Source organism: Duganella radicis (assembly GCF_009720825.1).
GTDB lineage: Bacteria > Pseudomonadota > Gammaproteobacteria > Burkholderiales > Burkholderiaceae_D > Rugamonas > Rugamonas radicis.
The window spans coordinates 1-337,280 of the sequence record NZ_WNKY01000002.1 but is presented as its reverse complement, the minus strand read 5'-3'; the positions used below and the strand labels follow the sequence as shown (position 1 = coordinate 337,280).

Genomic DNA, 337,280 nt, shown 5'->3' with positions numbered 1-337,280 from the left:
TGGCGGGCGCCTCCGCGGCCGGCTCGGCCGCCGGGACGGCCGTTGGCGGTGCGCTGGCGGCCGCGCCGCCAGGCGGGGTATTCCGCATCAGCGCATGCATCTGTTCCGCCGTATGCTCCCACGAGGTGCGTTCGACCACCGCGCGCATGCGCTGCGCCAGCGCGGCGCGCTGCTCGGCGGTCAGCGCCAGCGCGGCCTCGCAATGGGCGATGAATTCGGCGTGGTCATGGCCGATGGCGACGATGTCGCCGTAGGGCCGCTCGACGTCGGTGATGGCGGTGCTGACCGACGGCAGCTCGGCCGCCATGTACTCCAGCACCTTGGTCGGGCTGATGTAACGGGTGGCCTCGTTCAGCGCGAACGGCAGCAGGCACACGTCCCAGCCGGCCAGGAACTGCGGCAGCGCCAGATACGACTGCTGGCCGAAGTAGTGGATGTTCTGACGCTGCGGCAGCGAGGCCGGATCGATCTTGACCACCGGCCCCACCAGCACCAGCTGCCATTCCGGATGGGCGTCGGCCATGTCGGCGATCAGTTCGGCGTCGAAACGCTCATCGATCACGCCGTAGTAGCCGAGGCGCGGATGCGGGATGTCGGCGTGCAGCGGATGGCCGTTGCTGCGGTCCAGCGCCTGCTGGAAGTGCACCGCGTCGACGCTGCTGGCGAAGCAGTGCGCGTTGGCGTGGCGGCTGCGCTTGGCCTCGTACAGACTGGGGCCGCCGGTGAACACCAGGTCGGCGCGCTTGAGCAGGGCGGTTTCGCGTTGCAGCAGCTGCTTGGGCGGATTCTTGAAGGCCGACAGCTCGTCCATGCAATCGTAGATCACCAGCGAGGCGTTCGGCGGAATCAGCGGCAGCGCCATCGGCGTGTAGAACCACGCCAGCGGCGCGTCGTTGTAGCCGGGCAGCTCGGCCAGCAGCGGTTGCAGCAGCGGGATCTGGTCGTCGTGGAAGCCCGGCGCCTGCACCGGCGTGTGCGGCTTGCACACGGTGACGTTCGGCGCCGGCGTCGAGGTCTCCATGTAGGCGGGGCCGTCGTGATACACCGGTTCCTCGACGAACAGGATGCGATAGTGTTGGGCCAGGCGCGACAGCAAATGCTGTGGGCGTTGATAGACGAAGTCCCACCGCAGGTGACAGAAAACAATCATGGTTTGCATAGCGCTCTCCCTTTGCCCGCTCGGGCTGTTAGTGGTTGGTTGACAAAGATGGTCGGTCAGGCGGATCGCCTGGTGCAGCGCGGTGGCATAGCTGGGCACCGGCACGCGTTCCAGCGGCGGTGAGCTATGCAGGTCGACGTCCCACAGGCCGCTGCGGTGCCAGTGGTCGGGGTTCTCCCAGTCGGCGCGGTCGATGGTCGGGTACAGGCACACGCCCAGCAGGTCGACGCCTTGCTGCTGCGCCAGCGCGGCCTGTTCGGCCATCTGGCGTATCCAGACGCCGCGGCCGCTGCCGACGTGGCTGGTTTCGGCCAACAGCAGCGGACGCTGGTAGCGCTGCTGTAGTTCGCTCAGGATCTGGTGCAGCGGCTGGCGGCGTGGATCGTCCAGGTGCCACCACAGCCGCAGGTTGGTGCCGCTCTCCCACTGGTTGCTGTGGTAGACGTTGCCGCCGACGATGTCCAGATAGCGCGGCGCGCCGCCCAGCTCCGGCTCGCGCCGGCCGCACAGCATGTCCCAGGCGTCGAACTGCGAGGAACGCCAGCCGGCCGCCTGCGCGCGCAGGTCGGGGCGGTCGGCCGGGGCGATCACGTGGATCAGCGGATCGCATTGCAGGAAGCGCGCGCCCGGGGTGATGGCGCGGATGGCGTCGATGGCGGCGATGGTGGCGCGAACCAGCTGCCGCTTGCCGGCCTCGCCGGCGTCCGGGTGGCGCATGTTCAGGCAATGGAACATGTGCACCGACAGGCCCCAGCTCTGGAACGAGATTTCGTTGATCGGCGAGTACACCGGCGCCGGGCCGACATGGGGCGCGAGAAATTTCGCCAGTTCGGTGCAGTAGCGCACGAAACGCGGCACAAAATCTGTACCGTAAATGTCAACGTCGTCCGGCCAGCCATAGTGGCAGAAGGTCCAGCAGACCTGCAAGCCCAGTTCTTGGGCCGCCTGGAGGCGTCCCTCAAGGATGCTGAAATCGAACTTGCCGTCGCGTTCGCACAGGCGCCAGCCGGCCGATTCACGCACCGTGCGGATGCCGAATTCGCTCAGCAGTGCGTAGTCGGCGCGGGCCCGCTCCAGGTGCCCGGTTTCGAGGTTCATATCGAGCCGGCGCCCGTGGTGATTGATGTGGTCGGCGCCTTCATAGCCGGCTTGCCAGAAGCCGGCAAACGGCGAGGAGATGGAAGACATGGCAATCGGTCCTTGAGTGGTTGCGCGCAACGGAATCGCCATGTGGTTGGAATTGCTGGCGCGCTGTGCCAAACCAACCGGAACTGTGAATCCATCCTAGCAAGCGCGCCACAGTTTTCCGCGCGGAATTGAACGATGCAAACCTGCGTTTGCGCTCAAGGTTGCTACGATGAGCAGTCATCGACATTCGTGTGCGAGGACTAGCATGAGCCAATTCGAGTACCCGCGTCCGCAATTGCAGCGCGACGCCTGGCAGTGCCTTAACGGCACCTGGGATTTCACCTTCGACGACGCGCGCCGCTACCGTCATCCGGGCGACGATATCGCCTGGGACAAGCGCATCGAGGTGCCGTATGCGCCGGAGACGCAGCTCAGCGGTATCGGCGATACCGGCTTCCACACCATCTGCTGGTATCGCTGCGAGTTCACGCTTGAAACCCGTAGCGCGCGCACCATGCTGCACTTCGGCGCGGTCGACTACCGCGCCAGCGTGTGGGTCAACGGCGTGCTGGTGGCCGAGCACGAGGGCGGCCATACGCCGTTCCGCGCCGATATCACCGCCGCGCTCAACGAGGGGCAGCGGCAAACGCTGGTGGTGCGGGCCGAGGATGATCCGAGCGACCTGGCCAAGCCGCGCGGCAAGCAGGATTGGCAGCTGGAGCCGCACTCGATCTGGTATCCGCGCACCACCGGCATCTGGCAGACGGTGTGGCTGGAGCCATTGCCGGCCACCTATATCGCCTCGCTGCGCTGGACGCCGATGTTTGACAATTTTGAAATCGGCTGCGAGGTGCTGGCCGGCGGCGACATCGACCAGCAACTGTCGGTGCAGGTGCGTTTGCTGCACAACGGGGTACTGCTGGCGGCCGACCGCTATCTGCTGGTGGGGCAGGAGGCCAACCGCAAGATCGTGCTGTCCGATCCCGGCATCGACGATTCGCGCAACGATCTGCTGTGGAGCCCCGAGCGTCCGACCCTGCTGGACGCGGAACTGACGCTGTACCACGGCGACGAGGTGGTCGACCGCGTGTGCTCCTACACGGCCTTGCGTTCGGTGGCCATCAACCGCGACCGCTTCATGCTCAATGGCCGGCCGTACCATCTGAGGCTGGTGCTGGACCAGGGCTACTGGCCGGAGTCGCTGATGACGGCGCCGTCCGACGAGGCGCTGCGGCGCGACGTGGAACTGGCCAAGGCCATGGGCTTCAACGGTGTGCGCAAGCACCAGAAGGTGGAAGACCCGCGCTATCTGTACTGGGCCGACAGGCTGGGCTTACTGGTGTGGGGCGAGATGCCGTCGGCCTATGCCTTCGGCGCGCGCTCGATGACGCGGCTGGTGAAGGAGTGGACCGAGGTGATCGAGCGCGATTACAGCCATCCGTGCGTGATCGTGTGGGTGCCGTTCAACGAGTCGTGGGGGGTGCCGAACCTGACCTCGACCCAAGCGCACCGCAACGCGGTTGAAGCCTTGTACCACCTGACGCGCATGCTGGACGGCACCCGGCCGGTGATCGGCAACGATGGCTGGGAGGCCTCGGCCACCGACATCCTCGGCATCCACGATTACGACGGCGATCCGGAAAAGCTGGGCGCGCGCTACGCGGTCAACGATCCGGTGCGGCAGCTGTTCGATCAGCGCCGTCCGGGCGGGCGCATATTGACGCTGGACGGTTTCCCGCATCGCGGCCAGCCGATCGTGCTGACGGAGTTCGGCGGCATCGCCTACGATCCGAACGCGCCGGAAGGGCATACCTGGGGCTATTCGCGCGCCGGCGATGCGGCGACCTATCTGGAACGCTACCGCGCCTTGCTGCATGTGGTGAACGAGACCGTGATGTTCAGCGGTTTCTGCTACACGCAGTTTGCCGACACCTTCCAGGAAACCAACGGCCTGCTGAACGCCGACCGCTCGCCCAAGGTACCGCTGGAGCAGATCAGCGCCGCCACGCGCAACGTGCCGGTTTAATCGGTTTCGAGATTGGTACGGATCTGCTGCAACAGGGCCTGCAACTGCGCCAGCTGATCGGCGCTCATGCCGGCCACCGCCGCGCCGGACGCCTGCACACCCAGATCGTGCAGGCTGTCGAAGATACGCCGGCCCTCGGCGCTGAGCGTCAGGCGCGTAATGCGGCGGTCATCGGCGTCGGCTTCGGCATCCAGCATGCCCTTGTCGCGCAAGCCCTTGAGCAGGCGTGCCAGCTGCGCCTTGTCGCGTCCCGAATGCGCCACCAGGTCGCCCTGCGTGGCGCCGGGACGGCGCGCGAAAAAGCCCATGGCCTTGTATTCCATATGGGTCAGCTCATGTGGCGTATCGCGCAAACCACGCAGCTGGCGCGCCCGGTACAAGTGCATCACTGAATGGATGGCATCGAACACCTGTTCCGATTGGTTGACTTTATTAACTTGTTTGGTCATAATAGGTGACATTATCAACTATGGGGCAGATGATGGCAAATCGCATTCAACGCGTAAGACACGAACTCAAACGGCGAGAACTGGAAGTGGTGAAGGTGCGGCATCTGGCTCCGAACTACGTCAGCGTAACATTCAAAGGCGAGACCTTACACGATTTCGTTTCGGCTTCCTATGACGACCACGTGAAATTCCTGATCAGCGACGAGGACCGGCGCGATTTCACGCCGCGCAGCTACAACAACGAAACGTGCGAACTGGTGGTGGAATTCGCCTTGCACGCCACCGGCGCGGCCTCCGACTGGGCGCGCCAGGCCACGCCTGGCCAGATCGCGGTATTCGGCGGCCCGCGCGGCTCGATGATCATCCCGATGGACTATGCATGGCACGTGCTGGCCGGCGATGCGACCGCGCTGCCGGCCATCCGCCGCCGCCTGGAAGAACTGCCGGCGGACGCCAAAGTACAGGTGTTGGTGTCAGGCGAGGAGGCGGCGGCGCTGAGCTTCGACAGTGCCGCGCAGGTGCAACTGCAACGCTACGCCGACAGCGCGGCGCTGCTGGCCGCGATCCGCGCGCTGGCGCTGCCGGCGGGCGAAGGCTTCTTCTGGTTTGCGGGGGAAGCGTCGGTGGCCGCGCAGGTGCGCGACGCCGTGTTTGTCGACAAGGGCCACCCGCGCGAGGCGGCCCGCATCTCGGCGTACTGGAAGCAGGGCGCTTCCGGCCACCACGAGGATCTGTAAGATCAGAACGAGTGCTTGACACCGGTGATGAGGCCAGTCTGGCTCATGCCGGCGCCGACCGAGCCGCCGGCGCTGAGTGCCAGCGCCGCCGTGCCGTCGTTGCTGATGCGGCCAGCCGCCACGTACCACGCGCTGCGCTTGGACAGGTTGTACACGCCGCGCACCAGGAACTGCGAGGTGTCGTTGTTGGTAGCGCGGTAATCCAGCCTGGCGATCTGGCCGTCGATGGTGAAGAATGGCGTCACGTTGTAGGCGGCGCCCAGGTACACCAGATTGCTGCGCGGCTGCGTGGTGGAACCCTCGTTGTTGCGGGTGATGACGCCCAGGCCGACCTTCCAGTCATTCTGCTTGATGAAGGCCGCGACGTGGGCGCGGCTGTCGGTCTTGCTGCTGCTGTTCAGGCCATTGGCCGCGCCGGTGCCGCCATAGATGCGGTCAAAGGCGCTGATCAGCGAGTAGCCGTTGCCGTCGTAGCGCAGCAGGGCGGACCACTCGCGGCAGGCCACGGCGTCGGTGGCGCTTTCGCCGGCGCAGCTGGTCCCGGCCGGGCCGCCGGCGGTGGAGGTGTCGCGGCCCAGACTATAGGTGGCGCCGACGGTCACGCCGCTGAAGGTGCCGCGATAGGCGACCGAGTTGTCGCTGCGGCCATTCGGAATGAAGCTGTCCAGCGAACCCAGACCGTATTGCGACGGGCCGATGATGTCCACGTCATAGGTCGAGATATTCAGCATGTTGTAGTTGCGGCCCAGCGTCAGCTGGCCCCACTTGCCTTGCAGGCCCACCCAGGCCTGGCGGCCGAACAGGCGGTTCTGGCCTTGGGTGCCGGTGTCCGGCGCGAAGCCGTTCTCCAGCTGGAAGATGGCTTTCAGGCCGTCGCCCAGATCCTCCGTGCCACGGAAGCCGAGGCGCGAAGGGAACATGCCGCCGCCCAGGCTCGGCATGCGGGTCACGCTGTTGCCGGCGGCATCGGCGTTGGTGTAGGTTTCCACGGCGGCGTCGATGATGCCGTACATGGTGACGTTGCTTTGCGCGTGGGCGGCGCCCACGGTCAGGGCTGCCGCCATGGCGGCATAGAGGGTTTTCTTCATTTAAGTCTCCTGGTTTGAGTTTATTTTTTGTCCCAGACGGCGGTGGAGCCGACCGAGTACAGCGCGCCCGGCGCGTTGCGGGTCTTCTGGAAATCTTCCAGTGACTGCCCGCGCATGGCGGCGTAGATGTGCAGATTGGATACGCCCACCACGGCGCCCAGCTTCTCCAGCAGGAAGAAGATCACGCCGTACTGGATCATGCCGCGCCAGTCGCGGCGCGTGATCAGGTCGCGTTCTTCGGGCGTGAGGCCGGCGGCGTCGTAGGTCGCTTCCGGCGCTTCCTTGAACTGCACGCGGAATTCCGGCTTGACCAACTGGTGCAGATACTTGTTGATGCGGTAGGCGCGCACGCTGGTCTCCAGCGTGAACGGATAGGTACCCGGCAGTTCTTCCGCACCCTTGGTCTGGTGCGCCATGTGGGCACGGTGCGCTTCGATGGCGGCGGCGCTGAGCGACTTGTCGGTCGATGCGGCGTTTTCGTACAACGCCACGGCGATGCCGGTCATCGACGGCAGGTAGTACTCGCGGTGCACGCATTTCAGGTTGCCCGACATGGCGCCGCGCATGGCCATCCACATCACCACTTCCGCGCTTTCCCAGCCGCCCAGGCGGGCGAAATCGGCGTGGGTCATGTTGAGCAGCGTTTCCGGATCGTTTTCGAACAGGTCGAGGAACTGGTGGTCCCACGGCGTGTTGTTGAAGCCCGCGCGCTCGCCGTGCACCTGGTGCGACAGGCCGCCGGTGGCCACCAGCACCACGTTCAGGTCTTCCGGATAGCTTTCGATGGCGCGGCGCAGGCCTTGCCCTAGCTTGAAGCAGCGGCGGGCCGACGGCACCGGAAATTGCAGCACGCCGATTTGCAGCGGCACGATCTTGCCCGGCCATTCCCGCTCATGCGGCCACAGGATGGACAGCGGCGAGAAGCAGCCGTGGTCCAGGCCCTTCTCCTGGAAAAAGGACATGTCGAATTCGTCCGCCATCAGCGACTGGCCGATGTGGCGCGCCAGACCGGCATGTCCGGCGACCGGCGGCAGATTGCGCGCGCCGCCGCCTTCATCGGCCGGCTGATAGCTCTCACCAATCCCCAGCGAGAACGCCGAGTAGTGGTCGAAGAAGAACGAGGTCACGTGATCGTTGTAGATGACCAGCATGACGTCGGGCTTTTTCTCCGCCAGCCATTGCTGCACCGGCTCATAAGCCTTGAAGATGGGCGCCCAAGCAGCGTCTTGCTGTTTGTTGGCGTCCAGCGCGAAGCCGATGGTCGGGGTGTGGGAAGAGGCGATGGCGCCGATGATGTTAGCCATGATGATTCCTATGCTTTTGCTACGGCGGTACGTTGACCGAATTTATTCATGATGATGAAGATGGCCGCCAGCGTGGCCGGTCCGGCCAGAATGGCGATCACCGCGCTGAAGCCCCAGCCCATCGACAGCAGCACGCCGCCGGCGAAGGAGCCGAAGATGCTGCCGAAGCGGCCCATGCCCTGCATCCAGCTGACGCCAGTGGCGCGCACCACGGTCGGGTAGCACGACGGGGCGTAGGCATTCAGGCCGGTCTGGGCGCCGCTCATGCAGAAGCCCGCCAGCAGTACGAACACCGGGAACAGCGACGATTCCACGCTGCCCGACGACAGGCACAGGATGAACGCCGCGCCGCCGATGTAGGCCAGCGAGATGACTTTGTTCGGTGCGATGCGGTCCATGAAGTAGCCTACCAGCAGCGCGCCAACGGTGCCGCCCAGCTGGAACAGCGCGGTGATGTTGGCGGCGCGCTCGATCGGCAGGCCGGCGTCCTTGATCATGGTCGGCAGCCAGCCGCTCAGCAGGTAGATCACCAGAAGGCCCATGAAGTAGGTGCCCCACAGCGACAGGGTGGTGCCGCGATAAGCAGCGGACAACAGTACCTTGCCCGGCTGCGAACCGGTGACTTGCGGTTCGCTGATGGTGAACTGCGCGTTGGCAGGGACCTCGCCGCCGACCACGCGGCGCAGGGTGCGGCCGATACGCTCGGCGGCGAATTTGCGCACCACCAGGAAGCGCACCGATTCAGGAATCAGCAGCAGGTAGATGGGCAGGCAGGCCAGTGGAATCGCGCCGCCGGCGATCAGCACCGCGCGCCAGCCGTAGTCCGGCAGCAGCGCCGCCGCACCAAAGCCGACCAGCGCAGAACCGAGATTAAAGCCGGTGAACATGATGGCGATCAGCGTGGAGCGCGAACGCTCAGGCACGTATTCCGACAGCAGGGTAGTGGTGTTCGGCATGGCCGCGCCCAGACCGAGGCCGGTCAGGAAGCGCAGCAGCGACAGGGTGGTGACGTCGCTGGCGAAGGCGCTCAGCACGCTGAAAGTGCCGAACCATGCGACGGAAGTCATCAGCAGTTTTTTGCGGCCGAAGCGGTCCGACATCGGGCCGACCAGGATCGCGCCGATGGCCAGGCCGATCGGCGCGGCGCTCATGACGACGCCGAAGGCGGCGCGGGAGATGCCCCACTCCTTGGTGATGGCCGGTGCAAGGAAGCCCATGATGGCGACATCCATGCCGTCGGTGGCGACGATCAGGAAGCACAGGGCCAGCAGCAGCCATTGGTAGCCGCTCATCTTCCGGCTGTTGATATGTGCCCGGACGTCGAGCATTTGTCCTATATTCATTAAGTCTCCTGTCTACTGCCAAGTATTTTGTAAAGTGATGTAAAGGCGGCTTGCACTGCCACCGCTTCACCAGTGTACGTTTGGACAGGAGGAGATGTATTGCTATTGCTTGCTGAACTGTTTCAATCTGCTTATCGCCAGTTTTTGCTGAAGGCTTCGATCTCGGCCATCAGCGCGTAGGCGCCGGGAGAGAGATGCGCATTCTTGCGGGTAGTGACGCCAATGCTGCGTTCCATTCCCGGCATTTCAAACGGCAGCACCACCAGCTGCCCTGTGCGAACTTCATGATGCAGCTGATGGGCCGACAACACGGTCAGCATGTCGCTCGACACCAACAGCCCGCGCAGCAGCGCCAGGTCGCCGGTTTCCACGGCGGGCGAGGGCGCCTGCTTGCCGTGGCGTTCAAAGAACTGCACCAGCGATTCGCGCAAGGGCGTGCCGCTGCGCGACAGGCCCCATGGATAGCCGGTGAGGTCGTCCAACGCCAGTCTGGCGCGCCGGGCCAGCGGATGGCCGGCGCGCGCCACCAGCGCGGCCTTGTCCTCGAACAGCGAGCGCGATTCGAAGGCATCGCCCACGCCGGCGCGCTGCGCGCCGACGATGAAGTCGATACGGCCGCTCAGCAGGCTGGCGGTCAGTTCTTCATACGGGCTTTCCAGCGAACGGATTTGCAGTTGTGGATGGCGTTTCAACACTGACGAAATGGCCACGGGCAGCAGCTGCGAGCGCGCCAGCGGCAGCGCGCCGATGGTCACCACGCCGAGTACCACGCCAGCCAGCGCGGCGATGTCTTCCGGGATGTGGCGCAGTTCTGCCAGTACGCGCTCGAACGATTCGGTCCAGCGGCGGCCGGCGTCGGTGGGCACCATGCCGTGCGCGGTGCGCAGGAATAGCGGCTGTCCCAGCATGTCCTCCAGCCGCGCGATGGCCTGGCTGACGGCCGATTGCGACACGCCCATCACGTGCGCCACGCTGGGCATGTGGTGCATTTCCGCCAGCAGCGATGCGGCCTGCAGGCGGCGTTCGTTCAGCAACGCCTCGATGCCGCCAACCTTGGCGCCGTTGCGGTCGCGCAGGCGCACGGCTTCTTCGCGCACTGCGTGCAGCTCGGCCTCGATGCGGTCGGCGCGCTTGCGCACCACATCGCCGGCGGCGGTGAGCAGCATGCCGCGTCCCTTGCGCTCGAACAGCTGGGCGTCGAGGCTCTCTTCCAGTGCGGCGACCGAGCGCGCCACGGCCGAGGAGGCGCGGTACAGGCTTTCCGAGGAGCGGCGGATGCCGCCGCTGGCGGCGACGGCATTAAACGCATGAAGGTGACGCAGGCTAACCAGGAACATAAGCAGATGAAGTGGGCCGCAATAAGCAGATTAGAACAAATCAAGGCGCACAACGCAACCACGCGAATGGTGCTGGCACGGATACTTGTGGCTTCACATTTCTTAACAATCCGTTCACCATGAGCCACCAACCAGACTCCGACCAGCGCGCCGTGCCTTGCATGTTGATGCGCGGCGGTACCTCGCGCGGACCGTTCTTCCTGGAGTCCGACCTGCCGGCGGAGACGGCGGCACGCGATCGCTTGCTGCTGGCGGCCATGGGCTCGCCCGACCCGCGCCAGATCGATGGCCTGGGCGGCGCGCATCCGCTGACCAGCAAGGTGGGCATCGTCCGCCGCAGCGCGACGCCGGGCGTGGATCTGGATTTTTTGTTCGCCCAGCTGCAACCGAATAACGACACCGTCGACGTGACGCCAAACTGCGGCAACATGCTGGCGGCGGTGCTGCCGTTCGCGCTGGAGCGCGGGCTGCTGCCGATCGCCGATGGCGCCACCACTGCGCGCATTCTGACGCTGAATACCGGCATGCGGTGCGACGTCACCGTGCAAACGCCGGGCGGCAAGCTGCAATACAGCGGCGAGGCCCGCATCGATGGCGTACCCGGTGCCGCCGCCCCGATCAGCATCAACTTCCTCGACACCGCCGGCTCCGTGTGCCCCTCGCTGCTGCCCACCGGCCGCACGCTGGACCGCATCAACGTGGGCGCCGCCGTGACGCCGTCCGCTGCGGCCCCAGCGCCGCCGCCCACCGCAACTGACTCCGCGTTGACTGCGGTTGCCGCGCCCGCCGCCGCGCCATTCGCCGTCGATGCCACGCTGATCGACAACGGCATGCCGATGGTGCTGGTGCGCGCGTCGGCCTTCGGCATCACTGGCTACGAAAGCGCCGCCGAGCTGACCGCCAACGACGCCCTGCGCGCCCGCCTCGAAGCCCTGCGCCTGGCCGCCGGCCCGCTGATGGGCCTTGGCGACGTCACCAAGAAGAACTACCCGAAAATGTGCCTGATCGCGCCCCCGCGCGACGGCGGCGCGGTGAGTACCCGCTGCTTCATCCCGCACGTCTGCCATGACTCCATCGGCGTGCTGGCGGCAGTGACCGTCGCCACCGCCTGCGTCCTCGAAGGCGCCATCGCCGACGGCATCGCCGCCGTCCCCGCCGGCGCGGTAAAGACGCTCTCCATCGAACACCCAACCGGCGAATTCAGCGTCGAACTGGAAACCGACCAAACCGGGCAAGTGGTCCGCGCCGCACTGCTGCGCACCGCACGCCCCATCATGCGCGGCGAAGTCCTCGTCCCCGCCCATCTCTAAAGGACCAACACATGATCATCGACTGCCACGGCCACTACACCACCGCGCCGAAAGCATTGGAAGAATGGCGCAACAAACAAATCGCCAACCTGAACACGCCCGAACTAGGCCCCAAAGTCGCGGAGCTGAAAATCAGCGATGATGAACTGCGCGACTCCATCGAAACCAATCAACTGCGCCTGATGAAAGAGCGCGGCTCCGACCTGACCATCTTCTCGCCGCGCGCCAGCTTCATGGCCCACCACATCGGCGACTTCAACACCAGCGCCACCTGGGCCGCCATCTGCAACGAGTTATGCGCGCGCGTGGCGCAGCTGTTCCCGGATAACTTCATCGGCGCCGCCATGCTGCCGCAATCGCCGGGCGTCGATCCGGCCACCAGCATCCCGGAACTGGAGAAGTGCGTCAGGGAGTACGGCATGGTCGGCATCAACCTGAATCCCGATCCATCGGGCGGTCACTGGACCGCGCCGCCGCTGTCGGACCGTTCGTGGTATCCGATCTACGAGAAAATGGTGGAGTACGAAATTCCCGCCATGATCCACGTCAGCACCAGCTGCAACGCGTGCTTCCACACCACCGGCGCGCACTACTTGAACGCCGACACCACCGCCTTCATGCAATGCCTGACCAGCGACTTGTTCAAGGACTTCCCGACCTTGAAATTCCTGATCCCGCACGGCGGCGGCGCCGTGCCATACCACTGGGGCCGATTCCGCGGCCTGGCGCAGGAAATGAAAAAACCGCTGCTGAGCGAACACCTGCTGAACAACATCTACTTCGACACCTGCGTCTACCACCAGCCAGGCATCGACCTGCTGACCAAGGTTATGCCGGTGAAGAATGTGCTGTTCGCCTCCGAGATGATCGGCGCCGTGCGCGGCATCGATCCGGAAACCGGCAACTACTACGACGACACCAAACGCTACATCGAGGCGGCCAACCTGAGCGCCGACGACCGCACCGATATTTTTGAACGCAACGCGCGCCGCGTCTTCCCACGCCTGGACCGCGCACTGAAGGAGAAGGGCTTATGAGCACACCGCTGATCAACCAACTGGGCATCGTCAAGCGCAACATCGTGCGCGCCGAGCGTGGGCATGTGGAGCATCTGGGCCAGTTTGGCAGCGCCACCGTGCACGAGGCCATGGGCCGTGTGGGTTTGCTCAAGCCGTACATGCGCCCGATCTACGCTGGCGCGCAAGCCGCCGGCACCGCCGTCACCGTGCTACTGCACCCGGGCGACAACTGGATGATGCACGTGGTGGCGGAACAGATCCAGCCGGGCGACATTGTGGTGGCGGCCATCACCGCCGAATGCAGTGACGGCTACTTCGGCGACCTTTTGGCCACCAGCTTCAAGGCGCGCGGCGCTAAAGCGCTCATCATCGACGCCGGCGTACGCGACGTGCGCTTCCTGAGCGAGATGGGTTTCCCGGTGTGGAGCAAGAACATCAGCGCCAAAGGCACTATTAAATCGACGCTGGGCTCGGTGAACATTCCGGTACTGTGCGCCGGCGCGCTGGTCAATCCGGGCGACGCCGTGATCGCCGACGATGACGGTGTGGTGATCGTGCCAGCCGCCGACGTGGCGCGCGTGGCAGCCGTCGCGCAAAAGCGCGAAGACCTGGAAGGCGAGAAGCGCGCCAGGCTGGCTGCTGGCGTGCTGGGGCTCGACATGTACAACATGCGCGGCCCGCTGGAGCAGGCCGGCCTCAAATACATCGATTGATCCCACCTAGCCGGTTCGGGCGACAAAGCGCTGTTTTGCAAACAGCGCTGTCGCGGCCAGCAGGCCAGGAATCGCCAGTACGGCGAGAATCATGCTGAAATCCAGTTTCAGCACCACTAGCTGTCCTACCAGGAAAGCGCCCGCGATTGCGCCGATCCGTCCCGCCGCCAGCATCCAGGCCACACCGCTTGCCCGGGCGGCGGTCGGGTAATACTGCGCCGCGAGGGATGGCAGCGATGCCTGCGAGGTCGACATCAAGGTTCCCGCAATCATCACGATGATGACCAATGCGGATAACTCTCCTCCTGCCTGACCAATGGTAAAGATAGCGACCGAGGAGAGGGCAAAGCCGATTGCCACCATCCTGTCCGCGTTATATCGGTCCATCAGCCAGCCGAGGGCGACCGCGCCAACGCCGCCGAGCGGAAACAATGCCGCAACCATGGTCGCGTCCCGCGATGAAAGACCCGTCTCTCGAAACAGTACTGGCATCCAGTTCACCAGCGCGTAAAAAATCACCAGGCCCATGAAATACGTAATCCATAGCATGGCGGTGCCGAAGGCGTAGCGACGGGAAAACATTACATTCAGCGCATTGAGCTTGCGGTCCGTCAGGCAGGTTTCGGCCAGCCTGAAGTCCTGGCTGTTGCCGATTGGTCCAATGCGGGACAACACGGCGCGGATGCGGGCGCCCGGCCATGCACGCGCCACCATAAACCTCACCGATTCCGGCAGTGAAAGCAGCAGGACCACGCCCAGCAGCACGGGAGCCACGCCACCAACCAGCAAGACACTGCGCCACCCCCAGTGAGGCATCATCCAGGCCGCAAGGAAGCCGCCCAGCGCCGCTCCCAGCGGAAAGCCGCAGAACATGCCATTGGTAAGCGTCGCGCGGCGCGCTCCGGGGCAGTACTCGCTCATCAGCGTGATGGCGTTGGGCATGGCGGCGCCCAGTCCTATACCGGTTATGAAGCGGAATATCGTCAACTGCGTGAGGCTGTCGGCCTTGGCGGCAAACAGGCTCGCGATGCCGAACAGGAAGACGGCGCCGACAAGCGGACGCCTGCGGCCGAAACGATCGGCCAGCGGGCCCGCCACCATGGAACCGAAGATCAGGCCAACCAAGGCTGCGCTCAGCACTGGCGCCAGCTGAGCCTTGCTCTGCCCCCACTCCGCCATCAGCAAGGGGGCGATATAGCCGATGGATGCTGTATCGAAGCCGTCCAGAAGCACCACGCAAAAGCACAGCGCAAATACCAACCACTGATAGGCCGAGAACGGCCGGTTGTCCAGAAACTGCTGCACGTCCAGTGCGGGCTGTTGATGACGCATTTTATTCGCCTCCTTCTTTTTGTGGCGGCTTGACGTTATAGGAGATCCGTCCTGCGGGGAGGAAGAAGAAGGCGATTACCGCACCGCCTTTCACTTCCGGATAGTGGTGGCTACCTGGCGATGGCGCAGTCCAACCCGCGCCGCACCAACCGTTGGGGCCGCCCAGTGCCGCGCCCTCATTGAGTGGAATCACCATATTGAATTCACCATAGGGATGTGAATGGTAATCACCCCGGAATATTTTTCCGGAATCGCCGTGCTCACTGAGCAGGCTATCCATGTAGACAGCGGTGATGCTGAAGTTGAACGTTTCAGCACATGGTTCCATGAGGCGGCTGCGCCGATACCGCGCGCCGCTGATCTCCACGTTCGCCACCCATCCTTCCCGCACCCCGGCCTGAATCAACTGGCTGAGGTCTTCATATAGCGCGGACCCGGGGCCATGTGTCTGATTCAGCCAATCCTCGACCTTGGCGCCGGGTGTCATGTCCTTTATCTCATCAAGAAATGGAATGCACCGACGAATCAATTCCTCACGCTTTTTCATCATTGTTCTCCTCCTGGTTTTGAGCGGTGTTTTGTGACTGGAATATTACGGAGGATGGGCGGCCGCAAGAAGCGAAGGTTCTGCATAAGGGTCATGAACAACTTTCAATTCACCTGGGCTATCCGTTGTGTCCGGTGTAAGTTGCGCGGTATGATGGGCAGTGAGAAAATCAGCCCCGCACGTATGAACCTCGATCGCCTGGACCTCAATCTCCTGCGTGTCTTCAATGTTGTTTATGAAGAACGCAACCTGCTGCGCGCCGCCAAACGGCTGAATCTGAGCCAGTCTGCGATCAGCCACGCGCTGGGACGTTTGCGGGAGTCGCTTGGAGATGATCTGTTTGTGCGGACAGGTAACGGCATGCAGCCTACCGCGCGAGCTAATGCGATGTCCGCGCCGCTGCATAGCGCGCTGATCCAGATTGGCAACGCGGTGGGTAACGAACCATTTGCGCCGGCGACCGCGGAACGTGAATTCGTGATTGCCGCGAATGACTATATCACCCTGGTTTTGGTGGAGCGGCTCCAACTGCGCCTGCAGGAATTGGCGCCGAGGATCAACCTGGTGATCCGGCCGTCCACCCGCATAGATCTCGCGGGGCAGCTGGACCTGGGGCGAATCGACATCGCCGTCGGGGTCTTCGCGGAACTTCCGCCACGCTTTGGCGCTGTGTCGCTGTGGAGGCAGACGGATGCGCTGGCCATGCGGCCCGGTCACCCGTTGGCCAACCGGGCGGTCGCATTGGAGGACCTGGCCGCGTATCCGCTGCTGGCGGTGTCGCTGGGCGGGGCGGAAGAGGGGGCCGTTGACGGTTATCTTTCCGAGCGCGGACTGGCGCGCGAGTCCGAGATGTTCGATCGTGCGGCATTGCCGGAAGCCGCGCGCCTGCGCATGTTGTTGCCGCATTCGCTTGCGGTTCCCGCGCTGCTGCGCGGCAGCGACATGCTGGCGGTGCTGCCGGAACCGCTCAGCAGGCACTTCGCGCAAAGCGGCGGCCTTTGCCAGGCCGCGCTTCCCTATGAGGCGCGCCGGGTACAGGTCCAGGCCGTCTGGCATGCGCGCAGCGGCGACGACCCGGCGCATATCTGGCTGCGCGGTGTAATTCAACAAACGACGAATGCTCTTGGCATCGACGCGGACGCCATGACGCGCCGCCAGTCGACTGAAGCGCAAATTGTGCAAGCGCATATTGAATAGACTTCAGTGGCGTGCGATCCCCATCTCGGGGATGATCAGTGAATGCAATGACATCTCATCCCCCTCGCGCACCCCGCGCTCTTTTGCTTGACCACCGTCGTCCTGCGTTCATTCATCGCCGGCCGCAATCCGGTCACCTTCATGCGCGGTGGTTCCGCGCGTGATTTCGCCTCGCGCTATTGCTGCTGGGATCGAGCGGGGTCGTCTATGAATGTGGGGCGCCAGCCATTCGCACGGGTTGGCGCTCAATAGCGTTGCGACCTTTTGGAATCATGCTGGCATGACTGCGTGCGGCGAACGCCGCTAGTTTGATCTAATCGAGAGACGAGCCGGAAAAGCAGGCCCAGGATGTCGAAACGATGTCCTGGGCCTGATCTCTTTTCAGCGCCGCTTGAAGGATATCCTCAAGCCACTACACTGAGATGACTATCTACACGTGGGATGAAACCAAGCGTAAAAGCAACGTGCGCAAGCATGGGCTGGACTTTGCCGATGCGCCAGGCGTAATCGAGAACCGTGCTTTTACGACAGAAGACGTGCGCTTTCATTACACGAGCGCCGATTTACCACGCTTGGATACCTCCAGGACAAAGCAGTTTCTGTAACCTACTCGGAGTATAAAAATGTCATCAGAATTATCTCATTCCGCACGGCTAGTAGAAGAGAGTATAAACGACTACTTGGCTCGTGCTGATAGCTGGATTAACGCGAAGCCCAACCGCGACGATGAAATCCAGTTCGACGAAGATTGCCCGGAGTACGATCCGCGCTATTTCACTGAACCGGTTTATCGCATTAATGGCCGGATCATCGAGCCGCGCAAGTCCCCTGACGATCCAATTGATCCGGAGGTGGTGGCGTTTTATAAGAGGATCACGCCGCTGGTGCAGATGGAGCCGGAGATTTTGGGCGGCATGCCCGTGTTCAAGGACACACTCGTGCCTATCAAGTGCATGTTTGATTATCTGCTGGCGCGGAAGTCGATGAGCGACTTCCTGCGCGACTATCCATCCGTGCCTGAAGCAACAGCGCGCGCCGTGTTGGAGAACGACGCCACGCTGTTCTATGAGGAGATTAGTAAGAGGCTGGCTGCGGACGGCGGATGAAGAGGGCGGTCAGCATGCCGATCGCACACACGCCGATCACGTACCATGCCGGGCCAAGTGGATCGTTCTTCAGCATCAGCGTCACCACCACCGGCGTCAGGCCGCCGAAGATGGCGTAGGACAGGTTGTACGAGAACGACAGGCCCGAGAAGCGCACCTGCGCCGGGAAGGCTTGCACCAGCACGCACGGCACCGCGCCCACCACGCCCACGCAGAAGCCGGTCAGGCCATACAGCGGCAGCAGCAGTTCCGGTTGCGCGCGCAGCGTGGTGTAGAAAACGTAGGTGCAGATCGCCAGCAGCAGCGAGCCGACAAACAGTACCGGTTTGGCGCCCACCTTGTCGGCCAGCACGCCATACACCACGCAGCCCAGCGCCAGCCCCAGCGTCGCCAGGGTGTTGGCCACCAGCGAAGTGCGCGCGTCGATGTGGTAGACCTTTTGCAGCAAGGCTGGCGTCATCAGGATCACCACCACGATACCGGCCGACAGCATCCACGTCAGCAGCATCGATACCGTCACCGCGCCGCGATGGCTGCGCAGCACGGACTTCAACGGCATTTCGGCCGCCAGCGCTTTGCGCTGCGCCATCTCGGCGAAGACCGGCGTCTCATGCAGCCAGCGGCGCAGGTACATCGCGCCCAGGCCGAACACGCCGCCCAGCAGGAAGGGGATGCGCCATGCGCCGGTCAGCACTTCATCCGGTTTGTAGACGGTGTTCAGGCCCGTCGCCACCAGCGATCCAAGCAGGATGCCGAAGGTCAGGCCGGCCGTCAGCACGCCGCAGGCATAGCCGGTGTAACGCGACGGCACGTGTTCGGACACGAACACCCAGGCACCAGGCACTTCGCCACCCACCGCCGCGCCCTGGAACACGCGCATCAACAGCAGCAGCAAAGGCGCGGCCAGGCCGATGTTGGCGTAGGTCGGCAGCAGGCCGATGGTCAGCGTCGGCACCGCCATCATCAGGATCGACAGCGTGAACATGCGCTTGCGGCCCAGCAGGTCGCCAAAGTGCGCCATGACGATGCCGCCCAACGGACGCACCACATAGCCGGCGGCGAAGATGCCAAACGTTTGCAGGGTGCGCAGCCAGTCCGGCATCTCGGGCGGGAAGAACAGCTGCCCGATGGCGTTGGCAAAGAAGACGAAGATGATGAAGTCGTAGAACTCAAGCGCGCCGCCCAGTGCGGCCAGCGACAGTGTTTTGTAATCCTGGCCCGTCAGCGGGCGAACAGTCTCGTTGTTGTGCATTGTTTTGTTGTTGTCAGGTTGATCGAGAGTAGGGCAGACGTAGCATAGCACCCGAAGTGTGGCTTTTGTGCACGGTTTATGTTGCGCCGCCGCAGCCAAGTGCCGGCCAAGGCAGGACGGGGGATCTCCTGCGGCTGGCGTGCTGCGGCGCAGCACGAATATATCTTTACAAATTCCTACGGTAAGCTAAAGTCGATACAAATGATAACGCTATCTTAGCGTTCGACAGATCCTCCCCGTATTCGATTGATAGTGGCCGCTGTATCGCAGCGGTTTCATCGGGCTGGTTATGTTAGCGCTAACTATTCTTGGAGACATGGATGCAGAGTATCCGTTGGGTGGTCATGGGCGTCAGCGGTTGCGGCAAGAGTACGGTCGGGCAGGCGCTGGCTACCGCGAACGGCGTGCCTTTCGTCGAGGGCGACCAGTATCACCCGCCGGCCAACGTGGCCAAGATGTCGGCCGGCGTGCCGCTCAACGATGACGACCGCGCCGACTGGCTGCTGGCCTTGCAGGCGCAGATCGGCGCGGCGCGCCTGCGCGGCGAGGGATTGGTGATCTCCTGCTCCTCGCTCAAGCGCCGCTACCGCGACCTGCTGCGCGAAGGCGATCCGGCGCTGCGCTTCGCGCACCTGAACGGACCGAAGGAATTGATCGAAGCGCGCATGCGGGCGCGCGTCGGCCACTACATGCCGACTTCCCTGCTGGACAGCCAGTTCCGCGACCTGGAACCGCTGCAAGCCGATGAGGCAGGCATCACGCTGGATATCGAAACACCGCCCACGGAGCTGGTCACACAAATCCGGGGCAACAGCTAGCAGCACAAATCACAATAACTAGATGGAGACTGACAATGACTACACCAACTACCCGTAACACCATCATGCGCCTGGCCGTGGCCAGTGCGTGCAGCTGGATCGCCATCTCGGCGGCTCACGCCCAGCAAGTCGTCGCCGCCGATGCGCAACAAGCCGCGCCGGCCGCACAGGACGCGCCGGCCGCCGCCACCGAACCTGAAGCCAAGGTCGATAACGTGGTGACCGTGTCCGGCTCGCGCATTTCGGCGCGCGGCTTCACTCTGCCTACGCCAACCACGGTGCTGAGTTCCGAAGACCTGGCCAAGACCGCCAAGCCTAACCTGTTCAACGCCATCGCCGAGCTGCCGGCGCTGCAAGGCAGCACCGGCCGTACCACCAGCACCAACAGCACCAGCAGCGGCATTCAGGGCTTGTCCTCGCTGTCGCTGCGCGGCCTCGGTCCGATCCGCACCCTGACGCTGCTGGATGGCCAGCGCGTGGTTGGCGCCAACGTCACCGGCGTGACGGACGTCAGCCAGTTCCCGCAGCTGCTGGTCAAGCGCGTGGACGTGGTGACCGGCGGCGCCTCGGCGTCCTACGGTTCGGACGCCATCGGCGGTGTGGTCAACTTTGTCACCGATAAAAAGTTCGAAGGCGCCAAGTTCAACGTCGAAGGCGGCCAGACCACCTATAGCGACGACAAGAACGGCACCTTCCAGGCGGCCTTCGGCAAGGCCTTCATGGACGACCGTTTGCACGTGACGGCCAGCGTGGAATATGGCCGCGAGAAGGGCATCGAGTCGCCGGGCTTCGGTGAGGTCGGCCCGAATGGCCGTACGTGGTACAAGAACCCGGCTTACCAGATCCGTCCACTGTCGCAGACCAATGACGGCAAGCCGCAATACACCGTGATCGAACACGCGCAGCAGTACCAGTACGCCAAGTACGGCCTGATTACCAGCGGCCCGCTGCAAGGCACGGCGTTCGGCGCCAATGGTCAGCCATATCAGTTCCAGTATGGCTCGAACGGCGTGCCGACCGGCACCGGCGCGGTGACCGGCTGCGTCAATCCGTTCTGCATCGGCGGTGACCTGAGCGGCAGCGTCGGCGCCGGCACCAACCTGGCGATGGACCTGACGCGCCAGGTGGGCTATACCCGCGTGGGCTTCGACATCAATCCGGATCACGAGATCTATATGACCGCGAACTTCGGCCGCGTGAAGTCCGCCTTCTCGCCGAATCCGGGCGCGGCCAAGAACGCCAACCTGACCATTCAGTGCTCGAATCCATACCTGCCGGCTTCCATCGTGGCGGCGTGCGCGTCGAATAACATCACCAGCTTCCAGTACGGTACGGCCAACGCCATCTTCCCGGAGAATATCAACGTTCACCCGACCCGCGAGATGCGCCGCCTGACGCTGGGCGCGAACGGCCGCTTCCCGGCCTTCGGCAAGGAATGGACCTATGATGCTTACGTCGAGCGCGGCATCAACTTCACCGACATCATCGTCAAGGACATGACGCTGAACGCGCGCTACAACGCCGCTATCGACGCTGTGCGCCTGGCCGACGGCAGCATCGTTTGCCGCAACACCGTGGCGCGCGCCGCCGGCTGCGTCCCGCTCAACATCATCGGCAATGTGCCGGTCAGCGCCGCCGCCTGGGGCTATGTGGCGCCGGAAAACGGCCCGCAGCAGCACACCCGCCAGCAGCAGGACGTGGGCAGTTTCAATATCAACGGTGAAGTGTTTGACACCTGGGCCGGCCCGGTCGCACTGGCAACCGGCGCCGAATGGCGCCGCGAGTCGTATCGCGTCAACGGCGACCCATACGGCAACGGTATCTTCCCGGACAGCCCGAACACCGCGCAGTATCCGGCCGATCCTATCCTCAACTCCACCGTCGGCAATAACTGGTACGCCGGTAACTACCACAACGCTTCCGGCACCTACAACGTGCGCGAAGCCTATGCGGAGTTGAACCTGCCGGTGCTGAAATCGGCCACCTGGGGCGAGGCCAACATCAACGTCGCCGACCGCCATACCAAGTACAGCACCTCCGGCCACGTGGAAAGCTGGAAGCTGGGCGCCAACTGGAAGACCGGCATTGATGGTTTGCGCTTGCGCGCGGTCACCTCGAAAGACGTGCGCGCGCCGAACTTGAGCGAACTGTATGCGGCGGCGGTGGTGGTCAACAACGTGGTGCAGTATCAGGGCAACACCGTCACCATCCAGCAGCGCACCGTGGGCAACACCAGGCTGCGTCCTGAAATCGCCCGCAACAATATCTTCGGCGTGGTGCTGGATCGCCCAAGCTGGGCGCCGGGCTTCAGCGCTTCGGTCGACTACTTCGACATCAAGGTCAATGGTGTGATCTCGTCGCTGTCGGCGCAGCAGGAAGTGGATCTGTGCGTGGCCGGTAACCAGGAAATCTGCGGCGCCATGTCGCTCGGTAACCCGATCCCGACCAACAACTACGTGACGGTGCAAGCCTTCAACCTGGCTTCCTTGCATAGCAAGGGCTATGACCTGGAAGCGTCGTATCGCCTGAATCTGAAGGACTGGAATCTGCCGGGCCGCTTCACCGTGCGCGGCCTGCTGACCCGTAACATCAGCTTCCTGACCGACCCGGGCGTGGTGGGCACCATTCCATCGGAAGGCGCCGGCAATAACCTGGGTAACACGCCACGCTGGAAAGGCCTGTTCTCGCAGTCGTGGGATACCGATAAATACAGCCTGACGCTGAGCGAGCGCTGGATCAGCAGCGGCAAGTACAGCAACGAGTATATCGAGTGCCAGACCAATTGCCCGGTATCGACCGTGATCCATCCGACCATCTACAACAACCACATGAAGGGCGCTTTCTACGTGGACCTGGGCGGCAGCTGGAAGTTCTCGGACAAGGCCACGGCCTTCTTCAAGATCGACAACATCGGCAACGTCGATCCGGCAGCGGCGCCGCAAGCTAACCTGAGCTTCGGCATCAACCCGGCCCTGTACGATGTGATCGGCCGTGTGTACCGCGTTGGTCTGCGCTACAACTTCTAAGCGATGACTATCACCACTCCGTTGGCGGCGCTCTTCGGAGTGACGCCGGCGGCGTGGGCACTGATCGCCGTGGCATTGGCGGTCGGTTCGCTCACGCTGCTGATCGCATGGGCCAAGGTGCAGCCGCTGCTGGCATTCGTGGCGGCGGCGCTGATCGCGGCGCTGCTGCTGGGCGTACCGCTTGAGAATATCCCCAAGTCGATCGACAAGGGCATAGGCGACCTGCTTGGATCGCTGATTGTGATTGTCTGCCTGGGCGCGGTGTTCGGCAAGCTGATTGCCGACAGCGGCGCGGCGCAGCGCATCGCCAGTTACCTGATCGGCGTGTTCGGTTCCGCACGCATGCCGGTGGCCCTGACGCTGACCGGCTTCGTGGCCGGCATTCCGCTCTACTACAACGTCGGCTTCGTGCTGCTGGTGCCGCTGGTGTTCTCGCTGGTGTACCAGAGCGGCCGGCCGGCGGTGGCGCTGGCGATCCCGCTGCTGGCCGGGCTGTCGATCGCGCACGGCTTTCTGCCGCCGCATCCGTCGCCCACCGCACTGGTTGCGCAGTTCCACGCCGATATGGGCCGCACGCTGTTCTACGGTCTGATCGTCGCGGTGCCTACGCTGATCATCGCCGGCCCGGTATTCGCCATGACGCTCAAGCGCATCGAAGCCGCACCAGCGCCCATGTTCCGCGCCGGCCTGCGCGACGAGTCGGAGCTGCCGGGCGTCTTCAATAGTTTTGCGACCGCGCTGTTGCCGGTATGGCTGCTGGCCGCCGCCACCGGCGCCAGTATGCTGCCGATCGCCGATCCGGCGTTGAAGTCGCTGGTGGCTTTCCTGGCCAATCCCATGATCGTGATGCTGCTTGCCTTGCTGGTGGCGGTGTTCACGCTGGGCGTGGCGCGCGGCCAGAAGCTGCCGGTGCTGATGGCCGGCGCACAGGACGCCCTGCGCGACATCGCGCCCATCCTGCTGGTGATCGCGGGGGCGGGCGCGTTAAAGCAGGTGCTGGTGGATTCCGGCGTCAGCGCGCAATTGGGCACGCAGCTGGGCGCCTTGCCGGTGCCGCCGCTGGTGCTGGGCTGGATCGTGGCGACGCTGATCCGCATCTGCCTTGGCTCCGCCACCGTGGCCGGGCTGACGGCGGCCGGCATTGTGGCGCCGGTGGTGCAGGGCTCGGGCATCGACCCCAGCCTGATGGTGCTGGCGATAGGCGCCGGCAGTTTGATGTGCAGCCATGTGAACGACTCCGGCTTCTGGATGTTCAAGGAGTACTTCGGGCTGTCGCTGAAAGATACCTTCCGTTCGTGGACGCTGATGGAAACGCTGGTCGGTGTGTTCGGACTTATTTTCGTATTGATTCTTTCTGCCTTCTTGGGATAAACAGATGAAACCAATTTTGACTATGCTGGTTGCGGCAGCCTTTGCCGCGCCCATGTTGGTGCAGGCCGCATCGGTGTCGGCCTACCAGACCATGCCCAACGATCCGCGCGCCATCAAGGTGAAAGCGGTCGGCGATGGCCGCGCCGACGATACGGCCGCCATCCAGGAGGCGCTGACCGCCGCCGCCAATAAAGGCGAGGGCGGCGTGGTGTTCCTGCCGTCCGGCCGTTACCGCATCACCCGTTCGCTGCTGGTGCCGCTGGCGGTGCGCCTGTATGGCGTCGGCCCGACGCGGCCAGTGCTGGTGCTGGGCGCGAATACGCCGGGCTTCCAGAAGGGCGTGGCCAACATGGTGGTATTCACTGGCGGCGATCAGTACACGGTAGGCAAGGTGCCGGTGCCGGTCAAGAGCGCGGTGCCATACAACGAGAATGTGCGGGATGCGAATTCGTCGACCTTTTATTCGGCGATGAGCAATGTGGACTTTGAGATCGGCGACGGCAACCCGGCCGCCGCCGCGGTGCGCCTGCGCACGGCGCAGCACTCCTACCTGAGCCACTTGGACTTCCACATCGGTTCCGGCCTGGCGGGGGTGTACATGGTCGGTAACGAGAGTTTCGATCTGAAATTCTACGGCGGCCGTTATGGCATCCTGACCGAGAAGACTTCGCCGGCCTGGCAGTTCACGCTGATGGACACCACCTTCGAAGGCCAGCGCGAGGCGGCGATACGCGGCCACGAGGCCGGTCTCACGCTGGTCAACACCACCATCCGCAACACGCCGGTGGGGATTGAGATCAGCCGTGGCTATGGCGACTGGTTGTGGGGCAAGGACGTGCGCTTCGAGAACGTCTCCAAGGCCGCTGTCGTCATCAGCAACGAGGACAATGTCTACACGCAGGTTGGCTTCGATAACGCTGTCGCCAAGAACACGCCGGTGTTCGCGCGCTTCCGCGACAGCGGCAAGACGGTGCAGGGCTATGGTCCGACCTATCAGATCAGCGAATTCAATTATGGTTTGATGCTGCCGGGTGTCGGCAGCGTCGGCAAGTTCGGTACCCATGTGAAGGGCGCGGCGCTGAAAGCCCTGCCGGCGCAACGCACGCCCGTGATGCGCGCGCTGCCGGCCACCAAACAGTGGGCCAGTGTGCGCGACTTTGGCGCCGCCGGCGATGGCGTGACCGACGATACGGCGGCGGTGCAGAAGGCCATCGACAGCAGCCGCGTGGTCTATTTGCCGCAAGGCTTCTACATGGTGCAGGACACCATTCGCCTGAAACCGGATACGGTGCTGATTGGCTTGCACCCCGGCGTGACGCAGCTGGTGCTGCCGAACGGCGCCGCCGCTTACGCCGGCACGGATGGTCCGAAAGCGCTGCTGGAAAGCGCCAAGGGCGACGACGCCATCGTCACCGGCTTTGGCCTGGCCACCGGCGAGGTCAATCCGCGTGCGACGGCGCTGTTGTGGAAGGCTGGCGCCGAGTCGCTGGTGGACGATATCCGCATCCAGGGTGGTCACGGTACGCGCCTGTATGACGGCAAGCGCCGCGATCCTTATCAGAAGTCCGCCAACTTTGACCCCACCGCACATTGGGACCGCCAGTATCCCAGCATCTGGGTGACGGATGGCGGTGGCGGCACCTTTGTCGCTTGCTGGTCGCCTAGCACGTTTGCGCAGGCGGGGTTCTATGTCTCCAATACCAAAACGCCGGGCAAGGTCTACGAACTGTCGGCCGAGCACCACATCCGCGCCGAGATCGTGCTGGATAATGTGGAGAACTGGGAGTTCCTGGCGCCGCAAACCGAGCAGGAGGTGCGTGACGGCATGGATGCGGTGTCGCTGGAGATTCGCAACTCGCGCAACATCACGTTTGCCAACTACCACGCCTACCGCGTCACGCGCTCGATCAAGCCGGCCGTGTCGGCGGTGAAGATGACCAACTCGGGCGATATCCGCTTCCGCAATGTGCACGTCAATGCGGAAAGCGGCTATGCCACTTGCGATGAAAACGGCTGCGATACTTATCTGCGCGCCAGCAAGTACCCGTTCGAAAACACGCTGCAAGACCTGACGCACAAGCAGGAGGTGCGCGAGCATGAATTCGCGGTGCTGGACATCGGCCCGGCCACGCCAGCCAGCGCGGTACGCGCGGCCTACCCACAGGTCGAGAAGTTGGAAGGCGATTTCTACTCCATTGCCGGCGCGGCGGTGGACCGTAACGGCAAGCTGTATTTTGTCGACCGCCGCTTCAACCGCATCTACAGCTGGTCGAAAGAGGGCGGGCTGGCGGTGGTGCGCGATGCACCGCTCGATCCGGTCAATCTGGCCATCGATAACAGCGGATCGATTCTGGTGGTCTCCTCGTCCGGTCCTGAGGGCACGGTGTATTCGTTCGATCCTGCCCAAGCGGCCGGCCCGATCACCATCATCAAGCCGACACCGGCCAAGGCCAACGCCAATGCGCGCGTGGTGGTGCCGGTCAACTTCTGGCAGAACGGCGAGTTCCGTGACCAGCTCAACTTCGACACCTACGAGTTCACCACGCTGGCCGAGATGTTCGCCCGCGACGTGGCCCTGCCGAAGAAGCGTGAATACGTGTCGCCGGACGGCTCGCTGGTGCTGCCGGCTTACCGCGTGTTCAAACAAGGCCCCAACGACCACCTGGGCTACCGCTTCTCCGACACGCTGGATACCCACGGCCTGGTCTCGGCCGGCGCCAACGGCCGCGTGGTGTTCACCAACGGCTCCGAGAACCGCACCTTCAGCGGCGTGATCGGCGCGGGCGGCGCCATCACGGACCTCAAGCTGGCGGCCAATCGCGGCGGCGAAAGCGCGGCGGTGGATGGCAAGGGCAATGTCTATGTGGCCAATGGCCAGGTGTTCGTCTACGCGCCGGACGGCAAGGAGATCGGCCGTATCGACGTGCCGGAACGTCCGCTGCAACTGATCTTCGGCGGCGCCGACAAGCGCACGCTGTTCATCCTCACTCATCATTCGCTGTACGCGGCGGGAGGCTTCAATGCGCAATAAACTCGCTTGTCTGCTGATGGCGCTGTGCGCGCAAGCCGGCGCGCAGCAGGCCGCGCAGACGCCACCGGCCATCCGCCTGTGGCCCGACGGCGCCCCCGGCGCCGAGCAGCGCCGCGACGAAGCGGAAAAGGTCGACAACAGCTACGTCAGCAACGTGCACGCACCGTCGCTGACCGTGGTGCGCGCCCATCCGCGCCACGCCAACGGCGCGGCCGTGATCATCGCGCCGGGTGGCGGCCACCGCATGCTGGTGTTCCAGAACGAGGGCATGGTGGCGGCCAAATCGCTCAACCGCGCCGGCGTCACCGCCTTCGTGCTGAAATACCGCCTGGCGCGCGACGCCGGTTCCAGCTACTCCATCGAAAACGATGCGGCGGCCGACCTGCGGCGCGCCGTGCGCTGGGTGCGGGCGCATGCGGCCGAGTACAACGTCGATCCGCAGCGCGTCGGCATCATGGGCTTCTCGGCTGGCGGCGAACTGGTGTCGCTGGTGGCGGATAATCCCGAACCGCCGCTGCCGGCCAGACAGGACGCTGTCGACAAGCTGAGCGCGCGGCCGGACTTCCAGATTCTGGTGTATCCAGGCCCGCTGGGCTCGCCGGCGAAAGCCGCGCAAACCGCGCCGCCAGCCTTCATCGTGGCCGGCTCCAGCGACAAGTGCTGCATGCCGCCCGCGCTCACGCTGTACCAGCAGCTGATCGCGTCCAACGTCTCGGCTGAGCTGCACCTGTACGCCGACACCGACCACGCCTTCAACATGGGCCAGCGCTCCGAGCGCCTGTCCGACGCGCACTGGCCGGACCGCCTGCACGACTGGCTGAGCGACAGCGGCTGGCTGATTCCGCGCAACGGCCAGCCCCCGCAAGGCGTGCCTTCTCCACAGTAGAGTTGCGGCGCCGCCACTCGGTGTGTTACCGCACGGCGGCCGCTGCGGTAGAATTCCAGAATTGGATTGTGTTCCATTCAGGAGGCAGTAATGTCTACCACGCAAACTTTCCGCCCGGATCATCAATCGTCCGAGGTGGTGGAGGCCGGCATCGAGCGGGCCGACCGTGTCGGCCCCGAGAGCGCGGCCGAATACCTGAGTCATCGCGGGGTGGCGGAAAGCGTCATCAAGCGCGTTATTTCCGAACCGGAACATCGGCGCAACCCCGGCCGCCTGCGTTCGCGCGACGAACGTCTGCTCGAAGAAGGCTCGCGCCTCAATAAATTCATGCCGTAAGGAAAGCTCAGGCGTAGGAACCGGCTGACACGCCTTTATGTTCCCAACCTACATAAGACCTCTACGTGCTCCTATAATCAGCGCAACATAGCGGCGATATAGTGCTCTTCATCCGAGACCCACAAAGATGAGGCACGATATGTACGCAGCTAAACAGACTTCCGTTTCCGCCAGCATCCCACGCGCGATGCAGCAAGCCCCTGCGCCCGCCATCAGCCTGACCGGCGCCCAACAGAATGAATTGCTGCGCGCCCTGTCGCGCGAAGAATTGCTGGATTTGTTCGTGCACCTGGACCTGGTGCCGCTGGAAGCGGGCAAACGCCTGTTCGACACCGGTGACCTGATGGAGTTCGCCTACTTCCCCACCAACGCAATCGTTTCTTTGCAGTACGTCTCCGAGGATGGCGGCGCCGCCGAGGTGGCGGTGGTCGGGCGCGAGGGTGTGGTCGGCGTGTCGATGTACGAGAACGAGCGCGCCAACTGCTGCGCCGTGGTCCAGACCGCCGGCTACGGCTACCGCATCAAGTCCGCCGTGCTGCGCCAGGCCTTCTTTGGCGGCGGTGCGCTGGCCCAGCAGTTGATGCGGCATACCAGCGCGCTGTTCGCCCAACTGGCCCAGACCGTGGCCGGCGTGCGCCACGGCAGCATCGAGCAGCGCCTGTGCCGCTGGCTGCTGGAACGGCTGGACCGTTCGCTGTCGAATGAGTTGAAAGTGACGCAGGAGATGATCGCCAACATGCTGGGCGTGCGGCGCGAATCGATCACCTGCTGCGCCGGCAAGTTGCAGGAAGAGGGCCTGATCGAATACCGCCGCGGCACCGTCGTCATCCTCGACCGCCACGGCATGGAACGCCGCGCCGGCGGTTGCTATTCCCCGTCTTAATGTAAATACCTGGGCGCTTGCTGGAGCTGATCCAGCTTGCGCTGCACCAGCTGATACCAGGCCTGCGCCCAGCGTGCCGCCGCCTGCGATTCTTCCACCGTAGCTGCCGCCATCGTGCGCCGCACCGCCAGCATTTGCCGATGCATGGCATAGGCGGCGGGGTGGAATTTGCGGCGCGGGCGATGTGAGGTTTGCGTATCCATGCAGGTGATTCTGAACGCCGCACGTTGCTGCGGCTGTACGCTGCCTCACCTACGGGAAGCCTTTATTTACCTGGGTCCTTTTGATTGGCGAACTGGTCGAACTCGACGTTGTAGACCTCGTTGCCGACCTTTTCCACCTTGCGCACATATACCGTCTGCACGATGTCGCGGGTGGCCGGATCGATGGCGATCGGGCCGCGAGGGCTGTTCAGCTTGATGTTCTTGAGGATCTCCATCGCCTTGTCGCCCTCGATCTTGCCGTTCAGCTTGCGCGCCACCTCATAGATGGCGGCCATGCCGTCATAGGCGCCCACGGCCATGAAGTTGGGCCGGCCGCCGTCCGGATTGGTGGCGGCGAAGGCTTTCAGGAAGGCCGCGTTCTCGGGCGATTTGTGCGCCGCCGAGTAGTGGAAGGTGGTGATCACGCCCAGCGTGGCATCGCCCATGGCGGGCAGGACGTGGTCGTCGGTCAGGTCGCCGGTGGCGATCACCTTGATGCCGGCCTCGGCCAGGCCGCGCTCGCGGTAGCCCTTCATGAAGGCCACGCTTTGCTCGCCGGCCGGCACGAACACGAACACCGCGTCGGGCTTGGCGTCCTTGATGCGCTGGATGAAGGGCGCGAACTCCGGATTGCGCAGCGGGACGCGGATGGCTTCCGTGACGGTGCCGCCGCCCTTGACCAGCTCCGCCTTGAAAGCCGCTTCGGCATCGATGCCCGGGCCGTAGTCGGCCACCAGGGTCACCACTTTCCTGATCTTGTTCTTCACCGCCCAGGTGGCCATCGGCGCCGAGATTTGCGGCAGCGTCATCGAGAAGCGGGCGATGTAGTTGGACTTGGTGGTGACGGCCGAGGTGGCGGCGTTCATGACGATCATCGGCTTTTTGGCCTGTTCGGCGATCGGCGCCACGGCCAGCGCTTCCGGCGTCAGGCCGAAGCCGGCCAGGAAGTCCACCTTGTCGCGCACCACCAGTTCCTGCGCCAGGCGCTTGGCCACTTCCGGCGCCGGGCCGGTGGTGTCTTTGATGATGATCTGGATCTTCTTGCCGGCCACGCTGTCCCCATATTGCGACATATAGGCCTTGATGCCGCCTTCCATTTGTTTGCCATAGTCAGCGAAAGGTCCGGAGAAGGCGGCTATCACGCCAATCTTGATCGTGTCTTGCGCCCACGCGGCCGGCACGGCGGCCAGGGTGAATGCTGCAAGTGTCGCTATTTTCACTACTTTTTTCATGTTCATGCCTGTCTCCCGTGTTGTTCTGTGTCCGATGATTGACAATACACCGTGCGAATCATAGTATCCAATCTATGTGCGATTAACAACCCATTGTTCGATAATCGCACATCATTAAAACAACAGGAGACTAGGTATGAAAAACACGATTCGTGGCGCGGTGGCGCTGTTCTGCACTCTGGGCGCTTCGGCCGCCATGGCTCAATCGAATGTGACCGTGTACGGCCTGCTGGATAGCGGCATCGAGCGCGTCACCAATGTCAACGCCGCCGGCGACAGCGTGACCCGCATGCCGTCGCTGACTGGTTCCTTCCCTTCGCGTATCGGCTTCCGTGGCACGGAAGACCTGGGCGGCGGCCTGTCGGTCATCTTCACGCTGGAAGCCGGCCTGGCGGTCGACACCGGCACCATGGGGCAGGGCAATCGCCTGTTCGGCCGTCAGGCCACGGTCGGCCTGAAGGGCAACTTCGGTACGGTGAACATCGGCCGCCAGATCAATATGACTTACATCGCGATGCTGAAATCGGACGTGATGGGCCCGAACCTGTTCGCGATCGGCAGCATCGACTCCTACCTGCCGAATGCGCGCAGCGACAACGCCATCGGCTACCTGGGCAACTTCAACAACTTCGTGATCGGCGCCACCTACAGCACCGGCCGTGACGCTTCCAGCGCCGGCGGCCCTGCCGCCACCGGTTGCGCCGGCGAGGTGCCGGGCAATGCCAAGGCTTGCCGCCAGGTGACTGGCCTGTTTGGTTACGAAACCCCGGCGTTCGGCGTGAATGCTTCGTACGACATCTTGTACGGTAACACCGGCGCGGCCGCGGGTCTGACCAGCAGCAACAACAGCGACAAGCGCGTGACCGCCAATGCGTATGTCAAGGTAGGCGAGGGCAAGGTGGCCGGTGGCGTGGTCGACCGCACCACGCGCGCGGCGACCGGTCTGACCGAGTCCGACCTGTACTTCCTGGGGGTGAGCTATCCGGTGACGCCGTTCACCACCATCGATGCGCAGTGGGCGCGCAAGGATGTGAAGAACAGCGGCGACGACGCCACCATGCTGGTGGCGCGTGCGACCTACTACTTCTCGAAACGTACCGCCGTGTATGGTGGTGTGGGCCGCATGAAGAACTCGGGCCTGTCGGCGGTGGCGCTGGATGCCGGCGGCACCGTGGGCGCCGGCAAGTCGCAGAACGGCGTGATGGCCGGCATCCGCCACACCTTCTAAAGCGGCGTCGTCCCGGCGCAGGCCGGGACCCAATTTAATTGGATTCCGGCCTGCGCCGGAATGGCGTTTACGGCAGCAACACCGCCAGTTCCTGCGCGCCGCGTTGCAGCACGGGCAGGAACTCGTGCTGCAACTGCTCCACGCTGACGCGGGCCGCTTGCGCGCCCACGTTCAGCGCCGCCAGCACCGTGCCGGAGGCGCCGCGCACCGGCACGGCGATCGAACGCAGTCCCAGTTCCAGTTCCTCATCGTTGATGGCGTAACCGTCGCGGCGCACCTGGGCCAGCACTTCGCGCAGGCGCTTGGGGTTGACCACGGTGTTGACCGTCATCGGCCGCAAGCGCGTGTGCTCCAGATACGCATCCAGCTGATCCGGCGGCAGATACGCCAGCATCACCCGGCCCAGCGAGGTGCAGTAGGCCGGCAGGCGGCTGCCGGTGTTCAGCGCCACCGACATCACGCGCGACGTCGCCGCCCGCGCCACGTACAGCACTTCGCCATCCTCCAGCACCGCCAGCGAACTCGATTCATTGAGCGCGCGGCTGATGTTGTTCAGGTAGGGCTGGGCCGACACCGTCAGCGGCGTCGACGACAGATAGGAGTAGCCCAGCGTCAGCACCTTGGGCCGCAGCGAGAAATTGTTCAGCTCCGCGTCGACGTAGCCCAGTTCGCGCAAGGTGTGCAGGCAGCGGCGCACGGCGGCGCGCGGGATGCCGGTCTTCTGGCTGATGCTGGCGATGGTCTGCGGCTTGCGCGCGTCGCTGAACGCGCGCAGCACGGCCAGGCCGCGCGCCAGCGAGGTCATGAAACTGGGATCGGTCATCGCATCGATCTGCTCGGCGATGGTCGGTTCGCGGTCGTCATCCGCGTCGATAACAGGGGTGGCTTTAGACATGGCGTGATTTTAATGCAGTCATTGGTTTCAATAGGCGTTTTTTTCTTGACCGGGGCTGACGCAAGTTCTACACTGGGTGTGCGGTAATCAATCATTAGTTCGATTATCGCACAACATGCACTGGAAAGCAGATATGATCGATAAAACTTTTGAATCACTGGAGCGGGCGGTCGCCGACATCCATGACGGCGCCACCGTCATGATCGGCGGCTTCGGCAATGCCGGCATGCCGTCGGCGTTGATCGACGCCCTGATCGCGCAGGGCGCGAAGGAACTCACCATCGTCAACAACAACGCCGGCAACGGCGAAACCGGCCTGGCCGCGCTGCTCAAGGCCAAGCGCGTGCGCAAGATCATTTGCTCCTTCCCGCGCCAGACCGACTCGCATCATTTCGATGCCCTGTACCGCGCCGGCGAAATCGAACTGGAACTGACGCCGCAAGGCAACCTGGCGGAGCGCATCCGCGCCGCCGGCGCCGGCATCGGCGGCTTCTTCACGCCGACCGGCTACGGCACGCTGCTGGCCGAGGGCAAGGAGACGCGCCTGATCAACGGCCGCCAATATGTGCTGGAGTCGCCGATCCACGCCGACTTCGCGCTGATCAAGGCGCTGAAAGGCGACCGCTGGGGCAATCTGGTCTACCGCAAGACCGCGCGCAACTTCGGCCCCATCATGGCCATGGCCGCCAAGGTCACCATCGCCCAGGTGCAGGATGTGGTGGCGCTGGGCGAACTGGACCCGGAAGTGATCGTCACGCCGGGCATTTTCGTACAACGCGTGGTGAAGGAATCGGCATGAGCACTCATCGTTATACCCGCGACCAGATGGCAGCCCGCGTCGCGCAAGACATTCAGGAAGGCGCTTACGTTAACCTCGGCATCGGCCTGCCGACCAAGGTCGCCAACTATCTGCCGACCGACCGCGAAGTGTTCCTGCATTCGGAGAACGGCTTGCTGGGCATGGGCCCCGCGCCGGCCGAAGGCGAGGAAGACGAAGACCTGATCAACGCCGGCAAGCAACCGGTGACGCTGTTGACCGGCGGCGCCTTCTTCCACCACGCCGATTCCTTCGCCATGATGCGCGGCGGCCACCTCGACGTCTGCGTGCTGGGCGCTTTCCAGGTGTCGGCCAAGGGCGACCTGGCCAACTGGCACACCGGCGCACCGGATGCGATTCCAGCCGTGGGCGGGGCCATGGACCTGGCGCTGGGCGCTAAGCAGGTGTTCGTCATGATGGAACACCAGACCAAGACCGGTGAGAGTAAGATCGTCGCTGAATGCAGCTATCCGCTGACCGGCGTGGCGTGCGTCAACCGCATCTACACCGACATGGCGGTACTGGACGTCACCAAAGACGGCCTGCGCGTGCTTGAAATGGCGCCTGGCCTGACGTTTGAAGAATTGCAGGCCGCTACCGGCGCGCCGCTGTTGAAAGGATAAGTAACATGACCGAAGCATTTATCTGCGATGCCATCCGCACCCCCATCGGCCGCTACGGCGGTTCGCTGAAAGACGTGCGCGCCGACGATCTGGGCGCGATTCCGCTGCGCGCGCTGAAGGAGCGCAATCCCGGCGTGCAGTGGGATCAGGTGGACGACGTGTTCTACGGCTGCGCCAACCAGTCGGGTGAAGACAACCGCAATGTGGCGCGCATGTCGCTGCTGCTGGCCGGTCTGCCGCAGGAGGTTCCGGGCACCACCATCAACCGCCTGTGCGGCTCTGGCATGGACGCCATCGGCACCGCCGCGCGCGCGATCCAGGCCGGCGACGCCAGCCTGATTATCGCCGGCGGCGTGGAATCGATGACGCGCGCACCCTACGTCATGGGCAAGGCCGATAGCGCCTTCTCGCGCAGCGCCAGGATCGAAGACACCACCATGGGCTGGCGCTTCGTCAACAAGGCGCTGAAGGAAGTCTACGGCACCGAGACCATGCCGGAAACGGCCGAAAACGTCGCCGCCGATTACGGCGTCAGCCGCGCCGACCAGGACGCGTTCGCGCTGGCCAGCCAGCAGAAGACCGCCGCCGCCATCGAGGCCGGTGTGTTCAAGCAGGAGATCGTGCCGGTAACGCTGCCGGTCAAGAAGGGCGATCCTGTGGTGTTCGCGCAGGACGAGCATCCGCGCGCCACCACCACCGAAGCGCTGGCCAAGCTGAAAGGCGTGGTACGCGCCGATGGCACGGTCACCGCCGGCAATGCCTCGGGCATCAACGACGGCGCTTGCGCGGTGCTGGTCGCCAGCGGCGAGGCGGCCAGGCAGCACGGCCTGAAACCGCTGGCGCGCATCGTCGGCATGGCCACCGCCGGCGTGGCGCCGCGCGTGATGGGCATCGGCCCGGTGCCGGCAGTGCAAAAGCTGTTGCGCCAGACCGGCCTGACGCTGGATCAGATGGACGTCATCGAATTGAACGAAGCCTTCGCGGCGCAAGGCCTGGCCGTGCTGCGCGAACTGGGCCTGAAGGATGACGACCAGCGCGTCAACCCGAACGGCGGCGCGATCGCGCTGGGTCACCCGCTGGGCATGAGCGGCGCGCGCCTGGTCACCACCGCGACCTACCAGCTGCACCGCACCGGCGGCCGTTATGCGCTGTGCACCATGTGCATCGGCGTGGGACAGGGCATTGCGATGATTATCGAAAAAGTGTAGTTTTAGTTGCAGGAAGTAGTGGAGACAAAATGAAAATGCAAAATCAAAACGGGAGGCAGACATGCTAGCCAATTTCGCCGGTGTGCTGTTCGACGGCATCGCCTACGGCAGTCTGCTGTTCCTGATCAGTGTCGGCCTGTCGGTCACGATGGGCATGATGAACTTTATTAACCTGGCCCACGGCGCGTTCGCGATGCTGGGCGGTTACGTCAGCGTGTCGTTGCTGTCGCGCTTTGGGGTGCCGTTCCTGGCGTCGCTGCCGCTGGCCTTCATCGCCTCGGCGGTGGTGGGGCTGGTGCTGGAGCGGCTGCTGTATCGCCGCCTGTACAAAGCCAGCCATCTGGATCAGGTGCTGTTTTCGATCGGCCTGACCTTCATGGCGGTGGCCGGCGCCACTTACTTCTACGGCCCGACGCAACAGCCGGTGGTGCTGCCGGACTGGCTGCGCGGCCAGGTGTCGCTGCTGGGTCTTGACGTTGGTTCGTACCGCCTGTTCCTGATCGGCGTGGTGGTGATCGTGACCATCGCTCTCGGTCTGCTGATCGAGCGTACCCGCTTCGGCGCGCAGATCCGCGCTTCGGTGGACAATCAGACCGCGGCCGCGGGCCTCGGCATCAATGTCAGCCTGGTGTTCAGCCTGACCTTCGCGCTGGGCTCCGGCCTGGCCGGTCTGGGTGGCGGCCTGGGTATCGACGTGCTGGGCCTCGACCCGACCTTCCCGGTCAAATACATGGTCTACTTCCTGCTGGTGGTGGCGGTGGGCGGTGCCGGCACCATCAAGGGCCCGCTGCTGGCGGCGGCCATTCTCGGCGTGTTCGACGTCGCCGGTAAATACTACGTGCCGGAAGTCGGCGCCTTCGTGATCTATGCACTGATGGTTGTGCTGCTGATCCTGTTCCCTGCTGGCCTGATGCGGAGGAAAGCATGAACGCCTTTGTTGAAACGGAGACCAAACCTGTGTCCCAAGCTGCTCGCATCCTGCCCGCTCCCAAACTGCCTAACGATCGTTGGCAGCCGCTGGAAATCGTCTTCTGGCTGCTGCCGATCGCGGCCTACTTTGCCTTCCCCGGCTATCTGGTGCTGATCAGCCAGATCATGATCGTCGGCCTGTTCGCGGTGTCGCTGGATCTGATCCTCGGCTACGCCGGCATCGTCTCGCTGGGCCATGCCGCCTTTTTCGGGCTTGGCGCCTACACCGCCGGCCTGCTGTCGGTGCATGGCTGGGGCGAGCCGCTGAGCGGCCTGCTGGCCGGCGGCGTGGTGGCCGGTATCGCTGGCCTGCTGACCGCTTTCCTGGTGGTGCGCGGCCAGGACCTGACGCGTTTGATGGTCACGCTGGGCATTGGCCTGATGCTGTTTGAAGCGGCCAACAAGGCCGCCTTCATCACCGGCGGCGTCGACGGCCTGTCCGGCATGATGGTCGGTAAGCTGTTCGGCACTTTCGAGTTTGACCTGAACGGCAACGTCGCTTTCTGGTACAGCTTCGTGGTGCTGTTCATCGTGTTCGCGGTGCTGCGCCGGGTGGTCAAGTCGCCATTTGGCCTGAGCCTGATCGGCATCCGCGAAGGCGTGCGCCGCATGCCATCGCTGGGCGTCAACGTGAACCGCCGCCTGGTGGCCGTGTTCACGGTGGGCGCAGTGGTTGCCGGCCTGGCTGGCGCTCTGCTGGCGCAGACCACGCAGTTTGTCGGCCTCGATTCGCTGGGCTTCCCGCGCTCCGCTGAACTGGTGATCATGCTGGTACTGGGCGGCACCGGCCGTCTGTATGGCGCGCTGGTTGGCGCGGCCGTGTTCATGCTGGCGCAGGACTACATCGCCGGCCTGAACCCGACCTACTGGCAGTTCTATATCGGCCTGCTGCTGGTGCTGATCGTGCTGTTTGCACGCGGCGGCATCCTGGGCGGTCTGGAACGCGTGCTGCACATGGTGAAACCTCAACGCAAGGAGCAGCCATGAGCCGCGACATCACTTTACGTACCGAAGGCCTGAGCAAGAAGTGGGGCGCTTTCGTCGCCAACAGCGATGTGTCGCTGACCTTCGAGCCGGGCGCGCGCCACGCGCTGATCGGCCCTAACGGCGCCGGCAAGACCACCTTCATCAACTTGCTGACCGGCGCCTTCAGCCCAAGCAGCGGCAAGGTGTATCTGGGCGGAGAGGACATCACGCACCTGCCGCAGCATGAGCGTGTCCACTGCGGCATGACGCGCACCTTCCAGCTCAACACCCTGTTCGCCGGCATGACGGTGCTGGAGTCGGTGGCGCTGGCGATCAGCGAGCGTCGCGGTTTGCGGAATGTGTGGTGGAAGACGGTGGCCAATCATCCGGAAGTGATTTCGGAAGCGATGGAGCTGCTGGCCACCTTGAAGCTGAGCGATCAGGCCAACAGCATCACGCGCAGCATGGCTTACGGCAAGCAGCGGCTGGTGGAGATCGCGCTGGCGCTGGCGACCAAGCCGCGCATCCTGCTGCTGGACGAACCGGCGGCAGGCATTCCGCAGGCCGAGAGCAAGGAGCTGTTTGAAGTGCTGGCGCAGTTGCCGCGCGATGTGACGGTGCTGTTCATCGAACACGATATGGGACTCGTGTTCCGCTTCGCCGACCGCATCACGGTGCTGGTGGGCGGCAAAGTGCTGACCGAGGGCACGCCGGCGGAAATCGCCGTCGATCCGCGCGTCAAGGAAGTTTATCTGGGGGAGTCGGAACATGACTGAATTGCTGGTGTTGGATAAGGTCACCGCCGGATATGGCGAATCGATCGTGCTGGAAGATGTGTCGTTCACCCTGAAGGAAGGCGATTCGCTGGCGCTGCTGGGCCGTAACGGCGTCGGCAAAACCAGCCTGCTGGTGACGTTGATGGGTCTCACGCGCCTGCACAAGGGCAGCATACGCTGGGCCGGCGGCGATATCTCGCGCGTGTCGACCCACAAGCGTTCGCGCGCTGGCCTGGGCTGGGTGCCGCAGGAGCGCCATATGTTCCCGTCGCTGACGGTGGAGGAGCACTTGACGGTGGTGGCGCGTCCCGGTCCGTGGAATCTGCAAAAGATTTACCAGATGTTCCCGCGCCTGTTCGAGCGCCGCAACAACATGGGCAACCAGTTGTCCGGCGGCGAGCAGCAGATGGTGGCGATCGCGCGTGCGTTGATGACCAATCCGCGCATCCTGTTGCTGGATGAGCCGATGGAAGGCCTGGCCCCCATCATCGTGCAGGAGCTGGTGCGGGCAATCCGCAAGCTGGTGCAGGAAGAGGGCATGTCGGTGATCGTGGTGGAGCAGCATGCGCGCCTGGCGCTGTCGCTGACGCAGCGCGCCATCGTGTTGGATCGCGGCCGCATCGTGCACGACTCGGACAGCGCCAGCCTGCTGGCGGACGGCGATAAGCTCGACAAGCTGGTCGCCGTAGCCTAGAAAGTAAAAGGCGCGCTTTGTTAGCGCGCCTTTTTTTATTTCTTGGTGTAGATGCCGACGCCGACGAAGTATTTGTCGTCAGCCTTCTTCACGTAAGAGGACTTCGGCTCCAGCGCCTTGCTCACCGGGTTCACCCACACATAGTCCACCCAGCCGGTCTTGCCGCTCATGGCCAGATCGCGCATCTCTTTCGAGAAGTACTTGCCGTTGGCGTCGCGTAGTTCGATCATCTCTTTATTATTCAACTTGGGATTGGTGCCGTGGCATTTCATCACCGCCTTGGAGTCGTGCACGAACACGTAAAGCTCGCCCTGGATATAGCCGCCTTTCGGATCGGCGAAATCCTTGCATGCTTCATCGATGCCTTTCTTCTGGATGTTGGCCACGGCCTTGTCGACCAGCGCGATGGCTTCCTGTTTATCCTGAGCGAATGCCGGCAGGGCGGCAGCCAGCATAAGAGCCGCGGTCAAATGGCTGAATTTCATGATGTCTCCCGGATGATTTACTTTTTGGTGTAGATGCCGACGCTGACCATATACTTCTCATCCACCTTGCGCACATAGGCGGATTTCGGTTCCAGCACTTTCGAGGTTGGATTCGGCCATACATAATCGACCCAGCCAGGCTTGCCGGATTGCGCCACGTTGCGCATCTCCTTGGTGAAGTATTTGCCGTTGGCGTCCTTCAGTTCAATCATGTCCTTGCCGTTCATGCGCGGGATGGTTGCGTGGCAGACCATCTTGCACTGCATGTCCTGGACGACCACGTACACCTCGCCCTGGATATAGCTGCCCTTGGGATCTGCAAAATCCTTGCAGGCTTCTTCCACACCTTTTTTCTGGATATTGGCTACCGCCTTGTCGGCCAGCGCGACGGCTGCGGCACGCTCGGCTTCCTGGGCATAAACGGTAGGCATGGCCGCCAGCATGGCGACAGCGGCTAACTGAGTCAATTTCATTTTGTCTCCTGTATTTTTATAGCGGGCGCCGGATGTCCGGCAAGGCCTATGCTAGCGCAACAGGTGTGCGATTAATAGGCTGTTGTGCGATCAGCGCACTGTTTCGCGCGGCGCGAGCGGTGCGCGACTTTGTTCGTTGTTTTCTTGTACCAGCTTAGTCAGCAGCGCCATGAATTGCAACTGTTCCGGACCGGTGAGAGGGGCGAGGAGGCGACGGCGCAGGCGCTGCGCGCCGGGGATCAAATCCTCCAGCAGACGTTCGCCGTCCGCGGTGATGGTCAGGGCGCGCTGGCGGCGATTGGTCGGTATCACTTTGCGTTCCAGCAGGCCTTTCTCTTCAAGGCGCGCGCACACGGTCGCGCCGGTGGAGGTATCGATGCCGGTGGTGGCGGCCAGCGACACCTGATCGATGCCCGGCTGCGCCGCCAGATTGCGCAGCATCGCGTACTGCACCGGCGTCAGCTCGGAACCCATTTCGTCGTAAAAAATCGACACCGAGATTTGCTGCGCGCGGCGCAGCAAGTGGCCCGGATGCTCGTATAGATTGATTAACTTGCTTTCGGTTTCTGGCATGGTTGTCTCGTCTTGTGCGACGCCGCATCTGAATTGTGTTTACTTTGTGCCCGTACTGTACTACATTCAGTGTACTGAATATTAAAGCAAAAGGAGACAAAGATGTATCCAAAAAATACCTGGTACGTGGCTTGCACGCCGGACGAAATCGCCACCAAGCCGCTGGGCCGCACCATCTGTGGCGAGAAGATCGTGTTCTATCGCGGCGCCGAAGGCAAGGTCGCGGCGGTGGAGGATTTCTGTCCGCATCGCGGCGCGCCGCTGTCGCTGGGCTTTGTGCGCGAGGGACAGCTGGTATGCGGCTACCATGGCCTGGAGATGGGCTGCGACGGCAAGGTGGTCAGCATGCCGGGCCAGCGCGTGCGTGGCTTCCCGTGCATCCGCAGCTATCCGGTGGAAGAGCGCTACGGCTTTATCTGGGTCTGGACCGGCGACAAGGAGAAGGCCGATCCGGCGCTGATCCATCATCTGGAATGGGCCGACAATCCGGAATGGGCTTATGGCGGCGGCCTGTATCACATCAACTGCGAGTACCGCCTGATGATCGATAACCTGATGGACCTGACGCACGAAACCTACGTACACGCCTCCAGCATCGGCCAGAAGGAAATCGACGAGGCGCCGGTCAACACCCGCGTCGAGGGCGAGCAGGTGATCACCAGCCGCTTCATGGAAAACATCATGGCGCCGCCGTTCTGGCGCGCGGCCCTGCGCGGCAACGGCCTGGCGGACGACGTGCCGGTCGACCGCTGGCAGATCTGCCGCTTCTCGCCGCCCAGCCACGTGATGATCGAAGTCGGCGTGGCGCACGCCGGCAAGGGCGGCTACGACGCCGCGCCCGAGCACAAGGCCTCCAGCATCGTAGTGGATTTCATCACGCCGGAGACGGAAACCTCGCACTGGTATTTCTGGGGCATGGCGCGCAACTTCAAGCCGGACGACCAGGAACTCACCGCCACCATCCGCGAAGGACAGGGTAAGATCTTCTCCGAGGACCGCGAGATGCTGGAACTCCAGCAGCAGAATATCCTGCGCCATCCGGAGCGCAAGCTGCTGATGCTGAACATCGACGCCGGCGGCGTGCAGTCGCGCCGCATTCTGGATCAATGGCTGGAGCAGGAGAAGCCGGTATGAGTACCGATTTGCTGGAAGTGCGCGTAGCGCGGCGCGCCAACGAGGCGGAAGGCATTTGCAGCTATGAGCTGGTGAGCGCGGACGGCGCGCCGCTGCCGGCCTTCACCGCCGGTGCGCATATCGACGTGCACGTGGCGCCGGGCATTGTGCGCCAGTATTCGCTGTGCAATCCGCCGCATGAGCGCCACCGCTACGTGATCGGTGTGCTGCGCGATCCGGCTTCGCGCGGCGGCTCGCAAGCCATGCACGAACAAATCCAGCAAGGCGCGAAGCTGACCATCAGCGCGCCGCGCAACCACTTCCCGCTGGTGGAGGCGCCGCGCAGCGTGCTGCTGGCTGGCGGTATCGGCATCACGCCGCTGCTGGCGATGGCGGAGACATTGTCAGCGCAGGGGGCGTGGTTCGAGCTGCATTACTGTACCCGCTCGCCGGAGCGCACCGCGTTCCGCGACCGCATCCTGAGCGCGCCGTACGCACCGCAGGTCAGCTTCCATCACGACAGCGTGCGGCCGTTCGATCTGCCGGCGTTGCTGGCGGAGCTGCCGCGCGAAACGCATATCTACTTCTGTGGCCCGTCCGGCTTCATCGACCATGTGAAAGCCAGCGCGGAGGCCGCAGGATGGCCGCACGCGCAGCTGCATCTGGAATACTTCGGCGCCGCCGCTCCGGTGCCGCAGGATGGCGACCAGCCGTTCGAAGTCAAGCTGGCCTCCAGCGGCAAGTGTTACACCATCCCGGCCGGTGTCACCGTGCTGAAGGTGCTGAACGACGCCGGCGTGTTCGTGCCCGCATCGTGCGAGCAGGGCGTGTGTGGCACCTGCCTGACGCGCGTTCTGGACGGCGTGCCCGATCACCGCGACTTGTACCTCACCGAAGAGGAGCAGGCAGCCAACGACCAGTTTACCCCTTGTTGTTCGCGTTCCAGAAGCGCCACCCTGCTGCTGGATTTATAAAAAGAGAAGAGGAGACACCATGGATCAAAACAACATCAATACCCAACGCCGCCAGCTGCTGCTGGGCGCCGCCGCATTGTCGGCTGGCGTGCTGCCATCCATCGCCAGCGCCGCCGAGCCCTTGAAGGTCGGCCTGATCGTACCGATGTCCGGCCCATTCGCCTCCACCGGCCGCCAGATCGAGGCGGCCGTCAAACTGTATATGCAGCAGAACGGCAGCGTGGCCGGCGGCCGTCCGGTTGAAATCATTTTGAAGGATGATGGTGGCGTGTCGCCGGACGTCACCAAGCGCCTGGCGCAGGAACTGGTCTCGCGCGACAAGGTGCAGGTGCTGGCCGGCTTCGGCCTGACCCCACTGGCCTTCGCCGCCGCGCCGGTGGCCACGCAGGCCAAGGTGCCGATGATCGTGATGGCCGCCGCCACCTCGGTGATCCCGCAACGCTCGCCCTACATCGTGCGCACCGGCTTCACGCTGGCGCAGGTGACCGCGCCAATGGCGCAGTGGGCCGGCAAGAACAAAATCAAATCGGTGGTGACGTTTGTCAGCGACTACGGCCCCGGCCTGGACGCCGAAAAAGTCTTCATCAAAGACTTTACCGAAGCTGGCGGCAAAGTGATCGACAGCCTGCGCGCACCGCTGCGCAATCCGGACTACGCGCCATTCCTGGCCAAGGTAAAGGACTTGAAACCGGACGCGCTGTTCGTGTTCGTGCCGTCGGGCGAGGGCGCCGCGGTGCTCAAGCAATTCACCGATCGTGGCCTGGGCACCGCCGGCATCCGCCTGATCTGCACCGGCGACGTGCTGGACGACGATCTGATGGCCAGCATCGGACCTGCCGCCGCCGGCGTGGTCAGCAGCCATCACTATTCCGCCGCGCATCCGTCGGCGGAAAACAAAGCCTACGTGGACGCCTTCTCCAAGGCCAACAAGGGCATGCGGCCCAACTTCCACTCGGTGGGCGCCTATGACGGCATGCACATGCTGTACCAGGCATTGAAGCAAACGGGCGGCGACAGCAACGGCGACAAGCTGCTGGCCGCCATGAAGGGCATGTCCTGGACCAGCGTGCGCGGCCCGGTCAGCATCGACGCCAACACGCGCGACATTGTGCAGACGGTCTATATCCGCAAGGCGGAAGCGGTTGGCGGCGCGTGGTTCAACGTGGAGTTCGACCAGGTCGATAAAGTACGCGATCCCGGTGTGTAAATCTGTGGTGGAATAAACACGTCTGCATCGCGCCGCACCTGTGCGGCGCGATTTTTTTATGGGCTCAACAAAGAATCTATTTGAAGTTAACTATCTAGTTAGTGTAATGTCTGCTCAGGATCAAAAAAACAACCACAACGACGGAGACAGCAGATGAACAAGATTCGCATCGGTGCGTGGCAAGGCTTCGCCCTGAAAAGCAGTGTGCTCGGTTTCAGCGCCGTAATCAGCGCGCAGGCGCAGACCGCGGCGGAAGGCGCGCCGCAGCAGATTGAATCAGTGGTGATCACCGGCTCGCGCATCGCCACCCGAAACTACACCTCGCCCAGCCCCATCGTCGCCACCACCAAGGACGTGTTGCAAGAAAGCGGCAACGTTACGCTGGAAGCGACGCTGAACCAGCTGCCGCAATTCACGCCGTCCGGCACGGCGGCTACTGGCGGGCAGGGTACCGGCGCGCGCGCCACGCTGGACCTGCGCGGCCTGGGCGACAACCGCAACCTGGTGCTGCTGGACGGCCGCCGCCTGCCGCTGGCCAGCGCCTTCGGGCAGGTCGACATCAACACCGTGCCGCAAGCGGTCATCGACGGCATCGAAACCATCAGCGGCGGCGCCTCGGCGGTCTACGGCTCGGACGCCATGTCGGGCGTGATCAACTTCAAATCGCTGCGCAAGATGAAGGGCGTCGTGTTCGATGTCCAATACGGCAATTCGCAGAAGGGCGATCTGCGCAAGGTCAGCCCGTCGCTCACCGCCGGCACCGAGTTCGATGGAGGCAAAGGCTTCTCGCTGTTCTCGATCAGCTATGACGACCGCGAAAGCCTGCCGGGCCGCGCGCGTCCGTTCTTCGCGCTGGGCGTGCCGTCCAGCTACCTGGGCACCAGCACCTATCTGCCGGCCGCCAACAACCTGCCGACGCAGGCCGCCATCAACAGCGTGTTCTCCAAATACGGCGTGACCGCCACCGTCCCGCGCACCAATAACCTCGGCTTCAACGATAACGGCACCCTGTTCAGCCAGACCGGCGCGGTGAACTATCTGGGCGCCACCAGCGGCGCTTACGCCATCATCGGCGGCAATGTACGCATGCCGGTGCTGATCCAGAACGATTTGCTGAATGGCCTGCGGCGTGAAAGCCTGTTTGAAAAACTGGACTATCGTTTCTCTCCCGAGCTGACCGGCTACGCGCAATTCCTGCACACGCACTCGGTGGCGCACACCAACTCCGGCCGCACGCTGACTCAGTTCGGACAAGGCGCCAACACCTTGGTGCCGCTGTCGAATCCCTTTATTCCGGCGGACTTGAGGACCATCCTGGCTTCGCGTCCCGATGCCAGTGCGCCCTTCCTGTGGAACAGCCGCTTTGTCGGCGTGCCGAACAAGCAGTGGGACGAGGCTTACACCGTCGATCAACTGATCGTCGGCGCACGCGGCGAGCTGCCGTTCCGCGACTGGAGCTGGGATGCCTACGTTTCGGCCGACCGCACGGTGCACGACCAGACCCAGTACAACGCGGTGCTGACCTCGCGCGTGCAGGAACTGCTGAACGCCAAGGATGGCGGAGCCTCGATCTGCGCGGGCGGCTTCAATCCGTTCGGCGATTCGAATTCGCGCTCGCTGTCGGACGCCTGCCGCAACTACATTTCCACCAATGCGCTGAGCCGCGAAAGCCTGACCCAGCGCATCGCCGAAGCCAGCCTGCAAGGCACGCTGGCCACACTGCCGGCCGGCGAGATGCAATTCTCGGCCTCCGCCAACTATCGCAAGAACACCTACGACTACGTGCCGGATTCGCAACTGGCTGCGCAAAACATCGAGGCGGTGATTGCCTCGCAGCGCTCGTCGGGCAAGACCTCGGTGAAGGAAGTGGCGCTGGAATTGCGCATCCCGCTGCTGGCCGATGCGCCGTTCGCCAAGTCGCTGGGCATCACGCCCGGCTACCGCCATTCCAACTACGACACTGGCGTCAACGCCGGCACCTACAAGGTGGAAGTGGAGTGGACGCCGGTGAAGAACTGGCTGGTGCGGGGCGGCATCCAGCACGCCATCCGCGCGCCGAACATCGGTGAACTGTACAGCGCCGCCAGCGGCAATCAGGTGCAGTTCGGCAGCCCGCCAAACGGCGGCGAGCCTTGCGACGTGCGCACCGCCGCCCGCAGCGGCGCCAACGCGGCCCAGCTGCGCGCGCTGTGTATCGCCACCGGCGTGCCATCGAATGTGGTGGACAGCTACACCTTCCCGACCGTGGCCACGTCCACCGTCTCCTCGGGCAATCCGAACCTGAAACCGGAGGTGGCGGACACCCGCACACTGGGCCTGGTGTTTACGCCACAGCTGCCATGGCCGCTGTTCCAGCAACTGAGCGGTTCGATCGATTACTACACCATCAAGATCAAGGACACCATTTCGGCGGTGCCGGCGGCATCGGCGCTTAACAAGTGCTACAACCTCGATGGCTCCAATCCGACCTACTCGGCCAGCAATGCCTTCTGCCAGCTGATCTCGCGCGACGCCAATGGCCTGCTGACGCAAGTCGCCGCGCCGTACCTCAACCTCGGCCTGTTGAAGACCTCCGGCGTCGACGTGCAGCTGGACTGGCGCTTCCCGCTGTCGGCGCTCGGCCTGTCCAAGGATGCCGGCACCTTCAACATCAACACCGCTGTGAGCTTCACCAACAGCTATCAGTCGCAGGCGCTGCCGGGTGACGCCATCAAGGAATTCAAAGGCACGGTGGATACGGTAATCCGTCCGGCATGGCAGTCCACCGTGACGTTCCGCTACGATCTGGGTGCCTTCTCGGGCAATCTGCGCTGGCGACACATCCCGGCCATGGACGACGTCACCACCGTGACCCGTCCGGCCAGCCCGACCGCCGGTGTCGCCAAGTACGACATCTTCGATCTGGGTGTGCGCTACTCGCTGACCAAGAACGTCACGCTGCGCGCCGGTATCAACAACCTGTTCAACCGCGATCCGGCCTACGTGCCGGGCAATCAGAACCTGACGCTGGCGTCGACCTACGACATCATCGGCCGCTCGTACTACCTCGGCGTGCGTACCAAGTTCTGATCCATGGGAGGGCTTATGAAAACATTCAGACTGGCGGCATTACTGGCCGCCTGCACCATGCTGCCAGCGATGGCGCAAAGACAGGTGACGGTGGACGCCGCCGGTACGGCGCATGTGCGCGAGGCGACCATCGAGCTGTCCAACGTGCTTAGCCCGGCCTCGCAAGACATCATCCGCCGCAGCCGTCCGACCGAAGGGCCGGGTGCGGCGCGGCCGCCGGAGACCACCGACATGGCGGAACTGCGCAAGGCCATGAACGCGGCCTTGCAGCCCAACGTGCAGCATATGCGCGATGTGTTCCCGGTTGACGTCGAAGAGACCACGCTGAACGGCATTTCGGTCGCCATCATCACGCCGAAAGGCGGCGTGCCGGAGGCGAATCGCAACCGCGTCATGATCAACGCGCCCGGTGGCGGCTTCCGCACCGGCATCCGCGCCAATGGCCTGTTGATCAGCATTCCCGTGGCGGCGGTTGGGCGCTTCAAAGTGATCTCGCTGCTGTACCGCCAGGGGCCGGAGTACCGCTTTCCGGCTGCCACCGAAGACTTCACCAAGGTCTATCAGGCGGTACTGAAGGACTACAAGCCGGCCAACATCGGCTTGGTGGGCTGTTCGGCTGGAGGCGCGCTGGTGGCGCAAAGCGTGGCCTCGTTCCAGAAAGCCGGACTGCCGGCGCCGGGCGTGATCGGTGTCTACTGCGCCGGTCTGGGGGCACGCTTCATGGAAGGCGATTCGGCGGTCTTCGCGGGACTGGCGACCGGCGCCAACATCGCCATGCCGCCGGGACCTTCGTACCTGGACAATGTCAGCGTCGACGATCCGGCGGTTACGCCGGCCAACAACCTGGCGGTGCTGGCCAAATTCCCGCCGACGATCTTCGCCACCGGCACGCGCGACTTCGCCATGAGCTCCGCCGCCTACGGCCACCGGCGCTTGCTCAAGGCGGGCGTGGCGTCCGAGCTGCTGATCTACGATGGACTGGGTCACGGCTTCATGACCAACCCAGACTACCCGGAGGCGCGCGACCTGTACGAAATCGCCGCGAAGTTCTACGACAGGTATCTCGGCCGATGAGGTGTGGGAGGTGTGGCGCGCTTGGGGTTCGGTTAGAATAATGCCATGACAGCAAAAATAACCAAACCTGCAAGCAAGGCGCCGCGCAAAAAAGCGGCGCCGGCGCCAGCCGACGAAGACGGTACGCGCAGCCGCATTCTCAACGTCGCGATCCAGGAGTTTTCGCGGCTGGGACTGAGCGGCGCGCGCATCGACGAAATCGCGGCGGAGACGGGCGCCAACAAGGGCATGATCTACTACTACTTCGGTAACAAGGAAGGGTTGTACGTGGCCGCGCTGGAAGAGAGTTATACGCGCTTCCGCCAGATCGAACACGGCTTCCACCTGGACGAACTGCCGCCAATACCGGCGTTGCGCGCGCTGGTGGGATCGACCTTCGATTATCACGCCCAGCACCCGGAGTTCATCCGCATGGTGATGACCGAGAATATCCATAACGGTGAATACATCCGCAAAATCCCGACGCTCAAGGCCATCAACAAGCCGGCCATCGGCCTGCTGGAAGGGCTGTGCGCGCGCGGGGTGGAGGAGGGCGTGTTCCGTCCCGACGTGGATCCGGTCGACCTGCATATGTCGATCAGCGCACTATCGTTCTACAACGTCTCCAACCAGCACACCTTCAGCTTTATTTTTGGCCGCGACCTCAAGGCGGCCGACGTCCACGCCAAGCGCCGCGAGGCCGTCATCGACATGATCCTGCGCTACGTGCGCGCCTGATGACCCGATGTCGCAAAACAGCTGAATTCCGGCTGTTTTTCGCTTGAGTTTAACTAACTGGTTAGTGTAGTATCAATCGTAAATGATCTGATCGGAATAAACCTATGTCCCTTACCGCACCACGCCGTATTTTGCTGGGCCTGATCGGGGCCGGCATCGGCCGTTCGCTCACGCCGGCCATGCACGAACGCGAGGCCGCCGCCAACGGCATGCACTGCCTGTATCAACTGCTGGACATCGACCGCCTTGGCCTGACCGTCGAACAGCTTCCCGAGCTGCTGGACGCCGCCGAGCTGCTGGGCTTTTCGGGCCTGAACATCACCTATCCCGCCAAGCAGCACATCATGCCGCTGCTGGACGAATTGTGCGACGACGCACGCGCCATTGGCGCGGTCAACAGCGTGGTGTTCAAGGATGGCAGGCGTATCGGCTACAACACCGACTGGTGGGGCTTCGCCGAAAGCTTCAAGGCCAGCCTGCCGGATGTGACCATGGGCGAAGTGGTGCAACTGGGCGCGGGCGGCGCCGGCGCCGCCACCGCGCATGCCGCGCTCATGATGGGCACGCGCACGCTGCGCCTGGTCGATGCGGATCAAAGCCGCGCCGAAGCGCTGGCTGTCTCGCTCAACGCCCGTTTTGGCGCCGGCCGCGCGGTCGCCTGCACCGAGCTGGAGGCCGCCATGCGCGTGGCCGATGGCTTGATCCACGCCACGCCGACCGGCATGGCCAAACATCCTGGCCTGCCATTGCCTGCGGAGTTGCTGCGGCCGGGCCAGTGGGTATCGGAGATCGTTTACTTCCCGCTGCAAACCGCACTGCTGCAAGCGGCGCAGGCCAAGGGTTGTCGCACCATGACTGGTGGCGGCATGGCCGTGTTCCAGGCCGTGAAAGCATTTGAATTGTTCACCGGCGTGCAGCCAGACGCCTCACGCATGCAACAGCACTTCAAGGAGCTGCAAGCAAATGAAGACGCAAGAAAATAATCCGCTGCCGACCAATCCTCTTGGCCTGGATGGCATTGAGTTTGTGGAGTACGCCACCGCCGAACCGCTGGCGCTAGGCGCGGTGCTGGAGACCATGGGCTTTGTGCAGGTTGGCCGCCATCGCTCGCGCGAGGTGGTGCTGTACCGGCAGGGCGGCATGAATGTGGTGGTGAATGCCGATCCGGTGGCGTGGGCGGTGGCCGATGCCGATCGCGGCACCACCACCTTGTCCGCCATCGCCTTCCGTGTGCGCGACGCTGGCGCCGCATACCAGCATGCGCTGGCGCGCGGCGCATGGGCCATTCCCACCCGTGCCGGCGCGATGGAACTGAACATCCCCGGCGTGCATGGCGCGGGCGACTCCGTGCTGTACTTCGTCGACCGCTATCAGGACTTTTCCATCTACGACGTCGACTTCAAAATCAGCGACGCGCCGCTGCCCAAGCCGGTGGTGGACGACATGGCATTCTTCGGCGTGGTGCAGGCGATACGCCGCGACCGTACCGCGCAGTGGATCGACTTTTATCAGCACCTTATGAGCTTCCGCGTGGTGCCGCAAGGCGAGGTGCAGGGCGTGCTGCCATCAGGGACGTTGCTGGAAAGCCCCGGCAAGCGCTTCTACCTGCAATTGATCGAACCGCCGGCCGGCAGCGACGATGGGCACTGGGATGAGGAATTGATACGCGTCGGCTTCGGTACACGCGACGTTATGGGCGCTGTACGCACCCTGCAATCGCGCGGCGTCACCTTTGTCGACCGGCCGCCGGTGCAGCCATGCGACAAGGGCGCGTTGACCCAGCTGTTCAAGGGCAGCGTCAGTTTTGAACTGGTCCACAGCGAGGGCGTATGAACCTGAGTAATTTTGGCATGGACACCATCACGCTGGCCGGCACGCTGGAAATGAAGCTGGAAGCTTCGCGCAGCGCCGGCTTTTCGCAGCTGATGTTATGGGCCAAGGATCTGGTGAACTATCCGGGCGGGCTGGATGCGGCAGTGAAGCTGGTGCGCGAGAGCGGCATCCGCGTCACCGGCATTCAGGTCATGCGCGACTACGAAGGCCTGAGCGGCACGCTGCACGATTACAAGGTGGACATCGCCAAAAGCATGCTGCAAATCTGCCAGGCGGTGGGATCGCCGTTGCTGATGGTATGCTCATCGACCTCGAAGCATGCCAGCGGCGACCTGGATAAAATCGCCCGCGACCTCGCCAAACTGGCCACGCTGGCCGTGCCACTGGGCGTGCGGGTAGGATTTGAAGCCTTGTCCTGGGGCCGCAACGTGAGCGAATACGAAGTCGCATGGGAGGCCGTGGAACGGGCCGATCACGCCAATCTGGGCGTAGTAATCGACTCCTTCCACATGTTGGCCAACGGCGCGGTGCACGACACGATAGATTTGATCCCATGGTCCAAGATCGCCATGGTGCAGCTGTCCGACTTCATGTGGCGCGAAATCCGGTCATCGGAAGAGCGATTGGAAACCGCGCGCCACCTGCGCGTCTTCCCCGGAGAAGGCGAACACTCGGTGGAACTGTCCGACCTGGTGCGCCGCCTGGACCGCGCCGGCTACCGTGGCGACTACAGCTTCGAAGTCTTCAACGACGACTACCTGCAAATGGCGCCCGAACTGGTCGCCCAACGCGCCCGCCGCTCCGCCAAATGGGTCACCGACCAGGTCCTGCGCCGCAGCCTGCAAATCCGCGGCGCCACCCTCTAAATTCGGGGTCTAAATTCGGGGTCAGCTCTGTCATTTGGACATCCGAGTATATTGTTTGATCCCGATCAATACGCTAAAACCACTGAAAACGTGTATTGATGAATCTCAAACAAATTGCCCGGATGTCCAAATGACAGAGCTGACCCTGATTTTAGGCGGCTGCTACAGCCGCGCGTAACGCCAGCAAATAGCTCTCCGCTCCAAACCCGCAAATTTGCCCCTTCACCACATCCGCAAAGACCGACACATGGCGGAAGGGTTCGCGCGCGTGCACGTTGGACATGTGGACCTCCACGATCGGCGCTTTCAGTATCGCCAGCGCGTCGCGGATGCCGTAGCTGTAGTGCGTCCACGCGCCGGCGTTGATTATCACGCCGTGAAATCCTTCCTCGTGCGCCTTATGTATCCGTTCGCACATTTCGCCTTCGTGGTTGGTCTGGAAGCATTCCACCTCGGTGCCCAGCTCTTTTCCCAATGTCCGCACGCGCTGGTCGATCTCGGCCAGCGTTACGGTGCCGTACTGTGCGGGATCCCGTTTGCCGAACATGTTCAGATTGATCCCATGTAGCACCAATATCTTCATCAGTTTTCCTCAATTTGAACGCGGCGCACGTCGCCGACGACGAATACATATGCCAGCAATCCCGCCACAGCCGCCGCACACACGTACACCAGCGCGTAGAAGAACGAGCCGGTTGCACTGATGATGAAGCCGATCACCAGCGGCGTGACAATGCCCGCCAGGTTGGAGCAGGTGTTGAAGATGCCGCCGGTGAGACCCATCAGCTGTTTGGGCGCCACGTCCGAAATCAGCGTCCAGCCCAATCCCACCATGCCTTGGCCGAAGAAAGCAAACGACAGGATCGCAATCACCGCTACATCACTATCGACATAATTCGCGCCAATGATGCTGGCCGATCCGATCAGGCCACAGATGATCGGCAGCTTGCGCGCCACGTTGGCCGAGCCGGTACGCTTGAGCAGCCAGTCCGATATCCAACCGCCAAACATTACGCCGACCGCCGCAGCCAGGAAGGGCAACACCGCAAAGAAGCCGACCTTGAGCCAGCCCATTTGACGTTCGGTCGCCAGGTAAGTCGGGAACCACGTAAGGAAGAACACCAGCGTGGTATTGCCGGCAAACTGCCCAAGGCTGGCGCCCCAGATCTGACGGATGCGCACCAGCTTCATCACGTCGCCCCAGGCGAATTTGGTCTTCTCGGCCTTGACGTCTTCCAGTCCGCCACCGGCCGCGATGTAATCGAGTTCCGCCTGATTGACGGTGGTTGAGTCCTTCGGCTCGCGATACACGCGCCACCACACCAGCGCAAACAGCACGCCTACCGCGCCGACCACCACAAACAGTGCGCGCCAGCCAAAGTTATGCATCAACCAGAACAAGCTCGGTGCAAAGCATGCCAGTCCCAGATATTCGCCGACGGTGTAGATGCCAGTGGCGCGCGCCCGTTCATGCTGCGGGAACCAGGTCGCCACCACGCGGCTGTTGACCGGGAAGCAGGGTGCTTCGCTGACGCCCAGGCCAAAGCGCACCAGCAGCAGCGATTTCAATCCCACCGCGGCGCCTTGCAGGCCGGTGAAGATGGACCAGAAGGTCAGCGCCAGGAAGTAAGTCAGCTTGCTGCCGAAGCGGTCGAGGAAGATCCCGCCCGGTATCTGCGCCAGTGCATAGGTCCACGAGAACGCCGAGAACACCAATCCCATCAAGGCGGCATTGATCTGCAAGTCCTGCGTCATCAGCGGCGCGGCGATGCCCAGCACCGTGCGGTCCATGTAGTTGATAATGGTGCCTACCGCCAGCAGCGCCAGCATGGTGAAGCGGGTCCGTGTGCGCGCTGCGGGATTGCCCGCGTAGGTCGCCGTGGTGTGATTCATACTTCGGTCTCCGTCGTTTTATTCTTTAGTCGCGCGTTCCGCGCGGCAGCGGCGAAGCACCAGGCGTCATGTTGACGGGCTGGTTCTGGAATGCCATCTGTGCCGCGTCTTCTGACTGCACGGTCACAGTGGTGCCGAAATCGATATATTGTGCACTGTTCGGACGCCATTGTGGCCACGGCGTGGCCGGCGTTGCGGGATTGCCGCTGCGGGCGAAGGCCAGCAGGCTGTCCATCATGCGCCTGGACAGCGCGCGGTCGTAGGGTTGCCAGTTGCGCGTTGTGCGGAACATGTTCAGCGCATCCTGGGTCTGGAACCAGTACGGCACGTCGGACGTATGATACGCACCTTGCGGATTGTCTTTGATCTGCACCGCTGGATTAAACGGCTGCACATGCGAGAACAGGAACATGTAGAACGGCGCCTTGCCGCTGGCCTGCTGCGCGATTGCCATCGCGCGCGTGCCTTTTTCTATCATGGCCTGACGGCTGTACAAGCGGCTCATGCGCGCCGCATCGGCGTCGCTGTCAGCGGGATACAGCTCGAGGAACTGCTGTACGCGGTCACCGTAAATTTTGCCTGCGGTGTCGCGGAACTGCGCCAGCGTGGAGACGCCGCGCAGCGGGCTGAAACTGATGTCGTCGGCGGTGAAGCCGGCCATCACCGGCACGTCATTCTGCCGGCCAGCCGCATAGATGTTGGGGATGCTGTCCGGCAGGACGTAGCCGTCGATATTCGGCCGGACCGTCACCGATCCGGATTCGCCGAATTGGAAATCGCGCTGCACGGCGAAGACTTTATCGGCCGGCAGCTGACGCATTTCATCCAGCGAGCCCGCGCCGACAGCTTTTTGCACTTCCAGCCCGGTCTTTTCCGATTCCGCCAGCGACGGCGCGTTATTGCTGACGCCAGCGCCGCTCATCAGCACCGCACGCTGGAACAGACCCTTGGCCAGCGGGCTGGCGAGCAGGGTGCCTACCGAGGCCGCACCAGCCGACTGGCCGGAAATCGTCACGCGCGACGGATCGCCGCCGAAGCGGGCGATATTCTTTTGTATCCATTGCAGTGCCGCGATCTGGTCGAGGAAGCCGTAATTGCCCGACGCATGCTGTGGCGATTCCGCCGTCAGCTCGGGATGCGCCATGTAGCCAAGGATGCCGAGCCGGTAGTTCATGTTGACGAAGACGGCGTCGCCGCGCGCCGCCACGTTCTCACCGCCATACAGCGCCATGCCGCTGGAACCTACCGTGAAGCCGCCGCCATGAATGAAGACGATCACCGGCAGCCGCGCCGAGGCCTTGGCTTTGGCCGGCGCCCATACATTCAGGTACAGACAATCCTCGCTGCTGGCTTCCTCGCCGAAGTAGTGGTTGATGTCCTTGCGGCGCAGCAGCTGGATGCACTCTGGTGCCTTGCGGTCTGCGTGATAAACGTCACGCCAAGGTGCCGCCGGCTGCGGCGCGCGCCAACGCAGCTCGCGTACCGGGGGCGCGGCGAAGGGCACGCCCAGCCAGGCTCGCACGCCGGAGGGCAGGGTAAGGCCCTCAATCTTCCCGCGGTCGATACTCACCATGGTTTGCGCCGATGCCATGCCTGCCACCGCCATGCCGGCGATTGCCAGATATTTCATATCGTGTCTCCTCGTGGATTTTTTAACAGAGAATACACTAACTATTTAGTTAATTCCACAGAATCCGTATAAGAAAAACTGATTTAATTCGTTTCCAGCCGCGTAGTCACTTCATATACTCGTCCATAGGGAGATTTGTATATGCAAGCCTGGATAGACGAAGCGCAGCGGCAGGAGGTGGCGTCGGAACGCGGGCGTCCGCTGTGGCGCGGCGAGTGGCCGACCTGGCTGCTGATGGTGACAATTTACGGCGGCTGGTCCGCCACGCTGGCTTGCTGGCCGCTGCTTGGCGCCGCGCCGGCTACCTTGCTGATGATCTGGTGGTGCGCGTGGTACATGTCGCTCCAGCACGAGTTGATACACGGACATCCCACGCGCTGGCCATGGCTGAACCGCATATTTGGCTATGCGCCGCTGGCCGTATGGTATCCGTACGAGATTTATCGCGAGAGCCATCTGCGCCATCACAACGACTTCGATCTGACCTTGCCAGAACTGGACGAGGAGAGCACTTATGTGTCGCCCGCCGAATGGGCTGCCATGAGCCGTCCGCTGCGCGTACTGCATTGGCTGAACAAGACGTTCTGGGGCCGTCTGGCCATCGGCCCGGCGCTGGCGATCACCAAAACGTGGGGTGGCGCGGCACGCAAGCTGCTGGGCGGCGATTTCCGCGATGCCGGCGTGTGGCTGCGCCATCTGCTGATGCTGGCCGCTTTGCTGTGGTGGGTGGAGATGGTGTTCGGCGTATCGGCGATCTGGTATCTGCTGGCGATTTCGTATCCGGCGCAATCGCTGGCCATGATCCGCTCCTACTACGAGCATCGTCCGGCCGAAGATCACAAGCAGCGCATCGTGCTGAATGATGCGGGGCTGGTGTTCCGCATTCTGTTCCTGAACAATAACCTGCACCTGGTGCACCATGACCTGCCATCGCTGCCGTGGTATCTGCTACCGCGCGTGTATGGTGCGCGGCGCGAGGCTTATAATGCGCGCAGCGGCGGCTTCCAGATCAATGGCTACGGTGAGCTGATGCGCCGCTATGGCTTCCACCCGATAGACGCACCTGTACACCCTCGCATGCCATGAACTGGACTGTCTCCCTGCCGATGTATAACGTCACCCCGCGCTTGCAGCGGGAGTACGAGGCTTTGCTGGCGACAGTGCTGGCCGACGCCGATGTGCGCGATGAGGTGCAGCTGTTGAAACAGCCGGAATTGCCCGCCTTGTGGCGTCGTCCGGACCTGCTGCTGGGTCAGACTTGCGGCTATCCCTACGTGAGCTTCCTGCGCGGCGTGGTGTCATTGCTGGCTACGCCGTGTTTCGATTTTCCCGGATGCGAAGGCAGCAATTACTCCAGTGTGATCGTCACCCGCGCTGTCGACGGCGTCGACTCGCTGGCCGATGCACGCGGGCTTACCGCCGCTGTCAACGACCTGCATTCCAACAGCGGCATGAACGTGCTGCGCCACGCCGTGGCGCCATTGGCGCGCGACGGCCGCTTTTTCGGCAAGGTGAAATGGACCGGCGCGCATGTCGCCAGCCTGCACGCGGTGCGTGAAGGGGAGGCGGATATCGCCGCCATCGACTGCGTCACCTTCGGTTATCTGCGTGACGAAGTGCCGGATGCCGTGCAAGGCATCAAGGTCCTGCAATATTCCACATCCTCGCCCGGCCTGCCGTTGATAACCGCACGCAGCGTGCCGAAAGAAGTCCAGACGCGCCTGCGATCAGCCCTGCTGTCGCCCAGTCCACAACTGTGCACGCACATGGAGGCGTTGCACATCAAAGCCTTTCAGCATCGCACAGATGCCGAGTACAGCCGCATCTCGCAACTCGAAGCCGAATCCATCTCCGTCGGATATCCCGCATTATTGATAATGTAGGACAGTCATCTATTCCCACTTGATCGCCAATCGCGTCAAGATCATGCGGCACGGCTGCCCTGTTGGCACTCTGACGAATGATCTGGCCAAGCTGGATCACATCCTTCAGCCACGACGAGGTATTCATCAAACTGGAAGTCGAACAAATGAATCTATGGCTGGCCGCAGTCGCGGCGGGCAAATACCAAGAGGGGATAACATGTATATCGTGCTGCTCAAATTTGCTGAACAAGCAGAGGCGGAGATACTGGAAATCTCCCAGTCGCGGGCTGACGAGCGACTGAAGTTCCTGCTGGGTTGATGGTAGTTTGGCTTCGACAGCCGCTTCTCATCAGTTATACTCAATTCAGGCCGCATAGACGGCCGAATCTCCTCCCACTTCCATGAGAAAAGTCACAATGACGATTACGAAGCGACTGATATTAACCCTGTCGTTGGCCTTGGTGGCGCTGATCTTTGTCGGCGCCGCCGGTCTTACCCAGCTCGCGCGCGCGCAGCAGCGGCTGGATAGAGTACAAACCAATCTGATTCCCAGCATCGCCGGTTTGAATATGGCCAAGGGCTATCTGGCGGATAGTCGTCTGGCTGGCTATCGCTTGTCGGTGTTCTCCAATCTGGCGGATAAAACCGCGCTGGACAAAGCCTACAACGATGCCCACGCCAAGTTTGACGAAGTGGTTGCGCTGTACGAGAAGGAACGCATCGTCGACGATACCGATCGCAAGATGCTGGAAGCCGACAAGGCGGCCATGGCCGCTTATCGCCAGGCGCTGGTACCGTTCCTGGCCGGCGCGCATGCCGGCGACATGGACGCGGTGCGCGCCACGCTGCAAGCGGGTACGCCGTTGGCCACGTCGGCGGCTGGCGTCAAAAAAGCCTTTGACGATCATATCGCCTACAACAACAAGCTGATCGAGGATGTGCGCACCGAGAGTGTGGCGGCCTACAACTTCGCTTTCCGCCTGCTGGTGACGGTGATTGTGCTGGCGGTGCTGGTGACCGGCGCGCTGGCGTGGCAGCTGTACGTGACCATCAAGGGCAGCCTGGAATCGATCCGTGGCACGCTGGAAGATGTGAGCCAGTCGCTGGACCTGACGCATCAGATCAAGGTGGAACGCATGGACGAAATCGGCCACACGGCGGTGGCGTTCAACAAGCTGCTGGTGCAGATTGCCGGCGTGATCGAGACGGTGCGTGCCTCCACCAGCGCGGTGGGTGCGGCTTCGCAGCAGATCGCGGTCGGCACCGGCGACCTGTCGCAGCGCACTTCGTCGCAGGCGGCGGCGCTGGAGCAGACCGCCGCCAGCATGGAGCAGCTGACTTCCACCGTGGGCCAGAATGCCGACAATGCACGCCAGGCCAACCAACTGGCGCGTTCGGCGTCGGAAGTGGCGACGCAGGGCGGTTCGGTGGTGGAGCAGGTGGTGGTGACCATGGGCTCGATCAACGAATCTTCGCGCAAGATTGTCGATATTATTTCGGTCATCGATGGCATCGCGTTCCAGACCAACATCCTGGCGCTGAATGCGGCGGTGGAAGCGGCGCGTGCCGGTGAACAGGGACGTGGCTTCGCCGTGGTGGCGACCGAGGTGCGCAATCTGGCGCAGCGCTCGGCGGCGGCAGCCAAGGAAATCAAGGCGCTGATCGATGACTCGGTGGAGAAGGTTGGCTCGGGCACCAAGCTGGTGGAGCAGGCCGGCAGCACCATGCACGAAGTGGTCTCCAGCATCAAGCAGGTGACCGACATCGTGGGCGAAATCAGCGCGGCCACGCAGGAGCAGAACGACGGTATCGCCCAGGTGCATCGCGCGGTAACGGAAATGGATCAGAGCACGCAGCAAAATGCATCGCTGGTGGAGCAGACCGCCGCCGCAGCGACCTTGTTGCGCGACCAGGCGGACAAGCTGGAACAAGTGGTCAGCGCGTTCAAGATCAACGCCTCGCACGTGGCCTACGCACCGGCGCCCGCGCCGGTAATAGCGCCACAGCGTGCCGCTGTCGCCGTGCTGCCCAAGACGCCACGCGCCAAACCCGCGGCGAAACCAGCCGCCAAACCAGCACCGCAGACGCGCAAGGAAGCCTCTTCCGGCGACGAGTGGGAAGAGTTCTAACCCGCTGTGCGGGGGCTGACACGATTCATCCACTCGGCAATCGGCGCGGGCATCACCCCGCGCTGATTGCGGCGGTCATACACCTCATCCTTTTTAATCTGCACGCGGCACAGCGTAAAGGCTTGCTGCGGCTCACGGCTGTTGTCCACCATGATGGTGGTATCCCCCGTTCACGATGGTGCCGGATTCGCTCAGCCATTCAGTTTGCGGATGATTCGACCGGGAATATCGGGGTCGGCGTGGAAGTAGGGGACGTTTGGCGGCTGGGGGAGGTTTACGCCGGCCCGGAGCATCCGGCGCAGTGCTCGTGCAAGCGCCTTTTGGCCTTCACGGACGTTGTGTTCCACCTCCTCCGCGCTGGGCGCTGGGGCGGTGACGGTGACTGAACCGAACTTGACGGTCTTGAGCGCCGAACCGTCTTCTCTGATAACAAGCTCGACTTCTGGTGGTTTGCGCCTGGTACCCATGATGGGGAAATCGTATCACTGCGGCGATCAGCGCGATTTTCCTTTGCGCGCTACAATCAAACTCCATCTCTCTGGAGGATAGCGATGAACTTCAAGCGTCTGGGAAAATCTGGTTTGCGTGTGCCCGAGCTGAGTTTTGGCACGGCGACTTTTGGCGGCGGCAATGACTTCTTCAAAGCCTGGGGCAGTACGGACGCGGGCGGCGCTTCGCGGCTGATCGATGTGTGCCTTGAACATGGTGTCTCCATGTTCGATACCGCCGATGTGTATTCGGACGGCCTTGCCGAACAAATCCTCGGCCAGGCCATCAAGGGCAAGCGCAATCGCTTGCTGATCTCGACCAAGGTCACCTTCCCGACCGGCCAGGGCCCCAACGACTACGGCTCCTCGCGCCAGCACATTATCGAGGCGGTTGACAAATCCCTGCAACGGCTACAGGTCGAGCATATCGACTTGCTGCAACTGCACGGCCAGGACTACAACACACCGGTCGAGGAAACCCTCTCCACGCTGGACCAGTTGGTCCGCGCCGGCAAGGTGCGCTATATCGGCGCATCCAATTTCTCCGGCTGGCATTTGATGAAATCTCTGGCGACATCGGAGCGCTACGGCTATCCGCGCCACGTGGCACACCAGATTTACTACTCGCTGCTGAACCGCGATTACGAATGGGAGCTGGCGCCGCTGGCGGAGGATCAGGGCGTGGGCGCGGTGGTCTGGAGCCCGCTGGGCTGGGGTAAGCTGACCGGCAAGATCCGCCGTGGTCAGCCGGCCAAACCGGGCACGCGCGCACACGACATCGCCGGCACCGGCCCGCACTTTGAAGAGGAACGCCTGTTCCGGATTATCGAAGCGTTGGACGTGGTGGCGGAGCAGACCAGCAAGTCGATTCCGCAGATTGCGCTCAACTGGCTGTTGGGTAAAAAGACCGTCTCCAACGTCATCATCGGCGCGCGCGACGAGAAGCAACTGATCGAAAACATCGGTGCCACCGGCTGGTCGTTGACGCCGGAGCAGAATGCGCTGCTGGAGCAAGCCAGCAATGTGCCGCCGGCCTACCCGGTGTGGCACCAGCGCGGTTTCGCCATGCTGAATGAGCGCGGCGCTTAAAAGTTTTTGACCAGCGTCGCCCGCAGCGAGCGCGATTCGATAGGGTGAAAGTGGATGTCGGCGACGGCCGCCACTTCACCCTTCAACTGCGATTCATAGTAGTAGTCGATGGCTGAATCGCGGCGGTTGGTGATATTGAAGGCCTCCAGCTCCAGCGCCAGATCCTTCCTGATCTTCCAGCCGAAACGCCCGTTCAGCGTCATGCTCGACCTGGAGCGCACGCTGTTATCTTCGATCAGTGGACGCGGACCGAAATAGCGCAGCTTGAGCGAGGCGGAATACGGTCCGCCATCGTCCGCCGTCAGTGCTAGCTGGCCGGTGCCCTCGATCGCGCCCGGGATGTAGCTGCCCACCTCCTGATAGCCGCGCGAACGCGCCCGCGCATACGCCAGGTCCAGATCGACCGACAGCCATTTCAGCGGTTTGTAGTAGTTGGAGAACTCTACGCCATAACGCCGGCTGGGCGGGCCAGCCTCGGTGGCGCCGGCATCGCCGATGTAGACCAGCTCCGAATCGAAATCCAGCCGGTACACCGACAGCGACGTCTGCAAGCCGGGCAGCCACGAACTGCGCGCGCCCAGCTCCATGCCGCGCGAACGCACCAGCGGCGTCACCTTGTCGGCTGCCAGCCCGGTCTTGGGATCAATGGTAATGGTCGTGCCGCGCGCATCGTTGCTATGGAAGCCGCTGCCGAAATTGGCGTACACCTCGGCCGTGCGCCATGGCCCGTAGATCAGGCTCAGACTCGGGCTGACCAGATGGTCGTAAGCCTTGCCCGAATTGGCCGCAAGATCGCTCTGCACATTAAAACGATAGCTGTCGAAACGCGCGCCGACCACGGTGCGGAAAGCATCATCCCAGCGGGTATTGTTTTCCAGGAAAAGCCCGGCGCTGGATTCAACAATGTGATCCTGCCGCGTCACCGACAGCGTCTTGCGCGCCTGCGTGTTGTACAAGCCGTTGAAGATATTGTCGTTCTGAAGTTGCACGCCGACCGTGGTTTCGCTATTGCCGGTCCCGGTGTGATGATGCCAGCTGTGCGAGGCATTCAGGCCACTGGTGACGCGCTTGTCCGGCTGCGCAAACTGGTCGCCATGCACCGGATCTTCCATGAAGTAGGTGAAGTTGGACCACAGGTCCAGCTGGTTGGCGATGATGTAGGCATTCACCCTCGACGCGCTATCCTCCGCCGTGCGCCGCCAGGTCCCGGACAGGCTGTAACGGTGGGCCTTGCCGCCGTCGGTATTGTCGATGGTGTCGTTGCGGCCGATCTGGCCGTCCTGCACCGCGCGCAGCGGAATCTGGTCGGTGGAGTTCCAGTCGGCCTTGTAGACCATCAGGCTGACATTGAAGCCGTTGTTGGCGTAGCCTTCGCTGTAGCGCAGCACCGCGTTCAGTTTCTGATAATCGTCCGGGCGTGTGAAAGGGCCGTCGTTGTGCATCGCTTCGACAGCGTACAGCAGGCTGCCGTTGCCGGCATCGACTGAATTGGCGACCAGCGCGCGGCCGTAGCCGTTCTGGCCCGCGGAGACGCTGGCCACGCCTTGCAGCAGGCGGTTCGCATACACCACGGAAGCCGTGCCGGCCGAGGCAAAGTCGCCTTCCTCGGCGGAGTAGGGGCCTTTCTTGTAATCGAGTCGCACCGCCAGTTCAGGTATCAGGAAATTCAGATCGGTCCAGCCCTGTCCATGCGCGTGGCTGCGCTGGTTGACCGGCATGCCGTCCACCGTGGTGCGCAGGTCGGTGCCATGATCCAGATTGAAGCCGCGTAGATAGAACTGATTGGCCTTGCCTTCGCCGCTATGCTGGCTGACCACCAGCCCCGGCACCGCCTCCAGCATCTCGCCCGGACGATACACGGTGCGCGCCGCCAGCTCCTCTTGCGTGACGGTGCCGGCGCTGGCCGCATCGGCCACACCCAGCTGATTGGTGCGCGAGCCGTCCACCAGCACCCTTTGCAGGATCTGGTCGTCCGCTTGCGCGGAACCTAAAGCCAACAGCAGCGCGTACTTAAGGGGCGATTTGATCGATGTGGTCTTGATCGAACAACAGGGTTTTGGTGGTGCCATCGGTTTGCAGGTTCAGCGTGTTCTTTTGCGACGGCAGGAAGTCTATCAGCAAAGCATTGTGTATGCGGCTGCCTTTTGTCAGTTTTACACTTGGCATTTCCTGGAAAATGACCACGCTGTCGGCGTCCACCTTCATGCCCACCCATTGCAAGGGCAGGCGCGCGCCGTCCGGAGCGGTGATGGTGAACTGTTTTTCCACATAGCGGCGCAGCGGCGCTTCGCTGTCGGCGCGGCCAAGATCGAACTGGCGGCCATAGAGATTGGCCAGCAGCGAGGTGAGATCGTGCGCCGTGTAGGTGTGCACGATCTCGGTGCCGCCGGTGCGCTCGTTGTAGCTGATGTCCGCCATGCCCGTGTGGAAGTTGTGGGCGCAGGCGCTGCCGGCGCAGGCCAGCAGCACAGCCAGAACAAGCCGGTACATCACTTCTTCTCGTCCTTCTTCAATGGCGTATTAAAGTCGCGCATCAGGTTATTCTTGTCACGCTCGGTCTTGAACAGTTCGAGGCGGGACTGGGTAACCTTGCGCGGCCACGCGTTGTTTGAGGTGTCGATATCGGCGGTTTCCCAGTACGGGTCCTGGGTCAGGCCCACCATTGGCTCGTCGGTGACGATCAACTTGGTGATCTTGTTCGAGTTGTAGCGCCATACTTCAGCCGGAATGCGCTCGATGTACTTCTTGCCGCTCTTGAGTTCAATCTCCAGGATCAGCGGCATCACCATGCCGCCCAGGTTGGAGAAGTCCACCAGGTACAGATGCTTGCCCTGATCCAGCAGCTTCTTCTCCCACGGCTCCAGCTTCTCGGTCGCCTCGGCGTAGTTGTTGCGGTCCTTGTTGGTGACGGTGAACTCGTCATGCTCGTTGTAGAAGTCCTTCAGCTCCGGATGGGCGTCCACGCGCTTCGGCAGGGCCTTGTTGCGCTGCTCGGAGAGCGACACAGGCTCGGCGTCCTTCTGCGCCTTCTTCCATGCCTTTTCCTTCTCTGGGTCTTTGGTATTCACGCCGTATTCGCTGATGCCATCGATGCTGATGTCCACCGGATCGGTGGTGTAGAACCAGCCGCGCCAGAACCAGTCGAGGTCCGTGCCGGAAGCGTCTTCCATGGTGCGGAAGAAGTCCGCTGGCGTAGGGCGCTTGAACTTCCAGCGTTGCGCGTATTCGCGGAAGGCGTAGTCGAACAGCTCACGGCCCAGAATCGTCTCGCGCAGGATGTTCAAGCCGGTGGCCGGTTTGGCGTAGGCGTTGGGGCCTACCTGCACCAGTGATTCCGAGTTGGTCATGATCGGCACCTGGTTCTTGCTGCGCATGTAGTCGACAATGGCGCGCGGCTCGCCGCGGCGCGACGGGTATTTGTCTTCCCATTCCTGCTCGGCGAGGTACTGCACGAAGGTGTTCAGGCCTTCGTCCATCCAGGTCCACTGGCGCTCGTCCGAGTTGATGATCATCGGGTAGTAGTTATGGCCCACCTCGTGGATAATCACGCCGATCAGGCCATACTTGGTCTGCTCCGACCAGGTCAAGGCGCCGGTCTTCTTGTCCTTGGAAGGACGCGGGCCGTTAAAGGAGATCATCGGATACTCCATGCCGCCCACCGGACCGTTGACCGAGATCGCGGTCGGATACGGATAGTCGAAGCTGTACTTGTTGTACTTGTCGATGGTGTGGATGATGGCCTGCGTGCTGTACTTGCCCCACAGCGGATTGCCTTCCTTCGGATAGTAGGACATCGCCATCACATCGGTGGAATCCTTCTTGTAGCCCTGCGCGTCCCAGATGAATTTGCGGCTGGAGGCCCAGGCAAAATCGCGCACGTTGCTGGCCTTGAAGTGCCAGGTCTTGCTGGCCGTGCTGCGCGATTTCTCGGCCTTCGCAGCTTCCTCCTGCGTGACGATCACCACTGGCGAGGTGGCGGTCTTCGCCTTCGCCAGACGCTCGCGCTGTGCGGCCGTCAGCACGTCGTTCGGATTTTGAAGCTCGCCGGTGGACGCCACCACGTGATCGGCCGGCACGGTCAGCTGCACATCATAGTCGCCGAATTCCAGCGTGAACTCGCCGGTGCCCAGGAACTGCTTGTGCTGCCAGCCATAGACGTCGTAGTAGGCCGCCATGCGTGGGAACCACTGGGCGATCTCGAACAAGTCGTTCTTGTCTTCCTCGAAGTGCTCGTAGCCGGAACGGCCGCCCAGCACCTGCTGCTCGTTGATGTTGTAGGACCAGTCGATATTGAAGACGAACTTCTCACCCGGCTTCAATGGCGTCGGCAGGTCGATGCGCATCATGGTGCGGTTGATGACGTGCTTGAGCGCCTGGCCGTTAGCGCCGACGCTCTTGATCTTGAAACCGCCGTCGAACTCACGGCCTGCCAGGATGGCGCGCATGCCTTCGAACTTGTAGCCGTCGTCCGCCGACGATGGCTTGGCCCATGCCTCGCGCGAAGGCTGGGTGAGCATCATGCGGGCGTCGGAGTCTTTCTTGTAGATGTTCTGGTCCAGCTGCACCCACAGGTAGCTCAGCGTATCGGGCGAGTTATTGTGATAGGTGATTTGCTCGCTGCCGGTGATCGCGCGCCTGGTCTCATCCAGCGTGGCGCTGATGGTGTAGTCGGCGCGCTGTTGCCAGTAGGCGTGACCCGGCGCACCGGAGGCGGTGCGGTAGGCGTTAGGTGTAGGCAGGATCTCTTCGAGTTGACGGAACTTGTCGTCGAAAGGCTCCGCTGCGTAAGCGGACACCGTCAGGCAAATGGCCAGTAAGCCGATTTTCTTGCGCATGTAGTGGGTTCCTCTGGATAAGAGGATAAATTGTATAGCAGGTTTTCATACGACTACCTGCCGATACAATAATATACAAACCCAAAATTAAACTGGTTTCAGCGCTTGGCTTTGGCGGCGTGGAACTCTTCCTGGAACCGGTAGTGCGCGTCGTCCGTGGCGGTGACGGCGGTGGATGGCACGTCCAGTTTCATCAGGCGCGAACCCGCACCGGCGCTGGCTTGCGGCCATTCCGGCAAACCGGCGCCGTTAGGATTGCCGGTCTTGATGAAGTTGGCGAAGTATTCCTGCATTTGCGCCGACAGCGCGCGGTCCTCGTCGGTCCAGGCATAGACTTTATTTCCGGCCAGGTTGCCCATGGCGTATTCGATCTCCACCGAGTGGCCGGCGCCTTCCTGGCCCGGACGCGGACGGGTGTAGTAATAACGGTAGGTCGGCTTGCCGCTGGTGCGCGCGTGGGTGTCGATCCACTTCCAGGTGCCGTAGCCGATGAAGCGGTCGCTCGCCAGCTCGGTCGCGGCCTGCTTCACGTCGCCGCTGTAGGCTTGCTGCGCGGCGGCGGCCTGGTCGCCGTACAGCTTTTGCAGCGCGGCGGCGAAGTTTTCGGCGGTTGGCTCGGCGTCGCCGAGGATTTGTTTGTAGTGCCCTTCATACGAGTTCCAGCCCGCCAGCAAAGGCACTTTGGCCTGCTCGCCGGCGGCGTACATGATGGCTGGCGAACGCGGAATCACATAGCCATCTTCGATGGCGGAGAACCAGGTGCCCGGCTTTTTGGTGGTGTCCAGCAGCTGCTGTGCCGGCATGGTGCGCAGTTCGGCCAGTGTCGGCGCGCCGGCGTCTTTGGCAAAGGCGGCGCCAACCTGCTCGGCAAAGCTGAGCGGAGCCAGGCCCATGGCGCTGAGCAGGGAACCGCTTTCGCCGATGGCGCCGGCGATCAAGCCCCTGGCCTGAGGATTGATCATCTGCGCACTGACCGAGAACGAACCGGCCGATTCGCCGGCGATGGTTACGCGTGCGGGATCGCCGCCAAAAGCCGCGATATTCTTCTTCACCCATTGCAGCGCCGCCGCCTGGTCCATCAGACCGTAGTTGCCGGAGGCGTGATGCGGCGATTCTTTGGTCAGTTCGGGATGCGCCAAAAAGCCGAAGATGTTCAGGCGATAGTTGACGGTCAGCGTGACAATGCCCTTGGCCGCCATGCTCTCGCCGTCGTAGCGCGGCTCCGAGCCGTCGCCCGCAGCAAAGCCGCCGCCGTAGAAGTACACCAGCACCGGCAGCTTTTCCCTGGCCGATTTGGCCGGGGTCCAGACGTTGAGGTACAGGCAGTCCTCGCTCACGCCGTCGGCACGGAACACCATGTCGCTGAACAGCGGCAGCTGCATGCAGCGCGCGGCGAAATGATCGGCTTTGCGCGTGCTTTTCCACTTGGCCGCAGGTTGCGGTGCCGCCCAGCGCAGCTTGCCGACTGGTGCCGCCGCATAGGGAATACCCTTGAACGACTTCACGCCCGAGGCCTCCTGCACGCCCGTCACCGCACCGCTGGCGGTGGTGGCGCGCGGTGTGCTGCTGGCGGCGGCGTAGGTGGAAGAGGAAATTACACTAGCGGCGATCAACAGCACATGGAGTTTGTTCATTGTCTCGATATGGTTTTAGTGTTTGGGCCGCAAACGTGGTGCGGCATCGGACTGGCGGCGTATCAGTGCGTGCTCGATAACGACGTGTTCAGTTTCTTCCGGCGTGCCGTTGCGCTGGGCGCGGATCAGGCGCACCAGGATCTGCACGGCCTTTTCCGCCATGTCGGCAATCGGCTGGCGCACGGTGGTCAGCTCGGGCCAGATGGTGGTGGCGAGCGCGGTATCGTCGAAGCCAGCCACGGTCAGGTCGCCTGGCACGTCCAGGCCGAGGCGGTGTGCGATCGCCACCACGGCGGCGGCCATGTCGTCGTTGCTGGCAAAGACGGCGGTCGGGCGCTGTTCAAGGCCCAGTAGCTGTTCGGCCGCATCCAGGCCGGAGCGGTAGGTGAACAGGCCTTGCACAATCAGCTCTTTGGCTTTCTGCGCGTTTTTCTCCGCGATGGCGGCCTTGAAGCCGGCCAGGCGGCGCGCGCTGGCGCTCTGGTTCGGATGGCCGATGACGAAGCCGATGCGCTGGTGGCCCAGCGCGATCAGGTGGCTGGTCATGGCGTAGGCGGCTTCGTAGTCGTCGATGCTGACGCCGCCGACGCGCGGGTCGGGCTGGCCGCAAGCCACGGTGATGGCCGGCGTGCCGGAAGCGGCGATCAGGTCGATCAGATCGCGCACGTCGCACAATGGCGGTGGCAGGATGATGCCGTCCACGCCGTTGGCGATCAGGCGGCGCGCCTGTTCGACGCCGTGTTCATCGGCTTCGCATTTTTCCACCACCAACTGCACATTATTCGGGCTGGCCTGGTTCAGCAGGCCGACCAGGAATTCGCTCAGGTAGCCCGCGCTTGGATTCGAATACAGGAAGCCGACGCGGATCGGGCGCGAGCCGGCGAGGCGGCGCGCCGCCTGGTTGGGAACGTAGTTGAGGGCAGCAACAGCCGCATCGACGCGGTTGCGGGTTTTTTCGCGGACGTTGGTATCGCCGTTCATCACGCGCGACACCGTCATCGGGGATACGCCAGCCAGCTTGGCCACATCGGCCATGGTGGGGGCCTGCGAGCGGCTCTGCACGGCCGGTACGGGCGCCGGTTTCACCTTAGTTTTTGTCATCTGTCCTCAATTAGTATAAAGCTAGGTTAAGTCCCGGACTTTACCACAAGCGGGGCTTAACCACGACCCGGCGCATAGGGATAACGCAAGGATTGATAGTATTCCAGCGGATGGGCGGGCGCTTGCACGCCGGGCGGCAGCGGCAGGCCGGACACCGACTGGAAGTAGGCGATGCAGGCATCGCGCCACAAAATGGCGTTATTGACCTGGCGTGTCAGGCGCTGGTCGACTTCGGCGTAGCGGCGCGCGTCGATCAATGGCTTGAGCGCGGACCAGCGGGCTTGCATGGCTTTGGTCTCGGCCACGCCCCTGTCGTAACGGGCCAACAGCTCGGCCCACAGCGTGCGGCCGGACGGCATGGCGTAGTCCCATGGCAGGTGGTGGAACCACAGCAGCAGCTGTTCCGGCGTGGTGCGCGGATCGGCATACTGGCGCGCGATCTCCGGCGCGTACTGGGACAGCGCGTTGCTGCCGCTGGCGGTGCGATTGAAGCCGATACCGTTGCGGTCCGCGCGGTGATAGTAGACCGGGTTCCAGTCCGGGCGCTCAAGATTGTCCACCCACGGCGCCGGGCCGTGATGGTGGCTGGTGCCCATCATGTGATGCAGGCCGAGAGGCGTCATGTAATCCACCACCGCTTCGCGCGACACCATCATGATATCGACGATGGGCCTGACCACGCGCTGGTCCGGGCCGAAGGTGAGGGCGGCCCATTCGGCGGCGATGTCTTTGGCCTTGGCTTGCGGGTTCCATGCCAGCTTGCCGTAGGCGTACCAGTTGGCCTGGTCGAAGTGGGAGCCGGACCAGTTACGGTCGCTGCCGATGTTGGCCACGCCGGCCATGCCGCTCAGGGTCTGGGCCACGGTCTTGCCGGCGCCTTGGCCAGTGCGGGTGTCCGATTCCAGCGTCTCTTCGTACATGGTGCCGAGGTAGGCCAGGTCGGTCGAGTAGCCCAGGTACTCCTTGGTGATCTGGAATTCCATCATCAGCGGCGTTTTTGGCATGGCGCCGAACAGCGGGTGGAACGGCTCGCGCGGCTGGAAGTCGATGGCGCCGTTCTTCACCTGTACCAGCACGTTGGCGGCGAACTGGCCGTCCAGTGGCTTGAATTCTTCGTAGGCCTGCTTGGCGCGGTCTTCGTCAAGGTGAGCGCCTTTGGGCGCGTAGACGAAGGCGCGCCACATGACGATGCCTTTGTGGGGCGCGACGGCGGCGGCCAGCATATTGGCGCCGTCGGCATGGGTGCGGTGGTAGTCCTGCGGGCCGGGCTGGCCTTCGGAATTAGCCTTGACCAGGAAGCCGCCGAAGTCGGGGATGGCCTTGTAAATTTCGTCGGCCTTGTTCTTCCACCATTGCCGCACTTCCGGCGCCAGCGGGTCGGCGGTGCTGGTTTCGTGCAGTTCCAGCGGCGTCGAGAAGCGCGCCGACAGGTAGACCTTGATGCCATAAGGGCGCAGGATGTCCGCCACAGCGGCGGTCTTGGCGATGAAGGACGCGGTCAGGACTTCCGGCTTGGAGTTGACGTTGTTAAGCACCGTGCCGTTAATGCCCAGCGAGGCGTTGGCGCGGGCGTAGTCGGTGTAGCGCGCATCTTTAATCTCCGGCAGGCCCCACCAGTCCCAGATCGACTGGCCGGAGTAGCCGCGCTCCACGCTGCGGTCGAGGTTATCCCAGTGATTCAGCAAACGCAGTTGCAGCTTGGGTGCGGAACTAACGGACGCCGTGCTGCCGATGGCGGCGCCGCGCAGCCAGGCGTAGGCGCCGTACAGCAGGCCGATATCGCTGTTGGCGGCGATGAGGGTGACTTTGTGGCCTAGCACGCGTGTGGCGCGCAGCAGATAGCCTTCTTCTCCCAGTGCGGCCAGGTCGGCGCGCAGTGCGGCGTCGGACGCGGTCAGCGCTGGCAGGCGGGTCGGCGTGGCGAGCAGCAGGCTGCCGTCGGCGATGCGCGCCTCAGGCGCGGGGGCTTTGCCCAGCATGCCGGCCAGGCCGCGCTGAAGTTCGGCCAGCGCGGCATTGGTGGTCGGCGTTGCGGCGCCGGGCAACACGATGCCGCGTGCCTGCGCTTTGACTGCGGTTTGCGCCGTGCCGCTCAGCGGCCGGTAGCGCAGCCACAGGTCATAGCCGTCTTCATCGGCCGCAAATACTGTCGATGCGAGCGACAGCAGTAGCGCCGCCAGGGCCGCGGGAAGAAAAAAACGCATGGTGTCTCCGATTTATGATAGCGTAACCATTTCATTATGCCACGATGTTAGTGAACATTTCCAACGAGGAGTTAGACAAAGATGAAAATATCCCGCCGTAGCTTTATGGCCATGATGGCCGCCGCCGGCGCGGCGCCGCTGCACGCCGCTGAAATGCCTGAGCCCTTGAAGGTGCTGGGCAAACGCAAAGGTATCAACATCGGCAATGCGATCGGAGGCCGCTACTTCCACGATCCTGCCTACAAGGCGCTGATGGCGCGCGAGTGCAATATGCTGGTGGCCGAGAATGAAGGCAAGTGGCAGGCGCTGGAGCCCAGGCCGGGCCAGTACAATTTTGGCCCGGCCGACGCCATGTACGCGTGGGCGAAGGAACAGGGCATGCTGGTGCGCGGGCATAACCTGGTCTGGCAGGAGGCCAAGTGGCTGCCGAAGTGGGTGAATGAATACGACTTCGGCGCGCAGCCGGCCAAGGCGGCGGAAGCGCTGCTGCGCAAGCATATCGTGACCGTGTGCGAGCATTTTGGTAGCGCTATTCACAGTTATGATGTGGTGAACGAGGCGGTCGATCCGAAGACCGGTGGCTTGCGTTCGAATGTGTTCACCGAGCGTATGGGGGCGGTGGAGCAGATCGATCTGGCGTTCCGGCTGGCGCGGGAGAAGGCGCCCGGGGCGCAACTGGTCTACAACGATTACATGCGCGGCGATGAAGGCAGCGCCAAACATCGGGCAGGTGTGCTCAAGCTGCTGCATGATCTGAAATCGCGCGGCACGCCGGTGCAGGCCTTGGGCTTGCAGAGCCATATCGGTTCGTGGGATGACATCAGCACCAGTGCCACCTATCAGCAGGAATGGCGCAAGTTCCTGGACGAGGTGACGGGCATGGGGCTGGATTTGCTGATTACCGAGTTTGACGTCAATGACCGCAAGTTGCCGGCCGATGTGAAGACGCGCGATGCAGGCGTGGCGGCGCTGGCCAGGGATTATCTGGACGTGACGCTCAGCTACCCGCAGTGCAAGGACTTCCTGATGTGGGGAATGGCGGATAACGTCAGCTGGCTGCAAGGCTGGGATGAGGCGCCGCGCACCGATGGGCAGAAGATGCGGCCAACGCCGTTTGACGCCGAATTGCGCGCCAAGCCGCTGCGCGATGCGATCGCCGCCGCTATCAAGGCGGCGCCGCAGCGCGCCTGAGGCTTACTGGCGCGGACTTTCCGGCGGGCCGAGGTAGCTCGGCTTCTGCCCGCCGGTGTTGACCACCAGCTTTTGCAGCACCAGCCCCGAATCCAGCGCCCAGAACTTGAGCGTGTGCTTGCCCGGCTTGTCGATCTTGTGCCGCGACACCAGCACCGTCGCGCCATCCGATACACTGCGCTCCCAGGCTTTTTCACTGCCATCCGCATGCAGGTTGACGACCTGCGGTGCTTCGTCGTCGAACGAAATCGCATAGCGCAGACCCTCGCCCGGCTGGAACTTCTGCGTCGGCGCCAGCGTGGCCTGCACCTCGAACTGACCGGCGCTGAACAGCTGCATCTCATACTCCAGGCGCATGGAAGGAGACGCATCGGCCGGCGCATCCACCGGCAGCACCGTCATACCAGACAAGGTGCGGCCGTGATCCGGTACTTTCAACCAGCTGCGCTGACCAGCCGGCACGGCGCGGGTGTAATGCTCCGCCTCCATCGCCACCACGCCGCCGGTTTCGATAAAGCCACTCAGCGACGCCGCATCGGCGGGCTTGCGCACCGGGACTTTCACCACCGTCCTGCCGCCAGCGCCCGAGATGGTCAGCGTCGCGCTGCGCACACCGTCCGGCACCTCGGCCCAGCGCACATTCACCACCACGCGCTGCTCGCGCGCCACTTTGCCAGCCGGCTTGTCCAGTGTGATCCACGGCTCGCTGGCCACGACCTTGTAATCGAACGGCTGCTGGCCGCGATTGAAAATGTCGATGAAGCGAGCACGTTGCTCGAATACGTCCAGTGCCGGCAAGGCGAGGGCGTCGCCGCCCGGTCCCGGCCAAACCTGTTCGCTGCCTTCCACCGCCACTCCCATGTCGGCGGCTTTCGGCACTTGCATCTCCGTCACCGGCGGCATCACATTGCGCGGTGGCTGGTTCCAGTAGGTGTAGCCCAGGTGAGTCTGCGACATCATGTGATTCCACTTGCCGCCGCTGATATCCTCGTGATAGCGGCGCACCAGCTCAGCGTCTTCCGCAAACAGCGAACGGGTACGCGCCGCCAGGTCATTGGTGGAAGCGCGGCCCTGCAGGCCATACAGGCGATTCAAGCCGGCAGTGACGTATAGCTCATTCACTACCGCGCTGGCCTTCACCGGATATAGCACCAGCTGATAGAACGCATCGCGCCTGGCTGCCGGCAGGGCGGCGGAAATCTTCTCCGCACGTGCCGCCAACGTCTTGTAGTCGTCGACGATGCGCGCCGCTTCGTTGTAGTTCACCAGACTGTAAGTGTTGGGCTCCAGCTGCTCCGGCTTGCGGCGGCCGTTGTACTTGGCGTATTTGGCCACGATGTCGGCGATATCGTCGGCATGCTCAGGGCCGAACTCGCGCGCGGCCCACAGCTTCAGGTAATCCGGCAGGCGCTCGGCCGGCCACGCGGCAGGGTTCCATGCGTAGGTGAGGAAGAACTCGATCGGCACCTCCATCGGTTTCAGGTCGCCGACGTTGACGATCCACATGCGGTTGGCCTGATACTGCCACGCCAGATGCATCTGTTCCCAGACTTTCGGCAGCGGCGTCACATTGATCCACTTGTATGAACGCGGACCGCCGACATAGTCGAAGTGATAGTAGACGCCTGCGCCACCTGCGCGCTTGCGTTCTTCCGGCGTCGGCAGGCGGCGGATATTGCCCCAGTTGTCGTCGCACCACAGCAGCATCACGTCATCCGGAACCCGCATGCCTTTTTCGTAGTAGTCCTGCACCTCCTTGTACAGTGCCCACAGCTGCGGCACTTTGGTGACATCCGGATTAATCTCTTTCGCGATGATGCTGCGCTGGTCGCTGACGATGCGCTCCAGCAGCGACACATTGGCATCGCGCGACATCGGCTCGTCGCCGTCGCCGCGCATGCCCAGCGTAACCACCTTCTCCTGTCCTTGCGTCGCGCGCAGGCCTTGCGTCCAGAACTCGCGCAGCTTTTCGCCGCTGCGGTTGTAGTCCCAGTGCTGGCCGCCGCCGTAGCGGCGCCACTCATCGTGCGCGCGCATCATTGGCTCGTGGTGCGAGGTGCCGATGACAACGCCGTATTCATCGGCGGTCTTGCCATTCAGCTTATCGTCATCGTAGAAGGCCTCGCCCCACATGGCCGGCCACAGGTAATTGCCGCGCAAGCGCAGGATCAGTTCAAACACCTTCGAATAAAACTTGTGATTGAAGTCGCCGTAATGCTGCTTGACCCAGCCGGTCAGCGCCGGCGCTTCATCGTTCAGGAAAATGCCGCGATACTGCACCACCGGCGCATCGCTCACCGCGGCGGCGGCCGATGCGTAGACGTTGGCGTGCTTCGCAGCCGGCACGTCGGCCCACCAGTTCCACGGCGAGACGCCGATCTGCTCGGACATTTCATAGATGCCGTAGATGGTGCCGCGCTTGTCGCTGCCGGCGATCACCAGCGCGCGTTCCACGCCGGGCAGCGGATTGCGCAGGGTCTGCACCTGCCAGCCTTCCCACTTGCCCTTGATGGACGAGACATCCAGTTTGCCGGCCGCCACCAACTGATCGATCAGCGCGCTCTTGCCGACGGTGCCAATGATGACCACATCCGCGCCAGCCGGTTTGCCGCCGGTATTCAGCGCAGGGCGCGCCGCGCTGACACGGGCTATGTCGGCCTGCAGATCGCCCGCCGCGCGCACCACGCCCGGATAGTCGGCCGGGTCCACATACAGCTTGGCGGCCTGGCCGTTGCGGGCCAGCGCCACCGCATCGGCGGGAGGGGTGTCAAACCACGCCAGTTTTTTCTGGCCCAGCGCGTGCGCGGGCAGGGCGTGTGAAAGCAGGGCCAATAGCATGGCTGCGGTGGCGAGGAGTCGTTGTCTCATATGGTTTTATTTTTCAGTTATTTTTCAATTATTTTTCAATTGGCTGGTAGTCGAACCATGCAAAATCCGCAGCAGGCATGGCTTGCTGCCGGGCGCCTTCGGCATACATGCCGATGAAGACGCCGGTAAATCCGCCCGCCGCTTCGGACGACAGCGGCGCAGTTGGCAGGATGCCGATTTGCTTGAGTTGTGCGCCCGCGCCGCCATAGCTGAATTCATAGCGGTCGGGCCACGATTCCACTTGCAGCACAACGGGCCCCGGCGGCAACGGCGCGCTAGCCTTCAGCGAAGTGACGCCGCCAGCGCGGGCCAGCAGTTCCAGCTTGCGTTGTGGTGCGCCGGTGACGCGCAGCTGGTAGTAGTTCTTCTCATTCTGGCGCAGCACCAGGCCTGCCGCGTGGCTGGCGGCGGATGGTTCGAATTCAATCTGCGTGGCCGCGCGCATGCGCATGTGCTCCTGGCGGCGGGCGATGAAGGCCGGCTGCGCGATGTCGTTCATGGTGACGCCGCTGCCTTTCAGGCGCAGGTAGCCCGGACGTTCGCTCAGGGACCAGAGACCGTCGCCCGGACCGCGCAACTGCGCCCATTGCAGGCCAAGCCTGGGCGCGGTGAAGTCGTCGCGCACCGGTTCGGCCGGCCATGGCGCCAGCGGCGGCAGACCCTCGGCCGACATTTCCGTCGCCAGTGGCCGGCCTTTGTTCACGGTGATCCAGCCTTGCTCATTCCATTCGACGGGCGTCAGCAGGGTTTCGCGGCCGAGGTGGTGTTTTTGATCGATGGGGCGTATGCCCAGCAATGGCATCCACCATTTGCCCTCCGGCGTTTGTACCAGGTCGCCGTGGCCGGTGGCTTGCAGCGGCAGTTCCGGATGGCCGCGATGCGTCAGGACAGGATTGGCAGGATTGGAGACGAACGGGCCGAAGGGCGACGCGGAGCGCGCCATGGTCAGGCTGTGGTTATACGAGGTGCCGCCCTCGGAGATCATCAGGTAATACTGACCATCGTGCTTGTACAGGTGCGGGCCTTCCGGCCATACGCCGCCGGTGCCGGACCAGATCAGGCGCGGCGGCTCCAGCAGCTTGCCGGCCTTGAGGTCGATCTCGGCCTGATACACGCCGCCATGTTCGCCGCCGCCATGGCGGGTGTAATAGACCTTGCCGTCATCGTCGAAGAACAGCGACGGGTCCATGGCGAAACTGGGGTCGTTCAGCCACACCGGTTCCGACCATTCGCCGGCGGGGTCTTTGGTGTGGACGTAGAAGGCGCCGCCGCCCTCCATATTGGTGGTCACCATATAGAACACGCCGTCGTGGCAGCGCAGGGTTGGGGCGTAGATGCCTTGCGAGCTGCGGGTGTTTTTCAGATTCAGCTGGCTGGCGCGCGTGAGCGCGTGGCCGATCTGGCGCCAGTGCACCAGATCCTTGCTGTGATAGATTGGCACGCCGGGGAAGTACTCGAAGCTGCTAGTGGCCAGATAATAGTCGCCGCCGACGCGGCAGATGCTCGGGTCGGCGTGGAAGCCGCTCAGCACGGGATTGGTATAAGTGGCCACAGGCGCAGCGATCGCAGGCGCGGCCAGCGAGGCGGCGGCGAACAAGGAGGCGGCGGTGGCCGCGAATCGGGCGCGCATCATTTGGCGCCTCCACATTGTTTGCGCAGCGCGGCCAACGGCACGGTTTCGGCCAGCGCGCGGTAGCCGGCCAGCGATGGATGCAGGTGGTCGCCGGAGTCATAGACCGGTTTGAGGTGATCCGGCCTGGCGGGATCGCGCAGCGCCGCGTCGAAATCGGCGATGGCGTCGAACACGCCGGAAGTGCGTATCCACTTGTTCAATTCCTGGCGATCCGCCTCGTTTTCGGGCTCCGGATGGTAGTAATCGCTGCCGACATACGGCGTCACCGTGGCGCCAATCAGACAGACGCCGTGCGCGCGTGCGCGTTCGGCCAGTTGGCGGTGGGCCAGTTTCAGGTCCGCCAGCAGTTGCTGGCGGTCGGCTGGCGTATCAGGCGTGTTGCGATGCTGGCCACCCATGTCGTTCACGCCGATCAGCACCAGCGCATGCGTCACGCCGGCGCGTGACAATACGTCGCGGTCGAAGCGTGCCACCAGGTTAGGACCCAGGCCATCGCGCAGCATGCGGCCGCCGCCGATGCCGGCATTGACCACGCCCAGCGCGATTTTCTGGTTGCGCAGGCGCGCCGCCAGCACGTCCGGCCAGCGGGTATTGGTATCGGGCGGTACGCCATAGCCGTCGGTGATGGAGTCGCCAATCGCTACCAGCGCGCCCACTTTGCGTGGCGCCAGCACCTCGACGTCGCTGAGCGCATACCAGCGCGTAGTCTTGCCCGCATCCTCCCACACCGCGTCGTTCACGCGATTGCCTTTGGCGAGGAAAGTGGTGGCGCGCGCGCCCGGATGGCCGGTCTGGCGCGCCGGCGCCTCCTTGAAATACATCGACACCGCCAGATCGGTGCCAGGTTTGAGCTCCATGTCGATGGCGTCGCTGTAGTATTCCGCGCCGGCCGGGATCGTGACCGAGCCGTTGCCGCCGAAGGTGAGGGGGCGCGGGCTGGCGGCGACATCGGCCTTGCCGGGCTGCGGCGACAGCGCCACGCTTGCCGCGTCAAGCGTCAATGGTGCAGTGCCATATACATTGCTGACGCGAACCCGGAATTGCTTGCCTCCCAGAGTGAGACGGACCACCTGGCGGAGACTGCCGTCGCGCCAGTTTTCAGCCGCCAGTTCATTCGCCGGCTCGGGAATTTGCTGCGCCGCACCCCAACTCGCCACCCAGTGCGAAGCCGGTTCCGCAGCCGTGGCGTTCATCAGAAAGGCCGCAAGCGCGGCGCCCAGGCAGCTGCGTAAAGCGTGTTGACTTGGTTGCATAAATCCTTCACACTCATAAAATGTTAGCGCTATTCATTTTAGGGTAAGAAGATGGTAGGTGCAACAAAAACACTGGCTTAGTACCCTGCCTGAACCAAGGAGACTCCTATGAAGAACAATCTGAAACACGCGCCAGTTCTGGCACACCTTCCCGCCGATCTGCCGGACGCACTGCTGGTGGGCCGCGTATGGCGCAATGACGTCAACGGCCCTAGCGTGGTCGTGGTGCGCAAAGGCGAGGTATTCGACATCACCGCCGCCGTTCCCACCGTTTCCGACCTGCTGGACCGCGACGACGTGGTGGCTTTCGCCCATTCCGCGCCAGGCCAGTCGCTGGGCCGCGTGGAAGCGCTGATCGAAACCGCCCTGAGTGGCGACCAGAGCGCGCCGGTGCGCCTGCTGGCGCCCAACGACCTGCAAGCCATCAAGGCTTGCGGCGTGACCTTCGCCGTCAGCCTGCTGGAGCGCGTGATTGAAGAACAAGCCGGCGGCAACCCGGCCAAGGCCGATGAGCTGCGCAAGTCGCTGCTGAAAGATATCGGCGCCGACCTGTCGGCCATCAAGCCTGGCTCGCCGGAAGCGGAAAAGCTGAAAGAGCAGTTCATCGCGCGCGGCGCCTGGTCGCAATACATGGAAGTGGGTATCGGCCCTTACGCCGAAGTGTTCTCCAAGTCGCAGCCCATGTCGGCGGTGGGCTTTGGCGCCGACGTCGGCCTGCACCCTGAATCGAAATGGAACAACCCGGAGCCGGAAGTCGTGCTGGCCGTGAACAGCCGCGCGCAAGCCGTCGGCGCCGCGCTGGGCAACGACGTCAATCTGCGCGACATCGAAGGCCGCAGCGCGCTGCTGCTGGGTAAAGCCAAGGACAATAACGCCTCGTGCGGCATCGGCCCCTTCATCCGCCTGTTCGACGAACGCTTCACCATCGACACCGTGCGCAATGCGGAACTGCGGCTGGTGATCGAAGGCGCTGAAGACGGCTTCCGTCTGGACGGCGAAAGCCGCATGCGCGAAATCAGCCGCGATCCGCTTGATCTCGTGTCGCAAACCAGCGGTCCGCACCACCAGTATCCGGACGGCTTCATGCTCTTCCTCGGCACCATGTTCTCCCCGATTAAAGATCGCGGCGCACCGGGCGCCGGCTTCACCCATAAGCTGGGTGACCGCGTCAGCATCAGCAGCCCGTCGCTGGGCATGCTGGTGAATCACGTCTACCGCAGCGACGCCGTCACTCCATGGACCTTCGGCGTGCGCGCACTGTATCGCAATCTGGCCCAGCGCGGCCTGCTCAATTAAACAATAGGAGAAAAAGATGGTGCAACCAATGGTCTACGCCACCTACCCGGACCTCGCCGGCAAGCGAGTCCTGATTACTGGTGGCGGCACCGGCATCGGCGCGGGCATCGTGGACGCTTTCGTGAAACAGGGCGCGCAAGTGTTCTTCATCGATATCGCGGTCGAGGCTTCGAAGGAACTGGCCGCCAGCATGAAGGACGCCAAGTTCCCGCCGGTGTTCTTCCACTGCGACTTGACCGACCTGGACGCGCTGTCCAAGGTCATCGCGCAGATCGGGAAGGACCACGGCGCGATTGAGATCCTGATCAACAACGCCGCCAACGACCACCGTCATCAGGTGCCGGATGTCACCGCCAAGTATTGGGACGACAGCCTGGCCGTCAATCTGCGCCACCAGTTCTTCTGCGCCCAGGCCGTGGCGCCGGGCATGAAGGCCGCCGGCGGCGGCGTGATCCTGAACTTCGGTTCGATCTCGTGGCACCTGGCCTTGCCGGACCTGACCCTGTACATGACCGCCAAAGCGGCCATCGAAGGCCTGACCCGCGGCCTGGCGCGTGACCTCGGCAAGGATGGCATCCGCGTCAACTGCGTGGTTCCCGGATCGGTGCTGACCCCGCGCCAGAAAGCGCTGTGGCATGACGAACAGGGCGGCCAGGCCATCCTCAACGCCCAGGTCCTGCCGCAGCCGGTGGAAACCGAAGATATCGCCGCCATGGTGCTGTTCCTGTCCTCCGACAATGCACGCCGCTGCTCCGGCCGCGATTACTTCGTAGACGCCGGATGGTATGGAGCATGAACCTCTACCAGCCTGAGTGCATCTGGCCGCTGGCCGCCACGCTGGGCGAAGGCCCGGTATGGCACCCTGAGGACAAGGCGCTGTACTTCGTCGACATCAAGCAGCGCGCCATCCACCGCTGCGCGGAAGACGGCAGTCGCCGCCAAAGCTGGACGCTGCCGGCAGAAGTGGGCTTCGCCCTGCCCATGCATGGCGGCGACTTCGTGTGCGGCCTGCCGGGCCGCATCGAGCGCTTCTCGTTCGAGAGCGGCGAACTGTCCGCCATCCAGGAGCTGGAAGCCGACCTGCCTGGTAATCGCCTCAACGACGGCTATGTGGACCGCCACGGCGCGCTGTGGTTCGGCTCCATGGACAACGCCGAAGTGGCGTCCAGCGGCTCGCTGTTCCGCCTGAGCGCAAACGAAGGCTTGCAGCACAAGGACGGCGGCTACGTCATCACCAACGGTCCGTGCGTCAGCCCGGACGGCCGCACCTTCTACCACACGGACACGCTGGAAAAAACCATCTACGCGTTCGACATCGACGACAGCGGCAACCTGTCCAACAAGCGCGTCTTCGTGCGCATCGAGGGCAGCGGCTATCCGGACGGCACGGCGGTGGATGCCGACGGCGCGTTGTGGGTAGGCTTGTTCGCCGGCGCCCGCATCGAGCGCTATGCGGCATCGGGCCAGTTGCTGGACACCGTATCCATGCCGTGTTCGAATATCACCAAGGTCGCATTCGGCGGCGAGGATTTGCGCACCGTGTTTGTGACCACCGCCCGAAAGGGTTTGACCGAAGAAGAATTGAGCCGGGAACCATTGGCTGGAGGCGTCTTCCGCTTCCGCGTGGCCTCGCCGGGACAACTGCAACATCTGTACTTACCTGAATAGGCACTTTTATGAGCACCCAATCGCGTCGCTACCGTTCGCAGGACTGGTTCGATAATCCGGACCACATCGATATGACCGCGCTGTATCTTGAGCGTTTCATGAACTACGGGATCACGCCGGAGGAACTGCGTTCCGGCCGCCCCATCATCGGCATCGCCCAATCGGGCAGCGATATCAGCCCGTGCAACCGCATCCACCTGGAGCTGGCCAAGCGCGTGCGCGACGGCATCCGCGACGCGGGCGGCATCGCCATGGAATTCCCGCTGCACCCGATCTTTGAAAACTGCCGCCGTCCCACCGCCGCCATCGACCGCAACCTGGCGTATATGGGCCTGGTCGAAATCCTGCACGGCTATCCGATCGACGCCGTGGTGCTGACCACCGGTTGTGACAAGACCACGCCGTCGCAGTTGATGGCTGCCGCCACCATCGACATTCCGGCCATCGTGCTGTCCGGCGGTCCTATGCTGGACGGCTGGCTGGATGGTGAACTGGTGGGCTCCGGCGCCGCCATCTGGAAAGGCCGCAAGCAGCTGGCCGCCGGCAAGATCGACGAAGAGAAATTCCTGCAAATCGCCGCCGCTTCGGCGCCGTCGGCGGGCCACTGCAACACCATGGGCACCGCGTCGACCATGAACGCGATTGCGGAAGCACTGGGCATGTCGCTCACCGGCTGCTCGGCGATTCCCGCGCCATACCGTGAACGCGGCCAAATGGCCTACGAAACCGGCAAGCGCATCGTCGAGATGGCGAAGCAGGACATCCGTCCATCGCAGATCCTGAACCGCGACGCCTTCCTCGACGCGATTGTGGTCAACGCCGCCATCGGCGGTTCCACCAACGCCCAGCAGCACATCGTCGCCATGGCGCGCCACGCCGGCGTTGAGCTGAAATCCAGCGACTGGATGGAATACGGCCACAAGGTGCCGCTGCTGCTGAACATGCAGCCGTCCGGCAAATTCCTCGGTGAGCGCTTCCACCGCGCGGGCGGCGTGCCGGCCGTGATGTGGGAACTGGAACAGCAGGGCAGGCTGCGCTCCAACCGTCTGACCGTCACCGGCGCCACCATGGCGGAAAACCTGAAAGGCCGCGAGACCAACGACCGTGAAGTGATTTACCCGTTCAACGCGCCGTTGAAGGAAGACGCGGGCTTCTTCGTCCTGAAGGGCAACCTGTTCGACTTCGCCATCATGAAGACCAGCGTGATCTCGCCTGAATTCCGCCAGCGCTATCTGAGCAAACCTGGCCAGGAAAACGTGTTCGAATCGCGCGCCATCGTGTTCGATGGTTCGGGCGACTACCACAACCGCATCAACGATCCATCGCTGAATATCGATGAAAACTGCATGCTGGTGATTCGCGGCGCCGGCCCGATCGGCTGGCCGGGTTCGGCGGAAGTGGTCAACATGCAACCGCCTGATGCCCTCATCAAGCGTGGTGTCAACTGGCTGCCGACGCTGGGCGACGGCCGCCAGTCCGGCACCTCGGACAGCCCGTCGATCCTGAACGCCTCCCCGGAAAGCGCTGTCGGCGGTGGCTTGGCCTACATTCGCACCGGCGACACGGTGCGCGTGGATCTGAACGAAGGCAGCTGCAATATGCTGATCAGCGACGAGGAACTGGCCAAGCGCAAAGCCGAAGGCATTCCGCCGGTGCCGGAAAGCCAGACACCGTGGCAAGAGCTGTACCGCTCCACCGTCGGCCAGATGGAAACCGGCGCCTGTATGGAACTGGCGCTCAAGTACCAGGGCGTAGGGGACAAGCTGGCGCGCCACAATCACTAAAAAATTCAATCATACGGAGACAAAACCATGAAGAAGATTGTAGTCAGCGCCGTACTCGGCGCCATGATGGCACTGGGCGCAGGCAGCGCGATGGCTGACGCCAAGAACCCGAAGATCGGTTTCTCGATCGACGACCTGCGCCTTGAACGCTGGGCGCGCGACCGCGAGTATTTCACTGCCGAAGCCGAGAAACTGGGCGCCAAGGTCTACGTGCAGTCGGCCGACGCCAGCGAGCAGCGCCAGATTTCGCAGATCGAGAACCTGATCTCGCGCGGCGTGGACGTGCTGGTCATCGTTCCCTACAACGCCACGGTGCTGAACAACGCCGTGCGTGAAGCGAAGAAGGCCAAGATCAAGGTGGTGTCGTACGACCGCCTGATCCTCAACGCCGATATCGACGCCTACATCTCCTTTGACAACGCCAAGGTCGGCGAGCTGCAAGCCAGCAGCCTGGTGGCCATCAAGCCCAAGGGTAACTACTACCTGCTGGGCGGCGCGCCGACCGACAACAACGCCAAGGTGCTGCGCGAAGGCCAGCTGAAAGTGCTGCAACCGCTGATCGACAAGGGCGACATCAAGGTGGTGGGCAAGCAGTGGGTCAAGGACTGGAGCGCGTCGGAAGCCCTGTCCATCGTGGAAAACGCGCTGACCGCCAACGGCAACAAGATCGACGCCGTGGTGGCCTCCAACGATGCCACCGCCGGCGGTGCGATCCAGGCGCTGGCGGCGCAGAAGCTGGCCGGCAAAGTGCCGGTCTCCGGCCAGGACGCCGACCTTGCCGCCGTCAAGCGCGTGATCGCCGGCACCCAGGCTATGACTGTCTACAAACCGCTGAAAGTGATCGCCACCGAAGCGGCGCGCCTGTCGGTCAAGCTGGTGCGCAACGAGGCGCCGGCCTTTAACGCCAGCTATAACAACGGCATGAAAAACGTCAGCACGCTGCTGCTGGCGCCGACCGCGCTGACCAAGGCGAACGTGAATGTGCTGACCGACGACGGTTTCTACACCAAGGCCCAGCTGACCGCCAACTAAGGGAACAGCATGGCCGAATATCTTCTGGAAATGCGCAACATCGTCAAGGAATTTGGCGGTGTGCGCGCCTTGAACGGCATCGACATCAAGCTGAAAGCCGGCGAGTGCGCCGGCTTGTGCGGCGAGAACGGCGCCGGCAAGTCGACTCTGATGAAAGTGCTGTCCGCCGTGTACCCGCACGGCACCTGGGACGGCGAGATTCTCTGGGATGGCAAGCCTTTGCAGGCGCAGTCCATCCGCGAAACCGAAGCTGCGGGCATCGTCATCATTCACCAGGAACTGATGCTGGTGCCTGAGTTATCGGTGGCGGAGAATATCTTCCTCGGCAACGAGATCACGCTGCCGGGCGGCCGCATGGACTATGCGGCCATGAACCGCCGCGCCGAGGAATTGCTGAAAGAGCTGAACATCAATGACGTGAACGTGGTGCTGCCGGTGAAGCAGTACGGCGGCGGCCACCAGCAGCTGATTGAAATCGCCAAGGCGTTGAACAAGAACGCGCGCCTGCTGATCCTGGACGAGCCTTCGTCCTCGCTGACGGCGGCCGAGATCAAGGTGCTGCTGAATATTATCCATTCGCTCAAGGCCAAGGGCGTCACCTGCGTCTATATCTCGCACAAGCTGGATGAAGTGGCCGATATCTGCGACACCATCGTCACCATCCGCGACGGCCAGCATATCGCCACCACGCCGATGTCGGAGATGAATATCGACCGCATCATCGCGCAGATGGTGGGCCGCGAGATGACGCAGCTGTATCCAAAGCGTGAACACACGCCGGGCGAAGTGATTTTCGAAGCCCGCAACGTTACCTGCTACGACGCTGACAACCCCGAGCGCAAGCGCGTGGACAACATCTCCTTCCAGCTGCGCAAGGGCGAGGTGTTGGGTATCGCCGGCCTGGTTGGGGCAGGGCGCACGGAACTGGTGTCGGCCATCTTCGGCGCCTATCCGGGACCCAGCGAAGCCGAGGTATATCTCAACGGCGTCAAGCTGGATACCAGCACGCCGGTGAAAGCCATCCGCAACGGCCTGGCCATGGTGCCGGAAGACCGCAAGCATCACGGCATCGTGCCGGACCTCGGCGTCGGCCACAACATGACGCTGACGGTGCTGAGCGACTTCGCGCGCGCCACCCGCATCGATCAGGAGGCCGAGCTGGCGACCATCCGTCAGGAGATCAAGAGCGTCAAGCTGAAAACTTCCAGCCCGTTCCTGCCGATTACCGGCCTGTCCGGAGGTAATCAGCAGAAGGCCGTGCTGTCCAAGATGCTGCTGACCAAACCGAAGATCCTGATCCTCGATGAACCGACGCGCGGCGTCGACGTTGGCGCCAAGTTCGAGATCTATCAGTTGATCTTCAACCTGGCCAAAGAGGGCATGTCCATCATCATGGTGTCGTCGGAACTGGCCGAAGTGCTGGGCATCTCCGACCGCGTGCTGGTGATCGGCGAGGGCAAGCTGCGCGGCGATTTCGTCAACGATAACCTGAGCCAGGAGACGGTACTGGCGGCGGCGCTGGACCAGGCGCATTGAGATTAGGACTACCAATGAAATTCAATTTGAAACAGCTGTTCACGCAGTACAAGATGCTGGCCCTGTTGATCGCGGTCGCATTGATCTGGGCTTTCTTCAGCTATCACACCGAGGGCGGCTTCGTCACCCCGCGTAACCTGTCCAACCTGATGCGCCAGATGGCGATTACCGGCATTGTCGCTTGCGGCATGTCGCTGGTGATTATCGCCGGCGAGATCGATCTGTCGGTCGGCTCGCTGCTTGGCCTGCTGGGCGGCGTGGCGGCGGTGCTGGACGTCACGCACCACCTGCCATTGCCACTGACCCTGATCGTGGTGCTGGTGGTGGGTCTGGTGATTGGCCTGTTCAACGGCTACCTGACCGCCTACCTGGGCATTCCATCGTTCATCGTCGGCCTGGGCGGCATGCTGGCGTATCGCGGCATTGTGCTGGGCGTGACCGGCGGCACCACCATCGCACCGGTATCGGACGACATGGTCTACATCGGCCAGGCTTACCTGTCGCCGACGCTGGGCATCGCGCTGGGCTTCCTGCTGTTCGTGGTGGCCATCTACCTGATCTTCGCGCAGCGCCGCAGCCGCGCCGCCCACGCGCTGGACGTGGCGCCGATGTGGCGCGACGCCGCCAAGCTGGCAGGCCTGGGCGTGGTGCTGGCGGCTTTCGTCATCACCTTCAACTCGTATGAAGGCATTCCGCTGCCGGTGCTGCTGCTTCTGGCGCTGCTGGGCGTATTCAGCTACGTCACCACGCAGACCGTGTTTGGCCGCCGCGTGTACGCGGTTGGTTCCAACATGGAGGCCACCCGCCTGTCCGGCATCAACGTCAAATCGATCAAGCTCTGGATCTTCGGCATCATGGGCCTGATGTGCGCACTGGCTGGCCTGGTGAACACGGCGCGTCTGGCGGCGGGGTCGCCATCGGCCGGCACCTCCGGCGAGCTGGATGCGATCGCGGCCTGCTTCATCGGCGGCACCTCGATGCGCGGCGGCTCCGGCACCGTGCACGGCGCGCTGATTGGCGCGCTGGTCATGGCCTCGCTGGACAACGGCATGTCGATGCTGGACGTGGACACGTACTGGCAGATGATCGTCAAGGGCGCCATCCTGACGCTGGCGGTGTGGGTGGACGTCAGCACCCGCGCAGGCAAACGATAAAACAAAATAATCCAACAAGGAGACATTGCATGACCAACAACCGTAGGCAGTTCCTGACTTCGATGACCGGCCTGGCCGGGATGACCGTGCTGCCGGCGTTTGCCGCCAACGCGCAAGCGCCGTACAAGAATCCCGCGCTGCCGGTGGAAAAACGGGTGGACGATCTGCTGGGCCGCATGACGCTGGAAGAGAAGATCGCACAGATGCTGTGCACTTGGCAGGCCAAAACGGAAATGCAGGATGCCAAGGGCGAGTTCTCGGCGGACAAGGCACAGAAGGCTTACCCGAATGGCCTGGGCATGATCGCCCGTCCGTCGGACCGCCAGCTGGGCCAGGCCGCCGGCGCCGGCGACACCGGCGGCGTGAAGAATCGCAATGCGCTGGAAACCGCCATCTACGTCAACGCCGCCCAGAAATGGGCGGTGGAACAGACCCGCCTCGGCATCCCGATGTTCATGCACGAGGAAGCGTTGCACGGCTACGTGGCGCGCGATGCCACCTGCTTCCCGCAGGCGATCGGCATCGCTTCCTCGTTCGACACCGACCTGACCACCAAAATCTTCAGCGTGGCGGCGCGCGAGATGCGCGTGCGCGGCGCCAACCTGGCATTGGCGCCGGTGGTGGACGTGGCGCGCGAGCCGCGCTGGGGCCGTATCGAGGAAACCTATGGTGAAGACCCATATCTGTGCGGCGAAATCGGCAAGGCCGCCATCATCGGCTTTGCCGGCACCAGCCCAAAACTGGGCAAGGACAAGGTATTCGTCACGCTCAAGCACATGACGGGCCACGGCCAGCCGGAAAGCGGCACCAACATCGGCCCGGCGGAAGTCAGCGAGCGCACCCTGCGCGAGGATTTCTTCCCGCCGTTTGAAAAGGCCATCAAGGAAACCAATGTCGGTTGCGTCATGCCGTCGTATAACGAGATCGGCGGCGTACCGTCGCACGCCAGCCACTGGCTGCTGCACAAGGTGCTGCGCGAGGAGTGGGGCTTCAAGGGCATCACCGTGTCCGACTACTTCGGCATCAATGAACTGATCACGCGCCACAAGCTGGCGGCCACGCCGAAAGAAGCCGCGCTGCGCGCCATCAAGGCCGGCGTGGACGTGGAAACCCCGGACGGCCTGGCCTACAAGGAATTGGGCGCGCTGGTGAAGGAAAAGCGCGTTTCCGAGGCGGAGATCAACGTGGTGGTGCGGCGCATCCTGACCATGAAGTTCCAATCCGGCCTGTTCGAGCAACCGTACGTGGACGCCAACGCCGCCGACAGCCTGACCGCCACCCCGGACGCCGTGGCGCTGGCGCGCCTGGCCGCGACCCGCACGCCGGTGCTGCTGAAGAACGACAAGGGCGTGCTGCCGCTGGATGGCAAGAAAGTCGGCAAGGTGCTGCTGATCGGTACCCACGCCAAGGATACGCCTATTGGCGGCTACTCGGACATTCCGCGCCACGTGGTGTCGATCCACGACGGCCTGCAAGCCGAGGCCAAGGCGCAAGGCTTCTCGCTGGCGTACTCGGAAGGTGTGCGCATCACCGAAAGCCGCGTGTGGGGCGCCGACGAGATCAAGTTCACGCCACCGGAGGTGAATGCGAAGCTGATCGCGGAAGCGGTGGAAGCGGCCAAATCGGCCGACACCATCATCATGGTCCTCGGCGACAATGAGCAGACCAGCCGCGAAGCCTGGGCCGACAACCACCTGGGCGACCGCGAGTCGCTGGACCTGATGGGCCAGCAGAACGATCTGGCGCGCGCCATCTTCGCGCTGGGCAAACCGACCGTGGTGTTCTTGCTGAACGGACGTCCGCTGTCGATCAACCTGCTGGCGGAAAAAGCCGATGCGATTATCGAAGGCTGGTATATGGGCCAGGAAACCGGCTATGCGGCGGCCGACCTGCTGTTCGGCCGCGCCAACCCGGGCGGCAAGCTGCCGGTGTCGATCGCGCGCAGCGTCGGACAACTGCCGATCTTCTACAACCACAAGCCATCGGCGCGCCGCGGCTACATCGACGGTTCGACCAAGCCGCTGTATCCGTTCGGCTTTGGCCTGAGCTATACCACCTTCGCTATTTCCGAACCACGCCTGGCCAAGGCCAGCATCGGCGTCAACGAGTCGACCAAGGTGGAAGTGGACGTGACCAATACCGGCAAGCGCACCGGCGACGAAGTGGTACAGATCTACATCCGCGACGACGTCAGCTCCGTCACGCGTCCGGTGCTGGAACTGAAGGCCTTCAGGCGCGTCACCCTGCAACCGGGCGAAAAGCGCACGCTGAGCTTCGACATCAAGCCTTCGGATCTGTGGTTCTACAACACCGAGATGAAGCGCGTGGTGGAGCCGGGCAGTTTCACCATCCACGCCGGTCCGGATAGCGTGAACCTGAAGTCCGTCAAGCTGATGGTCAGCTAAGCGGTGTGCCCCGCGTGACCTCTTCGCTGTAAAATCGCCGCTCCGGCAGCCATTCCGGCTGCCCGGGCGGCGAACAGAGGAGAGGGACGATGAGCAAAAACACGATCTGCCTGTGGTACGACCATGACGCTGAGGCGGCAGCCAATTTCTACGCCAGCGTTTTCCCGGATAGCAGCGTCGGCGCCGTGCACCGCGCACCGACCGATTTCCCCGGCGGTAAAGCCGGACAAGCGCTCACCGTTGAATTCACGGTGCTGGGCATTCCTTGCCTGGGTCTCAACGGCGGCAGCACCTTCAAGCAAAGCGAAGCCTTCTCGTTCCAGATTTCCACCGACGACCAGGAAGAAACCGACCGCTATTGGAATGCCATCGTCGGCAATGGCGGCGCCGAAAGCGCCTGCGGCTGGTGCAAGGACAAGTGGGGCCTGTCGTGGCAGATCACCCCGCGCGTGCTGACCGACGCCATGAAGCAGGGTGGCGAGGTCGCCAAGCGCGCTTTCACCGCCATGATGGAGATGCGCAAGATCGACGTGGCCAAAATTGAGGCGGCTGTGCGTGGATAAGGTGCGCTAGCGAACATACGGTTAGCTCAGCCGTTGCTACGATGGCCTCATAAATCCCAACAATGTGAGGCATATCATGGCGAGCGCAAAACAGGTTCTGGTGGTGGACGATAATGTCGATGTGGTGGAGTCGCTGTCGGCGCTGTTGCAGTGCCATGGCTATGAAACCGCTGCCGCCCATAACGGCTACGAGGCTTGCGACTGGGTGCGTGAGGCCATGCCGAAGGCGATTATCATGGACTTGGGCATGCCGTGGATGGACGGCTTTGGCGCCGTGCGCGCCATCCGCCGCATGCCTGGCGCGCAGGCGGTGCCGATCATCGCGCTGACCGGTTCCGCCGACCGCGACTCCGCCAAAAAGGCCGTTGCCGCCGGCTTCACCCAGCATTTCTCCAAGCCGCTCAACTTCGATCACCTGAACCGATACCTGAGCAGCCTGACCTGATCCACGTCAAAAGTGCCTGCATTGACAGGTGCGATGAGTGGGCAGAATATGGAGCGATGAACTCCATCGCCGACAAAGACTATATGGACGCCAGACTGGACGCTACGGTCGCAAGGTTTACTGGCGAACTAAAGGCACACGAACTTGTCGTGACTGCCCAGATAGCTTCGCTCCGTGAGGAATTTGAAGCACGGTTCGTGCAATTTGAAAGCCGGCTGATCAAGTGGGTGGTGGCAACCGTGCTGGGCGGTGTGGTGCTGAATACGTCGATCACCACGGCTCTGCTGCTGAGCCGGCCGCAGCCGGTGCCGGCCGCTCCCATCGTCATCTACGCACAACCACTGCCACAAGGTGTACATTAGCCGATCTCAATAGTCTAACGATGGCGAAGACAAGCATATTTTTCTCATGGCAGGCCGATCGGGATTCGCTTACTGGGCGCAATCTTATCGAGAGAGCACTCGGACGTGCGATCTCAAAAATCTCAAAAGACGTCAGCTTGTTTGAACCTGATCGTGATCGCGGAGCATTGATACTCGACCGGGATACAAAAAACGTCGCTGGCTCCCCGCCTATTGTGGAAACCATCTTCAGAAAGATAGATTCCGCTGCGGTCTTCGTTCCCGACCTTACCTTTGTGGGCACCCGAGGCGGCCGGCGCCCTACGCCAAATCCGAACGTTTTGATCGAATATGGATGGGCTCTCAAAGCTATGGGACACGCTCGCATTGTTGCTGTAATGAATACAGCGTACGGTGAGCCTTCCGGTGAAAACATGCCATTCGATCTTCGCCATCAACGAAATCCGATTCGATACTTTTGTCCAAAGGGGGCGAGCGACTCAGTTCGGGCCGCTGCGAGGGATTCCCTTGCGAAGGATTTTGAAAGTGCTCTCCGTATGGTGTTTAGCAGTAAAGAATATTGTGAGAATTTGCCAGGTGAGATTCCGAATCGACTGAATCGGCTTCTTGATCAAGTCAATGCGAACCGCTATGAAAAAGTTCGTCCATCCCATGTTGCCCAAATGCTCGGTGAGGAGAACGCTATCGAAGTCGAGGAGTGGTTCCTTGGTAAGAAAGCTCCGACGTTTTCGCAGCTTTTGAGTGTTGCTGGGTTATTTGGAATTGAAACCAAGTGGCTACAGCATGGTGACGGGCCTATCTACCCTGTAGATTATGTGCGATTACCGAGGATACCTGTTGAGGCGGCACATTTCTTGTTAAATTGGGAAGGTCAGGCGGACAGGTTAGAGGAACTGCATTTAATACGGGCCATGAATGACGCGGGCGGGCTCTATTTTATTAAGAAATCCAAGCGTGGTCATTTCCAAATCTATTACACCCCGATTCATGTTTCAGAGGTAATTGGCGCGAGTGGTGAAGCTGATCTAATGGCACTCTTCGTCACTTTGGAACTTCTGTATAAGAGATACACGATTACAGGAGCCGAGGTTTTAGTTGTGGGGCATCAATTAACGGATGCAGAAGTTTCTCTATTGGTCCGTGGAAACACAAATCCGGGCGTACTTCTCGAAAATAATCGGTGCATGTGGTGGGAGGATATCTGGGACAGAGAGATGACCAAAAACGATTATTGGCCAGGTTATCATGCGCTGCGGGACCGGATTGAGCGATGCATTAATAGTGATGCCCACCTTATGAAGTGGCGAGCGCAGATCCAGGGCGGTGAACTGACAATAGACCGCAGTCGACATGATCCTGGTTAAACGTAATCGTGTTGACAGGATAGGTGCCGGGGCAGAATATGGAGCGATGAACTCCATCACCGACAAAGACTATATCGATGCCAAGCTGGACGCTACGGTCGCGAGGTTCACTGGCGAACTAAAGGCCCATGAGCTTGCCATGACGGGCCGTATCGATGCGCTCGCTCAAAGCACGGATAGCGGCTTCAAGTCGATCCGGCAGGAGTTTGAAACGCGGTTTGCGAAGTTTGAAAGCCGGCTGATCAAGTGGGTGGTGGCAACCGTGCTGGGCGGTGTGGTGCTGAATACGTCGATCACCACGGCTTTGCTGCTGAGCCGGCAGCCGCCGGCTCCGGCACCGGCCGCGCCCATCATCATTTATGCGCAACCGGCTCCGCAAGCCACGCGATAATCAGCGCAGCGTTTCCGTCAGCACGCGGCCTTCCGAGCCGGCCGGCGGACGCAGGTGCAGCAGGTTGGCCAGGGTCGGCGCGATGTCGACCACTTCCGCGTACTGGCCATAGGCGCCAGGCTTGATCCAGCGTTTACCCATGATCATCAGCGGCACATTGGTGTCGTAAGCATACGGCGAACCGTGCGAGGTGCCGCTGGTGCCGGTGCCGAAGTACCAGTATGGCTTGGTGATCACCATCAGATCGCCCGACGACTGGCGGTTCCACGCGCGGCGCATCAGGGTGTTGATATGCGTGCCTTGCACCGCGCCGCTTTCAAACTGGGTGCGGGTGAAGGCGTCGACGATGCCGTTCTGCGCCAGCAGGTATTGCGCCGCCACGTTTTCCACATCCTCGCGTTTCAGCTTGTTCTGGTCGGCCAGCGCGTAGTCCAGATGGATGTTCGGCAGCGACCATGCCTGCACCAGTTTGGCGACGCCGAATTTGGCTTCCAGATGCTTGTCCAGCGCGGCCATCAGCTTGTCGCCATCCAGGCGCTGGGCGTCGAAGTGCTGCGTTTGCGAGAACTCCGGCGTGTTCGGGAAGCCGTGATCGGCGGTCAGCACCACCAGCACATTGTCCATCCCGACGCGCTTGTCCAGATACGTGAAGAACTCGGCCAGCATGCGGTCCACGCGCTGCAAGTGGTCGTGCGACAGTTTGCTTTCCGGGCCAAACGCGTGGTTGACGTAATCGTGCGCCGACAGGCTGACGCCCAGCAGGTCCGGCACGCCGGCCGGATTGCGGCCCAGGTTTTCGCCTTCCACCGCGGCGCGCGCGAAGTCCAGCGTCAGCTGATCCAGATACGGGCCGACGCGCAGGCTGGCGTAGTAGCCGGCGTCGATCTCGCCGCTCTCGCTGTAGTAGCTGTACGGCAGGCGATTGTGGCCGCCGGCCTTGGGCGCGTTCAGCTCTTCCGGCGCGTCGCCGGCGTAAGCGGCTTCGGGCAGCAGGGCGGACCAGCTCTTGCCGTAGTAGCGGTCCTGCGGCTTGGTCGCCAGGTATTTGGTGGCCCATTCCGGATGCTGCTTCATGTAGTAGGTGCTGCTGGCGAAGTTGCCGGTTTTTTCCATGTACATGTAAGCGGTGCCGGTTTTACCCGCCAGCAGGATCGCGCCGCGATCCTTGCCGGAGACGGTAATCACCTTGCTCTTGCTGCCGGTGGCGTAGCGCAGTTCATCGCCCAGCGTGTTCACTTTCAGCTTGGCTGGCGAGGTGCCGTCGGCAGGCTTGGTCTCTTCGCCGATGTAGGTGTAGTTGGTGTCCTCGGTGCAGTAGACCGATTTTTTGGTGATCGGATCGATCCAGTTATTGCCGATGATACCGTGCACATAAGGATAGGCGCCGGTCAGCACCGCGCTGTGGCCGATGGCGGTCACGGTCACGCCGTGCGCCTGGTGTGCGTTGCTGAACGAAGCGCCCTGATCCAGCATGCGGCGCAAGCCGCCCTGGCCGAACTGGTCGCGGTAGCGCTGCACCTGTTCATTCGGCAGGCCGTCCACCACCAGCACGACGACGAGCTTGGGCAGGGTGGATGCGGTGCTTGGCGCCGGCGTGGCTGCGTAGCAGCTGGAGAGGGCAAGGCTGGCAGCGGCGAGTACGATCGCGCGCAGGGACAGTGCTTTTGTCATATAGGTCGTCGTAAGGTGAAATGGGATAACACGACATGTTATCCCATTCTTGTGACGAAACGATGACGGCGGGTCAGCCCTGTTTTTTACCGCCCGCCACCAGTTGGATCAGCACCGCCACCACGATGTTCAGCGCCAGTGCCAGCAAGCCGGTATAAGCGGTGTAGCTGTCGCCGCCCAGCATGAAGGTGTGCACCGGTTTGATGCCGTCGCTGAAAGCCAGCAGGCTGCCCGCCACAATCCCGACCGCCCAACCGCCCAGCAGGGCGCGTGCGCCGAACCAGCCGAAGAACAGGCCAAACACCACCGACGGGAAGGTTTGCAGTATCCACACGCCGCCCAGCAGTTGCAGGTCGAGCGCGAATTTGGTCGGCAGGAACAGGATGAACACCAGCGCGCCGACCTTCACCACCAGCGACACCGCCTTGGCCACCGAGGCCTCGCCTTGCGGCGTGACGGCCGGATTCACGTACGGCTTCCAGAAGTTGCGGGTGAACAGATTGGCCGCGCCAATCGACATCACCGCCGCCGGCACCAGCGCGCCAATGGCGATGGCGGCGAAGGCAAAACCACTGAACCAGCTTGGGAACAGGGCGTTGAACAGCGCCGGCACCACGTCGTTATTGCCGGCCACGGTGATGTGTGCGGCATACGCCATGAAGCCCAGCAGCGCGATCAGGCCTAGCAGGATGGTGTAGGCCGGCAGGAACACGGCGTTCTTGCGGATGGTGTCCGCGCTGTTGGCGGCAAAGATGCCGGTCAGCGTGTGCGGGTACATGAAGGCCGCCATCGCCGATCCCAGCGCCAGCGTGGCGAACGGCAGGATCTGTGCCGATTTGAGCGTCAGGCCGGTGGCGCCGCCCTTGGCCGCGAAGGCTTCGCCGGCGGCGGAAAACACGGTACCGTAGCCACCCAGCTTGATCGGCACCAGCACCACCGCCACCAGCACCACGATGTAGATCATCAGGTCCTTGACGAAAGCAATCAGCGCCGGCGCGCGCAGGCCCGCCGCATAGGTGTATAGCGCCAGGATGACAAAGGCCGCCGCCAGCGGCAGTTCGCCGGTCAGGCCCAGCGCCTTGATCACCACTTCCATGCCCACCAGTTGCAGGGCGATGTAAGGCATGGTCGCCACCACGCCGGTCAGGGCGATGGCGAATTCCAGCGGGCGCGAACCATAGCGCCCGAACACCACGTCGGCCGCCGTGACGTGGCCGGCTTTTTGCGCGGCGTGCCACAGCTTGGGCATGATCAGGTAGACGATAGGGTAGACCAGGATGGTGTAGGGCAGGGCGAAGAAGCCGTATGCGCCCACCGCGTACACCAGCGCCGGCACCGCGATCACGGTGTAGGCGGTGTAGAAGTCGCCGCCGACCAGGAACCAGGTGATCCAGGCGCCGAAGTTACGGCCGCCCAGTCCCCATTCTTCCAGCTGGTGGCCTTGCTGCTTGCCGCTTTGCCAGCGCGATGCGGCAAAGCCCAGCACCGTCACCAGCACAAAGAAGAAGATGAAGACACTCAGCGCCGTCCAGTTGATTTGGTCCGACATCATTCCACTCCCTTCTTGCGGTCATGCTGGTACACCAGCCAGATGATGAGGGCCGTCAGCGGCACCCAGGCGAACTGGTACCAGTAAAAGAAGGGGAAGCCAAACAGCGAGGGCAGCTCGCGATTGTAGAAAGGCAGCCAGAGTAGGCCGATGAAAGGCAAGGCAAGCAGATAACGCACGGCGACTCCATGATATAGGTTGTCGCCGCATCGTATAAAAACGCGGCGCGCTACGCATCCTCCGAAAGAGGTGGTGTATGTAGCGCGCCTGTTACTTTTGGCTAGGGTTGCGGATTCCAGCCGGCGCCGCCGCCATAGGCCGCGAACACCTTGGCGCGGTCTGCAAAGCCGGCCGCCACGTCGCTGGCGCTCAGCTGGAAACCGCCGACGCGCGCCGCCAGGTTGATGGCGTCGCCCGACAGCGTGGTGCTGCCGTATTCACGCCAGCCGCTGGCTGCGGTGGCCACCGCGGGATTCGGCGCCGGCTGGCCGTTCACGCCGGCCGAAGCCCAGCCCACCGTCGCGATGTGGGAGTCCATCCTGGTATTGATGAAGGCGATGTTGTCCCAGTAGGCAGTGTTGCCGGCGCTGCGGGCCAGGTAAGTGGCGCCGGCCGGTACGTCGCCGTGCAGCGGGCCGGGGCCGGGACCATGCGTCAGGCGGCTGTTGAGGAAGACGTAACCTTTATCGGTGGCGTTGGCGGCGCGCGCTTGCAGGATGTAGCCGCCGCTGGTGCTGCTGGTGGTATCGCCCACCGAGCGGATTTCGCATTCCTCGAACAGGGCGGCGCGGCTGCTGCCCCAGATGAAGTCCACATTGCCCGCGACCAGCGATTGCCAGAACCACGCGTAGCCTTTGAGGTTGAGCGTATCCTGTTCGCTGTAGAAGTTGGCGTTCTTCGCGATCAGACGGCCGCTGTCGTTGTTGAAGTAGAGGGTCTCCGCCTGTGCCGAGATGGCGGAGGAGCGCAATGTGGTGTTCTTCAAGGTCAACGTGTCGAGCACCAGCATGTCCGACGCCTCCACCAGCAGCACCGCACGGCCGCCGGCCGCCGCCGCGTCGGCACTGGCCTGGCTGGCGCCGGAGCCGGTGTTGAGCGTGTCATAGTTGGTGTACTGGATGATGGCGCCGTCGCGGCTTTCGCCCTTCAGCGTCACGTTGTCCTTGCCGCGCAGGTAGAGCAGCTCGTTGTAGACGCCATTGCGTACGGTGATGGTGACCGGATCGGCCGCGCCCAGCGTCTGCATGACGAAATTGAGTGCGCCTTGCACGGTGGCGAAGTCGGTGTCGGCGCTGTCGCCGACGGTGAAGCTGTTGCCCGACGACGGGGCGGCAGCGCGCGTGGTGAACGACCAGTCGCCCAGCGCACCGATGCCGACGAACGGCGTGCCGCCCAGCGTGGCGCCGGTGAACACGCCGTTGGAGATGGCCACGTAGTACTCCGTGCCATATGCCAGCTTGTTGGCATGCGGCTTGATGGTGACCGTATTGCCGCTGATGGTGATCGGCGTGGTGTTCACCTTGCGCACATTGGCCTGGCCCGGATAACCGAGGATATCGGTCTCTCCGGACAGGCGGATCACGTCCACCAGCGCGTTATCCGCCTTGCGGAAAATGCGGATGCTGCCGCCGGAGCCCAGCGTCGGCGGACCGTCGAAAGTCAGCTTGAGCGAGGCATCGACCTGTGTCGCGTCTCCGTGGGCGGCGGGCAGGGTGACGCCGTTCAGTGCATAGGTTTGCGTCGGCTGGATGAACTGCGGCGCTATGGTGGCAGCGATGGCGCGTTTCAAGGTTGGATCGGAATCGCTGGTCACCGTGATGGTGGCGGTGCCCGCACCAACCGGCGTGACGCTCAGCACCGTGCCGTTGATGGCGACCGCCGCCACCGCAGGATTGCTGGACGCGGCCGTGTAGGTATCCAGGGTGCCATCCGGCTTGACGGCGGTGACGTTGACCGCCAGCGGCGTATCGCCCACTTCCGCCGCATATGTCAGCGACGACGGATTCAACGTCAGTTGCGAAGGCTTGAGCGACGGATCGCCGATGCGCACGTCGTCGATCTGGAACGATTTGTTGGTGGTGTACAGCCCAACCAGGCCGCGTTCCGAGAAGCTGGCGTCGGTGATGGAACCCAGCGCTTCGCCGTCGAGATAGACGGTCAGTGTCGTGCCCTTCATTTCAAAGCGCACGGTGTAGAACTGCGCGTCCATCTGGATCGGCTTCTTCACCTGCTTGGGGCGCGTCAAGGTGCCGGCCAGCATGCGGGCGATTTCCACCTGCGTGCTGGTGGTGGCGCTTTGCACATTCAGGCCTGCGCCATACCAGTTGCTGGCATCCTTGTAGCGTGTGAGCAGATACAAAAGCTTGTTGCTGGTGGTGCTGTTGGTCATGGGCTTGATGCGTGCCTCGACGTAGTAGTCGCCGGTCGGCACGCCGCTCATCGCCGCTGGCGTCAACGTGGCCAATACGCCGCCGGTGGTGGCCGCGGTGTACTGCATCACGATATTCGACGCGCCCACGCTTTCGGCTTTGACGCTGAAACTGCCGTTGGCGCCGGGCACTGGCAGCAGGCTCCACTTGGCCATGCTGCTGTTCTGGAAGTCGTCGCAGAAGTACAGGCCCGTGGCCGGGCAGGTCAAGGTGACGCCGACGTCCGGCGTGACGTTGCCGCTGCCGCTGATGGTGGAGGTCAGCTTGCCGGCGCCGGCCAGCGCGATGGCGTTGGCCTTCACCAGCGCGACCGGACGCGCGCTGAACGCATACGGCGCGCTGTAGGCCACGCTGCTTGGCGTCGAGCAGCCCGCCAGCGCGGCGCCGTTCAATACCGAACCTGCGTCCTTGAAGGCGCCAGGCACTGTGCCGCCGATCGGCGTCACCACCTGGTCGCAGCGCGTAATGCCGGCAATCTCGAACACGTTATTGTTCGACAGGATCTGCGCCTGCTGGCCGACGCCCACGCTGTATTCGTATGGGTAGGCCGGATGCGATTTGCTGCCCACGAAGTAGTTGTTGAACAAATGGACCTGACCATAACGCACGCGCGGCGCGCGGCTGACGATATCGCGGAACACGTTGTTGCTAAACGTGATGTGCAGCTTGCCGTTGTCCGCCGTCGCCGTGTCGCTGGAGCCGATCAGGTTATTCTTGCGGTGCTGGCCGAACACGTTGTACGACACCGTCACGAAGTCCGAAGCGTTGGTGATGTCCAGCGCACCGTCGTGGCACTGTTTGATCTGGCCGTTCTCCACCGGCAGCAGGTCGTCGGTCATGGCGCCATCGGTAAAGCTGACGTGATCCACCCACACATGGTCCGAGTTGGTGACGCCGATGCCGTCATAGGCCGAGTTCCAGTTGCCCAGCGCGCCGTCGGTCGGGTCCCAGATCGGCCCCACGTCGCAGGGGTTCACGATTTTCAGATTGCGGATGATGATCTGTGAAACGCCGGACACCACGATATGCCCGTTGATGATGCCCGCGTTGCCGTCAGCGCCGATCAGCGTGGTGTTGCTGGGCAGGCGGATCAAGCCGCGTATGGCCTGGTCGCCGGTGTTCGCATACGGCACGCCCTCGGTCATGTCGATGGTGCCGCTTAACCTGATGATCTTGGGATTGACGCCGCCACGCTGGATCGCCGCCAGCAGCTGCGGGCGCGAAGTCACGGTGTAGATTTGCGAGCTGATGGCGGCCGAACCGCCCACGGTGCCGGCGCCAAAGCCGTCGGCCGGCGCGGTTTGCAGCGCCGGGTCGATGGTGGCCGCTTGCAGCGCCGCGCTCACAGCGAGCAGGCAAAGCGCCGCCCTGAAACGAGAGAGTTTCATCATGATGCTCCTTGAATTGTGAGAGGGCGCTTAGCTGCGGCGTGTACGTAAAGCCAGGCCAAGCAGGCCGGCCGACAGCATCAACACCGAAGCCGGCTCCGGCACCGCTTGCAGCGTGATTTGCGTTTGCAGCGGATTGAAATCGCCATTCCATTCCACCGCGCTCAAGTCGATGCGGATGGTGTGGGCGTCGACCACGGTGAGCACCGGCGTGCCGCCGGTCAGCCCGGCATCGGTCACGCTAAAGCCCTTGATGGCCGCGCCCAGCGTGGCGCCGAAGTCGAAGCTGGCGATATACGAACCGCTTGGCACCGCAAGGTTGTTGTAGATGGTGAGATGGCCATCCGGCGCGAAATCGAAGCCAAACAAGGCATCGGCGGTAAAGAATTCCACGCTGGTGTTGAGCGGATCGAGGCCGCTGGTGACGGAACCGGCGTAGTCACCGCCGATACTGAGTATGCCGCCGGCGCTGTAGCTGGCGCTGATGACGGCGTTTTGCAATGGATCGGATGCCTGTGCGGCGCCGGCGGCGAGCAACAGGCAGGCCGCGGCTGCGGCTTTGCGTAGTGTGAGGTGCATTTTGTCTCCAGATAGTTTGAGTTCAACAGCGCCGGTCTTTGCCGGCCGCCGGTCGGCACACCTCGCGTATGCCGTGCCACCGAGAGGAGGGCCGGAGGGCGGCCGAGCTCGCGGTTGGTCAAAAATCTGTGATGCGGTGGGTTGCTACTGGTTTGACCAATTCTATGGTGGTCTGACCAATTTTGCAATCAGGTGTGTGTAAAACTATCAAAACAAAAATGCAATTGATTTCCACAATGAACATAGTGTTGTATGGAAAGTTTATTTAAGGAAAAGAGCACTTTTTTGCAGGAGAAGCCCACAGGAAATGAAAACTCTTGCCAAAACGCTGATAGAATGCAGGGGTGAGGAATCTTCTTGCAGGAGTCGATTATGATTATGGTGAACAACATTGGTGGTGCTACGCTGTCCGCGGCTTTGGTTGCTGACAAAGCGCTCGCCCCCGTAAAACCAGCCGAAACGGATCAAGGCACCAACGTGGACCTCAGCGCGTCGGTGGCTGCTTATCTGTCGCTGCCCGGTTTCAACGCTTCCAGTTCCCTGCAAACTGATACGAGCAATACCAGCAACACCGGTGACCAGGCCAATGCCCTGGTCAAGGCCGTGTCTGAAGACGAGAGCCTGAAAACCGCGCTGCAACAGTTTGACGAAGGCCTGAAAAAGCTGGCCCAGCGTCCTGAAACGCAAATCTTCCAGGCCAAGTTCAGCAACGACGCCAACGCTGCTGCGGCGCCAGTGGACAACAGCCTGCTGCCGTCGCCTGAACCGCTGCCGGGCGTAGGCAAGGATGGCCTGCTGGGCGTGCCGCCGCCGGAAGCCGAAATGTCGGCCGACACCAATCATGACGGCAAGATCAGCGAAGACGAGCGCATCCGTTACGAGGCGCCGCTGACCTACCGCAGCCTGGCCCACGACGAGGCGGCCGATGCGCAAACCAACGGCCCTAACGCTTTCTCGTTGACCGAAGTCAACCGCGCATACGGTGCGGTGGCGACGCCGGAACCGGCCTGACCGTACCCCCGCCAAAAAATGGGCTTTGCCAGAAATGGCAAAGCCCATTTTTTTTGTCTCCGCACGGCAATAATCCACACTTGGGCCTGAAAAAATGCGAATATGTTAGTTAATGTATATTTTTTTCACCTTTGCTAAGAGGGTGGGGGGAGACTGGAGTGAAAAAACGGATCGTCACAGCGGTGTTGCTTGCCGCAGGCTTGGGCGGCTGCGCGCTCGGGCCGGATTTCAAAAAACCGGCGGCGCCAGCCACCGCCAGCGATAGTTACACCCCCAAACCCTTACCCGCCCAAACCGCGTCCGCGCCGGGCGTGGGCGGCGCGGCGCAGCGCTTCGCCTTCGGGCAGGAGATCCCGGCGCAGTGGTGGACCCTGTTCCGTTCACCGGCGCTCGATCAATTGATCCGCAGCGCGCTGGCGCAGAATCCCAGCATGGCCGCCGCCGAAGCCACGCTGCGCCAGGCGCAGGAAAACTATAACGCGCAGTCGGGCAACCTGATCTACCCGTCGGTGAACGCGCAGTTGGGCGCCACGCGGCAAAAGACCAGCACCGCCACCGCCGGCGCCGCCGCTGGCGTGTTCAATCTGTATAACGCCTCGGTCAATGTGGCTTACACGCCGGATGTTTTCGGCGCCACCCGCCGCACGCTGGAAGGCGCGCAGGCGGCTGTCGATTATCAGCGCTTCCAGCTGGAAGCCGCCTATCTGACGCTGGCCGCCAATGTGGTCACCACCGCCATCCAGGAAGCCTCGTTGCGCGCGCAGTTGCAGGCCACGCGTGAAGTACTGGATGCATTGAACCGCCAGTTGGGCGTGATCGAGAAGCAGTTCGAGTACGGCGCCATTCCGCGCACCACGGTGCTCAGCCAGCGCAATCAGGTGGCGCAGGTTGCCGCCACCGTGGCGCCGCTGGAGAAAGCGCTGGCATCGGCGCAGCACCAATTGTCGGTCCTGGCGGGCAAGCTGCCGGGCGAGGCTGGCATGCCGGAGTTCGCGCTGGAGTCGCTGACCTTGCCGGAGCAACTGCCGGTGTCGCTGCCATCGGAACTAGTGCGCCAGCGGCCCGACATCCGCGCCAGCGAAGAACAGCTGCATCAGGCCAGCGCCGCTGTCGGCGTGGCGACGGCGGCCCAGTATCCGCAGTTCTCGCTGAGCGGCAGCTATGGCTCGGCGAGCCAGAGTTTCGGCAAACTGTTCGACTCCAACACCAATGCCTGGAGCCTGGCCGCCGCCATCACGCAGCCTATCTTCAACGGTGGTGCCCTCAGCGCCCAGCGGCGCGCGGCGGAGGCGGCCTATGACGCGGCGGCGGCGCAGTATCGCGCCACCGTGTTGAGCGCCTTCCAGAACGTGGCCGACGCGCTGCGCGCGCTGGATGCCGATGCCGCCGCCCTGAAATCGCAGGCCGAGGCGGAGGCGCTGGCCAAGGAAACGCTCACGCTGGCGGAGCAGCAGTACAAGCTGGGAGGCATCAGCTACTTGTCCCTGCTCGATGCGCAGCGCAGCTATCAGCAGACCCATATCAGCCTGGTGCAGGCGCAGGCGGCGCGCTATGCCGACACGGCGGCGCTGTTCCAGGCGCTGGGTGGCGGCTGGTGGAATCGTAAGAATCAATAATCAATACAGCGGGAGATAAGTTCATGACCAAGCGTATGCTCATCATGGTAGGCGCCGTGCTTTTACTGATCCTGGTGCTGGCCTTCGGGAAGTACATGCAGATCAAAAAACTGATTGCCAGCTCGCCCAAGCCGGGCGCGCAGGTGGTCACAGCGGTGAAGGCGCAGACGGCCGAATGGCAGCCGCAGCTCAGTTCCGTGGGCACGCTGGCGCCGGTGCGCGGCGTCGATGTCACCACCGAGATCGCGGGCCTGGTGCGCGAAGTGCGCTTCAAGTCGGGCGACGAGGTGAAAGCGGGGCAGGTGCTGTTTGAAATGAACGCGGACTCCGACGTGGCGCAGCTGCGCGCCTTGCAGGCCTCCGCCGACCTGTCGGCCACCACCCTCAAGCGCGACAAGCTGCAACTGGCGGCGCAGGCCATTTCGCAGGCGCAGGTCGATGCCGATGAGGCGGACCTGAAGAGCAAGCAGGCACTGGTCGCACAACAGAAAGCGCTGGTCGACAAGAAAACCATCCGCGCGCCGTTCGCCGGCAAGCTGGGGATCACCGCCATCAATCCGGGCCAGTACCTGAACCCGGGCGACAAGCTGGTGACGCTGCAAACCATCGATACCGTGTATGTCGATTTCTTCGTGCCGCAAAAGCAGCTGGCCGGCCTGTCGATCGGCCAGAAGCTGAACCTGACCAGTGACGCCTATCCCGGTGTGGCCTTCCCGGCCAAGGTCACGTCCATCAGCCCGAAAGTGGATGCCGCCACCCGCAACGTGCAGGTGCAGGCCACGGTGCCGAATGCCAAGCGCCAGCTGTTGCCGGGCATGTTCGCCAACGTGGCGCTGGACCAGGGCGATCAGAAAAAATACCTGACCCTGCCGCAGACCGCCATTACCTACAACCCGTATGGCTCGACCGTGTTCGTGCTGGCGCCACCGGCCGCCAACGCCAAGGACCCGCTCAAGGATGACAAGGGCCAGCCTTACCTGGTGGCGCAGCAGGTGTTCGTCACCACCGGCCCGACGCGCGGCGACCAGGTGGCCATCCTCACCGGCTTGAAGGAAGGCCAGGCCGTGGTCACCAGCGGCCAGCTGAAACTGAAGAATGGCACGCCGGCCACCATCGACAACAAGGTGCAGCCGGCTAACAGCCCGAATCCGACGCCGCAGGAACACTGAGGATAGAGCGCCATGAACTTTACCGACATCTTCATCAAACGGCCGGTGCTGGCCAGCGTGATCAGTTTACTGATCGTGGTGCTGGGTTTGCGCTCGCTGTTCAGCCTTCCGATCAACCAGTATCCGAAGACGCAGAACGCGGTGGTGACCATCTCCACCACCTACTACGGCGCGGATGCGGCCACGGTGGCGGGTTTTATCACCCAGCCGCTGGAATCGGCCATCGCGCAGGCGCAGGGTATCGATTACCTGTCGTCGTCGTCGAATAGTGGCGTGTCGACCATCACCGCCACGCTGCGCCTGAACTACGATTCCAACCGCGCGCTGACCGAGATCACCACCCAGGTCAACTCGGTCAAGAACCAGCTGCCGCAACAGGCGCAGCAACCGGTGCTGACGGTGCAGACCGGCCAGACCACGGACGCCATGTACATGGGCTTCTACAGCGACACGCTGCCGACCAATAACGTCACCGACTTCCTGGCGCGCGTGGTCAAGCCCAAGCTGGATTCGATCCAGGGCGTGCAGACCGCCGAGCTGCTGGGCGCGCGCCAGTTCGCCCTGCGCGCATGGCTGGACGCCGGCAAGATGGCGGCGCATGGCGTCACAGCGGCCGAAGTCAGCGCCGCGCTGGCGGCCAACAACTACCTGGCCGGCCTCGGTTCGACCAAGGGCCAGATGGTGACCGTGCCGCTGACCGCCGGCACCGACCTGCACACGGTGGACGAGTTCAAGCAACTGGCCGTCAAGCAGGCCGGCGGCGCCATCGTGCGGCTGGAGGATATCGCCACCGTCACGCTGGGATCGGAAAACTATGACTTCAACGTGGCGTTCAGCGGCGTGCGCTCGGTGTTCATCGGTATCAAGGTGGCGCCGGAGGCCAACATCCTGGACGTGGCCAAGCGCGTGCGCGAAGCCTTCCCGGCCATCCGCGACCAGCTGCCTTCGGGCCTGACCGGTGAAATCGTCTACGACTCCACGGAGTTCATCAACACCTCGATCGACGAAGTGGTGAAGACCCTGGTGGAGGCGCTGATCATCGTGACGGTGGTGATCTATCTGTTCCTCGGCAGCTTCCGGGCGGTGATCGTGCCGGTGGTGGCGATGCCGCTGTCGCTGATCGGCACCTTCTTTGTGATGCTGATGCTGGGTTACTCGATCAACCTGCTGACGCTATTGGCGATCGTGCTGGCCATCGGCCTGGTGGTGGACGACGCGATTATCGTGGTGGAGAACGTCGACCGTCACATGAAGGCCGGCATGACGCCGTTCGATTCCGCCATTGTCGCCGCGCGCGAGCTGGGTAGTCCGATTCTGGCGATGACGGTGGTGCTGATCGCGGTGTATGTGCCGATCGGCTTCCAGGGCGGCCTGACTGGCGCGCTGTTCACCGAGTTTGCCTTCACGCTGGCGGGGGCGGTGGCGGTGTCCGGCATTGTGGCGCTGACGCTGTCGCCCATGATGTGCGGCCATTTCTTCGACCATACGCAGGACGAGGGCAAGTTCGTCAAGGCCATCGACAAGGTGTTCGACAAGGTGCACAACGGCTATCTGCGCGTGCTGCATAGTTTGCTGAATACCTGGCCGGTGCTGATCGTGTTCGGCGTGATCGTGTTCCTGCTGCTGATCGTGCAGTTCAAGATGTCGCAGTCCGAGCTGGCGCCGGAAGAGGATCAGGGCATCGTGCTGTCGCAGGTGGTGGGCGCGCCAACCGCCACCTCGGACCAGATGCAGGCTTACGCCAAGCAGATTTTCGAAGTGGCGAAGTCGCTGCCGGAATATGAGCAGATGTTCCAGATCACCGGTGTACCGACCACCAACTCCGGTATCGGCGGTGTGCTGTTCAAATCGTGGGACAAGCGCACCCGTTCCGCACACGAGATCCAGCAGGAGCTGCAAGCCAAGTGGAACGGCATCGCCGGCGGCCGCGTGGCGGCGTTCCAGTTCCCGGCGCTGCCGGGCAGCTCTGGCCTGCCGGTGCAGTTCGTGATCACCACCACCGAACCGTTCGAGAATCTGAACACGGTGGCGCACGCGGTGCTGGAAAAAGCCCAGAAGGACAACAAGTTCTACTTCGTCGACGTCGACCTGAAAATCGACACGCCGCAAGCGCGCGTGGACGTGGACCGCGACAAGCTGGCCACGCTGGGCCTGACGCAGCAGGACTTCGGCAACGCCATGGCGGCGGCGCTGGGTGGCGGCTACGTCAACTACTTCTCGATCTCGGGCCGTTCGTACAAGGTGATCCCGCAGGTACAGCAGGTGGACCGCCTGAATCCGAGCGATGTGCTGGACTTCTACATCAAGACGCCAAACGGCGACATGATCCCGGCCAGCACCGTGGCCACCATCAAGTACAGCGTGCAGCCGGAATCGATCACCCGCTTCCAGCAGCTGAACTCCGCGACGATCTCCGGCGTGACCGGCGCCTCGCAGGGCGAGATCCAGCAGTACCTGCGCGACGCCTTGAAGGAAGTGGCGCCGTCGGGCTACACGGCGGACTTCTCGGGCGAATCGCGCCAGTACGCGGCGGAGTCGGGCGGCTTCCTGGTGACCATGCTGTTCGCGATCATCATCGTGTTCCTGGCGCTGGCGGCGCAGTTTGAGAGCTTCCGCGATCCGGTGGTGATTCTGTTCTCGGTGCCGATGGCGCTGTTTGGCGCGATGTCGTTCATCTTCCTCGGCTTCGCCTCGATCAACATCTACACGCAGGTGGGGCTGGTGACGCTGATGGGCCTCATCTCCAAGCACGGCATCCTGATCGTGGAAGTGGCGAATCACTTGCGCGAAGCCGGCAAGTCCAAGCGCGAGGCGATCGAGGAAGCGGCGGCCACCCGTCTGCGTCCTATCCTGATGACCACCGCCGCCATGGTGTTCGGCGTGGTGCCGCTGGTGATCGCATCGGGCGCGGGCGCCGCCGGCCGTCACGCCATGGGGCTGGTGATCTTTACCGGCCTGTCGATCGGCACCTTGTTCACGCTGTTCGTGGTGCCTGCCATGTATATGTTCCTGGCGGGTGAACACAAGGCCGAGGCCAAGCCGGCCGGCGCCGCCGACGCACCAGCACCGCAGGGCGCACACTGAGTACCGTCATGAGCAATACCGATCAAGCCCGCGCCGGCCGCTGGCGCTGGCTGTCGGGCGGGCGCCAGCGCCGCCAGGAGGAAGTCATCCTGATGATGCTGTGCGCCCTCAGCATCCCGAGTATCCTGCCGTTTGGCGTGTACCGGCTGATGCAGGGCAGCTGGGCGTCGGCGGCGGTGGACCTGGCGCTGGTGACCGGCATGATGGCGGTGATCGTACACGTGTGGCGTACCGGCCGCTATCAGGTGGCCAGCCTGGGCGTCACCATCTTCTACTCGGCCGGCATGCTGGTGACCGTGTACCTGCGCGGCGTGTCGTTGGTGTACTGGGTTTATCCGACCATGATCGCCGCCTACTTCGTGCTGCGGCCAGTGGTCGCGCTGGGGATCAACAGCGCCGGCTTGTTGATCCTGGTGGTCATACTGGTGGCCCGGCTGGAGCTGCTCAATCTGATGACCATCGTGGTGACGATCGCGCTGGTGAACTTCTTCGCCTATATCTTCGCCTATCGCACTGGCTTGCAGAACAAGGAGCTGCACACGGCGGTGGAGCTGGACTTCCTGACCGGCGTCGGTAACCGCCGCGCGATGGAGCGCAAGCTGTCCGAATATGCGCAGGAGCGCCGGCCGCACCTCGAATCCAGCCTGTTGTTGCTGGACCTGGACCACTTCAAGCAAATCAACGACCAGTATGGCCACGCCGCCGGCGACAAAGTACTGATACGGCTGGCGGAGCTGATGCGCGGGCACACACGTTCTTCCGACCGCATCTTCCGCTACGGCGGCGAGGAATTCGCTATCCTTGCCAGCGGCGCGGGCCTGAGCGCGGCGGCGCGGCTGGCGGAAGGGATACGCGCGGCGGTGGCGTCGGCCACGCTGCTGGAGGGGCATCCGATCACCATCTCCATCGGCGTGACGGATATGGACAAGGAACTCACACCGGCCGAGTGGCTGGCGCAGGCTGACAAGCTGCTGTACGCGGCCAAGCAGGGCGGCCGTAATGCCGTGCGGGTGGCGGAGCAGACGTCATGAAGCGTGTGCTTGCGGCATTTGTGGCCTCGCACGCATTTGCTGCGGCGTCGCTGGCCACGGAGCCGCCGGTGCTGGGCGCGCAGCCGCAGCCGGCTGGCGATCTGGCGCAGGGCGCCTCGCCGGCAGCGCCGGTGCTGACCGACGAAATCATCAGGAAAGCGGTACGCGACACCATTGCCGAAGATCCGCATCCGGCGCCGGCAGGCGACCGGCAGGACGGCGTCCTGCGCGCCAACACCGCGCACGCACGCATGACGGCCGCCTTCAACGATGCCAAGGTACCGGACTGTCTGCACGACGATGCGCTCAAGCTGCAACCGGCCCACATAGGGCCAATCGGCGTGGTCGGCCCCTTGTCGCTGCCCTGGATTATCGCTGCCGCCGTGCGCGGCAAATGCAATTAGAAAGGACGTACGCCGATCAGCGGCGCATGCAGCCAGCCGGCGAACACCACGGCGGCCACGATGCCGCCGGCGATAGTGAGCGCGGTGGCGCCGCCGCTGCCTGCCGGGTAGACCGTGCCCGCAGCGCGGTCGCGCCGGCGCGATACGCTGAACAGCGCCACCGACCACACCAGGAAGCCGCCAAACAGCAGGATGTCATGCAGGGTGCCGTTGGCGATCAGGTGCGCCAGCGCCCAGGTCTTCACGCCCAGCGTCATCGGGTGATGCAGTTTGGCCTTGATGCCGTTGCGCGGCACGTAGGCGGCTGCAAGGAAGACGAAGGCGATCACCGCCAGCAGTGCGGCGATGTGGCGGGTGAACAGTGGCGGCGTCCAGATCACGACGGGCGTTTCGCGTGCGATGCTGTAGCCCCAGACGATCAGCGCGAAGCCGACAATCGAGATCACCGAGTACAGGCCTTTCCACGCATTCGCGCCGATGCGCTGGCGGGTGGCGTTGCGCCAGTCCTCCGCGAAGATGCGGACCGAGTGCAGTCCGAGAAAAATAATCAGGCCTAGTATCAGTATTGTCATCGCAGGTTCTCAAGTGGGTTGAGGCTATCGCAGCCGGCCCGCCAAGTGTACCGCATCGCCGCTGCCGGCGAGACGCAGGGCACGCCAGCCATCGGCATCGGCGGTGTCGTCCGGCGCCACCTGCACCGACAGCGCGGTGCAGGGCAGGGCTACCGGCTTGACGAAGCGGACGTCGATTTCATGGAAGCGGATACCTTGCTGCGCCAGCACTTCATAGCTGCGCACAAAGCTGCCGAAACCATGTAGCACCATGCCGCGGAACACTGAGCGCCGCGCCAGCGGACCGCACCAGTGGATGGGATTGAAGTCGCCGGTCAGCAGCGCGAAGCGCAGGCCGTCGCGGGCGTCGGCGTGCCACAGGCCGGCGGTGATCCAATCCGGCTCCGGACCGCGCTCCTGCGGCGCTTTCGGCGCGCGCGGGCCGGGCAGCAGGAAGCTCATATGCAGCCGCGCTTCCACCAGTGACGGCTGCTGCGCCGTGCCGGTGATGACGGCCACCACCACCTTGATGCGGCCCGGCGTCTCCTCGATCCGCTCGACGGCGGCGCTGACGTGCAAGGGCACATTGCGCGGCAGCGGGCCATGCACACGCAGACCCACGCCTTGATTGATGACGGAAGTGAGACGGTAGGGCATGCGCAGCAGCAGTTCGCCCACCAGCGGCAAGCTCCATTGCGACACCATGTGCGGCGGCAGCTGGCCATCGTAGCTGCGCGCGGCGCCGGCCCAGGCGATGTACTGCTCCACCAGATCCTGCGGCGGCGCCGCGATGACACGCGCCACCGGCGCGATGCGCCGCAAAAGCCGCTGCGCCGCCGTCGCCTCGCCCGCTCCCGCCACCGCGATGCTGGCGGGGCGAGGAGCGGTTGGTGGCAGCAGGGCATGCCGCAGCGTGTGCGCCAGCACGCGCGCGCCGGTCAGCAGCATGGGCGTCTGGTGGCGCAGCAGGACATATGGCACGGCGCTCATTGCTGCACCGCCTTCACCACCGCCGCCAGCAGTGCCTGCGGCTGATACAGCAGCCGATGCGGCGTCAGTCCAAGCCGCACCACCACCAACTGCTGCGACGGCACGATGGCGATGCTCTGTCCATCATGCCCCTCCATCCAATACGTATCGGGCGGCAGCTGGAAGCGGGTGTCGGGATTCTGGCCTTCCGGCGTATCGCCGCCCGGTCCCCAGCGCCACACCTGTCCCATGCCATACTGCCCGCCGGATGCAGGCACCGGCTGCCGCATGCCCTCCACATAACCGGCCGGCAGGATGCGCTTACCCTGCCAAACCCCATCCTGCAACAGGAACTGGCCGAAGCGCGCCCAGTCCAGCGTATTCGCATACATATAACTGGAGCCGACCAGATTGCCGCTCGCATCGGCTTCAATCACTGCGCTGTTCATGCCCAGTGGCGCAAACAAACGATTGTGCGGCAGCGACAGCGCATCGCTGCCCGCCACGCGCTGCCAGATGCGCGACAACAGCACCGTGGTGCCGCTCGAATAATTCCACTTGCTGCCCGGCGGCTGTTCCAGCGGCTGGGCTGCCGTGAAAGCCGCCATGTCCGGTTCCAGATACAGCATGCGCGTCACATCCGACACATCGCCGTAGCTCTCGTTGTACCGCAAGCCGCTGCTCATCGACAGCAACTGCGCGAGGGTGATCTGGGCGCGCGGATCGTCCTTGCCCGGCCAGAAGCCGTTCTGCTGCAAGGACAGCTTGCCGTCCTCGATCTGCATGCCGACCAGCGCCGCCGTCACCGTCTTGGTCATCGACCATCCCAGCAGCGGCGTGGCCGCATTGAAGCCGGCGCCGTAGCGCTGCGCGATCAGGTGGCCGCGATGAATCACCGCCATGCCGCGCACGCCCGGCCCGGCCAGCGCATCCTGATCCAGCAAGGCTTGCACCGCCGGATTGACCTCGGCCTGCGAACCGGTAGGCCAGGCCACATTGGGCGAGGGCGCCCAGATTTTGATCGGATTGAATTGATACTTCGAAGCCTGCGCCACGTCACCATCCGGCACCGTCGCACAGCCAGTGCCCGGCCGGTACACCGCCATGCCGTCGCCGGCAAATCCGAAGAACTGCGCGCGCACCGTCTTGCGTTCCTGATCGACGCTGATCTTCAGATGCTTGAGCGCCGGATTGCCGGGCGCCCGCACATCATCGGCCAGCACGGCCTGCGCATCGCGTCCGGCGATAAACACATTGGAACACACAATCTTGGCGCCGTAATTGGCGCCAACCTTCAGCAACTCCGGCGGACGGACCGCCAGCGTCGCCGCACCGCCTGCCGCAACCACCAATACTGCCGCAGCAGTCAGTACGGGTTTCGATGCCATTTACATGCTAGCCCTGAATTCCACGCCGATTGCGCGCGGCGGTGTGAGATAAGCGTACGGCGCGCCGTATTGTTCGGTTTGACCACCCAGCGACGTTACGTAGCGCTGGTCGAATACATTATTAACGATAAGTGCCACGCCGTAGCGCGAGCCTGGACTGTCCCAGCCCACGCGCAGATCGAACTTGCTGTTGGCGGTGCCGGTTTTCAGCCTGGCGGTACTCAGGCAACTGAGGTCCGACGTGTCGCTATTGCAGCGGGTGGCGGTGGCGTGCGTGCCCTGGAAATTGACGCTGGTGCGGCCATTGGCCGTCTCCCAGTTCATGTTCACACCCGCCATGGTGGTCAGGCGCGGCGTGCCGACCGGCTGGCCGCCAAGGTCCAGCGTGACGTTGCCGCTGGCGTCCAGGCGCTGGTAGCGGGTGTAGGTCTGGTTGATGTATTCAAAGCCGCCGAACAGCGTCACGCGCGGCGACAAGCGGATGCGTCCATCGACATCGAGGCCGTGCGCTTTCTGGTCACTGGCGATCACATTGTAGGTCGGGATAGTGCCCACGCTGTACAGCTGGATGTCCTGCAGGTTCTTGAACTTGTAGGCAAACAGTGAAGCGTTGACGGTGGCGCGGATGTCCGGCAAGGCCAGCTTCACGCCGGCCTCGAAGTTGGTCATCTTCTCCGGCTCAAAGCTTGGGTCCTGGCCGGCGCGGGTGGACGACGCGGGATTCGGCGGCGTGAAGATATTGAAGCCGCCAGCCTGGTAGCCGCGCGACAGGGATGTGAACAGCAGCGTGTCCTTGTTCAGCTTATGGTCCAGCACCAGGCGCGGGCTCCAGTCGGTCCAGTCCTTCTCGCGTGTGACCGGCGATGACGCCAGTTGCGCGGCGTTGGCGAAGATCACGTTGGACGGGAAGGAGGCCGCATTCAGGCCGGCCAGTGGACCGAAGCGGTTGAGGAAATCGTCCAGCTGCGGCGACACGCGGCCCGGTACGAACCACGTCATGCGCTTGTTATCCCGGGTGTAGCGCAGGCCGATGGTGGCGTTGGTCTGTGGCGTCAGGTGCCAGATGGTGTCGCCGTAGATCGAGGCCGATTTGGTGCGCACGTCGCTGTAGTGCGTCTCGTCCCAGCTGAACTGCGAACTGGCGCTGATGCCAGGCAGGCCAGCCGCGGCCAGGCCGCCAAACAGCATGGCGAAATTCGGATCGCCGCCCTGAAACTGGCTCAGGGTGTCCAGTGTGCCGGTGGTGACGTAGGCGCCTGCGTCCTGGTGCTCGTTGTTGTGATAAAAGCTCAGGCCCGCGATCCAGTCCAGTCGATCGGTTTTTCCCGACAGCTTGAACTCCTGCTGGAAGCTGCGCGCACGCTTGGCGTCCTGCGTAGTGAGGTACAGATCGGCGCGTGCGCCGCCGTCGTTGTCGGTCAGGTTGTGGGTGTTGAAGCGGCGGTAGGCGGTGGTGGAGTTGAAGGTCATGCCAGCCAGCGGCGCCTCGAAACGCAGGGTGGCGCCGTCGAACAGCCGGCCTTCGCCGCCTTGCTGGTCGTTGGCCAGTGGCGCGTCGAACGGGTTGACGAAGTTGGCGGTGTAGGCGGCATCGTACACGCCGCGATAACCGCCCAGCGGCAGCGCCGGGTCCTTGATCACGCCAAAGGCCGAACGGCCGTATTGTTCCATGTTCTCATGCTCCCACGCGAACACCAGCCTGGCGGCGTCGAAGTCCTTGCGCAGCGAGAGGCGGGTGGCCCAGTCCTTGTCGCCGCCGGACTTCTTGCCGGTGGCGGTGTTGTCGGCCCAGCCTTCGCTGCCCGAACGCACCACCACCAGGCGAGTGGCGAAGGTGTCGGTGATGGGGAAGTTCAGCATCACATCGGCATTGGCGCGGCCGAAGCGTCCCAGCTTGACGTGGGCATTGGCATCCAGCTCCTTGCCCGGTTCATTGGTGGTGATGGCGATGGCGCCGGCAGCACTGTTACGGCCGAACAGCGTGCCTTGCGGGCCCTTGACCACTTCAATGCGCTGCACGTCAATGAAGTTCATCAGCGCGCCGCCGGTCTTGCCGGTGTAAACGCCATCCACATAAATGCCGACCGGCGAATCGGTGGCGATGCCGAAGTCGCCCGCCTGCACGCCGCGAATGCCGAACGATGGCTGGGTGGGTTCGGTCGCATCGACCGACAGGCCGGGAATGTAGCCGTTCAGGTCCGCCAGATCCTTGGCGCCGATGGCTTCAATATCCTTGCCGGTGACGACTTGCATGGTCATTGGCACATCCTGCACCAGCTGCTTGCGCGACTGCGCGGTGACCACCACGGACTGCACCTCGTCGGCAGCCCACGCCGGCGGGGCAAAGAAGGCGGCAGCCAGGCTGGCGGCGATAACTGTGCGGTGCGTTTTCATGTCGTCTCCCATTGATGTGTTTTCATGCAGCGTCCACCCGGCCATGGCTAAGACGATAGGATTCACAAGCGGAGGCGATCGTTTCAGCCCAAGCGATTATGCCTACAACAATGCCAAATACTCAAGAATTACCGCCCCGGATGACGCGTATCGAACACACAATGAAGCTAGTTGAAGCGCCAATGATGGCACCGAACAGGTGGGCTTGCCAAGCCACGATGACATCGGCCGGAAGACCGGACCAGCCGGCGTTGTAGCCGCCCGCTTCGGCGGCGATCTTGGTGGCCAGCGCGGCACCCAGCAGGCACAGGACGGCGCGTCCGCGCGTTGCGGCGCGCGGCCACAGGGTGCCGGCGGCCAGCACCGCCAGCATCACGGCGATGCCGGATGCGCCCCGGTAGTACAGGCAGTCGGGCGCGATCAGCAGCAGGCCGGCGGCGATCAACGGCGCGCCCGCCGCAAGCAGTATGCCCAAACGCCGCCAGCCGAGCGACGGCTGCGCCACCGTGGCCGCCGCCGCTGCGGTGGCCAGGTCAATCAATGCATGCTGAGACGAGTAGTGCACCACATGGCAGGTCCACAAGCGCCACGCTTCGCCCGCCAGGATCGCATGGCGGTCGAACTCCAGCAGCTCAGGCGCGGCGTCGAACGGCATAGGCTACGCCGCACAACAAGGCCGCCAGCGCGAGGCTGATCCAACCCATGCTGCCGCCGCCTTTGTAGCCGGCCTTGTTTTCAACCTGATAGTTGCTGGTGTCGTTCTTGATGCGTTCACGGAAGCCGTCCAATTGCGCTTGGAGTTGCGGGATCAGTTCATCGACGGCGCGTTCGTAGCCTTGGTTCTGTGCGGCGCGCGCTTTTTCGGTGAAGCCGGCGGCGGTGGCGCTGCCTTTCACGCGGCTGGTGCCCGGTGCGCGGAACAGCAGTTTGTGGCTTTGCACGTCGAACACCGAGGCGTCCAGCATGGTCTGGATGTCGTACTGGTCGCCGTTGATGATGTAGGCGCCGACGATGGTCCAGTACAGGACCGACAGCGCGTTGCTGTCGCTGAATTGCACTTGGTCGTAGGACAGCAGGGCGATCACTTCGACGTCGAACATGCGGCCCACCTGTTCCAGATTGGCGAAGCCGCCCTTGGCGCGCAGGTACTGGGTCGGGATGATTTCGATCTTGCCGATGTATTCGTGCCTGGTGAAGGAGTCGCGCACACGCTCCAGCAATTTCATCTTGCCTGCTTCCGGCAGGCTGGAACCCCAACCGCCGCCGGGCACGAAGGCAATGCCGACTTTCACCGGCGGCCTCAATTTGACCACGGTGGGCACGAGCGACGGCGGCGTCTTGGCGTCCGGGTACAGATAATCGACCACGCTGCCGGTGTGCTGCCGGGTGTTCGGGTTGTGCCACAGGGCGCAGCTGCTGAGGGTTGCAGCGGCCAGCATCAGCAGCAGGATTTTAAGATAGCGCATGGCGAGCTTCCTCTTGTTGGAACAGTTGATAAATGCTGATGGCGCCCGTCAGCGGCAGCGCAATGTGAATCACCATCAGCCACCACAGGCTGCCGCTCAACACGTAGCCGGTGGCGAACAGCAGCGCCGAGGCGATGCTGAGCGAGATCTGCTTCGGATTCTTGTAGCCGTGCGCCGCGCCATAGGCCAGGCCGGACACCGCGACCGCGCCCCAAGTGCCGATGTGGGGCGTGAGTGTCAGCAGCAGGAAGCCGCGATACAACAGCTCCCAGCCGGCGCCGATGAACAGGACGAGGACAAGGAACATGCGCATCTCGGCGGCGTTGGTGGGCATGCCGGATTCGCGGCCGCTCTCCAGCGCGGCGGCGCGTTTGGCCGGCGGCATCTTGTGGGAACTGAGGCCGCTGCCGATCAGCAGTGCGGCCATGGCGATGGCGGCGGCGATCAGGCACCACAGCGGCGCTCCGGCGGAGGGAAGCGCGAGACCGATGTCGATGGCGCCATAACCGTTCCACCAGCAGATGAGCAGGAGCGCCAGCAGCAGCAGGCCGATTTCGCGCATCGAGCTGAAATAGCGTTGGGCCAGCGGGCGTTTGGGCTTATTGTCCTTGCGCGTGCTGTGCCATAAAGTCCTGACGGGCAGGATGAATACGAGGTAAAACGCCAGCGCCAGTTCGATCATGTATAGGCCGTGAAAAGGATGACGGCCGATTATACGTTACAAAATAAGCAATCGAACAGCGCTGGCGTTCAAGGTGTCAGCGGATGCTGCACGCGGTATCGTCGCACACTACTTGCTGCGCTGGGGCTTCTCCCACCAGCTGGCCAATCAGCGCGCCGACTTGCATGTCCTCGGCGCGGCCGAAATGGCTGAGCCGCAGCCGGCCTTCGCGGTCGATCACAATCAAGGTCGGCGTGCCGCGCAACTGGTATTCCTCCATGGTCAGCGGAATCGGACCGTGGGCCGAAGGCTGGTCTATCGCCACCGGGAAGCCGATGCGGTACTCGTGCACGAAGGCTTCCAGCGCTTCGCGGTTCATCACCGCGTGGTGCTCGAACACCGAGTGCAGCCCGAGCACCGCCACGTCTTGCTCGTCAAAGGCGGCGCGGATGGCCTTGGCCTGCGGGATGCCGTGTGAAACGCAGCCGGGACACAGCATCTGGAAGGCGTAGATCACCACGACCTTTCCGCGCAGCTGTTGCAGCGACAGCGGCCGGGCGCTGTTCAGCCATGCCGCAACCTGTAGTTCGGGGGCGATAGAGGACATGGCGGCTCCTTATTTGGCGCGCAGTTTGACCGACGGGAAGTCGACCGGCACCTTGAACGCCACGTTGACGTAGTTGGTGAACAGATTGAGCGCCACGTGGGCCAGGATTTCAACGATTTCTTCGTCGTTGAAGCCGGCGTCGCGCAGGGCTGTCACTTCTTCATCGGCGATCTGGGCGCGGTTGTTGACCACTGCGACGGCAAAGCGCAGGGCGGCGGCGGTTTTCGGATCGGCCGAGTGGCCGGCTTGCGCGGCGCTCATCTCCTCGGCGGTGGCGCCGGCCTTGCGGCCCAACACGGTGTGCGCGGCCAGGCAGTATTCGCAATCGTTGCGGTCGGCGATGGCGACGGCGATCTGTTCGCCGAGTTTGGCGTTGATGACGCCTCCACCCAGCGCGCCGAAGGAACCCCACATGCTTTTCAGCGCGGCGGTGGAGTTGGCCACGGCCTTGAACATATTGGGAGTGGCGCCGAACGCGCCATGGATCTGTGCCAGCAGTTGCTGACGTTCGCCGGTGGCATCGGTAACAAGATTAATACGCGACATGATAGGACTCCTAATTAAATTGATTAAAAAAATTTTAAGCGAAGACTTTCCAGTTGCGCGCCTTGGCCGCCGGATCGGCCGGCTCGTGTTCAAGGCAATCCATGCGCAACAGCGGTACTGACAAAGGCGCATCCACCAAACCACAGTGGTGCGGAGCGGGCTTGCCCGGATGGCGGTTCGGCTCAAAGAACCGGCACGACAGACAGGCACGCATCTCGGGGAAGCGATCGGTCTTTTGCAACTGCGCGATCAGTTTGAACAAACCGGAGAGGAGTTCCGCCTGCTGCGACGCAGGCAGGGCATCCGCCGCTTGTTCGGCAAAATTCAGAGCGCTGCCGATACGGGCCGCCATGGCCGCACCTTCCACGGTGAGAAAGAGTGCGGTGGCGCGGCCGTCGTCTTCCGCCCGCGCCTTGTACAGCAAACCCTTGGACACCAAGGCCGATACCGAATCGCTGGCACTGGCCGCGCTGATCGACAACTGCGACGCCAGCCAGGACAAGCGTACCCCTTGCTTGCGGCCTTGAAGCAGTTGCAGCATCTCGGCCTGCGTAGGGTTGAGGTTTTCAGCCGTGGCGAACTCCCACATACCGGACCGCATCACACTGGCGATGCGGCCGATAGAGGTGATGATACGGGCCGAAACATCCGGCGTATCCTGCCACGGCTTTTTAGATTTGGTGTCCATGCTTCGCATTATACACAGCAAATCCGAATTAGCAAGGACTCCTAATGATATTTAAAAGCTGGTGGAAAGCCCCGCATACAGCGAACGGCGCTCGCCGTACTGTGGCGCGCCCACGCCCACGCCCGAGCCGTCACGCAGCAGATAGGACTTATCGAAGGCATTGATCAGGGCCAGGCGGCCTTCCACAGTGCCGACCGGGGTGGCCTTCCAGGTGTGCGTCAGCGCCAGGTTGACGGTGGTGTAGTGCGGCAGGTGGCCCGAGTTTGGCGCGCCCCCGTCCGGCGTCATGCGCAAGCCGCTGCCGTACAGGAAGTCGCTGCTGATCTGGTTGTCGCCCCAGTGATAGTGAGCGCCGCCGGACAGCGTGACGGTCTGGTCGTGGTCGACGTGGATGTAGTGATTGGCGATATACGCCAATTCATCGGGACCGAACAGCGACTGGCCGGAGATGATGTTGGTGCCCTCGGCCTTCTGCGTGGTCACGTTGAGGAAGGCGCCCCAGTTCTTCTGGTTGTACACGCCGGACAGCTCCAGCCCCTTGGCGTAGCCGCGGTCATAGTTAAACGGCGACAGGATCAGGGCCTGGCCGAACTGTCCTTCATCCAGCATGTTACGGATCTTCTTGTAGTAGGCGTCCGCCGTCACGGTCAGCGATTCGCTCAGCTGGTGGCTGACGCCGACGTCGAAGTAATGCGTACGCTCGGACTTGACGTTGTCCGACACCGGCACTTCCGGCGCGTTCGAGGTGCCGGCGTATTTGTCGATGCTCGATTGCGCCGCCAGCTCCTGCGGTGGTGGCGTGAAGTAGCGCGAATAGCCGGCGTGCAGCGCCGTGCCCTTGGCCAACTGGTAAGCCACGTTGATGCGCGGGCTCCATTGCTGCTCGTTGACGAAGGCGTCCACTTTGTCGAAACGTACGCCATAGTTGATGGTCAGCGGCGCGCCGATATGCCACTCGTCTTGCAAATAAACGCTGGACAGCTTGCCGGTCTTGGCGCTGTTGTCGATGATGGTGCGTGGATCGGTACTGGCCTGGGTGCCATCGTCATTCAGGTCGAACACACCCACTGTGTTATCGCTGTGCGTGGTCTGTCGGGTGTAGGCCACGCCGGTGCGCAGGGTGTGGGTGTTATTCAACTTGTAGCTGGCGTCGAACTGCACGCCGTTGGCGGAGTTGGTGCGCAGGGTGTTGGACGCCACGCCGTTGTAGGCCAGGTCGCCCACAGGATCGGGCGTATAGCGCAGTTCCGAATATTGGTGGAAGGCCGACACCTGGTAATTCAGGTCGCCCAGGCTTTTTTGCAGCGACAGCACCAGGAAGCGATTCAGCTCGCGCTGGCGTTCATCCAGTTGCGCCGAGTCGGGCGCGGTCGCTCCGGTGACGGCGAAGGAGGGCTGCTGGTCCGGGTTGTTCGGAATCTGGAAGCGGCCGTTGTAAGTGCCGAACATCAGTCCGAGGCGGGTGTTATCGTCGACGAAGTAGGATAGCGTGCCGAAGGACTTGGCTTGCTTGGTGCGGTCGTGCAGCGCTCTGGTGGTGGGCTGTGGGTTTTCGATGCCCAGATTGTTCGACAGGTAGCTGCCGGACAGGTAGTAGTTGAACGCGCCCTGCGTGCCGAAGAACTCCGCGCTCGGTTCAACGTGGTCATGGCTGCCCACCAGCACGCCGATGCGGCCGCCGCTGCCAGGCTGGCCTTCCTTGGTCTGGATATCGACAATCCCGGAGGTGCGCAGGCCGAATTGCGCCGGCAGCGCGCCGGTAATGAAGTCGGTCGATTCGACGAAACGGGTATCGATCGATTGCCCGAAGCCGCTGATCGATTCCGGCAACTGCACGCCGTTGACGCGGTACTGCACGTTGGCGTGATCGTCGCGCACATGGATCGAGCCGGAACCCTTGGAGTCCTGGCTCACGCCGGGAAGGCGCAGCAGCACTTCATTGAACGGCGTGTTGTCGCCCTGGCCGAGTTGATTGATCATGTGCTTGTCGACGCTGTAGACAGTGGTGCCGATGTTGGGCGACAGATCGATGCGCGCACTTTTCAGGTGGGCGGCGGTGACTTCCACTTGCGGGACCGATGCGTCGTCGTCGGCGTGGACGTGCTGGGCGTAGAAGACGGCTGCGATCAGCAGGGGCAGGGTACGGAGTTGTGGCTTGCGTTGCATGTTAAATCCTTGAATAGGTTCAGGCGTGCGCAGGCGGCACCCACGGTGGGTGCAAGCGTGCGGAGAAATTCAGATGGAAGAAACAGCAACGCCGGGCGGCGCGTGGGAAGGCGGGGTGAAATAGCCGGTTTGCGCGGCGCGCACCACGGTGGGCGGCGCCAGCACCGGCAGGCTGGTTTGCAGCGCCACCGGAGCGACGGTAACGCTGGCCGGCGGGACGCCGCCGGCAGGCAGATGCACCACCGAGCAGGCGGCGCAATCGGGTTCGTGATCGGTGTAAGCGTGGGTGTGGGAGTTGGCTCCCAGCAGTTGCAGCGCCAGGAACAGCAGCACGAAGAACATCATGACGCGCTGGTAGCGCGTCTGGCGATGTGGTGTGTTGATGTTGATGGCCGGGGCTTGCATGCCGCGATTTTACCTCAATGCGGCTGATTCAGGTACGAATCGCCCACCAGACCGCGCCGCGTGGCCAGCACCACGGCGTGGGTGCGCGCCGTTGCGCCAAGCTTGTCAAAAAGACCTTTGACGTGGGTTTTGACGGTGCCGACGCCGATCCCCAGTTCGCGCGCGATCGATTTGTTGCACTGGCCCTGGGCCAGCAGTTGCAGCACATCGGTCTCGCGGCTGGTCAGGCCGATGCGGGTGAAGCTGTCGGCCACGCAGCGGCTCAGTTCAGAGCTCAGGTAGCGCATGCCGCGGCTGAGGGTGCGCACGGCGGTCAGCAGCTGTTCCGAATCGGCGTTTTGCAGCAGGTAGCCATGCACGCCGGCCATCATGGCGGTGCGTACTTCCCATTCGCGTTCCAGCTGGGTGACGATCAGCACCTTGGGCTGCTGTTCGCCGTGGTGGGCGCTGGCGCTGCGGCGCATGTGTTCCAGCCCGCCGCGGTGGTCGATGATGATCACATCGGCGGTGCCTTCGCTGGTGATGTCCATGTCGGCGTGGGCGCCGAGCAGCGCGGCCAGGCCGGCGTTGACAATCGGGTCCGCATGCGCGATCCGCACACTGATTTTTTCGCCTTGCTGGACGATGGCATTGGTGTTGCCGGTGCCGCCAACGGCGGCCTGTGGCCAGGATCGGGTATCCACTCGCATGTCACTCTCCTAAAAATAGAAATGCTATCAATCGCTATCCAATGGGTTGGCCGGCACGATCAGGCGGCGGCGCCCGAACAGGCGCGCATCCAGCGAGTAAGCGCCTCCGCCCATCAGCACCAGCGCGATCGCCGTCACGGTGGCGATCATCAGCGGCGCCGTGTGCGGCCAGTCTGCGTGGGCCAGGCAGGCCACCTGGAAAGCCCCGCTGAGCAGGGCCGCCACCGGCGTCAGGATGCCGATCGCCAGGGCCAGTACCAGCGCCAGTTCCAACAGCGCCAGCCACCAGGGCGTGACGCCGCCGCAGCCGCTCTCCAACAGTAGCTGCAAGCCCACGGCTGCCCTTAACAACAAGAGACCGACTCCCGCGCCACCGCGCGGGAAACTGGAACTGAATCCTCGCATGAACAGAAGATTAAGCTTTCCACATCGTTTTGCCACGCCCCGATCCGGGAGGTGGTGCCTACCCAGATGGAGGTATAGGCAAAACCTTGCGCTTATGGCATGCTTTGGGCCAGATGTCAGAACTTTATTCGCGAGATTGATGCCCATGAACCCGCCGCCTATCACCATCCTGAGCGTGGATGACCACCCCATGTTCCGTGAGGGCATAGCCAGCGTGATCGCCGACGAAGAGGATATGCAGCTGGTGGAGGAGGCCACCAACGGCGTGCAGGCGGTGGAAGCCTGGCGCCGCCTGCGGCCCGACGTCACGCTGATGGACATCCAGATGCCGGACATGAACGGCATCGACGCCACCATCGCCATCCGCAAGGAGTTCCCGCATGCGCGGATCGTGGTGCTGACCACCTACGAGGGCGACGTGCTGGCGCAGCGCGCGATCGCGGCCGGCGCATCCGGCTATCTGCTCAAGAGCATGTTGCGCAAGGAGCTGCTGGCGACCATTCGTTGCGTGCACGAAGGACGGCGCAGCATTCCGGCGGCGGTGGCCAGCGGCATCGCCGAGCATTGGCATGAGGGAGCGCTGAGCAAGCGCGAGGTCGAAGTGCTGCAACTGGTGGCCGGAGGCCAGAGCAACAAGCGCATTGGCATGCACCTGGCGATTTCCGAGGAGACGGTCAAGGTGCACATGAAGAGCATCCTGGCCAAGCTGAACGCCAGCGACCGCACCCACGCCGTCACGCTGGCGATCGAACGCGGCATCCTTGACCTGCACTCCTGCGGGATTATCCAGTAACTACGCGGCTTCCCGCATCAGCCAGCGCCGCAGCGCGCCGCGCCGGCGCTGGTAGGCCGCCGCTGCCGGCGCGCGCACCTGCACCACCGTTCCCAGCGCGAAGCGGCACCACAAATCCAGCGTGGCGTCGATCTTGGCCGCGCGCTCGCGCATGCCGGTCAAGCCCCAGTGGCCGGGCAGCTCGCCGGCCGCCAGCACGTCGTCCGGAATGCCGCGACCGTCGTCGCGCACTTCCAGCGTGATGTGGTCCGGCCCATAACCCAGTTCCAGCTCGATGCGGCAAGCGCCCGCGTGGCGGAAAGCGTTGAGCAGCGCTTCGCGGCCGATGTGGTACAGGTGCTCGCCGGCGTGGTCGTTCAGCGCCGCCAGCTGGCCGGTGACGATCAGCGCGAAATCGGCCGCGTGTTCCTCGCGCAGTTCCTGTCCCAGTTCGCTGAACAGGCGCGGCAAGTCATGCTGCCACGCGCCCACGCTGCGCAAGCCGCTGACTTGCTCGCGGCCCTCGGCCAGCACCTGGTCGGCCTGATTGAGGATTTTCTCCACCAGCAGATAAGCTTCGCCGCCCGGCGGCAGACGCTTGAGCAGGGTTTGCACGCGTAGCATCAGGCCTTGCACGCTTTGCAGGAAAGTGTCGTGCAGCGTGCGGGCGATGCGTTCGCGCTCGTCGGCGCGGTCTTCGAGGCGGCGGCGCAGCTGGTTGGTGACCTGTCGCAGCCGCAAGCGGTAGGCCGCCCAGAGCAGCAGCCCCACCGCCATCGCGCACAGCAGCTTGAACCACATGGTTTCGATGAAGGTGGGCGGAATGCTGAACGCCAGTTGCGTTTCCTGCGGATTCCACACGCCGTCTTCATTGGCCGCCATCACGCGGAAGCGGTAATGGCCGGGATCGAGATTGGTATAGAAAGCCTGGCGGCGCGTGCCGGGGTCTTGCCAGTCCTTGTCCACCCCATCCAGCCGGTAGCGGAAGCGCACCCGTTCCGGCACGCTCAGGCTGAGCGCCGTGTAATCGATGCGCAGGCTGTTGGTCGATTGCGGCAGTTCCAGGCCGGGCAGGGGGCTGTAGCGCTGCTCGCCGATCGCCAGGTCTTGTACCACCACTGGCGGCGCCACCGGATTGCGTGAAATGTGCGAAGGATCGATCCAGTGGATGCGGTTGGCGGTGGCCATCCACAGCAGGCCGTCGTCGCCCAGCACCAGCGAAGGCATGGGGCGCAACTGCGATGCGGCGCCCAGCAGGCCGTCGTGGGCGTCGAAGCGTTCGTAGTCCACCTCGTGGCCTTGCTGGCGCTGGGTCAGCGCCACCTGCTCCGCGCTGACGCGGCTCAGGCCCTCGGTGCCGAACAGCCAAAGATCGCCTTTCGCGGTGCGGGCGATGCCGGACACGCCACGGAAACTCTCGCCCTTGCGGCCGTGCAGCGAGACGAAGCGCTCGCCGTCAAACCAGGCCACACCGCGCTCGCCGCCGGCCCACAGCTGGCCGCCGCTGCGATACATGGTCAGCACATTGCCCAGCTCCAGTCCCTGGTCGACGCCGTACACCGTGGCCGCGCCATTGGCGATGCGGACGATATGGTTGCGGATGTAGCCGGCCCACAGCACGCCGTTGCCGCCATCGGCCAGGCAGGTGGGGAAGCGGTCGACTGTGGCGGGCGTGAGCAGCGGCAGGTCGTCGCGCCGCTGCCACTTGCCGTCCTTGAGCAGGTACAGGCCTTCGCGCACGATGGAGACCCACAGGCCGCCGCCCGGCGCGCGGCTCATGGCCTGCACCTCGTAGCTGCGCGCCTCCGGCGGCAGCGGATAGCGCTCCACGCGGCCGCCGTCAACGCTCCATACCTCATCGTCGTTGCCGGCCCAGAGCACGCCGTCCGGATCGCGGTACAGCGCCGAGATATGCCCGGACAGCACGTTGCGCCGCTCGCCCTCCGGCCCCAATGCATGCAGGGCGCCGATGCGGTCGCCGGCCCACACGCCGCCGCCGCTGGCCGGCGCGATGGCGGGGCGGTTGAACATGATTTGCAGCGGGAGCGTCAGCAGCCGGTTGCGGCGGAAGCGATTCAGGCCGGCCGAGGTGCCGATCCACACATTGCCTTCGCGGTCCTGGAAAAAGCTTTGCGGCAGGCCGCCGCTCAGTTCCTGCTGCTGCGCCGTGCCGCTGCCGGCGTTGCGCCGCTCCATGCCGCCGGCGCGGAACAGCCACATATTGCCATCGCGATCGTAATGCATATTGCTGCCGCTGAGCGCAGGCCTGGCGGCCGCGTTGCCGGGCGGCGCCTCGGGCTGCATGCGGTAGTAGCTGTCGATATCGGACGCCCACACCGAGCCGTCGGGCGCCAGCGCCATGCCGCTCAAATCGCCGTGCGGCCAGGCCTGGCGGAACGGCGAGCGGACATCGGCACGGCTGTATATCCCGCCCTGCATGGCCACCCATTGCCGCCCGTTGCGGTCGAACAGCACCTGGCGCGTGCGCCGTTGCGGCAAGCCGTCGGCTTCGCCGGCGGTGACGAAGCGGTCGCCCGCCAGCCGCGCGAGGCCGTCGCGCGCGGCCACCCACAGCACGCCGTCCGGCGCGCGCGCAATGCTGGTGATGGCGCCGGCCGGCAGCCCGTCGTCAGCCGCGTAATGGCGCGCCTGGCCGTTGCGGAAAAAGCTGATGCCGCCGCCGGTGCGGTAACCGACCCACAAGCCGCCTTCGGGCGGGGCGTACAGCGTGCGCACGTTGAAGGACTGGAGCGTGTGGCCTTCCACGCTGTCCATGCGTTCGTAGCGGCGGCCGTCGAAGCGGTACAAGCCGCTGCCGGCGGCCAGCCATAGCCAGCCGTCGCTGGTTTGCGCGATATTGAGGATGTCGACCGGCGCGTTATCGAGCGCGCTCCAGGCGGTGTGGGTGTATTGGTCTTGCTGGCGGGCGGCGGGCCGCTGGGCCGAAGCTGGCACGCACCATAGCAAGCCGCACAGGACAGCGGCATGCAGGAGCAGGGTTGCGCGTGCAGTCGTCATCTGGTCATTTTAGCACCTATCCAGGCGCAAGTTGAGATCCCCCAAAAGGAAGGGGAAGGCACGATCAATACCAGTGATGCCAGAACCACGCGTGCTCTCTACACTGTGCGCACGATTTACTTACTGGAGCTATGCTAAATCATGAAAATGTATATCGTATCGTTGGCCGTCGGCTTGCTGGTCGGCCTCATATACGGCTTCCTGAACGTCCGTTCGCCGGCGCCGCCGGTGATCGCGCTGGTCGGCCTGCTAGGGATGCTGCTCGGCGAGCAGTTGCCGCCGCTGCTGCGCCAGATCTGGAAGCCGGAAGCCAGGCAAGTGTCGTGGATCGAAGACCACGTCAAGCCGCATTGTTTCGGCCAACTGCCATCCGCGCAAAAGTCCGATGAAACCAGGAGCACCTAAATGTCGCAAACACCCGATCTGATTCTTCACCGCGGCCTGTTCACCACGCTGGACCGCGGCAATCCGACGGCGGAAGCCGTCGCCATCAAGGATGGCAAATTCACCCACGTCGGCCGTGCCAATGACATCATGGCGCTGGCCGGACCGGCCACCAAAATCATCGACCTGCAAGGCAAGCGCGTGCTGCCAGGCCTGATCGATAACCACTGCCACATCATCCGTGGCGGCCTGAATTTCAACCTTGAGCTGCGCTGGGATGGCGTGCGTTCGCTGGCCGACGCCATGGCCATGCTGAAGGCACAGGTGGCGATCACGCCGGCGCCGCAATGGGTGCGTGTGGTGGGTGGCTTCACCGAGCACCAGTTTGCCGAGAAGCGCCTGCCGACCATCGAAGAATTGAACGCGGTGGCGCCGGATACGCCAGTATTCATCCTGCACCTGTACGACCGCGCCCTGCTGAACGGCGCCGCGCTGCGCGCCGTCGGCTACACCAAGGACACGCCGGAACCGCCGGGTGGCCAGATCCTGCGCGACGGCTCCGGCAATCCGACCGGCCTGCTGCTGGCCAAGCCCAATGCCTCCATCCTCTACGCGACTTTGGCCAAGGGCCCGAAACTGCCGCTGGAATACCAGGTCAACTCGACCCGCCACTTCATGCGCGAACTGAATCGCCTGGGCGTGACCGGCGTGATCGACGCCGGCGGCGGCTTCCAGAACTATCCGGAAGACTATCAGGTGATCCAGCAGCTGGCCGACGCCAGGCAGCTGACCATCCGCATGGCCTACAACCTGTTCACGCAGAAGCCCAAGCAGGAGAAGGAAGACTTCATCAACTGGACGCAAAGCGTGAAGTATCAGCAGGGCGACGACTACTTCCGCCACAACGGCGCCGGCGAAATGCTGACCTTCTCGGCAGCCGACTTTGAAGACTTCCGCCAGCCGCGGCCCGACATGCCGGCCAATATGGAAGAAGATCTGGAAGGCGTGGTGCGCGTGCTGGCGCAGAACCGCTGGCCATGGCGCATGCATGCCACCTACGACGAAACCATCAGCCGCGCGCTGGACGTGTTCGAACGCGTGAATCAGGACATTCCGCTGGAAGGCCTGAACTGGTTCTTCGATCATGCCGAAACCATCTCGCAGCAATCGATCGACCGTATCGCCGCGCTGGGTGGCGGCGTCGCCGTGCAGCACCGCATGGCCTATCAGGGCGAGTACTTCATCGAGCGTTACGGCCATGGCGCCGCCGAAGCCACGCCGCCGATCAAGAAGATCCTGGAGTCGGGCGTGAAAACCTCGGCCGGCACCGACGCCACCCGTGTGGCTTCCTATAATCCGTGGGTATCGCTGGCCTGGATGATCACCGGTAAAACCGTCAGCGGCGCCCAGCTCTACCCGCGCGCCAATTGCCTGGACCGCGAAACCGCGCTGCGCATGTGGACCGAGAACACCACCTGGTTCTCCAACGAGGAAGGCAAGAAGGGCCGCATCCAGGTCGGCCAGCTGGCAGACCTGATCGTGCCGGACAAGGATTTCTACGCCTGCGCCGAAAGCGAGATCTGGGATCTGACTTCCGACCTGACCATCGTGGGCGGCAACGTGGTGTACGCGGCGGGCGCTTTCGCCAGCCACGATACGCCACCGCCGCCGGCCATGCCGGATTGGTCGCCGGTGCGCCGTTACGGCGGCTACGCCGGCTGGGGCGAGAAGCAGGGCACCAGCCGTGCCGCGCTCAAGGAACTGGAGAAGCGCCAGTTGCAGCAGAAACGTGAGCGCGAGCAGCAAGCCGCCGCCTGCGGCTGCGCCAACAACTGCAATGTGCACGGCCACCAGCACGCCAACTCGTGGGCCAGCAAGATGCCGGTGTCGGACCTCAAGAGCTTCTGGGGCGCGCTGGGTTGCGCCTGCTGGGCGGTTTGATGCGGGCGCCTGCCATCGCGACCACCGCGCGTTCGCTCGCCGAACGCGCGCAGTGGATACGCTGGATATGTCTGCTGCTGTTGTGCGCCGCCTATATCCAGGGTGGCGTCAACAAGCTGACCGACTTCAATTCCGCCATCGGCGAGATGCGGCATTTCGGCCTGTCGCCGGCGGCGCCTCTGGCGGCGCTGGTGATCGCGCTGGAACTGGGCGCCTCGGTGGCCATCCTTACCGGCTTTTACCGCTGGCTGGGCGCTGGCTTCCTCGGCGTGTTCACGCTGATGGCGACTTTTGTGGCCAACCGTTTCTGGGAGATGGGCGGCCAGGAGCGCTTCATGGCGGCCAACAGCTTCTTCGAGCACCTTGGACTGACCGGTGCTTTCCTGTTGGTGGCCTGGCTCGATTTACAGAAAGGTAGTAATGGAACGCGGTGATATCAAACAGGGCGCGGTGCTGGGTTTCCTGGCCGGCTACGTGGACACGCTGGGCTTTGTCGGGCTATTCGGCCTGTTCACGGCCCACGTGACGGGCAACTTCGTGCTGATCGGCCGGGCGCTGATCGAGCCCTCGCAAGCCATCGGCATCAAGCTGATGGTGTTCCCGGTGTTTATGTTGTTTGTCGCGCTGGCGCGGCTGGCGATACTGCACTGGGACCGCGGCGGCGGCAAGACGCTGCGCAACAGCTTCCTGTTCCAGCTGTTCATGATGATGGCGACGGTGCTGTGCGCGTGGCAGGCGGCGCCGGTGGTGGAAGCGTCGGCGCCACTGACGCTGCTCACCGGCTGCCTGTGCGCCGGCGCCATGGCGGTGCAGAACACCTACGGCAAGCTATTGCTGGGCAAGACGGCGGCAACCACCGTCATGACCGGTAACGTCACGACGCTGGTGATCGAGTTGGTGGATTCGCTGCGCGGCGATGCGGAAGCGATCGGCCGTTGCAAGAAGCTGACCTGGCCGGTGCTGGGCTTCGCCGCCGGCTGCATGAGCGGCGGCGTGGCCTTTGTGCTGGCTGGCTTCCATGGCTTGCTGCTGCCGTGCGCGATGCTGGTGTGGCTCGCGGCGGCGGCAAAGGATTAGATGGTGATAATCCCGCGTTTGAGAGCGATCGTCACCGCGTGAGTGCGATCGTTCGCGGCCAGCTTGGCCAGCACGTTCTTCATATGAGCCTTGACGGTTTCCTCGGAAATCGTCAGGCGCTCGGCGATGCGGCGATTGGAATGTCCACTCGCCGCATAATTCAATACTTCCATTTCCCTTGAACTCAACGGACCCTGGCCCATGTGCTGGGCCAGTTCCATCGCGATCTCCGGTGGTATGCGGCGCTGGCCCATGTGGACGCCGCGCACGGTGTCCAGCAAGTCCTTGCGCAAAGTACTCTTCAACAGGAAGCCCGCCGCACCGCCTTGCACGGCGCGCAGGATTTGCGCGTCGCCCTTGTAGGTGGTCAGCATCACGACGCGGGCGTTGTTATGCTCGCGCCGGATTTCCTGCAAAGCCGTGACACCGTCCATCTCCGGCATGGCGATATCCATGATGGTGACGTCCGGCCGCAGCGCCTGATAGGCATCCACCGCCTCGCGGCCATTGCACGCTTCGCCGACGACGATCATGTCGGCCTGGGTGGAGATAGCCTCGCCCAGGCCTGCCCGCAACAGCGGATGGTCGTCGACGACCAGTACGGAAATAGGATTGCCCATGTCAGCGCAACTGCGTGTAGGCCACCGGCACCCACTGATAGGCCTTGCCGTTGCTGCGCAAGTGGCCCAGGCCCGGGAAGGACAGGTGCGAAGCGCCGACCAGCGAGCCATCCTTGGCTACGGCCTGGAATACCTTGGCGCGCGCGGCGGCGGCGCTCTTGGCGTCGCTGTCGAAGCCGATGGTCACTTCCGGATGGTCGAACTGCACCGCGCCGACGTGGATCAGGTCACCGATCAGCACCAGCTTCTTGCCCTTGCTTTCCACCGTGTAGATGGTGTGGCCCGGCGTGTGGCCGTAGCTGGACGTGGCGCGCACGCCCGGCGCCAGTTCGGTGTCGCCGCTGAATGGCTTGAGGTGCTGCGCCGTCGCGTAGGGCGACAGCGAGGCCACCGCGCCCTGGAAGAAGTCCTTGCTGTCGGACGGTGCCTTATCCTGGTTGGCTTGGCTCAGCCAGAAGTCGGTATCGCGTTTGTCGGCACGCACCACGGCGTTGGGGAACACGATCTGGCTGTTGGCCGCCAGGCCGCCCACATGGTCCGGGTGCAGGTGGGTCAGGTAGATTTCATCGATCTGTTCCGGCTGATAGCCCGAGGCCTTGATGTTGGCCACCAGCTTGCCCAGGGTAGGGCCAAACAGGCCGCCGGCGCCGGTGTCCACCAGAATCAGCTTGCTGCCGGTGTTGATCAGGAAGCCGTTGACCGAGGTCTCGGTCGGCACGCTCTGGAAGTTGCGGGCCAGCGCCTTGGTGGTGGTTTCAGCTGGCTCGTGCAGCAGCTTGTCGACCGGCAGATCGACCGTGCCGTCGCTGATGGCGGTCACTTCAAAGTCGCCCAGCGTGATGCGGTGGAAGCCCGGCGCGTTGGTGCCGGCCAGCGGCGCGGCGGCGAAGGCGGGGGCGGCGAAGAGCGCGGCGATCAGTGGTGTAATTTTCATGTTGGCGTCCTTAACAATTCATCGATAACTGAAGTATGCTGCTTTGCAAAAAATGGCACAATATGTAAAAAGGCAAATAGTCTTTGCGTAATGCGCAAAGATCCGCATCGATGAGGAAAAGATGATTGACGGTTTGAAATGCTTCGTTACTGTAGTGGAACTTGGCAGCTTGTCGCGGGCGGCGGTGCAGCTGGAAATGGCGGTGTCCTCGGTATCGCGCAAGATTGATGCGCTGGAGACGGAATTGGGCGCGCGCCTGCTGCTGCGCAGCTCGCGGCAGGTGATCGTCACCGACGCCGGCGAGCGCTTCCTGCCGCGCGCCCGCAACATCCTGGCCGAACTGGCGGACGGCATGAACGCCGTGCAGGAACTGGACAGCGAACCGCGCGGCCTGCTGACCGTGACCGCGCCGGCGGCATTCGGCCGGCTGCACGTGGCGCCGGCGATTGCCGCCTTCTTGCAGCGGCACCCGCTGATCGAGGTGGATCTGCATGTCAGCGACGACGTGGTGGACCTGTCGGCGCGCCGCGTGGACGTGGCGGTGCGCGCCGGCGTGCTGCCGGCCAGCGATCTGGTGGCGACCCATCTGGCGGGCATGAACCGGGTGGTCAGCGCCAGTCCCGCCTATCTGGAAAAACATGGCTGGCCCAAGTCGCCCGAAGACCTGCTGAATCATGAGTGCCTGACGGTGAACGGCCGCGTGCCGCCGCGCGGCTGGTGGCGTTTTGAGGGCGTGAATGGCTATCAGCCCTTGCCGGTCAAGGGCCGCTTGCGCTGCGACGATACCGACTCGCTGCTGCACGCGGCCATCAGCGGCGCCGGCATCGTCCATCTGGCGAACTGGCTGGCCAGCGATGCGATCGTCGCCGGCCAGCTGGTGCCGGTGTTTCCGATGTTGCCGGTGGAGCAGGGCGGCGTCAATGTGCGGCGCGATCCGAACGAACCGGCCATTCATGCGGTGCACATGCCTGGCCGTTCGAATCAGGCCAAGGCACAGCTATTGATACGTCATCTGAGGGAGTATTTTGGCAGCCCGGCCTACTGGGATGTGGCCATGCTGGCTGCCGGAGCGGCGGAACGCCGCTCCGTGAGGTAGATCAGTCCCAGTCGCCGCCACCGCCACCACCACTGTCACCTCCGCCGCTGCTGCCGCCATCGTCCCAGCCACCGCTGGTGCCGAAGTCGTTGCCGCCCATGTCGTCGCGGCGCAGCAGTTCATCGCGCGAGGATGGATCGTCGTAGACGATGTCGTTGCGTGGCTGGTCGTGGCCAGAGCTGGAATTGGAATCGTGGCCGCCGGTGAACTGGCGCGCCAGCGCCTCACCCGCAACGATACCCGCGCCGACCGCCGCACCGGTGGCCAGGCCGCCCATGATGCGCGAACCCATGCCTGGCTGCCCAGGCTGGCCATAACCCGGCTGGCCGTAGCCCTGCTGTGGGTAGCCTTGCTGAGGATAGCCGCCGCCCGGAGGATAGCCCGGCGCCGAACCCGGATTGTAGCCGGCCGGGTTGAAGCCATCGTTGGCGGCCTGCTGCTGGCGGCGCTGCATGAAGCGCGTGGCCAGCCAGATAAAGCCGGCCAGGCCCAAACCGATGATCAGGATGCCGCCGAACGAAATGCCGCTGCTCTGCGGCGCGTTGGCGTATCCGCCGCTGCCGTAATTGCTGCCGCCGCCATTGTTGGCGTTGGCATGGCGCGCCGGCTGCTGCGAATAATTGGTCTTCTGGCCCTCCGCCAGCAGGGTTTTCAGCTTGGCCAGTGCCTCCGGTTTGACTTTCGGCAGTCCGGGCGACAGCTGCTCGGCCTTGGCCAGCGAGGCTTGCGCGGCCACGAACTGGCCTTGCTTGGCTTGCAACTCGGCCTCGACAAAATACGCGGTGGCGCTGTTGGGGTGCGCCTTCAGCACCTGATCCATCATCGCCTGCGCTTCGGCGTACTTGCCCGCTTCGGCTGCGACATACACCTCGTGAATGGTCGGCTCGGCGGCAAATACAGGGGCCGCGAACGCCAGAGCGCCGGCCAGCATGGTGATACGTACAATAGATTTCGCCGTCATTTCATTACCTCCTGGTGAAGACAGGCCTAAGATGAAGGTAGTTTACGCCAATTTCAAGGGGCCTGCGGTGCGTTGCAGCACAGAGTCGCGGGCGGCGGCGATGCTGGCGGCCACCAGGTCGGCGGTGGCGGCGCACAAGGTCCAGCCGAGATGGCCGTGGCCCGTGTTGTAGAACACGCCCGGCGCCTTGCCGGGGCCTACGCGCGGCATCAGGTCCGGCATCATGGGCCGCAGCCCGGCCCATGGCGTGATGCTGCGCGTGCTCACCTCCGGGAAGTTTTGCTGCACCCAGGCCGTCAGCGGCGCGATGCGGTCGGCGCGGATGTCGCGGTTAAAACCGTGGAACTCGGCGGTGCCGGCCACGCGCAAACGGTCCTCGCCGAGACGGCTGCTGACCAGCTTCACGGTATCGTCCACCAGGCTGACTTGCGGCGCGGCGGCGCGGCTGGCCGCGTCCTCCAAATGCACGGTGACGGAATAGCCCTTCACGGGATAGACGTTGACGTGATCGCCCACCTGTGCCGCGAGTTCACGGCTGGCGGCGCCGGCGCAGATCACCACGCCGTCATAATCGGTGATGTCGGCGCCGTCGCCTTGCAACACGGTGACGCTGACGCCACGGTCGCTGGCGCTGAGCTGCACCACCTGCTGGTTGAAGCGCAGCTGAGCGCCGAGGCGCTGCGCCGCCTGCGCCAGGCCGGTGGTGAATTTATGGATATCGCCGCTGCTGTCGCTTTCGGTGTAATGGCCGCCGTAGTACTGGCCTTGCAGCGCCGGTTCGATGGCGCGCATCTCGTCCGGCGTGACGGCGCGGCGCGGCACGCCGCCGCGCGCCAGCAGCCTGCTGACCGCCAGCGCATGCTCGAACTCCGCGCGGTCGCGGTGGATGTGCAGTATGCCCTGGCGTTTCAGGTCGAACTCCAGGCCTTCATCCTCGGCCCACTGAAACAGGTGCTCGCGCGCGGCCACCGCCATGCGGGCCAGGGCGATGGTGTTGTCGTGATAGTGCGGCATGGCGCCGATAAATTCGCCAAACCAGGACAGCTTGTGCCACGTTGGATGCAGGTGCACCAGCAGCGGCGCATCGCTGCGCAGCATCCATTGCAACGCCTTGGCGATGGTGGCGCGGTGGTTCCAGACTTCCGCATGGGAGGCCGACAGCTGGCCGCCGTTGGCATATGAGGTTTCCATCGCCACGTAGCGATGGCGTTCCAGCAGGGTGACGGCGAAGCCGCGCTTGGCGAGGGCATAGGCGGTAGTCACTCCGGTGACGCCGCCGCCGATGATGGCGATGGTTTTCATGATAGGCATAACAATGTTACAAGAAAACCATCGCCTCCGAAACAAATTTTATGCTTTCTGTTGTTTCGCGATATAACGGTCGATCACCGTCGGCAGCACCGTCAGCGGCACGCCGCAGCTGGACACCAGCGCATCGTTAAAGCCCGGCAGGTCGAATTTGCCGCCCAGCGCCGCCTTGGCGCGCTCGCGCTGGCGCAGGATTTCGTTGTGGCCCATCTTGTAGCCGCAGGCCTGGCCCGGCGATACGGTGTAGCGATCGATCTCGCTGGTCATGGCTTGCTGGCCACGGCCGGTGTTCTCGACCAGGAAGCGGATCGCCTGTTCGCGCGTCCACTTCATGGCGTGCATGCCGGTGTCCACCACCAGGCGGCAGGCGCGGAATTGCTGCGCCTGGAGATAGCCGATCTGGCTGAACGGATCGTTGGCGTACAGGCCAAATTCATCGACCAGCTGTTCCGCATACAGCGCCCAGCCCTCGACGAAGGCGTTAAAGCCGATCAGCGAAGAGATCAGCGGCAGCTCGCCGTGGTGCTCGGCCAGATAGGCGCCTTGCCATGCGTGGCCCGGCAGGCCTTCGTGCGCGGTCAGGGTGGCGATTTCCGACTTCGGCCACAGCGTGGTCGATTTCAGGTTGATGTAGTAGATGGCCGGGCGCGAACCGTCCAGTGAAGCGAAGTTCATATAGCCCAGTGGCGCGCCGGCCTCGATATCGGTCGGCACGCGCTTGATTTGCAGCGGCACTTTCAGGTCGAGGTGCGAAATTTGCGGCATCAGCTTGCGCACCGCGTCCACGCGCTCGTTGCAGTAGGCGATCAGCTCTTCGCGGCCTTTGTCGTTGTCGGCGTAGAAGCGCTGCGGGTCTTTCGACAGCGCCAGCAGGCGCTGGCCCACCGTGCCCTGCGTGATGCCCTGTTTTTTCAGGATGGCGTCGATGCGCGCTTGCAGCTGCTTGTTCTGTTCCAGACCGATGGCGTGGATTTCCTTCGCGCCGCGCGTGGTCGACGTGCCGAGACGCAGCGCCCACTCGTAGTAGGCCGCGCCGTCCGGCAGGCGATGCACGCCGGCCACGTTGGTGGCCTTGGCGGCGGCTTTGCTGAAGGCGGCGATCTGGCGTTCCAGCGCCGGATACACCGAACCTTCCACCAGTTTCAGGGCACGCGCGTGCCAGTCGCCGGCGATGTTCTGTTTTTGCGTGCGCCCGGTGATCGAGGTCACCAGCTTTTGCTGGTCGGCGGCGGTCTTGCGGAAATCCTGCAGCTGGCCCAGCGCGGTGCGGCAGATGAAGTCCGGCGGCATGATGCCCTTGGCGGCTTGCTCGGCGATGCGCGCGGTTTCCTGGTCCAGCACCCTGGCCATGGCGGCCAGGCGTTCGATGTAGGCTTCCGCATCGGCGGCGTTGGCGATGGCGTGCTGCGAGTCGAGGAATTCCGGAATGCGGGTCAGCGCGCCGTCCTGCTGCGTGACAGGGAATGGCGCGGTGCCGCCATTGAAGCCTGCGGCCGCGCCGCCAAACGGGAAGCGCAGACCGGCGATGCCCGATTCGGCCGCGTAGGCGACGGTGTCGTAGCGGATTTGCGCATCGGCGCTCAGGGCTTGGCGGTCGATGGCGCGCAGGCGGGTCTGAATGGATTTGACTTCGGCTTCCCATGCCGCGTCACCAGCCGGTGAGACGTCTTCCAGCTGCGACTTCAAGGCCGCGCGTTCGCCCTTATCCAGGCCAAGGCCGGTGGCGCTGGTCGGCGACAGGTGCAGCGCCTCTTCCGCGATATCGTCCAGCAGTTTGGTGAATTTGGCGTCGGCCGGGTTGGTGGTGTCGGCAAAGGCCAGGCCGGGAGCAGCGGTAGCTGCGAGGGTGGCCAACAGGAAGTCGCGGCGGGTATAAGTCATGGCATCCTTTGTAAGAAGCGGCGAAAGGCCGACCTTAGCTTGCCGCCCTCCGGCATGTCAATGGCATTTAGCTATCCCGACTGTATCGTAATGTATAGCGCTCGGCGAGTGCGCGCAGCACGTCGACTTCCTGGCGCGGCAGGGCCAGCGCCACATGCATGTCCGGACGCACCAGGTAAGCGGCATCTTGCAGCAGGCCTGCGTGGGCGGCGTCCTCGCTCCACGGCCAGGCATGCAGCGACAGGCGCAAAGCCTGCGCGGCGGCGGCCAGCAGCGGATCGACATGGCCGTAGACATGCAACTGCCAGTCCAGCGATTGCAGCGCGGCGAAGTTATCGGACGGCAGCCACGGCAGCCGGTCGCCGCCGATGATGTCGCCGGCGCGGCCGCCGCTCAGCGGGCTGTCGGGATAGTGGATCAGCACTTGCGACAAGGTCTTGAACAGCGTGCGGCGCGCCGCCGCAAAGCCGCTCAGCACCGGGAACACATGCGGCAGCAGCCAGCTGCGCAACAGCTGTCCGCCGGTGCCTTGCGAGACGATCAGCTGGAAGGCGCGGTCGGTGGTGATCACCAGCTTGCGGGCGAAGACGATGCGCTCCGCCTCATAGGTATCGAGCAGCGCGGCGTCGGCGCGGCCTTGCAGCACGTGGGCCAGCTTCCAGGCGAGGTTGATGGCGTCGCCGATGCCGGTGTTCATGCCCTGGCCGCCGGCCGGGCTGTGGATGTGGGCCGCGTCGCCGGACAGGAAACAGCGGCCCACGCGAAAGTGCGACGCCACGCGATGATGCACGCGGTAGGTGGAGAACCAGTTCACCTGCTCCACCCGTATGCCCAGCAGCGGCTCCAGCACCGGGCGCACGGCTTCAAAGTCCGGATTGGACGGCGCGTCATCGGGCATGATGCCGATCAGCCGCTGCATGCCGCGCGAACGCACCGGCAGCATCAGCGCAAAGGTATTGGCGCCGAGGTGACCGATCAAATCTTGATTCGGCGGGCCGGCGGTCTGCACATCGGCCACGTAGTACAGATGCTGGTAAGTGCCGCCGGTGAACTCCAGTCGCAGTGATTCACGCACGCGGCTGCGCGCGCCGTCGCAGCCGCACAGGTAAGTGCAACTGGCGGTGTGGCGGTCGCCATCCTGTTCCAGCACGGCGCGCACGCCCCATTCGTCCTGCGTGAAGGATTCCAGCTCGGTGTTCCATTCCACCTCCACGCCTTCCGCCTTGAGCTGGGCGACGAGAAAGCGTTCGTGATCGTCCTGCGGATAGGCCAGCACGAAAGGGTAGGGACTGAGGCCGGCGCCGATATCCTTGAGCGGTAGCAGGGCGATATCGTCGCCATGCTCGCGCAGGTGGATGGCTTCTATCTTGATGCCTTGGTTGATCACCACATCGGCAAAGCCCAACTGACGGTAAAACTCCAGCGTGCGCGCATGCACCGCCATGGCGCGCGAGGCCTGACCGGGGCCGCTGTTCTTGTCGATGATGCGGACAGCAATGCCCCGTCTCGCCAGCGCGATGGCAAGTACCAGGCCGGTAGGTCCGGCGCCAACAATGAGCACTTGAGTAGCCATGCAACCAGTCTACAACCAAGGGCGGATGCGGTGCGCGCAATTGTGGGACCACAGTTTGCGTAGCGCTGGTATGATTAGTTTATTTTTACTTAACTGTTTTCGTAGCCGATGAGCGATTTCACCACCCGTCGCGCGCTGATGCTGGCGCTGCTCTCCACTCCCTTGGCTCGCGCAGGGGATTTTCTCGATCAGTCGCCGGTAGCCGCGCCGCTTTCGCCGATCGCGCTGCTGGCGCGGCTGGAAAAGGAGTCGGGCGGACGGCTGGGTGTGGCCGCGCTGAACACGGCCGACGGCCGGCAACTGCTGCATCGCGCCGACGAGCGCTTCCCGTTTTGCAGCACTTTCAAGATGATGTTGTCGGCAGCGTTGCTGGCGCGCGAACCGGCGCTGCTGAAAAAGCGCATCGCCGTTGACAAGAGCGATCTGGTGCCGCATGCACCGATCACCAGCAAGCATGTGGGCGAGGGCATGACTGTGGCGGAACTGTGCGAAGCGACCCTGCAATACAGCGACAACCCAGCCGCCAACCTGCTGATGAAACAGATCGGCGGCCCGGCTGCGGTGACCGCCTATGCGCGCTCCATCGGCGACAACGAATTCCGGCTTGAACGCTGGGAGACGGAACTCAACACCGCGCTGCCCGGCGACACGCGCGACACCACCACGCCGCTGGCGATGGCGAAGTCCCTGCAAAAGCTGGTGCTGGGGGATGCGCTGCCGTCGCCGGCGCGCAAGCAGCTGAAAGACTGGATGCTGGGGAATACGACGGGCGCCACGCGCATCCGCGCCGGCGTGCCTTCCGGCTGGCCTGTCGCTGATAAAACCGGCGCTGGCGATTACGGCACCGTCAACGACATCGCGGTGATCTGGCCACCGGGCAAAGCGCCGATCGTGCTGGCGGTATATCTCACGCAGCCGGGCAAGGACGACAAACTGCGTCCCGAAATCCACGGCGAAGCCGCCAGAATCGTGATCGAGGCGTTCAAATGACAGAACGCAGATTCAACATCTTCGGCCGCCACATCGCCGTCACCGGCGCACCGGGCGCATGGCGCGCCTACTACTTCGGCGCCGAAGGCAAGCGCCGCGAGGCCGACTTCATCATCCCCGGCGACGTGGCGGAGGCGGATCTGTGCGAATACCTGTCGGACCTGTTCCACGAAGACGCCACCCCGCGTAACAACACCGCGGTGCAGTTATGCTGAAGACCTATCACGGCAGCTGCCACTGCGGCGCGGTCACCTTCGAGGCGGACATCGACCTAAGCGAGGGCACCCTCCGCTGCAACTGCTCGATATGCGCGAAAGTGCGCTTCTGGCCGGCCATCATCAAGCCGGAAGCATTCCGCCTGCAATCGGGCGAGGGCGAATTAACGCTGTACCAGTTCCTGACGAAGCGGGACAGGCATCTGTTCTGCCGCCACTGCGGCGTGCGCGCCTTCGGCATTGGCAGCTCGCCGCGCTGGGGGCCGTTCTACGCAGTCAACGTCACCTGCCTTGACGACGCCAGCCCGGAAGAACTGGTGAACGCGCCCATCACCTACCTCGACGGCAAAAACGACAACTGGGAAAACCCGCCAACCGAAACACGCCATCTTTAACATGCAAATCCGTAAAGCACTCCTCACCGATAACGACCATGTCAGAACCGTGGTGCGGAAATCCCTGGCCTCGTTCGGCCTGATCGCGGATTTCGAAAGCCTGGACGCCGCCATTGGCGCCATCGGCCGTGCCGACTCGCCCAACGATATCGAACTGGTGGCGGAAGTGGATGGCAGGCTTGGAGGTTGTCTTGTCATCCAGCGCCGTCAAGGCACATCCGCCAAATTATTTGGCTTCCACGTCGATGCAGGCATGCAGGGACGCGGCGTCGGTCGAGCCCTGCTGACTGAAGGAATAGCTGAAGCGCGCAGAAATAATTTCACCCGGCTGGATCTGGAAACCTGTGGCGACATGCACGCTGCGATTCACCTGTATGAGTCATTTGGATGGAAACGCGGCCCCGACCCGCTGCCAGAAAGTGGCGCAGACCGTTTTTATTCCTTGGCATTGACATGACAGTACGGGCTTACACACCAGAGGACTTCCCGGCAGTTTGCCGCATCTACCTCGACGCCAAGCGTGCAGAACTCCAGTTCGAACCCGGCCAATTTGAGTTTACACCGCTGGAGCAGGATGCAGGCATATTGGCGGCATTCAAAGAATCCGAGGTGCTGGTGTACGAGGACGGAGAAATCCAAGGATTTTCCGCCACCTTCGACGGCCAACTGCGAGCACTGTTCGTACAAGGTGGTGCAAGAGGAAAGGGCATAGGCCACGCACTGCTGAACGCCGTCATCGCTAAGACTGCGAACGCCATCACTCTCAACGTCGCCCGTTCCAACGAAGGCGCAATCCGATTCTATGAAAGGAACGGATTCACCTTGACCGTCGAAACCACTCGCCAATACAGCGGCATCGAAGTCCGCTACGCGCAAATGCAGCTTGCTCGCAATTCGCTAGTGGGCGTTGACAAGGCAGCGGCGGCGCGCCATGCTGGCCGCCACGAGGAGGCGTTGGAGCTGGTGCTGGAATCATTTGCCCGCGCGGATGAAAGCCATGTCCCAACCATGTTCACATGGCGGCTGCTGCTGGACGAATATGCTCCGGCGCGCGAGGCAATGGTACGCGAGCGTGATGCGCAAGTGGCGCAATTGCTGGCTGGAGAGCTGAACTTCGGCAGGAGCGGCTCCCACTGGCAGCGTTCACGCTTCCGGCTCATCATCGGCATGAACAACGACCTGCAAGATCAGCGCGCGACCTATGAATTATTTCTGCGGCTGTTGACGACCAAGCCGGAGGCGGTGCGCGACGCGGTCGGTCTGGCCTTGCCGGCCATAGTCGAAGCAGGGAACTACGCGCTTGCCGAGTCTTACCTCGATGACCCGCTGCCTCGGCTGGATGAATTGAATACCCTCGCGGACGACCTGCCGCTTTTCCCTATGGCGAACGTTGCGCCAAGGTTGGCTGCGGAGCTGCATAACTTCATGCGCGAGGTAAGCATGCTCGCTGCCGTGCATCGAGGCCTGGGCCGCGACGCGCAAGCAGACGCGTTGCCCGAAGCCGCACTGGCAGGCTTGAAGCGGAACGACATCCGCACATGGGCAGCGCGGGAACTTGCCGATCCCGGCATGCTTTTCCGCGAGATCGCCAGAGTGGAAATCCGCTGCACCACGGAGGACGATTGGCAGGAACTCAAGCGCATACGCCTCGCCGCCTTGCTGGATGCGCCGACGGCGTTTGGCGTTAGTCATGCCAGCGCTGTAGCCTACACGGACGAAGCGTGGCGAGACCGCGCGGCGGGGCGCGGTCCGGCGCGCTACATTCTGGCATTTGAAGGAAATGAAGCAATCGGCATCGTCGCCCACGTCCCGGATGAGAAACAAGAACTCAACTTGATCGCCATGTGGGTAGCGCCATCACAGCGAGGGACGTCCACCGCCGGCCGATTGGTGGACGCCGTTAAAACCTACGCCCGAAACCACGGTCACGCGCGCATCGTGCTGGATGTCGCCCCAGGCAACCAGCGCGCCTCCGCGTTCTATCAAAAACAAGGCTTCGTCTTCCTTCCTGAGTGGGACATCCTTGAAAGCCATCCTCACATCCAGGTCCAGAAAATGGCGTGGACGGCGTAGATCAAGGCGTTTGATAGCTGATTAGTCGTCCAGCCCCTTGCCGTCGAGGATGCGCTGGGTGCATTTTTCGATGCGGGCGACGCGCGTCTTTGCTTGTTTGGCGGAGGAGAAGTGCAGCAGGTAGGCGCGTTGGCGGCCGGGTGTCAGTTCTTCGAAGGCGGTGCGCAGGGCGGGTGTTTCGTCCATGGCGTATTCCAGCTCTTCGGGGAAGGAGAATTCGGCGGTCTTTTTCAGCTCCACTTTGACGCCGGATTTTTCCAGCGCGATGGCGTCTTTGATGTAGCTCTTTAAGACCTTTTCCTGGCGCGTGATGTCGGCCAGTTCTTTGAACCGGATCTGGCGCGCGGCCTGCACATTCTCGGTCTGCTGGATCAGCAGGTTTTTCGGGTCTTTCATCAGCGCGCCTTTGAAGAACAGCAGCGCGCAGTATTCTTTGAAGCCGTGCATCAGCACGACGTTGTGGCCGTCCAGCGTGTAGCACGGCTGGCCCCATTTGAAGTCCTCTTCCAGTTCACTCTCGGCGATGATGGCGCGCAGGGCTTCGAATTCGGCGCGCCAGCTCTTGGCGCGCTCCAGGAAGGCGTCTACTTTGTCGTTGCTCATTCGGTCTCCTCTCATTGCCATTCAAGGTGGACGACTTTGTAGCCTTTGTCTTTCAGGACTTGCAGCAGTGTCGGCAGGGCTTTGGCGGTCGGTCCGTTCGCGTCGTGCATCAGGATGATACCGCTGCCGCTTTTATCCAGGCTGTCCTTCAGACGCTGGGCCAGGATGGCGGTGGTGTCTTCGGGAATCCAGTCGTTGATACCCATGTCGATCGAGGCGACGGTGATGTTGGCTTGCTTGAGCGCTTCCAGCATGGTGGGCGTCTCTGCCAGGAAGGGGAAGCGGTAGGCTGGCGTTTCCACGCCGAAGACGGCTTTGTACGCGGCGCGGCTGCGCTTGAGGTCTTCCAGTTGCTGCTCAGGGCTGAGCGAGCCGAGATTCGGATGGGTGTCGCTGTGGATGCCGGCTGAGTGGCCTTCGCTGACTTCGCGGCGTGCCAGTTCCGGGTTTTGCGTGATGTTCTGGCCGACCAGGAAGAAGGTGGCTTTGGCGCATTGGTCGGACAGGGCTTTCAGCACCAGCGGGGTGTTCTCCGGCGATGGGCCATCGTCGAAGGTGAGGACGACTTCGCCCTTTTTCAGCGGCAGCGCGCTGTGCTGGAGGGCGCCGTAGGCGGCGCCTTCGCGTTTGAGGATGATGGTGCGTTCGGTGTTCAGTTTGTCCGGGCCGCAGTCGGCGGCGCTGGCGGTTCCTGCGAGTGCTGCCAGTATCAATGCGATTGCTTTCATGCGCTTCTGTCTCCGATATGTATGTGACCGACCAGTTCTGCGACTGGCAGGACCAGCGGGATGGCTTCGCCGGGAAGGTCGGCTTGCCATTCGCTGATTTGTTGGGCATGGCATTTTAACGCGGCTTCGCGTTGTGTCCATGCTTGCGTGTATTCGGCAGGCGTTTTGAGGCCGGCCGCCTTGGGGCCGAGGTAGTCGCGGGCGATGGCGGGCCAGTCAGGGATGGCTTGCACGTACATCAGGTCAGCGCCGATGGGGCCTCGCAGGTTGATGGCGGCCAGGGAGTGGCCGGTTTCATGGCTGATGGAGATGCCGATACGACTCGGAGCGCCGGCCAGCAGGATGCGTGGCGGGGCCCCGGGCGTGGAAGCGATTGCGATGTCGGCGACGGGAATGCGCAGCACGGCGGCCAACGCCTCGCGCGCGGCGAGACGGATGCCGCGGCGCGCGGCCTCGCGCAGTGCCGGGGAAGGCGCGGTGCGGATCAGGATGGCGAACAGGCCGTCCTGTGGCGCCGGCGTGGGACCGGGCCAGAGATGGACGGCCAGTGGTTTCATTTGCGCGCCGGGGCGGCGGGACAGCCGGCCCAGTTGCCGTTGGCCGGTATGTGTTCGCCTTTCATCACCAGCGTCAGTGGCCCAAGGCGCGCGTTGTTGCCGACGGCGGCGCTGTACAGCACCGCCGCGCGTGGCCCCATGTAGACGCGCTCTCCAATCACCACATGGTCGATTTTCATCACGCGGTCCTCAAACAGGTGCGTTTGCGGGCAGGTGAGGGCATTCAGTTCGCTATGGTCGCCGATCTGTACGCAGTCGAATTCCGTGATGTCGGTCGTGTCCATGTAGACGCCTTTGCCGATCCGGGAACCCAGCATGTTGAAGGCAATCGGCAGCCACGGTGTGCCGCGCAGGTAGCGCATGAAGTTCGGCACGGCGATGCCTTCGTACAGATTGGTTACGCCTTCCGACAGCCACACGAACGGTGTCCACATTGGCTCCGATTGTTTGCGATAGCGTCCGATCAGCAGCCATTTGAGCAGCACCACGAACACGTAGTTGCCCACGCCGTAGGCCAGTCCCGCCAGCGTCAGGTCCCAGATCACCTCACCCCAGCGTCCTGCGCCAGCCGCTGGCATCACCGCCAGCACCAGCGTGTAGCCGACCGCGATCACCAGCGCATGCGGCGCGACGATGCGGAAGGCCTCAATCAAGCCGCGCCCCAGACGCCGCATCGGCGATGGATGGAAGGTCAGATGCTCAGGATAGCCGCTGGTCTGCTCGCGCGCCGGCAGGTTGATCGGCGGGGAGCCGAGCCAGGTGTCGCCATCCTTCATGTGCTGGTTGTCCGGCGCGCGCGAGTGCACGCCGATCAGCACATGCTCCGGCAGCACGGTGCCGTCCGGGATGTAGGCGCCGTTGCCGACAAAGCTGCGGTGCGAGACCACGGTCGGTTTCATCACCATCCAGCCGCCATCGATTTCCTCGTCGCCCAACATGACGGCATCGGCGATGAAGGTTTCGTCGCCAAGCGTCAGCATGTCCGGCACCACGCCCAGCGCGGTGGAGATTTCGGCGTCCTTGCCGACCTTGGCGCCCAGCAGGCGATACCAATAGGGCGCGAACACGGTGGCGTAAATGCCGTGCAAAACGTTGAGGCTCGATTCCTGAATCTGGCTCACCAGCCATTTGGCGCAGTAGGTGTTGCCGTGGACCGGGAACTGGCCCGGCTTCAATCGTGGCAGTGCGCTCCAGCGGATGCCGGCCGAGACCAGCGCGGTCAGCACGATCAGCACCGTGCTGGCGGGGAAGGCCAGCAGGAAGTAGCGCAGCAGGCGGATGCGCACGTCGTCGCCCTGTATCCACGGCAGCCAGCCGGCTTCGTCGAACCAGTCGATCAGCACGAAGCTCGGGAATACCGGCATGAAGAACAGGGTCACGACCAGCAGGATGCCGATGATGAAGAACAGTGCTTCGCCTGTGAGGCGCGCGGCGCTGGCGACGGGACGCGGCGGCAGTTTGCGTTCAAACGCGCCCATGTCGCGCGCCGGTGAGCCGGCCCATACGCGGCCGGCTGGCACCACCTTGCCGTCGCCCAGCGCCGATTGGCCTTCCAGGTGGCCCAGCGTTTCGACGCGCGTGTTCCCTTCCATGATGGCGAAGGAGCTGACGCAGGCGTCCTTTTCCAGCGTGATCTGGCCAAGATGTAGTTGGCCGCGTTCGACGCGGGCGTTTTCGAAATTGACGGCGTTGCCGATGCTGACCTGGTCGCCGATGCTGAGCAGGTCCGGCGCGCGCAGGGTCATGGAGCCGATGATGACGTCCTTGCCCACTTTGGCGCCGAGCGCGCGCAGCCACCATGCGTTGAGCGAGGAGCCGCTGAGCAGGTAGGCGGGGGCGGCTTCGACCAGCCGGTCTGCCAGCCACCAGCGGTAGTAGGTGATGCTCCACAGCGGATACACGCCGGCCTTCAGGCGGCCGGCGATCAGCCATTTGCCGGCGATGGCGATGGCGAATTCGCCGATGGTCGCCAGCAGGAACACGCCGACCGAGGCGGCGATGGCGCGTGCTACGGAGTCGCCGGGATCGCCGGTGTAGAAGTGGTAGGTGAAGAAGGGCGCCAGCCATTGCGCCATGCGCAGGGTGACCAGTGGCGGCATGGCGGCCGCCTGGGCGATGCCGCAGATCCAGCGTTTGAGCGTGGCGGGCGGTGTCCAGTCTTTTTCTTCTGTGCCGCCGTCCGGCGCTGCGCCCAACGCTTCGGCGATTTTGCCGATCTGGCGTTGCTGGTAGATGTCGCGCACGGTGATGTGGGCGTAGCGCGGGTCGGCGCGCAGCGAAGATGCCAGGCGGGCTGCGAAGAAGGAGTGGCCGCCAAGGTCGGTGAAGAAGTCGGCGTTGCGCAAAATCGGCTGGCCGGGGAATAGTGCGGCCAATGCCGCGAACAGCGCTTCTTCGGCCGGCGTTTCGGGCAGGTCGGAGTCTTCGGCGCTGCCGGCGGGGGCGACGCTCAGTGGTGTGGCTTTCAGTGTCTTGCGGTCGATTTTGCCGGAGGTCAGGCGCGGCATGGCGTCCAGCATTTCGTAGCGGCCGGGGACCATGTAGGGCGGCAGCTTGGCGGCGAGGGCGGCGCGCAGTTCGCGCGGGTCCAGCGTGGTCGCGCCTTCGGGGACGATGTAGGCGACCAGTTGATCGATGCCGTCGTCCTTGCGCAGCAGGACCGCCACGGTGCCGACGCCGGGTTGCTGCGCAAGCAGGGCTTCGATTTCGCCCAGTTCGACGCGGAAGCCGCGGATTTTGACTTGGTCGTCGGCGCGGCCCAGGCAAGTCACTTCGCCGTCTGGGCCGATGCGCGCGAGGTCGCCGGTACGGTACAGGCGCGCGTCGTGCGGGCCGCTCGACCATGGGTTGGGCAGGAATTTTTCGGCCGTCAGATCGGGGCGGCCCAGGTAGCCGGCGGCCAGCCCCGGACCGGTGATGCACAATTCGCCGACTTCGCCGTGCGGCAGCAGGCGCAGGACCGGGCTCGGTCCGGCGCCCGCGCCGCCCGCCGCCGGGCCATTTGCCGCCTTTGGGCCACCGGCCGTCGCCACGCCGCTTGCCTGCGGCAGGCCATGCGCCGTCGCTTCCGCGTACTCGGTGTTCGCATCGATCACCAGCAGGCCATAGTTGGGTAGCGGTCGGCCGATGGTTACCGGATAGCCGGGACGCAGGCGCGCCAGGCTGGCGGAGACGGTGGCTTCGGTCGGGCCGTAGGTGTTGAACATCTGGCGGCCTTCGCGCGACCAGCGCTGCACCAGCGATTCCGGGCACGCTTCGCCGCCGAGGTTAATCAGCCTTAAACTCGGCACCTCCTGATTGAACAAGGCCAGCAGCGTCGGCACCGCGTGCAGCACGGTCACGCCGTTCTGCTCCAGCATGCGCGGCAAGGTCTCCGGATCGCCGCTGATCTCTTTAGGCCCGATCCACAGCGTGGCGCCGACCAGATACGAAATCCAGATCTCCTCGAACGACATGTCGAAGGCCACGGAGAAGCCCTGATAAACCTTGTCCTCGCCGCTCACGCCCAGCACTTCGTTCTCGCTGCGCAGGAAGTGGCAGATGCTGCGCTGGGTGATCAAGATTCCTTTCGGCTTGCCGGTGGAGCCGGAGGTGTAAATCACATAGGCCGGAACATCGGGCGACACCGCACCGCGCCGGGCCAGTGTTTCACCGGCGGCGGGTGGTGCGAGCAATGCTTCGGCGGTCCACACGGCGCGGCCGGATGCCGCAACGTCGGCCAGACGCGGCGCGAAGGCGGCGCACGTCAACACGCCGGCACTGGCCGCATCGTCCAGGCAAACCTGCAAGCGCTCGACCGGCGTGTCCTCGTCGACCGGCAGCCACGCCGCGCCGGCCTTGGCGATGCCCGCTTGCAGCACCAGCAGCTCCAGCCCGCGCGGCAGCCATAAACCGACGATCTGGCCCGGCCGCACGCCGGCCGCGATCAGCCGCGCCGCCACCAGGTCGGCCTGCGCATCCAGTTCGCCATACGTCAGCTGGCGATCGCCGAAAATCAACGCCACCCGCCCTGGATGGCGCGCGGCGCTGGCCTCCAGCAGGTCGGCGAGAATTTCCTCGCGCAGCAAGGATTCCTGCTGCGGGCCAAAAAGAACGTCGGGATGGGGCGGTGTTACGGCTTGATTCATGCGGATACTTTATTCGGATTTAGCCTGCATTGTACGGTACGGCAGATGGTTCCCCTAGAGGGGGAATGCAAGTTCTGCTTACAGCCTTTACAATAGGAAATACGAGCTGACAACCGAAGGAGCCGCATGTCTACGAATCATCGCCCATTCATCGCACCGGTGCAGTTTGACGACGCCCAGGCCGCCTACGATCAGGTGCTGGCCATTTACGATACCAATATCGCCTATCTGCGCGACGCCATGAGGCGTTTCGTGGCCGGCGAAGACGTCGGCGAGCATGTCCGCGCCTGCTATCCGTTCGTTCGTGTACATACGGATACCGTGGCGCGCGCCGATTCGCGCCTGGCGTTCGGCTTTGTGGCCGGTCCCGGCACCTACGAAACCACGCTGACGCGGCCGGATCTGTTCGCGCGCTACTATCTCCAGCAATTCAAGCTGCTGCTGAAAAACCACGGCAGCCACCATGTCAAGCTGGAAGTCGGTACCAGTTCGCAGCCGATTCCTATCCATTTTTCGTTTGCCGAGCATGAACATATCGAAGGCAGCCTGACGGCCGAGCGCCGCCTGCTGATGCGCGACGTGTTCGATCTGCCTAATTTGGCGGCAATGGACGACGGCATCGCCAACGGCACCCACGAGCCGCCGGTGGGCGAGGCGCAGCCGCTGTCGCTATTCACGGCGCCGCGCGTGGACTATTCGCTGCAACGCCTGCGCCACTATACCGGCACCTCGTGCGAGCATTTCCAGAAATTTGTCCTGTTCACCAACTACCAGTTCTATATCGACGAGTTTATCAAGCTGGGACATGAGTTGATGGCCAATCCTTCCGGCGTGCCGGGCGACGACTATATCGCTTTTGTGGAACCGGGCAATCTGGTGACGCGCCGTGTGGGCCAGTCGGTGCAGCCGGGCGATGCGCTGGGCGCCGCGCCGCCGCGCATGCCGCAGATGCCGGGTTATCACCTGATCCGCGCCGACGGCACCGGCATTTCGATGGTGAATATCGGCGTCGGCCCGGCCAATGCCAAGACCATCACCGACCACATTGCGGTGCTGCGGCCGCACGCCTGGCTGATGCTGGGTCATTGCGCCGGTCTGCGTAACACGCAGGAGCTGGGCGACTATGTGCTGGCGCACGGCTATGTGCGTGAAGATCATGTGCTGGACGAGGACTTGCCGCTGTGGGTGCCGATTCCACCGCTGGCCGAGGTGCAGGTGGCGATCGAGGCCGCCGTGGCCGAGGTCACGCAGCTGACCGGCCACGATCTGAAGCGTGTGATGCGCACCGGTACTGTCGCCAGTACCGATAACCGCAACTGGGAATTGATGCCGCAGCGGACGCCCGAGCGCCGTTTCAGCCAGAGCAGGGCGATTGCGCTGGACATGGAAAGCGCGACCATCGCCGCCAACGGTTTCCGTTTCCGCGTTCCCTACGGTACGTTGCTGTGCGTGAGCGATAAGCCGATGCACGGCGAGATCAAGCTGCCGGGCATGGCCAATCAGTTCTACCGCGATCGTGTCGACCAGCATCTGCGCATCGGCATCCGCGCGATGGAGCTGCTGCGTGCGCTGGGCGTGGACAAGCTCCACAGCCGCAAGCTGCGCAGCTTTACCGAGGTGGCGTTCCAGTAAGCAGGCGTCCGCGCAGCAGGGACGGGCGCCAGGTCAGGGTGAAGGCGACGGTGATTGCGCCGGCTGACAGTAGGACGGCCCAGAGCAGGACGCCGAAACTGGGGCCGTCGCGCCATAGGCAGAGGGTGAGGGCGAGGCTTAGCAGCAGCGCGCCGCCAAGCCGTAGCGGACGGCGGCGCGGGGTGTGGCTGGCGATGTCGCCGCCAGCGCGCTCCCAGTTGTCCGGCATGGCCAGTGAGAGGCAAGCAAAGCCGGCATAGGTGGCCGTGGCGGCGAGAAGTAGCAATGCGGCGCTCACGGTGCGCTCTCCACGGCAGCCTGCCGGCCGGCGGCTGGGGCGGCCGGGATGGGTGAGGAGGCGGACGCGGCTGGGATGGCCGAGGCAGCTGGCGCGTCCTGGATGGCTGAGGTGGCTGGGACGGCCTGGATGGCTGGCGCGGCCGAGGTGGCGGGGATTGCTGCGGCCGTCGTCGCGCTGGCGCGCTTTGCGGCCATGCGCCGGGCTGCGCAGGCGGCAATGACGGCGGCCGTCAGCAGCATCAGGTCCACGCCCGCCACTGCCCACATGCCCTCGGATGCCGCGCGCAGCAGGTGGTCGGCGGTGGTGATGGCATTCAGCAGCACGCAGGCTACGGCGCCGGCGCTGATGGCCCATGCCTGCTCGCGCCACGCGGCGCGGCGGCGCAGCCAGGCGTGCACAAAACTCAGCAGCCACGTCAGGAAGAAGGCCCACATCTCCAGCGTGGCGCGATCTTCTCCGCCCCAGCTGGCATCCGCCGGCAGCAGCCGGTTGGCCGCCAGCAGCGCCAGGGTGGCGAGCATGACACCGCTGATGGCGCCGGTCGCCAGTCCCTCGACGAAAGGCACGCCGGCCAGGTTCTTGCGCGCATGCCGGACGCGCCGCGCCTCCAGCCAGAACAGGAAGCCGGTGGCGATCAGTGTGCAGCCGCTCAGGCCCGCCAGGAAATACAGCCAGCGCAGCGGCCAGTGTTGAAACTGGATGAAGTGGATGCCGGAGATAAAGCGCTGGACCGTCATCACGGAACCCGCTTCGAAACGGTTCAGGATCGCGCCGCTGCCGGCGTCGAAATAGATCTGGTCGAGATTCATGGTCACGTCGCGCGCGTAGGAGCGGCGCAGTTCGACGTAGCTGTTGGCGTCGCCGGGATGCCAGACGCGCACAAAGTAAGGCCGGCCGCCGGCCCATTCCTGTTCCGCACGCGCCACCATGCCGTCCAGCGAGGCCAGCGTGCCGGGCGCCTTGGCCTTAGGACGCGAGAATTTGCCGTAAGCCTCGGCGGTGAAGGCCGCCTTGCCTTCCTTGCCGCTACCGAAAACGCTCCAATGCGCTTGCGGGAAGTAGATGGTGATGAAGATGATCAGCCCGGACAGGGTCATCACAAAATGAAAGGGCAGGCCCAGCACGCCGGTCAGGTTGTGCAGATCCAGGGTGCCGCGTTGCAGCGACTTGTGGGGGCGGAAGGTAAAGAACTGGACGAAGATTTTCTTGTGGATGATCACGCCGGACACCAGCAGCACCAGCATCGCCATCGCCGCCAATCCGACGATCCATTTGCCCAGATCGTTCCAGCCCAGATGCAAACCGTAGTGGAAGGGGAAGATAAAACCGCTGCCGCCCTTGCTGCCCGGCTCCGGCAGGAAGGTGAGGGTCGCCGGATCGAGCTGGCGCACCGGCGCGTCGTCGGCGCCAGCCTTGTAGGTGAGGCGCAGCACCGGCACCCGTTCGGTCGGCAGGTCGACCCGCCATTGCGTGGTCTTGGGCGGCAGGACAGGCGTGACCGCCGCGGCGATGCGGTCCAGCGACAGTTGCTGCGGCGCGGGCGGCAGCCGGGTGGCCGGCATCATCCAGCGGTCGATCTCGCGGTCGAACACGCTCAGCGAGCCCATCCAGAACACCGCGAACAAGACACCGCCCAGCACCACGCCGGCCCAGGTGTGCAGCCACACCAGCAAGTTACGGAAGCCCCACAGGACCAGCATCGGCATGATCACAAAGCCCAGCATGGCGCCGAGCACCACCGCTTCCGGCCGCGCCATGCCGCTCCAGGCGAGGGCGGCGCCGATGCCGCCCACCGCCAGTGCCGACAGCAGCCAGGCGGCCGGCACGCCAATCAGCACTTGCAGCCAGCGGATCAGGGGCGGTTTGGAGCGCATGGCGGTTCTCCGGTCAGAAGTCGAGCGCGTAGCCCAGCGTTACCGTGCGGCCGCGGCCGGCAAAATAGCGTGCCGGCTCGACCAGCGCGCTTTGCGAGTAGTAGGTGATGTAGCTGCGGTCGAACAGATTGGCCACGCCCAGACGCACCGCACCCTTGTCCAGCTTGTAGTTGAGGGATGCGTCGGCCAGCGTGTAGCCGCTGAATTCCTTGGCCGGATCGTCAAAGCGCTGGTGGAAGGCGTGCTGCACTTGCAGCAGCGACGACAGCATGTCGTTCCAGCTGGCGTTCCAGGTGGCGATCACGCGATTGGGCGCCACGTTCAGACCATCGAGCCGGGCGTCCAGGCTGCCGTCGGCATTGCTGTCGTAGCGGCCCTTGGTGTAGGCGTAGGCCAGGCTGGCGCGGTGCGCCTTGTTGAAACGGTAGCTGGCGCTGGCGTCGTAGCCTTCCAGCCGGGTCTTCTCGCGCGCCATCGCAAACACGCCGTTGACCGAAACGATACGCGTGCCGAAGTCCGAATCCGAGCGGTAGTAGGCGGCATCGAGCTCCCAGTCGCCCTTGCGCACGCGCGTGCCTACCTCCACACCGTCGGTCAGGATGGGTTCCAGGCTGCGCAGCTTGGCGATGCTCTGGCCGGGGGTGTTAATCGAGCGCAGCGTGCGGCCGATGTCGGGCAGGCCGAAGCCTTCCGAATAGCTGGCGTAGAGCGTCACATCGTGCACCGGGTTGAACACCAGTCCGATGTTGGACAGCGTTTCATTAAACTTGATCTTGCCGCCTTCCACCAGCGTGTTGTTATAGGCCGCCAGCGTGCGGTAGGTGTCGACCTTGAGGTCGGCGTTCTCGCGGCGCAGGCCGGCGTGCAGGGTGAGGCTGTCGAGCAGCTTGTATTCGCCCTGCACGAACAGCGACAGATTGCGGTATTTGGATTCCGGCACGAAGGTGCGGCCGGTGCCGTACATGTCCTGCTTGCCCTCGTCGATCAGGGTGTCGAAGCCGGCGGTCAGTTTCAGGCGGCCGTCCAGCAGGCCGGCCTTGGTCAGGCCGACCTTGCTGCCGTACTTGAAGGCCACCGCGCGCGACTGGTCGTACAGCGTGCCGCGCGGCGCGATGCGCACGTCCTGGAAGGTGGCCGAGTTGTCGGCGCCAAACAGGCCGACGAATTGCTGGTGATAGACCATGGCGGACAGCTCCATGCCGGCCAGGTCGTAGTGGTTGTAGCTGGCGCTGGCGGTCCAGGCGTCGTTCCACGCCGGGGTGCCGGGGGGCGTGCCTTCGCGCGAGGTGGACGGAATGCCCAGCGCGCGGTTGCCGGCCACGCCGACATAGCTGGCCTTGGACTTGATGCGGTAGCGGTTGAGCGAGAATTGCAGCTTTTGCTGGCTGTCCGGGCGATAACCCAGCTTGGCCAGGATGTCGTAGCTGCGCGAATCCATCAGGTCGCCCTGGGTGACGTCGACGCCGATGCTTCGGCCTTTGCCGTCCAGGTACAGGCCTTGGTCCTCGTAACCGGCCGAGAACAGATAATCCAGCTTGTCGAGGCGGCCGTCGACCCGGTAGGTGGTCTTGTAATTCAGGGTTTCGCCCTCGATGCCGCTGGTGGGTGCGGTCACCTGCACGTCGATATGCTGGTTCACCGTGCCTTTTTCCGGGCGCCGGGTGACGATGTTGATGGTGCCGCCAGTCGCGCCCAGGCCGTTGATGGCGTTCGGGCCCTGGATGATTTCAATCCGCTCCACCATCGCGTAGTCGATGGTGTGCGCTTCGCGGCCGGTCGGGCGCACCGGGTTGGACTGCGGCACGCCGTCGATCAGGATCAGCGGCGTGCGCCCGCGCAGGGTTTCGCCGGAACCGTTCATCTTGCCCCGGCTCGGGGTGTAGGAGGGCAGGATGTTGCTCAGCACGTCCGATGAGTTGGTCGACAACGTCAGTTGCTGTTCGATCTCGTCCTTGCCGATGACCACCACCGTCTGCGGCGCCTTTTCCGCTTCGAGATTGGCGCGCGAGGCGGAAATGATGACGGCCTCGCCGGCCGGCATCTCAGCGGCGCCAGTGTCGGCCTGCGCCTGCGCGGCCATGGCCAGCAGCATGGCCGCAAGCAGCGGACGGTGTTTGAACGGTATCGCGTGGTACGACTGCACGGCAACTCCTTGATGATGGAATGAGAATGTAAATCATTATCATTCACTTCGTGCGAATATGTCAACGCAGTTGTTCGCGCCGTTCGGCTTCCTCCTGTTGTTTGCGGTGCGCGCGTGCGGCGAGCTCGCGCGCTTGCGCGGGGTTGAGGAAGAACAGGCCGTCGTCGTCGCCGACCACCAGGTCGCCCGGTTGCACGCTGACGCCGGCGATGCTGACCGGCACGTTGACCTCGCCGCCGAGGTCCAGCGCCCGCGTGGTGAGAGCGCTGACGGCCAGCGAGAACACGGGAAAGCCCAGCGCCGCCAGCGCACGCACGTCGGTGACGCAGCCGGCGATGACCACGCCGGCCAATTGCTTCTTCATCGCGGCCAGGGTGCGCAGCTCGCCCCAGCAGGCGCGGTGCTGGTCGCCGGCGGCCATTTCGATCACCAGCACGTCGCCCGGCTGGCTGGCGATCAGGGCCGGGCGGATCACGCTGCCGTCGATGGCGGGCAGCCTGACCGTGACGGCGTTGCCCAGCAGGCGGCAGGGCCGCGCCAGCGCTTGCAGGCCGTGCGCGTAGCCGTCCTCGCACAGGTGGCCGATGGTGGATGCCTCGATGTCCGCATACAGCGCCAGCAGCTCCGGCCCGGCGCCCTGTACCCTGGGGTGAACGCGATGCATGCCTTATGCCGCCGGGCGGAAGGGATTGCTGGTCAGGCTTTTCCCGAATGGCATGCTGCCGGGACCGGCGGCGCGCTCGATCATCGGCCGCAGCAGCAGTTTCAGCGGCCATGCCTCCTCCTCGAACAGGCGGCGCTGCAACAGGGCGCGCGCCTCGGCGGGGAAATCGATGTGGTCGATGGCCTGCGCCAGCGCGTCGCGCAGCACCGCCCAGAGCTGGGCGTCGGCGATGCCGTAGCGCTGCGCCACCACCTCGATGATGGCGCGCAGGTTGACCTGTACCGCCAGCGTTTGCAGGTAGAACAGCAAGTCCTCGGGCGTGTCGTGGTACAGGGTGTTGGCGTGGCCCGGCTTGAGCCGGTATTGCGGATCGGCCAGGCCTTGCCGCTCCAGCCATGGCACGTGGATGCGCAGCGAGTCGTGATCGCGCAGGAGCAGGCCGGCCATCTGCCCGTCGCGCCATACCAGCACCGCGTTCTGGCCGTGCACCTCGGCCAGCATGCCGAGGCGGAACATGCGCAGGTTGATGTCGAAGAAGCTGTCGCACAGCTCGCGGAACAGCGTCAGTACCGGCCCGGCTTGCGGCGCCAGTTGGCGGTGGCGCAGCCATTCGTCGAAGAAGTGGGTCTCCCGCGGTGGCAGATGCACGCCGAGCGCCGCCATCGGAATCAGGCGGCAGGCGGGATCGCGCAGCAACGCCGCCGGATAGCTGCGCACCATGGCCGACAGGTGGCGCGGGCCTTCGTCGAACAAGGTGGCGTGTTGCGGCAGATAGGACCACCACTTGGTTTCGTCGCAAATGAAGACCCGCTGTTCCAGCACGCTGTCCAGACGCATGGCCTGGCGCAGCAGGCTTTCGCTGCGCTGGCCGTTGATCATTTTGATCGCTGGCAGATAGCGCGACGCGCCCAGCGAATGGATGCCTAGCGGTAGCTTGAGGTAATGCTCGCCGCCGCCGGCCGGCGCCAGCGAGCGCACCGATGAGGTGGGCAGGAAGCCGTGGTTGACGAAGTCCAGCGCGACGCACACGCCGTCGCGCAGCTCGGCCCCCAGCATGGCCGGCAGGATGTGGCGCAACTGCCACGGATGGACCGGCAGCGCCACATGGCTGGCGGCAATGCCGCGCCGCCGCATTTCCTGCTGGAGCGCGGCTTGTTGTGGCTCGCTCAGCAGGAAATGTTCTGGCCGGCTGTGGAAGGGATCGTCGACGCCGTCGCCGGCGGCCAGGTCGCCGCGCGCGACGGCGACCCAGCGCAGCGGCACTTCGTTGCCGAACTCCGCCATGTAGTCGAGGTAGTCCTGTTGGGTGAAGCCTTTCTTGGGCTTGGCCACCGGGTGGAAGGGACGGTCGCGCAGGGAGGCGCATTGTTCCAGTGTCTGGAAGAAATCGGTGGGGCTGCGTTCGAGCAGGCCGGCGGTATTGACGCGGTGGCCTTGCGACCAGGCTGTCTGTTGCACCGATTCCCGTATCCACTCCAGCAGCATGGCCGCGCCTTCGGTGTTATCGCGGATGACCGTGTCCGGTGCGTGGGCGATCAGCAACTCCATGAAGCTGACCGGGTCGAGCGGGGAGATGTCCGGCGCGGCCTGCGCCATCGTTTGGCGCAGCGAGTAGGCCGCCGCGTCCGGCGCGCATTGCAGCGGCTGGACCACGCCGCGCACCACCGGCACCAGCACGCAATGCTGCGGAGTGTGGCTGATGGTCCAACGCCACATCAAGGCGTGTGAATCGCTGTCCGGGAGCAGGCCGGCATGCCGGGCCTGGAACTGTTCGGGCGAGAGCAGCTCCGTCGTGGCGGCGTCGAAAAAGTGCTCGGCCAGCAGGCAGTCGATCAGATCCCGCAGGACCAGGTTGGCGGCCTGCGCCCGATAATGGTCAACGTTTGTCACGTGTCTATCCTTCGCTAAGAGTCATGGAATGAAGTTTGGCCTGTAGCGCGCGGAAGGCGATGCCGCGCTCGTCGCCCAGCACGAAGGCCGAGACGCCCCGGCCCCGCCAGGCGGCATAGTCGCCGTCGGCGCGCGGTATGGCGCAATAGGGAATGGCGGCCCGTGCGCAAGCCTGCTGGATCTCGCGCAGCGCGGCCTGCACCGGCGGCGCCGCCGTTTGCCACGCCAGCCCGCACGATTGCGACAGGTCGGCCGCGCCTTCCAGCACCAGATCGACGCCGGGTACTTCCAGAATGGCGCCGATGTGCCGCACGCCGGCCAGGCTTTCAATCATGGGAACCACCATGATTTCCTGATTGGCGTGGACCACATACTCGGCCAGGCTATGCTTGCCGAAGGCACCGGGCCGGCCGGCGTTCAGGCTGCGCATGCCATGCGGCTGGTATTTGCAGGCGGCCACGATGCGCCGCATGGTCTCCGCGCTTTCGACGCACGGCGCGACGATGCCCTGCGCGCCGCCGTCGAGGGCGCGCAGGATTTCCCCGCTGTCCGCGGCGGCGCTGGAAATGCGCACCAGCGGTGTGATGCCGGCCGCTTCCGCCGTGCGCAGCATGTTTTCCAGCGTCTCGGGATTGATCAGCGTGTGCTCGGTGTCGATGATCACGAAATCGAAGCCGGCGGCGCCGGCCAGCTCCACCGACGCCGGCGCCGGGATGGAGCAGAACAGGCCGAACACGGCCTGGCCCTGCGCCAGCTTGCGCTTGAGCAGATTGGGCCGGATCACGGCGCGTCCCGGAACGGGTGCAGCGGGTTGGGCACCTGGCGGAAGCGCGGCTCGCTGTCGCCCAGCAGGCGGCGTTTGGTCAGTTCCTCCACCTGGAAGGTGGGCGCGAACAGGTCGAACGCGCGGAAGCGTGCCGCGTGCTGCGGGTGGCGCCGCTGGTAGTCGTGGATCACGCCGGCGGTCATGGCCCAATACTCCTGTTCCGGCAGGTCGTAGTGGCGCGCCAGGAAGATCGCCGTCTCCGCCATGCAGATGAAGAAGAAGGCGTCGCAGGAAAAGTCGCGCACCGCGTCCAGGTCGTCGGTGAGGATGAAGGAGTTGCGGTTGATGCGCGCGTGGCTGGGCGGCAGCGGTACCAGCGCCGGCGTCCGTTCCGGCTGCCCGAGGTGCGCCGGCGAATAGCGCACGCCGTCGTGGAAGTCTTTCAGCGCGATGCGCGTGGGCCAGCCGTCGCGGTGGATCAGGACGATGTTCTGGGCGTGCGATTCCATGCCGATGCCATGCGCCAGCAGCATGTGGATGATCGGATTGACGGTCACTTGCAGCATGCGTTCGGTCCAGGCGCGCCCCCCGTGCCGCGCGATCCACGGATCGGCCAGCGGGCGGCCGTCGTCGTCCACGTGGCACAAGCCGTTGAATGGCACGGCGGCCTCGCCGGCGCGCAGGTAGGGATGCAGGCTTTGGCGCCAGATCGCGCCCAGCGTGCCGTAGGCCTTGCCCGCGCGGACCTCGGGCAGGCGGTCGTAGTCGAAGCTCACGCCCAGCACCTCACCCAGGATCACGAAGTCCAGTTCGCGCGCATAGGCGTCCTGCGCGATCAGGCCGTGCAGCCAGTCGGTCACGATGGGGCCGTTCATGACGGTGTGGGCGGCCAGGATGCGGCTGGTCGAGGTGTTGGTGATGCTCAGCGAGAGCTTGACGTAGGCCTTATCGGCCGCGCTGTGATTGGCCAGCGTGCGGATCGATTGCTGGGCGCGATAGCTGTCCTGGCCATGGCCCAGCAGGACGATCTCGCCGCTGGCCAGTTCGGCGTGGAACAGGGCGGCGATGCGTTGTTGCCACTGCCATGGGTGCACCGGCAGCAGCAAATGATCGTCGATCGATTTGCCGGCCTGGCGCAGCGTGGCGGCGAATCGGCCGTAATCGGCCTCGCCCAGTTCCTGCCGGATCAACGCCTCGTAGCTGGTATGCGCCGAGTGGTTCACGCGGCCGAGGCGGCGGGGGACGGCGATCCACTGCAACTGGAGCGCCTGTTTGAACTCCGGCCCGTAGCGGCGGTTGTCGTCCAGCGAGAAGCCGATGCGCGACTTGTAGCTCGGGTGGTACAGGTGCGCGTCCATGATGTCGCCTTCCAGCTCGTCGTAGCCGCGCTGGGCCGGCGGCGGCAGCGGCGGACGTTCCTGGCTGTGCGCCTGCAAGTCCTTGAGCAGGGTTTGCTCCAGCTCTTCCATGAAAGCGCTCAGCCGCTCCGAGGGCGGCAGCGTGCCGAGGATCTCGGTGCAGACGTCGGCCAGCGTCGCCGGCCTGGCGTCTTCGTCGCGCGTGGTGCGCAGCACCGGGCCGCCGTCCAGCTTGACCAGGCCGAAGCTGGATTTCATCTCGCCGGGGCAGCGCAGGCGCACCGTCTTGCCATCGGCGCCACGGCCGGTGACGACGAACTCGCCGCGTGCATATTCGCACTCCAGCACGCCTTCATAGATCAACGCTTGCAGCAGTTGCCGCACCACGCGTTGTTCCACCTGCCCGTAGCGCGGCGATTGCAGGGCGGCGATCCATTGCGGCCCGGTGCCTTCGGCCGGCGAGCTGATTGCTTTTGCTTCCGAGATTTGCATGTTTATCCCTTCTGATAATGAAATTGATGGTCCAGCGGAGCTGGTTTGGGAAAGCACAGGGCCAGCGGCAGCGTCACCAGCAGCAGCAGCCCGATGGCGACGAACAGTTCATTGAGCGCGATGCCGCTGGCGCTGACCGGCGCGGCGCCGTGCGCCAGCAGGCCGGCGCGCCGCAGCTCGTAGTAAATCGATACCGCGACCACCGCCAGCGAGGCGGTCACCCGGCGCAGGATGTTGTTCATGGCCGAACCCTCGGTGACCAGCTGTTCGGGGATGGCGTTCAGCCCGGCGGTGGTGACCGGGATATACGACAGCCCCAGGCCGACGCCGCGCGCCGCCATCAGCGCCACGATCAGCCATAGCGGCGCCTGGCTGACACCGCCGGCGCCGGCCAGGCCGAGCGCCATGGTCGCCAGCGCGCTGCACAGCATGCCGGCGGCGACGCCGGCGCGCGGCCCGTGCCGGTCCAGCAACCGCCCGCCCAGCGAGGAAAACACGCCGGCGAACAGCGCGGTGGCGAACAGCGCCAGGCCGGTCCACATGGCGCCGTAGCCCAGGACGGTGTGCATCAGCAGCGGCAGCAGCACCACGCAGCCGAACATGCCGACCGATTGCGCCGACGCCACCGCCACGCTGAGGCTGTAGCTGGGTTCGGCGAAGATGCGCAGGTTCAGCAAGGGCTCGGGCTGGCGCAGCTCGACCCGCACGAACAGCGCCAGGCACAGCAGCGCGGCGGCGATCAGCGTCAGGTTCAGCGGCGCGCTCAGCGCGGCCATGTCCTTGAGCCGGCCCAGCGTCGCCAGCAACAGCCCCACGCCCGACGTCACCAGCGCGAAGCCGCGCCAGTCGAACCGGCGCGGCGCGCGCACCGGCGGCGACGGCAGCCAGCGCCAGCCGATGGCCCAGCTCACCAGGCCGATGGGAATATTCACCGCGAACAGCGCGTGCCAGCTGCTGAACTGCACCAGCACGCCGCCCGCCACCGGCCCGGCAGCCGGCGCCAGCATCACCGCCATGCCCCACCAGCCGCTGACGCGCCCGCGCTCTTCCTTGGGGTAGACCTCAAACACCAGCGCCAGCGACAGTGGAATCATCAGGCCGCCGGCCACCCCCTGGATGCAGCGCGCGGCGATCACCCACGCCATCGATGGCGCCAGCGCGCCCAGGCAGGAACCGGCCAGGAACAGCGCCAGCCCGGCCAGATAGACCCGTTTCTTGCCATGGCGGTTGCCGAGGTAGCCGGTCAGCGGCATGGTCATGCCCATGCTGATCATGAAGGCGGTGATGACCCAGCTGGCGGTCACGGCGTCGATGCCGAACACGCTCATGAAGGCGGGCATGGCCGGGTTCAGCGCGGTGTTGTTGAGGCTGACCGCCAGTGTGCCCAGCAGCACGGTGGCGACCACCAGCCGGCGCGCGGCCAGCGTCGGTGACGGCACACTCATGCGGCGGCGCCGATGTTGGCCGTGGCGGTGCCGGCGGCATGCAGCTCGGCGCGCACCGCCGCCGCGAAAATGTCGGCCACGGCGTCGACTTCCGCCGCGCTGATGATCAGCGGCGGCAGGAAGCGCACCACCGAGGAATGGCGACCGCCCAGTTCCAGGATCAGTCCGTTCTGGAAGCAGCGGCGCTGGATGGCGCTGGCCAGCGCCGGGTTGGCCAGCGGATGGCCGAGCGTGTCGGTGGCGCCGTCGCCGTCGACGATTTCCACGCCGATCATCAGGCCGCGCCCGCGCACCTCGCCGATCTCCGGCGTGCCGCGTTGCAGCGCCGCCAGTCTGTCCATCAGCTGGCGGCCGCGCTGGGCCGCCTGTTCCGGCAGGTTCTCGCGCCGGATGTGGCGCAGGCTGGCCAGGCCGGCCGCCATCGCCATCTGGTTGCCGCGGAAGGTGCCGATGTGCGCGCCCGGTTTCCAGACATCGAAGCGCTCGCGGTAGACCAGCACCGACAGCGGCAGGCTGCCGCCGATGGCTTTCGACAGCACCAGGATGTCCGGCACGATGCCGGCGTGTTCGAAGGCGTACAGCTTGCCGGTGCGGCCAAAGCCGGTCTGCACCTCGTCGATGATCAGCACGATGCCGTATTCCTCGGTGATGCGGCGCACCTCGCGCAGCCATTCGACCGGGGCCGGAATCGCGCCGCCTTCTCCCTGCACCACCTCCAGGATGATGGCGGCCGGCCGGCGCACGCCGCTCTCCGGATCGCCCAGCAGGTTGCGCAGGTAGTGGGCGCTCAGTTGCTGGCATTGCTCGCCGCCGACGCCGAACGGGCAGCGGTAGGCGTAGGGGTAGGGCAGGAACTGCACCTCCGGCATCAGGCCCGGAATGTCGCTCTTTTGATGCAGGCTGCCGCTCAGGCTCATGGTGGCGTGGGTGGAGCCGTGGTAGCCGCCATGGAAGGAAAACACGCCGCTGCGGCCGGTGGCGATCTTGGCCAGCTTGACCGCCGCCTCGACGGCGTCGGCGCCGGTCGGCGCGCAAAAATGGACGCGCGCCTGTTCGGCGAAAGCGGCCGGCAGGCTGGCGAACAATTCGTCGACGAAGGCTTCCTTCAGCGGCGTGGTCAGGTCCAGCGTGTGCAGCGGCACTTTCTGGTCGAGCATGGCGCGGATGGCGTCCACCACCACCGGGTGGTTGTGGCCCAGCGCCAGAGTGCCGGCGCCGGCCAGGCAATCGTAGTAGGTCTTGCCGTCCATGTCGGTGACGTGGATGCCTTCGGCGCGCTGAATCGCCAGCGGCAGGCGGCGCGGATAGGAACGGGCATTGGATTCGCGCGCGGCCTGGCTGTCCAGCAGGGACCGGTTGCCGCGGCGTTCAGGGGTTAGCGTGTGCAGCATGGGATTCACTCCGTGATGGTGTTGTTTGTGATGGTTCGGCATCGATAAAGATCTGTTGCGGACGCGGGTGGCACAGGAAGTCGGCATGCGAAATGTTGTAGCCGTAGGCGCCGGCCAGCGGCAGCACCAGCAGGTCGCCGATCGCTAGCCCGCTGAGGACCGCGTCGCGCGACAGCACGTCCTTCGGCGTGCAGAGCTGGCCGACCACGGTCCATGCGGCGGGCGTGGCGGCGGCGTGCGCCGCCGGCAGGTGCAGCACCGGATGGTCGTGGCCTTGCGCCGACGGCAGCCGGAACTGGTGGGTGCCGCCACGGCACACCGCGAAGTTCTTGCCGTGGCTGTGTTTTAGGTCCAGCACCTGCATCAGGTAGTAGCCGCAAAAGGCCGTGACCAGGCGGCCCGGTTCGAAACGGATGCGCGGCGCTTGCGGATTGCTGCTCAGGCGCGCGGCCAGGTGGCGGCACAGGCGCGCCCAGTCGAACTGCTGCGGCAGCAGATAGTTCACGCCCATGCCGCCGCCCGCGTTCAGCCAACGCACCGTCTGGCGGTCGCTGGCCAGCGCCTGCCACGACGGCCAGCGTTCCAGATACCAGTCCAGCAGCTGGATGTGGCGCTCCACGTCCAGCTGGTGCGACATGGCGTGCACGTGGAAACCATGCAGCGCCAGGTGCGGGCAGGCTTCGACCAGCGCCACCGCCTGCGGCAGCTGCGCCTCGTCGATGCCGAACGGCGTTGGCGCGCCAGCCATCGACAGTTTGGTGGCCAGATGGGCGGGCAGGCTGGGGTTAATCCGGATCAGCACCGGCTGGCGCTTTTGCAGCTCGCTGGCGATGGCGTTCAGGCGGCGGATTTCGTCCAGGCTCTCGACGTGGATCATTTCCACGTTGTGGCGCAACGCCTGGCGCAGATCCGAGTCCAGCTTGCCCGGCCCGGAAAAGATGAAATTGCGCCGCGGGCCGGATTGCAGGGCGCGTGCGATTTCGCCGCCGGAGGAGATCTCGAAACCATCCACCCACGGCGCCAGCGCTTCCAGCACCGGCGCCTCGCTATTGGCCTTGATGGCGTAGTACAGCTCCACGCCGGGCGGCAGCAGGGATTTCAGCCATTGCACATGGCGGCGCAGCGCCGGCAGGTCGTAGATGAAGGCGGACACCGGATCGGTGGCGGTGGCGGCCAGCGCGCGCGCATGGCGCGCCACCAGTTCGGGCAGCGCCGTCATGGCCGCACCTGCCACGGCGCCCGCAACTGCACGTAGCCGGCGAACTTGTCGGCGGCGGCGGCCAACCGGATGCGGAAGTTGGTCTTGCACGGAATGCTGGCGTCGTCCAGCAGGGCATCGAGTTCGGGCGCCGGGGTTTGCAGGGTGCTACGAATCTGTGCCAGTTCCTGCCGCACCAGTTGCCACATCGCCGGCGCCAGCGCCGGCCGTCCATGGGTCAGCGCCAGCACAGCTTCCGACAGGTTGTTGACGAACAGGCAGTAGGCGATCCGGCTCCAGCCCTGCGCGCGCGGATACTCCATCGACTGGCGCACGCGCGCCGGTATGTCGTGCGGCACGGCGTGGATGCCAAGTTCCGCGCTGAGTTTGACGCCTTCGTAGTCGCGCAGCAGCAGCCGGGCAGGGTGGCCATCGCGGTGCACCAGCACGGTGTTTTGCAGGTGCGGCTCGAATATCACGCCGTGGTTGAAGAACATGTTCAGCACGGGGCGCAGCAATAGCGCGGCGTAGCTGGCGAACCAGCGTAGCAGGTCGTCCGCCTCGGGCGCGCGCCCCAGTTGCTGCTCCAGGAAAGCCAGCACATTGGATTGCAGCGCGAGGTCGCGGCCGAACACGGTGCCGGCCAGCAGGCAGTTCTCTTCGCCCTCCGCAAGGCAGAAATTGGTGCGCAGGATGGCGCCGGTCTGCTCGCGGAACCAGATCCTGTCTTCTTCGGAGTGGCCGGCGGGCGACCATCCCAGCGCGGCCGGCTCGGACACCGTGTGCAGGCCGCCGGTGCTGTCCGGCGAGGCGCTGGTCAGCCGTTTGAGCAGGCTGTCGATCAACAGCGCGCTTTCCAGTTCGTACCAGGCGTTCTTGCGCACGCAGTTGGTGATGCGGATGTTCAGCGAACCCTTGATGAAGTATTCGTGCCCCGGTATGTACATGGTGCGCACCGAGGCGGTGGGATGGGACAGGAAGCCGCTGCGGCCGAGGTCGCGAATCTCCTGCCGCGCCTGCAGGCGTTGCACGCGCGGATCGGCGCGGAACAATTCGGCCTGGACCGGGTGCATGCTGAGGATGGCGTGTCCCGGCCGCGCGCCGCTCTGATCGGCGCACGCCGCCAGCACGTCCTCGCGCGCCATGCCGTTGGCGGCGATCCACAGGCCCCCCGCCGGCACCTCGAACAGGTGCAGCCGCAGGGCGGCGCCGAATTCCGGCGACACCTCTTCCTGCCGCAGCGCGGCCGGCCACAGCCTGGCCTTGGGCGCCACCTGGGCCGGATGGCCGTACCACAGACATTGTTCACTGCGCAGGTACTCCGCCAGCGGCGCCACGGCCTGATCGTCGAAGTGGGCGGCGACCGCGCGCTTGAGGTCGCGGCTGGCGAGGATTTGCGTCAGCAGTTCCGGATTGTTCTGCCCGGTCACGGCGGCGCAGCTGTCGAGCATGGATTCGGCCAGCAGCGCCGGCGTCAGGGCTTGCCAGCGCTGGCCGGGCCGCTGGCCGTAGACCGCCGACACATAGGTCTGGCTGCCCAGCGTGTCGTCGCGGTCGGCCAGCACGGCGAAGCGGGCGCCATCCGGCATGCGCACCAGCAGCGGCACGGTGCGCGGCGATTGCAGCCGGCGGTAAAGCTGGAACGGCAGGCCGAGCGGCTGCCGCTGGCTGTCCTGGTCGAGCAGGGACAGCGGCAGCGCGAACTCCTTGAGCAGGCAATTGAGCAGTGCGGCGGACGCGGCCTGATCGGCCATCACGCGCGCGGCGGCGGGAAGGCGCGGACTCATGCCGTCTCCCGCGCCACCGCCGCCGGCGCATCGATGTGCAGCAGGTGCGGCGGTGTGACCGGCAGGCCGAGGCTGGTTTTCAGCACGGCGGCGAACAGGTTGCCGTCCAGCCGGTCGTCCAGCGCCAGTTCGGACTCGTCGTCGTGCAGGCCGTTGTGTATGTCGCGCAGGCGCAGGCCGGCCGGGGAGAGCGCATACTCGACATGGTGCCGGCCGAGGCCCAGCTCATGCGGTTGCAGCAGCGTCAGCAACTCGTCGCAGCGCGGTGGGCGTGGCATGAAGGATTGCACGCGCTTGGTGCGTTGCGGGTCCTGGTCGAAGGCGATGCGGCTGCCGCTCAGGATGGCGAAACCTTCCGTTGTGGCCAGCGCATCCAGCGCGTACACCACTTCATCGTCGCGGTGCTTTTCCACCAGTGCGTAGCCATGGCGCAGCGCGCCCAGGCTGCGCCGCAGTTCTTCCATATCGCGGACGATGGCGCCGCCGCTGGCCGCACCGCCTTCCAGCGGCTGCACACTGGCGGGGAACCAGTCGGCGCCGATGCCGGCCGGAGGCTCGGCGCAATCGATGATGCGGCGGGCATGCGGAACGGCGACGGGATCACGCCGCTGGTCGTGCCGCACGGCGGGCCGCCAGGACGCGCCCGGCAGGCCGAGGCTGGCGGCGCTCACCGCCGCCGAGGCGTGCAGCACGGCGTGCGCCGCCAGCACGCCGTCCACGCGCCGGCCGTGCACCGAAAGAAAACGCGCCACCGCCAGCGGATTGAAAACGTCGCACTCGCCCAGTTCGCACTGTCCGTACAGCGGCGAGTGCCTGGCGCGCACGATATGTTCGCCGACGCAGTCGGTCAGGATGGTGACCTTCAGCTGTAGGTCGGCGGCGGCGGGAAGTAGGCCTTGCTCCAATATGCGGGTTGGGGCATGGGCGAGTATCAGTAGTTCCATCAGTCTGCATCCTCCGGTCAGTGAAATGGGTGCATCCGGCCAGGCCGAAATGCGTCTCATTTACATGACGAAGCAGACTGAGGAAATTTTAGATTTTTATCGTATTTTTTTAAGTGGGTTGTTTGCCGGAGGGCGGCACCAGCCCGGTCAGCAACCAGACGCGCGAGGCTTCCTCATAGGCGATGCGGTGCGCGGGCGCCGCCGCCAGCCAGGCCGCCAATGCCGTCGCGGTTGCCGCGTCGGGTGGGTGTTGTTGCGCCGATAGCACCCAGTCAAGCGCGGCTTGCCAGACGGGATCGTTTTCGCGGGAAGTTGTCATGGGAACAAATACAGTGCCGAAGCGTTATGAAAATTGTGATTTCGGTATTGTATCTGAGCGCAAGCACGGCGTTGTGCCCAGGTCTAGGCGTGGGAAGGGGCGAGGGCGTTGGCGCAATGCGTCATGGCGTCGCGGATCATGAAATTGACCAGCGTGATGGAAACGCCAAGCTGCTCGGCGATCTCGCGCTGGGTCAGGCCGCCCAGCCGGTGCAGTTCGAACGCCGAGCGCGTGCGCTCGGGCAGGGCGGCGAGGGCGTCCGCCACGATGCGCAGGTCCTGGCGGCTGACGCTCAACGATTCCGGTGTGCCGGACGGGGCCGGGACCTGCAAGCCATCCTCCTCGTCGGCGAACACGCGGGCTTCCAGCGCCGCCCGGCGGTGCGCGTCGATCGCCAGGTTGCGCACGATCTGGAACAAATACGCCAGCGGTTGCCTGGCCTCGACCGCATGGCCGGCCTCGGTCACTTTCAGGTAGCTGTCCTGCACCACGTCCTGCGCCCACGCCGTGTTGCCCAGCACCTTGAAGGCGGCCCGTAGAAGTTGTGGCTGGTTGGCGACAAACATCGCACTCCAGTCGATGTGTGGTTTGATCGACTCCATGTTGCATTTCCTCTCAGCTTGTCGTTTCAGCAAGGAGATTCTATGAAGTTCGCCCGGTAAAAGCAATAGAAATGATTCTCATTACGGTTTACTTTCGTTCGGGAAAAAGGATTTTATGAAAGTAGCTGATGTTGATATCTTTTTGGGTATCGAAAACCCCAAAAAATTGATTGGTTTGTTTTCGTTCCCGGCACTAAGATTTGTTTCAGAAGGCTGAATATCGATCAGCTCTCCCGACATAGACGAACACTGGAGACCTATGAAACACACCGTATCCGGGGCTTTTGAGTCCCAGGCGAAGCATCGCCTCGTCCTGAAATCCGGCGTCGCCGTTCTGGCCGCCGCAGGCTTGCTGAGTACTTTCCAGGTCATGGCGCAGGAAGCCCCGGCTACCGAGTCCGCCACCGGCGAAGCCACCGTGGTGGTGACCGGCGTGCGCCGCGCCGCGCAAAGCGCCCAGAAGATCAAGAAGGATGCCGATAACGTTATCGACTCCATCGTCGCCGACGATATCGGCAAGTTCCCGGACACCAATGTGGCCGAGACCATCGCCCGCGTCACCGGCGTGCAGGTGCGCCGTGACGGCGGCGAAGCCAACACGGTGCTGATCCGTGGTTTGCCCGGCATCGCCACCCTGCTGAACGGCCGCGAGCTGTTCACCACCACCGGCCGCTACATCCAGCTGGCCGACATTCCATCGACCATGCTGCAACGTGTGGACGTGTACAAGTCGCAGAGCGCGGATCTGAACGAGGGCGGCATCGCCGGCGTGATCGACGTGCGCACCAACCGTCCGTTCGACTTCAAGGGCTTTACCGCCGTGGTCAACGGCGGTGCCACCAACTATTCGCAATCCGGGCGCACCGACCCTAACGTCAGCGGCATGATCTCCAACCGCTGGAAGACCGACCTGGGCGAGTTCGGCGCGCTGGTGGGCGTGTCCTACCTGCGCAACCACTACTCGGAAGAGCGCGTATTCAACACCAAGCCGATCGACAAGAGCTGGCTGCTGCCCAAGCTGACCGGTCCTGACCTGGTCGGCCTGGAAAACATCCTGGGCGACCGCCGCCGCTCGGCCGTCAACTACGCGCTGCAATGGAAGCCGAACAAGGACGTCGAGCTGTACGCCGAAGGCCTGGGCAGCCATTACCTGAACAATTTCGAGACCGACTTCTTCGTCGGCCTGCCATGGTGGGGCCCAGGCGATCAGATGAGCGCCACCAAGATCCCGGGTTCGGATCAGCTGCAAACCCTGACCTCGCACAACGTCAACACCATCATGTCGACGCAAGCCAACCGCGCCAGCAATGTGACCCAGCAGCACGCCATCGGCGGCCGCTGGAACGCCGCGCCGGGCCTGCGCCTGACCACCGAAATCGCCCGCACCCTGTCGGACTACGACTGGCAGAACCCGATCCTGGACACCATCACCAACGTGCCTAACGCCGTGGTGACCACCAATCTGGGCGGCCATTCCAACGTCGCTTACGGCGGCATGGACCTGAACGATCCGTCGAAATACACGCTGTCGCAGCTGTTCGACCGCTACGGCCATGACCACGGTTCGGCGACCGACTGGCGCGCCGACGGCACTTACACCATGCAGGACGAAGGCTTGTTCAAGGACTTCGGCTTCGGCGTGCGCGCCGCCAAGCGTACCGCTTCGTCGATCAAGTCGTATGAGGGCTCGACCCCGGCGCCGGCGGGTGTCGCCGTGACCTCGCTGCCGGGCATGACCTGCACCACGCAGATGCAGAACGACTGGGGCACCAATTCGTGGTACACCCCGTGCGCCAGCTACCTGATCTCGAACACCGCCGACGTGCGCAAAGCCGTCACCGGCAACAGCGCCGCCAAGGCGCTCGACCCTGGCTCGTACTTCGCCGACGAGGAGAAGAACTACGCCTTGTACGGCAAGGCGCACATCGGCTGGGAAACCGCCGGCATTCCGTTTGACGGCGTGCTGGGCATGCGTGTGACCAAGACCGACTCGGACCTGCTGGGCAATTCGCTGGTCGGCACCGCCATCGTGCCAACCTCGAAGAAATCGAGCGACACGTCCTATCTGCCAAGCGCCAACTTCAAGGCCACGCTGCGTGACGACGTGATCGCCCGCTTCTCGGTATCGAAGACCCTGACCCGTCCGGACTTCGCCCAGCTGAATCCAGGCACTGCTTACGTCAACGCCAACGGCACCACTATCCAGGCGACGGCGTCGGGCGGCAATCCGGATCTGAAACCGTTCACCGCACGTAACTACGACGGCTCGCTGGAGTACTACTTCTCGTCCACCGGCATGGCTAGCTTCGCGCTGTTCCGCCACGAGTTCAAAGGCTACATCATGAACAAGGTGGTGAAGGAGACCTTCAACGGCATATCCTACGACACCACCCGTCCATTCAATACGGATGACGGTTACCTGCAAGGCGCCGAAGTGGCGTACCGCACCTTCTTCGACAAGCTGCCAGGCTGGCTGGGTGGCTTTGGCGTGGAGGCGAATGCGACCTACACCGAAGGCCAGACCAGCTCGTCGAGCAATCCGGACCTGAGCGGCAAGCCGTTCGCCGGCATGTCGAAATGGTCGTACAACGTGGTGGCGCTGTATGAGAAGTATGGTATCTCGGGCCGCCTGGCGTACAACTGGCGCTCGAAGTTCACGCAAGTCTACAATGACGGCGGTCCGGGCCTGGACCTGATCGCATCGCCGATGTCGTCGCTGGATGGCTCGCTGGGCTACAAGATCAACGAGAATACCTCGGTCACCCTGACCGGCACCAATCTGTTGAACTTCAAGTACACCGACTACTGGACCAACAAGGGCCTGTACCCACGCGATACCCGTCGCTATGACCGTTCCGTGGGCCTGTTCCTGAACTGGAAGATCTGAGCAGACTGAAGCCAACTGGCCGCGTCCCCGCCTGAGCGAGGGCGCGGCCTCGCACTTTGAGGTAACCGAGATGTCGAATCAAAAAATGTCCGTGATCGAGAAGGTCGGCTTCGGCGCCGGCGACATGGCGCTGAATGTGGTGATCTCGTCGATGATGTTGATGATCACCTTCTTCTACACCGACGTCTATGGCCTGGCCACGACCGACCTGGCCTTGCTGTTCGTGCTGGTGAAGGTCATCGGCGCCTGTAGCGATCTGGTGATGGGCCAGATTACCGATGCCGTCATGACGCGCTGGGGGCGTTATCGTCCGTGGCTGCTGTTCCTCGCCGTGCCGTATGGACTGAGCGTATTCTTCGTCTTCTCCACCCCCGACTGGGGCTACAGCGCCAAGCTGGTATGGGCTTATTCGACCTATATCATCATGACGCTGATGACCTCCGGTGTGGGCGTATCGTACATCTCGCTGCCAAGCACCTTGTCCAACGATCCGCAGCAGGTGCTGTCGGCCAATGGCTACCGCCTGTTCCTGGCCAAAGTCGGCGCCTTCATGGTGACCGTGGTGGTGCCGGTGCTGTCCGAGCGCTGGGGCGGGGGCAATGCGGCTGTGGGCTACCAGGCCGCCATGGCCCTGATGGCCGCCATGGGCGTGGTGCTGTTCCTGTTCTGCTTCTTCACCACCACCGAGCGCGTGGTGCACAAGGTGGCGCGCCAGCCGCTGGGTGAGCAGGTCAAGGTGCTGCTGCAAAACGACCAGTGGCTGATCCTGTGCGCCGTGTGCGTGACCGGTACCATCGGCTATGTGGTGCGCGGCTCGGTCGCCATTTACTACGCCAAGTATTATCTGGGCGCGAACGCCGAAACCGTGTCGGCCTTCCTGTCGACCGGCGTGGCGGCGGCCATCCTGTCCATGGTCGCCTCGACCTGGATTACCAAATTCTATTGCAAGGTCAAGCTGTTCCGCTGGACCCAGATCGCCGTCGGCTTGATCAGCGCGGCCATGTATTTCTTCGTCAAGCCGGGCGACGTGGCGCTGGCCTTCGTGTTGTACTTCCTGCTGTCCTTCGTGGTGGACCTGCATGCGCCGGTGTTCTGGTCGGCCATCGCCGAAACCATCGACTACGGCACCCTGAAGACCGGCAAGCGCGTTTCCGGCTTCGCCTTCGGCGGCATTTCGGTGTGCCAGAAGGCCGGCATGGGCATCGCCGGCGCGCTGGTGGGCGTGCTGCTGACGCATTTTGAATATCATCCGAACCAGGAGCAGACCGCATTTGCCCTGCATGGCATTGTGCTGATGCTGACGCTGATTCCTGGGTTCTTCCACACCGTAATGGGCCTGCTGATGTTCAAGTATCGCATCAACGATACTTACTACGGCGAGGTCAAGGCGAAGATGGGGGCCAAAGAATATGTGGCAGTCTAATTTTATGGAAATTGAAATGGAAAACATCCTCACCCCGCTGATCGAGCAGCGCGCCGATCCGCATATCTACCGTCATACCGACGGCTATTACTACTTCGTCGCCTCGGTGCCGGAATACGACCGCATTGAGCTGCGCCGCGCGCCAACCATCGCCGGCCTGGCGGACGCGGAGAAGGTCACCGTCTGGCGCAAGCCGGACACCGGCCCATACAGCGAACTGGTTTGGGCGCCGGAACTGCACTTCAACCAGGGCGCCTGGTACGTCTACTTCGCCGCCGCGCCCAGCCGCGAGATCAAGTACAAGCTGTTCCAGCACCGCATGTACGCGATCAGCACCGCCGCCGCCAACCCGCTGGAAGGCGAGTGGGAGTTCAAGGGCCAGATCGACACCGGCATCGACACTTTCTGCCTGGACGCCACCACCTTCACCCACAAGGACCAGCTGTACTACGTGTGGGCGCAGAAGGACAACGCCATCGAGGGCAATTCCAACATCTACATCGCGCCGATGAAAACGCCGTGGCAGCTGGGCGGCGAGCCGGTCATGTTGAGCAAGCCGGAATTCGACTGGGAGATCCGCGGCTTCTGGGTCAACGAAGGTCCGTCCATCCTGAAGAAGAACGGCAAGATCTTCCTCAGCTATTCGGCCAGCGCCACCGACGAAAACTACGCCATGGGCCTGCTGTGGGCGGACGAAAACGCCGATGTGCTGGACCCGAAATCGTGGACCAAGGCCAAGGAACCGGTGCTGCAAACCTGCTTCGAGCACAAGGTGTATGGCCCCGGCCATAATTCCTTTACCGTCGCGGATGATGGCGAAACTGTCATGTTGGTTTATCATGCACGCACCTACACCGAGATTATCGGCGACCCGCTGTGGAATCCGGACCGTCACACCTACGTAAAACCGTTGAAGTGGGACGAGCAGGGTATGCCCGTATTCGGAAAGCCGTCGATCGCATGAAATAAAAAGAGCGAACGCACCACTTCCGGCGGCCGAGCAGGGAAACCTCTCGGCCGCCTTGTCATTAGAGAGTCAACATGCAAGCAACGATCACTGAATCCCCATTTGGCAAACTGCCGGACGGCCGTGAAGCCCACCTCTACACCCTGACCAACGCCAATGGCATGATCGCCAAAATCAGTAATCTGGGCGGCGTCATCGTCGAGCTGCACGTGCCGGACCGCGACGGCGTGCTGGCCGATGTCTGCCACGGTTACGATCATCTGGATGCCTATCTGGGCGAATCGCAGTACTTCGGCGCGCTGATCGGCCGTTACGGCAACCGCATCGCCAATGGCCGCTTCACGCTGGACGGCGTGACCCATCAGCTGGACGTGAACGACGGCATCAACCACCTGCACGGCGGCACCGGCGGTTTCCACCGCCAGCTGTGGGACGCCGAAACCTTCGAGACGCCGCAATCGGTGGGCCTGATCCTGACTTACCTGAGCATCGACGGCGACCAGGGTTATCCCGGCACCGCCGAAGTCACCGCCATCTACGAGCTGCGCGAGAATAACGAGTTGCGCATCGCCTTCCACGCGGTCGCCGACAAGGCCACGCCGATGAACCTGACCAACCATGCTTACTTCAACCTGGCCGGGAAGGGCGATATTCTCGGCCACCAGCTGACCATTCCGGCCGACGCCTACACCCCGGTCGGCACCGGTCTGATTCCGGTCGGGCCGCCAGCGCCGGTGGCCGGCACGCCGTTCGATTTCCGCACGCCGCACGCCATCGGCGCGCGCGTCGATCAAAAAGACGAGCAGTTGGGCTTCGGTTCGGGCTATGACCACAACTTTGTGCTGAATAAATCGGCTGAAAAGGCGATGGAAGTGTCGGCCCGGGTGGTGGAGCCGGTGTCGGGCCGGGTGCTGGAGGTGCTGTCGCAGGAGCCGGGCATCCAGTTCTACAGCGGTAACTTCCTGAATGACGCGATTACTGGAAAAGGTCGCATCTACGGTTATCGCAGCGGCTTCTGTCTGGAACCGCAGCACTTCCCCGACTCGCCAAATCGTCCTGACTTTCCGTCGACCATCCTGCGCCCGGGCGAAGAATACGCCACGGTGATGGCTTACCGCTTCTCGATCGCGTAGGTATATCGTTTTCGATATCGATATCGATAAACAATTTATTGGAAAGTTATCTCACTCAGCCTTAGTATGCCTTATCGATGTGGGGGCATGATATTCACGCCCCCGCACAGGAAAATACTGAGGAGAAATGCATGTCTGAGAATGACAAAAAGGTGAAGCTGCGCTCCGCCGAATGGTTTGGTACGCAAGACAAGAACGGTTTCATGTATCGCAGCTGGATGAAGAATCAGGGCATTCCTGATCACGAATTCGAAGGCAAACCGATCATCGGCATCTGCAACACCTGGTCCGAACTGACCCCATGCAACGCGCACTTCCGCAAACTGGCGGACCACGTCAAGCGCGGTATCCTCGAAGCCGGCGGCTTCCCGGTTGAATTCCCGGTGTTCTCCAACGGCGAATCCAACCTGCGCCCAACCGCCATGCTGACCCGTAACCTGGCGTCCATGGACGTGGAAGAATCGATCCGCGGCAACCCCATGGACGGCGTGGTGCTGCTGGTGGGCTGCGACAAGACCACCCCGGCGCTGCTGATGGGCGCCGCCTCGGTCGACATCCCGACCATCGTGGTGACCGGCGGCCCTATGCTGAACGGTAAACTGAACGGCAAGAATATCGGCTCCGGCACCGCCGTCTGGCAGCTGCACGAGCAAGTCAAGGCCGGTGAAATCTCGATGCACGAGTTCATTGGCGCGGAAGCGGGCCACTCCCGTTCCGCAGGCACCTGCAACACCATGGGCACCGCATCGACCATGGCCTGCATGGCCGAATCGCTGGGCACATCGCTGCCGCACAACGCCGCCATTCCTGCCGTCGACGCGCGTCGCTACGTGCTGGCCCACATGTCGGGCATCCGAATCGTGGAGATGGTGAAGCAGGACCTGAAGCTGTCCAAGATCCTGACCAAAGAGAATTTCGAAAACGCCATCCGCGTCAACGCCGCCATCGGCGGTTCGACCAACGCCGTGATCCACCTGAAAGCCATCGCCGGCCGTATCGGTGTCGATCTGGAGCTGGAAGACTGGACCCGCGTCGGCCGCGGCACCCCGACCATCGTCGACCTGCTGCCGTCGGGCCGCTTCCTGATGGAAGAGTTCTACTACGCCGGCGGCCTGCCGGGCGTGATCCGCCGCATGGGCGACGGTAACATCCTGCCGCACCCGAACGCGCTGACCGTCAACGGCAAGACCATCTGGGAAAACTGCAACGACGCGCCGATCTACGATGATGAAGTGATCCGCACGCTGGACAACCCGATCCGCAAGGACGGCGGCATCTGCATCCTGCGCGGCAATCTGGCGCCACGCGGCGCGGTGCTGAAACCATCGGCCGCCACGCCGGAACTGATGCAGCATCGCGGCAAGGCCGTGGTGTTCGAGGACTTTGAGCACTACAAGTCGCGCATCATGGACCCGGACCTGGAAGTGGACAAGGACTCCGTGCTGGTGATGAAGAACTGCGGCCCGAAAGGTTATCCGGGCATGGCGGAAGTGGGCAATATGGGGCTGCCTCCGAAACTGCTGGCAGCTGGCGTGAAGGACATGGTACGTATCTCGGATGCGCGCATGAGCGGTACCGCGTACGGCACCGTGGTGCTGCACGTGGCGCCGGAAGCCATGGCCGGCGGCCCGCTGGGCATCGTCAAGGATGGCGACTGGATCACGCTGGATTGCGCCGGCGGCAAGCTGAATCTGGAAGTGTCGGACGAGGAAATCGCCGCGCGCCAGGCGGCTCGTGAGCGCGGCAGCGCGCCAGGTCCGAAGACCGGCTACCAGCAACTGTACATCGAGCACGTGCTGCAAGCCGACGAAGGTTGCGACTTCGACTTCCTGGTCGGCAATCGCGGCTCGGCAGTGCCACGCCACTCGCATTAATTCCGGAGACTTTACATGCTACTCGTACAATTCAAGAACGAACAAGGCGCGCGCAAGATCGGCGTGCTGGAAGATAAAACCATCCGCATCATCGACGGTTACAGCACCACTTACGCGCTGGCCCAGGATGCGATCCGCAAAGCCACCTCGCTGGCCACGCTGGCTGAAAAAGCCATCGGCGCGCAAACCACCTCGTTTGAAGCCGTTGCCGCCGCCGGCCGCCTGCTGTCGCCGCTGGATCACTCGGACGACGCCCACACCTACGTCACCGGCACCGGCCTGACCCACCTGGGCTCCGCCGACACCCGCGACGCCATGCACAAGAAAATCGGCGGCGACGTCGAATCGCTGAGCGACTCCATGAAGATGTTCCGCATGGGCGTGGAAGGCGGCAAGCCAGCCGCCGGCGAAGCAGGCGTGCAGCCGGAATGGTTCTATAAAGGCGACGGCTCGATCGTGGCCGCCAGCGGCCAGGATCTGAACATGCCGGACTTCGCGCTGGATGGCGGCGAAGAGCCGGAAGTGGCGGGCCTGTACATCATCGGCGACGACGGCCAGCCATACCGCGTTGGTTTCGCCATCGGCAACGAGTTCTCGGACCACGTGACCGAGCGCCAGAACTATCTTTACCTGGCGCACTCCAAGCTGCGCGTGTGCGGCCTCGGTCCAGCGCTGCTGGTGGGCGAAGCGCCGGCCAGCATCGAGGGCACCTCGCGCATCCTCGACAAGGAAGGCAAGGTACGTTGGGAGAAGCCATTCTTCAGCGGCGAGCAGAATATGTCGCACACCATCGCCAATCTGGAACATCACCACTTCAAATACGCGTTGTTCAAGCGTCCTGGCGACGTGCACGTGCACTTCTTCGGCACCGCCACCCTGAGCGTGGCCGACAACATCTCGGTGCAGCCGGGTGAAACGTTTGAGATCCACTCGCCGCAATTCGGTCCGGCCCTGCGCAACAAGCTGGCCGTGTACAAAACCGAAGTGGCCAAGGTGAAGGCATTATGATCATTACCGGCGATGCACTGATCGGCGGTCAGTCCGTTAAAGGCACCGGCGCGGGCGTCCGCGCCTACAATCCGGCCACGCAGCAGGTGATCGATCCTGAATTCCGTACTGTCGATGCGGCGCAGATCGATCAGGCTTGCCGCCTTGCCGATGAAGCTTTCGACACCTTCCGTTCGCTGAGCGACGAGAAGCGCGCCACCTTCCTCGACACCATCGCCGACCAGATCATGGCATTGGGCGATGTGCTGGTGGAGCGTGTGATGGCCGAAACCAGCCTGCCGCGCCCGCGCGTGGAAGGCGAGCGCGCCCGCACCGTGGGCCAGCTCAAACTGTTTGCCAACTTGCTGCGCGAAGGTTCGTGGCACGATGTGCGCTTCGATAAAGCTCTGCCGGACCGGACACCGCCGCGTCCTGACCTGCGCATGCGCATGATCGGCCTTGGCCCTGTGGCGGTTTTCGCCGCCAGCAACTTCCCGTTGGCTTTTTCTGTCGCAGGCGGCGACACCGCGTCGGCGCTGGCCGCCGGCTGCCCGGTGGTGTTGAAGGCGCACTTCGCGCATCCGGGCACGTCGGAGCTGGTCGGCCGCGCTGTCGTCAAAGCGGTGGAGATCTGCGGCCTGCCGGCTGGCGTGTTCTCGCTGCTGACCGGCGTGGGCAATGAACTGGGTATTGAGCTGGTGCGCCATCCCGCCATCAAGGCGGTGGGCTTTACCGGCTCGCGCGGTGGCGGCCTGGCGCTGATGGCCGCCGCGGCCGCGCGTCCGGTGCCGATTCCGGTGTATGCCGAAATGAGCTCGATCAATCCGGTGTTCCTGCTGCCGCAGGCGCTGAAAAACCGCGCGGAAGATATCGCCGCCGGCTTCGCCGCTTCGCTGACGCTGGGCGTGGGCCAGATGTGCACCAATCCTGGCCTGGTGCTGGCGATTGCCGGTCCTGACCTGGATCGCTTCACGGCGGCGGCTTCGCAGGCACTGGCGGGCGGTGCGGCTTGCTCGATGCTGTCGCCGGGGATCGCCGGTAACTTCGCGCGCGGTGTGAACCAATTGGCGGAACATGCGGATGTGAAGACGCTGGCGCTGGCGCCGCAGGCGGAAGGCAAGGGCGCTCCGGCGTTGTTCGTGTCGTCGGCTTCGGCCTTCCTGTCGCAGCACGCGCTGCAAGAAGAGATTTTTGGCCCGGCATCGCTGGTGGTGGCGTGCAAGGACGTGGCGGAACTGCGCCAGGTCGCGGACAAGCTGGAAGGCCAGCTGACCGCCACGCTGCAAATGGACGATGGCGACCTGGAAGCCGCGCAAGCGCTGCTGCCGGTGTTGGAGCGCAAGGTTGGCCGCATTCTGGCCAATGGCTATCCGACCGGCGTGGAAGTGTGCAGCGCCATGGTGCATGGCGGCCCGTTCCCATCGACGTCGGACGGCCGCACGACCTCGGTCGGCACCGGCGCGATCACGCGCTTCCTGCGTCCGGTGTGCTACCAGAACCTGTCGCAAGCCTTGCTGCCTGAAGTCCTGCGCGACAACGGCTCGGCCAAATGGCTGCGCCGCGAAGGCGAATTGACCCGCAATTGATGTGCAGTTGATGCACCGCGCCCCGCCGGAGGTGGGGTGCTTCCAATAATAAAACCGGAGACTGTATGACTCAACTGGCCAAGTTTGGCAGCTTGCGCGGCAAGCGCGTATTCATTACCGGCGGCGGTACCGGCATCGGCGAAGCGATGGTGATTTCCTTCGCGGAGCAGGGCGCACAAGTCGCCTTCGTCGACATCGCCCGCGATGCCAGCCTCGCGCTGATCCGCCGTGTGAAGGAAGCCGGTTATCCCGAGCCGCTGTTCCGCCAGTGTGACATCACAGACATCCCGGCCCTCCAGGCCACCATCAACGAACTGGCTGGCCTGGTCGGCGACTTCGACATCCTCGTCAACAACGCCGCCAACGACCAGCGCCACGAAACCTCCGACGTCACGCCCGAATTCTGGGACAAGTGCATCGCCGTCAACCAGCGTCCGATGTTCTTCACCTGCCAGGCTGTTTTGGAAGGCATGAAGAAAAAAGGCGCAGGCTCCATCATCAACGTCGGCTCCATCTCCTGGCACGTCAAGAACGCTGGCTACCCGGCCTACGCCACTACCAAGGCCGCCGTGCATGGCCTGACCCGTGGCCTGGCGCGTGAATTCGGCGCCCACGGCATCCGCGTCAACACCGTCACCCCTGGTTGGGTAATGACCCAGCGCCAGATCGACCTGTGGCTGGACGACGCCGGCGAGCAGGATATCAAGCGTAACCAATGCCTGCAAAACAAACTGATGCCGCAACACGTGGCATCGATGGTGTTGTTCCTGGCCGCCGACGACGGCGCCATGTGCACGGCCCAGGAGTTCATCGTCGACGCGGGCTGGGTGTAATCCGCCCGCAGTAGCACCGTTCGCCCCCGGAGACACCGCATCGACGCGGCGGGGTATAGCAACCATAGAAAATGGCAGGAACATGGTGAAAAGAACCATCGCCGCCGCGCTGACCAGTGCCGCCTTCGCCGGCTCCGTCGCTGCGGCCGCCCCCGCAGCCGTCACGCCTTTGCGCAGCCCGGACGCGCATATCGCCGTTACCGTGCGTGCCGCCGACGGCAAGCTCACTTACGCCATCACCCGCGACGGCAAGCCGGTCCTGTTGGCCTCCGATCTCGGCCTGCAACTCGCCGGCGCGGACCTCAGCAACGACCTCACGCTGGTCAACGCCAGCGCTCCGCGCGCGGTTGAGGACCATTACCAGATGGCCGTCGGCAAAAAGCGCGATATCAGCTACCGCGCCAACGAGCAGACCTACTCGCTGCAAAACGCCAAACAGCAAAAGATCGACATCGTGTTCCGTGTCTCGAACGACGGCGTAGCGTTCCGCTACATCGTCGCCGAGCCATCGCTGCCGCTGAAAAAACTGGTGCAGGAACAAACCACCTTTGCGCTGCCAAACGGTGCCAAGGCGTGGCTGCAACCGATGGCGGTGGCGCAAACCGGCTGGTCCAACACCAATCCATCGTACGAAGAACACTACCAGATGGAGATCCCGGCCGGCACCAAATCGCCGACCGAAGCCGGCTGGGTGTTCCCGGCCCTGTTCAAGACCGGCCCCAACTGGCTCGCCATCTCCGAAGCCAATATGGACGGTAGCTGGCAAGCCTCGCGCCTCGCGCAAAACAGCGACGGCGGCAAATACCGCATCGGTAATCCAATGGCGCCCGAGGTCTACACCAACGGCGGCCTGATGGCCGAAGTGGAGGGGACGCTCACCTCCCCATGGCGTCTGATCGCACTGGGTTCGCTGGCCACCGTTACCAACTCCACTCTTGGCACCGACCTCGCCGCACCGGCCATCGCCTTCGATGCCGCGCGCGTCAAACCCGGCCACGCCTCGTGGAGCTGGGCCATCCTGAAGGACGACGGCACTGTCTACGACATCCAGAAAAAGTTCATCGACTACGCCGCCGACATGCACTGGGATTACACCCTGATCGACGCCGACTGGGACCGCAAGATCGGCTACGACAAGATCAAGGAACTGGCCGACTACGCCGCCAGCAAGAACATCGGCCTGATCCTCTGGTACAACTCCTCCGGCGACTGGAACAAAACCGAATACTCGCCTAAAAGCCAACTGCTGACCCATGAGCAGCGCGTCAAGGAATTCAAGCGCGTGCGCGACATGGGCATCAAGGGCCTGAAGATCGACTTCTTCGGCGGCGATGGCCAGTCCATGATCGCCTACTACAACGACATCCTGCGTGACGCCGCCGATGCCGGCCTGCTGGTCAACTTCCATGGCGCCACGCTGCCGCGTGGCTGGGCGCGCACCTGGCCCAACCTGATGACCATGGAAGCCATCCGCGGCTTCGAGTTCACCACCTTCGAACAGAAGGACCAGGACCTGATGCCGAGCCACGCCGCCATGCTGCCGTTCACCCGCAACCTGTTCGATCCGATGGATTTCACGCCCATGGTGTTCGGCGATATCCCCAACATCAAGCGTGCCAGCACCAACGGCTTTGAACTGGCGACGTCTGTGCTGTATCTGTCCGGTATCCAGCACTTTGCGGAAATCCCGGAAGGCATGGCCACCGTGCCGACCTACGTCAAGCAATTCCTGCAAAACCTGCCGCGCAGCTGGGACGACAGCCGGCTGGTGGACGGCTATCCCGGCCAGCACGCCGTGATCGCGCGCCGCGCAGGCGACACCTGGTACATCGCCGGCATCAACGGCAGCGGGAAAGAAAAAACGCTGACACTGGACTTGTCCTTCATCGGCAAAAAACAGGGCGTCATCTTCACCGATGGCGACCAGACGCGCAGCTTTAGCCAGCGCAGCATCGCTGCCAGCAAAAAAGTAGTCGTAACCATCAAGCCGCACGGCGGCTTTGTCATCCAACTATAAACAGGAGACCTGAGAGATGAATCCAATCAAACGTGGCGTACTCGCGCTGTGCATGTTGGCCTCTGGCGGCGTATTCGCGGCCGAACTGACCATCGATGCCGCCAAACCAGGCGCCGTGATCAACAAGGACGTGTACGGCCAGTTCGCCGAGCACCTTGGCACTGGTATCTATGAAGGTATCTGGGTCGGTCCGAAATCGAAAATCCCTAACACCAAGGGCTGGCGCAACGACGTGGTCGGCGCGCTGAAAGACATCAAGGTGCCGCTGGTGCGCTGGCCGGGCGGCTGCTTCGCCGATGAATACCACTGGCGCGATGGCATTGGCCCGCGCGAGAAGCGTCCGGTCAAGGTCAACACCAACTGGGGCGGCGTGGATGAATCCAACGCCGTCGGCACGCACGAATTCTTCGATCTGGTCGACCTGCTGGGCGCGGACGCCTACGTCAACGGCAACCTGGGTACCGGCAGCGCGCAAGAGATGTCGGAGTGGGTCGAGTACATGACCTCCGACAGCAAGTCCACGCTGGCCAACCTGCGTCGCAAGAATGGCCACGACAAGCCGTTCAAGGTGGCTTACTTCGCCGTCGGTAACGAGGCGTGGGGCTGTGGCGGCAATATGAGCCCGCAGTACTACTCGGACCTGTACAAGCAAGTCGAGACCTTCCTGCGCGCACCGCAACAGTATCGTCCTAAAATTATCGCCAGCGGCGGCAATGACAACGATCTGACCTGGACCGATGTGCTGAGCAAGGAGCTGAAAAAACAAACCAGCGGCATCAGCTTCCACTACTACACTCTGCCAACCGGCAAATGGGAAGTGAAGGGCGCCTCCACCGGATTCCAGGAAAACGAATGGATTTCCACCGTGTCCAACACCTTGCGCATGGATGACCATATCCGCAAGAACACCGCCGCCATGGACAAGCATGACCCTGAGAAGAAACTGGGCCTGTTCGTGGACGAGTGGGGCACCTGGTATGACGTTGAGAAGGGCACCAATCCGGGCTTCCTGTTCCAGCAGAACACTCTGCGCGATGCGGTGGTCGCCGCGCTCAACTTCAACATCTTCCACGCCCACGCCGACCGCGTGCGCATGACCAATATCGCGCAGATGGTCAACGTGCTGCAAGCGATGATCATCACCGACAAGGACAAGATGATCCTGACGCCGACCTACTACGCGTACCAGATGTATGTGCCGTTCCAGGGCGCGACCTCGCTGCCGATTACGCTCAAGGATAATCCTGACTACAGCGTTGGCAATGTGAAGGTGCCTGAGGTCAGCGCATCGGCCGCACGTGGCACTGACGGCAAGCTGTATTTGGCGCTGGTTAACACCAATCCGAACAAGCCTGCCGATGTGGCGCTGAATGTTCCGGGCCAGACTGTGAAAGCAGTGAAAGGCCGCGTGCTGACCGCCGCCGCAATGGATGCGCATAACACCTTCGCCTCGCCGCAAGCGATCAAGCCTGCGCCGTTCAGCGCCGCCGCTGGCGCCGATGGCAAGCTGACCGTCAAAGTGCCGGCCAAGGCCGTAATCGTAGTGGCAGTGGAGTAAGCACATGGAAGAGATCAAGATGAAGCGCCGCAAGGTAATTACCGCCGGCGGCGTAGCTCTGGTGTTGGCAGGTTGCGGCGGTGGCGGTGGCGGCACGACGGCGACGCCTACCCCGGCGCCAACGCCAACTCCAACTCCGACGCCAACGCCAACCCCGACGCCGACGCCAACCCCGACGCCGACGCCAACGAGCGTCACGTTCGCCGACGTGTCGGTCCACGACCCGTCCGTCATCAAGGTGGACGGCACGTTCTACGTATTCGGCTCGCACCTGGCCGCGGCCAAGTCGACGGACCTGATGAACTGGACCAAGATCGCCGACGGCGTCAACGCCGCCAATCCGCTGTTCAACAACGTGGTGACCTCGCTGGCCGATACCTTCGCCTGGGCGCAGGTCACCGACCTGTGGGCGCCGGACGTGGTGAAGCTTGCCGATGGCAAGTTCTATCACTACTACTGCTCGTGCAAAGGCGACTCCCCGCGCTCGGCGCTGGGTCTCGCGGTGGCGGACAAGGTGGAAGGCCCGTACGTCAACAAGCAGATCCTGCTCAAGTCGGGCAACTGGGGCGGCCCGGGCGAAGATGGCGTCACCATCTACGACGCGCTGACCATGCCGAACGTGGTGGACCCGAACACCTTCTTCGACCAGAGCGGCAAGCTGTGGATGATCTACGGCTCGTACTCGGGCGGCATCTTCATCCTGGAGATGGACACCACCACCGGCTTGCAGAAGCCGGGGCAGAGCTACGGCAAGCACCTGATGGGCGGTAACCACAGCCGCATCGAAGGCGCGTATGTGCTGTACAGCCCACAGTCGAAGTACTACTACCTGTTCACGTCCTTTGGCGGGCTGGATGCCAATGGCGCGTACAACATGCGCGTAGCGCGTTCGCTGAAACCGGATGGTCCGTATCTGGACGCCAAGGGCAACGACATGGCCAACGTCAAGTCGAATCCCGCGCTGCCGCTGTTTGACGATGCCAGCATCGCGCCGTACGGCCAGAAGATCATGGGCAACCACCAGTTCGCGCTGGCGGCCGGCGAAACCGGCACGCCGCTGGGCTATGTATCGCCGGGCCACAACTCGGCTTACTACGAAGCCTCGACCGGGCAGTACTTCCTGATCTTCCATACCCGCTTCCCGGGCACGGGTGAACTGCATCAGGTGCGCGTGCACGAGATGTTCATCAATGCCGATGGCTGGCCGGTGGTGTCGCCGTTCCGCTACGCGCCGCTCAGCAAGAACGCGACGACGTTGTCGGCCGAGGTGACGGCGGCCGATGCGGCGGGCTCGTACAAGATGATCAACCACGGCAAGGACATCTCGACCGCCATCAAGGCTTCGCAGAATGTGGTGCTGGCGGCGGATGGTACGGTGTCCGGCTCGGCGTCGGGTACGTGGAAGCACGACGGCAGCAACAAGATCACCATTTCGCTCGGCGCGACCGGGACCTTCGCTGGCGTGTTGTCGCGCCAGTGGAATACCAACGCCGGCGCGTTTGTGGTGACGTGGACGGCGCAATCGGTGGACGGCGTGTCCATCTGGGGCGCGCGTACCGGCAACTGACAAGAGGTTCGCAATGAAGTATGTTTTATCGATGGTGGCGTTGGCGCTGGCTACCGTTGGCTGCACGGCCAAGGAAGTCAGCGTGCATGATCCGGTGATGGCCAAGGAGGGTGATACTTACTACGTGTTCAGCACGGGGCCGGGTATCACTTTCTACAGCTCGAAGGATATGAAGAACTGGACGCCGGAAGGCCGTGTGTTCAAGGGCCAGCCGGTGTGGGCGAAGAAGGCCGCGCCGACGTTTGACGACCATATCTGGGCGCCGGACATCCAGTTCCATAATGGTCAATACTATTTGTATTATTCCGTTTCGGGCTTTGGCAAGAACACGTCGGGCATCGGCGTCACCGTCAATAAAACGCTGAATCCTCGTTCGCCTGACTACAAGTGGGAGGACAAGGGGATGGTGCTCCAGTCGGTGCCTAACCGCGATGACTGGAACGCCATCGATCCGAATGTGATTGAAGATGGCAAGGGCAATGCGTGGATGTCGTTCGGCTCCTTCTGGAGCGGGCTGAAACTCGTCAAGCTCAATAAGGCGTGGACTGGCCTGGCGGAACCACAGGAGTGGCACGCGATCGCCAGCCGCACCCATGGCGCGTCCGGCGCGGGCGAGCAGGCCGGTGCCGGTGAGATCGAGGCGCCATACATCTTCAAGAAGGGCGAATATTACTATCTGTTCGCATCGTTCGGCCTTTGCTGCCGCAAGGGCGATAGCACCTACCATGTGGTGGTGGGCCGTTCGAAAGAGATCACCGGACCGTATGTCGACAAGAACGGCGTCGACATGATGAAAGGCGGCGGCTCGCTGTTGATCGCCGGCGACAAGGACTGGAAAGGCCTGGGCCACAACAGCGCCTACACCATGGACGGCAAGGACTATCTCGTGTTGCACGCCTACGAGACGGCCGACAACTACCTGCAAAAGCTGAAAATCATGGAAATGAAATTTGACGCCGCCGGCTGGCCGACCGTCGAGCAGGCAGACCTCAACAAATACCGCAGCAATCAGCTGCCGGCGAAATAATGGCTGCCCGCGTGTCCATCGCCTCGCAACGGCTGTCCCGCCGCGGCGCGATCAAGCTGGCGGCGGGAGCGGCAGCGACAGTCGCTTCGCATGGTGCCCTCGCGTCCGGCAAAGCCGTGAGCGGTGCATCGACGGCCGGCGCGGTCGCTGCCGGAGCTGTCGGCGCGGCCAGCGCGGCATCGCCCGCCGACGGCCCTGTGTCGCTATTCCCGCTGAACGCCGTGCGCCTCGGGCCGAGCCCCTTCCTGGAGGCCCAACAAACCGACCTGCGCTACATCCTGTCGCTGGACGCCGACCGCTTGCTGGCCCCATTCCTGCGCGAAGCCGGCCTGCCGCTCAAGCAGCCCACCTACGGCAACTGGGAATCCTCCGGCCTCGATGGCCACATGGGTGGCCACTACCTCTCCGCGCTGGCCCTGATGGTCGCCGCCACCGGCGACAACGAAGTCCGCAAGCGCCTGAACTACTTCGTTGAAGAACTCAATCTCTGCCAGCAAGCCAACGGCAACGGCTATATCGGTGGCGTCCCTGGTGGCGCGGCCGCATGGAAGGACATCGCCGAAGGCAAACTCCACGCCGACAACTTCTCGGTCAACGGCAAATGGGTCCCTTGGTACAACCTCCACAAAACCTACGCCGGCCTGCGCGACGCCTACACTTACGCCGGCAATGAGCAAGCCCGCACCATGCTGATCGCCCTGTGCGACTGGACGCTGGAGCTGACTTCGCACCTGAGCGAAGAGCAGATGCAATCCATGCTGCGCGCGGAACACGGCGGCATGAACGAAGTGCTGGCCGACGTCGCCCATATGACCGGCCAACAGAAATACATGGAACTGGCCATTCGCTTCTCGCATCAGGCCATCCTCAAGCCGCTGGAAGAGAACAAAGACCAGCTCACCGGCCTGCACGCCAACACGCAAATCCCGAAAGTCATCGGCTTCAAGCGCATCGGCGACATCACGTCGCGCAAAGACTGGCAAAAAGCCGCCGCCTTCTTCTGGCAGACCGTCCATGACCACCGCACCGTGGCCATCGGCGGCAATAGCGTGAGAGAGCACTTCCACAGCGATAAAGACTACACCTCCATGATCGAGGAAGTGGAGGGCCCGGAGACCTGCAACACCTACAATATGCTCAAGCTCACCGAACTGCTGTTCACCGGTGACGCCAAAGGCAGCTACGCCGACTACTACGAGCGTGCGTTGTACAACCACATCCTGTCGTCGCAGCACCCGGACAGCGGTGGTTTCGTCTACTTCACGCCGATGCGGCCCAACCATTACCGCGTCTACTCGCAGCCGCAGAAAGCCATGTGGTGCTGCGTCGGCTCCGGCCTTGAAAGCCACGCCAAGTACGGAGAATTCATCTACGCCCATCGCGGCGACAACCTGTATGTCAACCTGTTCATCCCGTCCACGCTGGACTGGCGCGAGCAGGGCGTGCAAATTCGCCAGTCCAACCGCTTCCCGGATGAAGACCGCAGCACCATCACCGTCAAGGGCAATAAGACCTTCACGCTGAAAATCCGCTATCCGGAATGGGTGGAGCAGGGCGCCTTGCGCGTCAGCGTCAACGGCAAACAGGTGGCTGCCGCCATCGGCGCCGACCGCTACGTCAACGTGCGCCGTGCATGGCGCGACGGCGACAAGGTCGAGATCCAGCTGCCGATGAAAACCCGCCTTGAGCAGATGCCCGACAAATCGGCGTACTACGCCGTGCTGCACGGCCCCGTGGTGCTGGCGGCGAAGACCAATCCATTCCCTGGCGAGCAGCCCAACTACCTGGCCGACGACAGCCGCATGGGCCACATCGCCAGCGGCCCGGTATGTCCGCTGGAGCAGGCGCCGGTGCTGGTGAGCGAGAACGCCGCCTTCGCCGGTCGCTTCCGCCCGGTGCCCGGCCGGCCGCTGACCTTTACCGCGCCGGGACTGGTGCAGGCCGCGCAGTCCGGCCCCACCACCTTCGTGCCGTTCTTCCGCGTGCACGATGCGCGCTACGTGGTCTACTGGCCGTACTCCACGCCGGGCGAGCTGGTCGAACGCCGTGCCAAAGCCGCCGAAGACGAAAAAGAACGCCTCGCGCTGGACGCCCAGACCATCGATCAGGTGGCGCCGGGCGAGCAGCAGCCGGAGTCCGACCACTTCTTCAAGGCCGAAGGCGCGGATGCGGGCGTCAACAAAGGCCGACACTGGCGCCACGCGACCGGCTGGTTCAGCTACGATCTGACCGATAAAAAAGGCGAGGCGCATGTGCTGCGGCTGACATATTCAAAACAGGATGCTGGCCGCCGTTTCGATATCCTGATCAACGGCCAGCTGCTGGCCGAAGTGCGTCTGGACGCCAGTGCGCTGCAGGAGTTCTATACCCGCGATTACCCGATTCCCGCAGGCGCAGCCAGTGCCGGCAAGCTGGTAATCAGGTTTGTCGCAAGGGATGGCTCGGTGGCCGGCGGCCTGTATGGCCTGCGCCTGCTGCGCTGACATATCGAAATTGATATTGCAGGATCTGAAAATATCATTGGATAGATATTTGTGTTTCTCATAGTATTAATCCGAAAAGAACACGATAAAAAACTTATCAGGAGACCTCACCATGAATCGTAGAACCGTTCTGGCGTCCGCACTGGCCGCCGCCATCACCCTGAGCGCGCCGGCATTCGCCGCCAAGCCGCTGGTCATCGGCTTCTCGCAGGTCGGCGCCGAAAGCGAATGGCGCACCGCGAACACTGTTTCGGTCAAGGACGCCGCCAAAAAAGAAGGCATCACCCTCAAGTTCGCGGACGCCCAGCAGAAGCAGGAAAATCAGGTCAAGGCCATCCGCTCCTTCATCGCCCAGCGCGTGGACGTGATTGCGTTCTCGCCGGTGGTGGAATCGGGCTGGGATACGGTGCTGCGTGAAGCCAAGCGCGCCAACATCCCGGTGATCCTGACCGACCGCGCGGTGAATGTCAGCGATCCTTCGTTGTACGTGAGTTTCCTGGGTTCGGACTTCGTGGAAGAAGGCCGCCGCGCCGGCCGCTGGCTGGTGGAGCGCCAGAAGAAAACCCCTGATGCCGTTTTGAATATCGTTGAGCTGCAAGGCACCGTGGGCTCCGCGCCTGCGCTGGACCGCAAGAAGGGCTTCGAGGAAGTCATCGCCGGCAATCCGAAGCTGAAGGTGCTTCGTTCGCAGACCGGTGACTTCACCCGCGCCAAGGGCAAGGAAGTGATGGAAGCCTTCCTGAAAGCCGAAGGCAAGAAGATCAATGTGCTGTATGCGCACAACGATGACATGGCTATCGGCGCGATCCAGGCCATCGAGGAAGCGGGCCTGAAACCAGGCAAGGACATTTTGGTGATTTCGATCGACGGCGTGAAGGGCGCGTTTGAAGCCATGATCGCCGGTAAGCTGAATGTAACGGTGGAGTGCAATCCGCTGCTCGGCCCTCAGCTGATGCAGATCGCCAAAGACGTTGTCGCCGGCAAGCCTGTACCTAAGCGCGTTGTGACGCAAGAGGGCGTGTTCCCGGCTGAAGTCGCGGCCAAGGAATTCCCGAACCGTAAATACTGATAGCGATGACGATTACTTCTTCCGCTCCGGCGCCTGTGCTGGAGCTGCGTGGCATCAGCAAGGCCTTCACCGGAGTGCAGGCCTTGAACGGCGTGTCGCTCAATTTGTATCCTGGTGAAGTCCACACGCTGATGGGCCAGAACGGCGCCGGCAAGTCGACTTTGATCAAGGTGCTGACTGGCGTGTACACGCCGGATGCCGGTCAGATTGTGCTGGCCGGGCAGTCGATTCAGCCGCAGTCCACGCTGGATGCGCAGAACCATGGCATCAGCACTGTTTATCAGGAAGTGAATCTCTGCCCGAATCTGTCGGTGGCAGAGAATATTTTCATCGGGCGTTATCCGCGCAAGCTGGGGCGCATCGATTGGGCCGGCATGGCGAAGCAGGCCACCGAGCTGCTGGAGCGCATGCAGATCCGGATCGATGTGACGCTGCCGCTGGCGCACTATCCGCTGGCGATCCAGCAGATGGTGGCGATTTCGCGTTCACTGCTGGTGTCGGCCAAGGTGCTGATTCTGGACGAGCCGACTTCCTCGCTGGATGAGAAGGAAGTGGATTTGCTGTTCAGCGTATTGCGCGGCCTGCGCGAGCAGGGCATGGCGATTCTGTTTGTGACGCACTTCCTTGATCAGACGTACGCGATTTCGGACCGTATCACCGTGATGCGCAATGGCGAGCGGGAAGGGGAATACCTCGCCGCCGACCTGTCGCGCGTTGAGCTGGTCAACAAGATGGTCGGCGCGCCGGCCTCCATCCCGGTAGCCGCCAGCCCCGCTGGCGATGCCGCTGCGCCGGGTGACGTCGGCGGCGGGCAATCAGCCGCTTCGGCTGGTGGCGCGGCGGGGGGCGAGGGACGCTTCAAGGCCTTCCTGCGCGCCGTGGGTCTGGGCCGCAAGGGCGCGCTCACGCCGATGGATCTGGAAATCCGCGAGGGCGAGCTGCTGGGCCTTGCCGGCCTGCTGGGCTCCGGCCGCACCGAGGCTGCGCGCCTGCTGTTCGGCGCCGACAAAGCCGACAGCGGCTCCATCACCATCGACGGCAAAGAACAAACCTTCGCCACGCCGCGCGACGCCATCGCCGCCGGCATCGGCTTCTGCTCCGAAGACCGCAAACTGGAAGGCGCGGTGCTCGACCTGTCGGTGCGCGAAAACCTGATTCTCGCCCTGCAGGCCCGCAGCGGCATGATGCGGGCCATTCCGCTCAAACGCCAGCAACAACTGGCGGAAGAATACGTGAAAGCGCTCGGTATCAAAACCGCCAGCATCGAAACGCCGATCGGCTCACTCTCCGGCGGCAACCAGCAAAAAGTGCTGCTGGCGCGCTGGCTGGTCACCGATCCCAAACTGCTGATCCTGGACGAACCGACGCGCGGCATCGACGTGCGCGCCAAGCAGGAAATCATGGACTACGTCTCCGCCCTGTGCAAGAAAGGCATGTCCATCCTGTTCATCTCGTCCGAACTGCCCGAAGTGCTGCGCGTGAGCGACCGCATCGTCGTCATGCGCGACCGCAAAGCCGGCGGCGAATACCCGCGCGGTGCGCTGGACGAAACCACCGTGCTGCACGTGATCGCGGCGGGAGACCAGCATGCATAACGCCTCCGCCGCGCCGCTGGGCAACGCAACGACAACCAAGCGAAATACCGCCATGCTGCAACACCCTCTATTCCGTCCGCTGGCCGCGCTGGCGATCCTGCTGTTGATCGACTTGATCATGATCCCCGGCTTCTTTCACCTTGAGATCAAGGACGGCCACCTGTACGGCAGCCTGATCGACATCGCCAACCGCGCCGCGCCGCTGATCCTGGCGGCCATCGGCATGACGCTGGTGATCGCCACGCGCGGCATCGACATCTCGGTCGGCGCCACCGTCGCCATCAGCGGCACCGTGGCCGCGATGCTGATCGGCGGCACCATGGTCATGAACAACGGCACGCCGGAATACGTGGCCAACACCCCGATGTGGATGGCGCTGGCCGCCGCCATGGGGGCCGCGCTGCTGTGCGGCGCGTGGAATGGCGCGCTGGTGGCAGGCCTGGGCCTGCAACCCATCGTCGCCACCCTGATCCTGATGGTGGCGGGGCGCGGCCTGGCGCAGTTGTTCACCGATGGCCAGATCATCACCGTCTACTACCAACCGTTCTTCTTCCTCGGCAGCGGCTACCTGCTTGGCTTGCCGTTCTCGCTGTTCATCGTGGCGGCCGTGTTCATCGTCACCGCGCTGCTGCTGCGTAAAACCGCGCTTGGCCTGTTCATCCAGTCGGTCGGCATTAACCCGGTCGCCGCTCGGCTGGCTGGCTTGAAGACCGCGTCGCTGATCTTCTTCGTCTACGTGTTCTGTGCGGCCTGCGCCGGCGTGGCCGGTCTGATGATCACCTCCAACATCAAGAGCGCGGACGCCAACAACGCCGGCCTGCTGCTGGAACTGGACGCCATCCTGGCCGTCACGTTGGGCGGCACCTCGCTGGCCGGCGGCAAATTCAGCCTGGCCGGCAGCGTGATCGGCGCGCTGATCATCCAGACGCTGACCTACACCATCTACTCCATCGGCCTGCCGCCGGAAGTCAACATGGTGGTCAAATCGGTCGTCGTGTTTGTGATCTGCGTGTCGCAGTCGGCGGAATTCAAAACCATGTGGCGCCGCGCTTTCCCTGGCGCCCGCGGAGGCAAGACCCAATGAGCACCATGAATCTTCCACGGCCTTCGATCGCCGCATCGCCATACTTCACGCCCCTGATCACCGTGCTGCTGCTGGCGGTTCTGCTGGGCGCGGGCGGCGCCGCCTATCCGGGCTTCCTGTCGCTACAGGTGATGTTCAACCTCCTGATCGACAACGCCTTCCTGCTGGTGATCGCGGTCGGCATGAGCTTCGTCATCCTGTCCGGCGGCATCGACCTGTCGGTCGGCTCGGTGCTGGCGCTGACCACCATGATCTGCGCCTACATGCTGCAAACCTGGCACTGGAACCCGCTGCTGGTGATCGCCGTCGCGCTGGCGGTGGGCACCGTGTTCGGCGCCGCCATGGGCGCGATGATCCACTACTTCAAACTGCAACCGTTCATCGTCACGCTGGCCGGCATGTTCCTGGCGCGCGGTCTGTGCTATCTGATCAGCATTAACTCGATCACCATCGAAGACTCGTTCTTCGTCGCGCTGTCGCAAACGCAGCTGCCGATTGGCGACTGCTTCATCTCGCCGGGCGCGCTGATCGCGCTGGTCACGCTGGCGGGCGCCATCTACGTTGCGCACTGCACCCCGTTCGGTCGCGCCATCTACGCCATCGGCGGCAACGAACAATCGGCGTTGATGATGGGCCTTCGCGTGGCGCGCACCAAGGTGCTGATCTACGCCTTCAGCGGCTTCTGCGCCGCCTTGGCCGGCGTGCTGTTCTCGTTCTACATGCTGTCCGGTTACGGGCTGCATGCGCAGGGCACCGAGCTGGATGCGATTGCGGCGGTGGTCATCGGCGGCACGCTGCTGAGTGGCGGCTACGGCTACGTGGCCGGTGCGCTGACCGGCGTGCTGGTGCTGGGCTCCATTCAGACGCTGATCGCCTTCGATGGCACGCTTAGCTCGTGGTGGACCAAGATTGTCATTGGCGGCTTGCTGTTCATCTTCTGCGTGGTACAGCGCTTGATGTCGCTGCGCGGAACAAAAAAATAATTAAACACTGGAGAGATTACCTTGAAAAAAAGTCTGATGTTCGCTGCGGCGAGCCTGCTGGCTTGCGCCGCGCAAGCGGCCAATCCGCTATTCCCTAAACTGTTCACCGCCGATCCGGCGGCCCTGGTCGACAACGGCACCGTGTACCTGTACGTCGGCCACGATCAGGCCACGGCGACCGACAAGGACTATGTGATGAAGGAGTGGCGCGTCTACAGCAGCTGCGACATGAAGAACTGGACCGACCGCGGCTCGCCGCTGGCGCCATCGGCCTTCAAGTGGGCCATCGGCAAAGTGGATGCCTGGGCTGCCGACATCACCAAGCGCGATGGCAAGTACTACTTCTACGCCACCGTCGATCACGCCACCATTCCGGGCCGCGCCATCGGCGTCGCCGTTTCCGACAAGCCGGAAGGCCCGTTCGTGGATGCGCGCGGTTCGGCGCTCGTCACCAACGACATGACCCTGGAAACCAACATCGCCTGGGACGATATCGATCCGGCGATCTTCCAGGACGACGATGGCCAGGCTTACCTCTACTGGGGCAACTCGGTGCTGAAGTGGGCCAAGCTGAAGCCGAACATGACCGAACTGGATGGCCCGGTTCACACCGTGGGCGTGGAGCGCTTCACCGAGGCCTCTTACCTGCACAAGCATAACGGCACGTACTACCTGTCGTACTCCCGTGAATTCCCTGAGGAGACCGCGTACATGACCGGCCCGACCGCGACCGGCCCATGGAAGTACCAGGGCGTGATCATGTCCAAGAACGCCAAGGTGAAGACCATCCACCAGGCCATCATTGCGTTCAACGGCAAGAACTACATCTTCTACCACAACGCCAAACTGCCGGGTGGCGGCGAGTATCGTCGTTCGGTAGCGGTGGAGGAGTTTGCGTACAACGCCGACGGCACCATCCCGTTTATCAAGCAGACCAAGGAAGGCCCTGCGGCCAATCCGAGTGCTGCTTGCAAGTGATATCGAAAACAACGGTATTGTTACGAATTCAATATCGAACGTGATATCATCAAACTATGGATACTAACCCGAACTGGTTTCTGCGCGCGCGCCTGAAAACGCGCCAGCTGCTGCTGCTGATCGCGCTGGACGAACAACGCAACATCCACCGTGCATCCGAAGAACTGCACATGACGCAACCCGCCGCGTCCAAGCAGCTCAAGGATCTGGAGGAGATGTTGGGCGTGCAGCTGTTCGACCGGCTGCCGCGCGGCATGGAGCCGACCATTTACGGCGAAACCATGATCCGTCACGCCCGCATGGCGCTGACCAGCCTCTCGCTGGCGCACGAGGACATCGTCGCCATCAAGGCCGGGCTGACCGGGCAGGTGGACATCGGCACCATCATGACGCCGGGGATCGCGCTGCTGCCGCAGGCCATCACGCGTACCAAGCAGGCCGCGCCCAAGTTGCGCATCGGCGTCGAGATGGAGCAGTCCAACGTGCTGCTGGAGCAGTTGCAACGCGGCCGGCTGGACTTCATGATCGGCCGCATTCCGGAGCGCGAAAGCGCCGAAGGCCTGAGCTACGAGGAGTTGGGCGACGAACCTGCGTGCGCGGTGGTGCGCGCCGGGCATCCGCTGCTCAAGTCCAAAAACCTGCAACTGCGCGACATCGCCAACCAGCCGTGGATCTTGCCGCCGCAAGGCTCCATCCTGCGCGCACGCTGCGAGTTGATGTTCCGCCGCGCCGGGCTGGAAGTGCCGATCAATGTGGTCGACACCACGGCCGTGCTGCTGATTAAGCCGCTGTTGCAGCAGACCGACGCGCTGAACGTGATGCCGGTGGCGGTGGCCAAGTACTACGAATCGCAGGGTGTGCTCAACATTTTGCCGATCGAACTGCCGTGCCGGATGGATGCTTTCGGCATCATCACCGTGGATGGCCATATCCTGTCCCCGGGCGCCGAACTGCTGCTCAAATCCGTGCGCGAAGTGGCGCGCGAGATTTACTAAAACAGCTATTTATGCCGCCATTTCGCGGCAGGTTTTTTCGCAGGCTTCGCAGGCGCGGACGCATTCTTCCATCTCGTCCAGGTCGCGGCAACTGAGCGCGCAGTCATGGCAAATGTCGGCGCATAGCGCGCAAAGCCGCGCGCTGTAGGGCGAACCGCTGAGTTGCAGGTTGGCTGATGCCTGGCAGATGGCGGCGCAGTCCATCATCAGGCGGAAGTGTTCCGGCGCGACGTGTCTGCCGCCCATTTGCAGGCAGTGGCGCAGTGCTGTCTCCAGGCAGGCCTGGTGGCAGTTGGTGCAGGCGTCTATGCAGTCCTGCATGTCTGGTATCTGATCCATTTCGGCTCCCCGTTCGCTGGCGTGAAAATGTTCATGCTAGGCGCGGAGGTGGCCGGGGTCCGTGCGTTGCCTATCTTTGGGCCGGTGGCGGCGTGCCGCCGAAGGACTCGAATGCTTCCAACAGGATTTTGGCGCGGAAGGGTTTGAGGATGACGCGGTTGACCTGGCGTTCGCGCAGCTCGTGCATCAGCGCTGTCGTGGCTTGATCGACCATGACGGCGATCGGGATGGTGGCCGGGCTGGCGGACAGGCCGTTGCGGACTTTGTCCAGCAGGGTGAGGTTGTAAAGACAGCCGCCGCTGACGCCGCAGTCGATGGATATCACCGCGCCCTGAAAAGCCCGCTCGCGCAGCAGCCGCTCGGCGGTTTGCAGGTTGGCCGCCTCGTGCACCGTGCCCAGCCCCAGTGAGCGCGCCGTCAGCGAGACGGTTTTGCGCAGCAGGTTTTGCTCTTCCACCAGCAGCATGTTGAGTTGACCCTGCGGCACGTCAGCCATGTGGCGCCTCCGCCGGGTTGGTCAATTCCTCTACCAGTAAATCGCGCAGCGAGGACAGGATGGCCAGTTCGGTGGCGTCGAGCTGGCGCGGCTTGTGGTCGATCAGGCACAGGGTGCCGATCGTGTAACCGGACGGCATGGCCAGCGGTGCGCCAGCATAGAAGATGACGTGCGGCGGCCCGGTGACCAGCGGGTTATCGGCAAAACGCTCGTCGGCGCGCGAGTCGGGGAGCACAAAGATATCCGGTTGCAGGATGGCGTGGGCGCAGAACGACACATCGCGTCCGGTCTCGCACACGTCCAGCCCCACACGTGCCTTGAACCACTGGCGGTTTTCGTCGATCAACGAGATTAGCGCGATCGGCACGTCGAATTCATGCGCCGCGAATTGCGCCACCTTGTCGAGACGTTCCTCTGGTGGCGTGTCGAGGATCAGCATCGCGCGCAGGGCCGCGAGGCGTTCCTTGTCGTTATCGGGTATCGGCGCAGCTAACATGGCAAGAGACGGCGCGATGGCCGCGTAGTCGTGTTATTCCCACTCTAACACTATCGGCAATGCGATACAATGTTGACTCAGTCATCAAATTTGCCGGAGTACCCATGCCTGTCCCCGTTTTCAACGACCGCGTCGCGGCGGTCCGTTCGTTCAACCGATTTTTCACCCGCCAGATCGGCGTGCTGCGCGAGGGCCTGCTGCACAGTGAATTCACGTTGACTGAAATGCGCGTGCTGTACGAACTGGCGCACCACGGCGACCAGCCATCCGCCGCGCTATGCCGCGATCTGGGACTGGATCGCGGTTACCTGAGCCGCATCATCGCCAAGTTCGAAAGCGCGGGGCTGGTCGGCAAAGTGCCATCGCCCACCGACGGCCGCGCCAAGCTGCTGCATCTGACGAAGCACGGCCGCGCCGTCTACGAGCCGCTGGACCGCCGCTCGCGTGAGGAAGTCGGCGACATGCTGTCGCGTTTCGAGGAGGCGGATCAACTGCGCATGCTGGACGCGATGCGCACCATCCGCCAACTGCTCGATGCGGAGAGTGGCCTGAAATATGCCCAGCCGTTTGTGCTGCGCGCCCACCGTCCCGGCGACATGGCGTGGATCACGCGCCGCCACGGCGATATTTACGCGACCCAGCAGGGATGGGATCGCAGCTTCGAAACGCTGGTCGGCCAGATTTGCGCCGACTTCGAACGTGACTTCGATCCGGCGCTGGAGCACTGCTGGATCGCCGAAATGAACGGCCAGCCGGTCGGCTCCATTGCGCTGGCGCGCAGCGGCGAAGAGGGCGTCGGCAAACTGCGTCTGCTGCTGGTGGAAGAGCAGGCGCGCGGCTATGGCCTTGGCACGCGGCTGGTGGACGAATGCCACCGCTTTGCGCGCGCCGCCGGCTACCGCAAGATGCGGCTGTGGACCACCGACCAGCAAAAGGAAGCACGCCACATTTACCAGAACAAGGGGTACGTGCTGGTGGACGAAGAACCGGTACATGCCTTCGGCAAGGACATGGTCAACGAAACCTGGGAGCTCGATCTGTAAGCAGTTGATTGCCCACGCCCCGTCTCTCTGGCAGTATTGCCAACTTAATGATTTTCTATCACGGGGATGGTATGCGGAAAAACGGAGTGCTGGTATGGTCGAAGCGGATATTGATTGCTGCCGTGGCCTTGCTGTTGTTGGTGATTGCCGCGGCGTGGCTGTATTTGCGCGGCAGCCTGGCGCAGCTCGAAGGCTCACGCCAGGCGGTGGGACTGGAAACCACGGCCAGCGTGGCGCGCGATGAACACGGTGTGCCGGTCATCAGCGGCGGCAGTCGCGGCGACGTGGCGTATGCCACCGGCTTCGTGCACGCGCAGGAGCGCTTCTTCCAGATGGATTTGCTGCGCCGCGTGGCGGCAGGCGAGTTGTCCGAGCTGTTTGGCGAACGTGCGCTGCCGCTCGATAAGTCACATCGCCTGCACCGTTTCCGCGCCCGCGCCGAACTGGCGATCAAGGCCATGCCGGCCGCCGACCGCGCGCTGCTGGACCGCTACGTCGCCGGCGTCAACGATGGCCTGAATGCCCTGAGTGCCAAGCCGTTTGAATATGCGCTGGTTGGCCTGCCGCCGCGCGCGTGGTCGCCATCCGACACCATGCTGGTGATCTGGGCCATGTACTTCGATTTGCAAGGTAGTCAGGAACCGCGCGAACTGGCGCGTGGCTGGTTCAAGGAACACGCGACCGAAGAGCAGCGCGCCTTCCTCGCGCCGGAGTCCACGCCATGGGATGCGCCGCTCGATGCGCAAACCATCGCCGCCGTTGATGCCGTGATCCCGGCCGCGCCGCCGGCATGGTGGGGCAAGCCGAAAGCGGCCGACGCGCCGGCGCCGGCCAAGGTGGCCGCCGCCGAATTCGTCAACACCGTGGGCAGCAACAACTGGGCCGTCGCCGGCAGCCGCACGGATACCGGCGCCGCGATTGTCGCCGACGATATGCACCTCGGCATCCAGCTGCCCAACACCTGGTATCGCGCCGCGCTGCAATTCCCGGACGGGAAGGGCGGCCAGCGCCGCATGGTGGGCGTGACCTTGCCGGGCACGCCGTTCGTGGTGGTCGGCAGTAACGGCCATGTGGCCTGGGGCTTCACCAACAGCTACGGCGATTACATGGACTTCATCGCGCTGGAAACCGACGCCTCCAAACCGGACCAGGTGCGTACGCAAGCCGGATGGGAAACGCCGGTAGTGCATGAAGAAACCATCCTGATTAAAGGCGCGGCGGCCGTCAAACTGATGGTGCGCGAAACCTCGCTCGGCCCGATCCGCGAAACGCAGGGCCGCAGCTATGCGCTGCACTGGACGGCCCATCTGCCAGGAGCGGTCAATTTCAACGCCGGCAAACTGGAAATGGCCGAGACGCTGGAACAGGCGCTGGCGATTGCGCCGACGCTGGGCATCCCGGCGCAGAATTTTGTCGGCGGCGACGATAAGGGCAATATCGGCTGGACCATCGCCGGCCCGCTGCCGCGCCGCGCGCAAGCTGGCCTGGCCTCGACTTATCCGATGAGCGTCGACGACGCGGCCGGCGTGTGGCAAGGCTGGCTGTCGCCGGAAGAGTATCCGAAAGTGGTGAACCCGGAGCACGGCCATCTTGGCACCGCCAACAGCCGCCAACTGGCGGGTGGCGGCGCGCAGCTGATCGGCGACGGCGGCTTCGATCTCGGCGCCCGCACGCATCAGGTGCGCGACGATCTGGCCGCGCTTGGCCCGAAAACGGATGTGAAAAAAGTCTACGCCATCGGCCTCGATGACCGCGCCGTATTCCTGACCACATGGCGCGAGCGCGCCATCGCCGCGCTGGACGCCAAGGCCGTCGCCGGCAACGCCCAGCGCGCCGAAGCCTTGAAACTGTTGAAGGATAGCTGGAGCGGCAAGGCGGACGTGGACTCGGTTGGCTACCGCATCACGCGCGGCTTCATGTACGCGGTGTACGACATCATGTATGAAAGCGCGAACGGCGAACTGGCGAAGATCGATCCAAAATCGACCATGGCCTCGGTGAGCTCGCGCTGGCCGGTGGTGCTGGCGCGTCTGCTGGACCAGCAGCCGGCGGCCTGGCTGCCGCCGCAGTATCCGGATTGGAAGTCCTTGCAGGTGGCGGCGATGGATCGGGTGATCAAGGATCTGACCAAGGATGGCCAGCCATTGTCGGCCGCCACCTGGGGCCAGCGCAACACGGCGGCCAGCGCGCATCCAATGGCCTCGGCGATTCCAGTACTGGGCAAGTACCTGAAAGTGGCGCCGGACATGCTGCCGGGCGACCAGCACATGCCGCGCGTGTCCGGCCCGACCTTCGGCCAGTCGGAACGCCTGACCGTGTCGCCAGGTCATGAAGAGCAGGGCATTTTCAACATGCCGGCGGGGCAGAGCGGCCATCCGTTGTCGCCTTACTTCCTGGATGGCCGCACGGACTGGGTTACCGGGCGGGCATCGCCGCTGCTGCCGGGGCCTGCGCGGCATACGCTGACTTTTGTGAAGTAAGCCCGAACAGTGGGCGCAGCACGCCGATGCGGCGCACCACTTCAAACACCCCGAAGCTGATGGCGAAGGTGAGCACGATCAGGAACACGCCTTCGATGCCGGGTGCCAGTTTGATAGGCTTCATCCAGTGCGCCATGCAGACGATCAGCGTCTGGTGCAGGATGTAGACCGGGAACACGGCTTCGGTCAGGTAGCGGCGCTTGGCACTGTCGAAGTTCAGGTGGCGGCGCCCGAAACCGCACACGGTCAGGATCGGCGCCCACTGGCAGATGCAATAGATGGTTCGGAATAGCGGCTTCCATTGCTGCACTTCCGGCGTGTTGGCCATCGCTTCGGGGATCGACCAATAGCAGACGATCAGCGCCCAACTGGCGAGCCACAGGCCAAGGCTGGTGAAGCGCAGCGCTTCCACCTTGGCCCAGACCTGATTTTGCATCGCCAGCAGTGCGCCCAGCGCGAACAGGAAGAAGTACTGCGCATGGTTGTACCAGTCGTCGACCAGGGCGTGCGTGGCTTCGAAACGGTCGGCCAGCGTGAAGCGTGCCAGGGCCAGCACGGCGACCGGCAGCACCACGATGCGCCAGCCGCTTAGCAAACGACCCAATGTGTCCGAAACGGCGGTGAAGCGCGCGCCCAGCAGCCACACAATCAAGCCGCCGATCATGGTGTAGACCCACAGGTAGGCCACGAACCACAGGTGATTCCAGGTCGGCATGATCAGGCAGTCGTCGCCGCGGCAGAAGCCGTGATAGCGGGCGAGGTATAGGCGCATGAAGTCGCCGTAGCCGCCCTGGTAGGCCACTTTTTCCACCACTTCAAAATATGCCTGTGGCGGCACGATCACGAACATGCCGAAGATGAGCGGCACCAGCAACCGCCAGCTGCGCTGCCGGAGCAGCGCGCCGACGCGGATTTTCTTCAGCATGAAGGCGGTCGCCACGCCGGAGATCATGAACAGCAGGCCGAGACGCCATGGCGACGAGAGGATCATCAGCGGTTCGATGGCATGGCTGGCGTCGGGACTTTTCACATGCCAGTCCCATGTCACGTAGTACATGCCGGTGTGGTAGAAGATCAGGACGAAGAACGCGAAGATGCGTATCCAGTCGAGGAAGTAGAGGCGGTTGTTGTTCATTGTTGGCTCCTTGTTGATGGAGCCAGATTAGCGGCGGCCCGCGCGAGCGTCCATCGCCGTGGGGCGAAATGGGCGCGGCGTGGGGCGAGCCGGAAGCCGGACGTTGCCGGCGCCATGGCTGCTAGTTTGCCGCCACCGGCGTGCCCGCGACGTCCGGCACTTGCAGAATGAACTGGCTGCGCAGGTCGCGCACCATTCTCCTGATGTCGGCCTGCATCGCCTTGTGGTCTTGTGGCGTACAGACTTTGCTGCCCGCCTTGCCGCTCTTGAAGCTGCGGTCGATCACCAGTTTGCCGCCGGTTTGGCGGAATCTGGCGTGATATTGGAAGTAAGGGCTGCTGATGTTGACGTCGAGCGGCACCGCCAGCAGTTTGGCGTTGTCCGGGAATTGGTACTCGGCTTGTTCTTCGTAGTCGTTGTCGGGACAGATGAAGGGCTGGGTGCGCGCCACTTCGTTGGTCAGCCTGAATACCTGGTCCGACAATCCGGCATACAGACTGCTGGATGCGGGAATGCCGATGGTGCCCGGCAGGTAGACCCAGTTTTCGCCTTTGCCGCGCAGGGTGTAGCGATAACCTTTGCCGTCCGCGGCGCTGTCAAGATCGCCCAGTTCGACGGTGCCGCTGCCTTTAATACCCACTGATTTCAGCAGGCTTTCGACGAAGCGCTCCCTGTCGTTGGTATTCCAGTTGCGCTGTTCGGTACGAATTTCTTCGTCCAACGCGCCCAGATTGTTGCGCGTGAATTTGAACTGCGCCGAGCCGTCCGCGCCAATTTGCACGGCGTACTGGTTCTTGATCTTGTTCGGCTGGGAAGTCGGCGTATGCCCCATCTGGCCGGTCCGGGTCAGGATCACCTGTTTGTCCAGATCCCAGAATGGCAGGTAGCCGACGCTGAGATTGTCGGCCGTGGTGTCAATGTACAGGTCCAGCGATGGAATGTAGTTGATGACGTGGTTGAACGGCTCCATGCTGGCAACCGGGGGGAGCTTGTAGGCGTTGCCGGCGCTGATCAGCGCCGGGGTGCTGTCGATGCCGACGGCACTCAGCAGGGCTTCCATCAGCACGACGTGGTCCTTGCAGTCGCCGTAGCGATTTTCCAGCACCGATTCCGCGCTGTGCGGTTCGCGCCCGCCATTACCGATGTACACCGCGACATAGCGGATGTTGGTGCGGACCCAGTTGCCGATGGCACGCGCCTTGTCGCGCGGGGCACTCAGCCCGTGAACCAATTCGCGCGCCTTGGCCTCGATGGCGGGCGTGGTGGCGGCTGCCGCCCTGGATGCCACGTCGTACGCCAGGCCGATGTCGCGGTAGTCGTCGAAGGTGGATACCACCAGGTGCCGGCCAAAGTCAGCATAACTGACGGCGTCGAATTCAAGGCGGGGAGTGTCGGCGGGCGTGTAGTCCCAGCGATAGACGGTGCGGCCCTCGTGCCGCTCTGGCGTTTGCGCCTTGAAGCCCAGTTCGTCCGCCTTGAGCCGCATGTCGGAGGGCAGGTCGTAGATCAGCGTCAGTTGTTGGGTGGGATAGTATTGCGGATAGGTGGTGTCGTAGAACTGCCCGCCAAACAGCGCGCTGCGGCGGGTTTTGCGCATTTTCGAGTACAGCTTGTCGCCGACCGCGACGTCGGGATAGATCACGGCCTTGATCTGCATGTCCTGGAACATCGGCGCACCGTTGTATGCCGCTTCCTGTTGCAGCCTGATTTGCTCCGGCTGCACCGGGATGCGGCGGCCATCGGGCTTTTCGGTATAGGCTTCCAGGATGTCGACCTCCTCCAGCGTACGATTGAAGTGAAACTGGCGCTGGGCCTCTGCGGCGACAGCGCGCTGCTCGTTCAACTGCACTAGATATTCTTCGGTCTGGCTGTAGCCGCCGTCACGCTGGACCACAAAGTGCTGGAGGTTCTTCAGGATGCTGACGGAGAGGTCGGTGCCATCGTCGGCTGCACCGGCGTGCGTGGAAAACAGGGCGGCGGCGCACAGGGCCGCGATAAACTTTATTTTCATCGATTAGCTATTCCGGATTGATACAAGACGGGCTTCCACATCGGCGCGGTACTGGCGGCTTAGCGGCACTGCTGCGCCGCCGCGCAGCAGCAGTTCGCCGTCGCCTTTTTCCAGGTTGACGATGCTGGCCACCCAGTCCAACTGCACGGCGGCGCGGCGGTGGCAGCGGATAAAGCGTGGACCGAGTTTTTCCAGCAGACCGGCCAGCGTCTGCCGCATCAGCGGTTCGCCATCCCCGGTGTGCAGGATGACGTAGTTGTCGGCGGTTTCGATCCACTGGATCTGGTCGACCTTGACGATGCGCGTGCCATGGCGCTCGGGGACCAGCAGCTGGGTGACCGAGGGCAGGGGCGCTGCGGCCGGGCGTGCGCCGAGGCGTTCACGCGCGCGCTGCAAGGCACGTTGCAGGCGTGGCTGGTCGTAGGGCTTGAGCAGGTAGTCGATGGCGTTGGCATCAAAAGCGCGGATGGCGTATTCGTCGTAGGCAGTGACGAAGATGACCAGCGGCGCTGGCGTGGGTAGCGAGGCGGCGACATCGAGGCCGGTGATCTCGGGCATCTGGATGTCGAGCAGCAGCAGGTCGGGCGCGAAGGCGGGCAGCTTTTCCAGTGCATCCACGCCGTCGCGGGCTTCTTCGATGGCGGTGATGCCAGGCTCGGAGGCCAGCATGCGCCGTAGCTTGTCGCGCGCGGGGCGTTCGTCGTCGACGATCAGGATGCGCATGGCAGCCTCACTTCCGCGCGTACGCCGGCCGGCGCCAGCGGCGTCAAATCGAAGCTGGCCCGCGCGCCGTAAAGCGCATCCAGCCGCTCGCGCAAATTACGCACGCCGATCCCGCCGCGTCCCGCGCCGCCCGCACACGCCTCACTCGCGCCATCTGCACCCGCACCCGCACCCGCGCCGCGTGCCGCAGCCCCTGTACCCGCATCGCTCACCGCAGCCCACACGTCCCCGCCGCGCCGCGCCTCGTCGTCCGCAGCGGGAAGCGTGCCGCTGTCGTCTTCGATGCATAGCCGCAGCGTGTCGCCGTCGCGCCTGGCACTGATGCTGATCGCCGTTGACTGACGGCGCTTTTCGACGGTGTGCTTGAACACGTTCTCCAGCAACGGCTGCATGCTCATCACAGGCACCTCACAGCCGAGCAGCGCTTCATCGATATCCCATGCGATGCTGACGCGGTCCACAAAACGCTCGCTCATCAGCGCCGCGTAGCCGCGCAGAATGCGCAGTTCGGTCTCCAGCGGCACCAGATGGCGCTCGCCGACATCCAGTGTGGCGCGTAACACGTCGGACAACTGCACCAGCATCGCGTCCGCCCGCTGCACATCGCTGTACATCAGCGACGAAATCGTGTTCAGGGCGTTGAACAGGAAGTGTGGCTGCATCTGCTGGCTCAATCGTAGCAACTGCGCCTCGCGCAGCGAGGCATTGGCCCGCTCCACGCGCACCTTCTCGTCCAGCATCGCGTGGAAAGACAGCACGCCGAATGTAATGGCAACGAAGATGCTGAAGAACACCGTCATCTTGACATCTTCGTACAGATAGACCTGAGCCCAGCCTTCATGCGGGTAGGTCTCGCCCATCAGCGCGTACACGCCGTGCCGCATGCTGAACGCGGCCGGCACGAACATCACCCAGTACACCGGCAGCCATGCCAGCTGCCGCGCGAACCAGCGCAGCGGTGCGTTGGAAATCAGCGCGTCGTACTTGCGGGTGTAGCGGCGCTGGAGGATCAGCAGCACGGTGCCGGTCAGCGCGGACGATGTCTCCCACAACACCGGCTTCCAAACGCCGTGATCGTGATCGCGCAGATACTCCTGTACCGAAGTGGAAACCATGAGTATCCAGAACAGGACCCAGGCAATCGCGATGATGGTGCGGGTTCTTTGCATGGGCTTAGCGGTAGCGGGCTTCCATCAGGTCGATCTCGCGTACCAGCTTGCGCGAGATCTCGTCCGAGATGTGATCATGCTTGGCCAGATCCCACACGGTGCGCCGCTCGGCTTCCAGTGCGGCCAGGCGCAGTTCTTTTTCGGCGTGATCGGTTTTGCGCCATGCCTGCTCGCTTTCGGGATCGACCTCCTTCAGCTTGTGCTCATAAAACGCGATCACCCGTGCCGCTGCCTGCGGATACACGTCGGGATCGATGCAGGCATCGGACTCCATCAACTCGATCTGCGTTTTCTCGATAGCGGTGATGGCCGCGTTGGCAGCTGAGCGCCGCGCCAGATCCTCCTCCTGCTGCTCTTCCGGCTCGGCCGGGAAGGTCACGCCGGCCAACAAGCGTGGCAGGGCAATACTGGCCACCAGCAGCGAAATCAGGATCACCGAACAGGCCAGGAAAATGGTCAGCGCGCGCGCCGGGAAGGGCGAGCCGTCCGGCAGCGCCAGCGGCAGCGTCAGCACGCCGGCCAGCGTGATGGTGCCGCGCGCGCCGGCCAGCGTGGTCGCCAGCAGCAGGCGCGGATTGATCTTGTGGCGCGGCTGATGGCGCACTTTCTGTTTGAAGACAGTCAGCCGCAGCGAGGCCCACACCCACACCATGCGCAGTGCCAGCAGGCCGCCGGTAATGGCGAAGGCGTAGACCACCAGCCACCAGCGATTCACATGGCCGCTTTCCTCCAGCGAGGCGCCGGCCAGGCGGAAAATGTCCGGCAGCTGTTCGCCCAGCAGCACGAACATCACACCGTTGAGCGCGAACTGCACCGTGTCCCACACGGCCGAGCGCTGGATGCGGGTGTTGGCGTGCGCGTGGCCGCTCAACTCGACGTAGCTCATGGTGATGCCGGCCGCCACCGCCGCCAGAATGCCCGATGCGTGCAGGCGCTCCGCCACCAGATAGGCACCGAAGGGAATCAACAGATTGACCAGAATCGGCGAGCCAGGCGGTTCGCCGAAGTGGCGCACCAGCCAGCGCTGCACCCACGTCACCACCAGCGTCAGGCCGACGCCGGCCGCGATGCCGGCGGCCACCAGCCAGACAAAGGTGAGGGCGGCGGTTTGCAGCGAGAAGGCGCCAGTCATGGCCGCCGCCACCGCAAAGCGGAAGCACACCAGGCCCGAGGCATCGTTCAGCAGCGATTCGCCTTCCAGAATATGCATCAGGCGTTTCGGAATCGGCGAGCTGGAAGCGATTGAACTGACCGCGATCGGATCGGTGGGCGAAACGATGGCCGCCAGCGCGAACGCCACCGGCAGCGGCATGGCCGGGATCATCCAGTGAATCAGAAAACCGGCGCCGATCACCGTGAACACCACCAGCCCGAACGCCAGTTCCAGAATGGTGCCCTTGTCGCGCAGCAGGCCGCTCTTGGGGATGCGCCAGCCGTCGAGGAACAGCAGCGGCGGCAGGAACACCAAGAAGAACAGGTCCGGCTCCAGATCCACGCCGTGCGAGGACTTGGCGGCGATCAGCGCGCCCAGGCCGATCTGCACCAGCGGCAGCGGGATCGCGCGCGGCAGCAAACGCCTGATGTAGGCGCTGGCCACCACCGCCAGCAGCATGATCAGCACGACTTCAATCGAATCCATTCCCATCCTTCTTCATAATCAACTCAACAGCAAAACGAGGCTAAGCTTACACTATTGGAAGTTAGGTAAAAAGTTACCGCCCAGATCTGGCGAAATGGAAATTGTTCTGTCATAATGCATGCCTTCTGCGGGAGTAGCTCAGTTGGTAGAGCGCAACCTTGCCAAGGTTGAGGTCGAGAGTTCGAGACTCTTCTCCCGCTCCAGAATTCAGTAGCACATTAAAAGGAAGCCCATGGGCTTCCTTTTTTGTTGTTTTATCGTTCTCCAGCACAACATCTCCGCCGTTGCAAACGTTATACTGGGCGAGGACCACCGAAGGAGACGAAATCCATGAAATCAGTTCAGCAGGAAGTTGATGAACGCAGCAACCTAACCAACTCCAACAAATTCGAACTCCTCCTGTTCCGCCTGGGCGGCGACGCCAACGGCGAACATTCCGAGCTGTTCGGTATTAACGTCTTCAAAATCCGCGAGATCGTGGCGATGCCCGAAGTGACTGCTGTGGCCGGATCCCCGCCACACATGCTGGGTGTCGTGAACCTGCGCGGACAAATCATCACGGTGCTGGATTTGCCAGGCATCGTCGGTGTGACCCCAAAAACCGGTCTGAACATCATGTTGGTCACTGAATTCGCGCGCACCACGCAAGCGTTCGCGGTCGAGTCGGTGGATGAAATCGTGCGCCTGGACTGGAGCCAGGTGCTGACCGCCGAAGGCACGGCCGGCGGCAAGGTCACCAGCATCGCCCGCGTTGACGGCGACACCCAGAACACCCGCCTGGCGCAGGTGCTCGACGTGGAAACCATCCTGCGCGAACTGGTGCCGCCGGAGCGCGAGGACATCGACCCGGAAACCATCGGCCCGAAAGTGTTGCTCAAGCCGGGCTCCGTGGTGCTGGCCGCCGACGACTCCGTGGTGGCGCGCAACCTGATCGAAAAAGGCCTGGAAGCGATGGGGGTGCACTTCATCATGACCAAGTCCGGCAAGGAAGCGTGGGACCGTCTGCAATCGATCGCGGAAGGCGCCAAGGCCGAAGGCCTGCCGATCACCGACCGCGTGGCCATGGTGTTGACCGACCTGGAAATGCCGGAGATGGACGGCTTCACGCTGACCCGCCTGATCAAGCAAGACCCGCGCTTTGCCAAGATCCCGGTGGTGATTCACTCTTCGCTGTCGGGCAAGACCAACGAAGACCACGTCAAGGGCGTGGGCGCGGATGCGTATGTGGCCAAGTTCTCGGCTGAGGATCTGGCTGGCACCATTCGCAGCGTGTTGGGTAAAGCCGTCGCCGCGTAAAAGCTGGCGTTGCGTGGAAAAGCCATAACGGTGACGTTACGGCTTTTTTATTATTGGGCTTGATCAACTCCATTCTTCAACTTCGGCTTTCGCCCCAAATCGGACCTTCATAATTATTACGAAACCTAACTTAGCGGGGCCATTGGCCTGAGCTTTAGCGCAAAAAAATCAATCCCTCTTATCCTCTTTTTTTGACTCAACCTTACCGCCGCGAAGCAAAATATTAGAGTTACTCACTCCCTTTAGTACCAATTCATAAGGATGTTCAGCTCCGCGCTCTCTCTCTGTGCGGTTCACCAACAGCGCTTTCAAGATCGCAACATCGTTTTCATTTACTTCCGTAGATGGAGGTTTTGCTCCTAAAAACCTTAATCCGTCAAAATATCGCTTACTATCCTCTTTAACTGCCAGCAAAATCAACACTCGCGCATTTGAGACGCGATAAACATAAACGATAAATATCGCAATACTTACATAAAGCCCCAGAATTACTTGTTGAGTTAGTGCGGGGAGCTCTTTCTGAACAAACACGCTATACGCAGCAAAATTAATCATTAACAATAAGTTAAAAGTGATAAATAAGTTCATCAAGTAGCGCTTTACCTTCGACGAACTTTCGATCTCTTGATCCACAGACAATTCGAGATCCGCAATTGCCTCTCTGCTTAGGTGCTGATCTTCGATTTCGCGTCTGATTTTGATCAGTTCCGCCAAGGTAATCTCTGCTTTAGATTCATGAATTCGCGCGGCAATCTCTGCATCCAGAGCTGCTTCTAGATCAACAATGGCGGCATCATCATTAGTATTTTCTGACGCCGGTTGCTTTTCAACAGATCTTTGTATGTGAGCTTTTAAGTCATAAATCTCGCTTTTCAATTCAGCGACTTGCCTGATCAGACTAGGTCCTTCCGTCGGGGGAATAAAAATTCCTGCTGTGATTTTATTGAAAAATTTAGGGTAGACTAGTCTTAGTGCCAAGAAAATAATTACCAAAAAAAACAAAGAGACGAAAATAAGAATAGACGTCTCATCAACAGCGGTTGATGCGATACGTTGGTAAGGTGGTGGCATTCCATTTCCTGACATGATGACCCTTTGAAAACACTAAGATAAGATCTTCTTGTTGTTAATGCTTCTCAGCAAATTACCAATGCGGCTCTTGGCCGAATTAGGTCTAATTTACGGAAATAAGGCTAACGCCGACTATCAACAATTCGAAGTAAATGACTCGCCAGCACAACCATTTCTTGAGCCTCAGTAGCATCGGTTATTGAAACCGTGCGATGTGAATACGGATTCTTGTACTAAACAATTGCCCCAGCAAACAGATGTGCCAATGAGTCACGTTCTGCCTCTGGTTGTTTCATATCTGAAAGAGATCGTACTGCGCTAAGGCTTTCAGTAAATCGATTTTCTTCACGTCGCTCCTTAGTGGTGACTGGCCGTTCTTGGCCGAGTGGAGCCGGCCACATGCTCAACGGCCAAGCAACTCATCAAATGTCTTCGGTAAATCCACCAAGCTACATATTTGCCGGTAACGATCTGAAGGTGCAGCAACATCAATTGCTCCCACACGGGTTTCGACGTCGTATTCACCGAGCGCTTGGTCCAAGAGGAGAAATGCAATGCCAGCATAGGTTTCATGTTTTGATTCAGTGTAGCCCGGAATGAGTACCGTAATGGCCCCCTTGGACCCATCCCTTGCAATGGATAAAGTAACTGATGCTGCTTGAACAGATATTCCTTGATACTTAATATCAAAAGGCTCTCTACGTGGCCGGAATTTTATAACTTTCCACTTCTTCAACTCAGGTGCGGCAGCATAGAGTTTTTCCACATTGGGAAAGGCATCTTTAATGCCATCAGCACTAATGACAAAATCTCGCATGCGGCCTTCTTTGGGACCAAACTCAAACGTCAGCGATGGATTGATTTTTTGCATTCGTGCCGCAAGTTTGTCAAACACAACTTCCTGGTTGCTCTCAAAGTTAAAAATCTCATCCTCGTTCTGCTGGAACCATAACCAAAAATCAGCTTCAGGCGAAGCTGTGGCAGTGCAACCGAGGAGAGATAGCATGAGCAAAAAAATCGTTCGATAAAATTTCATCAAAGCCTTAAAAGTTTGAGTGGCTGTTCATGACCGATGGCGGGAGCTATGCAGGCCGCCAAATAGCCTCAAAATCTTGCGACGAAATTGCGGTGTAACCTGCATCAGATAAATCGATGGGCTTATCGCTCAGTCCACCGAATTCGTCCTGCACATGCTGATCACCGTAGCACAGAAGCATGCCAGAATCGTACCGCTCGATTTGACGAAGTACACCACCGGTTTCATCAACCTCGAAATACCACCACGAAGCGCCCCAAGCATCATGCTCATCGCCGCGCGGCTCGTTCCAGTATCGTTTCACGTAAGTCGGCATATTCAATTTCGTATCATGGGCCAGCGGCCGCTCTTGGCCGTACGCGGTCAACGCCAAAAAGTGTGCTCGTCGGAACGCCAGCGCCGAACGATTCTCCGAGCTTTGTGCCGGAGTTCCTGCGAGAGCTTTTCCGTAGTCGCGATTACGTTAAGGAACTCCACCATTTCAGCATCTATGGAAGCTCCATGCTCAATCCATTCAACGGCCAAGCCTTGCCAATAACCGGCCGAGGTATCAGTGGGCCAGCTCAATCCAGCAAGAATAACGTCACGTGCGGCGGCATCATTCGCGCGGTAATCTGCAAACGGTGTTTGAAGTCGCACAACTAGCGCACGCTGGTCCATATCAGTTTCCCATACCTTCGTTTAAATGAATGTCCGCACTTGGCAGAATGGAGCAGTTGCACAACGAATGACAGCGTCGGATTAAATCGGGCTCAGGAAAATACAATCGCAGCACCAGAAGCCATGCTCTTGCTACAAGCTTCGCGGAGGACGACACACGAAAACGTTTCGATACCGTATCTCTGCCAAACACAGTTACCGTCCCCCTGAGATTCAGCCGCCTCCCAAAGCTCTTCAGCTTGGGAATGTAACCCCTCAGGAATTTCAAGAACCTCGGCCAGACGCTCCAATTCAGCGAGCAGTCTCGGCACCGAACCAAGCATGCCCCCTGGAAGCTTCACATCGTCGGCAAAAACTACCTGAGGAAAATCTTGGGGAAGATAAAACCCTTCTGCATCACTATGGACGATTAGGTGATCGAAAGAGCGAGCAAATCGAGGTTGCCTTTTGAACAGTCGATGCAAAATCCTTGGCGATTCGCCGGTTACATTGGAAAAATAGGCCTTGAGGATAGGATCGCTTGAACTCTTGTCATTACCTGGCGGTGGCATTGCTAGGTCAGCATCAATATACGCCGCAATCCGTCTGAGATAGTGCAAGCCAGAATACCCGAACATCTGGGCACTCCATACTTCGCATTCCAATGGCTCTACATGCGGAGGCAGTCCAGCCTCCTCCAGCACGCGTCCAACCCACGAGAAGTATCCGGAAAAAACTTCCGCTCCCTCAGGATCATTTTCTCTAAGATCCGCGATACAGCCAACAGATAAACTCAATCCCACGTAACGCCTCCTAGTCCGTCCAACACAGCGATATTTGCCAACTCTAACCGCTTGATCAACTTACGCTCTTCAAAAAATCTGGCAAAGAATTCGAAGGGCCGGTTCTGGCCGATTGCACCGTTTATTTACCTTTTCGTGCAAAGTAGACTATCGGCAATTCAATTAAAAAAGTAACTAGCATGACGGTTATCACTCGATACCAATCCAGATTGGAAAAACCATCCAAATATCCACTACAGATAGCTGTTCCGAGAGCAGCCCCGATTGGAGCAGTAAGAAGGAAATTTTTGTTCATGGCACTTTTGAGTTGTAAAATTTTTTCTAACCTTCAGCGTCTGTTCTTGGCCGTTAGACGTCGGCGGTCAGGTAATCAATTGCAACGCCTAATTCAGCGTACCCAAGAACTCGAAAACCCGCTTCTGTGAACTTCCCTGGAACGTGTACCTTGGTCAACTCCGCCAATACGGCATGCCTTTGTCCAGCAGATTCGGTAGCGATTTCAACCCATTGGATGAATTTGTATCCGCCATTTCGGAAGTGGTAAAACCAGTCGCCATCCCAATCTGAAAGGTGCCCATTTTGCACATCCAACGTGCGCCATCTCGGTGATAGCGGCCCGAGACCATACATGGCAAGCCTCAGCTCGTCCCACTTCGTATCGTTCATCAACGGCTGCATACGCCCGTTCTTTCTATTAACTAGGTTCGTTTCTGGTCGAACTCAACCAATTGGCTTTTAGCATACCAGCTTGCGCGCTGGCAAAGTTCACGAATTTCCACTTAGGTAAGAGATGAGCAAAGAGGAGGGGAAGAGGTTAGTATGGTGTAGTCGTAATGAGAACATTGCGGCCCTTTTAACTTTCAGGAAAGGATCTACCGTGGCAGCGAAAAAGATACTGTTTTTGACGGGCGACTTTGCGGAAGATTACGAGACGATGGTGCCGTTTCAGGCGCTGCAAGCGGTCGGTCATACGGTGCATGCCGTGTGCCCGGACAAGCAGGCTGGCGATACCATCAAGACCGCCATTCACGATTTTGAAGGCGACCAGACTTATACCGAAAAGCCCGGCCACCGCTTCACCCTTAACGCCAGTTTCGCCGACGCCGATGTCAGCAAGTACGATGCGTTGGCCATCGCCGGCGGACGTGCGCCGGAGTACCTGCGTTTGAATCCGCGCGTGATCGAGCTGGTGCAGCAGTTCGCTGCGGCCAACAAGCCGATCGCGGCGATCTGCCATGGCGCGCAGTTGCTGGCGGCGGCCGAGGTCATACGCGGCAAGACTATCTCGGCGTATCCGGCCTGCTCGCCGGAGGTGAAGCTGGCGGGCGCCAATTATGCCGATATTCCGGTCGATCAGGCGGTCACTGACGGCATTTTCGTCACCGCGCCGGCCTGGCCTGCGCATCCGGCGTGGATTGCGCAGTTCCTGGCGCGGCTCGGCACGGAGATCAAGCTGTAAGGTTCTTCGCGTGGAAGCGCAGATGGTCTTCCACAAAGGTTGAGATGAAGTAGTAGCCGTGATCGTAGCCAGCGTGCCGACGCAAGGTCAGCGGCTGCGCTGCGGTCGCGCAGGCGGCTTCGAACGCTTCCGGATACAGCTGCTCTTGCAGGAATTTGTCGCCCAAGCCTTGGTCGATCAGGATGCCGGCCGGGAAGGGCGTTTTCAGCTGCGCCATCAGCAGGCTGGCGTCGTATTGCGCCCACGCGGCGTGGTCTTCGCCGAGATAGCCGCTGAATGCTTTCACGCCCCATGGGCATTGCGATGGCGCGGCTATCGGTGCAAACGCCGATACGGAACGGAACACGTCCGGCCGTTTCAGCGCCATGGTCAGCGCGCCGTGGCCGCCCATGGAGTGGCCGAAGATGCCGATGCGAGCAGCGTCGACCGGCAGTTCCCGCGCCACCAGTTCGCGCAGCTCGTGGATGTAGCTGTACATGCGGTAGTGTTTCGACCATTCCGGTTGCGTGGCGTCCAGATAGAAACCGGCGCCAACGCCGAAGTCCCAGTTGGCTGTCTCACCTTCCACACCGGCGCCGCGCGGGCTGGTGTCCGGCGCGATCAGCATCAGGCCCAGTTCCGCTGCCACGCGCTGCGCGCCGGCTTTGATCATGAAGGTCTCTTCGGTGCAGGTCAGGCCGGCGAGATAAAACAATGCGGGCACCGGGCCATGCTCGGCCTGCGGCGGAATGAATATCGAGAAGCGCATCGGCAAACCGATCTCGCGCGAATCGTGACGATAAAAGCGTTGAACGCCGCCGAAACAGGCGTGTTCGTTAACGATTTCCAGCATATTTGTTTCCTTATGTTCCCCAGCGCACGGTGAAAAAGCTGGCATTAGCCCAGAATTGTACAAGTATCTTTACAAAGGAGAAGTGCATGCCGGATATTCAAGGCATCTTGGCCGATCTGGGCTGGCCGCTGGCGATTGCCGTGGCGTGGCTGTCGGGCGAATTCGTGCACCGGTGGACGCGGTTGCCGCGCATCAGTGTCTATGGTTTGATTGGTTTTTTATTGGCACAGGCATTCCCGGAAGCGCTCAGCAGTGGCGCCGCCAGCAATGTGACCATTCTGGCGAATCTCGCCTTCGGTCTGATCCTGTTTGAGTTTGGTTATCGCATCAATCTGCACTGGCTGCGGATCAATCCCTGGATCGCAGTCAGCGGTCTCGCTGAATCCGCCGCGACGTTTGGCGTGGTCTATCTGATCTCGCATCTCACCGGCATGCCGCCGTTGACCTCTTTGCTGTTGGCCTCGCTGGCCATGTCCACTTCGCCGGCCGGCGTGCTGCGCGTGATTAATGAAGAAGATAGTTCCGGCCAGGTGACCGAGCGCGTGCTGCATCTGGTGGCCATTAACAGCGTCATCGCGCTGTTCGTGTTCAAGGTGGTGGTGGGCTTCTGGGTGTTCCAGACTTCGGGCAGTTTGACGCAGGCTATCTCGCACAGCGGCATCGAGCTGCTGGTGTCGGCCGCCATGGGCGCGCTGATGGGCTTTATCGTGCCGCTGGTGCTGCGCCGCCTTGGCGCGCTGGCGCAGGACGGCACGATTGCCTTCGCGCTGGGTGTGATTCTGCTGGTGGCGGCTTCGCGCGCGTTTGATGTGTCGCCGGTGCTGGCGACGCTGACCTTCGGCCTGACGGCGCGCCACAAGCGCGTGGCGTTCAGCCGCACCGAGCGTAACTTCGGCGGCATCGGCGAGCTGCTGACGGTGCTGCTGTTTGTGTTTGCCGTCTCCACGCTGGAATGGGAACGGGTGGTCGATGGCGCCGCGCTGGGCGCTGTGCTGTTGCTGGCGCGCTTTGTGGTGAAGGCGACCGCGGTGGCCGCGTTCGCTCATGTCGGCGGCATTTCCTGGCGCAAGGGACTGATGACCGGTATCGCCATGTCGCCGATGTCGGTGTTCGTCACGCTGTTGCTGGAGCAGACCAAATACATGGGGATCGTGCTGGTCGATGAACTGGCGGCGCTGGCGGCGATGACGCTGCTGCTGGAAGTGGTCGGCCCCGTCATCACCCAGCGCGCGCTGCACTGGGCGAAGGAAACCCCGCAGGAGGAAAAGTAAATGGCATTGGAAGAATTCAAGAATTCGCAGCCGCTCACCATGGGCGTGGAGCTGGAGCTGCAACTGGTCAGCCTGTCGGACTTCGATCTGACGGCGTCCAGCCCGGACTTGCTGCACCTGTTGAGTCGCAAGCCTTTCCCCGGCAACGTCACGCCGGAAATCACCGAGAGCATGATCGAAATTAACAGCGACGTGCACACCAATCACACCGAGCTGGTGAAGCAGTTACAGGTGATCCGCGATACGTTGGTGCAGGCCGGCGAGCAGCTCAATATCGGCATCTGCGGCGGCGGCACGCACCCGTTCCAGAAATGGGCGGACCGCCGTATCTTTTCCAAGCCGCGCTTCAAGGAAGTGTCGGAGCTGTATGGTTATCTGGCCAAGCAGTTCACCATCTTCGGCCAGCACGTACACATCGGCTGCGCCTCGGGCGACGATGCGCTGTTCCTGTTGCACTCGTTAAGCCGCTACGTGCCGCACTTCATTGCGCTGTCGTCGTCGTCGCCGTACGTGCAGGGCAATGACACGCTGTTCAATTCGGCGCGGCTGAATTCCGTGTTCGCCTTCCCGATGAGCGGACGCGCGCCGTTCACGCAAAGCTGGCACACCTTCGAGCACGAGTACTTCGCCAAGATGGAGCATACCGGCGTGATCAAGAGCATGAAGGACTTTTACTGGGACATCCGCCCCAAGCCGGAATACGGCACCATCGAGCTGCGCGTGTGCGACACGCCGTTGACGGTGGAGCGGGCGGCGGCGCTGGCGGTGTATCTGCAAGCGCTGTGCCGTTATCTGCTGGAGCGGCGCGAGGAGCCGCCGGCGGAAGACGATTACCTGGTCTACAACTACAACCGTTTCCAGGCTTGCCGCTTTGGCCTGGACGGCACCGTCGTTCATCCGAAAACCTACGAGAGTCTGTCGCTGCGCGAGGACATCCTGACCACACTGCGCAAGATGGAGCCGCACGGCGTGGCGCTGGGCAGCAGCGCCGGCCTGCATCATCTGGTGCAGGTCACGCACGAGGGCAGCGACGCCCACTATCTGCGCCAGCAGTTTGAGCGCAGCGGCAGTGTGGAGGGCGTGGTCGACGCCGCCATTCAGCGCTTCCGCGGCGCCTGATTACTTGAAGGTGATGGCCTTGTTGAGGCGGTTGATGATCTCGTCCGGCACAGCCTTGCTGCACATGATGTGGCGCTCGGGGCCGCGCGGCATGTCTTTCAGTGACAGCAGTCGCAAGTTGGCGGAGAGTTCGCCGGCTTCGTGCTTGAGGATGTAGTTGCCTTCCTCTTCCGAGACGAACATCATGTCCACCGCGCCCTTGGCCACCGACTGGATCATCTTGACGGTGGGGGCGGTGGACACGGCCACCACCGGCTGCCATTTCTGGATGAATTTATCCAGGCCGGCGTACGAGAAATTGTCCTTCACCAGCACGCGGATATCGGAGTGCGCCGCCAGCTCGCCCATGCTGGTGATGCCGCGCGCGGCAAAGCCGGCGTTGGTCAGCAGCATCCAGCTTTTGTCGCGGTAAATCGGCTTGGTGAATTTGGCGTACATCGAGCGCTCCGGCATGGCGAACCAGCCTACGGTGCAATTCAGCCCATGCGGATCTTTCACCAAGGCCAGTTGACGGTTGCTTGGTACCTTGAGCCATTCGACCGGGATGCCGGCCGCCTTGAAGGCCGCCACGGCGGGCGCGCCGGTCAGGCCCGCAGGCGAGCCGTCGGGCTGCGGCAGCAGGTAGGGCGGGCGTTCGCTGTACGACACATGGATGACGTCGTCCGCCAGGCTGGGCAGCGAGGTCAGCATCAGGCTTGTGGCGAGTACGGCGAAGCATCTCATGGGGGCCATCCGGATTTGCGAGACCGCCAGTCTACACCTGTGATGCCATTCAATCAAAATACATTTATTTGTGGCATCGTTTTTCTTAGAAGCGTGTCTCGCGCGCCACGCGCAGGAAGTTGTCGAGAATGCCAGTGCAGTCCAACAGCTCCACCCCGCCGGCGCGGTGGAATTCCGGATGCCATTGCAGGCCCATGACGAACGGCGCCTTGCGGTAGCGGATCGCCTCGATCATATTGTCCGGCACCGACAGCGCCTCGACCGACATGTCGCGCCCCAGCGTTTTCACCGCCTGGTGGTGGATGGAGTTGACCAGGCCGGTCTGGCGGCCGCGGAACATCTGCGCCAGCGATGAGCCGGCCGGGAAGCTGATTTCGTGGCGGTTGCGGTCGTACTCGTCGTTGACGTGGGCCAGCGATTCCGGCACGTCGGTGGCGATGTCCTGATACAGCGTGCCGCCGAAGGCAACGTTGATCAGCTGGCAACCACGACAAATGCCCAGCACCGGCTTGCCGGCCTCGACGAATTCGTGCAGCAGCTCCAGCTCGTACATATCGCGCGCGCGATCGCCCGACCATTCGGGCCGGGTCGGCACTTCCGAATAGCTTTGCGGCGAGACGTCGGCGCCGCCTTGCAGCACCAGGCCGTCCAGGTGCTTGGCGTAGTCGCGCAGGCGGATGTTGGACGGATGCAGCAAGCCTTCGGTGTTGACCGTCGGGATCATGAACACCAGCACGTCGCGCGACATCACCCATTGGGCGATCGACTCTTCCAGATATTGCAGGTTCTTGCTGCGCAGGCCGGTGGCGCCGGGCTCGGGATGGAAGATGCGGGCCGAGACGCCGATGTGCAGCGGGCGCTGGATGATGTGGCGCGTGGCGGCGGCCGCGATGCGCCGGTAGCGCGCCATGATGACGCGGCCCCACAGGCTGAACACGGTGTCGCCCGGATCGAGGTAGCGCGGGGTGCCGTTGTCATGGCGGGTCTTGCGGTCCTGCTTGCGGCGCTCGCCGTGGTCGGAGGCGCGGCGCTGCTGCGCCTGTGGGGGCGGATCTTGTTCGTCTGGTCCGGCGCTCATGCTGATTCCTGTCTGTCTCGGATAGCAGCAGTGTGCCATACGTCGACGTCAGCAGTCGCCCGGTTCGCCCGCCGTCGGCGCAACTTGCTGGCTGAGCAGTATGTGACTACGAGTTTGAAGAAGCAAGGAAAGTCCTACGCACGGACGGCCGTATCGCTCTACACGCTCTGTCGTGCCGGCTTTACGATGGCCACTCCCCTGATGCATACGGCACCGGGATCAACCTCTTAAGGAGACCATATCATGGCCAGCTCGAATCAAGGTAACCAAGGTAATCAAGGCGGTAAAGGTAACAACCAGCAAAGCGACACCAGCAACCGCGGCTTCGCTTCGATGGACCCTGACCGTCAACGCGAAATCGCTTCGGAAGGCGGTCGCGCCGCCCATGCTTCCGGCAATGCGCACGAATTCACTTCGGAAGAAGCGCGCCGTGCCGGCAGCATGAGCCACAAGAACGACGGCAACCAGCAAAGCGGCAGCAGTTCCGGCAGCAGCAAGCAAAGCGGCGGCGGCTCGGGTTCGCGCGGCGGCAGCGGCAACAACGCCGGCTCGTCGGGCGGCACCCGTGGCGGCACGCCGGAACAGCACGCGGAAGCCGGCCGTCAAAGCCACAAGAACGACCGTTGATGCAGCGTTAGTGCGCGTACATAATTGCGCGTGACGAAGTAGTACCGTGGAGGCTCTTCCGGGGAGCCTCCATGTTTGATCTGAGTTTGCCGTGGTGGGAATTCATCCTGCGCGGCGTGATTGTGTATTGCGCGCTGCTAGTGCTGGTGCGCGTGTCGGGCAAGCGCACGGTAGGGCAGTTCACGCCCTTCGATTTGCTGGTGGTGATGCTGCTCAGCGAAGCCGTGTCCAACTCCCTGTCCGGCGGCGACGATTCGGTGGCCGGCGGCCTGCTGATCGCTTCCACCCTGATTGCCCTCAACATACTGCTGGCCTGGCTATCCTCGCGCAGCGACAAGCTGGCCGCCATGATCGATGGCGAAAGCGTGCTGCTCGGCCGCGACGGCCAGATCTACCATCACATCCTGAAGCAGAACCGCATCGCCGTCAGCGATGTCCAGCAGGCCTTGCGCGAAGCGAATGTGGAGCTCGATAAAGCTAAATGCATTTTTCTGGAAGCCGATGGCAGCATCACGGTGCTGGAAAAGAAAAGTTAGCCCAGCTTGCCTACCAGCGCATCGGCAAAGGCGGTGACCAGCGGGTCGGCCTCGCGGCGGGTGGCCAGGCCGACGGTGGTGAGCAGGCTGCCATGCGAGAGTGTAACGAAGTGCACGCCGGCCGGCGCGGTCAGGCGCATGCATTCAGGGACGATGGCGATGCCGAGTCCCGCCTCAATCAGATTCAGTTGCGAGGATTTGCGCGACAGCGCGCGCGCCGGCTTGGGGAAGAAGCCCTGTTCCAGGCACAGATTGGCCACCAGGTAGCTCAAGCCGCCACGGTCCTTGTGCGGGATGGAGATGAAGGCTTGCTCGCTCAGGTCGGCCAGATCGACGTTGTCCAACGCGGCCAGCGGCGAGTGCCGCGGCACCGCCACCATCAGTCGCTCGCTGCCGATCTCGCGCACCTGGATGTGCGGATGGCGGCGCAAGGTGGGCAGGCGCAGCAGCCCGATATCGGCGCGGCCTTCTTCAATTTCCAGCGTCTGGTTTTCCGACGGCAGCATCGACAGGTCCAGCGTTACACCCGGATGTTCGTCCAGCGTCTGCGCCAGCGCGTTGCTGATGCGCGGCGTCAGGATCACCGAACTGGAATGCTGCAAGCGGATCACGCCTTGCGCGCCTTTGCCCACATGGCGCGCCTGCACCAGCGTGTCGTCGATGTCCTCCAGAATGCGCTTGCCGCGTTCGAAGAACAGCTGGCCGGCCGGCGTCAGTTCGAACTGGCGGGCGTCGCGCATCAGCAGCGGCGTTTGCAGTTCGTCTTCCAGTTCCTTGATTTGCCGGCTCAGCGCCGACTGGGCGATGAACAGCTTCTCGGCCGCGCGCGAATAACTGCCGGCCTCCACGATCTCTACGAAGTATTTAAACTGTTTGAGCGAAATCACCGTTATGCCGTTTCGAGATAGATGGCCGCCGTTTTTGCTATTGGATCAAATCCGGCGCGGCCGCTAAAGTGAAGCGTCGATTCTTCATTTATGGAGCCAGCCATGTGGGAACTGATAGGTATCGTCGGCATGGTGCTGAGTATTGCAGTAAAACTGATTTACGTCCAGATCGCGGACGGCGCCAGCGAGCCGGGCGAGGATTAAAGCATCTGCCGCAGATGGCTCTTGAGGATTTTGCCGGTGGCGGCCGCAGGCAGGGCGGCCATGATGATGATTTCCGATGGCCGCTTGTAGGGCGCCAGTTGCGGCGCCAGCCAGGCCGCCAGTTCGGCCGGCGTGACGGCGTGGCGCGGGTCGGGTTCGACGAAGGCGATGATGTCTTCATCGCCTTCCGCGGCGGCCCGGCCCAGCACCGCCGATTGCGTTACCGCCGGATGCGCGTTCAGCACCGTCTCCACTTCCAGCGGATAGACATTGAAGCCGGAGCGGATGATCAGTTCCTTGGTCCGGCCGACGATGAACAGCGCGCCATCCGCATCCTGCCGCGCCATGTCGCCGGTATTGAGCCAGCCGTCGCCGCGCAGCACGGCGGCCGTCAGCTCAGGCTCCTGATAGTAGCCGCGCATGACGTTGGGACCACGCACCCACAGTTCGCCATTTTCCACGCGCACTTCCACGCCGGGGATGGCGTGGCCGACCGAGCTGTCGCTGCGCGGCGCATTGAGGCGCGTCTGGCTGACGGTGGGCGCGGCTTCGGTCAGACCGTAGCCGTTATGCAGCGGTACGCCCAGCAGTTGTTCGACCTTGGCTTTCAGATCCGCCGACAGCGGCGAGCCGCCCGCTTAGGCAAAGCGCAACTGCGTTGCCAGCTTGTTTTGCGTTCCGCCCAGCTTTTCCAGCAGGCGCGCGTACATGGCAGGCACGCCTTGCACGATGGTCAGGCGATGGTCGCGCAAGGCCGCGAGCAGCGCATCCGGCGTGAAGCGCGGGCACAGGTATAGGCAGGCGCCAGCGTACAGGGTGCCCAGCATGACCGAGGTCAGGCCGTAGACGTGGGTGATGGGCAGCACGCCCCAGGCGCGGTCGCCCGGCGTCAGGCCGCGCAGACTGCTCGATACGGCGGCGATGAACAGCAGATTGCGGTGCGTGAGCATCACGCCTTTGGGATTGCCGGTGGTGCCGGTGGTGTAGATCAGCGCCGCCACCTGCCGGTCCGACGCGGCGTGTACCGGTTCCGGCGTGCAGTGCGGATTGAGTGCGCCTAGCAGCCACTCGCCCAGCGGCGTCCGCACCGGCACCGCGTCGTTGCGCTGCCCGTGCGCGGCGGTTTCCGGCCCGGCCGGCGAGGGCAGGTAGATCGCCCGCCGCGCGCCGCTGTGGCGCAGCACCACGTCCACTTCGCGCGGCGACAGCCGGCCGTTGATGTGGACGGTCCACGCATCGAGATCGGCGGCGGCAAAACTCAGCACCACCTGCGCGACACAATTTTCGCCGATGATGGCCAGCCGGTCGCCGGGCCGCAGCTGCCAGCCGCGCAGCAGCGCGGCGGCGCTGTCCACGGCGGCCGCCAGTTCGGCATAGGTCCAGTGGCGCTGGACGTCGTGCAGCGCGTGCGCGTGCGGCGCGCGTTGCGCCCAGCGGCGGGGAATGTCGGAAATGCGGGCGGGAAGGGTGTTCAGAATATCCATGGCCGCGCATTGTGGCCGATACGGCCGGCGGCGATCAAGCCTTGATGTCGATCAGCGTGCCGAGATTCTGGTCGGCGGCCTGCACCACCTTGGCCGACAAATCGAATTGCGCCTTGTAGACCAGCGAATTGGTGGTCTCGGTGGCGAGGTTGGTGGCGCTGGGCGCATCCGCCTGCGACAGCTGCTGACCGCGCAAGGACAGCGTCACGCCGCTGCCGGCCGGCGTGTTTTCCTGAAATACCGCCTGCGCCGGCTGGAAGCCCTGCGTGTTCAGATTGGCAACTGCATTGGCGCTGTTGCCCAACGCGCGCTCGGCGGCGTTCAGGCCCGTAACGCCAGCATTAATCGCAGTGATAGCCATGGTGTTTCCCTCCAGCAAGAAGACTACAGTTTACACCGCGCACCGTTGGAATGCACGCACTGATTAAATTTCGGGCACTTGGCTGTTGCGGTTTTCACTGGCCGGCTGATTCTTGATGATCTGAAACGTATCCCATAAGAATTATATTTGTGCTATTCTTGCGCCCGATATTGTTCATAAGAAACACTTATTGGGGAAAACTGAATGGCTTTGTTTGACTTTCTAGAAAAGGAACGCACCGTCGCCGGTGCCGGTTTCAATCGTTGGCTGGTGCCGCCCGCGGCGCTGGCAATTCACCTGTGCATTGGCATGGCGTATGGTTTCTCGGTGTTCTGGTTGCCGCTGTCGAAGGCGCTGGGCATCAAGGAATCGATCGCTTGCGCGGCCGATATCGGCCTGCTGGAGCGCATTCTGTCGACCAGCTGCGACTGGCAGATTTCCATGCTGGGCTGGATGTACACCATGTTCTTCGTCTTCCTCGGCCTGTCGGCCTGGCTGTTCGGCGGCTGGCTGGAACACGCCGGTCCGCGCAAGGCAGGCGTGGTGTCGGCCGTGTGCTGGTGCGGCGGCCTGGTGATCTCGGCGCTGGGCGTGTACCAGCACCAGATCTGGCTGATGTGGCTGGGCTCCGGCGTGATCGGCGGTATCGGCCTGGGCCTGGGCTACATCTCGCCGGTGTCGACCCTGATTAAATGGTTCCCGGACCGCCGCGGCATGGCGACCGGCATGGCCATCATGGGCTTCGGCGGCGGCGCCATGATCGGCGCACCGCTGGCCGACAAGCTGATGAAGTTCTTCGCCACGCCGGATTCGGTGGGCGTGTGGCAAACCTTCCTGGTGATGGCGGCCATCTACTTCGTCTTCATGATGGCGGGTGCGCTGTCCTACCGCGTGCCGCCGACCGGCTGGAAGCCAGCGGGCTGGACCCCGCCGGCCACCAACGGCAACGCCATGATCACCACCCGCCACGTCCACGCCAGCAAGGTGTGGGGCATTCCACAGTTCTGGCTGGTGTGGTGGGTGCTGTGCCTGAACGTGACGGCCGGCATCGGCATCCTGGGCATGGCTTCGCCGCTGTTGCAGGAAATCTTCGGCGGCCAGCTGCTGGGCGTGGCCAAGACCTTCAACGAGCTGGACACCGCGCAGAAAGCGCAGATCGCCGCGATCGCGGCCGGCTTCACCGGCCTGCTGTCGCTGTTCAACATCGGCGGCCGTTTCGCCTGGGCCTCGTGCTCGGACTTCCTGGGCCGCAAGGTCACCTACGGCATCTTCTTCGTGCTGGGCTTCGCGCTGTATGCCTCGATTCCATCGATGGCGCACGGCGGCCATCCGGCGCTGTTCGTCGGTTTCTTCTGCATTATTTTGTCGATGTACGGCGGCGGCTTCGCCACCGTGCCGGCCTACCTGGCCGACCTGTTCGGCACGCAGATGGTGGGCGCCATCCACGGCCGCCTGCTGACCGCGTGGGCGGCGGCTGGTGTGTTCGGTCCCATCCTGGTCAACTACGTGCGCGAGTACCAGATCGCGGCCGGCGTGCCGAAGGCGCAGGCCTACGACATCACCATGTACGTGCTGGCCGGCCTGCTGGTAGTCGGCCTGATCTGCAACCTGCTGGTGCGTCCGGTGGCGGACAAGCACTTCATGACCGACGCCGAACTGGCGGCCGAGAAGAAGCTGGCGCACGAGCGCGACGCGGCGGCCGCGACCGGCACGGCGGTGGCGTCGAATGGCGTGACCAGCCCGGTGGCCGTGGCCTTCGGCTGGCTGGCGGTCGGTATTCCACTGGCGATCGGCATTTCCATCACGGTGCAGAAAGCGGCTGTGCTGTTTAAGTAGGAAAACTCCGGGATGCTGGCACGTTTGATCCAGATCAAACGTGTCAGGTGGGGTTAACGTAGCCTTGACGTTCGCGCCGCACTCGCGGCGACGACAACTCCCTGGCACTTAACTATCGAGGCATATCTATGTACCCATTTTCCCAAACTGTCACCCCCGCAGCAAAAACGCACATGGAAGCGCAACTGTCGTTCTTCAATGACATGTCCAAGTCCATGTTCCGCACGGTTCAGCAGTACAGCGACCTGAACATTCAACTGGCGCAAACCCTGCTGGAAGAAACCACCCAGGCCAGCCAGCAGGTGATCACCGCCCACCGCCCGACCGAGGCGATCGCCGCCGCCGCCGCCCATGCGCAGCCCACCGCTGAAAAGCTGCGCGCCTACCAGCAACACCTCTCGCGCATCGCCGCCGACACGCAAGTCGATCTGTCCAAGGTGGCGGAAGAGCACGTACAGGAAACCAGCCGCACCGCCAAGGCGCTGGCCGATGAAGTGGCGCGCGTCACGTCGGAGGAAACCGAGAAAACCCTGCGCAGCCATCAGGACGCGGTCGAGCGTTTCAGCGATCCGTTCTCGTTCCGCAACGATGGCATGCAGCGTTCGCATGGCAATGAGAGCCGTGGCAGCCAGACGCTGCAAAGCGGCCAGAACGGCACTGAAAGCCGTGAAAGCGGCCACATGCAAGGCGGCCAGGCCACCCAGGCCCAGACCGCGGCCCAAGCCGCCAGCCAGAGCGGCAAGCAGACTGGCGCTCGTAAAGAGACCTGATTAACGCTGTAAGTTGTGTAGCCGCGCCACGCGAAACCGATTCGCGTGGCGCGGTTTTTATTGGAAGATGTGTTTGAGCGATTGCGCTGCTGGCAGGGCAATGGCCCAGGCGGTCAGTTGCTCGACGCTGGCCTTGGCCAGCTTGTTGCGGACCGTTTTCGGCAGCGGCCCGAAGCGCTGCGTGAGCAGCTGTTCCAACAACGTCACCGCACCTTCCTTGCGGCCTTGTTCCAGACCTTTTTTCAGGCCTTTTTCCAGGCCTTTTTCCATGCCTTTTTCCATGCCATTATCGAAGAGCATCTGCTCCAATTGATTCATCAGTTCCATCTTGTCCTCCTTACCCAATTCGGAAGCGGCTTGCCAGTAACGTTCCTGATAGGATGGCGGCAAGACCATCATCCAGTTGATCACTTTGAATAAGATTAGTATGCGCTTTCTACTCCAGCGGTGCTTGAACAGTAGCCCGGTTAATTGCAGTTTGGCCGCATAACGTTCACTCGGTTTGTGGCGAGTCTGTCTTGTCCGCAGATGGGCTAGCGCCACCCAGGCAATTGGATTGTCAGAGGCCATCAAAGCGTCAATGCGACCGGCGTAATCGAGCAATTTAGCCATGCCGAAAGACAGATGCTGCACCAGTCCCAGTTGCTCGTGATGGAAAGCGTGCGGGCGCCAGTGGGGATCATCATCAGCCAGCAACACCAAGCTGGTCACCGGTCGCCCGTATTCCTGGGAAATCCGGTAGTTATAGTCGAGCATACGCTGCGCCAGCGATGCGTCGCGTTGTGACTGCACTTCAATATGCAGCAGTATCCATCCGCCATCGCGCAGACAGACCTCCACCAGCTTGTCTGCAATCATGCGGTCCGGGGTATCGACGTAGCCTGTCCTGGTCAGCTCCTTGTCGTGGAAACGAGGACGTTTCGACCAGTCGATCGTGGCATGAATATCCGCAAAGAAGAGCGCCATGAAGGCGTGGACGGCATGTGTTATCGCCATTTTCCAAGGCAAGTCGTAGCGGTCGGGCGGAGTGGGGGCGGACATTTTTCCAGTCTACGGTCGGGCCGGGCTTTGCCGCATTGACGGCGCGCAAAAAAACATTTTTTCCGGCCTTGGATTATCATGCTGGGCTTGACGTCTGGAGGTCGATGATGAGTAATTCCACGAACACGCAGCCGGAGTCGCTGCATATTGTTTGTCCGCATTGCGATGCGGTGAATCGCGTGCCGTCCGCGAAGTTGTCGGCGCAGCCGGTGTGCGGCAAGTGTCAGAAGGCGCTGTTCACCGGTGCGCCGGTGGATCTGGCCAGTGCGCGCTTCCAGAAGCATATCGAGCGTAGCGATATCCCGGTGCTGGTGGATTTCTGGGCGCCGTGGTGCGGGCCTTGCCGCACGATGGCGCCGTTTTATGCGCAGGCCGCGCAGCGCTTGGAGCCGCAGTTCCGCGTGGTGAAGGTGGATGCCGAACAGGCGCAGGATCTGGCCGCGCGCTATGCGATACGCAGTATTCCGACGCTGGCCCTGTTCAAGGGTGGCCGCGAAGTGGCGCGTCAGCCGGGGGCGATGGATGCACAAAACATCATCGCGTGGGCCACGCAGAACAATCGCTAGCTTTCGAAGGCGCGCTCCAGCCACTTGTGGATGCCGTCCAGCGTGCGGAAGTCGGCCACCGAGCGGCTGGCGATTTGCGGATGGCGGTTTTGCAGCATGCGCGATAGCGCGGCGCCGGGACCAAGTTCCAGCGCGACGGTGATGCCCGCTTCGGCGGCGGCGTCCATGCAGGCCAACCAGCGGATTTTTTCCGCCAGCTGGCGCGAGAGCGTATCCACCGCACGCCCCCGGTCGGTGACCGGCGTCGCGTCTATGCCGGCCAGCACCGGTGCTTGCGCCACCTGGAATGTCGCCGCACGCAGCGCCTGGGCGAATGGTGCAACCGCGCTTTGCATGTAGGGTGTATGCGACGCCACTTCCACCGGCAGCCGCTTGCTGCGCGCGCCGTTGGCTTCTATCGCTTGTTGTAGCTGCTCCGCTTGCACCGCGGGCCCGCCGACGATGCAGCTGTCTTCCCCCGTTTCGATGCTGAGGTGGTAGCCGTGTGCGATGGCGAGTGTGCTGGCGCTGGCGAGCGGCAGGCCGGTGATGGTCAGCAGCGCCTGGCCGGGTGCGGCGCGCCGGCAATCATCCATCAACTGAGCGCGTTGCGCGGCCAGCGCGATGGCCTGCTCCGGTGCGATGGCGCCGGTAACAGCGTAGGCTGACAGCTCGCCGATGCTGTAGCCTGCCACCAGCGCGGGCGGCGGCGCGAAGTCGCGAATGGCTTGCCACATGCTGAGCGTAGCGGCGACGATCAGTGGCTGCGCCTTGCGGTTGGCGTAGATGTCGCCATCAAGGTTGGTGCCGGCCAGCAGAGGGTCGGCCAGCGCACTGGCGGCGGGGCTGCTGCGGGCCAGCTTGAACATATCGGGATGCTGGTCGCCTTGTCCGGGGCAGAGCAGCAGCAGGCGCGGATAGCTCATTTGTCGCCCATTGCCGCCAGCGATTGCACCAGGCAGCAGGCCGCAAGCAAGTCCGCCGCGCCGCCGGGCGATAGGCGATGCTGCATGAAGACCTGATGGCTGTGCAGTGCTTCCGCGTGCCAGTGGATGTTGGCGGTGCCGCCTCGCGCCAGGAAACGTTCGGCATGTTCGCGCACGATCTGCGCGCCGCGCGGGCCGGCGCGGTGGTAGACGTTGCTGTCGCTGATGTGCGCCATCAGTGTGTACAGTGTATCGACGCGTTCCTCGGTGACGGTGGCGCCACGCGCGCGCGAGGCCAGCAGGGCAGGGATGCCGATCTCGAACAAAGATGGCAAACCAAGCGCACCTTCCTCGCGCGCGCCACTCACCGCGTATCGCGCAGCCACGCGCAGGCCATTGCTGGGGGCAGTCGCGCAGCCGGCGTGGGCGGCCAGTTCCTCGCCCCAGCGGATCAGCATCGCGGCGCGCAAGGCAGCGGGTGTCATCGGTGTGCCTTGCGCACAGGCGCGGCCGGCGGTGGCGCACAGTAGGCCAAGGCTGAAGATGGCGCCGCGATGGGTATTGATCCCGCGCGTCGCTTTCAGCATCGCCTTCTCTGCCGCGATGCCCAACTGCTTGAGCTGCGCGAACGGCGCGTCATCCCATCCTGCCAGGCAGATTTTGCGGAAGTAGTGACGCAGCGAGAACATGCTGCGCATGAAGGTGCCTGCATCCATGTCGTCATGGCTGCCGCTGTCCACCGGCGACACCAGTCCCGGCTTCGGATACAGACATAGCTCCGCGTGCAGGCTGCGCACCGCCAGCCGCGCGACCTCGCGTGCAAAAGCTGCCCGCGTTGCGCGTACAGCGCGCGAGGCGACGGCGTCAACGAAGATGCCCGCAGTGGCGCCGGGCTGCATACTCCCGACGGTGTCCACTCCCGCGACCGCACGGGTGAAGCCGGAAGCGCGCGTCATGGCGCTTGCGGCGGGCACTATTGCGCCTCCAGCGTCGCCAGCAGGGACGCGGCGTCGACCAGGCGCACAGCGCGCAACTCCTTGACCATCACTTTGGCTGGATGTGCCATCGCCATTTGCCATTCTTTCCACGATACCGCCGCGCCGCCGGGGAAGACTATCTCGCCGTCCAGCGGCAGATGCTCCGCATGTCGCGCCAGCAGCGCGGCGCCGTCCGCCAGATGCTGGTGGCTGGCGGGACGAAACAGCACGTCGATGTCCGAAGACGGCGACACGTACTGCAAGCCAGTCAATGCCTGCATGGCCAGCGATCCAAAGACGCGCAGGCCTGGCATCGCATCACAGAGTGCCGCCGCTTGACCGTGCCACGCGCCAGCGGCGGGCAGGGCGGATTTCAATTCGATTGCATCGCTGCTGCGGGCGATGTGCGCATGGCGGGCGCGTAGCGGGATGCGTACCTTGATGCCGTCGGCATCGGGCGGCAAGGGCAGGCCGAGGCTAACTTCATCCGCCGCCGCGTCGGCATCGAGGCGGCGCACGACGACTGGCCAGTCCCGTCGCTGCCATCGCGCCAGTGCGGCTTGATGTTCCGGCTGTGCGGCAGCAATCGCCGCCGACCAGCCGGCGTCATTCAGCCAAACCAGCGCATGACGCTCAAGGTTGAACATGGCTGCCAGAGACTACCGCGTCGATCACCGGTTGCGCCAGACGCCGCCCGCCACGCTGCAAGCCGAGCGCACTACGCCGGTCACCATCGCTTTGCTGCGCCAGCGCGTCGCGCAGATGCGCCGCCAGATCGCCATGCCAGATCGACTCCAGCCCACCCATGCGCAGGTAATTCTCCGGCCCCGGCGCAAACACCGGATTACTTTGCGCCAGCTCGGTCAGCACCTCTTCCGGCACCTTGGTGATGCGCGCCATCGCCGGCAAACCCATGACCCGGATGGTCGCATCCGGCAGCGCGTGGCAGGCGTCCGCCATCAAGCCGCTGGTGATAAAGCCGCCCGACAGCGCCTGGTCGTACACCAGGCCGATGATCTTGTGTCCCTTGCGCCGCGCCAGATCCACGCACTTGCCCAGATGCGCCATGTAGCTATTGATGCCCAACATCTCATCGCGATGGCGCAGGCGCTGGCCCTGGGTATCGATCAGCATCAGGATCGGCATGCCGGGAAAATCGCGCACCGTGCGCAGAATCGCCTGCGCTTGGGCGAGCGCGATCTCGACGCCAATCGGCGTGTGATTGGTGGTGCCGATCACCGCCACCTTCTGTCCATCCACCTGCGCGCTGCCGCACAAGAACTCATTCTGCTCAACGATGGCATGCCCTTCGGGGAACAGCGCATCCGCCAGTTTTTTCCAGTCCATCTCAAGCTCCCTGACGGCGCGTTGCCGACGCCGCGACAAAACTGTCCACATCCAGCATGGGGATGTTGGCCGCATCCGGCATCCGCATCGCGCTCCAGATATCGATCGGATCGTGCAGGCCGCCGTAGTTGTTCAGGCGCGCTTCCAGCATCTTCTGCTCCGACTCCAGCGCTTCCAGCGTCAGGCCGGTGACGCCGCCAGCCAATGCGGCCACGGCTTCCCGCGCGGCCGCGCGGAAGGCGGCGATATCGTCCGCCACGATACTCTGGCAATCGCCCATCAGATAGCGGTGCTTGCCGCCGGATGTGCGCCATACCAGCGCGCGGTCGCGCGAGTCGAATTCCTCCACGCCGTTGGCGGTTTCGATCACTTCCGGGCCGGACATGGCCAGACGTCCTTCCTCCGACATGACGACCATATTGGCGCAGCGCGTGACAATGCCCATGCCGCCGAACGCGCCATTGGCGCCGCCCACCAGTGCGATCACGGCCACCCCGGCGTCGCGCGCATCGAGCAGGGCGCGCATCACCTCGGATACCGCGATCAGGCCCGCGTTAGCTTCGTGCAGCCGCACACCGCCCGATTCCACCAGCAGCACCACAGCCGCCACTTTGTCGGCAACCGCCTTGCGCAGCAGGCCGGTGAGCTTGGCGCCATGCACCTCGCCGACCGCGCCGCCCATGAAAGCGCCTTCCTGCGCCGCTACGTACATCGGCACGCCGCCCAGCGAGGCGCGGCCGATGGCGACGCCGTCATCAAATGCCACCGGCGCGTTCAACTGCGGCAGGTGAGGGCTGGTGATGCGTGCGGATGGCGGCAGAAATTCCTCGAAGCTGCCGGCGTCGAACAGATGCTGCAAGCGTTCACGCGCGGTGGCTTCCTGATAGCTGATGGCGCGGTTCATGCTGCGTCTCCCAGCATGGTTTGCACGGCTTGATCCAGGCGCAGGCTGACCACTGCCGGCGTGGCGCCCATGTCGTTGATCGAGATGCGGATATCCGCCAGCAGCCAGCGCGCGTGGAAGTCGCGCATCACCGCTTCCCAGATCGGACCGAAACCGACGGCGGCGGTGCTGATCTCGATGCTGCACGCGCCATCCAGCGCGGCCGGCTCGATCAGCACCTCCAGATTGCCCGAACCGACCACGCCCACCACTTCCGGTGCGGCGCTCAGGCGGCGCGTGCCTTGTTCAAATCGATAATGCAGTGTTTCCATCGTGTGCTCCTTACCAGTTGCGGAAACGCTTGGGCGGATTGTACAAACCGCCCGATGCGCGCACCAGGTCTTTCATATTGCGGGCCGCCAGCAGGTCGCGTGTGGCGAGGCGCTTGTCGATACCCAGGTCTTCGGCGCGCGTGATCACGCCGCGGTCGCGCAGGTTTTCCACCATGCGTTTGTCGCGCGCCAGGCCGACCGGCGTGTAACCGGCCACGCCGCGTATCGCTTGCTCGCGTTCCTCGTCGGTGCGGCACAACAGCAGGTTGGCGATGCCTTCCTCGGTCAGGATGTGGGTGACGTCGTCGCCGTAAATCATCACGGGCGGGATGGCCATCTTGGCCTGTTCCATCAGTACCCACGCATCCAGCTTCTCGACGAAGGCCGGTTGCATATGCTCGCGGAAGGTCTCGACCATCTGCACCACCAGCTTCTGGCCGCGAGGGATGGTGTTGCGGCCCGAGCGCGCCTGCTCGCCGGCCTTGAGCCATGCCGGGCTGGCGTGCCTGCGTCCGCGCGCATCCGCGCCCATGTTGGAGGCGCCGCCAAAACCGGCGATGCGGCCGGCCGTCGCGGTGGAGGAGTTACCTTGCAAATCGATTTGCAAAGTGGAACCGATGAACATGTCGCAGGCATAGTGGCCGGCCGCCTGGCACATGGCGCGGTTGCTGCGCATGGTGCCGTCCGGGCCGATCGCAAATACGTCCGGTCGGGCGTGGATGTAATCCTCCATGCCCAGTTCGGAGCCAAACGAATGCACCGAGCTGACGAAGCCCGCCTCGATCGCCGGGATCAGCGCCGGGTGCGGATTCAGCGCCCAGTGCTTGCCGATCTTGCCGCGCAAGCCCAGCGACTCGGCGTAGGTCGGCAGCAGCAGTTCGATGGCGGCGGTGTCGAAGCCGATGCCGTGGTTCAGCCGCTGCACCTCGTACTCGGCATAGATGCCCTTGATGGCCATCATCGCCATCAGCACCTGGATCTCCGAAATTTGCGCCGGGTCGCGCGTGAACAGCGGTTCGATGTAGTAGGGGCGCGGCGACTGCACCACGAAATCCACCCAGTCGCCCGGCACGTCGACGCGCGGCACCTGGTCCACCAGCTTGTTCACCTGGACGATGACGATGCCCTGCTTGAAGGCCGTGGCCTCGACGATGGCCGGCGTGTCCTCGGTATTCGGGCCGGTGTACAGATTGCCGTGGCGGTCCGCCGCTTCCGCCGCGATCAGGCAGACACGCGGCGGCAGGTCGATGAAGTAGCGGCTGAACAGTTCAAGATATGTGTGGATGGCGCCGATATTAAGCTTGCCGGCGGATGCCAGCCGCGCCACCCGCGCCGCCTGCGGGCCGGAGAACGAGAAGTCCAGCCGCGAGGCGACGCCGCGCTCGAAAACATCCAGATGCTCCGGCAGCGCCAGCACCGATTGCAGCATGTGCAGGTTGTTGACGCGCTCCGGATTCAGGTTGGCCAGCGCATGGCCGAGGAAGTCGGCCTGCTTCTGGTTGTTCCCTTCGAGGCAGACGCGGTCACCGCATTCGATGACCGCATGCAGCAGATCGGCGATGCGCGCGGCCGGCAGACTTTTGCCATCCAGCTCAGCGCCCAGCGCCGTACTGGCGCGCTGCAATCGCGCCGCGCGATTTTGCTGCAACGTGTTCCAAGACATTTTATTTTGCTCCCATAATCATGTCAGGCAGACCGGTTGCAATCGATGGGAAAACGCACAGCAGCAGTACCGCCAGCACCATCAGCAACAGGAAGGGGAACACGCCCCAGACCACATCCTTGAGCGGAATGTCCGGCGCAATGTTCTTGATGACGAAAATATTCAGTCCCACCGGTGGATGGATCAGGCCCATCTCCATCACCACCGTCATGACGATGCCGAACCAGATCAGGTCAAAGCCGGCTTCGCGCAGCGGCGGCAGGATGATCGGCGCGGTCATCAGGATGATCGACACCGGCGGCAGGAAGAAGCCGAACACGATCACCATCAATAGTATCACCGCCAGCAGTACCCATTTGGACAGGTGCAGGCTGACCACCCACGCGGCGGCCGACTGGCTGATGTGCAGGTAGCTCATCACATAGGAATACAGCAATGACATGCCGATGATCAGCAACAGCATGGTCGATTCCTTGATCGACGAGCCGAGAATCGGCGACAGGTCTTTCGGCTTCCACACGCCGTAAATCACGGCCAGCAGGGCCAGCGCCAGCAGCGCGCCCAGGCCGGCCGTTTCGGATGGCGTGGCGAAGCCGCCGTACAGCGCCACCATCACGCCGATCAGCAGCACGATGAAAGGCAGCACGCGCGGCAGCATCTCGACTTTCTCGCGCAGGGTGAAATGCTCGTCTTCCAGATAGGCCGACTTCTCGCCGCCTTTCTGATAGATGTCCAGCGCCATGCGATATTCCTTGCGGGCGCGGTAGACGGCGTAGCCGGCAAACAGCACCACCAGCAGGATGCCGGGGCCGATCCCGGCCAGGAACAAGCGGCCCAGCGACTGCTCGGCCGCCACCGCGTACAGAATCATGGTGATCGACGGCGGCAGCAGAATGCCCAGCGTGCCGCCGGCGGCGATGATGCCGGCCGCGAAGCCCGGCGAGTAGCCGCGCTTGCGCATCTCCGGAATGCCGGCCGAGCCGATCGCCGAGCAGGTGGCGGGCGAGGAACCGGCCATGGCCGCGAACAGCGCGCAGGCAAACACGTTGGCGATGCCAAGACCGCCGGGGATCTTGTGCATCCAGGTGTGGATGGCGGAATACAAGTCCTTGCCAGCCGGCGATTTGCCGATGGCCGCGCCCTTCAGGATAAACAGCGGGATCGACAACAGCGTGATCGACGCCATCTCTTCGTAGACGTTCTGCGTGATGGTGTCCAGCGAGGAGGGCGGCATGAAGAAGTACATGAATGCCGTGGCGACGACGCCGAGCGCGAAGGCGATCGGCATCCCGGAGAACATCACCACCAGCGTTACGGCGCCATACAACGCGCCCAGGGTCAGTTCACTCATGCTGCTTGCTCCGGTTTGTTGGTCAGGCGGGCCAGTGTCTGCAACAGCAGTTGCAGCGACAGCAGCGTCATGCCGGCGGCCATCATGGAATAGGGAATCCACAGCGGCGGCGCAAAGGTGGAGGAGGTCGTCTGGCCGTCGACCCAGGCCTCATGGAACAGCAGCCACGATTTCCAGGTGAAGAAGGCGCAGAACAAGGTCGAGACCAGATCCACGAACAGCAGGCGCGCGGCATTCACGCGGCGCGGCAGCAGGCCGGCGATGGCTTCAATGCCGATATGGCCGCGATGGTATTGCACGTAGGCGGTGCAGAAGAAGGTCACGCCGACCAGCATGAACACCGAGGCCTCGTCCTGCCAGTCGGTGGGCGCGTGGAAGAAGTAACGCGACACCACCGAGTAGGTCAATACGATCGCGGTCAGGACCACGGCGATCATGGACAGCGCCATCAGCCCGCGATTGAGTTTGTCCAGCGCCGCCGTCAGCGCCGCGATGACGGCGTTGTCCGGCGGTGCTGGCCCGCGCGACGGCGTCAGTTCCACGCCGTGGCTCATAGCGTTTTCTCCGCCAGCTTCAGCAGATTGGCGCAGCTGGGATTCTTCTCGCCATAGTCCTTCCATGCGGTGGCCTTGGCGATGTCCTGCCATTTTTTCAGCGCGGCCGGATTCATGTCGACCACTTTGGCGCCGGCTTTCTGGTAGACGTTGGCCACCTGCTGGTCGTCTTCCTTGGACGATTTGAGGGCGAAGGCTTCCAGTTCGGCGCCCACGGTCAGCAGCAGTTGCTGCTGGTCTTTCGGCAGGCGGTCAAACACGGAGCGCGACATCATCAGCGGTTCCAGCATGAACCAGTAGGAGCCGGCGCGCGCGGTGGTCAGCGCTTTCGACACTTCTTCGAGACGGAACGAGATCAGAGAGGTGGAAGAAGTCAGCGCCGCTTCCATGGCGCCGGTCTGCATGGCGGCGTAGATTTCATTCGACGGCAGCGTGACCACGGCGGCGCCGGCGGCCTTCAGCATCAGGTCCATTTCGCGCGAACCGCCGCGGATCTTCATGCCCTTGGCGTCGTCCGGATCGACCACCGGCTTGCCGCGCGACGCCATGCCGCCGCCTTGCCAGATCCAGCTCAGCATCACGATGCCCTTGTCGTACAGGATGCGCGCCAGTTCCTTGCCCACTTCCGCGTTCTTCCAGCCATAGGCCTGGTCGTAGGAGGTGACCAGGCCGGGCATCAGGCCAATATTCACTTCCGGGACTTCACCGCCGGCGTACGACAGCGGCACCAGCGACAGGTCCAGCGCGCCCTTGCGCATGGCCGAGAACTGGGCGTTGGTCTTCATCAGCGAGGAACCGGGATAGATCGAGAATTTGAGCGCGCCCTTGGAGCGCTTCTCGACCTCGGCGGCAAACATGCGGGTCAGGCGGTCACGGAAATCCCCCTCCGTGAGGGTGCCGCCGGGGAACTGGTGGGAAATCTTGAGCGCGGTTTGCGCCCAAGCAGGTTGCAGCAACAAGGGGCTGGCGGCCAAGGCTGCCAAGACGGACCTGCGGGTGATAACGCTCATACATCCTCCAAGGGTGGGTGAATTATGCAACGTGCTATTTTATGTATACAAGAATAGCGGTTGCGAATACATTGTCAAGCGATATAATGAAAACCATGACAACCCACTCCGCCACCCTGCGCGAGCAGATCGAAGAAATGATTGCTGTCGGCGAACTCAAGCCCGGCCAGCATCTGGACGAAACCGAACTCGCCACGCGCTTTGGCGTCTCGCGCACGCCGATCCGGGAAACCCTGATCCAGCTGTCGTCGATGGGATTGGTGGTGATCCGGCCACGACGTGGAGCCATCGTGGCCGAGCTTGGCCCGCAGCAGTTGGTGGAAATGTTTGAAGTGATGTCGGAACTGGAGTCGACCTGCGGCCGCCTGGCCGCGCGCCGCATGACACCGGAAGAGCAGCAGGCCTTGCTGGCGGCGCATCAGGCCTGCCAGGAGGCGCTGGACGCGCAGGAGCCGGATGTTTATTACTATCGCAACGAAGTATTCCACGAAGCGATATACGCCGGCAGCCACAATCAGTTTCTGATCGAGCAGACGCGCGCCCTGTACCGCCGCCTGCGCCCTTACCGCCGCCTGCAATTGCGGGTGCGCAACCGCCTGGCCACGTCCTGGAATGAGCACGATGGCGTCGTCAAAGCGATACTGGAAGGCGACGGCGACCGCGCCGCCCAGCTGCTGCGCGAGCACGTCATGATTCAGGGCCAGCGCTTCTCCGACCTGATGGCCTCGCTGCCGCAGTTGCGGCAGGATGTCGCCTAGTCATTTGCGGCGTCGCAGCAGCCAGTAGCCGACGCCCAGCGCCGCCGCGCCGATCGCCGCCTTGCACACCACACCGCGTGGATTGTGTTTCCAGGCGGCCGGCAAACCCATTTCGCTGAACACATTGGGAATGTGGCCATGACGCAGATCGTCGCCGATGCCTTCCACCGCGTCCACCCGGTCCGCCAGCAGCAATAGCAGCCAGTGGCGGATATCGTTTTCGGTCTGCTGGTAGGCGGTGCGGCGCAGCACGCCGCTCAGGCCGCGCGGCGGGGCGGTGGTGCCGTAGACCGGCGTGATGCCGGGACGCTCGGGGGACACCAGCACCTCGGCGTGGCTGTGCTGCTGGGCAGGCGGATGGGGCGGGCGATCCAGCCGGGCCGGCATGCGTTCCATCGGCACGGCGGGGCGCCGGGCGCGATCGAGATCGCTGCCCCAGCCTGGAATATCGTCGCGCCGCAGCGGCGCGGATGGTAGGGAATCGTTAGGCATGGCGTTTTCCTCAGGAATGGGGGCCGGACGGAATTAATACGGTCTTGATGCAATTGTCCAACTTGCCTGAAAAAATCTGATAGGCGTCCGCTACGTCGGCCAGCGGCACCCGGTGCGTGATGATTTCCTTGGGATTGAGATGGCCGGCGCGGATGTGCTCCAGCAAGCGCGGCAAGTGGCGCTTGACGCTGGCCTGATTCATGCGCAAGGTCAGCCCCTTGTTGAGGGCGTTACCGATAGGCACGGCGTTAAAGGTCGGACCGTACACGCCGACGATGGAGACGTTGCCGCCCTTGCGCACGGAGTTGATGGCCCAGTGCAGCACGGTGGCGGAGCCGGCCTGCATCATGGTGTAGCGCCCGGTCAGCGACTGCATGGCGTTGCCGGCGGCTTCGCAGCCCACCGCGTCGATGCAGACGTCGGCGCCCAGCCAGTCGGTCATTTTCTTGATGTGCAGGGCCATGTCGTCCACGTCCTTGAAATTGATCACCTCGCACTGGGCGTAGCGGCGCACGAAGTCCAGCCGGTAATCGACATGGTCGACCACGATCACGCGGCCGGCGCCCATCAGCCAGGCCGACTTGGCGGCAAAGATGCCGACCGGGCCGGCGCCAAACACCACCACGGTGTCGCCGGCGCTGATATCGCCCATTTCGGCGGCCTGGTAGCCGGTCGGCACCGCGTCGGTCAGCAGCACCGCGTCGTCCTGGTCGAGGTCATCCGGGATGACCATCGGGCCGACGTCGGCCATGGGCACGCGCACCAGCTCGGCCTGGCCGCCGTCGTAGCCGCCGGTGGTGTGGGAATAGCCGTAGATGGCGCCCACGGCGGAGGCCTCCGGATTCACGTTGTGGCAATTGCTGTACAGCTCGCGATCGCAAAAATAGCAGCTGCCGCAAAAGATGTTGAACGGCACCAGCACGCGGTCGCCCACCTTCAGCTTTTGCACGGCGTCGCCGACCTCCACCACCTCGCCGACAAACTCATGGCCGAAGGTGGAGCCCACCCGCGTATCCGGCACCATGCCATGGTAGAGGTGCAGATCCGAGCCGCAAATGCAGGAGCGGGTGACGCGCACGATGGCGTCGCCGGGATGTTCGATTTCCGGATCGGGCTTCTGCGCCGCCCGGATGCGATAAGGACCGCGATAGTTCATAGCCAGCATAATGCCTCCTCAGCTCAGGCCTACCTTCAATAGACGGAAGCACCATGATGCGCGTGTTGCGGAGTCGGCCGCGTAGGACGCGGTTATCTGATCCAGTAGGACAACGGCCAGTTATTTTTTTGCCGACATCCGCATGATGCGGACCGGCTTGCTCTCCGGCCCGGTGGCGGGCAGCATGTCTTCCAGCGTTTGCTGATCCAGCACGGCGAGGAAGGCGCGGGTGGCGTCGTTCAGCGTGTGTTTCAGCTTGCAGTTGGGCGTGAGGGGGCAGGTGTCGGCTTCGCGGTCGAAGCATTCGGCCATGAAGAAATCGGTCTCGGTGCTGCGCACCAACGCGCCGATGTTGATCTCTTTCGGCTCTTTCGCCAGCCGCAGGCCGCCATTGCGGCCGCGCACCGTCTCCACCAGTCCGGACAAGCCCAGCTGATACACTACCTTCATCAAGTGATTTTTTGATATCACGTGCAGGTCGGCGATGTCCTGGATGGTGACCAGTCGATCCCGATTGGCTGCCAGATAGAGCAGCGTACGCAGGGTGTAATCGGTAAAGGATGTGAGGCGCATCCGGCTATTTTACATGCTCGTGCGTGAACTTGCGTACCGACGCCGCAGGACGGGCGCTGGCAGACTGGCGGCAGACCGAGGGAGGCCGTATGGATCAGGAAGATGAGCGCCGCCGCTTTATCAGCGAGCTATGGCAGAGGTTTGAGCAGTTGCAGGCGTGGGCGGTGGAAAATTGGCCGGACAAAGAACATCCGCTGTCCAGCGCAGATTTTGTCGAAGCGCGCAAGGAGATACTGGGGTTGCGCAATCCGGCGCAGGCGCCTTCGCGGCCGCCGGCGGAGCGCGAGCCGGAGCAGGGCGGGGCGCAGTATATCGACCTGAATCCCGCCCCCTGGCCCTGATTTAGTCGTGGATGACCGGCTTGCCGGCTTGCGCCAGCAGCCAGGCGATCACGCTCAGTATCAGGCTGGCCAGCACGCCCCAGGCCAGATTCAGGGCACTGTCGAACAGCAGCGGCGCCACCAGGCCTGACACCAGCGCGAACAGCAGCATCTGGATGAAGGACTGCATCGAGGCCGCCAGCCCGCTATTGTTCGGGAAGTACTCCAGCGCGATCAGCGACAGTGGCGTCATGGCCAGCGCCAGGCCGAAGGAGTAGATAAACAGCGGCATCACCGCCCACGGCACGGCGGCGACGAAGGCGGCGTTGTAGGCGACGTTGATCACGCCGGCCGTAATCATCACCGCAAAGCCCAGCCACACCTGGCCCTTGCGCGAAAACTTGTGGGCGAATTTGCCCGACAGCGCGGAGCCGATCACCATGCCGCTGATCAGCGGCACGAACATCCACGCGAAAGCGGTTTCCGGCAGATGCAGGATGTTCATCACGAAGTAGGCGGCGGAGCCGATGTACAGCGCCACGCCCGCAAAGCACATGCCGACGGCCACCGACAGCAGCAGGAAGTGGTGATGGCACAGCACCTTCCAGTAGTTTTTGGCGATCACGCCGAGGTGGAACGGGTGGCGGTCCTTGACGGCCAGGCTTTCCGGCAGCGCGCGCTGCACCGCCACCAGCATCAGGATGCCGAAGGCGCTGAGGAACCAGAAGATCGAACGCCAGCCGAAGCTCACTTGCAGCCAGCCGCCCAGTACCGGCGCGATGGCCGGCGCCAGGCCGAATACCATCATGATATTCGCCAGGATCTTCTGCGCCTCGGCGCCGGTGAAGCGGTCCTGCACGATGGCGCGGCCCACCACGGAGCCGGCGCCGGCGGCCAGGCCCTGCACGATGCGGCAGGCCAGCAGCACGCCGATGGACTGCGCCAGCGCCGCCACCACCGACGCCGCAATGTACAGCACCAGCGAGACGATAATCACCGGGCGGCGGCCGAAGGAGTCGGACAGCGTGCCGTAGAACAGCATCATGAAGGCAAAGCAGAACAGGAACATCGACAGCGTCTGCTGCACCAGCATCGGGCTGGCGTCGAAGGCCTGCGTGATGGCGGGGAAGGACGGCAGATAGGTATCAATGGCCAGCGGGCCGACCATGGAAAGGCCGGCCAGCAGCAGCGTCAGCAAAATATTCATGAATCGCGTATTCTTCGTAGGACCCGGCATTTTACGCGATATTCGACAAATCATGACCATAGATACCTTTGACGGCACCTCCGTCAAACCTTCGCACTGGAACCTCGGCAGTGTGATCGAGCAGTTGCGCGTGTCGCGCGAGGCGACCCACAACATCCGTCACCATGGCCGCGTGCGCGAGCTGCCGTCGCGCGATGCGCTCACCACCATCGTCAACGGCTTGCAGGCGGTGCTGTTCCCGACCCATTACGGCCGTCCCAACCTCACCGACGAGAGCATCGACTTCTTTGTCGGCGATACGCTGAACACCACGTTGAACCGTCTGGCGGAGCAGGTGCGGCGTGGTTTGCAGTTTTCGGCGGAGGAGGCGGTGCCGGATGAAGAAGCGCTGACGAAGCAGGCGCACGACATCACGCGCCAGTTCGCGGCCAGCCTGCCGGAAGTGCGGGCCCTGCTGGTGTCCGACGTGCTGGCGGCGTTTTCCGGCGACCCGGCGGCGACCTCGGTGGCCGAAATCATGCTGTGCTATCCGGGCACCATCGCGATTTTGTATTATCGCTTGGCGCACAGTCTGCACCGTCTCGGCTCGCCGTTTCTGGCGCGGCTGATTTCCGACATCGCCCACTCGATGACCGGGATCGACATCCACCCGGCGGCGCAGATCGGCGGCAGCTTCTTCATCGACCATGGCACCGGCGTGGTGATTGGCGAGACCGCCATCATCGGCCAGCGCGTGCGCCTGTACCAGCACGTCACGCTGGGCGCCAAGCGCTTCCCGGCGGACGAGCAGGGCGCGCTGATTAAAGGCGTGCCGCGCCACCCGATTGTGGAGGACGACGTGGTGATTTACGCCGGCGCCACGATCCTGGGCCGCATCACCATCGGCGCGGGATCGACCATTGGCGGTAACGTGTGGCTGACGCAAAGCGTGCCGCCATCTAGCAACGTGTCCCAGGCTCAGATGCGCAACGATTGAAACTCCGGGGTCAGGTCCTCCATTTCTACACGGCCTCGACCGTGTAACGGATCAGCCCGTGTAGAAATGGAGGACCTGACCCCGGATTTTTTCGCGCAGGGTGCCGGCGGTGTATTCGGTGCGATAGCGGCCCCGTTTTTGAAGTTCGGGGACGATCAGGTCGACCACGTCGCGCATGCTTTCGTGGGCGATGGCGTAGGCGAGATTGAAGCCGTCGATGCCGGTTTCGTCTTGCCACATTTCGAGTTGGTCGGCCACTTGCTTCGGGTCGCCCACCAGCACCGGGCCACGCCCGCCCAGGCCGATGAATTCGGCCGCCTCGCGCACGGTCCATTTGCGATTCGGATCCGCGGCGCTGAAGGAGGCCAGCGCCGAGCGCCCGGCATCGGAGTCGATGTATTCAATCGTCGCGTCCAGCGGGAATTGGCTGAAATCGACCCCGGTCCAGCCGGATAACAGCGCCAACGCCGCTTCGATGTCGATATGGCGCTTGTATTCTTCATGCCTGGCGCGTGCTTCGTCTTCGCCAGGCGCGGTGATGATCAGCGCTTGCGCGTAGATTTTCAGCTCGTCGCCATCGCGGCCGGCCGCGCACGCGGCGGCACGCAGGTCGTCGGCGTATTTTTTCACCACGCGGATACTCGGGCCGCTGACGAAGGTGCACTCGGCATGTTTTGCCGCGAACGCCGTGCCGCGCGGCGAGGTGCCAGCCTGGTACAGCAAGGGCGTGCGCTGCGGCGATGGTTCGCACAGGTGGAAGCCGGGCACCTTGAAGTATTTGCCTTCGTGCGCTATCGGGTGGATGCGCGACGGTTCGGCGTACACGCCACGCTCTTTGTCGTTGACCACCGCGTCATCGTCCCAGCTTTTCTCCCACAGTTTGTAGACCACTTCCATGTATTCATCGGCGAGGTCGTAGCGCTCGTCGTGGCTTAGCTGCTGGTCCAGTCCGAGGTTGCGGGCGGCGCTGTCGAGGTATCCGGTGACGATGTTCCAGCCGATGCGCCCGCGCGTCAGGTGGTCCAGCGTCGACATGCGGCGGGCGAAGGTGTAGGGATGTTCATACGTCAGCGCGCAGGTGACGCCAAAGCCAAGATGGGTGGTGACCTGCGACATCAGCGGCACCAGTGCCAGCGGGTCGTTGAGCGGCGTCTGCACGGCGTGCCGCAGGGCGGCATCGGCGCTGCCCTGATAGACGTCGTAGGCGCCCAGCACGTCGGCCAGAAAGATGGCGTCGAACAGGCCGCGCTCCAGCAGTTGCGCCAGTTCGGTCCAGTAATCCGGATCGGTGTAGCGGTGGCTGTCGTTGCGTGGGTGAGTCCACAGCCCTGGCGACTGGTGACTCACCGTGTTCATTTGAAAAGCGTTGAAGCGTATGAGTTTCGGCATTACTTTTCCAGCGCGAGCTGGTAGTCGGTCTTGGCGTAATCGGCGAAGTGTTTGTTGGTGACTTCCAGGAATTCGCGCGAGCGGTAGGCGGCGGCGATGTCCTTGGCGAATTGCTTGTCCTTGTCGGCGGTGCGCACGGCCACCAGGTTGGCGTAGGCCGGCGAGATTTTCTCGGTGATCAGTGCATCTTTCAGTTTCAGGCCGGAAGCCAGTGCGTAGTTACCATTGACGAAGGAGTAGTCGGCGTCTTGCAAGGAGCGTGGCAGCTGTGCGGCTTCCAGCGGTAGCAGCTTGATTTTTTTGATGTTGGCGACGACGTCTTTTTCCGATGCCTTGATTGGATCGGTTTTCTCACGCAGTTTGATCCAGCCCAATTGGTCCAGCAGCACCAGCGCGCGCGCCTGGTTGGTTGGGTCGTTCGGCAGGGCGACGGTGGCGCCTTCTTTGACATCGTTGAGCGTTTTGTGCTTTTTGCGGTAGATGGCGATCGGCGCGGTCGGGATCTTGATCAGTTCCGACAGGGCCAGTTTGTGGTCGGCCGAGAATTTGTTCAGGTAGATGATGTGCTGGAAGATGTTGGCGTCCAGCGAGCCTTCGGCCAGCGCGAAGTTGGGCTGGATGTAGTCGTTGAATTCCACCAGCTTGACTTTGTAGCCCTGCTTTTCGAGGATAGGCTTGATGCCCAGCTTGACCTGGTCGGCGTACGGGCCGGAGCTGGTGCCGATCACCAGTTCTTTCGGGTCTTTGGCGTAGGCGTTGATGCTGACGGTGGCGGCGATCGCGGCCAGCAGCAGGTTGCGGCGGGTGTTCATGTGGTGTTTCCTTGGTTAGCGTTTGTCGATGCGTTTGGCGATGCGGTTGCCGGTGAACTGGATCAGCTGCACCATCAGGATCAGGATGGCCACGGTGGCGACCATGATGTCGGTTTCGAAGCGGTAGTAGCCGTAGCGGATGGCGAGGTCGCCGATGCCGCCGCCACCCACCACGCCGGCCACGGCGGAGTAGGAGAGGAAGCTGATCGACAGCACCGTCAGCGCCAGCACCAGGCCGGAGCGGGCTTCGACCAGCAGCACGCGCAGGATGATCTGGAATTCCGATGCGCCCATGGCGTGGGCGGCTTCGATCACGCCTTTCGGGACTTCGCGCAGGTTTTGCTCGACCAGCCTTGCAAAATACGGGATGGCGGCGAAGGAGAGCGGCACGGCGGCGGCCAGCGGGCCGATGGAGGTGCCGGCGATGACGCGCGTGAACGGCACCAGCGCCACCAGCAGGATGATGAAGGGGAAGGAGCGGACGGTGTTCACCAACCAGCCCAGTATCAGCGCGGCAGGGCGGTTTTGCAGGGATTGGCCGTCGGCGACCAGGAACAGCAGGATGCCCAGCGGGCCGCCGATCAGCACTGCGGACGACAGGCCGATGCCCAGCATGAGCAAGGTCTGGCCGAGCGCTTCCCACATTTCAGGCAGCATGGCGTGGATGGCGCTGGCCGATGCGGCCAGGGAGGAGATGAGTTCAGACATGGGCGGTCTCCGGGAGTGGGGCGAGAGCGGCTAGCGCGTTGGCGGCGCTGGCGGCGGCCGGCGCGGCCGATGGCGCATCGGCGTCCGCGTGCGCGGCTGCGGCGGCACGTTGGGTCGCATGTGTGGCGGGTTGCCAGGCTGCGGACGGCGCGTGCACGGCGAGAGGCGCGGTGGCGTTGGCGGCCACGGAGGCGGCCAGTTCGCGGCCGAGTGCGGTGCGGCGCTGTGCCGCGAGGCTGGCCGCGTCGTCGAGGACGAATTGTTCGGCGATGGCGCCGTTTTCGATCACGGCCACGCGGTTGCAGATTTCGCCGATGACGTCCAGCTCATGGCTGACGATCACGATCGTTACCTCCAGCCGGTGGTTGATGTCCTTGAGTGTCGCCAGCAGCGCGCGCGTGGTTTCGGCGTCCAGCGCGGACGTCGGCTCGTCGCACAGCAGCACCGCCGGCTTGCTGGCCAGCGCCCGGGCGATGGCGACGCGCTGTTTCTGCCCGCCCGACAGCTGCGCCGGATAGCTGGCGCTTTTGTCGCTCAAGCCCACCAGCTCCAGGCAATCCGCCACGCGCGCGGCGATCTGCGATGTGGTCTGGCCGCCATGAATATGCAGCGGGAAGGCGACGTTGTCGAACACCGTCGCATTTTGCAGCAGATTAAACTGCTGGAAGATCATGCCGATGTTGGCTCGCGCATCGCGCAGGTCGCGCTTGGACAGCGACGTCAATTCACGGTCATCGACCGTGATCGCGCCTTCATCCGGACGCTCCAGCAGGTTAATTAAGCGCAGCAGCGTCGACTTGCCGGCGCCGCTCTTGCCGATCAGGCCAAAGATATCGCCTTGGCCGATCTCCAGCGACACATCGCGCACCGCTTGAAAGTCGCCAAACGATTTGCTCGCATGCTCGATGCGAATCAGGGAAGTAGACATTACGAGTAAGCGGTAGGTTCAGGCAGCGTGCCGTCGAGCGCATAGCGTCCGAGGTCGCGGATTTTGTAGTCGACCGGATCGTGCAGGGTATGCACGCGCACATTGCGCCAGTACCGGTCAAAACCAAATTTGGCGGAAGTCGAGCGTGCGCCGGTCAGTTCGAAAATCTCATTGCTGACGTCCACCCCGGCCTGGTGCGCCAGTACCTTGGCTTCGGCCACCGACACCGCCAGCTCGCCGCGCTGCTGCGCCGTCACCGCCGCGCCAAGACGGAACAAGCGCTCCAGCTCCTGCACCGCATGATCGGCCAGCACCGACGCAGGCCGCAGCTTGAGCCACAACTGGCCGAAGCGATGCTGCACCAGCGGATCGGCGCCAGCCGACGCCACGCCGGACGCGAACCAGGGCCGCGCCTCCTGCGCGATGTAGCCGCGCGCCGCCTCGAACGCGCCTTCGCCGATGCCGAGATACAGATTGGCCATGATCAGCTGCGCCACCTGCGAGCGCAGCGTGGCTTGCGCGGTCGGTTTCACGCCCGGCGCTTGCAGCACCTGCGTCGAAGGCAGCGACACCTGAGTGAAATGCACATTGCCGCTATCGGTCTGCTTCTGGCCGAAGGCATCCCAGTCGGCCTGCACGGCCATGCCATGCTGGCGCGTCGGCACCACGCCGATCAGCGCGGATTGCGTCGCCTCGTGCCAGGCCGAGATGGTGAGCCAGTCCGAACCCACCGAGCCGGATGAAAAACTCTTCACGCCGTCCAATTGGAAGCCGTAGTCGGCATCGCTGGCGATGGTGCGCTTGTCGAGCGGATTGAGGGCATTACCCCAGAACAGATTCTGCTCCACCGTCTGCGTCAGGAAGCGGCGCTGCTGCTGGGCCGTGCCATACAGCTGTATGCCCGCCAGTTGCAGGTGATGGAAGCCGAAGATGTGGGCCAGCGCGCTGTCGGCGCGGGCCAGGATGCGTATCGCTTGATAGACCGTTGGCCAGTCCGCGCCCTGACCGCCGTACGCGGCCGGTATGGACAAGGTAAGCAGGCCGGATTCGCGTATCCATTCGCGTTCCTGCGCCGCGTGGCCGCCGGCCTGGTCGCGCGCATTGGCGCTGGCGGCGAGTCGCAGTGCCAGTTCGGCCGCGATTTGAAGCGGGTCGTGCGCACGGTTGTGCGACGTTTTTAATAGTGCTTGAGACATGGTATGTCCGTCGTCTTGATATCGGTGTTTTTAGTATTGCATCCAGCGCCAAACGCAGTACACGAAGAATTCCGGCTTTTGATATTCGAAAAAATCATGCTTGGTTTTTTGCATATCAAAACGTAAAACTATTCGTTTTGATTTCTACCGGGCGCATTTATGCTGGCTGCCACCATCAAGACAGGGGACAGACCATGAGCATTCTTCTACTGAGCGGCAGCCCGGCCGCGCCATCGAGCACCGGCCGTTTGCTGGATCACGTCGGCGACAAGCTGGCCGCGCTCGGCCACCGCTACACCAGGCTGAATGTGCGCGACCTGCCGGCCAAGGCGCTGCTGCACGCGGACTTCGCCGACCTGGCGCTCAAGCGCGCGGTCGACGCCGTGGCCGAAGTGGAAGCCATCGTGATCGCCACCCCTATCTATAAAGCTTCCTACACCGGCCTGCTGAAAGCCTTCCTCGATCTGCTGCCACAAGACGGCTTGAAGGACAAGCTGGTGCTGCCATTGGCCACCGGCGGCAGCCAGTCGCACATGCTGGCGCTGGACTATGCGCTGCGCCCGGTGCTGCATGCGCTGGATGCGCGCCAGGTGTTCACCAGTATTTACGCCACTTCGCAGCAGCTGACCTGGAGTGACGTCAGCGGCCTGACCGTGGATCAGGCCATCGCCTGGCGCGTGCAGGCTGGTGTGGACGCGCTGTCGGCCGCGCTGCATGCGCAGCGCAAGCAGCCGGACCAAATATTTGTCGCCAGCGCGCAGCCGGTGCGCCTGGCCCGCTAAGGAGTTTCAATGAGCATCGATCAAAAACGCGCGGCGCGCCGTCACACTCTGGGCCTGCTGTTTGCGGCGGGCGTGATGGCGGCCACCAGCAGTGGCCAGGCGCAGGCAAAGCAGGAGGTGCGCATCGGTTATCAGAAGTACGGCACGCTGACGCTGTTGAAGGGCCGCGGCACGCTGGAGCAGCGTCTCGCCGCCCGCAACATCACGGTCAAGTGGACCGAGTTCCCGGCCGGTCCGCAACTGCTGGAGGGCCTGAACGTGGGCAGCGTGGACTTCGGCACGGTGGGCGAAGCGCCGCCTATCTTTGCGCAGGCGGCCGGCGCCAATCTGGTTTATGTCGGCAATGAGCCGCCGTCGCCGGGCAGCGAGGCGATCGTCGTGCCCAAGGATTCCAAACTGCGCGGCGTGGCGGACTTGAAGGGCAAGAAGGTGGCGCTGAACAAGGGCTCCAATGTGCACTACCTGTTGGTCAAGGCGCTGGAAAAAGCCGGCGTGGCCTACAAGGATATCGAAGTACTGTACCTGACGCCGGCCGACGCGCGCGCGGCGTTTGAGCGCGGCAGCGTGGATGCGTGGGTGATCTGGGACCCGTTCCTGGCCGCCGCGGAGAAGCAGTTGAGCGCGCGCGTGCTGGCCGACGGCAAAGGGCTGGTGGCGAACCACCAGTTCTACCTGGCCGCGCGTTCGTATGCGGAGAAGAACGGCGACATTATTCGCATCGTGCTGGAGGAAATCGCCAAGGTGGACGAGTGGGGCGCGAAGAATCCGAAGGAAGTCGCGCAAATCCTGTCGGCACAAACGGGGCTCGATGTGGACGTGGTGGCGCTGGCCGCCTCGCGCTATTCCTACGGCGTCAAGCCGATCACCGGCGAAGTGCTGGCGCAGCAGCAGAAGCTGGCCGACGCCTTCTCCAACCTGAAATTGATCCCGAAACCGATCGCGGTCAAGGATGCGCAATAAGGAACAACGATGTCTCTGAATGTATTCTGGTTTATTCCGACCCACGGTGACAGCCGCTATCTCGGCACCTCCAAAGGCTCGCGTCCTATCGACGCCAACTATCTGAAGCAGGTGGCGGTGGCCGCCGACACGCTGGGCTACGACGGCGTGCTGCTGCCGACCGGCCGCTCCTGCGAAGATGCGTGGGTGGTGGCGTCGTCGCTGATCCACGTCACGCAGAAACTGAAATTCCTGGTGGCGATCCGCCCGGGCCTGACCACGCCGGGTCTCGCCGTGCGCATGGCCTCGACTTTCGACCGCCTGTCCAATGGCCGTCTGCTGATCAACGTCGTCACCGGTGGCGATCAGGGCGAACTGGAAGCGGATGGCCTGTTCGCCGATCACGCCAGGCGCTACGAAATCTCGGATGAATTCATCCGCGTGTGGCGCGCCTCGCTGGCCGGCGAGGGCGGCGACAAGGGCTACGACTTTGAAGGCAAACATATCACGGTGAAGGGCGCCAAAACGCTGTACCCGCCGGTGCAGAAGCCTTACCCACCGCTGTACTTCGGCGGTTCGTCGGAGCCGGCGCATGAACTGGCGGCCGAGCAGATGGACGTGTACCTGACCTGGGGCGAACCGCCGGCCGCCGTGGCGGCAAAGCTGGACGACATCCGCGCGCGCGCCGCCAGACATGGCCGCACCGTCAAATTCGGCATTCGCCTGCACGTCATCGTGCGCGAAACGAATGAGGAAGCATGGCGCGCCGCCGATGAGCTGATCAGCCATCTGGACGATGAAACCATCGCCAAGGCGCAGGCGGCGTTCCAGAAAATGGATTCGGTAGGACAGCAACGAATGGCAGCTTTGCACGGCGGCCGCCGTGACAAGCTCGAAGTATCGCCCAACCTCTGGGCCGGCGTGGGACTGGTGCGTGGTGGTGCCGGGACCGCGCTGGTGGGCGACCCCGAAACGGTGGCGGCGCGCATCCGCGAGTATCAGGAACTCGGCATCGAGACCTTCATTTTCTCGGGCTACCCGCATCTGGAAGAGTCGTACCGCTTTGCGGAGCTGGTGTTCCCGCTGCTGGGCAAGGGCAAGGACCATGGCGAGCAATCGCTGACCGGCCCCTTCGGCGAGATCATGGCCAGCGACATCATCCCCAAGAAGAAGGCGGCGTAGATGAAGAAGAAGCAAAGCGCATGGACGCCGTGGGTGCTGCCGGTGCTGCTGATCGCGGTGTGGCAGGTGTCGTCGCAACTGGGCTGGCTGTCCAGCCGCATCCTGCCGGAGCCGTGGGCGGTGGCCAAGGCCTTCTGGTCACTGGCGGAATCGGGCGAACTGTGGACGCATTTGCGTACCAGCTTGTGGCGCGCGGCCAGCGGCTTCGCCATCGGCGCGGGCCTGGGTCTGGCGCTCGGCCTGCTGACCGGCAGTTTCCGCGGCGCCGAAACGCTGCTCGACACCACGCTGCAAATGATCCGCAACATCCCGGCGCTGGCCCTGATTCCTTTGGTGATCCTGTGGTTCGGCATCGATGAAACGGCCAAGCTGTTTCTGTTGGCGGTGGGCGTGTTCTTCCCTGTGTACCTGAACACCTTCCACGGCATTCGCTCGGCCGACCAGGGCCTGATCGAGATGGCGCGCAGTTACGGCTTGTCCGGTTGGCCGCTGTACCGCGATGTGATCCTGCCGGCGGCGCTGCCGTCGATACTGGTCGGCGTGCGTTTTTCGCTCGGCCTGGTGTGGGTGTTGCTGATCGTGGCGGAAACCATTTCCGCCCAAGCCGGCATCGGCTACATGACCATGAACGCCCGCGAATTCCTGCAAACCGACGTGGTGCTGGTCGGGATTCTGTTGTATGCCTTGCTGGGCAAGCTGGCTGATTTGGTTTCGCGCGGAATGGAGAAGCACTTCCTGCGCTGGAATCCCGCATACCGTTAAGGAGAACGCATGTTTATATCCACCGCTTTATTCGATACCAGCGTGTTCCCGCGCGAGGGCGCGGCGTGGTCGTCGTCGTCGCCGCCGCGCCGCCAGGGCGTGTCGCTGGCGCTGGACAAGGTAAGCAAGTCATTCGGCTCGCGCCAGGTGCTCAAGGATGTGCAACTGGAGCTGGCGCCGGGCGAGTTCGTGGCCATCGTCGGCCGTAGCGGCTGCGGCAAGAGCACCTTGCTGCGCGCGATCGCGGGCCTGGAAACGGCGGAGCAGGGCAGCATCGCGGTGGGCAAGAACGGCATCGCGGCCAGCATCCGCATCATGTTCCAGGAGGCGCGCCTGCTGCCGTGGAAGACGGTGTTGGAGAATGTGGCGATCGGCCTGCCGCGCTCCCTGAACGCGGCGGCGGCCACGCTGGCCACGGTGGGGCTGGCGGAACGCGCCAACGATTGGCCTTCGGAGCTGTCGGGCGGCCAGCGTCAGCGCGTGGCCCTGGCGCGCGCGCTGCTGCACGAGCCGCAGTTGCTGCTGCTGGATGAACCGCTGGGCGCACTGGATGCGCTGACCCGCATCGAGATGCAGCAGTTGATCGAATCCCTGTGGCTGTCGCGCGGCTTCACCGCCGTGCTGGTGACGCACGACGTGCAGGAAGCGATCGCGCTGGCCGACCGCGTGGTGCTGATCGAAGAGGGCCGCATCACGCTGGACCTGAAGGTCGAGCTGCCGCGCCCGCGCGCGCGCGGCAACGCCGCCTTCGCGGCGCTGGAGCAGCGCCTGCTGAGCCGCATCCTCAACCAGACTGCCGCCACCGACGCCGCCATCGCGGCCTGATGCACTACCCGGCCACTTCCCCGGCCGGGTAATCCCCTCACACGCCTTAAGACAGATACCGTTTGTTGATCGCTCCGTTATCATAACGGCATGCGGTAATGATCGATTTTATCGATAGTAAAGCGGTAAATTTTTCGTTTTACAACTTTAGATGTCGCGAGCATAATCGTCCTCACTCGAACAATCTTGTTCCCTACATTAGGAGTTTCTAAATGAAAAAAATCGTTGCCCTGTTGATCGCCGCCGGTGTGTCCCTGTCCGCTTTTGCCGCTCCTGAGAGCTTCTCGTCGGACGCCAACCACACCTTCTCCAGCTTCAGCTACAGCCACTTCGGCTATTCGACCCAGCAAAGCCGCTTCAACAACACCACCGCCAAAGTGACGCTGGACCGCGCCGCCAAGACCGGTTCCGTGGAAGCGACCATCGATGCCAAATCGGTCGACACCGGCTCCAAGCTGTTCGATGGCCACATCCAGGGCGAAGATTTCCTCGACACCGCCAAGTTCCCAACCATCACCTACAAGTCGACCAAGGTCAACTTCAAAGGCGACGTGCCATCGACGGTTGAAGGCAACCTGACCATCAAGGGCGTGACCAAGCCTGTGACCCTGACCGTCACCCACTTCCAGTGCATGGACCACCCGATGATGAAGAAACTGGCCTGCGGCGCCAACGCCACCGCCACCATCAAGCGTAGCGAATTCAACGCCGGCAAATACGCGCCGCACGTGAGCGACGACGTGACCCTGACCTTCGCCATCGAAGCGCTGAAAGACTAATTCACGGGAACTGAGCTCGCCTCAATTCTCTGACACGCTGCCGGCGCGGCATTGATCGCCGCGCCGGTTTTTATTTTTCTGGAGTAGTTATGAAATTGAAGCAGCTCGCATTCGCGGCGGCCGCCGCCTGCGCGTTCCACGCGCACGCCACCGACCTCATCATCATCAACGGCAAGGTCGCCACCATGACCAAAGAGGGCGCTTTCGCGCAAGCCCTCGCCATCAAGGACGGCAAGATCGACGCCGTGGGCAGCAACGCCCAGATCCTCAAACGCAAGACCGCCGGCACCCAGGTCATCGACGCCGCCGGCAAGACCGTGATCCCCGGCCTCAATGACTCGCACCTGCACATCATCCGCGAAGGCCTCAACTACAACGCCGAGCTGCGCTGGGATGGCGTGACCTCGCTCAAGCAAGCCTTGCAGATGCTGAAGGAGCAGGCCGCGCGTACGCCGGAGGGCGGCTGGGTCAAGGTCGTGGGCGGCTGGAACGAATACCAGTTTGAAGAAAAGCGCCTGCCGACGCTGGAAGAAATCAATGCAGCGGTGCCGGACAAGCCGGTATTCCTGCTGTATCTGTACGGCCTCGGCTTCCTGAACAAGAAGGGTATCGAGACCCTCGGCTACAACGCCGACACCAGGTTCAAGGATGGCGTGGTGGAGCTAGGCGCGGACGGCAAGCCGACCGGCAAGCTGATCGCCAAGCCCAATGCCATGATCCTGTACACCACGCTGGCCAAGACCGGCGCGCTGCCGCGCGAGCAGCAGCTGAACTCGACCCAGCAGTATTACACCGAATTGAACCGCCTCGGCCTGACCAGCGCGATTGACGCCGGTGGCGGCGGCCAGGCGTATCCGGACGATTACGCGGTCAGCCTGGAGCTGGCGAAAAACGGCAAGCTGACGGTGCGCACCTCCTACTACCTGTTCGCGCAAAAGCCGGGCAAGGAGTTGGAAGACTACCAGCGCTGGCTGACCCAGACCCATCCGGACAAGAACGATCACCTGTTCTACGCCAACGGCTATAACACCGAGGGCGGCGGCGAGAATCTGGTGTGGAGCGCGGCCGACTTTGAAAACTTCCTGGAGCCGCGTCCCGACATGCCGTCGCACATGGAAAGCGAGCTGGAGCCTGTGTTGCGCCTGCTGATCAAGAACCGCTGGCCGTTCCGCATCCACGCCACCTATGACGAAAGCATCGACCGCGATCTGGCGGTGATCGAAAAAGTGAACAAGGACACGCCGCTGAATGGCCTGCGCTGGTTCTTTGACCACGCCGAGACCATCAGCGACAAGCAGCTGGCGCGCGTGAAGGCGCTGGGCGGCGGCATCGCGGTGCAGGACCGCATGTACTTCCAGGGTGAGCTGTACTGGAAGCAGTACGGCGCCCAAACGCGCCAGATGCCACCGATCCGGAAGATGCTGGCGATGAAGATCCCGGTCGGCCTCGGCACCGACGGCACGCGCGTGTCAAGCTACGGCCCGTGGCCGTCGATCTACTGGGCGGTGACCGGCAAGACCGCCGGCGGTCTGAAGATCTGGCAGGACAAGGATGTGCTGAGCCGCTATCAGGCCTTGAAGCTGATGACCCAGGGCAGCGCCTGGATGAGTGGCGAGGAAAAGCTGAAAGGCACGCTGGCCAAGGGCCAGTACGCCGACGTGGTGATCCTGCCGCAGGACTACTTCACCATGGACGTGGAGAAGATCAAGAACCTCGAATCCAGCCTGACCATCGTCAACGGCAAGGTGGTGTACGCGGCGCCGGAGTACCAGCAATACGCGCCGGCCAGGCTGGAGGTGCAGCCGGACTGGAGCCCCGTCAAATACTACGGCGGCTACCAGAACAAGTAATCACCCCGGCAGGAACCAGCCGATCAGCGCGCCCGCGGCCAGCAGCCACAACAGGTGGATGCGGGTGCGCCAGATCAGCAGGCCGGCCACGGCGGAGATCAGCCACAGCGGCCAATCGGTCGCGGGTTTGTCGTTGCTGGCGGCCAGGATCACGCCCACCGACACCATCAGGCCCACCACCACCGGCGCCATGCCTTGCTTGAACGCGCGCACGCCCAGCAACTCGCGGTTGCGGTGGCCCCAGCGCGCGGCCATGTAGGTCAGGGTGGTGGCCGGCGCCAGGATGCCCAGCATGGTCACCGCCACGCCCGCCAGCGCCATGGTGTAGCTGCCCGCGTTCAGGCCGACGTTCCAGCCCATCAGCGCCACGAACAGCACGTTCGGACCCGGCGCCGCCTGCGCGATGGCGATCGAATTATTGAATTGTTCCTGCGTCAGCCAGTGCTGTTCCACCACCAGGTAGCGGTGCATCTCGGTGGTGGTGGAGATGGCGCCGCCGATCGACATCAGCGACAGCATCATGTAGTGGCCGAACAAGCTCAGCCAGTCGCTGAAAGTCAGCACGATGTGGAGCGGCGCCTCGTTCATGTCGCTCCTTTCAGCTTGCGCCAGGTCAGCGCGCACGCCACGCCGCCGACGATCAGCAGGGTGTAGCCCAGCGGCAGGCGCAGCACCAGCACGCACACCACGCACAGCGCCGCGATCAGCGTGGTCAGCCAGCGCGGCAGCGGATGCGAGCGCAGGGCCGAGGCCAGCTTGAGGCCGGTCGCGGCGATCATGCCGGCCGCCACCGCCGCCATGCCGCGCAGCGCGCCGGCCACGCCCGGATGGCTGCCGTACTGGGCGTACAACAAGGCCAGGCCCAGCACCACCAGCAGCGGCACGCACAGCATGCCGGCCAGCGCGGTCAGGGCGCCGCGCAGGCCGAAGTAGCGGTCGCCCACCATCAGCGACAGGTTGACCACGTTCGGTCCTGGCATGATTTGCGCGACCGCCCAGTCTTCGATGAATTCCTCCGGCGTCAGCCACTTTTTGCGCTCCACCAGCTCGCGCTGGACCACGGCCAGCACGCCGCCGAAGCCTTGCAGGGCAAGAATGGTGAACGATATAAACAGATCCAGCAGGGAGGCCGGGCGGGGGCGGGCAGTATCGGGCGTCATGCCCTCATTATAATTGCGAAATGATAGGAGGCTGACATTGACTTTCTCCTACCGTCGACCATACTCCTTGAGCGCATCACCGATCGGGCGGCAGCCCTCATTTTCACCAAGGATCATGATGAACGTCACGCTAGTCTCCAGCCTGGAATCCGCACCGCCCACCATGCTGTTTCAGCAGCGCCACGACACCGAATGCAGCGCCGTGGTCGAACGCGGCATCACTGTGCAATCCAGTTTCAACACCGTATGCGCGATCGAATACCTGAAGTCGCACAACGTCGACCCGAAAGTGATCGAACGCGTGCTATTACGGCCCGATCAGCGCCGAAAAGCGCCGCATTGACCGACGCTGAGCAGGTTTACTTATGCACAAATCATGTTGACAAGAATTTTTTTGAAAAGTCTTCTTGTCACAATCGGTAAGATTTTAAGCTATTGATTTTAAAGGATATTATTTTTGCCTGTTGGATGGGCAATTTATAGCAAACCGCGCCGTTACAGGCTGTATCCATTGTCAATGGGGTGCTGTCCACATAGATATCCACAGCTCCTGTGGATATCGCCGTCAGAGCGGCTTTTTCAGCGCTTGCAGCACGCTGCCGACGACGATGGCGCCGCCGCCGTCGCCGCTGGCGGTGATGCGCAGGCGGACTTCCTGGCCGTCGCGCCGCCAGGTGCTGATCACATCGGTCCAGGCTTCGCCATCCTTGAGCGCTTGCAGGGCATCGGCCAGCTGGTCCTGCGGGTAGGGCGAGGGATGCAGCAGGCGCGGATCGGCGCCCACCAGTTCCTCGCGGCTGAACTGGAACACCGCGCAGCATTTGTCGTTGACGCTGGCGATGCGGCCGCGCTCATCGAGCGTCAGCAGCACGGCGTGCTGGTCGACCGCAGCCAGCAGCCGGCGCGCCGCGTCCAGTTCCACTTGCAGGGCCTGGGTGTGGCGGTGCGCCTCCTCCAGCCCGGCGTAGGCGCGCAGCGACGAGATCACGGTGGTGAACAGCTTGCGGGTGGTGAGGTCGGTCTTGCACCAGAAATCGTTGATGTCGTAATCAAGGATGATGCTGTGCTCCAGCGCCTGGCCGGGCTGGCCGGTGCGCAGCACAATCCGCACCAGCTGATTGTGCAACTGGTCGCGGATCTGGCGCGCCACGTGCAGGCCGGCGTCGCTGGTTTCCATGATGACGTCCAGCAGCACCAGCGCGATGTCGGGGGTGTTACGCAGCACGTTAAGCGCTTCCTCGCCGCTGTAGGCGTGCAGGAAGCTCAGGCGGCGGCCCTGGAAGCAGGCATTGCTGAGAGAGAACTTGGTGACCACGTGGACGTCGACATCGTCGTCCACGATCAGCACCCGCCATGGCGGCGGCGTGGCGACCGGGGCGGCTGCTGCGGCACCGGGACGCGGCTGGCCGGCGGGCGCCTCGTCTTCTATCATCCAATCGGTATCGTCGTCGTTCTGATTCATGCATCCAGTCCCAGGTAAGTCGAGCAGGCCGATCTCCAGAGTGACACTATTCCTCGCCAGCACTTTTGTCAAAGGATTCGCAGTGCGGCGAAACAACGGTGCTGGTGCTACCCAGTTATGCACATAAAATTATTTTTCAAGAAGCGAAAAGCCCACCGGACGGTGGCTTTTCCGTTTTTGTAAGTGCTTGATTTTTCGAGGGAAAAAATCTGCCTGTGGATTAGGCAATTTGTTGTTTCGCCCGTCGTTAAAGGCGTTCTCGGCTGTCAAGTGGGGCTTATTCACACCCTTATCCACAGTTGATGTGGATATCTGAAAAAACCACTTTAGATACGCTGACTTACCCCTTTTTGCTGAGAAAACGCCTGCGCTATGTCTTGGGACAGGTGACGGCTCATCAGGATCAGGAATACCACCAGCGCGTGCAGCGCCAACGCGAAGGTGATGGCAACGCTGGCCTGGGCGCCGGCCAGCGCCGGGTAAGCCAGCAGGGCCAGCGCCGGAGACAGGCCGTAGCGGTCGGACTTCAGCAGCTGTCTGGCGTCCAGTCTGGCCCAGGCGATGACGCCGATGCCAAAGAAGGCCCAGCCTGCGGTCTGGAAATCGAGGACGCCCAGCGCGAAGGCGCTCAGCAGGGCGAGGGTGCTCAGGGGCAGGGGCAGGCGTTTCATGATGGTGATCTCGATAGGCTGTGGAACTGGACTCAGATTAACGTCGTCCTGATCATTGGTAAATTTTATTGTTGCTATTTGATTGATAGGTTTTTACATGTTGCGTTTTAGTCTATGATGCAGGCATGCGTACGCTTTCCCTTTTCCTTTGCCTGTTCGCCTGGCTGAACGGCGCCTGGGCGCTCGACCACGAGGTGGCGCTCAGTGATTACCACCACGATATCTGGACCGGCAAAGATGGCGCACCCGGCGAAATCGCCGCCATGGCGCAGACCGCCGACGGCTGGCTGTGGATCGGCAGCAGCAATGGCCTGTACCGCTTTGACGGCGTGCGTTTCCGCCGCTTCGAGGCGCTGGGCGGCGAAGCGCTGCCGCGCCGCCCGATCACCGCGCTGACGGCGCTGCGCCATGGCGATTTGCTGATTGGCTATATCTACGGCGGCGTCAGCGTGCTGAGCAAGGGGCATCTGCGCCATGCGCCATCGACCCTCGGCAAGTTGCTGGTCGGGCCGGTGATCAGCACCGTGCGCGACGAGGATGGCGTGCTGTGGGCCTCCACCAATAATGGTTTGCTGCAATTGAAAAACGGCGCCTGGGAACATGTCGGCCCGACGCTGGGCGTGCCGGCCGGGCGCACCTCCAACCTGATCCTGGACCAGTACGAGCAAATCTGGCTGGCGGCCGGCGAGCAGCTGCTGGTCTTGCCGCGCGGCGCGCAGCGTTTCCGCACGGTGTTGAGCGGCTACAGCACGGTCAACCTGAGCGCCTCGCCGGACGGCCGGCTGTGGCTGGACACGCATGACAAGCTGGTGCCGGTGCCGCCGCAGCATGCCGGGCCGGCGCGGCCGCGCGCCAGTTGGCAGGCTCAGGCCGAGGGCCAGGAGAGCGGCTTGTTCGACCGCGACGGCAATTACTGGACGCTGGCCTGTCCCGGCGTCTGCCGCAGCGACGGTATCGGCTTGCAGGCCTCGGCGGTCCACACGCCCACCGTCACGCCCAGCAGCAAGCTGGACCAGCCTTGGCAAGTCAGCAGCCTGACCGGCAACGTACTTTTCGAGGACCGCGACGGCAGCATCTGGATCGGCACCCAGGCCGGCGTCGAGCGCTTCCGCAACAATCGCCTGACGCAGGCGCGGCTCAACGGCGGCGAGCGCATGTTCAGTTTTGCGCGCGACGCCGATGGCCACGTGCTGGCCTGGGCCCGGCCAACCGGCGAGCTGTGGCAGCTGCGCGCCGATGGGCCGGCCCGGGTGGTCGAGCGCCTGCCGGCGGGCCAGTTCGGCGTGCTGGCCAATGGCGCCGATGGCGCGCTGCTGCTGGCCGGCACCGACCACATCGAGCGCCGCCGTGGCGGCCAGGTGGAGCGCATCGCCTATCCACCCGAGCCGGACGGCAAGCCCGGATCGGTGCGCGCCACCCGCATACTCGACGATGGCCGCGACCTGTGGATCACCATCGGCGGGCGCGGCACCTTCCGCCTGCATGAAGGCAAGTGGCAAACCCAGCCCGAGCTGGGCCTGCCGCCCGGTATCTTCTTTGTCGCCCCCGGCGCGCCCGGCGCCATCTGGGCCGGCTATAACGATGGCGTGGTGCTGCACTTCGACAATGGCCGCGTCACGCGCTATGCCGCCCGGGGCGAGCATGAAATCGGCGCCATCACCTATCTGCATGGCGGCAAAGAGGTGATCGCCGCCGGCAACGTCGGGCTGGCGGTGCTGCGCGACGGCCAGTTCCAGCGCCTCAACGCGGCCGACCCGGACGTGCTGGCGCGCGTGTCCGGCATGCTGGTCACGGCCAATGGCGACCACTGGTTTAATGGCGGCAAGGGCGTGGTGCACGTGCGCGCGGCCGACTGGCAGGCCGCGCTGGCGGCGCCGCGGCAAGCGCTCAACTATGTGCTGTACGGCGTGCTGGACGGCTATCCCGACTTTGCCGCCACCGCCATCCGTCTGCCGAGCGCGATGGCCGACGCCGATGGCCAATTGTGGTTTGCCGGTGTCAGCGGCATCGCCCGGCTCGACAGCACGCGCAATGATCCGCCGCCGCACCCGCCGCAAGTCAGGATCGAAACGCTGGTGGCGCAAGGCAAGCGCTACCTCGACTTCACGCGGCCGCTGACGCTGGCGGCCGGCACCACGTCCCTGCGCTTCGAATACACCGCGCTCAGCTACACCATGCCGGAAGGCCTGCGCTTCCGCTATCAACTGGAAGGCGTGGATGCCGGCTGGCAGGACACCGGCATGCGCCGCGCCGTCTCCTACACCAACCTGGGGCCGGGCGACTACCGCTTCCGCGTGGCGGCGGTCAACCAGTTCGGCCAGTGGAACCAGCAGGAGGAGGCGATCTCGCTGCGCATCCTGCCGACCTTCACCCAGACGCCGCTGTTCTACGCCCTGTGTGCGCTGGCGGTGGCCGGGCTGCTGTATTTGCTGTACTGGCTGTGGCTGCGGCAGGCCACCCTGCGCCTGACCACCCGCATGGCCGAGCGCGAACGCATCGCGCGCGCCCTGCACGACAGCTTCCTGCAAAGCGTGCATGGCCTGACGCTCAGCTTCCAGTCGGCGCTGGGCGGCCTGGCGAAGGATTCGGTGGCGCGCCAGAAGATCGAACGGGTGCTGCTGCTGGCGGACAAGGTGATGGAAGAGGGCCGCAACGAGGTGCTGGACCTGCGCTCGGGCGCCATGGGCGACGGCGATCTGGCGCACGGCCTGACGCTGGTGGGCGAGGTGCTGCAGGAAAGCCATCGCGCGGTATTCAGCCTGCACACCGAGGGTACGCCGCGCACGCTGGACGCGCAGGCCGCGTGCGAAAGCTACGCCATCGGCCGCGAGGCCATGATGAACGCCTTCCGTCACGCGGAAGCGGCCGGCGTGCAGGTCGGCTTGCGCTACGGCGATGACGCGTTCCGCCTGCAAGTGCTGGACGATGGCAAGGGTATCGATCCGGAGGTCGTGCGCAACGGCCGCGCCGGCCACTGGGGCGTGACCGGTCTGTTCGAGCGCGCCGCGCGTATCGGCGCCGAGCTGCTGATCGAGCCGCGCGAGCATGGCGGCACGCGCGTGCTGCTGACGGTGCCGGCGGCCTGCGCCTATGCCGGGCAGGCGCGCTGGAAACGTTACGTGCCACGCTGGTTCAGGCGTCGTTGATCAGGCGATCGCCGCCAGCAGCCTGCGCACGGCGCCATGCGCCATCACCAGTTCCGGGCCGTCGTGCAGCAGGGCGTTGTATTTGGCGCGAAATTCGGTGTCGCCTTCCTCGCACGGGCCGATCAGCATTTCCAGCGACTGGCGGAAAGCCTTGGCTTCCTCCAGCGTGACCGGTTCGGCGTCATCGAGCCGCTCGTCGAGCTGGGTCATCAGGCCGGACAGTTTTTGCAGCCAGGCGAAATGCGGGTGGTTGGTGATCAGTTGCAAATGCTCCAGCGGGCTGCCGACGGCGCCGAAATACTGGGTTTCCAGATGGATCAATTGTTTGTGCAGGTCGCGCAGGCCGCGCGCCAGTTCGGTGAGTTGTGTTTTCATGGGATGCATCTTAGCAGAGCCAGGGTAAGTAAAAAGCCTATATTAAGATGAGTAGTGTTCGCCGTGCGCGCACCCTATGATGGCGTTTCCTTTTACACCACATGGAACCCCATCATGAGCAACCCTAAATTAGAAGTCCTGACCCCGCACAACAGCCAGCTGATCTTCATCGATCACCAGCCGCAAATGGCGTTTGGCGTCCAGTCGATCGACCGCCAGGTGTTGAAGAACAATACCGTGGCGCTGGCCAAGGCTGCCAAGGTGTTCGGCATTCCCACTACCATCACCACCGTGGAGACCGAAGCCTTCTCCGGCCACACCTACCCGGAACTGCTGGACGTGTTCCCGCAAAAAGACATCCTGGAACGTTCCTCGATGAACTCGTGGGATGACCAGAAAGTGCGCGACGCGCTGAAAGCCAACGGCAAGAAAAAAGTCATCGTGGCCGGCCTGTGGACCGAAGTCTGCAACACCACCTTCGCCCTGTGCGCCATGCTGGAAGGCGACTACGAAATCTACATGGTCGCCGACGCCTCGGGCGGCACCTCGAAGGAAGCCCACGAGTACGCCATGCAGCGCATGATCCAGGCCGGCGTGGTGCCGGTGACCTGGCAGCAAGTGCTGCTGGAATGGCAGCGCGACTGGGCGCACCGCGAAACCTACGATGCCGTGATGGCCATCGTGCGCGAACACTCGGGTGCCTACGGCATGGGCGTGGACTACGCTTACACCATGGTGCACAAGGCGCCTGAACGCACCCACAGCACCCACAAAGTGCTGCCGGCCGTGCCAGCGAAATAATTAAAAGACGCTGAGCAAGCCGCGCCGGGCCGCCACAGTCGCGGCCTCGGTGCGGCTGGCTACATTGAGCTTGGCCAGGATGTTATTGACGTGGAATTTGACGGTGCCGACTTCGATGTCGGCGCTGCGCGCGATCATCTTGTTGCTCTTGCCGCTGGCGAGGTGGGCCAGGATGTCCAGCTCGCGCCGCGACAGCTGGCTGCCGGCCATGCGCTCGGCCAGCTTGTTGGCCACCTCCGGCGGCAGGTATTGCTGGCCGCTGGCGACGGTGCGCAGGCAGTCCAGCAGCTGCCCGGAGGCGGCGTCTTTCAGCAGGTAGGCCTTGGCGCCGGCGCGCAAGCCGCGGTACACGTCTTCGTCGCCCTGGTAGGTGGTCAGGATGACGATGCTGGCGCTGGCGTCCTCGGCGCGGATTTGCTCGATGGCGCCAACGCCGTTCAGGCGCGGCATGCTGAGGTCCATGATGACCACGTCCGGCCGGTGCTGGCGGTACAGTTCCACCGCCTGCACGCCGTCGCCGGCCTGCGCCACCAGCCGGAACTCCGGCAAGGTGCCCAGCAGCGCGCTCAAGCCTGCCAGTATCAGGGGATGATCGTCCGCGATCAGGATCGAGATGGGGTCCATAAGGCGTACTCCTTGAAGCTGAGGTGAAAAGCGGTGCCGCTGGCGCTGGCGCTGTGCCACAGGCGTCCGCCATGCGCCTGGACGATACCCTGGCAGAGCGCCAGGCCCATGCCGGTGCCGTCCGGCTTGGTGGAAAACAGCGGTTGATAGATGTGCGCGGCCAGCGCGGCCGGGATGCCGGCGCCGTCGTCGGCCACGGTAATGTGCACGGCGCCGTCGGCCAGTTCGGTGCGCAGCGTCAGCGTGCGCGCCTGCGCCTCGATGGCGTTGCGCACCAGATTCATGATCACTTGCATCAGCTGCACGCGGTCGCCGTGCAGCTGGATGCCTTCCAGTCCGTAGTGCTCGTGGAGGCGGATGCCGTGCCGGCGCAGCTCGGCGCGCAGCAGGGGCAGCACCTCGCGCACGGCGTCGTCGACAAGGAACAGGGCGGGTTCAGGCGCGTCGCCGCTGGCCATGCCGTGCAGGGTGCGCAACATGTCGCCGGCCGCCAGGCTGGCTTGCAGCACCACCGCCAGCGCGGCGCGCGCGGCCTCGATGCGCGGCGGGTCTTGCGCCAGCAGCGCCATGCAGGCTTCGGCGTTCAACTTGACCGCCGCTAGCGGCTGCTTGACTTCGTGCGCGATCGCGACGGCAAACTCGCCCAGCGCATTGATGCGCGCCGGACGCAGGTCGGGAGGAAGCTGCATGCTGGCCATATTGCAATCCATGATGGTGTGATCTCAGCACGCATCATGCCGCATAGGGCCGGCGCGGAAAATCCGGCATAGTTGCAAGGGCCGGATTACCCGATCGGGTTAGTCGGACGGCATCAACGCCGCCGCTGGAGCGACGCTAGTTCAGATGCACCAGGCCGCGCCTGGCAGCGACCATGGCGGCCTCGGTACGGGTGCAGACATTCAGCTTGGACATGATGCTCTTGACGTGAAACTTCACCGTGCCGACGCCGATGCCGGCCGCGCGCGCGATCACCTTGTTGCTCATGCCGCTGGCCAGATGCACCAGGATATCGCGCTCGCGCGGCGTCAACTGGTTGCCGTGGATGCGGCTGGCCAGTCTGAGCGCCAGGTCCGGCATCATGAACTTGCGGCCTTGCAGCACGGCGTGGATGCAGGTCATCAGATCGTCGAGCGGCGCGTTCTTGAGCATGTAGGCATGGGCGCCGGCGCGCATGCTGCGGTCGGCATCCTCCTCGCCGTCGTGGCCGCTGAGGATGATGATCTTGGCGTGCGGATGATGGGCGCGGATGCGGCCGAGCGCTTCGACGCCGTCGCAATCGGGCAGATTCAGATCCATCAACAGCAGATCCGGCTGCAAGCGTTCGCACATTTCCACGGCCTGGCTGCCATTGCTGGCCTGGCCCAGCAGCGTGAACTTGCCATCGGACTCAATCAACGCGGCCATGCCGGCGCGGATCAGCGGGTGGACATCGGCAATGACGACGGAAGCGGTATTCATGATCGGGCTCCAGATGAGGTTGATGGAGCCATTCTCGTCAACCTTGGCCGTTCCGTATAGTTATACGAAGGTATAGGCAGGCATTACACTGTGAAACTTTGAAAACAGTACGTTACAAAAAAAATACCATCTTGTGACATTTCGTGTAAATTGCAGCCGGCGGCTTGGATAATATAGTTTCATTATTTAAGAAGATATTTAATTCCTATTGGAAATTTAACCGGTGATTATGCGATTCCTTCGTATATTTATTTTGCTTGGAATATTATCGTTTCCTGCGCAAGGTATTGCTCAGACTTTATCCAATCAATTTTCCGATGCGGCGCCACCACGTTTATGGAAGGTGCAGAAAAAGAATGCTGACGGGCCGGTAACGACATTCTATTTTTTAGGCGCCACGCATCTTGGGCTTTCCGTTGAATATGACGCCTATTTTAATCGCGTGGTGCTGCCGGCATTCGCCACGGCCGATATCCTGCTGTATGAGGGGGCCAACGGCCGGGAACCCGAGCACAAGCCGGACTGTGACCCCGCAGTATTAACGGCGGACGGCAGGGCGTTTCTTGCATCCGCGCGGCAAACCGTCGAGCAGGTGTATTTCAATGCCCAGGAAGCGATACACGGAGAGCAGCTGCGTGCCGGAATAGACGACCGGACGACGGCCGAGCAGCGCAGGAGGGCCGCGCAGGTCTTTATCGCCGGGCTGGATGAGTTTGATTTGCGGGAGATCTATTTGCTGTATGGCCAGGTGATGCTGGACTTCAATGGGGCGGCAGCGCCGGCCGGCACCGGCCAGGTCAGCCGGGGGCAGGTCGCCAATGAACTGCGCCGCTCGCGTCCCGGCCTGCCGGTACGCGACGTCGACTCGCTTTACGGCGTGCACCGGGCCTATTGTTCCGCCGGCCCTGAGCGTATTCAGTTCCTGCGCAGCGCGCTGCAAGCAAAAAACAGCGCCGGCGACGATTATCTGCATCAGGTTCCGGCGCTGGAACGGGAATTCGTCGATATTCTTTCGCGTAATAAACCGGCTTCCGGTACCGCCCCAAAACAATTTGATCAATTGAATGTGCTTGATGGCGCATTTCTATGCGGGCGCAATAAGGAATGGGAGCGAGATATTCTCCGCCTGGACGATGGAAAAGTACATTTCTATGTCCTCGGCCTCAAACACTTATTCCCGGTCGATCACGACGGCGTGCATTGCGCGGGATTGCTTGCTGATTTGCAAGCGGTGGGAATGACTCCGCAAATTGTCGAATAAAACAATCTCAGAATCATGATGGCCGGCCTGTCAGGGCGGCCGTTTGATGGGACGCTGGCAGCCATGGAATGCCAGCTTCTCGCTGTTGCAAATGGAAACTAGTTTCGAAATCCTATAAACCGATTCAAACTCAAGGAACCAGCATAATGCGAGTAATTAGCAAATCCGAATGCGCGTACATCGGTGGTGGCGGCCCCGTCGCCCCTGCGCAAACCACGCAGTTGACCAAGCAATCGCCGACGGTCTACATCGGCAGCTTCAACGGTATCACGACCACGGTGGTGTGCACCACGCCGTTCTCGGCCAGCCTCAATCTGGCGATTAATACCAAAGGCAAATTAGTCGACGCCAACGGCGGCGCCTCGGTCGACACGCAGAGCTGCACGGTCACCACAGTGGACACCAAAACCCAGATCGAAAGTGTTTGCAAGGGGACCGACTGCACCACCATCGATTTGAAAACGGGCCAGAAGATCTCCGAGACCACGGTCGACGACGGCGACACCGGGATCGAGCAACTGGCCCAGGCCGACAGCGGCGACATGGTCGCCTTCGCCGGTTACGACTTTAGCGGTGGCGGCGGCGACGACGGCGGTGGTGGCGACGGCGGTTGGGCCGGCGGCGATCCGGGCGGCGGCGGCGTCGGCGATCCGGAAGACGGCGGTGGTGACGGCGGCGTGTACGGCTGACGCCTGACGCGCGACAACGGGCCCATTCCCGCCGTCCCGGCACAGCGGGAATGCGCTCGTTTCCTCGGGCGGCCGGTGCGCCGGCCGCCTTCATCTGCCTGGCTTAAGTGTGCCTCCGGAGAAGCTCGTGCAATCAGAACTCATACGCGCCGAAGTCCTCGAATCGCGCAAGTCCACGATACGCGGCAATATCGTCATCGTGCATCCGCTGTCGCATGGCGTCTTCACCCTGTTCGCCATTGCCATCCTGGTTGCCATGGCGGTCGCCATGTGCTGCGGGACTTATACTCGCCATAGCCGTATCTCCGGCGTCGTCGAGCCGGTGGCCGGGCTGGCGCGCGTGTATGCGCCGCAAGCGGGGGTGGTCACCGAGCTGCGCGCGCGCGAAGGCGATGTCGTGAAGAAGGGCCAGATCCTGCTGATCGCCAAATCCGAGCGGCGCAGCAATACCGGCGCCGACGTGCATTCCGAAATCGGCCAGCAGACGGCGTCCCGGCTGGCCGCGCTCGAGCATGAGCTCGATGCCCTGCTTAATTTGAGCACGGAAGACAAGGAAAGAAACCGGCAGCAGCTGGCCAGCAAAAAGAAAACCGTGGACAACCTGCGGCAGCAGATCGGCACCCAGACCTTGCACCTGGAAGCCGCCGAGGCGACGGTCAGGCAGTTCGATAACTTGAAAAGCGCTGGCTATGTCACCGGCCTGCAACTGACCCAGCAACAGAGCGCCCTGTTCGACCAGAAGATCCATCTCGACGCCCTGCAAAATGAACTGATCGCCACCGAGGCCGAAGTCGACCGGCTGGAGCGCGAGCGTGCGAGCCTGCCGCTGAAACTCGATATGTCGCGGGCCCAGCTTGAAAGGGATATCGCCACCACCCGGGCGGAAATCTCCCAGAACGCCGGCGACAACGCTTGGAGCGTGGTGGCGCCGGAAGACGGCACCGTGTCATCGGTGTCGATCGTGCCGGGGCAATCGACGGTGTCCGGGGTGGCGCTGATGGCGATTACGCCAGGCGCTTCCGCATTGCAGGCCCGCCTGTATGCGCCCAGCCGGGCGATCGGGTTTCTGCATCCCGGCGAAGCCGTGCACCTCAAGATCGATGCGTTTCCGTTCCAGAAGTTCGGCGCCTACACCGGCCGCGTGCTGAATATCGCGGAGGCGCCCACCCCGCCCAATGAATTCAGCAGCACCACCACCTTGACCGCCAAGGACATGGCCAACAAGGAGCCGCTGTATTCGATTGTGGTCAAGCTGGATGGCAATACCGTCACGGCTTACGGCCAGCAGGAGCGGCTGAAATCCGGCATGCAACTGGAGGCGGAGGTCGAGCTGGACCGACGAAAACTCTACGAATGGCTGCTGGAGCCCTTGCATACGCTGGGCGGCACATGAGCGATGCGTGCCGCCGCCGCATCGCGCCGACCGATTCTTGTGCCAGTTCCCGGGGATTAACCACTTATGCAATTCACTAAACAATTGGGCTTCAAAGCGGGCGGCAAGCTGCCGCTGATTTTACAAACCGAAGCGTCCGAATGTTCGCTGGCCTGCCTGGCCATGATCGCCAGCCACCATGGCTACGAGACCGATCTGCCCGAGTTGCGGCGGATCTTTCCGATCTCGCTGAAAGGCGTGACGCTGGAACGGCTGATCGAAATGGCGGACCAGCTGAAGCTGTCGGCGCGCCCGCTGCAACTGGATCTCGACGACCTGGAACTGTTGCAGACACCGTGCATCCTGCACTGGGACCTGAACCATTTTGTGGTGCTGAAACAGGTGAAGGCCGGCGCCATCACCGTGCTCGATCCCGCCGCCGGCGAGGTCACGCTGGAATATGCGGCGGTGTCCGAGCACTTCACCGGCATTGCGCTGGAGCTGACGCCCAATTTCGACTTCCGCAAGAAGACCCCGCCCGCCGGCATCCGCCTGGCCGACGTGGTCGGCAAGGTCATCGGCCTCAAGCGCGGCATCCTGCAATTGCTGGCCATGGCCCTGGTGCTGGAAGCGATCTCGCTGCTGATGCCGATCGCTAATCAATGGATCACCGATGAAGCGATCGGCGCCTTCGACCGCGGCCTGCTGGCGCTGCTGTGCGTGGGCGCCGCCGGCATGGGTGTCACGCATGCGATCCTGACGTTTCTGCGCAGCTGGACCGGCATGTACATCAGCACCACCTTCAATTTGCAATGGATGTCGAATGTCATGGGACACCTGCTGCATCTGCCCATCGATTTTTTTGAAAAGCGCCATCTCGGCGATATCCTGAACCGTTTCGGCTCGGTCCACGCCATCGAACGGGTATTGACCACGGCCATGGTGGAAGCCGTGCTGGACGGCTTGCTGGCGATCGGCACTCTGATCATGATGTTGCTGTACAGCCCACAGCTGACGCTGGTGACCCTGGTCGCCGTGGTCCTGTATTGCCTGTTGCGCTGGACGCGCATGAACACCTTGCGCCTCGCCAACCAGGGCGTGCTGGTCAAGCAGGCGCTCGAACAAACGTATTTTCTCGAAACCATACGCGGGGTGCGCAGCATCAAGCTGTTCAACAAGGAACTCCAGCGCAAGACCTCCTGGCTGAACCGCTATGTGAGCGCGACCAATGCCAGCCTGGCGATTCAAAAGATGACGCTGGTATTTAGCGCGGCGTGGTCGATCCTGGGTTCGGTGGAGCGTGCCGCCGTCCTCTGGCTGGGGGCGCTCATCGTGATGGACAACACCATGACGCTGGGCATGCTGTTCGCCTTCCTCAGTTTTAAGGAACAGTTCACGGGCCGCGTCAATTCGCTGGTCGACAAGATGGTGGACTTGAAAATGCTGTCGATCCAGGCGGACCGCCTGTCCGACATTGTCACGGCGGCGCCGGAAGAGGATCGCCTGGCCTTGAGCCACGACTTGCCGGCCGATCTGACACTGGTTGCCGAGAAATTATCGTTCCGTTACAGCCCCGGCGATCCGCCGGTCATCCTGAACGCGAATTTCACGATCCGCTACGGCGAATGTGTCGCCATTGTGGGACCGTCGGGCGAGGGCAAGACCACCACCATGAAAATCCTGCTGGGGATACTCAAGCCCAGCTATGGCAATGTGCTGCTCGGCGGCATTCCGATTGCCCGCCTGGGCCTGAAGAAGTACCGCAGTGTGATCGCCACCGTCATGCAGGATGACCAGCTTTACGGCGGCTCCTTGTTCGACAATATCTGCTTCTTCGACGACAAGCCGGAGCGGGAATGGATCGAGCAGTGCGCCAGGATGGCCGGCATCCATGACGAGATCATCCATATGCCGATGGGATATCACACCCTGGTGGGCGACATGGGCACGGTCCTGTCGGGCGGGCAAAAGCAGCGTGTGCTGCTGGCGCGCGCGCTCTACAAGCGACCGCAGATCCTGTTCCTCGACGAGGCCACCAGCCACCTGGACCTGGACGGCGAGTCGCTGGTCAACGAGGCCGTCGCGGCGTTGAAGATCACGCGCATCCTGATCGCCCACCGCCCGCAGACGATAGCGATCGCCGACCGCGTGCTGCGCATCGAAAAAGGCAAGTTCCGCGAGGAGCGGCCGGCCAGAGGGACGGCCGCGCCGGTAACGCACGCCGCCCGGGAGGCCGCGATGACCACCGAATTGACGGTCTGACCGCCCATGATCACATTCGATGACATGCTGACGCAGGTGGGCGCGTTCCAGCAGCCGCAGGCCAGGAAGTCGCTGGCGCTCGGACTGGCAAGCCGCCTGGTTGAAAAGAAATGGGGCGCGGCCCGGGTCGCCGCGCACCTTCCCGGCCTGAACGCGGCTATCGCGGCGAACCAGTTTGCCTTCTGTTTTGACGCGCAGGCCAGGGCCGTCGCGTTCATTTCCTGGGCGACCGTCGACGCCGCGCGCATGGACCGGCTGATCGCCTCCGGGCCGGCGGCGCTCGGCGGCGGGGAGTGGGCGTCGGGCGACAATTTGTGGATCATGGATTTCTATGTCCATGTGGCGATGCTGCCGCTGGTGCTGCTGCATCTGCGCGATCATGTGCTGGACCGCCACGCCAGCGCCGCCTATTTTCGCTATCGCGGCGGATACCGCATCGCCAAGCAGCTGACGCGCGCCGATCTGAGCGGCTTCTTCGGTGAACGCAGGGCCGCGGCCAGCCTTGCGCAGCAGAAGCCGGCGATGAATTTCGACGTGCTGCGGGAACGGCGGGAGAGCTTTATGCAATACCATCAGGTCGGGCAGATCATGCGTACCCTGATCCAGGCCGGCCCGGCGGCGCCAGCGCTGCTGCGTTCCGCGCATCTGGTGCGGACCATCGCGACGCTGCGGCAGTTTCGCGTCTACGAGGATGCCGGCGGCTGCCCGAACGGCATGCTGACCTGGGCCTGGCTGTCCGAACGCACGATCGCGCGCATCGAACAACAGCCACTGCACGCGGTGCATGTGTCCGAATGGAACGAGGGCGAAACCCTGTGCTTTTTCGACGTGGCGACTTCGGCCGCATCCCGGGCGGAAACCATCGCCGATGTCGCGGGACGTTTATTCCCCGACCAACGCCACTGTCTGCTGTACCGCGCAAGCAGCGCGGCGGCGCCGGCGCAATGCGTGCCGCTGGACCGGCAATGCCCCGGCGACGTGATTGACCGATGGCTGGCCGCCAGTCCGGCTTTATCAGGAGTGCTCCATGTTTAAGCGAAATTGGATGACGCCCGGCCAGAGCGCGGCACTGTTTGGCGCGCAGGGTTTTCATATCCCCGTCGCGCTGGCGGCGTTGGCCCGGCCAAGACTGCTGTGGCTGAATGAGGCGTGCGCACGCCACGACCCCTGTTTCGCGGCGCTGCACGGCGACCTGGCGCGGTATGAGGCGCACTTGCTGAGGACGTGCGCCTATCGCGTGGTGGACGAGCAAGACAAAGAAGCATGCGTGATGGCATGCGCCGACCGCTATGGCGGCAGCGGCATCGGCCTGAATGGCGGCAGCGGCCGCGCGGTGGTGTGCGGCAATTACCATGTCAAAGGCGTCGGGCGCACGCCCCTGGTGTCTGCCCTGACGCCGCAGGCGCATGCGTCGGGTGGCGCCTATCTTGAGGAGTGCGTGCGCGAGGCGATTTTTTCCGAGATTGCGCGCCATGAGTTCCCCGCTTCCGCGATCCCGGTGCTGGCGATCATCGACACCGGCCTGGTGCAGGTGTGGGAGACCGAACATGGCCCCAAGCATGAAAGGCGGACCTTGCTGGTGCGTCCGAACGTGGTGCGTCCGGCCCACTTTGCGCGTGCCACCGGATTCTGGTCCGGCGACCCCAGGGAGGGCAGCCGCGATCAGCGCCGCGTCGCGGCTTTTTTTGCGCACACGCAGGCGCTGTTCGGCCACGCGGCGCTGGCGGACGCCTTGCCCCGTTTCTGGCAGCAGTGGGCACGGCAGCTGGCGTATGCATTCATCCACCGCATGCCACATGGCAGCAATACGATCTCCAATATCAGCATGGATGGTGCCTTGCTCGATTTCGGCGCCAGTTCGGCCTTGCCGTCATGGGCCAGTATCGCCACCATGCAATCGCCGCAGCCGTTTGCCGGCCAGTTCGCAGCCATCCGCCACGCGGTGCGCGAGCTGTCGTATTACTTCGGGCGCTATGTGGACGGGGCGCTGGGCGAGGAGCGGCACATCCAGGCGCAGTGCCAGGCGGCTCAGCACCGGTATCGGGTCGAGCTGATCGCGCAGGCGCTGCGGCTGTGCGGTGTCGGCACGGCGGCGGCCCAGCTTGCCGCCGAGGGAGGCGACCATGCGCTGCTGTGGCGTTCGCTGTCCGCCGTGATCGCGCATTTTCAGCGCGAAGCGTTCGACCTGCGCGCCGGCTTGCCGCCGCCGGGCATACCGTGGGATGTGCACCAGGTATGGTCGCGCCCGGCGCCTGCCCATCTGCGGCAATGGCAGCGTATTTTGCGCGACTATGTCGGCGCTGGCGAACAGGCGCTGGCCGAGGCGCGTTGTGCCGCGCTTGCGCGTTCCCGGCCCCATCTTTATCGCGAGGACGCCAAATCGGCCATCTACCAGGCGCTGGCCGCCATGCAGCGGCATGAGACGGTCGATGCGCGCGACCAGGTGAGTAGCCTGATCCGCGGCCAGATTGCGCGCGGCCGGCGCGATACGCCGCATCTTGCCGATGGCGATACGGCATTGGGCTTTGCCGTCAACGCCGCTTCCAGCTATCTGCTGTACCGGCACCGCGCCGACGGCAAGGTCTATGCACGTGAGGAGTTGTCGCATGACGGGGAGGGCGCGCCCGATCCTGGGCCATTACCGGTACAGACCATGTCGGCGCATGGCGTCACCTTTCAACAGGACTGTCATCCGCCGCTGCGCGGCGCCGTTGCGCTGGCCGGCGACGACGGGCCGGCCATACAGGGATGATGCCTTGACACCAGAACAGGACCAAGGGTTCGCGGAGAATCCGATCGTGTATTTTCTGATGACCGACCGGTTTCACGCCAGTGGACCTTCCGGGATGGGGAGTTACGGCCGGCTCAACGAACCCGGCGGCATGGGGACGTTTCACGGCGGGAATTTCGCCGGAATCAGTGAAAAACTGCGCGCCGGCTGGTTTAACGAGCTGGGCGTGAATGCGATCTGGATCAGCGCGCCGTATGAACAGATACACGGCTGGGTACCGGGCGCGGCCGGCTTCCGTCACGAGGCCTATCATGGTTACTGGCCGCTGGACTACACTTGCGTCGACGCCAACTTCGGCGATCGCGCCTCGTTCCGGGAAATGGTGAGCGAGGCCCATGCGCGCGGCATTGCCATCGTTCTCGATGTGGTGCTGGGGCATGTGGGCTATCCGGACCTCAACACCCTGAGCCAGTTCCTGCCAGCCACCGTCCAGCCCCACGCCGGCACGGTGGAAGTGGAGAACTATCAGGCAGGCTACAATCTGGACGCGCCGCAGCTGCTGGACTGGTGGGGGCCGGCGTGGGTGCGCGCCTCCTTGCCGGGCTATCAAAGCGGTGGCGATGACGAGCTGACCCGGCTCATGCTCGGCCTGCCCCGGCTGCTGAGTGAATGCGACAACCATGTCGCGCTGCCGGCCTTCCTGCGGACCAAGCCCGACACCGGGGCCGTCGATCTGCCGGCCACGACAGTGGCTGGCTATGTGATCGGCTGGCTGTGCCAGTGGGTGCGGGAGTTTGGCGTCGATGGTTTCCGCTGTGACTCGGCGCGGCATGTCGGATTGCGGACCTGGCAGCGGCTCAAGTCGCAGGCCCGGGCAGCTTGGAGGCAATGGCGAGAGGAGACCGGCCGCGGCGATGCCAACCAGCAGTTCTGGATGCTGGGCGAGGTATTCGGGCACGGATTGGAGCGTAGCGCCTATTTTGACCACGGGTTCGACAGCGTCCTCAACTTCAGTTTTCAGCATGAGCTCAAGGACATTGCGCAGGCCGCCGACCTGGCTTCGGCGTTTGGCCGCAGTCTTGCATGGATGAGGCTGGATCGCCTGTATGCCCGGTACGCGCAGGCGCTTGGCGGCCGCGAGCATGATGTGTTGTCTTATCTCTCGTCGCATGACACCGAATTATTCCCCCGCCCGTGGCTGCATTTCGGCGCCACCGCCCTGATGCTCCTGCCTGGCGGCGTGCAGATTTTTTATGGCGATGAAACCGCGCGGCCGCCATCGGCCCATGCGGCGGCCGATCCGGTGCAGGCGACGCGCTCGGACATGAACTGGTCGGCACCGGATGTTGCTTTGCTCCGGCACTGGCAATTGCTGGGATGTTTCCGCAGGCGCCACATCGCCATCGCGCGCGGTAACCACCGGCGCATCAGCGCCGATCCATATGTCTTTGTGCGGGCCGACGCCCGCTCGGGCGATGTGGTCATGATCGTCATCGGGCCGGGCCAGGTCAGGCTGCGGGTCGTCGATGACTTTGGCCCCGTGCCGGGATTGCGCGATGCCTACACGGGAACCACCTGCGAGGTGGTGGACGGTTGCGTGGAGCTCACGGTTGCCACGCTTGCACTGTTGGAAAGGACGTAAATCATATGAGTGACAATGCTGACTTGAGTGTACTGATGTTCGGCTGGGAGTTTCCACCCCATATCTCGGGCGGTCTCGGGACGGCGTGCTACGGGCTCACCAAGGCAATCAAGCAGCTGGGCGGTGTGCGCACCACGCTGCTGCTTCCAAGGCGCCACGCGGACGACGACGCGCGCCACGTGGCGATCCGCTACCCGGCCGAGGATGTGGCTGGCCTGCCTGTGGAAGGGACGTCGGCCTACTGCGCCAGCCTGCTGCCCGCCGCTTCCAGATTTGCCGAAAGCATGGCCGGCATGCTGGCTGCGCTGCCGGCGCCGGATGTGATCCATGCGCATGACTGGCTGACCGCACCCGCCGCCCTGGCCGCCAGGCGCGTTCTGAACAGGCCGCTGGTGTTCCACGTGCACTCGACTGAACGCGACCGTTGTGCGCGGACACCGGACCAGGCCATCCGGCAGATCGAGGCCAGCGCGCTCGCGCAGGCCGACGCCGTGGTGGCCGTGAGCGAGCACACGCGGCGGCAATTGATTCGTGAATATGGCGTCGATCCGGCCCGTATCGAGGTGGTCTACAACGGCATCGACCTGCCCGAGGCCGGCCCGCGCCGGGCCGCGCGCACGGATGCGCCGCTGATCTGTTTCCTTGGACGGGTAACTTACCAAAAAGGTCCGGCGTACTTCCTGCGGGCCGCCGCCATCGCGCTGGAGGCAAATCCGGCGCTCCGGTTCGTGATGGCCGGCGATGGCGATCTGTTGCCGGCGATGCGCGCGCTTGCCGCTGGTCTTGGCATTGCCGACCGGGTCAGCTTCACGGGCTTCCTGACGGCCGAGGAAGTTGCGCAGCTGTTCCGCCACGCCGCCGTGCTGGTCATGCCGTCGATCTCGGAGCCGTTCGGCCTTGTGGCGCTGGAGGCCGCAGCGGCGGGCGTGCCTGTCGTTATCTCGGAACATGCCGGCGTCACTGAAATCCTGTCGCAAGTGGTCCGGATCAGGCCGGACGATGTCCATGGTATCGCGCGCGCCATGCTCGACGTGACGTCGGACGAAGTCCTGGCACAGCGCCTGCGCGTTGGTGGCGGGAACGAGATCCGGGCGGTCAGCTGGCGCCGTGCGGCATTGCATCTGCAATCGATTTACCACCGGCTGTGCCGCCGCGACGTTCTCCTGCCGGAGGGGGCGATGTCGCCGGGTGGCGAGGCGGGGTCAGACCGACAACGCCTGTAGCCTTTCCAGTTCGGACAGGAAGCGCTCAGCGGCGAGGGCGGGGGGCCAGGGTTCCCATGGCGTGCCGCCGTAGATGGCGTGCAGCGGATCGTCGCTCAGTGGCGGCACGGTGATTTTCAGGGTTTGCTGCACTTCCTGCGCCGACCAGCCGGCGACGTGCACGGCTTCGCTGGCGGCCGCCAGGCGGTCGGCCAGCTTGTGGGCCGCATGTTCCTTGGCTGTCCAGCGCGGCAGGCCGTAGCGCAGGAACACCGCCGCTTCCAGTTTCATGCTCAAGGTTTTAAACGCCTCGCCCATGAAGGGCTTGAGCGGCGAGACGCAGTCGAAGCCCAATAAGCCTTCTTCCGCATCATGCAGCAGTTCGCGCAGCGCCGATAGCGGTGACAGTTGCAGACCGGCCGATGCACAAGCTGCGGCACGCACGCGCATCACGGTCAGCGAGTGCTGCGCCACCGACAGCGGCAAGGGCCAGGCCGAATGTCCACCCCAGCGGTAGGTGCGCGCCAGGCCCAGCGCGAGGTCGCTGTCGTCCCAGTCGAATGGCGTCGGGTCGAGCAGGTCCAGCCGGCGTCCGGATGGCATGCGCACCCAGGCGCGGTGTTCTTTTGGTGTTCGGGCCATGCCGCATTTTACACTGCAAGCTGCTTGTGCATGAAGGTGGTGCCACAGTAGGCGCCGTCCGGCATCAGCGCGTAATTCGGCACCACGCCGGCGATCTGCCAGCCGGCGCGCTGGTACAGGCGTTCGGCATCGCCGCCGGTGACGGTATCCAGCACCAGCACCGTCTTGCCTTGCGCGCGGGCGGCGGCGTCGACGCCGGCCATCAGCTGCGCGGCCACGCCACGGCGGCGCGCAGCGCGGTGGACCAGCATTTTGGCGATGTCGGCGCGGTGCGGCTGGTTGTCCGGCAGGGCGGTGATCAGCTGGACAGTGCCGATGATGCGGCCTTCGGCGGTTTGCGCCACCAGCAGCACGCGCTCGCCCCGCGCCACGCCTTCCAGCACGCCGCGCCAGAATGCCTGTGCTTTGGCGCGCGGCAGCGGCAGCATGAAGCTGACCGAGGCGCCGCCTTCCACGCAATCGATCAACACGTCGGACAGCGCCTCGGTCAGAACTTCGGTGCGCGCGCGGGCTTCGCCGGCATCGATGCGGCGGACGGTGATGGTCATGCGGTTCTCCTGCTGGTGGGCTGCGTGGTCAGCGCGACGAGGTAGCGCGCCTGCTTGCGGGTGGGGTTGTGGTAGACGATATGGCGGTCGAGCCGCATGGCCAGCGTGTCGCCAGCTTCCAGCCGCCAGTGCTGCGCGCCGACGCTGATGTCCATCGCGCCTTCGATCATCCACACCTGCTGGTGGATGTCGGCGTTGTGCGGCACGCTGTCGTAGGCCACGCGCTGGCCGGCCGGGAATACCACGTCCACCAGTTGCAGTGGCGACGGCGCGGCCGGCGACAGGCTGCGGCGCATGTAGCCGGAGCCCGGATCGGTCCACACCGGCTGCTCGGCCGCGCGCGCCACCGGCGACGGCGCGTCCTGCGGCGCGCCCTTGTCCTCAAACAGCGCGGCCAGCGCCACGCCCAGCGCGCTGGCCAGTTTATCCAGCACGGCCGCGGTGGGGCTGCTCTCGCCGCGTTCAATCAGCGAGATGTTGGAACGGCTGACGCCACTGCGCGTGGCCAGCGCGTCAAGCGAGAGGCTCCGGGCGTCCCGCAGTTCCCGCACGCGGCGGGCGATTAAAAGGTTGATGTCCATGGATTTCCATTTTACAGGAAATCCATGTCCAGTAAACTGGAATCAACGTTTGCCTTGCTTGTCGTTGTTGCGATTGCTGTCGCTGTAGTCGTCGCCGCGCGCGCCGGCCTGACGGTCGCGGTGCGTCACCGACTTGGCCGCCGAAGCGGCGCTTTGCTGGTTGCCGGTCGGCGTGTCATTGGCTGGATCGCCGCTGGCGTGGTTGCCGCTTTCCGACATGCCGTGCTGCTTGGGATCGTAGCCTTGCCGCGGCATGTTGGCGCCGGGCTTGAAGCCTTTTTCGCTAGGTTTGTTGGGCTGGCTCATGATGTGTCTCCTTTCGAAAATGCCATGCTAAGCCCGGCCTTCGGATGGGGGAGTAGGAGCACGCGCCGTGGCCTTGTAGGAGTGTGCGTCAGCGAACGGAGTGGCGTGGACTGGCGTGTCAAGCTGGGGTAACACAGGAGGTGATATGGCAGACGTGAGAAAAGGGCAGGCCCCGGCGCCGCTTGGGCGCGAGGAGTTTCGCCTGCAATTCATGCGTTCGTTTTTCGATCCGGCGTTCGAGCCGGTGAAGGCGGCGCTGGCGCAGGTGGAGGAGGTCGCGTGGCGCAATTACGATGCCGGCCGCAAGGCGCCGGTCACGCAAAAGGCTGGACCGGAATTTGCCGATCCCGATTACGACCTGTCGGTGGAATGGAAGGCCACGCGCGACCGCTTGCTGGCCGCACAGCGGCGACAGCAGGACCCGCGAACGCCATCGCGCGTGTTGCTGATTATCGGCGCCGCGCGCAACGACGGCACCTGTCCCGGCGAAGTCTCCAAGACCTGGCGCATGAGCCTATGGGCGCAGCAGACGCTGACCGAAGCCGGCATCGAAACCGATGTGCTGGATCTGAGCCTGCTGACCTCCGCGTACGACCTGCACATCCATCCCTGCAAGGGCTGCGTCTCGACCGCCATGCCCTTGTGCCACTGGCCGTGCAGCTGCTATCCCAATCACGCTGAGCGCCAGACCAATGACTGGATGGCGGAAATCTACGAGAAATGGGTGTCGGCGCACGGCGTCATCATCCTGACGCCGGTGTACTGGTATCAGGCGCCGTCCCCGCTCAAGCTGATGATCGACCGGCTGGTGTGCGCGGACGGCGGCAATCCCGATCCCACCAGCACCCACGGGAAGAAGCCTGAGGAAGCCAAGGCGCTGGAACTGGCAGGCTGGGACTATCCCAAGCATCTGGCCGGCCGCGCTTACGGGCTGGTGGTGCACGGCGACGTGGCCGGCGCGGAGAGCCTGCGCCGCAATCTGGCCGACTGGCTGAACTGGATGGGACTCGTCGACGCCGGCCAGCAATCGGCGCTGGACCGCTACCTCGGCTACTACGAATCGTATGCCGACAGTCACGCGGTGCTGGACAAGGATGAGGCCTTCCAGCAGGAGGTGCGCAATGTGGCGCGCGCGCTGGCCGTCGCCGTCAGGCAGCTGCGCGACGGCCACCTGGCCAAGCCCGATGCCGCGATCAAGCCTGCGCGGCCGAAGTGAAGGCCAGCCGCGAGAAGCTGGCGATGCTGGCCACACCGGCAAACGCCGCCGCCAGTATCAGCGCATACGCGGTGCCGCGCGTGGACGACAGTGTGAAGCAGTAGGCCACCAGCGCCGCGCCGGTGGCCTGGCCCAGCAGGCGTGCGGTGGCGACGATGCCGCTGGCGCCACCCGCGCGGTGCGGCGGCGCGCTGCCCATGATGGCTTTCAGATTCGGCGCCTGGAAGAAACCGAAACCAATGCCGCACCACGCCATGCGCCAGCCGATATCGAAAGCGGTCGGCTGCGCCGGCAGCATCAGCATGGCCACCAGCCCGGACGACAGCAGCGCCAGACCGATGCCGCCCAGGGCGCCGGGCGAATAGCGGTCGCTCAGGCGCCCGGCGATCGGCGCCATCACCGCCACCAGCACCGCCCATGGCGTCATCAGGAAGCCGGTTTCAATCGGCGAGCGCCCCAGCGTGTGCTCGAAATAAAACGGCAGTGAGACGAAGGCCAGTCCCTGCGCCGCGAAGGTGCACACGGCGGTCAGCGCGGACAGCGTGAACAGCGGCCGCTTGAACAAGTCCACCGGCAGCATCGGTGCCGCGTGGCCGGCCTGGCGGCGCAGCAGCAGCGCGAAGAAAACCACTGTGGCGATCAGTTCCGGCAGCAGTGTGTGCCAGCTTTGCTGGTGCGCGCCCTCGCCGAAGGTGAGGATCAGCATGCCGAAGGCCAGCGCGTTGAGAATGGCGGTCGGCGCGTCGATGGTGTGGCTGGCGCGCGGCGAGTGCGGCAGGGCGCGGCGCGCCAGCAGCACGGCGATCACGCCCAGCGGCACGTTGATGGCAAACAGCCAGGGCCAGGGCGCGGCGGCCAATATCAATGACGCCGCCGTCGGCCCGACCGCGAACGCCACCGCCACCACCAGCGAATTCAGGCCGAAACCCTGGCCATGCAGCCGCGCCGGGAAGATGGTGCGCACCATGGCGGTGTTCACGCCCATCATGGCGGCGCCGCCGACGCCCTGGAATAAACGCGCGATCACCAGCGAGGGCAGCGACCACGCCAGCGCGCAGGCCAACGAGGCGGCGGTGAAGATGGCCAGGCCGAAGATGCACACGCGCCGGTAGCCGATCACTTCGCCCAGCGCCGCGAACGGCAACAGCGTGGCAACCATGGCCAGCTGGTAGATATTGACGATCCACACCGAGGCCGCCGGCGTGGTGCGCAGCTGGTCGGCGATTGCCGGCAGGGCGGTGTTGGCGATGGCGGTATCGAGCGACGCCATGCCGACGCCGATGGCGACCGACAGCATGGCCAGGCGCCGCGCCTCGGGCGGCAGGCCGTCGCGGGTTGAAAGTGTGTCTTCTGTCATATTCATGAGTTCAAGCGGCCGCCGCGCCGCGCAGGTCGGCGCAGGCCTTGTCCAGCGCCGCCTCCACGCCGGGCAGCATATCGGTGACTTTGGCCAGGTCGCCGGCGTTGGCGGCGGCTTCCATGGCGTGGCACAGCGAGTGCAGGTGAGTGGAATTGAGATAGCCCGCGCTGCCTTTCAGCGCGTGGATGGCCGCCGTCGCCGCGCCGCTGTTGCCGGCGGCGACGGCCGCGCGCGCGGTCTCCAGGCGGCGCGGCGCTTCATCCAGGAAGGCTTGCGTGATGCGCTGTATATGCTTGTGCGACAGGCCGGCCAGCGGCATGATCCGCACCGTGTCCGCCGCCGATGTCGCCGCCGATGCCGATGCCACGCCGAACTGCTGATCCAGCATCGCCTCGCGCTCGGCCGCCAGCCGCGCGGCGTCGGTCGGGCGCAACGGACGGCCGCGGCTCAGATGCTGGGCGATGACTTTTTCCACCTGATCGTACAGCAGGCGCTCGTCCACCGGCTTGCTGAGGAAGCCGTCCATGCCCACCGCCAGATAGCGCGCGCGGTCATGGTCGCTGGCGTTGGCGGTCAGCGCGATGATGGGAATGTCCGGATCGAGCACGCGGTAATCTTCACCGCCGCCGGCGCGGATCAGGCGCGCCGCCTGCTCGCCGTCCATCATCGGCATGCGGCCGTCCATCAGCACCAGATCGTAGGCGGCGGTGCTCAGCGCGTGCAGCGCCTGCAAGCCATTTTCAACGATGCGGATGTCGTGGCCCATGCCCTCCAGCAGGGTGCTGACGATGATCTGGTTGGTGCGCACGTCCTCCGCGCACAGCACGCGCAGGCGGTAGGCGTGGTGCGTTTTACGCGGCAGCAGCTCAGGATCGGCCAGCGGCGCGGCGCCCATCAGCAGCGGCAGGGTAAAGCTGAAGGTGGAGCCGGCGCCGACCCGGCTCTCGACCGCGATCGAGCCGCCCATCAGTTCCACCAGCTCCTTGCAGATGGCCAGGCCGAGGCCGGTGCCGCCGTAGCGGCGCGTGGTGGAGTGGTCGGCCTGCTCGAATTTCTTGAACAGGCGTGGCAACGTCCCAGCCGGGATGCCGGGACCGGTGTCGCTCACGTCGAAACTGACGCTGGTGCGGCCGTCCGCCGTTTGCAGCGCCGAGACGTCCAGCCGCACTTCGCCGCGGTCGGTGAACTTGATGGCGTTGCCCAGCAGGTTAAGCAGGATCTGGCGCAGGCGGGTCGGATCGCCGCGCACATAGCGCGGCAGGTCCGGCGCCAGCTCGTAGCGCAGCAGCAGGCTTTTGGCGTCGGCCTGCTGTTGCATGATGCCGACCGCATCGTCCACCAGCGTGATCAGGTCGAAGTCCACGGTTTCGATCGACAGGCGGCCGGCGTCGATCTTGGAAAAATCCAGAATGTCGTTGAGAATGGCCAGCAGCGATTCGCTGTTCTGCAAGCCGATGCGCAAATACTCTTCGGTGCGGCCGCGCACCGACTGGTCGCGCATGGCGAACTTGATCATGCCAATCACCCCGGCCAGCGGCGTGCGGATGTCGTGGCTCATGGCCGACAGGAAGTCGATGCGGTGGCGGCTGACGATTTCCGCGTGCTCCTTCGCTTCCGTCAGTTCGGCCGTGCGTTCCTTCACGCGCTGTTCCAGGTTGTTGCGCAGCAGGCGGATCTGGTCGGCCAGCGCAAACGCCAGCAGCACGCCATCCAGCGTGCCGCCCAGTAGCGTGAACAGCTGCGCATTGGTTACCACCGCCGGAATCAGGCCGACGTTGGCCGGCAGGATCAGCAGGCCGGGGATCATCAGCGCCACAAAACCCAGCACGAAGAAGCGCGCCGGCTGGTAGCCGCGCCGCCAGACGATGATGCCGCTCGCCAGCGCCGTGGTCATCCAGATGGTGATCACGATGGTGGCGATGGTGTGCGCATAGCTGAGCGCCAGGAAGCAGCTCGGCAGCGTCACCAGCGGCAGCACGATGTTGACGCGACTGAGCGCATACAGGCGCGGCGCGGTTTCCTCCAGTCGCAGGAAGGTGGTGTAGAACAGCGTGCTCAGTACCGGCAGCAGGAAGAAGGGCACGTAATGCCAGTGCAGGTTATGCCATCCGAACATGTCGGCCGACAGGTGGAAGGTCATGCCCCAGGCCACCGCGTAGCACAGCACATACATCGAGTAGTACAGCGAGGAGCGGTCGCGCGTGATCGAGTAGATGAAGAAGTTGAACACCGTGAGCGCCAGCAGCGCGCCGATCGAGCCGATAATCAGCACGTTCTCGTTCGCCACCAGTTGCTGGTAGGCCGGCCGTTGCAGCACCGAGAACACCGGCGTGCGCGCATAGTAGGGACTGGAGAAGCGTATCAGCACGTGATAGCGCAAGCCCGGTTGCAGGTCGAGGTCTTTGCCGTAGTGTAGAAGATAGGAGTGCGGCTGGCGGTAGCCGGTCAGCATCTGGCGAATGCTGCCATCCTCGCCATAGACCTGAATGTCGACCATGTCGATCAGGGTGTCGTTAGGATCGAGCACCCAGTCGGGCTGGCGGCTGTCGTTGAGCAGTTCCGCGTATAGCCAATAGCTGCCGCCCAGCAGATTCACTTTATGCGCCGGCTTGAGCGACGCCAGCATGGCCGGCAGGCCGGCGGCGTTGAGCGGATAAGGCTCGCCGCTATCGATGTACAAGCGACCGGCCTTGGCCAGATCGACGCTGCCGTTCGACAGTGCCACCGTCTGCGCGTGCAGCGGCGCCGCCACGAACAGCGTAAGCAGCAGGAGCAGGGCCCAGCGATGCAAGTGCGCAGTGATGCTGTGGATCGTACTCGCGTCGCTCATTCGTGGTCCATGCACTGACTGTCCGTAAAAGTTCATTTTAAACGAGAAAGTAACCATTTGGTATGATGGTAGTTTTACGCACGAGGAAACTATCTTGTTAATCTCGCCAGAACAGTTCATCGGCTTTCTCAGCGCCGCGCTGCTGATCACCATTTCGCCGGGCCCGGACAACCTGATGGTGCTGAGCGTCGGCATGTCGCGCGGCCGGCGCCAGGGCATGATGTTCGGCCTCGGTTGCGCGCTGGGCTGCCTCAGTCACACGGTATTGGCCACGCTGGGCGTGGGCGCCTTGATCAAGGCCTCGCCGCTGGCGTTCAGCGCCTTGAAGGTGCTGGGCGGCGCCTATTTGATCTGGCTTGGCTACGGCGCCTTGCGCAGCCGTGGCGGCGCGCGCGTGGAAGGTGCGGGCTTGCCGGATGAAAGTCTGAGTAAATTATTCACCAAGGGTTTGTTCGCGAATGCGATCAATCCGAAGGTGGTGCTGTTCTTCCTGTCCTTCCTGCCGCAGTTTGTGGTGGCCGAGCGCGGTGACGCCAGCTGGCAGACGGCGCAACTGGGCCTGCTGTTTACCTTGCAGGCGATTGTGCTGTTTGGATTGCTCGGCTATTTCTCCGGCGCGGTGGGCGCGTGGATCAACCGCACGCCAAGCGCCGGCAAGTGGATGGACCGCGTGGCTGGCGCCATTTTCGTCGGCCTCGGACTGCGCCTGATCATCGCACGTTAAAAAAAGTTTGTTCTGTCATCAGGGCGTCATGGACGGTTGCGATACTGTCCCTGCTCTTTCAAGTCTCTCCCGATTTGAAACCTTTAGCCCGCGCCTTACAAAGTGCCGCGGGCTTTTTTTTATCTGGCGTTCAGTTCAAAGCGCAGTTCCATCTGGTCTTGCACCGACATGGCGCCGGCCATGACGGAGAAGGGCGTCAGGCCGAAATCACTTTGTTTGAGATTGACCGTGCCTTTGACGGTGATGGCGCCGTTTTCCTCGCGTAGCGCGACAGGAATCGCCAGCGTGCGCGTGACGCCGTGCAGGGTGATCGCCACTTGCAGCGGCTGTCCAGCGGCGCCGCGTTGCGCGTGCACGCTCACCACCGGATAGCGCTCGGCATCCAGCACCTTGGTCAGCATGTTGTGGCGCGTGCCTTCGATGGCGTCGGCCGACGGCTGCTTGTCCAGACCCGCGATCTGGCGCAGATCCGCTTCATCGATTTTCATCTCATCGAGACGAAACGTGAAATCGGCGCGGTTTTGCGATGGCGACACCGTGCCGCTGATGGCATGGCTGGCCACCACATGATCGTGGCCGAGCCGCGCCAGCACGCCGCCGCGCCGCACCGTGACCGCGATCAGCGAGCGCGCGGTGTCGATGTGCAGCAGCGGGCCGGCATCTGGCAGCGGTGCCGGTGCGGCCGGCGGCGCTGCGGCGACGGTTGGCGCGGGCGCCGCGGCCGGCGGCGGCAGCTGCGAGCAGGCGGCCAGCACCCACAAGGCGATGGCTGCGGCGAGAGGTTTTTTCAGATGCGTCATTTGGCCGTCATATTGTCCAATTATCATCGCTTGCGCTGGCGACAGCATGCTCGCGTTGGCCCCATATCCAGGATGATACGGGATACCACGCAGCATAGCTCAGCAGGCTGGCCGGTGGCCTGAAACACCGGCACCACCCCTCAATTTCCCCACCTTTAAGCTTCTTTAATGAAGTCCTAAGCCTGCGCTTGCCGATCGGTGGCAAAGTAGCACCCATAGCGCGAGGTTAAGCCCAGCGCCCGGTTGCCGGACCGCACAAGCCCGGCACAGATTCCGTCCAGCAGGCACGATAGCCGCGGACAGCAGGACATCCCCACGCTCTCGAGCGTTTTGCTGCCAGCATCCTCTCACGAAGATGCTGGTTTTTTTTTGCGCGCCCGCTCAGCCGCCGTGTCGCGCCAACCAGGCGTCGATCTGCGGCAGGCGCAGGTTGCGCACCTTGATGCGATACTCGACAGCGGCAATCGCCGTGTTGGTGTCGCCGCGCGCATCCTCGGCCAGATACTTGCTGGCGTAGGCTTGCAGCTTGCCGACCATGGCCGGATCGGCCGAGTACTTGCCGAGGGCAGGGAAGTAGCGGCTGCGCGAGCCGGCTTCCACCTTGCCTTCCACCTGCGCATAGTGGGCCTGGGCGAAATCGAAGGCCAGCTCCGGATGGCGCGCGGCCACGCTGCTGATGATGGACGCGCCGAGTGTGGCCCCCGGTTCATCGGTCAACGCCAGATCCAGCGCGCGCTGTGCCAGCGCCTTGTCGCGCGCCGCGCCAAGCAACTGATACAGCTCGATGCGCGTCATGCTCGATTGCTCGGCCCTGGCGCTGGCGTGCAACTGCTCCCATGTCGCGGCGTCGGCGCTGGCGGCAATCACCGACAGCACAGGACGGCGCAGCGCTGCCGGCAGCGCGGCCGGATCGGTGGCGGCGTCGGCATAGCGGCGACGCGCTTCGGCGATCACCGCCGGGTCGCCGGCCTTGCCCAAGGCGCCGATCAGGGTCTCGCGCAGATTGACCACCGACGCCGATTCGTCCCGGGCCGCATCCCAGCCGATGCGTGCCAGCACCGGCTTCAGGCGCGCGCTGGCAAAGCGATCCAGCGCGGCGCGCTGTTCCGGCTTGCCTTGGTAGTGATCGCGCAGGTCTGCCAGCACCTCGGCGATCTTCTCCCAGACTTCCGGCGCGGCGTCGAGCGGCGCGCGCTGGACCAGCTCCATGAAGCCGGCGGCCGGCGCCTGGCCGGCCAGTCCCAGCGCCCAGCTGTCCGACAGCAGGCCCAGTTGATCGATGGCCGGCAGCGCGGCAAAGCCCTGCGCCAGCGCCGCAAACGCCCTGGGTGCGTACCGCACGCGGTAATAGCCGGCCTGGCCGGCGTTGACCAGCACCGCGCCGCAACCGGGCAGCGTGATGCCGGCCTTGCCGCCGCTGACCACCGTACGCGCCGTCGCGCCGCCGACCGTGTGCGCCACCACCGGCACGCGCCAGTTCAGCGGTTTCTTGTTTTCCGGATCCTTGCTGTATTCGCCCTGCGTCAGCTGGACGCTGGTCTTGCCGTTCTTGCAGACCGCTTCCGACACGCTGATCAGCGGCACGCCCGGTTGCAGCGTGAAGTCATGCGCGATGGCGGTGACCGGCTTGTGCGCGGCCTTTTCGATCTCGCGCCACAAATCGTTGGAGACTGTGTTGCTGTAAGCATGTCTGGCGATGTAGCTGCGCACGCCGGCGCGCCAGGCGTTTTCGCCGACGTAGTTTTCCAGCATGCGGATCACCGACTCGCCCTTCTGGTAGGTGATATCGTCGAAGGCCTGACTGGCCTGATCGACGTTGCTGATGCGTTGCACCACCGGATGGGCGGTGGCCAGGGCGTCGCGCTCCATCGCGGTTTCGCGCGTGCCGACGGCGCGCAGCGCCCAGTTCCATGACGGTTGCAGGCGGTTGGTGGTGCGCGATTCCATCCACGAGGCGAAGCCTTCGTTCAGCCACAAATCGTCCCACCACGACATGGTGACCAGATCGCCGAACCACTGGTGGGCGATTTCGTGGGCGGCGAAGATGAAGGTGAGTTCCTTGTCCGACTGGGTGGCGGTGCGCGGATCGAGCAGCATGCCGTATTCGAAGGTGAAGATGGCGCCCCAGTTCTCCATCGCGCCGAAGGATTGGCTGCGGCCCGGCGCGGCGATGTTGTCCAGTTTTGGCAGCGGGTACTTGACGCCGAAGTAGTCGTTGTATTCCTTGAGCACGGCGCGCGAGGTGTCGAGCGCGAATTGCGCCTGCGACAGCGCGCCTTTCTGTGTCACCACGCCCAGTTCCACGCCTTGTTCGACGGCGGTGGCACGGTCGAATTCACCGAGGCCGAAGAACAGCAGATAGGTCGACATCTTCGGTGTGGTGGCGAAGCGCACCAGTTCGCGGCCGTCGGCAAGTTTGGTGGTGGAAGCGGCCGGCATGTTGGAGATGGCGGTCTGTCCGGCCGGGATGGTGGCTTCCAGCGCGAAGGTGGCTTTGTAGTTGGGCTCATCCCACGACGGGATCATGCGGCGCGCGTCGGCCGCCTCGAACTGGGTGTACAGCGCGCGCTTTTTGACGCCGCCGTTTTCATAATCGAGCGAGAACAGGCCGGCCGGCTGGGTGCCGATCACGCCGGTGTAATCAAGCTTGAACTGATAGCTGCCCGGTTTGAGCGGCTCGGCAAACTGGAAGGTGGCGGTTTGATTTTTTGCGTCGACCTCGATCTTGCTGGCAGCCTGCGCCGGCTGGCCCGGACCGGCGCTGATGGCGGCGGCGCTGAATTTCAGCCCTGCCGCGTTCAGTGTCAGGCTGCCGGTGGCCTGCTTGATGTCCAGCGCGATGGTGACGCTGGCGCTGAAGCTGCCGTTGGCGGCATCCGGCACCAGCGAGACGGCGTAGTGCGTCGGCGCGGCGCTGCGCGGCAGTTGAGTGGTGGCTTGCGCGGTTTGGGCGGCGGGAGCGGCGGCGGCCAGGGGCGGTAGGCCGGCGGACAAACCCAGCATCGCCAACACGGCGAGCGAAATCAGACTGCGTTGCATGCTTATCCTTTTTTGTTGTGTGGCCTCGTGGGCAAGCAATCAATCTAAGGCGAAGCGCTGGCGCTGTCAAATCCCAAATGGGGATATGATTTGGCTACTTCACCGGATATAAAGGCAGAGACATGATCGACCTGTATACGGCCGCCACGCCCAACGGCCATAAAATCTCCATTGCGCTGGAAGAACTGGAACTGGTCTACACGCTGCACGCGTTGGACCTGTCGGCCGGCGAGCAGAAGGAACCGTGGTTCCTGGCGCTGAACCCCAACGGCCGCATCCCGGCCATTGTGGACCGCAGCGAGGACAATTTCGCCGTATTTGAATCCGGCGCCATTCTCATTTACCTGGCGGAGAAGACCGGCGAATTGATGCCCACCGACGTCAAGGGCCGCTCGCGGGTGCTGCAATGGCTGATGTTCCAGATGGGCGGTGTCGGCCCGATGATGGGGCAGGCCAATGTGTTCCACCGCTATTTCCCGGAGAAGATACAGCCGGCCATCGACCGTTATCAGGGCGAGAGCAAGCGCTTGTTCCGCGTGCTGGACGCGCATCTGGCGCAGCACGAGTACCTGGCCGGCGAATACTCCATCGCCGATATCGCCAACTGGGCGTGGGTGCACACGCATGACTGGTCGGGCGTATCGGTGGACGACTTGCCGCATTTGCGGCGCTGGCTGGCGGCGATCGCCGCGCGGCCGGCGGTGCAGCGCGGGATACTACTGCCGCCGCGCGCCGAACGCACCGATCCCACCACCGTGCGCACCATGCTGGAGACGGGGCAATCGCGATGAAATTCTATACCGCCCACCGCGCGCCCAACCCGCGCCGCGTTGCCATGTTCATGGCCGAGAAAGGCCTGCAAATCGAGCAGGTGCGGATCGATCTTGGCGCCAACGAGCAGCGCGGCGCCGACTATTTGGCGCGCAATCCGTTTGGCAGGGTGCCGGCGCTGGAGCTGGACGACGGCCGCATTTTGTGCGAAACGCGCGCCATCTGCACCTGGCTGGAGGGGTATGCGCCGGAGCCCAATCTGATGGGCGAAGGCTACGACGAACGCGCCTTCATCGAGATGGCGGACCGGCGCGTCGAGCTGCACCTGTTCTATGGCATCGCCAACTGCATCCGCCATACGCATCCGGGACTGGCGGCGCTGGAGCAGCCGCAGTTCCCGGACTATGGCGCGGCGCAGGGGGAAAAGATGCGCGAAACGGCGCGCTGGCTGGATCGGGTATTGGCCACGCAACCCTACGTGGCCGGGCAGCGCTTCACCATCGCCGACATCACGGCATTTTGCGCGCTGGAGTTCGGGCGCGGCCTGATGAAGTTCCGGCCGGGACAGGAGGGTATGGCGCATTTGCAGGCGTGGCGCGACCGCATCGCCGAGCGGCCCAGTGCGGATGTCTAGGCGATGCGCTTGTACCAGGACTGGTGCGCCAGCAGCGGTTTGTAGTGGCGCGCCAGCGGATCGTGGTCGTCCAGCGGGCGGTCGAGCGCCAGTGTGCCGAATGGCGCCAGACTGTCGTCGAACAGCTGGAGCACGCGCTTGCGCAGCGCCGGGCCGAAGTCTGGCAGGGCGCGCTGGCCCAGGATCATCTGGAATTCGTTGAAGGAGGCGTCGGTCACCAGGTTGTACTGGGCCCAGGTGATGCGGCTGTTCAGGTGCGGCTTGAGCACGGCGTGCAGGCCGTCGGCGCTGACGTCGAAATAGTCGATCAGTTTGCCGATGCCGCCACTGCGCACGTAGTTGGCTTGCAGCTCGCTCAGGCGTGCCATCGGCAGGCTGGCCTGGCGGGCTTCGGCCAGCATGGCGTCGCTGGCGACGGTGGCGTGGATTTCGGTGCGCGGCGCCAGTTGTTCCTGGTCGAGCAGGATGGCCAGCGTCCATGCCTGCTGCGCGCCGGCGCAGTCGGCCAGCCACACGCGCGGCAGGGCCACGCCATGCAGGCCGGCGCCCAGCGACAGGCGCAACATCGAGACCTCCAGCGCATTGTCGAACATCAGCGCCGGATTGACGTAGAGCGCGCGCAGCAGGGCGTTGTAGCTTTCGTCGTCGTGCAGGATGCGCGATTGCAGGGCGGACAGCGTGGCCAGGCCAAGTTGCGCGCGCAGGGCCTGCACCTTGCGCGTGACCACGGCGCGGTCATAGCCGCGGAAGTCGTAGCCGTGGCACTGGAACAGCGCTTCCAGCAGCAGCTCCAGCTCCAGTTCCTCGACCGAGGATGGCGAATGGCGCCGCCCCGCGCCGCCGGCGGAGACGATCAGCGGCGTCCCCCCGGCGCCATGGCCGGAGGCGCTGCCGTCGACCGCCGCGTCGCGCGGCGTGGCGTCCGGTCCCGTACCGTGCCCGGCGCCAGGGCCAGCGTCCGCCCGGTCGCCATTCGCGGCGGTGGCGCCGGTCAGGGCGGCTTTGATGGAGGCGAGGATCGACGACATCAGTGCAACCACACGCGCATCAGCGACAGCAACTGCGCCACATCCACCGGCTTGGTGATGTAGTCCGACGCGCCGGCCGCGATACATTTATCGCGGTCGCCCTTCATCGCCTTGGCGGTCAGGGTGATGATCGGCAGCGACTTGAATTTCGGGATGCGGCGGATCGCCCGCATGGTGTCGTAGCCATCCATCTCCGGCATCATGATGTCCATCAGGACGATCTCGATGGTCGGGTCGCGCTCCAGCACCTCGATGCCGTCGCGTCCATTCTCGGCGAACAGCACCTGCATCTGCTGGCGCTCCAGCAGCGAGGACAAGGCAAAGATATTGCGCAAGTCATCGTCGACGATCAGCACCTTGCGTCCCGCCAGCCCGCCTTCGGCCGCGTGAATCTCCTCCAGCATGCGCCGCTGCGCTTCCGGCAGGCTGGCCTGCGAGCGGTGCAGGAACAGCGCCGTCTCGTCCAGCAAACGCTCCGGCGAACGCGCATCCTTGACCACGATGGTCTTGGCGTAGCGCTTCAACTTGGCCACTTCCTTGCGGTTCAAATCGCGCGCGGTGTTGATCACGATCGGCACGTCGCGCAGCGATTCATCCTTGCCGATGATGTCCAGCAGATCGAAGCCGCTGATGTCGGGCAGCGTCAAATCCAGCACCATGCAGTCGAAGTGCTGCTCGCGCAGCGCATCCAGCGCCGCCTGGCCGGTTTCCACCGCCACGATGTGAATGTCGTTATCGCCGATCAGCGCAATGATGGACTCGCGCTGCGCCTGTTCGTCATCCACCACCAGCAGGCTGCGCTTGCCGCCCAACAGGAACTTCTGGATGCGGCTGAACTCTTCCTGCAAGGCCTCCTTGCTGATCGGCTTGTTCAGGTAAGAGATGGCGCCCAGGCGCAGCGCGCGCTCGCGCTCGCGCAGCGACGACATCACATGCACCGGAATATGGCGCGTGCTCGGATCGCGCTTCAGGCGGTCCAGTACCGTGAAGCCATCGATATCCGGCAGGTCCAGATCGAGGAAGATCGCCGACGGCAGGTAGTCGCGCGCCAGGCTCAGTGCCGAGTCGCCCTGCATGGTGACGATGCCCTTGAAGTTCTTCTCGCGCGCAAAGCCCAGCACAATCTGCGAGAAACGCTCGTCGTCCTCGATGATCAGCACCGATGGATCGCCCGGCGCGACCAGCCCGCGGTCGTCGCTGCCGCTGTATTCATCGAGGTCCGCTTCCAGCTCGGGCAGATTGACCAAATCGTGATCGATGTGATCGGCCTGCGATGGCGGCGAATACACCACTTGCGGCGTCGGGGTCGGCAGCCGCACTTGCGGCGCGCGCACCATGTCGTAGTTGATGAAGCCCGCGCGGTTGTACGGCAGGAACAGGGTGAAGGTCGAACCGCTGCCGACCACCGATTCCACCCGGATCTCGCCGCCCAGCAGGCGCGCCAGCTCGCGCGAGATCGACAGGCCCAGGCCGGTACCACCGTACTTGCGCGCGGTCGAACCGTCGGCCTGCTGGAACGCTTCGAAGATCAGTTGCAGCTTGTCGGCCGCGATGCCGACGCCGGTGTCGGACACCGCGAACGACAGCACCGCATCGGCATGCAGCAGGTTGGGGTGGTCGCTGGTGAAGCCGCTGGTCACGAGGCTGATGCTCAATGACACCTGGCCGTGGGTGGTGAACTTGAAGGCGTTGGACAGCAGGTTTTTCAGCACCTGCTGCAAGCGCGTGGTGTCGGTCATCATGGCGGTCGGCAGATTGTCCTTCAGCTCCACCGAGAAGCCCAGATGCTTGGCCTCCGCCATGTGGCGGAAAGTACGGTCGACGTAATTGCGCAGATTCTGGAAGCGGTACTCCGACACGTCCAATGTGACGGTGCCGGATTCGATCTTCGACAGGTCCAGAATATCGTTAATCAGGGTCAGAAGGTCGGAACCCGAGCCGTGGATGGTTTTGGCGAATTCCACCTGCTTGCCGGACAGGTTGCCGTCCGGGTTGTCGCCCAGCTGCTGCGCCAGAATCAGCAGCGAGTTCAGCGGCGTGCGCAGCTCGTGCGACATATTCGCCAGGAACTCGGACTTATATTTCGACGACAGCGCCAGCTGGGTGGCTTTTTCCTCCAGCGCCAGTTTGGCTTGCTCCACCTCGCGGTTTTTCCGTTCCACCTCGATATTCTGCTCGGACAGCAGGCGCGCTTTTTCCGCCAGCTCCTGGTTGGTCTGTTGCAGCTCCTGCGCCAGCGACTGCGATTGCGTCAGCAGCGACTCGGTACGGCTGTTCGCCTCGATGGTGTTCAGCACCACGCCGATCGATTCCATCAGCTGGTCGAGGAAGGACAAGTGGGTTTCGGTGAAGCGGTCCAGCGAGGCGATCTCGATCACCGCCTTGACCTGCTGTTCGAACAGAATCGGCAGCACCACGATATTGGTCGGCGGCGCCGCGCCCAGGCCGGACGACACCACGATGTAATCGCGCGGCACGTCGGTCAGCCAGATCCGCACCTTCTCCAGCGCGCACTGGCCGACCAGGCCCTCGCCCGGCAGGAAGGAGGTCGGCAGCTTGCGGCTGGAACGGTAGCCGTAGCTGGCGATCATGCGCAGGCGGGCATCGGACTCCTGCGAGTCCATCATGTAGAACACGCCGTGGTGCGCCGACACCAGCGGCGCCAGCTCCGACAGAATCAGCTTGGTCACCGCCTGCAAGTCGCGCTGGCCTTGCAGCAGGCGGGTGAAGCGCGCCAGGTTGGTCTTCAGCCAGTCCTGCTGGGCGTTCTTCAGCGTGGTGTCTTTCAGGTTACGGATCATCTCATTGATGTTGTCCTTCAGATAGGACACCTCGCCGCGCGCTTCCACCTGGATGGAACGCGACAAGTCGCCGCGCGTCACGGCGGTCGCCACCTCCGCGATCGCGCGCACCTGGTTGGTCAGGTTGGCCGCCAGCTGATTGACGTTCTCGGTCAAGTCCTTCCACGTACCGGCCACGCCGGACACGTTGGCCTGGCCGCCCAGCTTACCTTCCGTACCCACCTCACGCGCCACGCGGGTCACCTCGGATGCGAACGAGGATAATTGGTCCACCATCACGTTGATGGTGTCTTTCAGTTCGAGAATCTCGCCCTTCACGTCCACCGTGATCTTCTTTGACAAGTCGCCGCGCGCCACCGCCGTCGTCACCGCCGCGATGTTACGCACCTGGCCCGTCAGGTTGGACGCCATGAAGTTCACGTTGTCGGTCAGGTCCTTCCAGGTGCCGCCCACGCCCGGCACATAGGCCTGGCCGCCCAGCTTGCCTTCGGTACCCACCTCGCGCGCCACGCGCGTCACCTCGGAGGCGAAGGAGGACAATTGGTCCACCATCACGTTAATGGTGTTTTTCAGTTCGAGAATCTCGCCCTTCACGTCCACCGTGATTTTCTTCGACAGGTCGCCGTTGGCCACCGCCGTCGTCACGTCGGCGATGTTACGCACCTGGCCCGTCAGGTTGGACGCCATGAAGTTCACGTTATCGGTCAAGTCCTTCCAGGTGCCGGCCACGCCGGACACGTTAGCCTGGCCGCCCAGCTTACCTTCCGTGCCCACCTCACGCGCCACGCGGGTCACCTCGGATGCGAAGGAGTTCAATTGGTCCACCATCACGTTGATGGTGTTTTTCAGTTCGAGAATCTCGCCCTTCACGTCCACCGTGATTTTCTTCGACAGGTCGCCGTTGGCCACCGCCGTGGTCACGTCGGCGATGTTACGCACCTGGCCGGTCAGGTTACCCGCCATCGAGTTCACCGAGTCGGTCAAGTCCTTCCAGGTGCCGGCCACGCCCTTCACCTGCGCCTGGCCACCCAGCTTGCCCTCCGTACCCACCTCGCGCGCCACACGCGTCACCTCGGAGGCGAAGGAGGACAACTGGTCCACCATCACGTTGATGGTGTTTTTCAGTTCGAGAATCTCGCCCTTCACGTCCACCGTGATTTTCTTCGACAGGTCGCCGTTGGCCACCGCCGTCGTCACCGCCGCGATGTTACGCACCTGGCCCGTGAGGTTGGATGCCATGAAGTTCACATTGTCGGTCAAGTCCTTCCAGGTGCCGCCCACGCCCGGCACATACGCCTGGCCGCCCAGCTTACCCTCCGTGCCCACCTCGCGCGCTACGCGCGTCACTTCGGAGGCGAAGGAGCGCAGCTGGTCCACCATCACGTTGATGGTGTCTTTCAGTTGCAGGATCTCGCCGCGCACGTCCACGGTAATTTTCTTCGACAAGTCGCCGTTGGCCACCGCCGTCGTCACCTCGGCGATGTTACGCACCTGCGAGGTCAGGTTACCCGCCATCGAGTTCACCGAGTCGGTCAAGTCCTTCCAGGTGCCGGCCACGCCTTTCACCTGCGCCTGGCCACCGAGCTTGCCTTCCGTGCCCACCTCGCGCGCCACGCGCGTCACCTCGGAGGAGAAGGACGACAGCTGTTCCACCATGGTGTTTGCCGTCATCGCCGCCCGCAGGTACTGGCCTTTCAACGGGTGCCCGTCCACCTCCAGCGCCATGGTCTGCGACAGGTCGCCTTTCGCCACCGCGCCGATCACGCGCGCCATTTCGGAGGTCGGACGCACCAGGTCATCGATCAGGGTATTGACCGAGCTGATGATGGTGGCCCAGCCGCCGGCCGTATTCGGCATCTCGGCGCGCTGCGTCAGGCGGCCCTCGCGCCCCACCACGCGGCTCACCTCCGTCACCTCGCGCACCATGCGCGCCTTGGTGTCGATGATGTCGTTCAGCGTGTCGGCGATCTTGCCGGCCATGCCTACCCAGTCGGAAGGCATGCGCACTGAAAAGTCTCCTTTTTTCAGCGCCATCAGCGTGGACAACAGCAGCTTCGCGTCCAGTTGTTCGCCCAAATCGGTCATATTATTCATGGCTTATTCCTCGTTGCTTAGGAGGGTAGGTGAGGTGAAATCAATGCTGGTCTGCTCCAGCAGGCCGGTCGCCGGCAGCGCTGGATAAAATAACGCACCCTGGCAAGTGTGGCAACCCAGTTCTTGTAACACTTCCAGTTGCTGGCGTGTTTCCACGCCTTGCGCCACCACCTGCATCGACAGCGCGCGTGCCAGATGGATGACGGCGGCCACGATGTCGGTGCCGCCTTCGTCGTTGCCGATCCCGTGGATGAAACCGCGGTCGATTTTCAAGGTGTTGAGCTGCCAGCGCTTGCAGGCCGCCAGCGACGAGCGCGCGCTGCCGAAATCGTCCAGCGCGATGCGCACGCCGGCGCTTTGCATTTGCGTCAACAGCTGCGCCAATGGCTCGCTGGCGCCCAATAGCAGGTTTTCGTTCAGTTCCAGGCCGATGCTGCCTGCCGCCAGCCCGTGCTTGCGCATGGCCGGCAGCAGCACTTGCAGCAGGTCCGCATGCAGCTGCGGCGTGGCCAGGTTGAGCCAGATGCACAGCGGTGGCGCGCCCGCTTCCTGCCCGGCCGCGCTCATGGTCTGCCACAGCGCCGCCTGCGCGCAGCATTGCCCCATCACCCAGGCGTCGATGCGGTCGAGCAGGGCGCGTTCCTGCACCATCGGCAGGAATTGGGCCGCCTCCAGCGCGCCGTGCACCGGGTGGCGCCAGTGCAGCAGCGCTTCGGCGGCGATCACGTGGCCGGTGTCGAGATCGACCTGCGGCTCGTAGCGCAGCTCCAGCTGGCTGGCCGCCAGCGCCTTGCGCAGTTCCAGCGTCCAGCGTTCGCGTTCCCGTTCGCGCACGTTCAGCTCTTCATGGAAGAATTGCACCGGCGTGGCGCCATTTTGCTTGGCGTGATACATGGCGGTGTCGGCGTTTTTCATCAGCGCCTGGGCGTTGGCGCCATCCTGCGGATACAGGGCGATGCCGATGCTGGCCGCCGTCTTCACGCGATGGGCGCCGATCTCGAACGGCAGGGCGCAGGCCATCTCGATCTTGCGCGCCACGCGCGCGGCGTTGGCCAGCGCCGACTTGCCCTCGATGAGCACCACGAACTCGTCGCCGCCCAGCCGGGCCACGATGTCGGCCACGCGCACCGCCGCCGTCAGCCGCGCCGCCACTTGCCGCAGCAGTTCGTCGCCGGCCTCGTGGCCATAGCTGTCGTTGATCGGCTTGAATTTGTCGAGGTCGAGGAACAGCAGCGCGAACCCGACGCCGCTGCGGTCGGCGGTGGCCACCGCGTGCTCCAGCTGCTGGATCAGGGCGCGGCGGTTGAGCAGGTTGGTCAGGGCGTCGCGGGTGGACAGCTCGTGCGCCAGTTGTTCCGCCTGTTTGCGCTCGCGGATCTCCTGTTCCAGCTCGCCGTTGATGCGCTCCAGGTCTTGCAGGCGCTGCACGCGCAAATCCTGGTTGAGGCGCGCCAGCTCCTCGGTCTTGATGCGCAACTGCATATTCTTCTTGGCCATCTCCACGAACACGCCCACCTTGGCTTGCAGGATTTGCGGGATCACCGGGGTGAACAGGTAGTCGGCGGCGCCGTGCTGATAGCCCTTCAGGCGGTTCAGCTCGTCGGCGTAGTGGGCGGTGATGAAGATGATGGGCGTGCCGGCCGAGCGCGGGTGCGAGTGGATCGCCTCGGCGGTCTCGAAGCCGTCCATGCCGGGCATGCTGACGTCCAGCAGGATGACGGCAAACTCGTGCAGCAGCACCTGGCGCAGCGCTTCCTTGCCCGAGCCGGCGGTGATCAGTTCATACAATTGCAGGTCGGCTGCTTCGAGCAGCAGGCTTTCCAGCGCATACAGGCTGGCCTGATCGTCGTTGACGAGGAGAACTTTGGGAATCTGCACGGCAATGGTGGATGGTAGCGTGTTTGGACGGAAAAAATATCGATCTATTTTATCGTTTTAATAACTCGGCTTCCAGCTTTTCTCAGCCAAAAAATATTATCGGAACTAAATTTTCCTGTGCGCACGATTGAGGCCTGGCCGGTCGCCGAATTCTCACCAATTCTTTCACTGGTTCCCGCGCGGCATTAATAGTATGCTGCGTTGGTGCAAATATTTTGAAAACGGCTCTGCATGCTGAAACAGGCTAACAGGAGAAAAGCGGTCAGTCGTTCGCGCCTGATTTTCTGGGGCGTGGGCTGCATGCTGGCGGCCAGCGTCGGCGCGCTGCTCTACAGCGCCGCCGCCCGCACCGTGGACGACGACGCGGCACAGCGCTTTGAAAACCTGGCGCGCAGCACGCAATATGGCATTTCGGCCCGCATCAAATCCTATTCCGACCTGACACGCGGACTGGCGGCGCTGTTCCAGACCGCCGACCATGTCTCGCGCAAGCAGTTCAGCCAATATGTGAACAGCCTCGATATCCCACGCTACTTCCCGGCCATCGAGGCGCTGACCTGGGCGCCGGTGGTGACGGACGCCCAGCGCGAGGCCTTTGTCGCCGCCGTGCGCGCCGAGGGCTATCCGGATTTCGACATCACGCCGCCCGGCCGCCGCGAGCAGTACGCGGTGCTGACTTACCTGGAGCCGGTTTCGATGCTGGAGGAACGGCATGGCGTCGACATCGCCGCCAATCCAGTGGTGGCGCGCATGCTGGCGTCCTCGCGCGACAGCGGCCAGGTGGCCGCCTCCGGCCAGCCGATCATCGTTCGCTTGCCGACCCCGCACTTCGGCCTGGGCGTGCGCCTGCCGGTCTACCGCCGCGGCATGCCGGCCGGCACCGTGGCCGAGCGGCGCGCCGCCTATCTGGGGTCGGTGGGGGCGGGCTTCAGTATCCCGAAGCTGGTGCAGGGGGCCATCGACGAGATGACGGTGCGCCAGGTGCATCTGACCCTGTACGCCGACGGCAGCGCCGATGTCGAGCAGCGCCGTCTGGTCATCGAGAAAACCGACCGCCTGCTGTTCAACGACACCGGCGCCATGGTCGCCCCCCCGGTGCCGGCCGCCGAGCGTGAGCGCATGTTCGAGACCGTGCTGCCGATCGACTTCAATGGCAGCTTGTGGAAGGCGCAGTTCCAGGTCCGCAAGGACGCGCTGCTGACCGGCTTCGATCTCTACTTCCCGTGGATCGCCGCGCTGACCGGCTTTGCCGGGGTGCTGCTGCTGTATAGTTATCTGTTTGTGCTGTATGCCTCGCGCCGCCGCGCCATCAAGCAGGGCGTGTTGCTGGACACGGTGCTGAACAACGTCGACGCCCACGTCTACATGAAGGACCAGAACCGGCGCTACCTGTACGTCAACGCGCGCATGGCCGAGTCCATGGGCTTGCCGGCGCACGAGATCATCGGCAAGCTGGATCGCGAACTGATGCCGACCAAGGCGGCCGACGCCCAGTGGGCGTTGGAGCGGCCAGTGTTTGCCGACAGCGTCAAGCGCGCCGGCGAGACCCAGTTCATCGACCGCGATGGCGTGGTGCAGCACCAGTGGACGGTCAAGGTGCCGGTGGAGCTGGGGCGTTCGTTCACGGCGGTGATCGGCCTGTCCACCGATGTGACGGAGTTGCACAAATTGAAGGAGGAAGCCGACGCGGCCAATCAGGCCAAGAGCGACTTCCTGTCCAACATGAGCCACGAAATCCGCACGCCGATGAACTCCATCATCGGCATGGCGCATCTGGCGCTGAAATCGGTGACCCATCCCAAGCAGCGCGATTACCTGCTAAAGATTTACCACTCCGGCCAGCACCTGCTGGGCATCATCAACGACATCCTCGACTTTTCCAAGATCGAGGCCGGCAAGATGGATCTGGAGGTGCTCGACTTTACGCTCGATACGCTGCTGTCGAATATCTCCTGCCAGCTGGGCGAGAGCGCGCATGCCAAGGGCCTGGAGCTGGTGTATGAGATCTGGCCCGGCCTGTCGCACCAGTTGCGCGGCGATCCGTTGCGGCTGGAGCAGGTGCTGCTCAACTTTGCCAGCAATGCGATCAAGTTCTCCGAGAACGGCAAGGTGAGCATCCGCGCCCGGCCGCTGGAGGAGCGCGACACCCACATCATGGTGCGTTTCGAGGTGGTGGACCATGGCATCGGCATGACGCAGGAACAGGTGGCAAAGCTGTTCCAGTCCTTCCACCAGGCCGACACCTCGACCACGCGCCGCTATGGCGGCACCGGGCTGGGACTGGTGATCAGCAAGCAGCTGGCGGAATTGATGGGCGGCGGCGTGGGCGTGGAGAGCGCGCCGGGCGAGGGCAGTACTTTCTGGTTCACGGCGCGCCTGGCCAAGGGCGTGCGCTTCTTGCAGCAGACCGACGAATCGGTGCGGCCGGATGTGCTGGACAGCATACGCGGCGCCTCCATCCTGCTGGTGGAGGACAATACCTTCAGCCAGCAGGTGGGGCAGGAGCTGCTGGAGGATGCCGGCGCCACGGTGTGCGTGGCCAATAACGGCAAGGAGGCCATCGATCTGCTGCTCAAGGAGCGCTTCGACTGCGTGCTGATGGACGTGCAGATGCCGGTGATGGACGGCTACGAAGCCACGCGCCTGATCCGCGCCCATCCCAAGCTGTCGGCCACGCTGATCATCGCCATGACCGCCAACGCCGGCCGCGACGACCAGCAGCGCTGCCTCGATGCCGGCATGGACGAATTTGTGACCAAGCCGATTGCGCCCAAGCTGCTGTTCAATATGCTGTCCAAGTGGATGAGCCAACGCGCACGCGCGGCCGCCAGCGAAATGCGCAAGCCGGCGCCGCCGCCGCCGTCGTACTTCTCGGCGCCGCAAGGCGTGGCCGTGCTGCCGTCGCCGCCGGTGTTCGTGCCGCGCCAGATGGCGCCGTCCGCGCCGGCCGTGCCGCCTGCCGCGCTGATCCCCGACGCCACCACCGTCGCCGCCGAGCTCCCGTCGCAGGCCGTGGCGCCGGCGATGCCGCCCGCGCCCCGTCCCGACACCGCACCGGCCGAGCTGTTCGACGTCGCCGCGCTGGCTGAAACCTTCGGCGGCAAGCCGGACAAGATGCGCAAGTACGCGCTGCTGTTCCTGAGTTCCGCGCGCGACGGCCTGGCCGAAATGGACGAAGCGCTGGCGATCGAAGACCTGGCCCACCTGGCCGAACTGGGCCACCGCACCAAGTCGGCCGCGCGCGCGGTCGGCGCCATGCAGTTCGGGAACCTGTGCTACGCGCTGGAGCAAGTGCGCAACGATCCCGATGCCAGCAACGCCAAACGCCTGGTGGCCGAACTGCACGCCATGCTGGCCGTGCTGGACCAGCATATCGCGCAGGAACTGCTGGCATACGCTCCGGGCTAGAGCGATAATAGGGGTTCGATCACACTGAAGAGCCCTATGCACCCTGGCATCACCCCCGGCCTGCTGATTTTGCACGGTAACCAGATGGAGACGCTGCGCGCCGCCGTCTTCCAATGGCTGCGCAACCACCCGCTCGGGGCCCTGGAGTCGGAAATCTTTCTGGTGCAATCGAACGGCGTGGCCGAATGGCTCAAGATCGCGCTGGCCGAGGAAATCGGCATCTGCGCCGCCTCGCGCGTGGCGCTGCCGGCGCGTTTTTTGTGGGACGCCTATCGCGGTATGCTGGGGCGCGATCGCGTGCCGCCCATCTCCGCCTTCGACAAAGGCCCGCTGACCTGGCGCCTGATGCGCCTCCTGCCTACGCTGCTGGCCGATCCCGTGTTCACGCCGCTGCGCCACTTCCTGGCCGACGGCGAGGCCGAGCGCCGCCTGCAACTGGCAGAACGCCTGGCCGACTTGTTCGACCAGTATCAGGTGTACCGCGCCGACTGGCTGGACGACTGGGCCGCCGGCCGCGATCAATTGCGCAACGCGCGCGGCGAAGCCACGCCGCTGCCGGAAGACCAGCGCTGGCAAGGCCAGTTGTGGCGCGCGGTGATCGCCGACGTCGAACCGCACGAGCGTGGCCTCGGCCGCGCCACCGTCCACACCGAATTCGTGCGCGCCAGCGCCGCCGGCGAGGAGCCGCTGGGCCGCCTGCCGCGGCGGGTGGTGATCTTCGGCGTGTCGGCGCTGCCGTTCCAGACCTTGCAGGCGCTGGCCTCCATCGCGCGCTACACGCAAGTGCTGCTGGCGGTGCCGAATCCCTGCCAGTACTACTGGGGCGACATCATCGAAGGCCGCGACCTGCTGCGCAGCGCGCACCGCCGCCAGCAGTTGCGCAACGGCCAGGACCTGGGCCAGATTCCGCTGGAAGAGCTGCACGCGCACAGCCATCCGCTGCTGGCCAGCTGGGGGCGGCAAGGCCGCGATTTCGTGCGCATGCTGGATGAATTCGACGAAGCCGCGCACGCCCACGCCGCCGAACATGACGAGGTGGCGCCGCTGCGCGTGGACCTGTTCAGCGAAGGCGAGGGGGACACCCTGTTGACGCAAGTGCAGGCCGCCGTGCGTGAATTATTGCCGCTGTCCGAACACCCGCACACACCGCCGCCGGACCACGACCGCTCGATCGAATTCCACGTCACCCACAGCGTGCAGCGCGAAGTGGAAGTGCTGCACGACCAGTTGCTGCACATGTTCGCCGAGGCGGAACACAGCGGCCGTCCGCTGCGCCCGCGCGACGTGGTGGTGATGGTGCCGGACATCGACACCTTCTCGGCCGCCATTCATGCCGTCTTCGCCCAGCATCGCCGCACCGACGCGCGCTACATCCCGTTCGAGATCGGCGACGTCAACGACCGCAGCGTCAATCCGCTGCTGGTGGCGCTGGAATGGCTGCTGCGATTGCCGCAGCAGCGCTGCCGCCAGAGCGAGGTGCGCGACCTGCTGGATGTGCCGGCCCTGGCCGCGCGTTTCGGCCTGCATGACGACGACCTGCCCACGCTGGGCCGCTGGATCGAAGGCGCCGGCGTGCGCTGGGGCCTGGACCAGCAGCACCGCAGCGGCCTGGGTCTCGGTCCGGCCGGCGAACAGAATGCCTGGATCTTCGGCGTGCGCCGCATGCTGCTTGGTTATGCCAGCGGCGCTGGCGGCAACGATGGCGGCAGCTTCGCCGGCATCCAGCCGTACGCTGAAGTCGGCGGACTGGATGCCGCGTTGGCCGGCTCGCTGGCGCAGTTGGTGGAAGCGTTGCTGCACTGGCGCGCCGTGCTGGCCGAGTCGCGCACGCCGGCCGAATGGGGCGTGCAGGCGCGCGCGCTGCTGGCGGCCTTCTTCCAATCCAACGAGGAGGGCGACCGCCTCACGCTGGCGCTGCTGGACGACGCACTGAATAAATGGCTGGACACCTGCGAGGGCGCCGGCTACGAAGAAGCCGTGCCGCTGGCGGTGCTGCGTGAAGCCTGGCTGGGATTGATGGACGAGCCGACGCTGAATCACCAATTCGTCTCCGGCGGCGTCACCTTCTGCACGCTGATGCCGATGCGCGCCGTGCCGTTCCGCGTGGTCTGCCTGCTGGGCATGAACGACGGCGACTTCCCGCGCCGCGCGCCCAAGGCCGACTTTGACCTGCTGGCGCAGCCGGGCATGGCGCGTCCGGGCGACCGTTCGCGCCGCGACGACGACCGCTACCTGATGCTGGAAGCCGTGCTGGCCGCACGCGACAAGTTGTATATCAGCTGGGTCGGACGCAATGTGCGCGACAACAGCGAACAGCCGCCATCGGTGCTGGTGTCGCAGTTGCGCGATTATCTGGTCAATGGCTGGCAGCTGGACCTGCGCGCGCGCACCACGGAGCATGCCTTGCAGCCATTCAGCCGCCGCTACTTCGAGGACGGCGGCCTGCTGACCTACGCGCGCGAATGGCGCGAAGCGCACGGCGACGCCAGCGACGCCGGCGCAACCGCCGAACTGCCGCCGTTCGACATCGACGACAAATTCCGCCTCAAGCTCGGCCAGCTGCACAACTTCCTGCGTCAGCCGGTGCGCTTCTTCTTCCGCCAGCGTCTGGGCGTGATGTTCGGCGAGGCCGCTCTGGTGGGTGAAGACGAAGAACCGTTCTCGCTCAACGCGCTCGAACGCTACCTGCTGGAAGACACCATGCTCGATGACGCCGACACGCCGGAAGAAATCGACCAGGTCTACGACAAACTGACCCAGCGCGCCGAACGCCTGGCGCGCGAAGGCGTGCTGCCCATCGGTTTGATCGGCCAGCAGTACCAGGACCAATTGGTGCAAGCGCTGGTGCCGGTGCGCTGCGCGTGGCTGACCTTGCGCCAGCACTACGAACTGCCGGCGCCGAAAGTGGCGTTGAATCTGGAGCTGGCCGGTGTGCCGCTGGACGACTGGATCGACCAGTTGCGCAGCAACGGCAGCGAAACCGTGTGGCTGGCGCAGATGTCCTCGCGCGTGGCCGACAAGCAGGGCAAGCCGCGTGGCGACAAGCTGATTGCGATGTGGCTGCGCCAGTTGGGCGTGTCGGCCACCGGCATGCAGGTCACCGGTTATCTGGTCGCCCGCGACGCCATCGTCACCATGAAACCGCTGCCGCCCGAAGTGGCGCGGGAAGCCCTGCGCGAACTGGTCTGCCTGTGGCGCGATGGCATGAACCGCCCGCTGCCCACCGTCTGCAAAACCGCGCTGGCCCTGGCGCAGGAAGGCGATCCGCGCGCGGTCTACGATGGCGGCTTCGATATCGGTGGCGAGAACGAAGACCTGTGCCTCAGGCGCCTGTGGCCGGACTTCGCCGCGCTGAGCGCAGAGCCGGATTTTGACGACGTATCGCGCGCCCTGTATGGCCCGCTGGCCGAATGGATGGAACACTACATCACGATAGAACAGATCGACGGCGAGGGCGCGCAATGAGTGATGTGAGCGCAACCGCCGCCAACCAGCTCGCGCCGCTGACCTTCCCGCTGCACGGCTCGCGCCTGATCGAGGCCAGCGCCGGCACCGGCAAAACCTGGACCATCGCCGCGCTGTACGTGCGGCTGGTGTTGGGCCATGGCGGCGACAACGCCTATCAGCGCCCGCTGCTACCGGCCGATATCCTGGTGATGACCTTCACCCGGGCCGCCACGCGCGAACTGTCGAACCGGGTGCGCGAGCGGCTGGTGGAAGCGGCGGCGTATTTCCGCGCTGAGGAGCCGCGCAGCCAGCGTGACGACTATCTTGAGGCGCTGCTGGAATCCTATCCCGACTACAGCGCGCAGCAGCAGGCTGCGCACCGCCTGCAACTGGCCGCCGAAACCATGGACGAAGCGGCCATCTTCACCATCGACGCCTGGTGCCAGCGCATGCTGCGCGAGCATGCCTTCGACAGCGGCAGCCTGTTTGACGAAGAACTGGTCAGCGACGAGCAAGCGCTGTTCGAGGACGCCGCCAACGATTACTGGCGCCAGCAAGTCTATCCGCTGAATGCGGTCTCGCTGGAAGCGCTGCTGTCCTGCTGGGGCGACGTCGGTGCGTTGAAATCCTCGATCCGCGAACTGGTCAAGCGTGCCGACATCATCGGCGACGCGGCCGGACGCGGCGAGTCGCTGGGCGTGCTGATCGCCGCCGTGCAGCGCGAACAGCAGGCGCAGCTCGCGCAACTCAAGGCTGGCTGGTACGAGCGTGCCAGCCGCATGGAGCAATGGATCGCCCAGCACCGCGCGGTCGACCCCAAGTGCTTCAACGGTAACAAGATGCGCCCAGATTCGCTGGTGGCGTGGTTTAACGGCCTGCGCGAATGGGCGCAGAATCCGGCCCTCGTCATGCCCGATATTTCGGACACGGCATGGAACCGCCTCACGCCCGAAGGCCTGGAAGATGCCTTCGCCAAAAACTTCAGCACCGTGGTGCCGGAGGACTTCGACGCCACCCAGCCATTGAAACAGGCGCTGGCCGACATCGAACCGCTGTCGCATGCGCTCTACCGCCACGCGGCGGCGGCGGTGGCCGACCGCATGGCCGAACTGAAAAAACGCAGCCGCCAGTTCGGCTTTGCCGACATGCTGGATCGCCTCAACGCCGCGCTGCAAGGCGAGAATGGCGCGGCGCTGCGCAAGCGCATCACCGACCAATACCCGGTGGCGCTGGTCGACGAATTCCAGGACACGGCGCCCAACCAGTACCAGATCTTCAACGCACTGTATCGCGTGGCGGACAATGACCCGGCCACAGGCCTGTTCCTGATCGGAGACCCCAAGCAGTCGATCTACGGCTTCCGCGGCGCCGACATCCACAGCTACCTGTCCGCGCGCCGCGCCACAGCGGGCCGTCACTACCAGTTGGGCACCAATTACCGCTCGACCAAGCCGGTAGTGGATGCGGTCAACCACCTTTTCCTGCACGCCGAAGGCCGCGCGGCGGGCGAAGGCTTCCCGCGCGGCGCCTTCCGCTTCCGCGACATCCACACGCGCGAAAACCCGCTGCCGTTCGAGGCGGTGGGCGCCAAGGGCCGCAAGGAGCGAATGGTCGATGCTGCCGGCGACGTGCCGGCGCTGGTGATCGCATGCAGCGCGGCGCAAGATCTCAAGGCCGACAGCTACCGCGAATTCTTCGCCCATCACTGCGCCGAAGACATCGTCGCGCGTCTGAACGACGAGCGCACTGGCTTCGATGGCGGCGGGCATGGCTTCGAGCGTCTGCAACCGGCCGACATCGCGGTGCTGGTGCGCGACCGCAAGGAAGCCGCCGCCATCCGCCGCGCGCTGCAACGGCGCGGCGTGCCGAGCGTCTATTTGTCGGACAAGGACTCTGTCACCGACAGCGAGGAAGCGGCCGACGTGCTGCGCTGGCTGTCAGCGGTTGCCAATCCGCTCGATGGCGCACTGGCGCGCGCCGCCTTCGCCACCCCCACGGCCGGCCTGCCGCTGGCCGAACTGGCGCGCTTGTCCTCGGACGAACTGGCATGGGAAGAGCGTGTCGAACAACTGAAAACGCTGCACCTCATCTGGCAGCGGCAAGGCGTACTGGCCATGCTGCGTCGCTTCATCCACGAGCTGCAACTGCCGGCGGCCCTGTTGCAGCAAGTCGGGGGCGAACGCCGTTTGACCAATCTGCTGCATCTGGCCGAACTGCTGCAATCGGCCAGCCGCCAGCTGGATGGTGAACAGGCGTTGATCCGCTGGCTCGCCGAGCAGATCGAAGGCGGCGAGGGAGCGGGTGACGAGCGTGTGCTGCGCCTGGAAAGCGATGCGGAGTTGGTGAAAGTGGTCACGGTCCACAAATCCAAGGGCCTGGAATACCCTCTGGTGTATTTGCCGTTTGCCGTCACCGCGCGCAAGGTCGAGCGGCGCAACCGCAGCTTCTTCGAATTCAGCGACGATGATGGCGTGCGCCGCATCGACATGGCGCTGACCGACACCGCGATGGAACTGGTGGAGCGCGCCCGCTTGCAGGAAGACCTGCGCCTGATGTACGTGGCGCTGACGCGTGCACGTCACTTCCTGTGGCTGGGCGTGACCGCGCTGTCGGCGCGCAAGGCGGGCGACAATACGCTGCACGAATCGGCGCTTGGCTATCTGCTGACCGGCGGCTCGCCGCTGCCGTCGGACTTGATGATGGAACGCTGGCAGCACGCTTGCCAGGACTGCGACGACATCAGACTGACCACGCTGGCGATGGGCGCGCAGCACGTCACGCGCCTGAGTCGCGTGGAACAACGCCCGCCGTTGCTGGACCCGCGCCATTACGGCGGCCATTTCGAGCGCAATTGGGCGGTCGGCAGTTTCAGTTCGCTGGCGCGCCGCACCGGCCCGACGGGCGTGATCAGCGCCGACGGTCTGGTGCCGCGCGACGCCTTGCAGGAAAAACTGCTGGAAGCCGACCTGCCGACCACGCAGCCGACGCGAGTGGAAGACGCGCCGTGGCATCGCTTCCCGCGCGGCTCGGTGCCCGGCAATTTCCTGCACGAGCAGCTGGAGTGGATGGGGCAGGAGGGCTTTGCCATCGTCGATCATGAAAACTTTGAAGCGCGCCTGACACGCCGCGTGGAGCGCGCCGGCTGGGGCAACCGGCAGGAAGACACACTGGCGTGGCTGCGCGAAATCGCGCGCACGCCGCTGCCTTATCTCGATGCGCCGCTGAGCAGCATCGCCGTGCCGCTGCCGGAGATGGAATTCTGGTTCCCGAGCGACCATCTGACCACCGGTGCGCTGGACCGCCTGTGCGCCGAGCACCTGCTGGGTGGCGCCGCACGTCCCGCGCTGCCGGAGCGCGAGCTGCACGGCATGCTGAAAGGTTTCTGCGATCTGGTGTTCGAACACGAGGGCCGTTACTGGGTGCTGGACTACAAATCGAATGCGCTGGGCGGCAGCGACGCGGCTTATCACGAGCCGGCGCTGATCGGCGCCATGGCCGAGCATCGCTACGATATCCAGGGGGCGATTTATATGCTGGCGCTGCACCGGCTGCTGCAAAGCCGCCTCGGCGAGGCCTACGATCCGGCCGAACAGCTGGGTGGCGCCATCTTTATGTTCCTGCGCGGCATAGGCAACCCGCAAACGCGCGGCTGTTACCGGATCGAGCCCGATCCCGAGTTACTGGACGGGCTGGATAGCCTGCTGGGTGCGAGTCATGAATGAGGCATTTTTCGCGCAAGTCGATGCGCTGACCGAGGCCGGCCAGTTGCGCCGCCTGAGCGGCGCTTTCGCCCGTTTTATCGCTTCGGTGGGGGACAGCTCGCCGCAATTGATGGTGGCCTGCGTGCTGCTGTCCGAGCTGGAAGGACGCGGCCACAGCTGCCTGCTGTTGAGCGAACTGAATGCCGACCCGGCCGCGCTGCTGGGCTGGAGTGGCGACGAATGGCACGACCTGCGTGCAGCGGTCGGCGACTGGCCGGCCGACGTGACGACCTGGCGCGCCTTGCTGGCGGATTGCCGCCAGGTGTGGCCGGTCGGCGGTGACGACATCAACCAGCCGCTGGTGCTGGATGGCGACCGCCTCTACCTGCGCCGCTACTGGCGGGACGAAACCCACGTCGCTGGCGCGGTTCGCGCGCGCGCGCTGGGCGGCGTGCTGGCGGCGGATGCTGATGCGGAAACGGCCGAGATTCGCCGCTGGCTGGATATCCTGTTCCCGCATGCGGCGCGCGGCGGCGGCACAGACTGGCAAAAGGTCGCCTGCGCGGTGGCCATGCGTGGCAAGCTGGGCATCATCACCGGCGGCCCGGGCACCGGCAAGACTTATACCGTGGCGCGCCTGCTGGCCTTGCTGTTTGCCACGGCCGGCGAGCAGCGCACCGGCCTGCGCGTGGCGCTGGCGGCACCCACCGGCAAGGCGGCGGCGCGGCTCAAGCAATCGATCGATAGTGCGCTGGATGAGCTGGCGGAAAAAGTCGGCGCTGCGCTGCCGTTGCGCGAGCTCGCGGCCCGGATGGGGGCGGCGCGAACGCTGCACAGCCTGCTGGGTGCGCGGCCGGACACCCGGGCCTTCCAACATCACGCCGGCAATCAGTTGGACGTCGATGTGCTGATTGTTGATGAGGCATCAATGATCCATTTGGAAATGATGTCCGCGCTGCTGGCAGCCTTGCCGCAAAATGCCACACTGATCTTGCTGGGTGACAAGGATCAGCTGGCCTCGGTCGAGGCAGGGGCGGTGTTGGGCGACCTCTGCCACAACGCCGAAGCAGGGGAGTATCTGCCGGAAACCTTGTCATATGTGCATGCCAGCACCGGTCAGCGGATCCCGGACAGTTTTGCCGGCCACGGCGGACCGATCGCCCAGCAGACCGTGATGCTGCGCGAAAGCCGCCGTTTCGGCGGCCCGATCGGCGCGCTGGCGCTGGCGGTGAACGCAGGCGACGCGGCGCGCGCGGTAGAAATATTGCGTGCTGGACAAGACGGCAAGGTGGCCTGGACCGATCTGGCGCAGGCTTCAGACCTGCTGCAACTGGCTCAGAATGGCTATCGCGGCTATTTGCAATTAATCAAGAATATGCCGCCGGTTCACGATGAGATCGTACAACTTGCCATTCTGAAAGCCTTTGAGAGCTTCCGGATTTTGTGCGCGGTGCGCGAGGGCGAGTGGGGCGTGTCGGGACTCAATGATGCAATTGAGCAAAGGTTGCAAGCAGGCGGCTTGCTCAAGAGAACCGGCGAATGGTACGTCGGGCGGCCGGTCATGGTCACCCGCAACGACTACGCGACCGGGGTGTTCAACGGCGATATAGGCCTGACCCTGCCCGATCCGCTGCGTCCCGGCGCGTTGCGGGTGTACTTTTCGGAAGGCGAAAAGGTACGCAGCGTGCTTGCCACAAGATTAAGAAACGTCGAAACCGCGTTTGCCATGACGGTGCATAAATCACAAGGTTCGGAGTTCTTGCATACCGCCATGGTGTTGCCGAAAGAGGGGGGAGGCATGTTGGCGCGGGAGTTGGTCTATACCGGCATCACCCGCGCCCGCGACTACTTTACGTTACTCACGCCAAATGGCCAGGTGCTGCTGGACGCCATCGGCCAGCGCACCCAGCGTGCCAGCGGCCTGCGCCATCTGCTCGACAGTTAACGTCATTCCGGCCTTCGCCGGAACGGCGTTTTGCGCATTTTTAAGCCAGTAATTAGCATGTTGGAACTAATTCCTGGCGCGAGGCCACGGTGGAATGCGGGCTACAGGCGTAAAAAAGCCGGACACGCTGGTCCGGCTTACGGAGGGGGCGGCAGCGGCGCTTACATGGCGCGGCGCGTACGCTTGCTTTGCTTGACGGCTTTTTTCTTGCTCTTGGCCGAGGCTTTCATCACTTTTGGTTGCTCATCCGGACCGGCAATCAGGCGGCGGATCTTGACCGCATCCATGTTGCGCACCGAGCTGGCGCCGGCGTTCAGCAGCACCAGGGTGTTGTTTTTGCCACCGGTTCTGAAACGCATGATCAGGCAGCGGCCAGCCTCTTCGGTGTAGCCGGTCTTGGACAAGCCAACGTCCCAACCCTTGGCGCCGACCAGGCGGTTGGTGTTGTGATACTCCACCTTGCGGCCCTTGATGTTGATCACATCCTTGGTGTCGGTGGTGATGCGGCGGATGTCCGGGTAGGCCGATGCGGCGGTTGCAATCTTGACCAGTTCGGTCGCGGTGGACATATTATGCGGCGACAAACCGGTCGGTTCCTCGATCACGGTGTGGATCAAGCCCAGCGCGCGGATCTTGTTTTTCACTGCCGCACGGAACGCTTCCATGCCGCCCGGATAGGTCCGGCCGAGCGACGCGGCGGCGCGGTTGTCTGACGACATCAGCGCCAGCTGCAACACATCGCCACGCGAAATCTCGGCGCCGACCGGCACGCGCGAGGCGCTGTGTTTCAGCATATCAACGTCGGACCGGTCGATGGCGATCTTTTCATTCATGTCTTGCTTGGCATCCAGCACCACCATCGCGGTCATCAACTTGGTCAGCGAGGCGATCGGCACCTGGGCGTTCGCGTTCTTTTCCAGCAGTACTTTGCCGGTGTCGTCTTCGACCACCAGCACCGACTGCGAGCCGAGCGGTACGGCGGCAAAGGCTGCCGCGGTAAACGAACTCAGCAATACAGCAACAATTTTCTTGAGCATATCGGTATTCAAAAAGGGAAGAGGAGTCTATCGGACACGTCTGGGGGACGTGGCGCGCGCAAATAGTCTAGCTATACGGCAATATTCTCTAAGGATAGACAATAACATTAAAGTCGCTTCTCGTCTATTGTGTCTAAGTATCGGATTAAAAACAAAAAAGCCCTGGGACGGGAGCGCCCAGGGCTTTTTTCCGTTGGCCGGCCGCGGCGGCAGCCGGGACGGGGTCTCGACTAACTGCCGATCTTGGCGATGGAAACCTCGGTGGATTTCACCAGGGCGATGACTTCGCTGCCGACTTTCAGGCCCAGGTCCTGAATCGAGCGCGAGGTGATCACCGAGGTGACGATGCCGTGTTGGGTTTCTACATCGACTTCCGAAACGACCGGGCCAAAGATGATTTCCTTGATCTTGCCACGGAATTGATTGCGTACATTAATTTCAGAAATGGCCATCGTGCTTCCTTTGTCTGGGTTGATTACGACGGTTCCAGATTAAGGGCACGGCGGCCATTTGAGAACGAATGGTTTTGAATAATCTTATTTGTTATAAATTTTGTCGAACTCGCCGCCGTCGGCAAAGTGCTTGGCCTGGGCCGCTTTCCAGCCGCCGAACACGTCGTCGATGGTGAACAGGGCCACCTGGCGGAAGTTGGCGTTGTACTTCTTGAAGGCTTTCTCCGAGCGCGGGCGCAGCGAGTGCTTGGCGATGATTTCCTGGCCTTCTTCGCTGTACAGGAAATTGACGTAGCCGGTGGCCTGCTTGCGCAGGTTGCGCTTGTCGACCACCTTGTCCACCACGGCGACCGGCGACTCGGCCAGGATGGAGATGGAAGGGTAGACCACGTCGAACTTGTCGCCGAACTCTTCGCGCACCAGGTTCACTTCGTTTTCAAAGGTGACCAGCACGTCGCCGATTTCACGCTGGGTGAAGGTGGTGGTGGCGCCGCGGCCGCCGGCGTCCAGCACCGGCACGTTCTTGAAGATCTTGCCGACCAGGTCGCGCGCCTGCGCTTCGTTGCCGCCTTTCTTGATCACCGAGCCCCACACGGCCAGGTAGGTGTAGCGGCCGTTGCCGGAGGTCTTGGGGTGCGGAATGATGACTTTCACGCCCGGCTTGGCCAGATCGGCCCAGTCCTTGACCTGTTTCGGGTTGCCCTTGCGGGTCAGGAACACCATGGTCGAATAGAACGGCGAGGAATTGTTCGGGAATTTCTTGGCCCAGTCGGCGGACACCACGCCGCGTTCGACCAGGATGTCGATGTCATTGGCCTGATTCATGGTGACGATGGCCGCTTCCATGCCATCCGCCACCGAGCGCGCCTGTTTGGACGAGCCACCGTGCGACTGGTTCACGTCCACGCTCTCGCCGGTGGTTTTCTTCCACTGGGCACTGAAGGCCGGGTTGATTTCCTTGAACAGTTCACGGGTGACGTCGTAAGCGGCGTTCAGCAGCACGGTATCGGCGGCTTGAGCCTGCATCGGCAGACCCAGCAGAACGGCCGAGGCGGCCAGGAAGGAGGAGATGACAACGCGGCGCGCGGTATTTTTAGTGGTCATGATGAGCTTTCGTAATAACAGGCGCCCATGGTGTAAAATTTCGCCCGGAAAAGATACGAATTTTTCGTTATATGCTTAGAAGTTCGCTATAAAACGTATATGGATTATTGAAAACATTAGTGGGCAAATAAGGAGGCGCGCTCTAGTCTGGCAGCATCCGACGGCCTTATCCAGCTTGGTGTATAGTCGCCCTTAGTAATGTTTTGTGAGCGTACATGAGTCTTGAAATTCGTATTGCTGCTTCGACGGATGCGGAGGCAGCGTGCAATGTATTGCGCCGTTCGATCAAGGAATGCTGCGAGCTGGATCATAAAAACGATCCCGCCATCCTTGATGCCTGGCTAGGCAATAAAACTCCGCAGATGGTGGCGAACTGGTTCAGTTCGCCCACCAATTATTCGCTGGTCGCGCTCAGCGAAGGCGTTGTCGTCGGCGTTGCCTTGCTCACCGGCGCTGGCAAGCTGGCGCTGTGCTATCTGCTGCCGGAAGTGCGCCGCCAGGGCATCGGCAAGGCATTGTTGACCAAGATGGAAGAGCAGGCCTGTGGCTGGGGCGTGAAAGCGTTGCAACTGCACAGCACCGCCAGCGGCAAGGACTTTTTTGCCCAGCGCGGCTATACCGACGCCGGCAAGGTGCGCTCGCCCTACGGTGTGGAGACGGTGTTCTTCTGGAAGCAGCTGGACGAGGACGCCACTTGCCCGAATGCGCCCAAGCGCAAGAAATTCTGCAACTGCAATACCGCCTAATACGCGACCCGCAAGCTCTCCCGCCGCTCCGGCAACGATCCCACTTCCACGCCACCGGCGAATAATTTCAGTTCGCCCGCGGCAAATTGCGTCCACTGCTCGTTGGAGGTGAGCGGCTGGGTGGCGATCACGGCGATGCGGTCGTCCAGGTGGTTGTGGCGGCTGAAATCGATGCTGAGGTCGCAATCGATCAGGTGCGCCACCGAGAACGGGTATTCGCGCACCACCACGTGCAGTTCGGTGCTGCAATGGGCGAACAGCAGGTCGCCGTTGGACAGGATGAAGTTGAACGTGCCGTAGTCGGCAATTTCGCCGGCCAAAGTTTCCAGTGCCGCGTACAGCACGTGGCGCGGCGGTTGCTGTTCGAAGCGCAGCGCCAGCCCGGACAGCAAATGGCAGAAGGCGCGCTCGCTGTCGGTGTCACCCCACGGCGCGTACAGGCTGGGATTGGGATCGAACAGTTTCAGGTCGCCGTTGTGGGCGAAGGACCAGGTCTGGCCCCACAGCTCGCGCGTGAACGGGTGGCTGTTTTCCAGTGACACGCGGCCCTGCGTGGCCTTGCGGATGTGTGCCACCACGCTGCGCGCCTTGATCGGGCTTTGCTTGAACTGCGCCGCCAGCGGCGAGTGGATCGAGGGCAGGTAGTCGGTGTAGAGGCGGCAGCCGGTCACGGTGTGGAGGGCGATGCCCCAGCCGTCCTTGTGTTCGCCGGTGCGGCCGCCGCGCTCGGCAAAGCCGGCGAAGGAAAAGTCCACGGCGGCGGGTTTGTTGCTGCTCATCGCGAGTAATTGGCACATGGCGTCACGGCTTGGTGAGGTTGAAGGTATCGATGGCCTCACGATAACGGCGGCACTGCCATGGCGGAACGAATGTTTTGGCATATCCATAGCTGAAAGCATTCGTTCTGCTTTGCCTTGCCGGGGAATACGCTGTCGACATTGTTAGCACCCCACGAGGAGTTCCATGTCATTTCCCATCCTGCAAAAGTATCTGGCGCGTCTATCCGACGCCACCGGCGCTGCTTCCAGCATCTGGCTCGATCACGAGGGCAAGGCGCAAGGGCGGTTTTTCAATTGCACCATGAGCAGCGCGTTCCAGCCTATCCGGCATCTGGACAGCGGCGCGGTGCTGGCGTACGAAGGGCTGGCGCGTAGCGTGTCGGCGCAGGATCAGGGTTTGTCGCTGTGGAAGCTGCTGGATCACGCGGCCAGCGACGATGAGTCGATCGAGCTGGACCGGTTGTGCCGTATGCTGCACTCGATTAATTTCTTCCGGCAGGCGGACGACGGTGATACCGATCTATACCTGAACGTGCATGATCGTCTGTTGAGCGCGGTGAGCAGCAATCACGGCCACGCGTTCCGCCGCATTCTCGATGCGCTGGAACTGCCGCTGGAACGGGTGGTGCTGCAATTGCCGGCGGCCACGCCGCAGCAGGGCTGGCTGTTGAATTATGTGTCGGACAACTATCGCCGCAACGGCTTCCGCTTTGCGGTCAATGTGAACAGTGCGCGCGATGGCCTGGGCGTGCTGGATCGCTTGCGGCCCGATGTGTTCAAGCTGGATGCGCGCGAGTTGCAGGATAAGGCGGGCTTGGCGGAATTCTTGCAGCGTTGCGCCGCGGCCAAGGTGGAAGTGGTGTTCAAGCGGCTGGAAACGCCGCAACACCTGTCGGCCTTGCGCGAACTGAGCGCGGCCGCAGGTGTGCCATTGCTGGTGCAGGGATATCTGCTTGACGAGCCGCGCTCGGCGCTTTTGCAGGAGCCGGCGCGACGCGCTGCGTGAACGATAGAGGTTGCTGCAAAATGAGCGCGGCGAGGCGCGGCGACAAAGACAGTGCGTTAGCACGGCGAGGCGCCGCAACGACGCGGCGCTCTTTTTGCGGCGATCTCGATTAGTTCAGAACCCAGTTGTATTGTACTTGGGCCCACACCGGCTCGGCGCCGTTGGTGGCTGGCTTGAATTTGCAGTTGGTGCTGGCGCGCAGCGAGGCCTTGTCCAGGGCCAGGTAGCCGCTCGACGAGATCACTTTGGTGTCTTTCACGTTGCCGTTGGCGTCCACCAGCACGGCAAGCTTGACGTTGCCAGCCAGCTCTTCATCTTGCCACGCGGTGCGGTAAGCTGGTACGCCGCATTCGGCGTCGTTCAGGCGGCCGGCAGGAGCGGCGGCGCTGGCTGGGTTGATGGTCGACAGGGAGATGAGGGCGACGGCGGCGATAGAACGGATGATCATGATGGGCTCCAGTAAGTAAGTTCAACGGGAAAACATTTATTCGATGGATGAACTATACCGCGCCGCACCATATATGAATACTTTATTGTTGGAATGCCAGCCATAAGTTGCGTGTATAACTTGACCTGCTTAAAAGTTTCCGATACGGAATTTTAGTATCACTCAGGCAGTTGTATCATTTCTTAAACGTAAGTTACGACGGTTTTTCTTTCCCTCCGCATAGGCTATAGTAACAATATTGCTTTTTATGGGACGGGAGACTATGGCATCGCGCAGGGAATTTTTAGGGATGGCCGCCGCGAGTTTCTTGTCAGTGCCACTGATCGGCTGCGCTTCCAGCGTGCCCGTGCGGCACAGCAGCATCGCCGGCGCCTCGTCCAAACCGGCCCCGGCGCCAGCCGCCGCCAGCATGGCGCGCGCCTCCGAGCAGTCGGCACCGTCCGGCATTGGCGGCCTGATGGAACCGCCACCGGATATCTTCGACGCCCAAGCGCTGGACCTGGAATTCTGGCTGCGTCCGCGCACCATTGAAGTGGTGCGCCCGGCCAGCAAGGAGCGCGCCAAGCTGCTGTACTGGAAGGACGGCGAAATCATCGAATCGGCCTATCAGGACCTGTGCCACCTGATGCGCGACGTCAATGGCGGCAACGAGACCCGCAACATCGATCCCAAGCTGTTTGAAACGCTGTGGGGCACGCAAGCCTTCGTGCAGCGCTACGGCATCGATGCGCCGCTGGAGATTTTATCGGGCTACCGCACGCCGGCCTCCAACCAGAAGCTGCGCGAAGCCGGCGTGCCGGCCGCGCGCCAGTCGCTGCACATGGTGGGCCGCGCGGCCGACATCCGCATCGCCAATCTGAATGCCGAAGTGCTGGGCGGGCTGGTGAAGAGTTTCCGCCAGGGCGGCGTCGGGTTCTATTACCGCGCCGGTCCGAAGGGCGGCTGGATACACGCCGACACCGGCCTGCAACGTACCTGGAAAGGCTGAAGCGGCATGCAAGACCAACAAGACCCGCCACGCTTCCGCCCGGTGCCATGGAGCGGGCTGGAAACGCCCGCCGATGTCGAGCTGTGGATCGAGGAGCATAACCAGGCCCTGCAACAGCACATCGGCAAGCACGAAACCGGCTACGGCGTGTGCTTCACGCTGGCCGAGGGCGGCGAAATTTACATGCAGACCACGCAGGATGGCCACATTGTGCTGGATGTCACCGAGGAGGCCGAATGGGTGGCGCCGCTGATCATGGCGGCCGCCCGCATCGGCGACGCGCCACCGGGCCGCCTGTGGGTGCTGCCGGATGATAAGCTGGTACAGTTGATGATAGGACTGAGCGGCCTGATCGCCAGCTCCATCCTGGTCGTGGGCCACAATTTCGGATTGCGCCGCCGTATGGGCGCCTGGTAAAGGAGCTTCATGCTGAAACGTCACTTTCTCCTCGTGCTGGCCGCCGCGCTGGCCCTGCCGGCTTCGGCGGCCGACCTGCTGGCCACCGTCAAGGCGCGCGGCACGCTCAAGGTGGCGCTGGAAGGCACCTACCCGCCGTTCAATTACAAGGAAAAGAATGGCGAGCTGGCCGGCTATGACGTGGATGTCGCCAAATTGCTGGCATCCAAATTGGGCTTGAAGGTGGAATTCGTCAGCAGCGAGTGGGCCAGCATTCTGGCCGGACTGGCGGCCAACAAGTATGACGTGATCATTTCGCAGGTGGGCATCAATCCCAAGCGCGAGCAGGCGTTCGATTTTTCCCAGCCTTACATCTATTCGGTGCCGCAGCTGATCGTGCGTAACAACGAGACCGCCAGCTACAAGGCGCTTACCGACCTGAAAGGCAAGAAGCTGGGCGTGGGGCAGGGCAGCGTCTACGAGCAGCAGGCCAAGGCGGTGCCCGGCGTCGAGGTGCGCAGCTACGCGGCCGCGCCGGACACCATGGCCGACCTGGCGGCCGGCCGCATCGACGCCGCGCTCAACGACAGCCTGATGTCGGCGTATTTATTGAAGATTTCCAGATTGCCGATCAAGGCCGGCGCGCAAGTGGGGGCGGTCGAGCGCATGGGCATCCCGTTCAAGAAGGGCAATCCCGAATTCAAGCAGGCGCTCAACAAGGCGCTGGCCGATGCGGCCGCCGACGGCAGCCTGAAAGCCATTTCGGTGAAATGGTTTGGCATCGACGTCAGCAAGGCGCCGTAAGCGATGGAATGGCTGGAGCTGCTGCGCGAGGCGGCGCCGGTGATGCTGCGCGGCGCCGGCTACACGGTGCTGTTCGCGCTGGCGGCCATGATCGGCGGCCTGCTGATCGGTTTTCCGGTGGCGGTGCTGCGCATGCTGCCGTACCGCCTGCTGGCGTGGCCGGCCGGCGTGTATGTCAGCCTGATGCGCGGCACCCCGCTGCTGGTGCAGATGTTCGTGATTTATTACGGACTGCCCAGCGTCGGCATCGAATTCACGCCGGTCACAGCCGGCATCCTGGCGCTGAGCCTGAACTCGGGCGCCTTCCTGTCGGAAAGCCTGCGTGGCGCGATCGGCGCGGTCAGCAAGGGGCAGTGGGCGGCCAGTTACAGCCTCGGCCTCGGCTACTGGCGCACGCTGTATTACGTGGTGCTGCCGCAAGCCTTGCGGGTGGCGGTGCCGGCCATGAGCAACACGCTGATCAGCCTGATCAAGGACACCTCGCTGGTGTCGGTCATCACGCTCACCGAGCTGATGCTGTCGACCAAGGAAGTCATCTCCACCACCTTCCAGCCCTTGCCGCTGTATCTGGCGGCGGCCGCCATCTATTGGGCGCTCAGCCTGCTGTTCGAAGCGTTGCAACGGCGCGCCGAACAACGCTTGAACCGCGCGCACCACTCACGATAGGCCTGATGCTCGACATCGCCCCTGCCTGATGTTAATCTGAAAACATCAATGTGTAGGGGGTGTATGGATAAGACTATGCACGCTGAGCTGCCCGGCCTGGCGGTCCTCACCGAGGACGCCGCGATGGCGCCGTACGCGACCATCGATCACGCCGCCGAGCAAGCCTATTTCAATGATATCTATCTGCTGGCGCCGGTCGGCTATTTCGTGCTGTCTTTCGACACCGCCATCCTGCAAATGAATGTGGTGGGCGCGGACTTGCTGGGCCTGGCGCGCGACCATCCCGGGCAGGTGTCGTTCCGCCAATTCGTCGCGCCGCGCTTCCACGAGGATTTCGACCGCTTCCTGCGGCGCGCCATCAACAGCGGCCAGCCCGAGCACTGCAATCTGCAAATGCAGCGCAACCGCAGCCAGCAGGGCTTCCCGGTGTCGCTGCGCGCCAGCGCCGACGCCAGCGGGCAGGGCGTGCGGGTGGTGCTGGAGCCGGCCGAAGGCAAGCTGGCGGCGCTGGAGCGCAGCGAGGAACGCTTCCGCCGCATCGTCCACAACGCCGAGGAAGGCATCTGGGAAATCGACGCCGCCGCCCGCACCAGCTTCGTCAATCCGAAGATGGCGCAGATGCTGGGCTACAGCATCGAGGACATGCTGGACCAGCCGCTGGTGGCCTTCATGGACGAGGAGGGCCGCACCATCCTCGAGCGCAATATCGCGCGCCGCCAGCAGGGCTTGTCGGAGCGCCACGAATTCAAGTTCCTGCGCAAGGATGGCAGCGACCTGTGGGCCACGCTGGCCACCAATCCCATCTTCGACGCCGACGGCGGCTACCGCGGCGCGCTGGCGCTGGTCACCGACGTCACCGACAGCCGCATCTCGGCCGAGCGCATCTGGCACCAGGCCAATTTCGACGAGCTGACCGCGCTGCCCAACCGCCACATGTTCCAGGACCGGCTGGGCCAGGAAATCAAGAAGGCGCGGCGCGAGGGCTTGCAGCTGGCGCTGCTGTTCATCGATCTCGACGGCTTCAAGGAAGTCAACGACACGCTCGGCCACCAGCAGGGCGACGCCGTGCTGGTGGAGGCGGCGCGCCGCATCGGCCTGTGCGTGCGCAGCTCGGACACGGTGGCGCGCCTGGGCGGCGATGAATTCACCGTCATCCTGTCCGGGCTGGAGCAGGCCGACGGCATCGACCGCATCGCCCAGTCCGTGCTGGCGCTGCTGAACCGGCCATTCGCGCTGGAGGGCGCGCAGGCCGCGATCTCGGGCAGCGTCGGCATCGCCCTCTACCCGGCCGACGCCGCCACGCCGGAAGACTTGCTGCGCAGCGCGGACCAGGCCATGTACGCCGCCAAGCAGGGCGGGCGCAACCGCTACAGCTACTTCACGCCGGACTTGCAGCTGGCGGCGCAGGCGCGCCAGCAGGTGACGCTGGATTTGCGCTCGGCGCTGGCGCTGGACCAGTTCGAGCTGCATTACCAGCCCATCGTCAACCTCCAGAGCGGCAAGATCGAGCGCGCCGAGGCGCTGCTGCGCTGGCGCCATCCGCAGCGCGGCCTGCTGGCGCCGGCTGAATTCCTGCCGTTCGCCGAAGCCGGCGGCATGATGCTGGAAATCGGCGACTGGGTGTTCCGCCAGGCCGCGCAGCAGGCGCGGCGCTGGCAGGATGAGCTGGGCGGCGGCTTCCAGGTCAGCATCAACCAGTCGCCGGCCCAGCTGCGCGGCGACGCCGCGCTGTACGTGGACTGGCTGAAGCTGGCCACGCGGCTGGGCCTGCCGCCGCGCAGCATGGTGCTGGAGATTACCGAGGGCGTGCTGCTGGACGGCGCCGGCCGGGTGGCCGAGCGCTTGCGCGAGTTGCGCGAGATGGGCTTGCAGGTGGCGCTGGACAACTTCGGCACCGGTTATTCCTCGCTTTCCCACCTCAAGCATTTCGGCATCGACCTGCTCAAGCTGGACCGCAGCTTCATCCAGCACCTGGCCAGCGACAGCGGCGACCTGGCCATGTGCGAGGCGCTGATCGTGATGGCCCACAAGCTGGGCCTGCGGGTGGTGGCGGAGGGCGTGGAAACGGCGGCGCAAAGCGGCTTGCTGGCCATGGCCGGCTGCGATTACGCGCAAGGCTATGTGTTTGCCGGCGCCTTGCCGGTGGCGGAGTTCGCCGCGCTGGCGCGGCGCGGGGGCAGCCTGCTGAATTAACGCAGGCTCAGGAGGGAGATCACGCGCTCGCGGCTGATGCCGGCCAGCGCCGAGGTGATCGACAGCAGCGACTGGTAGCCGGGCTGTTTGGTGGTGGTGACGAAGTTCTGCGCCACCTGCTCCATGCCATTCTTGCCGGTGGACGGCGCCGCGCTCTGCACGCGGGCGGCCACCTGGGCCAGCGCCTGGTGCACCGAGGCGATCGACGCTTCCACCTTGGCCAGCGCCTGCACCACTTGTTGCAGGGTGGTGCGGATGCCGTCCAGATCGACCGTGTTCCAGCTGTCCGGATCGACTTCCGGCGCCGCCGCCTCGGCCTTCACACGGTTCAGCTGGCCGGTCGGGAAGCGGATGCCGTTGCCTTGCACGGCAATGGTGTCGCGCACATTGCTCCACTGCGCCTCGGTGGTGGAAAACGCCAGCTGGCCATCGTCGTTGAGTTGCGCGCGCACGCCGGCCGGCGCCAGCGCCTCGTCGAAACGCTGGGCGATCTGGGCGTCGGACAGGCCCGGCTCCAGCACCACAGAACGCACGTTCTGGCCGCCGCCGATGGAAATCGCCAGCACCTCGCGGCCGCCGTTGCGCAGGTTGGCCAGGCTCATGCCGCGCACGGTGAAGCTAGTGGCGCTGCCCTTGTTGCTGAATTTCAGTTGCGAGTCCAGCGTGCCGCCCGAGGCGGTGGCGCGGTTGCGCCAGCTGTTGCTGAACTGGCGGACGCGCGCCTCCACCGTGCCGTCGGCGCGCTGGCGGTTGGCCAAGCGGGCGCTGAGGTCGGCCTTCAGATTGCGCAGCTGGGCCGCGCTCTGCTCCAGGAAGTCCAGCGCCTGCTGGGCGCCCGAGATGTCGCCTTGCAGCGGCTGGTCCCAGTTGTTCAGGCCGCGACGCAGCGGCGCCGCCGAGTTCGGCGTCGGCGTGACCGGGGTGGCGGTGGCGGCGTTCTCGCCATTCAAGCCCAGCGCGGTGCCGTCCACCGCGGTGGCATTGCCGGCGTTGGCGCCGGGAACAATGACTTGGGGCGTGGTGGCGGACGTGATTTGCATGGCTGGGGACGGGAAAAATTACAGGACGTTGAACAGCGACAGATTGGTGATCTTGGAGTAAGCCTTGTACGAGGCTTGCAGCGCCAGGTTGTAGCCGTTCAGTTCGGTGGCGGCCTCGCCCATGTCCAGCGACCCCAGGTCCAGGATGGCGGTCTGGTTCGACAGGCTGACGTTGGCGTGGTTGCCGTCCAGCGTTTCCATGACGTTTTGCGCGCCGCCGAAGTTGGCGATCTTGCTGGAGATCAGGCCCAGCGCGTCGCTCGCACCCTGCATATTGGCGTTGATGGCCGCTTGCAGCGACGGCGTGGAGGAGCTGATGCCCGGCTGCGACAGTTCGTTGATGGTGCTGTCCATCTGGTTCAACACGGTTTCCAGGCCGGACACGTCGACGTTGACGGTCTGGGTGATGCCGTTGCCCACCACCGACTTCTGCTGGTTGGTGTTGCCGGTGAAGGTGTAGCGCGAGCCGATCGCCGCGTTCGGATCGTAGGTGATGGCCGGGGTGTTGGTCAGGGTGCCGGAGAACACGTAGCGGCCCTCCTGGTCCTTCTCGTTGGCGCTGTACAGCAGGCTGTCGCGCAACGTGGTCATGGTGGTGATCATGGACTTCAGGTCGTCGCCGGTGTTGCTGGCGTCGGCCGCCCAGACCAGCAGGTCGTGGCTCTGGGTGATGTCGTTGACCATCGAGGTCAGGTAAGTCTCGTTGGTCGACAGGCGGATCTTGATCGAGGCGATGTTGTCGCGGTACTGGCCGACGATGGCTTCCTCGCGCGACAGGCGCGACAGGCGCACCGCCGTGACCGGATCGTCCGACGGCACTTGCAGCTTCTTGCCGCTGGCCATGCGCGAGGTGAGCGAGGCCAGGTGGCTCTGGTTGTCTTGCAGGCCGCGGTTCATGGTGGCCTGGAACTGGCTGGTGGCGATACGCATGCAGGCTCTCCTTAACCGAACATTTGCAGGGTCGACTCGAACAGGGTGTTGGCCACGGCAATCACCTTCATGTTCGCTTGGTACATATTCTGGAATTCCACCAGGTTGATGGCTTCCTCGTCGGTGTTGACCGCGCTGGTCGACTTCCAGTCATCCTCGGCCTGGGTGCGGATGGTGGTGGCGGTGTTCAGCTGCGACTGGTTCTGCTGGCTGTCGATGCCCAGCTTGCCGACGATCTGGGTGTCGGCGTCGCCCAGCAGCACGCTGCCCAGCGTGGTCAGGGTGATCGGCTGGCCCTTGATGTCGACGATTTTCTGCAGGTTGCCGCTGTCGCCCGGGGTGCCGTCGCTGGAGAAGGCCAGGTCGGTGGTCTGGAAATTGTCGGCGACTTGCAGCAGGCCGGTGGCGCTGGCCGGATTGAAGGTCAGCAGCGGTTCGCCGGCCGAGCCGTCGCTCTTGAAGCCGGCGCTCAGCTGGGCGTTGACTTTTTGCGCCAGCTGCTCGGCGATCTCGGCGATCGATTTTTGCAGCGGCAGCAGGGTGTCCTGCTTGTAGGCGCCGAGGCCGCCCAGCTGGCCGCCGACGGCGGTGTCGTCCAGCTTGAAGGTGCTGTTGGCGAAGGTCAGGGTCAGGGTCGAGGCGCCGCTGGTGGTCACGTAGTTCAGCTTGGCCGCCAGGTTGCCCACCACCAGCGGCTGGCCGCTCTTCAGCGAGACGCTGGCGCTGCCGTCCGGATTGGTGATCACTTCCACCCCCACCTGCGAGGCCACGCTGTCGATCAGCTGCTCGCGCTTGTCTTGCAGGGCCGAGGTGTTGGTGCCGGCGCCCTGGACGGCGATGATCTGCTGGTTGAGCGAGGCGATGCCGGCCAGCGATTCGTTCAGCGACGGCAGGATGGCCTGCTGCTGCTGGTTGACCGACACCAGCTGGGAGGCGGTGACGTTGTAGATCGAGTTGAACTGCTGCGCCATCGAGTCGGCGTTGGTGATCACCTGCTGGCGCAGCGGCGAGGAGGTGGGGTCGACGCCGGCCGCGTTGAGGGCCTTGAAGAAGTTGTCGATGCCGTAGCTGATGCTCGACTTGTCGTCGCTCATCACGGTTTCCATCTGGGTCAGGTAGGGCTGCACTTGCGAGCGCGCGCCCAGTTCCGAGTTGGAGCGCCACAGTTGCTGGGACTTGTAGGAATCGCTGAAGCGCAGCAGCGAGCCGATCTGCACACCGTTGCCGGCCGACTTGGTGCCGGGGTCGGACGCGGTCGCCTGCAACAGCACGCCCTGGCGGGTGTAGCCCTTGGTCTGCGCGTTGGCGATATTCTGACTGACCGTGTTCAGTGCGGCCTGGGCGGCCAGGGCGCCCGACAGTGCGTTGTAAGAAATGGTCATGTAGCGGGTCTTTCCTGGTGAAGTCCGAGGGGCCCGTGCGTACTGCGCCGCACCGGTCCGATATCAGTAACGGGCGACCGTTTATTGCCGCGGATTAAGCGTCGTGCTGATTTTTTGCGAATCGGCAACATTGGACGCCGGCGCGGCGGGCTGTGCTGGTGTTGGCGGCAACAGCTGGCGCAGGATGGCGTCGGCCACGCCGAAGGCGCGCTTGCCGGCCATCTGGTCGGCCACCAGGTTGTCGGCCATGTCCAGCATGTCGTCGTTGATGCTGCTCTTGCTGGGGCTGTCGTCGGCGGCCAGCGCGCGGGCGCCGTCGCGCATCTGGTGCAGCATTTTGCCGATGAAGAAGCTTTCAAACTTGATGGCGGCCTCGGTGGCCTTGGCGCGGTAGGCCGGATCGACCGTGTCGCCGGGCTGGGCTGGCTGCGGCGCCACGTGGGTGCTGCTCAGCTGGCCGGCGGTGCCGTTGGCCAGCAGGCGGTTCGGATCGAAAGTGGAGTCCATGGCGGTTCCTTAAATGACGACCAGCTCGCCTTCGATGGCGCCGGCCTGGTCCAGCGCCTGCAGGATGGCCATGATATCGTCCGGCGTGGCGCCCAGGCTGTTGACCACGTCGATGATCGATTGCAGCTTGGCGCCGGCCGGCCACTTGAACATTTGCGCCGGGCCCTGGTCGGCCGACACCTGCGACTGCGGCGAGGACACGGTCTGGCCGCCGGCCAGCGCGTTCGGCTGGCTGACCTTGGTCGATTCGGAAATCACCACCTTCAGCGAGCCGTGGGTGACGGCGGCGGCGCGCACGCGCAAGCCCTCGGCGATCACCACGGTGCCGGTGCGCGAGTTGAACACCACCTTGGGCGCGTCCTCGCCGACGTCGATATTCATCGATTCCAGCTTGGCCATGAAGGCCACGCGCTGGGTCGGATTGGACGGCGCCACCACGTCGACGCTGGTGGCGTCGCTGGCGGTGGCGATGTCGCCGAATCTCTTGTTGATCGAATCGACAATATTGATCGCGGTCTGGAAGTGCGGGTGGCGCAGCGACAGGCGCACGGTCGGCTTGGCGCTGAAGTCGGTGGGGATTTCACGCTCGATGTTGGCGCCGCTGGGAATGCGGCCCGAGGTCGGGGTGTTGACCGTGATCGAGGAGCCGGACTTGCCCTGGGCGCTGAAGCCGCCCACCACCACGTTGCCTTGCGCCAGCGCGTACACCTCGCCGTCGGCCGCGCGCAGCGGGGTCAGCAGCAGGGCGCCGCCGCGCAGGCTCTTGGCGTCGCCCATGGACGACACCACCACGTCGATCGACTGGCCCTTGCGGTAGCCGGGCGGGAACACCGCCGACACCATCACGGTGGCCACGTTCTTGGATTTGGCGTCGGTGCCGTCCGGCACCTTGACGCCAAACTGCTTGAGCATATTGATCACCGACTGGCTGGAGAACTTGACCTGGGTCGAGTCGCCGCTGCCGTTCAGGCCGACCACCAGGCCGTAGCCCACCAGCGGGTTGTCGCGCACGCCTTCGATGGCGACCAGGTTGCGCAACGCCTGCGCGGCGTGGGCCGGCAGCGCCAGCGAGAGCGCCAGAGGCAGGGCGAGGAGCAGCTTGCGGAATTTCATGGGATCACCCGTGTATCAAAACTTAGAACGGCATCAGCGGGCCGTTGAAGAAGCGCGTCAGCCAGCCCGGCTGCTGCGCATCGGCCAGCGTGCCCTGCGCCGAATAGGCGATGCGCGCGTTGGCGATGCGCTGCGAGGACACCTGGTTGTCGGCGTCGATGTCGGCCGCGCGCAGATAGCCGCGCAGGCGCACGAATTCCTCGCCGTTGTTGAGGGTCAGGGTTTTTTCGCCGGACACCCGCAGCAGGCCGTTCGGCAGCACTTCCTGCACGATCACGGTGATGGCGCCGGTCAGGGCGTTTTGCTGGGTGCTGGTGGCGTCGCCGGCGAAGTTGTTGGAGGCGCCCAGGCCGATCGCGGCCTTGCCGAAGGTCTTGCCCAGCAGGTTGGGGGCGTTGATGTTGTCGGCCGATTGCTTGGAGAAGCTGGTGCCGGCCTTCTTGCTGGCCTGGGTGGTTTCCTGCAGGATGATGGTGACGATGTCGCCGACGCGGAAGGCGCGGCTGTCCGAGGTCAGCGACATGCCGAGGTCGGCGCTGAACACACCGCCCGAGACGCCGCGCGGCGCCGTGTTGCGCGCCACGGCGGGCGGCTCGTCGGACGGGCCGGGACGCACCGCCGGCGGCTGCAACTGGGCACAGCCGGCCAGCGCAAGCAACGCCAGCAGGGCAGGCAGTGCGGTTTTCATCAGCGTGCCGCCTGCGACAGGTACTGCAACATATTGTCGGCGGCCGACAGCACCTTGGTGTTCATCTCGTAGGTGCGCTGGGCGGCGATCATGTCGACCATTTCCTCCACCACCTGCACGTTCGAGCCTTCCAGCGTGCCCTGCTTGATCTTGCCCCACTGGGCGGTGCCCGGCGTGCCCTCGGTCGGCGTGCCGGACGACGGCGTTTCGGCGAACAGGTTCTCGCCCAGCGCCAGCAGGCCGGTCGGGTTGATGAAGGAGGTCAGGGTCAGCTGGCCCAGTTGCTGCGGCGTGACGTTGTCGGCGATCTTGGCCGAGACGGTGCCGTCCTCGCCGATGCTGAGCGCGGTGGCGTTGGCCGGCACGGTGATCTGCGGGATCAGCGGCAGGCCGCTGGCGTTGACCAGGATGCCGTTCTGGTCGACCTGCAACTGGCCGGCGCGGGTGTAGGCGGTGGTGCCGTCGGGCTGGCGCACCGACAGGAAGCCGTTGCCCATCACCGAGATGTCCAGCTCGCGGCTGGTGGTTTGCAGCACGCCCTGGCTGAACACTTTCTGGGTGCCCACCATGTGCACGCCGTTGCCCAGCTGCACGCCGGACGGGGTCAGGGTGTTGTTGTCGGCGCGCTGGGCGCCCGGCTGCTGTTCCACCGAGTAGAACAGGTCCTCGAACACCACGCGGTCGCGCTTGAAGCCGACCGTGTTGGCATTGGCCAGGTTGTTGGCGATGGCTTGCAGTTTCTGGTCCTGCGCTTGCACGCCGGTCTTGCTGATCCACATTGCTGGATTCATGGTTTTCTCCCTGTCGTGTGTCGTGGATTAGCTGCCGCTAATCAGGCGGTTGCCGGCTTCGGTCATGGTATCGGTGGCCGAGAACAATTTCATCTGGATTTCAAAGGTGCGGTTCAGGCTCATCACCGACACCATTTCCTCGACCGCCGAGACATTGCTGCCCTCCAGGTGGCCGGGACGCAGCACCACGCTGGGGTCGGTCGCCAGCGGATTGCCGTCGCGCGCCACCAGCAGGCCCTGGGTGTTCTTGGTCAGTTCGGACGCCTCCGCCTTCACCAGGCGCAGCTTGTCGATCACCTGCATGGTGGTGGTGCCCGGCGCCTGGATCGAGATGGTGCCGTCATTGCCGATGGCGATGTTGGTGTACTCGGGCAGGGTGATCGGGCCGCCTTCGCCCAGCACCACGTCGCCGTTGATGCGCAGGGTGCCGTTCTCGTCCAGCACCATGCCGCCGGCCCGGGTGTACGCTTCGCCGTTGGCGCTCTGCACCGTCAGGAAGCCGCCGCCGGCGATCGCCACGTCGAGGTCGCGGCCGGTGCTTTTCATGGTGCCCGGCTTGGTCGACAGGGCGTTGGCCTGCAACTGCGACATGTGGCGGTCGTCGTAGCCGTAGCCGTTGACGGCCTGGGCCGCCGACAGCTCCATATTGGCGCGGAAGCCGCCGGTGTCGATATTGGCCAGGTTGTTGGCGTGCACCTGTTGCCCGCGCAGGGCCCGCTCGGCCCCGCTCATGGCGGTGTAGATCAGCGCGTCCATGTGTCAGCTTATCCTTGGATTTAGATGGCCTGCATCAGCGATTGCAGCATGGTCGACTCGGTCTGGATCACCTTGGAGTTGGCCTGGTAGTTGCGCTGCGAGGTCATCAGGCCCACCAGTTCCGAGGTGATGTCGACGTTGGACTGCTCCAGCGTGCTGACGTTGATGCTGCCGGCCATGCCGACGCCGGCCGCCGTCACCAGCGGCTCGCCGGAGGTGATCGAGGTGGTCCAGCTGGTGTCGCTAACGGCGGTCAGCGCGCCCTCGTCCGGGAAGGTGGCCACGGCCAGGCGACCGACGGTCTGCTTCTGACCGTTGGTGTAGCTGGCGATCAGCGAGCCGTCCTGGCCCAGGGTGACGCCGCTGAAGGTGCCGGAGGCGTAGCCGTCGGCGTTGTTGGTCGAGGTGGTGGCCTCGCCGGCAAAGCCGGTGGTGCCGGTGTAGTTGATGACGATATCGTTCAGCGTGCCGCCGTTGGCGGTGGTGGTGCCGGCCAGGTTCAGCGTGATGCTGCCGGCGTCGGCGGCCGGGTCCGGGGTCAGCATCTGGCCGGTGGTCGGGGAGAAGGTCATGGTGGTCGGGGTGCCGACTTCCAGGCCGTCCAGCACGTAGTGCACGTCGACCGAGTTCGGGGTCGAGGCGCCGGTGCCGCCGCCGGTGCGGGCGAAGTACTGGGTCAGGGTATGCTTGCCGCCCAGGGTGTCGTAGATCACCGAGGCCTTGGACATATTGAAGGTGGCGGTGTCGGGCGCGTCGGCGGCGGTGGCCGGCGCGACCCAGGTGGCGCTAGGCGCTTCCCAGTCGGCCGACAGGTTGCCGACGTAGGTGACTTTTTCCGAAACCACGGCCGGGATCGCGCCGGTCGGGATGGCCAGGTCGCCCTGCGCGCCCATGGTGCCGGTCTTGACGTCGACCGGATAGCCCTGCACCTTGCGGCCGGAGGCGTCCACCAGGAAGCCGTCCTTGGAGGCGTCGAAGATGCCGACGCGGGTGTACTGGGTTTCATTGGTCGAGGCGTCCTTGGCGATGAAGAAGCCCTTGCCGTTGATCGAGGCATCCAGTCCGCGGCCGGTATTGAGGATGCCGCCCTGCAGGCCGATGTTCTGGGTGGTCGAGCCGACCTTGACGCCGGTCTGCTGGTTGCCCGCCACCAGGGTCGAGAAGTTGGCGCGGCTGGCCTTGTAGCCGTAGGTGCCGGCGTTGGCGATGTTGTGGCTGGTGACGTCCAGCGAATCGTTGATGGCCTGGATGCCGGACAGTGCGATATCGAAACTCATGACGGATCTTCCTTTTAGAGGGTAGTTTGAGTGGCGGTTTTGCCGGCGAATGCGGTAATGGTGTCGGAACCGGTGTCGCCGATGTTGGCGACGTTGAGCTGCACGGTGCCGCTCGACAGCAGGCGCACGCTGTTCAGGCGGCCCTGGATGTCGACGCCCGGGGTTTCCTTGCTGCTGGTTTCGACGGCGATGCTGTAGCTGCCCGCTGGCAGGCCCAGCTTGGCCGGATCGATGCTGAACGCCACCGTGCCCGGCGCCTGGCTGCCCAGCGCCACCTCGTGGCGCGCGCCGTCGCTGCCGGTCAGCACCACGGTGGTCTTGGCGCTGCTGGCGGCCAGCGTGGTCTGGCCGGCGATCTTGGCGCCGCTGCCGTCGACCAGCACCGACTTGGTGCTGACCATCAGGTCGGAGCCGACCTGCGAGCCGAGCGCCATCACTTGCAGGCTGGACAGCGCGCTGGCGCTGGCGTTGGTGATGCTGGTCAGGTTTTGCAGCGACTCGGTCTGCGACAGCTGGGTCAGCTGCTGCACGAACTGGGCCGGGTCGGTGGGCGACAGCGGGTCCTGGTTCTGGATCTGCGCCACCAGCAGCTTGGTGAACATGTTCGAGGTTTCGCTGGCGCTGTTGCCGATGACGCTGCTGGTCGCCGACGACGCGGACGCGCTGCTGTTGTTATTGAGGAGACTGACGGTCATGACTTAGCCTTCACCGAGTTTAAGGAGGGACTGCTGCATCGTGCGGATGCGGCCGAGGACTTCAACATTGGTTTCAAAGGCGCGCGAGGCCGACATCATGTCGGTCATCTCGGCCACCTGATTCACATTCGGGTAGAACACCATGCCGTCGGCGTTGGCCATCGGATTGCCCGGCTCGTACACCTGGCGCAGCGGCTCGTCCGACTGCACCACGTCCAGCACCTGCACCTTGCCGCCGGCGCTGGCCATGCCGTCCGGGCCGTCGCCCATGACGGCGGCAAACACCGGCTTGCGCGCGCGGTAGGTGTCGGCCTCGGTGCCGGCCACGGAATCGGCGTTGGCCAGGTTGGAGGCGATGGTATTCAGGCGCACCGACTGCGCCGCCATGGCCGACCCGGCGATCTCTGAAATATTCTTGAACGACATGCTGGCGCTCCTGCTGTTGCTGGGTTGTTACTGGCCGTTGATGGCTTTCGCCAGGCCCTTGAGTTTCATGTTGACGAAGGTCAGGCTGGTGGCGAAGTCGGTGGCGTTCTGCGAGAAGGCCGCCTGCTCGACGCCGATTTCCACGGTGTTGCCGTCGCGCGTGGGGTGGTAGGGCACGCGGTACATCAGCGCGCTGTCGCCGCCGTCGCCAAGGTCGCCGTTGCCCTCCGCCTGCACATTGGCCAGCGTGGCGCTGAAATCCATGTCCTGGGCCTGGAAGCCGGGCGTGTTTTCATTGGCGATATTGGCCGCCAGGATGCGCGTGCGCTCGGCGCGCAAGGTCAGTGCATCGGCGTGGACGCCGGCCGCATCTTTGAAGTTAATGCCCATGTTGTTCCCCTGTTTTCAGACCTTGCTATAAACCACGGCTAGCCATGTAGAATGACCTCCCGCATCATAGTAGAGGTATTGCTCATGTTCAACAAATGTATTGTAACTGTTTCGGCCGGGCTGATGCTGTTTTGCATTCCACTTTCGGCGGTATTTTCTGCGACCGCGCCGGTGGCGGCGGAGCAGGTGCCGGGACTGGTCGAGGCGGCTGCACGCAAGCACATCGAGCGCTGGGCCGATGCGGCGGGCCTGAGCGAGCCCCAGGTGGCGGTCACGGTGGTGCCCGGAACTAGGCCGCTGGCCGCTTGCGGCCAAGGCGTGACGGTGCAGGGCGCCGATACGCGGCTGCCGAGCCGCATGCGTTTCCTGGCCATTTGCAACGGCGCCGGCGGCTGGCGGTATGAATTCATCGTGCGCGCCCAAGTGTCGGCGCGCATTGCAGTGATGGCAAGCGAATTGGCGGCAGGGAAAGTGCTGGCAGATGAAGATGTGTTGCTTGAGCGCCACGATATCTCGAACATCGCCGACAGCATCAGCGATCCGGCCGACGCGGTCGGCATGAGCGGCAAGCGCACCCTGCGCGCCGGCGAGATTTTGCGCAAGGGGTTGCTCAGTGCGCCGACGGTGGTCAAGCGCGGCGAGCCGGTGCGCATCGTCGCGCGGCGCGAGCAGATCGAGGTCAGCATGGCCGGCGAGGCGCTGGACGCCGGCGCCCGCGGCGACACGGTGCGGGTGCGCAACGCGAATGGCATGGTGATCCGCGCCCGGGTGACGGGCGCGGCCACGGTGGAACCTGTCTCGGCGCCGGTCACCGCTAATTCCCCGTCGGAGTGATGCCGGCCAGGCCGCCGCCGCGCTGCAATTGCGCGGCCACCTTGCTCAGCTTGTCCGCGTAATGGGGATCGGTGGCGTAGCCGGCCTTCGCCAGTCCGCTGGCGAAGGCGCGCGCGTCGCTGCCAGTGTTGAGGGCCGCCGCGTAGCGCGGATTGCTGCTCAGCAGGCTGGCGTAATCGCGGAAGGCGCTGGCGGTGTCGGGATAGCTGCGGAAGCGCTCGGTCTTGCGCAGCATGGCGCCGTGTTCGTATTCGGTGGTGCTGGCCAGCGCCACCTCGCCCTGCCAGTTGCTGCCGGCCTTGACGCCAAACAGGTTGTTGGCGTTGGCGCTGCCGTTTTTCAGCGGCTGCCTGCCCCAGCCCGATTCCAGCGCCGCGTGCGCGGCCACCAGTTCCGGCGACACGCCCAGCTTGCCGGCGGTCTCTTCCGCCCACGGCTTGATCGAGGCCAGGAATTGCTGTTGCATGGCGCTGTCGATGCCGGTGCCGTCGTCGGCGCCGGCGCGGTTGCGCAAGGCCATCGCTTGCAGGCTCATCGCCTGCGAGGAGGGCTGGGCGTCGCTGCGCGCGCCGGTGTCGCCGCGCGCGATGTAGGCGGCGACGTCGGCCTGCACTTGCTGGAAGGTGGTATTGAAAGCGCCAGGTGTGGCAAAACCGCCAGTGGCCGCGGTCGGGCGGCTGGCGGTCATGTTCGATACGGTTGCGGCAGTAGGGGCGGTGGCTTGCATCGTCCCGTCAAGCTGGCGCATAAATCTGCTCCTCGCCATGCAGCACACGCTGCATGATGCTGTATTGCTCGACCAGCAGGTCGCCATTGCGCTTGCTCAGTGCCTTGCAGGCGATGACGGCCTGTTCCAGTGTGTTCCAGTCCGCCTCCATTTTCTCCCGCGCAGCATTTTTCAGCAAGGCAAAAGCCTGCATCATGGTGCCTTGCGGCCCCACCAGGCGTTGTACCAGCGCCACGCGCAGGGCGCGGCGCGCCTGCATGGCGTCCACCAGCGTGGAAATGGCCTCGGCCACGGCGCCCAGTTCGCTGGCCTTGTGGCGCAGCGCGGCCTGGAATTGTTGTTCCAGCAAGTCTCGCAAGGCGGCGTAGGCCAGCAAATCCTCGGCGATCCCGGTCAGCAGCTGACGCATGGCGTCCTGGCGCGGGAGGGTGGCGCTGACGATCACTGCTCGCTCCCGTGGAAGCGCTGGATCAGGCCGGCCAGCTTGCCCGGGTCGAACGGCAGCTCGCCCTTGGCCAGGGCGTCGCGCAACATGTCGATTTTCTCCTGGTCGATTTCCGGCATCTCGCGCATCGCTTGCAGGGCCGGTTGCAGCACGGCCGATTGCAGCGGGGCGGCGGCCGGCGGCGCGACCGCCTCCGGCGCCTCGGCCGGCGCGCTGTCGGCCACGCGCTGGACGGCCATCCCGTCCGGGGTCGAAGTCGTGATTCTCATACGTGTGCCTCGTGTTGGCTTGGTTTCCATACGAACTCTTATTCGAACGCTTACTTGTTCCGGCGCGGGTCGCGCAGCGGACTGTCGCCGCCGAGCTTGCTGCGCAGCTGCTGGAGCAGCGTGGCGTCCGGCAAGGCGGTGTTGACGTCGTGGATCAGCGGATCGCTGGCTTCCGGCATGCCGAACATGGTGGCAATGGTCTTGGCCTGGGCCGTGGTCAGGATCAGCAATTCGATGCGACGGTTGACGCCGGCGTCGACGCGCTTGGTGTCGAGCGGCGCGCGGTCGGCCATGCCCACCACTTGCAGCACCGACTCGCGGTTCATGCCGCCGGCCAGCAGCTGCGAACGGGCCGACATGGCGCGGTTGGCCGACAGCGTCCAGTTGGAGAAGGCGGCGTAGCTGGTGTCGGCGTATTGCAGCGAATCGGTGTGGCCGACGATCAGCATCTGGTTTTCCATTTGCTGGAACAGCGGCCCCATCTTGCGCAGCAGGGCGCGGAACTTGTCGGTCGGCACCGCGCTGCCGCGCACGAACATGCCCTGGCGGTCGGTATCGTGCAGCATCACGCGCAGGCCGTAGGGGGTGACCACCGATTCCAGGTTGCTCGACAGGCCGGCCTCGACGCTCATCTTGGTCAGCACCCTGGACAGCTGGGTCAGGTCGTCCGGGCTGTCGTACTTGACCTTGGAGGACGGCTCTTCCGGCTGTTCGGCCACCTCGGCCGTGGCCTTCTGCTTGCCCTCGGCTTCAGAGGTGCCGAAGTGCGGCATCGGGAAGCGGTCGATCAGGCTGCCGCGCGGGCCGCCCACCTGCTCCGGCATCACGCCCTTGCCCTGGTCGGTCTTGGCGCCGTCGGCCTCGGTCAGGATCTGTTGCAGCGACTCGGTGTTGCGCGCCGCCATCAGCCACAGCACCAGGAACAGGCACATCAGCGCCAGACAGAAGTCGGCGAACGCCACCTTCCAGGCGCCGCCGTGGTCGTCGTGCTTGTGCTTGCCGCCACCGCGCTTGACGATGGTCTGGTCATGCCCCTTGTCATGCGGCTTTAGCACCACGGCCTCCACGACGCGAACTATCATCGGCCGGCGCGCTGTCGCGGCCTTCCAGATCGTTGATCCAGCGCTCCAGCTGGGCGAAGCTCGGCTTGATGTTGAGCTGTACCAGGCGGCGGCCGGCGTCGATCGCCAGCAGCGGCGGCTTGCCGGCCACGTGGGTCACCAGCACCACCTTGACGGTTTCCTTGTTGGCCGCCTCGGAGTTGACCAGCTGCTTCATCATATTGCACAGCGGATCGATCAGGCCGTAGCAGAAGAAGATGCCGATGAAGGTGCCGACCATCGCCGCGCCCACGTGCTCGGCGATCTCGCCCGAGGTGGCGCCTTCGTTCACCGTGTTCATGGTGATCACGATGCCCAGCACCGCCGCCAGAATACCGAAGCCCGGCATCGCCTCGCCGATCTTGCCGAGCGACTTGGCCGGCTGCTCCAGCTCGGTGTGGATGGCTTCCAGTTCCTGCTCCAGCACGCCTTCGAGCTCGTGCGCGTTGATCTTGCCCATCGCCATCAGGCGGAAGTTGTCGACGATGAAGGCCAGCAGTTTCGGCTCTTCCAGCACGCGCGGGTAGCGCTGGAACAGCGGGCTGTCCTTGGGCGCCTCGACGTGGGCGTCCAGCGCCTTGAGGCCGCCGGCCGCCAGTTGCAGCAGCTCGTACATCAGCAGCAGCAGCTGGCGCTGGAATTCCGAGTCGTATTTTTTCTTGGTGATGATCTTTTTAATCTGCGTCATCATCTCCTTGAGCACGTGGCTGGGATTGCCGATCACGAGCGCGCCCATGCCGGCGCCGGCGATCACGATCAGCTCGATCGGTTGCCAGATCTGATGGAATGCGCCGCCCATCATGAAGAAGCCGCCGAAGACGCTGCCTAAAACTATGAGGAGACCGACTATTTGCTGCATGATGATTCGCCTTTCCGCGTCATTTTTCTAATCCCTGGCCGCATGCGGCGCCCTGTTTGTCAGGCGCCTTGCAGTACTGCTTTCATTTTGTTCAGCGCCGCCTTGTTCAGCTGACAGACGCGGGCGTCGGTCAGGTCCAGCACGGCGGCGATTTCCTTGTAGCTGAGCTCGAACTCGTAATACATCTGCACCACCCGCTGTTCGCGCTCGTCCAGCCCGCGCAGGGCCTGCTCCAGGCTGCGCCGCACCACCAGCTGGTCTTCCGGGCTGGGCGCGCTGTCATTGCTCACGCTTTCCTGGAGGATTTCATCGAAGCTGGCGATCAGCTCGGCGTTTTCATCCATCAGGTAAGCCTGGTAGGCCTCGGGCGTCAGCGCCAGGCCCTGCATGATCTCGTGCTCGCTCGGCTCGCGGCCCAGCTTGCGGGTGAGGGCGCGCACGCCGTCGCGCAGCTTGTGGCTTTGCTGGCGCACCGCCCGCGGCCGCCAGTCCTGGCGGCGCAACTCATCGAGGATGGCGCCGCGGATGCGCAGGCTGGCGTAACTGCCGAAGGCGCCGTCCGGCTCGCCGTAGCGGCGCAGCGCTTCCAACAGCCCCATCAGGCCGATCTGTTCCATGTCGTCGCGGTCGATGGCGCCAGCGATCTGCGAATTGAGCTGGCGCACGATGCGCTTGACCAGCGGCGCATATGCCAGCAGATGCTTTTGCTCGTCAGCTACGCTGTGCGCCAGCGGCGCGGCGCCGTGCTCGCTATAGCTTTCGGCATATGCGTCTGCAAATTCCTCTACATATCCCATGCCCGCTCCACTTATGTTCATGCTGCCGCGGCTTACTCGACAATGAGCTTGCCTATCATGACTTCGTCAAACGGCTTCTCGCGGCCTTCCTGTTCGAACTCATGGTCGAAGGCCTTGTTCAGTTCTCCGGCAAACTGGTCGATGGTCATCACGCGCGCGCTGGCCATCGGCAGGTTGGACAAGGTCTTCACCGCCACGCTGCGCAGCAGCGGCAGGTTTTCCTTGGTTTCCTTCTCGCGCTTGGCGTCGGTGGCCACCACCAGGTCGGCCGACAGGTAGTGCGTCAGGTTGTCACCGGCCTCGTGCTTGAGCATCACCACCACCTTGTCGACGGTCAGGTACTTGGGCGGCAGCTCGGATTTCTTTTCTTCCTTCTTGGCCGGCTTTTTCTTGGCGTCCTTGGCGTCCTTGCCCTCCTTGGCCTCGGCATGCTCCTCGCTGCCGCCCCTGGACAGGTACCACACGGCGCCGCCGGCGACGGCGGCGCCGGCCAGGGCGACGGCGACTAAAGCGATGATGACTTTTTTATTCATTGTGCAGATTACTCCCCGGTCATGGCAAAGGTGGCGGTGCTGTCGTCGTCGTTCAGGGCGCGGCCCGGCGTGCGGCCGTCATCCTGGCCGCGCTGCTGGCCATTCCGTCCCTGGCCGCCCTGGCCTTGGTCGGCCTGCGCCTGGGCGCGCGACGCGGACACGCTCACCGCAACGTCGGTGAACTGGCGGTTGGACAGGTCTTGGCGCACGCCGTCGCTGATGGTGTTCAGCTGGCGCAGCACTTCGCTGTTATTGGCCGACAGGTTGACCTGCAAGGCGCCGGCGCTGTGACGGATCGAGATTTCGATGCTGCCCATGTTAGGCGGTTCGAGGCGGATCACGGCGTGGTCGTTATTGCGCTGGAGCTGCACTTGCAGGCGGTCGCCCAGCGCTTCGCGCAGCGGCTGCTGCCATTGCTCCGGCGTACCGGCCAGCGTCACGGTGCCGGTGGCGCCGCTGGTGGCGGTGGCGGCCGGCGCCGGCGCGCCGACACCGGCGGCGTTGACACTGGTGCCGGCCAGCGTGAAGCCGCGCTCGTCGCCGGCATTGGCGGCCACGGTGGTGGCAGCGGCGCTGGCGCTGCTGGTGGCGGCCGGGGCGGCCGGGGTGGCGGCGCTATCGGCGGCGCGGGTAACGATGCGCATGCCGTTCAGCCAGCTTTCTTTCACTGGCGCGGCGGCCAGGTTCAGCGGCAGGGCGACCGCGCTGCTGTCGTCGGCCGGCGCCTGGCGCTCGGCCGGCTGGGCGGTGGTGACGTCGCTTTCGGACTGGCGCGCGGCCACGGCGGCCAGGGTGGCGCTGTTGGTCTGGGCATACACGGTTTGCGGCGCGGCGGACGCCGCCGATGCCGCGCTGGCCTGCACGGCCGGCGCGCCGTCGTCGGCGGCCGGGACCGGCGTCACGGCCACGCTGGCGGCGGCCAGGTTGAGGCGGGTGGCACTGTTGCTCAGGGTGGCGGTGGCGCTGATGGCGTCCACCGTGGAGGCCGGGCTGCCGGCGTTGTCCACTGGTACTGGCGTCGGCGTCGGCGCCGGCGTCGGCGCGGCGGCCAGCAGCGAGGTCACCATGGCTGGCAGCACGCTGGCGGCGGTGGCGCTGCCGGAACCGGTGCTGTCGGTGCCGTCGGTCTGGGCGCTGCTGTCGCCGCTGTCGGCGGCGGCCACGTCGGCCAGGTTCAGCAACTGGGAAAACAGGGGGGCGACCACCGGCGCGGCGTCGGCGAGCGCGGCGGCCGCTGCCGCCGTGGCTTGCGCGGCGCTGTCGGCATTGCTGCGCGCGTCCGGCTGATTGGCGGCCTGCGCCGGCTGGCGGTTGGCCGTGCCTTGCGCGCCCTGGCTGGCCTGGGCGTTCTGGTTGCCCTGATTGCCTGCGGCAGGCTTGCTCGCGGCCGGCTTGGGCGCAGCCTGGCCGCCGCCGTTGTCAGCGCTGGTCTTGCCGGTGCTCTTGTTGCCGGCGTTGCTGGCCGGGTTGGCCACCACCACCGGGGCGGTCAGGTCGGCTTGCGCGGCCTTGGTCGCCGCGGTTGCGCTGGAGAGTGTCGTGGTCATGCTTGGATTCCGTTTTCTGCTTGTTCGCTTTCGAGGGCATACGCCAGCCAGCCCTCTTTGTTTGCCTGCATTTCTTGCAAGCGCCGCCCCAGTTCCAGGGTGGCGCGGTCGCAGCGCCTGACTGCCTCGTTGTGCATCTGGCGCAAGGCCGACAGGGCGGCCCATTCGGCGCTGCTCCACTGTCCCTGCGCCGCCATCTGCGGCAATACCGTTCCCATTAACGTGTTAATCGCCGCCAGCGTCTTCCAGTCCTCGGAAGCGATGGCGGCGCTCATTTTCTGCGCCATTTGCAGCAAAGTGCGTTGCCTATCCATTGGTCTTGGCCTGCACGCCCAGCCAGCCTTTTTTAATCGTCGTCAGCAAAGTCGTCACTTCATCGATGATGGTCGGGTCCAGGCTGACGCCGGCCGTGTACAGGCGGCCGGCGCAGTAGTCGTACAGGCGGCCGAGGTTTTCCACCACCTCGCCGCCATTGTCGAAGTCCAGCGAGCTCGACAGGCCGTTGATGATGTCGGTGCACTTGTTCAGGCTATTGGCCTTGAGTTCGTAGCGCTTGCCGACGATGTGGCCGCGCGCGCGCGCCAGCTCTTCGAGCAGGCCGTCGGTGAGCACCAGCACCAGCTCAATCGGCGAGGCCCGGGCGACCTGGGCTTCCAGATTGGTGGAGTGGTAACTGCTATAGGCTTCCTGGTTCAACATGGTATTCACCGTACGGGTCTGAAAGGGGATTAGCTGCTGCTGTCGGTCGAGAACATGGCCGTGAACATGTTCGAGGTGCTGGTCATCGACGATTGCAGCTTCTGCAAGGTGGTAAATTGCGCCAGATAACGGTTGTAGGCGTTATCGAACTGGTTTTTCAGGGTGACCTGGCGCTCGGCGATGTCGGCCTGGGCCTTGGTCACGGCGTCGCGGCGGCTGCCGATGTAGCCGTTGGTCGAGCTGGTCCAGGCGGTGGTCAGCTTGTTCATCGCGCCCAGCACGCCGCTGTCGACGCCGGTGCCGGCGCGGCCGAACAGGCTGTCGATCTTGCCCGGATTGGCGGCGACGGCCTTGTTCAGGCGGGTGGTGTCCAGCGCCAGCGTGCCATCCTTGGCGGCGGTGATGCCGAAATTGATCAGCGAGACGCCGCCGGTGGCGCCGCGCAGCAGGGCGTTCAAGCGGTCGCGCAGGGCCATCACGCCGGAATCGTTGTGGAAGGCGGCGTCGGCCGCGGTGGGCGTCGGCTGGCCGGTCGGATCGGCGGGCTCGACCACGGAGTGGTCGCCGGCCGCGGTCAGGGTGTTGATGGTCGACAGCAGGCTGTTGTAGGCCGTGATGAAGGTCTGGATATTGCTGGCGGTGCCGCTGTTGTCGGGCGCCACGGTCAGGGTCACCGGCGCCGCGCCGGCGCTTTGCGCCTGGGTCACGGTGAACTCGACGTCGTCCACCACCTTGAAGGTGTTGGAGGCTTGCTGCACCTTGGTGCCGGTGTTCTGTTCGCCGACCCAGACGATGGCGTCCTTGGCGGTCACCAGGGTCGATTGCGCCGACAGGTCCGCTTGCAGGTTGCTGTCGCTCAGGCCGGACACATCGATCGAGGCGACGGCGTTGTCGGCGCCGGTCTTGGCCGAGGTCAGCACCAGCTTGGTCTGGCCGTTGACGGTCATGGTGGAGGCGGTGACGCGCGAACTGTTGCTGGCGGCGCTGTTGATGGCGGCCGCCACTTCCTTGGCGCTCAGCACGCCGTCCATATTGCTGTCGGCATTGGCCAGGTCGACCTGGAAGTTCGAGCCGTCGGCCAGCACCACGTTCATGGCGCCGGCGTTGGTGGCGACGCTGTCGTTGACGTTGTACGACACCTGGCCGGAAGTGGCCAGCTGCTCGACATAGAACGAGTAGGTGCCGGCCACGGCTTTCGAGCTGGCGGTGGCGCTGGCCACCGCGGTATTGCTGAAGGTAGCCGCGGTGGCGGTCACGGTCTTGGTGCTGCTGGTCAGCGAGGTCAGCGTGCTCTGGAACGCGCTCAGCGCCGAACCCAGCGTGGTCAGCGCGCTGGTGGTGGCGGTGGCCTTGGTGGACCGGCTGTCCAGTATCGCCTTGGTGCCGGCCACGTAAGCGTTGGCCAGGTTCTCGGCGGTGGTTTTCGGATCGTAGGTGGGACTGCTGATGACTGCCATGATCGTGCTCCTGGAAAGGATAATGAAGTGTACCCTGATATAGGGCGACCTTAATCGTTTCCGTATGAAAATATTCCTGACGTTTTTTTGTAACCGCGCTTATTTTTGGCCGCGCAGCCACAATTGGGTTGCCAGTTCGTCATGCTGCTTGCGCTCCTTGACATTTTTTTCCTGCGCAAACACCTTTTGTTCCTTGGTCAGCACCATGTCCATCACCTCGCGCTTGGCCCAGGCCTTGTTCAGGGCTTGCTGCGACACCGCCATGTCGGCCTCGTGCATGTGCAGGTCGAGCCGGTGGCTGTCGGCCATGGCCATCACGGCCTGCTTGTAATCGCCGCAATTGCCGGCCAGGGCGGGGTGCAGATTGCCGCTGGCGCCGCTGTTGGTGTACAGGCTGGTCAGGCGCTCCAGGTTTTTCTGGTAGCGCTCGCGCACGCTGGCCTTTTCCGCCATTTCCGTTTGCAGACGCTCCACTTCCGTGTTGCGCAGGGCCACCAGGGTGGTCAGGTTGCGGATTTTTTGTTGGCTCATGATGTCATCAGCTTTTCAAGTTGGGCAATGCAGGTGGCGATCGGCGCTTCTTCCTTGGTGCCCTGGCACAGAAAGTCCTCGACTTTCGGGTGCAGCTGCACCGCCTTGTCGGTGACCGGATCGGCGCCGGGCACGTAGGCGCCCAGCGGGATCAGGTCGCGCACGCGCTCGTGGCGCGCCATGCTGGCCTTGAGCGCGCGCGCGGCCATCATGTGGTTGTGGTCGATCACCTGCGCCATGCAGCGACTGATCGAGGCGGCAATGTCGATCGCCGGGTAGTGACCGCGCTCGGCCAGCTCGCGCGTCATGACGATGTGGCCGTCGAGAATCGCGCGCGCGGTGTCGACCACCGGGTCCTGGTGGTCGTCGCCCTCGGCCAGCACGGTGTAGATGGCGCTCATGCTGCCGGCCTGGTTTTCGCCGTTGCCGGCCGATTCCACCAGCTGCGGCAGGTTGGAAAACACCGACGGCGGATAACCCTTGGTGGCCGGCGGCTCGCCCAGCGCCAGCGCCACCTCGCGCAGCGCCATGGCGTAGCGGGTCAGGGAGTCGACCAGCAGCAGCACATTCTTGCCCTGGTCGCGGTAATGGGCCGCGATCGAGTGGCACAGCTCGGTCGCCATCACGCGCATCAGCGGGCTTTCGTCGGCCGGCGCGATCACCAGCACGGCTTTTTGCAAGCCGTCCTTGCCCAGCGACATGTCGACAAACTCGCGCACCTCGCGCGAGCGCTCGCCGATCAGGCCGACCACCACCACGTCGGCCACGGTCTGGCGCGTCATCAGGCCCAGCAGGACGGATTTGCCGACGCCGGAACCGGCCATCAGGCCGACGCGCTGGCCCTTGCCCAGGGTCAGCATGGAATTGATGGCGCGCACGCCCACGTCGAGCGGTTCGGTGACCGGCTTCTTGCGCAGCGGATGGATGCGCGGCGGCTGCGAATCGAGCGGGAAGTCGCCGCTCAGCTTGCCGAGGCCGTCGATCGGCTCGCCCAGACCGTTGACCATGCGCCCCAGCCAGCCGGAGCCGATCTGCAGGCTGATTTTCTCGGGGGAGGGCAGCACGCGGGCGCCGGTGGTCAGGCCCACGGCTTTCTTGAACGGCATCAGGAACGACAGCTTGTCGCGGAAACCGACCACCTGCGCGTCCAGCCACTCGCCACTGACTGTCTCTATCTGGCAACGCTGGCCGGTGTGCAAGGGGCAACCCACGGCCTCAAGCAATAAACCGGACGCCCCCACCAGGCGGCCCGTCGGGGTCGCCATGGGTACCGAACCCAGTTCCAGATTGCGTAAGGCATCTGCGATCACTCTTCGATCTCCGGTTCATCGCCGCTGTCGGCGATCTGTAATTGATTATCGACCTGTTCCATGACAGCCGCAAGGCGTTGATGACATCCGGCATCCACTTCATTATCGCCAGCCTTGATGCGGCATTCGCCCACTTCCAGGCGGGCGTCCGGGATCAGATTCCAGCGCTTGGAACGCTTCGGATCGAGCTCGGCGATACGCTTGAGCTCTTCCGGATTCAGGAAGACATCGATTTCATCGCGGGTCGGCGGCATCGAGGCCAGGGTTTCCTCCACCAGCGCCATCAATTGCACCGGCTGCAAGGCCAGTTCGGCGCGGATCACCTGGCGCGCCACCTTGGCCACCAGGTCGACCACTTCCTTGCGCTGGGCGGCGCGGTAGTCGGAGCGCAGTTTCTTCAGGCTTTTCAGCATGGCGTCCACCGGGCGCGCCATCTGATCGTAGGCCACCAGGGTTTCGTGGCGGCCTTCCTCGCGGCCCTGTTCCTGGCCGGCCAGGCGGCCGGCCTCGAAGCCGTCTTCCTGGCCGCGCGCCAGACCGATTTCGTAACCGTCGCGCTGGCCCTGCTCAAAGCCCTCGCTGACCGAGGCGGCCCACTGGGCGCCGCCATCGCCGCCATGGCCGTGACCATGGCCCTGCGCGGCCGCGGCGGCGGCGCGCTGGGTGGTGAACTGCGCCAGCGGCGGGAAACGGTAAGGGCGGAATTGCTTCATTCAACCACCTGTTCGGCAAACAGCTGAATCTCGACTTCGCCGGCGTCGGCCAGCGCCTTCACGGTAGCCATGATTTCCTGCCGCGTCTGTTCGATGCGTGACATTGGGACCGGACCGGCGCGCCGCATCATGTCCTCGAAGGCCTGGGCCTGGCGTTTCGGCATGGTCTTCAGCACGGCGTCGCGCACCGCGATGTCGGCGCCCTTGAGCGCGATGGCCCACTGTTCCAGCGGCACATCCTCCAGGATGCGGGTGATGGCCTGCTCGGTCTGGTTGCCGAGGATGAAGAAGTCGTACATCGACAGCTCGATCTTGGACACCACGTCCGGATCGTGGGCGCGCAGCAACTCCACCATCTGCGCGCGGTTGCTCGGCAGGCGGTTGAGGATCTCGGCGGTCTGGCGGATGCCCTCCACGCTGGTGCCCTGGGAATCGAAGGAGCTCAGGCAGCGGTCCACCAGCTCGTCCAGCTCTTGCAGCAGATCGGCGTCGACTTCCTCCATGCGCGCCAGGTTCAGCAGCACCAGGTCGCGGCTGTCCTGCGGCAGGCCGTCGATGATCTGGCCGGCCAGCGCGGCCGGCAGGAAGGCCAGGAACACCGCCTGCATCTGCACGTGCTCGTTGGAGATGTACTCGGCCAGCCATTTCGGCGAGGCCCATTGCAGGCGCGCCATTTTCGGCCGCAGCTCGTCGCCGTAAATGTTGTTCAGCACGGTATTCGCGAGGTCGCCGCCCAGCGCCAGGTCCAGCGAGCGCTTCAGGTAGGAGCGCGAGGCGCCATGCACGCCCGACTGTTCGCGGTAATCGTCAAAGAATTTCTGCATGGCGTTCTTGACCGACTCCACCTTGATGCCGCTCATGCGCGACATCACCTGCGTCACTTCCAGCAACTCCTCGCGCGACAGGCAGCGCAGCACGGCGGCGGCCGGCTCCTCGCCTATGCTCAGCAGCACGATAGCCGCCTGTTCGACCGGGGTCAGCTTGGTCGGGATGGCGTATTCGCCATCATCATCCATGTTATTGAGTTCGGCCATTTTTCTGCATCCATTGTTTGACGACTTCGGCTACGCGTTCCGGTTCTTTCGCTGCCAGCACTTTCAGGTGGTCGACCATCACGTCGACCGCCGAGCCCGGCGGCGGCAGGTCGTAGTTTTCCAGCAGCGGCACCACCGGCATGCCCGGGGCGGCGATGCCGCCCAGCGCCGGCGCGGTGCCCGCCGCGCCCGGCGTGGC

General features: G+C 63.7%; 297 protein-coding genes, 1 tRNA gene and 2 pseudogenes. 135 read left to right on the top strand and 165 right to left on the bottom strand.

Features of this window, described 5'->3' with window-relative positions:
• Positions 1–2,347: glycosyltransferase family protein (locus GM676_RS32040; RefSeq protein WP_155462213.1), on the bottom strand; the 2,347-nt coding region annotated here is incomplete at its 3' end.
• 205 nt (positions 2,348–2,552) lie between these two features.
• Between GM676_RS32040 and GM676_RS04645 the strand changes: the two genes are divergently transcribed.
• Positions 2,553–4,313, top strand: a complete 1,761-nt coding sequence (locus GM676_RS04645; RefSeq protein ID WP_155462212.1) for a glycoside hydrolase family 2 protein — start codon at positions 2,553–2,555, stop codon at positions 4,311–4,313.
• Here GM676_RS04645 and GM676_RS04640 read toward each other — a convergent pair.
• Positions 4,310–4,762: a MarR family winged helix-turn-helix transcriptional regulator gene (locus GM676_RS04640; protein WP_170304215.1), complete on the bottom strand. Its 453-nt coding sequence runs from the start codon at positions 4,760–4,762 to the stop codon at positions 4,310–4,312. The genes GM676_RS04645 and GM676_RS04640 overlap by 4 nt on opposite strands.
• A gap of 20 nt (positions 4,763–4,782) precedes the next feature.
• Between GM676_RS04640 and GM676_RS04635 the strand changes: the two genes are divergently transcribed.
• Positions 4,783–5,499 carry a siderophore-interacting protein gene (locus tag GM676_RS04635; protein ID WP_155462211.1) on the top strand — a complete coding sequence of 239 codons (717 nt, stop codon included), beginning with the start codon at positions 4,783–4,785 and terminating at the stop codon, positions 5,497–5,499.
• A gap of 2 nt (positions 5,500–5,501) precedes the next feature.
• Here the strand turns inward: GM676_RS04635 and GM676_RS04630 are convergent, their stop codons facing one another.
• From GM676_RS04630 to GM676_RS04615, 4 genes are all read right to left on the bottom strand, one after another.
• Positions 5,502–6,587, bottom strand: coding sequence for a porin (locus GM676_RS04630; protein WP_155462210.1), 1,086 nt, complete (start codon positions 6,585–6,587; stop codon positions 5,502–5,504).
• Between the two features lie 20 nt (positions 6,588–6,607).
• A complete protein-coding gene (locus GM676_RS04625; RefSeq protein ID WP_155462209.1) occupies positions 6,608–7,891 on the bottom strand; it encodes a gallate dioxygenase in 1,284 nt (427 codons plus the stop codon).
• 8 nt (positions 7,892–7,899) lie between these two features.
• The gene (locus GM676_RS04620; RefSeq protein ID WP_155462208.1) at positions 7,900–9,234 is read right to left on the bottom strand and encodes an MFS transporter; all 1,335 of its coding nucleotides are present in this window, start codon (positions 9,232–9,234) and stop codon (positions 7,900–7,902) included.
• Between the two features lie 131 nt (positions 9,235–9,365).
• Positions 9,366–10,571, bottom strand: a complete 1,206-nt coding sequence (locus tag GM676_RS04615) for a LysR family transcriptional regulator (protein ID WP_155462207.1) — start codon at positions 10,569–10,571, stop codon at positions 9,366–9,368.
• Between the two features lie 119 nt (positions 10,572–10,690).
• On the opposite strand from GM676_RS04615, the gene GM676_RS04610 reads away from it, so the two are divergent.
• Genes GM676_RS04610 through ligK form a run of 3 tightly spaced genes read left to right on the top strand, consistent with a single transcriptional unit; the run spans position 10,691 to position 13,613 of the window.
• The gene (locus tag GM676_RS04610; protein WP_155462206.1) at positions 10,691–11,881 is read left to right on the top strand and encodes a 4-oxalomesaconate tautomerase; all 1,191 of its coding nucleotides are present in this window, start codon (positions 10,691–10,693) and stop codon (positions 11,879–11,881) included.
• A gap of 11 nt (positions 11,882–11,892) precedes the next feature.
• Positions 11,893–12,918 (top strand): amidohydrolase family protein, encoded by a 1,026-nt coding sequence (locus GM676_RS04605; protein WP_155462205.1) that lies wholly within the window; start codon positions 11,893–11,895, stop codon positions 12,916–12,918.
• Positions 12,919–12,929: 11 nt separating this feature from the next.
• Positions 12,930–13,613, top strand: a complete 684-nt coding sequence (ligK, locus tag GM676_RS04600) for a 4-carboxy-4-hydroxy-2-oxoadipate aldolase/oxaloacetate decarboxylase (protein WP_371866112.1) — start codon at positions 12,930–12,932, stop codon at positions 13,611–13,613.
• Positions 13,614–13,619: 6 nt separating this feature from the next.
• On the opposite strand, the gene GM676_RS04595 is transcribed toward ligK, so the two are convergent.
• Both GM676_RS04595 and GM676_RS04590 read right to left on the bottom strand, forming a co-directional pair.
• The gene (locus GM676_RS04595; RefSeq protein ID WP_155462203.1) at positions 13,620–14,945 is read right to left on the bottom strand and encodes an MFS transporter; all 1,326 of its coding nucleotides are present in this window, start codon (positions 14,943–14,945) and stop codon (positions 13,620–13,622) included.
• Between the two features lies 1 nt (position 14,946).
• Positions 14,947–15,492, bottom strand: a complete 546-nt coding sequence (locus tag GM676_RS04590; RefSeq protein ID WP_155462238.1) for a DUF4863 family protein — start codon at positions 15,490–15,492, stop codon at positions 14,947–14,949.
• A 93-nt stretch (positions 15,493–15,585) separates the two neighbouring features.
• On the opposite strand from GM676_RS04590, the gene GM676_RS04585 reads away from it, so the two are divergent.
• A complete protein-coding gene (locus GM676_RS04585; protein WP_308936674.1) occupies positions 15,586–16,689 on the top strand; it encodes a LysR family transcriptional regulator in 1,104 nt (367 codons plus the stop codon).
• A 623-nt stretch (positions 16,690–17,312) separates the two neighbouring features.
• Positions 17,313–17,795, top strand: a complete 483-nt coding sequence (locus GM676_RS31760) for a DUF433 domain-containing protein (RefSeq protein ID WP_211923145.1) — start codon at positions 17,313–17,315, stop codon at positions 17,793–17,795.
• Here GM676_RS31760 and GM676_RS04565 read toward each other — a convergent pair.
• On the bottom strand, positions 17,764–19,047 hold the full coding sequence (locus GM676_RS04565; RefSeq protein WP_155462201.1) for an MFS transporter: 1,284 nt from the start codon (positions 19,045–19,047) through the stop codon (positions 17,764–17,766). The genes GM676_RS31760 and GM676_RS04565 overlap by 32 nt on opposite strands.
• A gap of 320 nt (positions 19,048–19,367) precedes the next feature.
• On the opposite strand from GM676_RS04565, the gene GM676_RS04560 reads away from it, so the two are divergent.
• The 7 genes from GM676_RS04560 (at position 19,368) to GM676_RS04530 (ending at position 29,398) form a co-directional block, all read left to right on the top strand.
• Entirely contained in the window at positions 19,368–19,865 is a 498-nt protein-coding gene (locus GM676_RS04560) for a gluconokinase (protein ID WP_229262530.1), read from the top strand.
• Between the two features lie 35 nt (positions 19,866–19,900).
• Positions 19,901–22,891: a TonB-dependent receptor plug domain-containing protein gene (locus GM676_RS04555; protein ID WP_229262529.1), complete on the top strand. Its 2,991-nt coding sequence runs from the start codon at positions 19,901–19,903 to the stop codon at positions 22,889–22,891.
• Between the two features lie 3 nt (positions 22,892–22,894).
• Complete coding sequence (locus tag GM676_RS04550; RefSeq protein ID WP_155462200.1) at positions 22,895–24,262, top strand: GntT/GntP/DsdX family permease; 1,368 nt, start codon at positions 22,895–22,897, stop codon at positions 24,260–24,262.
• Between the two features lie 4 nt (positions 24,263–24,266).
• Entirely contained in the window at positions 24,267–27,293 is a 3,027-nt protein-coding gene (locus GM676_RS04545) for a glycosyl hydrolase family 28-related protein (protein WP_155462199.1), read from the top strand.
• Positions 27,283–28,179: an alpha/beta hydrolase gene (locus GM676_RS04540; RefSeq protein WP_155462198.1), complete on the top strand. Its 897-nt coding sequence runs from the start codon at positions 27,283–27,285 to the stop codon at positions 28,177–28,179. Before GM676_RS04545 ends, GM676_RS04540 begins: the two co-directional genes overlap by 11 nt.
• A 90-nt stretch (positions 28,180–28,269) precedes the next feature.
• Positions 28,270–28,515, top strand: a complete 246-nt coding sequence (locus GM676_RS04535) for a hypothetical protein (RefSeq protein ID WP_155462197.1) — start codon at positions 28,270–28,272, stop codon at positions 28,513–28,515.
• 139 nt (positions 28,516–28,654) lie between these two features.
• Positions 28,655–29,398, top strand: a complete 744-nt coding sequence (locus GM676_RS04530; protein ID WP_155462196.1) for a Crp/Fnr family transcriptional regulator — start codon at positions 28,655–28,657, stop codon at positions 29,396–29,398.
• Here GM676_RS04530 and GM676_RS04525 read toward each other — a convergent pair.
• Complete coding sequence (locus GM676_RS04525; RefSeq protein ID WP_155462195.1) at positions 29,395–29,601, bottom strand: hypothetical protein; 207 nt, start codon at positions 29,599–29,601, stop codon at positions 29,395–29,397. The two genes, GM676_RS04530 and GM676_RS04525, sit on opposite strands and share 4 nt — an antisense overlap.
• A 62-nt stretch (positions 29,602–29,663) precedes the next feature.
• The gene (locus GM676_RS04520; RefSeq protein ID WP_155462194.1) at positions 29,664–30,839 is read right to left on the bottom strand and encodes an ABC transporter substrate-binding protein; all 1,176 of its coding nucleotides are present in this window, start codon (positions 30,837–30,839) and stop codon (positions 29,664–29,666) included.
• A gap of 130 nt (positions 30,840–30,969) precedes the next feature.
• On the opposite strand from GM676_RS04520, the gene GM676_RS04515 reads away from it, so the two are divergent.
• Entirely contained in the window at positions 30,970–32,061 is a 1,092-nt protein-coding gene (locus tag GM676_RS04515; RefSeq protein ID WP_155462193.1) for a porin, read from the top strand.
• Positions 32,062–32,128: 67 nt separating this feature from the next.
• Here GM676_RS04515 and GM676_RS04510 read toward each other — a convergent pair whose 3' ends face one another.
• A complete protein-coding gene (locus GM676_RS04510; RefSeq protein ID WP_155462192.1) occupies positions 32,129–32,956 on the bottom strand; it encodes an IclR family transcriptional regulator domain-containing protein in 828 nt (275 codons plus the stop codon).
• A 133-nt stretch (positions 32,957–33,089) separates the two neighbouring features.
• On the opposite strand from GM676_RS04510, the gene GM676_RS04505 reads away from it, so the two are divergent.
• From GM676_RS04505 to GM676_RS04475, 7 genes are all read left to right on the top strand, one after another.
• Entirely contained in the window at positions 33,090–33,755 is a 666-nt protein-coding gene (locus GM676_RS04505; RefSeq protein WP_155462191.1) for a 3-oxoacid CoA-transferase subunit A, read from the top strand.
• The gene (locus tag GM676_RS04500) at positions 33,752–34,396 is read left to right on the top strand and encodes a CoA transferase subunit B (RefSeq protein WP_155462190.1); all 645 of its coding nucleotides are present in this window, start codon (positions 33,752–33,754) and stop codon (positions 34,394–34,396) included. Before GM676_RS04505 ends, GM676_RS04500 begins: the two co-directional genes overlap by 4 nt.
• Positions 34,397–34,401: 5 nt before the next feature.
• Positions 34,402–35,604 carry a 3-oxoadipyl-CoA thiolase gene (pcaF, locus tag GM676_RS04495; protein WP_155462189.1) on the top strand — a complete coding sequence of 401 codons (1,203 nt, stop codon included), beginning with the start codon at positions 34,402–34,404 and terminating at the stop codon, positions 35,602–35,604.
• Between the two features lie 61 nt (positions 35,605–35,665).
• A complete protein-coding gene (locus tag GM676_RS04490) occupies positions 35,666–36,532 on the top strand; it encodes a branched-chain amino acid ABC transporter permease (RefSeq protein ID WP_155462188.1) in 867 nt (288 codons plus the stop codon).
• Entirely contained in the window at positions 36,529–37,560 is a 1,032-nt protein-coding gene (locus GM676_RS04485) for a branched-chain amino acid ABC transporter permease (RefSeq protein WP_155462187.1), read from the top strand. Before GM676_RS04490 ends, GM676_RS04485 begins: the two co-directional genes overlap by 4 nt.
• Positions 37,557–38,315 carry an ABC transporter ATP-binding protein gene (locus GM676_RS04480; protein WP_155462186.1) on the top strand — a complete coding sequence of 253 codons (759 nt, stop codon included), beginning with the start codon at positions 37,557–37,559 and terminating at the stop codon, positions 38,313–38,315. Before GM676_RS04485 ends, GM676_RS04480 begins: the two co-directional genes overlap by 4 nt.
• Positions 38,308–39,009, top strand: coding sequence for an ABC transporter ATP-binding protein (locus GM676_RS04475; RefSeq protein ID WP_155462185.1), 702 nt, complete (start codon positions 38,308–38,310; stop codon positions 39,007–39,009). The genes GM676_RS04480 and GM676_RS04475 overlap by 8 nt, the downstream gene beginning before the upstream one ends.
• 35 nt (positions 39,010–39,044) lie before the next feature.
• On the opposite strand, the gene GM676_RS04470 is transcribed toward GM676_RS04475, so the two are convergent.
• The 3 genes from GM676_RS04470 to GM676_RS04460 form a co-directional block, all read right to left on the bottom strand.
• Complete coding sequence (locus GM676_RS04470) at positions 39,045–39,494, bottom strand: cache domain-containing protein (RefSeq protein WP_155462184.1); 450 nt, start codon at positions 39,492–39,494, stop codon at positions 39,045–39,047.
• A 17-nt stretch (positions 39,495–39,511) separates the two neighbouring features.
• Positions 39,512–39,967, bottom strand: coding sequence for a cache domain-containing protein (locus GM676_RS04465; protein ID WP_155462183.1), 456 nt, complete (start codon positions 39,965–39,967; stop codon positions 39,512–39,514).
• A gap of 90 nt (positions 39,968–40,057) precedes the next feature.
• Positions 40,058–40,540 (bottom strand): MarR family winged helix-turn-helix transcriptional regulator, encoded by a 483-nt coding sequence (locus GM676_RS04460; protein WP_155462182.1) that lies wholly within the window; start codon positions 40,538–40,540, stop codon positions 40,058–40,060.
• A 102-nt stretch (positions 40,541–40,642) separates the two neighbouring features.
• Here GM676_RS04460 and GM676_RS04455 point away from each other — a divergent pair, with 102 nt between their 5' ends.
• The 9 genes from GM676_RS04455 (at position 40,643) to GM676_RS04415 (ending at position 51,393) form a co-directional block, all read left to right on the top strand.
• Entirely contained in the window at positions 40,643–41,674 is a 1,032-nt protein-coding gene (locus GM676_RS04455) for an aromatic ring-hydroxylating dioxygenase subunit alpha (RefSeq protein WP_155462181.1), read from the top strand.
• Positions 41,671–42,627: a PDR/VanB family oxidoreductase gene (locus GM676_RS04450; protein ID WP_155462180.1), complete on the top strand. Its 957-nt coding sequence runs from the start codon at positions 41,671–41,673 to the stop codon at positions 42,625–42,627. The genes GM676_RS04455 and GM676_RS04450 overlap by 4 nt, the downstream gene beginning before the upstream one ends.
• Before the next feature lie 19 nt (positions 42,628–42,646).
• Positions 42,647–43,834, top strand: a complete 1,188-nt coding sequence (locus GM676_RS04445; RefSeq protein ID WP_155462179.1) for an ABC transporter substrate-binding protein — start codon at positions 42,647–42,649, stop codon at positions 43,832–43,834.
• A 153-nt stretch (positions 43,835–43,987) separates the two neighbouring features.
• Positions 43,988–46,903: a TonB-dependent receptor domain-containing protein gene (locus GM676_RS04440; RefSeq protein ID WP_155462178.1), complete on the top strand. Its 2,916-nt coding sequence runs from the start codon at positions 43,988–43,990 to the stop codon at positions 46,901–46,903.
• A 15-nt stretch (positions 46,904–46,918) separates the two neighbouring features.
• On the top strand, positions 46,919–47,977 hold the full coding sequence (locus GM676_RS04435) for an alpha/beta hydrolase (protein WP_170304214.1): 1,059 nt from the start codon (positions 46,919–46,921) through the stop codon (positions 47,975–47,977).
• Between the two features lie 45 nt (positions 47,978–48,022).
• Complete coding sequence (locus tag GM676_RS04430) at positions 48,023–48,694, top strand: TetR/AcrR family transcriptional regulator (protein ID WP_155462176.1); 672 nt, start codon at positions 48,023–48,025, stop codon at positions 48,692–48,694.
• 104 nt (positions 48,695–48,798) lie between these two features.
• Positions 48,799–49,677, top strand: a complete 879-nt coding sequence (locus GM676_RS04425; protein ID WP_155462175.1) for a shikimate dehydrogenase — start codon at positions 48,799–48,801, stop codon at positions 49,675–49,677.
• Complete coding sequence (locus tag GM676_RS04420) at positions 49,658–50,527, top strand: VOC family protein (protein WP_155462174.1); 870 nt, start codon at positions 49,658–49,660, stop codon at positions 50,525–50,527. The genes GM676_RS04425 and GM676_RS04420 overlap by 20 nt, the downstream gene beginning before the upstream one ends.
• Positions 50,524–51,393, top strand: coding sequence for a sugar phosphate isomerase/epimerase family protein (locus GM676_RS04415; RefSeq protein WP_155462173.1), 870 nt, complete (start codon positions 50,524–50,526; stop codon positions 51,391–51,393). Before GM676_RS04420 ends, GM676_RS04415 begins: the two co-directional genes overlap by 4 nt.
• 151 nt (positions 51,394–51,544) lie before the next feature.
• Here GM676_RS04415 and aroQ read toward each other — a convergent pair whose 3' ends face one another.
• From aroQ to GM676_RS04400, 3 genes are read right to left on the bottom strand one after another with little or no spacing between them, the layout of a single operon-like run.
• Positions 51,545–51,976: a type II 3-dehydroquinate dehydratase gene (gene aroQ / locus GM676_RS04410; protein ID WP_211923144.1), complete on the bottom strand. Its 432-nt coding sequence runs from the start codon at positions 51,974–51,976 to the stop codon at positions 51,545–51,547.
• The gene (locus GM676_RS04405) at positions 51,976–53,286 is read right to left on the bottom strand and encodes an MFS transporter (RefSeq protein ID WP_155462171.1); all 1,311 of its coding nucleotides are present in this window, start codon (positions 53,284–53,286) and stop codon (positions 51,976–51,978) included. The genes aroQ and GM676_RS04405 overlap by 1 nt, the downstream gene beginning before the upstream one ends.
• Positions 53,287–53,311: 25 nt before the next feature.
• A complete protein-coding gene (locus GM676_RS04400) occupies positions 53,312–54,916 on the bottom strand; it encodes a carboxylesterase/lipase family protein (RefSeq protein ID WP_155462170.1) in 1,605 nt (534 codons plus the stop codon).
• A gap of 141 nt (positions 54,917–55,057) precedes the next feature.
• Here GM676_RS04400 and GM676_RS04395 point away from each other — a divergent pair, with 141 nt between their 5' ends.
• The 3 genes from GM676_RS04395 (at position 55,058) to GM676_RS04385 (ending at position 58,910) form a co-directional block, all read left to right on the top strand.
• Positions 55,058–56,002: a fatty acid desaturase gene (locus tag GM676_RS04395; RefSeq protein ID WP_155462169.1), complete on the top strand. Its 945-nt coding sequence runs from the start codon at positions 55,058–55,060 to the stop codon at positions 56,000–56,002.
• A complete protein-coding gene (locus GM676_RS04390; RefSeq protein WP_155462168.1) occupies positions 55,999–56,799 on the top strand; it encodes a phosphate/phosphite/phosphonate ABC transporter substrate-binding protein in 801 nt (266 codons plus the stop codon). Before GM676_RS04395 ends, GM676_RS04390 begins: the two co-directional genes overlap by 4 nt.
• Before the next feature lie 398 nt (positions 56,800–57,197).
• Complete coding sequence (locus GM676_RS04385) at positions 57,198–58,910, top strand: methyl-accepting chemotaxis protein (RefSeq protein ID WP_155462167.1); 1,713 nt, start codon at positions 57,198–57,200, stop codon at positions 58,908–58,910.
• On the opposite strand, the gene GM676_RS04380 is transcribed toward GM676_RS04385, so the two are convergent.
• Together GM676_RS04380 and GM676_RS04375 are read right to left on the bottom strand one after the other, a co-directional pair.
• Positions 58,907–59,062, bottom strand: coding sequence for a hypothetical protein (locus GM676_RS04380; RefSeq protein WP_155462166.1), 156 nt, complete (start codon positions 59,060–59,062; stop codon positions 58,907–58,909). The genes GM676_RS04385 and GM676_RS04380 overlap by 4 nt on opposite strands.
• 39 nt (positions 59,063–59,101) lie before the next feature.
• Positions 59,102–59,377: a hypothetical protein gene (locus GM676_RS04375; RefSeq protein WP_155462165.1), complete on the bottom strand. Its 276-nt coding sequence runs from the start codon at positions 59,375–59,377 to the stop codon at positions 59,102–59,104.
• Positions 59,378–59,461: 84 nt separating this feature from the next.
• On the opposite strand from GM676_RS04375, the gene GM676_RS04370 reads away from it, so the two are divergent.
• Positions 59,462–60,487 carry an aldo/keto reductase gene (locus tag GM676_RS04370; protein ID WP_155462164.1) on the top strand — a complete coding sequence of 342 codons (1,026 nt, stop codon included), beginning with the start codon at positions 59,462–59,464 and terminating at the stop codon, positions 60,485–60,487.
• Here the strand turns inward: GM676_RS04370 and GM676_RS04365 are convergent.
• The 6 genes from GM676_RS04365 to GM676_RS04340 form a co-directional block, all read right to left on the bottom strand.
• Positions 60,484–62,556, bottom strand: coding sequence for a TonB-dependent receptor (locus tag GM676_RS04365; protein ID WP_155462163.1), 2,073 nt, complete (start codon positions 62,554–62,556; stop codon positions 60,484–60,486). The two genes, GM676_RS04370 and GM676_RS04365, sit on opposite strands and share 4 nt — an antisense overlap.
• Complete coding sequence (locus tag GM676_RS04360) at positions 62,498–62,977, bottom strand: DUF6702 family protein (protein WP_155462162.1); 480 nt, start codon at positions 62,975–62,977, stop codon at positions 62,498–62,500. Before GM676_RS04360 ends, GM676_RS04365 begins: the two co-directional genes overlap by 59 nt.
• Complete coding sequence (locus GM676_RS04355) at positions 62,977–65,322, bottom strand: M1 family metallopeptidase (RefSeq protein ID WP_155462161.1); 2,346 nt, start codon at positions 65,320–65,322, stop codon at positions 62,977–62,979. Before GM676_RS04355 ends, GM676_RS04360 begins: the two co-directional genes overlap by 1 nt.
• Positions 65,323–65,420: 98 nt before the next feature.
• Positions 65,421–66,956 carry a carboxylesterase/lipase family protein gene (locus tag GM676_RS04350; protein ID WP_155462160.1) on the bottom strand — a complete coding sequence of 512 codons (1,536 nt, stop codon included), beginning with the start codon at positions 66,954–66,956 and terminating at the stop codon, positions 65,421–65,423.
• A 15-nt stretch (positions 66,957–66,971) separates the two neighbouring features.
• Positions 66,972–68,057 (bottom strand): LacI family DNA-binding transcriptional regulator, encoded by a 1,086-nt coding sequence (locus GM676_RS04345; protein WP_155462159.1) that lies wholly within the window; start codon positions 68,055–68,057, stop codon positions 66,972–66,974.
• 56 nt (positions 68,058–68,113) lie between these two features.
• Positions 68,114–70,261 carry an alpha-glucuronidase family glycosyl hydrolase gene (locus GM676_RS04340; RefSeq protein ID WP_155462158.1) on the bottom strand — a complete coding sequence of 716 codons (2,148 nt, stop codon included), beginning with the start codon at positions 70,259–70,261 and terminating at the stop codon, positions 68,114–68,116.
• Between the two features lie 81 nt (positions 70,262–70,342).
• Between GM676_RS04340 and GM676_RS04335 the strand changes: the two genes are divergently transcribed.
• The gene (locus GM676_RS04335; protein ID WP_155462157.1) at positions 70,343–71,452 is read left to right on the top strand and encodes an endo-1,4-beta-xylanase; all 1,110 of its coding nucleotides are present in this window, start codon (positions 70,343–70,345) and stop codon (positions 71,450–71,452) included.
• A gap of 3 nt (positions 71,453–71,455) precedes the next feature.
• Here GM676_RS04335 and GM676_RS04330 read toward each other — a convergent pair whose 3' ends face one another.
• From GM676_RS04330 to GM676_RS04320, 3 genes are read right to left on the bottom strand one after another with little or no spacing between them, the layout of a single operon-like run.
• Positions 71,456–74,320, bottom strand: coding sequence for a glycosyl hydrolase 115 family protein (locus GM676_RS04330; RefSeq protein WP_155462156.1), 2,865 nt, complete (start codon positions 74,318–74,320; stop codon positions 71,456–71,458).
• A 28-nt stretch (positions 74,321–74,348) separates the two neighbouring features.
• Positions 74,349–75,953: a glycoside hydrolase family 43 protein gene (locus tag GM676_RS04325; protein ID WP_211923143.1), complete on the bottom strand. Its 1,605-nt coding sequence runs from the start codon at positions 75,951–75,953 to the stop codon at positions 74,349–74,351.
• Positions 75,950–77,206: an SGNH/GDSL hydrolase family protein gene (locus tag GM676_RS04320; protein WP_229262528.1), complete on the bottom strand. Its 1,257-nt coding sequence runs from the start codon at positions 77,204–77,206 to the stop codon at positions 75,950–75,952. The genes GM676_RS04325 and GM676_RS04320 overlap by 4 nt, the downstream gene beginning before the upstream one ends.
• A 108-nt stretch (positions 77,207–77,314) precedes the next feature.
• Here GM676_RS04320 and GM676_RS04315 point away from each other — a divergent pair, with 108 nt between their 5' ends.
• The 13 genes from GM676_RS04315 (at position 77,315) to GM676_RS04255 (ending at position 91,206) form a co-directional block, all read left to right on the top strand.
• Positions 77,315–78,502 (top strand): fumarylacetoacetate hydrolase family protein, encoded by a 1,188-nt coding sequence (locus GM676_RS04315; protein WP_155462155.1) that lies wholly within the window; start codon positions 77,315–77,317, stop codon positions 78,500–78,502.
• 28 nt (positions 78,503–78,530) lie between these two features.
• Positions 78,531–79,298: a D-xylose 1-dehydrogenase gene (gene xylB, locus GM676_RS04310; protein WP_155462231.1), complete on the top strand. Its 768-nt coding sequence runs from the start codon at positions 78,531–78,533 to the stop codon at positions 79,296–79,298.
• Positions 79,295–80,170, top strand: a complete 876-nt coding sequence (locus GM676_RS04305) for an SMP-30/gluconolactonase/LRE family protein (protein WP_155462154.1) — start codon at positions 79,295–79,297, stop codon at positions 80,168–80,170. The genes xylB and GM676_RS04305 overlap by 4 nt, the downstream gene beginning before the upstream one ends.
• A gap of 8 nt (positions 80,171–80,178) precedes the next feature.
• Positions 80,179–81,954: an IlvD/Edd family dehydratase gene (locus GM676_RS04300; RefSeq protein WP_155462153.1), complete on the top strand. Its 1,776-nt coding sequence runs from the start codon at positions 80,179–80,181 to the stop codon at positions 81,952–81,954.
• 27 nt (positions 81,955–81,981) lie between these two features.
• Complete coding sequence (gene xylF, locus GM676_RS04295) at positions 81,982–82,986, top strand: D-xylose ABC transporter substrate-binding protein (protein ID WP_155462152.1); 1,005 nt, start codon at positions 81,982–81,984, stop codon at positions 82,984–82,986.
• 9 nt (positions 82,987–82,995) lie between these two features.
• Positions 82,996–84,522, top strand: coding sequence for a D-xylose ABC transporter ATP-binding protein (xylG, locus tag GM676_RS04290; RefSeq protein ID WP_155462151.1), 1,527 nt, complete (start codon positions 82,996–82,998; stop codon positions 84,520–84,522).
• Between the two features lie 14 nt (positions 84,523–84,536).
• Entirely contained in the window at positions 84,537–85,676 is a 1,140-nt protein-coding gene (locus tag GM676_RS04285; RefSeq protein ID WP_155462150.1) for a sugar ABC transporter permease, read from the top strand.
• A gap of 29 nt (positions 85,677–85,705) precedes the next feature.
• Positions 85,706–88,081: a glycoside hydrolase family 3 N-terminal domain-containing protein gene (locus GM676_RS04280; RefSeq protein ID WP_155462149.1), complete on the top strand. Its 2,376-nt coding sequence runs from the start codon at positions 85,706–85,708 to the stop codon at positions 88,079–88,081.
• A gap of 89 nt (positions 88,082–88,170) precedes the next feature.
• Positions 88,171–88,644 carry a VOC family protein gene (locus GM676_RS04275; protein WP_155462148.1) on the top strand — a complete coding sequence of 158 codons (474 nt, stop codon included), beginning with the start codon at positions 88,171–88,173 and terminating at the stop codon, positions 88,642–88,644.
• 76 nt (positions 88,645–88,720) lie between these two features.
• Entirely contained in the window at positions 88,721–89,089 is a 369-nt protein-coding gene (locus tag GM676_RS04270) for a response regulator (RefSeq protein ID WP_155462147.1), read from the top strand.
• A 56-nt stretch (positions 89,090–89,145) separates the two neighbouring features.
• On the top strand, positions 89,146–89,451 hold the full coding sequence (locus GM676_RS04265; protein ID WP_155462146.1) for a hypothetical protein: 306 nt from the start codon (positions 89,146–89,148) through the stop codon (positions 89,449–89,451).
• Between the two features lie 20 nt (positions 89,452–89,471).
• The gene (locus GM676_RS04260; RefSeq protein ID WP_155462145.1) at positions 89,472–90,815 is read left to right on the top strand and encodes a hypothetical protein; all 1,344 of its coding nucleotides are present in this window, start codon (positions 89,472–89,474) and stop codon (positions 90,813–90,815) included.
• Between the two features lie 46 nt (positions 90,816–90,861).
• Positions 90,862–91,206 (top strand): hypothetical protein, encoded by a 345-nt coding sequence (locus tag GM676_RS04255; RefSeq protein WP_155462144.1) that lies wholly within the window; start codon positions 90,862–90,864, stop codon positions 91,204–91,206.
• Here GM676_RS04255 and GM676_RS04250 read toward each other — a convergent pair whose 3' ends face one another.
• The 5 genes from GM676_RS04250 to GM676_RS04230 form a co-directional block, all read right to left on the bottom strand.
• A complete protein-coding gene (locus GM676_RS04250; protein ID WP_155462143.1) occupies positions 91,207–92,877 on the bottom strand; it encodes an alkaline phosphatase family protein in 1,671 nt (556 codons plus the stop codon). It lies immediately after the preceding gene.
• A gap of 73 nt (positions 92,878–92,950) precedes the next feature.
• Complete coding sequence (gene mctP, locus GM676_RS04245; RefSeq protein ID WP_155462142.1) at positions 92,951–94,426, bottom strand: monocarboxylate uptake permease MctP; 1,476 nt, start codon at positions 94,424–94,426, stop codon at positions 92,951–92,953.
• Complete coding sequence (locus GM676_RS04240) at positions 94,426–94,605, bottom strand: DUF3311 domain-containing protein (RefSeq protein WP_371866110.1); 180 nt, start codon at positions 94,603–94,605, stop codon at positions 94,426–94,428. Before GM676_RS04240 ends, mctP begins: the two co-directional genes overlap by 1 nt.
• 101 nt (positions 94,606–94,706) lie before the next feature.
• Positions 94,707–98,246, bottom strand: a complete 3,540-nt coding sequence (locus GM676_RS04235) for a pectinesterase family protein (protein ID WP_155462141.1) — start codon at positions 98,244–98,246, stop codon at positions 94,707–94,709.
• A 27-nt stretch (positions 98,247–98,273) separates the two neighbouring features.
• Positions 98,274–98,822, bottom strand: a complete 549-nt coding sequence (locus GM676_RS04230; protein ID WP_155462140.1) for a PEP-CTERM sorting domain-containing protein — start codon at positions 98,820–98,822, stop codon at positions 98,274–98,276.
• Between the two features lie 477 nt (positions 98,823–99,299).
• On the opposite strand from GM676_RS04230, the gene GM676_RS04225 reads away from it, so the two are divergent.
• The 6 genes from GM676_RS04225 (at position 99,300) to GM676_RS04200 (ending at position 107,137) form a co-directional block, all read left to right on the top strand.
• Positions 99,300–99,833, top strand: coding sequence for a hypothetical protein (locus tag GM676_RS04225; protein WP_371866107.1), 534 nt, complete (start codon positions 99,300–99,302; stop codon positions 99,831–99,833).
• A 158-nt stretch (positions 99,834–99,991) separates the two neighbouring features.
• Positions 99,992–101,449 (top strand): efflux transporter outer membrane subunit, encoded by a 1,458-nt coding sequence (locus GM676_RS04220; RefSeq protein ID WP_371866106.1) that lies wholly within the window; start codon positions 99,992–99,994, stop codon positions 101,447–101,449.
• A 23-nt stretch (positions 101,450–101,472) separates the two neighbouring features.
• The gene (locus tag GM676_RS04215; RefSeq protein ID WP_155462137.1) at positions 101,473–102,618 is read left to right on the top strand and encodes an efflux RND transporter periplasmic adaptor subunit; all 1,146 of its coding nucleotides are present in this window, start codon (positions 101,473–101,475) and stop codon (positions 102,616–102,618) included.
• Between the two features lie 12 nt (positions 102,619–102,630).
• Positions 102,631–105,702, top strand: a complete 3,072-nt coding sequence (locus tag GM676_RS04210; RefSeq protein ID WP_155462136.1) for an efflux RND transporter permease subunit — start codon at positions 102,631–102,633, stop codon at positions 105,700–105,702.
• A gap of 8 nt (positions 105,703–105,710) precedes the next feature.
• Positions 105,711–106,733 carry a GGDEF domain-containing protein gene (locus GM676_RS04205; protein ID WP_155462135.1) on the top strand — a complete coding sequence of 341 codons (1,023 nt, stop codon included), beginning with the start codon at positions 105,711–105,713 and terminating at the stop codon, positions 106,731–106,733.
• Positions 106,730–107,137 carry a hypothetical protein gene (locus tag GM676_RS04200; protein WP_155462134.1) on the top strand — a complete coding sequence of 136 codons (408 nt, stop codon included), beginning with the start codon at positions 106,730–106,732 and terminating at the stop codon, positions 107,135–107,137. Before GM676_RS04205 ends, GM676_RS04200 begins: the two co-directional genes overlap by 4 nt.
• Here GM676_RS04200 and GM676_RS04195 read toward each other — a convergent pair.
• The 14 genes from GM676_RS04195 to GM676_RS04130 all read right to left on the bottom strand — a co-directional run bounded on the left by GM676_RS04195 (position 107,134) and on the right by GM676_RS04130 (position 119,997).
• A complete protein-coding gene (locus GM676_RS04195) occupies positions 107,134–107,709 on the bottom strand; it encodes an NnrU family protein (protein ID WP_155462133.1) in 576 nt (191 codons plus the stop codon). The genes GM676_RS04200 and GM676_RS04195 overlap by 4 nt on opposite strands.
• Before the next feature lie 24 nt (positions 107,710–107,733).
• Positions 107,734–108,678, bottom strand: a complete 945-nt coding sequence (locus GM676_RS04190) for a MaoC/PaaZ C-terminal domain-containing protein (protein ID WP_155462132.1) — start codon at positions 108,676–108,678, stop codon at positions 107,734–107,736.
• A complete protein-coding gene (locus tag GM676_RS04185; RefSeq protein ID WP_155462131.1) occupies positions 108,675–110,045 on the bottom strand; it encodes a serine hydrolase domain-containing protein in 1,371 nt (456 codons plus the stop codon). Before GM676_RS04185 ends, GM676_RS04190 begins: the two co-directional genes overlap by 4 nt.
• Positions 110,046–112,439: a TonB-dependent receptor gene (locus tag GM676_RS04180; protein ID WP_155462130.1), complete on the bottom strand. Its 2,394-nt coding sequence runs from the start codon at positions 112,437–112,439 to the stop codon at positions 110,046–110,048.
• Positions 112,440–112,560: 121 nt separating this feature from the next.
• Complete coding sequence (gene rrtA, locus GM676_RS04175; protein WP_155462129.1) at positions 112,561–113,094, bottom strand: rhombosortase; 534 nt, start codon at positions 113,092–113,094, stop codon at positions 112,561–112,563.
• Positions 113,072–113,905: a rhombotarget lipoprotein gene (gene rhlP, locus GM676_RS04170; RefSeq protein ID WP_155462128.1), complete on the bottom strand. Its 834-nt coding sequence runs from the start codon at positions 113,903–113,905 to the stop codon at positions 113,072–113,074. Before rhlP ends, rrtA begins: the two co-directional genes overlap by 23 nt.
• Positions 113,892–114,587: a CPBP family intramembrane glutamic endopeptidase gene (locus GM676_RS04165; protein ID WP_155462127.1), complete on the bottom strand. Its 696-nt coding sequence runs from the start codon at positions 114,585–114,587 to the stop codon at positions 113,892–113,894. The genes rhlP and GM676_RS04165 overlap by 14 nt, the downstream gene beginning before the upstream one ends.
• Positions 114,588–114,663: 76 nt before the next feature.
• Positions 114,664–115,173 (bottom strand): redoxin domain-containing protein, encoded by a 510-nt coding sequence (locus GM676_RS04160; RefSeq protein WP_155462126.1) that lies wholly within the window; start codon positions 115,171–115,173, stop codon positions 114,664–114,666.
• Positions 115,174–115,182: 9 nt separating this feature from the next.
• Complete coding sequence (locus tag GM676_RS04155) at positions 115,183–115,719, bottom strand: carboxymuconolactone decarboxylase family protein (protein WP_155462125.1); 537 nt, start codon at positions 115,717–115,719, stop codon at positions 115,183–115,185.
• A 34-nt stretch (positions 115,720–115,753) separates the two neighbouring features.
• A complete protein-coding gene (locus GM676_RS04150; protein ID WP_155462124.1) occupies positions 115,754–116,407 on the bottom strand; it encodes a MarR family winged helix-turn-helix transcriptional regulator in 654 nt (217 codons plus the stop codon).
• A 51-nt stretch (positions 116,408–116,458) separates the two neighbouring features.
• On the bottom strand, positions 116,459–118,573 hold the full coding sequence (locus GM676_RS04145; RefSeq protein ID WP_155462123.1) for a TonB-dependent receptor: 2,115 nt from the start codon (positions 118,571–118,573) through the stop codon (positions 116,459–116,461).
• A gap of 69 nt (positions 118,574–118,642) precedes the next feature.
• Complete coding sequence (locus GM676_RS04140; RefSeq protein WP_229262527.1) at positions 118,643–118,978, bottom strand: hypothetical protein; 336 nt, start codon at positions 118,976–118,978, stop codon at positions 118,643–118,645.
• 14 nt (positions 118,979–118,992) lie between these two features.
• Complete coding sequence (locus tag GM676_RS04135) at positions 118,993–119,667, bottom strand: LuxR C-terminal-related transcriptional regulator (protein WP_155462122.1); 675 nt, start codon at positions 119,665–119,667, stop codon at positions 118,993–118,995.
• A gap of 27 nt (positions 119,668–119,694) precedes the next feature.
• Positions 119,695–119,997, bottom strand: a complete 303-nt coding sequence (locus tag GM676_RS04130; protein WP_211923142.1) for a hypothetical protein — start codon at positions 119,995–119,997, stop codon at positions 119,695–119,697.
• A gap of 220 nt (positions 119,998–120,217) precedes the next feature.
• Between GM676_RS04130 and GM676_RS04125 the strand changes: the two genes are divergently transcribed.
• On the top strand, positions 120,218–120,865 hold the full coding sequence (locus GM676_RS04125) for a response regulator (protein WP_155462120.1): 648 nt from the start codon (positions 120,218–120,220) through the stop codon (positions 120,863–120,865).
• Here GM676_RS04125 and GM676_RS04120 read toward each other — a convergent pair whose 3' ends face one another.
• The gene (locus GM676_RS04120; RefSeq protein WP_155462119.1) at positions 120,866–123,862 is read right to left on the bottom strand and encodes a ligand-binding sensor domain-containing protein; all 2,997 of its coding nucleotides are present in this window, start codon (positions 123,860–123,862) and stop codon (positions 120,866–120,868) included.
• A gap of 141 nt (positions 123,863–124,003) precedes the next feature.
• Here GM676_RS04120 and GM676_RS04115 point away from each other — a divergent pair, with 141 nt between their 5' ends.
• Genes GM676_RS04115 through GM676_RS04100 form a run of 4 tightly spaced genes read left to right on the top strand, consistent with a single transcriptional unit; the run spans position 124,004 to position 127,264 of the window.
• Entirely contained in the window at positions 124,004–124,267 is a 264-nt protein-coding gene (locus GM676_RS04115) for a DUF1427 family protein (protein WP_155462118.1), read from the top strand.
• Positions 124,268–126,187: an amidohydrolase gene (locus GM676_RS04110; RefSeq protein WP_155462117.1), complete on the top strand. Its 1,920-nt coding sequence runs from the start codon at positions 124,268–124,270 to the stop codon at positions 126,185–126,187. It abuts the gene before it with no gap.
• A complete protein-coding gene (locus GM676_RS04105; protein ID WP_155462116.1) occupies positions 126,187–126,621 on the top strand; it encodes a DoxX family protein in 435 nt (144 codons plus the stop codon). The genes GM676_RS04110 and GM676_RS04105 overlap by 1 nt, the downstream gene beginning before the upstream one ends.
• On the top strand, positions 126,608–127,264 hold the full coding sequence (locus GM676_RS04100) for a YoaK family protein (RefSeq protein ID WP_155462115.1): 657 nt from the start codon (positions 126,608–126,610) through the stop codon (positions 127,262–127,264). Before GM676_RS04105 ends, GM676_RS04100 begins: the two co-directional genes overlap by 14 nt.
• On the opposite strand, the gene GM676_RS04095 is transcribed toward GM676_RS04100, so the two are convergent.
• A complete protein-coding gene (locus GM676_RS04095; protein ID WP_155462114.1) occupies positions 127,261–127,884 on the bottom strand; it encodes a response regulator transcription factor in 624 nt (207 codons plus the stop codon). The two genes, GM676_RS04100 and GM676_RS04095, sit on opposite strands and share 4 nt — an antisense overlap.
• A gap of 1 nt (position 127,885) precedes the next feature.
• Complete coding sequence (locus tag GM676_RS04090) at positions 127,886–128,818, bottom strand: MBL fold metallo-hydrolase (RefSeq protein ID WP_155462113.1); 933 nt, start codon at positions 128,816–128,818, stop codon at positions 127,886–127,888.
• A gap of 121 nt (positions 128,819–128,939) precedes the next feature.
• Between GM676_RS04090 and GM676_RS04085 the strand changes: the two genes are divergently transcribed.
• Complete coding sequence (locus GM676_RS04085) at positions 128,940–129,914, top strand: LysR family transcriptional regulator (protein WP_155462112.1); 975 nt, start codon at positions 128,940–128,942, stop codon at positions 129,912–129,914.
• A 1-nt stretch (position 129,915) separates the two neighbouring features.
• Here the strand turns inward: GM676_RS04085 and GM676_RS04080 are convergent, their stop codons facing one another.
• The 4 genes from GM676_RS04080 to GM676_RS04065 form a co-directional block, all read right to left on the bottom strand.
• Entirely contained in the window at positions 129,916–130,875 is a 960-nt protein-coding gene (locus tag GM676_RS04080; protein ID WP_155462111.1) for a tetratricopeptide repeat protein, read from the bottom strand.
• A gap of 42 nt (positions 130,876–130,917) precedes the next feature.
• The gene (locus GM676_RS04075; RefSeq protein WP_155462228.1) at positions 130,918–132,177 is read right to left on the bottom strand and encodes a D-amino acid dehydrogenase; all 1,260 of its coding nucleotides are present in this window, start codon (positions 132,175–132,177) and stop codon (positions 130,918–130,920) included.
• A gap of 48 nt (positions 132,178–132,225) precedes the next feature.
• Positions 132,226–134,064: a DUF885 domain-containing protein gene (locus GM676_RS04070; RefSeq protein WP_155462110.1), complete on the bottom strand. Its 1,839-nt coding sequence runs from the start codon at positions 134,062–134,064 to the stop codon at positions 132,226–132,228.
• Between the two features lie 67 nt (positions 134,065–134,131).
• A complete protein-coding gene (locus tag GM676_RS04065; RefSeq protein ID WP_155462109.1) occupies positions 134,132–135,637 on the bottom strand; it encodes an FAD-dependent oxidoreductase in 1,506 nt (501 codons plus the stop codon).
• Positions 135,638–135,745: 108 nt separating this feature from the next.
• Here GM676_RS04065 and bla point away from each other — a divergent pair, with 108 nt between their 5' ends.
• The 5 genes from bla to GM676_RS04040 are packed head-to-tail and all read left to right on the top strand — an operon-like array spanning position 135,746 to position 139,310.
• Complete coding sequence (gene bla / locus GM676_RS04060; protein ID WP_155462108.1) at positions 135,746–136,627, top strand: class A beta-lactamase; 882 nt, start codon at positions 135,746–135,748, stop codon at positions 136,625–136,627.
• On the top strand, positions 136,624–136,842 hold the full coding sequence (locus tag GM676_RS04055; RefSeq protein ID WP_155462107.1) for a DUF7661 family protein: 219 nt from the start codon (positions 136,624–136,626) through the stop codon (positions 136,840–136,842). Before bla ends, GM676_RS04055 begins: the two co-directional genes overlap by 4 nt.
• Positions 136,836–137,237 (top strand): GFA family protein, encoded by a 402-nt coding sequence (locus GM676_RS04050; RefSeq protein ID WP_155462106.1) that lies wholly within the window; start codon positions 136,836–136,838, stop codon positions 137,235–137,237. Before GM676_RS04055 ends, GM676_RS04050 begins: the two co-directional genes overlap by 7 nt.
• 1 nt (position 137,238) lies before the next feature.
• Positions 137,239–137,694, top strand: a complete 456-nt coding sequence (locus tag GM676_RS04045; RefSeq protein WP_155462105.1) for a GNAT family N-acetyltransferase — start codon at positions 137,239–137,241, stop codon at positions 137,692–137,694.
• A complete protein-coding gene (locus GM676_RS04040; protein WP_170304213.1) occupies positions 137,691–139,310 on the top strand; it encodes a GNAT family N-acetyltransferase in 1,620 nt (539 codons plus the stop codon). Before GM676_RS04045 ends, GM676_RS04040 begins: the two co-directional genes overlap by 4 nt.
• A 21-nt stretch (positions 139,311–139,331) precedes the next feature.
• On the opposite strand, the gene GM676_RS04035 is transcribed toward GM676_RS04040, so the two are convergent.
• From GM676_RS04035 to GM676_RS04025, 4 genes are read right to left on the bottom strand one after another with little or no spacing between them, the layout of a single operon-like run.
• Entirely contained in the window at positions 139,332–139,913 is a 582-nt protein-coding gene (locus GM676_RS04035; protein WP_229262526.1) for a YdeI/OmpD-associated family protein, read from the bottom strand.
• Positions 139,914–139,924: 11 nt separating this feature from the next.
• Complete coding sequence (locus GM676_RS04030; RefSeq protein ID WP_170304212.1) at positions 139,925–140,641, bottom strand: polysaccharide deacetylase family protein; 717 nt, start codon at positions 140,639–140,641, stop codon at positions 139,925–139,927.
• Positions 140,638–141,198 carry a 4'-phosphopantetheinyl transferase family protein gene (locus GM676_RS31515; protein ID WP_170304211.1) on the bottom strand — a complete coding sequence of 187 codons (561 nt, stop codon included), beginning with the start codon at positions 141,196–141,198 and terminating at the stop codon, positions 140,638–140,640. The genes GM676_RS04030 and GM676_RS31515 overlap by 4 nt, the downstream gene beginning before the upstream one ends.
• Positions 141,195–145,325: a Pls/PosA family non-ribosomal peptide synthetase gene (locus GM676_RS04025; protein ID WP_155462101.1), complete on the bottom strand. Its 4,131-nt coding sequence runs from the start codon at positions 145,323–145,325 to the stop codon at positions 141,195–141,197. Before GM676_RS04025 ends, GM676_RS31515 begins: the two co-directional genes overlap by 4 nt.
• Before the next feature lie 126 nt (positions 145,326–145,451).
• Here GM676_RS04025 and GM676_RS04020 point away from each other — a divergent pair, with 126 nt between their 5' ends.
• Complete coding sequence (locus GM676_RS04020) at positions 145,452–146,957, top strand: AMP nucleosidase (RefSeq protein WP_155462100.1); 1,506 nt, start codon at positions 145,452–145,454, stop codon at positions 146,955–146,957.
• On the opposite strand, the gene GM676_RS04015 is transcribed toward GM676_RS04020, so the two are convergent.
• From GM676_RS04015 to GM676_RS03950, 14 genes are all read right to left on the bottom strand, one after another.
• On the bottom strand, positions 146,935–147,255 hold the full coding sequence (locus GM676_RS04015; RefSeq protein WP_371866101.1) for a DUF3325 domain-containing protein: 321 nt from the start codon (positions 147,253–147,255) through the stop codon (positions 146,935–146,937). The genes GM676_RS04020 and GM676_RS04015 overlap by 23 nt on opposite strands.
• The gene (locus GM676_RS04010; RefSeq protein ID WP_229262525.1) at positions 147,252–149,132 is read right to left on the bottom strand and encodes a PepSY-associated TM helix domain-containing protein; all 1,881 of its coding nucleotides are present in this window, start codon (positions 149,130–149,132) and stop codon (positions 147,252–147,254) included. Before GM676_RS04010 ends, GM676_RS04015 begins: the two co-directional genes overlap by 4 nt.
• A gap of 13 nt (positions 149,133–149,145) precedes the next feature.
• Positions 149,146–151,275 carry a TonB-dependent receptor gene (locus GM676_RS04005; protein ID WP_371866099.1) on the bottom strand — a complete coding sequence of 710 codons (2,130 nt, stop codon included), beginning with the start codon at positions 151,273–151,275 and terminating at the stop codon, positions 149,146–149,148.
• 61 nt (positions 151,276–151,336) lie between these two features.
• Positions 151,337–151,939, bottom strand: a complete 603-nt coding sequence (locus GM676_RS04000) for an RraA family protein (protein WP_155462099.1) — start codon at positions 151,937–151,939, stop codon at positions 151,337–151,339.
• 3 nt (positions 151,940–151,942) lie between these two features.
• Positions 151,943–153,829, bottom strand: a complete 1,887-nt coding sequence (locus tag GM676_RS03995) for an IucA/IucC family protein (protein WP_211923141.1) — start codon at positions 153,827–153,829, stop codon at positions 151,943–151,945.
• Positions 153,830–153,833: 4 nt separating this feature from the next.
• Positions 153,834–154,613 (bottom strand): HpcH/HpaI aldolase family protein, encoded by a 780-nt coding sequence (locus GM676_RS03990; RefSeq protein WP_371866098.1) that lies wholly within the window; start codon positions 154,611–154,613, stop codon positions 153,834–153,836.
• Positions 154,610–156,445, bottom strand: a complete 1,836-nt coding sequence (locus tag GM676_RS03985) for an IucA/IucC family protein (protein WP_155462098.1) — start codon at positions 156,443–156,445, stop codon at positions 154,610–154,612. Before GM676_RS03985 ends, GM676_RS03990 begins: the two co-directional genes overlap by 4 nt.
• A 2-nt stretch (positions 156,446–156,447) precedes the next feature.
• Complete coding sequence (locus GM676_RS03980) at positions 156,448–157,890, bottom strand: DHA2 family efflux MFS transporter permease subunit (RefSeq protein WP_155462097.1); 1,443 nt, start codon at positions 157,888–157,890, stop codon at positions 156,448–156,450.
• The gene (locus GM676_RS03975) at positions 157,887–159,281 is read right to left on the bottom strand and encodes a diaminobutyrate--2-oxoglutarate transaminase (protein ID WP_155462096.1); all 1,395 of its coding nucleotides are present in this window, start codon (positions 159,279–159,281) and stop codon (positions 157,887–157,889) included. The genes GM676_RS03980 and GM676_RS03975 overlap by 4 nt, the downstream gene beginning before the upstream one ends.
• Entirely contained in the window at positions 159,259–160,500 is a 1,242-nt protein-coding gene (locus tag GM676_RS03970; RefSeq protein ID WP_155462095.1) for a type III PLP-dependent enzyme, read from the bottom strand. Before GM676_RS03970 ends, GM676_RS03975 begins: the two co-directional genes overlap by 23 nt.
• A complete protein-coding gene (locus tag GM676_RS03965) occupies positions 160,497–162,266 on the bottom strand; it encodes an IucA/IucC family protein (RefSeq protein ID WP_155462094.1) in 1,770 nt (589 codons plus the stop codon). The genes GM676_RS03970 and GM676_RS03965 overlap by 4 nt, the downstream gene beginning before the upstream one ends.
• A complete protein-coding gene (locus GM676_RS03960; RefSeq protein ID WP_155462093.1) occupies positions 162,263–163,210 on the bottom strand; it encodes a hypothetical protein in 948 nt (315 codons plus the stop codon). The genes GM676_RS03965 and GM676_RS03960 overlap by 4 nt, the downstream gene beginning before the upstream one ends.
• Before the next feature lie 109 nt (positions 163,211–163,319).
• Positions 163,320–163,529 carry a DUF4880 domain-containing protein gene (locus tag GM676_RS03955; protein WP_155462092.1) on the bottom strand — a complete coding sequence of 70 codons (210 nt, stop codon included), beginning with the start codon at positions 163,527–163,529 and terminating at the stop codon, positions 163,320–163,322.
• Between the two features lie 83 nt (positions 163,530–163,612).
• Positions 163,613–164,131, bottom strand: coding sequence for an RNA polymerase factor sigma-70 (locus tag GM676_RS03950; protein ID WP_155462091.1), 519 nt, complete (start codon positions 164,129–164,131; stop codon positions 163,613–163,615).
• Between the two features lie 259 nt (positions 164,132–164,390).
• On the opposite strand from GM676_RS03950, the gene GM676_RS03945 reads away from it, so the two are divergent.
• The 19 genes from GM676_RS03945 to GM676_RS03855 all read left to right on the top strand — a co-directional run bounded on the left by GM676_RS03945 (position 164,391) and on the right by GM676_RS03855 (position 191,177).
• Complete coding sequence (locus tag GM676_RS03945; protein WP_155462090.1) at positions 164,391–167,018, top strand: TonB-dependent receptor; 2,628 nt, start codon at positions 164,391–164,393, stop codon at positions 167,016–167,018.
• 70 nt (positions 167,019–167,088) lie between these two features.
• Entirely contained in the window at positions 167,089–168,441 is a 1,353-nt protein-coding gene (locus tag GM676_RS03940; protein WP_155462089.1) for an MFS transporter, read from the top strand.
• Positions 168,442–168,457: 16 nt separating this feature from the next.
• Positions 168,458–169,405: a glycoside hydrolase family 43 protein gene (locus GM676_RS03935; protein ID WP_155462088.1), complete on the top strand. Its 948-nt coding sequence runs from the start codon at positions 168,458–168,460 to the stop codon at positions 169,403–169,405.
• Positions 169,406–169,482: 77 nt separating this feature from the next.
• Positions 169,483–170,541 carry an aldose epimerase family protein gene (locus GM676_RS03930; protein ID WP_155462087.1) on the top strand — a complete coding sequence of 353 codons (1,059 nt, stop codon included), beginning with the start codon at positions 169,483–169,485 and terminating at the stop codon, positions 170,539–170,541.
• A gap of 131 nt (positions 170,542–170,672) precedes the next feature.
• Entirely contained in the window at positions 170,673–172,415 is a 1,743-nt protein-coding gene (locus GM676_RS03925; RefSeq protein WP_155462086.1) for an IlvD/Edd family dehydratase, read from the top strand.
• A 15-nt stretch (positions 172,416–172,430) separates the two neighbouring features.
• A complete protein-coding gene (araD1, locus tag GM676_RS03920) occupies positions 172,431–173,423 on the top strand; it encodes an AraD1 family protein (protein WP_155462085.1) in 993 nt (330 codons plus the stop codon).
• Entirely contained in the window at positions 173,420–174,988 is a 1,569-nt protein-coding gene (locus tag GM676_RS03915; protein ID WP_155462084.1) for an aldehyde dehydrogenase (NADP(+)), read from the top strand. Before araD1 ends, GM676_RS03915 begins: the two co-directional genes overlap by 4 nt.
• Positions 174,989–175,053: 65 nt before the next feature.
• A complete protein-coding gene (locus GM676_RS03910; protein WP_155462083.1) occupies positions 175,054–175,821 on the top strand; it encodes an SDR family NAD(P)-dependent oxidoreductase in 768 nt (255 codons plus the stop codon).
• 82 nt (positions 175,822–175,903) lie between these two features.
• Positions 175,904–177,838 (top strand): glycoside hydrolase family 97 protein, encoded by a 1,935-nt coding sequence (locus GM676_RS03905; protein ID WP_155462082.1) that lies wholly within the window; start codon positions 175,904–175,906, stop codon positions 177,836–177,838.
• Between the two features lie 16 nt (positions 177,839–177,854).
• Positions 177,855–179,396 (top strand): alpha-N-arabinofuranosidase, encoded by a 1,542-nt coding sequence (locus GM676_RS03900; RefSeq protein ID WP_155462081.1) that lies wholly within the window; start codon positions 177,855–177,857, stop codon positions 179,394–179,396.
• 4 nt (positions 179,397–179,400) lie between these two features.
• Positions 179,401–180,963: a glycoside hydrolase family 43 protein gene (locus GM676_RS03895; RefSeq protein ID WP_155462080.1), complete on the top strand. Its 1,563-nt coding sequence runs from the start codon at positions 179,401–179,403 to the stop codon at positions 180,961–180,963.
• A 13-nt stretch (positions 180,964–180,976) separates the two neighbouring features.
• Positions 180,977–181,990: an arabinan endo-1,5-alpha-L-arabinosidase gene (locus GM676_RS03890; protein ID WP_155462079.1), complete on the top strand. Its 1,014-nt coding sequence runs from the start codon at positions 180,977–180,979 to the stop codon at positions 181,988–181,990.
• Positions 181,990–184,473, top strand: a complete 2,484-nt coding sequence (locus GM676_RS03885; protein ID WP_155462078.1) for a glycoside hydrolase family 127 protein — start codon at positions 181,990–181,992, stop codon at positions 184,471–184,473. The genes GM676_RS03890 and GM676_RS03885 overlap by 1 nt, the downstream gene beginning before the upstream one ends.
• A 112-nt stretch (positions 184,474–184,585) precedes the next feature.
• On the top strand, positions 184,586–185,542 hold the full coding sequence (locus GM676_RS03880) for an ABC transporter substrate-binding protein (RefSeq protein ID WP_155462077.1): 957 nt from the start codon (positions 184,586–184,588) through the stop codon (positions 185,540–185,542).
• A gap of 5 nt (positions 185,543–185,547) precedes the next feature.
• On the top strand, positions 185,548–187,137 hold the full coding sequence (locus GM676_RS03875; protein WP_155462076.1) for a sugar ABC transporter ATP-binding protein: 1,590 nt from the start codon (positions 185,548–185,550) through the stop codon (positions 187,135–187,137).
• Positions 187,138–187,189: 52 nt separating this feature from the next.
• Positions 187,190–188,221, top strand: coding sequence for an ABC transporter permease (locus GM676_RS03870; RefSeq protein ID WP_211923149.1), 1,032 nt, complete (start codon positions 187,190–187,192; stop codon positions 188,219–188,221).
• Positions 188,222–188,226: 5 nt separating this feature from the next.
• Complete coding sequence (gene yjfF / locus GM676_RS03865; protein WP_229262524.1) at positions 188,227–189,204, top strand: galactofuranose ABC transporter, permease protein YjfF; 978 nt, start codon at positions 188,227–188,229, stop codon at positions 189,202–189,204.
• Between the two features lie 36 nt (positions 189,205–189,240).
• Positions 189,241–190,182 carry a glycoside hydrolase family 43 protein gene (locus tag GM676_RS03860; RefSeq protein ID WP_155462223.1) on the top strand — a complete coding sequence of 314 codons (942 nt, stop codon included), beginning with the start codon at positions 189,241–189,243 and terminating at the stop codon, positions 190,180–190,182.
• Positions 190,183–190,238: 56 nt separating this feature from the next.
• The gene (locus tag GM676_RS03855; RefSeq protein ID WP_155462073.1) at positions 190,239–191,177 is read left to right on the top strand and encodes a LysR family transcriptional regulator; all 939 of its coding nucleotides are present in this window, start codon (positions 190,239–190,241) and stop codon (positions 191,175–191,177) included.
• Positions 191,178–191,186: 9 nt separating this feature from the next.
• On the opposite strand, the gene GM676_RS03850 is transcribed toward GM676_RS03855, so the two are convergent.
• The 3 genes from GM676_RS03850 to GM676_RS03840 form a co-directional block, all read right to left on the bottom strand.
• Positions 191,187–191,516, bottom strand: a complete 330-nt coding sequence (locus GM676_RS03850) for a four-helix bundle copper-binding protein (protein ID WP_155462072.1) — start codon at positions 191,514–191,516, stop codon at positions 191,187–191,189.
• A 70-nt stretch (positions 191,517–191,586) separates the two neighbouring features.
• Positions 191,587–192,012: a DNA-binding transcriptional response regulator gene (locus GM676_RS03845; protein WP_155462071.1), complete on the bottom strand. Its 426-nt coding sequence runs from the start codon at positions 192,010–192,012 to the stop codon at positions 191,587–191,589.
• On the bottom strand, positions 192,005–192,508 hold the full coding sequence (locus GM676_RS03840; RefSeq protein ID WP_155462070.1) for a GAF domain-containing protein: 504 nt from the start codon (positions 192,506–192,508) through the stop codon (positions 192,005–192,007). Before GM676_RS03840 ends, GM676_RS03845 begins: the two co-directional genes overlap by 8 nt.
• A gap of 104 nt (positions 192,509–192,612) precedes the next feature.
• On the opposite strand from GM676_RS03840, the gene GM676_RS03835 reads away from it, so the two are divergent.
• A complete protein-coding gene (locus GM676_RS03835; protein WP_155462069.1) occupies positions 192,613–193,551 on the top strand; it encodes a bifunctional helix-turn-helix transcriptional regulator/GNAT family N-acetyltransferase in 939 nt (312 codons plus the stop codon).
• Between the two features lie 71 nt (positions 193,552–193,622).
• Positions 193,623–196,031, top strand: a complete 2,409-nt coding sequence (locus GM676_RS03830) for a penicillin acylase family protein (RefSeq protein ID WP_155462068.1) — start codon at positions 193,623–193,625, stop codon at positions 196,029–196,031.
• Here the strand turns inward: GM676_RS03830 and GM676_RS03825 are convergent.
• From GM676_RS03825 to GM676_RS03800, 5 genes are all read right to left on the bottom strand, one after another.
• Positions 195,967–197,166, bottom strand: coding sequence for an acyltransferase family protein (locus GM676_RS03825; RefSeq protein WP_155462067.1), 1,200 nt, complete (start codon positions 197,164–197,166; stop codon positions 195,967–195,969). The two genes, GM676_RS03830 and GM676_RS03825, sit on opposite strands and share 65 nt — an antisense overlap.
• A 121-nt stretch (positions 197,167–197,287) precedes the next feature.
• A complete protein-coding gene (locus GM676_RS03820; RefSeq protein ID WP_155462066.1) occupies positions 197,288–199,177 on the bottom strand; it encodes a DUF3857 domain-containing transglutaminase family protein in 1,890 nt (629 codons plus the stop codon).
• 3 nt (positions 199,178–199,180) lie between these two features.
• Positions 199,181–199,900 carry a LytR/AlgR family response regulator transcription factor gene (locus GM676_RS03815; protein WP_155462065.1) on the bottom strand — a complete coding sequence of 240 codons (720 nt, stop codon included), beginning with the start codon at positions 199,898–199,900 and terminating at the stop codon, positions 199,181–199,183.
• Positions 199,888–201,069: a sensor histidine kinase gene (locus GM676_RS03805; protein WP_229262523.1), complete on the bottom strand. Its 1,182-nt coding sequence runs from the start codon at positions 201,067–201,069 to the stop codon at positions 199,888–199,890. The genes GM676_RS03815 and GM676_RS03805 overlap by 13 nt, the downstream gene beginning before the upstream one ends.
• A 4-nt stretch (positions 201,070–201,073) precedes the next feature.
• Entirely contained in the window at positions 201,074–202,708 is a 1,635-nt protein-coding gene (locus tag GM676_RS03800; RefSeq protein ID WP_155462064.1) for a Na+/H+ antiporter, read from the bottom strand.
• Between the two features lie 127 nt (positions 202,709–202,835).
• Between GM676_RS03800 and GM676_RS03795 the strand changes: the two genes are divergently transcribed.
• A tRNA-Gly gene (locus GM676_RS03795) sits at positions 202,836–202,911 on the top strand.
• Between the two features lie 127 nt (positions 202,912–203,038).
• Positions 203,039–204,004 carry a chemotaxis protein gene (locus GM676_RS03790; RefSeq protein WP_155462063.1) on the top strand — a complete coding sequence of 322 codons (966 nt, stop codon included), beginning with the start codon at positions 203,039–203,041 and terminating at the stop codon, positions 204,002–204,004.
• 168 nt (positions 204,005–204,172) lie between these two features.
• Here GM676_RS03790 and GM676_RS03785 read toward each other — a convergent pair whose 3' ends face one another.
• From GM676_RS03785 to GM676_RS03760, 6 genes are all read right to left on the bottom strand, one after another.
• Positions 204,173–205,075: a hypothetical protein gene (locus GM676_RS03785; protein WP_155462062.1), complete on the bottom strand. Its 903-nt coding sequence runs from the start codon at positions 205,073–205,075 to the stop codon at positions 204,173–204,175.
• 403 nt (positions 205,076–205,478) lie between these two features.
• Entirely contained in the window at positions 205,479–206,111 is a 633-nt protein-coding gene (locus GM676_RS03780) for a hypothetical protein (RefSeq protein ID WP_155462061.1), read from the bottom strand.
• 46 nt (positions 206,112–206,157) lie between these two features.
• Entirely contained in the window at positions 206,158–206,484 is a 327-nt protein-coding gene (locus GM676_RS03775) for a hypothetical protein (protein ID WP_155462060.1), read from the bottom strand.
• On the bottom strand, positions 206,475–206,771 hold the full coding sequence (locus tag GM676_RS03770) for a hypothetical protein (RefSeq protein WP_155462059.1): 297 nt from the start codon (positions 206,769–206,771) through the stop codon (positions 206,475–206,477). The genes GM676_RS03775 and GM676_RS03770 overlap by 10 nt, the downstream gene beginning before the upstream one ends.
• Positions 206,772–206,863: 92 nt before the next feature.
• A complete protein-coding gene (locus GM676_RS03765) occupies positions 206,864–207,553 on the bottom strand; it encodes a putative DNA-mimic protein (protein ID WP_155462058.1) in 690 nt (229 codons plus the stop codon).
• A gap of 348 nt (positions 207,554–207,901) precedes the next feature.
• Positions 207,902–208,231 (bottom strand): DUF6678 family protein, encoded by a 330-nt coding sequence (locus GM676_RS03760; RefSeq protein WP_155462057.1) that lies wholly within the window; start codon positions 208,229–208,231, stop codon positions 207,902–207,904.
• Positions 208,232–208,430: 199 nt separating this feature from the next.
• Here GM676_RS03760 and GM676_RS03755 point away from each other — a divergent pair, with 199 nt between their 5' ends.
• Complete coding sequence (locus GM676_RS03755; RefSeq protein WP_371866097.1) at positions 208,431–209,012, top strand: DJ-1/PfpI family protein; 582 nt, start codon at positions 208,431–208,433, stop codon at positions 209,010–209,012.
• Here GM676_RS03755 and fghA read toward each other — a convergent pair.
• Positions 209,002–209,844, bottom strand: a complete 843-nt coding sequence (fghA, locus tag GM676_RS03750; protein ID WP_155462055.1) for an S-formylglutathione hydrolase — start codon at positions 209,842–209,844, stop codon at positions 209,002–209,004. The two genes, GM676_RS03755 and fghA, sit on opposite strands and share 11 nt — an antisense overlap.
• Positions 209,845–209,930: 86 nt before the next feature.
• On the opposite strand from fghA, the gene GM676_RS03745 reads away from it, so the two are divergent.
• Both GM676_RS03745 and GM676_RS03740 read left to right on the top strand, forming a co-directional pair.
• Positions 209,931–211,115 carry a cation:proton antiporter gene (locus GM676_RS03745; RefSeq protein WP_155462054.1) on the top strand — a complete coding sequence of 395 codons (1,185 nt, stop codon included), beginning with the start codon at positions 209,931–209,933 and terminating at the stop codon, positions 211,113–211,115.
• The gene (locus GM676_RS03740) at positions 211,116–212,234 is read left to right on the top strand and encodes a YbdK family carboxylate-amine ligase (RefSeq protein ID WP_155462053.1); all 1,119 of its coding nucleotides are present in this window, start codon (positions 211,116–211,118) and stop codon (positions 212,232–212,234) included.
• On the opposite strand, the gene GM676_RS03735 is transcribed toward GM676_RS03740, so the two are convergent.
• Together GM676_RS03735 and GM676_RS03730 are read right to left on the bottom strand one after the other, a co-directional pair.
• A complete protein-coding gene (locus GM676_RS03735; RefSeq protein WP_229262521.1) occupies positions 212,235–212,957 on the bottom strand; it encodes a transporter substrate-binding domain-containing protein in 723 nt (240 codons plus the stop codon).
• An 85-nt stretch (positions 212,958–213,042) separates the two neighbouring features.
• Positions 213,043–214,035 carry a gamma-glutamyl-gamma-aminobutyrate hydrolase family protein gene (locus GM676_RS03730; RefSeq protein ID WP_155462051.1) on the bottom strand — a complete coding sequence of 331 codons (993 nt, stop codon included), beginning with the start codon at positions 214,033–214,035 and terminating at the stop codon, positions 213,043–213,045.
• Positions 214,036–214,278: 243 nt separating this feature from the next.
• Here GM676_RS03730 and GM676_RS03725 point away from each other — a divergent pair, with 243 nt between their 5' ends.
• Together GM676_RS03725 and GM676_RS03720 are read left to right on the top strand one after the other, a co-directional pair.
• On the top strand, positions 214,279–214,662 hold the full coding sequence (locus GM676_RS03725) for a KGG domain-containing protein (RefSeq protein ID WP_155462050.1): 384 nt from the start codon (positions 214,279–214,281) through the stop codon (positions 214,660–214,662).
• A gap of 71 nt (positions 214,663–214,733) precedes the next feature.
• Positions 214,734–215,198: a DUF421 domain-containing protein gene (locus tag GM676_RS03720; RefSeq protein WP_155462049.1), complete on the top strand. Its 465-nt coding sequence runs from the start codon at positions 214,734–214,736 to the stop codon at positions 215,196–215,198.
• Here the strand turns inward: GM676_RS03720 and GM676_RS03715 are convergent.
• The 3 genes and pseudogenes from GM676_RS03715 to GM676_RS03705 all read right to left on the bottom strand — a co-directional run bounded on the left by GM676_RS03715 (position 215,195) and on the right by GM676_RS03705 (position 218,134).
• Positions 215,195–216,085 carry a LysR family transcriptional regulator gene (locus tag GM676_RS03715; protein ID WP_371866096.1) on the bottom strand — a complete coding sequence of 297 codons (891 nt, stop codon included), beginning with the start codon at positions 216,083–216,085 and terminating at the stop codon, positions 215,195–215,197. The two genes, GM676_RS03720 and GM676_RS03715, sit on opposite strands and share 4 nt — an antisense overlap.
• A gap of 200 nt (positions 216,086–216,285) precedes the next feature.
• Positions 216,286–217,773 (bottom strand): annotated as a pseudogene (locus GM676_RS03710) (class I adenylate-forming enzyme family protein).
• Positions 217,774–217,807: 34 nt separating this feature from the next.
• Positions 217,808–218,134 (bottom strand): flagellar basal body rod C-terminal domain-containing protein, encoded by a 327-nt coding sequence (locus GM676_RS03705; RefSeq protein ID WP_155462048.1) that lies wholly within the window; start codon positions 218,132–218,134, stop codon positions 217,808–217,810.
• Between the two features lie 204 nt (positions 218,135–218,338).
• Here GM676_RS03705 and GM676_RS03700 point away from each other — a divergent pair, with 204 nt between their 5' ends.
• Both GM676_RS03700 and GM676_RS03695 read left to right on the top strand, forming a co-directional pair.
• The gene (locus GM676_RS03700; protein ID WP_155462047.1) at positions 218,339–219,970 is read left to right on the top strand and encodes an OFA family MFS transporter; all 1,632 of its coding nucleotides are present in this window, start codon (positions 218,339–218,341) and stop codon (positions 219,968–219,970) included.
• Positions 219,971–220,143: 173 nt separating this feature from the next.
• A complete protein-coding gene (locus GM676_RS03695; protein WP_229262520.1) occupies positions 220,144–220,740 on the top strand; it encodes a phasin family protein in 597 nt (198 codons plus the stop codon).
• Positions 220,741–220,797: 57 nt separating this feature from the next.
• Here the strand turns inward: GM676_RS03695 and GM676_RS03690 are convergent, their stop codons facing one another.
• On the bottom strand, positions 220,798–221,781 hold the full coding sequence (locus GM676_RS03690) for a DUF4351 domain-containing protein (protein ID WP_155462045.1): 984 nt from the start codon (positions 221,779–221,781) through the stop codon (positions 220,798–220,800).
• Positions 221,782–221,888: 107 nt separating this feature from the next.
• On the opposite strand from GM676_RS03690, the gene trxC reads away from it, so the two are divergent.
• A complete protein-coding gene (gene trxC, locus GM676_RS03685; protein WP_155462044.1) occupies positions 221,889–222,347 on the top strand; it encodes a thioredoxin TrxC in 459 nt (152 codons plus the stop codon).
• Here trxC and GM676_RS03680 read toward each other — a convergent pair.
• Genes GM676_RS03680 through dctP form a run of 10 tightly spaced genes read right to left on the bottom strand, consistent with a single transcriptional unit; the run spans position 222,344 to position 231,369 of the window.
• Positions 222,344–223,252, bottom strand: a complete 909-nt coding sequence (locus tag GM676_RS03680) for an ACP S-malonyltransferase (RefSeq protein ID WP_155462043.1) — start codon at positions 223,250–223,252, stop codon at positions 222,344–222,346. The two genes, trxC and GM676_RS03680, sit on opposite strands and share 4 nt — an antisense overlap.
• Positions 223,249–224,208 (bottom strand): triphosphoribosyl-dephospho-CoA synthase MdcB, encoded by a 960-nt coding sequence (gene mdcB / locus GM676_RS03675; protein WP_229262519.1) that lies wholly within the window; start codon positions 224,206–224,208, stop codon positions 223,249–223,251. Before mdcB ends, GM676_RS03680 begins: the two co-directional genes overlap by 4 nt.
• A 17-nt stretch (positions 224,209–224,225) precedes the next feature.
• Positions 224,226–224,876 carry a malonate decarboxylase holo-[acyl-carrier-protein] synthase gene (mdcG, locus tag GM676_RS03670; protein ID WP_155462042.1) on the bottom strand — a complete coding sequence of 217 codons (651 nt, stop codon included), beginning with the start codon at positions 224,874–224,876 and terminating at the stop codon, positions 224,226–224,228.
• Positions 224,863–225,576: a biotin-independent malonate decarboxylase subunit gamma gene (gene mdcE, locus GM676_RS03665; protein WP_155462041.1), complete on the bottom strand. Its 714-nt coding sequence runs from the start codon at positions 225,574–225,576 to the stop codon at positions 224,863–224,865. Before mdcE ends, mdcG begins: the two co-directional genes overlap by 14 nt.
• Position 225,577: 1 nt before the next feature.
• Positions 225,578–226,480 carry a biotin-independent malonate decarboxylase subunit beta gene (locus GM676_RS03660; protein WP_155462040.1) on the bottom strand — a complete coding sequence of 301 codons (903 nt, stop codon included), beginning with the start codon at positions 226,478–226,480 and terminating at the stop codon, positions 225,578–225,580.
• A complete protein-coding gene (gene mdcC, locus GM676_RS03655; RefSeq protein WP_155462039.1) occupies positions 226,477–226,791 on the bottom strand; it encodes a malonate decarboxylase acyl carrier protein in 315 nt (104 codons plus the stop codon). The genes GM676_RS03660 and mdcC overlap by 4 nt, the downstream gene beginning before the upstream one ends.
• 10 nt (positions 226,792–226,801) lie before the next feature.
• On the bottom strand, positions 226,802–228,454 hold the full coding sequence (mdcA, locus tag GM676_RS03650; protein WP_155462038.1) for a malonate decarboxylase subunit alpha: 1,653 nt from the start codon (positions 228,452–228,454) through the stop codon (positions 226,802–226,804).
• A 1-nt stretch (position 228,455) separates the two neighbouring features.
• A complete protein-coding gene (locus GM676_RS03645; protein ID WP_155462037.1) occupies positions 228,456–229,805 on the bottom strand; it encodes a TRAP transporter large permease in 1,350 nt (449 codons plus the stop codon).
• Positions 229,802–230,359: a TRAP transporter small permease gene (locus GM676_RS03640; RefSeq protein WP_155462036.1), complete on the bottom strand. Its 558-nt coding sequence runs from the start codon at positions 230,357–230,359 to the stop codon at positions 229,802–229,804. The genes GM676_RS03645 and GM676_RS03640 overlap by 4 nt, the downstream gene beginning before the upstream one ends.
• Positions 230,356–231,369 (bottom strand): TRAP transporter substrate-binding protein DctP, encoded by a 1,014-nt coding sequence (dctP, locus tag GM676_RS03635; RefSeq protein WP_155462035.1) that lies wholly within the window; start codon positions 231,367–231,369, stop codon positions 230,356–230,358. The genes GM676_RS03640 and dctP overlap by 4 nt, the downstream gene beginning before the upstream one ends.
• Before the next feature lie 86 nt (positions 231,370–231,455).
• Here dctP and GM676_RS03630 point away from each other — a divergent pair, with 86 nt between their 5' ends.
• Entirely contained in the window at positions 231,456–232,127 is a 672-nt protein-coding gene (locus GM676_RS03630; protein ID WP_155462034.1) for a GntR family transcriptional regulator, read from the top strand.
• On the opposite strand, the gene GM676_RS03625 is transcribed toward GM676_RS03630, so the two are convergent.
• From GM676_RS03625 to GM676_RS03615, 3 genes are all read right to left on the bottom strand, one after another.
• Positions 232,128–232,619, bottom strand: a complete 492-nt coding sequence (locus GM676_RS03625) for a hypothetical protein (RefSeq protein ID WP_155462033.1) — start codon at positions 232,617–232,619, stop codon at positions 232,128–232,130.
• Between the two features lie 10 nt (positions 232,620–232,629).
• The gene (locus GM676_RS03620; protein WP_155462032.1) at positions 232,630–233,784 is read right to left on the bottom strand and encodes a zinc-dependent alcohol dehydrogenase; all 1,155 of its coding nucleotides are present in this window, start codon (positions 233,782–233,784) and stop codon (positions 232,630–232,632) included.
• Between the two features lie 111 nt (positions 233,785–233,895).
• On the bottom strand, positions 233,896–234,348 hold the full coding sequence (locus tag GM676_RS03615) for an RrF2 family transcriptional regulator (RefSeq protein ID WP_155462031.1): 453 nt from the start codon (positions 234,346–234,348) through the stop codon (positions 233,896–233,898).
• An 89-nt stretch (positions 234,349–234,437) separates the two neighbouring features.
• Here GM676_RS03615 and GM676_RS03610 point away from each other — a divergent pair, with 89 nt between their 5' ends.
• Positions 234,438–234,689 carry a hypothetical protein gene (locus tag GM676_RS03610; protein ID WP_155462030.1) on the top strand — a complete coding sequence of 84 codons (252 nt, stop codon included), beginning with the start codon at positions 234,438–234,440 and terminating at the stop codon, positions 234,687–234,689.
• A 1-nt stretch (position 234,690) separates the two neighbouring features.
• Here the strand turns inward: GM676_RS03610 and GM676_RS03605 are convergent, their stop codons facing one another.
• On the bottom strand, positions 234,691–235,875 hold the full coding sequence (locus tag GM676_RS03605) for a multidrug effflux MFS transporter (protein ID WP_155462029.1): 1,185 nt from the start codon (positions 235,873–235,875) through the stop codon (positions 234,691–234,693).
• 52 nt (positions 235,876–235,927) lie between these two features.
• Here GM676_RS03605 and epsC point away from each other — a divergent pair, with 52 nt between their 5' ends.
• Positions 235,928–236,851, top strand: a complete 924-nt coding sequence (gene epsC / locus GM676_RS03600; RefSeq protein WP_155462028.1) for a serine O-acetyltransferase EpsC — start codon at positions 235,928–235,930, stop codon at positions 236,849–236,851.
• A 51-nt stretch (positions 236,852–236,902) separates the two neighbouring features.
• On the opposite strand, the gene GM676_RS03595 is transcribed toward epsC, so the two are convergent.
• From GM676_RS03595 to GM676_RS03575, 5 genes are read right to left on the bottom strand one after another with little or no spacing between them, the layout of a single operon-like run.
• The gene (locus GM676_RS03595) at positions 236,903–238,240 is read right to left on the bottom strand and encodes an LLM class flavin-dependent oxidoreductase (protein WP_155462027.1); all 1,338 of its coding nucleotides are present in this window, start codon (positions 238,238–238,240) and stop codon (positions 236,903–236,905) included.
• Positions 238,240–239,052: a MetQ/NlpA family ABC transporter substrate-binding protein gene (locus GM676_RS03590; RefSeq protein WP_155462026.1), complete on the bottom strand. Its 813-nt coding sequence runs from the start codon at positions 239,050–239,052 to the stop codon at positions 238,240–238,242. The genes GM676_RS03595 and GM676_RS03590 overlap by 1 nt, the downstream gene beginning before the upstream one ends.
• A gap of 15 nt (positions 239,053–239,067) precedes the next feature.
• Positions 239,068–239,760: a methionine ABC transporter permease gene (locus tag GM676_RS03585; RefSeq protein ID WP_211923140.1), complete on the bottom strand. Its 693-nt coding sequence runs from the start codon at positions 239,758–239,760 to the stop codon at positions 239,068–239,070.
• On the bottom strand, positions 239,753–240,688 hold the full coding sequence (locus tag GM676_RS03580) for a methionine ABC transporter ATP-binding protein (protein WP_155462025.1): 936 nt from the start codon (positions 240,686–240,688) through the stop codon (positions 239,753–239,755). The genes GM676_RS03585 and GM676_RS03580 overlap by 8 nt, the downstream gene beginning before the upstream one ends.
• Positions 240,688–241,884 (bottom strand): acyl-CoA dehydrogenase family protein, encoded by a 1,197-nt coding sequence (locus tag GM676_RS03575; RefSeq protein ID WP_155462024.1) that lies wholly within the window; start codon positions 241,882–241,884, stop codon positions 240,688–240,690. Before GM676_RS03575 ends, GM676_RS03580 begins: the two co-directional genes overlap by 1 nt.
• A gap of 194 nt (positions 241,885–242,078) precedes the next feature.
• Here GM676_RS03575 and ssuE point away from each other — a divergent pair, with 194 nt between their 5' ends.
• The 7 genes from ssuE to GM676_RS03540 all read left to right on the top strand — a co-directional run bounded on the left by ssuE (position 242,079) and on the right by GM676_RS03540 (position 249,003).
• Positions 242,079–242,666, top strand: a complete 588-nt coding sequence (gene ssuE / locus GM676_RS03570) for an NADPH-dependent FMN reductase (RefSeq protein WP_155462023.1) — start codon at positions 242,079–242,081, stop codon at positions 242,664–242,666.
• A gap of 9 nt (positions 242,667–242,675) precedes the next feature.
• Positions 242,676–243,626 (top strand): sulfonate ABC transporter substrate-binding protein, encoded by a 951-nt coding sequence (locus GM676_RS03565; RefSeq protein WP_155462022.1) that lies wholly within the window; start codon positions 242,676–242,678, stop codon positions 243,624–243,626.
• Between the two features lie 15 nt (positions 243,627–243,641).
• Positions 243,642–244,787, top strand: coding sequence for an FMNH2-dependent alkanesulfonate monooxygenase (gene ssuD / locus GM676_RS03560; RefSeq protein ID WP_211923146.1), 1,146 nt, complete (start codon positions 243,642–243,644; stop codon positions 244,785–244,787).
• Entirely contained in the window at positions 244,788–245,549 is a 762-nt protein-coding gene (gene ssuC, locus GM676_RS03555; protein WP_155462020.1) for an aliphatic sulfonate ABC transporter permease SsuC, read from the top strand.
• 9 nt (positions 245,550–245,558) lie between these two features.
• Positions 245,559–246,374, top strand: coding sequence for an ATP-binding cassette domain-containing protein (locus GM676_RS03550; RefSeq protein WP_155462019.1), 816 nt, complete (start codon positions 245,559–245,561; stop codon positions 246,372–246,374).
• A gap of 212 nt (positions 246,375–246,586) precedes the next feature.
• Entirely contained in the window at positions 246,587–247,153 is a 567-nt protein-coding gene (locus GM676_RS03545) for a YceI family protein (protein ID WP_155462018.1), read from the top strand.
• A gap of 89 nt (positions 247,154–247,242) precedes the next feature.
• A complete protein-coding gene (locus GM676_RS03540) occupies positions 247,243–249,003 on the top strand; it encodes an amidohydrolase (protein ID WP_155462017.1) in 1,761 nt (586 codons plus the stop codon).
• Here the strand turns inward: GM676_RS03540 and GM676_RS03535 are convergent, their stop codons facing one another.
• Together GM676_RS03535 and GM676_RS03530 are read right to left on the bottom strand one after the other, a co-directional pair.
• Entirely contained in the window at positions 249,004–249,591 is a 588-nt protein-coding gene (locus tag GM676_RS03535) for a chromate transporter (protein ID WP_155462016.1), read from the bottom strand. It lies immediately after the preceding gene.
• Positions 249,588–250,163 (bottom strand): chromate transporter, encoded by a 576-nt coding sequence (locus GM676_RS03530; protein WP_155462015.1) that lies wholly within the window; start codon positions 250,161–250,163, stop codon positions 249,588–249,590. The genes GM676_RS03535 and GM676_RS03530 overlap by 4 nt, the downstream gene beginning before the upstream one ends.
• A 118-nt stretch (positions 250,164–250,281) precedes the next feature.
• Between GM676_RS03530 and GM676_RS03525 the strand changes: the two genes are divergently transcribed.
• Positions 250,282–250,506, top strand: coding sequence for a hypothetical protein (locus GM676_RS03525; RefSeq protein WP_229262518.1), 225 nt, complete (start codon positions 250,282–250,284; stop codon positions 250,504–250,506).
• Between the two features lie 222 nt (positions 250,507–250,728).
• Here the strand turns inward: GM676_RS03525 and GM676_RS03520 are convergent, their stop codons facing one another.
• Positions 250,729–251,625, bottom strand: a complete 897-nt coding sequence (locus GM676_RS03520) for a PAS domain-containing protein (protein WP_155462014.1) — start codon at positions 251,623–251,625, stop codon at positions 250,729–250,731.
• Between the two features lie 326 nt (positions 251,626–251,951).
• A complete protein-coding gene (locus tag GM676_RS03515; RefSeq protein ID WP_155462013.1) occupies positions 251,952–252,296 on the bottom strand; it encodes a hypothetical protein in 345 nt (114 codons plus the stop codon).
• A 125-nt stretch (positions 252,297–252,421) separates the two neighbouring features.
• Here GM676_RS03515 and GM676_RS03510 point away from each other — a divergent pair, with 125 nt between their 5' ends.
• Positions 252,422–255,442 carry a sensor histidine kinase gene (locus tag GM676_RS03510; protein WP_155462012.1) on the top strand — a complete coding sequence of 1,007 codons (3,021 nt, stop codon included), beginning with the start codon at positions 252,422–252,424 and terminating at the stop codon, positions 255,440–255,442.
• Here the strand turns inward: GM676_RS03510 and GM676_RS03505 are convergent, their stop codons facing one another.
• The gene (locus GM676_RS03505) at positions 255,443–255,817 is read right to left on the bottom strand and encodes a hypothetical protein (protein ID WP_229262517.1); all 375 of its coding nucleotides are present in this window, start codon (positions 255,815–255,817) and stop codon (positions 255,443–255,445) included. It lies immediately after the preceding gene.
• 114 nt (positions 255,818–255,931) lie between these two features.
• On the opposite strand from GM676_RS03505, the gene GM676_RS03500 reads away from it, so the two are divergent.
• Positions 255,932–256,618, top strand: coding sequence for a hydrolase (locus tag GM676_RS03500; protein ID WP_155462010.1), 687 nt, complete (start codon positions 255,932–255,934; stop codon positions 256,616–256,618).
• Here GM676_RS03500 and GM676_RS03495 read toward each other — a convergent pair whose 3' ends face one another.
• The 3 genes from GM676_RS03495 to GM676_RS03485 form a co-directional block, all read right to left on the bottom strand.
• Positions 256,619–257,242, bottom strand: coding sequence for a response regulator (locus GM676_RS03495; protein WP_155462009.1), 624 nt, complete (start codon positions 257,240–257,242; stop codon positions 256,619–256,621).
• Complete coding sequence (locus GM676_RS03490; protein ID WP_170304210.1) at positions 257,221–257,940, bottom strand: sensor histidine kinase; 720 nt, start codon at positions 257,938–257,940, stop codon at positions 257,221–257,223. Before GM676_RS03490 ends, GM676_RS03495 begins: the two co-directional genes overlap by 22 nt.
• A 136-nt stretch (positions 257,941–258,076) precedes the next feature.
• Entirely contained in the window at positions 258,077–258,700 is a 624-nt protein-coding gene (locus GM676_RS03485; RefSeq protein WP_155462007.1) for a response regulator, read from the bottom strand.
• Positions 258,701–258,929: 229 nt separating this feature from the next.
• On the opposite strand from GM676_RS03485, the gene GM676_RS03480 reads away from it, so the two are divergent.
• From GM676_RS03480 to GM676_RS03450, 8 genes are all read left to right on the top strand, one after another.
• Complete coding sequence (locus GM676_RS03480) at positions 258,930–259,961, top strand: hypothetical protein (protein ID WP_155462006.1); 1,032 nt, start codon at positions 258,930–258,932, stop codon at positions 259,959–259,961.
• 146 nt (positions 259,962–260,107) lie between these two features.
• The gene (locus GM676_RS03475) at positions 260,108–260,650 is read left to right on the top strand and encodes a hypothetical protein (RefSeq protein ID WP_155462005.1); all 543 of its coding nucleotides are present in this window, start codon (positions 260,108–260,110) and stop codon (positions 260,648–260,650) included.
• Between the two features lie 127 nt (positions 260,651–260,777).
• Positions 260,778–262,043: an HlyD family secretion protein gene (locus GM676_RS03470; RefSeq protein ID WP_155462004.1), complete on the top strand. Its 1,266-nt coding sequence runs from the start codon at positions 260,778–260,780 to the stop codon at positions 262,041–262,043.
• 66 nt (positions 262,044–262,109) lie between these two features.
• Positions 262,110–264,284, top strand: coding sequence for a peptidase domain-containing ABC transporter (locus GM676_RS03465; RefSeq protein ID WP_155462003.1), 2,175 nt, complete (start codon positions 262,110–262,112; stop codon positions 264,282–264,284).
• A gap of 6 nt (positions 264,285–264,290) precedes the next feature.
• Complete coding sequence (locus tag GM676_RS03460; protein ID WP_155462002.1) at positions 264,291–265,319, top strand: toxin-activating lysine-acyltransferase; 1,029 nt, start codon at positions 264,291–264,293, stop codon at positions 265,317–265,319.
• Complete coding sequence (locus GM676_RS31510) at positions 265,312–267,036, top strand: hypothetical protein (protein WP_170304209.1); 1,725 nt, start codon at positions 265,312–265,314, stop codon at positions 267,034–267,036. The genes GM676_RS03460 and GM676_RS31510 overlap by 8 nt, the downstream gene beginning before the upstream one ends.
• 4 nt (positions 267,037–267,040) lie before the next feature.
• Positions 267,041–268,657 carry an alpha-amylase family glycosyl hydrolase gene (locus GM676_RS03455; RefSeq protein ID WP_170304208.1) on the top strand — a complete coding sequence of 539 codons (1,617 nt, stop codon included), beginning with the start codon at positions 267,041–267,043 and terminating at the stop codon, positions 268,655–268,657.
• 5 nt (positions 268,658–268,662) lie between these two features.
• Positions 268,663–269,880: a glycosyltransferase family 4 protein gene (locus GM676_RS03450; RefSeq protein WP_155462000.1), complete on the top strand. Its 1,218-nt coding sequence runs from the start codon at positions 268,663–268,665 to the stop codon at positions 269,878–269,880.
• Here GM676_RS03450 and GM676_RS03445 read toward each other — a convergent pair.
• From GM676_RS03445 to GM676_RS03430, 4 genes are read right to left on the bottom strand one after another with little or no spacing between them, the layout of a single operon-like run.
• Entirely contained in the window at positions 269,860–270,501 is a 642-nt protein-coding gene (locus GM676_RS03445; RefSeq protein WP_229262516.1) for a phosphohydrolase, read from the bottom strand. The two genes, GM676_RS03450 and GM676_RS03445, sit on opposite strands and share 21 nt — an antisense overlap.
• Before the next feature lie 8 nt (positions 270,502–270,509).
• On the bottom strand, positions 270,510–271,049 hold the full coding sequence (locus tag GM676_RS03440) for a GNAT family N-acetyltransferase (protein WP_155461999.1): 540 nt from the start codon (positions 271,047–271,049) through the stop codon (positions 270,510–270,512).
• Positions 271,046–271,630, bottom strand: coding sequence for a helix-turn-helix domain-containing protein (locus tag GM676_RS03435; RefSeq protein ID WP_155461998.1), 585 nt, complete (start codon positions 271,628–271,630; stop codon positions 271,046–271,048). Before GM676_RS03435 ends, GM676_RS03440 begins: the two co-directional genes overlap by 4 nt.
• A gap of 42 nt (positions 271,631–271,672) precedes the next feature.
• Positions 271,673–271,936 carry a hypothetical protein gene (locus GM676_RS03430; protein ID WP_155461997.1) on the bottom strand — a complete coding sequence of 88 codons (264 nt, stop codon included), beginning with the start codon at positions 271,934–271,936 and terminating at the stop codon, positions 271,673–271,675.
• Between the two features lie 145 nt (positions 271,937–272,081).
• On the opposite strand from GM676_RS03430, the gene GM676_RS03425 reads away from it, so the two are divergent.
• Complete coding sequence (locus tag GM676_RS03425) at positions 272,082–273,152, top strand: flavodoxin family protein (protein ID WP_155461996.1); 1,071 nt, start codon at positions 272,082–272,084, stop codon at positions 273,150–273,152.
• On the opposite strand, the gene GM676_RS03420 is transcribed toward GM676_RS03425, so the two are convergent.
• Together GM676_RS03420 and GM676_RS03415 are read right to left on the bottom strand one after the other, a co-directional pair.
• Positions 273,130–274,515, bottom strand: a complete 1,386-nt coding sequence (locus GM676_RS03420) for an MFS transporter (protein WP_371866095.1) — start codon at positions 274,513–274,515, stop codon at positions 273,130–273,132. The genes GM676_RS03425 and GM676_RS03420 overlap by 23 nt on opposite strands.
• 4 nt (positions 274,516–274,519) lie before the next feature.
• On the bottom strand, positions 274,520–277,342 hold the full coding sequence (locus GM676_RS03415) for a hybrid sensor histidine kinase/response regulator (protein WP_155461994.1): 2,823 nt from the start codon (positions 277,340–277,342) through the stop codon (positions 274,520–274,522).
• 94 nt (positions 277,343–277,436) lie between these two features.
• Between GM676_RS03415 and GM676_RS03410 the strand changes: the two genes are divergently transcribed.
• Complete coding sequence (locus GM676_RS03410) at positions 277,437–278,066, top strand: LysE family translocator (protein ID WP_155461993.1); 630 nt, start codon at positions 277,437–277,439, stop codon at positions 278,064–278,066.
• Between the two features lie 119 nt (positions 278,067–278,185).
• Here the strand turns inward: GM676_RS03410 and GM676_RS03405 are convergent, their stop codons facing one another.
• A complete protein-coding gene (locus tag GM676_RS03405; RefSeq protein ID WP_155461992.1) occupies positions 278,186–278,866 on the bottom strand; it encodes a YceI family protein in 681 nt (226 codons plus the stop codon).
• 381 nt (positions 278,867–279,247) lie between these two features.
• Complete coding sequence (locus tag GM676_RS03400) at positions 279,248–281,905, bottom strand: M1 family metallopeptidase (protein WP_155461991.1); 2,658 nt, start codon at positions 281,903–281,905, stop codon at positions 279,248–279,250.
• Positions 281,906–282,027: 122 nt separating this feature from the next.
• Between GM676_RS03400 and GM676_RS03395 the strand changes: the two genes are divergently transcribed.
• Positions 282,028–282,696: a glutathione S-transferase family protein gene (locus tag GM676_RS03395; RefSeq protein WP_155461990.1), complete on the top strand. Its 669-nt coding sequence runs from the start codon at positions 282,028–282,030 to the stop codon at positions 282,694–282,696.
• Positions 282,693–283,310 (top strand): glutathione S-transferase family protein, encoded by a 618-nt coding sequence (locus GM676_RS03390; protein WP_155461989.1) that lies wholly within the window; start codon positions 282,693–282,695, stop codon positions 283,308–283,310. The genes GM676_RS03395 and GM676_RS03390 overlap by 4 nt, the downstream gene beginning before the upstream one ends.
• Here GM676_RS03390 and GM676_RS03385 read toward each other — a convergent pair.
• The 3 genes from GM676_RS03385 to GM676_RS32910 are packed head-to-tail and all read right to left on the bottom strand — an operon-like array spanning position 283,307 to position 291,111.
• Complete coding sequence (locus GM676_RS03385; RefSeq protein ID WP_155461988.1) at positions 283,307–284,338, bottom strand: CheR family methyltransferase; 1,032 nt, start codon at positions 284,336–284,338, stop codon at positions 283,307–283,309. The genes GM676_RS03390 and GM676_RS03385 overlap by 4 nt on opposite strands.
• Entirely contained in the window at positions 284,338–289,233 is a 4,896-nt protein-coding gene (locus GM676_RS03380; protein ID WP_155461987.1) for a HAMP domain-containing protein, read from the bottom strand. The genes GM676_RS03385 and GM676_RS03380 overlap by 1 nt, the downstream gene beginning before the upstream one ends.
• Positions 289,234–289,236: 3 nt before the next feature.
• Positions 289,237–291,111: a putative bifunctional diguanylate cyclase/phosphodiesterase gene (locus GM676_RS32910; RefSeq protein WP_371866094.1), complete on the bottom strand. Its 1,875-nt coding sequence runs from the start codon at positions 291,109–291,111 to the stop codon at positions 289,237–289,239.
• Positions 291,112–291,342: 231 nt separating this feature from the next.
• On the opposite strand from GM676_RS32910, the gene GM676_RS03370 reads away from it, so the two are divergent.
• From GM676_RS03370 to recD, 4 genes are read left to right on the top strand one after another with little or no spacing between them, the layout of a single operon-like run.
• The gene (locus GM676_RS03370; protein ID WP_155461986.1) at positions 291,343–294,519 is read left to right on the top strand and encodes a CHASE domain-containing protein; all 3,177 of its coding nucleotides are present in this window, start codon (positions 291,343–291,345) and stop codon (positions 294,517–294,519) included.
• Between the two features lie 36 nt (positions 294,520–294,555).
• Positions 294,556–297,984: an exodeoxyribonuclease V subunit gamma gene (gene recC / locus GM676_RS03365; RefSeq protein WP_155461985.1), complete on the top strand. Its 3,429-nt coding sequence runs from the start codon at positions 294,556–294,558 to the stop codon at positions 297,982–297,984.
• The gene (recB, locus tag GM676_RS03360) at positions 297,981–301,688 is read left to right on the top strand and encodes an exodeoxyribonuclease V subunit beta (protein ID WP_155461984.1); all 3,708 of its coding nucleotides are present in this window, start codon (positions 297,981–297,983) and stop codon (positions 301,686–301,688) included. The genes recC and recB overlap by 4 nt, the downstream gene beginning before the upstream one ends.
• On the top strand, positions 301,681–303,612 hold the full coding sequence (gene recD, locus GM676_RS03355) for an exodeoxyribonuclease V subunit alpha (protein ID WP_155461983.1): 1,932 nt from the start codon (positions 301,681–301,683) through the stop codon (positions 303,610–303,612). The genes recB and recD overlap by 8 nt, the downstream gene beginning before the upstream one ends.
• 161 nt (positions 303,613–303,773) lie before the next feature.
• Here recD and GM676_RS03350 read toward each other — a convergent pair whose 3' ends face one another.
• From GM676_RS03350 to GM676_RS03340, 3 genes are all read right to left on the bottom strand, one after another.
• Positions 303,774–304,649, bottom strand: a complete 876-nt coding sequence (locus GM676_RS03350) for a serine hydrolase (protein WP_155461982.1) — start codon at positions 304,647–304,649, stop codon at positions 303,774–303,776.
• Positions 304,650–304,879: 230 nt separating this feature from the next.
• A complete protein-coding gene (locus GM676_RS03345; RefSeq protein ID WP_155461981.1) occupies positions 304,880–305,101 on the bottom strand; it encodes a TOBE domain-containing protein in 222 nt (73 codons plus the stop codon).
• 84 nt (positions 305,102–305,185) lie between these two features.
• A complete protein-coding gene (locus GM676_RS03340; RefSeq protein ID WP_155461980.1) occupies positions 305,186–306,205 on the bottom strand; it encodes a sulfate ABC transporter substrate-binding protein in 1,020 nt (339 codons plus the stop codon).
• A gap of 215 nt (positions 306,206–306,420) precedes the next feature.
• On the opposite strand from GM676_RS03340, the gene GM676_RS03335 reads away from it, so the two are divergent.
• Positions 306,421–306,951: a GNAT family N-acetyltransferase gene (locus GM676_RS03335; protein WP_155461979.1), complete on the top strand. Its 531-nt coding sequence runs from the start codon at positions 306,421–306,423 to the stop codon at positions 306,949–306,951.
• Here the strand turns inward: GM676_RS03335 and GM676_RS03330 are convergent.
• Positions 306,948–307,748, bottom strand: a complete 801-nt coding sequence (locus GM676_RS03330; protein ID WP_155461978.1) for a class II glutamine amidotransferase — start codon at positions 307,746–307,748, stop codon at positions 306,948–306,950. The two genes, GM676_RS03335 and GM676_RS03330, sit on opposite strands and share 4 nt — an antisense overlap.
• 166 nt (positions 307,749–307,914) lie before the next feature.
• Between GM676_RS03330 and GM676_RS03325 the strand changes: the two genes are divergently transcribed.
• On the top strand, positions 307,915–308,736 hold the full coding sequence (locus GM676_RS03325; protein ID WP_155461977.1) for an EAL domain-containing protein: 822 nt from the start codon (positions 307,915–307,917) through the stop codon (positions 308,734–308,736).
• Positions 308,737–308,845: 109 nt separating this feature from the next.
• Here GM676_RS03325 and GM676_RS03320 read toward each other — a convergent pair whose 3' ends face one another.
• On the bottom strand, positions 308,846–309,184 hold the full coding sequence (locus GM676_RS03320; RefSeq protein ID WP_155461976.1) for an energy transducer TonB: 339 nt from the start codon (positions 309,182–309,184) through the stop codon (positions 308,846–308,848).
• A 409-nt stretch (positions 309,185–309,593) separates the two neighbouring features.
• On the opposite strand from GM676_RS03320, the gene GM676_RS03315 reads away from it, so the two are divergent.
• From GM676_RS03315 to GM676_RS03295, 5 genes are all read left to right on the top strand, one after another.
• The gene (locus GM676_RS03315; protein WP_155462217.1) at positions 309,594–310,172 is read left to right on the top strand and encodes a YcbK family protein; all 579 of its coding nucleotides are present in this window, start codon (positions 309,594–309,596) and stop codon (positions 310,170–310,172) included.
• A gap of 6 nt (positions 310,173–310,178) precedes the next feature.
• Positions 310,179–310,589 carry a hypothetical protein gene (locus GM676_RS03310; protein ID WP_155461975.1) on the top strand — a complete coding sequence of 137 codons (411 nt, stop codon included), beginning with the start codon at positions 310,179–310,181 and terminating at the stop codon, positions 310,587–310,589.
• A 9-nt stretch (positions 310,590–310,598) separates the two neighbouring features.
• Positions 310,599–311,372: a transporter substrate-binding domain-containing protein gene (locus GM676_RS03305; protein ID WP_155461974.1), complete on the top strand. Its 774-nt coding sequence runs from the start codon at positions 310,599–310,601 to the stop codon at positions 311,370–311,372.
• Positions 311,373–311,375: 3 nt separating this feature from the next.
• Positions 311,376–312,038 carry an amino acid ABC transporter permease gene (locus GM676_RS03300; RefSeq protein WP_155461973.1) on the top strand — a complete coding sequence of 221 codons (663 nt, stop codon included), beginning with the start codon at positions 311,376–311,378 and terminating at the stop codon, positions 312,036–312,038.
• Between the two features lie 75 nt (positions 312,039–312,113).
• The gene (locus tag GM676_RS03295) at positions 312,114–314,231 is read left to right on the top strand and encodes a putative bifunctional diguanylate cyclase/phosphodiesterase (RefSeq protein ID WP_308936673.1); all 2,118 of its coding nucleotides are present in this window, start codon (positions 312,114–312,116) and stop codon (positions 314,229–314,231) included.
• Here GM676_RS03295 and GM676_RS03290 read toward each other — a convergent pair.
• The 12 genes from GM676_RS03290 to flgB form a co-directional block, all read right to left on the bottom strand.
• Positions 314,228–315,271 carry a hypothetical protein gene (locus GM676_RS03290; protein ID WP_155461971.1) on the bottom strand — a complete coding sequence of 348 codons (1,044 nt, stop codon included), beginning with the start codon at positions 315,269–315,271 and terminating at the stop codon, positions 314,228–314,230. The genes GM676_RS03295 and GM676_RS03290 overlap by 4 nt on opposite strands.
• Before the next feature lie 18 nt (positions 315,272–315,289).
• Positions 315,290–316,201, bottom strand: a complete 912-nt coding sequence (flgL, locus tag GM676_RS03285; protein WP_155461970.1) for a flagellar hook-associated protein FlgL — start codon at positions 316,199–316,201, stop codon at positions 315,290–315,292.
• Between the two features lie 11 nt (positions 316,202–316,212).
• On the bottom strand, positions 316,213–317,583 hold the full coding sequence (gene flgK / locus GM676_RS03280) for a flagellar hook-associated protein FlgK (protein WP_155461969.1): 1,371 nt from the start codon (positions 317,581–317,583) through the stop codon (positions 316,213–316,215).
• Between the two features lie 81 nt (positions 317,584–317,664).
• Positions 317,665–318,090: a rod-binding protein gene (locus GM676_RS03275; RefSeq protein ID WP_155461968.1), complete on the bottom strand. Its 426-nt coding sequence runs from the start codon at positions 318,088–318,090 to the stop codon at positions 317,665–317,667.
• Positions 318,091–318,099: 9 nt separating this feature from the next.
• Positions 318,100–319,203, bottom strand: a complete 1,104-nt coding sequence (locus GM676_RS03270; protein WP_155461967.1) for a flagellar basal body P-ring protein FlgI — start codon at positions 319,201–319,203, stop codon at positions 318,100–318,102.
• Positions 319,204–319,225: 22 nt separating this feature from the next.
• A complete protein-coding gene (gene flgH / locus GM676_RS03265) occupies positions 319,226–319,891 on the bottom strand; it encodes a flagellar basal body L-ring protein FlgH (protein WP_155461966.1) in 666 nt (221 codons plus the stop codon).
• Positions 319,891–320,682, bottom strand: a complete 792-nt coding sequence (gene flgG, locus GM676_RS03260) for a flagellar basal-body rod protein FlgG (RefSeq protein ID WP_170304207.1) — start codon at positions 320,680–320,682, stop codon at positions 319,891–319,893. Before flgG ends, flgH begins: the two co-directional genes overlap by 1 nt.
• A gap of 27 nt (positions 320,683–320,709) precedes the next feature.
• The gene (locus GM676_RS03255) at positions 320,710–321,438 is read right to left on the bottom strand and encodes a flagellar basal body rod protein FlgF (protein ID WP_155461965.1); all 729 of its coding nucleotides are present in this window, start codon (positions 321,436–321,438) and stop codon (positions 320,710–320,712) included.
• Positions 321,439–321,458: 20 nt separating this feature from the next.
• Positions 321,459–322,715 carry a flagellar hook protein FlgE gene (locus GM676_RS03250; RefSeq protein ID WP_155461964.1) on the bottom strand — a complete coding sequence of 419 codons (1,257 nt, stop codon included), beginning with the start codon at positions 322,713–322,715 and terminating at the stop codon, positions 321,459–321,461.
• A gap of 14 nt (positions 322,716–322,729) precedes the next feature.
• On the bottom strand, positions 322,730–323,410 hold the full coding sequence (locus GM676_RS03245; protein ID WP_155461963.1) for a flagellar hook capping FlgD N-terminal domain-containing protein: 681 nt from the start codon (positions 323,408–323,410) through the stop codon (positions 322,730–322,732).
• A 3-nt stretch (positions 323,411–323,413) separates the two neighbouring features.
• Entirely contained in the window at positions 323,414–323,836 is a 423-nt protein-coding gene (gene flgC / locus GM676_RS03240) for a flagellar basal body rod protein FlgC (RefSeq protein ID WP_155461962.1), read from the bottom strand.
• 27 nt (positions 323,837–323,863) lie between these two features.
• The gene (gene flgB / locus GM676_RS03235; RefSeq protein ID WP_155461961.1) at positions 323,864–324,226 is read right to left on the bottom strand and encodes a flagellar basal body rod protein FlgB; all 363 of its coding nucleotides are present in this window, start codon (positions 324,224–324,226) and stop codon (positions 323,864–323,866) included.
• 123 nt (positions 324,227–324,349) lie between these two features.
• On the opposite strand from flgB, the gene flgA reads away from it, so the two are divergent.
• The gene (gene flgA / locus GM676_RS03230) at positions 324,350–325,060 is read left to right on the top strand and encodes a flagellar basal body P-ring formation chaperone FlgA (RefSeq protein ID WP_229262515.1); all 711 of its coding nucleotides are present in this window, start codon (positions 324,350–324,352) and stop codon (positions 325,058–325,060) included.
• Here the strand turns inward: flgA and GM676_RS03225 are convergent.
• The 16 genes and pseudogenes from GM676_RS03225 to GM676_RS03150 all read right to left on the bottom strand — a co-directional run.
• Positions 325,041–325,808: a glucosaminidase domain-containing protein gene (locus GM676_RS03225; RefSeq protein WP_155461959.1), complete on the bottom strand. Its 768-nt coding sequence runs from the start codon at positions 325,806–325,808 to the stop codon at positions 325,041–325,043. The genes flgA and GM676_RS03225 overlap by 20 nt on opposite strands.
• Positions 325,795–326,232, bottom strand: a complete 438-nt coding sequence (gene flgN, locus GM676_RS03220) for a flagellar export chaperone FlgN (protein ID WP_371866093.1) — start codon at positions 326,230–326,232, stop codon at positions 325,795–325,797. Before flgN ends, GM676_RS03225 begins: the two co-directional genes overlap by 14 nt.
• Positions 326,229–326,501 carry a flagellar biosynthesis anti-sigma factor FlgM gene (locus GM676_RS03215; protein WP_155461958.1) on the bottom strand — a complete coding sequence of 91 codons (273 nt, stop codon included), beginning with the start codon at positions 326,499–326,501 and terminating at the stop codon, positions 326,229–326,231. The genes flgN and GM676_RS03215 overlap by 4 nt, the downstream gene beginning before the upstream one ends.
• Positions 326,502–326,551: 50 nt before the next feature.
• Positions 326,552–327,583 carry a flagellar motor protein MotB gene (locus GM676_RS03210; RefSeq protein WP_155461957.1) on the bottom strand — a complete coding sequence of 344 codons (1,032 nt, stop codon included), beginning with the start codon at positions 327,581–327,583 and terminating at the stop codon, positions 326,552–326,554.
• Entirely contained in the window at positions 327,540–328,460 is a 921-nt protein-coding gene (gene motA / locus GM676_RS03205) for a flagellar motor stator protein MotA (protein ID WP_155461956.1), read from the bottom strand. Before motA ends, GM676_RS03210 begins: the two co-directional genes overlap by 44 nt.
• Before the next feature lie 59 nt (positions 328,461–328,519).
• Positions 328,520–329,257 carry a FliA/WhiG family RNA polymerase sigma factor gene (gene fliA, locus GM676_RS03200; protein ID WP_155461955.1) on the bottom strand — a complete coding sequence of 246 codons (738 nt, stop codon included), beginning with the start codon at positions 329,255–329,257 and terminating at the stop codon, positions 328,520–328,522.
• A 32-nt stretch (positions 329,258–329,289) separates the two neighbouring features.
• A complete protein-coding gene (locus GM676_RS03195) occupies positions 329,290–329,790 on the bottom strand; it encodes a flagellar basal body-associated FliL family protein (RefSeq protein WP_155461954.1) in 501 nt (166 codons plus the stop codon).
• A gap of 8 nt (positions 329,791–329,798) precedes the next feature.
• Positions 329,799–331,337, bottom strand: coding sequence for a flagellar hook-length control protein FliK (locus tag GM676_RS32540; protein ID WP_155461953.1), 1,539 nt, complete (start codon positions 331,335–331,337; stop codon positions 329,799–329,801).
• Complete coding sequence (locus GM676_RS03185; RefSeq protein WP_229262514.1) at positions 331,334–331,612, bottom strand: hypothetical protein; 279 nt, start codon at positions 331,610–331,612, stop codon at positions 331,334–331,336. The genes GM676_RS32540 and GM676_RS03185 overlap by 4 nt, the downstream gene beginning before the upstream one ends.
• A 31-nt stretch (positions 331,613–331,643) precedes the next feature.
• On the bottom strand, positions 331,644–332,036 hold the full coding sequence (fliS, locus tag GM676_RS03180) for a flagellar export chaperone FliS (protein WP_155461951.1): 393 nt from the start codon (positions 332,034–332,036) through the stop codon (positions 331,644–331,646).
• Between the two features lie 29 nt (positions 332,037–332,065).
• Positions 332,066–333,493 carry a flagellar filament capping protein FliD gene (gene fliD, locus GM676_RS03175; protein WP_155461950.1) on the bottom strand — a complete coding sequence of 476 codons (1,428 nt, stop codon included), beginning with the start codon at positions 333,491–333,493 and terminating at the stop codon, positions 332,066–332,068.
• Between the two features lie 99 nt (positions 333,494–333,592).
• Positions 333,593–334,024, bottom strand: a complete 432-nt coding sequence (gene fliJ, locus GM676_RS03170; RefSeq protein ID WP_155461949.1) for a flagellar export protein FliJ — start codon at positions 334,022–334,024, stop codon at positions 333,593–333,595.
• Positions 334,021–335,334, bottom strand: coding sequence for a flagellar protein export ATPase FliI (gene fliI, locus GM676_RS03165; RefSeq protein ID WP_371866092.1), 1,314 nt, complete (start codon positions 335,332–335,334; stop codon positions 334,021–334,023). The genes fliJ and fliI overlap by 4 nt, the downstream gene beginning before the upstream one ends.
• Positions 335,331–336,047 (bottom strand): flagellar assembly protein FliH, encoded by a 717-nt coding sequence (gene fliH / locus GM676_RS03160; RefSeq protein ID WP_155461948.1) that lies wholly within the window; start codon positions 336,045–336,047, stop codon positions 335,331–335,333. The genes fliI and fliH overlap by 4 nt, the downstream gene beginning before the upstream one ends.
• Positions 336,044–337,081, bottom strand: coding sequence for a flagellar motor switch protein FliG (locus GM676_RS03155; RefSeq protein ID WP_155461947.1), 1,038 nt, complete (start codon positions 337,079–337,081; stop codon positions 336,044–336,046). The genes fliH and GM676_RS03155 overlap by 4 nt, the downstream gene beginning before the upstream one ends.
• Positions 337,065–337,280: pseudogene (locus GM676_RS03150) on the bottom strand (flagellar basal-body MS-ring/collar protein FliF); the annotation flags it as partial. The gene GM676_RS03155 and the pseudogene GM676_RS03150, both read right to left, overlap by 17 nt.

Coding starts and splice junctions, on each gene's coding strand:
- GM676_RS04645 (WP_155462212.1), top strand. CDS start 2,553: ATGAGCCAATTCGAGTACCCGCGTCCGCAATTGCAGCGCGACGCCTGG.
- GM676_RS04640 (WP_170304215.1), bottom strand. CDS start 4,762: ATGACCAAACAAGTTAATAAAGTCAACCAATCGGAACAGGTGTTCGAT.
- GM676_RS04635 (WP_155462211.1), top strand. CDS start 4,783: ATGGGGCAGATGATGGCAAATCGCATTCAACGCGTAAGACACGAACTC.
- GM676_RS04630 (WP_155462210.1), bottom strand. CDS start 6,587: ATGAAGAAAACCCTCTATGCCGCCATGGCGGCAGCCCTGACCGTGGGC.
- GM676_RS04625 (WP_155462209.1), bottom strand. CDS start 7,891: ATGGCTAACATCATCGGCGCCATCGCCTCTTCCCACACCCCGACCATC.
- GM676_RS04620 (WP_155462208.1), bottom strand. CDS start 9,234: ATGAATATAGGACAAATGCTCGACGTCCGGGCACATATCAACAGCCGG.
- GM676_RS04615 (WP_155462207.1), bottom strand. CDS start 10,571: ATGTTCCTGGTTAGCCTGCGTCACCTTCATGCGTTTAATGCCGTCGCC.
- GM676_RS04610 (WP_155462206.1), top strand. CDS start 10,691: ATGAGCCACCAACCAGACTCCGACCAGCGCGCCGTGCCTTGCATGTTG.
- GM676_RS04605 (WP_155462205.1), top strand. CDS start 11,893: ATGATCATCGACTGCCACGGCCACTACACCACCGCGCCGAAAGCATTG.
- GM676_RS04595 (WP_155462203.1), bottom strand. CDS start 14,945: ATGCGTCATCAACAGCCCGCACTGGACGTGCAGCAGTTTCTGGACAAC.
- GM676_RS04590 (WP_155462238.1), bottom strand. CDS start 15,492: ATGAAAAAGCGTGAGGAATTGATTCGTCGGTGCATTCCATTTCTTGAT.
- GM676_RS04585 (WP_308936674.1), top strand. CDS start 15,586: ATGAACAACTTTCAATTCACCTGGGCTATCCGTTGTGTCCGGTGTAAG.
- GM676_RS31760 (WP_211923145.1), top strand. CDS start 17,313: ATGTCATCAGAATTATCTCATTCCGCACGGCTAGTAGAAGAGAGTATA.
- GM676_RS04565 (WP_155462201.1), bottom strand. CDS start 19,047: ATGCACAACAACGAGACTGTTCGCCCGCTGACGGGCCAGGATTACAAA.
- GM676_RS04560 (WP_229262530.1), top strand. CDS start 19,368: ATGCAGAGTATCCGTTGGGTGGTCATGGGCGTCAGCGGTTGCGGCAAG.
- GM676_RS04555 (WP_229262529.1), top strand. CDS start 19,901: ATGACTACACCAACTACCCGTAACACCATCATGCGCCTGGCCGTGGCC.
- GM676_RS04550 (WP_155462200.1), top strand. CDS start 22,895: ATGACTATCACCACTCCGTTGGCGGCGCTCTTCGGAGTGACGCCGGCG.
- GM676_RS04545 (WP_155462199.1), top strand. CDS start 24,267: ATGAAACCAATTTTGACTATGCTGGTTGCGGCAGCCTTTGCCGCGCCC.
- GM676_RS04540 (WP_155462198.1), top strand. CDS start 27,283: ATGCGCAATAAACTCGCTTGTCTGCTGATGGCGCTGTGCGCGCAAGCC.
- GM676_RS04535 (WP_155462197.1), top strand. CDS start 28,270: ATGTCTACCACGCAAACTTTCCGCCCGGATCATCAATCGTCCGAGGTG.
- GM676_RS04530 (WP_155462196.1), top strand. CDS start 28,655: ATGTACGCAGCTAAACAGACTTCCGTTTCCGCCAGCATCCCACGCGCG.
- GM676_RS04525 (WP_155462195.1), bottom strand. CDS start 29,601: ATGGATACGCAAACCTCACATCGCCCGCGCCGCAAATTCCACCCCGCC.
- GM676_RS04520 (WP_155462194.1), bottom strand. CDS start 30,839: ATGAACATGAAAAAAGTAGTGAAAATAGCGACACTTGCAGCATTCACC.
- GM676_RS04515 (WP_155462193.1), top strand. CDS start 30,970: ATGAAAAACACGATTCGTGGCGCGGTGGCGCTGTTCTGCACTCTGGGC.
- GM676_RS04510 (WP_155462192.1), bottom strand. CDS start 32,956: ATGTCTAAAGCCACCCCTGTTATCGACGCGGATGACGACCGCGAACCG.
- GM676_RS04505 (WP_155462191.1), top strand. CDS start 33,090: ATGATCGATAAAACTTTTGAATCACTGGAGCGGGCGGTCGCCGACATC.
- GM676_RS04500 (WP_155462190.1), top strand. CDS start 33,752: ATGAGCACTCATCGTTATACCCGCGACCAGATGGCAGCCCGCGTCGCG.
- pcaF (WP_155462189.1), top strand. CDS start 34,402: ATGACCGAAGCATTTATCTGCGATGCCATCCGCACCCCCATCGGCCGC.
- GM676_RS04490 (WP_155462188.1), top strand. CDS start 35,666: ATGCTAGCCAATTTCGCCGGTGTGCTGTTCGACGGCATCGCCTACGGC.
- GM676_RS04485 (WP_155462187.1), top strand. CDS start 36,529: ATGAACGCCTTTGTTGAAACGGAGACCAAACCTGTGTCCCAAGCTGCT.
- GM676_RS04480 (WP_155462186.1), top strand. CDS start 37,557: ATGAGCCGCGACATCACTTTACGTACCGAAGGCCTGAGCAAGAAGTGG.
- GM676_RS04475 (WP_155462185.1), top strand. CDS start 38,308: ATGACTGAATTGCTGGTGTTGGATAAGGTCACCGCCGGATATGGCGAA.
- GM676_RS04470 (WP_155462184.1), bottom strand. CDS start 39,494: ATGAAATTCAGCCATTTGACCGCGGCTCTTATGCTGGCTGCCGCCCTG.
- GM676_RS04465 (WP_155462183.1), bottom strand. CDS start 39,967: ATGAAATTGACTCAGTTAGCCGCTGTCGCCATGCTGGCGGCCATGCCT.
- GM676_RS04460 (WP_155462182.1), bottom strand. CDS start 40,540: ATGCCAGAAACCGAAAGCAAGTTAATCAATCTATACGAGCATCCGGGC.
- GM676_RS04455 (WP_155462181.1), top strand. CDS start 40,643: ATGTATCCAAAAAATACCTGGTACGTGGCTTGCACGCCGGACGAAATC.
- GM676_RS04450 (WP_155462180.1), top strand. CDS start 41,671: ATGAGTACCGATTTGCTGGAAGTGCGCGTAGCGCGGCGCGCCAACGAG.
- GM676_RS04445 (WP_155462179.1), top strand. CDS start 42,647: ATGGATCAAAACAACATCAATACCCAACGCCGCCAGCTGCTGCTGGGC.
- GM676_RS04440 (WP_155462178.1), top strand. CDS start 43,988: ATGAACAAGATTCGCATCGGTGCGTGGCAAGGCTTCGCCCTGAAAAGC.
- GM676_RS04435 (WP_170304214.1), top strand. CDS start 46,919: ATGAAAACATTCAGACTGGCGGCATTACTGGCCGCCTGCACCATGCTG.
- GM676_RS04430 (WP_155462176.1), top strand. CDS start 48,023: ATGACAGCAAAAATAACCAAACCTGCAAGCAAGGCGCCGCGCAAAAAA.
- GM676_RS04425 (WP_155462175.1), top strand. CDS start 48,799: ATGTCCCTTACCGCACCACGCCGTATTTTGCTGGGCCTGATCGGGGCC.
- GM676_RS04420 (WP_155462174.1), top strand. CDS start 49,658: ATGAAGACGCAAGAAAATAATCCGCTGCCGACCAATCCTCTTGGCCTG.
- GM676_RS04415 (WP_155462173.1), top strand. CDS start 50,524: ATGAACCTGAGTAATTTTGGCATGGACACCATCACGCTGGCCGGCACG.
- aroQ (WP_211923144.1), bottom strand. CDS start 51,976: ATGAAGATATTGGTGCTACATGGGATCAATCTGAACATGTTCGGCAAA.
- GM676_RS04405 (WP_155462171.1), bottom strand. CDS start 53,286: ATGAATCACACCACGGCGACCTACGCGGGCAATCCCGCAGCGCGCACA.
- GM676_RS04400 (WP_155462170.1), bottom strand. CDS start 54,916: ATGAAATATCTGGCAATCGCCGGCATGGCGGTGGCAGGCATGGCATCG.
- GM676_RS04395 (WP_155462169.1), top strand. CDS start 55,058: ATGCAAGCCTGGATAGACGAAGCGCAGCGGCAGGAGGTGGCGTCGGAA.
- GM676_RS04390 (WP_155462168.1), top strand. CDS start 55,999: ATGAACTGGACTGTCTCCCTGCCGATGTATAACGTCACCCCGCGCTTG.
- GM676_RS04385 (WP_155462167.1), top strand. CDS start 57,198: ATGACGATTACGAAGCGACTGATATTAACCCTGTCGTTGGCCTTGGTG.
- GM676_RS04380 (WP_155462166.1), bottom strand. CDS start 59,062: ATGGTGGACAACAGCCGTGAGCCGCAGCAAGCCTTTACGCTGTGCCGC.
- GM676_RS04375 (WP_155462165.1), bottom strand. CDS start 59,377: ATGGGTACCAGGCGCAAACCACCAGAAGTCGAGCTTGTTATCAGAGAA.
- GM676_RS04370 (WP_155462164.1), top strand. CDS start 59,462: ATGAACTTCAAGCGTCTGGGAAAATCTGGTTTGCGTGTGCCCGAGCTG.
- GM676_RS04365 (WP_155462163.1), bottom strand. CDS start 62,556: ATGGCACCACCAAAACCCTGTTGTTCGATCAAGACCACATCGATCAAA.
- GM676_RS04360 (WP_155462162.1), bottom strand. CDS start 62,977: ATGTACCGGCTTGTTCTGGCTGTGCTGCTGGCCTGCGCCGGCAGCGCC.
- GM676_RS04355 (WP_155462161.1), bottom strand. CDS start 65,322: ATGCGCAAGAAAATCGGCTTACTGGCCATTTGCCTGACGGTGTCCGCT.
- GM676_RS04350 (WP_155462160.1), bottom strand. CDS start 66,956: ATGAACAAACTCCATGTGCTGTTGATCGCCGCTAGTGTAATTTCCTCT.
- GM676_RS04345 (WP_155462159.1), bottom strand. CDS start 68,057: ATGACAAAAACTAAGGTGAAACCGGCGCCCGTACCGGCCGTGCAGAGC.
- GM676_RS04340 (WP_155462158.1), bottom strand. CDS start 70,261: ATGCGTTTTTTTCTTCCCGCGGCCCTGGCGGCGCTACTGCTGTCGCTC.
- GM676_RS04335 (WP_155462157.1), top strand. CDS start 70,343: ATGAAAATATCCCGCCGTAGCTTTATGGCCATGATGGCCGCCGCCGGC.
- GM676_RS04330 (WP_155462156.1), bottom strand. CDS start 74,320: ATGAGACAACGACTCCTCGCCACCGCAGCCATGCTATTGGCCCTGCTT.
- GM676_RS04325 (WP_211923143.1), bottom strand. CDS start 75,953: ATGATGCGCGCCCGATTCGCGGCCACCGCCGCCTCCTTGTTCGCCGCC.
- GM676_RS04320 (WP_229262528.1), bottom strand. CDS start 77,206: ATGCAACCAAGTCAACACGCTTTACGCAGCTGCCTGGGCGCCGCGCTT.
- GM676_RS04315 (WP_155462155.1), top strand. CDS start 77,315: ATGAAGAACAATCTGAAACACGCGCCAGTTCTGGCACACCTTCCCGCC.
- xylB (WP_155462231.1), top strand. CDS start 78,531: ATGGTCTACGCCACCTACCCGGACCTCGCCGGCAAGCGAGTCCTGATT.
- GM676_RS04305 (WP_155462154.1), top strand. CDS start 79,295: ATGAACCTCTACCAGCCTGAGTGCATCTGGCCGCTGGCCGCCACGCTG.
- GM676_RS04300 (WP_155462153.1), top strand. CDS start 80,179: ATGAGCACCCAATCGCGTCGCTACCGTTCGCAGGACTGGTTCGATAAT.
- xylF (WP_155462152.1), top strand. CDS start 81,982: ATGAAGAAGATTGTAGTCAGCGCCGTACTCGGCGCCATGATGGCACTG.
- xylG (WP_155462151.1), top strand. CDS start 82,996: ATGGCCGAATATCTTCTGGAAATGCGCAACATCGTCAAGGAATTTGGC.
- GM676_RS04285 (WP_155462150.1), top strand. CDS start 84,537: ATGAAATTCAATTTGAAACAGCTGTTCACGCAGTACAAGATGCTGGCC.
- GM676_RS04280 (WP_155462149.1), top strand. CDS start 85,706: ATGACCAACAACCGTAGGCAGTTCCTGACTTCGATGACCGGCCTGGCC.
- GM676_RS04275 (WP_155462148.1), top strand. CDS start 88,171: ATGAGCAAAAACACGATCTGCCTGTGGTACGACCATGACGCTGAGGCG.
- GM676_RS04270 (WP_155462147.1), top strand. CDS start 88,721: ATGGCGAGCGCAAAACAGGTTCTGGTGGTGGACGATAATGTCGATGTG.
- GM676_RS04265 (WP_155462146.1), top strand. CDS start 89,146: ATGAACTCCATCGCCGACAAAGACTATATGGACGCCAGACTGGACGCT.
- GM676_RS04260 (WP_155462145.1), top strand. CDS start 89,472: ATGGCGAAGACAAGCATATTTTTCTCATGGCAGGCCGATCGGGATTCG.
- GM676_RS04255 (WP_155462144.1), top strand. CDS start 90,862: ATGAACTCCATCACCGACAAAGACTATATCGATGCCAAGCTGGACGCT.
- GM676_RS04250 (WP_155462143.1), bottom strand. CDS start 92,877: ATGACAAAAGCACTGTCCCTGCGCGCGATCGTACTCGCCGCTGCCAGC.
- mctP (WP_155462142.1), bottom strand. CDS start 94,426: ATGTCGGACCAAATCAACTGGACGGCGCTGAGTGTCTTCATCTTCTTC.
- GM676_RS04235 (WP_155462141.1), bottom strand. CDS start 98,246: ATGATGAAACTCTCTCGTTTCAGGGCGGCGCTTTGCCTGCTCGCTGTG.
- GM676_RS04230 (WP_155462140.1), bottom strand. CDS start 98,822: ATGCACCTCACACTACGCAAAGCCGCAGCCGCGGCCTGCCTGTTGCTC.
- GM676_RS04215 (WP_155462137.1), top strand. CDS start 101,473: ATGACCAAGCGTATGCTCATCATGGTAGGCGCCGTGCTTTTACTGATC.
- GM676_RS04210 (WP_155462136.1), top strand. CDS start 102,631: ATGAACTTTACCGACATCTTCATCAAACGGCCGGTGCTGGCCAGCGTG.
- GM676_RS04205 (WP_155462135.1), top strand. CDS start 105,711: ATGAGCAATACCGATCAAGCCCGCGCCGGCCGCTGGCGCTGGCTGTCG.
- GM676_RS04200 (WP_155462134.1), top strand. CDS start 106,730: ATGAAGCGTGTGCTTGCGGCATTTGTGGCCTCGCACGCATTTGCTGCG.
- GM676_RS04195 (WP_155462133.1), bottom strand. CDS start 107,709: ATGACAATACTGATACTAGGCCTGATTATTTTTCTCGGACTGCACTCG.
- GM676_RS04190 (WP_155462132.1), bottom strand. CDS start 108,678: ATGAGCGCCGTGCCATATGTCCTGCTGCGCCACCAGACGCCCATGCTG.
- GM676_RS04185 (WP_155462131.1), bottom strand. CDS start 110,045: ATGGCATCGAAACCCGTACTGACTGCTGCGGCAGTATTGGTGGTTGCG.
- GM676_RS04180 (WP_155462130.1), bottom strand. CDS start 112,439: ATGAAAACGCACCGCACAGTTATCGCCGCCAGCCTGGCTGCCGCCTTC.
- rrtA (WP_155462129.1), bottom strand. CDS start 113,094: ATGCCGTTCGACGCCGCGCCTGAGCTGCTGGAGTTCGACCGCCATGCG.
- rhlP (WP_155462128.1), bottom strand. CDS start 113,905: ATGCGCTATCTTAAAATCCTGCTGCTGATGCTGGCCGCTGCAACCCTC.
- GM676_RS04165 (WP_155462127.1), bottom strand. CDS start 114,587: ATGATCGAACTGGCGCTGGCGTTTTACCTCGTATTCATCCTGCCCGTC.
- GM676_RS04160 (WP_155462126.1), bottom strand. CDS start 115,173: ATGTCCTCTATCGCCCCCGAACTACAGGTTGCGGCATGGCTGAACAGC.
- GM676_RS04155 (WP_155462125.1), bottom strand. CDS start 115,719: ATGTCGCGTATTAATCTTGTTACCGATGCCACCGGCGAACGTCAGCAA.
- GM676_RS04150 (WP_155462124.1), bottom strand. CDS start 116,407: ATGGACACCAAATCTAAAAAGCCGTGGCAGGATACGCCGGATGTTTCG.
- GM676_RS04145 (WP_155462123.1), bottom strand. CDS start 118,573: ATGCAACGCAAGCCACAACTCCGTACCCTGCCCCTGCTGATCGCAGCC.
- GM676_RS04140 (WP_229262527.1), bottom strand. CDS start 118,978: ATGCAAGCCCCGGCCATCAACATCAACACACCACATCGCCAGACGCGC.
- GM676_RS04135 (WP_155462122.1), bottom strand. CDS start 119,667: ATGCGAGTGGATACCCGATCCTGGCCACAGGCCGCCGTTGGCGGCACC.
- GM676_RS04125 (WP_155462120.1), top strand. CDS start 120,218: ATGAACCCGCCGCCTATCACCATCCTGAGCGTGGATGACCACCCCATG.
- GM676_RS04120 (WP_155462119.1), bottom strand. CDS start 123,862: ATGACGACTGCACGCGCAACCCTGCTCCTGCATGCCGCTGTCCTGTGC.
- GM676_RS04115 (WP_155462118.1), top strand. CDS start 124,004: ATGAAAATGTATATCGTATCGTTGGCCGTCGGCTTGCTGGTCGGCCTC.
- GM676_RS04110 (WP_155462117.1), top strand. CDS start 124,268: ATGTCGCAAACACCCGATCTGATTCTTCACCGCGGCCTGTTCACCACG.
- GM676_RS04105 (WP_155462116.1), top strand. CDS start 126,187: ATGCGGGCGCCTGCCATCGCGACCACCGCGCGTTCGCTCGCCGAACGC.
- GM676_RS04100 (WP_155462115.1), top strand. CDS start 126,608: ATGGAACGCGGTGATATCAAACAGGGCGCGGTGCTGGGTTTCCTGGCC.
- GM676_RS04095 (WP_155462114.1), bottom strand. CDS start 127,884: ATGGGCAATCCTATTTCCGTACTGGTCGTCGACGACCATCCGCTGTTG.
- GM676_RS04090 (WP_155462113.1), bottom strand. CDS start 128,818: ATGAAAATTACACCACTGATCGCCGCGCTCTTCGCCGCCCCCGCCTTC.
- GM676_RS04085 (WP_155462112.1), top strand. CDS start 128,940: ATGATTGACGGTTTGAAATGCTTCGTTACTGTAGTGGAACTTGGCAGC.
- GM676_RS04080 (WP_155462111.1), bottom strand. CDS start 130,875: ATGACGGCGAAATCTATTGTACGTATCACCATGCTGGCCGGCGCTCTG.
- GM676_RS04075 (WP_155462228.1), bottom strand. CDS start 132,177: ATGAAAACCATCGCCATCATCGGCGGCGGCGTCACCGGAGTGACTACC.
- GM676_RS04070 (WP_155462110.1), bottom strand. CDS start 134,064: ATGACTTATACCCGCCGCGACTTCCTGTTGGCCACCCTCGCAGCTACC.
- GM676_RS04065 (WP_155462109.1), bottom strand. CDS start 135,637: ATGGCTACTCAAGTGCTCATTGTTGGCGCCGGACCTACCGGCCTGGTA.
- bla (WP_155462108.1), top strand. CDS start 135,746: ATGAGCGATTTCACCACCCGTCGCGCGCTGATGCTGGCGCTGCTCTCC.
- GM676_RS04055 (WP_155462107.1), top strand. CDS start 136,624: ATGACAGAACGCAGATTCAACATCTTCGGCCGCCACATCGCCGTCACC.
- GM676_RS04050 (WP_155462106.1), top strand. CDS start 136,836: ATGCTGAAGACCTATCACGGCAGCTGCCACTGCGGCGCGGTCACCTTC.
- GM676_RS04045 (WP_155462105.1), top strand. CDS start 137,239: ATGCAAATCCGTAAAGCACTCCTCACCGATAACGACCATGTCAGAACC.
- GM676_RS04040 (WP_170304213.1), top strand. CDS start 137,691: ATGACAGTACGGGCTTACACACCAGAGGACTTCCCGGCAGTTTGCCGC.
- GM676_RS04035 (WP_229262526.1), bottom strand. CDS start 139,913: ATGAGCAACGACAAAGTAGACGCCTTCCTGGAGCGCGCCAAGAGCTGG.
- GM676_RS04030 (WP_170304212.1), bottom strand. CDS start 140,641: ATGAAAGCAATCGCATTGATACTGGCAGCACTCGCAGGAACCGCCAGC.
- GM676_RS31515 (WP_170304211.1), bottom strand. CDS start 141,198: ATGAAACCACTGGCCGTCCATCTCTGGCCCGGTCCCACGCCGGCGCCA.
- GM676_RS04025 (WP_155462101.1), bottom strand. CDS start 145,325: ATGAATCAAGCCGTAACACCGCCCCATCCCGACGTTCTTTTTGGCCCG.
- GM676_RS04020 (WP_155462100.1), top strand. CDS start 145,452: ATGTCTACGAATCATCGCCCATTCATCGCACCGGTGCAGTTTGACGAC.
- GM676_RS04010 (WP_229262525.1), bottom strand. CDS start 149,132: ATGCGCTCCAAACCGCCCCTGATCCGCTGGCTGCAAGTGCTGATTGGC.
- GM676_RS04000 (WP_155462099.1), bottom strand. CDS start 151,939: ATGCATCGCGTTCACCCCAGGGTACAGGGCGCCGGGCCGGAGCTGCTG.
- GM676_RS03985 (WP_155462098.1), bottom strand. CDS start 156,445: ATGCAAATCTCGGAAGCAAAAGCAATCAGCTCGCCGGCCGAAGGCACC.
- GM676_RS03980 (WP_155462097.1), bottom strand. CDS start 157,890: ATGAGTGTGCCGTCACCGACGCTGGCCGCGCGCCGGCTGGTGGTCGCC.
- GM676_RS03975 (WP_155462096.1), bottom strand. CDS start 159,281: ATGCTGCACACGCTAACCCCTGAACGCCGCGGCAACCGGTCCCTGCTG.
- GM676_RS03970 (WP_155462095.1), bottom strand. CDS start 160,500: ATGACGGCGCTGCCCGAACTGGTGGCGCGCCATGCGCGCGCGCTGGCC.
- GM676_RS03965 (WP_155462094.1), bottom strand. CDS start 162,266: ATGAGTCCGCGCCTTCCCGCCGCCGCGCGCGTGATGGCCGATCAGGCC.
- GM676_RS03960 (WP_155462093.1), bottom strand. CDS start 163,210: ATGGAACTACTGATACTCGCCCATGCCCCAACCCGCATATTGGAGCAA.
- GM676_RS03955 (WP_155462092.1), bottom strand. CDS start 163,529: ATGACAACTTCCCGCGAAAACGATCCCGTCTGGCAAGCCGCGCTTGAC.
- GM676_RS03950 (WP_155462091.1), bottom strand. CDS start 164,131: ATGGAGTCGATCAAACCACACATCGACTGGAGTGCGATGTTTGTCGCC.
- GM676_RS03945 (WP_155462090.1), top strand. CDS start 164,391: ATGAAACACACCGTATCCGGGGCTTTTGAGTCCCAGGCGAAGCATCGC.
- GM676_RS03940 (WP_155462089.1), top strand. CDS start 167,089: ATGTCGAATCAAAAAATGTCCGTGATCGAGAAGGTCGGCTTCGGCGCC.
- GM676_RS03935 (WP_155462088.1), top strand. CDS start 168,458: ATGGAAAACATCCTCACCCCGCTGATCGAGCAGCGCGCCGATCCGCAT.
- GM676_RS03930 (WP_155462087.1), top strand. CDS start 169,483: ATGCAAGCAACGATCACTGAATCCCCATTTGGCAAACTGCCGGACGGC.
- GM676_RS03925 (WP_155462086.1), top strand. CDS start 170,673: ATGTCTGAGAATGACAAAAAGGTGAAGCTGCGCTCCGCCGAATGGTTT.
- araD1 (WP_155462085.1), top strand. CDS start 172,431: ATGCTACTCGTACAATTCAAGAACGAACAAGGCGCGCGCAAGATCGGC.
- GM676_RS03915 (WP_155462084.1), top strand. CDS start 173,420: ATGATCATTACCGGCGATGCACTGATCGGCGGTCAGTCCGTTAAAGGC.
- GM676_RS03910 (WP_155462083.1), top strand. CDS start 175,054: ATGACTCAACTGGCCAAGTTTGGCAGCTTGCGCGGCAAGCGCGTATTC.
- GM676_RS03905 (WP_155462082.1), top strand. CDS start 175,904: ATGGTGAAAAGAACCATCGCCGCCGCGCTGACCAGTGCCGCCTTCGCC.
- GM676_RS03900 (WP_155462081.1), top strand. CDS start 177,855: ATGAATCCAATCAAACGTGGCGTACTCGCGCTGTGCATGTTGGCCTCT.
- GM676_RS03895 (WP_155462080.1), top strand. CDS start 179,401: ATGGAAGAGATCAAGATGAAGCGCCGCAAGGTAATTACCGCCGGCGGC.
- GM676_RS03890 (WP_155462079.1), top strand. CDS start 180,977: ATGAAGTATGTTTTATCGATGGTGGCGTTGGCGCTGGCTACCGTTGGC.
- GM676_RS03885 (WP_155462078.1), top strand. CDS start 181,990: ATGGCTGCCCGCGTGTCCATCGCCTCGCAACGGCTGTCCCGCCGCGGC.
- GM676_RS03880 (WP_155462077.1), top strand. CDS start 184,586: ATGAATCGTAGAACCGTTCTGGCGTCCGCACTGGCCGCCGCCATCACC.
- GM676_RS03875 (WP_155462076.1), top strand. CDS start 185,548: ATGACGATTACTTCTTCCGCTCCGGCGCCTGTGCTGGAGCTGCGTGGC.
- GM676_RS03870 (WP_211923149.1), top strand. CDS start 187,190: ATGCTGCAACACCCTCTATTCCGTCCGCTGGCCGCGCTGGCGATCCTG.
- yjfF (WP_229262524.1), top strand. CDS start 188,227: ATGAATCTTCCACGGCCTTCGATCGCCGCATCGCCATACTTCACGCCC.
- GM676_RS03860 (WP_155462223.1), top strand. CDS start 189,241: ATGTTCGCTGCGGCGAGCCTGCTGGCTTGCGCCGCGCAAGCGGCCAAT.
- GM676_RS03855 (WP_155462073.1), top strand. CDS start 190,239: ATGGATACTAACCCGAACTGGTTTCTGCGCGCGCGCCTGAAAACGCGC.
- GM676_RS03850 (WP_155462072.1), bottom strand. CDS start 191,516: ATGGATCAGATACCAGACATGCAGGACTGCATAGACGCCTGCACCAAC.
- GM676_RS03845 (WP_155462071.1), bottom strand. CDS start 192,012: ATGGCTGACGTGCCGCAGGGTCAACTCAACATGCTGCTGGTGGAAGAG.
- GM676_RS03840 (WP_155462070.1), bottom strand. CDS start 192,508: ATGTTAGCTGCGCCGATACCCGATAACGACAAGGAACGCCTCGCGGCC.
- GM676_RS03835 (WP_155462069.1), top strand. CDS start 192,613: ATGCCTGTCCCCGTTTTCAACGACCGCGTCGCGGCGGTCCGTTCGTTC.
- GM676_RS03830 (WP_155462068.1), top strand. CDS start 193,623: ATGCGGAAAAACGGAGTGCTGGTATGGTCGAAGCGGATATTGATTGCT.
- GM676_RS03825 (WP_155462067.1), bottom strand. CDS start 197,166: ATGAACAACAACCGCCTCTACTTCCTCGACTGGATACGCATCTTCGCG.
- GM676_RS03820 (WP_155462066.1), bottom strand. CDS start 199,177: ATGAAAATAAAGTTTATCGCGGCCCTGTGCGCCGCCGCCCTGTTTTCC.
- GM676_RS03815 (WP_155462065.1), bottom strand. CDS start 199,900: ATGCGCATCCTGATCGTCGACGACGAACGCCCCGCGCGCGACAAGCTA.
- GM676_RS03805 (WP_229262523.1), bottom strand. CDS start 201,069: ATGCAAAGAACCCGCACCATCATCGCGATTGCCTGGGTCCTGTTCTGG.
- GM676_RS03800 (WP_155462064.1), bottom strand. CDS start 202,708: ATGGATTCGATTGAAGTCGTGCTGATCATGCTGCTGGCGGTGGTGGCC.
- GM676_RS03790 (WP_155462063.1), top strand. CDS start 203,039: ATGAAATCAGTTCAGCAGGAAGTTGATGAACGCAGCAACCTAACCAAC.
- GM676_RS03785 (WP_155462062.1), bottom strand. CDS start 205,075: ATGCCACCACCTTACCAACGTATCGCATCAACCGCTGTTGATGAGACG.
- GM676_RS03780 (WP_155462061.1), bottom strand. CDS start 206,111: ATGAAATTTTATCGAACGATTTTTTTGCTCATGCTATCTCTCCTCGGT.
- GM676_RS03770 (WP_155462059.1), bottom strand. CDS start 206,771: ATGGACCAGCGTGCGCTAGTTGTGCGACTTCAAACACCGTTTGCAGAT.
- GM676_RS03760 (WP_155462057.1), bottom strand. CDS start 208,231: ATGCAGCCGTTGATGAACGATACGAAGTGGGACGAGCTGAGGCTTGCC.
- fghA (WP_155462055.1), bottom strand. CDS start 209,844: ATGCTGGAAATCGTTAACGAACACGCCTGTTTCGGCGGCGTTCAACGC.
- GM676_RS03745 (WP_155462054.1), top strand. CDS start 209,931: ATGCCGGATATTCAAGGCATCTTGGCCGATCTGGGCTGGCCGCTGGCG.
- GM676_RS03740 (WP_155462053.1), top strand. CDS start 211,116: ATGGCATTGGAAGAATTCAAGAATTCGCAGCCGCTCACCATGGGCGTG.
- GM676_RS03735 (WP_229262521.1), bottom strand. CDS start 212,957: ATGAGATGCTTCGCCGTACTCGCCACAAGCCTGATGCTGACCTCGCTG.
- GM676_RS03730 (WP_155462051.1), bottom strand. CDS start 214,035: ATGAGCGCCGGACCAGACGAACAAGATCCGCCCCCACAGGCGCAGCAG.
- GM676_RS03725 (WP_155462050.1), top strand. CDS start 214,279: ATGGCCAGCTCGAATCAAGGTAACCAAGGTAATCAAGGCGGTAAAGGT.
- GM676_RS03720 (WP_155462049.1), top strand. CDS start 214,734: ATGTTTGATCTGAGTTTGCCGTGGTGGGAATTCATCCTGCGCGGCGTG.
- GM676_RS03705 (WP_155462048.1), bottom strand. CDS start 218,134: ATGGCTATCACTGCGATTAATGCTGGCGTTACGGGCCTGAACGCCGCC.
- GM676_RS03700 (WP_155462047.1), top strand. CDS start 218,339: ATGGCTTTGTTTGACTTTCTAGAAAAGGAACGCACCGTCGCCGGTGCC.
- GM676_RS03695 (WP_229262520.1), top strand. CDS start 220,144: ATGGAAGCGCAACTGTCGTTCTTCAATGACATGTCCAAGTCCATGTTC.
- GM676_RS03690 (WP_155462045.1), bottom strand. CDS start 221,781: ATGTCCGCCCCCACTCCGCCCGACCGCTACGACTTGCCTTGGAAAATG.
- trxC (WP_155462044.1), top strand. CDS start 221,889: ATGAGTAATTCCACGAACACGCAGCCGGAGTCGCTGCATATTGTTTGT.
- GM676_RS03680 (WP_155462043.1), bottom strand. CDS start 223,252: ATGAGCTATCCGCGCCTGCTGCTGCTCTGCCCCGGACAAGGCGACCAG.
- mdcB (WP_229262519.1), bottom strand. CDS start 224,208: ATGACGCGCGCTTCCGGCTTCACCCGTGCGGTCGCGGGAGTGGACACC.
- mdcG (WP_155462042.1), bottom strand. CDS start 224,876: ATGTTCAACCTTGAGCGTCATGCGCTGGTTTGGCTGAATGACGCCGGC.
- mdcE (WP_155462041.1), bottom strand. CDS start 225,576: ATGGACTGGAAAAAACTGGCGGATGCGCTGTTCCCCGAAGGGCATGCC.
- GM676_RS03660 (WP_155462040.1), bottom strand. CDS start 226,480: ATGAACCGCGCCATCAGCTATCAGGAAGCCACCGCGCGTGAACGCTTG.
- mdcC (WP_155462039.1), bottom strand. CDS start 226,791: ATGGAAACACTGCATTATCGATTTGAACAAGGCACGCGCCGCCTGAGC.
- mdcA (WP_155462038.1), bottom strand. CDS start 228,454: ATGTCTTGGAACACGTTGCAGCAAAATCGCGCGGCGCGATTGCAGCGC.
- GM676_RS03645 (WP_155462037.1), bottom strand. CDS start 229,805: ATGAGTGAACTGACCCTGGGCGCGTTGTATGGCGCCGTAACGCTGGTG.
- GM676_RS03640 (WP_155462036.1), bottom strand. CDS start 230,359: ATGAGCCACGGCGTGGAACTGACGCCGTCGCGCGGGCCAGCACCGCCG.
- dctP (WP_155462035.1), bottom strand. CDS start 231,369: ATGAGCGTTATCACCCGCAGGTCCGTCTTGGCAGCCTTGGCCGCCAGC.
- GM676_RS03630 (WP_155462034.1), top strand. CDS start 231,456: ATGAAAACCATGACAACCCACTCCGCCACCCTGCGCGAGCAGATCGAA.
- GM676_RS03625 (WP_155462033.1), bottom strand. CDS start 232,619: ATGCCTAACGATTCCCTACCATCCGCGCCGCTGCGGCGCGACGATATT.
- GM676_RS03620 (WP_155462032.1), bottom strand. CDS start 233,784: ATGCTGGCTATGAACTATCGCGGTCCTTATCGCATCCGGGCGGCGCAG.
- GM676_RS03615 (WP_155462031.1), bottom strand. CDS start 234,348: ATGCGCCTCACATCCTTTACCGATTACACCCTGCGTACGCTGCTCTAT.
- GM676_RS03610 (WP_155462030.1), top strand. CDS start 234,438: ATGGATCAGGAAGATGAGCGCCGCCGCTTTATCAGCGAGCTATGGCAG.
- GM676_RS03605 (WP_155462029.1), bottom strand. CDS start 235,875: ATGAATATTTTGCTGACGCTGCTGCTGGCCGGCCTTTCCATGGTCGGC.
- epsC (WP_155462028.1), top strand. CDS start 235,928: ATGACCATAGATACCTTTGACGGCACCTCCGTCAAACCTTCGCACTGG.
- GM676_RS03595 (WP_155462027.1), bottom strand. CDS start 238,240: ATGCCGAAACTCATACGCTTCAACGCTTTTCAAATGAACACGGTGAGT.
- GM676_RS03590 (WP_155462026.1), bottom strand. CDS start 239,052: ATGAACACCCGCCGCAACCTGCTGCTGGCCGCGATCGCCGCCACCGTC.
- GM676_RS03585 (WP_211923140.1), bottom strand. CDS start 239,760: ATGTCTGAACTCATCTCCTCCCTGGCCGCATCGGCCAGCGCCATCCAC.
- GM676_RS03580 (WP_155462025.1), bottom strand. CDS start 240,688: ATGTCTACTTCCCTGATTCGCATCGAGCATGCGAGCAAATCGTTTGGC.
- GM676_RS03575 (WP_155462024.1), bottom strand. CDS start 241,884: ATGTCTCAAGCACTATTAAAAACGTCGCACAACCGTGCGCACGACCCG.
- ssuE (WP_155462023.1), top strand. CDS start 242,079: ATGAGCATTCTTCTACTGAGCGGCAGCCCGGCCGCGCCATCGAGCACC.
- GM676_RS03565 (WP_155462022.1), top strand. CDS start 242,676: ATGAGCATCGATCAAAAACGCGCGGCGCGCCGTCACACTCTGGGCCTG.
- ssuC (WP_155462020.1), top strand. CDS start 244,788: ATGAAGAAGAAGCAAAGCGCATGGACGCCGTGGGTGCTGCCGGTGCTG.
- GM676_RS03550 (WP_155462019.1), top strand. CDS start 245,559: ATGTTTATATCCACCGCTTTATTCGATACCAGCGTGTTCCCGCGCGAG.
- GM676_RS03545 (WP_155462018.1), top strand. CDS start 246,587: ATGAAAAAAATCGTTGCCCTGTTGATCGCCGCCGGTGTGTCCCTGTCC.
- GM676_RS03540 (WP_155462017.1), top strand. CDS start 247,243: ATGAAATTGAAGCAGCTCGCATTCGCGGCGGCCGCCGCCTGCGCGTTC.
- GM676_RS03535 (WP_155462016.1), bottom strand. CDS start 249,591: ATGAACGAGGCGCCGCTCCACATCGTGCTGACTTTCAGCGACTGGCTG.
- GM676_RS03530 (WP_155462015.1), bottom strand. CDS start 250,163: ATGACGCCCGATACTGCCCGCCCCCGCCCGGCCTCCCTGCTGGATCTG.
- GM676_RS03525 (WP_229262518.1), top strand. CDS start 250,282: ATGAACGTCACGCTAGTCTCCAGCCTGGAATCCGCACCGCCCACCATG.
- GM676_RS03520 (WP_155462014.1), bottom strand. CDS start 251,625: ATGAATCAGAACGACGACGATACCGATTGGATGATAGAAGACGAGGCG.
- GM676_RS03515 (WP_155462013.1), bottom strand. CDS start 252,296: ATGAAACGCCTGCCCCTGCCCCTGAGCACCCTCGCCCTGCTGAGCGCC.
- GM676_RS03510 (WP_155462012.1), top strand. CDS start 252,422: ATGCGTACGCTTTCCCTTTTCCTTTGCCTGTTCGCCTGGCTGAACGGC.
- GM676_RS03505 (WP_229262517.1), bottom strand. CDS start 255,817: ATGAAAACACAACTCACCGAACTGGCGCGCGGCCTGCGCGACCTGCAC.
- GM676_RS03500 (WP_155462010.1), top strand. CDS start 255,932: ATGAGCAACCCTAAATTAGAAGTCCTGACCCCGCACAACAGCCAGCTG.
- GM676_RS03495 (WP_155462009.1), bottom strand. CDS start 257,242: ATGGACCCCATCTCGATCCTGATCGCGGACGATCATCCCCTGATACTG.
- GM676_RS03490 (WP_170304210.1), bottom strand. CDS start 257,940: ATGGCCAGCATGCAGCTTCCTCCCGACCTGCGTCCGGCGCGCATCAAT.
- GM676_RS03485 (WP_155462007.1), bottom strand. CDS start 258,700: ATGAATACCGCTTCCGTCGTCATTGCCGATGTCCACCCGCTGATCCGC.
- GM676_RS03480 (WP_155462006.1), top strand. CDS start 258,930: ATGCGATTCCTTCGTATATTTATTTTGCTTGGAATATTATCGTTTCCT.
- GM676_RS03475 (WP_155462005.1), top strand. CDS start 260,108: ATGCGAGTAATTAGCAAATCCGAATGCGCGTACATCGGTGGTGGCGGC.
- GM676_RS03465 (WP_155462003.1), top strand. CDS start 262,110: ATGCAATTCACTAAACAATTGGGCTTCAAAGCGGGCGGCAAGCTGCCG.
- GM676_RS03460 (WP_155462002.1), top strand. CDS start 264,291: ATGATCACATTCGATGACATGCTGACGCAGGTGGGCGCGTTCCAGCAG.
- GM676_RS31510 (WP_170304209.1), top strand. CDS start 265,312: ATGTTTAAGCGAAATTGGATGACGCCCGGCCAGAGCGCGGCACTGTTT.
- GM676_RS03450 (WP_155462000.1), top strand. CDS start 268,663: ATGAGTGACAATGCTGACTTGAGTGTACTGATGTTCGGCTGGGAGTTT.
- GM676_RS03445 (WP_229262516.1), bottom strand. CDS start 270,501: ATGGCCCGAACACCAAAAGAACACCGCGCCTGGGTGCGCATGCCATCC.
- GM676_RS03440 (WP_155461999.1), bottom strand. CDS start 271,049: ATGACCATCACCGTCCGCCGCATCGATGCCGGCGAAGCCCGCGCGCGC.
- GM676_RS03435 (WP_155461998.1), bottom strand. CDS start 271,630: ATGGACATCAACCTTTTAATCGCCCGCCGCGTGCGGGAACTGCGGGAC.
- GM676_RS03430 (WP_155461997.1), bottom strand. CDS start 271,936: ATGAGCCAGCCCAACAAACCTAGCGAAAAAGGCTTCAAGCCCGGCGCC.
- GM676_RS03425 (WP_155461996.1), top strand. CDS start 272,082: ATGGCAGACGTGAGAAAAGGGCAGGCCCCGGCGCCGCTTGGGCGCGAG.
- GM676_RS03420 (WP_371866095.1), bottom strand. CDS start 274,515: ATGAATATGACAGAAGACACACTTTCAACCCGCGACGGCCTGCCGCCC.
- GM676_RS03415 (WP_155461994.1), bottom strand. CDS start 277,342: ATGAGCGACGCGAGTACGATCCACAGCATCACTGCGCACTTGCATCGC.
- GM676_RS03405 (WP_155461992.1), bottom strand. CDS start 278,866: ATGACGCATCTGAAAAAACCTCTCGCCGCAGCCATCGCCTTGTGGGTG.
- GM676_RS03400 (WP_155461991.1), bottom strand. CDS start 281,905: ATGCAACGCAGTCTGATTTCGCTCGCCGTGTTGGCGATGCTGGGTTTG.
- GM676_RS03395 (WP_155461990.1), top strand. CDS start 282,028: ATGATCGACCTGTATACGGCCGCCACGCCCAACGGCCATAAAATCTCC.
- GM676_RS03390 (WP_155461989.1), top strand. CDS start 282,693: ATGAAATTCTATACCGCCCACCGCGCGCCCAACCCGCGCCGCGTTGCC.
- GM676_RS03385 (WP_155461988.1), bottom strand. CDS start 284,338: ATGTCGTCGATCCTCGCCTCCATCAAAGCCGCCCTGACCGGCGCCACC.
- GM676_RS03380 (WP_155461987.1), bottom strand. CDS start 289,233: ATGAATAATATGACCGATTTGGGCGAACAACTGGACGCGAAGCTGCTG.
- GM676_RS03370 (WP_155461986.1), top strand. CDS start 291,343: ATGCTGAAACAGGCTAACAGGAGAAAAGCGGTCAGTCGTTCGCGCCTG.
- recC (WP_155461985.1), top strand. CDS start 294,556: ATGCACCCTGGCATCACCCCCGGCCTGCTGATTTTGCACGGTAACCAG.
- recB (WP_155461984.1), top strand. CDS start 297,981: ATGAGTGATGTGAGCGCAACCGCCGCCAACCAGCTCGCGCCGCTGACC.
- recD (WP_155461983.1), top strand. CDS start 301,681: ATGAATGAGGCATTTTTCGCGCAAGTCGATGCGCTGACCGAGGCCGGC.
- GM676_RS03350 (WP_155461982.1), bottom strand. CDS start 304,649: ATGCTCAAGAAAATTGTTGCTGTATTGCTGAGTTCGTTTACCGCGGCA.
- GM676_RS03345 (WP_155461981.1), bottom strand. CDS start 305,101: ATGGCCATTTCTGAAATTAATGTACGCAATCAATTCCGTGGCAAGATC.
- GM676_RS03340 (WP_155461980.1), bottom strand. CDS start 306,205: ATGACCACTAAAAATACCGCGCGCCGCGTTGTCATCTCCTCCTTCCTG.
- GM676_RS03335 (WP_155461979.1), top strand. CDS start 306,421: ATGAGTCTTGAAATTCGTATTGCTGCTTCGACGGATGCGGAGGCAGCG.
- GM676_RS03330 (WP_155461978.1), bottom strand. CDS start 307,748: ATGTGCCAATTACTCGCGATGAGCAGCAACAAACCCGCCGCCGTGGAC.
- GM676_RS03325 (WP_155461977.1), top strand. CDS start 307,915: ATGTCATTTCCCATCCTGCAAAAGTATCTGGCGCGTCTATCCGACGCC.
- GM676_RS03320 (WP_155461976.1), bottom strand. CDS start 309,184: ATGATCATCCGTTCTATCGCCGCCGTCGCCCTCATCTCCCTGTCGACC.
- GM676_RS03315 (WP_155462217.1), top strand. CDS start 309,594: ATGGCGCGCGCCTCCGAGCAGTCGGCACCGTCCGGCATTGGCGGCCTG.
- GM676_RS03310 (WP_155461975.1), top strand. CDS start 310,179: ATGCAAGACCAACAAGACCCGCCACGCTTCCGCCCGGTGCCATGGAGC.
- GM676_RS03305 (WP_155461974.1), top strand. CDS start 310,599: ATGCTGAAACGTCACTTTCTCCTCGTGCTGGCCGCCGCGCTGGCCCTG.
- GM676_RS03300 (WP_155461973.1), top strand. CDS start 311,376: ATGGAATGGCTGGAGCTGCTGCGCGAGGCGGCGCCGGTGATGCTGCGC.
- GM676_RS03295 (WP_308936673.1), top strand. CDS start 312,114: ATGCACGCTGAGCTGCCCGGCCTGGCGGTCCTCACCGAGGACGCCGCG.
- GM676_RS03290 (WP_155461971.1), bottom strand. CDS start 315,271: ATGCAAATCACGTCCGCCACCACGCCCCAAGTCATTGTTCCCGGCGCC.
- flgL (WP_155461970.1), bottom strand. CDS start 316,201: ATGCGTATCGCCACCAGCCAGTTCCAGGCCACCATGAACCGCGGCCTG.
- flgK (WP_155461969.1), bottom strand. CDS start 317,583: ATGACCATTTCTTACAACGCACTGTCGGGCGCCCTGGCCGCCCAGGCC.
- GM676_RS03275 (WP_155461968.1), bottom strand. CDS start 318,090: ATGGACTCCACTTTCGATCCGAACCGCCTGCTGGCCAACGGCACCGCC.
- GM676_RS03270 (WP_155461967.1), bottom strand. CDS start 319,203: ATGAAATTCCGCAAGCTGCTCCTCGCCCTGCCTCTGGCGCTCTCGCTG.
- flgH (WP_155461966.1), bottom strand. CDS start 319,891: ATGAAAACCGCACTGCCTGCCCTGCTGGCGTTGCTTGCGCTGGCCGGC.
- flgG (WP_170304207.1), bottom strand. CDS start 320,682: ATGAATCCAGCAATGTGGATCAGCAAGACCGGCGTGCAAGCGCAGGAC.
- GM676_RS03255 (WP_155461965.1), bottom strand. CDS start 321,438: ATGGACGCGCTGATCTACACCGCCATGAGCGGGGCCGAGCGGGCCCTG.
- GM676_RS03250 (WP_155461964.1), bottom strand. CDS start 322,715: ATGAGTTTCGATATCGCACTGTCCGGCATCCAGGCCATCAACGATTCG.
- GM676_RS03245 (WP_155461963.1), bottom strand. CDS start 323,410: ATGACCGTCAGTCTCCTCAATAACAACAGCAGCGCGTCCGCGTCGTCG.
- flgC (WP_155461962.1), bottom strand. CDS start 323,836: ATGTCGTTCAAGAATATTTCAGAGATCGCCGGGTCGGCCATGGCGGCG.
- flgB (WP_155461961.1), bottom strand. CDS start 324,226: ATGGGCATTAACTTCAAAGATGCGGCCGGCGTCCACGCCGATGCACTG.
- flgA (WP_229262515.1), top strand. CDS start 324,350: ATGCTGTTTTGCATTCCACTTTCGGCGGTATTTTCTGCGACCGCGCCG.
- GM676_RS03225 (WP_155461959.1), bottom strand. CDS start 325,808: ATGCGCCAGCTTGACGGGACGATGCAAGCCACCGCCCCTACTGCCGCA.
- GM676_RS03215 (WP_155461958.1), bottom strand. CDS start 326,501: ATGAGAATCACGACTTCGACCCCGGACGGGATGGCCGTCCAGCGCGTG.
- GM676_RS03210 (WP_155461957.1), bottom strand. CDS start 327,583: ATGATAGTTCGCGTCGTGGAGGCCGTGGTGCTAAAGCCGCATGACAAG.
- motA (WP_155461956.1), bottom strand. CDS start 328,460: ATGCAGCAAATAGTCGGTCTCCTCATAGTTTTAGGCAGCGTCTTCGGC.
- fliA (WP_155461955.1), bottom strand. CDS start 329,257: ATGGGATATGTAGAGGAATTTGCAGACGCATATGCCGAAAGCTATAGC.
- GM676_RS03195 (WP_155461954.1), bottom strand. CDS start 329,790: ATGAATAAAAAAGTCATCATCGCTTTAGTCGCCGTCGCCCTGGCCGGC.
- GM676_RS32540 (WP_155461953.1), bottom strand. CDS start 331,337: ATGACCACGACACTCTCCAGCGCAACCGCGGCGACCAAGGCCGCGCAA.
- GM676_RS03185 (WP_229262514.1), bottom strand. CDS start 331,612: ATGAGCGCCGCCATCGCTTCCGAGGACTGGAAGACGCTGGCGGCGATT.
- fliS (WP_155461951.1), bottom strand. CDS start 332,036: ATGTTGAACCAGGAAGCCTATAGCAGTTACCACTCCACCAATCTGGAA.
- fliD (WP_155461950.1), bottom strand. CDS start 333,493: ATGGCAGTCATCAGCAGTCCCACCTACGATCCGAAAACCACCGCCGAG.
- fliJ (WP_155461949.1), bottom strand. CDS start 334,024: ATGAGCCAACAAAAAATCCGCAACCTGACCACCCTGGTGGCCCTGCGC.
- fliH (WP_155461948.1), bottom strand. CDS start 336,047: ATGAAGCAATTCCGCCCTTACCGTTTCCCGCCGCTGGCGCAGTTCACC.
- GM676_RS03155 (WP_155461947.1), bottom strand. CDS start 337,081: ATGGCCGAACTCAATAACATGGATGATGATGGCGAATACGCCATCCCG.